This is a genomic window from Pseudomonas sp. Marseille-Q5115, from assembly GCF_916618905.1.
GTDB classification, from domain to species: Bacteria; Pseudomonadota; Gammaproteobacteria; order Pseudomonadales; family Pseudomonadaceae; genus Aquipseudomonas; species Aquipseudomonas japonica_A.
On the sequence record NZ_CAKAKI010000001.1, the window covers coordinates 2,282,776 to 2,736,070 of the forward strand.

At 62.7% G+C, this 453,295-nt stretch carries 409 protein-coding genes, 3 tRNA genes, 2 rRNA genes and 9 pseudogenes (2 of these 423 running past the window's edge); 220 read left to right on the forward strand and 203 right to left on the reverse strand.

The genetic code is table 11. The annotated features are described in order from the left end of the window. A protein-coding gene (locus LG385_RS10570) for a dermonecrotic toxin domain-containing protein (RefSeq protein WP_225774240.1) crosses the window boundary here: on the reverse strand, positions 1-2,224 show its start. The gene continues 2,879 nt to the left of window position 1, outside the view; the window shows 2,224 of its 5,103 coding nt (coding positions 1-2,224); it begins with the start codon at positions 2,222-2,224; its stop codon lies off the left edge, out of view. 64 nt (positions 2,225-2,288) lie between these two features. Further along, entirely contained in the window at positions 2,289-3,329 is a 1,041-nt protein-coding gene (gene sohB, locus LG385_RS10575; RefSeq protein ID WP_225774241.1) for a protease SohB, read from the reverse strand. A 228-nt stretch (positions 3,330-3,557) separates the two neighbouring features. Here sohB and LG385_RS10580 point away from each other — a divergent pair, with 228 nt between their 5' ends. Together LG385_RS10580 and LG385_RS10585 are read left to right on the forward strand one after the other, a co-directional pair. Beyond that, on the forward strand, positions 3,558-4,256 hold the full coding sequence (locus LG385_RS10580) for a histidine phosphatase family protein (protein ID WP_225774242.1): 699 nt from the start codon (positions 3,558-3,560) through the stop codon (positions 4,254-4,256). Between the two features lie 34 nt (positions 4,257-4,290). Next, positions 4,291-4,605 carry an SCP2 sterol-binding domain-containing protein gene (locus tag LG385_RS10585; RefSeq protein WP_225774243.1) on the forward strand — a complete coding sequence of 105 codons (315 nt, stop codon included), beginning with the start codon at positions 4,291-4,293 and terminating at the stop codon, positions 4,603-4,605. A gap of 44 nt (positions 4,606-4,649) precedes the next feature. On the opposite strand, the gene LG385_RS10590 is transcribed toward LG385_RS10585, so the two are convergent. The 4 genes from LG385_RS10590 to LG385_RS10605 form a co-directional block, all read right to left on the reverse strand. Continuing rightward, positions 4,650-9,743, reverse strand: coding sequence for a dermonecrotic toxin domain-containing protein (locus LG385_RS10590; protein WP_225774244.1), 5,094 nt, complete (start codon positions 9,741-9,743; stop codon positions 4,650-4,652). A gap of 120 nt (positions 9,744-9,863) precedes the next feature. Continuing rightward, positions 9,864-10,157 carry a DUF1652 domain-containing protein gene (locus tag LG385_RS10595; RefSeq protein ID WP_181117615.1) on the reverse strand — a complete coding sequence of 98 codons (294 nt, stop codon included), beginning with the start codon at positions 10,155-10,157 and terminating at the stop codon, positions 9,864-9,866. Positions 10,158-10,462: 305 nt separating this feature from the next. Further along, a complete protein-coding gene (locus LG385_RS10600; protein WP_225774245.1) occupies positions 10,463-10,981 on the reverse strand; it encodes a nucleoside 2-deoxyribosyltransferase in 519 nt (172 codons plus the stop codon). Positions 10,982-11,017: 36 nt separating this feature from the next. Further along, complete coding sequence (locus LG385_RS10605; RefSeq protein WP_225774246.1) at positions 11,018-11,938, reverse strand: DUF72 domain-containing protein; 921 nt, start codon at positions 11,936-11,938, stop codon at positions 11,018-11,020. 122 nt (positions 11,939-12,060) lie between these two features. On the opposite strand from LG385_RS10605, the gene LG385_RS10610 reads away from it, so the two are divergent. The 3 genes from LG385_RS10610 to LG385_RS10620 all read left to right on the forward strand — a co-directional run bounded on the left by LG385_RS10610 (position 12,061) and on the right by LG385_RS10620 (position 15,093). Then, a complete protein-coding gene (locus tag LG385_RS10610) occupies positions 12,061-12,486 on the forward strand; it encodes a DUF1810 domain-containing protein (protein ID WP_225774247.1) in 426 nt (141 codons plus the stop codon). Positions 12,487-12,543: 57 nt separating this feature from the next. Next, positions 12,544-14,763: an ergothioneine biosynthesis protein EgtB gene (gene egtB / locus LG385_RS10615; RefSeq protein WP_225774248.1), complete on the forward strand. Its 2,220-nt coding sequence runs from the start codon at positions 12,544-12,546 to the stop codon at positions 14,761-14,763. Positions 14,764-14,871: 108 nt separating this feature from the next. Further along, complete coding sequence (locus tag LG385_RS10620) at positions 14,872-15,093, forward strand: DUF6555 family protein (RefSeq protein ID WP_225774249.1); 222 nt, start codon at positions 14,872-14,874, stop codon at positions 15,091-15,093. A 57-nt stretch (positions 15,094-15,150) separates the two neighbouring features. On the opposite strand, the gene LG385_RS10625 is transcribed toward LG385_RS10620, so the two are convergent. After that, positions 15,151-15,660, reverse strand: a complete 510-nt coding sequence (locus LG385_RS10625; protein WP_225774250.1) for a hypothetical protein — start codon at positions 15,658-15,660, stop codon at positions 15,151-15,153. A 220-nt stretch (positions 15,661-15,880) separates the two neighbouring features. Here LG385_RS10625 and LG385_RS10630 point away from each other — a divergent pair, with 220 nt between their 5' ends. The 4 genes from LG385_RS10630 (at position 15,881) to LG385_RS10645 (ending at position 21,512) form a co-directional block, all read left to right on the forward strand. Next, positions 15,881-17,674, forward strand: coding sequence for a di-heme-cytochrome C peroxidase (locus tag LG385_RS10630; protein ID WP_225774251.1), 1,794 nt, complete (start codon positions 15,881-15,883; stop codon positions 17,672-17,674). Continuing rightward, entirely contained in the window at positions 17,671-18,849 is a 1,179-nt protein-coding gene (locus LG385_RS10635) for a catalase family protein (protein WP_225774252.1), read from the forward strand. Before LG385_RS10630 ends, LG385_RS10635 begins: the two co-directional genes overlap by 4 nt. An 88-nt stretch (positions 18,850-18,937) precedes the next feature. Continuing rightward, the gene (locus LG385_RS10640; protein WP_225776220.1) at positions 18,938-20,641 is read left to right on the forward strand and encodes an amidase; all 1,704 of its coding nucleotides are present in this window, start codon (positions 18,938-18,940) and stop codon (positions 20,639-20,641) included. Between the two features lie 70 nt (positions 20,642-20,711). Next, positions 20,712-21,512, forward strand: coding sequence for an HpcH/HpaI aldolase family protein (locus tag LG385_RS10645; RefSeq protein WP_225774253.1), 801 nt, complete (start codon positions 20,712-20,714; stop codon positions 21,510-21,512). A gap of 66 nt (positions 21,513-21,578) precedes the next feature. Here the strand turns inward: LG385_RS10645 and LG385_RS10650 are convergent, their stop codons facing one another. The 17 genes from LG385_RS10650 to LG385_RS10730 form a co-directional block, all read right to left on the reverse strand. After that, positions 21,579-22,193: a hypothetical protein gene (locus LG385_RS10650; RefSeq protein WP_413247372.1), complete on the reverse strand. Its 615-nt coding sequence runs from the start codon at positions 22,191-22,193 to the stop codon at positions 21,579-21,581. A 32-nt stretch (positions 22,194-22,225) separates the two neighbouring features. Then, positions 22,226-22,531, reverse strand: coding sequence for a DUF2845 domain-containing protein (locus tag LG385_RS10655; RefSeq protein ID WP_225774255.1), 306 nt, complete (start codon positions 22,529-22,531; stop codon positions 22,226-22,228). A 73-nt stretch (positions 22,532-22,604) separates the two neighbouring features. Then, a complete protein-coding gene (locus tag LG385_RS10660; protein WP_225774256.1) occupies positions 22,605-23,786 on the reverse strand; it encodes an HPP family protein in 1,182 nt (393 codons plus the stop codon). A 201-nt stretch (positions 23,787-23,987) separates the two neighbouring features. Then, on the reverse strand, positions 23,988-24,947 hold the full coding sequence (locus LG385_RS10665; RefSeq protein ID WP_413247373.1) for a methyltransferase: 960 nt from the start codon (positions 24,945-24,947) through the stop codon (positions 23,988-23,990). A gap of 2 nt (positions 24,948-24,949) precedes the next feature. After that, entirely contained in the window at positions 24,950-26,365 is a 1,416-nt protein-coding gene (locus LG385_RS10670) for an iron-containing redox enzyme family protein (protein ID WP_225774258.1), read from the reverse strand. A gap of 109 nt (positions 26,366-26,474) precedes the next feature. After that, positions 26,475-27,254 carry a cyclase family protein gene (locus LG385_RS10675; RefSeq protein ID WP_181121144.1) on the reverse strand — a complete coding sequence of 260 codons (780 nt, stop codon included), beginning with the start codon at positions 27,252-27,254 and terminating at the stop codon, positions 26,475-26,477. A gap of 1 nt (position 27,255) precedes the next feature. Continuing rightward, positions 27,256-28,236 carry an NAD-dependent epimerase/dehydratase family protein gene (locus LG385_RS10680; RefSeq protein WP_225774259.1) on the reverse strand — a complete coding sequence of 327 codons (981 nt, stop codon included), beginning with the start codon at positions 28,234-28,236 and terminating at the stop codon, positions 27,256-27,258. Between the two features lie 10 nt (positions 28,237-28,246). Then, complete coding sequence (locus tag LG385_RS10685) at positions 28,247-29,224, reverse strand: fumarylacetoacetate hydrolase family protein (protein WP_225774260.1); 978 nt, start codon at positions 29,222-29,224, stop codon at positions 28,247-28,249. After that, positions 29,221-29,799 carry a cupin domain-containing protein gene (locus LG385_RS10690; RefSeq protein WP_225774261.1) on the reverse strand — a complete coding sequence of 193 codons (579 nt, stop codon included), beginning with the start codon at positions 29,797-29,799 and terminating at the stop codon, positions 29,221-29,223. The genes LG385_RS10685 and LG385_RS10690 overlap by 4 nt, the downstream gene beginning before the upstream one ends. A 15-nt stretch (positions 29,800-29,814) precedes the next feature. After that, positions 29,815-31,083, reverse strand: coding sequence for an MFS transporter (locus tag LG385_RS10695; RefSeq protein WP_225774262.1), 1,269 nt, complete (start codon positions 31,081-31,083; stop codon positions 29,815-29,817). Further along, complete coding sequence (locus LG385_RS10700; protein WP_225774263.1) at positions 31,073-33,550, reverse strand: efflux RND transporter permease subunit; 2,478 nt, start codon at positions 33,548-33,550, stop codon at positions 31,073-31,075. Before LG385_RS10700 ends, LG385_RS10695 begins: the two co-directional genes overlap by 11 nt. Positions 33,551-33,553: 3 nt before the next feature. Then, positions 33,554-34,609 carry a YCF48-related protein gene (locus LG385_RS10705; protein ID WP_225774264.1) on the reverse strand — a complete coding sequence of 352 codons (1,056 nt, stop codon included), beginning with the start codon at positions 34,607-34,609 and terminating at the stop codon, positions 33,554-33,556. Between the two features lies 1 nt (position 34,610). Then, on the reverse strand, positions 34,611-35,969 hold the full coding sequence (locus LG385_RS10710; RefSeq protein WP_225774265.1) for a DUF1329 domain-containing protein: 1,359 nt from the start codon (positions 35,967-35,969) through the stop codon (positions 34,611-34,613). A gap of 18 nt (positions 35,970-35,987) precedes the next feature. Further along, positions 35,988-37,682 carry a DUF1302 domain-containing protein gene (locus LG385_RS10715; protein WP_225774266.1) on the reverse strand — a complete coding sequence of 565 codons (1,695 nt, stop codon included), beginning with the start codon at positions 37,680-37,682 and terminating at the stop codon, positions 35,988-35,990. A 36-nt stretch (positions 37,683-37,718) separates the two neighbouring features. Continuing rightward, entirely contained in the window at positions 37,719-38,843 is a 1,125-nt protein-coding gene (locus tag LG385_RS10720) for an FAD-dependent oxidoreductase (RefSeq protein ID WP_225774267.1), read from the reverse strand. Positions 38,844-38,997: 154 nt separating this feature from the next. Then, positions 38,998-39,333, reverse strand: a complete 336-nt coding sequence (locus LG385_RS10725; protein ID WP_181117643.1) for a Rieske (2Fe-2S) protein — start codon at positions 39,331-39,333, stop codon at positions 38,998-39,000. A gap of 5 nt (positions 39,334-39,338) precedes the next feature. Continuing rightward, on the reverse strand, positions 39,339-40,280 hold the full coding sequence (locus tag LG385_RS10730) for a VOC family protein (protein WP_225774268.1): 942 nt from the start codon (positions 40,278-40,280) through the stop codon (positions 39,339-39,341). 330 nt (positions 40,281-40,610) lie between these two features. Here LG385_RS10730 and LG385_RS10735 point away from each other — a divergent pair, with 330 nt between their 5' ends. Both LG385_RS10735 and LG385_RS10740 read left to right on the forward strand, forming a co-directional pair. Further along, the gene (locus LG385_RS10735) at positions 40,611-41,768 is read left to right on the forward strand and encodes an alpha/beta hydrolase family protein (RefSeq protein WP_225774269.1); all 1,158 of its coding nucleotides are present in this window, start codon (positions 40,611-40,613) and stop codon (positions 41,766-41,768) included. A 75-nt stretch (positions 41,769-41,843) separates the two neighbouring features. Further along, on the forward strand, positions 41,844-42,275 hold the full coding sequence (locus LG385_RS10740; RefSeq protein ID WP_225774270.1) for a hypothetical protein: 432 nt from the start codon (positions 41,844-41,846) through the stop codon (positions 42,273-42,275). A gap of 31 nt (positions 42,276-42,306) precedes the next feature. Here LG385_RS10740 and LG385_RS25735 read toward each other — a convergent pair whose 3' ends face one another. After that, on the reverse strand, positions 42,307-42,531 hold the full coding sequence (locus LG385_RS25735; protein ID WP_413247374.1) for a phosphopantetheine-binding protein: 225 nt from the start codon (positions 42,529-42,531) through the stop codon (positions 42,307-42,309). Between the two features lie 127 nt (positions 42,532-42,658). Beyond that, positions 42,659-43,975 (reverse strand): sigma-54 interaction domain-containing protein, encoded by a 1,317-nt coding sequence (locus LG385_RS10750; RefSeq protein WP_225774271.1) that lies wholly within the window; start codon positions 43,973-43,975, stop codon positions 42,659-42,661. Between the two features lie 154 nt (positions 43,976-44,129). Here LG385_RS10750 and LG385_RS10755 point away from each other — a divergent pair, with 154 nt between their 5' ends. From LG385_RS10755 to LG385_RS25525, 5 genes are all read left to right on the forward strand, one after another. Next, a complete protein-coding gene (locus LG385_RS10755; RefSeq protein WP_413247319.1) occupies positions 44,130-45,020 on the forward strand; it encodes an MBL fold metallo-hydrolase in 891 nt (296 codons plus the stop codon). Next, entirely contained in the window at positions 45,017-46,264 is a 1,248-nt protein-coding gene (locus tag LG385_RS10760) for an FAD/NAD(P)-binding oxidoreductase (protein ID WP_225774272.1), read from the forward strand. The genes LG385_RS10755 and LG385_RS10760 overlap by 4 nt, the downstream gene beginning before the upstream one ends. Then, positions 46,228-47,061: a sulfite exporter TauE/SafE family protein gene (locus tag LG385_RS10765; RefSeq protein WP_225774273.1), complete on the forward strand. Its 834-nt coding sequence runs from the start codon at positions 46,228-46,230 to the stop codon at positions 47,059-47,061. The genes LG385_RS10760 and LG385_RS10765 overlap by 37 nt, the downstream gene beginning before the upstream one ends. A 106-nt stretch (positions 47,062-47,167) precedes the next feature. Beyond that, positions 47,168-47,440: a DUF6555 family protein gene (locus tag LG385_RS10770; RefSeq protein ID WP_181117651.1), complete on the forward strand. Its 273-nt coding sequence runs from the start codon at positions 47,168-47,170 to the stop codon at positions 47,438-47,440. Between the two features lie 189 nt (positions 47,441-47,629). Then, positions 47,630-50,299, forward strand: coding sequence for a M10 family metallopeptidase C-terminal domain-containing protein (locus tag LG385_RS25525; protein ID WP_318781393.1), 2,670 nt, complete (start codon positions 47,630-47,632; stop codon positions 50,297-50,299). A 68-nt stretch (positions 50,300-50,367) separates the two neighbouring features. Here the strand turns inward: LG385_RS25525 and LG385_RS10785 are convergent, their stop codons facing one another. Continuing rightward, the gene (locus LG385_RS10785; RefSeq protein WP_318781394.1) at positions 50,368-51,849 is read right to left on the reverse strand and encodes an alginate export family protein; all 1,482 of its coding nucleotides are present in this window, start codon (positions 51,847-51,849) and stop codon (positions 50,368-50,370) included. 128 nt (positions 51,850-51,977) lie between these two features. Between LG385_RS10785 and LG385_RS10790 the strand changes: the two genes are divergently transcribed. Then, entirely contained in the window at positions 51,978-52,601 is a 624-nt protein-coding gene (locus LG385_RS10790; protein ID WP_225774274.1) for a cyclodeaminase/cyclohydrolase family protein, read from the forward strand. 139 nt (positions 52,602-52,740) lie between these two features. Then, positions 52,741-53,649: a LysR family transcriptional regulator gene (locus LG385_RS10795; RefSeq protein WP_225774275.1), complete on the forward strand. Its 909-nt coding sequence runs from the start codon at positions 52,741-52,743 to the stop codon at positions 53,647-53,649. Positions 53,650-53,694: 45 nt separating this feature from the next. Here the strand turns inward: LG385_RS10795 and LG385_RS10800 are convergent, their stop codons facing one another. Beyond that, entirely contained in the window at positions 53,695-54,516 is an 822-nt protein-coding gene (locus tag LG385_RS10800; RefSeq protein WP_225774276.1) for an alpha/beta fold hydrolase, read from the reverse strand. 284 nt (positions 54,517-54,800) lie between these two features. Between LG385_RS10800 and LG385_RS10805 the strand changes: the two genes are divergently transcribed. From LG385_RS10805 to LG385_RS10835, 7 genes are all read left to right on the forward strand, one after another. Next, positions 54,801-56,222 (forward strand): sugar porter family MFS transporter, encoded by a 1,422-nt coding sequence (locus LG385_RS10805; protein WP_225774277.1) that lies wholly within the window; start codon positions 54,801-54,803, stop codon positions 56,220-56,222. Between the two features lie 145 nt (positions 56,223-56,367). Continuing rightward, positions 56,368-58,578, forward strand: a complete 2,211-nt coding sequence (locus LG385_RS10810; RefSeq protein ID WP_225774278.1) for an ATP-binding protein — start codon at positions 56,368-56,370, stop codon at positions 58,576-58,578. Between the two features lie 111 nt (positions 58,579-58,689). Continuing rightward, complete coding sequence (locus LG385_RS10815; protein WP_225774279.1) at positions 58,690-59,148, forward strand: YsnF/AvaK domain-containing protein; 459 nt, start codon at positions 58,690-58,692, stop codon at positions 59,146-59,148. A gap of 12 nt (positions 59,149-59,160) precedes the next feature. Continuing rightward, complete coding sequence (locus tag LG385_RS10820) at positions 59,161-60,096, forward strand: YsnF/AvaK domain-containing protein (protein WP_225774280.1); 936 nt, start codon at positions 59,161-59,163, stop codon at positions 60,094-60,096. Between the two features lie 137 nt (positions 60,097-60,233). Then, on the forward strand, positions 60,234-61,445 hold the full coding sequence (locus LG385_RS10825; protein ID WP_225774281.1) for an aldose 1-epimerase family protein: 1,212 nt from the start codon (positions 60,234-60,236) through the stop codon (positions 61,443-61,445). A 97-nt stretch (positions 61,446-61,542) separates the two neighbouring features. Continuing rightward, complete coding sequence (gene potE, locus LG385_RS10830; protein WP_225774282.1) at positions 61,543-62,949, forward strand: putrescine-ornithine antiporter; 1,407 nt, start codon at positions 61,543-61,545, stop codon at positions 62,947-62,949. Further along, positions 62,946-65,255 carry an Orn/Lys/Arg decarboxylase N-terminal domain-containing protein gene (locus tag LG385_RS10835; RefSeq protein WP_225774283.1) on the forward strand — a complete coding sequence of 770 codons (2,310 nt, stop codon included), beginning with the start codon at positions 62,946-62,948 and terminating at the stop codon, positions 65,253-65,255. The genes potE and LG385_RS10835 overlap by 4 nt, the downstream gene beginning before the upstream one ends. A 245-nt stretch (positions 65,256-65,500) precedes the next feature. On the opposite strand, the gene LG385_RS10840 is transcribed toward LG385_RS10835, so the two are convergent. Continuing rightward, positions 65,501-66,178, reverse strand: a complete 678-nt coding sequence (locus tag LG385_RS10840; protein WP_225774284.1) for a DUF3313 domain-containing protein — start codon at positions 66,176-66,178, stop codon at positions 65,501-65,503. A 514-nt stretch (positions 66,179-66,692) separates the two neighbouring features. Between LG385_RS10840 and LG385_RS10845 the strand changes: the two are divergent. From LG385_RS10845 to LG385_RS10865, 5 genes and pseudogenes are all read left to right on the forward strand, one after another. Beyond that, positions 66,693-66,779, forward strand: a pseudogene (locus LG385_RS10845) (transporter); the annotation flags it as partial. A 194-nt stretch (positions 66,780-66,973) separates the two neighbouring features. Further along, a complete protein-coding gene (locus tag LG385_RS10850) occupies positions 66,974-67,822 on the forward strand; it encodes a flagellin domain-containing protein (RefSeq protein ID WP_225774285.1) in 849 nt (282 codons plus the stop codon). 136 nt (positions 67,823-67,958) lie between these two features. Next, positions 67,959-70,862 carry a chemotaxis protein CheB gene (locus LG385_RS10855; protein WP_225774286.1) on the forward strand — a complete coding sequence of 968 codons (2,904 nt, stop codon included), beginning with the start codon at positions 67,959-67,961 and terminating at the stop codon, positions 70,860-70,862. Further along, on the forward strand, positions 70,837-73,068 hold the full coding sequence (locus tag LG385_RS10860) for a putative bifunctional diguanylate cyclase/phosphodiesterase (RefSeq protein ID WP_225774287.1): 2,232 nt from the start codon (positions 70,837-70,839) through the stop codon (positions 73,066-73,068). The genes LG385_RS10855 and LG385_RS10860 overlap by 26 nt, the downstream gene beginning before the upstream one ends. Before the next feature lie 134 nt (positions 73,069-73,202). Then, on the forward strand, positions 73,203-75,125 hold the full coding sequence (locus tag LG385_RS10865) for a tyrosine-protein phosphatase (protein ID WP_225774288.1): 1,923 nt from the start codon (positions 73,203-73,205) through the stop codon (positions 75,123-75,125). Between the two features lie 32 nt (positions 75,126-75,157). Here the strand turns inward: LG385_RS10865 and LG385_RS10870 are convergent, their stop codons facing one another. Beyond that, complete coding sequence (locus LG385_RS10870) at positions 75,158-76,138, reverse strand: AraC family transcriptional regulator (protein ID WP_225774289.1); 981 nt, start codon at positions 76,136-76,138, stop codon at positions 75,158-75,160. 194 nt (positions 76,139-76,332) lie between these two features. Between LG385_RS10870 and LG385_RS10875 the strand changes: the two genes are divergently transcribed. After that, positions 76,333-78,306 carry a putative bifunctional diguanylate cyclase/phosphodiesterase gene (locus LG385_RS10875; protein WP_225774290.1) on the forward strand — a complete coding sequence of 658 codons (1,974 nt, stop codon included), beginning with the start codon at positions 76,333-76,335 and terminating at the stop codon, positions 78,304-78,306. On the opposite strand, the gene LG385_RS10880 is transcribed toward LG385_RS10875, so the two are convergent. Further along, on the reverse strand, positions 78,303-79,181 hold the full coding sequence (locus tag LG385_RS10880) for a DMT family transporter (RefSeq protein WP_225774291.1): 879 nt from the start codon (positions 79,179-79,181) through the stop codon (positions 78,303-78,305). The two genes, LG385_RS10875 and LG385_RS10880, sit on opposite strands and share 4 nt — an antisense overlap. 91 nt (positions 79,182-79,272) lie before the next feature. On the opposite strand from LG385_RS10880, the gene LG385_RS10885 reads away from it, so the two are divergent. Next, complete coding sequence (locus LG385_RS10885) at positions 79,273-79,866, forward strand: TetR/AcrR family transcriptional regulator (RefSeq protein ID WP_225774292.1); 594 nt, start codon at positions 79,273-79,275, stop codon at positions 79,864-79,866. Positions 79,867-79,937: 71 nt separating this feature from the next. Here LG385_RS10885 and katG read toward each other — a convergent pair whose 3' ends face one another. From katG to LG385_RS10900, 3 genes are all read right to left on the reverse strand, one after another. Next, positions 79,938-82,166: a catalase/peroxidase HPI gene (gene katG / locus LG385_RS10890; protein WP_225774293.1), complete on the reverse strand. Its 2,229-nt coding sequence runs from the start codon at positions 82,164-82,166 to the stop codon at positions 79,938-79,940. 247 nt (positions 82,167-82,413) lie between these two features. Beyond that, on the reverse strand, positions 82,414-84,018 hold the full coding sequence (locus LG385_RS10895; protein ID WP_225774294.1) for a sensor domain-containing diguanylate cyclase: 1,605 nt from the start codon (positions 84,016-84,018) through the stop codon (positions 82,414-82,416). Between the two features lie 88 nt (positions 84,019-84,106). Further along, positions 84,107-85,039 carry an AraC family transcriptional regulator gene (locus tag LG385_RS10900; protein ID WP_225774295.1) on the reverse strand — a complete coding sequence of 311 codons (933 nt, stop codon included), beginning with the start codon at positions 85,037-85,039 and terminating at the stop codon, positions 84,107-84,109. A gap of 173 nt (positions 85,040-85,212) precedes the next feature. Here LG385_RS10900 and LG385_RS10905 point away from each other — a divergent pair, with 173 nt between their 5' ends. Together LG385_RS10905 and LG385_RS10910 are read left to right on the forward strand one after the other, a co-directional pair. Next, on the forward strand, positions 85,213-86,265 hold the full coding sequence (locus tag LG385_RS10905) for an NAD(P)-dependent alcohol dehydrogenase (RefSeq protein ID WP_225774296.1): 1,053 nt from the start codon (positions 85,213-85,215) through the stop codon (positions 86,263-86,265). A gap of 95 nt (positions 86,266-86,360) precedes the next feature. Then, a complete protein-coding gene (locus LG385_RS10910) occupies positions 86,361-87,053 on the forward strand; it encodes a type 1 glutamine amidotransferase domain-containing protein (protein ID WP_225774297.1) in 693 nt (230 codons plus the stop codon). A gap of 59 nt (positions 87,054-87,112) precedes the next feature. Here the strand turns inward: LG385_RS10910 and LG385_RS10915 are convergent, their stop codons facing one another. From LG385_RS10915 to LG385_RS10925, 3 genes are read right to left on the reverse strand one after another with little or no spacing between them, the layout of a single operon-like run. Then, on the reverse strand, positions 87,113-87,514 hold the full coding sequence (locus LG385_RS10915) for an ExbD/TolR family protein (RefSeq protein WP_225774298.1): 402 nt from the start codon (positions 87,512-87,514) through the stop codon (positions 87,113-87,115). 1 nt (position 87,515) lies between these two features. After that, the gene (locus LG385_RS10920) at positions 87,516-88,232 is read right to left on the reverse strand and encodes a MotA/TolQ/ExbB proton channel family protein (protein ID WP_225774299.1); all 717 of its coding nucleotides are present in this window, start codon (positions 88,230-88,232) and stop codon (positions 87,516-87,518) included. 30 nt (positions 88,233-88,262) lie between these two features. Further along, positions 88,263-89,078, reverse strand: a complete 816-nt coding sequence (locus LG385_RS10925) for an energy transducer TonB (RefSeq protein ID WP_225774300.1) — start codon at positions 89,076-89,078, stop codon at positions 88,263-88,265. Between the two features lie 554 nt (positions 89,079-89,632). Between LG385_RS10925 and LG385_RS10930 the strand changes: the two genes are divergently transcribed. Genes LG385_RS10930 through LG385_RS10945 form a run of 4 tightly spaced genes read left to right on the forward strand, consistent with a single transcriptional unit; the run spans position 89,633 to position 95,113 of the window. After that, entirely contained in the window at positions 89,633-91,786 is a 2,154-nt protein-coding gene (locus LG385_RS10930; protein WP_413247375.1) for a TonB-dependent receptor, read from the forward strand. A 3-nt stretch (positions 91,787-91,789) separates the two neighbouring features. Beyond that, positions 91,790-93,121, forward strand: a complete 1,332-nt coding sequence (locus tag LG385_RS10935; protein WP_225774302.1) for an LLM class flavin-dependent oxidoreductase — start codon at positions 91,790-91,792, stop codon at positions 93,119-93,121. A 22-nt stretch (positions 93,122-93,143) separates the two neighbouring features. Further along, positions 93,144-94,181 carry an L-glyceraldehyde 3-phosphate reductase gene (gene mgrA / locus LG385_RS10940; RefSeq protein ID WP_225774303.1) on the forward strand — a complete coding sequence of 346 codons (1,038 nt, stop codon included), beginning with the start codon at positions 93,144-93,146 and terminating at the stop codon, positions 94,179-94,181. Further along, positions 94,178-95,113 carry an aliphatic sulfonate ABC transporter substrate-binding protein gene (locus tag LG385_RS10945; protein ID WP_225774304.1) on the forward strand — a complete coding sequence of 312 codons (936 nt, stop codon included), beginning with the start codon at positions 94,178-94,180 and terminating at the stop codon, positions 95,111-95,113. The genes mgrA and LG385_RS10945 overlap by 4 nt, the downstream gene beginning before the upstream one ends. Before the next feature lie 3 nt (positions 95,114-95,116). Here LG385_RS10945 and LG385_RS10950 read toward each other — a convergent pair whose 3' ends face one another. Then, positions 95,117-95,308, reverse strand: a complete 192-nt coding sequence (locus LG385_RS10950) for a hypothetical protein (protein ID WP_181114024.1) — start codon at positions 95,306-95,308, stop codon at positions 95,117-95,119. A gap of 176 nt (positions 95,309-95,484) precedes the next feature. Beyond that, positions 95,485-98,013, reverse strand: a complete 2,529-nt coding sequence (locus tag LG385_RS10955; protein ID WP_225774305.1) for a glycosyl hydrolase family 28-related protein — start codon at positions 98,011-98,013, stop codon at positions 95,485-95,487. 301 nt (positions 98,014-98,314) lie between these two features. Between LG385_RS10955 and LG385_RS10960 the strand changes: the two genes are divergently transcribed. Next, a complete protein-coding gene (locus LG385_RS10960; RefSeq protein ID WP_181122061.1) occupies positions 98,315-99,667 on the forward strand; it encodes an MFS transporter in 1,353 nt (450 codons plus the stop codon). Positions 99,668-99,683: 16 nt separating this feature from the next. Continuing rightward, positions 99,684-100,952, forward strand: coding sequence for a gallate dioxygenase (locus LG385_RS10965; RefSeq protein WP_225774306.1), 1,269 nt, complete (start codon positions 99,684-99,686; stop codon positions 100,950-100,952). A 39-nt stretch (positions 100,953-100,991) separates the two neighbouring features. Here LG385_RS10965 and LG385_RS10970 read toward each other — a convergent pair whose 3' ends face one another. From LG385_RS10970 to LG385_RS10985, 4 genes are read right to left on the reverse strand one after another with little or no spacing between them, the layout of a single operon-like run. Further along, on the reverse strand, positions 100,992-102,068 hold the full coding sequence (locus tag LG385_RS10970; RefSeq protein WP_225774307.1) for a polyamine ABC transporter substrate-binding protein: 1,077 nt from the start codon (positions 102,066-102,068) through the stop codon (positions 100,992-100,994). A gap of 43 nt (positions 102,069-102,111) precedes the next feature. After that, positions 102,112-102,453 (reverse strand): cupin domain-containing protein, encoded by a 342-nt coding sequence (locus LG385_RS10975; RefSeq protein ID WP_225774308.1) that lies wholly within the window; start codon positions 102,451-102,453, stop codon positions 102,112-102,114. Then, positions 102,450-103,874, reverse strand: a complete 1,425-nt coding sequence (locus LG385_RS10980; protein WP_225774309.1) for an NAD(P)/FAD-dependent oxidoreductase — start codon at positions 103,872-103,874, stop codon at positions 102,450-102,452. The genes LG385_RS10975 and LG385_RS10980 overlap by 4 nt, the downstream gene beginning before the upstream one ends. Before the next feature lie 57 nt (positions 103,875-103,931). Further along, a complete protein-coding gene (locus LG385_RS10985; protein WP_413247320.1) occupies positions 103,932-104,732 on the reverse strand; it encodes a helix-turn-helix domain-containing protein in 801 nt (266 codons plus the stop codon). Between the two features lie 204 nt (positions 104,733-104,936). Here LG385_RS10985 and LG385_RS10990 point away from each other — a divergent pair, with 204 nt between their 5' ends. Further along, complete coding sequence (locus LG385_RS10990) at positions 104,937-106,022, forward strand: LLM class flavin-dependent oxidoreductase (protein ID WP_225774311.1); 1,086 nt, start codon at positions 104,937-104,939, stop codon at positions 106,020-106,022. A 36-nt stretch (positions 106,023-106,058) separates the two neighbouring features. Here LG385_RS10990 and LG385_RS10995 read toward each other — a convergent pair whose 3' ends face one another. After that, positions 106,059-106,964, reverse strand: coding sequence for a LysR family transcriptional regulator (locus LG385_RS10995; RefSeq protein WP_225774312.1), 906 nt, complete (start codon positions 106,962-106,964; stop codon positions 106,059-106,061). A 401-nt stretch (positions 106,965-107,365) separates the two neighbouring features. Between LG385_RS10995 and LG385_RS11000 the strand changes: the two genes are divergently transcribed. The 7 genes from LG385_RS11000 (at position 107,366) to LG385_RS11030 (ending at position 116,777) form a co-directional block, all read left to right on the forward strand. Continuing rightward, positions 107,366-107,962: a paraquat-inducible protein A gene (locus LG385_RS11000; RefSeq protein WP_225774313.1), complete on the forward strand. Its 597-nt coding sequence runs from the start codon at positions 107,366-107,368 to the stop codon at positions 107,960-107,962. Further along, a complete protein-coding gene (locus tag LG385_RS11005) occupies positions 107,959-108,594 on the forward strand; it encodes a paraquat-inducible protein A (RefSeq protein WP_225774314.1) in 636 nt (211 codons plus the stop codon). The genes LG385_RS11000 and LG385_RS11005 overlap by 4 nt, the downstream gene beginning before the upstream one ends. Continuing rightward, positions 108,584-110,221, forward strand: a complete 1,638-nt coding sequence (locus LG385_RS11010; protein ID WP_225774315.1) for an intermembrane transport protein PqiB — start codon at positions 108,584-108,586, stop codon at positions 110,219-110,221. Before LG385_RS11005 ends, LG385_RS11010 begins: the two co-directional genes overlap by 11 nt. A 22-nt stretch (positions 110,222-110,243) precedes the next feature. Further along, entirely contained in the window at positions 110,244-110,810 is a 567-nt protein-coding gene (locus tag LG385_RS11015; RefSeq protein ID WP_225774316.1) for a membrane integrity-associated transporter subunit PqiC, read from the forward strand. A 228-nt stretch (positions 110,811-111,038) separates the two neighbouring features. Continuing rightward, positions 111,039-112,130: an efflux RND transporter periplasmic adaptor subunit gene (locus LG385_RS11020; protein ID WP_225774317.1), complete on the forward strand. Its 1,092-nt coding sequence runs from the start codon at positions 111,039-111,041 to the stop codon at positions 112,128-112,130. Beyond that, entirely contained in the window at positions 112,127-115,336 is a 3,210-nt protein-coding gene (locus LG385_RS11025) for an efflux RND transporter permease subunit (protein WP_225774318.1), read from the forward strand. The genes LG385_RS11020 and LG385_RS11025 overlap by 4 nt, the downstream gene beginning before the upstream one ends. A 1-nt stretch (position 115,337) precedes the next feature. Beyond that, the gene (locus LG385_RS11030; protein WP_225774319.1) at positions 115,338-116,777 is read left to right on the forward strand and encodes an efflux transporter outer membrane subunit; all 1,440 of its coding nucleotides are present in this window, start codon (positions 115,338-115,340) and stop codon (positions 116,775-116,777) included. A gap of 95 nt (positions 116,778-116,872) precedes the next feature. Here the strand turns inward: LG385_RS11030 and LG385_RS11035 are convergent, their stop codons facing one another. Then, positions 116,873-117,691, reverse strand: a complete 819-nt coding sequence (locus LG385_RS11035) for an aldo/keto reductase (RefSeq protein ID WP_413247376.1) — start codon at positions 117,689-117,691, stop codon at positions 116,873-116,875. A 319-nt stretch (positions 117,692-118,010) separates the two neighbouring features. Between LG385_RS11035 and LG385_RS11040 the strand changes: the two genes are divergently transcribed. The 10 genes and pseudogenes from LG385_RS11040 to LG385_RS11085 all read left to right on the forward strand — a co-directional run bounded on the left by LG385_RS11040 (position 118,011) and on the right by LG385_RS11085 (position 129,014). Next, complete coding sequence (locus LG385_RS11040; RefSeq protein ID WP_225774321.1) at positions 118,011-119,306, forward strand: NTP/NDP exchange transporter; 1,296 nt, start codon at positions 118,011-118,013, stop codon at positions 119,304-119,306. 240 nt (positions 119,307-119,546) lie between these two features. Continuing rightward, positions 119,547-120,512, forward strand: a complete 966-nt coding sequence (locus LG385_RS11045) for an amino acid ABC transporter permease (protein ID WP_225774322.1) — start codon at positions 119,547-119,549, stop codon at positions 120,510-120,512. Positions 120,513-120,521: 9 nt separating this feature from the next. Then, positions 120,522-121,292, forward strand: coding sequence for an amino acid ABC transporter ATP-binding protein (locus LG385_RS11050; RefSeq protein WP_225774323.1), 771 nt, complete (start codon positions 120,522-120,524; stop codon positions 121,290-121,292). A gap of 76 nt (positions 121,293-121,368) precedes the next feature. Continuing rightward, complete coding sequence (locus LG385_RS11055) at positions 121,369-122,208, forward strand: transporter substrate-binding domain-containing protein (RefSeq protein ID WP_225774324.1); 840 nt, start codon at positions 121,369-121,371, stop codon at positions 122,206-122,208. A 27-nt stretch (positions 122,209-122,235) separates the two neighbouring features. Continuing rightward, positions 122,236-123,528, forward strand: coding sequence for an NAD(P)/FAD-dependent oxidoreductase (locus tag LG385_RS11060; RefSeq protein WP_225774325.1), 1,293 nt, complete (start codon positions 122,236-122,238; stop codon positions 123,526-123,528). Between the two features lie 38 nt (positions 123,529-123,566). Next, positions 123,567-124,037: an Lrp/AsnC family transcriptional regulator gene (locus tag LG385_RS11065; RefSeq protein WP_225774326.1), complete on the forward strand. Its 471-nt coding sequence runs from the start codon at positions 123,567-123,569 to the stop codon at positions 124,035-124,037. A 124-nt stretch (positions 124,038-124,161) separates the two neighbouring features. Next, complete coding sequence (locus tag LG385_RS11070) at positions 124,162-124,770, forward strand: cysteine dioxygenase (protein WP_225774327.1); 609 nt, start codon at positions 124,162-124,164, stop codon at positions 124,768-124,770. Continuing rightward, the gene (locus LG385_RS11075) at positions 124,767-126,350 is read left to right on the forward strand and encodes a rhodanese homology domain-containing protein (protein ID WP_225774328.1); all 1,584 of its coding nucleotides are present in this window, start codon (positions 124,767-124,769) and stop codon (positions 126,348-126,350) included. The genes LG385_RS11070 and LG385_RS11075 overlap by 4 nt, the downstream gene beginning before the upstream one ends. A 94-nt stretch (positions 126,351-126,444) precedes the next feature. Then, positions 126,445-127,797 (forward strand): LLM class flavin-dependent oxidoreductase, encoded by a 1,353-nt coding sequence (locus tag LG385_RS11080; RefSeq protein WP_225774329.1) that lies wholly within the window; start codon positions 126,445-126,447, stop codon positions 127,795-127,797. Positions 127,798-127,829: 32 nt separating this feature from the next. Next, positions 127,830-129,014 (forward strand): annotated as a pseudogene (locus tag LG385_RS11085) (acyl-CoA dehydrogenase family protein). Positions 129,015-129,024: 10 nt separating this feature from the next. Here the strand turns inward: LG385_RS11085 and LG385_RS11090 are convergent. Continuing rightward, positions 129,025-129,990 (reverse strand): ABC transporter substrate-binding protein, encoded by a 966-nt coding sequence (locus LG385_RS11090; protein WP_225774330.1) that lies wholly within the window; start codon positions 129,988-129,990, stop codon positions 129,025-129,027. 223 nt (positions 129,991-130,213) lie between these two features. On the opposite strand from LG385_RS11090, the gene LG385_RS11095 reads away from it, so the two are divergent. From LG385_RS11095 to LG385_RS11130, 8 genes are all read left to right on the forward strand, one after another. Beyond that, positions 130,214-131,011: a class II aldolase/adducin family protein gene (locus LG385_RS11095; protein ID WP_225774331.1), complete on the forward strand. Its 798-nt coding sequence runs from the start codon at positions 130,214-130,216 to the stop codon at positions 131,009-131,011. 76 nt (positions 131,012-131,087) lie between these two features. Continuing rightward, entirely contained in the window at positions 131,088-133,508 is a 2,421-nt protein-coding gene (locus LG385_RS11100; protein ID WP_413247321.1) for a TonB-dependent receptor plug domain-containing protein, read from the forward strand. A gap of 54 nt (positions 133,509-133,562) precedes the next feature. Continuing rightward, complete coding sequence (locus LG385_RS11105) at positions 133,563-135,191, forward strand: ABC transporter substrate-binding protein (RefSeq protein ID WP_225774332.1); 1,629 nt, start codon at positions 133,563-133,565, stop codon at positions 135,189-135,191. Further along, positions 135,188-136,138: an ABC transporter permease gene (locus LG385_RS11110; RefSeq protein ID WP_225774333.1), complete on the forward strand. Its 951-nt coding sequence runs from the start codon at positions 135,188-135,190 to the stop codon at positions 136,136-136,138. Before LG385_RS11105 ends, LG385_RS11110 begins: the two co-directional genes overlap by 4 nt. 1 nt (position 136,139) lies before the next feature. Then, on the forward strand, positions 136,140-137,036 hold the full coding sequence (locus tag LG385_RS11115; RefSeq protein WP_225774334.1) for an ABC transporter permease: 897 nt from the start codon (positions 136,140-136,142) through the stop codon (positions 137,034-137,036). Beyond that, entirely contained in the window at positions 137,033-138,673 is a 1,641-nt protein-coding gene (locus tag LG385_RS11120) for a dipeptide ABC transporter ATP-binding protein (RefSeq protein WP_225774335.1), read from the forward strand. Before LG385_RS11115 ends, LG385_RS11120 begins: the two co-directional genes overlap by 4 nt. A gap of 276 nt (positions 138,674-138,949) precedes the next feature. After that, positions 138,950-141,097, forward strand: a complete 2,148-nt coding sequence (locus LG385_RS11125; protein ID WP_225774336.1) for an ATP-binding protein — start codon at positions 138,950-138,952, stop codon at positions 141,095-141,097. 142 nt (positions 141,098-141,239) lie between these two features. Beyond that, complete coding sequence (locus LG385_RS11130; RefSeq protein ID WP_225774337.1) at positions 141,240-142,190, forward strand: 2-hydroxyacid dehydrogenase; 951 nt, start codon at positions 141,240-141,242, stop codon at positions 142,188-142,190. A 3-nt stretch (positions 142,191-142,193) separates the two neighbouring features. Here the strand turns inward: LG385_RS11130 and LG385_RS11135 are convergent, their stop codons facing one another. Further along, positions 142,194-142,712, reverse strand: a complete 519-nt coding sequence (locus LG385_RS11135) for a GNAT family N-acetyltransferase (protein ID WP_225774338.1) — start codon at positions 142,710-142,712, stop codon at positions 142,194-142,196. 177 nt (positions 142,713-142,889) lie between these two features. On the opposite strand from LG385_RS11135, the gene LG385_RS11140 reads away from it, so the two are divergent. The 5 genes from LG385_RS11140 (at position 142,890) to prpF (ending at position 149,549) form a co-directional block, all read left to right on the forward strand. Then, positions 142,890-143,585 (forward strand): GntR family transcriptional regulator, encoded by a 696-nt coding sequence (locus LG385_RS11140; RefSeq protein WP_225774339.1) that lies wholly within the window; start codon positions 142,890-142,892, stop codon positions 143,583-143,585. A 21-nt stretch (positions 143,586-143,606) separates the two neighbouring features. Continuing rightward, positions 143,607-144,497, forward strand: a complete 891-nt coding sequence (prpB, locus tag LG385_RS11145) for a methylisocitrate lyase (RefSeq protein ID WP_225774340.1) — start codon at positions 143,607-143,609, stop codon at positions 144,495-144,497. A gap of 58 nt (positions 144,498-144,555) precedes the next feature. After that, entirely contained in the window at positions 144,556-145,683 is a 1,128-nt protein-coding gene (gene prpC / locus LG385_RS11150) for a 2-methylcitrate synthase (RefSeq protein ID WP_181114118.1), read from the forward strand. A 65-nt stretch (positions 145,684-145,748) separates the two neighbouring features. Next, positions 145,749-148,343, forward strand: coding sequence for a Fe/S-dependent 2-methylisocitrate dehydratase AcnD (acnD, locus tag LG385_RS11155; protein WP_225774341.1), 2,595 nt, complete (start codon positions 145,749-145,751; stop codon positions 148,341-148,343). Positions 148,344-148,367: 24 nt separating this feature from the next. Next, a complete protein-coding gene (gene prpF, locus LG385_RS11160) occupies positions 148,368-149,549 on the forward strand; it encodes a 2-methylaconitate cis-trans isomerase PrpF (RefSeq protein WP_225774342.1) in 1,182 nt (393 codons plus the stop codon). A gap of 15 nt (positions 149,550-149,564) precedes the next feature. Here prpF and LG385_RS11165 read toward each other — a convergent pair whose 3' ends face one another. From LG385_RS11165 to LG385_RS11180, 4 genes are all read right to left on the reverse strand, one after another. Further along, positions 149,565-150,503: an AraC family transcriptional regulator gene (locus tag LG385_RS11165; protein ID WP_225774343.1), complete on the reverse strand. Its 939-nt coding sequence runs from the start codon at positions 150,501-150,503 to the stop codon at positions 149,565-149,567. A 24-nt stretch (positions 150,504-150,527) separates the two neighbouring features. Further along, complete coding sequence (locus LG385_RS11170) at positions 150,528-151,358, reverse strand: oxidoreductase (protein ID WP_225774344.1); 831 nt, start codon at positions 151,356-151,358, stop codon at positions 150,528-150,530. Between the two features lie 121 nt (positions 151,359-151,479). After that, entirely contained in the window at positions 151,480-152,253 is a 774-nt protein-coding gene (locus tag LG385_RS11175) for an L-iditol 2-dehydrogenase (RefSeq protein WP_225774345.1), read from the reverse strand. Positions 152,254-152,299: 46 nt separating this feature from the next. Next, positions 152,300-153,616 carry an ABC transporter substrate-binding protein gene (locus LG385_RS11180; RefSeq protein WP_225774346.1) on the reverse strand — a complete coding sequence of 439 codons (1,317 nt, stop codon included), beginning with the start codon at positions 153,614-153,616 and terminating at the stop codon, positions 152,300-152,302. A 277-nt stretch (positions 153,617-153,893) separates the two neighbouring features. On the opposite strand from LG385_RS11180, the gene LG385_RS11185 reads away from it, so the two are divergent. Together LG385_RS11185 and LG385_RS11190 are read left to right on the forward strand one after the other, a co-directional pair. Beyond that, complete coding sequence (locus tag LG385_RS11185) at positions 153,894-154,814, forward strand: helix-turn-helix domain-containing protein (RefSeq protein WP_225774347.1); 921 nt, start codon at positions 153,894-153,896, stop codon at positions 154,812-154,814. Between the two features lie 12 nt (positions 154,815-154,826). Then, complete coding sequence (locus LG385_RS11190; RefSeq protein ID WP_225774348.1) at positions 154,827-155,732, forward strand: carbohydrate kinase family protein; 906 nt, start codon at positions 154,827-154,829, stop codon at positions 155,730-155,732. A gap of 37 nt (positions 155,733-155,769) precedes the next feature. Here LG385_RS11190 and LG385_RS11195 read toward each other — a convergent pair whose 3' ends face one another. Next, positions 155,770-156,663, reverse strand: coding sequence for a LysR family transcriptional regulator (locus tag LG385_RS11195; RefSeq protein WP_225774349.1), 894 nt, complete (start codon positions 156,661-156,663; stop codon positions 155,770-155,772). Between the two features lie 206 nt (positions 156,664-156,869). On the opposite strand from LG385_RS11195, the gene LG385_RS11200 reads away from it, so the two are divergent. Together LG385_RS11200 and dctA are read left to right on the forward strand one after the other, a co-directional pair. Beyond that, positions 156,870-158,039: a mandelate racemase/muconate lactonizing enzyme family protein gene (locus LG385_RS11200; protein ID WP_225774350.1), complete on the forward strand. Its 1,170-nt coding sequence runs from the start codon at positions 156,870-156,872 to the stop codon at positions 158,037-158,039. Between the two features lie 74 nt (positions 158,040-158,113). Further along, positions 158,114-159,430, forward strand: coding sequence for a C4-dicarboxylate transporter DctA (dctA, locus tag LG385_RS11205; protein ID WP_225774351.1), 1,317 nt, complete (start codon positions 158,114-158,116; stop codon positions 159,428-159,430). Between the two features lie 127 nt (positions 159,431-159,557). Here dctA and LG385_RS11210 read toward each other — a convergent pair whose 3' ends face one another. Then, the gene (locus LG385_RS11210; RefSeq protein ID WP_225774352.1) at positions 159,558-160,091 is read right to left on the reverse strand and encodes a GNAT family N-acetyltransferase; all 534 of its coding nucleotides are present in this window, start codon (positions 160,089-160,091) and stop codon (positions 159,558-159,560) included. 164 nt (positions 160,092-160,255) lie between these two features. On the opposite strand from LG385_RS11210, the gene LG385_RS11215 reads away from it, so the two are divergent. From LG385_RS11215 to LG385_RS11225, 3 genes are all read left to right on the forward strand, one after another. Further along, positions 160,256-160,537 carry a DUF4258 domain-containing protein gene (locus tag LG385_RS11215; RefSeq protein WP_225774353.1) on the forward strand — a complete coding sequence of 94 codons (282 nt, stop codon included), beginning with the start codon at positions 160,256-160,258 and terminating at the stop codon, positions 160,535-160,537. After that, on the forward strand, positions 160,534-160,971 hold the full coding sequence (locus tag LG385_RS11220) for a helix-turn-helix domain-containing protein (protein WP_225774354.1): 438 nt from the start codon (positions 160,534-160,536) through the stop codon (positions 160,969-160,971). Before LG385_RS11215 ends, LG385_RS11220 begins: the two co-directional genes overlap by 4 nt. 66 nt (positions 160,972-161,037) lie before the next feature. Continuing rightward, entirely contained in the window at positions 161,038-161,553 is a 516-nt protein-coding gene (locus tag LG385_RS11225) for a hypothetical protein (RefSeq protein ID WP_225774355.1), read from the forward strand. On the opposite strand, the gene LG385_RS11230 is transcribed toward LG385_RS11225, so the two are convergent. The 4 genes from LG385_RS11230 to LG385_RS11245 form a co-directional block, all read right to left on the reverse strand. Further along, positions 161,550-163,169, reverse strand: coding sequence for a methyl-accepting chemotaxis protein (locus LG385_RS11230; RefSeq protein ID WP_225774356.1), 1,620 nt, complete (start codon positions 163,167-163,169; stop codon positions 161,550-161,552). The genes LG385_RS11225 and LG385_RS11230 overlap by 4 nt on opposite strands. Positions 163,170-163,319: 150 nt before the next feature. Next, complete coding sequence (locus tag LG385_RS11235; RefSeq protein ID WP_181114155.1) at positions 163,320-163,502, reverse strand: hypothetical protein; 183 nt, start codon at positions 163,500-163,502, stop codon at positions 163,320-163,322. A gap of 103 nt (positions 163,503-163,605) precedes the next feature. Next, positions 163,606-166,029 carry a glucose/quinate/shikimate family membrane-bound PQQ-dependent dehydrogenase gene (locus tag LG385_RS11240; RefSeq protein ID WP_225774357.1) on the reverse strand — a complete coding sequence of 808 codons (2,424 nt, stop codon included), beginning with the start codon at positions 166,027-166,029 and terminating at the stop codon, positions 163,606-163,608. A gap of 93 nt (positions 166,030-166,122) precedes the next feature. Further along, on the reverse strand, positions 166,123-167,298 hold the full coding sequence (locus LG385_RS11245) for a carbohydrate porin (protein WP_225774358.1): 1,176 nt from the start codon (positions 167,296-167,298) through the stop codon (positions 166,123-166,125). A 451-nt stretch (positions 167,299-167,749) separates the two neighbouring features. On the opposite strand from LG385_RS11245, the gene LG385_RS11250 reads away from it, so the two are divergent. Together LG385_RS11250 and LG385_RS11255 are read left to right on the forward strand one after the other, a co-directional pair. Beyond that, positions 167,750-168,724 carry a threonine/serine dehydratase gene (locus LG385_RS11250; protein ID WP_225774359.1) on the forward strand — a complete coding sequence of 325 codons (975 nt, stop codon included), beginning with the start codon at positions 167,750-167,752 and terminating at the stop codon, positions 168,722-168,724. Then, entirely contained in the window at positions 168,721-169,671 is a 951-nt protein-coding gene (locus LG385_RS11255) for an ornithine cyclodeaminase family protein (protein ID WP_225774360.1), read from the forward strand. The genes LG385_RS11250 and LG385_RS11255 overlap by 4 nt, the downstream gene beginning before the upstream one ends. A 12-nt stretch (positions 169,672-169,683) precedes the next feature. Here LG385_RS11255 and LG385_RS11260 read toward each other — a convergent pair whose 3' ends face one another. Continuing rightward, positions 169,684-170,319, reverse strand: a complete 636-nt coding sequence (locus LG385_RS11260; RefSeq protein ID WP_225774361.1) for a transcriptional regulator — start codon at positions 170,317-170,319, stop codon at positions 169,684-169,686. 254 nt (positions 170,320-170,573) lie between these two features. On the opposite strand from LG385_RS11260, the pseudogene LG385_RS11265 reads away from it, so the two are divergent. The 3 genes and pseudogenes from LG385_RS11265 (at position 170,574) to LG385_RS11275 (ending at position 173,121) form a co-directional block, all read left to right on the forward strand. Beyond that, positions 170,574-171,574, forward strand: a pseudogene (locus LG385_RS11265) (aliphatic sulfonate ABC transporter substrate-binding protein). A 4-nt stretch (positions 171,575-171,578) separates the two neighbouring features. Further along, positions 171,579-172,415 carry an ABC transporter permease gene (locus LG385_RS11270; protein WP_225774362.1) on the forward strand — a complete coding sequence of 279 codons (837 nt, stop codon included), beginning with the start codon at positions 171,579-171,581 and terminating at the stop codon, positions 172,413-172,415. After that, positions 172,408-173,121, forward strand: a complete 714-nt coding sequence (locus tag LG385_RS11275; RefSeq protein ID WP_225774363.1) for an ABC transporter ATP-binding protein — start codon at positions 172,408-172,410, stop codon at positions 173,119-173,121. The genes LG385_RS11270 and LG385_RS11275 overlap by 8 nt, the downstream gene beginning before the upstream one ends. A gap of 11 nt (positions 173,122-173,132) precedes the next feature. Here the strand turns inward: LG385_RS11275 and LG385_RS11280 are convergent, their stop codons facing one another. Further along, positions 173,133-175,268 (reverse strand): glycosyl hydrolase family 28-related protein, encoded by a 2,136-nt coding sequence (locus tag LG385_RS11280; RefSeq protein ID WP_225774364.1) that lies wholly within the window; start codon positions 175,266-175,268, stop codon positions 173,133-173,135. A gap of 128 nt (positions 175,269-175,396) precedes the next feature. Continuing rightward, positions 175,397-176,473, reverse strand: a complete 1,077-nt coding sequence (hppD, locus tag LG385_RS11285; RefSeq protein WP_225774365.1) for a 4-hydroxyphenylpyruvate dioxygenase — start codon at positions 176,471-176,473, stop codon at positions 175,397-175,399. A gap of 250 nt (positions 176,474-176,723) precedes the next feature. Between hppD and maiA the strand changes: the two genes are divergently transcribed. After that, positions 176,724-177,350: a maleylacetoacetate isomerase gene (gene maiA / locus LG385_RS11290; protein ID WP_225774366.1), complete on the forward strand. Its 627-nt coding sequence runs from the start codon at positions 176,724-176,726 to the stop codon at positions 177,348-177,350. A 6-nt stretch (positions 177,351-177,356) separates the two neighbouring features. Here the strand turns inward: maiA and LG385_RS11295 are convergent, their stop codons facing one another. Beyond that, positions 177,357-178,166 carry an IclR family transcriptional regulator gene (locus LG385_RS11295; RefSeq protein ID WP_225774367.1) on the reverse strand — a complete coding sequence of 270 codons (810 nt, stop codon included), beginning with the start codon at positions 178,164-178,166 and terminating at the stop codon, positions 177,357-177,359. Between the two features lie 107 nt (positions 178,167-178,273). On the opposite strand from LG385_RS11295, the gene hmgA reads away from it, so the two are divergent. Together hmgA and fahA are read left to right on the forward strand one after the other, a co-directional pair. After that, positions 178,274-179,575, forward strand: coding sequence for a homogentisate 1,2-dioxygenase (hmgA, locus tag LG385_RS11300; protein WP_225774368.1), 1,302 nt, complete (start codon positions 178,274-178,276; stop codon positions 179,573-179,575). Beyond that, entirely contained in the window at positions 179,572-180,852 is a 1,281-nt protein-coding gene (gene fahA, locus LG385_RS11305; protein ID WP_225774369.1) for a fumarylacetoacetase, read from the forward strand. Before hmgA ends, fahA begins: the two co-directional genes overlap by 4 nt. Before the next feature lie 16 nt (positions 180,853-180,868). On the opposite strand, the gene LG385_RS11310 is transcribed toward fahA, so the two are convergent. After that, positions 180,869-182,221 (reverse strand): PLP-dependent aminotransferase family protein, encoded by a 1,353-nt coding sequence (locus tag LG385_RS11310; protein ID WP_225774370.1) that lies wholly within the window; start codon positions 182,219-182,221, stop codon positions 180,869-180,871. Positions 182,222-182,352: 131 nt separating this feature from the next. Here LG385_RS11310 and LG385_RS11315 point away from each other — a divergent pair, with 131 nt between their 5' ends. The 5 genes from LG385_RS11315 (at position 182,353) to LG385_RS11335 (ending at position 189,171) form a co-directional block, all read left to right on the forward strand. Further along, complete coding sequence (locus tag LG385_RS11315) at positions 182,353-183,642, forward strand: hydroxymethylglutaryl-CoA reductase, degradative (RefSeq protein ID WP_225774371.1); 1,290 nt, start codon at positions 182,353-182,355, stop codon at positions 183,640-183,642. Continuing rightward, positions 183,639-184,565 carry a hydroxymethylglutaryl-CoA lyase gene (locus tag LG385_RS11320; RefSeq protein WP_225774372.1) on the forward strand — a complete coding sequence of 309 codons (927 nt, stop codon included), beginning with the start codon at positions 183,639-183,641 and terminating at the stop codon, positions 184,563-184,565. The genes LG385_RS11315 and LG385_RS11320 overlap by 4 nt, the downstream gene beginning before the upstream one ends. 58 nt (positions 184,566-184,623) lie before the next feature. After that, positions 184,624-185,106: a hypothetical protein gene (locus tag LG385_RS11325; RefSeq protein WP_225774373.1), complete on the forward strand. Its 483-nt coding sequence runs from the start codon at positions 184,624-184,626 to the stop codon at positions 185,104-185,106. After that, a complete protein-coding gene (locus LG385_RS11330; RefSeq protein ID WP_225774374.1) occupies positions 185,103-186,491 on the forward strand; it encodes a tripartite tricarboxylate transporter permease in 1,389 nt (462 codons plus the stop codon). The genes LG385_RS11325 and LG385_RS11330 overlap by 4 nt, the downstream gene beginning before the upstream one ends. A 127-nt stretch (positions 186,492-186,618) precedes the next feature. After that, positions 186,619-189,171, forward strand: coding sequence for a M10 family metallopeptidase C-terminal domain-containing protein (locus tag LG385_RS11335; protein ID WP_225774375.1), 2,553 nt, complete (start codon positions 186,619-186,621; stop codon positions 189,169-189,171). 118 nt (positions 189,172-189,289) lie between these two features. Here LG385_RS11335 and LG385_RS11340 read toward each other — a convergent pair whose 3' ends face one another. From LG385_RS11340 to LG385_RS11350, 3 genes are all read right to left on the reverse strand, one after another. Next, positions 189,290-191,434, reverse strand: coding sequence for a TonB-dependent siderophore receptor (locus tag LG385_RS11340; protein ID WP_413247377.1), 2,145 nt, complete (start codon positions 191,432-191,434; stop codon positions 189,290-189,292). A 335-nt stretch (positions 191,435-191,769) separates the two neighbouring features. Further along, positions 191,770-192,231, reverse strand: a complete 462-nt coding sequence (locus tag LG385_RS11345) for a PA2169 family four-helix-bundle protein (protein ID WP_225774377.1) — start codon at positions 192,229-192,231, stop codon at positions 191,770-191,772. Between the two features lie 161 nt (positions 192,232-192,392). Then, the gene (locus tag LG385_RS11350) at positions 192,393-192,773 is read right to left on the reverse strand and encodes a RidA family protein (protein ID WP_225774378.1); all 381 of its coding nucleotides are present in this window, start codon (positions 192,771-192,773) and stop codon (positions 192,393-192,395) included. A 183-nt stretch (positions 192,774-192,956) separates the two neighbouring features. Between LG385_RS11350 and LG385_RS11355 the strand changes: the two genes are divergently transcribed. Then, positions 192,957-193,355: a RidA family protein gene (locus tag LG385_RS11355; protein WP_225774379.1), complete on the forward strand. Its 399-nt coding sequence runs from the start codon at positions 192,957-192,959 to the stop codon at positions 193,353-193,355. Between the two features lie 57 nt (positions 193,356-193,412). Then, positions 193,413-194,618, forward strand: a complete 1,206-nt coding sequence (locus LG385_RS11360; protein WP_225774380.1) for an amino acid deaminase — start codon at positions 193,413-193,415, stop codon at positions 194,616-194,618. Between the two features lie 14 nt (positions 194,619-194,632). Here LG385_RS11360 and proP read toward each other — a convergent pair whose 3' ends face one another. Then, the gene (proP, locus tag LG385_RS11365) at positions 194,633-196,135 is read right to left on the reverse strand and encodes a glycine betaine/L-proline transporter ProP (RefSeq protein WP_225774381.1); all 1,503 of its coding nucleotides are present in this window, start codon (positions 196,133-196,135) and stop codon (positions 194,633-194,635) included. Between the two features lie 251 nt (positions 196,136-196,386). Here proP and LG385_RS11370 point away from each other — a divergent pair, with 251 nt between their 5' ends. After that, positions 196,387-196,644 (forward strand): DUF1652 domain-containing protein, encoded by a 258-nt coding sequence (locus LG385_RS11370; protein WP_225774382.1) that lies wholly within the window; start codon positions 196,387-196,389, stop codon positions 196,642-196,644. A 60-nt stretch (positions 196,645-196,704) separates the two neighbouring features. Here LG385_RS11370 and LG385_RS11375 read toward each other — a convergent pair whose 3' ends face one another. Continuing rightward, positions 196,705-197,994, reverse strand: coding sequence for an MFS transporter (locus LG385_RS11375; RefSeq protein ID WP_225774383.1), 1,290 nt, complete (start codon positions 197,992-197,994; stop codon positions 196,705-196,707). Positions 197,995-198,243: 249 nt separating this feature from the next. On the opposite strand from LG385_RS11375, the gene uxuA reads away from it, so the two are divergent. After that, on the forward strand, positions 198,244-199,290 hold the full coding sequence (gene uxuA / locus LG385_RS11380) for a mannonate dehydratase (protein ID WP_225774384.1): 1,047 nt from the start codon (positions 198,244-198,246) through the stop codon (positions 199,288-199,290). A 12-nt stretch (positions 199,291-199,302) separates the two neighbouring features. Here uxuA and LG385_RS11385 read toward each other — a convergent pair whose 3' ends face one another. The 4 genes from LG385_RS11385 to LG385_RS11400 form a co-directional block, all read right to left on the reverse strand. Continuing rightward, positions 199,303-200,022: a FadR/GntR family transcriptional regulator gene (locus LG385_RS11385; RefSeq protein WP_225774385.1), complete on the reverse strand. Its 720-nt coding sequence runs from the start codon at positions 200,020-200,022 to the stop codon at positions 199,303-199,305. A 78-nt stretch (positions 200,023-200,100) separates the two neighbouring features. Beyond that, entirely contained in the window at positions 200,101-201,249 is a 1,149-nt protein-coding gene (locus LG385_RS11390; protein ID WP_225774386.1) for a mannitol dehydrogenase family protein, read from the reverse strand. Between the two features lie 8 nt (positions 201,250-201,257). Then, positions 201,258-202,268, reverse strand: a complete 1,011-nt coding sequence (locus LG385_RS11395; protein ID WP_225774387.1) for a zinc-binding alcohol dehydrogenase family protein — start codon at positions 202,266-202,268, stop codon at positions 201,258-201,260. A 225-nt stretch (positions 202,269-202,493) separates the two neighbouring features. Beyond that, a complete protein-coding gene (locus LG385_RS11400; protein WP_225774388.1) occupies positions 202,494-203,255 on the reverse strand; it encodes a FadR/GntR family transcriptional regulator in 762 nt (253 codons plus the stop codon). A gap of 214 nt (positions 203,256-203,469) precedes the next feature. On the opposite strand from LG385_RS11400, the gene LG385_RS11405 reads away from it, so the two are divergent. The 5 genes from LG385_RS11405 (at position 203,470) to LG385_RS11425 (ending at position 208,579) form a co-directional block, all read left to right on the forward strand. Then, positions 203,470-204,210: an SDR family oxidoreductase gene (locus LG385_RS11405; protein ID WP_181114245.1), complete on the forward strand. Its 741-nt coding sequence runs from the start codon at positions 203,470-203,472 to the stop codon at positions 204,208-204,210. A 73-nt stretch (positions 204,211-204,283) separates the two neighbouring features. After that, positions 204,284-205,129 (forward strand): fumarylacetoacetate hydrolase family protein, encoded by an 846-nt coding sequence (locus LG385_RS11410; RefSeq protein WP_225774389.1) that lies wholly within the window; start codon positions 204,284-204,286, stop codon positions 205,127-205,129. Between the two features lie 67 nt (positions 205,130-205,196). Continuing rightward, positions 205,197-206,483: an L-fuconate dehydratase gene (locus tag LG385_RS11415; protein ID WP_225774390.1), complete on the forward strand. Its 1,287-nt coding sequence runs from the start codon at positions 205,197-205,199 to the stop codon at positions 206,481-206,483. Next, the gene (locus LG385_RS11420) at positions 206,480-207,256 is read left to right on the forward strand and encodes an SDR family oxidoreductase (RefSeq protein ID WP_225774391.1); all 777 of its coding nucleotides are present in this window, start codon (positions 206,480-206,482) and stop codon (positions 207,254-207,256) included. Before LG385_RS11415 ends, LG385_RS11420 begins: the two co-directional genes overlap by 4 nt. An 81-nt stretch (positions 207,257-207,337) precedes the next feature. Then, entirely contained in the window at positions 207,338-208,579 is a 1,242-nt protein-coding gene (locus LG385_RS11425; protein ID WP_263974691.1) for a sugar MFS transporter, read from the forward strand. Between the two features lie 12 nt (positions 208,580-208,591). Here the strand turns inward: LG385_RS11425 and LG385_RS11430 are convergent, their stop codons facing one another. Further along, positions 208,592-209,518: a LysR family transcriptional regulator gene (locus LG385_RS11430; protein WP_225774392.1), complete on the reverse strand. Its 927-nt coding sequence runs from the start codon at positions 209,516-209,518 to the stop codon at positions 208,592-208,594. Positions 209,519-209,676: 158 nt separating this feature from the next. Here LG385_RS11430 and LG385_RS11435 point away from each other — a divergent pair, with 158 nt between their 5' ends. Genes LG385_RS11435 through LG385_RS11455 form a run of 5 tightly spaced genes read left to right on the forward strand, consistent with a single transcriptional unit; the run spans position 209,677 to position 215,728 of the window. Further along, positions 209,677-210,606 (forward strand): dihydrodipicolinate synthase family protein, encoded by a 930-nt coding sequence (locus LG385_RS11435; protein ID WP_225774393.1) that lies wholly within the window; start codon positions 209,677-209,679, stop codon positions 210,604-210,606. Positions 210,607-210,662: 56 nt separating this feature from the next. Beyond that, complete coding sequence (locus tag LG385_RS11440; RefSeq protein WP_225774394.1) at positions 210,663-211,958, forward strand: MFS transporter; 1,296 nt, start codon at positions 210,663-210,665, stop codon at positions 211,956-211,958. A 10-nt stretch (positions 211,959-211,968) separates the two neighbouring features. Next, the gene (locus LG385_RS11445) at positions 211,969-213,216 is read left to right on the forward strand and encodes an alpha-hydroxy acid oxidase (RefSeq protein WP_225774395.1); all 1,248 of its coding nucleotides are present in this window, start codon (positions 211,969-211,971) and stop codon (positions 213,214-213,216) included. Beyond that, a complete protein-coding gene (locus tag LG385_RS11450; protein ID WP_263974692.1) occupies positions 213,213-214,187 on the forward strand; it encodes an NAD(P)-dependent oxidoreductase in 975 nt (324 codons plus the stop codon). The genes LG385_RS11445 and LG385_RS11450 overlap by 4 nt, the downstream gene beginning before the upstream one ends. Next, positions 214,175-215,728, forward strand: a complete 1,554-nt coding sequence (locus tag LG385_RS11455) for a UxaA family hydrolase (protein WP_225774397.1) — start codon at positions 214,175-214,177, stop codon at positions 215,726-215,728. The genes LG385_RS11450 and LG385_RS11455 overlap by 13 nt, the downstream gene beginning before the upstream one ends. A gap of 117 nt (positions 215,729-215,845) precedes the next feature. Here the strand turns inward: LG385_RS11455 and LG385_RS11460 are convergent, their stop codons facing one another. From LG385_RS11460 to LG385_RS11480, 5 genes are read right to left on the reverse strand one after another with little or no spacing between them, the layout of a single operon-like run. Further along, positions 215,846-216,763 (reverse strand): SMP-30/gluconolactonase/LRE family protein, encoded by a 918-nt coding sequence (locus LG385_RS11460; RefSeq protein ID WP_413247322.1) that lies wholly within the window; start codon positions 216,761-216,763, stop codon positions 215,846-215,848. A gap of 10 nt (positions 216,764-216,773) precedes the next feature. Continuing rightward, a complete protein-coding gene (locus LG385_RS11465; protein WP_225774398.1) occupies positions 216,774-217,739 on the reverse strand; it encodes an ABC transporter permease in 966 nt (321 codons plus the stop codon). Beyond that, on the reverse strand, positions 217,736-218,719 hold the full coding sequence (locus LG385_RS11470; protein ID WP_225774399.1) for an ABC transporter permease: 984 nt from the start codon (positions 218,717-218,719) through the stop codon (positions 217,736-217,738). The genes LG385_RS11465 and LG385_RS11470 overlap by 4 nt, the downstream gene beginning before the upstream one ends. Continuing rightward, a complete protein-coding gene (locus LG385_RS11475; RefSeq protein WP_181114274.1) occupies positions 218,716-220,170 on the reverse strand; it encodes a sugar ABC transporter ATP-binding protein in 1,455 nt (484 codons plus the stop codon). The genes LG385_RS11470 and LG385_RS11475 overlap by 4 nt, the downstream gene beginning before the upstream one ends. A 25-nt stretch (positions 220,171-220,195) precedes the next feature. Then, positions 220,196-221,233 (reverse strand): ABC transporter substrate-binding protein, encoded by a 1,038-nt coding sequence (locus LG385_RS11480; RefSeq protein WP_225774400.1) that lies wholly within the window; start codon positions 221,231-221,233, stop codon positions 220,196-220,198. 284 nt (positions 221,234-221,517) lie between these two features. Here LG385_RS11480 and LG385_RS11485 point away from each other — a divergent pair, with 284 nt between their 5' ends. Together LG385_RS11485 and LG385_RS11490 are read left to right on the forward strand one after the other, a co-directional pair. Further along, on the forward strand, positions 221,518-222,765 hold the full coding sequence (locus LG385_RS11485) for a GAF domain-containing sensor histidine kinase (RefSeq protein ID WP_225774401.1): 1,248 nt from the start codon (positions 221,518-221,520) through the stop codon (positions 222,763-222,765). Beyond that, positions 222,762-223,511, forward strand: a complete 750-nt coding sequence (locus LG385_RS11490) for a response regulator transcription factor (protein WP_225774402.1) — start codon at positions 222,762-222,764, stop codon at positions 223,509-223,511. Before LG385_RS11485 ends, LG385_RS11490 begins: the two co-directional genes overlap by 4 nt. Here the strand turns inward: LG385_RS11490 and LG385_RS11495 are convergent. Both LG385_RS11495 and LG385_RS11500 read right to left on the reverse strand, forming a co-directional pair. Further along, positions 223,490-223,846 (reverse strand): hypothetical protein, encoded by a 357-nt coding sequence (locus LG385_RS11495; protein ID WP_225774403.1) that lies wholly within the window; start codon positions 223,844-223,846, stop codon positions 223,490-223,492. The two genes, LG385_RS11490 and LG385_RS11495, sit on opposite strands and share 22 nt — an antisense overlap. A gap of 2 nt (positions 223,847-223,848) precedes the next feature. Next, complete coding sequence (locus LG385_RS11500) at positions 223,849-224,019, reverse strand: hypothetical protein (RefSeq protein WP_225774404.1); 171 nt, start codon at positions 224,017-224,019, stop codon at positions 223,849-223,851. 245 nt (positions 224,020-224,264) lie between these two features. Here LG385_RS11500 and LG385_RS11505 point away from each other — a divergent pair, with 245 nt between their 5' ends. The 5 genes from LG385_RS11505 to LG385_RS11525 all read left to right on the forward strand — a co-directional run bounded on the left by LG385_RS11505 (position 224,265) and on the right by LG385_RS11525 (position 229,873). After that, on the forward strand, positions 224,265-225,362 hold the full coding sequence (locus LG385_RS11505; protein ID WP_225774405.1) for an FUSC family protein: 1,098 nt from the start codon (positions 224,265-224,267) through the stop codon (positions 225,360-225,362). After that, a complete protein-coding gene (surE, locus tag LG385_RS11510; protein ID WP_225774406.1) occupies positions 225,355-226,128 on the forward strand; it encodes a 5'/3'-nucleotidase SurE in 774 nt (257 codons plus the stop codon). Before LG385_RS11505 ends, surE begins: the two co-directional genes overlap by 8 nt. 115 nt (positions 226,129-226,243) lie before the next feature. Further along, positions 226,244-227,116: a helix-turn-helix domain-containing protein gene (locus tag LG385_RS11515; RefSeq protein WP_225774407.1), complete on the forward strand. Its 873-nt coding sequence runs from the start codon at positions 226,244-226,246 to the stop codon at positions 227,114-227,116. A gap of 146 nt (positions 227,117-227,262) precedes the next feature. Continuing rightward, positions 227,263-228,531, forward strand: a complete 1,269-nt coding sequence (locus LG385_RS11520; protein ID WP_225774408.1) for a DUF1479 domain-containing protein — start codon at positions 227,263-227,265, stop codon at positions 228,529-228,531. Between the two features lie 61 nt (positions 228,532-228,592). Then, the gene (locus LG385_RS11525) at positions 228,593-229,873 is read left to right on the forward strand and encodes an ABC transporter substrate-binding protein (protein WP_225774409.1); all 1,281 of its coding nucleotides are present in this window, start codon (positions 228,593-228,595) and stop codon (positions 229,871-229,873) included. Positions 229,874-229,922: 49 nt separating this feature from the next. Here the strand turns inward: LG385_RS11525 and LG385_RS11530 are convergent, their stop codons facing one another. Genes LG385_RS11530 through LG385_RS11540 form a run of 3 tightly spaced genes read right to left on the reverse strand, consistent with a single transcriptional unit; the run spans position 229,923 to position 231,175 of the window. After that, positions 229,923-230,219, reverse strand: a complete 297-nt coding sequence (locus LG385_RS11530) for a winged helix-turn-helix domain-containing protein (RefSeq protein WP_225774410.1) — start codon at positions 230,217-230,219, stop codon at positions 229,923-229,925. A 13-nt stretch (positions 230,220-230,232) separates the two neighbouring features. Further along, entirely contained in the window at positions 230,233-230,727 is a 495-nt protein-coding gene (locus tag LG385_RS11535) for a M48 family metallopeptidase (RefSeq protein WP_181122238.1), read from the reverse strand. A 46-nt stretch (positions 230,728-230,773) separates the two neighbouring features. Beyond that, positions 230,774-231,175 carry a response regulator transcription factor gene (locus LG385_RS11540; RefSeq protein ID WP_225774411.1) on the reverse strand — a complete coding sequence of 134 codons (402 nt, stop codon included), beginning with the start codon at positions 231,173-231,175 and terminating at the stop codon, positions 230,774-230,776. A gap of 524 nt (positions 231,176-231,699) precedes the next feature. On the opposite strand from LG385_RS11540, the gene LG385_RS11545 reads away from it, so the two are divergent. Further along, on the forward strand, positions 231,700-236,682 hold the full coding sequence (locus LG385_RS11545) for a trifunctional serine/threonine-protein kinase/ATP-binding protein/sensor histidine kinase (protein WP_225774412.1): 4,983 nt from the start codon (positions 231,700-231,702) through the stop codon (positions 236,680-236,682). A gap of 140 nt (positions 236,683-236,822) precedes the next feature. Here LG385_RS11545 and LG385_RS11550 read toward each other — a convergent pair whose 3' ends face one another. The 11 genes from LG385_RS11550 to thrS all read right to left on the reverse strand — a co-directional run bounded on the left by LG385_RS11550 (position 236,823) and on the right by thrS (position 245,222). Next, positions 236,823-237,122: an XRE family transcriptional regulator gene (locus tag LG385_RS11550; RefSeq protein WP_225774413.1), complete on the reverse strand. Its 300-nt coding sequence runs from the start codon at positions 237,120-237,122 to the stop codon at positions 236,823-236,825. A 4-nt stretch (positions 237,123-237,126) separates the two neighbouring features. Beyond that, complete coding sequence (locus tag LG385_RS11555; protein ID WP_225774414.1) at positions 237,127-237,474, reverse strand: type II toxin-antitoxin system RelE/ParE family toxin; 348 nt, start codon at positions 237,472-237,474, stop codon at positions 237,127-237,129. Between the two features lie 278 nt (positions 237,475-237,752). Further along, a tRNA-Pro gene (locus tag LG385_RS11560) sits at positions 237,753-237,829 on the reverse strand. 97 nt (positions 237,830-237,926) lie between these two features. Then, positions 237,927-238,283 carry a MerR family transcriptional regulator gene (locus tag LG385_RS11565; RefSeq protein WP_168080663.1) on the reverse strand — a complete coding sequence of 119 codons (357 nt, stop codon included), beginning with the start codon at positions 238,281-238,283 and terminating at the stop codon, positions 237,927-237,929. Then, entirely contained in the window at positions 238,264-238,566 is a 303-nt protein-coding gene (gene ihfA / locus LG385_RS11570) for an integration host factor subunit alpha (protein ID WP_002553164.1), read from the reverse strand. The genes LG385_RS11565 and ihfA overlap by 20 nt, the downstream gene beginning before the upstream one ends. 3 nt (positions 238,567-238,569) lie before the next feature. Next, complete coding sequence (gene pheT / locus LG385_RS11575) at positions 238,570-240,951, reverse strand: phenylalanine--tRNA ligase subunit beta (protein ID WP_225774415.1); 2,382 nt, start codon at positions 240,949-240,951, stop codon at positions 238,570-238,572. A gap of 27 nt (positions 240,952-240,978) precedes the next feature. After that, entirely contained in the window at positions 240,979-241,995 is a 1,017-nt protein-coding gene (gene pheS / locus LG385_RS11580; protein WP_181114314.1) for a phenylalanine--tRNA ligase subunit alpha, read from the reverse strand. Between the two features lie 108 nt (positions 241,996-242,103). Next, positions 242,104-242,460 carry a 50S ribosomal protein L20 gene (rplT, locus tag LG385_RS11585; protein ID WP_040262863.1) on the reverse strand — a complete coding sequence of 119 codons (357 nt, stop codon included), beginning with the start codon at positions 242,458-242,460 and terminating at the stop codon, positions 242,104-242,106. Between the two features lie 33 nt (positions 242,461-242,493). Continuing rightward, entirely contained in the window at positions 242,494-242,688 is a 195-nt protein-coding gene (rpmI, locus tag LG385_RS11590; protein WP_009394045.1) for a 50S ribosomal protein L35, read from the reverse strand. Between the two features lie 60 nt (positions 242,689-242,748). Then, positions 242,749-243,300: a translation initiation factor IF-3 gene (infC, locus tag LG385_RS11595; protein ID WP_181114583.1), complete on the reverse strand. Its 552-nt coding sequence runs from the start codon at positions 243,298-243,300 to the stop codon at positions 242,749-242,751. Continuing rightward, positions 243,300-245,222, reverse strand: a complete 1,923-nt coding sequence (gene thrS, locus LG385_RS11600; RefSeq protein WP_225774416.1) for a threonine--tRNA ligase — start codon at positions 245,220-245,222, stop codon at positions 243,300-243,302. The genes infC and thrS overlap by 1 nt, the downstream gene beginning before the upstream one ends. A 307-nt stretch (positions 245,223-245,529) precedes the next feature. On the opposite strand from thrS, the gene LG385_RS11605 reads away from it, so the two are divergent. Next, positions 245,530-245,829: a hypothetical protein gene (locus tag LG385_RS11605; RefSeq protein WP_181114318.1), complete on the forward strand. Its 300-nt coding sequence runs from the start codon at positions 245,530-245,532 to the stop codon at positions 245,827-245,829. Between the two features lie 184 nt (positions 245,830-246,013). Next, positions 246,014-246,226 (forward strand): cold-shock protein, encoded by a 213-nt coding sequence (locus tag LG385_RS11610; protein WP_003234260.1) that lies wholly within the window; start codon positions 246,014-246,016, stop codon positions 246,224-246,226. A 99-nt stretch (positions 246,227-246,325) separates the two neighbouring features. Here the strand turns inward: LG385_RS11610 and LG385_RS11615 are convergent, their stop codons facing one another. Then, the gene (locus LG385_RS11615; RefSeq protein ID WP_225774417.1) at positions 246,326-246,640 is read right to left on the reverse strand and encodes an I78 family peptidase inhibitor; all 315 of its coding nucleotides are present in this window, start codon (positions 246,638-246,640) and stop codon (positions 246,326-246,328) included. A gap of 147 nt (positions 246,641-246,787) precedes the next feature. Next, positions 246,788-247,093 carry a hypothetical protein gene (locus LG385_RS11620; RefSeq protein ID WP_225776228.1) on the reverse strand — a complete coding sequence of 102 codons (306 nt, stop codon included), beginning with the start codon at positions 247,091-247,093 and terminating at the stop codon, positions 246,788-246,790. Positions 247,094-247,216: 123 nt separating this feature from the next. On the opposite strand from LG385_RS11620, the gene LG385_RS11625 reads away from it, so the two are divergent. Next, on the forward strand, positions 247,217-247,432 hold the full coding sequence (locus tag LG385_RS11625; RefSeq protein ID WP_181114324.1) for a hypothetical protein: 216 nt from the start codon (positions 247,217-247,219) through the stop codon (positions 247,430-247,432). On the opposite strand, the gene LG385_RS11630 is transcribed toward LG385_RS11625, so the two are convergent. The 6 genes from LG385_RS11630 to LG385_RS11655 are packed head-to-tail and all read right to left on the reverse strand — an operon-like array spanning position 247,433 to position 253,821. After that, positions 247,433-248,368 carry a nucleoside hydrolase gene (locus LG385_RS11630; protein ID WP_225774418.1) on the reverse strand — a complete coding sequence of 312 codons (936 nt, stop codon included), beginning with the start codon at positions 248,366-248,368 and terminating at the stop codon, positions 247,433-247,435. A 4-nt stretch (positions 248,369-248,372) separates the two neighbouring features. Beyond that, a complete protein-coding gene (gene rbsK, locus LG385_RS11635) occupies positions 248,373-249,314 on the reverse strand; it encodes a ribokinase (RefSeq protein ID WP_225774419.1) in 942 nt (313 codons plus the stop codon). Further along, on the reverse strand, positions 249,311-250,354 hold the full coding sequence (locus LG385_RS11640) for a LacI family DNA-binding transcriptional regulator (protein WP_225774420.1): 1,044 nt from the start codon (positions 250,352-250,354) through the stop codon (positions 249,311-249,313). Before LG385_RS11640 ends, rbsK (LG385_RS11635) begins: the two co-directional genes overlap by 4 nt. A gap of 1 nt (position 250,355) precedes the next feature. Beyond that, a complete protein-coding gene (locus LG385_RS11645; protein WP_225774421.1) occupies positions 250,356-251,345 on the reverse strand; it encodes an ABC transporter permease in 990 nt (329 codons plus the stop codon). Continuing rightward, positions 251,342-252,880 (reverse strand): sugar ABC transporter ATP-binding protein, encoded by a 1,539-nt coding sequence (locus tag LG385_RS11650; RefSeq protein ID WP_225774422.1) that lies wholly within the window; start codon positions 252,878-252,880, stop codon positions 251,342-251,344. The genes LG385_RS11645 and LG385_RS11650 overlap by 4 nt, the downstream gene beginning before the upstream one ends. Continuing rightward, positions 252,877-253,821: a sugar ABC transporter substrate-binding protein gene (locus LG385_RS11655; protein ID WP_225774423.1), complete on the reverse strand. Its 945-nt coding sequence runs from the start codon at positions 253,819-253,821 to the stop codon at positions 252,877-252,879. The genes LG385_RS11650 and LG385_RS11655 overlap by 4 nt, the downstream gene beginning before the upstream one ends. 193 nt (positions 253,822-254,014) lie before the next feature. Between LG385_RS11655 and LG385_RS11660 the strand changes: the two genes are divergently transcribed. Next, positions 254,015-254,293, forward strand: a complete 279-nt coding sequence (locus LG385_RS11660) for a DUF1654 domain-containing protein (protein ID WP_225774424.1) — start codon at positions 254,015-254,017, stop codon at positions 254,291-254,293. Next, positions 254,286-254,987, forward strand: coding sequence for an endonuclease (locus LG385_RS11665; protein WP_225774425.1), 702 nt, complete (start codon positions 254,286-254,288; stop codon positions 254,985-254,987). The genes LG385_RS11660 and LG385_RS11665 overlap by 8 nt, the downstream gene beginning before the upstream one ends. On the opposite strand, the gene LG385_RS11670 is transcribed toward LG385_RS11665, so the two are convergent. After that, complete coding sequence (locus tag LG385_RS11670) at positions 254,988-255,551, reverse strand: SPOR domain-containing protein (RefSeq protein ID WP_225774426.1); 564 nt, start codon at positions 255,549-255,551, stop codon at positions 254,988-254,990. It abuts the gene before it with no gap. 138 nt (positions 255,552-255,689) lie between these two features. Between LG385_RS11670 and LG385_RS11675 the strand changes: the two genes are divergently transcribed. Beyond that, positions 255,690-255,980, forward strand: coding sequence for a DUF6388 family protein (locus tag LG385_RS11675; protein ID WP_225774427.1), 291 nt, complete (start codon positions 255,690-255,692; stop codon positions 255,978-255,980). A 105-nt stretch (positions 255,981-256,085) separates the two neighbouring features. Here the strand turns inward: LG385_RS11675 and LG385_RS11680 are convergent. Further along, a tRNA-Val gene (locus LG385_RS11680) sits at positions 256,086-256,162 on the reverse strand. A gap of 187 nt (positions 256,163-256,349) precedes the next feature. On the opposite strand from LG385_RS11680, the gene LG385_RS11685 reads away from it, so the two are divergent. Further along, entirely contained in the window at positions 256,350-257,633 is a 1,284-nt protein-coding gene (locus LG385_RS11685) for an NAD(P)/FAD-dependent oxidoreductase (protein ID WP_225774428.1), read from the forward strand. Between the two features lie 2 nt (positions 257,634-257,635). Here the strand turns inward: LG385_RS11685 and LG385_RS11690 are convergent, their stop codons facing one another. Next, a complete protein-coding gene (locus LG385_RS11690) occupies positions 257,636-258,316 on the reverse strand; it encodes a peptidase C39 family protein (protein ID WP_225774429.1) in 681 nt (226 codons plus the stop codon). 171 nt (positions 258,317-258,487) lie between these two features. Between LG385_RS11690 and LG385_RS11695 the strand changes: the two genes are divergently transcribed. Further along, positions 258,488-258,664: a hypothetical protein gene (locus tag LG385_RS11695; RefSeq protein WP_181122214.1), complete on the forward strand. Its 177-nt coding sequence runs from the start codon at positions 258,488-258,490 to the stop codon at positions 258,662-258,664. 31 nt (positions 258,665-258,695) lie between these two features. Here LG385_RS11695 and LG385_RS11700 read toward each other — a convergent pair whose 3' ends face one another. Continuing rightward, positions 258,696-259,442, reverse strand: coding sequence for a TerC family protein (locus tag LG385_RS11700; protein ID WP_181114356.1), 747 nt, complete (start codon positions 259,440-259,442; stop codon positions 258,696-258,698). A gap of 107 nt (positions 259,443-259,549) precedes the next feature. Here LG385_RS11700 and nhaR point away from each other — a divergent pair, with 107 nt between their 5' ends. Both nhaR and LG385_RS11710 read left to right on the forward strand, forming a co-directional pair. Continuing rightward, complete coding sequence (gene nhaR, locus LG385_RS11705; RefSeq protein WP_225774430.1) at positions 259,550-260,449, forward strand: transcriptional activator NhaR; 900 nt, start codon at positions 259,550-259,552, stop codon at positions 260,447-260,449. Positions 260,450-260,497: 48 nt separating this feature from the next. Then, positions 260,498-261,130 carry a YceH family protein gene (locus LG385_RS11710; RefSeq protein WP_225774431.1) on the forward strand — a complete coding sequence of 211 codons (633 nt, stop codon included), beginning with the start codon at positions 260,498-260,500 and terminating at the stop codon, positions 261,128-261,130. On the opposite strand, the gene LG385_RS11715 is transcribed toward LG385_RS11710, so the two are convergent. Next, entirely contained in the window at positions 261,131-261,952 is an 822-nt protein-coding gene (locus tag LG385_RS11715) for a shikimate 5-dehydrogenase (RefSeq protein ID WP_225774432.1), read from the reverse strand. 169 nt (positions 261,953-262,121) lie between these two features. Here LG385_RS11715 and LG385_RS11720 point away from each other — a divergent pair, with 169 nt between their 5' ends. From LG385_RS11720 to pbpG, 3 genes are all read left to right on the forward strand, one after another. Beyond that, entirely contained in the window at positions 262,122-262,457 is a 336-nt protein-coding gene (locus tag LG385_RS11720) for a hypothetical protein (protein WP_225774433.1), read from the forward strand. Positions 262,458-262,569: 112 nt separating this feature from the next. Continuing rightward, positions 262,570-262,746 (forward strand): hypothetical protein, encoded by a 177-nt coding sequence (locus LG385_RS11725; RefSeq protein WP_181114366.1) that lies wholly within the window; start codon positions 262,570-262,572, stop codon positions 262,744-262,746. A 168-nt stretch (positions 262,747-262,914) separates the two neighbouring features. Further along, positions 262,915-263,826, forward strand: coding sequence for a D-alanyl-D-alanine endopeptidase (pbpG, locus tag LG385_RS11730; protein ID WP_181114368.1), 912 nt, complete (start codon positions 262,915-262,917; stop codon positions 263,824-263,826). Between the two features lie 52 nt (positions 263,827-263,878). On the opposite strand, the gene LG385_RS11735 is transcribed toward pbpG, so the two are convergent. After that, on the reverse strand, positions 263,879-264,352 hold the full coding sequence (locus LG385_RS11735) for a hypothetical protein (RefSeq protein WP_225774434.1): 474 nt from the start codon (positions 264,350-264,352) through the stop codon (positions 263,879-263,881). 202 nt (positions 264,353-264,554) lie between these two features. Between LG385_RS11735 and LG385_RS11740 the strand changes: the two genes are divergently transcribed. Genes LG385_RS11740 through LG385_RS11750 form a run of 3 tightly spaced genes read left to right on the forward strand, consistent with a single transcriptional unit; the run spans position 264,555 to position 267,266 of the window. Continuing rightward, complete coding sequence (locus tag LG385_RS11740; RefSeq protein WP_225774435.1) at positions 264,555-265,238, forward strand: response regulator transcription factor; 684 nt, start codon at positions 264,555-264,557, stop codon at positions 265,236-265,238. Further along, on the forward strand, positions 265,216-266,610 hold the full coding sequence (locus LG385_RS11745) for a sensor histidine kinase (RefSeq protein WP_225774436.1): 1,395 nt from the start codon (positions 265,216-265,218) through the stop codon (positions 266,608-266,610). Before LG385_RS11740 ends, LG385_RS11745 begins: the two co-directional genes overlap by 23 nt. Continuing rightward, entirely contained in the window at positions 266,607-267,266 is a 660-nt protein-coding gene (locus LG385_RS11750) for a response regulator transcription factor (protein ID WP_181114376.1), read from the forward strand. Before LG385_RS11745 ends, LG385_RS11750 begins: the two co-directional genes overlap by 4 nt. 3 nt (positions 267,267-267,269) lie before the next feature. Here LG385_RS11750 and LG385_RS11755 read toward each other — a convergent pair whose 3' ends face one another. The 4 genes from LG385_RS11755 to LG385_RS11770 form a co-directional block, all read right to left on the reverse strand. After that, a complete protein-coding gene (locus LG385_RS11755) occupies positions 267,270-268,046 on the reverse strand; it encodes an enoyl-CoA hydratase (protein WP_181114378.1) in 777 nt (258 codons plus the stop codon). A 21-nt stretch (positions 268,047-268,067) separates the two neighbouring features. After that, positions 268,068-269,252 carry an acetyl-CoA C-acyltransferase gene (locus LG385_RS11760; RefSeq protein ID WP_225774437.1) on the reverse strand — a complete coding sequence of 395 codons (1,185 nt, stop codon included), beginning with the start codon at positions 269,250-269,252 and terminating at the stop codon, positions 268,068-268,070. A gap of 12 nt (positions 269,253-269,264) precedes the next feature. Continuing rightward, entirely contained in the window at positions 269,265-270,026 is a 762-nt protein-coding gene (locus LG385_RS11765; protein ID WP_225774438.1) for an SDR family NAD(P)-dependent oxidoreductase, read from the reverse strand. Between the two features lie 71 nt (positions 270,027-270,097). Beyond that, on the reverse strand, positions 270,098-271,117 hold the full coding sequence (locus LG385_RS11770; protein WP_225774439.1) for an AraC family transcriptional regulator: 1,020 nt from the start codon (positions 271,115-271,117) through the stop codon (positions 270,098-270,100). Between the two features lie 118 nt (positions 271,118-271,235). Between LG385_RS11770 and LG385_RS11775 the strand changes: the two genes are divergently transcribed. After that, a complete protein-coding gene (locus LG385_RS11775; RefSeq protein ID WP_225774440.1) occupies positions 271,236-272,255 on the forward strand; it encodes an alpha/beta fold hydrolase in 1,020 nt (339 codons plus the stop codon). A 3-nt stretch (positions 272,256-272,258) separates the two neighbouring features. Then, positions 272,259-273,233, forward strand: a complete 975-nt coding sequence (locus LG385_RS11780) for a D-2-hydroxyacid dehydrogenase family protein (protein ID WP_225774441.1) — start codon at positions 272,259-272,261, stop codon at positions 273,231-273,233. Here the strand turns inward: LG385_RS11780 and LG385_RS11785 are convergent. Then, entirely contained in the window at positions 273,230-273,529 is a 300-nt protein-coding gene (locus tag LG385_RS11785; protein WP_225774442.1) for a hypothetical protein, read from the reverse strand. The two genes, LG385_RS11780 and LG385_RS11785, sit on opposite strands and share 4 nt — an antisense overlap. A 93-nt stretch (positions 273,530-273,622) precedes the next feature. Between LG385_RS11785 and LG385_RS11790 the strand changes: the two genes are divergently transcribed. After that, positions 273,623-274,108 carry an LEA type 2 family protein gene (locus LG385_RS11790; protein WP_225774443.1) on the forward strand — a complete coding sequence of 162 codons (486 nt, stop codon included), beginning with the start codon at positions 273,623-273,625 and terminating at the stop codon, positions 274,106-274,108. A gap of 4 nt (positions 274,109-274,112) precedes the next feature. On the opposite strand, the gene LG385_RS11795 is transcribed toward LG385_RS11790, so the two are convergent. Beyond that, a complete protein-coding gene (locus LG385_RS11795) occupies positions 274,113-274,367 on the reverse strand; it encodes a hypothetical protein (protein ID WP_225774444.1) in 255 nt (84 codons plus the stop codon). Positions 274,368-274,474: 107 nt separating this feature from the next. Here LG385_RS11795 and LG385_RS11800 point away from each other — a divergent pair, with 107 nt between their 5' ends. Further along, the gene (locus LG385_RS11800) at positions 274,475-274,789 is read left to right on the forward strand and encodes a DUF883 family protein (RefSeq protein ID WP_225774445.1); all 315 of its coding nucleotides are present in this window, start codon (positions 274,475-274,477) and stop codon (positions 274,787-274,789) included. Here LG385_RS11800 and LG385_RS11805 read toward each other — a convergent pair whose 3' ends face one another. Both LG385_RS11805 and LG385_RS11810 read right to left on the reverse strand, forming a co-directional pair. Next, positions 274,790-275,827 (reverse strand): Ldh family oxidoreductase, encoded by a 1,038-nt coding sequence (locus tag LG385_RS11805; protein WP_225774446.1) that lies wholly within the window; start codon positions 275,825-275,827, stop codon positions 274,790-274,792. It lies immediately after the preceding gene. Positions 275,828-275,857: 30 nt separating this feature from the next. Next, the gene (locus tag LG385_RS11810) at positions 275,858-276,046 is read right to left on the reverse strand and encodes a hypothetical protein (RefSeq protein WP_181122188.1); all 189 of its coding nucleotides are present in this window, start codon (positions 276,044-276,046) and stop codon (positions 275,858-275,860) included. A gap of 130 nt (positions 276,047-276,176) precedes the next feature. On the opposite strand from LG385_RS11810, the gene LG385_RS11815 reads away from it, so the two are divergent. The 5 genes from LG385_RS11815 (at position 276,177) to LG385_RS11835 (ending at position 278,876) form a co-directional block, all read left to right on the forward strand. Next, entirely contained in the window at positions 276,177-276,344 is a 168-nt protein-coding gene (locus LG385_RS11815) for a hypothetical protein (RefSeq protein WP_225774447.1), read from the forward strand. An 83-nt stretch (positions 276,345-276,427) separates the two neighbouring features. Beyond that, positions 276,428-276,892, forward strand: coding sequence for a hypothetical protein (locus tag LG385_RS11820; RefSeq protein WP_225774448.1), 465 nt, complete (start codon positions 276,428-276,430; stop codon positions 276,890-276,892). 177 nt (positions 276,893-277,069) lie between these two features. Further along, positions 277,070-277,453, forward strand: a complete 384-nt coding sequence (locus tag LG385_RS11825; RefSeq protein ID WP_225774449.1) for a Mor transcription activator family protein — start codon at positions 277,070-277,072, stop codon at positions 277,451-277,453. A 132-nt stretch (positions 277,454-277,585) separates the two neighbouring features. Further along, positions 277,586-278,257: a DUF2589 domain-containing protein gene (locus LG385_RS11830; RefSeq protein WP_225774450.1), complete on the forward strand. Its 672-nt coding sequence runs from the start codon at positions 277,586-277,588 to the stop codon at positions 278,255-278,257. A gap of 103 nt (positions 278,258-278,360) precedes the next feature. After that, positions 278,361-278,876, forward strand: a complete 516-nt coding sequence (locus LG385_RS11835; RefSeq protein ID WP_225774451.1) for a DUF2589 domain-containing protein — start codon at positions 278,361-278,363, stop codon at positions 278,874-278,876. Here LG385_RS11835 and LG385_RS11840 read toward each other — a convergent pair. Together LG385_RS11840 and LG385_RS11845 are read right to left on the reverse strand one after the other, a co-directional pair. After that, positions 278,873-282,559 (reverse strand): translocation/assembly module TamB domain-containing protein, encoded by a 3,687-nt coding sequence (locus LG385_RS11840; protein WP_225774452.1) that lies wholly within the window; start codon positions 282,557-282,559, stop codon positions 278,873-278,875. The two genes, LG385_RS11835 and LG385_RS11840, sit on opposite strands and share 4 nt — an antisense overlap. Continuing rightward, positions 282,556-284,283 carry an autotransporter assembly complex protein TamA gene (locus LG385_RS11845; protein WP_225774453.1) on the reverse strand — a complete coding sequence of 576 codons (1,728 nt, stop codon included), beginning with the start codon at positions 284,281-284,283 and terminating at the stop codon, positions 282,556-282,558. The genes LG385_RS11840 and LG385_RS11845 overlap by 4 nt, the downstream gene beginning before the upstream one ends. Before the next feature lie 112 nt (positions 284,284-284,395). Here LG385_RS11845 and xthA point away from each other — a divergent pair, with 112 nt between their 5' ends. Together xthA and LG385_RS11855 are read left to right on the forward strand one after the other, a co-directional pair. Continuing rightward, the gene (gene xthA, locus LG385_RS11850; protein WP_225774454.1) at positions 284,396-285,208 is read left to right on the forward strand and encodes an exodeoxyribonuclease III; all 813 of its coding nucleotides are present in this window, start codon (positions 284,396-284,398) and stop codon (positions 285,206-285,208) included. Between the two features lie 64 nt (positions 285,209-285,272). Next, complete coding sequence (locus LG385_RS11855; protein WP_225774455.1) at positions 285,273-286,613, forward strand: substrate-binding domain-containing protein; 1,341 nt, start codon at positions 285,273-285,275, stop codon at positions 286,611-286,613. Here LG385_RS11855 and LG385_RS11860 read toward each other — a convergent pair. Continuing rightward, positions 286,595-287,806, reverse strand: a complete 1,212-nt coding sequence (locus LG385_RS11860; protein WP_225774456.1) for an acyl-CoA dehydrogenase family protein — start codon at positions 287,804-287,806, stop codon at positions 286,595-286,597. The two genes, LG385_RS11855 and LG385_RS11860, sit on opposite strands and share 19 nt — an antisense overlap. 150 nt (positions 287,807-287,956) lie before the next feature. Here LG385_RS11860 and LG385_RS11865 point away from each other — a divergent pair, with 150 nt between their 5' ends. After that, positions 287,957-288,898, forward strand: a complete 942-nt coding sequence (locus LG385_RS11865) for a LysR family transcriptional regulator (RefSeq protein ID WP_225774457.1) — start codon at positions 287,957-287,959, stop codon at positions 288,896-288,898. 107 nt (positions 288,899-289,005) lie between these two features. On the opposite strand, the gene LG385_RS11870 is transcribed toward LG385_RS11865, so the two are convergent. Further along, a complete protein-coding gene (locus LG385_RS11870; RefSeq protein WP_225774458.1) occupies positions 289,006-289,317 on the reverse strand; it encodes a hypothetical protein in 312 nt (103 codons plus the stop codon). A gap of 96 nt (positions 289,318-289,413) precedes the next feature. Continuing rightward, positions 289,414-290,085 carry a LexA family protein gene (locus LG385_RS11875; protein WP_225774459.1) on the reverse strand — a complete coding sequence of 224 codons (672 nt, stop codon included), beginning with the start codon at positions 290,083-290,085 and terminating at the stop codon, positions 289,414-289,416. Positions 290,086-290,219: 134 nt separating this feature from the next. Between LG385_RS11875 and LG385_RS11880 the strand changes: the two genes are divergently transcribed. From LG385_RS11880 to LG385_RS11905, 6 genes are all read left to right on the forward strand, one after another. Further along, on the forward strand, positions 290,220-290,474 hold the full coding sequence (locus LG385_RS11880) for a DUF6124 family protein (protein ID WP_225774460.1): 255 nt from the start codon (positions 290,220-290,222) through the stop codon (positions 290,472-290,474). 71 nt (positions 290,475-290,545) lie between these two features. Then, a complete protein-coding gene (locus LG385_RS11885) occupies positions 290,546-291,694 on the forward strand; it encodes a M14-type cytosolic carboxypeptidase (RefSeq protein ID WP_225774461.1) in 1,149 nt (382 codons plus the stop codon). Positions 291,695-291,758: 64 nt separating this feature from the next. Continuing rightward, positions 291,759-292,265 (forward strand): sigma-70 family RNA polymerase sigma factor, encoded by a 507-nt coding sequence (locus LG385_RS11890; protein ID WP_225774462.1) that lies wholly within the window; start codon positions 291,759-291,761, stop codon positions 292,263-292,265. Continuing rightward, positions 292,262-293,023 carry an anti-sigma factor family protein gene (locus LG385_RS11895; RefSeq protein WP_225774463.1) on the forward strand — a complete coding sequence of 254 codons (762 nt, stop codon included), beginning with the start codon at positions 292,262-292,264 and terminating at the stop codon, positions 293,021-293,023. The genes LG385_RS11890 and LG385_RS11895 overlap by 4 nt, the downstream gene beginning before the upstream one ends. 52 nt (positions 293,024-293,075) lie before the next feature. Next, entirely contained in the window at positions 293,076-294,173 is a 1,098-nt protein-coding gene (zapE, locus tag LG385_RS11900) for a cell division protein ZapE (RefSeq protein ID WP_413247323.1), read from the forward strand. Then, positions 294,170-295,438 (forward strand): leucine-rich repeat-containing protein kinase family protein, encoded by a 1,269-nt coding sequence (locus LG385_RS11905; protein WP_225774464.1) that lies wholly within the window; start codon positions 294,170-294,172, stop codon positions 295,436-295,438. Before zapE ends, LG385_RS11905 begins: the two co-directional genes overlap by 4 nt. A 78-nt stretch (positions 295,439-295,516) precedes the next feature. Here LG385_RS11905 and LG385_RS11910 read toward each other — a convergent pair whose 3' ends face one another. The 10 genes from LG385_RS11910 to sdhC form a co-directional block, all read right to left on the reverse strand. Next, entirely contained in the window at positions 295,517-296,221 is a 705-nt protein-coding gene (locus LG385_RS11910; protein WP_225774465.1) for a YebC/PmpR family DNA-binding transcriptional regulator, read from the reverse strand. A gap of 139 nt (positions 296,222-296,360) precedes the next feature. After that, positions 296,361-297,242: a succinate--CoA ligase subunit alpha gene (sucD, locus tag LG385_RS11915; protein WP_181114429.1), complete on the reverse strand. Its 882-nt coding sequence runs from the start codon at positions 297,240-297,242 to the stop codon at positions 296,361-296,363. Beyond that, positions 297,242-298,408 carry an ADP-forming succinate--CoA ligase subunit beta gene (sucC, locus tag LG385_RS11920; RefSeq protein ID WP_181114431.1) on the reverse strand — a complete coding sequence of 389 codons (1,167 nt, stop codon included), beginning with the start codon at positions 298,406-298,408 and terminating at the stop codon, positions 297,242-297,244. The genes sucD and sucC overlap by 1 nt, the downstream gene beginning before the upstream one ends. Before the next feature lie 211 nt (positions 298,409-298,619). Next, entirely contained in the window at positions 298,620-300,056 is a 1,437-nt protein-coding gene (lpdA, locus tag LG385_RS11925) for a dihydrolipoyl dehydrogenase (protein ID WP_181122163.1), read from the reverse strand. Between the two features lie 153 nt (positions 300,057-300,209). Continuing rightward, positions 300,210-301,442, reverse strand: coding sequence for a 2-oxoglutarate dehydrogenase complex dihydrolipoyllysine-residue succinyltransferase (gene odhB, locus LG385_RS11930; RefSeq protein WP_225774466.1), 1,233 nt, complete (start codon positions 301,440-301,442; stop codon positions 300,210-300,212). Between the two features lie 23 nt (positions 301,443-301,465). Next, positions 301,466-304,312, reverse strand: coding sequence for a 2-oxoglutarate dehydrogenase E1 component (locus tag LG385_RS11935; protein WP_225774467.1), 2,847 nt, complete (start codon positions 304,310-304,312; stop codon positions 301,466-301,468). Positions 304,313-304,553: 241 nt separating this feature from the next. Next, positions 304,554-305,258 carry a succinate dehydrogenase iron-sulfur subunit gene (locus LG385_RS11940; protein WP_181114440.1) on the reverse strand — a complete coding sequence of 235 codons (705 nt, stop codon included), beginning with the start codon at positions 305,256-305,258 and terminating at the stop codon, positions 304,554-304,556. A 14-nt stretch (positions 305,259-305,272) separates the two neighbouring features. Beyond that, positions 305,273-307,045, reverse strand: a complete 1,773-nt coding sequence (sdhA, locus tag LG385_RS11945) for a succinate dehydrogenase flavoprotein subunit (protein WP_225774468.1) — start codon at positions 307,043-307,045, stop codon at positions 305,273-305,275. A gap of 3 nt (positions 307,046-307,048) precedes the next feature. Continuing rightward, complete coding sequence (gene sdhD / locus LG385_RS11950) at positions 307,049-307,417, reverse strand: succinate dehydrogenase, hydrophobic membrane anchor protein (RefSeq protein ID WP_181114444.1); 369 nt, start codon at positions 307,415-307,417, stop codon at positions 307,049-307,051. Further along, positions 307,411-307,797, reverse strand: coding sequence for a succinate dehydrogenase, cytochrome b556 subunit (gene sdhC, locus LG385_RS11955; RefSeq protein WP_181114446.1), 387 nt, complete (start codon positions 307,795-307,797; stop codon positions 307,411-307,413). Before sdhC ends, sdhD begins: the two co-directional genes overlap by 7 nt. A 350-nt stretch (positions 307,798-308,147) precedes the next feature. Here sdhC and gltA point away from each other — a divergent pair, with 350 nt between their 5' ends. Beyond that, positions 308,148-309,437 (forward strand): citrate synthase, encoded by a 1,290-nt coding sequence (gltA, locus tag LG385_RS11960; RefSeq protein WP_181114448.1) that lies wholly within the window; start codon positions 308,148-308,150, stop codon positions 309,435-309,437. 96 nt (positions 309,438-309,533) lie between these two features. On the opposite strand, the gene LG385_RS11965 is transcribed toward gltA, so the two are convergent. The 9 genes from LG385_RS11965 to LG385_RS12005 form a co-directional block, all read right to left on the reverse strand. Then, the gene (locus tag LG385_RS11965) at positions 309,534-310,136 is read right to left on the reverse strand and encodes an START domain-containing protein (RefSeq protein WP_225774469.1); all 603 of its coding nucleotides are present in this window, start codon (positions 310,134-310,136) and stop codon (positions 309,534-309,536) included. A 16-nt stretch (positions 310,137-310,152) separates the two neighbouring features. Further along, positions 310,153-310,431 carry a YkgJ family cysteine cluster protein gene (locus tag LG385_RS11970; protein ID WP_225774470.1) on the reverse strand — a complete coding sequence of 93 codons (279 nt, stop codon included), beginning with the start codon at positions 310,429-310,431 and terminating at the stop codon, positions 310,153-310,155. A gap of 112 nt (positions 310,432-310,543) precedes the next feature. Further along, entirely contained in the window at positions 310,544-311,104 is a 561-nt protein-coding gene (locus LG385_RS11975) for a hypothetical protein (RefSeq protein ID WP_225774471.1), read from the reverse strand. Between the two features lie 89 nt (positions 311,105-311,193). Next, complete coding sequence (locus LG385_RS11980; protein ID WP_225774472.1) at positions 311,194-312,639, reverse strand: PLP-dependent aminotransferase family protein; 1,446 nt, start codon at positions 312,637-312,639, stop codon at positions 311,194-311,196. A 122-nt stretch (positions 312,640-312,761) separates the two neighbouring features. Continuing rightward, positions 312,762-313,580, reverse strand: a complete 819-nt coding sequence (locus LG385_RS11985; RefSeq protein WP_225774473.1) for an OmpA family protein — start codon at positions 313,578-313,580, stop codon at positions 312,762-312,764. Beyond that, on the reverse strand, positions 313,577-313,912 hold the full coding sequence (locus LG385_RS11990; protein ID WP_225776230.1) for a DUF4398 domain-containing protein: 336 nt from the start codon (positions 313,910-313,912) through the stop codon (positions 313,577-313,579). Before LG385_RS11990 ends, LG385_RS11985 begins: the two co-directional genes overlap by 4 nt. Positions 313,913-313,937: 25 nt before the next feature. Beyond that, positions 313,938-314,750 (reverse strand): substrate-binding periplasmic protein, encoded by an 813-nt coding sequence (locus LG385_RS11995; RefSeq protein WP_225774474.1) that lies wholly within the window; start codon positions 314,748-314,750, stop codon positions 313,938-313,940. 90 nt (positions 314,751-314,840) lie between these two features. Beyond that, complete coding sequence (locus tag LG385_RS12000; RefSeq protein ID WP_181114466.1) at positions 314,841-315,770, reverse strand: electron transfer flavoprotein subunit alpha/FixB family protein; 930 nt, start codon at positions 315,768-315,770, stop codon at positions 314,841-314,843. Beyond that, positions 315,770-316,519, reverse strand: coding sequence for an electron transfer flavoprotein subunit beta/FixA family protein (locus tag LG385_RS12005; protein ID WP_225774475.1), 750 nt, complete (start codon positions 316,517-316,519; stop codon positions 315,770-315,772). The genes LG385_RS12000 and LG385_RS12005 overlap by 1 nt, the downstream gene beginning before the upstream one ends. Before the next feature lie 487 nt (positions 316,520-317,006). Between LG385_RS12005 and LG385_RS12010 the strand changes: the two genes are divergently transcribed. Beyond that, positions 317,007-318,662: an electron transfer flavoprotein-ubiquinone oxidoreductase gene (locus LG385_RS12010; protein WP_225774476.1), complete on the forward strand. Its 1,656-nt coding sequence runs from the start codon at positions 317,007-317,009 to the stop codon at positions 318,660-318,662. Positions 318,663-318,737: 75 nt separating this feature from the next. Here the strand turns inward: LG385_RS12010 and LG385_RS12015 are convergent, their stop codons facing one another. The 9 genes from LG385_RS12015 to deoC form a co-directional block, all read right to left on the reverse strand. Then, a complete protein-coding gene (locus tag LG385_RS12015; RefSeq protein ID WP_225774477.1) occupies positions 318,738-320,471 on the reverse strand; it encodes a S8/S53 family peptidase in 1,734 nt (577 codons plus the stop codon). Positions 320,472-320,527: 56 nt separating this feature from the next. Further along, positions 320,528-321,304 (reverse strand): IclR family transcriptional regulator, encoded by a 777-nt coding sequence (locus LG385_RS12020; protein ID WP_225774478.1) that lies wholly within the window; start codon positions 321,302-321,304, stop codon positions 320,528-320,530. 60 nt (positions 321,305-321,364) lie between these two features. Next, positions 321,365-322,687, reverse strand: coding sequence for an MFS transporter (locus LG385_RS12025; RefSeq protein WP_225774479.1), 1,323 nt, complete (start codon positions 322,685-322,687; stop codon positions 321,365-321,367). Positions 322,688-322,747: 60 nt separating this feature from the next. Next, positions 322,748-323,896, reverse strand: a complete 1,149-nt coding sequence (gene dgoD, locus LG385_RS12030) for a galactonate dehydratase (RefSeq protein WP_181114476.1) — start codon at positions 323,894-323,896, stop codon at positions 322,748-322,750. Between the two features lie 41 nt (positions 323,897-323,937). After that, positions 323,938-324,558 carry a 2-dehydro-3-deoxy-6-phosphogalactonate aldolase gene (locus tag LG385_RS12035; protein WP_225776231.1) on the reverse strand — a complete coding sequence of 207 codons (621 nt, stop codon included), beginning with the start codon at positions 324,556-324,558 and terminating at the stop codon, positions 323,938-323,940. A 19-nt stretch (positions 324,559-324,577) separates the two neighbouring features. Then, positions 324,578-325,519, reverse strand: a complete 942-nt coding sequence (locus LG385_RS12040) for a 2-dehydro-3-deoxygalactonokinase (protein WP_225774480.1) — start codon at positions 325,517-325,519, stop codon at positions 324,578-324,580. A gap of 154 nt (positions 325,520-325,673) precedes the next feature. After that, positions 325,674-326,567, reverse strand: a complete 894-nt coding sequence (locus tag LG385_RS12045) for a 1-aminocyclopropane-1-carboxylate deaminase/D-cysteine desulfhydrase (RefSeq protein WP_225774481.1) — start codon at positions 326,565-326,567, stop codon at positions 325,674-325,676. Then, complete coding sequence (locus LG385_RS12050; RefSeq protein ID WP_225774482.1) at positions 326,567-328,603, reverse strand: NADPH-dependent 2,4-dienoyl-CoA reductase; 2,037 nt, start codon at positions 328,601-328,603, stop codon at positions 326,567-326,569. The genes LG385_RS12045 and LG385_RS12050 overlap by 1 nt, the downstream gene beginning before the upstream one ends. A 150-nt stretch (positions 328,604-328,753) precedes the next feature. Then, positions 328,754-329,434 (reverse strand): deoxyribose-phosphate aldolase, encoded by a 681-nt coding sequence (deoC, locus tag LG385_RS12055; RefSeq protein WP_225774483.1) that lies wholly within the window; start codon positions 329,432-329,434, stop codon positions 328,754-328,756. 95 nt (positions 329,435-329,529) lie between these two features. Here deoC and deoR point away from each other — a divergent pair, with 95 nt between their 5' ends. Then, entirely contained in the window at positions 329,530-330,294 is a 765-nt protein-coding gene (gene deoR / locus LG385_RS12060) for a DNA-binding transcriptional repressor DeoR (RefSeq protein ID WP_225774484.1), read from the forward strand. A 4-nt stretch (positions 330,295-330,298) separates the two neighbouring features. On the opposite strand, the gene LG385_RS12065 is transcribed toward deoR, so the two are convergent. Genes LG385_RS12065 through rbsK (LG385_RS12075) form a run of 3 tightly spaced genes read right to left on the reverse strand, consistent with a single transcriptional unit; the run spans position 330,299 to position 333,688 of the window. Further along, positions 330,299-331,366, reverse strand: coding sequence for an aldose 1-epimerase family protein (locus LG385_RS12065; RefSeq protein WP_225774485.1), 1,068 nt, complete (start codon positions 331,364-331,366; stop codon positions 330,299-330,301). Next, positions 331,363-332,715 (reverse strand): L-fucose:H+ symporter permease, encoded by a 1,353-nt coding sequence (fucP, locus tag LG385_RS12070; RefSeq protein ID WP_225774486.1) that lies wholly within the window; start codon positions 332,713-332,715, stop codon positions 331,363-331,365. The genes LG385_RS12065 and fucP overlap by 4 nt, the downstream gene beginning before the upstream one ends. Positions 332,716-332,761: 46 nt before the next feature. Continuing rightward, a complete protein-coding gene (gene rbsK, locus LG385_RS12075) occupies positions 332,762-333,688 on the reverse strand; it encodes a ribokinase (protein WP_225774487.1) in 927 nt (308 codons plus the stop codon). Positions 333,689-333,950: 262 nt separating this feature from the next. On the opposite strand from rbsK (LG385_RS12075), the gene LG385_RS12080 reads away from it, so the two are divergent. The 9 genes from LG385_RS12080 to LG385_RS12120 all read left to right on the forward strand — a co-directional run bounded on the left by LG385_RS12080 (position 333,951) and on the right by LG385_RS12120 (position 343,161). Continuing rightward, complete coding sequence (locus LG385_RS12080; RefSeq protein ID WP_225774488.1) at positions 333,951-334,808, forward strand: MurR/RpiR family transcriptional regulator; 858 nt, start codon at positions 333,951-333,953, stop codon at positions 334,806-334,808. After that, positions 334,805-335,425 (forward strand): D-alanyl-D-alanine dipeptidase, encoded by a 621-nt coding sequence (gene ddpX, locus LG385_RS12085; protein ID WP_413247324.1) that lies wholly within the window; start codon positions 334,805-334,807, stop codon positions 335,423-335,425. The genes LG385_RS12080 and ddpX overlap by 4 nt, the downstream gene beginning before the upstream one ends. Positions 335,426-335,530: 105 nt before the next feature. Further along, positions 335,531-337,096 (forward strand): ABC transporter substrate-binding protein, encoded by a 1,566-nt coding sequence (locus LG385_RS12090; RefSeq protein WP_225774489.1) that lies wholly within the window; start codon positions 335,531-335,533, stop codon positions 337,094-337,096. A 42-nt stretch (positions 337,097-337,138) separates the two neighbouring features. Then, positions 337,139-338,155 carry an ABC transporter permease gene (locus LG385_RS12095; protein ID WP_225774490.1) on the forward strand — a complete coding sequence of 339 codons (1,017 nt, stop codon included), beginning with the start codon at positions 337,139-337,141 and terminating at the stop codon, positions 338,153-338,155. Then, a complete protein-coding gene (gene ddpC, locus LG385_RS12100; RefSeq protein ID WP_225774491.1) occupies positions 338,156-339,031 on the forward strand; it encodes a D,D-dipeptide ABC transporter permease in 876 nt (291 codons plus the stop codon). It begins immediately after the preceding gene. A 1-nt stretch (position 339,032) separates the two neighbouring features. Next, complete coding sequence (locus LG385_RS12105; protein ID WP_225774492.1) at positions 339,033-340,016, forward strand: ABC transporter ATP-binding protein; 984 nt, start codon at positions 339,033-339,035, stop codon at positions 340,014-340,016. Then, positions 340,013-340,975: an ABC transporter ATP-binding protein gene (locus tag LG385_RS12110; protein ID WP_225774493.1), complete on the forward strand. Its 963-nt coding sequence runs from the start codon at positions 340,013-340,015 to the stop codon at positions 340,973-340,975. Before LG385_RS12105 ends, LG385_RS12110 begins: the two co-directional genes overlap by 4 nt. Before the next feature lie 99 nt (positions 340,976-341,074). Continuing rightward, on the forward strand, positions 341,075-342,112 hold the full coding sequence (locus tag LG385_RS12115) for a carbon-nitrogen hydrolase family protein (RefSeq protein ID WP_225774494.1): 1,038 nt from the start codon (positions 341,075-341,077) through the stop codon (positions 342,110-342,112). Beyond that, on the forward strand, positions 342,109-343,161 hold the full coding sequence (locus LG385_RS12120; protein WP_225776233.1) for an AraC family transcriptional regulator: 1,053 nt from the start codon (positions 342,109-342,111) through the stop codon (positions 343,159-343,161). Before LG385_RS12115 ends, LG385_RS12120 begins: the two co-directional genes overlap by 4 nt. On the opposite strand, the gene LG385_RS12125 is transcribed toward LG385_RS12120, so the two are convergent. Further along, complete coding sequence (locus LG385_RS12125) at positions 343,155-343,964, reverse strand: DUF2242 domain-containing protein (RefSeq protein WP_225774495.1); 810 nt, start codon at positions 343,962-343,964, stop codon at positions 343,155-343,157. The genes LG385_RS12120 and LG385_RS12125 overlap by 7 nt on opposite strands. Positions 343,965-344,198: 234 nt before the next feature. Here LG385_RS12125 and gcvA point away from each other — a divergent pair, with 234 nt between their 5' ends. Next, positions 344,199-345,086: a transcriptional regulator GcvA gene (gcvA, locus tag LG385_RS12130; RefSeq protein ID WP_225774496.1), complete on the forward strand. Its 888-nt coding sequence runs from the start codon at positions 344,199-344,201 to the stop codon at positions 345,084-345,086. Position 345,087: 1 nt separating this feature from the next. On the opposite strand, the gene LG385_RS12135 is transcribed toward gcvA, so the two are convergent. Continuing rightward, positions 345,088-346,011 (reverse strand): helix-turn-helix domain-containing protein, encoded by a 924-nt coding sequence (locus LG385_RS12135; RefSeq protein ID WP_225774497.1) that lies wholly within the window; start codon positions 346,009-346,011, stop codon positions 345,088-345,090. Positions 346,012-346,146: 135 nt separating this feature from the next. Between LG385_RS12135 and pobA the strand changes: the two genes are divergently transcribed. From pobA to LG385_RS12150, 3 genes are all read left to right on the forward strand, one after another. Continuing rightward, positions 346,147-347,373, forward strand: coding sequence for a 4-hydroxybenzoate 3-monooxygenase (gene pobA / locus LG385_RS12140; RefSeq protein WP_225774498.1), 1,227 nt, complete (start codon positions 346,147-346,149; stop codon positions 347,371-347,373). 78 nt (positions 347,374-347,451) lie between these two features. Continuing rightward, positions 347,452-348,003, forward strand: a complete 552-nt coding sequence (locus tag LG385_RS12145) for a cytochrome b (RefSeq protein WP_225774499.1) — start codon at positions 347,452-347,454, stop codon at positions 348,001-348,003. A gap of 144 nt (positions 348,004-348,147) precedes the next feature. Beyond that, positions 348,148-349,203 carry a permease gene (locus LG385_RS12150; protein WP_225774500.1) on the forward strand — a complete coding sequence of 352 codons (1,056 nt, stop codon included), beginning with the start codon at positions 348,148-348,150 and terminating at the stop codon, positions 349,201-349,203. Positions 349,204-349,219: 16 nt separating this feature from the next. On the opposite strand, the gene mnmH is transcribed toward LG385_RS12150, so the two are convergent. Further along, complete coding sequence (mnmH, locus tag LG385_RS12155; RefSeq protein WP_225774501.1) at positions 349,220-350,314, reverse strand: tRNA 2-selenouridine(34) synthase MnmH; 1,095 nt, start codon at positions 350,312-350,314, stop codon at positions 349,220-349,222. Next, positions 350,314-351,348 carry a selenide, water dikinase SelD gene (gene selD, locus LG385_RS12160; RefSeq protein ID WP_225774502.1) on the reverse strand — a complete coding sequence of 345 codons (1,035 nt, stop codon included), beginning with the start codon at positions 351,346-351,348 and terminating at the stop codon, positions 350,314-350,316. The genes mnmH and selD overlap by 1 nt, the downstream gene beginning before the upstream one ends. Before the next feature lie 143 nt (positions 351,349-351,491). Here selD and LG385_RS12165 point away from each other — a divergent pair, with 143 nt between their 5' ends. From LG385_RS12165 to LG385_RS12175, 3 genes are read left to right on the forward strand one after another with little or no spacing between them, the layout of a single operon-like run. Next, entirely contained in the window at positions 351,492-352,265 is a 774-nt protein-coding gene (locus LG385_RS12165) for a substrate-binding periplasmic protein (protein WP_225774503.1), read from the forward strand. Next, entirely contained in the window at positions 352,262-353,602 is a 1,341-nt protein-coding gene (locus LG385_RS12170; protein WP_225774504.1) for a GGDEF domain-containing protein, read from the forward strand. The genes LG385_RS12165 and LG385_RS12170 overlap by 4 nt, the downstream gene beginning before the upstream one ends. Beyond that, positions 353,599-354,333 (forward strand): substrate-binding periplasmic protein, encoded by a 735-nt coding sequence (locus LG385_RS12175; RefSeq protein WP_225774505.1) that lies wholly within the window; start codon positions 353,599-353,601, stop codon positions 354,331-354,333. Before LG385_RS12170 ends, LG385_RS12175 begins: the two co-directional genes overlap by 4 nt. A 229-nt stretch (positions 354,334-354,562) precedes the next feature. On the opposite strand, the gene LG385_RS12180 is transcribed toward LG385_RS12175, so the two are convergent. After that, on the reverse strand, positions 354,563-354,880 hold the full coding sequence (locus tag LG385_RS12180; RefSeq protein ID WP_225774506.1) for a hypothetical protein: 318 nt from the start codon (positions 354,878-354,880) through the stop codon (positions 354,563-354,565). A 118-nt stretch (positions 354,881-354,998) separates the two neighbouring features. Between LG385_RS12180 and gstA the strand changes: the two genes are divergently transcribed. Genes gstA through LG385_RS12195 form a run of 3 tightly spaced genes read left to right on the forward strand, consistent with a single transcriptional unit; the run spans position 354,999 to position 357,267 of the window. Further along, positions 354,999-355,601: a glutathione transferase GstA gene (gstA, locus tag LG385_RS12185; RefSeq protein ID WP_225774507.1), complete on the forward strand. Its 603-nt coding sequence runs from the start codon at positions 354,999-355,001 to the stop codon at positions 355,599-355,601. 45 nt (positions 355,602-355,646) lie between these two features. Further along, positions 355,647-356,525 carry a DMT family transporter gene (locus tag LG385_RS12190; protein WP_225774508.1) on the forward strand — a complete coding sequence of 293 codons (879 nt, stop codon included), beginning with the start codon at positions 355,647-355,649 and terminating at the stop codon, positions 356,523-356,525. A gap of 16 nt (positions 356,526-356,541) precedes the next feature. Continuing rightward, a complete protein-coding gene (locus LG385_RS12195; protein ID WP_225774509.1) occupies positions 356,542-357,267 on the forward strand; it encodes an MBL fold metallo-hydrolase in 726 nt (241 codons plus the stop codon). A 10-nt stretch (positions 357,268-357,277) separates the two neighbouring features. Here LG385_RS12195 and LG385_RS12200 read toward each other — a convergent pair whose 3' ends face one another. The 6 genes and pseudogenes from LG385_RS12200 to LG385_RS12220 all read right to left on the reverse strand — a co-directional run bounded on the left by LG385_RS12200 (position 357,278) and on the right by LG385_RS12220 (position 362,929). After that, positions 357,278-358,279, reverse strand: a complete 1,002-nt coding sequence (locus LG385_RS12200; RefSeq protein ID WP_225774510.1) for an ABC transporter substrate-binding protein — start codon at positions 358,277-358,279, stop codon at positions 357,278-357,280. A 122-nt stretch (positions 358,280-358,401) separates the two neighbouring features. Further along, positions 358,402-359,025 (reverse strand): glutathione transferase, encoded by a 624-nt coding sequence (yfcF, locus tag LG385_RS12205; protein ID WP_225774511.1) that lies wholly within the window; start codon positions 359,023-359,025, stop codon positions 358,402-358,404. A gap of 105 nt (positions 359,026-359,130) precedes the next feature. Next, a complete protein-coding gene (locus LG385_RS25740) occupies positions 359,131-359,994 on the reverse strand; it encodes a methyl-accepting chemotaxis protein (RefSeq protein WP_413247378.1) in 864 nt (287 codons plus the stop codon). Continuing rightward, positions 359,989-360,825, reverse strand: a pseudogene (locus tag LG385_RS25745) (MCP four helix bundle domain-containing protein); the annotation flags it as partial. The pseudogene LG385_RS25745 and the gene LG385_RS25740, both read right to left, overlap by 6 nt. A 42-nt stretch (positions 360,826-360,867) precedes the next feature. Beyond that, positions 360,868-361,638, reverse strand: coding sequence for a 3-hydroxybutyrate dehydrogenase (locus tag LG385_RS12215; protein WP_225774513.1), 771 nt, complete (start codon positions 361,636-361,638; stop codon positions 360,868-360,870). A gap of 82 nt (positions 361,639-361,720) precedes the next feature. Further along, entirely contained in the window at positions 361,721-362,929 is a 1,209-nt protein-coding gene (locus tag LG385_RS12220) for a sugar transporter (protein ID WP_225774514.1), read from the reverse strand. A gap of 350 nt (positions 362,930-363,279) precedes the next feature. Here LG385_RS12220 and LG385_RS12225 point away from each other — a divergent pair. Together LG385_RS12225 and LG385_RS12230 are read left to right on the forward strand one after the other, a co-directional pair. Continuing rightward, positions 363,280-363,495 (forward strand): annotated as a pseudogene (locus LG385_RS12225) (antitoxin Xre/MbcA/ParS toxin-binding domain-containing protein); the annotation flags it as partial. After that, a pseudogene (locus LG385_RS12230) lies at positions 363,492-363,987 on the forward strand (RES family NAD+ phosphorylase). The pseudogenes LG385_RS12225 and LG385_RS12230, both read left to right, overlap by 4 nt. Positions 363,988-364,009: 22 nt before the next feature. Here the strand turns inward: LG385_RS12230 and LG385_RS12235 are convergent. Beyond that, positions 364,010-365,059: an NAD(P)H-dependent flavin oxidoreductase gene (locus LG385_RS12235; RefSeq protein ID WP_225774515.1), complete on the reverse strand. Its 1,050-nt coding sequence runs from the start codon at positions 365,057-365,059 to the stop codon at positions 364,010-364,012. A gap of 124 nt (positions 365,060-365,183) precedes the next feature. Between LG385_RS12235 and LG385_RS12240 the strand changes: the two genes are divergently transcribed. Beyond that, a complete protein-coding gene (locus LG385_RS12240; protein WP_225774516.1) occupies positions 365,184-365,639 on the forward strand; it encodes a MarR family winged helix-turn-helix transcriptional regulator in 456 nt (151 codons plus the stop codon). A gap of 90 nt (positions 365,640-365,729) precedes the next feature. Here LG385_RS12240 and LG385_RS12245 read toward each other — a convergent pair whose 3' ends face one another. The 5 genes and pseudogenes from LG385_RS12245 to LG385_RS12265 all read right to left on the reverse strand — a co-directional run bounded on the left by LG385_RS12245 (position 365,730) and on the right by LG385_RS12265 (position 372,706). Further along, positions 365,730-367,595, reverse strand: coding sequence for a feruloyl-CoA synthase (locus tag LG385_RS12245; RefSeq protein WP_225774517.1), 1,866 nt, complete (start codon positions 367,593-367,595; stop codon positions 365,730-365,732). Positions 367,596-367,647: 52 nt separating this feature from the next. Continuing rightward, positions 367,648-369,096, reverse strand: a complete 1,449-nt coding sequence (locus LG385_RS12250; RefSeq protein ID WP_225774518.1) for an aldehyde dehydrogenase — start codon at positions 369,094-369,096, stop codon at positions 367,648-367,650. A 67-nt stretch (positions 369,097-369,163) separates the two neighbouring features. Further along, a complete protein-coding gene (locus LG385_RS12255; RefSeq protein WP_225774519.1) occupies positions 369,164-369,994 on the reverse strand; it encodes a p-hydroxycinnamoyl CoA hydratase/lyase in 831 nt (276 codons plus the stop codon). Positions 369,995-370,075: 81 nt separating this feature from the next. Further along, positions 370,076-371,289, reverse strand: a pseudogene (gene mhpT, locus LG385_RS12260) (3-(3-hydroxy-phenyl)propionate transporter MhpT). 15 nt (positions 371,290-371,304) lie between these two features. Beyond that, positions 371,305-372,706: pseudogene (locus LG385_RS12265) on the reverse strand (alginate export family protein). A gap of 293 nt (positions 372,707-372,999) precedes the next feature. On the opposite strand from LG385_RS12265, the gene LG385_RS12270 reads away from it, so the two are divergent. Further along, complete coding sequence (locus LG385_RS12270) at positions 373,000-373,449, forward strand: hypothetical protein (RefSeq protein ID WP_225774520.1); 450 nt, start codon at positions 373,000-373,002, stop codon at positions 373,447-373,449. 9 nt (positions 373,450-373,458) lie between these two features. Here the strand turns inward: LG385_RS12270 and LG385_RS12275 are convergent, their stop codons facing one another. After that, positions 373,459-374,391: a 5'-nucleotidase gene (locus LG385_RS12275; protein ID WP_225774521.1), complete on the reverse strand. Its 933-nt coding sequence runs from the start codon at positions 374,389-374,391 to the stop codon at positions 373,459-373,461. A gap of 185 nt (positions 374,392-374,576) precedes the next feature. Here LG385_RS12275 and LG385_RS12280 point away from each other — a divergent pair, with 185 nt between their 5' ends. Further along, positions 374,577-374,804, forward strand: coding sequence for a hypothetical protein (locus LG385_RS12280; protein WP_181117840.1), 228 nt, complete (start codon positions 374,577-374,579; stop codon positions 374,802-374,804). 25 nt (positions 374,805-374,829) lie between these two features. Here the strand turns inward: LG385_RS12280 and LG385_RS12285 are convergent, their stop codons facing one another. Further along, complete coding sequence (locus tag LG385_RS12285; protein WP_225774522.1) at positions 374,830-375,339, reverse strand: ferritin-like domain-containing protein; 510 nt, start codon at positions 375,337-375,339, stop codon at positions 374,830-374,832. Positions 375,340-375,469: 130 nt separating this feature from the next. Continuing rightward, positions 375,470-375,694, reverse strand: coding sequence for a DUF2188 domain-containing protein (locus tag LG385_RS12290; protein ID WP_181117838.1), 225 nt, complete (start codon positions 375,692-375,694; stop codon positions 375,470-375,472). 196 nt (positions 375,695-375,890) lie between these two features. On the opposite strand from LG385_RS12290, the gene LG385_RS12295 reads away from it, so the two are divergent. Further along, positions 375,891-376,478: a flavin reductase family protein gene (locus LG385_RS12295; RefSeq protein ID WP_225774523.1), complete on the forward strand. Its 588-nt coding sequence runs from the start codon at positions 375,891-375,893 to the stop codon at positions 376,476-376,478. Between the two features lie 57 nt (positions 376,479-376,535). Here LG385_RS12295 and mqo read toward each other — a convergent pair whose 3' ends face one another. Further along, the gene (mqo, locus tag LG385_RS12300; RefSeq protein ID WP_225774524.1) at positions 376,536-378,182 is read right to left on the reverse strand and encodes a malate dehydrogenase (quinone); all 1,647 of its coding nucleotides are present in this window, start codon (positions 378,180-378,182) and stop codon (positions 376,536-376,538) included. 164 nt (positions 378,183-378,346) lie between these two features. Beyond that, the gene (locus tag LG385_RS12305; RefSeq protein WP_225774525.1) at positions 378,347-379,021 is read right to left on the reverse strand and encodes a polysaccharide lyase family 7 protein; all 675 of its coding nucleotides are present in this window, start codon (positions 379,019-379,021) and stop codon (positions 378,347-378,349) included. A 629-nt stretch (positions 379,022-379,650) separates the two neighbouring features. Between LG385_RS12305 and LG385_RS12310 the strand changes: the two genes are divergently transcribed. Beyond that, entirely contained in the window at positions 379,651-380,319 is a 669-nt protein-coding gene (locus tag LG385_RS12310; protein ID WP_225774526.1) for a polysaccharide lyase family 7 protein, read from the forward strand. A gap of 383 nt (positions 380,320-380,702) precedes the next feature. Further along, entirely contained in the window at positions 380,703-381,587 is an 885-nt protein-coding gene (locus tag LG385_RS12315) for a manganese catalase family protein (RefSeq protein WP_181117833.1), read from the forward strand. A gap of 58 nt (positions 381,588-381,645) precedes the next feature. Here LG385_RS12315 and LG385_RS12320 read toward each other — a convergent pair whose 3' ends face one another. From LG385_RS12320 to LG385_RS12335, 4 genes are all read right to left on the reverse strand, one after another. Continuing rightward, complete coding sequence (locus LG385_RS12320; RefSeq protein ID WP_225776234.1) at positions 381,646-382,161, reverse strand: CinA family protein; 516 nt, start codon at positions 382,159-382,161, stop codon at positions 381,646-381,648. Positions 382,162-382,279: 118 nt separating this feature from the next. After that, positions 382,280-383,692 (reverse strand): efflux transporter outer membrane subunit, encoded by a 1,413-nt coding sequence (locus LG385_RS12325; protein ID WP_225774527.1) that lies wholly within the window; start codon positions 383,690-383,692, stop codon positions 382,280-382,282. Next, a complete protein-coding gene (locus tag LG385_RS12330) occupies positions 383,689-385,251 on the reverse strand; it encodes a DHA2 family efflux MFS transporter permease subunit (protein WP_225774528.1) in 1,563 nt (520 codons plus the stop codon). Before LG385_RS12330 ends, LG385_RS12325 begins: the two co-directional genes overlap by 4 nt. Next, the gene (locus tag LG385_RS12335; protein ID WP_225774529.1) at positions 385,244-386,377 is read right to left on the reverse strand and encodes an HlyD family secretion protein; all 1,134 of its coding nucleotides are present in this window, start codon (positions 386,375-386,377) and stop codon (positions 385,244-385,246) included. Before LG385_RS12335 ends, LG385_RS12330 begins: the two co-directional genes overlap by 8 nt. A gap of 100 nt (positions 386,378-386,477) precedes the next feature. On the opposite strand from LG385_RS12335, the gene LG385_RS12340 reads away from it, so the two are divergent. Beyond that, positions 386,478-387,200 (forward strand): CerR family C-terminal domain-containing protein, encoded by a 723-nt coding sequence (locus tag LG385_RS12340; protein WP_225774530.1) that lies wholly within the window; start codon positions 386,478-386,480, stop codon positions 387,198-387,200. On the opposite strand, the gene LG385_RS12345 is transcribed toward LG385_RS12340, so the two are convergent. Both LG385_RS12345 and LG385_RS12350 read right to left on the reverse strand, forming a co-directional pair. Then, positions 387,189-388,583, reverse strand: a complete 1,395-nt coding sequence (locus tag LG385_RS12345; RefSeq protein ID WP_225774531.1) for an MFS transporter — start codon at positions 388,581-388,583, stop codon at positions 387,189-387,191. The genes LG385_RS12340 and LG385_RS12345 overlap by 12 nt on opposite strands. A gap of 48 nt (positions 388,584-388,631) precedes the next feature. Then, positions 388,632-390,164, reverse strand: a complete 1,533-nt coding sequence (locus tag LG385_RS12350) for an MFS transporter (RefSeq protein ID WP_225774532.1) — start codon at positions 390,162-390,164, stop codon at positions 388,632-388,634. Positions 390,165-390,363: 199 nt separating this feature from the next. Here LG385_RS12350 and LG385_RS12355 point away from each other — a divergent pair, with 199 nt between their 5' ends. From LG385_RS12355 to LG385_RS12370, 4 genes are all read left to right on the forward strand, one after another. After that, positions 390,364-390,741, forward strand: a complete 378-nt coding sequence (locus tag LG385_RS12355) for a hypothetical protein (RefSeq protein WP_225774533.1) — start codon at positions 390,364-390,366, stop codon at positions 390,739-390,741. Positions 390,742-391,021: 280 nt separating this feature from the next. Then, positions 391,022-393,130 (forward strand): amylo-alpha-1,6-glucosidase, encoded by a 2,109-nt coding sequence (locus LG385_RS12360; RefSeq protein WP_225774534.1) that lies wholly within the window; start codon positions 391,022-391,024, stop codon positions 393,128-393,130. Between the two features lie 30 nt (positions 393,131-393,160). Continuing rightward, positions 393,161-393,571, forward strand: a complete 411-nt coding sequence (locus LG385_RS12365; RefSeq protein WP_225774535.1) for an ester cyclase — start codon at positions 393,161-393,163, stop codon at positions 393,569-393,571. Positions 393,572-393,726: 155 nt separating this feature from the next. Beyond that, a complete protein-coding gene (locus LG385_RS12370) occupies positions 393,727-394,290 on the forward strand; it encodes a serine acetyltransferase (protein WP_225774536.1) in 564 nt (187 codons plus the stop codon). A 58-nt stretch (positions 394,291-394,348) separates the two neighbouring features. Here LG385_RS12370 and hpxO read toward each other — a convergent pair whose 3' ends face one another. Further along, the gene (hpxO, locus tag LG385_RS12375; RefSeq protein ID WP_225774537.1) at positions 394,349-395,503 is read right to left on the reverse strand and encodes an FAD-dependent urate hydroxylase HpxO; all 1,155 of its coding nucleotides are present in this window, start codon (positions 395,501-395,503) and stop codon (positions 394,349-394,351) included. Positions 395,504-395,723: 220 nt separating this feature from the next. Between hpxO and LG385_RS12380 the strand changes: the two genes are divergently transcribed. From LG385_RS12380 to LG385_RS12390, 3 genes are all read left to right on the forward strand, one after another. Next, positions 395,724-395,909: a DUF1289 domain-containing protein gene (locus LG385_RS12380; RefSeq protein WP_225774538.1), complete on the forward strand. Its 186-nt coding sequence runs from the start codon at positions 395,724-395,726 to the stop codon at positions 395,907-395,909. Between the two features lie 86 nt (positions 395,910-395,995). Continuing rightward, positions 395,996-396,352 carry a YajD family HNH nuclease gene (locus LG385_RS12385; RefSeq protein WP_181117847.1) on the forward strand — a complete coding sequence of 119 codons (357 nt, stop codon included), beginning with the start codon at positions 395,996-395,998 and terminating at the stop codon, positions 396,350-396,352. A 138-nt stretch (positions 396,353-396,490) separates the two neighbouring features. Further along, positions 396,491-396,817, forward strand: coding sequence for a hypothetical protein (locus LG385_RS12390; protein WP_225774539.1), 327 nt, complete (start codon positions 396,491-396,493; stop codon positions 396,815-396,817). Between the two features lie 104 nt (positions 396,818-396,921). Here the strand turns inward: LG385_RS12390 and LG385_RS12395 are convergent, their stop codons facing one another. The 3 genes from LG385_RS12395 to LG385_RS12405 all read right to left on the reverse strand — a co-directional run bounded on the left by LG385_RS12395 (position 396,922) and on the right by LG385_RS12405 (position 398,126). Beyond that, on the reverse strand, positions 396,922-397,419 hold the full coding sequence (locus tag LG385_RS12395; protein WP_225774540.1) for a hypothetical protein: 498 nt from the start codon (positions 397,417-397,419) through the stop codon (positions 396,922-396,924). A gap of 78 nt (positions 397,420-397,497) precedes the next feature. Beyond that, positions 397,498-397,968, reverse strand: coding sequence for a DNA methylase (locus LG385_RS12400; protein WP_225774541.1), 471 nt, complete (start codon positions 397,966-397,968; stop codon positions 397,498-397,500). Then, positions 397,965-398,126, reverse strand: a complete 162-nt coding sequence (locus tag LG385_RS12405) for a hypothetical protein (protein ID WP_225774542.1) — start codon at positions 398,124-398,126, stop codon at positions 397,965-397,967. The genes LG385_RS12400 and LG385_RS12405 overlap by 4 nt, the downstream gene beginning before the upstream one ends. Positions 398,127-398,277: 151 nt before the next feature. Between LG385_RS12405 and LG385_RS12410 the strand changes: the two genes are divergently transcribed. Continuing rightward, on the forward strand, positions 398,278-398,679 hold the full coding sequence (locus LG385_RS12410; protein WP_225774543.1) for an MbcA/ParS/Xre antitoxin family protein: 402 nt from the start codon (positions 398,278-398,280) through the stop codon (positions 398,677-398,679). Continuing rightward, on the forward strand, positions 398,673-399,359 hold the full coding sequence (locus tag LG385_RS12415) for an RES family NAD+ phosphorylase (RefSeq protein ID WP_225774544.1): 687 nt from the start codon (positions 398,673-398,675) through the stop codon (positions 399,357-399,359). Before LG385_RS12410 ends, LG385_RS12415 begins: the two co-directional genes overlap by 7 nt. Before the next feature lie 570 nt (positions 399,360-399,929). Here LG385_RS12415 and LG385_RS12420 read toward each other — a convergent pair. Next, positions 399,930-400,017, reverse strand: a tRNA-Ser gene (locus LG385_RS12420). 179 nt (positions 400,018-400,196) lie between these two features. Here LG385_RS12420 and LG385_RS12425 point away from each other — a divergent pair. From LG385_RS12425 to LG385_RS12450, 6 genes are all read left to right on the forward strand, one after another. Then, complete coding sequence (locus tag LG385_RS12425) at positions 400,197-400,868, forward strand: Bax inhibitor-1/YccA family protein (protein ID WP_181117815.1); 672 nt, start codon at positions 400,197-400,199, stop codon at positions 400,866-400,868. A gap of 85 nt (positions 400,869-400,953) precedes the next feature. After that, positions 400,954-401,346 carry a sulfurtransferase complex subunit TusD gene (gene tusD / locus LG385_RS12430; RefSeq protein WP_225774545.1) on the forward strand — a complete coding sequence of 131 codons (393 nt, stop codon included), beginning with the start codon at positions 400,954-400,956 and terminating at the stop codon, positions 401,344-401,346. Position 401,347: 1 nt separating this feature from the next. Beyond that, entirely contained in the window at positions 401,348-401,707 is a 360-nt protein-coding gene (tusC, locus tag LG385_RS12435; protein WP_225774546.1) for a sulfurtransferase complex subunit TusC, read from the forward strand. Beyond that, positions 401,707-402,000: a sulfurtransferase complex subunit TusB gene (gene tusB / locus LG385_RS12440; RefSeq protein ID WP_225774547.1), complete on the forward strand. Its 294-nt coding sequence runs from the start codon at positions 401,707-401,709 to the stop codon at positions 401,998-402,000. Before tusC ends, tusB begins: the two co-directional genes overlap by 1 nt. Next, positions 401,991-402,332 (forward strand): TusE/DsrC/DsvC family sulfur relay protein, encoded by a 342-nt coding sequence (locus LG385_RS12445; RefSeq protein ID WP_225774548.1) that lies wholly within the window; start codon positions 401,991-401,993, stop codon positions 402,330-402,332. The genes tusB and LG385_RS12445 overlap by 10 nt, the downstream gene beginning before the upstream one ends. Further along, positions 402,329-403,330, forward strand: coding sequence for a glycosyl transferase family protein (locus LG385_RS12450; protein ID WP_225774549.1), 1,002 nt, complete (start codon positions 402,329-402,331; stop codon positions 403,328-403,330). The genes LG385_RS12445 and LG385_RS12450 overlap by 4 nt, the downstream gene beginning before the upstream one ends. Here LG385_RS12450 and cysG read toward each other — a convergent pair. The 6 genes from cysG to LG385_RS12480 are packed head-to-tail and all read right to left on the reverse strand — an operon-like array spanning position 403,327 to position 411,036. Then, entirely contained in the window at positions 403,327-404,712 is a 1,386-nt protein-coding gene (gene cysG, locus LG385_RS12455) for a siroheme synthase CysG (protein ID WP_225774550.1), read from the reverse strand. The two genes, LG385_RS12450 and cysG, sit on opposite strands and share 4 nt — an antisense overlap. Next, on the reverse strand, positions 404,713-405,993 hold the full coding sequence (serS, locus tag LG385_RS12460; protein WP_225774551.1) for a serine--tRNA ligase: 1,281 nt from the start codon (positions 405,991-405,993) through the stop codon (positions 404,713-404,715). A gap of 16 nt (positions 405,994-406,009) precedes the next feature. Further along, a complete protein-coding gene (gene crcB, locus LG385_RS12465; protein WP_225774552.1) occupies positions 406,010-406,384 on the reverse strand; it encodes a fluoride efflux transporter CrcB in 375 nt (124 codons plus the stop codon). After that, complete coding sequence (locus tag LG385_RS12470) at positions 406,381-407,706, reverse strand: replication-associated recombination protein A (RefSeq protein ID WP_181117807.1); 1,326 nt, start codon at positions 407,704-407,706, stop codon at positions 406,381-406,383. The genes crcB and LG385_RS12470 overlap by 4 nt, the downstream gene beginning before the upstream one ends. A 15-nt stretch (positions 407,707-407,721) precedes the next feature. Next, the gene (lolA, locus tag LG385_RS12475; protein ID WP_225774553.1) at positions 407,722-408,345 is read right to left on the reverse strand and encodes an outer membrane lipoprotein chaperone LolA; all 624 of its coding nucleotides are present in this window, start codon (positions 408,343-408,345) and stop codon (positions 407,722-407,724) included. Positions 408,346-408,396: 51 nt separating this feature from the next. Then, entirely contained in the window at positions 408,397-411,036 is a 2,640-nt protein-coding gene (locus LG385_RS12480) for a DNA translocase FtsK (RefSeq protein WP_225774554.1), read from the reverse strand. Between the two features lie 391 nt (positions 411,037-411,427). On the opposite strand from LG385_RS12480, the gene aat reads away from it, so the two are divergent. The 3 genes from aat to infA all read left to right on the forward strand — a co-directional run bounded on the left by aat (position 411,428) and on the right by infA (position 413,190). Beyond that, complete coding sequence (aat, locus tag LG385_RS12485; protein ID WP_225774555.1) at positions 411,428-412,141, forward strand: leucyl/phenylalanyl-tRNA--protein transferase; 714 nt, start codon at positions 411,428-411,430, stop codon at positions 412,139-412,141. A 24-nt stretch (positions 412,142-412,165) separates the two neighbouring features. Continuing rightward, on the forward strand, positions 412,166-412,873 hold the full coding sequence (locus LG385_RS12490) for an arginyltransferase (protein ID WP_225774556.1): 708 nt from the start codon (positions 412,166-412,168) through the stop codon (positions 412,871-412,873). Positions 412,874-412,971: 98 nt separating this feature from the next. Then, on the forward strand, positions 412,972-413,190 hold the full coding sequence (infA, locus tag LG385_RS12495) for a translation initiation factor IF-1 (protein ID WP_002553999.1): 219 nt from the start codon (positions 412,972-412,974) through the stop codon (positions 413,188-413,190). A 91-nt stretch (positions 413,191-413,281) separates the two neighbouring features. Here the strand turns inward: infA and clpA are convergent, their stop codons facing one another. Together clpA and clpS are read right to left on the reverse strand one after the other, a co-directional pair. Further along, a complete protein-coding gene (clpA, locus tag LG385_RS12500) occupies positions 413,282-415,552 on the reverse strand; it encodes an ATP-dependent Clp protease ATP-binding subunit ClpA (protein WP_181117802.1) in 2,271 nt (756 codons plus the stop codon). A 31-nt stretch (positions 415,553-415,583) separates the two neighbouring features. Next, positions 415,584-416,006, reverse strand: coding sequence for an ATP-dependent Clp protease adapter ClpS (gene clpS / locus LG385_RS12505; protein WP_181117845.1), 423 nt, complete (start codon positions 416,004-416,006; stop codon positions 415,584-415,586). Between the two features lie 222 nt (positions 416,007-416,228). Between clpS and cspD the strand changes: the two genes are divergently transcribed. From cspD to nuoN, 23 genes are all read left to right on the forward strand, one after another. After that, a complete protein-coding gene (gene cspD / locus LG385_RS12510; RefSeq protein ID WP_225774557.1) occupies positions 416,229-416,480 on the forward strand; it encodes a cold shock domain-containing protein CspD in 252 nt (83 codons plus the stop codon). A 373-nt stretch (positions 416,481-416,853) separates the two neighbouring features. Beyond that, positions 416,854-419,079, forward strand: a complete 2,226-nt coding sequence (locus LG385_RS12515) for an NADP-dependent isocitrate dehydrogenase (RefSeq protein ID WP_225774558.1) — start codon at positions 416,854-416,856, stop codon at positions 419,077-419,079. Between the two features lie 60 nt (positions 419,080-419,139). Continuing rightward, positions 419,140-419,577 (forward strand): NUDIX hydrolase, encoded by a 438-nt coding sequence (locus LG385_RS12520; RefSeq protein WP_225774559.1) that lies wholly within the window; start codon positions 419,140-419,142, stop codon positions 419,575-419,577. A gap of 68 nt (positions 419,578-419,645) precedes the next feature. Then, complete coding sequence (gene mnmA, locus LG385_RS12525; RefSeq protein ID WP_225774560.1) at positions 419,646-420,791, forward strand: tRNA 2-thiouridine(34) synthase MnmA; 1,146 nt, start codon at positions 419,646-419,648, stop codon at positions 420,789-420,791. Next, positions 420,788-421,411 (forward strand): high frequency lysogenization protein HflD, encoded by a 624-nt coding sequence (gene hflD, locus LG385_RS12530; RefSeq protein ID WP_225774561.1) that lies wholly within the window; start codon positions 420,788-420,790, stop codon positions 421,409-421,411. Before mnmA ends, hflD begins: the two co-directional genes overlap by 4 nt. A gap of 104 nt (positions 421,412-421,515) precedes the next feature. Beyond that, complete coding sequence (purB, locus tag LG385_RS12535; protein WP_225774562.1) at positions 421,516-422,886, forward strand: adenylosuccinate lyase; 1,371 nt, start codon at positions 421,516-421,518, stop codon at positions 422,884-422,886. A gap of 76 nt (positions 422,887-422,962) precedes the next feature. Then, the gene (locus LG385_RS12540; RefSeq protein WP_225774563.1) at positions 422,963-424,129 is read left to right on the forward strand and encodes a cupin domain-containing protein; all 1,167 of its coding nucleotides are present in this window, start codon (positions 422,963-422,965) and stop codon (positions 424,127-424,129) included. Continuing rightward, entirely contained in the window at positions 424,122-424,547 is a 426-nt protein-coding gene (locus tag LG385_RS12545; protein WP_181117794.1) for a GNAT family N-acetyltransferase, read from the forward strand. Before LG385_RS12540 ends, LG385_RS12545 begins: the two co-directional genes overlap by 8 nt. Positions 424,548-424,634: 87 nt before the next feature. Further along, positions 424,635-425,375, forward strand: a complete 741-nt coding sequence (locus tag LG385_RS12550) for a secretin N-terminal domain-containing protein (protein ID WP_225774564.1) — start codon at positions 424,635-424,637, stop codon at positions 425,373-425,375. A 470-nt stretch (positions 425,376-425,845) separates the two neighbouring features. Further along, the gene (gene aceA / locus LG385_RS12555; protein WP_181117792.1) at positions 425,846-427,171 is read left to right on the forward strand and encodes an isocitrate lyase; all 1,326 of its coding nucleotides are present in this window, start codon (positions 425,846-425,848) and stop codon (positions 427,169-427,171) included. Between the two features lie 446 nt (positions 427,172-427,617). Further along, entirely contained in the window at positions 427,618-428,031 is a 414-nt protein-coding gene (locus LG385_RS12560; protein ID WP_181123072.1) for an NADH-quinone oxidoreductase subunit A, read from the forward strand. A gap of 10 nt (positions 428,032-428,041) precedes the next feature. Next, on the forward strand, positions 428,042-428,728 hold the full coding sequence (locus LG385_RS12565) for an NADH-quinone oxidoreductase subunit B (RefSeq protein ID WP_181117790.1): 687 nt from the start codon (positions 428,042-428,044) through the stop codon (positions 428,726-428,728). An 88-nt stretch (positions 428,729-428,816) separates the two neighbouring features. After that, a complete protein-coding gene (gene nuoC, locus LG385_RS12570; RefSeq protein ID WP_225774565.1) occupies positions 428,817-430,601 on the forward strand; it encodes an NADH-quinone oxidoreductase subunit C/D in 1,785 nt (594 codons plus the stop codon). Positions 430,602-430,603: 2 nt separating this feature from the next. Then, positions 430,604-431,101, forward strand: coding sequence for an NADH-quinone oxidoreductase subunit NuoE (gene nuoE / locus LG385_RS12575; RefSeq protein ID WP_181117788.1), 498 nt, complete (start codon positions 430,604-430,606; stop codon positions 431,099-431,101). Beyond that, positions 431,098-432,465 (forward strand): NADH-quinone oxidoreductase subunit NuoF, encoded by a 1,368-nt coding sequence (gene nuoF / locus LG385_RS12580; protein ID WP_181123073.1) that lies wholly within the window; start codon positions 431,098-431,100, stop codon positions 432,463-432,465. The genes nuoE and nuoF overlap by 4 nt, the downstream gene beginning before the upstream one ends. Positions 432,466-432,584: 119 nt before the next feature. Then, on the forward strand, positions 432,585-435,302 hold the full coding sequence (gene nuoG, locus LG385_RS12585) for an NADH-quinone oxidoreductase subunit NuoG (protein ID WP_225774566.1): 2,718 nt from the start codon (positions 432,585-432,587) through the stop codon (positions 435,300-435,302). Continuing rightward, complete coding sequence (gene nuoH, locus LG385_RS12590; protein ID WP_225774567.1) at positions 435,299-436,300, forward strand: NADH-quinone oxidoreductase subunit NuoH; 1,002 nt, start codon at positions 435,299-435,301, stop codon at positions 436,298-436,300. Before nuoG ends, nuoH begins: the two co-directional genes overlap by 4 nt. A gap of 10 nt (positions 436,301-436,310) precedes the next feature. Further along, complete coding sequence (nuoI, locus tag LG385_RS12595) at positions 436,311-436,859, forward strand: NADH-quinone oxidoreductase subunit NuoI (protein WP_181117784.1); 549 nt, start codon at positions 436,311-436,313, stop codon at positions 436,857-436,859. Between the two features lie 9 nt (positions 436,860-436,868). Next, entirely contained in the window at positions 436,869-437,369 is a 501-nt protein-coding gene (nuoJ, locus tag LG385_RS12600; RefSeq protein ID WP_040263820.1) for an NADH-quinone oxidoreductase subunit J, read from the forward strand. Between the two features lie 3 nt (positions 437,370-437,372). Beyond that, the gene (nuoK, locus tag LG385_RS12605) at positions 437,373-437,681 is read left to right on the forward strand and encodes an NADH-quinone oxidoreductase subunit NuoK (RefSeq protein ID WP_181117782.1); all 309 of its coding nucleotides are present in this window, start codon (positions 437,373-437,375) and stop codon (positions 437,679-437,681) included. Next, positions 437,678-439,528, forward strand: a complete 1,851-nt coding sequence (gene nuoL / locus LG385_RS12610) for an NADH-quinone oxidoreductase subunit L (RefSeq protein WP_225774568.1) — start codon at positions 437,678-437,680, stop codon at positions 439,526-439,528. Before nuoK ends, nuoL begins: the two co-directional genes overlap by 4 nt. 40 nt (positions 439,529-439,568) lie before the next feature. Continuing rightward, on the forward strand, positions 439,569-441,101 hold the full coding sequence (gene nuoM / locus LG385_RS12615; RefSeq protein WP_181123075.1) for an NADH-quinone oxidoreductase subunit M: 1,533 nt from the start codon (positions 439,569-439,571) through the stop codon (positions 441,099-441,101). Between the two features lie 6 nt (positions 441,102-441,107). After that, positions 441,108-442,577: an NADH-quinone oxidoreductase subunit NuoN gene (nuoN, locus tag LG385_RS12620; protein WP_225774569.1), complete on the forward strand. Its 1,470-nt coding sequence runs from the start codon at positions 441,108-441,110 to the stop codon at positions 442,575-442,577. A gap of 71 nt (positions 442,578-442,648) precedes the next feature. Here the strand turns inward: nuoN and LG385_RS12625 are convergent, their stop codons facing one another. From LG385_RS12625 to LG385_RS12660, 9 genes and pseudogenes are all read right to left on the reverse strand, one after another. Continuing rightward, complete coding sequence (locus LG385_RS12625; RefSeq protein WP_225774570.1) at positions 442,649-443,047, reverse strand: VOC family protein; 399 nt, start codon at positions 443,045-443,047, stop codon at positions 442,649-442,651. 43 nt (positions 443,048-443,090) lie between these two features. Beyond that, positions 443,091-443,690 (reverse strand): NAD(P)H:quinone oxidoreductase, encoded by a 600-nt coding sequence (gene wrbA / locus LG385_RS12630; RefSeq protein ID WP_181117777.1) that lies wholly within the window; start codon positions 443,688-443,690, stop codon positions 443,091-443,093. A gap of 142 nt (positions 443,691-443,832) precedes the next feature. After that, on the reverse strand, positions 443,833-445,725 hold the full coding sequence (gene mrdA / locus LG385_RS12635) for a penicillin-binding protein 2 (protein ID WP_225774571.1): 1,893 nt from the start codon (positions 445,723-445,725) through the stop codon (positions 443,833-443,835). A gap of 69 nt (positions 445,726-445,794) precedes the next feature. Then, complete coding sequence (locus LG385_RS12640) at positions 445,795-446,871, reverse strand: AI-2E family transporter (protein ID WP_225774572.1); 1,077 nt, start codon at positions 446,869-446,871, stop codon at positions 445,795-445,797. A gap of 105 nt (positions 446,872-446,976) precedes the next feature. Next, positions 446,977-448,068, reverse strand: coding sequence for a methyl-accepting chemotaxis protein (locus tag LG385_RS12645; RefSeq protein WP_413247379.1), 1,092 nt, complete (start codon positions 448,066-448,068; stop codon positions 446,977-446,979). Between the two features lie 66 nt (positions 448,069-448,134). After that, positions 448,135-448,656: pseudogene (locus LG385_RS25750) on the reverse strand (cache domain-containing protein); the annotation flags it as partial. A gap of 35 nt (positions 448,657-448,691) precedes the next feature. Then, on the reverse strand, positions 448,692-450,032 hold the full coding sequence (locus LG385_RS12650; protein WP_225774574.1) for a sensor histidine kinase: 1,341 nt from the start codon (positions 450,030-450,032) through the stop codon (positions 448,692-448,694). Beyond that, positions 450,029-450,697, reverse strand: coding sequence for a response regulator transcription factor (locus LG385_RS12655; protein WP_225774575.1), 669 nt, complete (start codon positions 450,695-450,697; stop codon positions 450,029-450,031). The genes LG385_RS12650 and LG385_RS12655 overlap by 4 nt, the downstream gene beginning before the upstream one ends. After that, the gene (locus tag LG385_RS12660; protein WP_225774576.1) at positions 450,698-451,000 is read right to left on the reverse strand and encodes a PepSY domain-containing protein; all 303 of its coding nucleotides are present in this window, start codon (positions 450,998-451,000) and stop codon (positions 450,698-450,700) included. It abuts the gene before it with no gap. Between the two features lie 162 nt (positions 451,001-451,162). Between LG385_RS12660 and queD the strand changes: the two genes are divergently transcribed. Then, entirely contained in the window at positions 451,163-451,519 is a 357-nt protein-coding gene (gene queD, locus LG385_RS12665; protein WP_181117770.1) for a 6-carboxytetrahydropterin synthase QueD, read from the forward strand. 109 nt (positions 451,520-451,628) lie between these two features. Here the strand turns inward: queD and rrf are convergent. Together rrf and LG385_RS12675 are read right to left on the reverse strand one after the other, a co-directional pair. Further along, positions 451,629-451,744: ribosomal RNA gene (gene rrf / locus LG385_RS12670) — 5S ribosomal RNA — on the reverse strand. 124 nt (positions 451,745-451,868) lie between these two features. Beyond that, positions 451,869-453,295 (reverse strand): 23S ribosomal RNA (locus LG385_RS12675); it runs 1,461 nt beyond the window's last position.

Below are 453,295 nucleotides of genomic sequence, written 5' to 3' on the forward strand. Positions count from 1 at the left end.
CCCGCCGGTTTTCCAGCTCGCCCGCCCAACTGTCCGCGAGCACTTGATACGCCGGTTCCGGCGGCACCAGAGACGTATCGATCCCCAGTAGCACCCCTATCGCATCGCTTCCTAGCTGAGCAAACAGGCGACGGGCCCATGTACCGTCGGCGAGCATCTGATCGGTCAATTGCACGGGCGTACCCTCGGCCGGCCCGAACACACGGGTGGCCTCGCCCTCTTGATACGCCAGCCCCCGGTCTGCCGGCCAGCCAGGCAGGTCTCGCAGCGCAGAAACCAGCAATGCCGGAATGGCACCGGGACGTCTTGAGCCCCGAAGCGCGGCTACAGCCATGTCCAGTTCGCGCTCGGCCAGGCGGTACTGAAGCAAGCGCGCCAGCGGCGCTGGGGTACCACTGACATCCAGATGCGCACGCCTGAGTTGGGCGTCGCTGATACCGGCAAGCCGCTGCGCCTCAATCAACGTACGGTCAGCAAGGGCCTCATAGCTTGGGTTGAACCGGCGAATCAATGTTGTGCTTCCCCATTGCGCGGGGTTCTCATAGGGTGCCCGCCACGCCCCGGCGCCATCCCCGCGCAAGGGCAGTGTGTAGCCGTGGCCCCGGGGGTGGACCAGCAGGGCGTGCGACGAGCCCGACGCGGCATCGACTTCATGCAAGCGGCCATCCATTCGGACCCAGGCGCGGCCCGCGTGGCGATAAATGCCGGCCGGGTCAGGTTGTACGCTGTTGGGCGGCAGCTCTCGCGCGGCGAAGTCGTCTAGGTCGGGTTGCCACAACCGCACTTGACCATCGGCGCCCGTGACTGGCACCAATGCCCCGTCGAATTCGACTGCCTCCGGCGTGGGTTTCGGGCGCTTACCCATCCCCAGGAACGTCGCGTTCTCGACCGCGCCGAACAGATGATCAAGGGCTGCATGAGCGTCGCCTTCCCGCCACGCCTGTACGCCTTCATAGGCGCTTTGGATGCTTTGGGCGAGCACGATGCCATCCACCAAGACATTTATCCCTGGCAGCGCCGATCCCACCATAAGCGTTAAGCTGATGCCCAATTGTTCTCCAATCTGTACCCAGTGGGCATAGCGCTCCGTGGTTTCGCGGTGATCCAACTGGGCGGTGGGTACGGCCACGGCCGCCGCCTCGGCCAGAGTCTGCTGTGCCCAGGCCCGATAGGCTTCGGCAAACGGGTCACCGGCCAACGGCAACGGCGTCCAGGAGAGGTGCGCGGGTAACCAGGTACCTGGCGCCAACGCCCCTTGCACGGTGGCGATAAAGTCCAGCCGGCGGGGCAAGGGCACGAAACGGGAGAAAGCCTTCAAGTACGCTTCGTCATTCAGCCTTGCCCTTAGCGCGGCGACGAATGCCTGGGCATCGGGGTACTGGCGTACCGAGCCGTCCGGGTCGCCGGGCACGTAGGCGACAACCGGTTGAGCTGTGTTGGCGTCAGCATGTGCAGTAAACACGAGCACCCCGGACAGGGAGAAGCCGAGCAGTTCGAGCCGATTGGCAAATGCGGGTGTGGTAACCGTGGCCGGCGCTAACTCCCAGTACGCGAGCAAGGAATGGCCTGGCCCACCAAGCGCGCTTTTCAAGGAAGCAACGCAGGCTTGGGTTTCGAACGCCTTGCGTTGGCAATCGAAAACCTGCCAGGGCAATGACCGAGCGCCATCATCGCCTTCGGTTCGAGCAGGCAGTTTGGCTGGGATATGCTGTGCCAGTTCCGACTGGAAGCGCCCACCGATATCCAGGGCGCGGCACCGCTGCGCGAATGCCGCCGGGGTAAGCGGCAATGGGCGGCTGGTATCCGGCTGACCGTCTGCGGTCAGCCCGCCAAACAACCCGGAGCCGGCGCCCCAGGCACCAGGCTCGGTATCCCGGGAATGAAAGTTCATCAGCGCGGCCTCCAGCAATGTGCGGTGGACCGGCGGGCGGCTACTGTTCGGATCCACCCAATACAATACCGCTTGGGTAGGGTCGATGGTTTCACCGACCACGGATGCCAACTCGGCTCGCAAGTGCTGCATGGCAAAGGGCTGCAATTGAGGCAACACCGTGCTGGCTTGCTTGAGGCGGTGGCGGGCGGTTTCGGCGGCCAGCGCAAGGGCATGAAGGCCCTGGCGCTCTGCCGGAGTGGCCTGACGAAGCCAGGCGGGCACCCGTGCGGTGACAAACCCTTCATGGGCAAGTTGTGTTGGTGTGGCAGAAGAGCTGGATGAGTCAGTCATTGGAGCCTCCTTGATGGAGGCCCGATGTTAGGAACGGCCTGTCACGCCAGGAGCTACATAAGGCTCACCAGAATCGCGCGCCGCCCAGCTTGCTCCACAGGCGCACGACTGCTTGTTCGACAGATCCGCTGGCAGCCAGCCCTACCCGCTCGGTCAAGCTCTTGCGCTCAGCATAATGCAAATGGAAGAGCTCCGAGGTTCGCGCCTTCTCCGCCAGGTATTCGTCGCTGGTTTTGATCTCATCCACCAGCTTTCGCTCCAGCGCCGCGACGCCAAGCCACACCTCGCCCGTGGCAACCTCGTCGATCGACAGCTGCGGGCGGTAGTGCACCACGAAGTTCTTGAACAACCGGTGGGTGATGTCCAGGTCTTGCTGGAACTTTTCCCGGCCTTTTTCGGTATTTTCGCCAAACACGGTCAAGGTTCGTTTGTACTCCCCGGCCGTATGCATTTCCACGTCGATGTCATGCTTGCGCAACAGGCGATGAAGGTTGGGCAATTGAGCAACCACACCGATGGAGCCCAGAACAGCGAAGGGCGCACTGACGATCTTCTCGCCAATACAGGCCATCATGTAGCCGCCACTGGCCGCGACCTTATCCACGCACACGGTCAGTGGCACGCCGGCCTGGCGGATGCGAGCCAGTTGGGAGCTCGCCAGCCCGTAGCTATGGACCATGCCGCCACCGCTTTCCAGGCGCAGCACCACTTCGTCCTTCGGCGTGGCGAGGGTGAGCAGCGCGGTAATTTCGTGGCGCAGGCTTTCGGTAGCCGACGCCTTGATATCGCCATCGAAGTCGAGCACGAAGACCCGCCCGCGGACCTCCGCCCCCTTGGTTTTTGCCTTGGCCTTGCGCTCGGCCTTTTCGGTCCGCGCCTGTTCCTTGCGCAGGCGCTTGAGGCCATCCTTATCGACCAATGCGGTCTCGAGGCGTTCGCGCAGCCCCTTGTACAGGTCATTCAAACGGGTGACTTGCAGCTGCCCGCCTCCCTTACGTCGGCCCTTGCCTCGCAAGGAGGCGATGCCGGCGAGCACAACGAGCACAGCAATGACCAAGGTGACGGTGCGGGCCAGAAAACCCAGGTATTGGGAGAGAAACTCCACGGCGACTCCTGCAGCAAATTGAAAACGTGCACCAGCATACCGGCGAGCGTGACGGGGCGATAGCAGGTGTGGGTGCACGGTCGCTCGTCCGCAAATCCCAGCCAGGCCCGAGGGCGTGAAACGCTCTTTTGAAACGGGCGTATGAATTTCCGTTGACAGCCTTATCCTTCGCTTCTAACCTGCCCCAATTGCATTGCACAACGGCGGCGGCAGCGGTGGGCACAGTACGTGGGTAACCTCTATCTGATCCGGCATGGTCAGGCGTCATTCGGCGCCAGCGACTACGACGTCCTTTCCCGCATAGGTCAACGTCAGGCCGAGCTGCTGGGGGCGTTTCTGGCTGATACAGGGGTACGGTTGGACCATTGCTTCGCAGGAAGCCTGCGCCGCCAGCAGGACACTGCTCGCCACGCCCTTGCCCAGCTTCAGAATGCACCCGCCCTTTGTACATTGGACGGCTTCAACGAGTTCGATGCTCAAGGGGTTATCAAAGCCCTGTTGCCCGGTTTGCTCCCCGGTGAGCCCGATGCGCTGAGCATCATGCGTAACGCGGCGGAGCACCCGGCGGCGTTTCAGCGATTGTTCGAGCGGATCGTGGAGCTATGGCTGGAAGGTGCCGCCGGCACTGAAACGACCGAAGGCTGGGCCGGTTTCCTGTCGCGCACCGGCAGTGCGCTCGAAGCCGCGCTGCAACGTGCCGCGCCGGGTGAAAACATCGCGGTGTTCACGTCGGGCGGGGTCATCACTGCATTGCTGCACCGTTATACCGGCCTCGCTCCAGCCGAAGCCTTTCGACTCAACTGGCAGATCTACAACAGCTCGATAAGCCACCTGCGTTTTCACGGCGCTGATGTGACCCTGGCTTGCTTCAACAGCCATGCGCACCTGCAGCTGGCGAAGGCGCCGGAGCTGATTACCTGGCGCTAGCGCCCCTACCCACCTGACTGAACAGGACCTTCCCATGAGCGACGTAAACAAAGCTATCGAAACCATGAAATCGAAGTTCAACCCGGCGGCCGCGGCTGGCCTGGACCTGGTATTCGGCTTCCGCATCGATGACACCAAGCACTACAACCTGATCGTCAAGGACAGCACCTGTGATATCCAGGAAGGCGAAAACCCGGACGCCAACGTGACCCTGGTAATGGATAGCGAGACCCTGGAAGGTATCGTAAGCGGCGACACCGACGGCATGCAGGCATTCATGCAAGGCAAATTGCGCGCCGAGGGCGACATGATGCTGGCCATGAAGCTGAGCGAGCTGTTCCCGGTTTAACAGCCAGAAGGCGCCCGCGCCACGCCTGCGGGCGCCTTGCATGATCAGCCGAGTAACGCGCGAGTCAGCCGCAGGCGCAATGCATCCATTGCCCGCGTGCAGCGCTGGTTCAGTCTATTACTCAGCACGTAAGCCTGCTGCTCGCTCAGCGTGGGTTGGCTGGGGGCGCCGCCAGGGCGCTGCCATTCCACCTCTGGCTCCACGGCTTCGAGCGCAGCCAGCGCCGCCGGCGATAACGGTTCGGTAATCACCTCGCCCGCCGCCAATGCCAATACGTGCGCCAATGCCTGGTCATAGGGCGCCCGCTCTCTATCGAATTCGCTCGCATAGTACCGTTCTAGCGTGGATCGCCAGGTCTGTTGATGATCGACGAGCCATTGGGCAAAGGCGCCCGTAGTGTCCAATGCACGCACCTGTCTGGCGACGGCCGCCGCCGTGGTATCGCTGACCAGTGCATCATACAGGCGCTCGCTGACAGCGGGCAGGTCAAGCTCCTCGCGTAGCCGCTGGCGCAAAACCAGGCGCACTTCCACCTCATCAAGCCCCATGTCCAACTGGTCGGCAGGCAAATCATCCGCCAGGTCTGTTGCCGGATCGACCGCTACCTGATCATTGCGCCTGGCCTGGCGTGCACGCACCAGGCGCTGGGCCTGAGCATCCAGCAATGCCAGGCGGAACTGCCGACGCGCTACCGTGGCGGCTGCACCCATAGCGGCAGTAGACGTGCCTTCGGCTGAGCCCGCGATGGCCTCCCAGACAGCGACCTCGCCTTCGAACTGGTCGAGGGTAAGCGCCACGCCGTCACCGCACGTGGCCTGTGCCTCGCGCGCCATGTCATATAAGCGATCCCGCAGTTCAGTGATCCCGGGCAATGGCTGCCCCTCGGCGGGCAGGAACCGCTCGGCCAGCGCCCAGGCCCGGCTTGTCACTTGCTGGCGTTGCTCTCCCGTTCGCGCCCGCACGTAGGTGGCAGTGCGCACGACTTCGCTCAGTACCTGGAAGAAACTTCGCGCTTCGGGCTCGTCCCTCGCCTGGCTGATGCGCGCTTGTAGAGGCTGCGGGCACCCTTCCAGCCACCGGTCGGTGCTATCCGTACCCTCGGCAGGGTCGAACTCTAACCCCGCTTGATCAAGCTGGGCCACTGCCGCCTCATTCAGCGGATTACTGTCCAGGTTGAAATAAAGCAAGGTAGCCCGGTGATCTCCCCGGCGAGCACGGCGCAAGAATTCGGTCGCCCGCAGGTCCGGGAGCTCAGTAATGCGGTTACCTGCCAGATTGATATAGGTCAGGCGCAGCTCTGGCGCGGCCATCAACTGCTGAAGGCCGGGCGGCAATGCCGGCAGTTCGGCATCCGCGATGGACAGCCATTGAAGACGTGACAGCCCCTCCAGGCTGGGCGGCAACCGCAACGGATTCCGATCCAGGCAGAGCGACACGAGGTTGGTCAGGGCGGTAAACACAGTCTGCCGTTCAGCGGTAAGTTCGATACCGTTGTCGTCCAGCTCAAGGTCTCTGAGCGCCGTGAAACGTGAAATTCGTTCAAGCAATGTCACGTTCGGTATCGCAGGGTTGGCCGAGAGATCAAGGCCCTGCAAGGTGGCCGCGCTGGGTTGCAACCAATCCAGCACGGTTTCGGCACTGTGCATATCCATATCCCGTAGCCTGACTTCGCGCAGCCGGCTTAGCCACGCAGGCCCACTGGGCAACTCACGCAGGGGATTACTTGAAAGCGAGAGAATACGCGCGTTCGGGAACAGCTCCAGAAAGGCTGGGGCAATCTGTTCCATGTTCATGTCGGTGAGGTCCAGCTCGAGCACATGGGGAAACGACACCGTAAGTACGGGCAGGTTGGCGCCCACATGCAAGTGCCGGAGGCTGAGGCTATGTCGCGTGGCGCCATCGGCAATCTGTGCCTGGGTCGCAACATAGCGCCGTTGCCAGGCCTGAATGATCGCCCCCGCCGCGACTTCCCGGATGGTCTGATCCGTAGATGAGCTTGGTGCCGTATGGTCCAGGCTGGCCAGCCACCGGCCGAGTTGAAGGCGTAGCTCGTTCGCCTCCGTATGACGTCGAGCCAGTTCCTGCAGCGCAGCCGTACCTTCACCTAGCTCGTGACGCAATGCCTGCAGGGTGCCGTAGTCGGTATCCGGATAAAGCTGACGCAGCAGTTGGCCGATAACATCGACAGACAACAGACCGTAGCCCCGACCGCTCAGGGGGTAACCCAGCCGCCCGTCAGCCTGCCGTGACGGCGCACGGAAGAAGGGCCGTGTATCAGCGGTCATGCCCAGGAGCGAGCGAAGCGCCGAGCGGCGACTCAACGCAAGGTCCACCAGGCGGCTACGTAAGCCCATGGCGTCCCATGGCAGGCCCGCTGGTGCCGGGTTTGAACGCGCCACAGCCCCTACAATCGCTGCCTCCAGGCTATCGAAGGTGCCGGAGGGCTCCCCGGTTGTCGCGTAGATGTTCTGTGCTGACCGTTCGATACGAAGGGCGGTGCCGTCCATTGGGCCAGCGCGATGTATTGAAAGCCCGCCCGGGCCTTGGCTACGCAATTCGATGGCAAGGCCTTGAGGCCAGCCTTCGACGGCAGGGAGCAGCCCGATCAGCAGGGCGTCCCGGTCGGCGCTGGCAGTGCCATTGGCCAGCGCTTCGCAGGCGAGGCTCAGTCGCACATCCCGCTGTGCGCCCGCGGCGAGTTCCGCCACGGCCAATGGCACCCTGCCCGCCTGTAATTGGCGCAACCCCCCGCCGTCGCATGCCCGCACCAGCTCGTTCAGTATCTGGGGAGGCAGGCTTGGAAACTGCCGAGCGATCGGTGCGGCCGCTGTGTGGGCTTGTTCGCCGGCCGTCCAGCCATCAATGATTTGCCACCGCCGTGCTTCGAGCACTTCGGCCCAGCGGTCGGCAAGGGCCTCTCCTGCCGCTTCGAGTGTGCTCCAGTCTCCGATCATCGGGGCCAGGTCAGCGGTCGAGAGCTCGCGAACGAGCGCCGACAACCAATCGGCCTGGGTAAATGCCGCGGCTTCCAGGCGCACCGACCGCAGCGCTGTGGGATGCAACGTACTGGCTTGGCCGCCCGGCCATGCCAGCTCTATCCCCGTGTCCTCCGGCCACCCTGGTACATCAGTGAGGGTGCGTACGATGTCGGGGTGCGCGGCTGGCAGCCCCTGCCGCGCAATCAGAGCAGCGGTGGCTTGATCCACGGCCAGGGCAGCGGCATGGCGATGGAGCAGCAAGCGCAGCACGCCGGGCAATGGCTCGCCGCGTGATGCCCTGCCCTGGAGTTCGGTAGCGGAAACGTCGGCCATACCCAGCGCGCGGGAAACGTCGGTGTCGCTGACTTGGTTCGCCTCCACACCTCCACGCCGTACCAGCGTTATCGCATTCCAGCCCCCCGGCTGTTCGAATTCGCCCCGCCATCCCCCGTGCCCATTGCTCAGCAACCGCGGAACCACGCCCCGGTACCCTGCCGGTGCCAGCAGGGTAGCTTGCCAAGGGTTAACGTCCGGGGCGACGCCAACGTACCGGTCATCGAGCAGAACCCAAGCCTGTTGCCCGACCCGCACGATGCCATCGGCGGACAGTGGTCCGGCCCCCTGGGGGCGCGTGTTACTGCCCAACTGGTCCATGTCGGGCAGCCATAAACGGGTCGCACCGTCGGGATGGGTAATCAGCTGGAGGCGATCGGCGAAGGCTTCGGTCTCGGTCACTCCGGGTTGCTCCGGGCTGGCCAACAACGTGCCTGCGTTTTCGGCCGCCCCCAGCAGCAGCGCCCGGGCCAGGCGCTCGTCTCCACGGCCGAGCGCGCGCGATGCATCGAACACCGTATGCAGTAACTGCACCATCGAATAGACCCCGATGGCCTGGCCCACACCCGGAATAAAGGAAAGCACCAAGAGCCCGAGTTGCTCACCCAATGCCACCCAGCGCTGATGCCGTGCCAGAACGGCAGACCGGTCAATGCGTTGTGTTGGAACGGCGAGCACTGCGGCATCGGCGAGGGTTTGCCTGGCCCAGGCGGCGTACCGTTCAGGAAACAGATCATTGATCGATACAAAACCTGTAGCAATCACTGGCCGTGGGAACGGCGTCTCGTGATCAATCAGCCGGACCGCCAGCTCCAAGGCCTGCAAGGGGCTAACCACCGTACCGTACAGATGATCGAAATCCTCGACGGCTGGCCCTTTCACAGCGCGGATAAACGCTTGTTCGTGTTCGAGGCCAACGAAACCAGCCATGAAACGAAGGTACGCGGGTTGCCCCAGCCGGGTGCGCAGGTGCGCCGTCATCGCATCGACATTATCAAACTGACACAGGGGGGCTTGCGGGTCGTTTGGTATGTACAGTAAACAGGCGCGGCCACGGGGGCCGTTATCATCGGCCATGATCACCAGCACACGGTCGAGTTCGAAGCCAGCCAGGCGCAACTGCCTTGCCCGTGCTGGCACGGCCGCCACCCCCTGACTGGCCAGCCCCCAGTTGGCAAGCATCGCCTCACCTTGCGCGTCCAGCTTGCCTTTCATGCGGGCAATGCACGCCTCCACACGCAGCGCGTCCTTATCCGCTTCAATGAACCGGCTGGGCAATGTCGAGATTGCTGGCGGGGACGCCTCGTGCTGCGCCTCAGGCAACCGAGTTGCAAGCAACCTTGCATATCCCGCCCCTACATCGGCCGCTCGACAGGCCCGCGCGAAGGCCCAGGGCTTCAGTGCCAGCCGCTTGGCGGGGTCAAGGGTCGAGGCTCCAACACTGTCACGGTAAAGCCCGGAGCCCGGGCCGAAGGCTTCGGGTTCAGCGTCCTCTTCGGTGAAGTTGCGCAGCGCTGCCTGCAGCAAGGTGCAGGTCAATGGTTCGCTATCGGAATCGGTGCTTACCCAATAGAGCACCGTAGTGGAGGGGTCCACCTCCGTTTCGCCGGCGGCCGCCAGCAATTGGTTCAACGCGGCGGTCGCATACGGCTGGAATTGCGGCAAGCCCTGCGCGGCAGACTCCAGTGCAGCTCGGGAGGCTTGCGCCTTGGCACTGAGGGTATGCAAGCGTTGCAAGTCGTCAGCGGTCGCCTTGGCGAGCCAGGTTGGCAGACGATTGGCGATCACACCTTGGTAAAGGGTACGGGATGTGGCGTGGGTTGACATCGAACAGCTCCTTGGCAGAGGGAGCGCCAAGGCTAAGGAGCGACACGCGCCAGGCGTGGTAATTATTGAGGGCTTCGAAGCAAAGGAGCGGCGCAGGCGGCGCCGCTCGAGAAGGCGGTATCAGAAAGCGCGCGCTCGGTGCGACATATGCCCCCCAAGCGCGGCGCCACGGCCAAACGCGGGGCTTTCAAGCTGAGTGCGCAGCTCGGCGATCAAGTTGCTGATATCACGACTGCTGGCGAAACGGTCCGGCGATACGCCGTCAGCCACCAGGCACACCTTGCCGGTGTGGAGGTCTTCGATACGAACGGTGAAACATTCGTCGGCCGATTGCTCACACGTACAAGCGAGGGGCAGAAATGCCCGTTCGACGATGCCGCGGATCTCCAGCGGGCTGAGGCCTATGGTTTTCATGATGTAACTCCTCGGGGCAGTGGCCGGGACCGCGAAGGCGATGAAGCGAAACGGCGCATCAATTCCCGGGCTTGCCTTCAAGTTATAGACCTGGTGCAGGGGTGGAGCAAACCCCGGCGACGCCTCTAGCCCATGCCTGCCAACGTCACGCGCTGGAAGCTTTTGCGATGACCGCAAGGTAACCTCGCATAAGCCTTTCAGCACGTCTGTTGCGCACGTGTTCGAAGAGGGCCCACTGGTCGAAAAAATTCCTGGACGGATGAAGCCGCTATACAGGCCTGGAACTCAGGAATGTATAGCCGACGTCAGGAGCGCCGGATGCCTTGACCAGCACGCCGTTCATCAAGATAAGCCGCCAGCGCCCGGGCGCCCGCCTCGGCGCTGGCGCTGTGGCCGGCCCAGGCGCATGCCAGCATGAGGTTGCGAGGCAGCGCGAAGTCTTCGACGGTGAAACCCTGAGCATCATGGCCCAGTGCATCGCAGGGAATCTGCTCGCGCAGGCTACCTTGTGGCTTGAACCATGCCCATACCGGTTTGCCCAGGGCCGTTGCCATGCCGACCTCGAACACGGTACCGGAATCGGGCTCCAGGCCGCGAAACGGATTCAGGTTCGCCAACACGGCATCGCATCGGTGGATCAGCGCAACGTTCTGGTCGTATATCCACTGTGCCGCCGCTGGCCCGGCGAGGCCCGGTGGAAGCTGATTATCAAGCGGGTACAAGCCTTCGAGGCCCGCTTCGGCGCACAGGGCATTGAGATAATTCCCGCGCTCGAGCGCATCCGGCTGAAAAACGTCGAAGCCGGCCAGGTACACCGTTGGCATGATTTTACCTCTCGAGGAACAGGATGGAGTGCCGGGTTAAAATAGCCCGTCCGCTGGCGGCTCGCCGGGTACGGTCGTCAGGCCGTCTTCCAGGCCCAGCCGCCTCAGCAAGGCCCGCGCATCATAGGGCGCATGTACCTTCACGTCGTTATCGAAAAAACAGAACACATCACGGCTTTTCCGTGGCCGCGGCCGAGCCGGGCTGAGGGTTTTTGCATCCTTCACTTGCCGCCCCTGGCTCCACGTATCGATCCGCGCCTGCCAACGGTCCAGTGCGTCATCCGAATAGCCGCTTTCATACAGCTTGGCGTCTCCGTGCAAGCGGATGTACACAAAGTCCGCGGTAAGGTCTTCCGCGTAAGGCCACTTGCCGGCCGTGTCGGCGACCACCAAAGCCACGTTGTGGCGCCTCAGCAGCGCCACGAATTCTGGCGTGGCGAAGCTTTCATGGCGAATTTCCACTGCATGACGCAGCGCGCCGCGTTTCGGAATGTCCAGGTAGCCGGGCTTGTGCAAGCGCGCCTCGGCCTTCTCTGCCAGGGCCCTGGCCTGGGCGCCTGTGCGGGGCAGCAGCTGCAAAAACGCCTCGAACCGTTCGGGATCGAAACGGAAGTTGGGTGGGAACTGCCACAGAAACGGCCCCAGCTTTTCTTTAAGCTGAAACATCCCGGAGGCATAAAAATTGGCGAGTGGGGTTTCGATCTCTTTCAACCGGCGTGTATGGGTGATGTACCGCGGCCCTTTAACGCTGAACATGAAACCTTCGGGGGTCGCGGCATACCATTCGGCATAACGATCCGGGGCTTGCAGCGCATAGAACGATCCGTTGATCTCGATCCCTCTCACTGCCCGGGAAGCGAAGGCCAGTTCGTTGGCCTGGGTCAGGCCTTTGGGGTAGAAGTCGCCGCGCCAGGGCGTGTAACGCCAGCCGGAGATGCCGATACGGATGTCAGCCACGGAGGTGTGCTCCTGCGATGGGTTGCTCAATCGGACCGATGGCGCAGGCGCGCGGTTCAACCTGGGGAACTCCCCGCGCTATGAACTGACAGTAAAAGGAACCCCTGCCAAGCGAGGCCGTAATGGAACCGCCCTTCGACCTGAAACGATTCCACGATGCCCAGGCGCCAGTGTACGCCCAGGCGTTGAACGAGCTACGCGCCGGCCGCAAAAGTAGCCACTGGATGTGGTTCATTTTCCCGCAACTGCGCGGCTTGGGCCGCAGCGACACGGCGCAGTTCTACGGTATCAGCGGCTCGGCCGAAGCCGTGGCCTACCTGGCTGACCCTGTGCTCGGCGCCCGTTTGCAAGAATGCTGTAGCGCGCTGCTGGACCACCGCGGCAAGCGTGCGGAGGCCATTTTTGGCGGACTTGACGCGCTCAAGCTGCATTCGAGCCTTACCCTTTTCTCACGTGCTTCCCATGGCGACCCATTGTTCGCCGCCGTGCTTGAGCAGTACTTCAACGGCGAAGAAGACCCCAAAACGCTGGAACTGCTGGTTTCCTGAACGCGCATCGCGCGCCACGCTTCCCATCGTCACCTTCGACGGAGCCGTTGGATTCTCATGAGTATTTCAACCAAGCCACTCGCTACGCCCCCCTGTGCCTTTGCCGGCGCCCTGCTCGAGCGATACGTTGCCGTGCGCCAACACAGCGAGCGCCTGGCGGTGCCGCTTACCGCCGAGGACATGGCCGCGCAGTCCATGCCGGATGCCAGCCCGACCAAATGGCATCTTGGCCATACCGCCTGGTTCTTTGAAACCTTCTTGCTGACGCCAGGGCTGCCTGGCTATCGCCCGTTCGACCCGGCCTTCGCTTATCTCTTCAATTCCTATTACGAAGCAGTCGGCCCGCGCCAGCCTCGGCCGCAGCGGGGCATGCTCACGCGGCCCCCGGTGGAGCATGTGCTCGCCTACCGCAAACACGTCGACCACCACATGGCCACGTTCCTGGCAACCGACCTGAGCGCTGAGCAACGGTCGATGGTGGAACTGGGCTTGCAGCATGAGCAGCAACATCAGGAGCTGATCCTGATGGACATCCTTCACCTGTTCAGCCTTTCCCCACTGGCGCCAGCCTATGATCCGGCCTGGCCCAAGGCGCCGGTTGGCCGGCCCGGGCGTTTCCGCGCCCATGCTGGCGGCCTGGTGGAAATCGGCCACGACGGCACTGGCTTCGCCTTCGACAACGAGGGGCCCCGGCACCGGCAATGGCTGGAACCCTTTGAAATCAGCGACCGGCTGGTGACCAACGGCCAGTGGCTGGAATTCATCGCCGCAGGGGGCTACCGCACGCCGGCGCTGTGGCTGTCGGAAGGCTGGGCGACCGTGCAAGCCCAGGCCTGGGAGGCCCCCGCCTACTGGCGACGGCAACCCGACGCCCGGGAAGACATTGCCGCTGGCTGGCAGGTGATGAGCTTGCGCGGCTTGCAGCCCCTGGACCCCAACGCAGCGGTCACCCATGTGAGCTATGTGGAGGCAGCAGCCTTTGCCGAATGGGCCGGGGCTCGGCTGCCCAGCGAGGCCGAGTGGGAAGTAGCAGCCACGGCCGGGTTGCTGGAGCAGGCGCACGAGGTGGCGTGGCAGTGGACGCGCAGCCCGTATACCGCGTACCCAGGCTTTCGCGCGGCGGCCGGCGCGGTGGGCGAGTACAACGGCAAATTCATGGTCAACCAGATGGTGCTTCGTGGCGGCGCCAGCATCACGCCGCCAGGGCACAGCCGCGAAACGTATCGCAACTTCTTCCCCTCCAGCGCACGCTGGGCCTTCAGCGGGCTGCGATTGGCCCGGGACAGCCGCAGCTCAAGATCTCTGGGCGGGGCGCGGGACACCTTGGCCGAGGTGCCGCAGCTGGTGTCGGAGCACACCGAAGACGCCGGCCTGCAGGCCGATGTGCTAACGGCGATGCGGTCGAATCCGCGCCAGCTTTCGCCCAAGTATTTCTATGACGAAGCGGGCTCCCGGCTGTTCGAAGACATCTGCAATACGCCCGAGTACTACCCTACCCGGGCCGAGATCGCCCTGCTGCAACGGTGCGCTGGCGAAATTGCCTCGCTGTTGCCGCCAGGCGCCGCGCTGGTGGAGTTTGGTGCCGGTGCAAGTGAGAAGATTCGCCTGCTGTTGGATGCCGCGCCGCACCTTGGCGCTTACGTACCCATCGATATCTGCGCCGATGCGCTGCAGCGAGCCAGCAATCAGCTGCGCGAGGCTTACCCTTCCCTGAAGCTGATACCGCAGGTGGACGACTTCACTCGCGCCCTGCGCTTGCCCGAGCAGATCGGCAAATGCCCCTGCGTGGGGTTTTTCCCCGGGTCGACGCTTGGCAACTTCACGCCCGATGAGGCGGTCGCTTTCCTTCGGGGTGCGCGGCGATTGCTTGGCCGCGGCGCCAGCTTCATCGTCGGTGTGGACCTGGTCAAAGCCCCCGAGATTCTTGAAGCCGCGTACGACGATGCCGCTCAGGTCACAGCCAGGTTCAACAAAAACTTGCTGGTGCGAATCAACCGGGAGCTTGGCGCGGATTTCAACCTTGACCAGTTCCGACACCAGGCGCGTTGGAACAGTGCCGCTCAGCGGATTGAAATGCATCTGGTGAGCACGACCGACCAGGCGGTGACCATTGCCGGTGAACGCTTCATGTTTGCGGCACAGGAGAGCCTTCACACGGAAAACTGCCACAAGTTTACCCCGGCCTCGTTGGCCGGGCTGGCGGCCCGGGCCGGTTGGAAGGTGAGCCATCAATGGGTGAGCGATGCGCCGGAAGTTGCGCTCTTCCGCCTGGTGTAGGTTGTAAATGGAGACGGTTGGCCGTTGAAGGCCGATCGTCCGACAATCCGATTGAATTATTTGAGCTTGTGGCTTTCTGTAGGTCATAGAGGGAGGAAAGAGTCACCCATGAGCGCAAAACTGTTCGTCATCGATTACACCCAGCACGGTACACCCAAGTCTTTCATCATTCGGGCCGACAGCATGGATAACGCCGAAGCTTGGCATTGGGCAAGTTGTGACGCCGGTGTAGGCCGCATCGGCCGCTACGGCCTGGAAAAAGTGCGCAAGACCAGCAAGCCGATGGCCGAGAAGTTCGGCATTGAAGGCGTGGTGTGGCGCCAGGCCTGAACGCCTGCATCTCCCTCAAGCCCGGTACATCCATTCAGCAAAACATCGGCCGCCCGATCAGAACATCCACGGATGATGTTCGGGCAGCTCACCGGTTTCCAATGCCCGTATCAACTGCTGGGGGTGAAACACCCAGGCCTTGCGATCGAAGGCTTGCTGCAGCTCTCGCCAACTTACCCGCGGCCCGCAACAGCAGAACTCCAGGTTGGGCAGTAGCGCTGGAACCACATGCATGCCTTTTTCGGCAGCCAGCAATTCGAACTGGAACCGTTGCGCGGCGGTAAAGCCAAGGAAGTAAATCCTGGGGCTGGAGCCGCCTTTGCTCCTTGCCAGTGGGTCTGGCGCCTCAGGGGCGGTGGCCTCTTCGAGCCAATCGGCGCCCACCTGTACCTCCACGATTCGCGCCTTGGAAAAACTGGCGAATGCGCCGGTGTGCTCGCGGCCTTGCACGCCGACCGTATTGTGCTGCCAATACAGCAGGCTGTGCTGGGTGGTATCACCACGCAAGCTTTGGTAGGCGAAGGTAATGGGCGGCGCCTGGCGGCGGTGTTGATAACGCATGTCCATGCCGAAACTGTCGCCTTCAATTGAGATTGCAGATTGAAGGTATAGGCGCCCGCATTGCCATATCAAAGGCTTTAAGCCTTAAATAGTTGTAGGAAAATTCACCGAAACCAGCACATGCCGCCGCAGAGCGATCACGCGAGAACCGGAAAGATAAATAGCCACTTGCCATCACCTGGGCGATCAGGCATAAAAGGCGCCGTTTTCTCCAAGGATGGCCGTGATGCGCGTTGTTTCCTGGGTGTGTGGCACCCTGCTTGTAGCCTTGCTGGCGTTGCTGGGTGTAGTGCTGTATTTCACCGCGTGGCCGAACTTGCCGGCCTACAGCCCACCTTCGCGTGTGGAATATCTGCCCCAATGGAGCGAGGCCGACCGCCAGGCCTATTACTTCACGCCGCAGGGAACACAAGTCAAAGGCTTGCGCTATCAGTGGTTCACAGCATTGGAACAACCGTTCTCCGCAACGCCGTTCGCGCTTCAGGCTAACCTGGGGCGGTTTGGTTTCCTCTTCGATACCCAGCGCAGCTCCGCGAACACAGGCCGGTTGCCGGTGGGGTTCACCCAACATGTAAACCCCACCGACGGCCAGCGCTACCTGGATATCACCTGTGCGGCGTGCCATACCGGCGAGCTGCGCTACCAGGGCACCGCAGTTCGAATCGACGGCGGCACCGCCCAACACGTACTGCCTTCTACCGTACCTACCCTGCGCGGCGGCAGCTTCGGCCAGGCGCTGGTGGCAAGCCTGGCGGCCACGGCCTACGTTCCCTGGAAGTTCGACCGCTTCGCCCGCAAGGTGCTGGGCGATGGCTACCCGCATGGCAAGGCTGAGCTGCGAAGCCAGCTTCGTCAAACGCTGTTTACCTTCCTGCGGGCGGCCTGGAACGACACGCACCGCGGCCTGTATCCCGTTCAGGAAGGCCCCGGGCGCACCGATGCGTTCGGGCGCATCGCCAACGCGGCCTTCGGCGACGGGCTTACGCCGGCCAATTACCGCCCGGGCAACGCCCCGGTGGACTACCCCCAGTTGTGGGATATCTGGACGTTCGACTGGGTGCAATGGAACGGCTCTGCCCAGCAGCCGATGGCACGTAATATCGGCGAATCCCTTGGCGTGGGCGCCACCCTGGAGTACCGGGACGCGCAAGGTCAACCACACACCGGCGATGACCGCTACCCCTCCAGCGTGCGGGTGAACGATCTGCATCTGATCGAGGAAACCCTGCAACGGCTGGCTCCTCCGGCCTGGCCTGAGGACGTGCTCGGGCCTGTGGATCTCACCCTTGCCAGTCAAGGCCGCGCGCTGTTCGAGGAGAACTGCCACACCTGCCACGTGCCTCACACGGAGATGAAGAATGGCCGCCCTGTGGCGACGCTGCGCATGCTGCCCACTCAGGTGATCGGCCCCGCCCCCACGACCGCCGATAACATTGCCGACCACCGCTTCGATTTGAGTAGCCTGAACTGGACCGCTGAAGACCTGGCTGGGCTCAATGTGGTGACTGCACCCCAGCAAGTGGACCTTCATAGTGTGTCCGTCGCCATGGGCCTGGCCTGGGTGACCGCCTTCGTCGAGCGCCGAGCCTATGCGGACGCGGGCATCCCCCTTGACCAGCAAGGGCGGATGAACGGCTTCGACCTGCCCATCGGCGTACGCGAGCTGCGCGCCTACAAGGCGCGGCCACTGGCCGGCGTATGGGCAACCCCGCCCTTCCTGCATAACGGCTCAGTACCTACGATTTATCAATTGCTGTCCCCCCAGGACGAGCGCGCCACCACTTTCTACCGTGGCACGTTCGACTACGACCCGCAGCACCTGGGCTACAAGACCGAGGCGTTTGCGGGTGGCTTCCTGTTCGACACACGCATCGCTGGCAACCGTAACAGCGGCCACGAATTCCGGGACGGCCCTCAGGGCAATGGGGTGATCGGCCGGCTGCTGCAGCCCAGCGAGCGCTGGGCCCTGCTCGAATACCTGAAAGTGCTTGGTGGCCCGCTGGAGAAACACCTGCCATGACCGAACGTACGTTGTTCATTTCGCGCAAACGCGGCCGCATCGTGGCCGCCTGGTTGTGGTTTGGCCGAGTGCTGGCCTGGCTGCTGGCAGCGCTGTTGATACTGGGTGCGATCGGCTGGGGTGGCAGCGCCCTCTGGTACGCCTGGAAGTTCTCCGGGCCGGTCGCTTCGGTGGAACAAGTGCCGCCAGGCGAAGCCGCCATGACCCAGGACATCATCCAGACCGCCATACGGATCGTAGACAAATACCGTACCGACACTCGCTACCTGCGCGACGCCCATGCCAAGGCTCATGGCTGTGTGCGCGCAGAGCTGAGCGTGGACAGCGACCTTCCCGCTCAGTGGCGGCAGGGGGTATTCAGCGAACCGGGTAAAACCTGGCAAGCCTGGATGCGGCTCTCTAACGGCAACGCCTATCCCCAGTTCGATAACATTTCCGATGCGCGTGGCATGGCGATCAAGCTGCTGGACGTGCCGGGCACCCCATTGTTGGCCAGCCAACAGGCGCGCCATGAGCAAGACTTCGTCATGTTCAACCACCCCAACTTCTTCGTCAGTGACGTGGCCGAGTACCGGCAGAACATTGCCGCCCAGGCCGAGGGCAAGCGTGCCATGGCCTTCTTCCCGTCGTGGGACCCGCGCACCTGGCAGATCCGCCATGTGTTTATCGCCTTTGCCACCCTGAGCAAGGCGCCTGACACACCGGCCGACGCCACCTACTACTCCGTGGCCCCCTACCGTTACGGCAGCGCCAACGCCAAGTTCCGGGTAGTTCCCGAGCCGTCGGCGTGCCCTGCCTACAACCTGCCGGCCATGAACCGGGACCAGCCCAACTTCCTCCGGGGCGCGTTGTATCAGCAGCTGTCCACGGACCGCCAGCCTGCCTGTTTCGCCTTGCAGGTCCAGTTGCAGGACGCCAACCGTTACATGCCGCTGGAGGACACCAGCGTGGAGTGGAAAGAAAACGATTCGGCCTTCCGCACTGTGGGCCATCTGCGCCTGCCACCGCAGGACTTCGACACGCCGGAGCAGAACCTGGCCTGCGACAACATGCGCTTCAGCCCCTGGCACGGCATCGAAGCGCATCAGCCGCTGGGCGGCATCAATCGCCTGCGCAAGGCGGTATACGAAGCCGTGGCCGACTACCGCAACGCCCGCAACGCAGCCCAACAGTAGCAGCCGGGGGTTGGCCTTCCGGCGAACGTTGCACCGGCGTCACAGGCTCGCCAGAATGGCACCTCTCAACCTGTTGACCGGTGCCAGCATGATCGAAGTAACCGAAGTGTCCATCGCCCAGTTGCGGGCGGCGCTCGAAGCGGGGACAACCACCGCCGTCGAGCTGGTGCAGGCGTACCTGGCCCGCATCGAGGCGTATGACGGCCCGGCCACTGCCACTCGGCTCAACGCGGTGGTCGTCCGCAATCCTGACGCGCTGGCCGAAGCGCAGGCCAGCGATGAGCGTCGGCGCCGTGGCGAAACCCTCGGCCCTCTGGATGGCATACCCTACACCGCCAAGGACAGTTACCTGGTCAAAGGGCTGACCGCCGCTTCTGGCAGCCCTGCCTTTGCCGATCTGGTGGCCTATCGGGATGCCTTCACTATCGAGCGTTTGCGCGCTGCCGGGGCGATCTGCCTGGGCAAGACCAACATGCCGCCCATGGCCAATGGAGGGATGCAGCGGGGCGTATACGGCAGGGCCGAAAGCCCTTACAACGCTGACTACCTCACTGCCCCATTTGCCTCGGGATCCTCCAACGGCGCGGGCACAGCCACCGCAGCCAGCTTTGCCGCCTTCGGCCTGGCCGAAGAAACCTGGTCCAGTGGTCGCGGCCCGGCCTCGAACAATGGCCTGTGCGCCTACACGCCTTCGCGCGGAGTAATCTCGGTGCGCGGCAACTGGCCGCTTACGCCCACCATGGATGTGGTGGTGCCGTTCGCGCGGACCATGGCCGACCTGCTGGAAGTGCTGGACGTGATCGTGGCCGTGGATACCGATACCCGTGGCGACCTCTGGCGCTTGCAGCCTTGGGTGCCCATTCCATCCGTAGCCGACGTGCGCCCCGCCTCGTATTCGGCACTGGCCGCTGAACAGGGCGCGCTGGCCGGCAAGCGTTTCGGCGTGCCGCGCATGTATATCAATGCCGACCCGCAGGCGGGCACCAGCGAAGCGCCGGGCATCGGCGGCCCAACCGGGCAACGCATTCATACGCGGCCTACGGTGATCGACCTGTGGCAGCAAGCCCGCCAGGCGCTGGAAGCTGCTGGCGCCGAGGTGGTGGAGGTAGACTTCCCGATGGTGTCCAATTGCGAAGGCGACCGCCCCGGCGCGCCCACGGTGTTCAACCGAGGGCTGGTATCGAAAGAGTTCCTCCACCATGAACTCTGGGATCTCACCGCCTGGGCGTTCGATGATTTCCTGCAGGCCAACGGCGACCCGAAGCTGAACCGGCTGGTAGACGTCAACGGCCCGCTGATCTTTCCTCATGACCCGGGCACCCTGCCCAACCGTGAGGGCGACCTGGCGGCCGGCATGGATGAATACGTGCGCATGGCCGAGCGCGGCATCACCCCGTGGGACCAGATCCCTACCGTGCCCGACGGCCTGCGCGCCCTGGAGGCCACCCGCAAGGCCGACCTGGAGGACTGGATGGCAGAGCGAGGGCTGGATGCCGTGGTGTTCCCCACCGTGGCCGATGTTGCACCCGCCGATGCCGACGTGAACCCGGCCTCGGCCGATATCGCCTGGAGCAACGGCGTATGGGTTGCAAACGGCAACCTCGCCATCCGCCACCTCGGCGTGCCTACCGTGACAGTGCCCATGGGGCTAATGGCTGACATCGGCATGCCGGTAGGGCTGACCTTCGCCGGCCGTGCGTACGACGATACCGCCCTGCTGCGTTTTGCCGCCGCCTTCGAAGCCACCGGCAATCGCCGCCGCATCCCGCCGCGTACCCCGCCGCTCGGCTGAACCAGGCGCTTAACTACCGCTTTACCTACGCTTGCACCACAACACTGGTTCTGATTGCCGAGGTAGCTCAATGCAAATGCCTGTAAACCGTTTCAAAGCCCGCCTGGCGTCCGGCGAACCGCAATATGGCCTGTGGGCCGGTTTCGCCAACGGCTATGCCGCCGAAATAGCCGCCAGTGTGGGCTACGACTGGCTGCTGATCGATGGCGAGCATGCGCCCAACGGAGTGGCCAGTGTGCTCGCGCAGTTGCAGGCCGTGGCACCGTATGCCAGCGCACCGGTGGTGCGTTCGGTCAACAGCGACCCGGCGCTGATCAAGCAGTTGCTGGACATCGGTGTGCAAACGCTCATGGTGCCCATGGTGGAAACGGCCGAGCAGGCACGGGCCATCGTGCGGGCCATGCGCTATCCACCGGCAGGCATCCGGGGCGTGGGCGGCGGCCTCACCCGCGCAACCCGCTGGGATGGGGTGGACAATTACCTGGCCACCGCTCATGAGCAGCTGTGCCTGATTGTGCAGGTGGAATCGCGACTGGGCGTGGCCAATGCCGCTGAAATCGCCGCGGTCGAGGGCGTAGACGCGGTCTTTGTGGGGCCAGCCGACTTGTCCATAGGTCTGGGCCACCCTGGCAACCCGCTGCATCCAGAGGTGCAAGAGCAGATCCGCCACGCCATCGACGCCACCCTTCACGCCGGCAAGGCGTCAGGGATCCTCGCGCCAGTGGAAGCCGACGCGCGCCGCTATCGGGAATGGGGCTGCAACTTCATTGCGGTGGGCATCGACATCAGCCTGCTGCGTACCGCCGCTCGCGCCAACCTTGCGTTGTACCGTGACGAGGCGTCGCCGGGCCCTTCGTCGAGCACTTATTGAATGGGCCGCCGGGGCAATGTAGGAGTAGGCGAAGCCTGCGAACTGCAAGGAGCACAGCCCCGGGGCTCACATCGGTGGGGTAATCCCGTCCTTGCCCACCAGTACCGATTGCGCCTGAGCACCGCCGTGGTCATCCGGCACGGCGAACACGATCACATGAGCCTTGGCGGGCGCGCTGGCGGTGAGCAGCGAAGTGTCCGCCGGGTCAATGCGCACAATCGGCACGCCGTCCGGCACCACGATGGTTTTCTCGCCGTCGGGGTAGGTGACCGTCAACCGGCGGCCTTGGGCTTCCTTCACCGCGCCCACGGTTCCGTTGGTCATGGTGGCCTGGGCGCCTTCGGCGCTTTGCCATGGCCGGTGCCCTTCGCCGCTGCCGCGCAGGCTGGGCGCGAATACGTGTACCTCCAGTGCCTTCAGGGTGCCGTCGGGTTGCGGGACTGCGGCGGTCCCGATGTAGCTATCGGCCGTGATGTCCGCAGGGCTGGCCAATGCGATGCTGCGCACCGTGGTTTGCGGCGTGAGCGCCACGGTGATGGCCTGGCCGGCGGCGGTGGTCATCCTCAGCTGGTTGTTGTCTGCCGCATCCAGCGTACCGCGGACCTTTTCAACCATACCCGGGGGCGCGGCCAAGGCCGCTGTGGAGAGCAACAAGGCAAGCAAGGGGGCCAGACGCATGATCTTCCTCTTTCGAATATGGCCGAGGGCCAGGGCTAGCCTCTGTCGCCAGTGATACGCACCAACTCGTCACCTTCGAACCGCAGGTAGTGATACATCCCCGAATTGGGGCCGTAGGTCCACTCCTCCACGGGCAGCTCCAGCCGACGGCCAGCGCCAGCGCTCACACGCACCGAGCCCTGAGGGGAACGGCTGGTGGGCTCGCCGCATTTGCGCAGCACCTCGCCCATGCGGTCGTGAACAGAAATGAGCGCACTGTTGCAGCGTAGCGTGTCATCCGCCCAAGCGAAGCCGGCGGAGAATAACAATGCGCTGGCGAGCAGGGAAAGAGAGGGTTTCATGAGTCACCGGTCAGGTCAGGAACACCACGCCATCTTAACCGCTACTGCTACTGGCTTCAGCTTCGGCCGGCATTTACGCCCGCACCGCCTGATAAAGCGCCCGGATCAAATCCGACTGGGTGATGATCCCCACCAGCCGCTGCCCTTCGTCGATGATCGGGATGTGCCGATGGCCGTTCTCGGAGAACACCGGCACCAGGTCGATCAGCAAGCGATCATGGCTGGCCACGCGAACGGTGCGGGTCATGATCTGGCCAACTGTGCGTGCGTGCGCAGGCTTGGGGCGCACCAGCGAGCGAAGGCGCCAGGCCATGCCCTCGTGCACGTCCAGGTCGATCTGCCGCATAAAGTCGGCAACCGTTACGATGCCCAGCAGGTGCTGACGCCCATCCACCACTGGCAAGGCCTTGATCCGGTGCTTGCGCATGAGGGCCCAGGCGTCACGCAGCGGCATTTCCACCCGCGCGGCCACCGGGTTTGCGCTCATCACGTCGGCGCAACGCACCTTGCCCATGGTGCGCTGATAAGCCAGCGCCTCCACTTCTTCGAGCAGGGCCTCGAGATCATCCCGGCTGATGTCCAGCACTTCATTGTGGCGGGCCAGCACGGCGTCGAGGTCGCTGCGCTGCAACCGGGTGCCCCCCTCGCCCGCAGCCGGTGCAGGCGGCGCGGCTCGATGAAGGTGCGGCCAGGGGCGACGGGTAAGGTTGTTGTACAGCAGGCCCGCGGCCACCAGCAGCAGCGAATCGAGCAGTACAGGCGTGACGGCAAACATGAACCGATCGCAGCCGGTCAGCACCATTAGCAACGCCGACGCGCCGCCCGGTGGGTGCAGGCAGCGCAGGGCAAGCATCACTGCAATCGCCAACCCCACCGCCAGCCCAGCAGCCAGCGAGGCATCGGGCACCCACTTCACGCAGGCGATGCCTACCAGCGCCGACAGGGTATTACCGCCCACCACCGACCAGGGTTGTGCAAGCGGGCTTGAGGGCACCGCAAACACCAGCACCGCGCTGGCTCCCAACGGTGCTACCAGGGCAAGGGCTAGCAGGCTGTGTTCATGGGCCAGGCCACCTTCGACCCAACTCGCGGCCAGGAGGGCCACCAGCAAAACGCCTAACGCGGCGCCGAGGCTGGCCCGCAGTTTTTCGCGACGGTTGATGGGTTGCGGCGCGGGCCACAACGCCCGCGCCAAAGCCAGCAGGCGCGGCTGGCGTGACGGCGGTTGGGGGTGTTCGGGAACAGGGGCAGGCATAGGCAACCAACATGAAGGACGAAGATAACCGGGGGGGCGCCAGTGGACCTGGCTGTGCCGGCGTAGCGGCGGGGATTTTAGCGTGGATGGGGATTGTCGGCACCTGCCGGCTCGGTCATCGCGTTATACCTCCCGGCTTCGCCGGGTCCCACAGGGCATCCGCCCGTAGGAGCGGCGCAGCCGCCGAACTTGGCGAAACACTCAGCCGGCAGTGGCGGTCAGCACTACCACGGCGATGCGCTCGGCCGTAGCGTAACCTTCCAGTTCCAGGTCTTCGCCAAACACATCCGGGTCGATTTCTTCATAGTGCCACTGGCCATCAAAGCCTTCGAGCACCTGGCGGGCGCCCTCCAGAAACGGGTCCTGGCCCTTTACGATGGCTACACCGGTATACAGCAATACGGTCCCGCCGACGGCCAGGCGCGGCAGGGATTCAGCCAGGATGCGCAGGGACAACGCACTGCCAAGCCCCTCGCCGCCGTCCCGGTAGGCACGGCCTTTCGGGTCTTGCATATAGGGCGGGTTCGCCACGATCAGGTCAAACGTCCCCTCTACCCCGCTGAGCACATCGCCCGGCTGCACCTGCAGGTTATCGGCGCCAGCCAGATGCGCGTTGATCCCTGCCAGGCGCAGGGCGCCCGGGTTGATGTCGGTCCCCCATACCTGGGCGTTCGGGCATGCCTTGGCGATCACCAGCGCCCCCGCACCGCTGCCGGTACCGATGTCTACCGCCCGCTCGGGCGGTGCGCCACGTTGTGCCAGATGCGCCTGGATACTGCGGGCAAAGCGGTAAGTATCTGGCCCGAAGAACACGGCATCGGCAGCGTCTGTCGGGTAGCCCGAGTGCCACAGGCGTTGATCGCCCAAGGTTGAGCATCGCAGCGTGCTGCGCCAGAAGCCGGGGGTATCCGCCACTATCACACCCTCGGCACGCAGAGCTTCCAACAGCCCGGCGGGCAGGAGGCTGGCCGCAAACGGGCGGTTCCAGCCAAACGCATCGCGCAAATCCGAACCCGGGCCGGGATCGCGATTCAGGTTGCGTTGGTGAGTCAAGGGCGTCGGGGTGATGAAGCAGTACCGCTGCTCCGCCAGGTAGCGCCCCAAGGCAAAGATGGCGCCGCCCTCTTCTACCGGTGCCAACCCTTCAAACGCCTGCGCCATGGTCATCGACCTACCCCCGGTTCACCGGCCAGTTCGCGGGCATACAAGCGCGTGGCATAAAGGCCCGCCGGGGTAGCGTGGCATTGGGGCGACAAGAAAGGAATCAGCCGCTCCAGGCGTGGCAATGGCCCGGGCTCAGCCAGGGCTGCCTGCACCTGGGTGCGCTCCTCAACGCTGGGGCCGGCCGCCTGAGCCAACGAGGTGGCCAAGGGGTGCTGCCGAAACTTCAGGCGGAACGGGTTATCGGCCCCGCGGCGCTGGTTGTTTTCAGGCACATACCCATCGGCGATCCAGTCAGCCAGCAATTGCTTTTCGTAGGCGCTGAACACCCCGAACATCGCTGCGCCCGGGCCATCGATCAGCTGCCAGAAGCGGCTTTCGCTTGGGTCGGCCTTGCGCTTGATCCACCCCTTGCGCTCCAGCGCCGCAAGGAACGGGCGAATGCCCCCTGGCTCGGCCAGCCATTGGTTCACCGTTCTGCCTTCAACCTTGCAGTAATCGGAATGCATATGCTGGGCGAACACCTGTTTGCGCTCGAGCATCGCGACCAATTCTTCTTCGAGGTCGAACGCCGCGATGGCCGCGGTGGTACCCGTGCCCAATTCATTGAGCTGATAGCCGGCACGCACGCGCCGGATGAAATCCTCTTGCCCAACCGTGGGCATCAGTTCAACCAGGCTGTGGGCGGCCTTTTGAGCATGCCCGGTACTGGCGTTATCAATGGTGACGTGCAATGTGAAGTAATACGGGTCGATCCCTAGCTCGTTCAGCTCGAAGGAGGTGATCAGCAGGTGCAGCGGCAACTGTTCGTAGCCCAGGTTGAAGCCGATCACTTCGGGCATCAGGTCTTTGCCGAGCGCGCCAAGCGCCAGTTGGATGGCACCCTGCACGTAGCAGTCATCGTCCAGATCGGCGTGCGGCTCGCACTCCAGGTCGGCGATCAGTTTGCGGTACAGCACCACATGGTTCTGAGCAGGCTCGCCGTCGCCCAGCTCTTCGAGGTAGGTACGGATCAGCCCATGGTAGCGGCCGTCAGCCCAGTGGCTGAGCGTGCCGTACAGCCACGCACCGTCCACCAGCTTGGTGGGTGCCACGGCCCGCAGGAAATACAACGCGTGGGCGCGGCAGGTGAAGAACCGTCGCGGCGCGCCCTCGTGGCGTGCCTTGAGGTAACTGGCGTACTGCTCTGCCACACGGGCAGCATTGTCAGCCACCCACTGCTCGAGCGTATCGAAATGCCCGGGCAAGCCGCCCGGCACCTGCGCGGCTTCTTCGAGCCGGTCGCTCAGGTAGGCTCGCGCTGCGTCAAGCGTGTCGCCCTCAGGATGACGCATCAGGGCTTGATAAAGGTCCCTTGCCGGCGTGGTAGCCGGCAAGGCATGGGAGTTCGAGCAGGCAAGGTTTTGCAAGGCAGTCATAGAGCAACTCGAATACGCTTTATAGTGCACGTTCGAGCGCCGCCGCCCTCAGGAATTCCTTGTCCGGCGACGATGGCGGATGAATGGCCGCTTCTCTTTCGTTCCGTGATTACTCGAAAATAGCCACGGCGCGCACGAACCCCGCGCTGGCTTTCTTGATCTTGTAAGGGAAGCAGCTCACGGTAAATCCAAAGGCAGGCAGCGTGTCCAGGTTGGCCAGCTTTTCCATCTGACCGTAGCCGATATCCCGGCCCGCCTTGTGCCCCTCCCAGATGAGCGAAGCGTCGCCGGTGGCGGCAAACCGCTCTCGGGTGTACTTGAACGGGGCGTCCCAGCTCCAGGCATCGGTGCCTACCACGCGCACGCCACGGTCCAGCAGGTAAAGGGTGGCCTCGCGCCCCATGCCTACGCCTGCATCCAGGTAGCCCGGCTGGCCGAACAACGCCCCAGCCCGGGTATTCACCAGCACGATGTCCAACGGTTGTAGCGTATGGCCGATGCGTGCGAGTTCGGCCTCTACTTCGGCGGCCGTGACCACGTGGCCGTCTTCCATGGCACGGAAATCCAGTTTCACCCCCGGCCGCAGGCACCAATCCAAGGGCAGTTCGTCGATGCCCCAGGCGGGCGTGCCTCCATCGGTGGTGGACGCGTAATGCCAGGGCGCGTCCATGTGGGTGCCGCTATGGGTAGTGATCTGCAGACGCTCGGCGGCCCAGCTTTCGGCCCCAGGCATCTGGTCGATGGTGAGGCCGGGGAACATGGCGGCCATTTCCGGCCAGCCTTGCTGGTGGTCCATGTATTCGATGTGCGGCAACAACGGCGGTGGGTCGGTGTAAGGGTTATTTTCAAGGGTGACGGACAAGTCAACAAAGCGACGTTCAGACGTCATGTCACTGAACTCCATGCAAGGCGCGTTTCGACGCCGGGGTAAGGTTAAGGGCATTACGCACCAGCGCGCTGGCGGTGCCATCGTGACGCAGGCCCAAGGCTCTGGCCCGCGGTGCGCGCAGCACGGGGTAGGCGCCAAACAGGCGTTCAAGCTCCGGGTCGGGCTCATAACGCAACCGTGCGCGGCCCGCCTCGCCGTAGCGGTCGGCTAGCGCATCCACTACTTCGGCGATGGACAGCCGCAACACGGGCAACTGCCACACGCGGCCGGCATCGGCTGGCACCCCTGCAACTTCGGCGGCGCGTAGGAGGTTGTCGGCACAACAGTTCACCGACATCCACCAGGCCGTGGCCTGGGGCGATACGGGGCAAGTGTACGGTTGCCCCGCCGCATAGCTGTGCAACAGCTCACTCATGAACGCCGAGCGCAGGCCGTTGGGTGCCGGCGGGCGAGCGACGATGCCGGGCAGGCGCAAGGCGCGGCCATCCACATCACCCCGCCGGGCGAGGTCTTCGATGGCGATCTCGATCATGCGCTTGTGCGCGCCGTAGCTCAGCGCCGGATGGGCCGGGGCCTGTTCGTCCATACGCGCTGGCAGCGCCGCGCCGTATACCGCCACGCTGCTGGCAAATACCAGCACCGGGGCGTTGCTCGCCTGGCGCAATTGCTCGAGCAGTTCCAGGCTGGCGAGCAGGTTCACCTGGTAGCCCAGCGGGTAATCGCGCTCTGCCGTGCCGCCGGCAATGCTCACCAGATGGAACACCACATCGATGCCGTCGGCCAGCACGCGACGCAGCAACGCGGCGTCCGCAACGCTGCCCTCATGCATGCGAACCCGGGGGTCGTCCAGGGCGGTGTCAAACCGGGTATCGAGCAAGCGCAGCAGCGTCAGCCGCTCGCCTCGCACATGCCCCTGGGCGAGCAGGCGGCGGGTCAGCGCCTGGCCCACGAAGCCGTTGGCGCCGGTGATCAATACACGCATGGGTCGCTCCTCAGGCCTGAGCCACCCGTTGCTCGATCGCTCCGAACAGCAGGCTACCGTCGGCGCCAAGCGCTTCCATGCGTACGCGGTCACCGAACCGCATAAAGCTGGTGACAGCCGCGCCGGAGGCAATCATCTCGATGGCGCGGCGCTCGGCGATGCACGCCGAGCCTGCGTCCCGGTTGCGATTGGAGACGGTGCCAGAGCCGATCACTGTGCCGGGGCCAAGGCGGCGGGTGAACGCGGCGTGGGCAATCAACTGATCGAAACCGAAGGTCATCTGGCCGCCGTGGGGGTGGCCGAACCATTGTTCGTTCCACTCCACCCGCAACGGCAAGTGCACCCGGCCGTCGCGCCAGGCATCGCCCAACTCGTCGGGTGTAACGGCCAGCGGCGCGAAGGCCGAGGACGGCTTGGCCTGGAGGAAGCCGAAGCCGGTAGTCATTTCGCGCGGCGCCAAGGCACGCAGGCTCACATCGTTGAGTTGCAGGATCAGCTTCACATGGCTGAGCGCGTTTTCCGCCGGGCAGCCCAGCGGCACCTCGTCCACCAGTACGGCGAACTCACCCTCGAAGTCGATGCCATGGCTTTCGCTGGGCAGCCGAATGTCGTCGTGCGGTCCCTGGAAATCATCGCCCGCACCTTGGTACATCAGGGGAATACGATCGGCGCCCTCGATGGGTGGCAGGTTGAAGGCTTTTTGCATCAGCTCGCCATGGCTCATGAAGGCCGAGCCATCGCACCATTGATAGGCCCGGGGCAAGGGCGCCATGGCCTGCCGCGGCTCGAAAGCGAACGCACCCGGGCAGGCGCCGTGTTCCAGTTGCGCGGCCAGGGCCCGCAAGGCCGGCTCGCATTCATCCCAGCGCTCGATGGCCTGTTGCAAGGTTGCGGCAATGGGGGCTGCATCCACCGCCTTCGCCATGTCACGGCTTACCACTACAAGGCGCCCGTCGGCGCGGCCGTTTTTCAGCGTTGCGAGTTTCATCGGGCAGCCTCCACGTTAACCAGCTCATCGGCATAGCGGCCATCGAGCAGCACGAACAGCATGCGAGCAGGCTGCTCGGTCCGGTTGCTCCAGGCATGGTTGGTGCCGCGCTGCACCACCACATCACCCCGCGTGAGGTGAATTTCTTCGTCGTCCAGCACCAGCCACACCTCCCCCTCCAGCACCACGCCGTAGTCGAGGGTTTCAGTGCGGTGCATCAGCGCGTGGCGAGAGGTTGCATCACCGGTGCCCGCCTGGGCCTGGCCGATCTCGGCAAACGCTGCGGCGGCCGCTTCAGGCGACAGGCCGCTGTGCTGGCTGTCCGGCGGAATGTCCACAACGCGCAACACACTGCCCTGGGGGGCCGGGCCGAGCTTCAGGGGGCGGTCGCAGGGGTCCCCGGCATTGTCGATAGGCACGGGGCTTCCCTGGCTGTTCCACAGTTCATGGAACACAGTGCCGGGGACCGCTTGCAACGGGAATACATGGGGCGTGGGTGCCGCGTCGGTGGTGACAGCGCGGCCCCGGGCATCGTGCCCGGTGATCACACGCTTGAACGTAGGCAAGGCAGGCATGACGTGTCCTTGTTGTTATAAAGAGGTGTGAGTACCGGGTTGAGAGCTTCCCGGGGCGCTGCCGCTACGAACAGCGTGAAAGGTCTGATTATCGGTAGCGGGCACCTGGCTTTCCGGCACCGAATGCAAGCCCTGGCTCAACTTCAAACAGCACAGCCCGATCAGCACCTGCGCCCCGGCGACCACCAGCAAGGCCATGGGCAGGCTGGCGGGCACGCCACCGGTAAGCGCGAGCACGACCAAAGGGCTGGCGAATTCGCCGGCGAAGATGGATGCGGTAAACAGCCCGCTGGCCCTGCCCCGCTGGGCAAAGGGCACCCGGGCCATGATGGCGCCGATCAGGTTGGGCAGCATCATGCCCACCCCTACACCGTTCAGCGTGACCGCCGCAGCCACTTGTCCAGGGCTACCGGCCAGGGCCAGCCAGGCACCACCAGCACCGGCGCATACAAACGCCAGCAACAACGCCCGGCGGGTGTGTTGGCCCAGCCAGCGGTAGCTCAAGGCGCCAACCACCACGCCCAACTGGTTGGCCGCCATGGTGGCGCCGATCTGCGCCGGGTTGTCTACGCCCAGCAATGCCAAGCGAAAGCCGCCCTGGATCGGCACAATGAACAGGCTTACCCCGGCGATCACCGCCAGCAGGTAGAACGCCTGCAAGCCGGACCAGGCGCTGCCGCGCTCCACAGGGTTGCCCGGCTGAATAGCCCCGGCGCGTGGCTCCCACAGCAGGCGCAGCACCAGCGGCAGGAAAATTACCCCGCTGGCATACAGCCAGAACGGCGTGCGCCAGTTCTGCTCACCCAGCGCTCCACCGATGCCCATGAACAGCGCGGCGGACAGCGACGTGGCGACCATCTGCAAGGCGAACAGGCGTTGCCGCCGCGTGCCGCTGTAGTAGTCCCCCATGAGGGCGGTGCAAGCGGTCATGATTGCCGCCTCGGCCAGGCCGATGCCGGCACGGCTGGCCACGATTGCCGGCAGCGATGGCAGCCACAGGGGTAACAACCCGCACAGGCTATAGAGCATCAGCGCCAGGCACAGCAGCGGCTTGCGCCCGAAGCGGTCAGCCATCAGCCCGGCGAACGGCGCGAGCACGGCGACTACCAGCGCAGGCAAGGTCAGGCTGAGCGGCACCAGCACAGCGGCGCCCGGCACGTCGGCGAAGTGGGCCTGCATGCGAGGCAGCACGGGTGCCAGCAGCACCGCGCCCAGCACCGGTAAACAACTACCAAGCAACAACAGGGCTGACTGTGGCCAGCCGGCCACGCGCTCACCGTTCATGGGTGGCCTCCAGGGCTTTGGGTGGAAGGGGCAGACGGCGCTCGGTACGTGGTGCTTCCCGACCGGCCTGTGCCAGCGTCTGAGCCTGGCCTTGGCGGGCCTTTGGCAACAGGAAGCAGGCCAGTGCCGGCAGCAACACCAGTGCGCCCACCATGTTCAGCACGAACATGAAGGCCAGCAGCACGCCCATGTCCGCCTGGAACTTGATCGGCGAGAACATCCAGGTGCCCACTGCCACCGCCAGGGTGATGCCGGTGAGCATCACCACCCGACCGGTGAAGCGCAGGGCCCGCTGATAGGCTTGCGACAGGCTGGCGCCCTGGCGCATTTCAGCCAACACGATGGTCATCACATAGAGGGCGTAGTCCACGCCAATGCCCACGCCCAGGGCGATCACCGGCAAGGTAGCGACCTTGATGCCGATGCCCAGCCACACCATCAGTGCCTCACAGAGGATGGAGGTGAGCGCCAGCGGCAGCACCGCGCACACCACTGCGCGCCACGAACGGAAGGTCACCAGGCACAGCAACACCACCGCGCCATACACCCACCACAGCATTTCCCGGCTAGCCTGGTGCACCACGATGTTGGTGGCCGCCTCGATCCCGGCGTTGCCCGCTGCCAACAGGAACTGCGCGTTCTCGTTGTCGTTGTCGCGGGCGAATTGCTGCACGCTGTCCACTACCCGGGCGAGCGTGTCGGCCTTGTGGTCGGTAAGGTAGGCATACAGGGTGAGCAGGCTGCAGTCTTCGTTGTACAGCCCGCGCGGCGCGCCGGCGGTGACCATGTTCAGGGTGGCCTGGTTGTTCACCAGTTCGTACCACTTCGGGCTACCTTCGGACAGGCCTACCAGCACACGGCGGTTGAGCAGCGCCAGCGAGTTGGTGGAATCCACCCCTTCCAGCCCGCGCAGGCGCCAGTCGAGCTGGTCGACCCGGCGCAGGGTGTCGTAGCTAGAGCAACCACCTGGCGGGGTTTTGACCATTACCGCGAACACGTCGCTGCTGGCGCCGTAGTGGTCGGTCATGTAGGCGCTGTCGCGGTTGTAGCGTGAGTCGGCGCGCAGTTCGGGCGCGCCGGCATCCAGGTCACCGACTTTGAGGTGCAAGCTGGTGAGGTAGCCGCCGATGGCCATCACTGCCGCCACCGCGACCGCCGCCATTGCCCAGCGCGGGTGGGTGAAACGGTCCAGGACTGCCCACAGCCCTTTTATCTCCCCGTCCTCGGCCGCGCTTTCGCCGCGCAGGCTGCGTTGCGCCGCATGAGCGCTCACGCCCAGGTACGACAGCAGCACCGGCAGCAGAATCAGGTTGGTGAAGATCAGCACCGCCACGCCCAGGCTGGCGATCAGCGCCAGGTCCTGAATCACCTGAATCTTGATCACCATCAGCACGGCAAAGCCCACTGCGTCACACAGCAGCGCAGTAAGCCCTGCAAGGAACAGGCGGCGGAAGGTGTAGCGGGCCGCGACCAAACGGTGCATGCCCCGGCCCACGTCCTGCATGATGCCGTTCATTTTCTGCGCGCCGTGGCTGATGCCGATCGCGAACACAAGGAACGGCACCAGCACCGAGTACGGGTCCAGCGCATAGCCAAGCATCGGCAACAAGCCCAACTGCCAGATCACCGCTACCAACGAGCAGCACAACACCAGCAAGGTGCTGCGCAGGCAGCGGGTATAGGCGAACAGCACCACGGCCGTGATCACGATGGCGGCGGCAAAGAAGGCAAGGATCTGCACCAGCCCGTCAATGAGGTCGCCCACCACCTTGGCAAAGCCGGTGATGCGCACCTCGGTATGGGCGTCCTGATACATCGCCCGCAGCGCTTCCAGTTGGCTGGCAAACGCGTGGTAGTCCAGCGGCTTGCCGTCAGCGGTGGTGGTCAGCAGCGGTACATACACAATGCTCGAGCGCTGGTCGAACGCCACCAGCTGGCCGATCTCGTTGGAGCGCTGCACGTTTTGCCGCAGCGCCGCCAGGCTGGCCGCCGCGCCGTCGTAGCCGTCAGGGATCACCGGGCCGCCTTCCAGGCCCTCTTCGGTCACGCCCACCCAACGTACCGACGGCGTCCAGAGGGAACGCATGTACGCGCGGTCCACGCCGGGAAGCAGGTACACCTCGTCGTTGAGCTTTTGCAGGGTGGCCAGGTAGCCGGGGCTGTAGATATCGCCGTCGCGGTTGGCCACGCTGATACGTACCGCGTTGCCCAGGCCCGACAGCTCCTGGCGGTGCTCCAGATAGTTGGCAATGAACGGATGGCCAGACGGGATCATCTTCTCGAAACTGGCATTGAGCGTAAGTCGTGTGGCCTGCCAGCCCAGCAATGCCGTGACCAGCAGGCACAGCACCAACACCAGCCGCCGGTGGTTGAACAATGCGCGCTCCAGCCAGGAACCGGACGCTGCGTCGAAGTCTTCCAAGCGCCCGCTTTCAGGGCTGGCGCCGGTGGGGGAATGGCTCAGCATCGGTTACTCCGTAGAAGGCTGGGTGGCTGAAGGCAAAGCAATGCGGGCCGGGCCGCCAAAACCCACGGCTACCAGGTTGCCGTCACGGGCCTCGATGGCCGCGGTCAAGGGTGGCCCGGGCTGGCTACCCAACAGCCGCGCTACGCCTTCTGCATTGACCTGAAGCAGCCCGCCGGCCTGGTTGATCACCAGCGTGCCCGCCGGCCGGGACACCAAGGCGTTTACCGAGACGGGTACAGGGTTGTTCAGGGTGTCGATTTGCTCGGTGCGGGGGTCGAACGCCAGCAGGCTGCCACGTAAACCGCCCAGCAAAATGCGCTGGTCCGACAACACGCTCAAGGCAAAGAAACTGCCTTCGTACGGCGTGGGTACCGCGTCGAAGTGCGCGCCGTCGTCTTCCGAACGGAGGAACAAGCCTTGCTCGCCGACCACGTACAGCGCCGCGCCTTGCCGTTGAATGGCGTACAGGTGCAGCCCTTGCGGGTTAGGCAAGCGGCCCATCCAGGACTGCCAGGTCGCACCGCCATCTTCGGTCGCCATGGCCAGGCCATAGGCGCCCACTACCACACCATGGCGGGCGTCGCTGAAGTTCAGCGCCAGCCACGGCTTGTCGGCACCGTCTGCCACCAGCCGTTTTGCAGCGCCCAGCCGGGCTTCGTCGCCGCTGGCCTGAGCGGCGTTCAGTTCCAGCCGCGCCGCCTCGGTGCCGTCCAGCTGCAGGGCCCAATGCTCCCCACCGTCGTCGCTGTGCAACACCACACCCGCATGGCCGATGGCCCAGCCCTGGCGGTTGTCGACAAAGCGAACGGCGGTCAAGGTATTGGTCACTGGCACCGTGGCCGGGCGCCAGCCATTACCGTTGTCGTCGGACAGCAGCACGGTGCCCCGCTCGCCCACAGCCACCAGGCGGTCACCGGCGCGGGCGATGTCCAGCAACACGGCATGCAAGCCCTGTGCGGCGGCGGGTGCAGGCTCGGCCGCGGTGCTGGCAGCCTGTACGGGGCTTGTGACCAGTGCGCCCGCGAGCACGGCAAGGGCGATCAGCCTGTTGGCGTTCATCTCAGCGCACGCCTTCGCCGGCGAGGGCATCAGGAGTGAACACGCTGTCCTTGTAGGCATTCACTACTCGGTACTGCTCACTCTTGCCGGCAAAAATGTCACCGGTAAACCAGGCGCCCGATAGCAGGTCGTAGAAGCCGTTGGTGAGGGTGACCACGCCTGGCAAGTCCGGCAGCACTACCGGGGTGGTCCACAGCGCCTTGGCCAGCTGGTTCTGTGCGTCGTAGCGCTCGCCCAGCACCGCAGCCCAGGTGTCTTCGTCCAGGTAGTAGGTGCTGCGCGGCATCACATGGCGCTTACCCGCCTTGAGGGTGGCTTCCACTACCCACACGCGGTGCAATTCCCAGCGCAGCGCGGAGGGGTTCAAATGGTGCTCGCCCAGCAGGTCGGTGGGGTTGGCGGCCGTGAACACCTTGTTCGCGTTGTAAGGGATGTAGAGCTCCTTCTTGCCTACCAGCTTCCAGTCGAAGCGGTCCAACCGGCCATTGAACACATACAGCTCGTCGAAGCTCATCACACCCGCCGTAGCCGGAGTGGGCGTGTCGCAGCAGGCGTTGGGCAGGCGGCGCACCCGGCGCTGGCCTGGCAGGTAGGTCCATACACCGGCATTGTCGGCGTTGATGTTTTCCCGCCCGGTGATGGCTTCGCCGGCACGCAGGGGTGGGCCATCGTTCACCATGCGAATCGACCAGAAGGTGCCGTCCTTCTTGCCGCCATCGGGTAGGTACCACGGCATCTGCATGTCGGCGCGAGAATCGTTGGTAAGCACGTGCTTGCCGTCGGCGGTGGTCAGGTACTGGGTGAAGTTGGCGTGCCAAGACGCCCCGCGCCAGCGCACCAGGTGGTTCCACATCACTTCCACCCCCGCTTTCGGAATCGGGAACGGAATACCGCCCTGGGCGTTTTCGGGCATGGCACCCGCCGAGCCCTCGGTCAGCTTCGCGCCTGTGGCGTTGGCATAGGTAGCGTCATACACCGCCTGGGGGGCGGCGGCAGTGCGGTGAGTGGCATACACGTCAAGCTTGTAGCTGTCCGGGTATTTCTTGAGCATGGCCTTGGTGCCTTCGGACAGTTTGTCCGCGTACTGGGCCATGTTCTGGGCAGTGATGGTGAACAGTGGTTTTTCGCTGGCGAAGGGGTCGCTGCGCTTGCCGTCGCCGCCACCGGCCTGCACCAGCCCGCCGGTCCAGGCCGGGATGCTGCCGTCGGCGTTGCCGGCGCGCTCGGCGCCCAGGGGCGTGAGGGTAGTTTTCAAGGTGTCGGCTTCGGCGGCGCTGACGGCTGCCTGTACCGGATTGGCCAGGCAGGCGGCAGCCAGTAAAGCGACCGACAAGGCACTCAGGCGGTGGCGAAGGTTCATGGACAATCCCCTTTATTGTTAGAAAGTACGGCTGACGCTGAAGGCCAGGAAGTCACGGTCAATCAGGCTTTGTTCGAAGGTGTAATTGCTGCTGGCATCCAGGAAGGTGTCGCTGCGGCCGTAGTAGTGCGTGTAGGTCAGGCCCACGTTCCAGGTATTGAGGTAGTTGCCCTTGATACCAATGTTCAGGTCGCCGCCACGGTTGGCGCCAAAGCCGGTGCCCAGCGCCATCGAGGCACCGTGGGTGTAGCTGGCACCAACCGGCACACTCACGTCCCAACCTGGGAAGGCCTGGCGGTACATGGGCTCGTACACGGTGCGCAGGCTCCAGGCGTCGCGGTCGGCGTTGGGGTCCACGGCGTCGGCATTTCGGGTTACGCTCAGCACGCGGTTCCAGGCGATTTCGCCCACGAAACTGGCTTCCTGGGACACGAACGACGGGCCCAGGCTCGCTAACCATGAGAGGTTGGCGTGCAGCGTATGGCCGGTGGCATACACCGCGTCGTCGGCGTCGTTGGATACGCCCTCGCCCGCTATCAGGCTGTGCTGGAGCGTGGAGGCCAACGGCTGGTGCCAGCGGGTGGACAGCTCGCCCGCGATGTTGAATTCCTCCAAGGTGGTGGAGAAACTCGCGCCCACCGACTCGATCCCTTCCGGGTAGGCCCAGTAGTAATTGCCGGCGTAGCCGCTCACCGGGTTGAGGTTGGCGAAGTCGGGCCGCACGATCAGCTGCGGGCTTTTGTCGTGGAAGCGAATGGCATAAAAGCCGAAGTCGTAGTTGTCGGTGCGCCAGCGCAGTTGCACCCCGCCCTGCCCCCCGTCCTTGGCCTGTTTGGTACTCCCACGGTAGAACGCCAGCGGCGCGGCCCCGGGGAACAACGGTGCGCCCACGAACAAGCGTTCGTTGCCGTCAGCGAAGAAGTCGTCGGTAGAGAAGTAGCTTCCCGAAGCCGGCAGACGGTTGGCTTCCCACTCGAACTGGTAATAGGCGCCGATGCTTACGTCGGGCGTGAGCTGCAGCTGGCCGGACATTTGCTTGACCGGACGGATCAGTTCCTTGAACTGGGTATTGGGCACCGACAACCCCTTCACCACGTCGATCGGGGCCATGCCGCCGGCAATGCCGTTCATGCCGTAGAACAGGCTTTCACCCCACTGCATGGCGTACTGGCCCAGGCGCGCTGAGGCCGGCATTTCGCCCAGGTCACCTTTGGCGAAAACGAAAGCGTCAAGCAGCTCGGCCTTGCGCCCGTGGAGGGTGCGGGTGGCGTCAGGGAAGTCATCACCGTCGAAGCTGTTGATGCGATCGGCGGCGTTGTTGTCGGTGTTGCGGTTATAGGCATCGTCGTACCAGGCCGCGCCGCTTATCCGGGCGCCGACGTTCTGGTAGGTGATGTCCATTTCCGACAGCACGTCCACACGGCTGGAGATCAGCCCCTTGTCGAAATTGCGGTCGCCGTCATCCAGGTTAAGCGAGGTGTTGCCTTCGGTCAGCCGGTCAGACTGCCCCTCGGTACGCCAGGCGGCACTGTACTTGAGGGTGTTGTCCCAGCGAATGCGCAGGTCCGGGTTGCCCGTGTCGAACTCGAAAGCCTGGCTGTGCCCGGACGTGCCTAACAGGGCGACCGCCACCAGCGCGGCGGCCGGGGTAAGCGCGCAGCCAGCCCCTGCCCCGCGCAGCCCAAGCCGCGCGGCGGATATACGAAGTACCATGGTGATTCCCTCGTTTTTATTGTTGTAAGGGTCGGCTCAGACAGGCTGCGCGGTGAGCTCCAGCATCCGCTTCACCAGCCCTATCCGGTCGAACGCCCGGTCCTGTTGCATTTCCTTGTCGCCGGCCAGCACCGATTGCTCGCTGATGAACTTGCAGCGTTCGAAGCGCCGCGCCATGAAGCGCTGGAGTTGCTCTTCCAGGGTGCCGTCGGCGGTGAGCTCCTCGCCCAATACCACAGCGTCTTCGATGGCCATGCCAGCGCCCTGCCCCAGGTGGGGTGTGGTGGCGTGGGCGGCGTCGCCGATCAGCAGCACGCGGCCGCTGTACCAGGGCTCGTCCACGAACACCACTTCCATGGGCTTGTAAACCACTTGGCTGCTGTCCACGATCTGCTCGCGCAGCTCGCCGATGATCCCGCCAAAGCCGGCCAGCCGGGCACGCATCTGCTCGGCCAGGGTGCTGGCGTCCATCCAAGGGTTTTCGGGTTCATGGGAGGTCAGGAACAGGTACATCAGGTCGCCGGCCAGTGGCACCAGCCCGGCGTTGCCGGCAGCGCTCTGGAAGTTGGCCAGGTGGTCGATGTGCGGCGCCCGGGGGAAATTGTGGCGCCATACAGCTTGCCCGGTGAAACGCGGCGTGTAGCGGTCGCCGAACAGCAGGCTGCGGATCTGCGAGTACAGCCCGTCGGCGCCGACCACCAGGTCGTAGCGGCCGCTGCTGCCATCAGTGAACAGCACATCAACGCCGTCCGCGTCCTGGTTCAGGGTTTCCACGGCCAGGCCCAGGCGGATGTTCGCGCCCAGGTTGGCGGCGGTGTCGCTGAGCACGTGGTGCAGTGCCAGGCGCGAGATACCCACATTCGCCGGGTACTGTGGGCCGGCCAGGCGCTGGCCGGGAATGCGCGCCAGGGTTTGCCCTTCAGGGCCGTAAATGGCGACGTCCTCGAAGGGATAGGCCGCGCCCAGATAGGCATCGAGCACGCCCAGCCGGGACATTTCCCGCACTACGTTGCTCTGCTGGATGATGCCTACACCGTACACGGTCCACTCGGGTTTGAGCTCGATCAGGTCGACCTTCAACCCCTGCCGGCGGAGCGAAATGGCCGTGCACAGGCCACCGATCCCACCGCCCACGACCAGAACATTGTTCACTGAACTCATGGCATGACTCGCTTGTTTTTATTGTGGGTCGTTGATGCCAGCCTTGGCACCGCGCCGTTTGATCGGCATTACGGCGTATCTGGCACCGATTTGACTAATCGCATGTTCGGATGGGATGTATCGCCGTTCGCGATACCTCTGCCGTTCCGTTTATTCAGGTTTCCAGCCACACGTCATCACCCTCGATGCGGTGGCGTAGCGCCGTCAGGTGCTCATCCAGGCACGGCCCGTACACACAGCGGCCATCGACCGGATCGAAGCGCGCGCCGTGGGCGTAGCAGATGATCCAGGCGCCGTCGGCCGAGAGGTAACGGTCCTTGCGGTATTCCAGGGGTACATCCAGGTGCGGGCAGCTATTGCGATATACCCGCACCTGGCCTTGATGCAGCAATGCGAACACCTGGTCGTGGCCGGCGCCCCAAGGGTCGAAACCCCGGGACTGGCCTTCGCTCAACTGCGCCAGTGCACACAAACGCGTTGCCACTGCCATGGCGCCTAGCCTTGCTTGGGTGGCGGGCCGCTCGGCGCCCACTTCTCACGGCTGGAGAACAGGAACAGTTGGGAGTTATCGGCGGACATCGGCGCAAACCGCGCGGCCCACGCATCGTCGTGCTTGTCCATGTCGGCGTCGTACTCGATGTGGCAGCCCAGCGGGCTGTTGAAGTACCAGAACCAGTTGGAGCCGAACAGGTGACGCCCCGGGCCCCAGAAGCTGGTCCAGCCCTTGGCCGCGAAGCGTTGGCCAGCAAGCAGAACCTCGGTGCCGCTGCCCATATGGAAGGTGAAATGCTCGCAGCCCTTCATGTGGGGCGGGGTTTGAATCATGAACAGGCAATGGTGATCGTCCGAGCCTGCCGGGCGCATGAACGGCCCTACGCCCTCGAAGGTGTCGGTGATGCGGAAGCCCAGGCGGTCGGCATAGAACGCGCCGGCCTTGGTGGAATCGGGCACGAAGTACACCACATGGGACAGCGTGCGCGGCTTGGCTTCCATGTCCGGGGAAATACCTACCTGGTTCAGCGGCCGCTGGGGCTCGCTGCCAGGGGCGTTGGTGAGGTCTGCCGGGGCGCTGAAAGGCCGCCGCTGCGCTACCTGGAAGGCGATATGGAAGCCCATGTCGTCCACGCTGTGCAGGCTGCCGTCGGCATCGCGGCGTACTTCGCGGTCACGGGCCAGTTCGTCCTCGATGGCCGCCAGGTCCTCTGCGGTGGCCACTGCATAAATGGTTTCACGCAGCGACGGCGCCGGGCCGATGGCTGGCGGCAGGCTCGCATCATCGGCCCGGCGAATGATAATGGCGGTACCGTCCAGCGCTTCGAATCGCCCGCCGTTGCCGTCCAGCCCTACGGGGTCCAGCCCGTAGTCACGCAGGCAATCGGTACAGGCCTGGATGTCGTCGACACCGAAGACCAGTGCGTCTAGGCCGATGATATTCATGCGAACCACTCCGTTCTTGTAATTGGAATCGGCGCCTGGCCGACTTGGAACAGAGCCTGAACGGTGGGCGGTTAGCTGACCAATCGTGTGTAAGGATGCGATGTATCGCGCGGGGCGATACCTGCGGCAAGCCGCTGACCCAACCCGCAGGAGTAGGCGCCAGCCTGCGAACTGCTACTCACCGAACGGAAACAACCTAGTGCCCCACGCGATACCTCCTATCCCCGGATACGATTGGCAGTGATACCCCGGCCTTCCTTATGGTGCAGCGATGGCGCGCCTGCCCTTTTCAGCGCGCGGCCCTTTCGCAACGCACAAGGACAACAAGAAATGTTCAAGTACTTCCCCACCAATTACGTGTGGAACCTCTCCGTAGACCTGGCCATTGAAATGGGCGCCCGCATGGGCGAGATCGAGGAGATGTGCGCGCCGCTGCAAGAGGCCGCCAAACAGCCGGACAAAGCCGGTACCGAGGCGTTCCGGGAAACCTGGGCGAAAATGGCCGACAAGCTGTGCGGCTTGGCCGAGGAAGACGAAAGCGCCGGGCGCCTGCTCTCCGCTGGCGAGAAATACAACCGCGCGGCCACCTATTACCTCACCTGTGAGCGCCTGCAGGCGCACGGTGCCCCGGGGCGTGCGGACTTGTACCAGCGTTTTCTAAGCACCTTCGCCCGTGGCGTCGCGCTGTCGAAAGAAAATTGCGAGCGGGTGGAAATCCCCTACGAAGGCGCTCACATCTCCGGCCTGCTGGTTCGAGCCGAAGGCGTGGACGGCCCGGCACCACTGCTGGTGCAGGTGAACGGTCTGGATTCCACCAAGGAAATGAAATACCGCGTGGGCCTGCCGGCATGGCTGGCCAAGCGTGGCGTGTCCTCGCTGATCATTGACCAGCCAGGCACCGGCGAAGCGCTGCGCCTGCACAACCTTACGGCCCGTTACGACAGTGAACACTGGGCCAGCCGCGTGGTGGACTGGCTGGAAACCCGCGCGGACGTAGACCCCAAGCGCATCGGCATGGAAGGTGTGTCGCTGGGCGGGTACTACTGCCCTCGCGCCGTGGCCTTCGAGCCGCGCTTCGCTTGTGGCGCGGTGTGGGGCGCCAACCACGACTGGCGCGACGTGCAGAAGCGCCGGCTGGAAAAGGAAGGCGACTTCCCGGTACCGCACTACTGGGCCCACGTACGCTGGGTGTGGGGCGCCAAGGATCAGGATGACTTCATGGCCATTGCCGAGAACGTGCACCTGGACGGCGTGCTCGACCGCATCAAGGTGCCCTTCCTGGTCACCCACGGCGAAAAGGACTCGCAGATCCCGCTCAAGTGGGCACATCGTACCTATGAGCAACTGGTCAACAGCCCTCGCCGGGAGCTGAAGGTGTTCACTGCCCGCGAAGGCGGCGTGCAGCATTCCAGCTTCGACAACAGCATCAATGCCGGGCAATACATCGCTGACTGGATGGCTGAAGTGTTGGGCGGGCGGGTGGCGTAGGCGCTCGGCATTCACCCCGCCTCTTGGGTCTGCTAAGGTGGCGCCCCTTACTCATGCCAGCACACAGGGGGCCCCTTGGCCGCGCTCGAAACCCTCACCGCCGACCTCTTCGAAGTGGACAAGCGCCTGTCGCTAAAGCCCGTCACCGATTTCAACGCCTACCTGCGCGAGGCCTTTGGTGACGGCCCTTGCAGCTGTGTGCGCTGCCAGCAAAGCGGCGGCAATGACAGCGGCTACACCCTGCGTCATACCTTCGTGTTCGCTGCTGGCCAAACCCACCGCCGCTTCGCCAATACCAGTGCCAGCGACGTGCTGTTGATGCTGAAGAAGGCGTGGCTGTCCTACACCAAGGCCGAGCTGCCTGTTACTGGCGCGCTGGATATTGATAGCGTACAAAGCTTCGTGGAGCCTGGCCTGCATGAACGGCTGCTGCCGCTATTACAGGCCAGTGGGTTGGTCAGCCAGGTAGACGGCGAGTTCATGTTGAACAAGCCGGTGGAAGGGTGAGGGCGAAGCACGTGCGGGAACGGATACGGGTCTAGTAGTCAATCTGACGTGGGCCTGACCCGCCGAGGCTATCCCTTTCAATTTCGACCATGGCAACCAGGCTCCCAACAGTCTTCGCCTGCGCTACCATGTCATCCGAGAGAACTACGTCGAACTTATTCTCTATACTTTTTATTATCTCTGTGAGGCTGACTATATCCGTCAGCCTATCTGTAAGAGCGGTTTTACTAGTTATAGCGCTGCCAAGTTTCGCTATGAAAAGTTCTTATATATCTGATTCCAGGGACATGGCTCTTCTCCTCCGACGTGGTAGCTAGATCCTGGCCTAGCCGCCCGTTCCATAAAACTGGCAACTCTGCCAGGTTTTCGCGCCGCCCGTCGCCTCACCCCTCATCCAGCCCCAACGCCTTCAAGCGCCGATAAAGCGTGCGTTCACTCAGCCCCAAATGGGTCGCCAGCGCCTTGCGCGAACCGCGAAAGCCAGCCAGTGCCTGGGCGAGCTTGTGCTGCTCGCTGGGCAAGGATGCCAGCGCCGGCTCATCAAGGGGCAAGTCCCGCCGGTGAATCACGCCATCGCTGGCCATCAGCTGTGCGCGCTCCAGCACGTTGCGCAGCTCTCGGATGTTTCCCGGATAGTGATAGGCCTGTAGCCAGGCCATCGCGTCGGCGGCGACCCGCCAGGGCGTGCCCTGTGCCGTGCGGCGAAGAAGGCTGTCGATCAGCAAGGGGAGGTCTTCGGCGCGCTCGCGCAAGGCCGGCAAGCGCAAGGTGAAGGCATTGATGCGGTAATACAGGTCCTGACGGAAGCTGCCGTTGACCACCATCTCTGCCAGCGGCTTGTGGGTCGCGGCTACCAGGCGAAAGTCCGAATGCAGGGTGCGCAGGCTACCCACCGGCCGGAAGCTGCCTGATTCGATCAACCGCAGCAGCTTCGCTTGCGTCGCCAGCGGCACTTCGCCGATCTCGTCGAGGAATAATGTGCCGCCATGGGCGGCTTCGGCCAGCCCGGTCTTGCGAGTTGCCGCTCCGGTGAAGGCGCCCTTCTCGTGCCCGAACAACTCGCTCTCGAACAGCGTCTCGCTCAAGCCCGTGCAATCGACCACCACCAAGGGCCCGCCTGCCCTGGGGCTGGCCGCATGCAAGGCGCGGGCGAACAGTTCCTTGCCTGTACCGGATTCACCCTGCAGCAACACCGGGATCTGTGACGGCGCGGCCCGCTCCAGGTCGGCAAGCGCACGCTGGAAAGCGGGTGCGCGCCCGACCAGGCCGTGCTCACTGGGCTGGGCCGCCGCCACCGCCAGGGAACGCAGCCGCTCTACGTAACCCAGCAACTCCCCGCCCTCGCCATACAGCGGGCGCAGCTCTACATCCACGTGCTCTGGCCCGCGTGGCGTGTGGTGAACATGCAACACACGCTCCGGCAAGCGTGTTTCCCGTGCCTTGCGCATCGGGCAATGCTCGCCGGCACGGTCGCAGGGCACGTTGTAACCATGGGACACCTGGTGGCAGGTGTGGCCGATCGGCGCCTGGCCGCGTTGGCCGAACTGCTGACGGTAGGCACGGTTGGCAGCGACGATATGGTAGGCCGTGTCCAGCACGATGGCAGGCAACGGGTCATGTTCCAGGTAGGCGTTCAACGCCAGTGGGTCGAAGGTGGCCACGGGGGCTCCAGCAGCAGGCAGGCGGGGAAATACTGCCATTGACTGCCATCCACTGCCAGCACCGCTGACGGACGTGGCAGTTCCAAGCAGCAGAGTAGCCGCGTAGCCCAGCAAATACTGCCTTGGCGCGCTGGCACGGATATTGACTTACCCGACCATCGGCTGCGGTCGCCCTCGCCGTTCTGGAGCCCTCATGATGCACCTGCAAACCGACGCCTACCGGGTGGAAGCGTTCTTCGACCCGGCCACGTCCAGCCTGAGCTATCTGCTGCTCGACCGCGCCAGCCAAGACTGTGCGTTGATCGATGCCGTGCTCGATTACCAGCCCGCCACCGGCCATACCTCTTCAGTGAACGCTGACAGAATGATTGCGCGGGTGGGCGATCTAGGGGCCCAGGTTGAATGGATACTCGAAACCCATGTGCATGCCGACCACCTGAGCGCCGCCAGTTACCTCAAAAAGGCCCTGGGCGGGCGAATCGGTATCGGTGCGCGCGTGGTCGAGGTGCAGGCAGCTTTTAGCCGCTGGTTCCCAGGCGCTGCCGAAACAGCCACCTTCGACGCCCTGCTCGGCGACGGCGAAAATCTCAAGCTGGGCGACCTCTCGATTCAGGTACTGCACACGCCCGGGCATACACCGGCGTGCGTTACTTACCTGCTCGACAACCCCGAACAGCCGCTGGCATTCGTGGGCGACACGCTGTTCACCCCAGACTACGGCACTGCTCGATGTGACTTCCCGGGTGGCGATGCCCGCGCACTGTACCGGTCGATTCAGCGGTTGCTATGCCTGCCAGACCACACCCAGCTGTTGTTGTGCCATGACTACCGGCCGCAAGGTCGTGAGCTGATATGGCACACCACGGCGGCCGAGCAGCGCGCAGGTAACCTGCACGCAAACACCGGCATCAGCGAAGAGGCCTTCGTGAACATGCGCATGGCGCGCGATGCCACCCTGGCAATGCCGGCCCTCATGCTGCCCGCGGTGCAAGTGAACCTGTGCGCCGGTCAACTGCCTCCCGAGCAAGCTAACGGCCTGCGTTACCTGCGTATCCCCCTCAATGCCTTCAAGGACACCCCATGACCCACACGCTACCCGTTCATGACGTGGTAATCGTTGGCGCAGGCACCGCTGGCATCGCGACCGCCGCCAGCCTGCTCAAGCGCGTCCCCGGGCTGGACGTATTACTGATCGACCCTGCCAGCGAGCACTTCTATCAGCCGGGCTGGACCCTGGTGGGCGCGGGGGTGTTCAAGGCGGCCAGCACCCGCCGCGAGACTGCCACGCTGATACCCCCTGGCGCGAAGCTGCTGCAAGCCACGGTGATCGGGTTCGACCCTGCCAACAGCCAGGTATTGCTGGCTAACCGGCCTGGGCTGGGCTATCGCCAACTGATCGTGTGCCCGGGGCTGGTGCTGAATTGGGCCGCCATCGACGGGCTGGAAAGCACGCTTGGCCAGCACGGCGTGACCTCGCACTACCGCTACGACCTGGCGCCTTATACCTGGGAGCTCACCCGCCAACTGCGCAAAGGCCGGGCGCTGTTCACCCAGCCCGGCATGCCGATCAAATGCGCTGGCGCGCCGCAGAAGGCCCTTTATTTGGCCTGCGACCATTGGCGCTGGGAAGGCCGTCAGGGCGCGGTGCGGGCCGAGTTCCTCAACGCCAACCCAAGCCTGTTTGGCGTGGCGGCGTATGTGCCTGCGTTGCAGCGCTATATCGAGCGTTACGAGGTGGACCTGCGCCTTCGCCATCGCTTGGTGGCAGTGAACGGCCCCTTGCGCCAGGCCACATTCGAAGTGACTGCCAGCGATGGCAGCATCCGCCACGACACCCGCGGCTTCGACCTGCTGCATGTGGTGCCGCCACAGTGCCCACCCCTGGCAGTGAGTGGCAGTGCCTTGGCGGACGCCAACGGTTGGCTGGAGGTAGACCCGCACAGCCTGCGCCATCGCCGCTTCGCCAACGTTCATGGGTTGGGCGATGTTATCAATACCAGCAACGCCAAAACGGTCGCCGCTGCCCGCAAGCAAGCCCCCGTGGTTGCCCACAACGTGGCGGCGGCTTTAGGCAAGGCCAGCGGTACGGCCCACTACGACGGTTACGGTGCGTGCCCGCTCACGGTTGAACGCGGCCGTATCGTACTGGCCGAATTTGCCTATGGCGGTGCGCTGGCGCCCTCCTTCCCCCAATGGGTGCTCAAGGGCACCGAGCCTACCCGCCTGGCCTGGTGGCTGAAGGCCCATGCGCTGCCGGCTGTGTACTGGCATGGCATGCTGCGCGGGCGGGAATGGCTGGCCCAGCCCACGTTGGAAGCGATGCCGTGACGCTGGCCTATCTGGCCAGCGGCCTGGGCGCGGTGGCAGGCTTGGTGTTGGGGCTTACCGGCGCGGGAGGTGGCATATTGGCGTTGCCGCTGCTGATGTTCGGCCTAGGCCTGAGCATTCCCCAGGCCGCCCCTATCGCACTGTTGGCAGTAGGGTTATCTGCCCTGCTCGGTGCGGTAATTGGCCTGCGCCAACGCATCGTGCGGTACCGGGCCGCGGCGTTGATCGGCGCCTGTGGGATCGCCACCGCGCCGCTCGGGGTGTGGCTCAGCCATCGCCTTCCCGCAGTTCCACTGGCAGCGTGTTTCGTAGCCGTACAAACCTGGGTGAGCGTGCGTTTATGGCGGGGCGCTGACCCATCGGGGCGGCCGTTAGCTCAATGCCCTTGCCGGCTGGACCGCAGCACCGGCCAACTGCACTGGACCACTTCGTGCGCGCAAGCGCTGGCAGGGACCGGCGCTCTGGCAGGCGTGTTGTCGGGCCTGCTCGGGGTGGGCGGAGGCTTCGTGATCGTGCCCGCGCTGCGGCGTTACACCGACCTGGAAATGAACAGTGTGGTAGCGACATCCCTGGCGGTGATTGCCCTGGTTGCATTGGCCACCGGCGGCGCGACCATGGCCAGCGGCGTGGGTAATATCCAACTCGCCCTGCCCTTCGCAACCGGTAGTGCAGCGGGCCTGCTGCTTGGTCGGCGAATGGCCCCCCGCGTCAGCGGCGCTGCCTTGCAGAAGGTATTCGCCGTGACAGGCTTCGCAGCGGCCGTGGCGGTACTGGCAAGAAGCCACATTTTCGGCTGATTTTGCCGTATATCGGAGCGGTACGCACCGTTTGTAAATCCGATGGAATTTTGCGCGCCATACAAGGCTCCGTTAAGTCGGTAATGATCAACGGGATTGATTGGAAATGCCTACGCCAACGCTTTTCGTCATCGACTATCGCCTTCACGGCGCACCCAAGAGTTTTGTGATCCGCCTCGACCGCATGGACAACGCCGAAGCGTGGCATTGGGCCAGTTGCGATGCGGGGGTCGGGCACATACCTCGCCACCGTCACGACAAAATCAAACGCACCTCCAAACCCATGGCCGAGAAGTTCGGGATTACCGACGTGCGCTGGCGCGCGGCGGGTATGCAGCCGCCCGTAGAAGCGCCAGTAGCTGACCGCGCCGCCGGTTAGCCACATCGGGCTCGCAGTAGCAGGCCAAGACCCAACCCCGGCGAATGCAGTGCCGGGGTTTTTTACACCTGCCGATCGGCACTGGTGTTCCCCCTTTCCTGAACTACCGTTGTATCGCCGCCACTACAATGAGCGCCGAAGCGGCCGGCTGCGCCTCCACGTTGCCCCCTGCTTTGAGGAGCTACTGCCATGACCCTTATCTACGACGCCCGCGACTACGGCGCGGTTGGCGATGGAACCACGGACGATACCCAGGCCATCCAGGCCGCCATGGACGCCGCAGCCGAGACCGGGGGCCAGGTTTATCTGTCCAGGGGCACGTACGTGGTGAGCGGCGACACCTCACAGACCTCCGGGCCCTGCCTCATCCTGCCAAGTGGCGTAAGCCTCGTCGGAGACGGTGCCGGCGACACCAGCCTTAAGTTGGCCAACGACTGGAGCAAACCCGTCACCGGTATTGTCCGGGCTGCCATGGATGCACAGGACGTCGGGCTGGCTGACCTTACAGTGGATGGCAACAGCGCCAGCACCAGCGGGCGCGTGGATGGCTTCAGTACCGGCGCCGGGCCTTGGGACAGCGGCACCAACACGGGCGTGACCGTGAGTGGCGTGACGTTCACCAACTGCAGCGGCAATGGGCTGAACGCGCAACAAGGCACCTTCGCCCTGAGCGTGACCGACAGCGTAGCAACCGGCAGCGGCCTGGACGGCTTTTACGCCCACCTTGTAGGCACCGCCGAGGGTTATGTGGACGCGGGTGGTTTTCAGGACAACCTCAGCGAAGGCAACGGCCGTAACGGCTTTACCTTGTTACTGGACAACTACCGCACCACCCTGGCCGACAACGACGCGCTGGAGAACGGAAGCCGGGGCATTCTGGTGGAAGGCCAACCGGGCGAAGCCTTCTCGGAACGAGTGGTGCTCACCGGTGGCGAAATCGCCGACAACGGCGCAGAAGGTTTGCTACTCAAACTCACCGACTTCAGCCGCGTAAGCAACGTGACCGTGCACGATAACGGTGGCGCCGGCATCGGCTTGTATGGCTCCAGCGCCAACACCATCGCAGGCAACGTGCTGTACAACGACGCCAGCACCTTCGGCAACGCCGAAGTCGTGCTGCAGGCCTCGGACGATTCGGACGTGGGCGCCGTGGACGCTGTCACCGGCAACGTGGTGTACAACAACCTGATCGGTGGCGGCAACGCCAGCTATGCGGTGTCCGAGCGCAACGAAGACATCACCGGCTTCAACACCGTGTTCGACAACTACTTCAGCCGCTTCGGCGACCCCAGCACGGTGTTCTACGGCACTGACAGCAACGCCTTCAGCAATAACGACAACCTTACCGTGGCCGGCACCGCCGGCAATGATGTGCTGGCCGCCACGGAAGTGTCTGATACGGCGCTCTATGGCTTTGCAGGCAACGATCGGCTCACCGGCGGCCTCTACGATGACGTGCTGTACGGCGGCGCCGGGGTGGACCGGCTAACTGGCGGCGCCGGCTCGGACACCTTCCGTTTCACCCGTGCCAGCGACAGCGTACGTGGCGCCAATGACCTGATCACCGACTTCGTCGCTGGCGAAGACAAGCTTGACCTCGCCAGCCTGGGCTACAGCGGTTTGGGCGATGGCCACAACGGCACCTTGCAGCTCAGCTACAACGGCAGCCTGGGGCGGCACTACCTGCGCAGCCTGGATGCCGACAGCGACGGCCATTACTTCCAGTTGGCGCTGGTGGGCAACGTCAACGAGATACAGGCCAGCGACTTCGAAACCCTGGTGCAGGGCACCTCGGGCCGCAATACCCTCACGGGCAGCGACAATGGCGAAACGCTCAGGGGCCTGGCGGGCGCGGATACCCTCAGCGCCGGTGCTGGTAATGACTATGTAATTGGCGGCGCGGGCGCCGACCAGCTCACGGGCGGCGACGGCAACGACGTATTCGTGTTTGACGCGCTGCGCGACAGTTATGCCAACGACACCCGAAGCGTGGACAACAGCGACACGATCACCGACTTCCGCTACGACCAAGATGTGCTTGACCTCTCGGCGTTTCGCTTCACCGGGTTGGGCACCGGCTACGACCACACCCTGGAAGCCACACGCACCGGCGGTGACATGGTGTTGCAGTCACTGGAAGCCGATGCCAACGGCAACTACTTCAAGCTGGTGCTCGAAGGCGTGAGCTATATCAACAATGCCGCGATCCGCTTCGGCGCCCCCACGACCACGCACTTCAATGACGAACCCACCAGCTACGACGACTACTACATCGATGAACCCACCGCCAATGACGACACCTTGGTCGGCTATTACACCAATGACCGCCTGAACGGCCTGGCCGGCAACGACACCCTGCGCGGGGAAGCCGGCGACGACATACTCGATGGCGGCGCAGGTAGCGATACGCTCGACGGCGGAAACGGCAATGATCAGGTGGCGGGCGGTCGCGGTAGTGACACCTTGACCGGTGGCAGCGGCGACGATGTGCTGACCGGCGGTGCTGGCCTGGACCAGCTCACTGGCGGCTCGGGAGACGATACCTTCCGTTTCCTCGCCACCACTGACAGCTTGCGCGGGATGAGTGACGTGATCACCGATTTCGACGCCAGCCATGACCTGCTGGATGTGGCCGCGCTGGGCTATACAGGCCTTGGAAGCGGCCGCGACGGCAGCTTGAAGGTGAGCTACAGCGCCACGGCCGACCGCACCTATGTGAAAGACTTCACTGCAGGCGCAGACGGCGAGCGGTTCGAGATCACCCTTGTTGGCGACCTCAGCCATGCGCTTGGCGCCGACGCGTTCGTGTTCGCCCCAGCGCCGGAGCAGGAGCTCGCCCTGCTAGGCGTGGCCGCTTGAAGCCATTCCCGGGGTTGCACCGGCCCTACACTGGGGGCCGGGTGAAGCCCGGGAATTATCCGCCGGTATCAATACCGCCAGATCACGTCCACAAACGCCCGGTGCATGTAGCTGTCCACCTGGCTGCCATAGGCATCACCCGGCTTGAACACACCACCGCGCAAGCGCACGAGGGCCGAGGGTTCGTCGATGGATTGGCTCAGCGACGCCGGCAGCAGGCCTTGCTTGAAGTAGCGGGTTACCACAAGGTCCAGCTCCTGGCCCAGGTCTTTCTCGCCATCGCGCAGGGGCAGGCTGCTGCTGGACAGCAGGTCACCGGTGCCGCTGTCGTATTCGTTGTCATACGCGGCAACGCCACGGCTGGTGATGCCCTTGTCGCCGTCCACACGCCAGAAGCGGTGGTAGATCAGGCTGGCGTCGTAGTCTTCACGCAAGCTCCATGAACCGAACAGGGTGGCGCTTTGCAGGTTGGTCATGTCGCCCCGGAAGGCTTCGCCGAAGCGGTGCACGCGAGAGTTGATGCCGGTGTAGGTGGAGCGGTTGCTCTCCAGGCCGTTCTGCTCGTATTCGCCGCTTGCGCGGGCATAGGCCGCACCTACCTGCCAGCTCGGGTCCAGGCGCAGGCGCAGGCCCAGGTCGGTGGCCCAGCCGCTCACGTTGCTGTGGCTGGAGGCTTCACCCGGCAGGTTGCCGTTGCGGTCCAGGCTGTTCACCTTGTCGCGGTTACCCTTCAGGCCGGTAAGGCTGGCCCAGTAGTTCCAGGTGTTGGTGTTGCGACGGGCATTGTAGGCGTCGCTGCTGGCTTCGAGGCCGAACCACGTCAGGTCACCGTTCTGGGTCTTGTCCAGCGGGTCGCTGGCCTGGCCCACCCGGGCGTAGTCCAGGCTTCCGTTGTCGCGGGTATGGTGCGCACGCACGCCAACCCACTGCCCCGGGTTCCACTGCCAGGAGGCATCGGCGAACAGGTGCAGGCGGTCCTTGTCGGTGGGCGACAGCTCTTTCAGGTCGGTGCGGTAGTCGCTGAAACGCTGGGCCGTGCCCAGGTTGGCCTTGAGCAACGTCGTGTCGAAGGTCCACGCCAGGGCTTCGATGTTGGTGTCGCGCCATTGGCCATCGTCGTTGCGCAGGCGCTGGCGGCCGAACTTCAGCTGCTCGCCCGGGTACGGAGTAAGGCCGCGGTAGCCCACCCAGAACTCGCGCATGGCCAGGTAGCTCTTCTTCGGTTCACGGTCGCTGTTGCTGCTTTGCGCGGCTTCGCTGGTGTCCTGCTGCAGTGTGTCGGTTTCGACAATGTCCGTCGCCGTCACTGCCTGCCCCATGGCATAGGCGCTCCACGCTCCGCGCTGGAAATACGCCCACGGGCGCAGGTCCAGGCCCAGCCCGTTCACGTCACCGTGGGCCGCAGTCCCAAGATCGCGATCCCCTTCCGTTTGCGCCGTGGCCTTGATCTCCAGGCCAAACTGGCTACCGTCTGCGGTAGCGGCCATGGCGGGCAGCATCCAGGCCAGGGAACATCCAAGGCCGACCCCGGCCGAAACCCACTGCTTCATCTTCAATCCTTGTGCATTGGCAAATAGTTATACGTCGCCGGATACACTCGCGGCTGCGTGCGGCGGCGATGATAGCTTTCAGCCAGTGCAGTGCATACCCCAATTATTCGCGGTAACGGAACGTTCCCATGACCACTGACAATGTTTCGAGTGTTTGGGCCTGGCCCCTGGCGCGGTTCCGTGATGCCCTTGCGGGCCTGGAACCAGTCCCCAGCTGCGGCGCCACTGCGGCTGTGTGTGGCAACCTGGGGCTGGCGTTGATCGTGATGGCCCTTGGCAAAAGCCAGGCGCGCGAGGCACACCCCGCCCGGGAAACACTACTGGCCGAAGCACGGGCCCTGCTGCCGGTGCTCGCCGCGCATGCCGATGGCGATATGCGCGACTTTGGCCGCTTTATCGAAGACCTGCCCCACACCGAACCCGAGGATGCCCAGCGCCAACGGGACCTCGCGGTGCTGGTGAACCGCACTCACCAGGCCGCGCAAGATGCGCAAAGGGCGCTGGAACTTGCCGTGACCGCCCTGCCCCTGGCTACCCCCAGCCTGCGCTGCGACGTACGCGCAGGGGGCTTGATGCTTCACGCCAGCGTGCACGCCTTGTTGCTCAACCTCGCTGAAGACGCCCCCCTGCTGCAAGACCCCGGCCGCACCGACCAGTATGAGGCGCAACGGGCGGCGATCGGAAATCGCGCCGATATAGCGGCCCGTGCGTTGCGCGAGCGCTTCGAACGCAGTGAAGCGAAAAAGCTCTAGCGTATTGAGCTGATGCAGCGAAGCCTGCTGACCCTTATTCAATTTTGGAATAAATAATATCTATAACCTTCTTGGACGACATAACAGTTTGCCTCGCACACTCCACTCCGCTCAAATCTGAACCGCGCAAGGGCGCACCATGGACCTCCGACAACTCCGTTACATCATCGCCTTGAACGACTATCGCAGTTTCGTTCGCGCCGCTGATGCGATGGGCATCACTCAACCCGCGTTCAGCCGCAGTATTCAAAGCCTCGAACAGGAATTCGGTTGCCAACTCGTGGACCGCGCGGATAAGGCTTTGCGCCCCACCCCGGAGGGGGAAGTGTTGCTGGCGCATGCGCGACACCTGGTTCAGGGCGCGGCCCGGCTTAGTAGCGAAGTGGGCCAGATGACCAAGCTCGATGCCGGCCGGGTACGTTTCGGTTGCGGCCCTTCGCCGGCTGCGGCCGTACTGTCCCAGGCGCTCACCCGCTTCCATCGGCAACGCCCCGGTATCCAGTTGCACTTTGTGGTCGATGACTGGGAGCGGCTCGGCCGGGCGCTGAACCGCGACGAAATCGAATTCTTCATTGCCGACATCCGGCCTTTCGAGGCCGACCTCAACTTCGATACCCAGCCCTTGGCTCAGCGAAGCGGGCAGTTCTTCTGCAGGCCTGGCCACCCGCTGGCCGGGCGAAGCACCTTGAGCGCCGCCGATGTATTCGCCTACCCGCTGGCTTGTGGCTTGGTCCCTCCGGGCGTGCGCAAGGTAATGGCCAACCTCTGTGGGAAACAGGATTTCGCCCCGCATTTCCAGACAGAATATTTCCCAGCATTGCTCAGGATCGTTCAGGAGAGCGACGCCATCGGCCTGAGCGGGCAACACAACTGCGCCGACGCGATGGCCCAAGGCACTATCGAACGCTTGCACTGGCGCAACCTCCCCCCGGCGCTGGGGGCATTGCGCGCCCATTGTGGTGTAGTCAGCCGCGCGGGCTATCGCCTGTCCCCCGGGGCGCGCGCGTTTATCGAAACCTTGCTGGCCATCGACAGCGAGGTCGCTTGACCCTGTACCTGCGCCGTCGACTGCGTTCGCCTCGCGAGCGGCACGTTACGCCTCAATGAATGCAAGCAGGTCCGCGTTGATAACGTCCGGGTGGGTGGTGCACATGCCGTGGGGATAGCCGCTGTATACCTTGAGCGTGCCGTGCTTCAAGAGGTTGATACCCAGCTGCGCCGAGTCGGCGAAGGGCACGATCTGGTCGTCATCGCCTTGCATCAACAGCACCGGCACCTCGATGCTTTTGAGGTCTTCGGTGAAGTCGGTTTCCGAGAAGGCCTTGATGCAATCGTAATGAGCCTTCGCACCGCCCATCATCCCCTGGCGCCACCAGTTGAGCTTGATACCTTCGGACACCTCGGCACCGTCGCGGTTGTAGCCGTAGAACGGGGTGGGAACCTCACGGTAAAACTGCGCCCGGTTGGCCACCAGCGCAGCACGGAAGCCATCGAACACGTCCAGCGGCAGCCCGCCCGGGTTGCTGGCGGACTGCACCATGATGGGCGGCACCGCCCCGATGAGCACGGCCTTGGCCACATGCCCGGCGCCATAGCGAGCCACGTAGCGCGCCACCTCACCACCCCCGGTGGAATGGCCTACGTGAATGGTGTCCTTGAGCTGCAAATGGGCGACCAGCGCGGCCACGTCGGCGGCATAGGTGTCCATTTCGTTGCCGTGTGCCGTTTGAGTGGAGCGCCCGTGCCCGCGACGGTCATGGGCGACCACCCGGTAACCTTTGGCAAGGAAGAACAGCATCTGCGCATCCCAGTCATCCGCGCTGAGGGGCCAGCCGTGGTGGAACACGATCGGCTGACCAGTGCCCCAATCCTTGTAGTAGATCTGGGTGCCGTCTTCGGTGGTGAAGGTAGTCATGACGAAGCTCCTGTGCGCGTAGGGGTAGGATTCGCTGCCAGGGCAACGCCGCCGCCCATGACCACTGCCGAACCTCCAGCGTAGCGGGTGGCGCCTGAAAGAAATTGAACGGATGTGCTATTGGTCCGTCTGGGCTTAGTCGTCGCTCAGTTCGTGGCGCTTTAAGTGCATGGCTTCATGGCGTTTTGCAATGCGCGCGCACGGAACTCCCGCCCCAGACACCGCCCTAAACCTCGTCTACGTACTGGCACCACGCTAGTTATCTGGTTGAGGATGTAATTTCGATGGCTTCAAACACCCTTTCGGCCGCCGCACAGCCTCGCGGTGGTCAGCGTGCGTCTGCGGCGCGGTTGATCTTTATTTCAGTGCTGGTTGCCACCATGGGTGCGCTGGCCTTCGGTTATGACACTGGCATCATCGCCGGCGCCCTGCCCTTCATGACCTTGCCCGTGGCGGAAGGCGGGCTGGGCTTGAACGCCGTGACAGAGGGCCTGGTAACCGCCTCGCTGATCGTCGGCGCGGCCGTGGGCTCGCTCGCCAGTGGGTACTGCTCGGACCGCTTCGGCCGGCGGCTTACCCTGCGCCTGCTGTCGGTGTTGTTCATCGCCGGCGCGCTGGGCACGGCTACCGCGCCCTCGATTACCCTGATGGTGGCGGCGCGCTTTGTGCTGGGCATCGCCGTTGGCGGCGGCTCTGCCACAGTGCCGGTATTTATCGCGGAAATCGCCGGGCCTTCCCGACGCGCCCGGCTAGTGAGCCGCAACGAGTTGATGATCGTCAGCGGCCAACTACTGGCGTACGTTTTAAGCGCACTGATGGCCGCCCTGATGCACACGCCCGGCATCTGGCGCTACATGTTGGCAATCGCCATGGTGCCAGGTGTGTTGCTGCTGATCGGCACCTTCTTCGTGCCGGCATCGCCGCGCTGGCTGGCCGCAAAGGGGCGTATGGACGACGCTGAAGCGGTGCTGGAGCAGCTGCGGGACAGCAAGGCTGATGCCGACCGCGAACTGGCCGAACTCAAGGCCCAGAACGAACAGGCACGCCACCGCCCCGCAGTGAAGGAGCTGCTGCGCCAGGGATGGGTGATCAAACTGCTATTGATCGGCATCGGCCTGGGCTTTACCGCACAGCTCACCGGCGTGAACGCCTTCATGTACTACACGCCTATCATCTTGAAGAACACCGGCATGGGCACCAATGCGGCGCTCACGGCCACGATCGGCAACGGTGTGGTGTCGGTAATCGCCACGCTGCTCGGCATCTGGGCCATCGGCCGTTATGGTCGGCGCCACTTGTTGATGACCGGCCTGGTAGTAGTGGTGCTGATGCAGGCGGCGCTGGGCTGCGTGCTGCAGTTCATGCCGCAGAACCTTAGCCAAAGCTACGCCGCGCTGGCCTGCATCCTGGTGTTCCTGTTGTTCATGCAGATGTGCATTTCGCCGGTGTATTGGCTGCTGATGTCCGAACTGTTCCCGGTGCAAGTGCGCGGCCTGCTGACCGGTACCGCCGTGTCGATGCAGTGGCTGTTCAATGCTTCGGTTGCCTTTGCCTTTCCCCTGGCGATCCATACGCTGGGCAACCCTACGTTCTTTGTGTTCGCCGCGATCAACATCGGTTCGCTGGTGTTCGTGTTCTTCTGCCTGCCGGAAACACGCGGCAAGTCGCTGGAAGCCATCGAAAAGCACATGAAAAAGGCACTCTAAGCGAAAAGGGCCAAGCCTGGGCATCGGCGGTGCTTCAGCCGCTCCCCGAGGTTTGCTATGCTCGCCGCGCCAGCATCGGGCCATACCCTGCACCCGAGCTGCCGCGGGCGGACAGCTGAGTCCGAACTATCCGGAGCTCTTCGCTGTGCGCCATCCTTTGTCCTCATTACGCGGGGGCTTGCTGACCCTCGTGCTGGCAAGCACCGTGCCTCTGGCCTTGTGCGCTGCCGTTGCCTTGTTCATGTTACTGCGCAACGAAGAGGGCCAGGCCATCGCCCGGGCACTCGAGGCCAATCGGCAGACCGCCACCGCAGTGCAAGTCACCCTCAATCGCTCGTTTGCGGTACTGGCCGCCGTCGCCGCGTCCCCTTTGCTCGACAGCGACGACCTGGGCCCCTACAACCAGGTGTTGGCCCGGGTGTTGCCACTGATGCCCGGCTGGCATTCGATGCTGGTCACAACGCCCGAGGGGCAGGTGCTTAGCCGGGTGTCACCGCGGCCGGCCACCGGGTTCAACAGCCCAGTGGAACCCGCAAGCTTCAAGCGGATGATCGAACACCCGGGCCCCATCGTTGGGCAGTTGGGCCAAGGCCCCTCCGGAACCTGGGCAATCCCGCTGCGGGTACCGGTCATGCGTAACGGTGCCCTGCGCTATGTACTTACCGCTCCGCTATTGCCGCAGAACATCGCCGAGGTGCTGGCCCTGTCGCAACTGCCCAAGGGCTGGACCGTGGTGGTGTTCGACAGCAATGGCCGGCGCATCGCCCGAGTGCCCGAGGCCGGGTTCGCCGTGGGCGACCAGGTATCGCCGGAGCTCGGCGCATTGGTGGCCAGCGACCGTAACGAAGGCGCAGGTGTCAGCCATACCTCCAACGGCGATGAGGTGTACACCGCCTGGCTACGCTTGCCCGACGCAGGCTGGACGGTTGCCACGGGTATCCCCACTAAAGAAGTGAATTCGAAGGTGACCAAGGCCCTGCTCCTGTATGGGGGCGGGCTGGGCTTGTCGCTGCTGTTCGCTACCGTGGCCGCGCTGCTTGCGGCGCGGCGGATCAGCCAGCCCATGGCCGGTTTGCGCAAGGCGGCGCGAGCGGTAGGCCGTGGTGAAATTCCACAGGTGCCGAGCACACCTATCAAGGAGATCAACGACGTAAGCGTTGCCCTCGAGGCTTCTGCCGTAGCGCTCAGGGACAGTGAACGGGCCCGCGACGAAGCCGTTGCCCGGCTGGAAACCGCCCACCAGGGGTTGCTGGCGGCGGACCGGCGCAAAGACGAATTCATCGCCACCCTCGCCCATGAACTGCGCAACCCTCTGGTACCGGTCGGCCAGGCCGCGGCGTTGTTGCGCTCCGCCAGCGCCAGCCCCGCGCAACGGTCCCACAGCCTGGCGGTGATCGACCGCCAGGTGGGCAACATGGGCCGCTTGCTGGATGACCTGCTGGACGCTTCTCGTGTGAGCTTCGGCAACATCCCCCTGCGCCTCGAGCCTTTGGAGTTGAACGCCGTGCTGCACGACGCGCTGGCCTTTATCAACAGCCGGGCCCGGGACAAACAATTGCAGGTACGTGCTTCGTTTTCTTCCGACCCGTTGCCGGTGGAGGGCGATGCCTTACGCCTTCAGCAATTGTTCGTGAACCTGCTGGACAACGCCGTCAAGTACACCCCGGCGGGCGGCCAGGTGCGGATCTCGCTGTGCAGGCTCGGGGGTCAAGCCTGCGTGGAGGTCGCCGACAGCGGTATTGGCATCGCGCCGGAAAACCTGGCCCAGGTATTCCGCATGTTCGGCCGGGTCGCCGGCCCCGGCGTGGACGCTGGTGGCTTGGGTGTGGGCCTGGCCCTGGCCAAAAACCTCGTGGACTTGCACGGAGGCGAACTTAATGCCGCCAGCGACGGCTTGGGCCAAGGCAGCTGCTTCACCGTCACCCTGCCCTTGGCCAACCCCACCGTGAGCGCCGTCGCTGCGGCGCCATCACCCGTTGCGCCGGTTAGCCCGGGGCGGCGCGTGCTGGTCGCCGATGACAATCAGGACATCGCCTTCACACTTCAGGCGCTGTTGGAGATGGAAAGCCATGAGGTGCGGATGGCCGCAGACGGCCAGCAGGCGCTGGACCTGTGCCGGGACAGCATGCCTCACGTGGCCGTGCTGGATATCGGCATGCCCCGCCTGGACGGCTACCAGGCTGCGGCGGCCATCCGTGCGTTGCCGGGTGGCGAAGGCGTGTATCTGATTGCCGTGTCGGGCTGGGGCCAGGCCGAAGACGTGCGCCTGGCCGAAGCTGCCGGCTTCGATCGCCACCTTACCAAGCCAGCGGACTTGGACCTGCTGCTGGAGCTGGTGGCCAGCGCCCGCCGCTGAACGTACCGCTCGTCCCTGTTTGCCGATTGCTGCAAACGAGTTTGAACTTGAGTCGCTCGCGGTCACTCAAGTTAACAGCAGTACAGAAATACTTTCTTCGAAGGCCCGATAATGGACGATCCCGAAACAAGCCGCGGAGCATCTGCAATTCCGGTTGTGGAAGAGGTGCTGACGCTCTCTAAACGCAAGATTCACACCGGCACTGTTCGCATCGAAAAAACCGTGGAATCTCGGGACTACCTCATCACTGAGAGCCTGCGCCGCGAAACAGCTGCGGTAGAGCGGTTTACTTGCGATACGGAAGTGGACCCGAACAACCCGCCGCAGGTAAGAACTGAAAACGGCGTAACAATTATCCCGGTACTTGAAGAAGTATTGGTCGTGGAAAAACGGCTGATATTGAAGGAAGAGCTGCATGTTCGACAGGCCGTCAGCGAAGTTACAACAAGCCAGCCGGTGACTTTGAAAAAAGAACAGCTGACTTTTAACAGAAGCGACAGCCTGGAAAACACCGACAGCGAAGAACCACAGGGGTCTTCCGCGTCTGCGCCTGACTCATCCCTTACGTGAATCGAGGTAAACATGAAGCATACTCTTGTAGCGGCATTCGATGACCTGAGCACCGCTCAGGCAGCCAAAGCCCAATTGCTGCAGCTGAACATCGCCGAAAGCAGCATCGAGCTCTCCACCGCTGATGCCACCGCTCAAGGCACCATGCCTGCCAGCGAAACCTCCGCAGCTACCACTGCAGACCCTCACACCGATGACGGCTCCTTTGGTGACAAGGTCAGCCATTTCTTCAGCTCGCTGTTCGGCAGCGACGACGATGGCCAGCCCCACCGCTACAGCACTGCCTATCCGGAGGCTTATCGCCGGGGCGCAACTTTGATCACCGTCACCGTTGCCGATGACCTGCAGGCAGAGCAGGTAGAGGACATCCTGCAAGCACAAGGCGCCATCGATATAGATGAGCGCGCCGCCACCTGGACCGATGGTGCACCTGGGGTGACGGCCCAGGCAGGGCTTTCGCACGTGGCAGGCACCCACTTAGGCGCCGACAGTACTGCGCCAGCGAACGCCACGGGGATGGCCCCTGACCTTTCTGGCAATACGGCAATCCCGGTAATCGAAGAGCAGCTGCGTGTAGGCAAGCGGGAAGTGAATACCGGCCGTGTCCGCGTGGTAACCCGGGTGACCGAGCGCCCGGTCGAGGAAACCGTAAGCCTGCGCGAAGAGCACGCCAACATCGAACGCCGGCCGGTGGACCGCGTGGCCACTGCCGGCGAATTGAATGCCTTCAAGGACGGCGCCATCGAGATCCAGGAAACCGCCGAAGAAGTAGTCGTGGACAAGTCCGCCCGAGTGGTGGAAGAGGTCAGCGTGGGCAAAACCGCGACGGAGCGTAAGGAAACGGTACGCGATACCCTGCGCCGTACCGACGTGGAGGTGGAAAACCGCCAAGGCGAGCTGACCAAGGCCGCCGCGGCGTCCGGACGTAACAAACCCTTGGACCGTTAAGGTAAGGCATTCGCTCGGGGGCCTTCAGTTATGGAAGGCCCCTACCTTGCCGGAACACCAGACTCCATCAATTGCCTTGCTGAAACGCTTCACCCACGCTATACCGTCATCACAACTCCAATAAAGGTGTATCTGTGATGACTCCATTGAAGCTGCTCGTGGCCCTCGGCGGGCTGGCCGCAACCACTCAGGCGTTCGCCTGGGACTACACCCTTCTCGATGCCCAAACCGGCGCGAAGGCCTTCAAGGTCACCAGCGCCGAGCTGGGTGTGACCTCTGGCAAACCTTTCACCGTGACAATGCGCACCCTGCATGGCGGCCGTCAGGAAGGGGTAAGCGTAGTCGACATCGACAATGGCACCCTCAAGCTGACCGTGGTGCCCACCCGGGGTATGAACGTGCTCGACGCCTCGGTGGGCAAGGTGCGCATGGGCTGGGATTCCCCCGTAAAGGAAGTGGTCAATCCGGCATTCGTCAACCTCACTGGCCGCGACGGCCTGGGCTGGCTCGAAGGGTTCAACGAACTGGTCACTCGTTGCGGCTATGAATGGGTAGGCCACCCTGGCGTGGATAACGGCGAAATGCTCACCCTGCACGGGCGTGCCGCGAATATTCCCGCCAGCACCGTGACCCTGCACATCGACGAGCAACCGCCCTACGCCATAACCTTGCGCGGCGAACTGAAGGAACAAGCCTTCAAGAAGGTTGACTTCAGCGTGGCCACCGAACTGGTAACAGTGCCTGGCAGCACGCGCTTCGACCTGCACGACACCCTCACCAACAATGGTGACTATCCCAAGGAATACCAGGCGCTCTATCACAGCAACTTCAGCACCCCCTTCCTGGAAGAAGGCGCGCGGTTCGTGGCCCCAGTCAAGCAGGTATCGCCGTTCAACGAAAAAGCCAAGGGTGATCTCGCCACCTGGGACACCTACCGTGGCCCTACCCGCGATTACGATGAAACCGTGTACAACGTGGTGCCCTACGCCGATCAGAACGGCCAGACATTGACCGTGCTGCACAACAAGGCGGGGAACCTCGGTGTGGCCGTGGGCTTCGATACCGCCACCCTGCCGGTGTTTTCCCTCTGGAAAAATACCGACACCCAAGGCCAGGGCTATGTGACCGGCCTGGAGCCAGGCACAAGTTTTTCGTACAACCGGCGTTACCAGCGGCCGCTGAATCTGGTGCCCAAAATCGGCGCAAAAGAGGTGCGTCAGTTCCGCATCAGCTACAGCCTGCTGGCGGACAAACCTCAGGTTGATCAGGCCGTTGCGTCTGTAAAGCAGATCCAGCAAGGCCGCGCGACCGAAGTGCGTGACACACCTCTGGTAGACCTCTCGCACTGAAAAAACACCTGCGTTGCGTTTAGCGCGGTGCTTGCGCTGCGCTAATTGTTTGCTATGCCTAAGGGTCCATGGTGTTTCATCACCCGAGGGCAACGGAATGTCGGAACCGAAGAAAATGAGCGTCGGCCAGCTCACCATGCTCACCGCCGTCAACATGCTCGGCTCGGGCATCGTGATGCTGCCCTCGAAGCTGGCCGAGGTAGGGGCCATTTCGATTCTGTCCTGGCTGGTCACGGCCACCGGCTCCCTGGCGCTGGCCTACGCCTTCGCCCGCTGCGGCATGCTCAGCCGAAAAACCGGCGGCATGGGCGGGTACGCCGAGTACACCTTCGGCAAGGGCGGCAACTACATCACCAACTACACCTATGGCGTGTCCCTGCTGATTGCCAATGTGGCCATCAGCATCACTGCGGTGGGATACATCCAGGTGCTGTTGGGGGTGGAGCTCAACTCGCTGCAGGTGGGCCTGGCGACCATCGGGCTGCTCTGGCTCACCACGTTCGCCAACTTCGGTGGCGCTCGCATCACCGGCAAGATCGGCGCCCTCACGGTGTGGGGAGTCATCGCGCCAGTGGTGTTCATTTCCACGGTGGGCTGGTTCTGGTTCGACAAAAGCGTCTACGCCGCCGGCTGGAACCCTCATGACAAAACCCTCTTCGAAGCCGCGGGTGCTTCGGTGGCTATTACGCTGTGGGCGTTTCTGGGCCTGGAGTCAGCCTGCGCCAACACCGACGCGGTGGAAAATCCGGAGCGCAACGTACCCATTGCCGTGCTGGGCGGCACCCTCGGCGCGGCGGTGATCTACATCGTGTCCACCAACGTGATCGCAGGCATCGTCGACAACCCGGAACTGGCCAGTTCCACCGCGCCGTTCGGGCTGGCGTTCGCGAAGATGTTCAACCCGATGGTGGGCAATGTGGTGATGGGCCTGATGGTGCTGGCTTGCGTCGGGTCGCTGCTGGGGTGGCAGTTCACTATTGCCCAGGTGTTCAAGAGCTCGGCGGACACGGGGTATTTCATGCCTATCTTCGCCAAGGCCAACAAGGCCGGTACGCCTATCGTGGGCATGCTGGTGCTGCTGGCGGCGCAAACCGCGCTGGGCTTTCTTACCATCAGCCCGGACTTGAGCAAGCAGTTCGACACCTTGGTCAACCTGGCCGTGGTCACCAACCTGGTGCCGTACATCCTGTCCATGGCCGCACTCATGACAATGCAGAAGGTGTCCAACGTACCTCCCCGCCAGGCGTTGATGACCAACATCGTTGCCTGGACCGCCGCCGCCTACAGCTACCTGGCGTTGTACAGCTCTGGGGAACAGGCGCTCATGCTCGGGGGCGTGGCCACCATCTTCGGCTACACCCTGTTTGGCTTCGTCAACAATCGACTGATCCGCCTGGAAGCCCTTAACAACAGCGTGCCGACCCAAACCGTCAGCGCGCGCCACCTCGAAGGTGAGCCCGTGCCCGTCAACAACCTCGATTTACGCCTGGAGGCCAGACCATGACCGATCACAGCCGCTTGCTTGGCATGCTGGCATTGCTGGTCAGCAGTGCCCCAGACAAACGCACCGTGTTCGGCCGCGCGCTCAACCAGCTGATTACCGACGTAGAGGACCGCGCCATCAGCGTGCTGGTGTCCGAGAGTCTGGCGGATGCAACGTCAATTTTGCACTCGGACCCCGCCATCCAGTGCGTGCTGTTGAGCTGGGAGATGGATACCAGCGAGGGCAACCAGGAATGCATCCGGTTGCTCACCGACCTCAGGGCGCGCAATACCCGGGTGCCGGTGTTCCTGATCAGCGACCGCAGCACGGCGTCTACCATCCCACTGATTGTGATGCAGCACGCGGACGACTTTATCTGGCTGCCGGAAGACACCAGCCGTTTCCTCAGCGGCCGCATCTTCGCGGCGATCGAACGTTACCGGCAGGCTGTGCTGCCACCGATGCTCGGGGCGCTGCTCAAGTTCGCCCGCGGTTATGAGTATTCCTGGCACACCCCTGGGCATGCTGGCGGCACAGCCTTCCTGAAAAGCACGGCAGGGCGCGCGTTCTACGAATTCTTCGGAGAAAACCTGCTGCGCTCGGACCTGTCCATTTCCGTGGGCGAACTGGGCTCGTTGCTGGATCACAGCGGCCCTATCGGCCAGGGCGAACGCTACGCGGCCAAGGTGTTCGGCGCCCATCGCACCTATTACGTCACCAATGGTTCGTCCACTTCCAACCGGGTGATCCTGATGGCCAGCGTGACCCGGGATCAGATCGCTTTGTGCGATCGCAACTGCCACAAATCGGCCGAGCACGCGATGACCCTCTCGGGGGCGATCCCGACGTACCTGGTGCCCACGCGCAACCGCTACGGGATCATCGGGCCAATCCTGCCGCAAACCTTGAGCGCGGACAGCGTCAAGGCGGCCATTGCCAGTAACCCGCTGGTAGGCCCTGGGGTGGACCCGACGCCGATCCATGCCATCGTGACCAATTCGACCTACGACGGGCTGACCTATAACGTCACCCGCGTGGAACAGCTGTTGGGACAGAGCGTGGACCGGCTGCACTTCGACGAAGCGTGGTACGGCTATGCCCGTTTCAACCCGTTGTACCGCGATCGCTTCGCCATGCACGGCAACCCCGGCGATCACGACCCTTCCGGGCCGACGGTATTTGCCACCCAATCTACCCACAAGCTGCTGGCGGCGTTGTCCCAAGCTTCGATGATCCACGTACGGGACGGCCGTAATCCCATCCCGCACGGGCGCTTCAACGAATCGTTCATGATGCATGCGTCCACTTCGCCCAATTACGCGATCATGGCGTCGTGCGATGTAAGTTCGGCAATGATGGAAGCGCCCAGCGGGCAGATCCTCACCAGCGAATCCATCGAGGAGGCCGTTGCGTTCCGCCAAGTGATTTCGCGGATGAACAGCGAGCTGGCCGCCCATGACGACTGGTTCTTCACCTGTTGGCAACCCCCCACCGTGGCCGTGGACGGGCAGGCCGTTCCCTTCCATGAAGCCGACCCTGCCAGGCTCAAGACGGACCCCAACTGCTGGGTGTTGCACCCGAACGAGGTGTGGCACGGTTTCGGCGACATCGAGGACGGTTACTGCATGCTCGACCCGATCAAGGTGTCGGTGCTCAGCCCGGGCATGGGCGATGACGGCGAGCTGCAAGGCTTTGGCATCCCGGCGTGCGTGCTCAGCGCCTACCTGGGGCATCAGGGGATCGTGGTGGAAAAAACCACTGACTTCACCATTCTGTTCCTGTTCTCCATAGGCATCACCAAAGGCAAATGGGGTACGTTGGTGAACGCGCTGCTGGACTTCAAGCGTGACTACGATGCCAACCTCGAACTGGAGCTGTGCCTGCCCGAGCTGCTGGCGGCCAACCAGCAACGTTACACCGGCATGGGCCTGCGCGACCTGGCGGAGGAAATCTTCGCTGCAATGAAAGAGAACCGGGTCACGGCCACCATGGCCAAGGCCTTCGGCATGTTGCCTCAGGCCGAGTTCAGCCCGGTGGAAACCTATGAACGCCTGGTGAAGAACCAGGTAGAGCGGGTACCGCTGGCCGAAGCCGCCGGGCGCATCGTGGCCACAGGTATCGTGCCCTACCCGCCGGGCATTCCACTGTTGATGCCGGGGGAGAACGCAGGCCCGGCCGATGGCCCCCTGCTCGCTTATCTACGGGCACTTGAAAGCTTCGATACGTCATTCCCCGGGTTTACCCATGACACCCACGGGATTGAGAGCGAAGGTGGCCGCTATCACCTGCTGGTGCTGAGTTCCGCGGCCGTTGACGGCGAAGGATAGCCTGCGGCCCTGTCAGGTGGCTTTACGCCTGGCAGGGCCTGCGGATGTAAACCCTTTTGCAAAACATCCGGGCTTTGGGTCTCGCGGATCACAGAACCCTTCACACCCTCAGAAGTGCTCCATCAATCCGGACCTGCGCCCATATGGCAGCCCACAGGTACACTTCAAAATAAACGGGAAGCGGGCTCGCTCAATATTCGGCGGCACTTCCCATGAGACTCTCTGGCATCAACCAAACCCGGGCGTTATGGAGCAGGTGACCTCAGGCTATTGAATGACAGGCGAACATCCTTTGCCCAACCATCCAACACAGGCTTGGCATCTTCTGCTGTCATTGCCGCCTTGCTGTTTTCAAGGTTCTTGCCCGTACCTTTACGCACTACCTGTGCCACCACCTTATTGGTTCCGCCATCCAGAAATACGACTTCCGTAGCTACGGTTGTGGTTTGGTCCCGCCCGCCCGCAGCCGTATTGACCGCAGAAGCAACAAGGGCAATGGGTAACACCTCATAGGGTTGGAAGCCTTCCGTTTTACTGCTTACCCCAGTAATAGCCGGGCGTACGACCAACGTACCTGGCCCCGGAGCGGCAACTACCGGAAGTGAAGCTCCCAACTCCCTTTTCAGGGCCTGGTCATAATATTGGGTGATCCCCTGCAGCGTCGCGAGAGAAATCTGAGCCGTGGGTTGTGGTTTAGGATACAGCTGGCTCGGCTCTACATAAACACTGTTATAGTCTGCGACTTTAGCCTGAGGGTCAATCCACCTCATCACGCTGACGCCTGTGGCCGATTTTGCCTCTTTCAAATGACTGTAGTCTTTCAAAAACCCTGAATATTCTTCAGGAGGCGTTGCAGTGGCGGCACAACCTGCAAGGACTGCGGCAGATATGCATAGCGAGCTAACCATTACCGAAAACTTCATTCTCCAGCTCCTTGGGTGGCTTGATGGATCAGCGAACAAATCGTTTGCAGCCTATCTATATATCTATCAGGCAAGCGCTATCCGCAGTACGACTGAATTCAATCGTAGGTATAGCCCAACTTTTTATTTGCGGGAAACAATCTAAAACGCCGCATCATGGCCGAATGCAATTAAACTGCCTCATGCAATCTGGCCTACAGCCAGCAAATTGCCTAGTGCTAAATATGAGCAAGCACTATTGGCGGTTCAATACCTGCTCAACCGAGCCCTGCCCGGTTGCTTAGAATAAAGAAAAGGGCCCTATACCGTGAGCGTCCGCACAATTCACGCACAGCAATCATCATGTGAAGCTTATGCCCTTTAGTCATTCATGAGCGTTGCGGCTCCGCCCACAAATACGGCTCCCTTCCCCGCCGCCAGAAAGCGCTCTGAAAATGTAGTGGGTTGCGGATGGAAAATGACGCTATAGCGCCCCTGCCACCGGCGAAATAAAGACCTCAGGGCATTGGAGTGGCTGGTGGCCTACACCGACACCGTATCCGAGCGCACAGCTTCGCCGGATGTGAACACCTGGACGTTTCGCCTTCAGTACGTCTGGTAGCGCTCGCCCCGCGTGCCGTCGCGGTTCAAATCGCCACGGCCACCCTGCGCAACACCGACATGACCAAATGTTTGGCAAAAGGCCTAAAGCAAACGCCAAAAGCGACGATAACTACTTCGAAGGTTATCCAGGCCACACCCGGCACCGCCAGGGCCGGAAGCCAAGTACATCACCGCTGCCCTGAGGATTTCGTCATGTCGTTGACCGTTAACACCAACATTGCTTCCCTGACCGTACAGAACAACCTGAACAAGGCTTCGTCCGCCACCAGCACCTCGATGACTCGCTTGTCCTCGGGCCTGAAAATCAACAGCGCCAAAGACGACGCCGCCGGCCTGCAGATCGCTACCCGTCTGACCACCCAGATCAAAGGCCTGACCGTTGCGACCAAAAACGCCAACGACGCTACCTCGATCGCCCAGACCGCTGAAGGCGCACTGCAAGAAACCACCAGCATCCTGCAGCGTATGCGTGAACTGGCTGTCCAGTCGCGTAACGACTCCAACAGCACCGCTGACCGTACCGCTCTGCAATCTGAATTCACCCAGATGAGCGACGAACTGACCCGTATCTCCACGTCGACTACCTTCGGTACCGGCATGAAGCTGCTCGACGGTTCGGCTTCGGGCCTGCAGTTCCAGGTTGGCGCCATGACCGGTGACGACCAGCACATCGACCTGGGCATCAGCCTGAACGCTTCGGCCTCCGGCCTGGGCGTGAGCACCGCTTCCATCACCGGCGCTAGCGTGAGTGCTGCCCACACTGCGATCGACTCGGCCATCAGCGCCATCGACGCCGCCCTGAACACCGTGAACACCACCCGTGCCGACCTGGGTGCCAAGCAGAACCGTCTGGAAAGCACCATCAGCAACATCAGCAACATCATCGAGAACGCTACCGCCTCTCGTTCGACCATTCAGGACGTAGACTTCGCCGCTGAAACCGCTGAGCTGACCAAGCAGCAAACCCTGCAACAGGCTTCCACCGCGATCCTGTCCCAGGCCAACCAGATCCCGTCCGCTGTACTGAAACTGCTTCAGTAATATCGGCCGCTGGTTAACGATGAGCCCCGCTTTCGAGCGGGGCTTTTTCGTTTTTATTCCCGGTATCCGCCCCGGGCCGAAGGCGGCATACTGCCGTATTCGCTCACGTTACGCTTCCCTGGGAAAGGACCGCTTCTTGACCACGATCAACCTTGAAACGCTGCACACCCCCGTCCCGGTGGTGGGCATAGGCGCATCCGCCGGTGGCCTGAAGGCACTGGAACACCTGCTTCATGCCCTGCCGACGGACAGCGGAAAAGCGTTTGTGGTCATCCAGCACCTTTCTCCCCAGCGCCCTACCCTGCTGGCCGAGTTGATCGGGCGGCATACCACCATGCCCGTGCAGGAAGCACGCCCCAGCGTGATGGTTCGGCCAAACCACGTGTATGTCATTCCGCCCGGGCACGATCTGGTGCTCGAAGACGGCCGCCTGCAATACCTGCCACGGCGGCAGAATGGCGAGGCGACGGCGGTTGATACCTTCTTTTGCTCGCTGGCACGGGAACGCGGCGCCGACGCCGTGGGCATTGTGTTGTCCGGAAGCGGCCACGACGGCCTGCAAGGCTGCCAGGCGATCCTCGAAGCTGGCGGTTTCACCCTTGCGCAGGCACCCGATGAAGCTGAATACCCCAGCATGCCGGCCTCTGTCATCGCCGCCGGCCACGCCAGCAGCATCTCGCCAGTGGCCGAGATGCCCGAACGCCTGCTTCGTGGCCCGTCCCAACCCAACGCCGTGATCAGCGCTCTGGACTCGATCATCAAGATCATTCGGGCTACCACCGGGCATGACTTCGGCCACTACAAGAAAAGCACCATTGCCCGGCGCATCGAACGCCGCATGAGCGTACACCGCATCGGGGACCAAAGGGCCTATGCCACGTATCTGCAAGCTAACCCTGGCGAAGTACCGCTGCTGTTCAGCGAAATGCTCATCAACGTGACCCAGTTTTTCAGAGACCCGGAAGCCTTCGAGGCCTTGAAGCAGAACATCCTGCTACCCATGCTGCAGAACCAGCCGCAAGGCTACGTGTTCCGGGCATGGGTGGCCGGGTGCGCCACCGGCGAAGAGGCGTACTCGCTGGCGATCATTCTTCAGGAACTGCGCGATGAGCTGCGCGGCCGGTTCGATATACAGGTCTATGCCACCGACCTGGACGGCCATGCCATACAAGTAGCGCGGGCGGGGTTGTACCCGGCCGCCATGGCGAACCAGCTTACGCCCGCGCGCCTGGCGCAATGGTTTACCGAAACCGAGGGCGGTTATCAGGTGCGCGGCGCCTTGCGCAAGCTTATTGTGTTCGCCGAGCACAACCTGGTCAGCCACCCTCCCTTCACCCGGCTGGACCTGCTGTGCTGTCGCAACCTGATGATCTACCTTGGCGCGCACCTGCAGCGGCAGCTGATCCCGATGTTCCACTACGCGCTCAAGCCCCATGGCGTGCTGATGCTCTCGCCCTCTGAAAGCATTGGCCACCATGCCGAACTGTTTACCGCCGTGGACCGCCGCTGGAAAATCTACACGGTAGTGAAAACGCTCCATACTTCAATATTGAAAAGCGAAACCCCGAGCAGCCGAGTGCCCGATCAGATGAAAAAAGGCTTTGATCAGACGCCCAGGATCAACCGGATTTCCAGTGTTGAGAACCTTACCAGGCGCATGCTGGTGAACGACTACGTGCCCGCTTCGGTCGCCACCGACCTGCGTGGGAATGTAGTGTACGTGCACGGCGATACCAGTGACTTCCTCCGGCCCGCCCCTGGGCGGGCGACACTGAACGTAGTCGACATGGCGCGTGACGGCTTGCGCGCCGACCTTCGCGCCGCCGTTCAGGCCGCGGCCGTTAGCATTGACGGGGCGCCTGTACGGCGTCAGGTACGGGCACCCGGCAACGACGTCCCCGGCGTGGCTCTGAGCGTGCGCCTGCTGCCTGCCACGCTGGATGACGAGCGCCTGTTGTTGATCAGCTTCGAGCCTTTGCCCAGCGAAGCCGTCGAAGTGAACACTACCCCGTCGGCCCTGAGTGACAGCGAAGCCGACCAGGTGATCCTGCTCGAACAGGCCTTGACCCACACTCGTGAGCATCTACAGGCGACCATCGACGAGTTGCAGATTTCCAACGAAGAATTCTGCTCCACCAATGAAGAGCTGCAATCGGCAAACGAAGAACTTCAATCCACCAACGAGGAGCTGGAAACTTCCCGGGAGGAGTTGCAATCGGTCAACGAGGAGCTGATCACGGTCAACGCCGAGTTGCAGGCCAAGGTCGAGCAGCTCGTCGACATGCAGAACGACATGAAAAACCTGCTTGATAGTATTCGGGTAGGTACTATCTTCCTGGACACCCAGCTGCGTATTCGGCGCTTCACCCGCGATGCGGTGACCATTTACCGGTTGATCGCCGGTGATGTAGGCCGGCCGCTGGGCGATATCACCTCGCAATTGTTGAACACCGACCTTACCGGCCCCGCCCGAAACGTGCTGGAAACGCTGATTCCCTTCGAATGCGAAGTCACCACGCGCCAGGGCCACTGGTTCCTTGCCCGGATCATGCCTTATCGAACGCTGGACAATGTGATCGAAGGAGTGGTAATGACGTTCCACGACATCACAAGCAGGGTGGCGGTGGAACGGTCCGTGCAAGCTGCGCGGGCCATGGCTGAAGCCATAATCGATACGGTGAAAGCGCCCCTGTTGGTGTTGAACGATGACTTGACGGTAGTCTCGGTCAGCCAGTCCTATCTGGAAGCATTCGGCGTGCGCGGTGATCAAACCGTCAATCGGCCGTTCGGCGAGCTGAGCGATGGGGTATGGCAGGTGGACAAGCTGGTCGGCGCGCTGAAGGCGATTTCCGGCAACGACAGTGTCCTGACTGATTTTTGTATAAACGTATGTTTACCCGCTACCGGGCGACTGGAAGTCAGGCTCGATGCCAGGAGAGTGCCGGGTGACAATACCCGGCCCAACTTGATTTTGGTAACGATGCAGATCAGCCGGCCCTCACTACGAGGCCACCATGAAGAAGCTGCCGGAGATAGTTGAGAGCAGTATCCGACAGCGCGCCGAACGCGCGCTGGACGAATTTCCCATTACCGAAGAAAGCCGCGTCTGGCGTGACCTTCAGCTGCATCAGGTTGAGCTTGAAATGCAGAACGAGGAGTTGCGCCGGCTGCAGGGGGACCTGGAGTCCTCCAGAGACCGCTACCTGGACCTGTATGAGCAGGCGCCGGTGGGTTACCTGGGCCTGTCGGCCAGCGGCATGGTCGAAGGCGCCAATGCCCGCGCCGAGCAACTGCTGGGGGTATCCCGCAAGCAATTGCTCGGCCGGCGCTTCGATCGCTGGGTACACCCCGGAGACCGTGCGCAATGGACGGCGCTGTTCGTCCGCGCCTGTCGGGACATGCGCGCCCACACCGCCGACCTCACCCTGTTGCGTAACGACGGCCAGCCCCTGGCCGCGCACCTGGACTGCGTAAGGCAGCACGGCGGCGCCCGCCACGTGCGCCTGACCCTTACCGACATCAGCGAGCTGCGCCGCGCCGAAGCGAAGCTGGCCCTGGCGGCAAACGTGTTCACCCACGCCCACGAAGCGATCATGATCACCGACGCCGTAGGCACCATCCTGGAGGTGAACGAAGCGTTCCAAACCATTACCGGGTACTGCCGCCATGATGTGCTGGGCCGCAACCCCCGCATCCTCGCCTCGGGGCAAACCCCTCGCAGCACGTACACGGCGCTATGGCAGGCGCTGCATGAAAAAGGCTTCTGGAAGGGCGAAGTGTCCAACCGCCGCAGCGATGGCCAATTGTTCATTGCCGGGCAGACCATCACCGCTATCCATGATGACAGTGGCGAAGTGCGCAACTTTGTCTCGTTGTTCACCGACGTCACACAGTTGCGTGAACATCAGGCCCGGCTCGAGAAGATCGCTCATTACGACGCGCTGACACAGTTGCCCAACCGCGTGCTGCTGGCCCAACGAATGCAGCAGTTGCTGGGCCAGGCCCATGCCAGCGGTGGCAGCCTTGCGGTCGTTTACCTGGACCTGGACGGCTTCAAGGCAGCGAATGACCAGCACGGCCACGCCACCGGCGATCGAGTGCTCATTGTGGTCGCGCAGCGGATGAAAAATACCCTGCGCGAAGGCTGGCTGGCGTCGCGCCTGGGCGGTGACGAGTTCGTGCTATTGATCCCGGGGCTTGAGGATCATCAACACAGCACGCCGATACTGGAGCGTATTCTCAAGACCATCGCCGAACCCATCGAAGTCGATGGCGTCAACTTGCAGCTCAGCGCCAGCATGGGTGTGACGTTCTACCCCCAGCCGCAGGAAGTAGGCCCGGACCAGCTGCTGCGCCAGGCAGACCAGGCCATGTACCAGGCCAAGCTGGCTGGCCGGGGTTGCTACTACTTCTTCGATCAGCAACTGGAGCAGGACCTGCTGGCGCGAAATGCACGGGTGGACCGTATCGTACAGGCCATGCACCAGCACGAACTGGTGCTGTACTACCAGCCCAAGGTGAACATGCGCAGTGGCAAGGTAGTCGGGGTAGAAGCGCTTATTCGCTGGCAACACCCCGAAGAAGGCCTGCTCTTGCCCGAAACGTTTTTGCCGTGCCTCGAGAACGACAAGGTTTCCCAACTGGTAGGCGAATGGGTAATCCGCCAGGCGCTGGAGCAAACCCGGCGCTGGGCCGACCATGGCTGTGCGCTACCGGTGAGCGTAAACATTGGGAGTTGGCAGTTGCAACAGCCTGACTTCGTCGAGTTCCTCAGGCACCAGCTGTTGGTGTGGGGCAATGCGCCCGATGGCATGCTTACCATTGAAATCCTGGAAACCAGCGCGCTCAGGGACATGGACCGGGTTTCGGAAACCATCGTGGCCTGCCGCAAGATCGGCGTGCGTTTCGCCCTGGATGACTTCGGCACGGGCTACTCCTCGTTGAGCTACCTCAACCGCCTGCCGGTCAGCCAATTGAAAATCGACAAAAGCTTCGTTCAGGACATTCCAGAGGCGAACGACAACCTGTCGATCCTCCAGGCCATTACCGGCCTGGCCCACGCGTTTGACCGCGAAGTGATCGCCGAAGGCGTAGACAGCTTGTACCAGGGTGTGCGGTTGCTGGAACTGGGCTGCGACCATGCGCAAGGCTTCTGTATCGCAGAGCCTATGCCAGCGCAGGAAATTGTGGGATGGATGCGGGCATGGGCCCCGCCTGAAGCCTGGCGGCTGCAGCCTCAACTGTAGAGCGCGGTGCAGACACAACGCGCTGCAAATGGACCAAACACGCAGGCATTTCGGGGGCGCACCAAACTGTAATATTTCGTACCAGACAAACACTGATAGTAGCCAGCCCAACCTGTATCCAAGGAGGCTACACAGTGTTTCCCCAAATCCTGCGGTCGTTGTCCATCCTCAGCCTTTCCGTGGGCGCCGCTCACGCTGCCGATACTGCCAACCTGGACACACCCAGGCTGGCCGGTATCGATAACTTCCGCGACATCGCCGGTACTACCACCGCCTACACCACGGCCATGGACGGCACGATGCGCGCCGGCGTGTTCTACCGTTCCAACGCCATCACCCCTACCGCCGCAGACCTGGCGACCCTGAACGGCCTTGGGATCACGGCGGTGTATGACTTGCGCACTGCGAGCGAAATCGCCGCTACGCCCGACACCTTGCTCGCCGGTGCCAGCTATACCAACATCGACATCATCGGCAGCGCCGCCTCGGGTTCGAACATCACTACTATCTCGGTGAGCAGCGCCGCCGACGCCATTGCGATGATGCAGGATGCCAACCGTAGCTTTGTGAGCGATGTCGGCATGCGCAGCCAGTTCGCGGTGCTGTTCAACGACCTGGCTGGCGTGGACGGCGCCGCGCTGTTCCACTGCACCGCTGGCAAAGACCGCACCGGCTGGACCACCGCTGTATTGCTAAGCATCGCCGGGGTGGACAGCAGTACCATCATGACCGACTACCTGGCCACCAACGATTACACCGCCGCCCGGGTAGCGGCCACGTTGGCGGCGATGCCGGCGAGCATGGCCGCCATCTACGAACCCCTGCTTACCGTGGATGCCAGCTTCCTGCAGGCGGGGCTGGATGAAGTGACCGCCGAATACGGCAGCATGGACAACTACCTCAAGCAAGGCTTGGGGCTGTCCCAGGAAACCATCTACGTGCTCCGCGCCAAGATGGTCTATTACAACAGCCTGCCGGGCCAGGCCGAACTGCTGGGCAACTCGGCCGCAGGTGCCGGGCTATTGCAACAACTGCAGAACAGCAGCCTTTCCGGCAACTACACCGCTTACAACTACTACCTGCAATCGGCGCTGTACGCCGGCAGCCTGGGGGGTGTGGAGGCGACGGTGGGCGGCCAGGTGCACGCCGATGCGGCCAGTTACCTGTTGCGCCAACCGGGCCTGATCGAGCAGGCCGCAGGGGCATACACCAGCGGCATCAACCTGAAGAGCGGCCAGCGTCAGCTGTGGACCGCCGGGCTGGCGGACTACCTGGGCACGGACGGTTCGGCGCACGCCGCCAGCAGCAATGAACATACCCAAGGCACACTGGTAGGGCTGAGCCAGCGGTTTTCCGAACAGCTGAGTGGCTATGCAGCGTTCGGCTATAGCCGAGGCACCGTGGGCGGCGCCGGCGGCGAAGCCGACACCGACCTTACCTTCGGCACCGCTGGGGTACGTTTCGCGCCCAACGGGTTGGAGCGCGGCCTGTATGTAGCCGCCGATGCCAGCGCCGGGTGGGTGGACTACAACAGCAAGCGCGAGCTGGGCGGTGGGTTGGGCGCGGCCAAGGGCGATACCCATGGCAACCTGGCGAGCGCCGCCCTGGCCCTGGGCTATCGAACGCCGCTCGGTGCCGTCAGCCTGGAGCCCAGCCTGGGCCTGCGTGCGAGCCGCTTGAGCCTCTCCGGCTTCGAGGAAAAAGGCAGCGAGCTGGCGCTGGACGTGGACGGTACGCGACAAACCCGCCGAAGTGCCTTCGCCAACATGAAGGCGGCGTTCGCGCCAGTGGGGCTGAGCGGTGGTTGGCAACTGGTGCCCGGCGTATCCGTGGGGTACGAACACGTGCTGGGCGACCACCGGGTGGACAGCGAAGCGGGGCTGCTAGGGCTGAGCGTGGAACAACGGGCTGCCTATGCCAACCGCGATCAGTTCAACGGCGCGGTCAATATGACAGCCAGCCTGGGTAATTTCAGCCTGGGCGCTGAAGCGGGCGCCACCGGTGGCGGCGACAGCCACGGGTTCAGCGGCAGCCTGAAAGCCGGTTACCAGTTCTGACCCTGCGGGCGGCCTGAGCGTGCCAGCTCAGGCTATCCACGTGCCAACCCCTTGCGCACGTCCTGTGGCCGCACACCGTAGGCTTGCTGAAAATACTGGCTGAACCGGCCGACATTGGTGAAGCCCAGCTTCAGGGCCACCTCGCCAACGGTAACGGCCGGTTGCTGCTCCAACACGTGGCGTGCGTGCTCCAGGCGCACTTGCCGCTGGTAGGCCACGATGCTCATGCCGGCGAAGCGGCGGAAGCCGTCCTGCAATGCGCGCAGGCTCACGCTGGCCAGCCCTGCTAGCTCAGTGCCACTGACCATTACGCTCGGGTGCGCTCGCAGGTAGTCCATCGCCAGCTTCACGTGGCGCGGGGCAACGCCGGGGCCAGGTCGCCGAAGCGCCTGGCTATAGGTGTGCGGCCATGCCTCCAGCACAGCGTCCACGAGCATTTCACGTAACCGTTCAGGCATCAGCACACTGGCGTTCACCAGCGAATCCGCCTCGGCGCTGGTGGCAAAGCGCACCAGCGCCTTGATCCCGTCGAACCCAGGTTGAGCCAGGTCTACCAGGGGGTGAAAGTGCACAGGCTTCACCACCGGAGCGCCCAACAGCATAGCCAGCCGCTCAGTGAACAGGCTACGCCGTACCGAAAGTCCATACTGGCCGTGACCGTCCACCATGCGCACAGAGCGTACGTGGGCCTTTTCCACTGCCAGGCCTGCCTGGACGCTGCCAACCGCCTGAGTGGCCAGGTTGAACACGATATGCCCTGCGGTCGGCAGCACGAAGGTGATTTCGTCCGCCATGCCGGGCAGCTCGAACGCAAAGTCACCGCCATACACCATACGGCGGAAGCTTACCCCCTCGTAACGGCCGTACACGCCTGCAATCCGAAGCGGCTTTTCCATGGAAGGCATGCCGGAGTACAAGCTGCCGAACGCCTGGGTGAACAGGCGGCCGAAGTCATCGGAGGCCATGTCATCGGAGCGGATAACGATCTGTTTGCGCATGGGGGCTGCGGTCATGTGGTGATGTCAGCTCAGAAAAGTCACGGCCCGGCACGCTAGCAGCCGCTTATGACAACCACGTGACGGCAAGCGACCGGCTGCCTCAAGAAATCTGGTGGCCGAGCCGATACGTGCGCATCAGGCCGGAGGGTTCGGCCTGTCACTGCCGAAAACGTCAGCGCGCCTGCCGCGTGCTGGCAGGGATGAATGCAATGGGTAAACGCCTGGTTGAACGACTTGTCACCCTGATGAAGGTGCCGAGCGATAACCCGCGCCTGCTCAAAGCGCAGTTCGTGGCGCTGTCCCGTCAACTGCCGATGATGTACTTCGTGTTGCTGATCAACACCTGGGCCCTGGCGTTTACGCACCTGGCCTCGGCCCCGGCGTGGCTGACCCTGGGTGTGCCTGTGGCCATGACCCTGGTGTGCTGCAGCCGGGCCGTGATGTGGTGGCGCCTTACCGATACGCCACCAGACGCAGCCACGATCGCGGCGATGCTGGCGCGCACCAACCGCCTTGCCGTTGTCATCGCTATTGGCTTCACCGCCTGGTCGCTCGCCCTTTACCCCTATGGTGGGCCGTATGCCCAGGCCCACGTCGCCTTCTTTATGGCCATCACCGTGGTGGTGTGTATCTTTTGCCTGATGCACCTGCTCCCGGCCGCGCTGATCACTACCGCCATCGTGGATCTGGCGTTCATCGTGTTTTTCGCGTCCACCAAAAACCCCACCTTCATTGCCACCGCAGTGAATATATCCCTCGTGTCGGTAGCGCTGCTGATCGTGCTGCAAAGCAACTACCGCAACTTCACCAGCCTGATCAACGTGCAGGCCCGCACCGAGCAGTTGAGCGACGAGAACCTGCGGCTGGCCAATCAGGACAGCCTTACCGGCCTGCCGAACCGCCGGCAGTTCTTCAGCGCCCTCGATCAGGCATTGGAGGTGGCCCATGCCGAGGGCAGCCGCCTGGCGGTAGGGATCATGGACCTGGACGGGTTCAAGTCGGTCAATGACCTCTATGGGCATGGTGTTGGTGACAAGTTGCTGGCTCAGGTGGCTGAGCGTTTGCAGCGCCTGGCCAGCCCCTCGGTGCATGTCGCCCGCCTGGGCGGCGATGAGTTCGCGCTGATCCTGAGCCAGGGCCTGGACAACGACGCCCTCGCCGCCTACGGCGCCCGGGCGTGCGAGGCGTTGCAATCGGAATTCTGGCTCAACGGCCTGTCGATCCAGATCGGCGCCACCCTGGGTATCGCCACTTACCCACAAACGGCTGGAACGGCCAGCCAGCTGTTCGAGTACGCCGACTACGCCCTTTACCAAGGCAAGCGGCAAAATGCGGGCACGGTATGCCTGTTCTCGGCGGCGCACTACACCCAGTTGCATCAGGATGCGGTGACCGAGCAAGCCTTGCGCCGGGCCAACCTGGAGCAGGAATTCTACGTGCAGTTCCAGCCCATCCTCGATGCGCACACGCAGGCTACAGTGGCCTTCGAGGCGCTCGCGCGCTGGAACAGCCCGGAGCTGGGCGCGGTGTCCCCGGCCCGGTTCATTCCGGTGGCCGAGCGCAGCGGGCTGATCAATCGCCTTACCCTGCCCTTGCTGCGCGCAGCCTTGGAGCAGGCGCGGGCCTGGCCGGCGCCGGTACGGCTGTCATTCAACCTTTCTGCCCATGATTGCGCTTCCTGCGAGAACGTTGGGCTGATCGTTGGCGTGATTCGCGACAGCGGGTTCCCACCTTCGCGGCTGGACCTGGAAATTACCGAAACGGCCATCGTGCATGACCTTGAGCAGATGCATCGGGCCATTGGCCACTTCCGCCAACTGGGCTGTGGCATCGCCCTGGACGACTTTGGTACCGGCTATACCAACCTGGGTCAGTTGCATGCCCTGGCGCTGACCAAGGTCAAGATCGACCGCAGCTTCGTCAAGGACATTCAGGCCCACCCTGCCAGCTACAAAATCGTCAAGTCGTTGGTCGCGCTCACTCAGGACATGGGCCTGGAGTGTGTGATCGAAGGGGTGGAAACGGAAGCCGAGATGGCCGCGCTCACGCGGCTGGGCTGCACTCTGGTGCAGGGGTTCCTGTTCAGCCGGCCGATGCAGTTCGACGATACTCTCGCCTGGCTGGGCGAAGCCGACCGGGCCCATGGCCTCGCCGACCCATCGCGGGCCACCCCTTCGGCCTAGGCGGCGCACGCCCGGGAGCCTCCACGCGCGCTCAGCGCCAAGGCCACGCCGCTGGCACATACAAGCCCCGCCCCTATCAGTAACTGCACCGTAGGCACATCCGCGAAGATCAGATAGCCAAGCAGGCAAGACCACACCACGCTGGTGTATTCCAGCGGGCCTACGATAGACGCGGGCGCCCAGCGGCAGGCTTCGAGAAAACAGTACTGCGCCAGGTAGATCTGCGCTCCCAGCGCGATCATCAGCCCCCATTGCCACAGCGTGGTGGGTGTTTGCCAGGTCATCAATACGCCGCTGCCCAAGGTGAATACCGCCCCGGTGACCAACAGCTGCGCGGCGGAGCTGTCCTGCGCGCCGCTTTTGCGGGTATACACGACGGTCAGCGCCCAGAACACACCCGAGCCCAGGGCGATCAGCGAGGGCACGGGGCTGAGCGCGCCGCCAGGGTTGGCCGCAAGCACGCTGCCAACGATACCCACCAGCAGCGCCAACCAGCGATAGCCGTGCACCCGTTCGCCCAGCACGAACACCGACAGCACCACGATGATCAAAGGGGCCGTGCAATACAGCGTAGTGACCACCGACAGCGGCAACTCCCGCGCCGCGAGGAAAAAGCATGCCATGGAAAGAAACTGCAACACCCCCCTGAAGCCCATCGATCGGCGCTGAGGGCTGTAGATGGCCGCCGATGCGGTGCCCCGATGACTTACCCCCAGGGTGATCAGCAGCATCACCACGCTGCGCATGAACACCAACTGCCAGAGGGAATAGTCCGCCTCCAGCCATTTCACTGTTGCGTAGGTCAGGGAGTAGATGCCATAGCTGGCGCAGGCGAACGCCACGCCCAGGTATTTGCGGTCGATTGCAAACGTCATCCAGTGCCTCCTGTCGGGTTAATCGCGGTGGGAGTTGCCCCTTGCCGCGGGACAGGTACAGGATTAGCAGCTAGTTAACTGGTCTACTACCATGAGCAAACAAAATCACGCCACGCGGTCGCGGCTTGTTGCCGAGGGCCTGAAATCGATGTTGATCAACGGCTATGACGGGATCGGGCTCAACAGCATCCTGGACGCGGCCGGCGTGCCTAAGGGCTCGTTCTATTACTTCTTCAAAAGCAAGGAGGATTTCGCCACGGCGATACTGGACGCCTACGAAAGCCATTACTTCGCGACGCGCAGCGCCCTGTTCAGTGATTTCTCTACCAGCCCGTTGCAGCGCTTGAAGGAATACTTCAACGAAGCCGAGCGGTTGCACATGGCGCAAGCCCCCATGGGTGGCTGCCTGTACGGGGTGTTCGGGCAAACCGCCACCGCCCGCACCCCCGCATTCCGGGAGCGGCTGGCCGCAGTGTTCCGCCGTTGGGAAGCGCAGATCGAGGGGTTGCTTGAAGAGGCGCAGGCTGCGGGTGAAGTCGACCCCACGCTGAATCCGCAGGAAGCGGCGGCGTTCTTGATCGAGGCCTATGAAGGGGTATTGATCCGGATCAAGGTGGACGGAAATCCCGAAGCGTTCCAGCGCTTCAAGCGCTTTGCGTTTGCAGCGCTGGAGGTTCGGAGGTGAAAGTTCCCAGGCTTCGCCTGGTCCCACATGTTTCAGCCTGTAGGACCGGGTGAAACCCGGGAACTCTAGGGTTAAGCGGACAGTTTCTGGCTGAAGGCGTCCTCCGCGGTGCCCATGTCCAGCCGGTCGGCGTTCATGACCTTGTTCCAGGCAGCCACGAAATCGTTCACGAACTTCTCGTTGCCGTCAGCAGCACCGTACACCTCTGCCTGGGCCCGCAGTTCCGATTGCGAACCGAAAATCAGGTCGGCGCGAGACGCGAACCACTTGGGCTGGCGGGTCTTGCGGTCCAGGCCCTGGAAGCGGTTCTTGTGCTCGGTGGGGTTCCACTCGGTGTTCATGTCCAGCAGGTTCACGAAGAAGTCGTTGGACAAGGTGCCCACCCGGTTCGTGAATACGCCGTCCTGGCTGCCGTCGGCATTGGTGCCCAGCACGCGCATGCCGCCCACCAGAACCGTCATCTCCGGTGCACTGATGCGCAGCAGGTGTGCCTTGTCGACCAGGGCTTCCTCCGGCGCCATGAAGTGGGCCTCGTGATAATAGTTGCGGAAGCCGTCAGCCAGCGGGCGCAACGCTTCGAACGAATGGGCGTCGGTCCACTCTTCCAATGCGTCCATGCGGCCAGGCGTGAACGGCACCTTGATGTTCACACCGCCGGCCTGAGCGGCCTCCTCGATGGCGGCACAACCGGCCAGTACGATCAAATCTGCCATGGACACTTTCTTGCCACCGGCCGCTGCACCATTGAACGCGGCCTGGATGTCGGTGAGCTTTTGCAACACGTGAGCCAGCACCGGCGGATTGTTCACTGGCCAGTCTTTTTGTGGCGCAAAGCGGATGCGCGCACCGTTGGCACCGCCTCGTTTGTCCGAGCCGCGATACGTGGAGGCCGACGACCAGGCGACGTACACCAGTTGGGACGGCGCAATGCCGGTTCCGAGGATCTGGTGCTTGAGCGACGCGATATCCGCCTCGTCGATCACGGGATGATCGAGTTCGGGGATCGGGTCTTGCCAGATCAGGGTTTCCTTCGGCACCAGCGGGCCTAGGTAGCGGCCGGTCGGGCCCATGTCACGGTGGGTCAGCTTGTACCAGGCACGGGCGAAGGCATCGGCGAACTTATCGGGGTTGGCGAGGAAGTCCCGGGAGATTTTCTCGTAGATCGGATCGAAGCGCAGCGCCAGGTCGGAGGTGAGCATGGTTGGCTTGCGCTTTTTGTTCGGGTCGAACGGGTCGGGCACGATTTCCGGCCCGTCCTTGGCAACCCATTGCTTGGCGCCCGCAGGGCTGGTGGTCAGTTCCCACTCGAAGCCGAAGAGGTTTTCGAAGAAGTAGTTGGACCACTGGGTGGGGGTCTGGCTCCAGATCACTTCCAGGCCCGAGGTGATGGCGTGCGCGCCTACGCCGGTCTGGAACTTGCTGCGCCAGCCAAGGCCCTGGTCCTCGATCACCGCGCCTTCAGGTTCCGGTCCCATCAGCGACGGGTCGCCCGCACCGTGGGTTTTGCCGAAGGTATGGCCGCCGGCGATCAGCGCAACGGTTTCTTCGTCGTTCATGGCCATGCGAGCGAAGGTTTCGCGAATGTCGATGGCGGACTGCTTCGGATCTGGATTACCGTTCGGGCCTTCCGGGTTTACATAAATCAGGCCCATTTGCACGGCACCCAGGCCGGGGTGCAGTTGACGCTCACCGCTGTAGCGTTCGTCACCCAACCAGGTACCTTCAGGCCCCCAATACAGCTCCTCGGGTTCCCAGGTGTCGGAGCGGCCGCCAGCGAACCCGAAGGTCTTGAAGCCCATGGATTCGAGCGCCACGTTGCCGGTGAGCACGAACAGGTCGGCCCAGGAGAGCTTGCGCCCGTACTTTTGCTTGATCGGCCACAGCAGGCGCCGGGCCTTGTCCAGCGAGGCGTTGTCGGGCCAGCTGTTGAGCGGAGCGAAGCGTTGTTGGCCGCCTGCCGCGCCGCCGCGGCCGTCGGTGATGCGGTAGGTACCGGCGCTATGCCAGGCCATGCGAATGAACAGCCCACCGTAATGGCCGAAGTCGGCCGGCCACCAATCCTGGGAATCGGTCATCAGGGCATGCAGGTCAGCGATCACCGCATCCAGGTCAAGCGACAGAAATTCCTCGGCATAGTTGAAGTCGCCACCATACGGGTTGGAACGCGGCGAGTGCTGGTTCAGCGAGGTAAGGCTCAGTGCTTCGGGCCACCAATCACGGTTGCCAGGTTTCTTTCGCGGGGCACCGTGGCCAAATGGGCATCCGCCCCCCCCTGCTTTTTCTTGTGTGTCGGCGCTCATGCTTTGCTCCTCTGTGGCAGCTGTTCAGGTCGGCTAATCGACGTAGCGCCATCGTGGGCGCTTCGGAAAAACGTTAGCACCCGGCGCGAGGGTCCACAAACGCGCCGGTTGCAACAAACCGTCAGGCACTGCAGTGCCGGCCTTGGGCGCAACCGCTCTGGCGCGCTGATCACAGCCAACCGGCCTGACGGATCGGCTCATAGCATAGGCTTTGGCTATCGTAGCGATAGCACGGGTGTGCTGAAGATCATCGGGTGCCGCCGTCCAGATCGGCGAGCGCGGAAGGGGTCTCGCGAGGTAGCCGGCAGGCCGCGCGGTTGCGGCCGCTGTGTTTGGCCAGGTACAGCAGCGCGTCGGCGGCCTTGATCAACCCTTCCGGGGTGGTTTCCTCCTTGGCCGGTGTGGTGAGGGCAATGCCTGCGCTCACGGTCACGATGCCCAGTGGGTGGTCACTGTGCGTCAGGTCAAGCGCGCGAATGTCCTGCAGGATCTGCTCGGCCACGCTCGCGGCACCCACTGCGTCGGTGTCTGGCAGCAACGCCGTGAATTCTTCACCGCCGTAGCGCACCGCCAGGTCTGCGGGGCGTTTGAGTGCCTGCCGGATCGCGGCGGCCACTTGGCGAAGGCAATCGTCACCGGCGGCGTGGCCATAGCGGTCGTTGTAACGCTTGAAGTGGTCGACATCCAGCATGATCAGTGCCAGCGAAGTACCCTGCCGCCTGGCACGGGCGATTTCCTGCGCCAGCGCCTGATCAAGACGGCGGCGGTTACCGATCCCAGTGAGGCTATCGGTCATTGCCATGTCGCTGACGGTTTGGTGAGCGAGCCTGATGGCTTTCTCGGCCCTGATGCGTTGGCGCAACTGGCGAAGTACCAAGGCACCGAAGCTGGTCAGTACGCCGATGAGCAACAGCAGCACCAGGCCCGTCTTGAACAGATCCGCGCGCCAGGGCCCCACGAAAGACTGCCGCGACAGCCCCGCTTCCACTACCAGCGGGTAGCGCTCCAGGGCACGGTAGCCATATAGCCGCCGAGTGCCGTCTACTACAGCTTTCACTTCTGCCACGCCCACGTTGGCCAACGGCAGGTAGCGCTTGAAGATTTCGCTTTCCTTGAGGCTTTGCCCTACCACTGCCGGATCGAAAGGTCGGCGGACCAGGATGGTGCCGTCGCGCAGGGCCAGCACCAGTGCGCCGCGGTCGTCGATCTTGAAGGCGCCGTAGTAATCCACGAAGTAGCTGACCTTGATCGTACCGAGCAGCACCCCGGCAAACTCACCCGTGGGGGTATTCAGCCGCCGGGACACCGGAATGATCAACTCTCCTGTGGAACGGCTACGTACTACTTCGCCGATCCGAACATTCCGGTCGGCATGGGTGCGGTGGTAAATGAAGTAATCGCGGTCGGCGTTGTTGGCGGTGTCTGGCGGCTGGTCCTTGTCGGTGACCACCCATTGGCCTTCCGGCCCGTAGATGAATAGCCCATGCAACTGGGGCATTACCTCGGACTGCTCTCGCATCAAGGCGTGGATGCGGGGGATATCCATGCGGCTCAAACCATCGCCTTCCACACGCTCGCGAAGCTCACCGGTCAGGATATCGACCTGGCGAATCGCGTCCTCGGCATGCTGGGCAGTCGCGCGGGCAAGGTTGGTGGCTGAGTTCTCCGCGGTGGCGTAGGCCTGGCGATAGTCGCGCCACGCACGCCAGCCCTCTACTGCGGTGAAGGTGAGGATGACCAACAGCATGAACGTGAGCGTCAGGCCGAAGGTTGCGCCGGGCTGGTCCAGGCGCGCGATCAACGCCCGCACTGCAGGCCGGGGTGACAGCGACAGGGCTTTGCGTCCAGGCATATCGGCTCCGTGGCGGGTCGCGCCGTGGCATGGCGCCAGGTGGGCATGCCAAGGGTTAGAGGTGAGTATGCAAGCAAGATTCCGTGGTTCATCCAGCCGGCAGGGCCGGCTCGCCGTTCACCGGTAGCCGCGCCTGCCCCCGCTCTTCCCCAGGGCTGCGGTCGAAGTAGCGTTTGTACTCGCGGCTGAACTGCGAGGTGCTTTGATAGCCCACCCGATGCGCGGCCTGGGCCACGCTCATGCCCTCGCCCGCCAATACCTGCTGCGCCTTGAGCAGGCGCAGGCGCTTGAGGTACTGCACTGGCGACAGCAAGGTGCTGCGCTTGAAATGCTCATGAAAGGTGGACGGGCTCATGTTCGCGCACTCGGCGAGCCTCTCGACCGTGAGTGCCTGGTCGTAGTGGTCCCGCAAATACTGCAAAGCCGCGCCGATACGGGCGAAATGCCCCTGCTGCTCCACCAGGGCGCGCAGCACACCGGTTTGCGGCCCGCGCAGCGCCGCATACAACACCTCCCGCACCCGCGCCGCGCCCATCACCTTGCAATCCTGGGGATCATGCAGGCAGCGCAACAGCCGCTCCACCGCATCGCGCATTGGCGCGTCCAACGCTGCGGACGTCATGGATTCGGGCGTTTGCGCTTTCACCGAGGCATCCGGGGGCAGCACCATGGCCTGCACCAGTTCGCTGATTACCGCGCGGTCGATCGCCACCGCCACGCCATACAAAGGCTCACGCACCGTGGCAAAGGTTTCGCACATGAACGGCACCGACAGCGCCTGCACCAGGTAGTGGCCCGCGCCATATTCCAGGGTGCGCGGCCCCAGCCGGGCCAGTTTGCTGCCTTGGGCGAGGATAATCAGGCTGGGTTCGTAGATCTGCGGGCTGCTGGCCACGTAGTGGTCCCAGCTCATCGCCTGCACGCCTGGCAACTGGGTATCGTTGAAGCCGGGCTCGGTGGCCAGCGGTTTGATCAGTGAAACCAACGCGAGATTGGCATCGTCGTGCAGCGTGGGCGACATAGTGGCTCGGCAGAGGATTGGATACGTGCATCATCGCAGGTTTGCCTGCCTCAGCGCAGCCTTGGCGGCAGGTTCGGAGGAATAGGCACCACACCCGGAGGATTGTCCATGGCCCGCCAACGGCAGGCCGGGGAAAATGGCTGCCTTTCACAGCAACCTCAAGAGGGCACTTTATGTACACCGCCATCGGTTATGCCGCGCAAACCGCTACCACTCCCCTCGCCCCCATGACCTTCAACCGCCGCAGCCCTCGCCCGGACGACGTGGCGATCGAGATTTTGTACTGCGGCGTCTGCCATTCCGATATCCACCAGGCGCGCAATGAATGGGGCATCGCCGTGTACCCACTCATGCCCGGCCACGAGATCGTCGGCAAGGTGCTGGAAGTGGGTAGCAATGTGAGCAAATACAAAGCTGGCGACCTGGTAGGCGTGGGCTGCATGGTGGATTCGTGCCGCCATTGCGAAGCCTGCTCGGCGAACCTGGAGCAGTACTGCCTCGAAGGCCCGACCATGACCTACGCCACGCCAGACCGGGTAGACGGCAGCAACACCATGGGTGGCTACTCCAGCAGCATCGTGGTGAGCGAGCACTTTGTAGTGCGCATCCCGGAGAAGCTGAACCTCGCCGCCGCTGCCCCGATCCTCTGTGCAGGCATCACCACCTATTCGCCACTCAAACATTACGGTGTAAAGCCAGGTAGCAAAGTAGGCATCCTGGGCATGGGCGGCCTGGGCCACATGGGCATCAAGTTCGCCAAGGCCATGGGCGCCGAAGTTACCCTGTTCACCCGTTCGGCCAGCAAAGCGGAGGAAGCCCGCCGCCAAGGCGCCGACCATGTGATCGTGTCCACCGATGCCACGCAGATGGCCGCCGCGGCCGGGCGCTTCGATTTTCTGCTCGACACCATACCGGTCCAGCACGACCTCAACCCGTACCTCGAAACCCTGCGCTTCGATGGCGTGCACATTCTGGTAGGCCTGATCGAGCCCGTGGACCCCGCCCTGCATGCGGCCAACCTGGTACTCAAGCGCCGGGTGCTTGCCGGCTCGCTGATCGGCGGCATCGCCGAAACCCAGGAAGTGCTGGACTTCTGCGCCGAGCACAACATCACCTGCGATATCGAGATGCTGGACATCCGCAATATCAACGAGGCGTTCAGCCGGATGATCGCCGGTGATGTGAAATACCGCTTCGTGATCGACATGGCCACCCTCAAGGCCTGACCGCTACGCCTTTGAACGTCTGCGGCCTCCCGCCCTCAGAGAGTCATGGCTCCCCGGCGGGAGCGCCCGTTCACTTATCAACAAGCGAGGTTGGCATGAAGATCCTGATGGTCCTCACATCGCACGATCAACTGGGCAACACCGGAAAGAAAACAGGCCTGTGGCTTGAAGAGTTCGCCGCGCCCTGGTACGTGTTCAAGGAAGCAGGCGCCGAAGTCACACTGGCATCGCCCAAGGGTGGCCAGCCGCCCCTGGACCCTAAAAGCGATGCCGAGGACGCCCAGACCGACGCCACCCGGCGCTTCCAGGGGGATGAGCAGGCCAAGGCCGCCCTGGCGAACACCCTTCCTCTAGGGGAAATCGACCCCTACAATTTCGATGCAGTGTTCTACCCCGGTGGCCATGGGCCGCTCTGGGACCTGGCCGAAGACAAGGATTCGATCACCGTACTTGAAGCGTTCTACGCGGCCAACAAACCTGTGGCCGCCGTGTGCCACGCGCCTGGCGTGTTCAAGAACGTGAAGGCTGCAGATGGTCACCCGGTGGTGAAAGGCAAGCGCGTGACAGGCTTCACCAACAGCGAGGAAGCCGCCGTGGGCCTGACCGATGTGGTGCCCTTCCTGGTGGAAGACATGCTCAGGGAAAAAGGTGGCGAGTATTCCAAAGGCGCCGACTGGGGCAGCTATATAGTCGAAGACGGCCACTTGATCACTGGACAGAACCCTGCCTCCTCCGAAGCCACTGCCAAGGCACTGCTCAAGCGCCTGAGCGATGAGCTGAACGGCTAAGGCTCATGCTGCGGGGCCTGGGTTGGCCCCGCTCTCTTCTCGATGGTTGGCATGATCTGCTAGCGCGCGGTGATCACCGACAGCTTGGTGATCCCTGCCCGCTCGATGGCGGCCATGGCCTTGGCAACGGCGCCATAGTTGGCACTGTCGTCGGCCTGCAGTTGCACACGAACGTCCGGGTTCTTCTGCCTCGCTGCCTGAAGGTTGTTCTCCAGCAAATCAGGGCTGATGGCGTTCTTGTCGATGAACCACTGGCCCTTGTCGTCGATGCTCACCACCAGCGGTTCCTTCTGCTCCACCGGTGCCACCGCCTCGGTCTTTGGCAGGTTGATCGGAATGGAATTGGTAAGCAGCGGTGCGGTGACGATAAACACCACCAGCAGCACCAGCATCACGTCCACCAGTGGCGTGACGTTGATTTCACTCAGTACTTCGTCATTGTCCTGGGTAGAAAACGCCATGTCACACCGCCTCCTTTACAGCATGGGCGCCCTGTAGCCCCTTGCGCGCGGCCGGGTGCACCAGCACGCGGAAAGCACTCTTCTGCGCCAGGCTGTAGAAGTCATGGGCGAAGTCGTCGAGGTCCGCGGCCTTGAGCTTGAGGCTGCGCAAAAAATAGTTGTAAACCAGCACCGCGGGAACGGCCACGGCGATCCCGACGCCGGTGGCGACCAGTGCCGCGCCGATCGGCCCCGCGACTGTTTCCAGGCTGGCCGAACCGGCCGCGCTGATGCCCTTGAGCGCTTCCATGATCCCCCACACGGTGCCGAACAGGCCGATGAACGGCGACGTACTGCCAATACTCGCGACCACAGCCAGGCCACTTTCGAGTGAGCGGCGCTCGCGTACGATCTGCTGGCGCAGGGCGCGTTCCAGGCGATCCTGATGGTTGATGGCATGGGCCAGATCACTAGGGCCGTGACCCTCGCTGGTGTGCAGCGCGGCATAGCCGGCCTGGGCTACGCGAGCAGCGGCGCCGGGCTCGCTCTGGCTAAGCTCGGCGCCGGCTTCCAGGTCAGGCGCGGCCCAGAACCCTTTGAGAAAGCGCCGGTCTTGCCCTTTGAGGCGGGCGAACTGTGCGGCCTTGAGCAGGGCCAGGCCCCAGGTGATCACCGAAAAACCGATCAGCAGCCAGATAACGGTGCTTTCGACAGAAGCGGTAGGGGATGCAAGTGTCATGGAAACTGTCCTCGAAAAGGGTACGCGGGTTCAGCGGATCTTGAAGTCGATAGGCACGGCCACCCAGCCTTCCACAGGCTGGCCGCCCTGCTTGGCGGGTACGAAAGTCCAGCGCTTGACGGCCGCCACGGCGGCGTCATCGAGCTGTTGGCGCCCTGCGCTTTGTTGCACCTGGATTTCGGCCGGGCTGCCGCTGGGCAATACATGCACCCGCAGCAGCACGGTGCCTTCCCAATTGCGGCGCTGGGCCAGCGCCGGGTACTCGGGCGCCGGGTTTTTCAGGTAGCCGGCACTGGCCGACGGCGGTGTTACAGGGGCTGGCGCAGGCGGTGCGGCGGGCGCGGCCACCGGAGCGGGCGCGGGCGCCACAGGTGGCGGCGCTGGCGCAGGTTTCGCGACCTCCGGCGGCGGTGCCTTGGGTGGCGGCTTTATCACAGGCTTTGGCTTGGGTACCGGCTTTGGGGCGGGCTTGGCGGCCAGTTCATCCACCAGAGGGGGTGGCGGCTCCACAACCGGCGGCGGAGGCGGTGGCGGCACGGGCGGAGGTTGCTCCACGGGTGGCGCGGGCCGGCTGAATTCAATCGTCATCGGCGGTATTTCAGGCGGCACCACGGGTAGTACAGGCGTGGGCGTTTGCAACGCCCAGTACACCACCCCTCCATGGAGCGCGGCGGCCAGCCCGGCCAGCAGCCAGGCTTCCCGGCGGCTGGTGGGCAAGCGCGGCACCGCTTGCAGCCTTAACTGTGCCAACGCCGCAGGCGCTGCCCGCCCGCTGCCTTTGGAAGGCACCGGGAAGTCGGGCTGAGCAGGCGGCGCAGCGCGAGCAGCTGAATGAACGTTCGCCATTGAAAAGGCTCCTTGGCTGGCTATGCGCAGCGATGATGGAGCGAAGGCGTTATCTCTCGAAGGAACCAAAATCACTGAATTGATAACCTGCAGGCATAAGCGAAGAGCGTAGTCATGCTCAAACCGCCGGATTACGGGAACTGGAGCGCCGAGGGTTTACAGCCCTATGCCCTCTGGGCATTCAAAAAATGCCCAACAGGCATAGGCCATGATCGATCTGGGTAACACCGGGCGCGAGCCCGGGAATAACTGACGCCAAAGGACATTTCGCTGGCTGCGCCAGCTACTGCGGTGTGAAAAGGTTATAAGAAGCTACTTCTTGATTATTGGACGGCATAACCGATGAACGGCAGCATGCCGGCCGTTAGCGCTAACCATCGGCCCTTGCTACTCGCACGAGCGAATGCCCCGAAGCGCTGGCACCAGTAGCGGTCGACGAACCGCGGCGCCACGGCATTCATTCGAGCGAATACAACATGCAAAGCATTTATGGGGACACCTTCAACCCGTCACAGCTGGCCCAGGCGATCTGCGCCGTGCTGGCCCTTGGGGCCATGCCACTGGCCAGCGCGGCGAGCGATACCGCCACTGACCAGCCAACCGCCGAGCCGAAGCTGCAGGCCGTGACCGTGACCGCCACCCGCCGGGAAGAGACGCTGCAGGCGGTACCGGTGGCCGTCACGGTGGTGGATGGCGAACAACTGGAGCGTGACAACCGCAACGGCGTCGCCGCGCTGGCCCAGCAGGTGCCTACCCTCAACTTCCGCACCAACGCCTCCAACAAAGACACCGCGCTGTTCATCCGTGGTGTAGGCACTATTTCCACTTCGCCGGGTGTGGAACCTACGGTCGCAACTGTGATTGATGGTGTTGTCTACGGCCGCCCGGGCCAGGCCACGCTGGACCTGCTGGACCTCGAACGCGTGGAAGTATTACGCGGCCCGCAAGGCACCCTGTTCGGCAAGAACGCGTCGGCCGGGGTGCTGAACATCGTGACCAAGGCACCCGAGGAAGCCTTCCACGGCTACCTCGACCAAGGCTGGTACACCGGCAACGAAAGCCGTACCCGCTTCGGCATTGGCGGCGCGTTGATTCCCGGCGTGTTGAAAGGCTCGCTTACAACCCTGGTGAGCAGCTACGACGGCAACGTCGACAACAAGGCCAACGGCCAGGAGGTCAACGGTTACAACCACCGTGGCGCGCGCGGCAAGCTCGAATTCACCCCCAATGACGACCTCACGGTTACGCTGGCCGCCGACTACATGACCGCCCATGACGACGCGGCCAATGGTGTGATCAGCCAGGTGCTGACCCCAGCCTTTGGTACCGCACTGGCGCCGGTGTCTGCCAGCAGCCACAACCAGAACATCGTCAGTGATTACCGCAGCCACGTGGAGGACACCAACAAGGGCCTCTCGGCGCAGGTGGACTATGCGTTGGGCGATTTCACCCTCACGTCCATCACCGCCTGGCGCGGCTGGGACAACACCCAGTGGCAGGATGGCGACCGCTTGGCCACTGTCAGCACCGCCTACCCGGGCACCGAGGACAAGGGCGAGTTGAGCTACGACCAGTACAGCCAGGAGCTGCGCCTGGCCTCGCCCAAAGGGCAATTCGCCGAGTACGTGACGGGGCTGTATTACATGCACGCCAAAGACGACGAAACCTACCGGCGCGACCTGGTCACCCCCACCGTGACCCAGCGAGGCGTGGCCGACTACGGCACTACCAGCGACAGTGTGGCGGCCTTCGGTGAAACCACCCTGCACTTCACGCCGCGGTTGCGCGGCATCGTCGGCCTGCGCTTTACCCACGATTACCTCGCCTACGACCATCGCCGCGTGTCCACATCTGCCACTACAGTGAGCGGCATCCAGCCGGGTACCCGCAGCGAGGGTTCGGTGGACGAAGACGGTTGGTCGGGCCGGCTGGGTGTGCAGTACGACCTTACCGACAACGTGATGAGCTACCTCACCTATTCGCGGGGGTACAAGGGCCCTGCCTACAATGTGTTCTTCAACATGCAGCCGCGGGACACCGACGCGCTCAAGCCCGAAACCTCCAACACCTGGGAGCTGGGCATCAAGGCCACCGCCTGGAACGATCGCCTCACCGCCAACGCCGCGCTGTTCCACAGCGATTACGACAACTACCAGGCTAACTTCTACGACACGGTGGCCGGCCAAGTGGTGACGCGCCTGATCAACGCCGGCAGCGTTACCACCCAAGGCGCCGAGCTGGACCTGGCCGTGCAGGCCACGCGCCAGCTGAAACTTTCCGCAGCGCTGGCCTACACCCATGCCCGTATTGACGCGTTCGCCTGCCCGGCCGGCGCGGCAGCGTCCTGCAACGTGGATGGCAAGCCCCTGCCCTTCGCCCCGGACTGGAAAAGCTACGCCCGCGCCGACTACACCATCCCCTTGGATAACGGCCTGGACATCGAACTGGGCACCGACTACAGCTGGCAAAGCGAAGTGCAGTACGACATCAGCCAGAACCCAGAGACCAAGCAGGGCGCCTACGGCATCTGGAACGCCAGCGCTGCCCTCGCCGATTACAACAACGGCTGGCGCGTGGCACTGCTGGGCAAAAACCTTGCGGACAAGTCCTATTCGCCACTGCTGGCCAGCGGCACCGGTTATATCTACCGGGCCGTGGCGCGGGACGATCGCCGTTACTTCGGCGTTCAAGTACGCAAGGATTTCTAGCCTATGTCACGCTCCGATCGCCAACTGAGCCTTGGCGCGTTTCTCATGGCCACGGGGCATCACCTCGCAGCCTGGCGCCACCCCACGGTGCCCGCGGATGCGGGCCTGGACATCACCCACTATCGCCACCTGGCCCGGGTTGCCGAGGCAGCGTGCTTCGATTTGCTGTTCGTGGCCGACAGCGTGGCCGCCGCCACCGGGGGCATCGCCAGCCGCATGGCCCGCTCGGACCACTTCGAGCCCCTCACGCTGCTGTCGGCGCTCAGTGGCGCTACCGAGCGCATCGGCCTGGTGGCCACCGTAACCACCAGTTACAACGAGCCCTACCACGTGGCGCGCAAGTTCGCTTCGCTCGATCACTTGTCAGGCGGGCGTTCGGGCTGGAACCTGGTGACCTCCGATGCGGCGGCCGAGGCGTTCAATTTCGGCCGCGACGCCCACTGGGGCCATGCCGAGCGTTACCAGCGCGCCGAGGAATTTCACCAGGTAGTGACCGGTTTGTGGGACAGCTGGGCCGATGATGCCTTCGTGCGCAACAAGGACAGCGGCCAGTACTACCAGCCTGAGCGCGTGCGAACCCTCGACCATGCGGGCCCGCATTTTCAGGTGAAGGGCCCACTCAATGTGGCGCGTTCACCCCAAGGTCGGCCGGTGGTCTTTCAGGCGGGTGCGTCCGAAGCAGGCCGGGCGCTGGCGGCGCGAACAGCGGAGGTAGTCTTCACCGCGCAGCCAGACCTGCCTTCGGCCCAGCGCTTTTACGCCGACGTGAAGGGCCGGCTGGCCGCTCATGGGCGCACTGAAGATTCACTGAAAATCATGCCGGGCGTGTACGTGATCGTTGCCGAGTCGCAAAGCCAGGCACGGGAAACCCATGAGCAGCTGCAGGCCCTGGTGGAGCCTGAAGTAGGCATTGCCCTGCTGGGCCGCATGCTGGGTAACTTCGACCTTTCGGGCTATCCACCGGATGGCCCGCTGCCCGAGCTGCCGCTGACCGATTCCGGCCAGCGCAGCCGCCAGCAACTGCTCATGCAACTGGCCGACAGCGAAGGCCTCACGCTCGCTCAACTCGGCCGGCGGATCGCCGGCGGTCGAGGCCACTTGAGCCTGATTGGCACTCCAACGCAGGTCGCGGATCAGATGCAGGCCTGGTTCGAAGGCCGTGCTGCCGATGGCTTCAATTTGCTGTTGCCCTATCTGCCATGTGGGCTGGAAGACGTGGCTCGGCTGCTTGTGCCCGAACTCCAGCGGCGCGGGCTGTTCCGCCAGGCCTACACTGGGAAAACCTTGCGCCACCACCTGGGGCTGGCGCGCCCGGTGAACCGGCACTTTCTGTGAAACCTCATAAAAAAGGACGCACATGACTTACCTTGCTTCTGCTGACCGTTACGAACGCATCCCTTACCGCCGCGTGGGCCGCAGCGGCCTGGTGCTGCCCGCCCTGTCGCTGGGCCTGTGGCACAACTTTGGCGACAGCACGCCGATCGAGCGCCAACGCGCCATGCTCCGCACGGCCTTCGACCTTGGCATCAACCACTTCGACCTGGCGAATAACTACGGCCCACCCTACGGCAGCGCCGAGATCAACTTTGGTCGCCTGTTGCGCGAAGATTTCAGCGCCTACCGTGACGAACTGATCATCTCCACCAAGGCCGGCTGGGATATGTGGCCAGGGCCGTACGGCCAGGGCGGCGGCTCGCGCAAATACGTGCTGGCCAGCCTGGACCAGAGCCTCAAGCGCATGGGCGTGGATTACGTGGACATCTTCTATTCCCACCGTTTCGACCCGGACACGCCGCTGGAAGAAACTGCCAGCGCCCTGGCGACCGCCGTACAGCAAGGCAAGGCATTGTATGTGGGCATCAGCTCGTACTCTGGTAGCAAAACCCGCGAAATGGCCGCCTTGCTCGCGGACTGGAAGGTGCCGCTGCTGATTCATCAGCCCGCCTACAACCTGCTCAATCGCTGGGTAGAAAAGGACCTGCTGGAGGCCACGGATGAGCTTGGCGCCGGAGTGATCGCGTTCACGCCCCTGGCTCAGGGCCTGCTTACAGACAAGTACCTCAATGGCATTCCTGGCGACGCCCGGGTGAACCAACCCGGAGGCCAGTCCTTGCGGGCCGACCACCTGTCCGAGGACAACCTGGCCCATGTGCGCGCGCTCAACGAGATCGCCAAGGCTCGCGACCAGAGCCTGGCGCAACTGGCCCTGGCATGGACACTGCGTGATCCTCGCGTGACCAGTGCCCTGATCGGCGCCAGCCGGCCGGAGCAGATCATCGAAAACGTGGCCGCGCTAGAGCGCCTGGACTTCACTGCCGAGGAACTGGCCGAAATCGACCGCTTCGCCGTCGAAGGCAAGATCAACCTCTGGGAAAAGCCATCGACCGCCGAATGAACATCCGAACCCTCATCACTGTAACTGCGGTTGTCCTGGGCCTGGGGGCCCAGGCTGCCAACGCCGATACAGCGGCACCGCAAGCCTTGCGAATCGGCTATCAGAAAGGCTCCGTCGCGCTGGTACTGGCCAAGGAACACCATTTATTGGAAGAGCGATTTCCCGGCACGCAGGTGCAGTGGCTGGAGTTTCCGGCCGGGCCGCAGATGCTCGAGGCCTTGAACATTGGTAGCCTGGACGTAGCGTCAACGGGTGATATACCGCCGCTGTTCGCTCAGGCCGCCGGCGCCGACCTGGTGTACATCGGCGCCGAGCCCGCCAAGCCTGCGGCAGAAACGCTGTTGGTGCCTACCGACAGCCCCATCCACAGCGTGGCTGAACTCAAGGGTCACAAGGTGGCGCTGCAGAAGGGCTCCAGTTCGCACAACCTGGTGCTGCGCGCATTGGCCAAGGCGGGGCTGGCGTTTACCGACATTACCCCGGTATACCTCAGCCCGGCCGACGCCCACGCGGCATTTGACCAAGGCAGCGTAGACGCCTGGGCGATCTGGGACCCGTATGCCTCGTTGGCGTTGGCCGAAGGCAAGGCGCGCTTGCTGGCCAATGGTGAAGGGCTTGGGCTCAACGGCCCGCTGTACACGGCCCGCCGGGCGTACGCCGAAGCAAGTCCAGCTTTTATCACGGCCTTGCTGGGTAGCCTCACAGACGCCGAAGCCCTCACCCGCACCCAGCGGGAAGAGAGCCTGGATATCCTCACCCGCAGCATGGGGCTGCACAGAGACGTGGTTGCCCACTACATCGACAACCGCCCGCCGTCCCCGGTCGGCCCGGTTACCCCTGCGGTAGTGGCCACGCAACAGCAAACGGCGGACCTGTTTTTTGCAGCGCACCTGCTGCCACGCAAGCTGAATGTGGAACAGGTGGCCCGTTAGGGTCTAACGCACCCGCACCGCAATACGGCCGCCCTTCATGGTGGCGGCCAGTTGCCTGGGCAGGTCGGCCACGAGAAATTCCCGCGGGTGCCCCAGCACTTCATTGAACGGAATGCCGAAGCCCACCAGCGCGGGGGTGCGCTCGTTCAGCTCGACGTCGATGGTGTTGTGTTTCCTGCTCGCTGCGGTCGCCATGCCGCCTCCCTTCGTTCAACCTTGATTGCTCTCAACCAAGGTATCGGCGGGAGGGGCGCTGCGCTGCAGACCGATTATCGGACCGGCCCCGCCGCTTCCCACAGGCCGACTGCGCGGGCTTTAGGAGACGGGGGTCCGGCCATCCGGCGAAGCCGAAGGCGTAGCTCGCGAAACGCTCACGCCACCGGATCGTGACTCACCCCCAGCAACTCCACATTCGCCGGACTGGCATCGGCAAAGATGAAGTTGTCCGCACCGGGTAAGTCATCGGCATCTCCGAAGATCTTCACTTCGAACCGTCGGCCCTGGGCGTCGGCGTCCAGGCTGCGCAGGTAGATGCGGTCCGGGTTGCTGTCGGTGATCAGCTGCAGGGTGCCGTCGTGGCCGTTGCCAAGGCCTGTGAAGCCCAGGGCCGAGACGTCGATCTTGTCTTCGTACACCGAGAAGTTGGACAGCGTGTCGGTGAACAGCTGGCTACCGCTGCGGTAGCTGTCGCCCGTGCTGGTGTAGCGGTAAATGTCCTCGCCGGGATCGCCCGCCAACGTGTCCCCGCCTGCGCCGCCGATAAACACGTCGTCACCCACGCCACCGCGCAGGGTATCCGCGCCGTCGCCACCCTTGAGTACGTTATCCCCGGAGTTGCCCACGATCACGTCGCGGCCGCTGGTGCCGGTGTAGGTGAGGTCCTGGGTAGGCGCGCTACTGGTGGCTACGCTGTTATCGGTGTGGGCGAAGATCACGCTGGTGTCTGTAAGGTCCGACACATGGTCGCCCTGTAGCAGGATCTCAAAGTGTTTGCCGTCCGCATCTTCCTGGTAGCTCTTGAGCACGGTTTTCTCGCCATCGGCGCTGCGCACCACCTTGAGGGTAGTACCACTGCCGTTGCCAAACCCGGTGAAACCCAGCGCACTTAGGTCGATCTGGTCGCCTGCGCTGCCGTCGAAGCTCACCAACGTGTCCCGGGTGACTGTGCCGTTGGCCACGTTGCTGCGCAGGCTGTCCGAAAGCTCGGTGTACACGAAGGTGTCCGCGCCATCGCCGCCATTGAGGGTATCGCCACCCACGCCACCTTGCAGCCGGTCATCGCCGCCGGCGCCGCTGAGGTTGTCGCGGTTGAGGGTGCCCACGATGGTTTCCGGCAACGCCAACCCGGTGTGGTAATCCATGCCGGTGGTCAGCCACTGGAAGCTGCCGGTGGTGAGGCTGGTGTAGTGGCCTTGCAAGCCCAGTTCGAAGCGATTGCCGCTGGCATCGGCGTCGTAGTTTTTCAGGTAAGTGACATCGCTGGCCGCGCTGTACACCAGCTTCACGGTGCTGCCGTGGCCATTGCCCAAACCGGTGAAACCCAGCGCAGTGAGGTCGAGCCGGTCCTGGCCCACGGTGAAATCGGTGATGCGGTCGGCATGGGTGGTGGTTGCATTCCGGTAGCTGTCCATCAGGCTGGTGATGCGAAACACATCCGCCCCCGCACCGCCGCTAAGCCGATCACTGCCCTCGCCGCCCACGAACGCATCGGCATTCGCGCCGCCCGCGAGGCGGTCGTTGCCGTCGCCGCCGTAGAGCTGGTCCCGCGTGATGTCACCGGTGAGGCGGTCTGCGCCATCGGTGCCGTATTGGAGGATGAAGTAATCGTTGTTCCGGTCAATGCTGTGCGCGCCGGTAACCGTGACCGCCCAGCTGGTGGTGGTGACCACGTTGTTTTCGATGGTGTTGTGGTCCCCAGAGTCGATCGGCTCGACAATGCCATAGAACGAATACTGGCCGCCGGTCACGATATTGCCGCTTACGGTGATGTTTTCAGCGATGGTCGCCGGGTTCCCCTCCCAGCCTTGCACGGCAATTTCGATCTGCCCTTCACCCTGAAGCGAGTTCCCGTGCACCTCGTTGTACGTGATCGACCCTTCCCGCGAGGTGTCGCTGGAGATCCCATACCAGCCGTTTGCGTAGGATTCCACGCCATTGACGGTGTAGCCTTCGACCCCTACCAGGTGCACGCCATTGTCGCCGTTGTCGTGCACTACCCCGCCATCGACGCTGGCAATGCTGGTATTGGCCAGCGAGCTGTCGCCTTCGTACAAGAGGATGCCGTCACGCCCGTTCCCGTAGGCGTCGCAGTCCCTGAGAACGATTTCGCCGCCGATGTTGAAACCGCTGCCGTTGTTGTTCAGCGCGACGGTGTCTTCAATGAAGCTGTTGTCCTGGCCATCGGCGAGCACCCCGTCCAGGCCGTTGCCACGGGCGATACAGCTGACCAGGTTGAAGGTATTGCCCAGCCCGCCCAGGTTGAAGCCGTTGCCGCTGGCGTTGGCCGCCTCCACGCCGGTAAGGAATACCGAGTCGTTGCCGCCGCTGTACCAGGCGTCGACCTGGCCAGTGCCGGCGGCGCCGTCGATGGTCAGGTTCGTAGCGCCAACGAACCCGCCATCGCCTACCCGCACGATGCCTTGCACGTCCTGAGCGCCGGCCGAAAGGGCGATCACCGTTTTGCCTATCCCGTCACCTTGAAGGAACACGCCGCTATCGAGCAGTAGACAACCCCCTTCGGCCGCCGAGCCAGGGCTCACCAGCCAGGTACCGGTGGGGAGGTATACCCGGCTGCCCTCCGATGCACTCGCGGCATCGATGGCCGCCTGGATTGCAGCCGTATCGTCGGTGACGCCGTCGCCCTTGGCGCCGAAATCTCGCACATCATAAACCGTTGCCATAGTGCCTCCTGTCCACGGAGCGTTCGCAACGAGAGGAACAGGCAGGTGAGCGCTGCGCGGTTGCCATTAAGCCTAGGCACCGCGTGCCGATGAAGCGGCTTTCACGACCAGCGGGCCCGGCCATGGGGCGCCAGGCTAAAGCGGCCGTGCCGGGCGATAAAAAAAACCGATACCCACAGTAATGCTTCGCAGACGACAAGCCCTGCGTCTGGCCATTACCTTGCCCTGACCGCCTTTTCCCAGGGCGAAGATGCCGGCGCTTCGACCGGTAGCACAACAATGACAATTCAGGGTGGCTTTCATGCAAACCAACGCACGTGTCGACGTGAAACAGTGGATCGACGACCGTCCCGTTTCGCCGCAACAATGGCTGGTGCTCGCGCTGTGCTTCTTCATCGTGCTATTCGATGGCGTGGACGTCGCCGTGATGGGCTTTATCGCACCTGCCCTGATGCAGGACTGGGGCCTGAGCAAGGCAGCCTTCGGCCCGGTGATGAGTGCGGCAATGTTCGGGCTGGCCGCTGGCGCCATGCTGGCCGGCCCTTACGCCGACCGCTTCGGTCGCAAGAAAGTGCTGCTGCTGGCGGTCACCTGTTTTGCCGTACTGAGCGTTGCCTGCGCCTTTGCCCGCAATCCTTATGAACTGGCCATCCTGCGATTCCTCACCGGTATCGGCCTGGGCGCGGCGATGCCCAACACCACCACCCTGCTCTCCGAATACCTGCCCGAGCGCTATCGCTCGCTGCTGATCACACTGATGTTCACCGGCTTCAACCTGGGCTCGGGTGCTGGCGGCTTCGTCGCGGCCTGGCTGCTGGGCACCCACGGCTGGCACTCGGTACTGATGGTGGGCGGGATCTTGCCGTTGCTGCTGGTCCCTTTCCTCTGGCTGTTCCTGCCAGAGTCGGCCCGCTTCCTGGTGGTCAAGGGCGCGCCTTCACAAGCCATCGCCAAGCTGCTCAACCGTATGGGCGGCCGCTTCACCGGCGCCGAGCAGTTCACGTCGCCAGAGCCTTCGGTGGTGCATCGCGCCCCGCTGAGCACACTGTTCAACGAGCGCTTCCGCATGGGCACGCTGGCCCTGTGGCTCACCTACTTCATGGGTTTGATGGTGATTTACCTCACCATGGGCTGGCTGCCGACCCTCATGAAAGAGTCCGGCATTTCAGTCGAGCAAGCCGCGCGCACTACCGGCCTGTTCCAAATCGGCGGCACCATCGGCGCGCTGGTAGTGGGCTTCATCATGGACCGTCGCCAGCCGAACCGCGTAATTGCCGGGGCTTACACCCTGGGCGCGCTATGCATCGCCTCGCTCGGCTTCGCCGGGCTGGAATCCACCCTGATGATGATCGGCGTGGCGGCGGCGGGCTTCTTCATGAGCGGCGCGCAAACCGGCCTCAACGCGTTCGCCCCGGGCTACTACCCTACTGAAGCACGCGCCACCGGCGTGAGCTGGATGCTGGGCGTTGGCCGCTTCGGCGCCATCTTCGGCTCGATCATTGGCGGCGTGGTACTGGCCATGGGGCTGAGCCTGGTGACCCTCTTCATCCTGCTTGGGGTGCCGGCGCTATTTGCCGCGCTGGCTATCCTGGCCAATGCCAAGGCCGCCCGACGCGCCTCGGCACAGGCCACACAAGCTGTTGTAACTCATTGATCCAAAGGAACTAGTCATGGCACGAATCATCGGCGGCCTCGCGGTCTCTCACACCCCCACCATCGGCTTTGCCGTGGATCACAACAAGCAACAGGATCCCGCGTGGGCGCCGATCTTCGAAAACTTCGGGCCCATCTGCAAATGGCTAGAAGAGCGCAAGCCGGACGTGCTGTTCTACATCTACAACGACCACGTGACCTCGTTCTTCTTCGACCACTACTCAGCGTTCGCGCTGGGTGTGGACGAGCGCTACGAAGTGGCGGACGAAGGCGGCGGGCCTCGCGACCTGCCCGCCATCGAAGGCCACGCGGCGTTGTCCCGGCACATCGGGCAAAGCCTGATGGCCGAAGAATTCGATATGTCGTTCTTCCGTGACAAGCCTATCGACCATGGCTTGTTCTCGCCGATGTCCGCCCTGCTGCCGCACACGGACGGCTGGCCGGTGAAAGTGGTGCCGCTGCAAATGGGCGTGTTGCAGTTCCCCATCCCCAGCGCCAGCCGCTGCTACAAGCTGGGCAAGGCGCTGCGCCGGGCGATCGAGAGTTTCCCGGAAGACATCGACGTGGCGATCGTGGCTACCGGCGGCGTGTCGCACCAGGTGCATGGCGAACGCTGCGGCTTCAACAATACCGAGTGGGACGCGCAGTTCCTCAGTTCACTGGTGCACGACCCTGAGCCGCTGACCCAGATGAGCATCGCCGAATTCGCTACCCTCGGTGGCCTGGAAGGCGCCGAAGTGGTGACCTGGTTGATCATGCGCGGCGCGCTGTCGGCCAACGTGGACCTGCTGCACCACGGCTACTACCTGCCGTCGATGACCGGCATTGCCACTTTGATTCTGGAAAACCAGGCCCGCCCACTGCCGGTGGACCTGGCCGAACGCTACCGTGCCAAGGCCGGTGAGCAGCTCAAGGGCATCGAGGCGCTGGAAGGCACGTATCCCTTCGACCTGGCTCGCAGCGCCAAGGGCTACCGGCTGAACCGCTTCCTTCACCAGTTGATCAAGCCTGAGTTCCGCGAACGCTTCCGCGAGGAGCCCGAAGCCCTCTTCGCTGAGCATGAACTGAGCGACGAAGAACGCGAACTCGTGCGCCGCCGCGACTGGCGCGGGATGATTCACTACGGCGTGATCTTCTTCCTGCTGGAAAAGCTCGGCGCCGTGGTGGGCACCACCAACCTGCACATCTACGCTCACATGCGCGGGCAGAGCCTGGAAGACTTCCAGGCCACCCGTAATCAGAAAGTGCTGTATTCAGTGGCGGGCAAAGAACCGGCGAAGCCCTGAGGCACGGTTGGCGAGTCCATCGCCCGGCCCACCGGCCGTCTATTTACCCCCGTTTTTGACCGCGCTCCACACCCGGGTGCGCAGGCGGTCGGTTTGCATGGGCATGGACTGCAGCACGAACAGCTTCTGCATCACGCTTTGCGGCGGGTACACCATCGGGTTGTTGCGGATGTCCGGGTTCACCAGTGGTTCGGCGGCGGCGTTGCCGTTGGCGTACTGCACATGGTTGCTGATCTCGGCCATCACGTCAGGCTGCAACAGGTAGTTCATGAAGGCATAGCCCGCAGCTTCATCCGGCGCGTCGGCGGGCATGGCGACCATGTCGAACCACATGGGTGAGCCTTCCTTGGGGATCACATAGGCAATGTGCTGGCCATTGCCTGCCTCCTGGGCCCGGGACGCGGCCTGCATCACGTCACCGGAGAAACCGACCACCACGCACACGTCTCCGTTGGCCAGGTCCCCGGTGTACTTGGAACTGTGGAAGTAGCTTATATAGGGCCGCACGTTCATCAGCAGGGCCTGGGCCTTGTCGTAGTCGGCCTTTTTTTCGCTGTGGTGCGGCAGGCCGAGGTAGTTGAGCGCGATCGGGAGGATCTCCGGGCCGTTGTCCAGGAAGGCCACGCCGCACTTTGCCAGCTTTTGCATGTTTTCGGGCTTGAACACCAGGTCCCAGGAATCCACCGGCACATCGCCTAGCACCGCTTTCACCTTGTCGATGTTGTAACCAATTCCGGTGCTGCCCCACAGGTACGGGAAGCCGTAGCGGTTGCCGGGGTCGTTGGCTTCGAGTGCCTTCATCAAAGTGGGGTTGAGGTTCTTCCAGTTCGGCAACTTGCTCCGGTCCAGTGGCTTGAGTGCGTTGGCGGTGATCTGATGCGCCATGAAGTGGTTGGATGGGAACACCACGTCATAGCCCGAATGGCCGGCCATCAGCTTGGCGTCGAGCATTTCATTGCTGTCGTAGAGGTCGTACTGGGTGGGGTGGCCAGTGCTGGCGGTGAACGCCTGCAGGGTGTTCGGAGCGATGTAACTGCTCCAGTTATAGATCTTCACCGTGTCTGCCGCCTGGGCGGCAGCGCTCACGAGCAACAAGGGGGCGATCAACTTAAACATGCAAATACCTCAACCTTTTTTCTAAGCGTTATGGAAGGGGCAGTCAGAAAATCAGCACGTAACTCTTGCGAACGGTCTCTTTTACGTCCCAGATGCCCGTTGTGTTCGCAGGGAACATCAACGCGTCGCCGGCCTGGATCTCGATGGGCGCCCCTTCATCTGGCGTGAAGGTGCAGCGCCCCTGAATGAAATGGCAAAACTCCTGTTGGGTGATCTGCCGGCGCCAGCGGCCAGGTGAGCACTCCCACACACCCGCTTCCACGCCGTCGCTACGCTCAACGCCATGGCTCGCCACCTTGGCCACGGGCTCGCCCAGTGGCAGGCCTACAGGGCTGGCTTCGCCAAGCGGGAACGTAGCGGTGTTGAGAAAATGTTCGATCGTCATGCGAAGGGCTCCTTGGTGTGCATCAGGCCTTCCATGGCGCCGGCCAGGCGCTCGGCCAAGTGGCGACGCCAGGGTGGGGTATCAGGGTTGGCAAGCACGCGGTCTTCAAGCACGAAACTGCGGATGATCGCGTTGTAGCCCAGCCAGCGTAGGGGCTCGGGTTCCCAGCGAGGCAACGAAGCGATGGTGCGGTCCGGGAAGGCCCACGGCTGGCGGGTAAGCAAGGTGTCGCGGCCAAGGATCAGGTCGGCCAGCGTGCGCCCGCCCAGGTTGCTGGCGCCCACGCCCTCTCCGCCGTACCCACCGGCAAGCGCGACCCGCTGGCGACAGTCGGCCAGCATGTGTGGCTGGAAGCGCCGCGCCACGCCCAGGTTGCCGCCCCAGGCATGGGTCAACCGCACGTTGCGCAGCATCGGGAACAAGTCACCAAACAACTGCTGACGCAGCGCTCGCTCGCTCGCCGTGAGGTTGAAATCCTGCCGTAAACGCCCGCCAAAGCGGTAACCGCCACGGGCGCCGAACACCAGGCGGTTGTCATGGGTGCGCTGGCCATACGTCACTTGCCGGCTGTTTTCGCTGAAGGCCTGGCCGTGGCTTAGGCCGATCTGCGCCCACACGTCGGCTGGCAAAGGCTCGGTCGCCACGATCAGGCTTTGCGCGGCCACCAAATGGTTATTCAGTGGCGGAAGATCGCTGGAGTAACCCTCCACGGCGGGCACCACCCAATCCGCTTTTACCCGCGCGTTGGCGGTGGTCGCCTCGCCCGCTTGCCAGCGCAGCACCGGGCTTTGCTCGAAAATGCGCACGCCCAGGCTTTCCACCACACGGGCAAGGCCGCGCACCAGTTTGGCGGGCTGAATGGTTGCACAATGGGGCGAATACAGGCCGCCGTACGCGTTGGCGACGTTAAGCTGCTCGCGCAGTGCCTGGGGGCTGAGCCAGGTGTAATCCGCCTCGCCCAGGCCTTGCTTGCGGTAATCGTCCAACATCTCCCGCAAGCGACGTTCCTGCTCGGGGTAGCGGGCCGCGGCGTACAACACGCCGCCCTTGCGCAGGTCGCAGTCGATGCCTTCATCCGTGCACACCCTGGCCACTTCGTCCGGGATGCCATGCAGTAACTGGAAGCTTTCGGCGCGGGCAGCGGGCGTCAGGCCGCTCAACAGGCGGTCCTCGCCCAGCAGGTTGCCCATCAGCCAGCCACCGTTACGGCCCGATGCGCCGAAACCGGCGATCTGGGCTTCCAGCATAACGATGTTTAAGGAGGGGGCCTGGCGCTTGAGGTAATAGGCCGTCCACAGGCCGGTAAAGCCGGCGCCGATGATCGCCACATCCGCCTGAATGTCCTCAGTCAGCGGGGCCCGCGGCTGCAGCGGCTCCCCCAACTGATCCATCCATAAACTCACTCCACGCCACCCACTCATCCCGCACCTCACTCGTTGGTTCGGCGAGGAGTGTAAGCAGCCGCTTCGCTGCCTGTCTTATCTGCGGGTACGCGTACAATTCGCCTTGAGCCAGGCCTTGGGGGTGCAGCCGGTATGGGCGCGGAAGGTCTTGTAGAACGCCGAGGTGGAATTGAAACCCGCGCTGGCGGCCAATTCATCCACAGCGGCCCCCGCACCTTCCTCGGCCAGGCGCCGCAGCAGGTACGCCAGCCGCGCCTGATTCACGTAGCGGTAGAAGCTTTGGCCAAGCACCTGATTGAGCAGGTAAGACATCTGGTTACGGCTGTACCCCGTGGCGGCGGCGACGGCCTGCAGGTCCAGCTCAGGATCGAGAAACGGCTGCTGGCGTTGGAAGTAGTCGTCCAGGTCGCGCGCCATATAGCTCAGCTGCCGCGGGGACAGCCCTAGCTTGCTGATCGCCGGGGCCCGGCTGCCTTGGCTGGCGCCCGGTGCTTCACGCACCAGGGAGGCGTATTCGTTGATACGCCAGATCAGCCCTTCTAGCACGGTAATCGCCTCGCTGGACCGGAACACCACGCGCTGCCCCCCACCCTGGAGCGCGGTCTGGTACTGGATAAACGCAGTGTCCCCATCCACCCGAATGCGATCGGTGTGCTCCAGGTATTCATCGGGGTGGCGTGGGAGGGTTTGGGTGACGTAGGCGCGCAAGTCCTGAAGGGCCAAGGTGCGGTTCTGGAAGAAGTCGTTGTACTGGATGTCCGGATGGTACAGCGCAAGGATCGCCTCCAGGTCACGGTGTTTCCAGGCCATGTGATAGGCCAGAACGGTGGATTGGGTCTGGAGCGCGCTTGCGTCTGGCATCTGCTGTGCGTTCATTCAAAACGGAAGGGGTATGCGAAGTATGCCTCATCGGCGGCATGGCCTGACATTCACTCATAAATTGCATGTTGGATATCTGAGGTCATGCACTGGCTTTATAACGTAAGCACTAATCAGTATTTCCCACCCTTTATCGCCCTCCCCTAAGGTGCGTTCTCGCCCGGGCGCCTCGGCGCACCTTTACCCAGGAAGGAGTGGTACATGAGCGTTGAATTCATCGGTTATATCGGCACCCAGCAGGCCTCGGAAATCCACCTGCGCAGCGGCCCGGTTATCCAGCCCGAATACGTGGAAAAGGTTGCCAAGGCCCATGAAGCGGCAGGCTTTGATCGGGCACTGATCGCCTACCATTCCAACAGCCCGGACAGCGCCTTTGTTGCGGCGCACGCAGCGAGCGTGACAAAAAAGCTGAAGTTCCTGGTCGCCCATCGCCCGGGTTTCATTCAGCCGACCGTCGCGGCCCGGCAGTTCATCACCCTGGACACCTTCAATGGCGGGCGTACGGCGGTGCACATCATCACCGGCGGGGACGATCAAGAGCTACGCGCGGACGGCAGCTTCATCGACAAGGACGCGCGCTATGCGCGAACGGATGAGTACCTGAGCGTGCTGCGTCAGGAATGGACCAGTGAAAAGCCCTTCGACCATCAGGGCGAGTATTACCGGTACGAAGGCGCGTTCTCCGAAGCGAAGTCGCCGCAGCAGCCGCACATTCCGTTGTACTTCGGCGGCTCTTCGGCGGCGGCAATCGCGGTGGCCGGCAAGCATGCCGACGTGTATGCCCTCTGGGGCGAAACCTACGAACAGGTACGAGAGGTGGTGCAGCAGGTGCGCGCCGAAGCCGCGAAGCATGGCCGCACGGTGCGTTTCAGCTTGTCACTGCGGCCGATCCTGGCCGAAACCGAGGACAAGGCATGGGCGCGGGCCGAGCGCATTCTGGAGCAAGCCAGGGCCCTGGCCCAAGCAAAAGGTTTCGTGCGCCAGGAGCCGGCGAACGAAGGCTCGCGTCGATTGCTGGCCGCCGCCGCGCAAGGTGCCCGCCTGGATAAACGCCTGTGGACCGGCATCGCGGGGCTGCTGGGTGCGAAAGGGAACTCGACCGCGCTGGTAGGGACCGCCGAGCAAGTCGCCGAGGCGCTGCTGGACTACTACGACCTGGGGATCACTACCTTCCTGATCCGCGGGTTCGACCCGCTGGAAGACGCCGTCGAGTATGGCAAGCGATTGATTCCGTTGACCCGGGAGTTGGTTGCCAAGCGGGATGGTGCGGCGGCCAAGGTGGCGTGAGCCCCAGTCCAACTTCAGGGGCTCAGATCATAACCCTCAAGCCGCATCCCGCTCCTGCTTCAGCGACTGAGCCACCCATTCGCCGAAGGCATTAACCGCTGCCTGGAGGTTACCGAGAAAGCGTGGGTAGATCAGCCACAAATCCATCACCGGCTTGAAATCCTTAAGCGGCAACACCGCCAGGCTTTCGTAATGGGCGCTACGTTCGAGCAGTGGCCGGGGTACCAGGCCCAGGCCCATGCCGTCCGCCACAAGCCCCAGTTGCAGCTCGGTGCCGAAAGTTTCGAGGTTCACTTTCAGGCTCAGGCCCTGGTCTGCGAGGGTGCGTTGCAACCCGGCGCGGAAGCCGCAGCCATCGGGGTTCAGCACCCAGCCGCGGTCGTAGCAATCGGCAAGCTTGATCGGCTTTTTCGGAAGGTCCGCCTTGGCGCACACAGCCACCAGCTCAAGCTTGCCGATTGACTCACCTACGATGTTTTCCGCAAACACCTTGCCCGCCGGGAACAGCGCCGCGGCAGCGTCCAGCTCGCCGCGCTCGATCTTGCTCACCAGGTTCGCGCCCCAGCCGGTAACGACTTGCGCACGCAGGTCCGGAAACTGCCCGCGCAGGTGTTTGAGCGCATTGAGCAGCACGATGTCGCCGATGGTTTGCGGCACGCCCAGGCGCAATACACCGCTGGGGGGCGTATCCAGCGCCACCAGGTCGCGCAGGCCATCCATTTCACGCAGGATGGCCAGGCACTTCTGGTACACCTGCATGCCAATGGCGGTGGGCTTCAGTGGCTTGGTGTTGCGGTCGAACAACTCCACGCCCAGGGCCTGCTCCAGGTTTTGCACCCGGCGCGTAATGGCCGGCTGGGTCAGCGCCAGGGAATCGGCGGCCTGGCTGATGGATTGGCAACGCACCACGGCGACAAATGCATCGATGTCATCGGTTTTCATTCTGGGTACACATGGTAAAGGGCGGATAAGATAGGTAAAAAACATAATACCCTGCGGCACGTCAAGGCCAGCTACCGGTCGCGAGCTGGGATAAACACCGCGCGGATGAACTCGCATACAACCGAGGCTTGCGTGCGTGTTCGACGTTTCGTTGGTCCCTGGGCACACTTCCTCATTCAGGTGTCAATAGCGAGGCAAGTTAGGATTGGCAATCGAGTTTTACCAGAGCGCCAATCTTTTCTCTGTACAACTTGACGCCGTTAAATTGGCAAGAAAGTAACCTCCATAACAGATCGTCCAGCATTTACGTTCCGAAACGGGAACAGCCTTGCCTAATTTTTCAGCACTCCTATATTCACAGTCGGTACATGCAAGGTTCCTTTGCTCACAAGGTGAATTCCATGACGGATTTTCCCCCGCTGATCATTTGCGAATACTGCGACTCGGTCTATGGCAGCGCTCGGCTCAAAAAGCATCAGAAAGCCATTTGCCAGTGTTGTGGCGCCGTTATTCAGCGGCCCATCAACATCACGCTGGAACAACGCCTGGCCTTATGCCTGACCGCAGGCATATTGCTCGCGCTTGCCAATTTCTTCCCAATAATCAGCATCAATTTGAAAGGTCTACACAATGCCGCAACATTGTGGGATTCGGTGCTCGCACTTAGCGACGGGCCGATCACATTCATCGCGCTGATCGCCGCCATTGCGATCATTGTGGCGCCGGTGATTCAGGTATTGCTGTTGATATGGGTGGTGACCTTCGCCCTGGCCGGCAGGCGGTCACCTGCATTCACGCTGTGCATGCGCGCGTTGGAATCACTCAGGCCCTGGAGCATGCTCGAAGTCTGCCTGCTTGGTGCTCTGGTGGCAGTGGTCAAGCTTGCGGGGCTGCTGGACGTCATCCCTGGCATCGGCCTGCTGGCCCTCGCTGCACTGAGTGTGCTGATGATCAAGATCGCCGGAAAAGACGTTCGCGTTCTGTGGGCAACTCTGTGAGCGGCCCGCCCACAGCCAATGAGCTTGAGCTATGCCTGTGCCATGGTTGTGGGCATGCCTGCGACATGCGAGACGAGCCAATGCGTTGTGACCGCTGCGGCGCGCCTCTTCACCGGCTTAAACCCCGCTCGTTGAACCGCACCTGGGCGTATCTCATTGCCGCACTGGTGCTCTATGTTCCTGCGAACCTTCTGCCGGTGATGAACACCAGCATGCTTGGCAAGGGCACGGACAGCACCATCATCAGCGGAGTACTGGAGTTCTGGGAGGCCGGCGCCTGGGATATTGCCCTGATCATCTTTATCGCAAGTATTGGGGTGCCAGGGATCAAGTTCGGGGCGCTGACCTTACTTCTTTTAACAGCTCAGCGAGGCAGCCAATGGGCGTGTCGCCAGCGCTCTAGATTGTTCCGGTTCGTAGAAGTGGTGGGCTATTGGTCCATGCTCGATGTTGTGGTGGTGGCTCTGGTCGCGGCGCTGGTGAAGTTTCAGGCCCTGGGAACTATCGAGCCGCGCGCAGGCATTTTATTCTTTGGCATGGTGGTGGTACTCACCATGCTCGCAGCCATGAGCTTCGACCCTCGCTTGATCTGGCAGGGATACCACGCCCGAGGGGCTAGTGATGAAGCGTGAGGGCGCCAGCCCACTCCCGCCCGGAGAGATCAAGACCTCCAAGGGCTGGAGCGTGTCACTGGTGTGGATCGTACCGATCATTGCCTTGCTGGTAGGTATTTCGCTGCTGGTCCACAACCACCTGCAAGCCGGGCCGGTCATCACCCTCACCTTCAAGACAGGCCAAGGCCTGACGGCGGAAAAAACCGAGGTCAAATACCGCAATGTGGTGATCGGTCACGTGTCGGAGGTTGAGCTCAGCGAAGACCAGAAGACGGTCATCGCCACCGTGAAGCTGGCCAAGCGCGCAGAGAACTTCACCCGGGAAGATTCACGATTCTGGGTAGTCCGGCCACGTATTGGCGCCGGGGGCGTTTCGGGCATCGACACGTTGCTTTCTGGTGATTTCATCGGCGCCGACGTCGGCATGGCCGACCGCCGCATCAAACACTTCACAGGCCTTGAGGTTCCGCCGCCGATCACTTACGGCGAGCCCGGCAAGCGCTTCACGCTGCATACCAAAAACCTGGGCTCGCTGGATATCGGCTCGCCGGTGTACTACCGCAAGATCCCCGTAGGACAGGTGGTGGCGTATGCATTGGCGAAGGAAGGTGACGGCGTGGAAATCGACGTATTCATCAACGCGCCCAACGATGCTTACGTCACTGAAAACACTCGCTTCTGGAATGCCAGCGGCATCGACATCGGGGTGGGCGCCAACGGTTTCACACTTAAAACCGAATCCTTGTCTTCCGTGTTGGTGGGAGGCATTGCGTTTCGCGCGCCGGACTATGGTGGGCAAAGCCCCATGGCCGGCGAGCAGACCCGTTTCGACCTGCTGGCAGACGAGCAAACCGCCTTGGCCCCACCCCTGGGCAAGCCGCAATACATGAGTTTGCGTTTCACCCAGGCACTGCGAGGCCTGAAGATCGATGCGCCGGTAGAATTCCAGGGGCTGCAAATTGGCAAAGTGGTTTCAATAGACCTCGACTTCGAGCCCGGCAACGACAAGTTTCCAATCATCGTAGGCATAGCCATCTACCCGCAAAGCCTGGGCCGGGCCCATAGCCGCATGTTGCAGGTGCTCAACCATGACCCTGCCGATGAGCGCGGGGGTATCGATATTATCCGAAGCTTCGTAGAGCACGGCTTGCGTGCCCAGGCACGAACCGGCAACCTGCTGACCGGCCAACTGTACATCTCGCTGGATTTCTATCCGAACGCCCAAAAAGTAGGGTTCGATATCAATGCCCGGCCTGTGGTGCTGCCCACCATTGCGGGCAGCCTGGATCAGCTGCAAGCGCAAGTGCAGGCCGTGGTAGAGAAAATTGCTCGCCTGCCGCTGGACCGCATCGCGGCCAACCTCGATCGCAGCCTGAGCGGGTTAAGCGGGGTTCTCAACCAGTTCAGCGGTAAAACCTTGCCGGCAGTCCAGAGCTCGTTGGCCGACGTCAGTAACACGTTGAAAACCGCTAACTCCGCGCTTTCCGAAGATTCACCGCAGCGAGAGCAACTGAGCGAAGCAATCAACGAATTGGGGCGCACTTCCCGGTCGCTACGCGAACTGTCCGAATATTTGAGCCGGCATCCCGAATCGCCGATCCGTGGCCGAGCGGAAAATGCACCTTTCGAAAATCAGCAGCCTTGACCGTTCAATGGAGCGAGACCGCATGCGCACTTCCCCGGTGGCGTTGTTCACATTGCTTGTCTTGCTCGCGGGTTGTCGCAGCGCGCCGGTGCACTATCACACGCTGACGCCCCTGCTATCAGGCCCTGCACGAACCGTGCAGCCTACCGGCAATTTGCTGATGGAACGCGTGACGGTACCCGCGCAGGTTGATCGCACTCAAATCGTGGTCCGTCAGGGCGGTCATGGGCTGGCCATACTAGAAACCGACTGGTGGGGTGCAAGCCTCGCCGACGAACTCCAGGGCGCGCTGGTAGACCAGCTTAACCGACACCCCGCTCCGGCCAGCAAGACCTCCCTGCGCGTTGATGTCCAGCGTTTCGACCTAGTGCCGGGCGGTTACGCCTTGCTTGATGTGAAATGGCGCGTGCGCACGAGGCGGTTGACTGACGGCGCGACCACGGAACTCAACTGCCAAGGCATTATGCAATCGCCTGCGGGCGAATCGGTGGATGAGCTGGTCACGGCGCAGCAGGCTAATGTGCAAGGAATCGCGGCGATGATCAGCGAGTTCACCCAGGCCAGTTGCAAGCTTCCATATGGGACCTGAAGACAACTGCCGTTTGCAAACACCTGATTAACGGTAGGCTCCAGGCCTGAATCGTAACTACGCTGTCCTGCATGACATCTACGGACAGTAGAGGTTCACTCGATGGCTAACGTAGTCAGAGCTCAGCCGGGCATGCCGTTAGCCCTCCTCATAGGAATATCGACGCTTCTTGCCGGATGTGGCAAGGAGCCTGTTCCGCCGGCCCGCCTTGCCCCCGACGTGACCGTGATGACGGTCACCGCCCGCGACACGCCGGTCACTTTCGAATTCGTTGCCCAGACCCAGAGTTCCCGTGAGGTGGAGATACGCGCGCGCGTTGCCGGTTTTCTGGACCGGCGACTTTACACCGAAGGGGATCTGGTCAAAGCCGGGCAGACGCTGTTCCAGATGGACCGCAAGCCCTTCGAAGCCGCGTTGACCTCAGCCCAGGGGCAAATGGCGCAGCAACAGGCCCGCTATGAAGTGGCCAAGGCTACCCTGGCCCGCATACGTCCGCTGGCAGCGCAAAACGCGGTCAGCAAGATGGATCTGGACAATGCCGTTGGCTCAGAGCGCGAGACCCGTGCCGCCGTGCTTGCCGCCGAAGGCGCCGTGCGAACCGCACAACTCAACCTCAGCTACACCACCATCACCTCCCCTCTTGGCGGCGTTTCAAGTGACGCTAAAAAACAGGAAGGCAGTTACGTCACGCCGGGCGAGTCCGGCTTGCTGACTTCCGTGGCCCAGATGGACCCCATGTATGTCAATTTCAGCCTGTCGGAAAACGAAACGCTCAAGTACCGCGACGAAATCGCAGCCGGACGCCTGGTATTTCCGGCTCGCAGTGATTTTGTCGTTGAGGTCGTGCTCGCGGACGGCACCGTAGCGCCTGAAAAGGGCAAAGTGAGTTTCCTTGCGCCTTCCTTCAGCCAGGAGACCGGTACGTTCATGGTCAGGGCGGTGCTTGCCAACCCCACGGGCCTGCTGCGCCCCGGCCAGTTCGTGCGTGCCATGGCCAAGGGCGCCGTCCGCCCGAAAGCCATTCTGGTTCCGCAGAAGGCAGTGCTGGAGGGCTCCAAAAGCCATTTTGTGTGGGTCGTGGACGGCCAGGGCAAGGCCGAGCAGCGGATTGTGGAGGTCGGCGAATGGCAGGGTGATAACTGGTTTATCAGTAACGGCCTGCGAACCGGTGAACGCATCGTGGTAGACGGTGCCCTTAGGGTTAGCGCAGGAAGCCCAATCCATATCGTTGAGGCGCCCGAACCAGGCTCCGCCCGCACTTCCCCTGCGAAGACAGCAGGGGCCGAGTCGCCAGGTGCGGCCCGCGGGAGCCGCCAATGAGCATTTCCCACTACTGCATCGAGCGGCCCATTTTCGCCTCGGTCATTTCTATCGTGATCACCCTGGCGGGCGCGGTGGCGATGCTCCAGTTGCCGGTTGCCCAATACCCGGACATCACACCGCCGCAGATTACCGTGGCCGCCACCTACCCAGGCGCCGACGCGCAGGTGGTGGCCAATAACGTCGCAGCGCCGATCGAGCAGCAGGTCAATGGCGCGGACAACATGATCTACATGAACTCGTCGAGCTCCGCGACCGGGAACATGACCCTCAACGTATTCTTCGAGATAGGCACCGACCCTTCACTGGCTCAGGTGGACGTGCAGAACCGCGTGAACCTGGCCTTGCCGCAACTGCCCTCGGCGGTTCAAAGCCAAGGCATTCAAGTACAGAAAAAATCCTCGGCGTTCATGATGGTGCTGGCGGTCTATTCCGCCGGGGACCGATACGACAGCACTTATGTAGCGAACTACGCCAACCTTTACATCCTCGATGCCATCAAACGCATCCCGGGGGCCAATCAGGCCAGCATTTTCGGCACGCCCGATTACGCGATGCGAATCTGGCTCAAGCCAGACCGTATGGCACAGTTGGGCATCACTGCGGCCGACGTGCAAAAGGCAGTGGCCAATCAGAACCAGCAGTTCGCAGTCGGCCGCGTCGGGCAGTCCCCCACCGGCGGCGCCGTCGAACAATCATTCGCGGTGACTACCAAAGGACGGCTCACCGAGCCTGCCGAATTCGAGAACATTATCTTGCGCGCCAGCAGCGATGGCGTTGCCCTCGTTCGGCTCAAGGACGTCGGCCGTGCCGAGCTCGGGCAGAAAGACTATTCGCTGCGCAGCACCTATCAAGGCAAGCCGGCAACGCTGATCGCGGTGTATCAGCAACCGGGTGCCAACGCCCTCGACGTCTCGGCAGCAGTCAGCAAGACCCTGGCAGACATGAAGGCAACCTTTCCGCAGGGCATCGAATACAAGGTGGTGATGGACACGACCGCGTTCACTCGCGCGTCGATTTCCGAGGTTATCCATACCTTCTTTGAGGCGCTGGTGCTGGTGGTGATCGTGGTGTTTTTGTTTTTGCAAAGCCTGCGCGCCACATTGATTCCCGTGATCGCGGTACCGGTGTCCATTGTGGGTACCTTCATAGGCATGTCGGCATTGGGGTTTTCGGTGAACATGCTGACGCTGTTCGGCATGGTGTTGGCGATCGGCATCGTGGTGGACGACGCAATCGTGGTGGTGGAGAACGTCGAGCGCAACATGCAAGTTCACAAGATGACGCCCAAGGACGCCGCCAAGCGCGCGATGGATGAGGTGGCCGGCCCGGTCGTGGCGATTGTGCTGGTGTTGTGCGCGGTGTTCATTCCGGTGGCATTCATGGGTGGCATCACCGGCCAACTGTACAAGCAGTTCGCGATCACCATCGCGATCTCGGTGGTCATCTCCGGGCTGGTGGCCTTGACCCTGTCACCGGCGCTGGCCGCGCTGTTGCTCAAACCCCAGCACGGCAAGAAGAACGCGTTCTTTCGCTGGTTCGAACGCAGCTTCGAGCGCCTGACCGACGGCTACTCCCGCGCGGTCGCCTTCATGATCAAGCGCTTCGTACTGGCCCTGCTCCTGTTTGCCGCGATGGGCGTACTTATTTTGCTCATAGGCCAGCGCATACCGAGCGCCTTTCTGCCTCCCGAAGATCAGGGCTACCTGCTGGGCGCGGTAATCATGCCCGATGCCGCGAGCCTGGATCGCACAGGCCAGGTAGGCAAAGTCGCCAGTGACTTTTTCATGAACGACCCCGCTGTCGAAGGGGTTGCCATCGTCAATGGCTATAGCCTTCTCGACGGCCAGAACAAGAACAATGCGGCGGCGTTTTTCGTCGGCTTCAAGGACTTCGAAGGGCGCTATCAGGATGCGGACACCATCGCGCAACAGAGCGCCCCCGCAGTGATGAAGAAAGCTGGCCACGCATTCTCCAGTGTTCAGGAAGGGGTGATCGTGCCGGTCAATCCGCCGTCCATTCCTGGCCTGGGGACCACGGGCGGCATGGAAGTCTGGGTGCAAGGCAAGGGCGACGCAGGCATCAATCAGCTGGCCGAAGTGGTGGAAACACTCATCGCCAAAGCCAAGGAACGGCCGGAGCTTGGCGCGATAACCTCAACGTTCAATGTGTTCTCGCGCCAGTTGATGGTCGACGTGGACAAGGAGAAAGCCGAAAGCCTTGGCGTACCGGTGGAAGAGGTCTACAGCACCATGCAGACCATGTTCGGCTCCCTGTATGTTTCGCAATTCAACAAGTTCAGCCGGCTGTGGCAGGTTATTCTCCAGGCCGAGCCGGCCTATCGGCTCAAGGCTGAAGATTTGCAGCAAATCTACGTGCGCAGCACCAACCTTGGAATGGTGCCGCTCAAGGCGCTGCTGACAACCCGCTACGTTACCGGCCCCGACCTCCTTACGCGCTTCAATAACTTTCCCGCCGTGAAACTCACCGCCAACCCCGCACCCGGCTACAGCTCTGGCCAAGCGCTCGCCGCTCTGGAGGAAATCAGCGCTCAAATCATGACCAACGACTATTCACTTGCGTTGAGTGGCGAAGCGTTCGAAGAGAAAAAAAGCGGAGGCGCCTCCTCTCAGGTATTTCTCTTTGGCTTAGTAATGGTGTTCCTTATCCTGGCCGCGCAGTACGAAAAATGGTCACTTCCTGTCGGCGTACTGCTCGCCGTGCCCTTTGCATTGTTTGGCGCGCTGCTCGCTGTGCTGATCCGCGGGCTGAGCAATGACGTTTACTTCCAGATCGGCTTGACCATGCTGGTAGCCCTGGCCGCGAAAAACGCGATTTTGATCTTCGAGTTTGCGGTACTTAACAGGGAAAACGGCATGTCCGCCTATGACGCTGCCATGGTCGCGGCCAGGGAACGCTTGCGGCCTATCGTGATGACCTCTCTGGCGTTCATCCTTGGCTGCGTGCCGCTGGCCATCGCCGTGGGCGCCTCCGAGAACAGCCGCCATTCCATCGGCACGGGGGTCATCGGCGGGATGTTGGCCGCCACGGCTATCGCGATCTTTTTCATCCCGATGTTCTACTACCTGGCAGAGCGGATGTTCGGGGAAAAAGATATCCCCCCTGCGGCCGATCAACCGGAGCGGACTACCGGCTCTGCACTGCTCCCTCAGGGGGCAGTGGAAAACCGGCCCAGGGGGGAGTGACATGCGCCAACCTTCGGCCCTGCTACTATGCGTGATCCTGCCCGGGTGTACGGTCGGCCCCGACTACCAACACCCGGCTATTGAAATCCCGGCGAGCTACCGTTATGCCGAATACGAAGCAAAGGATTTATCCAACACACAATGGTGGGAGCAGTTCCAGGACCCTGTTCTGAACGAACTGATTCGCAGCGCACTGCTTGAAAACAAAGACATCAAGATCGCCGCTGCAAGAGTAGAAGAGTTTCAAGGCCGCTATGGCGAAGTTCGATCGCTGCTGTTTCCCCAGGCCGGGTTCGATGGAGTGGCTCAGCGCAGCCGGGCGCCGAGAAACAATGGCCCGGTACCCTTGGACGGCTCCATAGACCCGGTTTACAAAAACTACCAGGCCGTGCTCAGCGTGAACTGGGAGCTCGACATCTGGGGCCGCCTGAGGCGCTTGAACGAATCCGCCCGTGCTGACTTGCTGGCATCGGAGGAAGGACGCCGCAGCGTGATACTCAGCCTGGTGTCGTCGGTGGCCTCAAGCTACGTCACCCTTCGTGATCTCGACAGGGAACTGGACATTGCCCGCACCACGGCAAACGTGCGGCGCGACTCCTACGAAATTTTCAAAATGCGCTTTGGCGCCGGGACCATTTCAGAAATGGAACTGGCGCAAAATCAGTCCGAATACGAGCGCACCCAGGCTTCTGTGGCCCAGCTCGAGCCTCTGGTCGCACAACAGGAAAACGCCCTGGCGTTACTGCTTGGGCGCAATCCTGGCCCCGTGCTGCGGGGGCGCGACCTGGCGCAACTGACGCTGCCTGCAGTGCCTGCCGGTTTACCGTCGGACCTGCTGCAACGGCGCCCGGACCTGCGCCAGGCCGAGTTGAACCTGATCTCGGCGAATGCCCAGATCGGAGCGGCCAAGGCTCAATACTTTCCGACGATTTCGCTAACGGGCGTGCTGGGCTCGGTGAGTAGCCAGCTTTCCAACCTGTTCACCGGGCCGGCTGCCACCTGGTCCTATGGCGTTGGCGCGAGCCTGCCGATCTTCACAGCTGGCGGGATCGCCGGGCAGGTCCAACAGGCCGAGGCTATTCAGCAACAAGCCCTGCTCAGCTACCAGAAGGCCGTTCAATCATCCTTCAGCGATGTGGAAAACGCGCTTGTCTCTTCCAGCAAATCCCGCGAGCAGATGGCCTCCCAGGCACGTCAGGTTGAAGCGTTGAGCACCTACGCCCGATACGCCCGCTTACGCTACGACAACGGTTACACCAGCTATATCGAGGTACTGGATGCCGAACGGAGCCTGTTCGATGCTCAACTGAGTTACACCCGTACGCGAGGCAGAGTGTTTACCTCAATGATCGACCTGTATAAGGCCACCGGCGGTGGGTGGATAGCGGAGGCAGCAGAATTGTCGGCAGCTGACGAAAGCGCTTCAAATACTACACCGTAGGCAGAGAAGCTGGCTGGGCAGTTCGTCATCCACTTCATTTCCAAGTGAAAGCCCAAGTGCCGCAAACGGACCAGCAGCGTCCGATGCAATCCTGGCTAGCTGATCAAACCTGTCAGCTCATTGCGCTCACGCTCATTCAACAGTGAACCGAACCCAGCCAGCGCATTATCAGCCATATATTGTGGGTTGCTTGTCCCTGGAATCACGCAGGTTACCGAGGGGTGGGAGATGAGAAATTTCAGTGCCAATTGAGCCCAAGTGGTCGCCCCGACCTCGGGGGCCCAGGCGGGCAGTGGCGTTCCTTGCAAACGCGAAAGCAAACCACCTCCCCCAAAAGGTCGATTACACAGTACGGCCACACCGCGCTCGGAACACAGTGGCAAGATCCGGTTTTCTGCGGCACGGTCATCCAAGGCATAGTTGATCTGCAAAAAGTCCAGGGCCTCTGCTTTGATCACTGCTTTAACGTCGCTATACGCCGAAGATGTGTAATGGCTTATGCCGATATACCGGATACGCCCCTCCTCCTTCCAGCGCCTGAGTGTCGGCAGATGGGTCTTCCAGTCCACCAGGTTATGAACCTGCATCAGATCAATACGCTCGGTTTGCAGCAGCTTGAAAGACCGCTCCATTTGGGCGATTCCCTCGGCTCGACCCTGCGTCCAAACCTTCGTGGCGAGAAAGGCCGACGATTGCGTGGTGCTCGCCGATAACAGCTCGCCAGTGGTTTGCTCGGCGCGCCCATACATGGGTGAACTATCAATTACAGATCCCCCTCTGTCGAACAACGCATCGAGCACGCCGGGCAGTTTTTTGTACGTAGCAGAGGAAGGTTGCACATCGAACCCGCGGTAAGTACCGAGCCCAATGACGGGTAACGGTTCGTTGCTCGACGGTATAGGGCGACTGAGCATTTTCTGACCTTGCGTAAGCACGCGTGTATCTCCCCAAGCCCGACCGAAGGGCAATGAGGTCGCGGCAACCGCAACCGCCTGGATGAACAGCCTGCGTGTAATATCCGGGGGGAGCGGTTCTGGATGATTCCTTGTATTCATGGAAAAACGCCTCGCCACGGTTGCTCCCACCACCATAGACGCTTAAAGGGGAAACCGAGGGTCCCTTCGAACATTACTGTTGCTCCCAGGCAATACGCCCGCCACCGCCTGCGGGCGGAACAGGCCATTTTATGGGGCCACTGCCGTTTATCGGTTGCGCATCAACAGAGTAAAAAGTATGGCAACGATCAGTAAGCGGGCAGGACAAGCGATCAACACTTTGCCAGGCGAACTGCGCCCCGCGCTCGCCGGGTTCGCCTTTTTTTTGTGCCTGTTCAGCGGCTATTTCATGCTACGGCCCATTCGCGAGGCCATGGGCATTCAAGGCGGGGTCGATAATCTGCAATGGTTGTTCACCGCAACGTTCCTGCTGATGCTTATCGCGGTGCCATTTTTCGGCTGGCTCAGCTCTGTCATGCCACGGGCCCGGTTTATTGATGGTGTGTATGAGGTATTCGCCCTGAACCTCATCGCCTTTGCCCTGATGTTCACCGTGCACCCTGATAGCCTTTGGCTGGCCCGAACGTTCTATGTATGGATCTCCGTGTATAACCTGTTCGTTGTGTCAGTGGCGTGGAGCCTGATGGCCGACGTGTTCGACAATGCCCAGGCGCGGCGCCTTTTTGCCTTTATTGCGGCAGGTTCGAGTGTAGGGGGGCTACTGGGGCCAATGGCCAGTGCGCTGCTGGTCAATGTTCTTGGCCAGGCCGGGCTGGTGCTGACGAGCGCCCTGTTGCTGCTGGTCACCCTGGCGCTCAAGCGTTACCTGCTGACATGGCGGGCATCAGGCGGTGCAGGACGCCCCGGTGCTGCGGCCACTGAAAACCCAAGGCATCCTGTGCCCGGCAGCCCGTTCAGTGGTCTGACCCGCATTGTTAGCTCTCCTTATCTCCGGATGGTTTGCCTGTTTGTGCTACTGCTGGCCACGACGAGCACCTTTTTGTATTTCGAGCAGGCACGGCTGGTTTCGCTTCGATTCCCTACTCGCGAGGAACAAGTGCGTGTCTTTGGCCTCATCGATTTCACCGTGCAGGTAGGCGCACTGGCAACGCAGCTATTCATCACAGGGCGGATCGCTCAGCGGTTTGGCTTGAGTAGCCTGCTGGTAGTTGTACCAGCACTGGTATGCGCAGGGTTCATTGGCCTTGCCTTGCTACCCAGTTTTGCCCTGCTCGCCGCCTTGATGATTGTGCGCCGGATCGGTGAGTACGCGTTTATCCGTCCCGGGCGCGAGATGCTGTTCGCCCCGTTGGATGCCGAAACGAAGTACAAGGCGAAAAGCTTTATCGACACCTTGGTGTACCGCGCCGGCGACGCGATCAGCGGCTGGGCCAGAAGCGCACTCGACCTGTCGGCCCACGGGGCCTTGTTGGCGGCTGTGGTCGGCGCACTTTGCGCAGGCTTGTGGGCATGGAGTGGGTGGTATCTCGCACGGCAACGTGCCCGTACGATAGCCCGCCATGTCGAAGATTGAAGCTTTTGAGGTTTCGCTGGCTTGACCGGAAACAGATAGTTGTTCCTCCGCCATGCCGTAGGATTCATCAGGTCATGGCCCCTACGTTCCCTTCTCCTAATACCTCAAAACACGGCGGAAGGCCTCCACAATTGCGGGTAATTTGCCGGAAACCCGGCAATCCGCAGGCTCCCTACCGGCGTTTCGCCCGACCATAATAGACCCATAACAATAAAGGGGTTCCCCCGAAGCGAGAAGGCCATGTTCAAGGACCATATCGTTAAAGCACGTGCCACCGACAACGCCGCGTTCATGGGATCGGTCGCGGTGGTGATATTTGCTGCTACCTTGCTCGCCGGCCTGGGCGAAAGTGGCTTGGCCCGGCTGATGGGGCCGATACTGCTGGACCTCAAGGCACCCCTGGCGCGGGACATCGCTGTTGCGGGCACCTTTACCGTCACGCTGGTGCTCAACCTGTTCATTCTCGGTCGCTTTCCCCTCAGGGCGCAGATCGTTACCGTGTGGTGCGAGCTGCTGGTGCTGTTTCTGCTGTTCTTCGATACCTTCAACCTGTCCTACAGCTTTATCGCGACCAAAGTGGGCTTCATGATCACCCAAGGCGTGTTCACCACCGTCTACGTGTCGGCCATTTCCATTGCTATCGCCTTTGTGCTGGCGCTGCTGGGCGCCACGGCGCGGTTGTCCGCCAATGGGTTCGCCATTGCCATCGCCAGCTTCTATACCTCCTTCTTTCGCGGCGTGCCCCTGCTGATCCAGATCTACCTCATCTACCTGGGCATCCCCCAGTTGGGCTATGTGGTGGGCGCAGTGCCGGCGGGGATACTGGCGCTGTCGTTGTGCTATGGCGCCTACATGACCGAGATCTTTCGGGCGGGCATCAGCAGCATCTCCCGGGGCCAGTGGGAAGCGTCCAGGGCCATTGGCCTTACGCCTTTCCAGACCATGACGCGGGTGATCCTGCCGCAGTCCATGCGCCTGATCATCCCGCCTACGGGCAACCAGTTCATTTCCATGCTCAAGGACAGTTCGCTGGTGTCGGTGATCGGCGTGTGGGAATTGATGTTCCTGGCCCGCACCCAAGGGCGCGCCGAGTTTCGCCACCTTGAAATGCTGATCACCGCAGCCGTGCTCTATTGGCTGCTGTCGATCGTGCTGGAAACCGTCCAGGCCCGCCTGGAAAAGCACTTCAACCGCGCACACCGCTGAGGGCACAGCATGAACCAGGCGTTCGCTTCTCAAGCCCCCGTGGCCCCAGCCGCAATTTCGATCCAGGGGTTGCACAAGTGGTTTGGCGATTTTCATGTACTGGACGGCATCGAGCTGCAGATCCAGAGCGGTGAGATTGTGGTGGTCTGTGGTCCTTCGGGGTCCGGCAAGTCCACCCTGATTCGCTGTCTGAACCTGCTCGAGGACTTTCAGAAAGGGGCCGTGGTGATCAACGGCACGCCGCTCACCCGCAGCGGTGCCTGCGTGGCCAAGGTAAGGCGGCAGGTTGGCATGGTGTTCCAGCAGTTCAACCTGTTCCCGCACATGACCGTGCTGGACAACCTCATGCTCGGGCCACGGCTGGTGAGCAAGCTGAGCAAGGCTCAGGCGCAGGCTTTGGCCTACGAGTACCTGGAGCGCGTGCGCATCCGCGAGCAGGCGGACAAGTTCCCGGCGCAATTATCCGGCGGCCAGCAGCAGCGGGTCGCCATCGCCCGGGCCTTGTGCATGCGCCCTCGCATCCTGCTGTTCGATGAGCCCACCTCGGCGCTGGACCCGGAAATGGTCAAGGAAGTGCTGGATGTGATGGGCGAGCTGGCGCACGACGGGATCACCATGCTCTGCGTGACCCACGAAATGGGGTTTGCCCGCCGGGTGGCAAACCGGATCATTTTCATGGACCAAGGCAGCATCATCGAACAGGCGAGCCCGGACGATTTCTTCGACAACCCCCGCCACCCGAGGGCGCGGGAATTCCTGTCGCAGATCCTCAACCACTGAGGGCCAACGGGCCCCTGAATAGCCACAGCACAACAAGAACAACACTCGCAAACCGAGAACCCCTGGAGGCTTACCCATGACTTCGTTCGCTCGCATGTTCACCGCTGCCGCCCTGGCCGGTGCCTTCACCCTTGCCACCAGCGCGGCCTGGGCCGGCGCAACCCTGGACCGCATTCATCAGGAAAAGGTGATGAAAGTGGCCACGGCCGCCAACTGGCCGCCGCAATCGTTCCTCGGCCCTGATGACAAATTGCAGGGGTTCGACATCGACGTGGCCAACGAGATTGGCCGCCGGCTGGGTACCCAGGTGACTTTCGTCACCCCAGAATACGGCATCATCACCGCCGGGCGATGGTCCAGCCGCTGGGACGTCTCGGTGGGCTCCATGACACCGACCATGGAGCGCGCCCGGGTGCTGGATTTCCCCGCCATCTATTACTACACCCCGTACGTGTTCGCGGTGCACAAGGACGCCGCGGGCGCGACCACCGCCGACCTCAACGGTAAGGTCATCGGCGTGGAGGCAGGCACCACCTCCGAGGATTACATCAACCGCCGGCTGAAGATCGACGCGGCCGATGTGCCAGTGTTCAGCTATGACGTGGAGCCCGGCGAGGTCAAGACCTACGGCGACAGCATGGGGCCGCTGGACGACCTGCGCATGGGCAATGGCGTGCGCTTGAATGCCACGCTCTCGGCGCTGCCCACCATCCTGGCCGCGATCAAGAATGGCTACCCGATCGCGAGAGTCGAAGGCAAGCCCGCCTACTATGAGCCCTTGGCCATCGCCGTGGACAAGGGCGACGACGCCTTCGACAAGGCCTTGGCCGGGATCGTCACCGAGATGAAAACGGACGGCACGCTCAAGCGGCTATCGGAAAAGTGGTACGGGGCCGACCTGACCAAGGTGCAGTAGCCCGCTGTTGAAGTGACGAGGTATTCGATGTCCACGTACATTAACAACTACTACACCGGCACCATGCGCCCCGCCGCTCCGCGGCCTGCGTTGCAAGGCACGGTTCAGGCCGACGTGTGCATCGTTGGCGGTGGCCTGGCCGGGCTGAGCACCGCCTGGGAGCTGCTGGCACGAGGCAAATCCGTGGTGATCGTGGAAGCGGCGCGGGTGGCCTGGGGCGCCTCCGGGCGCAACGGGGGCTTCGTGCTCCAGGGGTATTCCGAGGCGCTCCCGGCCATCGAACGCCGCTGTGGCACGGCGAAGGCAGCAGCGTTGTTCAGGCTCTCGCTCGAGGGGGTTGATACCGTCCGCCAGATGATCGCCAGCCACGGGTTGCCGGGCTGCGCGCCCACCACGGGCAAGCTGGGAGTGATGCGTTACGACGATGGCGACAAGCTCAAGCGCCTGTGCGAGCGAATGACCACCGAGTTCGACTTCCCCCTGGAGTACCTCGACCGCCAGGCGGTGCGTGAACGGCTGAACACAGAGCGGTACTTCCAAGGCGCACGGGACACCCACGGCTTTCATTTTCACCCGCTCAATTACTGCCTGGGCCTGGCCGAACTGATCCAGCGCCAGGGCGGGAGGATTCATGAACACTCGCCCATGACCCGGGTAGCGCGCCACGGCGCGGGGCACCGGGTGGTCACTGGCCAGGGCGCGGTGGAGTGCGAGCATGTGGTGTATTGCTGTGGCGGATATGGCGGCCCCGAGTTCGGAAAGCTGCGCCGCGCTTTCCTGCCGATCGCCACCTATGTGGTGCTTACCGAACCGCTGGGCGACCGGTTGGGCGAGGCCGTGAGGACCTCGGACGCGGTAGGCGACTACCGCCGCGCGGCGGATTACTACCGCATTGTCGAGGGCGACCGCTTGCTTTGGGGCGGGCACATCACCACCCACAACCTGCAGGATGAACAGCGCCTGGGCGCCCTGCTGACCGCCGACATTCTCGACGTGTACCCGCAGTTGCAGGGCCTGAGAATCGCCAAGGCCTGGTCCGGCCTGATGGGTTATGCACGCCACAAGATGCCGCACATCGGCCCGCTAGGTAACGGCGTGTGGGCTTGTACCTCCTTCGGGGGCCATGGTATGAACACCGCACCCATTGGCGGGCGGGTGGTGGCCGAGGCCATCTGTGGCGAGACAGACCGCTATCGCCTGTTCGAGGCCTACGGCCTCCAATGGAATGGCGGCCCACTGGGCCCGGCGGCGGCGCAGCTGGTGTATACGGGCCTGAAGCTGATGGACAGCTTCCAGGAAACGCGCTCGCGCCGCGCGTGACCCGCCAGGCCCGATTCGATTCGTTCGAGGAAGCGTTCATGGATGCACGTACGGCTGGCACGCTGTTCAACCTCACCGACAAGGACCGGCAATTGCTCGCGCTATTGCAAGCCAACGCCCGCGAGCCCACCGCCTCCCTGGCGCGCAAGCTGGGCGTGTCCAGGTCAGCGGTTCAGGAACGCATCCAGCGCCTGGAAAGGGCCGGGGTGATCACCGGCTACAGCGTGCGCATCGACCAGGACCGGGTACAGCCCACCATCAACTGCTTCACCATGACCTCCTGCACGAACAAGAGCTACACCGACGTGATGACCACCCTGCGCAAGATCGAGGCGGTGCAGGCCGTGTACGCGGTGTCAGGGGAATCGGATTTCATCATCCACCTAGCCACCACTACCTTGAGCGAGCTTAATGCCGAGCTTATCCGCATCAATATGATCAAGGGCGTGGCGCACACCGCATCCCATATCGTGATGGAGACGAAATTCAGCCGTAAGCTGACGGTTTGAATACTCACCGTTGCCTGCGGCCCGCCTGCACATTCGGTTATAACCTAATCATTAAAAAATAGCATATTAAACGGTCTCAATATGCTTAGATTGGCCCATGTCAGCGCCTACCGGACCCCCGCTCATGAGCCAGATCACCCACCCTGAACGCCTGCGCGAGTTTATCGGCGCCCTAGCCGAAACCCTTGAAAGTGACCCGCGCGAAGGCGACCTGTTGCACCGTGGCGGCAAGCTGCTGGGGCAGTTGGTGCAGCATGACGACTGGCTACCCGATGAGTTCGCCCAGCCGAACCCCGAGCGCTACCAGCAATTTTTGTTGCACGCCGACGCGCGCCAGCGGTTCTCGGTGGTGAGCTTCGTGTGGGGCCCTGGCCAGCGCACGCCGATCCACGACCACCGCGTGTGGGGCCTGATCGGCATGCTTCGCGGGGCTGAAGATTCCCAGAGCTTCGCCCGTGGCCCTGATGGCCACCTTCACCCGGAAGGCGCCCCGGCGCGCTTGAACCCCGGTGACGTGGAAGCCCTGTCGCCACGCCGCAACGACATCCACCAGGTGAGCAATGCCTTCAGCGATCAGGTGTCGGTGAGCATCCATGTGTATGGCGCCAACATTGGCGCGGTGCGCCGTGCGGTGTACCAGCCCGACGGCAGCGAAAAATTGTTCATCTCCGGCTACAGCAACGCCTACCTCCCCAACATCTGGGACCTGTCCAAAGAGAACCCTGCCCAATGACCAGTGCTGCCACCCGCACCTACGCCGACATCCGCCGCGCCCTCCTCGCCCACGAAGAAGTGGCCCTGGTGGACGTGCGCGAAGAAGCCCCTTTCGCCGAAGGCCATCCGCTGTTCGCCGCCAACATCGCGCTGTCCAAGCTTGAGCTGGAAGTGCTGTCGCGCATCCCCCGCAAAACCACGGCTGTCACGCTCTACGATAACGGCGAGGGGCTGGCTGCGCTGGCAGCCGAGCGGCTGGAAGCGCTGGGGTACACCGATGTAAAGCTGCTGGAGAATGGCCTGCAAGGCTGGCGCGATGCCGGCGGCGAACTGTTCATCGACGTGAACGTGCCCAGCAAGGCCTTCGGCGAGCTGGTGGAACATCACCGGCATACGCCCTCGCTGCCCGCCGAAGAAGTGCGCGCGCTGCTTGAGGCCAAGGCCGACGTGGTGGTGCTGGACGCCCGCCGCTTCGATGAATACCAAACCATGAGCATTCCCACCGGCGTGAGCGTGCCCGGGGCCGAACTGGTGCTGCGCGCCCGTGAACTGGCGCCCAACCCGAACACCCGGATCATCGTCAACTGCGCCGGCCGCACCCGCAGCATCATCGGTACCCAGTCGCTGGTGAACGCTGGCATTCCCAACCCGGTAGCGGCCTTGCGCAACGGCACCATCGGCTGGTTGTTGGCCGGCCAGCAGCTGGAGCACGGCCAGAGCAAGCGGTTCACCGACGTCACCGACAGTACCCGCCTTCAAGCGGCGTCGGATGCGCGTCAGGTAGCGGACAAGGCGGGCGTGAAGCGCGCCGATCGGGAAGATCTCGCTCGGTGGCAGGCGGACGCGGCACGTACCACTTACCTGTTCGATGTACGCACACCGGAGGAATTCGCCAAGGGACATGTGCCGGGTGCCCGCTCCACACCGGGCGGGCAGCTGGTGCAGGAAACCGACCACTACGCCAGCGTGCGTGGCGCGCGGATTGCCTTGGTGGATGACGACGGCGTGCGCGCCAACATGTCAGCCTCGTGGCTCGCGCAATTGGGCTGGGAGGTGTACGTGGTCGATGGCCTTGCCGCAGCCGACTTCAGCGAAACCGGCGACTGGCACGCGCCTGGGCCCGTACCGCCCCAGGCGGAAGCCATCAGCCCCGCCACGTTGGCCGAATGGCAAAGCCACACTGACCTACAGGTACTGGATTTCACCACCAGCGCCAACTATGTGAAGCAGCACGTTCCCGGTGCCTGGTGGGTGCTGCGTGCGGACCTCGCCGCAGCGCTGAAGAAGATTCCGGCCGCCGAGCGCTACGTGCTCACCTGTGGCAGCAGCCGGTTGGCGCGGCTGGCCGTAAGCGAAGTCGAAGCCCTGACCGGCAAGCCGGTGTTCGTGCTGGACGGCGGCAATGCGGCTTGGGCGAAAGCCGGCCTTGAGCTGGAGCACGGCGAAACCCGCCTGGCCTCTGCGCGTGTCGACCGCTACCGCCGGCCTTATGAGGGCACCGAGGCGCCTCGCGAAGCCATGCAGGCGTACCTGGATTGGGAATTCGGCCTGGTCGAGCAACTGGCCCGCGACGGCACCCATGGTTTTCATGTGATCTGAACATTACCCAGCCGACCCCTTTCCAGGCGGAGGACACCTCACGATAGACAGGCAGCCCGCTTACCTACCCTCGCGGGCTGCCGGGAGAACACCTATGAGCACACGCCAACTCAAACTCGGCGCCATGGTCCACGGCGTTGGCCACGGCTGGGGCGAATGGCGCCACCCGAATGCCCAGGCCGACGCCAGTGTCAATTTCAACTGGTACAAGGGCCAGGCCGCGCTGGCGGAAGCGGCGAAATTCGACTTTGTGTTCATCGCCGACAGCCTGCACATCCATGAAAAATCGAGCCCCCACTACCTCAACCGTTTCGAGCCGCTGACCATTCTGTCCGCGCTTGCGGCTACCACTTCGCACATCGGCCTGGTCGCCACCGTGACCGTGAGCTACACCGAGCCCTTCCAGGTGGCACGCCAGTTCGCCTCGCTGGACCACATCAGCGGCGGCCGCGCTGGCTGGAACGTGGTCACCTCATGGCTGAGCGGCACCGCTGAAAACTTCAGCAAGGCCGAGCACCCGCCCCATGCCGTGCGCTACCGCATCGCCAAGGAGCATGTGTCGGTGGTGAAAGGCCTGTGGGATTCCTGGGAGGATGATGCGCTTGTACGCAACAAGGCCACCGGTGAATTCTTCGACCGAAGCAAGCTGCACGCCCTCGACCATAAAGGCGAGTTCTTCCAGGTGAAGGGCCCGCTGAACATCTCCCGCTCCCGCCAGGGCCAGCCGGTGCTGTTCCAGGCCGGCACCTCCGAAGACGGGCGCAACTTCGCTGCAGAATATTCCGACGCGATCTTCGTGCATGCCGAATCCCTCGAAGACGCGCAGGCCTATTACGCCGACCTCAAAAAACGCGCCCGTAGCTTTGGCCGCAACCCGGACGACCTGTCGATCCTGCCGGGCATCCGCCCGATCGTTGGCCGCACCGAAGCGGAAGTGGAAGCGCGCTATCAGCAGGCCGTGGACCTGGTGAGCATCGAGGACGCCATCGTCGCTTTGGGCCGCCCGTTCAATGACCATGACTTCAGCCAATACCCACTGGACGCACCCTTCCCCGAGCTGGGCGACCTAGGGTCCAACAGCCAGAAAGGCGGTTCGGACCGGATCAAGCAACTGGCCCGGGAGCAGCAGCTCACGCTGCGTGAAGTGGCGCTGCACTTCTCCCGCCCGCGCCGGGACTTCGTCGGCACGCCCGAACAGGTCGCCGACCAGATCCAGCAGTGGTTCGAGCAAGGCGCCAGCGACGGTTTCATCATCAACTCTCTGCTGCCGGACGGCCTCCAATACTTCACCGAACTGGTGGTGCCCGTACTCCAGCAACGCGGGCTGCACCGCAGCGCCTACAGCGGCGGCACCCTGCGCGAGCACTTTGGCCTGCAGGTACCGGTGAACCGTTACGCGGTGGCAGAACGCACTCTCGCGCCAGTAGCCGAGGAGGCAGAGGTTTGAACCAGCCCGTTGCCGCGCTTCGGGTGGCGCAGGTGCCCGAAACCGAAACCGCCGAGGCGTTCGCCGTTCGCCTTGAAAGCCTGACTACAGCGCTCGCCGCCACGGCGGCTGCTTACGACGAAAGCGGCGCCTTCCCTCACGCCAATTTCGCGCTGCTGCACCGCCATGGCCTGCTCGGGCTGACCGTGCCCGCCGCGCTGGGCGGTGGTGGCGCGAGCCTGAGCCAGGCGCGCCGGGTGATCACTGCCGTCGCCCGGGGCGAGCCCTCCACGGCGTTGATTCTGGTGATGCAGTACTTGCAACACACCCGCTTGCAAGACAGCACCAGCTGGCCGGCGCATTTGCGTACGCGGGTGGCGACCGAGGCCGTGCAGCAAGGGGCGCTGATCAACGCGCTGCGGGTAGAGCCGGACCTGGGCACGCCCGCCCGGGGTGGCCTGCCCGCAACCGTTGCCCGGCGTACGCCCGAAGGCTGGCGTATCAGCGGCCGCAAGCTGTATTCCACTGGCAGCCATGGGCTAACCTGGCTGAGCGTATGGGCACGCAGCGATGACGACGATCCCCTCGTTGGCGCCTGGCTGGTGCCCAAGGCCAGCCCGGGCGTGACCATTGCCGACGCCTGGGACCACCACGGCATGCGCGCCACCTGCAGCCACGAAATCGTATTGGACGATGTGCTCGTGCCCTTGGACCATGCGGTGAGCGTGAGCCGCTGGAGCGCGCCGCAGTCGGACCTCGACGCCACTGGCCTGCTGTGGATGGCCGTGCTGCTGTCTTCCGTCTACGACGCCATCGCTCAGGCAGCGCGGGACTGGCTGGTGGCGTTTCTGCAGGAGCGAGCACCAAGCAACCTGGGCGCCCCCCTGTCCACGCTACCGCGGTTTCAGGAAGTGGTCGGGCAGATCGACACCTTGCTGTTCGCCAACCGCGCCCTGCTCGACGCCGCCGCCCATGGCCTGACCGCCCCGGCGCACGCGGGGTAGATCAAATACCTGGTCACCGGCAACGCCATCCGCGCAGTGGAACTGGCCATCGAAGCCGCCGGCAACCCCGGCCTTTCCCGCGCCAATCCGTTGCAGCGGCACTACCGCAACGTGGTCTGCGGGCGGGTACATACGCCGCAGAACGATGCGGTGTTGCTGGGAGCAGGCAAAGCTGCCTTCGCGGCCATTCCCAGGCTGCCGCCGGACGGCCGGCCCCCTGGTCCCACAGATTGAAGTGAGGCCCTCACGGCTGCCTGGCCACCTGCTCATTCACCGGCACATCAAAGCCTTTGGCAAAGGTAGGGGCCACGTCCAGGTGGCCATTGATCAGCCCATGGGCCTGGTAGAAGTCGGCTGTTTCCTGCTGTTGCCCGATGGTAGTGGCATCTACCGCCTGCCAGCGCAGTTGCCGCCGCTCGAACTGCAAGCGCGCGGCGTTTTCAGGAAAGCCGATAATCGCCGCCAAGGTGCGGGAGTAGCTGTCCAGGTTCTGGTAGGCCCACACCTGCGCCTTGGCCAGGCGTGCGAGGTAATCCTGCAAGGCGGCGCGGTGGGCCGGGTCGGCCAGTGCCTTGTCGGTGGCGGCCAGGAAGCTGTTGCCGCTGGACAGCCCGCGCCCGTTCACCAGCACCCGGGCCTGACCGCTCAGTTCCGACAGCGCCGTGTAGGGCTCCCACGTGGCCCAGGCGTCTACCGAGCCGTTGGCCAGCGCCATTTTGGCGTCCACCGGGCCGAGGAAGCGGAATTCCACGTCTTTCTCTGTAAGGCCTACGCTCGCCAGCGCCCGCAGCGCGATGTAATGGCCGATAGAACCGCGCCCGGTGGCGATGCGTTTGCCCTTGAGGTCGGCAGCCGAATGCAGGGGTGCATCAGGGTTGACCAGCACGGCCGTGCCGTAGGCGTCGGATTTGTCCACGGCAATGGCTTTCACCAGAGCGCCCGAGGCGAGTGCGAACAGCAGCGGTGCGTCGCCGATGATGCCGGCATCCACCGCGCCGGCGTTCAGTGCTTCGGCCAGAGGAGCGGCCGCCGGGAATTCGGACCAGCGCAGATCGTAAGGCAGGTCCCGCAGAGCGTCAGCGGCCTCCAGCTGGGCGCGCATGTTGCCTTTCTGGTCGCCAATGCGCAGTTCGATGCGGTCAGCGGCCACGGTATGACCAGCGAGCAACAGGGCGGCGCCGAGGGCCAGGATTCGAGCAAAGGGAGGCATGGGCAGGTTCCTTGAGCGTGCCGCAGTGCTTACCGCACGCGGCTTGAGGGAGAAGGCCCGATGAACTCTACCCTCACCTTTTATATTCCTGAAATGCATTTTTAGAATAACTTAATATGCATTTTCAAAAACTTTTGCAGTCTTTGCTTAGACCAAAAAAGAATTTTACAGCGGAAATGTTGCGCCCTACCGTCATAAGCCCTGACACAGGAGCGCCCCTTCAATGACCGCTTTGTCCGTACTGCCTGACACCCCTGCCCTCACCGTTCGCCAGCGGGTAACCCCGGAAGAGTGGGAGGTGCGGGTGAAGCTGGCCGCAGCCTACCGGCTGGCTGCGCTGTTCCGCTGGACGGACCACATCTACACGCACTTTTCCGCCCGCGTGCCGGGGCCGGAGGAGCACTTCCTGATCAACGCCTTCGGCCTGCTGTTCGACGAAATCACGGCCTCCAACCTGGTGAAGGTTGACGTGGACGGCACGCTGATCGACGACCCGCTGGGCCTTGGCATCAACCAGGCCGGCTATGTGATTCACAGCGCCATCCACCGTGCCCGGCCAGACCTCAAGGCGGTGTTGCACACTCACACCCGCGACGGCGCGGCGGTATCGGCCCAGCGCAACGGGCTGCTGCCGCTGTCCCAGCACGCGCTGGCGTATTACAGCCGGGTGAAATACCACACCTACGAAGGCGTGGCGCTGGACCTGGACGAACAGGAACGGCTGGTAGCCAACCTGGGCGACAGCAATATCTTCATCTTGCGCAACCACGGCCTGCTCACGGGTGGGGTGAGCATCGAACACGCCTTCCGGGAGCTGCATGGGCTGGAGCGCGCCTGCAATATCCAGATCGCCGCGCAGGCAGGCGGCAATGTGGACCTGCTGTTCGCGCCCGACGCGGCCATCGAAAAGGTACGCCAGCAAACGGCTGGCTTGCTCGACGGCAGCAGCCCCGGCCTGCAGCGCCACTGGGATGCGCTTATCCGCCAGCTGGACCGCCAAGGCCAGGATTACAAGGAATAACCCTGCTTTTAACCAGACGCCACAGCTGCACCCGCACCAAGGGCCAGTGACACTTGATTCAAGGAAGACGCCCTCGATGCCCTACCCGTATTTGCGCCTGTCAGCCGTTACTGCTTCTGTTCTGCCTGGCCTGTTCATGGCCACCACGCCCATGGCGGAGGCGGCCGACACTGACCCTACCCTCAGTACCGTCACAGTGATCTCCACCGGGGTGCGCGGGCAACAACGCACCGTGGCCGACAGCCCTGCCCCTATCGACGTGATCAACAGCGATCAATTGCTCAAAACCGGGCGGGCGGAGCTGTCCGAAGCCATTTCCAAACTGCTGCCCTCGTTCAACTTCGGCACCAATATCGCCGGCTACAACTCGGTCACCCGGCCACTGAGCAACCGTAGCCTGGGCCCGGCCTACACCCTGGTGCTGGTGAACGGCAAGCGCCGCCACAACGGCGCGGTGGGCCAGCGCGGCTCCACCGATAACAGCGGCGCCAATGCCGTGGACATCGACCTGATCCCGGTCAGCGCGGTGGACCATATCGAGGTGCTCAAGGACAGCGCCGCCGCCCAGTACGGCTCGGATGCGGTGGCCGGAGTGATCAATATCATCCTCAAGCGCGGCAATGCCGGCGGCCACGCGGAAACCAGCTATGGCAAGCTGTATTCCGGCGAGGGGGAAACTATCAAGCTCGCCGGCGACGAAGGCTTCAAGCTGGGCGATGGGGGGTTTTTTCACCTCTCGGCAGACGCCCATAAACGTGGCGACGCTTCATGGAACGGCAAGGCCGACAGCAGCGTGCACGCCTACACCGACCCTGTGAAAGAAGCGGCCTGGGACCGCGTGGCCATTCGCAACGGCGACCCGGACCTCAAGGCTTTCAACCTGGCCTACAACGCCGAGCTGCCGCTGGACCGGGTCACGCTCTATTCCTTTTCCACCTATGGCGAGCGCGACGCCGAGGCGTACAACTATTACCGGTTACCCACCGGCACCGCCCCCGTGCCCGAGCTGTTTCCCGACGGCTACTACCCGCTCAACAACATCAAGGACCGGGACTACCAGTTCCTGTTCGGCGGCAAGGGCGAGCTGGCCGCGTGGAACTGGGACCTGAGCACCAGCTACGGCCGTAACAACGTGCACCACTTCAGCGACTTCAACATCAACCCATCGCTGGGTACCGCCTCGCCCACGAAATTCGACAACCTGGCCACCTTCCGCTTCGAGCAGTGGGTGAACAACCTGGACGTCACCCGCCACTACGACAGCCTGTTCCAGTTCACGCCCCCCGTGCAGGTGTCAGCCGGGCTGGAACACCGCTGGGAGCGCTTCAGCACCTTCGCCGGCGACCCGGAGGCGTATATCACTGGCACCTACCCGGCAGCCTCCGGCGCCCAGGCGGCAGTGACCATCCGCCCCGAAGACGAAGTGAGCCTGATCCGCAACAACTACGCCGGGTACCTCGACCTCGGCTTTGACCTTACCGAACGCTGGTTCGTGGACGTGGCCGGGCGGGTGGAACATTACGACGATGACTCGGGCAATACCTTCGGGCTGAAGGTGAATTCCCGCTACGAGCTCACCGACACGGTGGCCGTGCGCGGCACCGTGGGCACCGGCTTTCGCGCGCCCTCGCTGACGCAGATCGGCTACACCGTGGCCGACAACCGCGTGGCCACCGACGTGAACGGCAATGTGGTGCCGGCGGTTACCCGGCTCACGCCCTCGGACAGCAACCTCGCCAAAGCGCTGGGTGGCGATGACCTCAAGCCGGAGAAGTCGCGCAACCTTGGTCTGGGCCTGACTTGGCAACCGGCGCCGCGCACCAGCGTGACCGCTGACGCCTACCTGATCGACATCGACGACCGCATCACCCTTACCAGCAACATCTATGACCAGGGCAATGGCGTGGTCAACAGCATCCTGGCCGCCCAAGGCGTGACTACGGGCACCTGGGTGAACTACTACACCAACGCGTTCGATACCCGCACCCGCGGCCTGGACATCGTGGGCGACCACACCACGCCATTGGCCGGTTGGGGTGAGGTGCGCTGGAGCCTGGCGTTCAACTGGAACAAGACCACCATCGAGGATGTACGCGATACCCCCGCTTCGCTGGCCAATTCGGGCGTGACCCTGGTGGGCCGGGACCGTGAGGGCGACCTGACCGAGGCAACGCCCAAGACCAAATGGATACTGGGCGCCAACTGGAAGCTCGACGACCTGGCGGTGAACCTGCAAACCACCCGCTACGGCGCGGTGAAAACCCTGGCGGTGAACCCCAGCGGCGACCGCAGCTTCAATGCCCGCTGGATCACCGACCTGGACGTGAGTTACACCTTCTTTGACCAGCTCACCGTGAGCGTGGGCGGCACCAACCTCTTCGACGTACGCCCAAGCCGCAACGCGGTGTACAGCAGCCTGGGCCTGGCACCCTATGGCAACCCGCCGTTCTACCCGGGCGGCGGCTACTGGTACACCAAGCTCGCTTACGACTTCTGAAACCCATCCGGCCCGCTGCCGGAGGGCGGCGCGGCCTTGACTGAGGATGCGCTTATGACACTTGATCGTTCCCTGGCCAGCGCAGCCCTGCTGGCCGCCATCGCCCTGGCCTTGCCAGGTTGTTCACCGTCCCCTGCCGATGCACAGGCCGCCACCACGCTGAAAATTGCCTTCTTCAGCGACAATACCCAGCTGGTGAGCCTGGACCCTTTCCAGGTGTACTGGCTGGAGCACCGCGTGGTGCTGCGAAACGTGGCCGAATCCCTCACCGACCAGGACCCGAAAACCGGCGACATCATCCCCTGGCTGGCCGAGCGCTGGGAGGTGAGCCCCGACGCCCGGGCCTACACCTTCTACTTGCGCAAGGGCGTGACGTTCAGCAATGGCGAGCCCTTCGATGCCCAGGCGGTGAAAACCGCCTTCGACAGTGACAAGGCCTTCGCGGCGCAGCTACCCAGCACCTTTGGCGCCACCTACCTTGCCGGTTACGACCATGCCGAAGTACTCAACGCCCACACGGTGAAGCTGGTGTTGTCGCGGCCCAACGCGGGCTTCTTGCAGGCGACCTCGACCACCAACCTGGCGATTCTTGCGCCAGAGTCCTACCGCAAAACGGCGCAGGAGCGCTCCAAGGGCGCCATCATCGGCACCGGCCCGTTCGTGCTGGAGCACTACACGCCGGAAAGCGGCCTACGCCTGGTGAAGCGCCAAGGTTATGCGTGGCCTTCGGCGAATGTGCAGAACAAAGGCGAGTCCCACCTGGCTGCCATCGACGTGACCTATGTGCCGGAAGACAGCGTGCGCAACGGCCAATTCCTCCAGGGCCAGGTGGACATCCTGTGGCCGCGCGATCCGTTTTCCGACGTAGACCTGCAATTGCTGCAAAGCAGGAAGGCGACGATCCAGAGCCGCTCGCTGCCGGGCCCGGCGTGGAACCTTTACCCCAACACGCGCGGCGATCGCATCCTGGCGGACCAGAACGTACGCCTGGCCGTGCAAAAGGCCATCGACCGCAAGACCTATGCGGCCACCGTGTACAACCCGGCCTTCCCGGTGGTGGATGGCGTGTTCGACGTGACCACGCCGTACTTCCGCAGCCAGGGCGCCAAGCTGGCGTTCGACCCCCAAGGCGCCAGCCACTTGCTGGCCCAGGCTGGCTGGCAACCCGGCCCCGACGGCTACCGCTACAAGGATGGCAAGCGCCTGACGCTGGTGTACAACCTGGCCGGCAAGGAAACCGCCGGGGATGTGCTGATCCAGGACCAGCTGAAAAAAGTAGGGATCGACCTCAAGCTGCGGGTGCAGACCAAGGCCGAGTGGGCCGCCGCCAACGCCGCGGGCAACTACGACCTCACTTACACCTACATGACCCGCGCCGACCCTATCGTGCTGCAGACCATCCTCGACCCTCGCAGCGCCAACAGCTCCACGTTGGCCACCAACGTGTACCCACCGGCGACGCTCAACCAGGCGCAAGCCCTGTTCGACAGCGGTCTTACCGCTACCAGCGCGGATCAGCGCGCCCAGGCCTATGGCGACCTGCAAGCGCTGCTGATCGACCAAGGCTCGGCGATCCCGGTGTATGAACGGGTATGGCAGGCGGCGACCGCGCCTCGCGTGCAGAACTTCCGCTGGAGCGCCGAAGGCTTCGCCTTCCTCAACGACATCGAGGTGAAGCCATGAGCCGCTATCTGCTAGGGCGGGTGGGCCAGGCGCTGCTGGTGCTATGGGGCGCCTACAGCATTACCTACTTCATCCTGTACCTGCTGCCGGGCGACCCACTGTCCATCATGCTCAGCGCTTCGGGCATGGAAATCGACGCGCTGTCCCCGGAGCAGCTGGCCAAGGCGCGCGCCTATTACGGGCTGGACCAAGGCGTGCTGGAGCGCTATGCGCACCTGCTGTGGGGCGTGTTGCATGGCGACTTTGGCCAATCCCTTACCCTCAACCGCCCGGTGACTGCAGTATTGGCCGAGCGGCTGCCGCAAACCCTTGCGCTGGCCGGCAGCGCGATCGTGCTGTCTCTGGTGGGCGGCGTGGGCCTGGCCTACCTGGCGGCTTATGTGCGCTGGGCACCGCTCAAAACTGCCCTGTCGAGGGCGCCGGCGCTGGGCTTTTCGGTGCCGGTGTTCTGGATGGGCCTGCTGCTGATCCAGGTGTTCGCGTTCAGCCTGGGCTGGTTTCCCGCCACCGGCAGTAATGGCCTGGCCAGCCTGGTGCTGCCGGCGGTCACGTTGTCGATCCCCAGCGCGGCGGTGTATGCGCAAGTGTTGCAACGGGGCTTCCGGGACGTGGCCCGCGAGCCGTATATCGTCACCGCCTACGCCAAGGGCCTGAGCCGTGGCCAGGTGCAGGCGCGCCACAGCCTGCGCAATGCCGCCCTGCCCCTGCTCACGCTGATCGGCCTGCAAGTGGGCAACACCGTCTCCGGCGCGGTGCTGGTGGAAACCATCTTCGCCCGCAACGGCGTGGGCCGGCTGGTGCAGGAAGCGGTGTTGCGCCAGGACATCCCGCTGGTGCTGGCGATCGTCAGCGTATCGGCTGCCGCCTTTGTGCTGGTGAACCTGCTGGTGGACCTGCTGTACCCCGTGCTCGATCCCCGTATCACCCATTCGCCCAAGGTGGCCTGACATGACTGGTACCAACCGCTTGATCGCCCCTTCCTTCACTGCCGAGCCGCTGGCCTGGCGGCCACGTCGCCGGCTTGAACGCTGGCTGGCGGTGGCCGAGCCATTGGCGCGCCGGCCGGGGTTTCTACTCGCCACGGCGCTGGTTGTATTTACGTTGACCGCTGCTGCGGCGCCTTGGCTGTTCAGCGGCCTGGACCCGTATGCCACCGCGCCCGCCGCCAAGCTGCTGCCGCCTGGCACGGGGCACTGGTTTGGCACCGACGAGCTTGGCCGCGACCTGTACACGCGCATGCTGTACGGGGCGCGCCTGTCGCTGGAAGCCGCGCTGCTGGCGGTAGGTCTGGCGATGGTTTGCGGGCTGGGGCTGGGCATTCTGGCGGGCTTTATCGGTGGCCGTATCGATGCGCTGATCATGCGCGTGGTGGATGTGCTGCTGGCCTTGCCGGGCCTGCTGTTGGCCTTGGCCATCGTCACCGCTATCGGTTTCGGCACCTTGCCCGTGGCCGTGGCGGTTGGCGTGGGCATCATCCCCGGCTTTGCCCGCACTACCCGCGCCGAAGTGCTGCGGATCAAAACCCTGCCTTACGTTGAGGCCGCGCGGCTCGGCGGCGCCAGCTGGGCCCGCACCCTGCTGCGGCATGTGCTGCCCAATGCCTGGGGGCCGGTGGCGGTACTGGCCACGCTGGATGTGGGCGCGGCCATCCTGGCCACGGCCGGGCTGAGTTTTCTTGGCTTTGGCGCAGAACCACCCGCAGCCGAATGGGGCACGCTGATCGCCAACGGCCGGCACTTTCTGATCACCGCGCCCTGGGTGTCGCTGCTGCCGGGGCTGTTCGTGGTGCTGGTGGTATTCAGCCTCAACCACATGGCCCGCACCTTCGAGGAGCTACAACCATGAGCGCGTTGATCGAGGTACGCGACCTGCGCGTGAGCTACCAGGGCACCGCCGGGGTAACCGAAGCGGTACGGGGCGTGAGCTTCGAGCTGCATGAGGGCGAAACCCTGGCTATCGTGGGCGAATCAGGCTCTGGAAAAACCACCGTGGCCAGCGCCCTGCTCGGCCTGCTGCCTGCCAGCGCACGGATCACCCAAGGTGTGCTTAAGGTGAACGGCGAAGACGTGACCCACGCCAGCGAGCGAGTGAAGCGCCAACTGCGCGGTGGAATCATCGGGCTGGTACCGCAAGACCCGATGGTAAGCCTCAACCCCACGCTGAGCATTGGCCGCCAGATCGGCGAAAGCCTGGTGCTGCGCCACGGCGGCCGATACCCCGCGCTCGATGCGGACGTGATTGCGCTACTGGAGCAGGTAGGGCTCGACAACCCCGAGTTGCGTGCCCGCCAATACCCGCACGAGCTGTCCGGCGGCATGCGCCAACGGGTGCTGATCGCCATCGCACTGGCAGGCGAGCCACGGGTAATCATCGCCGACGAGCCCACCAGCGCGCTGGATGTGACCGTGCAGCGGCGCATCCTCGATCACCTGGAGCAATTGGTGAAGGCACGCGGTATCGCCCTGCTGATCATCACCCATGACTTGGGGGTGGCGGCGGATCGCGCCGACCGGGTGCTGGTGATGAGCAAAGGCGAGCGCGTGGAAGATGGCCTCGCGCGGCAGGTACTCGGTGCCCCGGCACACCCCTATACCTGTGCGTTGCTGGCCGCCGCGCCCGGCTTCTCTGACGGTCCGGGGCCGGTCCCACTGCCAGCGCGGGCTGCGGAGGCCCGGCCCTTGCTCAGGCTTGAAGGCGTGAGTAAACGCTACCCCTTGCCGGGGCATGATGACCCGCTTAAAGCGCTCCACAGCCTGAGCTGCGAAGTGTATGCCGGCCAGACTCTGGCGATCGTGGGGGAATCGGGCTCGGGCAAAAGCACTACCTTGCGTATTGCGCTGGGCCTGGAAGCGGCCAGCGAAGGCCGCGTGCTGTTCGACGGCCAGGACCTCACCGGGCTTGGCTGGAAAGCCTTCCGGCCGGTACGCCAGCGCATGCAGCTGGTGCAGCAAAACCCCTTCGCAGCGCTGGACCCGCGCCTCACCGTGTTCCAGAGCGTGGTCGAGCCACTCGTTTCCTTCGGCCGGCTGAAGGGCAAGGCCCTTGAACAGGCAGCCCGAACGTTGATGGATCAGGTGGGGCTGCCCGTCAGCTTTCTCGACCGATTGCCGCGGGAACTCTCCGGCGGCCAGCGCCAGCGCGTGGCCATTGCCCGGGCGCTGAGCCTGGGGCCGGAGCTGTTGTTGCTGGACGAACCGGTGTCCGCGCTGGACGTGTCAGTGCAAGCACAGATCCTGGACCTGCTGCGCACCCTTCAAGCCGAGCTGGGCGTCGGCTATGTGCTGGTGAGCCACGACCTGGCCGTGGTCAAAAGCCTCGCCCATCAGGTGCTGGTGTTGCGTCACGGCGAAGTGATCGAACAAGGCCCGGCGCAGCAGGTGCTGGAACGGCCGAGCCAGGCCTATACCCGGGAATTGCTGGCCGCGGTGCCGGGGCGCGGCCTACACAGCCCTGTGCCCTCGCGGGAAGCCCAGATTTTGTAGCAGGCGTCTGACTTCGTGAGAAGCGACTGTCTTGAGCTGATTTTTCAGACCTTCGCGCCGGGCCACCCATTCGCGAGCACCCTCTGTGGCTGCGCTTGCTCCCACAGGGGCCGGCGTAGTCTGTGGGAAGCGGCCGGGCCGGCCACCCGGCGTTAGCTTGCGAAAAATGACGCCTTGCACCTTTTTGCTATCATGATGGGCACTCTGCCCCGGCGCGTTGTCATACCTGAGCCGCTTCCAGCTTTACCCGAACTTTCGCAGCGATATAGGCCTGCCATGTCTGTTGTGTCACCCGCCCAGATCACCTTGGACAACTGCGAGAACGAGCCCATCCACACCCCGGGGTCGATTCAGCCGCATGGAGCTTTGGTGGCGCTGGCGCCGGATGGCCTGGTGCTGACGCGCAGCTTGAATTTCACCGAGCATCTGGGCACCGACGCGGTACCTGGCCACCCGCTGCCCGAGGTTCTGCTCAGCCAGCTCGCCGAACTGGTAGACGCCGGGCTGGTGGCCGAGGAAGGTTGGACCGACAGCAGCCGGTACACTGCGGGCGATAGCGGTTTCGATGTAATCGCGCACCGCTATCAGAACGTGATCTATCTGGAATTCGAGGCTCAACCGCTGGCCCAGAATGCTTTTTATCACCTGGCTGCGGATGCCCAGCGGATCATTGCGCGCATTCGTCATGCCCGGGACGCGGACGTGCTTCTGCGCCGGGTTACCCTGGATATCCGCGACCTCACCGGCTACGACCGGGTGATGGCTTACCGCTTTCGCCCGGACGATTCCGGTGAAGTCGTGGCCGAGGCGCACCGCCCGGGTCTGGTGTCCTATCTGGGGCAGCGCTACCCGGCGTCGGATATTCCCAGGCAGGCCCGCCGGCTGTATATCCAGAACCCCACCCGGCTCATCGCCGATGTAGCCTACAGCCCTTCCCTGCTGGAGCCCCAGCGGCATCCCTCGACGGGCCAGCCTTTCGACCTGAGCCACTGCGAGCTTCGCAGTGTGTCGCCCATTCACTGCGAGTACCTGGGCAACATGGGCGTGCACGCCTCCATGAGCGTGTCGATCGTGGTAGCGGGCAAGCTGTGGGGGCTTTTTTCCTGCCATCACCATGCGGCCAAGACACTGGCGTATTCCGTGCGGCTGTCTTTTCAGATGGTGTCGCAGATCTGCGCGGCGCTGGTAGAGCGGCTGGAGCAGATCCGCGAGGGCGAAGCGATCAACCTGGCGCAAACCCGTGTTCATGCGCTGGAAGAAGGCCTGCACGATGCTGGCGACCTGATCGCGGCCCTGTGCCAGGCCACTCCCGGCCTGGACAGCCTGATGGAATGCACGGACGTAGCCGTGTGCCTGAAGGGTCGTGTGCAAACCCTTCACGGCGTGGCCGACGAAGCCGCACGGCAAATGAACGGCTACCTGGCTGCATTGAGCGATGCCAACCTGTATGCACTCGAACGCTGGCCGGGCCCTGGGCCGATCAATGGCTTGTGCGGTGTGCTGGCGGTGCGCTTTGACCGCCGTGAAAACGGCTGGATCATGTGGTTCCGCCCTGAGCAGGTGGAAAACGTACGCTGGGGTGGCAAGCCGGAAAAGATCGTCGACACCGGCCCACTGGGCCCGCGGCTTACGCCACGCGGGTCGTTCGAAGCCTGGGAAGAAGTGGTGCGGGGGCAATCGGTGCCTTGGTCGCGCATCGACCGTGCGGCGGCCGAACAGCTGCGCCAGGCACTCGCCAATGTGGTGTTCACGCGTTTGAGCCACACCAATGTCATGCGCCAGATGCTGATCGCAGCCCTCGGCCACGACCTGCGCACGCCGCTGCAGTCGATCACCATGGCCGCCTCGATGCTGAACGATAACGAACAGCGCACGGCGCGCCTGCGCCAGAGTATTGCCACGTCCTCGGGGCGGATGAGCCGCCTGGTAACCCATGTGATGGAGCTGAGCCGGTTGCAGGCAGGCCTGGGCATGGCGCTGACAACGGTGCCCACCGACGTTTCCGCGCTGCTCGAAGCGCTCGCCGACGAGGCAGAGCTGGCTTATCCGGGGCTTCGCCTGGAGCGCGAGATCCAGCCTGGCCTGCACGCCAACCTGGACCCGGACCGCCTGGCACAGGTGGTGATCAACCTGGTAGGCAACGCCAGCCAGCACGGCGAGAGCAACCGCGCGCGGCTGGGCCTGAGCGCCAGCCCTGAGGCCTTGCTCGTCACCGTGAGCAACCCGGCGGCGCCCATGAGCGAAGAGCGGCTCAAGCACCTGTTCACGCCGCTCAAAGGCACCACCAACCCACAGGCCAACCGCGATGGGCTGGGGCTGGGGCTTTACATTTCCGATGCCATCGCCCGTGCCCATGGCGGGGCGATCATCGCTGAGCAAGCTGATGGTGAAGTTACGTTTACCGTGAAGATTCCGCTACGCTGAGCACCTGACGCAGCAGCGACAGGCCCTGCAATGCCAGGTAAACCCAAACGCGAACCTGATGATCCAACCCTCAGCTGTTCCACCCGCTGAGCCTGATTCCATGACCACGGCCCGGTAGCGGGCCGTTCCTGCGGAGCACTGCATGACTGACAACACTGTGGACGTACTGGTATGGGGCGCGTTGAACCCGAGCCTGATGGCCAACCTGCAACAGCACTACCAGGTGCATAACCGCGCCGAGATCACTGACCTCCAGGCCTGGGGTGACAGTCATGGCGCGAAGATCACTGCGGTGATCACCAGTGGCGTGTTCGGTACTGAGATCGACGTACTGGAGCGCCTGCCCAACCTCAAGGTGGTGTGCAGCTTTGGCGTGGGCTATGACGCCATCGACATCGCCTACCTGGCTGACCGTGGCATTGCGGTGAGCAACACCCCGGACGTACTGAACAACGCCGTGGCAGAAACCGCCATGGCGCTCACCCTGTGCCTCACCCGGCGCATCAGCGAGGCTGAGCGTTTCGTGCGGGCGGGCGCCTGGCCCACCGGCAAGTTCCCTCTGGGGCGCCAGCTCACCGGCAAAACCTGCGGCATCGTTGGCTTGGGCAAGATCGGTAAAACCATCGCCCAGCGCGCCGCCGCGTTCGAGATGAACATCGCCTACTTCCGCCGGGGCGAGCCGTATGCCGGGATCGACTACACCCATTACAACGACCTGGCCGAGCTGGCCCGGGCAGCCGATTACCTGATCGTGATCGTGCCCGGCGGGGCTGGTACCCAGCACCTGATCAACCGCGAAGTGCTCCAGGCCCTCGGCCCGGACGGTTTCCTGATCAACGTGGCCCGTGGCTCGGTAGTGGACGAGCAGGCGCTGATTGCCGCGCTTCAGGCCAAGGAGATTGCCGGCGCGGCCCTGGACGTGTTTGAAAACGAGCCCCACGTGCCCAGCGAGCTGATGAGCATGGACAACGTGGTGCTGGCCCCGCATATCGGCAGCGGCACCCAAGAAACTCGCCAGGCCATGGCCGACCTGGTGTTCGCCAACCTTCAGCAGTTCATGGCCGACGGCACCCTGATCACGCCGGTGGAATAAGCCCTATACGCCGCCTGGGCCCGTTAGGACGCGTTCCATATGAAGCGTACGCCACAGCGGGTCCGGGTCCTGAGCGATCAGTTCAAAGCCCTGCCGTTCCCAGAATGCCTGCGCGCCAGGCAGGAACGGGTGGGTGTGCAGGTACATCACTTCAACCCCCTGTTCTTCTGCCTGCTGTTGCAGCGTCTGGTACAACGCACTGGCCAACCCGGCGCCGCGGTACTGGGGTAGCACGAATAAACGCACCACTTCCACAACTCTCAGCCCGAGATAAGGCAGCGCCGGGAAGCGCCGGTCGTCAGGCACGTAACCGATCACGCCCACTACCTCGCCCTCATCCCGCGCCAACAGAAAGCGGCCGGGGCCGTTGATGTAGGTGGCCTCGAAAGCCGCCAGATCGGTCGGCATTGCGGTGCCTTCGAGCTTGGGGAACATTTGTGCGCGAGCGGCGAGTACGAAGGGCAGCACCTTCGAGATACTGTCAACAGTCGCGCCATCGATCACCCACCTGCCGTCAGTCATTGATCTCTACCCCGCATATCCGACGGCCAGTGTGCCGCGCGCGGGAAAACGGGTCCAGCGGGCCTTCACGGCAGGGGGTATCGCGCGAGTAGGGAACCCAGCGTATTGTCGACACCGAATTGACTTATCGCTATATGCGGGAGTAGATTCGGCTCATCAATCGTGGATGTGTCGACAATGCCCACCCCCCAAGACGCCCCAGAAGCGCTCGCGCCTGATTCCGCCACGCTCTCCGAGAACGTGTTCCGGCGAATCCAGGCGGCCATCGTAGGCGGCGAGATCGCCCCAGGCAGCAAGATCTCCGAGCCGGAGCTGGCACGGGTATACGGCATCAGCCGCGGCCCGCTGCGTGAGGCGATCCACCGGCTGGAAGGCCAGCGCCTGCTGGTGCGGGTGCCCCATGTGGGCGCGCGGGTGGTGTCGCTCAATCGCGCCGAGCTGATCGAGCTGTACGAAATTCGCGAATCCCTCGAAGGCATGGCCTGCCGCTTGGCGGCCGAACGCATGACCGACGCACAGATCGACGAGTTGCGCGCGGTGCTTCACACCCATGAACAGGACGCCGCGTTCCAGGCGGGCGTGGGCTACTACCAGCAGGAAGGCGACTTCGACTTCCACTACCGGATCATCCAGGGCAGCGGCAACCGCACCCTTACCCAAATGCTCTGTGGCGAGCTGTATCAGCTGGTGCGCATGTACCGCATCCACTTTTCCGCCACGCCCAACCGGCCCCGCCAGGCCTTTGCCGAGCACCATCGCATTCTCGATGCCATTGCCGACCGCGATGGCGAGCTGGCCGAGCTGCTGATGCGTCGGCATATCGCGGGGTCCAAGCGCAATGTCGAGCGTCATTATCAGGACGCCGCCCAATAACAACAGCCTCTGAGGTGAGTCATGAGTCAGCCAAGCAGCCCCGGCCAGCGTTTTCGCGACGCGGTCGCCAGTGAGCAACCGTTGCAGGTGGTTGGCGCCATCAACGCCAACCATGCCCTGCTCGCCAAGCGGGCCGGGTTCAAGGCGATCTACCTGTCTGGCGGGGGCGTAGCCGCTGGCTCGCTGGGCCTGCCGGACCTGGGCATTACCGGCCTGGACGACGTATTGATCGACGTGCGCCGTATCACGGATGTGTGCGAGCTGCCCCTGCTGGTGGACGTGGACACAGGCTTTGGCTCCTCGGCGTTCAACGTGGCACGCACTGTGCGTTCGATGATCAAGTTCGGTGCCGCGGCCATCCACATCGAGGACCAGGTGGGTGCCAAGCGCTGCGGCCATCGGCCTAATAAAGAGATCGTTTCCCAGCAGGAAATGGTCGACCGCATCAAGGCCGCCGTGGACGCGCGCACCGACGACGCGTTCGTGATCATGGCACGCACCGACGCCCTGGCCGTCGAGGGCCTGGAAGCCGCCCTGGACCGTGCCGCCGCCTGCATCGAAGCCGGCGCCGATATGGTGTTCCCGGAAGCGATCACCGAGCTTGAGATGTACAAGCTGTTCGCCCAGCGGGTGAAGGCGCCGATCCTGGCCAACATCACCGAGTTTGGCGCCACGCCGCTGTTCACCACCGAGGAACTGCGCAGCGCCCAGGTGTCCTTGGTGCTGTACCCACTGTCGGCCTTCCGCGCCATGAACAAGGCCGCGGAAAACGTGTATGGCGCCATCCGCCGCGACGGCACGCAGAAGAACGTTGTCGATACCATGCAAACCCGCATGGAGCTGTACGACGCCATCGACTATCACGTGTTCGAGCAGAAGCTCGACGCCCTGTTTGCCCAGAACAAGCGCTAAGCCTGGCGCCGTGATGCATTGCCAATTCTTATAAAAAATCCAAGCGTGGAGACTGCAAATGGCCGAAGCAAAAGTATTGAGTGGGGCTGGCCTGCGTGGCCAGGTGGCAGGGCAAACCGCGCTGTCTACCGTGGGCCAGGCGGGTGCCGGGCTGACCTACCGTGGCTATGATGTGAAAGAGCTTGCCGAGCACGCCCGCTTCGAAGAAGTGGCCTACCTGCTGCTGTACGGCGACCTGCCGACCCAGGCGCAGCTCGACGCCTACCTGGACAAACTGCAAGGTTTGCGTGACCTGCCGCAGGCCCTGAAAGAGGTGCTGGAACGCATCCCGGCCAGCGCCCACCCGATGGATGTGATGCGCACCGGCGCCTCGTTCCTGGGCAACCTGGAGCCGGAAACCTCCTTCGAGCAGCAACGTGACGCCACCGACCGCCTGCTCGCAGTGTTCCCGGCGGTGATGTGCTACTGGTACCAGTTCAGCCACCACGGCAAACGCATCGAATGCACCAGCGACGAACGCTCCCTGGGCGGCCATTTCCTGCACTTGCTACACGGTAAAACCCCGGTCGAGCTGCACCGCAAGGTAATGGACGTGTCGCTGATCCTGTACGCCGAGCACGAATTCAACGCCTCCACCTTCGCCGCCCGTGTGTGCGCTTCTACCCTCTCGGACCTGCATTCCTGCATCACCGGCGCCATCGGCACCCTGCGCGGGCCGTTGCATGGTGGTGCCAACGAGGCGGCCATGGCGATGATCGAGAAGTTCGGCTCGGCCGAAGAAGCGGTACAAGGGACCCTGGCGATGCTGGCGCGCAAGGACAAGATCATGGGCTTCGGCCATGCCGTGTACAAGGACAGCGACCCGCGCAACGAGGTGATCAAGGGCTGGTCGAAAAAGCTTGCCGACGAAGTAGGCGACACCGTGCTGTACCCGGTGTCCGAGGCCATCGACAAAACCATGTGGGAACAGAAAAAACTGTTCCCCAACGCCGACTTCTACCACGCCTCGGCTTACCACTTCATGGGCATTCCCACGCCGCTGTTCACCCCCATATTCGTGTGTTCCCGTGTCACCGGCTGGGCCGCCCACGTGTTCGAGCAGCGTGCCAACAACCGCATCATCCGCCCCAGCGCCGAATACACCGGCGTCGACCAGCGCAAGTTCGTGCCAATCGAACAACGCTGACCCGGCCGGGCGCGTCGCCACGCGCGCCCTGCCCTTTACCGTGCCCCGTGACCGAGCCGCTAGCCATGAATACCAAGTACCGCAACACCCTGCCCGGTAGCCCGCTGGACTACTACGACGCCCGCGCAGCGGTTGACGCCCTGCAGCCCGGGGCCTACGCGACGCTGCCGTACACTTCCCGCGTGCTGGCGGAGAACCTGGTACGCCGCTGCGACCCGGCCACGCTGGACGCTTCGCTGTTGCAGCTGATCGAGCGCAAGCGCGACCTGGACTTCCCCTGGTTCCCGGCCCGCGTGGTGTGCCACGACATTCTCGGGCAAACCGCCCTGGTGGACCTGGCTGGCCTGCGCGATGCCATTGCGCGCCAGGGCGGCGACCCGGCTCAGGTGAACCCGGTGGTGCCTACTCAACTGATTGTCGACCATTCGCTGGCGGTGGAATGCGGGGGGTTCGATCCGCAAGCGTTCGAGAAAAACCGCGCCATCGAAGACCGCCGCAACGAAGACCGTTTTCACTTTATCGACTGGACCAAGAAAGCCTTCCGCAACGTGGACGTGATCCCGCCGGGCAACGGCATCATGCACCAGATCAACCTGGAGAAAATGTCCCCGGTGATCCAGGTGCGCGAAGGCGTGGCCTTCCCGGACACCTGCGTGGGCACCGACAGCCACACGCCACACGTGGATGCGCTGGGGGTGATCGCCATCGGCGTAGGCGGGCTGGAAGCGGAAAGCGTGATGCTGGGGCGTGCGTCGTGGATGCGCCTGCCGGAAATTGTCGGCGTGGAACTGACCGGCAAGCTGCAGCCCGGCATCACCGCCACCGACATGGTGCTGGCGCTGACCCAGTTCCTGCGCCAGCAGAAAGTGGTAGGCGCCTGGCTGGAGTTCTTCGGCGAAGGGGCGGCTGCGCTGACCCTCGGCGACCGCGCAACCATTTCCAACATGGCGCCTGAATACGGCGCCACGGCGGCCATGTTCCCTATCGACGCGCAAACCATCGACTACCTGCGCCTCACCGGCCGCGAAGATCAGCAAGTGCGACTGGTGGAGGACTACGCCAAGGTCACCGGGCTGTGGGCGAGCGACCTCGGCGAAGCGGTGTATGAACGCAACCTGGCCTTTGACTTGTCTTCGGTGGTGCGCAACATGGCCGGGCCAAGCAACCCACACGCGCGCTTGGCGACCGCCGACCTGGCGGCCAAAGGCATCGCTGGCCCGTGGGAAGACATCCCCGGCCAGATGCCTGACGGCGCGGTGATCATCGCCGCGATCACCAGCTGCACCAACACCAGCAACCCGCGCAACGTGATCGCCGCCGGCCTGCTTGCCCGCAACGCCAACCGCCTGGGCCTTACCCGCAAGCCGTGGGTGAAAACCTCCCTGGCGCCCGGCTCGAAAACCGTGGCGCTGTACCTGGACGAGGCCGGCCTTACCCACGAGCTGGAGCAACTGGGCTTCGGCGTGGTGGCCTTCGCCTGCACCACCTGCAATGGCATGTCCGGTGCGCTGGACCCGGCTATCCAGCAGGAGATCATCGACCGTGATTTGTACGCCACCGCCGTGTTGTCGGGTAACCGCAACTTCGATGGGCGCATTCACCCCTACGCCAAACAGGCCTTCCTTGCCTCACCACCTTTGGTGGTGGCCTATGCCATCGCCGGTACCATCCGCTTCGACATCGAAAAGGACGTGCTGGGCATTGGTGCCAATGGCGAGGAAATCCACCTGAAGGACCTCTGGCCGAGCGATGAAGAAGTGGACGCCGTGGTGAAATCCTCGGTCAAGCCCGAGCAGTTCCGCCAGGTGTACATCCCCATGTTCGCGGTGCACGAAGACACCGGGCCGAAGGTGGCGCCGCTCTACGACTGGCGGCCAATGAGCACTTACATTCGCCGCCCACCCTATTGGGAAGGTGCGTTGGCCGGCGCGCGGCCGCTAAAGGGCATGCGCCCGCTGGCGGTGCTGGGCGATAACATCACCACCGATCACCTCTCCCCGTCCAACGCCATCCTGCTGGACAGCGCGGCCGGTGAATACCTGGCGAAAATGGGCGTGCCGGAAGAAGACTTCAACTCCTACGCCACTCACCGCGGCGACCACCTCACCGCCCAGCGCGCGACCTTCGCCAACCCCAAGCTGTTCAATGAAATGGTGCTGGAGGATGGAAAGGTGAAGCAGGGTTCGCTGGCGCGGGTAGAGCCCGAAGGCCGGGTGATGCGCATGTGGGAAGCCATCGAAACCTACATGGAGCGCAAGCAGCCGCTGATCATCATTGCCGGTGCCGACTACGGCCAAGGCTCATCGCGGGACTGGGCCGCCAAGGGCGTTCGCCTGGCGGGTGTGGAGGCCATCGCAGCCGAGGGCTTTGAACGCATCCACCGCACCAACCTGGTGGGCATGGGCGTGTTGCCGCTGGAGTTCCTGCCGGGCACCAACCGCCACACGCTGGCCATCGACGGCACAGAAACCTACGACATAGTCGGCCAACGCACGCCACGCGCGCTGCTTACGCTGGTGATCCACCGACACGACGGCGAGCGCCTGGAGGTGCCGGTGACCTGCCGCCTGGACACTGCCGAAGAGGTGTCAATCTATGAGGCCGGCGGTGTATTGCAGCGCTTCGCCCAAGACTTCCTCGAATCCTCGTCGGCAGCCTGAATACCTTACCTGGAGCGGCCTGTGATGCCCCATGCCCCACAAATCAAAATCCCCGCCACCTACATGCGTGGCGGTACCAGCAAAGGTGTTTTCTTTGCACTCGACGACCTCCCCCCGGCTGCTCAAGCGCCCGGTGTGGCGAGGGATGCTTTATTGCTGCGCGTGATCGGCAGCCCCGACCCGTATGGCAAGCAGATCGACGGCATGGGCGGCGCCACGTCCAGCACCAGTAAAACGGTGATCCTGTCGCGCAGCCTTCGGCCTGGTCACGACGTGGACTACCAGTTTGGCCAGGTGTCCATCGACGCCGCCTTCGTGGACTGGAGCGGCAATTGCGGCAACCTTTCCGCCGCCGTGGGGCCGTTCGCCATTGCCCAGGGCCTGGTCGATCCGGCGCGAGTGCCGCACAACGGCATCGCTACGGTGCGCATCTGGCAGGTGAACATTGCCAAGACGATCATCGCCCACGTACCGATCACCGATGGCCAGGTACAGGAGACCGGTGATTTCGAGCTGGACGGCGTGACTTTCCCTGCCGCGGAAGTGCAGCTGGAATTCCTCGACCCTGCTGCCGATGACGCAGAGGGCGGCGGCGCGATGTTCCCCACTGGCAACCTGGTGGACGAGCTCGAGGTACCCGGTGTGGGCACCTTCCGCGCCACGCTGATCAACGCCGGCATCCCCACCATCTTTTTGAACGCCGAGACGCTGGGCTACACCGGCACGGAGTTGCAAGGCGCGATCAACGGCGACGTCGAGGCCCTCACACGGTTCGAAACCATCCGGGCGTACGGCGCCCTGCGCATGGGTTTGATCACTCAACTGGATGAAGCGCTCACGCGGCAGCACACGCCGAAAGTGGCCTTTGTGGCACCGCCAGCCGGCTACACCGCCTCCAGCGGAAAGGTGATCGCGCCTGAAGATGTCGACCTGTCGGTGCGCGCGCTGTCCATGGGCAAATTGCACCACGCCATGATGGGCACCGCCGCGGTGGCCATCGGTACTGCGGCGGCGATTCCGGGCACCCTGGTGAACCTGGCAGCGGGTGGCGGTGAGCGTACGTCCGTACGCTTCGGCCACCCTTCCGGTACCCTGCGAGTGGGCGCCGAGGCGAAGCAGGTAGACGGCCAGTGGCAGGTCACCAAAGCGATCATGAGCCGCAGCGCAAGGGTGCTGATGGAGGGGTGGGTCAGAGTGCCGGGGTAGCAAGGCAGCCGGCCATCAATGGGACGACACAAACACCGACGGGCTGGCGGGCGCGGGCAAGCCATAAGTGGCCTTCATCCATTGCACCTCGGCTACCGGCGTGCGGCCGAAGAACCGCTTGAACTCCCGGCTGAACTGCGACGGGCTTTCGTAGCCCACCGCGAAGGCCGCCGCAGCGGCGGACATGTCGCTGCGCAACATCAGCAGCCTGGCCTGATGCAACCGCGTGGATTTCAGGTATTGCATGGGCGTGGAATCGGTCACCCGACGAAAATGAAGGTGGAAGCTGGGCACGCTCATGGTCGCCTCCCGTGCCAGCGCTTCCACGCTCAAACCCTCCTGGTAATGGCTATGGATCTTGCGGATCGCACGGGTGACCCTGGCGAAGTGGCCCTGTTGATTGAGTGCCGCCCGCAACGAGCCCCCCTGTTCTCCGGCGAGGACCCGGTAGTAGAGCTCCCTTACCAGCGCCGGGCCAAGGATCACCGCGTCATCCGGATCGGTCATTGCTTCGAGAAACCGTAACGTAGAGTCTGCCAATCGGTCGTCCATCGGTGATGAGTACATGCCCTTGGGGGGCAATCGGGTGGGCCCGATTGCGCTATCGACCTCCATCAGCAGCTCGCTGGCCAGCCGGAAATCCAGCCGCATGTACACCGCCAGCATGGGTTCGGCGGGGCTGGCGTCGGTTTCCATAGTGAAGGGCACAGGCACTGACACCACGAGATAATGCTGGGCGTCGTAGACATACACGTCCTCGCCCAGGTACCCCCGCTTGCGGCCTTGGCAGAGGATCACAATGCCGGGGTCGTACAGCACCGGGGTACGCCGCAGCGGTTGGTTGGAGCGCAAAAAACGCACGTCGTCCAGGGCGCTGAGGTTGTAACCCTCTACCGGGGCGAGCACCTCCATCAACTGCACCATGCGCGCGGTGCGTGCCCAGCGATGTTCCATCGAAGTGGCCCTTTCCTGGCAGCTTTAACCGTCGGTCGAGCGCGTGAGCGTTGCCCATTGCTCGATTTCTTGCAACCTGGCCGCATGGTGATCGCGCACCAGCGCCAAAGCATCGCTGCCCAGCAAGAGGTGCGCCGGCGGCCGTGGGTTGTCGATAAGCTGCAGAATAGCCCGCGCGGCCTTCACCGGATCGCCCAGCTGCTTGCCGCTTTTCTCATGGCGCGCCTGGCGCACCGGATTGAAGCTGGCGTCGTAATCGGCGATACGCCTGGGCGTGCGCTGCATGGACCTGCCCGCCCAGTCGGTACGAAAAGAGCCCGGCGCTACCGCCGTCACATACACACTGAAGGGCGCAAGCTCCTTGCCTAGCGCATCGGAGATACCCTCCAGCGCAAACTTGCTGCCGCAATACCAGGCGATGCCGGGCATGGTGATGCTGCCGCCCATGGAGGTAATGTTGATGATGTGCCCACTGCGCCGCTCACGCATGGTTGGCACGAACGCCTTGGTGACCGCCACCGCGCCGAACACGTTCACATCGAATTGCTGACGCAATTCCTCCAGCGAAGACTCTTCGAACAAGCCTTCATGCCCGTAGCCGGCATTGTTGACCAGCACATCTACCGGGCCAAAGCGCTGCTGGGCATCGGCCACCACAGCGGCCACCTGTTCGAAGTTTGTAACGTCCAGGAGCACTGCGTGGGCATTCGGCCCATTGGCTTCGAAAGCTTCGAGCGCGGCCTGGTTGCGCACCGTACCAATCACTCGATGGCCGGCCGCGAGGGCTTCGTTGGCCAGCGCTTGGCCGAAGCCGCTGCTGATACCGGTGATGAAAAAGGTTTTTGAAGTCGCCATGGCCGTGTCTCAGTAAGGGGACCGTTAGCGTAACCAGCCCCAACCGAAGCGCCATTGCCCACGCTTACACAGGTATTGCCTATTCCTATGGACCACACGAGGGGCGACCGCGAAGCAGCCCTCAGCTCATCCAGTTCCCGCCATCCACGTTATAGGTTTGTGCCACCACATAATCGCTTTCGGCCGAAGCGAGAAACACGGCCATGCCCACCAGGTCCTCGGCGGTCGCCATGCGGCCAAACGGTACCTCCTGGCTTACCAGGCGTTTTTTCTCGCCAAGGGGGCGGTTTTCGTACTGGGCGAATAACGCGTCCACGCCGTCCCAGTGCTCCCCGTCCACCACCCCGGGTGCGATGGCGTTCACGTTGATGCCCTGCTTGATCAGGTTCAGCCCTGCCGATTGCGTGAGGCTGATCACGGCGGCCTTGGTAGCGCAATAGACCGCCACCAGTGGCTCCCCTCGCCGCCCGGCCTGGCTGGCCATGTTGATGATTTTCCCGCCGTGGCCCTGGGCGATCATCTGCCGGGCGGCCGCTTGAAGGGTGAACAAGGTGCCCGCCACATTGATCGAAAACAGCCGGTCAAAACTTTCGCGGCTGATCTCCACGATGGGCGCCAGGTCAAACAGCGCCGCGTTGTTTACCAGAATATCCAGCTTGCCAGCGTTGGCCACCACCGCCGCGACTGCCGCGTCTATGGAGCTTTGATCAGTCACGTCCATGCACACGGCGTAGGCGCCGGCGCCGAGCTCACGGGCCGTGGCTTCGGCGCGTTCAAGGTTGATGTCGGCAATGGCCACCGTTGCGCCTTCCCTTATATAAGCCTGTGCGAAGGTGCGCCCGATACCCCGTGCCGAGCCCGTGATCAATGCACTTTTACCGTCCAGTCGTTTCATACCTGCGTTCCTGCGTAAGAGTTGAGTTGCCAGCGAGCAGACGCGGCTACTTGGGGTAACCCGCGCGCTTCATTTCCCGTTCCGTGCTCGCCTGCGCTGCGGCCAGGGCCTGGTCCACGCTTGTCTGCCCGGTCAACGCCGCGGAAAACAACTTGCCAACCGAAGTGCCGATGGATTGAAACTCTGGGATCACCACGTACTGGATGCCCTGGTACGGCACTGGCTGGACGGAGGGGTGTGAGGGGTCGGCATGCTGCATCATCGCCAGGGTCACCTTGGCGAACGGTGCGGCGTTCAGGTAAGCGTCGTTGTAGGTGGACTGGCGGGTGCCCGGCGGCACGTTGGCGATGCCGTCCTTGTCGGCGACAAGCTTCACGTACTCCTTCGAGGTGGCCCAGGTGATGAAGGCCTTCGCCGCGTCCTTGTGTTTGGAGCTTGCAGGAATCGCGAGCGACCAGGCGTACAGCCAGGACGAGCCCTTGTCCGTCACTTCCACGGGCGCAGCCACGAACCCTACCTGGTCGGCCACCCTGCTCTGGGTTTTGTCGGTGGTGAAGGAGCCCGCCACGCTGGCGTCCACCCACAAAGCGCATTTGCCACTGTTGAACAGGGCCAGGGTTTCGTTGAAACCGTTGCTGGACACGCCGGGTGGGCCGTACTTTTTCAAGGTATCGACATAGAAGTTGGCGGCGGCGGTCCATTCGGGGCTGGTGAGTTGCGGCTTCCATTGCTCGTCGAACCAGCGCGCGCCAAAAGCGTTGGCCATGGTGCTCAACAGGGCCATGTTTTCGCCCCAGCCGGCCTTGCCACGCAGGCACATGCCGTACTGGCCCTTGGCAGGGTCATGCAGTTTGCTGGCAAACTCCCCCAACTGGGTCCAGGTGGGGTGTTCCGGCATGGTGAGGCCGGCTTGCTTGAACAGGTCTGTGCGGTAATAGGTGAGCGTGCTTTCGCCGTAGAACGGAAGCGCGTACATCACGTTATTGACTGAAAGCCCCTGGCGCACGGCGGGGAAAATATCTTCGACGTCGTAGCTGGCCGGCAGGGCCTGCAACGGTTCGAGCCACTTCTTTGCGCCCCACAAGGGCGTTTCATAGGTGCCAATGGTGAGCACGTCGAATTGCCCGCCTTGGGTTGCGATGTCGGTGGTGAGCCGCTGGCGCAGCACGTTCTCTTCAAGCACCACCCAATTGAGCGTGATGCCCGGGTGCTGTTCTTCAAATACTTTGCTCAACCGCTGCATGCGGATCATGTCGCTGTTGTTCACCGTGGCAATGGTGACGGTATCCGCCGCATGGCTGATGAGCGTGACCGACAGCCCGGCACACAGTGCAAGCGCTTGCATGGGTTTGATGGCGTTCATGGCGTTCTCCCACTCTATGCCTGGCCGGCACGAGCGTTCTTGTTTTTGTATCCGCCATAGCGAGGGCACATCGGATGGCGGGCGCGGCTCGATTACAGCACCCACTCCCGTTGCCCACAAACGATCCACGAACGCTGCACTGATACTTTTTTTGCCCATCGGGGCCTGGGCTGAAAAAGACAAGAAAGTATCAATCGTGCGTAGGCGGCGTGCTGGTCAGTGAAGATGGCCATGGGTATGCTCGAGCCACATCGACAATAAAACACAGGTACCCGGTATGCGGGCCACTCACGCCACCCTGCTGGATCATCCGCCCGCCGAACTGGAAGTGATCCTCCCGGAGCCCGGGAACGGCTTTCGCTGGTTCGAGCATGACTACCCTTACCCCCTTGCCCGCTGGCACCACCACCCTGAGTTCGAGCTGCACCTGATACGCCACGGCCACGGCAAGCTGCTGGCGGGCGACTATATTGGCCCCTTCCGCCCAGGCCATGTAGCGCTGATCGGCCCTGACCTGCCCCACGACTGGATCGGCGATCTCACACCGGGCGAGCGCCTTCCAGGCCGTGACGTAGTGCTCCAGTTTGACGGCGAGGCCTTGCTGGGGCTGGCCAGTGCGTTGCCGGAACTGGCCGAGCTGAAGGGCCTGTTCAGCAGTGCGCGCCGGGGCCTGGAATTTACCGGGCAAACCGCCAGGCGCGCTGCGGTGATGATCGAGGCGGTAGGCCTGGCCCGAGGGCTGGAGCGCCTGACCCGCTTTCTGCAACTGTGCGACACCCTGGCCAAGGCACCCCTGGCGGACCGTCGCCCGCTGGCAAGCCCCTGCTACTCGCCCGTGCTGGATGATCGCAGCGCCGAACGGATTACCCAGGCGTTCGAGTACCTGCTAGCCGAGTTGACCGGGGACATCCGCTTGAGTGTGGCGGCCGAGCGCGTTGGCATGAGCGAAGCGGGCTTCTCGCGGTTTTTCAAGCGGGTGACCGGCCACGGCTTCGTGGACCTGATGCGCAAGCTGCGGGTGCAGCGGGCGTGCAGGTTGTTGATGCAAACCCACCGTTCGGTAGCCGATATCTGTTTCGACGTAGGCTACGCCAACCTGTCCAATTTCAATCGTCACTTCCGCCATGAAATGGCCCAAACCCCCAGCGAATACCGGCGCCAGGCCAGCGCCGGTTCGCCACCGCATTCCCTACAATAAGGAACCCCTCGCATGTCCCTCCCCCGTGTCGTGGTATTCGGCGAAGCGCTTACCGACATTGTGCAAACCACTCCTGGCCACTGGCGCGGCTACCCGGGCGGCGCGCCCTGGAACGTGGCCCGCACCCTCAGCAAGCTAGGCATCGCTACCGGGTTCGGCGGGGCCATCAGTGAGGATTCATTGGGTGAGGAGATCGCCGAGCAGTCGATAGCCGCCGGGCTGGACATGCGTTTCATCCAGCGAGTAAAGGCAGACCCATTGGTTGCCGTCGTGCCTTCCAGCGCCCCACCCACGTACTTCTTCGCCGGTGAAGCCGACTTGCGCTTCAGCCTCGACGCGCTGCCTGAGGGTTGGTTGGATGAAGTGGAAATCTGCCATTTCAGCTGTATCAGCCTGGCCCGCGAGCCCCTCGCCAGCTTGCTGATACGCACCGCCGAGCAGGCGAAAGCCGCAGGCAAAGTCATCAGCTACGACCCGAACTGGCGCAACCTGATGACGGCGCGGTACCGCGAAGAGACCTTCCCCACCCTGGGGAAGCTGGCGAGCACGATCAAACTGTCGGATGAAGACTTGAAAAACCTGTACCCCGGCTACGAGGAAGCCCAGGCGCTGCAGGCCCTGCGCGAACTCAACCCCGAGGCGCAGGTACTGTTTACCCGGGGCGAACGCGGGCTGACGCTCTACACCGCCGAGGGCACCCACGAGCAACCCGCGCTGAAGGTAACCGTGGCCGATACCGTGGGCGCGGGCGATGCCAGCATGGCCGGCTGGCTGGGCTCGGGGCTGCTGGGCATCACCGACCTGCAGCAACGGCTGGTATTCGCCGCCGCTTGTGCGTCGGTGTCCTGCAGCCACGCCGGCGCCTACTCGCCAACGGTTGCAGAGGTAGAGGCGTTGATTGCCGAGCGCGGCCGCTGAGGTGCCCATGTATTGCCGATGAGGAGCGGCGCTGCAGTCAAAAGCCGCTTTCGCCAGCCTCGCTTACCTCCCGCCAGAACGCTTCGGCGAAGGGAGGCAAAGGCGCCACCGGCCGGGCCAGATGGATCTCCAGGGGGATGTCCCAGCTCTCGTCCAGCGCGCGAACCAATCGGCCATCCGCCCGTTCCTGCTCTGTGAGGCTGGCAGGCAGCCAGGCCACCCCTTTATTCTCCAGCGCCACCGAGGTGAGCACCGCTGCCAGGTGGCTACTGAAGCTTGGCTGCAGGTGGAGGTATTCCGCCTTGTGCTTGAGGTGATGCTCCACAATACGCCCGAGCCCCGACTCCCGGGTGTACGCAAGGTAGGGCAACGCTTCGATATCGCCGGTAAACTCGGCATCGCTCCCCATCAACGGCACGAGCGTATCGGTGCCCACGGGCTCGCTGATAAATTGCCCGGCTGGCAGTAAAGGCGGCACTTGCGGATGGCGGTGACTCAACAGAAATTGCGCCTGGCCGTGCACGAGCATCCGCTCGCATTCAGCCATGCTGTCTGACAACAGCCTCACTGCCTGGATAGGCGCGCCGCCCCCCACTTGGCGAATCCACCGCGGGAAAAAGGTAAACGACAGGGAGTGGGTGGCGGCGAAATGCAAACTTTTGGCCGCAGTACCGGCGAACTCCCGCGCGTCGTCGCGGATCCGGTAAAGCCGCACTGCGGCGTCCTGGATACTACTGAGCACGTGTTCACCAGCGGGAGTCAACGTCGCCCCTTGGGAAGAACGCTCGAACAGAGGCACACCCACCCATTGCTCCATCGCCTTGATCCGGCGGCTGAAGGCCGGCTGGGTGACATGCCGCACCTGGGCGGCGCGAATGAAGCCACCCTGCTCGGCGAGGGCGATAAAGTCTTCTAGCCATGCGAGTTCCACGGCCATGCCTCCTGTGCATCGTCACAAATGACCTGCAGCAATCGCGCTCGATCCGGGAGGGACCTTAGGCTGGGCCATTGCTTGACGCACGCTGCAAGGAAGGATTCCCGGCAATGCCGTTTCGGCATTGCCTGCGCCGATAAGAGCATTATGCGGGCGCCCTTCGCAAGCATAAGTTGAAGTCCTCACAACAAGAGGACAGCGCCATGCGCATCGTTGAAATTCGCGAGAAAACCGTCTCTATCGCCTCCCCTATCGCCAATGCCTACATCGACTTTTCCAAGATGACCTGCTCGGTGGTGGCGGTGATCACTGATGTCATTCGAGACGGCAAACCCGTGGTGGGCTATGGCTTCAACTCCAATGGGCGTTATGGCCAGGGCGCGCTGATGCGTGACCGTTTTCTCGCGAGGATCAGCGAAGCCGATCCGGCCACATTGGTTGACGAGGTCAACGATAACCTCGACCCCTTCGCCATCTGGAAAACCCTGATGAGCAATGAGAAGCCTGGCGGCCACGGCGAGCGCTCCGTGGCAGTGGGCACCATCGACATGGCAGTGTGGGATGCCGTGGCCAAGATCGAGGGCAAACCCCTGTATCGCCTGCTGGCCGACCGTTATCGCGGTGGCGTCGCTGATGACAAGGTATGGGTATATGCCGCAGGCGGCTACTACTACCCCGGTAAGGACCAGACCAAGCTCAAGGCAGAAATGCAGAGCTACCTTGATCGCGGTTACGACGTAGTGAAGATGAAGATCGGCGCAGTTCCGCTCGATGAAGACATTCGCCGCATCGAAGCCGTGCTCGACGTTGTGGGTGACGGGCGCCGCCTGGCCGTCGATGCCAACGGCCGATTCGACTTGAAGACTGCGATTGCCTACGCCGAAGCCATCAAGCAGTACAACCTGTTCTGGTACGAAGAAATCGGGGACCCACTCGATTATGCCCTGCAGGCTGAGATGGCCAATCACTATGAACTGCCCATGGCCACGGGCGAAAACCTGTTCTCCCATCAGGACGCACGCAACTTGCTGCGCCATGGTGGCATGCGCCCGGACCGGGACTTCCTTCAATTCGACTGCGCCCTTTCCTACGGCCTGGTGGAGTACATGCGCACCCTGGACGTCATGAAGGAGCTGGGCTGGTCTTCCCGCCGCGTGGTACCCCATGGCGGGCACCAAATGTCCCTGAACATTGCCGCCGGGCTACACCTGGGCGGCAATGAATCGTACCCCGACGTGTTCCAGCCCTTCGGCGGGTTCGCCGACGGCATTCGGGTGGAGAACGGCTATGTGGGGTTGCCGGACATTCCGGGTGTGGGGTTCGAGGCCAAGGCCGAGTTGTACAAGGTGATGCGCGAATTGGGCGAAAGCTGATCCACGCTGCACAACAGCGGCCCCCTGTCGGGCCGCTTTTTGTCCTCATACAAGAACAACACCGAGGTACAAACATGAACACGGCTACGCGCTGGTACAAGCTGCTGTACGTCCAGGTATTGATCGGCATCGTCGTCGGCGGCGCGATCGGGTACTTCATCCCTGACTTCGGCGCCAAACTTCAACCGCTCGCCGATGGGTTCATCAAGCTCATCAAGATGCTTCTCGCACCCATCATCTTCGGCACCGTCGTGGTTGGCATTGCCAAGATGGGCAGTATCAAGGAGGTCGGCCGCATCGGCGGCAAAGCCCTGATCTATTTCGAAGTCGTTTCAAGCCTGGCGCTGATCATCGGCTTGGTGGTGGTCAACATCATGAAGCCTGGCGAGGGCATGAACATCGATGTGAGTTCGCTCAACGCCGACGCCATCAAGGGCTACACCCAGGCCGCCGAAGCCCAGGGCGGCGCCATCAGCTTTTTCATGAACATTATCCCTACCACCCTTGTGGACGCTTTTGCCAAGGGCGCCATGCTTCAGGTGATATTCGTCTCAGTGTTCATGGGGGTTGCGCTCGTGCAACTGGGCGAGGTGGCCAAGCCGCTGGTCAATATCATCGATCTGCTACTGCAGAGCCTGTTCCGGATCGTCGCCATGGTCATGCGGCTTGCCCCCATCGGGGCGGGCGCCGGGATGGCCTTCACCATCGGCAAATACGGCATCGGCACCCTGGTATCGCTTGGGCACCTGATGCTGGCGCTTTACGTCACCACGCTGTTTTTTATCATCGTGGTACTGGGCTCCGTCGCGCGCTGGGCCGGCATTCCGCTGTTTACCTTCGTGCGTTATTTCAAGGACGAAATCCTGGTGACGCTCGGCACCTGCTCCACCGAAGCCGTGCTGCCGCGCATGATGGTCAAGCTGGAGAAGCTGGGGTGTCAGCGCTCGGTGGTCGGCATGGTGCTGCCGACGGGCTACACGTTCAATTCCGACGGTACTTGCATCTACCTCACAATGGCGGCGATCTTCGTGGCGCAAGCAACCAATACGCCGCTCACCCTTACCGACCAATTGGTAGTACTTGGGGTTCTGCTGCTGACCTCGAAAGGTTCGGCCGGCGTGGCGGGTGCCGGCTTCGTCACCCTCGCGGCAACCCTCTCGGTGATACCGGAAATACCGCTGGTAGGCTTGGTGCTACTGCTTGGGGTTGATCGTTTCCTCAACGAAGCGCGTGCGGTCACCAACCTCATCGGTAACGGAATCGGCACCCTGGCCATTGCCAAGTGGGACGGGGCGTTCGACCACGCGGTTGCCGACAAGGAAATCGCCGCCATGAGAAACCCCGAAGCGGCGGCCACGGCGCCGGCTGGCAAGGCCAACACATTGTCATGATCACCTTGGCTCGAGCGACGCTGCCGAACCGACTCAAGGAGGGTGCGCACCGGGTGGAATACTTCAAAGCCATGGCCCTGTACCGGATCTCTCAGGCCTTGCGAGGCAGTAACCGACAGGCGAAGCCTCACGGCCTCCCTGACTCATCCCGGGCAGTCGCTCGGAACAGCCGGCTCGGTGGCTGACCTGGCACGTCGTCAAGAACGCCGCACGGTTGCATGCCGATCTTCTCGAGCACCTTGATCGAGGCCGCGTTATCCGGCCGCACAAATGCCCATACCTGCGGGAAGCCCAAAGGGCCGAGGGCATGGCGCAGCGCTGCTTGCGCCAGCTCCGTGGCATAACCCTGGCCCCAGGCTTCCACGGCCAAGCGGTAACCCAGGTTCAGCCGTTGCTCGCCCAGGTAGCTGTGCCAGGCCACGCCGCCAAAGCCGATGACCTGCTCCGGCGCGCCCTGCTCCGCCACTGCCCACCAGCCAAAGCCATGTGCGGCCCAATGCGCCAGCCAGGTAATCAGCAGTTGCTCGGCCTGGCCGGGATCAGTGAACGCGCCCGCAGGGTTGAAGGCCTGGGTACGCGGGTCGCTGTAGATCGCGAACAAGCGCGGCAGGTCAGCGGTGGTTGGCTGGCGGTAGGTCAGGCGGGTATGGGGTTGGGGCATGGTGCTGGGCCTGGCTGTAAACAGGAAGTAAATAGAGGACGAACCGTCTTTAGCCCGTCGGCCTGGTGACTGATTGACTTCCCGGGTAAGCGGCTTACCATGGCTGAACCTATAAAAATCATAGGCAGTCGATATTGAAAACGTCGCTATGGACGAGACAGCAATTGGAAGACATCGTGCACGTTCTGGCGATGGACTCCTGGCGGGTAATTATCACCGACCATTGTCAGCAGCGCATGGAGCAGCGCGGAGTCACCTACACCGAGGTGCTGAGGTGCCTACAGCGAGGGTTGATTCTTGATGAACCGTCCTTTGATAATGAACACAATATGTTTAAATTTCGTATGAGCGAGCCCCAACCAAGGGATATCGCCTGCGTTGTGGTCGCCGTGAAACCGAGCCCAGAGCCAGGCGAGCTCTTTGCCGTTACGGTATGGGAGGTATGAAAATGTACGAATACAAAGGTAGCGGCCTCGAAGGGATCTACCTGAAGAATGGCTATGAAATTCTTCAGACGCCTTATGGCCAGGGCGTTCGGATCGAAAATGTCCAAGGCTTGCACCGCGCCATTGCCGCAGAAATTGTCACACAAGGATCCCCAATGACTGGGCATCAGTTCCGGTTTTTGCGCAAGGAGCAGGACCTGGTACAGGCAGAACTCGCGGCAATCCTGCGCGTGGACGTCCAAACCGTAGCCAATTGGGAAAAACGAGGGCCTCAAGAGGTCCCCGGGCCGGCGGACATTGCGATGCGGGGCCTCTATTCAGCGTACTGCCATATTCAATACGGGCCGTATCAGGCCCCCAAAACGACGATCCCCCGCGAAACGGCAACCTTTACCTTGCAGGGTAAAGAATGGATCGAGGCCATCGCCGCCTGATAAAGCTCCAGCCAAGGCTACTGGAACCCGCTTCGGCGGGTTTTTCTTATCTGAAGGAATTACCGAATGCTCGCCCGCCTGCTACTGCCCTGTCTCGTTTCGCTAGCCGTGCTTTCTACCCAAGCAGCCACCAAAGCCCCGGCGAAAACCGGACCCGGGGAAGGCCTGGAGCTCACGGCCCCGGCACTGCTGGCCGGGATCAAGCAGCACCTGCCCGAGGAGCAGGACTGCCGAACCGTCACCTTCCAGAAGCCGCGAACGTTCAAGAACGGTGCGGTGATCAAGCAGAAACTGGAGCGCGACGGCGCCGAAATCGACATGACGTTCGATATCGCCAAATCGGGAAAGCTGGCCAATGCCCGGTTCGCGGCGGACACCAAAGACCCTGCACACCTTACCGTGATGCTTTGCGCCACCTATGCCGCCATGCGCACCCTGCAGCCGACCATGGAGCGCTCGGAGCTGGCACGGCAGGCCGCGCTTGAGCTATGGCAACAAGCGCAGCAACAAACCATCACCAAAACCTTCGCCGGCGAGCGATTCCGGGCGCAGATGGCGCCCTTTGAAGTGAATGTGTTTTAAACCTTGAACCGCTGCGCCAGCCCACTGAGGTCGGAGGCCAACCGGGACAGCTCCTGGCTGGCCGCATGGGTTTGCTCGGCGCCTGCTGAGGTTCTGATCGACAGGTCACGGATGCGCACGAGGTTACGGTCAACCTCTCTGGCCACCTGAGCCTGTTGCTCGGCGGCACTGGCGATCACCACGTTGCGCTCGTCGATTGCCGACACGGCAACCGAAATACTGCTCAACGCATCCTTGGCCGCATGGGCCTGCTCCTGGGTAACCCGGGCCTGGTCGGCACTGGTCAGCAAGGCATCTACCGTCTGTGTGGTGCCGGCACGGATGCTGGAGATCATCGACTCGATTTCCCGGGTGGACTCACCCGTACGGCTGGCCAACGAACGTACTTCATCGGCGACTACCGCGAACCCACGCCCCGCTTCGCCCGCGCGGGCAGCCTCGATGGCGGCGTTCAGCGCCAACAGGTTGGTTTGCTCGGCCACGGCGCGGATCACGTCCAGCACCTTGGTGATGCCGTGGGCTTGCTCGGCCAGGTTGCGGGCGTGTTCGGAAGCGCCCAATACGTTGTCGGTCAGCGAACCAATGGCCGAGAGGGTATCGCCCAACTGGCCTTGGCCGCGGAGCGCCGTTTCGCTCGCCGTTCGGGTTTGCGACGAGGCTGAGGTTGCGTTGGAGGCAACTTCGTCTACCGCTTGGCTCATCTCGGTCACGGCTGTGGCGGCCATCTCGATCTCGTCGTTCTGCTGGGCCAGCCCGGTCGCGCTTTCGCTCATCACCGCACTCATCTCCTCGGTGGACGAGGCCAGCTGCTGGGCCGACAGCATGATCCGCTCCAACGTATCCCTCAGCGTACCCTGCATCGACGCCATGGCCTGCAGCAGCAACGCCGCTTCGTCGGTGCCGCGGGTGTCGAGCCGCGCGGTCAGGTCGCCCGCGGCGATATTCTGGGCCGCAGCGACGGCGCTTTCGATCGGCCGGATCAGGCTACGGGTGAGGCGCCACGACAGCAGAACCGTCAGTGCCAGCGCCAGTACGATGGCCGCCAGGGTCACCGAGCGGGACTCGCCGTACAGGGCGTCGCCATTGTGGTTGTGCTCGCGGGACTCGTCGATGTTTTCCTGCTGAAGCGCCGCGGACAGCTCGTTCATCCGAGTGCCGGCGTCGGTCATGGTATGGGTGAAATAGTCGCGTGCAGCATCCACATCACCGGCGCTCACCAGGGCAGCTACATGGTCAGCCTGTTGCATGTAGGCGGTGTATAGCGTGAACAGCTGATCGTAGCTGGACTGCTCGATCTGGCTTCCGATCATTGGCCGGTAGGCCTTGAACAGCTCATCGAGCGTGTTGCCGATCTTGTGCAGCCCTTGCAGGGTTTCGCCCGCCGTGGCAGGAACCGCAACCATGCGCAATACCTGAATACGTACCCGCGCCAGTTGCAGCGCGATGGCGTCGCTGGCGATGATGCCAGGAACGTTCTCCTCCGAAACCAGTTTGGCTTGCGCGCGAATACCCGCCATCTGGTACAAGCCGAACAGGCCGAGGGCGGCCAACACGAAGGCAATGAGGCCAAAACAGACAACGCTGCGTTTGGCAATTTTGAGGGATCGCAGGTTCATGAGAGGTTCCGTGGCTCAAGCGGCGAAGCACGCCGGGTATGCACGGTTAGCGGCAAAGGCAGGGGAAAGTTTAGGCAGGGATGGCGCGGGTGGATGGAAGGTAAAACGGCTCGGCCCCGCAACAAGCGAGGCCGAGGCTACCAAGCGTACTCAGACGGCATTGCCCGGCGATGGCTCTTCATCATCGTCCACCGGTGGGGTCACCGGCGCTTCGTTGCCATCGCCCTGCTCGACATCCGACGAACCGCCTTCTTCATCGAGCAGCTCCTCGTCGCTGTCCGCACCTGCTGGACCTGGGTACGGGCTTGCTGTGCCATTGTCGTCATTAACCATGATCACTCTCCTGTGCACAGCGCAGAAGATCCGCGCTCAAGGTTGTGAGCGCAGCGGGAGGCCACTAGTGCCTCCCGCTGGACCAGCGGCACATCCTTTCTTGTCAGTCCTTCTCCGGCAATGCGTAGGCAATCACATAATCGCCACGATCAGGCGACTGCCGCGCCCCACCGGCGGTGATCACCACGTACTGCTTGCCGGTCTTTGGCGACACGAAGGTCATCGGGCCGCCTTGGCTGCCCACCGGCAGGCGGGCTTTCCAGGCTTCTTCCCCGGTGGCCGAGTTGAACGCACGCAGGTAGTAATCCTGGGTACCGGCGATAAACACCAGGCCACCCTGGGTAGACAAGGTACCGCCCAAGGTAGGCATGCCGATGGGCAGCGGCAGCCCCATCTTGATCCCCAGCGGGCCGGTGTCCTGAACAGTACCCACCGGCACCTGCCAAGCGATCTTGCGGGTTTTCAGGTCCACTGCGCTCAACGTGCCAAACGGCGGCGCCTGGCAAGGAATGCCGGCCAGGGACAGGAAGCGGTTCTTGTTCACAGCATAAGGCGTGCCTTTGAGCGGCACCGCACCCATGCCGGTGTTGATCGCTTCGCCACCGGACGAGGCCCGGGCCTCACGCTCGGCGGGCACCATCTGAATCCACAGGCCCAGGCGCATGTCGTTGACGAAAATGAAGCCGTGTACCGGGTCGGTGGAGACGCCGCCCCAGTTCATGCCGCCCAGTGAGCCCGGGAAGCTCAGGGACACATCAGTGCCCGGCGCGGTGTACAGGCCGTCATAACGCATTTTCTTGAACGAGATACGGCACAGCATCTGGTCGAACGGGGTGGCGCCCCACATGTCCGACTCAGTCAAGTGCTGCGCACCGATCTGCGGCATGCCCACCGAACGCGGCTGGGTAGGCGAGTACGGTTCGTTCGGGATGTCCGCCGCCTTCACCGGCACTTCCTGCACGTCGGTCAGCGGCTTGCCGGTGGCGCGGTCCAGCACATAGATCTGCCCGGCCTTGGTACCGATCACCACGGCTGGCACCTTGCTGCCGTCGGCCTGAGGGAAGTCGATCAAGGTCGGCTGCATTGGCAGGTCGAAGTCCCAGAGGTCGTTATGGACGGTCTGGAATACCCACTTCTCGTCGCCGGTCGTAGCGTTCAACGCCAGCACCGACGCGCCGTACTTGTGGTTGAGCTCGGTGCGTTTCACGCCATAAATGTCGGTGGACGGGCTGCCCATCGGCAGGAACACGGTGTTGGTGGCTGGATCATAAGACATCGGTGCCCAGCTGTTGGGCGTACTGCGCACGTAGGTGCTGTCGTTCGCCGGCGCTTGCTTGTCCTGCGGGTTGCCCGGGTCGAAGGCCCAGCGCATGGCGCCGGTGACCACATCGAAACCACGGATCACACCGCCAGGCATGTCAGCCTGCACGTTGTCAGCCACGCGACCACCCACCACCACGGTGGTGCCGGCCATCAAGGGCGGCGAGGACAGTTGGTAGTAGGAGTCCGGCACGCTGCCCAAGCCGGCCTTGAGGTCTACCTGGCCGTTGTCACCAAAGCCCTGACAGAATTCACCAGTGTCGGCATCCACAGCGATCAGCCGCGCGTCGATGGTGTTGGTGAGCAGGCGACGCTGGCAGTTGGCGCCAGCCGGGATCGAGACCGGGGTGGCTGGCGTGCTGGAGTCAGCAGGCTGCGCCACGGCGGCGCTGGCATCGAAATAGGCCAGCCCGCGGCAACGCTGCCACACGGCGGATTTGGCATTGATCTGCCGCTTCCACAGCTCTTTGCCGGTATCGGCGTCGAGCGCGATCACGTTGTTGTGCGGGGTGCAGATAAATACCTTGTCGCCCACTTGCAGAGGGGTGAGCTGGTCTTCCGCGCCATTGCCATCGCTGATGGCCACGTCACCGGTGTGATAGGTCCAGGCCGGGACCAGCTTGGACACGTTGTCCCGGTTGATCTGGTCCAGCGCGGCGAACCGGCTGCCGCCTGCATCGTTACCGTAGTTGTCCCAGTTTTTCTGCGCCTTGGCCGGATCGACCTTGGTCAGCCCCGGGCCGTCACCGCTGGGCGATACCGGGCTGTGCGGCAGGAACATGCCCCAGAAGCCCGCTGCCAGTGCGATGACCAGCACGGCGCTGAGGCCGTAGCCCAGGCGCCCGCCAACCAACCCATTGGATTTGCGCAGCGAAGGGTAAACCAGTGCTACCACCAGGCTGAGCACGCCCAGCGCGAACAGCCGCGAAACCAGGGGCCAGAAGTTCAGCCCCGCATCCACGACTGCCCACACAATGGACAGCACCATGACGACCGCGAACAGCCAGGCACCCCACAGGCGGCGTTTGAACAACAGAATGGCGGACACGATCATGCCGATGCCCGCGAGCAGGAAGTACCAGCTGCCGCCCAGCGAGGCGAGGTAGCCGCCCCCCGCGGTAAACAACAGGCCGAACACGAGTGTGCCGAGGGCGGCTATCCAGACAAGCCAGCGGCCGCCGGCCGCCGTGGGGTGGGGGTTAGACATTGTGTGCTCCTTCTAACGCTTGAGCCTGTGGAGGCAAATACCAATGAAGGTAGGTAGATTGTGGACATACGCAGTGTTCACTGCGTTCAGAACTCATAAAGCTGCTTTTACCTGTACGCCGAACACCAGCGCATTGGCCGTTTCGGTGCCATAGAAGGCCCCCGGCTCGATGATGTATTGAAGCGAAGGGCGCACCAGCAGCCAGGGCGAGAGCTGAGCGCCATAGGTCATCTCGACCAGCCCTTCGCCACTGCTCAGGTCGGGAAAATCCTGGCCATTGGCAACGGCAGCCTGCTCTTGCACGTCGCGGCTGCGGGAATTGAACACGGCACGGCCATAGCCTACGGCGACGGTATCGTTCGGGCGGCTGTCAAACGGCTTCTTCAGCGCCAGGCCAGCGGAATACCATCGCTTGAACGGCGATGCGGCGGCGCTGGCATCGGCGATCTGTCCAAAGACATGGAGGTTGCGGGCGGGGTCGGCCGCCGAAGCCCACACGGCCTGGTCCATGAGGAAGTAGGCGCCATCGCGGCCGGCCACGGTGTTGTCGCTGCCGATGCGAGGGGCATCGGAAGTGTCGTAGTAGTAACCCAGCCGGTACTCGCCCGGCAGCGCACCGTGCGGCGTATAGATCAACTCCACGGGCAACACATTGCCGGTGCTGTCCTTGGGGGTCACATGCCAGGCGCGGCTCGAATCGCCATTGCTCGCAGCATCAACCTTGAACGCCGCGACCTGAAGCGCGAATTCGGGATTGAATCGGTAACGGGCGATTGCACCGAGATGGCCGTTGGGGTAGTTGCTCCAGCCACTGCCGCCCGACATGGACAGCGCATGACCGCAGAAGCCCGCGTTCATGAAGTTGCAGAGAATGCCGGTGCTCAGCCCGCCGATATCGTTGCCCATGGCCATGAAGCCAAGCTTCACGTCCAGATCCGGCGTGAACAGCGTGTTTTCGTAGCTCAGCTCGGTAAGGCGCGTGTACAAGCCACCGTAGTTCTCCTGCACAGGCAGCCGGTTGCCGATCAGGTCATCGGAGCCGCTGTTGCCGCGCCGGTCGTTGAGGGTCACCTGGACCCTCCCGCCGTGCTCCAGGCCCAACAGCTTGTCCAGTTCAAAGCGCACACCGAGCTTTAGGTTCTGTGAATACCGTGTGCCCCGCTGCTTGCCACCGTGGGCGTTGTAGACGGTTTCTCCACTGTAGTCCCCGGTAAACCGGATGCCTTCATCCACCAGCCTGGAACGCTCACCGCCCCAGTCGCCGGACATCGTGGCCCTGCTTTGCCAGCCCTCGGCGTGGAGGCCAGCCCAAGGCGCTATCGCCCCCGCGCAACCAAGCGCAACACAGGCAAGACGGCGCAGCGGCCGTCTGAAAGCAAAAATCGAGGTAAGCAAAACGAGGATTCCATCAACTGCGACGGCATCCGACATTCCATCGGACGGTCAAGGCAGGTTATTCAATACAGACAGCAGCGGCCATCGCTGCTTATAGAAGGCCCGTCGCAGAGCGGAGTCACGCCCTGTTACGAAGCGGGCGCACGGTATCACAGCAAAGGCCGATGAACGGTATTGATTGTGTGGATTGGCTGAATCATCGAATTGGATAGCGATTTGCCCCTATGTAGACTTTTTATCCTTACTGGACTTATATTCCACACATGTTGTGGGAGCCGGCGCAACCGGCGAACCCATTTGCCAAACCTCTCGAACCAGGCCCCCAATGCCCGACAATCACCCCCTACCTGCCCTTTTCGATGCTATCCAACAAGCGCACCAAGCCCTTCGCCCTACAGTGCTTGAAACACCCCTCGCCTACAGCTCACAGCTGGCAGCGCTTACTGGCTGCCATGTGCACCTCAAGTGTGAGCACCTGCAGCGCACAGGCTCGTTCAAGTTTCGCGGCGCCAGCAACAAGGTCCGCTTGCTCACCGAGGCCCAACGCCGCGGCGGCGTGATCACTGCTTCCTCGGGCAATCACGGGCTTGGGGTGGCGCTCGCCGGCCATGAAGCGGGTGTTCCGGTCACGGTGTACGCCACCACCACGGCCTCGGCGCTGAAGCTCGATGCCATCCGCGCCTTGGGTGCCGAGGTGGTCACCCTCGACACCGATCCGCTGGCCGTGGAGCTGGAGGCTGCCGCCGAGGCACAACGGCAAGGCAAGCTGTTCGTTTCTCCGTACAACGATGCGCAGGTTATCGCTGGCCAAGGCACCATCGGCATGGAAATCGCCGAGCAGTTACCGCAGGTGGATGCGGTATTCGTAGCGGTAGGTGGCGGTGGAATGGTGTCCGGGATCGGTACGGCCATTCGGCAGCTCAAGCCAAACGCGCAGATCATCGGCTGCTGGCCGGCCAATGCGCCGACACTGGAGCGCTCGCTGGCGGCGGGGCACATTATCGAAATGGAAGAAGCAGACACCCTCTCCGACGGCACGGCCGGCGGTATCGAGCCGGGCAGCATCACGTTTCCCCTGTGTCAGCGCGTGATTGATCGCACGGTACTGGTAAACGAAGACGAGATCCGCACAGCGATGAAAGCCGTTGCGCGGTTCGAGCGCTGGATGATCGAAGGCGCGGCCGGCGTGGCAGTGGCGGGCGCCCTGAAGCTGGCAACCGACTATCAGGGCAAGCACGTGGCAGTAGTGATTTGCGGGCGCAACATACTGCTGGAGAAGTTTTTGGGGGCCATCCAATGAAGGTGTTCACCCAGCAGCAGATAGCCGCTTCGATCAATGCCGAGTTCGCTGCACAGGCCTTGCGTGAAGGGTTTACCGCGTACTCCCAAGGCAACGTGAAAGTGCCCCCGGTCCAGCATTTCGCGTTCGAACAGGCCAATGGCGATTGCTGTGTGAAATCCGCCTGGGTCGAAGGCTCCGATACCTTCACAGTGAAAGTCTCTACAGGCTTTTATGCCAACCCGGCCAAGGGCTTGCCCAGCAACAGCGGGCTGATGATGGTGTTGTGCGCCAACACTGGCCAGCCGTTGGCCCTGCTGCAGGATGAAGGCTGGCTCACCTCATTGCGTACCGCCCTTGCCGGTCAGATCGCCGCCCGCGCGTTGGCACCGTCTTTGGTGCAAGGCATCGGCATCCTTGGTACCGGTAGCCAGGCCCGCCTGCAATTGGAGTACCTGATGCCTGTCACACCCTGCCGCCAGGTCACGGTATGGGGGCGCACGGCCCAAGCGCTGGCGGACTATCGGCAATTCGCGCAAGGGCTGGGCTTCACCGTTACCACCACGCTGAGCGCTGAGCAGGTTGCCCGTGCCGCCAACCTGATCGTGACTACCACGCCTTCACGGGAGGCGTTGCTCAGGCGCGAATGGATACGCCCCGGTACGCACATCACTGCGGTGGGTGCGGATGCGCACGGCAAACAGGAACTGGAGCCGGAACTGGTAGCCGCTGCAGATGTGTTGGTGGCGGACTCGATCGCCCAGTGCAGCGAATTCGGCGAACTGTCCCATGCTGTCAAGGCCGGGCTGCTGCAGCCGGAGCGTCTCGTGGAGCTGGGCCATGTGCTGGCCGGCAACGCTGAGGGGCGCCGAAATGATGAGCAGATTACCTTGGCGGACTTGACGGGCGTGGCAGTTCAGGACGCAGTGATAGCCCGCTGCGCGTTCCGGGCCTGCGCTGGGCTGTAAACGGGCGTGCCTTCAAACGGCCCGGCATGCCTTGACGTATTTATAAACGGTCGCCCGCCCCATGTTCAGCACGCTGGCCACGTAATCATGGGCGCTGCGGCCGTCGAACGCGCCTTCCCGATACAACGCTTCAACCAGCTCGCGCTTCTGATCGCGGCTCAATCCGCTGATCGCCAGGTGCCGTTCCTGCAGCCAGCCGTGCAGGAAGGTATTGATGCGCTCTTGCCAATCATCGCGGAACAAGGCTTGGGGTTGCGCGACCATCCGGCTGGCCTGGAAGAACAGGTTCAAGGCGTCGCGCGCCTGTTCGAGCACCGAATAGTCCAGGTTGATGCACAGCGCGAACTCCGCCCTGCCCTCCTCGTTATGCAGCACGCTGGTGACCGAACGAATACGCCGCCCATCCCAGTTGAGCTTTTCGTAGGGGCCAAAGCTGCGCTGGGTGTTCACATCCCCTGATAGCTCTTCAAGCGCCGAATCGTCCCCCAGCTTGCGCCGGGACAGGTTGTTGGCGATGTGCACCACCGTTTGCGTGGCCAGGTCATGGAGCACTACTTCAGCGTGAGGAAACAGCAACTGGGCCATGCTGTCGGCCAAGGTTGTGTAGTTGGTAAGGCGGCTGGTGGAGGTGCCGGGCGCGGAGCTCATGTGGGGGGGGTCCAAGGCATAAAAGGTGCGGTGATGATAAACGAATCAGCCAGCTTTAAACCGAAGCGCTGACCTAAGTGGGCGGGCCATGGGGGCACCGTAAAAAGCGGCAATTCAAATGATCTAGCCAAATACCAAAATGTTATTTATTTGGCGCCGCTTAGATCATTTAGGGTTAGCGCCATCCAGGCATATGCGCCACCCAGCGCGCTCTGCCCTTCAGCTCTCAAGCCAGCCCTGCCAGGACGCCCCCGATGATCACACCTTTGTTGAGACACCCCTTGTTTCGGTGGGCCCAGCCCCTGCTCGCGGCCGCTGCCCTATCGGCAAGTTGGGCTGGCATCGCCCAGGCGGCTGATACGCCACCGGCCGAGGTACACCTGGACTACGCCTATTACTCGCCCACCAGCCTGGTGCTCAAGCATTTCGGTTGGCTGGAACAAGCGCTGCCTGGCACTAAAGTGAGCTGGGTGTTGAGCCAGGGCAGTACCGTTCGCTGGAATACATCAACAGCGGCAGCATCGACTTCGCCTCCACCGCAGGCCTTGCCGCGGTATTGAGCCGCGCCAACGGCAGCCCCTTGAAAACCGTTTATATCGCCAGCCGGCCCGAGTGGACCGCCCTCGCCGTGCGCAAGGACTCCCCGATCAAGACAGTGACCGACCTGAAAGGGAAGAAAATCGCCGCCACCAAAGGCACCGACCCGTACCTGTTCACCTTGCGTGCCCTGCAGCAAGCCGGCCTGAGCAAGGACGACGTGGAACTGGTGCACCTGCAACATCCCGATGGCCGCGCGGCCCTGGAAAAAGGTGAAGTGGACGCCTGGGCAGGGTTGGACCCGTTGCTTGCCGCGAGCCAGGTCCAGGCCGGTTCCCGCCTGCTGTACCGCAACGTGGATTTCAACAGCTATGGGGTGATCAGCGTGACCGAAGCCTATGCCAAGGCCCAGCCTCACACTATCGAGACCGTGCTCCAGGCCTACGAGAAAGCCCGCACCTGGGCCAGCCAGCACCCCGATGAGCTGGCGGCGCTATTGGCGCAGGAATCCGGCTTGCCGCTGGAGGTGGCCAAGCTGCAGATCTCTCGCACCGACTTCAGCAACGCCCAGCCCGGGCCGGAGCATGTCGCCGCGTTGAAAGCCGCCGCGCCGATCCTGCTAGCCGAGGGGCTGGTGCGTAAGGGTACCGACGTGAACGCAGTGGTGGATCAGCTGTTCGATCCTCACTTCAGCGCCACCGTCATCGGGAAAAACTGAGGCCATGGCTGTGCCGAGCAAAAGCCTGGGCAACGCACAGGCGCAATCGCAAGGGCCGGGCCGCTCGCGTTGGCGCACGCCGCTCAAGGCCTGCGTGCTGCCGGTGGCGATCATCGCGGTGCTCGAAGCAGTGGTAAGGCTGGGCTGGGTACCGGCCTACCAGATGCCAGCGCCCAGCGACGTGGCCGTTACGCTGCTGGACCTCGCCCAGGGCCCGCTGGGCAAGCACATCGGCGCCAGCCTGTTGCGGGTGCTGATCGGTTTCTTCATCGGTGCATCACTGGCGTTGGTGTTCGCGGCCTGGGTGGGCCTGAGCCGCGAGGCCGAGGCTTACCTTGAGCCCACGTTCGCTGGCTTGCGCGCCATCCCCAGTCTGGCCTGGGTACCATTGCTGCTGTTATGGCTGGGTATCGACGAAAGCTCCAAGATCATTCTGATCGCCATCGGGGCGTTCTTCCCGGTGTACGTAAATGGCGTGGCGGCCATACGCAACATTGATCGGCGGTTGGTGGAGGTCGGCCAGATGTACGGGTTCGGCCGGCGCCGTCTGGTGTGGCGGATCCTGTTGCCGGCCGCCATGCCGGGTTTGTTCACCGGCCTGCGAAGCGGGCTGAGCATGGCGTGGATGTTCGTGGTCGCCGCCGAGTTGATCGCGGCCACCAAAGGCCTGGGGTACCTGCTCAGCGATGGTCGCGAAACGTCACGGCCGGACATCGTACTGGCGGCGATCATTACCCTTGCCGTGCTCGGCAAAATCAGCGACGGCCTGTTCGCCAGCGTCGAGCGCCGCTGGTTGCGTTGGCGGGACACCTATACGGGCCAGGGAGGCACCCATGAGTGACGTACTGCTGGATGTTCATGTGCGCCGAAAGGCCTTCGGCCAAGCGCTGGTACTGCACAACGCCAGAGCGACCTTGCACCGCGGAGAAATCGTCAGCCTGCTGGGCCCCAGCGGGTGCGGCAAAAGCACCCTGCTGCGGATCATCGCAGGGCTGGAGCGCGATTATACGGGCGAGCTTCGGCAAAGCACCGAGCACACCGCCTTTGTGTTCCAGGAGCCTCGCCTGATGCCCTGGCTGAGCGTGGAGCGAAACATCGGCTTCCACGACGACGCACATTTCGATCAGGCCTGGGTGAACCAGTTGCTTGAGGAAGTCGGGCTGGATGGCTTCGGCACGGCCTTGCCCAAGGAGCTTTCCGGCGGGATGGCCCAGCGCGTCGCCATCGCACGTGGGCTGTACTCCCGGCCAGGGGTGTTGCTGCTGGACGAACCCTTCAGCGCGGTCGATGCCTTCACTCGGATGAAACTTCAGGACCTGCTGTTGCAGCTGGCGCAACGGCACAACATTGCGTTGCTGCTGGTCACCCATGACATCGACGAAGCGCTGCACCTCAGCGACCGCGTGTTGATCATGGGCAACCGCCCCAGCAATGTCCGACAATCAATCGAAGTGCCCTTGCCGCAGCCGCGCGACCGGCGCCATCCACTACTGGCCGAACTCAAGGCGCAAGCCCTGACGGAGCTGCATTCGGCGCACGTTATCTGAGCGCCGGCGGGTCACGCCACTGCCTCCACCTCAGGGGCAGCTGCGCCCAGCAGCGTCAATGGCGTCTCGGTTTCCGGCACGCCCCACGCGCTATCCGGCAGGGGCTGGCTGTTGTATCCCCCGGGATGGGCGAAGATGATCGCGGTGTCCGATTGCAGCGCGGCAATGTTGATAGGGAAGAACGCGACTTCGAAATGCCGGCCCAGGGCATCGGTTTCCAGTGACTTGAGCACCCCTTCACGCCGGCCGGTATCCCATTCCAGCAGCAGCGTGTGGTTGTAACCATTACCCAGGCCGGTGAACCCCAGCGCACTGACGTCGATACTGTCGTTACCCTCCAGGTCGAAATCCATCACTGTGTCCCGGTGCACCAACACGTTATTGTCCGCCCGCCAGCTGTCCTTGAGCGAGGTGTACACAAAGGTGTCGCTGTCATCGCCGCCGCTCAGCCGATCAGCCCCCTCGCCGCCGATCAGGCGGTCTTCGCCCCTTCCGCCCGAAATAATATCCGCGCCGTTAGCACCGATCAGGGTTTCGCCCGAGGTGCCGCCGTTCAAGGTGTTCGCCGCAGCGTCACCCTGCACCAGGGCGCGGAAGTTGCCCGGTTGCAGGTTGGGTAGCCACTCGCTGTTCAAGATCAACTCGAAGTAGTTGCCATGCGCGTCGGCGTCCAAGCTGCTGAGGTAGGTCAGGCCGCTGGCCTTGTGTGCATCGACCTTCAAAGTGCTGCCATGGCCGTCTCCCAAGCCAGTGAAACCAAGCTGGGTGAGGTCGAGCTGGTCCTCCGAATCGAAGTCGTCGATGTAGTCGGCATGGGAGACACCGCCGGCACGGTAGCTGTCCGTCATGGCGGTGAAGCGGAAGGTATCTCCGCCGGTCCAGCCGTCGCTACCTCCATGCAGCCGGTCGCGGCCGGCCCCGCCCACGAGAATATCGTTGTTGTCGCCGCCATCGATGCGGTCATTGCCCCCGCCTCCCACCAGCAGCTCCCGCGCCAGCGAGCCGGTCAGGGTATCGGCCGCCCCAGTACCGAACTGGTGAATGAACATCTGGTTGTCGCGGATGACACTGCTGAGGGTGCCTTGCCGCCAGGCGTAATCAACCTGGCTGATCACGTTGTCGGTGATTCGGTTGTTTGCGCCCAGTCCGCTCGCCTCGGCGATGCCGTACGTGGAATTGGACCAATAGCCCCCGGTGACGACATTGCCGTGAACGTCGATGAACTGGGCGCTCAATGAGGGCACATAAACGACGCCGGTCAGCAGTATTTCCGCGCCCTCGATCCGCTGATTGTTCTCGTGAACGTTGTTGAACGTGATTTCACCCAGCTTGCTGGCATCGCTGTGTATGCCGTAGGACAAATTCAGCGAGGCTTCTACACCGGTCACTCGGTAGCCCGCGACATTCTCGATATGAATGCCCGTTTCACGGTTCTCGGTGAAATGCCCGCCACTCACCACAATGTTGCTTACCTGGTCATCCTTCGTGGGGCTCGACGCGCTCCCTTCCACCAGGCGCACGCCATCACCGGCATTGCCGTAGCCATCGCTGTCGAGCATGCGCAGGGTACCGCCCAGCTGATAGCCGTCGCCCACGTTGGCGTAGGACGCGTTGTGTTCGAACACGCTGTTGCGCAAGCCGTCGGCGATCACGCCGTCCTTGCCGTTATCGTGGGCAGTGCTGTTTCGCAGGGTTACCGTACTGCCGAGGCTGCGCAGGTCGAAACCGTTACCGCTGACGTTGTGCACTTCAACATCGTCGATCACCACCCCGCTCGCCCGGCTAACGGCCACACCGTCCACCGACCCGATATCCGCCACGGTGCTGATGCCGTCGATACTCAGATGGCCGAGTTGTACCCCCGCGCCCTCGGCCCGCAGGACGCCGGCGGCTGACGTGACACCGCTGGCCAGTTTGAGGATGCTGGCCTCGGTGCTGAGGCCCTGAAGGGATACGCCGGCCTTGACCAACAGGCACCCGCCATCTGCGTCCTCGCCAGGGCTCAGCCGAAAGGTGCCGGCGCCTATGGTCACCTGCCCGCCACCCGCTGCTGCTGCCGCGTCGATGGCTGCCTGGATTGCCTGTGTGTCGTCGGTTACACCGTCGCCCTTGGCGCCGTAATCCTTCACGTTGAATTCGCTGGCCATTGTTCTGTTCTCCCTGCCGCGGCGCGCTCAAGGTGAATGGAAAAGGCAGTGAAGAACGCAACACGGGCCCTCACACTCTAGATCAGGCCCATACGCTGGCAAGGCGAGCGGCGCCACAGGGCATCGGCTCAGGACGTGGATAGCACCCCGCGGCGCACTTGGTCGCGCTCGATGGATTCGAACAGCGCCTTGAAATTGCCCTCGCCGAATCCGTCGTCACCCTTGCGCTGGATGAACTCGAAGAACACCGGGCCCAGCAAGGTGGCCGAGAATATCTGCAACAGCAGCCGCCGGTTGCCACCTTCGGACGTGCCGTCGAGCAGAATTCCCCTGGCTTGCAGGGCGTCTTCCGGTTCGCCGTGGTCCGGCAAGCGGCCCTGCAGCATTTCGTAGTAAGTGGCCGGGGGGGCGGTCATGAAGTTCATACCCAGGGCCTTGAGCTTGTCCCAGGTCTGGATGAGGTCGTCGGTGATGAAGGCCACGTGCTGGATGCCCTCGCCATTGAACTGCATGAGGAATTCTTCGATCTGCCCGGCGCCCTTGGAAGACTCTTCGTTCAAGGGAATGCGGATCATGCCATCGGGTGCCGACATGGCCTTGGAAGTCAGGCCCGTATACTCGCCCTTGATGTCGAAATAGCGAAGCTCGCGGAAATTGAACAGGGTTTCGTAGAAGTTCGCCCAATAGGCCATGCGGCCGCGGTACACGTTATGGGTAAGGTGGTCGATCAGCTTCAGGCCGGCGCCTTCCGGGTGGCGGTCGACCCCTTCGATGAACTCGAAGTCGATGTCGTAGATAGAGGTGCCATCGCCAAAGCGGTCGATCAGGTACAACGGGGCGCCCCCGATGCCCTTGATGGCGGGCAGGCGCAGCTCCATGGGCCCTGTGGGAATTTCGACCGGCTGCGCGCCGAGCTCCAGGGCCCGCTTGTAGGCCTGGTGCGAGTTCCTCACCCTGAAGGCCATACCGCACACGGAAGGCCCATGCTCCGCCGCAAAGTAGGCCGCGAGGCTGCCGGGCTCGTTGTTGAGAACCAGGTTAATGCCACCCTGGCGGTACAGCGCTACTTGCTTGGAGCGGTGATGGGCTACCTTGGTGAAGCCCATCATTTCGAACACAGGCTCGAGAACGCCTGGCGTAGGGGAGGCAAACTCGATGAATTCGAAGCCCATCAGGCCCATGGGGTTGTCGTAGAGGTCAGTCATGGCGGTATCCGGTTGGTCAGTAGGGAGCAGGAAAATGTGCTGTTTCCACTACCGGGCCGGCGGCGCGCACGATATCCCTCGTACGCTGCGGGCGAGAAAATCGCCGAGAAGCAACTGCAACCCAAGAACCCTCACACGGTGCGCTCCTTTGTTATTCGTAATATGGTTACGCAAAACGTAATCTCCGCCAATTCGCCGGAGCTGTCAATTGCAGGCGCGCGCCCATAACAACAAGGCACAGGAGCAAGCCGTGGACCTTTATACCTACTACCGCTCCACGTCCGCTTATCGGGTGCGCATCGCCCTGGCCTTCAAGGGCCTGAGTTACAACGCCCTGCCGGTGAACCTGCTCAACCACGAGCATCTGCAGCCCGCTTATCAAGCGGTGACCCCCCAACGCCGAGTACCCGTGCTACGCGGCGATGGGGGCGAAGTACTGATGCAGTCACCCGCGATCATCGAGTACCTGGAAGAGCGCTACCCTGCCCCGCCCCTGTTGCCGGTAGATGCGCTGGCCCGGGCACGCCATCGCAGCGTGGCGGCGATCATCGGCTGCGACACCCATCCGCTGCACAATGTGGCGGTGCTCCAGCGCCTGCGCGAGCTGGGTATCGAGGAACCCCAGGTAAGCGCCTGGATCGACCACTGGATCCGCCAAGGCCTCGGTGCGGTGGAGGCGTTGATCGGTGACCACGGCTGGTGTTTCGGCGAGCCAGGGCTGGCGGATGTTTACCTGCTGCCACAAGTGTATGCCGCCCGGCGCTTTGCCGTAGGCCTGGAGGGCTGGCCACGTATTGCCCGGGTGGAAGCCCTGGCAAAGGCACACCCGGCGTTCCTCGGCGCGCACCCTGACCGGCAGCCAGACACCCCGGCCTGAGCTGCGCTAAACATCCAGCGGCCGAGCCCCGCCCATCCGTTCAGTAATAGCCTGCGCGGCCTGCTGCAGCCGCTCGGCGGCGGTTGCCTGGTTGCGCGGCGTGAATACCGAAGCAGCGCCCACTACGGTGATAACCCCAGCCAGTACATGGCCCGTGGCGAACAAGGGCGCGGACACGGCATTTACCCCTGGCATCAACAACCCGTGTACCTGGTTCAGGCCAGTGCCCCGGATGTGTGCCACACGCTGTTCGATGTCCTTCAAGAAGGCCGCGCCCTGCCCTGCGCTTTCCTCGTGCAGGAGTGCGGCGGTTTCGGCGCCCGGCAGGTAACTGTTGAACACCATGCCGGTGGATGAACCGAGCAACGGCAGCACCGAGCCTACACGGGTGACCAGTGTGACCGCGCCGATGGACTGTTCCACATGCACCACGGTAGGGCCTTTGTTACCCCAGACGGCCAGGAAGCAGGTTTCGTTGAGCTCATCGCGCAAGCCCTGCAAGTGAGGGCTGGCGATTTTCAGCACATCCAGCCTGCCCAGCGCCGCAAGGCCGACCAGCAGCGCCTCGCGGCCCAAGCCGTAATGGTTGGTGGCCGGGTCCTGCTCGGCGAACCCGCTGGCGATCAACGCTTGCAGGTAGCGATGGACCTTGGCGGCGGGCATGCCCACATGTTCGGCCAGCCGAGACAATGACGTGCTGGGCGCCAGCTGCGCCAGCCCTTTGAGGATGCCCGTGCCCACTTCGGCGGCCTGAACCTTTTGCTGCCGTACAGGGGTGGCGGGGCTGGCTTCAGGCCCGGGGGTATCGCTGGCCATAAGGGGTAAGTGCCTTTGCAAAGAAGTGCGGGTTTATAGCTTGCCCCGCCAGTGAACTCAAATTACGTTAATCGTAATTCAATTACACAAAACAACAAGAGGTCGCCATGCATCCGTCAGCAGCGCACCCCCTTACGTACATGAGCGGCTTTGGCAACCAGTTCAGCAGCGAGGCGCTGCCCGGCGCGCTGCCACAAGGCCAGAACTCGCCGCAGCGGCCAGAGTACGGCCTTTATGCCGAACAGTTTTCAGGTACTGCGTTCACCGTGCCCCGCAGCGAGGCGCGCCGTACGTGGCTGTACCGAATCAAGCCCTCCGCCGCCCACCCGCGCTTCGAGCGGCTCGAAAGGCAGATCCCCGGCAGGCATGCCGGCCCGATCACCCCCAACCGATTGCGCTGGAACCCCATGGCCTACCCTTCAACGCCCACCGACCTGATCGATGGGCTGTTAACCCTCGCTGCCACGCACGGCAGCGAGCAGGCCAGCGGGGTGAGCGTGTACCTGTACAGCGCCAATGCCTCCATGCAACGCACCTTCTTCACCGCCGACGGCGAGTGGTTGTTGGTGCCCCAGGCCGGGCGGCTGCGAATTGTCACTGAGTTGGGTGTGCTGGAGGTTGAACCGCAGGAAATCGCCCTGCTGCCGCGCGGGCTGAAGTTCCGGGTGGAACTGCTCGATGCCTTGGCCGGGGGCTACATCTGTGAAAACCATGGTCGCCCGCTGCGCCTGCCAGACCTGGGCCCCATCGGCAGCAACGGCCTGGCCAACCCGCGGGACTTTCTCGCCCCGGTTGCGGCGTTCGAGGAGACCGCCACGCCCTGCACCCTGGTGCAGAAATTTCTTGGCGAGCTGTTTTCCACCGAGCTCGATCATTCGCCGTTCGACGTGGTGGCCTGGCACGGTAACAACGTGCCCTGCAAGTACGACCTGCGGCGCTTCAACACCCTGGGATCGATCAGCTTCGACCACCCGGACCCTTCGATCTTCACCGTGCTCACCTCGCCCAGCGCGGCCGAAGGCGTGGCCAACGTGGACTTCGTGATCTTCCCGCCTCGCTGGCTGGTGGCGGAAAACACCTTCCGCCCGCCGTGGTTCCACCGCAACGTGATGAATGAATTCATGGGCCTGATCACTGGTGCCTACGATGCCAAGGCCGAAGGTTTCAGCCCGGGCGGGGCTTCCCTGCATAGCTGCATGAGCGCCCATGGCCCGGACGACGCCACGGCGGGCAAGGCAATGGCGGCGGACCTGCAGCCGCAGAAGGTGGATAACACCATGGCGTTCATGTTCGAGACCTCGCAGGTGCTCAGGCCCAGCCAGGCGGCACTGGACAGCGACCACCTTCAAAGCGATTACGACGCCTGCTGGGCGGGCCTTTCCAGCTACTTTTCCCGAGGCCATTCATGAGCACCTCCGCTTTGCACAGTTGGGTCGCCAGCGCCAACGGCCACGCCGACTTTCCCTTGCACAACCTGCCATTGGGCATCTTCAGCCGGCCGGGCGAAACGCCACGCGGCGGCGTTGCCATCGGCGATCAGGTGCTGGACCTTCGCGCAGCCGTGGCCGCCGGAGTGTTCACTGGCAGCGCACTGGATGCGGCAGAGTGCGCCAGCGCCAGCACGCTCAATGGCTTCTTCGCATTGGGTGGTGGCCCTCGCCGCGCGCTGCGCTCGGCGCTGCTGGACCTGTTAAGCGAGCGCAGCAGCCATCAAGCCCGGCTGGCGCCTGCGCTATACCCGCAGGCAGACTGCCAGATGCACCTGCCCGCCGAAGTGGGCGACTACACCGACTTCTACGTGGGCATTCACCACGCTACCAACGTGGGCAAGTTGTTCCGCCCCGACAACCCCCTGCTGCCGAACTACAAATACGTGCCTATCGGCTATCACGGCCGGGCCTCCACCCTGAACGTCAGCGGCACCGATGTGAAACGCCCTCACGGCCAAACGCTGCCAGCCGGGGCCAGCGTGCCCGTGTTCGGGCCTTGCCAGCGGCTGGACTACGAACTGGAAATGGGCGTTTGGATCGGCCCCGGCAATGCCCAGGGCGAGCCTATTGCCATCGCCGATGCGCCCGAACACATCGCCGGCCTGTGCCTGCTCAACGACTGGTCCGCGCGGGATATCCAGGCGTGGGAATACCAGCCACTGGGGCCGTTCCTCTCCAAAAGCTTCGCCACTACCTTGTCGCCCTGGGTGATCACCGCCGAAGCGCTGGCGCCGTTCCGCTGCGCCCAGGTGCCTCGCCCGGAAGGTGACCCGCAACCGCTGGCCTACCTGCTCGATGCCAACGACCAACAGCAGGGCGCGCTGGACATCGAACTGGAGGTGCTGCTGCTCACCCCCCTCATGCGTGACGCTGGCCTGGGCCCGCAACGCATCGGGCTAAGCAACACGCAGCATATGTACTGGACCATGGCGCAGATGGTCACCCATCACGCCGTCAATGGCTGCCAGCTGCGGCCAGGCGACCTGATGGGTACCGGTACCCTCTCTGGCCCTGAGCCTGGGCAGCACGGCAGCCTTCTGGAAATCACCGAGGGCGGCAAACGGGCACTGATCCTGGCCAACGGAGAGGACCGCCGCTTTCTGCTCGATGGGGATGAAATCATCCTGCGGGCGCGCTGCCACCGCGACGGCCTGACGCCGATCGGCTTTGGCGAATGCCGTGCGAGAATCTGTTGAACGACGGCGGGCGCGCTCAGCCTCGCAAACGGTCGATATAGGCCACGTTCAAACGCGTCCAGGGCACGGTGCGATGTTGGTCGGGCGAGAAGATGTGCCCAGGCGCTACCATGCAACCCCTGGGCTGCCACAGCCGCGCAAGATCCTTGGCGTCGCTGACATCCGGAAAGCGCGCCCACAGGTAAAGGCTGGCCTGGGGTGCGCAGAACACCTGAGCGCCTAGCTCGGCCAAGGTCTCCAGCCCTTGCGCGGTCGCCTCCCTTACCCTGTCCTGCAAGCGCAGGCAGTGGCGCACGAAATGCCCCTCGCCCAGGATCACATCCACCGTGCGCTCGCAGAACTCGGACGAACTGGTGTGCAACAGCATCTTCAGGTCGCCGAGTTCGTCGATCACCTCCTTGCTGCCGGCAATAAAGCCCACCCGTAGCGCGGCGGACACCGATTTGGAGAAACTGCCCACGTAGAGCGACCGTTTCAGTTGATCCAGGGCAGACACCTTGATTGTGGTGGCAGGCTTGAAGTCTGCGAGGGCGTCGTCGTCCACCAGGTAAAAATCATGCTGTTCGGCCAGTTGCACCAGTTGATGCGCTTTGCTGGGTGAAATGTCCGAGCCCGTAGGGTTGTGGCCCGCCGACTGAATGAAAAACAGCTTGGGCTTGTAGCTGCGCAAGTGCTGGCGCAACGCGTCGATGTCCGGCCCGTCAGGTAACCGGGGCACTGCGAGCATATTGGCACCCTGAAGCTTGAGCTTGCCGAACAGCGGGTAGTAGCCAGGGTCTTCCACCAGTACGTGATCGCCCGGGGCGAGGAAGCGGCGAATGATCAGGTCCAGCGCGTGGTTGGCGCCATGGGTGGTGACGATTTGGCGCGGCGTGGCAGCGATGGCATAGCTCCCGAGCTTGCGTGCCAGCTGCTGGCGCAGTGCCGGGTTACCCAGGCGGTTGCCATAGCGGAACAACGTGGTCACGCCGGTGCGCATGATCTGCCGGGTGAACCGATCCAGGCGCATGTCCATCAGCCAGTCCGTGGGCGGGAACCCTTCGCCGAGGGGTGCCTGACCGGGCTCGCGCACGAACTGCTGGCGCATCAACCAGATGGTGTCCATGGCGCGAGCGTAGGGTGCCGGTTCTTCCGCTTCCTGGCTATGGCTTGCTCCCGGCCTGACGAAAAACCCCTGGCCGTGTCGTGCCTCCACCAACCCTTGAGAGGCAAGCTGCTCATAGGCAGTGATCACCGTGTTCTTGGAGTGCCCGAACACCCGCACGCATTCGCGCAGGGACGGCAGTCGGTCCCCTGCCTGATAGGTGCCGTTGCCGATCTGCTCGGTGAATGTCGCCGCCAGCTGCTGCGCCAATGTTTGATGAACCATGGCCATGCCCTTTGCTTCCCCCGGCCGAGGGTACAGCCTGGGTACTGTTTGTCCAAACTGTACCTTTGTTATGCCAACGCGCCGGGCTAGGGTAAGGGCAAATGACCATAAGAACCGTAAAGGACCCTTCCATGAGCCTCGACTCCCGCCTTCCTGACTTCCGTGCCATGGCCCCGGCTGACCGTCTCGGCCAACTGCGCGAGCGGCTTTCACTGTCCGACGCCGACGTGGCCTTGCTCAGCGAGGCGGGCGCGCTTCCCTTGGCCATCGCCGACGGCATGATCGAAAACGTGGTGGGCACCTTCGAGCTGCCTTACGGCATTGCCACCAACTTCATCATCAATGGCCGGGATGTGCTGGTGCCGCTGGTGGTGGAAGAACCTTCGGTGATCGCCGCCGCCTCCTTCATGGCCAAGCTTGCCCGGGAGGCCGGGGGTTTCAGAACCTCCAGTACCCTGCCGCTGATGCGCGCCCAGGTACAGGTGGTAGGTATCGCCGACCCGTACAACGCCCGCTTGAGCCTGCTGGCGCGCAAACAGGACATCATCGAGCTGGCCAACCGCAAGGATCAGCTGCTCAACCAACTGGGTGGCGGCTGCCGGGACCTGGAAGTGCACACCTTCCCCAGCACCCCGCGCGGCCCGCTGCTGGTAGCCCATTTGATCGTGGATGTGCGCGATGCCATGGGCGCCAACACGGTGAACACCATGGCCGAAGCCGTGGCACCCCTGATTGAGGAGATCACCGGCGGCAAGGTACGGTTGCGCATCCTCTCCAACCTGGCGGACCTGCGCCTGGCCCGCGCCCAGGTACGGCTTTCTCCTGAAACCCTGACCACAACGGCGTTCAGAGGCGAAGACGTAATCGAGGGCATCCTCGACGCCTACAACTTCGCCGCCGTGGACCCGTACCGGGCCGCGACCCATAACAAAGGCATCATGAACGGCATCGACCCGGTGATCGTCGCCACCGGCAACGACTGGCGCGCGGTGGAAGCCGGCGCCCATGCCTACGCGTGCCGCGAGGGCCATTACGGCTCCTTGACCACCTGGGAAAAAGACGCCCAGGGCCACTTGGTAGGCACGCTGGAAATGCCCATGCCCGTGGGCCTGGTAGGCGGTGCCACGAAAACCCACCCGTTGGCCCAGCTGTCGTTACGCATTCTGGGCGTGAAAAGCGCTCAGGAACTGGCCCAAATTGCCGTTGCGGTGGGGCTGGCGCAGAACCTCGGTGCCCTTCGCGCGCTGGCCACCGAAGGCATCCAGCGGGGGCACATGGCGTTGCATGCGCGCAACGTGGCGTTGTCCGCGGGTGCACGGGGCGATGAGGTGGAGTGGGTAGTGAAACAGATGGTGGCGACCCACGACGTGCGCGCCGACCGTGCCGCAGCGCTGCTGCAAGAAAAGCGGGCACAGCCATGAGCCCGGCCAGCGATGATGCCGTGCGGGTAGTGGAAGTCGGCGCCCGCGACGGGCTGCAGAACGAGGCACGCACCCTGCCCGCTGCCGTTCGGGTGGAATTACTCACGCGGCTTGCCGACGCCGGCCTCACCACCCTGGAAGCAGGCGCCTTCGTATCGCCGCGCTGGGTACCGCAAATGGCCGGTACCGATGAGGTGTTCAAGGCCCTACCCCAACGCCCGGGCGTGACCTGGACAGCCTTGGTACCCAATGAACAAGGCTTGGATGCGGCGCTGGCCGCAGGCTGCGTTGAAGTGGCGGTGTTCGCTGCTGCTTCCGAGGCCTTTTCCCGCAAGAACATCAATTGCTCCATCGAAGACAGCCTGGCGCGCTTCGAGCCTGTGCTGGCCCGGGCCAAAGCCAGCGGGATGCGCGTGCGCGGCTATGTGTCCTGCGCAATGGGCTGCCCCTTCACCGGGGCCGTGGCGCCAGGCAAGGTGGCGGCGGTGAGCACAGCGCTTTACCGCATGGGCTGTTACGAAGTGAGCCTGGGCGACACCATCGGCGCTGGCACCCCTGCTAGCACCCGCGCGTTGATTCAGGCCTGCGCCGAGGACGTGCCCGTCGCTGCCCTCGCCGGGCACTTCCACGACACCTATGGCATGGCCATCGCCAATATCCATACCGCGCTGGAGCTGGGCGTGCGGGTGTTCGACAGCGCCGTATCAGGCCTGGGTGGCTGCCCTTATTCGCCCGGCGCCACGGGCAACGTGGCCACCGAAGACCTGCTCTACCTGCTCGATGGCCTTGGCCTGCGCCATGGAGTGAACCTGAACGCCGTGGTGGACGCCGGTACCTATATCGACGCCCATCTGGGCCGGCAAACAGCCTCGCGCGTCGCCCGGGCAGTGCGCGCCAAGCGCCAACGGGCGGTGCCGGGCTGAGCAGCCTGCCCTACCCTGTCCATAACAATAAAAGCCCGAAGGGCACTGGGAGAAACCTGTGAAGCAGCAACTCTACGAAGTGTGGGGTGACACGGTAGACAGCCGTCACTTGGGGTATTCGATTCTGATCGGGGCGGTGGTCAGCCTCGGCGCGTTTTTCATCGCGCAGCACTTCCTCCTCGCCTGGGTAGCTTCGGCGCAAATGGCACGCGCCTATGCCATGCTGGTGGGCATTCTCGGTTGCCTGGGTGCCGGCGCTATCAGCGCGTGCCTGTTCAAGCCCAAACGCATCGTGGTCGAGCATCAGGCCGATCCCGCCCAGCGCGCCCAGCTTCTGCAAGAGCTGAAGGAAGAATTCGGTGACCTTGGTAGGCTCGCCGACCTCCCCGCGTCCACGGTGGCAGAGCTCAAGGAAATGGACCTGTATGAACTGTTCGCGGCCGAGGAACGTGCTGCGTCTTCGGTGCGGGCCGAGGCACCGCGTGCGAAAACCGCGGCAGCGCCCCCCGCCGCGCTCGCTGTAAAAGGAGGCCGCCCATGACCGGCCTGGTTCTTGACCAACTGCTGATCGCGTTAGGGATGGGTGTGCTGGGCGCGGTCATTTTCGCTGGCATCGGCCTGATTTCCGGCAGCGACGAAACCACCACCCTCGCCCCGCTCACCTTGCTGGTGGTGTTGCTGGGCGTGCCCGCGCCTGGCGTGCTTACCTTCTTCCTGGCTGGCGCGGTCGCCAAGCACATGACTCACGCCGTGCCCACAGCGCTGTTGGGCATTCCCGGCGACACCATGGCCACACCACTGATGCGCGAAGCCAACCTGCTGCGCAACCTCGGCGTGCCGCACATTGCCTTGCGCAAGATGATTTCCGGCGCGGTGATCGCCGCACTCATCGCGGTGCCCCTGGCGGTGTTGTTCGCAGTGATGCTCGGGCCGTTCGGCGACCCCATCAAGCGGGCGGCGCCGTGGGTATTTCTGGCGGCCGCCGTCGCCATCGCGTGGTTTTCCAAGGGTCGGCTGGCCGCGGTGCTGGCGTTGATTCCCTTTGTGCTGGTGATCGTGGGGCTGCAGGCGGTTACTGCCCAATACGGAGTTAAGCTCAGTGTGAGTTACTTCCTTGGGATCGCCATCGGGCCGTTGATTGCGGCGCTGTTCTCACTGCTGGCGCCCAACGAACGCCAAGCCATGAGCCGGGCGCACGCGCGTACGTTTTCACTCTCCCCGGACGTAAAAGGTTGGGGCGGTTATTTTCCCAACCCTTTGCGCGTGCTGGACCGCAAGCAGGCCCTGTGGACGGGTGCCACGGCGGTGATTTCCAGCGCCACGTTCGTGTTCAGCCCGGTGGCCATGACTGTGATCATGGGCGAGGTGGTGGGCGCCCGGGTGAAGCACGTGTATCACCGCCTTACCACGGTGATCGCCGCGCGTAACGGGGTGACCGAGGCCACCTACATCGCCGAGGCACTGATCCCGCTGATTGCCTTCGGCTTGCCCCTGAGCCCCGTGGCTGCGGGGCCCGCGGCGCCACTGTTCAATGCTCCGCCGCGGTTTACCGTGGACGCCGCCAGCGGCCAGGTGAATAACCTGCACAACCTGCTCAGCACCTGGGAATTTCTCGGTTACGGCATGGCTGCGGTGATCATCGCGGTGCTGGTCGCCTACCCCTTCACCATGAACTACGCCCACCGGGCCGCCTCGTTCGTGTCGCGCAAGATTAGCCATGAAGCGGTAATTTCCACCTTCGTGGGGCTGATCCTGGTAATCGGCATCTGGGAAGGCGGCGCACTGGGCCTGCTGGTCATCGTTACCGTCGGCCTGCTCGGGGGGCTGTTGTCGCGCTTCGTGGGCTTCAACATCGGCGTGCAGTTCATGGGTTATTACACGGCAGTACTCACGGTACCCGCGCTGGCGGCATTGCTGGCCGCCTGAACGCCCCATCCATGACAACAACGCAAGGGCCACGGAATGATAAACGGTGCGCAAATGTGGATCCTTTGGGCACTTCAAGGCTCTATAGCAGGCACGCCCGTGCTCTGACCCTCTGGAAGATTTCTCGATGACTGATTTCAACGCAAGTGACTTCGGCGCGCTAGGCGATGGCCGCAGCAATGACACCCAGGCACTGCAGGCGGCAATTGATGCCGCCGCGGCGGCGGGGGGAGGCACCGTACGTCTTTCAGGCGGCACCTACGTGATCAGCGCCGAGCAAGAAGGGGCGGCGTTGCTGCTCAAGGCCGGGGTTATCCTTGAGGGCCCGGGGGGATATGAAACGCCCGCCACCTTGAAACTCGCCAATGGCGCGGCCTCCACTGACGCGCTGATAGAAAGCGTGGGCGACCACACCGGCGCGCGCTTCCTTACCCTGGATGGCAACCGTACCCATACCACTGGAGAAACCAGCGGTTGGGTCAATGGTGACAGTAACGACGTGACACTGGACCACGTGCGGGTCACCGAGGCGTCCGGCTACGGCCTGGACCTGCGCGGCGATAACAGCCAGGTACAGGTACGCGCTGCCACCACCGACGCCAATGGCCTGGATGGAATCATCGCCTCGGGCCTGGTGAACAGCCAGCTTAGCGACACCTATACCCGCGATAATGGCGGAAACGGCCTGACGGTGACCGGCCCGTTGACGGTGCTGGACACCCTCAGCACCGCTAACAAAGGCCACGGCGTGCTGGTTGTGGGCGATGCCGACGGCACCGCAGCCACATTGATCTCGGGCCAGGTGGACAGCAATGGCCTGAATGCCATCCGCCTGGAAGGCACCACCGATGCGCGCGTGGAGCAACTGCTGTTCAGTACCCATGTAGGTGGCGCTGCGGTACAGGCAGTGGATGCCACGGGTACCCAGATCATCGACAACACCTTCCTTTCCAATGGCCGTGAGGGAGAGCTGTCCGAGGTTGCCTTGCAAGACAGCACTGGCTCACTGGTGCGTGGCAACATTTTCCAGGATCAGCGCAGCAATGATTTCACCCCATTGGCACCGACCATCCTGGAAACCGGCCAAAGCGATGCCAACAGGATCGAGGCGAACTACATCGGCGCAAGCCTTACCGCGCCACTGCTGGTGGGCCCCGACAGCACCCTGCTGGCGAACGCGTCGACCATCTACACCGCCGGCACCGCTGGCAACGACGACATTAGCTATAACAATAACTTCAACTTCAATGATCGCGTGATCCAAGGGGGAGCCGGTAACGATGTGATAGCGGCCGGGGCCGGCAACGCGATACTGGTAGGCGGTAGCGGCGTGGATGTGCTGGTAGGTACCGGGACCTACTTCCAGCGTTCCAGTGCAACCTTCCGTTACGACTCGGTGGAAGAAAGCTACCGTGATGCCACCAGCAGCCATGCCGATCAGATCCGCGGCTTCAACGCGGCCACGGACAAGCTTGATGTCGCCAGCCTCGGCTTCAGCGGGCTGGGTAATGGCCACGACGGCACCCTGGCGCTGGTGTACAACGCCGCCAAGGACGTCACCTACCTCAAGAGCTACGATGCCGATGCCCAGGGCAACCGTTTTGAAGTGGGCCTGAAGGGTGACTACCGCGACCTCCTCACCGCTGCCAACTTCCAGACGTTGATCTCCGGTACAGAGGGGGCGGATAGCCTCAAAGGCACTACCCACGGTGAAGAAACCCTGGTGGGCGGTGCCGGGCGGGACACCCTTTCGGGCCTGGGCAGCGATGACCGCCTCGACGGTGGCGCCGGCGGTGATCGCCTGAGCGGCGGCGCGGGCGCGGATACTTTCCTCTTCAGCGCACTGGCAGACAGTACCGTCACCGCTGCCGGCGGTACCCAGGGCCGGGACCTGATCACAGACTTTGACATCAATGCCTTTGATCGCATCGACGTCAGCGCACTGGGCTTCACCAACCTTGGCGACGGCACTGGAACCTCCCTGGCTCTGGTATATGACAGTGCCAGCGACCTCACGCGCCTGTACTCCAAAGCACCCGATAGCCAGGGCGGGCATTTCGAAGTGGCCCTGCGGGGTGATCAAGTAGCCGGCCTGGAATTGGGGGGTATCGACTTCACCCTGAGCGAGGGCGACAGGGTGGTCACCAGCTTGCCTCCTTATCGCAATTTCATAACCGGCACCGAGCGCAATGACGTGCTAACCGGTGGTAATAATGCGGATATCATCGATGGCGGCGCAGGTAACGACCGTATCAATGGTGGCGTGAATGAAGACTGGCTGACAGGGGGCGCCGGCGCTGACACGCTGACCGGAGGTAGCAGCGGAGATGTGTTCGTGTTCCATAGCCTCGAAGACAGTTACCGCACCGCCACAGCGAGCCATTCGGACCTGATCACCGACTTCAGCCAGGGGTGGGACACGCTGGATGTAAGGGACCTGGGATACACCGCGCTCGGTGATGGTACCGGCGGTACGCTGAAGGTGAGTTATAACGCCAACGTTGACCGCACCTACGTGCGGGACCTCACCACCGACGACCAAGGGCGCTCATTCCAAGTCACCCTCAGCGGTAATCAGGTCGCAGCCCTTGAGGATTCGCGCTTTATCTTTGCCTATCCTCATGGCGAGGTAACGGTGGAGCTACTGGGCCATAGTGATGCAGGTGCTACTGCCGCCTGACGGGGCGTCTGGATTACAACGCTCACCCACGGCGTATCGCGAGCGCTGTCAGCTTCGCGATACGCCGTTGGGTTGTTTGAGCGGGAGGATTCTGGCCACACTCCTCAACGCGCGATGTTTACCAGCGCAGTGCCACGGTGCCGAGCACGGTGCGCTCCTCGCCCCAGTAGCAACGGCCGGCGTTGTTGCAGCCACTCACGTATTCCTTGTCGAACAGGTTCTTGGCGTTCACGTCCACCGACCAGTGTTCGTCGATGTCGTAGCCTACCAAGGCATCCACCAAGGTAACGTCGCCAGTCTTGAGTTTTCCGTACAAGGCCGGGGACGTGTAGGCGAAGGTGTTATCGAAGTAGCGCACGCCACCGCCCAGCCGCAGGCCGCGCAGCGGGCCGTCAAGGAAGCGGTAGGTGGCCCAGGTGGACGCCTGGTTGCGCGGGATGCCGGTAAGCTGGTGATCCTCCACCAACGAACCGGGCCCGTCCTTCTTCACCCGGGCATCGGTATAAGTGTAGGCCGCGGTCAAACTGAGGTTGCGGGTCACGTCGCTGTTCACTTCAAGCTCTACGCCCTGGGATTCGCTTTTGCCCACCTGGCGGCTGAAGCCGTTCGAGCCCGACACCACATCGTCGGTCTTGGTGAGGTCGAACACCGCCGCACTGAACGTGGTGTGCCAGCCCACCGGCTCGTACTTAAGCCCGATTTCGTATTGCTCGCTGAGGATCGGGTCGAACAAACCGCCGCCCGGCTGGGACGATTGCTGCACGGGGGTAAAGGCCGTGGAGTAGCTCAGGTAAGGCGACAGCCCATTCTCAAACTGGTACATCACGCCGGTTTGCCAGCTGAAGCGATGGTCCCAACCGTCCAGGTCGGTACCGGCCACCGCTGCGCTGCCGGGCCGCGCGGCGCTGGCGCGATTGCGGTACTCGCTGTGCACCCAGTCCTGCCGGCCGCCCAGCAGGAATATCCAGTGGTCATACTTGCTCTGCAGCTGGCCGTAGGCGCCGTACATGTGCTGGTCGAGCTGGGAGTTCTGCACGTACTGGGTGGTGTTGGGCTGCACGGGGGAGAACACGGGGTTGAACACGTTATAGGTGCCACCGAGCCCGGCGTCCCAATCCTGATTGTACGAAGTGCGGTCGTAGCTGGCGCCCAGCAGTACAGTGTGCTCCAGCGCACCGGTGTTGAAGTGCCCCTCGAACTGGTTGTCCACCGAATACGTCAGGGACTTGTTGTCACGGTCGTACGCGGTGCTGCTCAAAGTGGCGCCGAAGCCGCCATTGCCAAGGGTATTCGGCCAGGTTTCGTGCCGGTTGACCCGCGATTGCAGGTAGCGCGAATTCTGCCGGAACTGCCATGTGTCGTTGAGCTGGTGACTGAACTCATACCCCAGGGTCCAGGTTTCGCGTTCAAAGTCATCCCAGTTCGGGTTGCCGTTGAACTGGTCCTTGCCGATCTTGCCGTTGGGGTTGTCCAGCAGCGTGCCAGCCGCCGGATAGCCCAGCAGCAGCTTGGTGCGGTCGCGCTGGTAGCTGGACAGCAACGTAAGGGCGGTGTCTTCGCTGAAATTGAAGGTCATCGAGGGGGCCAGATAAATCCGGTCATCGGGCACTGTATCCACCTGGGTGTCGGCGTTGCGCCCGAGCATCACAATGCGCCCCAGCACGCTGTCGCCCTCGCTCAGCGGCCCGCTCACGTCCAGCGCCAGCTGGCGACGGTTGTTGCTGCCGTACGTAAGCCGGGCTTCACCCTGGGCATTTTCGGTCGGTTTCTTGCTCACCAGGTTCACCAGGCCACCCGGGGCGTTTTCCCCATACAAGATGGAGCTTGGCCCGCGGAACACTTCAGTGCGTTCCAGGCCGTAAGGCTCGGTGGTGGTGTCGTAACGGTTGCCCTGCAAGCGCAAGCCATCTTTCAACAGGCCATAGCCGTAGTCCGTGGCGTTGTAACCGCGGATCGAAAACAGGTCCCCCGCCAGGCCGTCGCCCACGGCGAACGGGGGCGCGAAGATGCCCGGCACATAGCCCAGCACATCGGTGAGGGTTTGCGCGCCCTGGTCGCGAATGCGTTGCTGGGTAACGACTGAGACGGAGCGCGGCGTTTCCGCCAACGGGGTACTGGTTTTGGTTCCGGCCGTGCTGCTTCTGGCCCGGTACGCCTGGGCCTGGGGGTCTTCTTCCGGTGCCTGCGCCGACACCTGTATGTTCTGAAGCTGAACCGCAGCGCCCGGCGCTTCCCTGGGCGCCTCCTCCGCCGCCGCCGCCATTCCCGACCATGCAGCGCTGGCTACCAGTGCCGCTACCGCTGTTCGTTGAAACGAGTGATTACCGCGTGCCATCCCAGCCTCCGCTTCCTTGCCGTTGCGGGGTCAATACCCCGGACTCTGACGAAATGTGTCAGAAAGTACGGAAATGTAACAGGGAAGCATTCTCATTGCCATCTAGATGCGATCCATTCGCGTCGCGCTTACACAGAGGCATGCACGATGAAGGAAATAGCAGGCGCAATGACGTATGGGAGGGGGAATACGGGGGCGACTATACAGCGGAGCTTGTGAATAGAGGTGAAGCGGCGCATGAGCGCGCCGCCCCAAAGGCGCACTTAGTTCTGGGCGCGAGCCTGGTCGCGCAGCGCCTTGATCTTGTCGTGATTGCGCATTACGCCGTCGAATTGCTTCTGGATCACAGCGCGAACGTCTGCGGTGACAGCAGTGTTTTCCAGCGCTTTCTTGTAGCTCTTCTTGGCCACGTCTTCGCCGCGCTCGGCTTCGTTGAGCAGCGCAACGTCGTCCTTGCCGGTAACTGCGGATTTGAGGTCAACCCAGCGGCGGTGCAGGTCGCCGGCCACGCTGGTGGAGGTTTCCGGATCGCCGCCCAGCTGGCGGACCAAGCCTTGCAGCTCAACCGCAGCGCTGGCGGTATCGGCAGCAGCGCTGGCGAAGATCGCTTTCAGCTCAGGGTTTTTGGTGTTTTCGGCGAGGTCCTTGAAGCCCGCTTCGCCGTCTTTCGAAGTTTCGATCAGGTCGTTCAGCACGCTGATGTTTTCTTTATTGACGTCGGTCATTTCAGATCTCCCAAGTGGACGGCCCTGATGGGCCCTAGAGGCAGCCATGTGTAAGCGCTTGTACTGCGTTCACTGAGTTAGGGCGTGCCGTTGGGCTTATGGTTCAGTTTTTTCTGCCAACCAAGGCCGGATGGGGGACATACGGGTCCTGGCCCAGCGCGCTAGCCGCGAGCAGCGATCGCTGTCACTTCCACGCGCATGCCTTCCACCGCCAGCGCGGCGACGCCCACGGCGGCACGAACCGGCCATGGGCGGCTGAAGTAACGCTGGTACACCTCGTTGAATTGTGGCCGTTCGGTGATATCGGTGAGGTAGATGGTGAGGTGCATCACCCGATCCAGGCTGCTGCCGGCGCGTTCCAGCGCCTCTTTCAGCGCTTCGAGAGTGCAGACGCTCTGCGCCTCGATGTCACCCAGCTCAAGGCTGCCGTCCGGCCGCGAAGGGATCTGTGTAGTCACCAACATCCCGTTGAACACAGCCACATCAGAGGAAATGGACTCTGGGTCAGCGTCTGGAAGGAATTCAATATCGTGCTCGGTCATTAGCTATCGGGCCTTGTGGTGGTTATCGCCATGCCCGGTACGGCAGGCGAAGCGTTTCGATCCGGGCAGAATGATACCGCTATCCTATGCAACGGGCGCACGGCGCCGTTTTCGAGTCGCCTGATTCCGCACGCTTGCGGGGTTGCCTCAGGAACATTCATTTTTTAGCTCAAGGAGCGCTACATGAGTATCACCCGTTATGGCAGCGGCAGCACCGCCGCCGGGGGCACGCCGCGGCCGTTTGCGCGCGCCGTGGAGGCCGATGGCTGGTTGCATGTGTCCGGCCAGGTGCCGGCACTGGACGGAGAAATCGTGGCTGGCGGCATCGTCGAGCAAACCCACCAGGCGATGAAAAACCTGGTCGCCATTCTAACCGAGGCCGGTTACGGCCTGGAGGACGTGGTGCGGGTCGGCGTCTGGCTGGATGACCCTCGGGACTTCACCAGTTTCAACAAGGTGTTCGCGCAGTATTTCACCCCGGAGCACGCACCGGCTCGCGCCTGCGTACAGGCCAGCATGATGGTGGACTGCAAGGTCGAGGTCGACTGCATTGCCTACCGCCGCAAGGCGCCTTCGGCATGACCATGCGGTTTATGCGAACGCCGTGTCATTGAATCAACACCCCTTCATGGAGCGATCATGGACCTTAACCCGGTAGAAAAAGGCAGCGCGCAACCCGGTCACCGCCTGTTGCACGACGTTCCACTCCCCGCCCTGGTACTGCACGAAGAGGCGGTGGAGCATAACCTGCGCTGGATGCAGGCCTTCGTCAGCCAGGCCGGCGCCGAGTTGGCCCCGCATGGTAAAACCAGCATGACCCCCGCCTTGTTCCAGCGACAGTTGGCCCACGGCGCCTGGGGCATCACATTGGCGACGGCCACGCAAACCCGCGCTGCCTACGCCCATGGCGTGCGCCGGGTGGTGATGGCGAACCAGTTGGTGGGCTCGCCCAATATGGCCTTGATCGCTGAGCTGCTCACTGATCCGGCCTTTGAATTTCACTGCCTTGTGGACCACCCGGACAACGTCCAGGCGTTGGGGGCGTTCTTCGCGGCCCGCGGGCTGCGACTGAATGTGATGATCGAGTACGGGGTGATGGGCGGCCGCTGCGGCTGCCGCACCGAGCAGCAAGTGCTGGGCCTCGCCGATGTCATTGCCACCCAGCCCGCACTGGCGCTTACGGGTATCGAGGGGTACGAAGGGGTAATTCATGGCGCCGAAGCCGTTACCGGTATCCGTGCCTTCGCCGCTTCGCTGGTAGGGCTGGCGATTACCTTGCAGAACAACCAACGCTTCGCCCTTGCCCGGCCGATCGTGACGGCATCGGGTTCGGCCTGGTATGACCTCATTGCGGAAGAGTTCGACCGGCAAGCCGTGCGCGACAACTTCCTCTCGGTGCTGCGCCCCGGAAGCTACGTGGCCCACGACCATGGCATCTACAAGGATGCCCAGTGCGACGTGCTGGGCCGTCGGCACGATTTGCACGAAGGCCTGCGGCCAGCGCTGGAAGTGTTCGCGCACGTGCAATCGTTACCCGAGCCAGGCTTGGCGATCATCGCCCTGGGCAAGCGGGACGTCGCCCATGACGCGGGCCTGCCCAACCCTTTGCGGCGCTATGCGGCCGGCGGCACCGCCGCTGACGCCGACGATGTCAGCGCCTGCACCGTGACGGCGATCATGGACCAGCATGCCTTCATGCGAATAGCGCCCGGCTGCGAACTGCGTGTAGGTGACGTCATTGCGTTTGGTACCTCCCACCCCTGCCTTACCTTTGACAAATGGCGAAGCGGCTGCTTGGTGGACGCGCAGCTCAAGGTGGTGGAGGTCCTGGACACCTGTTTCTGACGTGGCACCGCGGATCAGTCGATCCGAGGATGCTGCTGTGCCAGCTCGTCGCGCTTGGCCTGCAAGCGGGCGATCTCGGCGTCGATGTCTTCGACTTTCTGTTCGATGGTGTCGTGGTGTTCCTGCAGCAGCTCCTTGGCTTCCTCCAGGTCCGATGCCGTGGGCGCGGCGCCGCGCAGTGGCTTGTTGGCGGTTTCCTTCATGGTCACGCCGGTGGCCAGGCCAATGACCGCGATGATCATCAGGTAGTAGGCCGGCATGTACAGGTCCTGGGTGCTTTCCACCAGCCAGGCCGCGAGGGTGGGGGTAAGCCCGGCGATCAGCACCGAGATATTGAACGCACTGGCCAGGGCGCTGTAGCGGATGTGCGTAGGAAACATGGCCGGCAGCGTGGAGGCCATTACGCCGATAAAGAAATTGAGCAGCACCGCCAGGATGAGCAGGCCGCAGAAAATCAGCCCTACCGTGCCGCTGGTGATCAGCATGAATGCCGGGATGGCCAGGAAGAACAGCCCCACGCTGCCGCAGATGATAAACGGCCTGCGGCCAAAGCGGTCGCTCAGGCGGCCGATGAAGGGCTGCACGAACAGCATGCCTACCATGATGGCGATGATGATGAGCACACCGCGGCTTTCGCTGTAATGCAGGTTGTGGGACAGGTAGCTGGGCATGTAGGTAAGCAGCATGTAATAGGTGACGTTCGTCGCCACTACCACGCCCACGCAGGTAATCAGGCTACGCCAGTATTTGGTGGCTACTTCCTTGAATGACACCTGCGGGCCGGTGGCCAGGCCTTCCCGGTCGCCCTGTTCCAGCTTTTCAACGTGCTGCTGGAACGCCGGCGTTTCTTCCAGCGCATGGCGCAGGTACAGGCCCAGCAGCCCGAGTGGCAAGGCGAGGAAGAACGGCAGCCGCCAGCCCCATGCCTGGAAGTTGTCTTCCCCTACCACCGAAGAAATGGCCACTACCAGCCCGGCGCCGAGGACGAAGCCGGCAATCGAACCGAAGTCCAGCCAGCTCCCCAGGAAGCCGCGCTTGCGGTCGGGTGCATACTCAGCCACGAAGATCGAAGCACCGGTGTATTCACCCCCCACCGAAAAGCCTTGGGCCATCTTCGCCAGCAGCAACAGAATCGGCGCCCAGATGCCGATAGCGGCGTAGGATGGAATCAACCCGATGGCGAACGTGCTCAGCGACATGATCACGATGGTGGCGGCCAGCACCTTTTGCCGACCGTAGCGGTCGCCCATGGCACCGAAGAACAACCCGCCGAGGGGGCGAATCAGGAAGGGCACGGAGAAGGTCGCCAGCGCGGCGATCATCTGCACGCCGGGGTCGGCGCTGGGGAAGAACACCTTGCCCAGCACATAGGCGACGAAGCCGTACACGCCAAAGTCGAACCACTCCATGGCATTGCCCAGCGCTGCGGCGGTGATCGCCTTGCGCATCTTGGCGTCGTCGACAATGGTGATGTCTTTCAAGCCAAACGGTTTAATGGCCTTTTTACCTGATTTCATACGGGTTACCTGAACCTGACAGTCATGTTCACACGGCGCATCCCTTGTGGGCGCGCGCCGTGAATGAACGTCAGAGGCAAAGCCGGCCGAATAATTCAGTGGGGAAGGTTTTGAAGTGTGGTTAGCAAGGCGCAACAATCGCAGCGGCCGGCTCTACCGCGATACCCCCAGTCGGTGAGGATGCGAAAAAAAACAACCTGTGGGCTATGCTCAAAGGCACTTAGCTTTATATAAGAAAACAAGGGTGAGCCATGCTATCTCCTCTAGAGCTTCGACATATCCTGGAAAACGCGTTCCTGCCTACTGTCTGCAAGTGTGAAATCGATACCGGGATAATGACCCTCAAGTTGATCAATGCCCGCACTAACGAAGTGATTCTCGAAGAACGAGAGATCAAGACATCGGACCTGTCCTCGACCCGGGATATTGCAACGTTCGTCGCAGAGCTCAAGGCAAAGCTGGCGACCATACCGGTGGTGAACCCGGAACGCCGACGTCATCGGCGCTGACGCCACCTCCAAGGGCCGTCAAGGCAGCCCCGCCCGGTTACTGCGGGGCCTGACCAAGGCTTACAACTGTTGCGCGAGCGGAGCGCCCTCTCCTCCCTTTCTGTCGCCGGGCAATGCCGGCAGTGGTTCGATCCTGCCCACGATGAACAGGTAGCTGAACGCGCCAAGCACCGCGAACCCACCCGCGGTGATCAAGGGCGCGGTGAATGAGCCATTACCGATCACCAGCATGAAGCCTGTGAAGGTGGTAATGAAAATACCGGCCGTGTTGGAAGCGAAGTTCTGAATGCCGCCGATGGACGCCACATGGGATGGCGTGGGCGCCACGTCCGCTGGCAGGCACCAGATGCTGGCACCCGCGAACGCCAGGCTGGCATACGCCAGGCTGAAGAAGCCAAGCATGGCGTAGGTATTTTCAGTGAATACCGACAGCGAAATGCTCGACGACATCAACATCCCGCCCACGATGCAGGTTTTGCGCGCGGCCGTAAGGCTCCAACCGCGGCGATATAGTGCGTCCGAGGTCAGCCCGCCTATCCAGCCGCCGACGATGGAGGCAACCGCCGGGATGGTGCCGAGCGTACCCAGGGATTTCAGCGAGAAGCCTCGGTCCTGAATCAGGTAGGTGGGGAACCAGGTAATAAAGAAGTAGATCACGAAGTTCAGGCAGAAGAAGCCCAGCATCATGCCCCACAGGGTGCGGTGGCGGAACAACGACGCCCAGCGAACTTTCGGCTGCGCTGCAAGGGTGGCCGCCTTGGTCGCGTCATTGCGTTGAATGGCGGCAACGGCTGCGGGCTCCCGGTAGATCAGGAACCAGCCTACTACCCACACAAACCCTACCGCGCCGGTGATCACGAACGAAGCGCGCCAGCCCCACAGCTCGATGATCAGCGCTACCAGAGGGATGGACAGCGCCGAGCCCACCCGGGAACCGCTGTCGAAGATGCTGGTGGCAAAGCCACGTTCTTTCACGTCGAACCATTGGCTCACGATTTTCGCGCAGGACGGGTACGCCCCCGCCTCCCCCACACCCAGCAACAAGCGGCAGCCGAACATGGCTGCCAGGCTGCTGGCCGCGGCCGTGGCGGCGGTGAACAGCGACCACCAGGCAACTGCCAGCGGCAGCGCGATCTTTGCGCCGACCTTGTCCACGAACCAGCCGAAAGGCATTTGCATCAGGGCGTACGTCCAGAAGAAACCGCTGAGCAACAGGCCCATTTGCCCGGAGCCCAGGCCCAGCTCTTTCTGGATATAGGGAGCGGCCACCGCAAGGTTGGCCCTGTCTATGTAGTTGATCGCAACCGCGAGGAAGCACAGAAATATCACTAACCAGCGCCCTTTCTGCATGGCGAGTCCTCCGTAATTATTGTTATGAGCAAGACTGCTGCGTGCTTCAGCCAGAGGCCCCGGGCCTTAATTGGCCTGACCAAACAAGCCGACAACCAGAGATACTAGACGTCAATTCAAGGTCGCGAGCAGAAAATAAGGGGCTTCTGACTGAAATCGAGCACTCTGAGACGAACCCCAAGCATTTTGGCCTTACCAATCTATACTGCTCCCACCACAGTGGCAGCAGAACAAGAAAGGACATGGCCCATGAAGATGACATTCCGCTGGTACGGCGACACCGACCCAGTAACGCTGACTTATATCCGGCAGATCCCTGGCATGACCGGCGTGGTCAGCGCCATTTATGACATTCCCGTGGGCGAAGTGTGGCCGCTGGAGCGTATTCAGGCATTGAAGGCCACCGTCAACGCCCATGGCCTGGCGCTTGAGGTGATCGAAAGCGTGCCCGTGCATGAGGACATCAAGCGCGGCCTGCCCAGCCGCGATCGCTTGATCGACAACTATTGCCACACACTGCGCAACCTCGCCGCGTGTGGGATCAAGGTGGTGTGCTACAACTTCATGCCGGTGTTCGACTGGACCCGCTCCACCCTGGAGATGCTCCTGCCCGATGGCTCCACTACCCTGGCATTCGAAACGGCGGTGATCGAACAGGCGAGCCTGGAAAAAGGCCTTACCCTTCCCGGCTGGGATGTCAGTTATGAACCGGCTGCGCTGAAAGCACTGCTGGCCGAATACGCCGAGGTGGACGAAGCGACACTGCGCCAGCGGCTGGCGTATTTCCTCGAGCGGGTGATCCCGGCGGCCAGCGAGGCCGGCATCAAGATGGCCCTGCACCCGGATGACCCGCCCCGCTCCATTTTCGGCCTGCCGCGGGTGGTGAAGAATCGTGAGGACCTTGCCCACATCATGGCCATGGTCGACACCCCGGCCAACGGCCTTACGCTGTGTTCAGGCTCGCTGGGCGCGGACCTGGGGAACGATATCCCGGCGCTGGTGCGTGAATTCGGTGGCCAGGGGCGCATTCATTTCGCCCATTTGCGCAATGTGAAGGTCAACGAAGCGGGTGACTTCTTCGAAACCGCGCACCGCTCCGAAGACGGTTCGCTGGACATGGCCGAGATCGTAAGGGCCTATGTGGAGACAGGGTTCGAGGGCTACTACCGGCCGGATCACGGCCGCATGATCTGGGGCGAAACCGGTCGGCCCGGGTATGGCCTCTATGATCGGGCACTGGGCGCCGTTTACCTGAACGGGCTATGGGAAGGCATTCGCAAAACGATCTCGGGCTGAACCCTCCGTGGGTTACTCGCTGCCGCTGTTGACCTCGGCGTCCATGCCCTTCAGCCAGCGCGCCTCGGAACACCGCAGGTGCTGGCGCATGGCGGTCTGTGCGCCGATCAGGTCACGGGCTTGCACCGCTTGCAGGATGGCCTCGTGCTCCGCTACTGCAGCGGCCCAGGTGTCTCGATTCTCGGAGTGTTCGCTGATATGCGCGGAGAGCGGGCTGTAACGCTCTTCGAACAGCGACGTGATGATCCGCACCAGGGTTGAGTTGCCGCTCATCTTTGCCAGGCGCTGGTGGAAGCGACGGTCGTCGTCCAGCGCTGGAATGCCCTTCTCCACGCCCTCGCGCATCTTGTCGATGCAGGTTTGCAGGTAGCGGTAATCGGCCTTGGTGCCATTGAGGCAGGCCTGCATCACGCACTCGCCTTCGATCAATGCGCGCGCCTGCATCAATTCCGAAGGGCTCTCGCCCAGGGTTTTGGTTCGCCCTTTGATGCCCAGCAGGTGTTCGCACACATAGATGCCAGAGCCCATGCGAATCTCGACGCTGCCTTCGATTTCCAGCGCGATCAAGGCTTCACGCAACGAAGGCCGGGACACGCCGAGCATCTGCGCCAGGTCGCGTTCGGGGGCCAGGCGGGTGCCCGCTGCGATGCCGTGCTTGCGGATGTGCTCACGCAGCCGGTCGGCGATAACTTGATAGAGGCGGCGTTCGGCGGGCGGGTTTGACAGGGTCATCGATCAGCTTCCGTCTGGCTGCGGCGGAGCATATCACAGCGGCTCAAGGGCGCCGCCTGGCGCCCGTTCCTCAGCGTTTTATTGCACAGCCAGTGCCGTAGTCAAACGCGGCTGCGCAAGGCCCGGTAGCACTTGCCGCGCCATCTCCACAATGGGCAAGAAGCGCCGGCGTTTCTTTTCCTCATGGTTTCGCGCGATGTCCGCCAAATGGTGCTGCAAATAGGGATTGAGAAACCGGTCGCGTACCGAGGCCAGGTAGTCGCGGGCCTCCGCCAGGCAACCTTGTGCGGCGAACACTGGCAGCACTTCTTCTTCCCACAAGCTCTCAAGGCCTTGGCGCAGGGCGGGGTCGTTCATGGCGTGATGCACGGTTTCCTCTGGATCGCGCCCATCTACCTTCCAACGCTCGGCCAGCCAGGTATGCCCCAGGTTGAGCATGAACAGCTTGAAGTGCTCGTAATGGTCCAATGTGTCGGTAAGCACGATGGCGGGATGCTCGCAGGGCACCACCAGCCCGTCCTGCCGCTCGATAGCCCATAGCGCATAGGGCTCGGCCACCGCGCCCACGGGGTCCAGGGGCTGAGGGACGATCCGGTCCACAAGCGAATTGGCCCAGCGGCAGGTGGTTCGAAGGTACGTGATGAATGACGGCGCAAGCGCCCACTGCTCAGCAATACCCACGACAAGCTCGCGCAGCACCTCGCCATTGCGTGACACCAACTCGCACGGGAACAACGACAACGGCGCGGCGGGGTTGGCCTGCCAGCGGTCATGCAGCAGTACCAACAGCTTGGCCGGGAAACTCGCTGGTGCCGCCGCGCTTGCCTTCAGTGCCTCGGGTGTATCCAGATCGCTCACTACATAGCCGGTGTCCGCAGTGTTGGAGATCACCACTTGCGCGTCCCACGCGAAGCGCTGCCTGATCAACGGCCAGTCTTCTGTAGCGCGCAGGGCACCGCTGACCGAGGATGACCAGCGCACTTCGTCGATCACCTGCCCGTTATCGATGCCCTGGATGTGTACCGGATAGGCCGTGCCGGTCGCCAATGCCTTTACCCGCACGCTGCTGCCGGGGTTATCGGTGGTTTGCACCACGGTAACCCTGCCCAATGCCTTGCCTAACGCCAACGCCTCGGAAATGAACAGGTCGGCATGCGCCTGCAAGAACCGGCTGGTGCCGAATTGAAGGATGGGCGTTCCCGCTGTTGTATCGGTTGTGGTGCACATGGCTCACCTCAGCATTCAACGATGGCTTTGACCACGCCCTGGCTTGGGTCCAGCAGCTCGGTAAAACGGGCACTGACCTCACTCAAGGCCATGCGGTGGGTGTTGAGTGCCGCGTCGGGAATCAAGCCATCACGCAGGCATTGCTCCACGTAGCGGAAATCCTCCACCGTGGCGTTGCGGCTGCCCATGAGGGTCGCCTCGCGCTTGTGGAACTCGGGGTCGGAAAAACTGATGTTGCCGCGCACGATCGACACCAACACGTATTTGCCACCGTGGGCGATGAATTCGAAGCCGCGCTCCATGGCGCCGGGATTGCCGGTAGCGTCGAACACCACATCGAAAAACTCGCCGCCCGTGATTTCGTCCAATTGGGCCTTGTCGGCGTCACCGATCAACACGGCGCTGTCCACGTTCAGGTGTTGGGTACAAAACGCCAGGCGGTCCTGGCGGGTGTCCAGCACAGTGACCTTGGCCCCACGCAGGCGAGAGAAGATCGCCACCGCCATGCCGATAGGGCCCGTGCCCACCACCAGCGCGCGCTGCCCGGGCTGGATGTCCGAGCGGCGTACCGCATGGGCGCCGATGGACAGGAATTCGATCATGGCGGCCTGGTCCAGGGTCACCCCCTCGGCCTTGAGCACGAAGGCGTGGGGCAAGCTCAGGTACTCGGTAAATGCGCCGTCCCGGTGCACACCCAGCACCTGAATGCGTACGCAACAGTTGGTTTTACCCTGGCGACAGGCGATGCAATCGCCACAAGACAGGTAGGGCATCACATACACCAAGTCGCCTGGTGCAAGGCCGCTGCCCTCCTCGCTTTGTTCCACCAGGCCAGAAAACTCATGCCCCATCACACGCGGATAGTCGAGGAAGGGTTGGTTGCCGTTGAAGATGTGCAGGTCGGTGCCGCACACACCCACACGCTTGATCCTGACCAAGGTTTCACCCGGCGCCCGCTGCGGCTTGGGTCGATCCTGGGCAAGAAGTGTTCCGGGCTTGTCGCAAACGACGGTGAGCATGGCGTTCTCCAGGCCGAGCACGCCGACACGCTGTGGGCATTGCCCGCTAGCGGCCCGTGCGGGCGCTTTTATTGTTTTCGAGGGGAAGGCATATCCACCACGAAGGGCGAATCGCTTTCTGGGAGAACGCTACACACGCACTTCACAACTGGCAAGACCAATTTGACCTGCGAATCAACTGGCCTTACCAAAAATCCAAACCTGACTTCCCCATGGAAAGCCGCTTCAGGCCGTACCTCGGCTGAAAATACGGATCACCTCGTCAAGGTGCGCTGCCATGGCGTCGCGCGCGGCCGCCCCGTCGCGGCGCTCGAGTGCTTCAAGCACTTGCCGATGCTCGTGCTCGGACCTGAACGGCATGTCTTCGCTCGTGTAGTGGGCCTGCAAACGCTGGAACATGCTGCCGTAGCGATGCCCGAGCAAGTGCTGGATCATCAGCGCGTAGGCGGGGTTGCCCGACGCCTGGGCGATGCGAATGTGGAACAGCCGGTCGCCCGGATGGGTGTGGGAGCTCTCCCGGTTATCCGAGGTATTGCGTTCGAACGCGAGGCGAATCCCGTGCAGCTCCTGCTCACTGGCGTTAGCTGCTGCAAGGGCTGCGGCTTCGGGCTCGATCAGCCGCCGCGCTTGCAACAGCGCGAACGGCGGGATTTCTGCGCTGAAATCCACCTCGATGCCCAGCTCCGGGTCGATGTCGTTCCATTGATCCCGCGTAGCTTGTGTCATCACCGGCTCGTCCGACAGCTGTCGCACCGGCGGCTCACATACCAGCACGCCATTGCCCACGCGCACTTCAACCAACCCCACCACCTCGAGCGCGATCATCGCCTCGCGGACCGAAGCGCGGCTAACGCCTAAAAGCTTGGCCAGCTCCCGCTCGGCGGGTAGGCGACTGCCGGGCGGGTATTCGCCACTACTGATCAAGGCACGCAGCTGATCGGCGATCTGGCGATAAAGCCTAGGGTTATCAATCACTTGAATGGGCATCTGACGTCGACTCGGCCTGTGCTATGCGATTTAACAGCGGCATCACCTTGTTGCATTGGCAACCTGGTGCTACACATAGGTCCAGTGGCCTGACCATTGGAGCAGCTGCGGTTGGCTGGATCATAGCAAGGGTTCCAGCGCAACGTGCTCGTTTATGAGGCTGGCCACCAAACCTCGGACCACAGGCCCATCACATAAAAACAAGGGATCGAACATGGACCTCACCGGCAAGCGCGTGCTCATCACCGCGGCAGCCCAGGGTATCGGCCGCGCCAGCGTGGAAGCGTTCCTGGAAGCAGGCGCCGAAGTCTTCGCCATCGACATCAACCGCGCCGCGCTGGAACCCCTCGAAGGCGCGCACAAACATGTGCTGGACGTTACCGACACCGCTGCGATCCAACGCCTGGCCGCGCACACCGGCCCGCTGGACGTGCTGTTCAACTGTGCGGGTGTGGTGCACAGCGGCAACATTCTCGAATGCTCCGACGAAGACTGGCGCTTCGCTTTCGATCTCAACGTCACCGCCATGTACAAGATGATCCAGGCGTTTCTACCGGGCATGTTGGCCAACGGTGGCGGCTCGATCATCAACATGTCGTCGGTGGCGTCGGCCATCAAGGGTGTGCCCAATCGCTTCGCCTACTGCGCCAGCAAGGCTGCGGTCATCGGCATCACCCGCTCCGTGGCCGCCGACTTCGTGGGCCAGAACATCCGTTGCAATTGCATCTGCCCCGGCACCGTGGAATCTCCCTCGCTGCGCCAGCGCGTGGCCGAGCAGGCGGCGCGGGAACAGCGCAGCGAGGAAGAGGTGTACGCCGCATTCGAGGCCCGCCAGCCCATGGGCCGCCTCGGCACGCCCCAGGAAATCGCCCAGCTGGCGCTGTACCTGGGCTCGCCCCGCAGCGGCTTCACCACCGGCACCGCGCAGGTGATCGACGGCGGCTGGAGCAATTGAAGCCTGAGCGACTACCTCTTTCTCGATACGGCGCCAAACGCGCCACACCCTTTACCTCGAACAAGGAAACCCCATGAAACTGCTGCGTTACGGTGAACCTGGCCACGAACACCCCGCCCTGCTGGACAACGATGGCAACCTGCGCGGCCTGCGCGACTTCATCGACGATGTGTCAGGCCAGGCCCTGAGCCCGGAGAGCATCGCCAGGCTTCAGGCGCTGGACCACTCGACGCTACCCCTGGTGCACGGAAACCCGCGTATCGGCCCTTGCGTGGGCAATGTCGGCAAGTTCATCTGCATCGGCCTGAACTACGCCGACCATGCCGCGGAAACCGGCGCTGATATTCCCGCCGAGCCGATCATCTTCAACAAGTGGACCAGCGCCATCGTTGGCCCGAACGACAACGTGGAAATCCCCCGCAACTCGAAGAAGACCGACTGGGAAGTGGAACTGGGCGTAGTGATCGGCAAGGGCGGCCGCTACATCGACGAGGCCAACGCGCTGGACCACGTGGCCGGCTACTGCGTGATCAATGACGTGTCGGAGCGGGAATTCCAGATCGAGCGCGGCGGCACCTGGGACAAGGGCAAGGGCTGCGACACCTTCGGCCCCATGGGCCCGTGGCTGGTGACCCGGGACGAAGTGCCCGACCCGCACCAGCTCAACCTGTGGCTGGAAGTGGATGGCAAGCGCTACCAGAACGGCAACACCCGCACGATGATCTTCCAGATCCCCAAGCTGGTGAGCTACCTCAGCCAGTTCATGAGCCTGCAGCCGGGCGATGTGATTTCCCCCGGCACGCCGCCTGGGGTGGGCCGGGGCTGCAAGCCGGAGCCTGTGTTCCTGCGCGCGGGGCAGCGCATGCGCCTGGGTATCGAGGGCCTGGGCGAACAGGAGCAACTCACCGTCGACGCCTGACGCCGCGCATGGCCTGCCGTACGCGGCAGGTCGGTTCGTTCCGACAATAACGCCAATGGGAACCGCCATGACCACTATCACCGCCGTGCGCGTGGAAGATATCCGCTTTCCTACGTCCCAGTCCCTCGATGGCTCGGACGCCATGAACCCCGACCCCGATTACTCCGCCGCCTATGTAATCCTCGAAACGGACCACCCTACCCTGCAAGGCCATGGCCTCACGTTCACCATCGGCCGGGGCAATGAAATCTGCTGCGCGGCGATCAACGCGCTGGCCGGCTTGGTGGTCGGCCTGAAGCTGGAGTGGATCGCCGAGGACATGGGGCGCTTCTGGCGCCACATCACCAGTGACAGCCAGTTGCGCTGGATCGGCCCCGACAAGGGCGCGATTCACCTGGCCACCGGCGCGGTGGTGAATGCCGCCTGGGACCTGTGGGCCAAGGCCGAAGGCAAACCGGTGTGGAAGCTGGTGGCCGACATGACGCCCGAGGAGCTGGTGCGCTGCATCGACTTTCGCTACATCACCGACTGCATCACCCCGGCCGAAGCGCTGGCGTTGCTCAGCGAACGCGCCACCGGTAAAGCCGAGCGGCTGGCGGCACTCCAGGCCGATGGCTACCCCTGCTACACCACGTCCGCAGGCTGGCTGGGATACCCGGACGACAAATTGCGCCGCCTGTGCCAGGCCGCGATCGACGGTGGCTTTTCCCATATCAAGCTCAAGGTGGGCCGCGACCTGCAGGATGACATCCGCCGCGTGCGCATCGCCCGCGAAGTGCTGGGCCCGGATCGGCACCTGATGATCGACGCCAATCAGGTATGGGAAGTGGACGCCGCCATCGACTGGGTACGGGAATTGGCGTTCGCCCGCCCCTGGTTTATCGAAGAGCCCACCAGCCCGGACGACGTGGAAGGCCATCGGCGCATTCGCCTGGGCGTGGCGCCAGTGAAAGTGGCCACAGGCGAAATGTGCCAGAACCGGATCGTGTTCAAGCAGCTGATCATGCGTGAAGCCATCGACGTGGTGCAGATCGACGCATGCCGCCTGGGCGGTGTGAACGAAGTGCTGGCGGTGATGCTGATGGCGGCCAAATACCAATTGCCGGTGTGCCCCCATGCGGGCGGCGTAGGCCTGTGCGAATACGTGCAGCACCTGTCGATGATCGACTACCTGTGCATCGCCGGCACCCATGAAGGCCGGGTGGTGGAATACGTCGACCACCTTCACGAGCACTTTGAAGACCCCTGCGTGATCAAGGGCGCTGCCTATATGCCGCCGAGCACGCCGGGCTTTTCCATCCAGATGAAAGCGGCGTCCAGGCAGCAATTCGCATTCAAGGGCTACCGCTCATGAACCTGCATCTCATGGACAAGGTTGTCATCGTCACCGGCGGCGGCTCGGGCATTGGTGCCGCGATTTCCCTCGGGCTGGCCGAGGAAGGAGCCATTCCGGTGATCTTCGCCAACCAGCCGCTTCCTGCTGCGTTCAGCGCCGAGCTGGACCGGCGCCAACCACAAACGCTGTTCTTCCAGGTGGAGCTGCGCGACGAGGCCCAGTGCGCCGCGGCGGTAGCTCAGGTGCTGGCGCGCTTCGGCCGTATCGACGGGCTGGTGAACAACGCAGGGGTGAACGACAGCGTGGGCCTGGAGGCCGGCCGCGCGGCGTTCATCGAGTCGCTTGAGAAAAACCTCATCCACTACTACCTGATGGCCCACCTGTGCGTGGACGCGCTCAAAGCCAGCCAGGGGGCGATCGTGAATATCGGTTCGAAGACCGCGCTCACCGGCCAGGGTGGCACCAGCGGCTACACCGCGTCCAAGGGCGCGCAGTTGTCGCTGACCCGGGAATGGGCTGCCTCGCTGCTGCAGGACGGTGTACGAGTGAACGCAGTGATTCCCGCAGAAGTGATGACGCCGCTGTACGAGCGCTGGATCGCCAGTTTCGACGACCCTGAAGCCCGTCTGGCGAAGATCGTCGGGAAAATCCCGCTGGGCCAGCGCATGACCACCCCGGAGGAAATTGCCGACAGTGTGCTGTTCCTGCTGTCCCCTCGCGCCTCACACACCACGGGCCAATGGGTGGTGGTCGACGGTGGTTACACCCACCTGGATCGGGCGCTCACGTAGCGCAGCAACCTCGCCGGAGGGCCACCGCGCACCGCTGTTCGTACACACGCTTCACACCTACAACAACAAGAGGAGAGTGTTATGTCGGCCAAACTGGGCAAGATCGAAACCCCCGTATACACCCGCGCCGAACCGTCGGTGCGGCTGGCGCTGATGCTGGTGACCAGCCTGTTCTTTCTGTGGGGCCTGTCGTATGGCCTGCTGGACGTGCTCAACAAGCACTTTCAGGAAACCCTGCATGTGAGCAAGGCGCAGTCTGGCCTGTTGCAAGCGGCCTATTTTGGCGCCTACTTCATCATCGCCTTGCCGGCGGGCTTTTTGATGGACCGCTTCGGCTACAAGGCGGGCATCCTGCTGGGGCTTTGCCTGTACGCCGTTGGCGCGCTGTTGTTCATGCCGGCGGCCAATGCGGCCAGCTTCCCGTTCTTCCTGTTCGCCCTGTTCGTGATCGCGCTGGGGCTGGGTTGCCTGGAAACCGCCGCCAACCCCTATGCTACGGTGCTCGGCGAACCGGGCGGTGCCGAGCGCAGGCTCAACCTGGCGCAGTCCTTCAATGGGCTGGGGCAATTCGTGGGGCCGTTGCTGGGCGGCATGCTGTTTTTCGGCGGGGCCAGCAATGACGGTGACAGTACCTCCCTGCAAACCACCTATGTAGTGATCGCGGCGATTGTGCTGGTGGTCGCGGCGATGTTCGCCCGTACCCCCATGCCCGATGCACGCGAGCGCACCACTCACGCACAAGGCATCACCGACAAAGGCCTGTGGCAACACCGCAGCTTCGTCGGCGGGGTGATCGCGCAGTTCTTTTATGTGGCGGCGCAGGTGGGCGTGGGGGCATTTTTCATCAACTACGTCACCGAACACTGGGCCAACATGAGCAGCCAGACCGCGGCCTACCTGCTGTCGGTGGCGATGATCTGCTTCATGTGCGGGCGGTTTTTCAGCACCTGGCTGATGGGGCGGGTCGCGCCGCAACGCCTGCTTACGGTGTACGCCTGCATCAACGTCGCCCTGTGCGCCGTAGTGGTGAGCGGGGTGCAAAGCCTCTCGGTAATTGCGCTGGTCGCGATCTTTTTCTTCATGTCGATCATGTTCCCCACCATCTTCGCCATGGGCGTGAAGGACCTGGGCGCGCACACCAAGCGCGGCAGCTCGTTCCTGATCATGGCCATCGTCGGCGGCGCTTTGATGCCCTACTTCATGGGGCTGGTAGCGGATCATGCCTCCACCGCCCTGGCCTACCTGCTGCCGCTGGGGTGTTTTGTGGTGGTGGCGGTGTATGGGCGCGCATGTTCCCAGGCTAAGCCTGGTCCCACAGTGTGATCACCGCGCGGCTCACCGTGCCGATTGACACAGCAGTTCGATCAACCGCTCCGCCGCAGGTGACAGCACGCTGCTGCGCCGGGTGACGATGCCAAAGGGCTGCGAGGGTGAGCGCAGGGCTACGGGCAGGATGCGCAACATCTTGTGCCGCTCGAACAACTGGGCAATGTCGGTGGGCAACAGCGAAACCAGGTCCCGGCCCTGGTTGAGCAGCGCGACGGTGACGAAGGTAGACGCCGTGGACACGGTGTCCACGGGTTTGTCGATACCGGCCAGGTCCAGCTCGCGTTCGAGCAGGTCACGCAGCGGCATCTTGCTGGGGTAGGTCACCCATCGATACTGCGCAAGGTCACGCATGCACAGCTCACCCTGGGTTTTGGTCGAATGGTCATACCCGGCCACTACTGACAGCGGCTCGTCGGCAAGCTTGAGGTAGCGGTACCGGTTGGGGTGCGCGCTCACGGCAGACCGGCCGATGACCAGATCCAGGCGGCCGTCGTCCAGCTGCGCGAGCATGCGCGCGCTGGTGTCCTCCACAATTTCGACGGTTACGGCCGGCATCTGCGCATGAAGGGCATCCAGCGCGGGGATCACATAGGTCGGAATAGCCCCCATGATCGCACCAATGGCCAGCCGGCCTGTGCGCCCGGCCCTGATATCGGCCATGTCATCACACAGCAGCGCCAGGTCCGTTGTGAGCAAGCGGGCATATTCGATCACGCGCTGGCCACACGCGTTGGGGATCATCCCGCTCGCCGAGCGCTCGAACAGTGGCGCCTCGAACATCACCTCAAGCTCATGCAAGGCTTTGCTGGCGGCCGACTGCGTGATCGACAGCACGGCGGCGGCCTTGTGCAGCGACTTGTGCTGGTCCAGCGCGGTCACCAGTTGCAGCTGTTTGAGGCGCAGCCTGGAGAGCAGCAGGTTGAGGGTATTCATGGGTGAGTCGAAAAACTCATCAGGGGATGGAAAGGACTCAATATACAGGCCGGAAAACGCCTCGGTATAGTCGGGCCATCAGCAGTCACCGCACCCTGTGAATACGCGCCTGAGCGCAGCGGTTGTCCCCTACCCCGCAGTCACGAGCACAGCACGATATGAATACCCACAACAAAAACCGCTATAGCGGAGTGTTCCCTGTCGCCCCCACGATTTTCAACGAACACGGCCAGCTCGACCTCGACGGCCAGAAGCGCTGCATCGACTTCATGATCGATGCCGGCTCCGATGGCCTCTGCATCCTCGCCAACTTCTCGGAGCAGTTCGCCCTCGCCGACGATGAGCGCGACACCGTGATGAACGTGGTGCTGGACCATGTGGCCGGCCGGGTACCGGTGATTGTCACTACCACCCACTTCAGCAGCCAGGTGTGCGCCCGTCGCAGCCAGGCCGCGCAAGCTGCCGGTGCCGCCATGGTGATGGTGATGCCGCCCTACCACGGCGCGACGATCCGGGTGACCGAGCAAGGTATTTATGAGTTCTTCGAACAGGTGTCGAACGCGGTCAACATTCCGATCATGATCCAGGACGCACCCGTGGCCGGTACACCGTTGCCGGCGGCGTTTCTTGCCCGCATGGCGCGGGAGATCGAGAACGTCTCGTACTTCAAGATCGAAACCGCGCAAGCGGCCGCCAAGCTGCGCGAGCTGATCGCGCTGGGTGGCGACAGCGTAATAGGACCCTGGGATGGCGAAGAAGCGATCACGCTGATGCCGGACCTGGACGCCGGCGCCACCGGCGCAATGACCGGCGGCGCTTACCCGGACGGCATTCGCAAAATCATCGAGGCCCATGTGAACGGGGATCGTGAACGCGCGGCGGCGCTGTACCAGCAATGGTTGCCACTGATCAACTACGAAAACCGCCAGTGTGGGCTCGCCGCCTGCAAGATCCTGATGAAAGAAGGCGGCGTCATCCAATCCGATGCCGTGCGCCACCCACTCGCCCCGGTGCATCCGCAGATTCGCGAAGGGCTGCTGGAAGTTGCACGCCGCCTCGACCCGCTTGTATTGCGCTGGGGGCGGTAGCCCTACACAAGCCTCTACCACCCGCCCGATCTTATAAAAATAACAGGAGACTCGGCATGGATATGTCCCGCCTGCAAGGCACCAAGAAGACGACTGTGCGGTGGAAGATCTTTCTTCTATTGCTGCTGCTCGTGTCCATCAACTACATCGACCGTGCGGCGTTGTCCGTGGCCATGCCGGCGATTTCCCAGGAATTTTCCCTCACCCCGGAGCGGCAAGGGCTGATCCTCAGCTCGTTCTTCTGGACGTACCTGTTCATGCAAGTGCCCTCGGGCATGCTCGCCGACCGCCTGAAACCTCGTACGCTGATCGCAGTCGCCACCATCAGCTGGGGTGCGTTCCAGGCGTTGGGCGCCGCGTGTACCGGATGGTTTGCCCTGATGCTGACCCGTATGGGCCTGGGCATCGCCGAAGCGCCGATCTACCCGGTGGGCGGCAAGCTCAACGCGCTGTGGCTCACCCAGAACGAAAAAACCCGCGGGGCTTCCCTCGTGGATGCCGGCTCTGCGCTCGGCTCCGGCGTAGGCGCGGTGGTGGTCGCCTCTTTGATGGCCTGGCTTGGCTCATGGCGCGCGGCCTTCGTGGTCGCCGGGGTGGGCACCATCCTGTGCGGTATCTGGGCCTGGTGGTACATCCGCAATACGCCACGCGAGCATCCGTCGATCAACGATGCTGAAATCGCCTACATCGAACACGCCCACGCCGAGGAGGATGCACGCGAGCCCAAGGTGGCCGCGGGCGGATCGCTGCTGAAATTCTTCACTTTTCGTTCGGTATGGGGCATGTGCGCCAGCCACACCTGCACCAACCTGGTGTTCTTCGGCCTGATGACCTGGCTGCCCACCTACCTGTTCAACGTCCACGGCTTCGACCTCAAGTCCCTGGGCGGCGCCACTTTCCTGATCTTCTTCTTCGGCTTCGTTGGCGAGGTAGTGGCCGGGCAGTTGGCGGACCGCTGGAAATCGTCCGGGGCGAGCGCCAATCGGGTGTACCGCAGCATGATGATGATCGGCGCGGGCGCCGTGGGGTTGTCCATGCTCGGGGTAGCCTATGTACGCGCACCGTTCGCGGTGGTGGGGCTGCTGTGCGTGGCGCTGTTCTTCCTGCGCTGGTGCGGCGGCTGCAACTGGGCCACGCCGGCGATGCTGGCCACCCGGGCCCGTACCGGTGCGCTGAACGGCATCATGAACTTTGTGGGCAACATCGCCGGGATCTTCGTGCCTATCTTTATCGGCTACATCGTGCAGAACACCGGCTCGTATTTCCTGGCGCTGATGTTCTTCGTGGGCGTGGCGGTGGTGCAGATGCTCGCCGTGCTGTCCATCGACTATCAACGCAAGCTACCGGTTTAGGAGGCCTCCCGTGCTACGTCGTCTCTATACAGGCCGCGACCCCCGCCGCGCGCACAGCATCGAAGACCTGCGCGCAATGGCGGCCCGGCGCGTGCCGAACTTCTGTTTCGAATACATCGAGGGCGGCGCCGAGGAAGAAACCACCCTGCGCCGCAACCGGGAGGTGTTCTCTGAAATCGCTTTCAAGCCCCGGGCATTGATCGACGTGTCCAAGCGCAACATCGGCATCGACCTGTTCGGCCGGCGCAGCGCGGCACCGTTCATGATCGGGCCCACCGGCTTCAGCGGGTTGCTGGCACACGAAGGCGACATTGCGCTGGCAAGCGCGGCCGCCGCGGCGGGTATCCCGTTCATCCTGAGCAATGCGTCCACCGTGCCGCTGGAGCGGGTGGTCGAAGCCGCCGGTGGCCGCGTGTGGATGCAGGTGTACATGTACCGCACCCGCGATTTCGTCGCCAAGCTGGCCGAGCGTGCCGAACGCGCGGGTGTAGAGGCGTTGGTGGTCACCACCGACAGCGCGATCTATGGCAAGCGCGAATGGGACCTGCGCAACTATGCCCGGCCGCTGAAGCTGAACCTGCGCAATACCCTGGATGTGATCACGCACCCCCGCTGGATGACCGAGGTGCTGTGGCCCCATGGCATGCCGCGCTTCGCCAACCTGGGCGACCTGTTGCCGCCCGGCAAGGACAGCGTGAGCGGCGCGGCCACGGCACTGGCCAAGGAACTGGACCCTTCGTTGTCCTGGGAGGACCTGCGCTGGCTGCGGGATCGCTGGCCACGGCGGCTGATTATCAAAGGGCTGCTGCACCCGGACGACGCCGCGCAGGCCGTGGCCATCGGCGCGGACGGCATCGTGCTGTCGAACCACGGTGGCCGCCAGCTCGATGGCGCGGTGTCGGCGATGGACGTGCTGCCCGAGGTAGTGGAAGCCGTGAAAGGCCGGCTGGCGGTCATGCTGGACGGTGGCTTCAGGCGAGGCAGCGACATCGTCAAGGCCATGGCCCTGGGCGCGGATGCGGTGCTGGTGGGCCGTGCGACTACCTGGGGCCTGGCGGCCGGGGGCCGTGCGGGTGCCGACCGCGCCATCGAAATCCTGATGAACGAAGTGGACCGCGTGATCGGCCTGCTGGGTTGCGACAACATCGCTGCCCTTGGCCATCAGCATGTGCAATGGCCAGGCCGAGAGCTGACGCCAAGGCGCGAAGCGCCCGCAGTTACCAATTCTCGAACGCTGTGCGCGGAGGCGCCGCAATGAACCAGACAGGCAACGAACTGACCGAACCCACACAACAGCGCATCACACGTGTTGGCATGGTGGGGCTGGGCTTGATGGGCAGCGCCGTCGCCGCGCGAGTGCTTGAAAAGGGCTTTGAACTGCGTGCGCTGGCGCACCGCAGCCGCACGGCCATTGAAGCATTGCTTGAAAAGGGCGCCGCGGAGGCTTCCAGTGGGGCCGAACTGGCCCGCCATTCCGACGTGGTCATCCTCTGCGTGACCGGTACCCCGCAGGTTCGTGACGTGGTGTTCGGCCCGGGCGGCCTGCTCGAAGGCGCGCACCCTGGCCTTGTCGTGATCGACAGCAGCACGGCCGACCCCGAACTGGCCGAGGAGCTGGCCACGGCATTGGCCAGCCAGGGCGCGGCGTTCCTCGACGCGCCGGTGAACCGCACCCCCAGAGAAGCACGCGAAGGCCGGCTGAATGTGCTGGTGGGCGGTGAGGCGCAGGTGCTGGAGCGGGTGCGCCCGCTGATGGCCGCGTACGCCGAAACCGTGCATCACCTGGGCGCCCACGGGTCGGGCTATCGGGCCAAGCTGATTCACAACTTCATTGCCCAGGCCAATGGGGCGATCCTCGCCGAAGCCTTTGGCACTGCCGCCAAGGCCGGGCTCGATCTGCACGAGTTCGCTGGGGTGTGCCGGCTCAGCGGTGCCCACAGCAAAACCTTCGACCGCATCATCCCGTACCTGCTTGAAGGCGACGACAGCGGCCAACAGTTCGCCATTCGCAACGCCGCCAAGGACATGCGCGCCTATTCCCGATTGGCAGCGGAGCAGTCCTCATCGGCGTCAATCGCTGAAGCGGTTCGGCAGGTGTACGTACTGGCGACTAATCTGGGGCATGGCGATCTCTACGTCCCTCACCTCTTCGACGTGATGAAAGCGCTCAATGGCTTGCCGCCGGCCCAGCAGGAAGACCACACCGAGGTACCACCATGCAACTCATAACAACAACAGGCAGCGAAACCGCCGCCAATGCCGTGATCCGTCTCAACCCGCTGGACGACGTGCTGATCGCGCGCCAGCCGCTGGTAAAAGGCCTGGCCCTCCCTGAAGGCATCCAGGTGCTCGATGCGGTTCCTTCAGGCCACAAGGTGGCGGCCAGGGCCATCGCCGCCGGGCAACCGGTGCGCCGCTATGGGCAGATCATCGGCTTCGCCAGCCAGCCCATCGAAGCCGGCCAGCACGTGCACACCCACAACGTGGCCATGGGCGATTTCTCCCGGGACTATGCCTTTGGCGTGGATGCCAAGGGTGCGCCCGCACCAACCGACGAAACCTTCATGGGCATCGTGCGCCCGGATGGCCGGGTGGCTACCCGCAACTTCATCGGCATTCTAACCTCGGTGAACTGCTCGGCCACGGTAGCCCGGGCGATTGCGGACTATTTCCGTCGGGACATCCACCCCGAGGCGCTGGCGCCCTACCCCAACGTGGACGGCGTGGTCGCCCTCACCCACGGTGTGGGCTGCGCGGTAGATTCCGGCGGTGAGGCCTTAGCGATGTTGCGCCGCACCTTGGGCGGTTATGCAGTGCACCCCAATTTCGCCTCGGTGCTGATGATCGGCCTGGGCTGCGAAACCAACCAGATTCCCGACCTCCTCACCGCGCAAGGTCTGGAGAGCAGCCATTCGCTGCGTACCTTCACCATCCAGGGCACGGGCGGCACCACTAAAACCATTGCCAGCGGGATCGCCCAGGTGAAGGAGCTGCTGGCCGAAGCCAACCAGGTGGAGCGGCAACCGGTGAGCGCTCGCCACTTGGTGGTAGGCCTGCAATGCGGCGGCTCCGATGGCTACTCCGGGATTACCGCCAACCCGGCGCTGGGCAATGCGGTGGACCGACTGGTCGCGGCGGGCGGCACCGCGATACTCTCCGAAACCCCCGAGGTGTACGGCGCCGAGCACCTGCTCACCCGCCGCGCGGTGACTCAAGCGGTAGGTGAAAAGCTGATCGAGCGCATCCACTGGTGGGAGAGCTACTGCGCTCGCATGAACGCCGAGTTGAACAACAATCCTTCGGCGGGCAACAAGGCCGGCGGCCTGACCACCATCCTGGAAAAATCCCTCGGTGCGGTGGCCAAGGCCGGCTCCACCGACCTGGTGGATGTGTACGAATATGCGCAGCCGGTAAGGGCTCACGGGCTGGTGTTCATGGATACGCCCGGGTATGACCCTGTGTCGGCTACAGGCCAGGTGGCTGGCGGCGCCAACCTGATCGCCTTCACCACGGGCCGCGGCTCGGCCTACGGCTGCGCGCCTTCGCCGTCGATCAAGCTGGCAACCAATACGCGGCTATGGGAAACCCAGGAAGACGACATGGACGTGAACTGTGGCGGCATCGCCGACGGCAGCATGACCATCGAGGAGCGCGGCGAGCACATCTTCCGGATGATGCTGCGCATTGCTTCCGGGGAGCGCAGCAAGAGCGAGCAACACGGCTACGGCCAGAACGAATTCGTGCCTTGGCAGATTGGTGCGATTACCTGATCGCGTCACTGGTGAGAAGACACCATTCGCGAGCTGCGCCCGCTTCTTACAAATTTGGCGTACACCTGTAGGAAGCGGCGGGGCCGGCCATCCGGCGCAGCTCGCGAATAAGGGCGATCAAGGCAACTGCGCGCCGGCCACCGCCACATGGATCATGTACAGCGAGGTGTTGGCGGTGATGAACAGCCGGTTACGGCGTGGCCCGCCGAAGGTGAGGTTGGCGACTTTTTCTGGCAGCAGGATCTTGCCCAGCAACGTACCGTCCGCGGCGAAGCATTGAATGCCATCGCCGGCGCTGGTCCACACATTGCCTTCCACGTCCACCCGCAGGCCATCCGGAATGCCGGGCTCGATCTGCGCGAACACGCGCGAACTGCCCAGCCAACTGCCCTCCTTCACCTCGAAGGCGCGAATATGGTGGGGCGCATCGGGTTGGTGCGAACGCGCTGAATCGGCGACATACAGGGTGGTGCCATCCGGCGAGAACGCGAGCCCGTTGGGCTGAGCGAAATCGCCTACCATGCAGCGGACCTCACCGGTGGCCGGGTGTACCCGATACACGTTACGCCCCGCCTGCTCGGGCTCGGCCTTGAAACCTTCATAGTCACTGAGGATGCCGTAGGTGGGGTCGGTGAACCACACCGCGCCATCGCGATGCACCACCACGTCGTTGGGTGAATTCAGGCGTTTACCCTCGAAGCGGTCGGCGATCACGGTGATCGAGCCGTCGGGCTCGGTGCGGGTCACGCGTCGGGTGCCATGCTCACAGGTGACCAGGCGCCCCTGCAGGTCCCGGGTATTCCCATTGGCAAAGTTGGACCGGGGCCGAAACACCGACACCCCCTGCTCGGGCGTCCAGCGCAGGATGCGTTCATTGGGGATGTCGCTCCACAGCAGGTAACCGCCGTCGTTGAACCACACCGGCCCCTCGGCCCAGCGGCATTGGTCGTACAGGCATTCGAGTTGAGTGTTGGGCAAAATCAGCCCGCGAAAACGTGGGTCCAGCACTTCATAGACGGGTTCGGATATCGACATGGCCTGGCACTCAAGCAGCGCGGGCGGACGAGCGCCCGCTCACAGCGGTAATCACCGCGATAATGATCAAGCCAGTGAGGATCAGCCGCACCCCGGCGCTGGCGCCGAAGGTATTGAGCATGCTCACCAGCAAATACAGGAACAACGCGGCGCCCCAGATGCCAGGTACGTTGGAAAAACCCCCGCCTACGGAGGTGCCGCCGATCACCACAACCGCAATGGAAGCCAGCAGGTATTCCTCGCCCATGCTCAGCGAGGCGCCACCGGAAAAGCCCGCCAGCAACACGCCGCACAGGCTGGCAAACACGGCGCTCAGTACGTAGGTGGCAAAGCGCACCCGGCCCACTCGCCCGCCCGCCAGTTCGGCGGCGCGGGCGTTCTGCCCGATGGCCACGGTCCAGCGGCCATAGCGGGTACGTGCCAACACATAGCCCATCACCACCGCCAGCACCGCCACGCTGATCGCCAGGTACGGCACGCCCAGCACGTTGCCGGTGCAGAAGCTGTAGAACAGCTCTGGTGGTTGAATGCGAACGCTGCGCCCATAGGCGATCGCCGTGGACTGCAGCAGGAAGCTGGCAGACAGCGTGGCGATGATCGGCGGGATCCGCAGCACCCGGATCAACGCGTAGTTGGCGCAGCCCAGCAGCACGCCCAGGCACAGCACCGCCTCTACCCCAAGCCAGATCAAGTCCGCCTGTTCGTTCATCAGCTTCATGCCCACCGCGCCGCTGAGGGCGATGTTGGCCGGGATAGACAAGTCGATGTTGCCCGGCCCTGTGGTGATCACGAACATCTGCCCGATACCCACGATCACGAAGAACGCCGAAAAACTCAGTGCGCTGGACAACAGCGAACCGCCGCCCATGCCGCCAGTGAACATGATCGTCGCCAGCCATATGAGTAACGCGGCGAGGAACGACCACAGCCAGGGTTTGCTATTGAGGCGAGAAAACGCGGAACGGGCGGACATCATGAGTGTGCCTCCAGGCGGTTCACGAACGCGCGCAATGCCAGCACGAGGATCAGGATCGCGCCCTGGGCGCCGATCTGCCAGTCGGGGGAAATATGCAGGAAGGACAGCAGTGACCCGGCCAGCACCAACGTAAGCGCCCCCAATACCGCGCCGATGGGCGAAACCCGCCCGCCCACGAACTCCCCACCGCCCAGGATTACCCCGGCAATGGACAGCAGCGTGTAGCGCAGGGCAATGCTCGCATCGGCCGAGGTGGTAAGGCCTACCAGAAACAGCCCGGCGAGTACGCCGAAGGTGCCGGCCAGCGCGTACAGGCTGACCTTGATCCGCAGCAGGGACCACCCCGCCTTGGCCACGGCAATCGGGTTGCCACCGGCGCCACGCAATACCACCCCCAGCGTGGAACGCATCAGAAACAGGTGCACCGCCAGCGCGAGTGCGATGCACACGAAGATCGCGAACGGCAACAGCGGCGTTTTGTAACGCACGATGGCCTGCAACCATTGCGGCGCAGTACCGCCCGGGGCCGGCAGCAGCAGAATGGCGCCACCCATCCAGATGAACGACATGCCCAGGGTGACCACGATAGAAGGCAGTTTGCGCAGGTGTATCAACGCTCCAAGCAGCGCATACGCTGCCACGCAGCCGACGAGCGCCAGGCAGCCCAACAAGGGGTGTTGATTAAGTACAGTGGCGCACACGCACGCCACGAAACTGATGAAACTGCCCAGGGACAGGTCCAGGTCGTTCACCGTGATGATCAGCATCTGGGCAATGGTCGCCAGGGCGATCGGCACTGCCAGGTTGAACATCAGGTTCATGCCCATGTAGCTCATCGCGCGGGGCTGCATCACGAAGATCACCACCAGCAGCACCGCCAGCGACACGCCCGGTAGCGCGCCGCGCAGCAAACGGGCCACATTGAGCCGCGCTGGCTTGGCCACCGTAGCCTTCAGGGGAATGGGTGTAGACGCATTCATACGAGCTGTTCCTCGAAGGAGCACCGCAGGATCTGCTCCTCGCTGAGCTGGTTGCGTGGAAGGTCCAGCACCGCCTGGCCGTCGCGGAACACATACACGTGATCGCAGTGGTCCAGCTCTTCCAGTTCGGTGGTGTACCAGATGAACGTGCGGCCTTTGGCGGCTTCCTCGGCAATGATCGAATACACCTCCCGCTTGGTGTTCACGTCCACGCCGCGCATGGGGTCGTCCATCAGGATCACCTTGCTGCTGGACGCCAGGGCGCGGGCGAACAGCGCCTTTTGCTGATTGCCGCCGGACAGCGACAGGATCGGGTTGGCCATGTCAGGCGTGCGAATGCTCATGCGCTCGCGCCATTGCTCGGCCATGGCGCGTTCGGCGTCGGGGTCGATCAGGGCACCACGGCGCAGTTGCCCCAAGGAGCTCACGGTGATGTTCTCGGCGATGGACCACAGCGGGAATACCCCGTCGGTTTGCCGATCACCGGCCACCAGCGCGGCGCCCTGGCCGCTGGCGATGCACCGGCGCAGCACCTGGGTCAGCCACTGGCTTTGCCCATGCCCGGCCAGCCCGGCCAGGCCGACTATTTCCCCGGCGTGGGCGTCGACGGTGCGGCCATCCCGTTGCCGTGAAGGTTGCTGGGAAATCACCGGCGTACCTTGCAGGCGCTTGGAGGCAAACGCCTGGCGCTCGGCCGTGGCTTTGGCGGCGCTGCCCATGCATTCCACCAGCGAGGCGTGGTCGAAGTTTTTCGCCGGGCGAATGTCTACCACACCGCCGTCGCGCATCACTGCGATCCGATCACAGGTGCCTAGCATCTCGGCCAGGATATGGCTGATCAACACGATGCTGCCGCCCTTGGCCACGAACCGCCGCACAAAACGCAGCAACTGTTCGGCCACCCGGGCGTCCAGTGAAGACGTGGGCTCGTCAAGAATCACCAGCTTCAGCGGCTCGTCCACGTGCACAAAGGCCCGGGCGATTTCTACCATCTGCCGTTTGCCGATGGACAGGTCGGCCACGGTGTCGTCCGGGTCGATGCCATGGCCGGGAAAGATCTCGTCCAGGCAGGCCAGTACCCGTGCCCTCGCCTCGCGGCGCCATCCGAAGCCGCGAATGGCGGGCGACATCAGCCGGGTGTTCTCGGCAATGCTCAGGTTCGGGCACAAGGACAACTCCTGAAACACGCAACGAATGCCGTGCTGACGCGCCAGCTGCACGTTATAGCTGGCGCGCAGGTCGCGGCCTTCAACCTGCATGGTGCCGGTGTCCGCCGCCAGGGTGCCGGCCAGCACCTGCATCAACGTCGATTTGCCCGCGCCGTTGTGGCCGATCAGGCCCAGGCATTCCCCGGCGTGGAAACTCAGGTCCACGTTGTTCAACGCGCGCACCGCGCCGAACGACTTGCTGGTGCCCTTGAAGGTCACCAGCGCTCGCTGGATCGTGCTCATGTGTGCTCCCAGGCGGCATGGTCGGTCAGTTGGCGCTCAGCGCCGCGGCGGGTTTGGCCTGCAGCTTGGCGACGTCATCCACGGTATACACCTGGGTCACGATGCCGCCCTTCTCCACCCCCTTGAGGGCGGTGTCGAGGTTCTCCTGGGTCACGCTGAGCGCTGGCGACAGCAGGTCATGGGGCAGCTGCTTGCCATCGAGCAACTGCTGCGCCACCCAGAAGGCCAGGCTGGAAATGCTGGGGGCGCTGGAAATCGAGAACGACTGGTAGCCGTTGGCGTCGCGCTGTTTTTTCCACCACGACAGCTCTTCTTCGCGGTTGCCGAATATGATCGTGGGGGTTGGCCGGCCCGCGTTGGCGAAAGCCTGGGCGGCACCGTAGCCGTCGTCACCCTGGGTGACCACCGCATCGACCTTGGGCAGGCTGGGCAGGATACCCGCCACGGCTTTCTGCGCCACAGTCTGGGTCCAGTTGCCGTTCACCGAGCCTACGATTTTCAGGTTGGGGTATTTCTGCGCGCCGGCCACGATGCCGCTGTGGATCTGCTCGTCCACAGACACGCCGGCCAAGCCGCGGATTTCGAGTACGTTGGCGCCGTTCGGGAAGCGCTTGGCCAGGTAATCCATCTGGTCCAGCCCGCTTTGCTTGAAGTCCATGGAAATGCGATAGGCACACGGCTCGGTCACCACCCCGTCGAACGACACCACGATGATCCCGGCGTCGCAGGCCTGCTTCACCGTGCCATTGAGCGCCGTGGGCGAGGCGGCGTTGATCACGATCGCGTTGTAGCCCTGCAGGATAAGGTTCTGGATTTGCGCCGCCTGCTCGGTGGCCTGGTTCTCGCCGGTGGTGAGCGCGTCCGTGGAGGCGACCACGCCATCCTTGACCGCCTTGTCGGTGGTTTCTTTCCAGCTGGCGAGCATGTTTTGCCGCCACGAGTTGCCAGCGTAGTTATTGGACAGCGCAATGGTTTTATCCGAAGTATCGGCGTGGGCAACAGCGAATGGCGACAGCAGCAATACACTCGACAACAGCACGTGCCGCAATGGAGGACGTTTCATCAGCATGACCCTTGTTATTGTTGTGGGCTAGTGACGGCCGGCCTGAGCCGGTCGGTTTCATGACGTTCCGGGGCGAGTCTGCGCCTGGGATCCAGCGGCGTCTTCGGCGATCGGCGCACACGTTACGCAGGATCACGCACACCACTTGCGGGATCCCGCACCCTGCGAGCGCACCCATGCAAGCGCTTGACGCCCGAGCGCGCTAGGCTGTGCAGGCAGTGATCCAATGCGCCATGATGTGATCTCCATACCGGCATGCCCCAGAACAATAAAGGCCAGGCACCGTGCAGCGTCCACACATTCCTCCTGAAAAAGTGCTGCAGCACTTCCTTGGCGTATCCCGCGCCCTCGCCGGGTTGCTGGATTTTCAGTCCATGATCAACGCCGTGTCCCATGAGGTGCGCTACATCCTGCCTCACGATCACATCGACGTGAGCCTGCTGCTGCTCGATGGAGAAAATCACCTGCACGCGTATGAAACCGGCGTGCTCACCGCCTGGAGCGAATTCGTCGACCACCCGCTGCCGATTGCCTTGAGCCCCATCCGCACCGTGCTGCAAGGCAGTGAGCCGTTCATCCTCACGGATAACGCCATGACCGATGAGCGCTTCCAGTTCTCCGGCGCTTTCAACCAGCCCATCTTCGATGCGCAACTGCGCAGCCGGCTGCATGTGCCCCTGCGCGCCTGCGGCGAGATCATCGGCGCGCTCAGTTGTTCCAAGCACAGCGCGAACTGTTATACCTTGGGCGACGTGCAATACACCCAACACGTGGCGGACCTGCTGGCCTCCTACCTTTATGCCCTGCGCCAGACCGACCAGGCCAAGAAGCTGGCCATCGCCAAGGAACGTATCGTTGCCCGCGAAGAAGGCCTGCGCCTGGGCGCGCTTCGCCTGACTGAAGAGCTGGAAAACGAGCGGCAGCGCATCGGCATGGACCTGCACGACCAAACCCTGGCAGACATGACCCGCCTGCACCGGCGCCTGGCGCGGCTGCAAACCACCGACGCTGGGGTGGCCGGCGAACTGGCGCTGATCACCGAGGCGCTGCACGACAGCATGCGCGAACTTCGGTTGATCATCGATGCGGTGAAACCCACGGTATTGCAGCTGTTCGGCTTCGAGGAAGGGCTTGAAGACCTGCTGTTGCGTAGCGTGCGCAACAGCGGCCTGGCTATTGAAACGCACCTGTACGACCACACCGATGGCCAGGCCAATCGCCTCGCTGAACCGCAGAAAGTAGCCCTGTTCCGGATCATCCAGGAAGCGGTGAACAACGCGATTACCCACGCCTCACCGTCCACCATCGACGTGATGATTCACGGTAGCCAACAGCACCTGGAACTGACGATCCTCGACGACGGCCTTGGGCTGGACGTGAAGGACCTGCTCAAAACCGGCGGCATCCGGAACATGCAGATCCGCGCGCGCTTGCTGGGCGCAAACGTGCACATCGACCGCGGCCCCGGGAACAAGGGCACGCGGGTGAAAATCCGCATGCCTTTTGGCAGCGCGCCGCTGGAGCAGCCATGAACATTCTATTGGTGGAAGACGACCCGGTTCACCGGGCATTCCTGAAGGAAGTGATCGAAGCGGCGTTGCCCGAGTGCGAGCAATTGCTTGAGGGCCAGAACGGCCTGGAGGGCGTACACCTGGCCCATGCGCACCAGATAAACGCCGTGGTGATGGACCTGCAAATGCCCCAGCGCACCGGCGTGGAAGCGGCCAAGACCATCTGGAAGGACCAGCCCGACACTTCCATCCTGTTCTGGTCCAACTACGCCGACGAGGCTTACGTGCGGGGTATCGCCCGCATCGTGCCGCCGGGCGCGGCCTATGGCTACATCCTCAAGACCGCTTCCGAAGAACGCCTGCGGCTGGCGCTGCGGAGCCTGTTCATCGAACAGCAGTGCGTGATCGACCGGGAAGTGCGCGGTGTGCAGCAGAAAACCCAGGACCTGCGTAACGGCCTTACCGACAACGAATACGAGGTATTGCAGGACATCGCCCTGGGCCTCACAGACCGCGCCATCGCCAGCCGCCGCAACCTTTCGCTGCGCACCGTGCAGAACCGGCTGCAGCAGCTGTATGAAAAACTTGGGATTTACCAGCCAGGGGAAACCGGCGAACGCGCCGCCGCCTTCAACCTCCGGGCCCGCGCCGTGAACATCGCCCTGCTGCGCAAGTTGCTCAACCCCAATGCGCTCGAGCAGGCCGAAGCCGAACTTCAAGCGTGGCTCAAGAACCCTATGAGCGATTATGTGCGCAGTTTGCCTTGAGGATGAGGCTGGCCGGTTTCCTGCGCCTTTTTTCGTAAATCGGAAGGGCGGAAAACTTCGCCCAGCACAAAAAACATACCCACGCCGCCAGCGATTGCCATGGATAATTTGGACTCCATGACAACCTGAATCCAATCCGGATAAGAGATACATCCGGCTATCAATCCAAAGGGCACGACCGATGTTCCATTGAAGAAAGCCGTCACGCAAAGCGAGGTATTGATTTTCAATCCATGGCACCATTGCAGAATGATGCGAATGAGCACACAGATAACAGCGCCTGTAAATGTTGTGTTCTCTACAGTGGCGCTGGGAATGAGTTCAAAAAGCGCCACAGCTATGCCAGCAGCGAAAGCTTCATGAGCGCTACAGCGCTGCCGGCACCAATCACACCGCCAACAACTTCCGTGAGGCCTTCAACGTGCCCACCGAGCACATTAGTGGTCACCACGCCGACAAGAGCACCAGACAGTACAAGTCTGATTACCTTGAAAACACTTTGTTTCATTACAATGCAACTCCTTGTCGCCCGAAAGTTATGTCGCTTTTCTGCGTCGCAAAGATAACATTCCTCCCATGCGCATCAAACCGAAGGACTTTCCTATAACCAACCGCGCATGATGGCCCGGCGCGCATTGCCCTTGCCCGCCCTCACCTCAGCTACTACCCTTTCCTGCGTCACCCGGCCGCTGCGCCTGCTCTATCCTGCCTGCGCGCCCACCTTCACCCCACCCTCGACCCTGAAGCCCATTGATGACCGCCTCGCTGCCTTTGTTCCTTCGCCGACTGCTACGCCCCTTGCTCGACCCTTACCGCCGCTTTCGTCACGCCCGCTTGATCCATGCCGTGCGGGTGGCAATCGGGCTGGTGGCGACCATCCTGCTGACTACCGGCATCCATTTGCCTCACGGCGAATGGGCCTCGGTCACCATGCTGATCGTGATCGGCGGGCTGCAGCACCATGGCAACATCCGCCGAAAGGCCACCGAGCGGGCATATGGCACCTTGATCGGCGCCGCCATCGGCCTGGCCATCGTTGCCCAACAAAGCTACCTGGGGTGGTCATTGCTCACCTACGTGCTGATGTCCTCGGCGTGCGGGTTTTTCGCGTACCACGCTATCGGCAAAGGGGGTTATACCGCGCTGCTGTCGGCTATCACGATTTTCATCGTCGCCGGCCATGGCGACAATCCCATATCCGATGGCCTATGGCGTACCGTCGACATCCTGATCGGCAACGTGCTGGCGCTGGCGTTTTCCTTCGCGCTGCCGCTGTACGCCGTGTATTCGTGGCGTTACAACCTGGCCAGCACCCTGCGCGAGTGCGCTGCGGTGCATGGCCGCATCGTCGCCGGCGAAGCCGTTACCAGCGATGCGCACCTCAAGCGCATGCGCAACCTCAGTGCCTCCCTGGTGCAGCTGCGCGGCCTGATGGCGTCCGTTTCGAAGGAAGTACAGATCTCGCAAACCGAGCTCGACGCGTTGCAGCGTAACCTGCGCCTGTGCATTTCTTTCCTCGAGATCCTGGCCGATACCCGCCCCCCTGCCGACGATGCCGCGGCCATGACAGCGTTGCGCTCATCGCTTGAAGCCGAGCACCGCTTCATTCGCCGGCAACTGGTCGGCATGGCGCGCGCCCTCCGTGACGGCCACACCGAGCAGCTGCTGCGAGGGGCAGAACGCCCTGCCGGTCAACCCGCAGAAGAACTGCCCTACCCCGCACTGGACGGCTACCGGGCAATGACCCGGGAGCTGGCCGCCAACATCGACGACATGCGCCACCGCCTGGCCAAGACCGCCCCGCGCTGGAACTTCGCCCATTCCCCTCAGGAGCCTGATACCGATGACTGAACCACGCCTTGAACGTGTGCTGCTCACTAACGATGACGGCATCGACGCGCCGGGGTTGGCCGCGCTCGAAGCGGTGGCCGCCGAGTTGGGCGTTGAGGTTTGGGTAGTGGCGCCGGACCACGACCAGAGTGGCGTCTCCCATGCGCTCAGCCTGCATCAGCCGCTTCGGGTGACCCATCGCGGCGACAGGCGCTTTTCCGTCTCCGGCACGCCCGGGGATTGCGTGGCCATGGCCGTTTGCCAACTGATGCCCGCCCCACCACAGCTGGTGCTTAGCGGGATAAACAAAGGCGCGAATCTTGGGCGCGAAACCGTATTCTCCGGCACGGTAGGCGCGGCCATGGCAGCGCTGTTGTTGGAGCTTCCGGCCATTGCCCTGAGCCAGGCCTTCACTCGCCGCGACGCCGTGCGCTGGGACACCGCGCGCCAACTCGCGCCCGGCGTTATCCGTCAGCTATGGGCCGCCGGCTGGGCGCCCGGCGCTTGCCTCAACGTGAACTTCCCCGACGTTCCTGCCGACCAGGCCGGCCCCTTGCAAGTGACCCGCCAGGGCCGTGGGCGTATGCGGGGCTTGGAGGTAACGGGGCGTACCGATTTGCGTGAACAGGCGTATTACTGGCTGAACATCAAGCGCGATGACACGCCCGATGCCCAGGACAGTGAAACCGCGGTGATTGCGCGGGGCGGGATTGCGGTGACGCCGCTGCACTTTGAGCGGACGGAAGAGCAGGCGCGGGACGAGTTGGAAGCAAGGTTGAGAGGCTAACAAACGATCGGCTCATTGTTGGGGGGCGAAAGCTTTCAGACTGGCAATAGGCCTGAGTGTGTTCTGGCGATAACGCAGTGGCGTATCGAGGCGCTCGTAAAGCAGAATGAGCGCCATGAAAGCCAGCTTCGAGAAGGTCCCTACCCCAACCAACGCTTCCTGGACGCTGCTGAACAGGCGGCTGGCCGATGCCATTCCTTTCGAATGGCACCATCACCCTGAGTATGAACTCACGCTTACCTTGAATAGCCGGGGTCACCGCTACATCAGCAGCGATGTTGGCTGCTATGACGATGGTGATCTGGTGCTCGTAGGGCCCAATGTGCCACACAGTTGGTCCTCTACCGAGCTGATCCGGGCCGGGCAACCGCACCACGCGTTGGTTATCTGGTTTACAGAGGCGTGGGCTGAATCGCTGGTGAGCTTGTTTCCAGAGATGGGGCCGCTGCGCCCGTTACTGGTGGCAGCTCAGAACGCGCTGACCTTCAGTGAAGGGGCATCACGCCAAGTACGGCCAATGATCGAGGCGATGGTGGCTCAGGAGCCTGCCGAGCGGCTGGCATCCCTGCTCCTCATACTGAACATATTGGCGCGGGATAGTCAGGCCACGCGGATCCTTCCTGCCCAGCCTTTGCATACCCGCCTGAAAGTCATAGAAGACGATCGTATTCATCGGGTACTTGAATTTCTGCACTTGAATTACGCAACTGCGGTGAGCGTCCCCGACTTGGCGGAAATAGCCTGTGTCAGCGTGTCGGCATTCCATCGGATGTTTCGCAGGCACACACGGTGTACCGCGATGGATTATGTTATGCGGTTGCGAATCGGGCATGCATGCGAGCTTCTGATGCAGGGCAATGGGACGGTGTCTCTTGTTGCCGAGCAGGTTGGCTACACCTCGCAGGCGCTGTTCAACCGCCAGTTCAAAGCGCTGAAGGGGCTGACACCCTCGGAATTTCGTCGGCGGCACGGCCACTATTTTCAGTAGCGTGCCTCCATGGCCGATAGGCTGATCGGCTCTCTCTGGCTGGCCAGAACGCCACAATAGTATTGAAGTTCGCTGCAAAGGACACTGCCGGTGACACAGTCGGAAGTGCTCTCATACCTGTACTAAACAAAAATACAGGTTCTAGCATGAGCAAGTATCAAGCTTTTGAATCCGCTGCTCTCCCGGAAAATTACAAAGACAGCATCGTCAAAATGAAGCGCGCATTACGGGCCCGGATCGGTGACGTCGACGGGTTGTTTACCCAGGTGAGTGATTTCATTCGCGCTGAAATCGCCTTTATCAAGGATCAGGAGGCAAGGACAGGATCCGGATGGCCAGTGCTGGACTTCAACGCCATCGATCAAGGAAGCGTCACTGAGGAACAGATAACGCACATCAAGCGCCGTGGCTGCGTGGTCATCAGAAACCATTTCCCTCGAGATCAAGTACTGAGGTGGGAAAAGGACCTGCTGGATTACCTGGACAAGAATGAATTCGACAGCGTTTACCGAGGCCCCGTCGACCAGTTTTTCGGTAACCTGGATGCATCCAGGCCCGAGATCTTCCCGATCTATTGGTCCAAGGCCCAGATGCAGTTACGCCAGGATGAACGCATGGGCAAAGCGCAGTCTTTCTTGAACCGCCTATGGAAAACAAATTCCCATGGCCAGGAATGGTTCAACCCGGATGTCAATGCCCTCTACCCTGACCGCGTGCGGCGCCGCCCGCCGGGAACCACCTCCAAAGGCCTGGGCCCGCACACCGACTCTGGCGCGCTGGAGCGTTGGCTGCACCCGGCTTACCTGAAAGTGTTCGACAAGATCTACAGCAATGAATTTGCATCGTACGACCCTTGGGACGCCGCCTTCCGTACAGAAGTGGACGAGTATGCGTACAAGGACACCGTCAAATGTTCAGCCTTCCGTACCTTCCAAGGGTGGACTGCCCTTTCGGACATGAAGGCGGATCAGGGCGTTCTGCATACCTTGCCAATTCCTGAAGCAATGGCTTACATGCTACTGAGGCCGCTGCTCGACGACGTGCCCGAAGATGAGTTGTGCGGGGTAGCGCCGGGCAAGGTTCTGCCAGTCTCCCGGATATGGCACCCGCTACTGGTAGAAGGGCTTACGCCCATTCCTGATGTTCAGGCCGGAGATTCGGTCTGGTGGCATTGCGACGTAATCCATAGCGTTGCACCGGTCGAACATCAGCAAGGCTGGGGCAATGTGATGTATGTCCCCGCCGCGCCGATGTGTCCCAAGAATTTGCGCTACGCGCAGCAGGTGTTTCGCGCTTTTGAACAGGGGGCCTCTCCCGACGACTTCCCCAGAGAGGATTACGAAAAATCCTGGGAGGACCGGTTCACCCCAGAGGAATTGAATGCGATCGGCCGTGCAGGCCTAGGGCTTGAGTAAGCGTCACCCGCTTAACAACGGCAAGCTACATAACCACCTATAAAACAATAAAGGTCACGCCATGAACCAACTCAGTCGCCTCGCCGCTATCATCTCGCTCGCTTCATTGCTTCCCGCCGTAGCCCATGGTGTGGAGCGCAAAGGAACCGTCGAGGTCGTGCACTATTGGACGTCCGGTGGGGAAGCCAAATCAGTAGATGTGCTCAAAAAAATCATTGAAAAAGATGGTTTCACCTGGAAGGACAGTGCCGTAGCAGGAGGCGGTGGCGGCGCGGCAATGACGGTGCTGAAGACCCGCGCGGTTTCCGGAAACCCTCCCTCGGCGGCGCAAATCAAGGGGCCGGACATTCAGGAGTGGGGAAAGCTGGATTTGCTTACCAGCATTGACGATGTCGCGAAGGCTAATCAATGGGACACCCTGCTCCCCAAGGCGGTAGCCGATACCATGAAATACGACGGGCACTACGTGGCGGTGCCGGTCAATATTCACCGTATCAACTGGCTATGGATCAATCCGGCCGTACTCAAACAAGCTGGCGTGGCAAAAGCCCCCGCTACGCTCGAGGAGCTTTACGCCGCCGGAGATAAACTTAAAGCCGCCGGGTTCATTGCCATTGCGCACGGCGGCCAGGCCTGGCAGGACACCACGATTTTTGAAAACCTTGTGGTAAGCATCCTAGGGGCTGATGGCTTTAAAAAAGCCTTCATTGACATGGATGCGGGTACGTTGACCGGCCCGAAAATGGCTGGAGTATTTAGCGCATTGCGCAAGATCCAAGGGTATCTGGACCCGAACGGCTCCGGTCAGGACTGGAACCTGGAAACGGCAAAAGTCATCAACGGCAAGGCTGGTATGCAGATCATGGGGGACTGGGCCAAGAGTGAATGGACCGCAGCGGGCAAGCATGCGGGTGCCGACTACGAGTGTGTGCCGTTTCCAGGCTCACAAGGCTCATACAGCTACACCATCGATTCGCTCGCCATGTTCAAGCCTGCTGAGAAGAACAACACCCCAGGTAACATCGCTGCGCGCAATGACTTGGCCAAGGTTGCACTCGAGCCCGACTTCCAATACACCTTTAATCAGAACAAAGGGTCCATCCCCGTCATCAAGGGCTTGGACATGACCAGGTTCGATAGCTGTGCCCAGGCTTCGGCCAAGGACTTTGCCGAAGCAGAGCGTTTGGGCACCCTCGCACCAAGCATGGCCTTCAATATGTCCACTTCCCAAGCTGTTCAGGGCGCGGTATTTGACGTGATCACTAACTTTCTGACTGACAAGTCCGCTGACCCCAATGTGGCAGGGAAAAGACTGCTCGCTGCAGTCACCGCCGCTCAATAAGAAACGCTGAACATTGCCGCGGGCGCCTGTTAAAAAGCCCTGCGGCGTGTCAGGGATACTGCAGCACGGCTTTAATCCTCGCGAGGTTGCGTTCTACCCAACCACGGTCGATCGCTCCCCACTCCCGGATCCGGTAGTGGCCTATATGGTTACGCTCGCCCTCGGCCTGTTCGAACTCACACACGATATCCAGCTCCGCCAGCGCTGCCACGGTGTCCTGGGCGGTGCGCCTTGGCATGCCGGTGACCTCGGTCAAGGCGGGGATGCTGCTGGCCAAGCCGCTGTCGATCAAGTAAGCCACGTACAGGCGCCGGTAGAAACTGGTGCGGGTTTTGCTGACATCCATGGACAACTTCCGGTCAGGTGGCGAGGTCACGCCAGGTAAGATAGACCCGCAGGTCGAATTCCAGCTGGTGGTAACCCGGCTGCATATATTCGCAGAGCTTGTAGAACGCCTTGTTGTGGTCGGATTCTTTCAGGTGCGCCAATTCATGTACCACGATCATTTTCAGGAACTGCGGTGCGGCCTCCTTGAACAATGAAGCGATACGGATTTCTTTCTTGGCCTTGAGCTTGCCACCCTGCACACGGGAGATCGCCGTGTTCAACCCCAGCGCGCGGTGGGTAAGATCGAGCCGGTTATCGAACAGCACTTTGTCGGGGCTGGGCGCATTGCGCAGATGTTCCTGCTTGATGTCCAGTACATAGCCGTACAGCGCCTTGTCGCTTTGTATAGCGTGCCGCTCCGGATAGCGCTGCTGCAAATAATCGCCCAGGCGCTGCTGCTCGATCATCTGGCGTACTCTGGCTTGCAGGTCGGCGGGATAGGCTTGCAGGTATTTGAGCGGGGGCATGGCGGCAGCGCGTTGGAAGAGTGAGCCGCCAGTGTATCTCAACCGTTTACGCTGCCCCAGTCGCAGCGCTGGTGGAAACGCCAGGCATCGCCCCGCGGATCGACGACAGCAATTCCTCGGCGGTGAAGGGTTTTCGCAAGCACTGGTAAGCACCTTGAGCGGTGGCTTCTGCAAGGGAAACGTCATCCCAGAACGCCGACATGCAGATCACCGGCAAGCTTGGTGCCCGCTGGGCCAGCAACCTTTGCACTTCCGTGCCCTGCATGCCTCCCATCCGTAGATCCATAAGTACGCACGAGAGCTCCCCCATATCAGGGAAAGCGAGGATTTCCTCGCCCGAGGGAAAACTCATCGCGCTGTAACCGGCAGCCTTCAGCAAATTAGTAAGACTTTTACGAACAGAATGATCGTCATCGACCACGGCTATGTTCATCAATGTAGTGTTCATTCAGCGATAGATGCCGTGTGAGTTGACGTGCCACCGCCATGGAAAATAGCGGGGTCTGTTAATTTATTCTTCTTTCTTGATAAGGCCGATCCACTACCGGGGCTAACGCGTAGGCACTGACATCTTCCAAACCAACGCCTGAGCATAAACTAAATCTTTCGCTTCAGACAATTATCCCAAGGGATAGGTTTGCTTCGCCGCGAGCTGCCCCCGAAGGTATCGTCAACCGGCCGAGTAAGGTTTATGAGGCTTGATCCTGCCAAAGTCGGACCAATCTCAGCCATGTGTTGATTAAGGTTTTCTGCCCTGAGCGCTCTGTATAATCTGGGCAATTTCCCCTTCGCAATACACTGGACGCCCAGATGGCAAGCCACCCTGAAAGCTCGAAGCCCTTCACCTTGCCCGTACAGTTTGACGAAGCGTGGCTGTCGAGATGCACGATGACGCTGGTCCGCAGGGAGGGGGATATTTCGTATTGCGAAGTACGTGATCCGGCTATCCGGCGTAGTTGGGAAGCTGTCCGGGTGTCAGTGCAATCACCCTGCGCGTGTCATCAGCTGGAACGGCAGTTCCATCTGGCTCTGGATGAGTCTTGGGCGCAGGTTCCTGAAGCGCTCATCCGAACCAGCGATGGCCTGACCTTGCTCTATCCAAAGGCCGAGGATCCTGATCTCGGCGAGCTTCTGGATTCGACCGAGTTCACCGTGGGCCAGTTGCTATCGATCGGGCAGAAAACAGCCCGGGCTTTATCAAACGCACACGCCAGCGGCGTTGTTCATGGAAATCTGCGCCCGATTCATATCATCGTGGGAGACGGTAACCGGATTCGATTGAGAGGCTTCCAGGGAACGGCGTTGACCAATGCCAGCAACCTGATGCCGACTCCGGAGCAATGGCCCTACGTGGCTCCGGAACAGATCAGGCCCGCTGACAGGGTAACGGACGAGCGAAGCGATCTATATGCCCTGGGGGTGGTGCTCTATCGCGCGGTGGTGGGCCATCTGCCGTTTGATGCGAAAGACCCTGCACATTGGATGCACGCCCACATTGCGATCTCGCCGTCCCTGCCGGCAGTGGACAAAACCCGGGTTCCGGACGTGGTTGGCCAGATCATTCTCAAGCTTCTGGCCAAAGATCCTCGGTCCCGCTATCAAAGCGCCGATGCGCTGGCCGCAGACCTTTCCCATTGCCTGACTCAATGGAATATGAGCGCGGCGGTGACCGACTTCGCCCTCGGGCGTACTGATTTCAAACCCGGGATGTCCACAGCCCAACGCCTGTTTGGACGCGAGTATGAGAGCCAGCGCCTCAAGGGGGCACTGCGGCGCGTTACCACCACGGGAGTCTCCGAACTGCTGCTCGTCAGCGGCGCGCCAGGCGCGGGCAAATCGGCACTGATCAGTGAAGTTTTCCAAGGTCAGCCGGGGCATTGGTGGGCCAGCGGGAAAAGTGACCTGCTTCAACGGCAGGTTCCCTATGGCCCCTTTGCTCAGGTTTTCCACTCACTCGCTACGCGTGCGTTGGGCCGGGACGAAGCCGACCTGCGTCGAATCCGCGATTCGCTGATCAGAAATCTGGACGGCAACGGCCGTCTTCTCACTGAGCTGGTTCCGGAGCTTGAAGGAATCATCGGCAGGCAACCACTCCTGACCGAGCTCCCGGGCCGGCAGGCACAAGGACGGGCAACTCGCACTCTGCTCAAAGCCATCGCGGCTTTCCCACGTGAAGCAGAGCCACTTCTGCTATTCCTGGACGATATTCAATGGGCCGATGAATCCACTTTGCTGCTGCTGACGGCCTTCCTCAGCGAGCCGCCTGGCAACGTTCTGCTCATCGTGGCGTACCGGGACAACGAAGTGGAAGCGCTGCGAAACAGCGGCCAGTTCCTGGACCGGGCAGCACAGCGCAACATCGCGCCAACGTCCGAAGTGTTCCTGGAGCCTCTGGCGACTGACTCCGTGGCGCAGTTGATGGCGAGCTCGTTGTGCCTGCCGGTAGACGACCTGGACCACCTTGCAAAAATCGTTGCCGCTAAAACCGCGGGCAACCCCTACTTCGTGCATCAGATCGTTCGCGCCATGGTCGACGATCAGATCATCAAGGTCGATCCCGATACCGGGAGGTGGACCTGGTCCGCCCAGCAAGTGCGCAAACACAACTACGCCGATAACGTCGTCGACCTGATGATCGAGCGGCTCGATCGGCTGCCACCTGAGCAGCGCAAGATTCTCAGGCTGGCCAGCTGTGTTGGCACCCGATGCGATGACGCGTTACTCCTTCAGATCGCGGGAATTGCCCCCTCCGAAGCACAAGGGTTGCTCGAGCCGCTCCTCACGGCGGGGTTGCTTATCCATGATGACGGCAGCTACACCTTCCCCCACGACAGGCTTCTTGAAGCCGCCTACAATCTGGTCGCGGGCGAGTTGCAGGCCGCTCAGCATGGGTTGATTGCCGCCGCCATGCTCGATGTATGGGGCGACAAACCCACCGATCGCGCCTTCGAGATCGCCAACCAGATCCAGCGAACGTCACTTGAAACAGTGCCGCCTCGGTACCAGGTTCCTTTCATCCGCCTACTGATCTCGGCAGCTGAACGGGCCAAGGACGCCGCCGCGCTGAACCAGGCGGCTGGTTATCTCAGCACCGCCAAAGGCCTGCTGGGCGATCCAGGGTGGACTGCCCAGTATGATGCCTGCTTCGAGGCGCACCGCCTGTATGCCGAGTGCGAACTCCAGTTGGGCCATCTTCAATCCTCGGCATCGCTGATCGATGATTGCCTGCGCCATGCGCGCCCTCCCTTTGACATGGCCATCGCTTTCCGTCTGAAGGCGACGTTGAAAACGCTGCAGTCCGACTACGAAAGCGCCATCTCGGCAGCCCTTTCAGGCCTGCGTCTGCTCGACATCAACCTGGAGCGAAACCCGGACAAAAGCGCCATCGACCAGTCCTACGAAGAAATCATCCAACTGATTGGCGACCGGCCCGTGGCAAGCCTTGGGGCCATCCCGAAGTGTGCCGACCCTATCTTCATTGCCTCACTCGACCTGCTGAGCGCGCTGTTCTGTACGCTGTTCATCGAGGGCGGCCTTCGGTTCACTCACCTGGCCAAGATTGTAGAGCTCACCCTGCGGCACGGTTCTGCTCCAGCGTCGGCCCAAGGGCTTGCCTGGTTCGGCGTGATGATCGCGGACCGTTTTGGGGCCTACGCGCGCGGCCTTGAATTCGCCCAGGCCGCCGAGGCTTTGGACGAGGCGCATGGGGATGATCACACCCGGGCGGCGACGCTGGTGGCGATGGACCGGCTTTCGTCGTGGACCCTACCAATCAAGGCTGCAGTGCAAAAAGCCAGGCAAGCGATCTCGGCCGGGCAAGCAGGTGAAAACATCAGCATGGTTTGCTATGCCTGCTACCACGTGTCCTCCGATCTGCTGGCAATGGGCGAGCGCCTGGTCAAGGTCGAAGAGGAGATATCGCGGGGGTTGGCACTGGTCGGGCAGTACCAATACGCGGACGTGGAACATGTGCTTCAAGCGCAGAAAAAATTTGTCAGCGATATGCGCCACGGCCGCGGTACCCTCCCGCCAGCAAGGCTGCACAAGGAAGGCTCCATCGCGACGCCTGACAGCGGATTTTCAAGTACCACGGCCTTCTACATTCATCTGTACGCCGGGATGACGGCGTATTTTTATCACGATTTCGATAGCGCTATCGCAGCGTTCAAAGAGGCTGAGCGCTTGGTCTGGGCAGTGCCAGGGCATATCAACCTGGCGGATTACTACCTCTACTCAAGCCTCGCCGAGACCCACCCGGATGCCCCCGGCAGCCTGGAGCAAAAGCTTAGGCTGTTGCGGGCCCGCCGCGAACGCTTCGCCGGGTGGGCCGCGGTCAATCCCGCCACCTTCAAAAGCAAGCTGATGTTCATCGAAGGCATGATCGCCATGCTGCAGGACGATGACATGCATGCTATCCGTTGCTTTGATGAATCCGCCATTGCTTCCGCAGCCGCCGGCTTCGTCAATGAATACGCGCTGGCGCACGAGATGCTTGGCACAGCTACGGGCAAGAACGGGCTGATATCGGGCATTACGCTGCATATGCGGGTGGCGCGGGACTGGTATCGGATGTGGGGCGGCGACGGCAAGGCGGACTGGTTGGAGAAGAAGTTTTCCTTCCTGGCGAGCGAGCCGATAGTGGAGCATCGCCCGTTTGCAGAGCCGGGCCTGGACCTTGCCGTAAGCATTCAAACGGCCAAAGCCTTATCGGAAGAAGTGCTGCTGGACAGGCTGGTTGTGACCTTGGTCAACCACCTGATGGTGCAGGCCGGTGCAGACCTTGGCGTGCTGTACGTCGTACAGTCAGGGAAACTCAACATCGCCGCTGCGGGCCGGGTCGCTCAGGGTGAGGTTGTGGTGGACCTGGACAACCTTGCAGAGGTTGAAGTCCCGGCTTCAATCCTGAATGCCACCTTCCGGACAAGAAAAGCGCTGGTATTGGACGATGTTCATGTCGACTGCCCCGAAGCGTACCGGGACGACTACGTTCTGCGGCACACCCGCTCTGTTCTATGCCTCCCCCTACTTCGACAGGGCTCGGTGCTTGGGCTGGTGTACCTTGAGAACAGCCTGTCACCGGGGATCTTCAACGAGCAGCGGCTCTCAGTTCTGGATATCGTGGCTACTCAGGCCGCCGTATCGCTGGATACCGCCCGCTTGTACGAAAAGCTTGTGGAAGAAGCGCACCTCAAAGCCCAGGTCGAAAGCGAGCTTCGCCAATCACGGGAGGAGCTGGCCCGCAGCGCGCACCTCACCGTCATGGGCGAACTCTCTGCATCCATTTCCCATGAGATCAGCCAGCCACTGCTCGGCATCGTGTCTAATGCGGACGCAAGCTTGATGTGGCTTACCCGGGATAATCCTGATATCGAAGAAGCAGTGCTGGGCCTTGAAGACATTCGGGCTGACGGCGCCAGGGCAACCAATATCGTCAAGGCACTCCGCCAATTGGCCAAGCAAGCACCTCCTCAGCTCGAGGCGTTCAAGCTTGATGATCTCCTTCGTGAAGTGCTTCGCCTTACAGCTGCCGATATCGAGCGGCAGAATGTGACCATTCAAGCCGAGCTCGCGCCTAATCTGCTCGTCAATGCCGACCTGGTGCAAATCCAGCAGGTGTTCTACAACTTGATAAACAACGCAGTGGAAGCCGTGTCGCTGAATTCAGGTGATCGAATCGTCCGTATTGAAGCCAAGCATGAAGACGCGCGTGTGTGCGTTCGCGTGGACGACAATGGCCCAGGCATTGCCGAGGAAAACCGCGACCGAATATTCGAGGCGTTTTTCACTACCAAAGGCACAGGGCTTGGTATGGGGCTGGCGATCTGCAGAACGATCATGAAAGCGCACGGGGGTAACCTCGTTGCCGAGAACAATGAGCTGGGTGGTGGGCGCATTTGTTTTTCGCTGATTGCGGCGGGGGCTTTGCGGCGTGGGCCAGTTACGGGGATTCACTAAGGTGCAATAGCCGCGGCGGCAGTCAGCCCATCGGGCTGAGTGAAGCTGCTGCCGAGTAATACCGCGTATTCTCTGCATCGCCGTTAACCACTTTTTTGAACCAGGCACCACTGCGGCGCCGTGCAATGACGCCGCTTGACCTAAAGCGCAGGCGCCCCGTCCGGGATCAAACGAACCTCCACCCTCTGGCCTAGCGCACGGGCGGCACTGGCAAGGGTTGCCAGGGTCATGCCAGGGTCGTTCTGGTCGAGAGCTCGATCGACTGCGCTCCGGCTGGTATGCATTCGTTCGGCAAGCGCTGTCTTGGACAGTTTCTGCGCTTTCATCAATTCTTCCAGTTGCCAAGCGATGACTCGCTTGAGTGCAGCCGCAGAGACCTCCTCAAGCATGCCCTGTTCAGAAAGAAAATCGTCGAAGTCAGAACCGATATGTTTGTCCATTACCCTATCCCTGTAACGTGGCTTTACGCCGCCGGGCGGTGTCGAGGTCCGATGCTGGCGTTTTCTGGCTTTTCTTTATGAACCCGTGCAACAACACCATGGTGTCGCCTTCAACCGCAAAAATCACCCGAGCGATGGTGTCGGCCAGGCCTACCCTAACTTCCCACAAGCCGGCTTCAAATTTGCGAACCACAGGCATGCCGAGGGGCCAGCCGTACTGCACCGTTTTGATGTCCATGCCTATGGCGCGCCGATCCTCGCGTGGCAATCCGGACAACCACTCGCGCACTGGTTCGTTACCTGCTTCCGTGCAGAAAAACCTTACTTTCAGTATGGGGGCTTCCTTGCTCATGCCAGCAAGTGTACCAAAATTAGTGCACCCGGCAATAGTTCATAGTGGGCGGCCCCACCGGCGCAGTTTTGGCTAGCTTCGTTAGGGGCTCTTGGTAGGCGTTACGCCCCGCGCCGCCCTGGCTTATCTCAACTGAAGGAGGCAGCGAATATGGGTCCAGCCACCGAGTCCTGCGGGCCTCCAGATGATCTGAAGAGAAAATCGGATGATGTCCCGAAAAAGTCCCCACACATGAAAAAGCCCAACCGTCTCCGATTGGGCTAAGTCATTCAACAATATGGTCGGGACGGAGTGATTCGAACACTCGACCCCTTGCACCCCATGCAAGTGCGCTACCGGGCTGCGCTACGCCCCGACTAGGCGTTTAAACCTGCTCTCGTTAGCAGCGAGAACGGAGAGAAAGATACCTTAACCTTTTGAATTATGGAAGCTTTTTCTCTAACTATTTTCGTTCACTTCTTGAGTACGTGAAGCACATCTTCCAGTTCGCTGATCATCTGGCGGATGAGTTGCTTGTACTGGGTGGTGTCGTCCTTGGCTTCGTCGCCGGAGAGCCGCAAACGTGCGCCGCCGATGGTGAAGCCTTGGTCGTACAGCAGCGCGCGGATCTGCCGGATCATCAGCACGTCCTGTCGCTGATAATACCGGCGGTTGCCGCGGCGCTTCACGGGGTTGAGCTGCGGGAATTCCTGTTCCCAGTACCGAAGGACGTGGGGCTTCACCGCACACAAGTCGCTGACTTCACCGATGGTGAAGTAGCGCTTGCCGGGAATGGGCGGGAGCTCGTCGTTATGACTTGGTTCCAGCATAGGCTTCCACTCGGGCCTTCAGTTTCTGCCCTGGACGAAAGGTGACGACGCGGCGCGCGGTGATCGGGATTTCCTCACCCGTTTTCGGGTTGCGGCCCGGCCGCTGGCGCTTGTCTCGGAGGTCGAAATTACCGAAACCCGATAACTTGACCTGTTCGTTGTCTTCGAGCGCATGCCGGATTTCCTCGAAAAAGAGCTCAACCAATTCCTTGGCTTCGCGCTTGTTCAGGCCCAGCTCCTCATAAAGACGTTCTGCCATCTCAGCTTTCGTCAGAGCCCCCATACGTCACTTCCTTAACGTGGCGTTCAACCTTTGTTCGAGCGAGGTGAGGATTTGCGAAGTGGTCGAGTTCACCTCATCGTCGGTAAGAGTGCGCGATGGATGCTGCCAGGTCAAGCCAACGGCAAGGCTTTTTCTATGCGGATCAATGCCTTTACCCTGGTAGACGTCAAACAGCCTCAGGTCGGTCAGCCATTCCCCTGCCTGCTCACGAATTACCGTCATGATCGCCTCGCTGGCTACGCCTTGATCGACCACCAGGGCGATATCACGACGCACTTCCGGGAAGCGTGACAGCTCCTTGAACTTGGGCAGGCGGCCTTCAACCACTTCCTCCAGTGCCAGTTCGAACACATAGACCGTACGGTCGAGGCCCAGTTTCTTTTGCAGTTCTGGGTGCAACGCGCCCAGGTAGCCTACTTCCTGGCCGTTACGCTCGATGCGAGCGGTTTGCCCGGGATGAAGCGCCGGGTGGCTGCCGGGCACGAAAGTGAACGCAGCCAGCGCGCCGGCATGGCCCAGCACTGCCTCGACGTCTGCCTTGATGTCGAAGAAGTCGACCTTGGCATCGCCCTGTGCCCAGCCTTCAGGCAGGCGGGTGCCGCAGGCAACGCCGGCCAGCATGGGCTCTTGCTTGAGCTCGCCCAGTTGGCCAACGAAACGCAGGCCGCTTTCGAACAGGCGCACCCGGGTTTGCTGGCGGTTGAGGTTGTGCTGCAGCGCTTGAATCAGGCCGGGCCACAAGGAAACACGCATCGCGGCCATGTCCGACGAGATCGGGTTGGCCAGCGTGAGCGGTTTCACGCCCGGGCTGAACAGCTCGAACTGCTTCGGATCGATGAAGCTGTAAGTGATCGCTTCCTGATAGCCGCGGGCAACCAGCAGGCGGCGCAGCGCGGGCAATTCAGCCTTGGCTTCGGTGCGCAGCTGAGGCGCCAGGCGAGCTTGCGGGTAGCGCACTGGCAGACGGTTGTAACCGTACAGCCGGCCCAGTTCTTCGATCAGGTCAACTTCCAGGCTGAGGTCGAAGCGGTGGCTCGGCACGGTGACTGTCCACTGCCCTGCCCCATCGGCAATCACACCCAGGTCCAGGCCTTTGAGCAAGCCTTCGATAGTGCTGGCGCCCATGTCCAGGCCCAGCATCTGCTCCACGCGCTCGGCACGCAGGGTAATCGGGGTAACCTTCGGCAGGTGTGCCTCGTTGCTCACGTCAACTATCGGCCCCGCTTCGCCGCCGGTGATTTCCAGCACCAGCGCGGTCGCTCGCTCCATGGCCTCTCGGGCGAGGTTGAAGTCCACGCCGCGCTCGTAGCGGTGCGAAGCATCCGTATGCAGCCCGTAGGAACGGGCCTTGCCTGCGACGGAGATCGGCTCGAAGAAGGCGCTTTCCAGGAACAGGTCCCGGGTAGTCGCGGTATTCACACCACTGTGCTCGCCACCCATCACGCCGGCAATTGCCAGTGCGCGCTGATGGTCGGCGATCACCAGCGTATCGCTGCGCAGGGCCACTTCCTGGCCGTCCAGCAACACGAGCTTCTCACCTTCTTCAGCCATGCGAACACGGATGCCGCCATTGATTTCGTTCAGGTCGAAGGCGTGCATGGGCTGGCCCAGCTCGATCATCACGTAGTTGGTGATGTCGACTACGGCGTCGATGCTACGCACTTCGGCGCGGCGCAGGCGCTCGACCATCCACAGCGGGGTCGGGCGGCTCAGGTCGACGTTGCGGATTACCCGGCCCAGGTAGCGTGGGCAGGCGGCAGGCGCCAGCACGTCCACGGGGCGCACGTCGTCGATCACAGGCGGCACGGCCTTGATTTCCGGGCGGCTGACCGGCGACGCATAGAGCGCGCCCACTTCGCGGGCCAGGCCGGCCAACGACAGGCAGTCGCCACGGTTTGGCGTAAGGCCCATCTCGATGATCACGTCTTCGAGCGCCAGGTATTCGCGGATGTCCTGGCCCACAGGCGCATCGGCGGGCAGTTCGAACAGGCCGTCATTGCCCTCGCCTACCTGCAGCTCGGCCTGGGAACACAGCATGCCGTTGGATTCAACGCCACGCAGCTTGGCCTTCTTGATCTTGAAGTCGCCGGGCAGTTGAGCACCGATCATGGCGAACGGGATCTTCAGGCCGGGGCGCACGTTCGGCGCGCCGCACACTACCTGGAAGGTTTCGCCGCCGTTGCTTACCTGGCACACACGCAGCTTGTCGGCGTCCGGATGTTGCTCGGTGCTCAGCACTTCGCCCACTACCACGCCGCTGAAGGCGCCGGCCACCGGGGTCACGCTGTCGACTTCCAGGCCGGCCATGGACAGGCGGGCAACGAGGTCGTCGCGGGATACCTGCGGGCTCACCCAGCCACGCAGCCATTGTTCACTGAATTTCATGCTGCTCTCCTGAAAATGTCGTTATGGCTAGCGAAATTGCGCAAGGAATCGCAAGTCATTGTCGAAGAACAGGCGCAGGTCGTTCACACCGTACCGCAGCATGGCCAGGCGCTCGGCGCCCATGCCGAAGGCAAAGCCGGAGAACTCCTCGGGATCGATGCCGGACATCCGAAGCACGTTCGGATGAACCATGCCGCACCCCATCACTTCCAGCCAGCCGGTCTGCTTGCACACGCGGCAGCCTCCGCCGCTGCAGATAACGCACTGAATGTCCACCTCGGCCGACGGCTCGGTGAACGGGAAGAAGGACGGACGGAAACGCACCGCCAACTCCTTCTCGAAGAACACGCGGAGAAATTCTTCGATGGTGCCTTTCAGGTCCGCGAAGTTGATGTCGCGGTCGATCAGCAGCCCTTCCACCTGGTGGAACATGGGGGAATGGGTAAGGTCCGAGTCGCAGCGGTAAACGCGGCCCGGGCACACAATGCGAATCGGCGGCTGGCTGGACTCCATGGTCCGCACTTGCACCGGCGAGGTGTGGGTGCGCAGCAGCATGTTCGCATTGAAATAGAAAGTGTCGTGCATTGCACGCGCCGGGTGATGGCCCGGAATGTTGAGCGCTTCGAAGTTGTGGTAGTCGTCCTCAACCTCGGGCCCTTCGGCGATGCCATAGCCGATATGGGTGAAAAACTGCTCGATGCGCTCCAGGGTGCGGGTGATCGGGTGCAGGCCGCCACTGGCCTGGCCACGCCCCGGAAGGGTGACGTCAATCTGCTCTGCCGCCAACTGGGCGTTCAACGCAGCCTCTTCGAAGGCCGCCATGCGGGCATTGAGCTCGCCAGTGACGCGCTCCTTGGCTTCGTTGATCAGCGCGCCGACCTTGGGCCGTTCCTCGGCTGGCAGGTTGCCCAGGGTTTTCATCACCTGGGTGAGTTCGCCCTTCTTGCCCAGGTACTGAACCCGGATCTGCTCAAGGGCGTTGATGTCTTCAGCGTTGTGCACGGCCTCCAAAGCTTGGGTGACCAGCGCATCCAGGTTTTCCATTTAAAGGCTCCAGATACGAAATAGGGGAAGAGCGCAGGCCCTTCCCCTATTCAAAGACGTTCAACACCGTTGCCTACCGAGGCAGGCAACGGTGATTGTCGGGGGTACTCAAGCCAGCGAGGCTTTAGCTTTCTCGACAATCGCAGCAAACGCCGCTTTCTCGTTCACTGCCAGATCAGCCAGTACCTTACGGTCGATCTCGATGGCAGCCTTTTTCAGGCCAGCGATCAAACGGCTGTAAGACAGGCCGTTGGTACGAGCACCAGCGTTGATACGGGCGATCCACAGAGCGCGGAACTGGCGTTTCTTCTGACGACGATCTCGGTAGGCGTACTGGCCAGCCTTGATGACGGCTTGCTTGGCAACGCGGAATACGCGGGAACGCGCACCGTAGTAGCCTTTTGCAAGTTTCAGAATTTTCTTGTGACGCTTACGGGCAATGACGCCACGCTTAACACGAGCCATGAGCTATATCCTCTATCTTTGACCGAAACGGAATCAACGAACGCGCAGCATGCGCTCCACTTTTGCGACGTCAGACGGGTGCAGCAGGCTGCTACCACGCAGTTGACGCTTACGCTTGGTGGACATCTTGGTCAGGATGTGGCTCTTGAAAGCGTGCTTGTGCTTGAAGCCGGAAGCGGTTTTCAGAAAACGCTTCGCGGCGCCACTTTTGGTTTTCATTTTTGGCATGTTCGGATACTCCGCATTCAGTGAATAAACATAACCACAAGGCCTGCCGTGCCCTGGAGGTTACTTCTTGCGTTTGGGGGCGATGACCATCAACAGCTGGCGTCCTTCCATCTTAGGCTGCTGTTCAACGGCGCCGTATTCGGCGAGGTCAGCTTCGACCCGCTTCAACAACTCCATGCCCAGCTCCTGGTGGGCCATCTCACGACCACGGAATCTCAGAGAGATCTTGGCCTTGTCCCCATCACTCAGGAAACGTACCAGGTTGCGCAGTTTTACCTGGTAATCCCCTTCTTCCGTCCCTGGACGAAACTTGATTTCTTTGATCTGGATCTGCTTCTGGTTCTTCTTCGCGGCATTCTGCTGCTTCTTCTTTTCGAAGATGTGCTTGCCGTAGTCCATCACGCGGCAAACGGGCGGCAGTGCATCAGCGGAGATTTCCACCAGGTCCAGCTTCGCTTCTTCAGCGATACGAAGCGCTTCATCAATAGAGACGATGCCAACCTGCTCACCGTCAGCACCGATTAACCGAACCTCGCGGGCCGAGATATTCTCGTTGATCGGGGCCTTCGGTGCGGTTCGTTTATCCTGTCTCATTTCACGCTTAATAATGATTACTCCAAATCTTGGCGACCACGCCGGGAAACCGCCTGCGCAAGGTGCTTCTGGAAGTCCGCGACCGGCATCGAGCCAAGGTCAGCGCCTTCACGGGTGCGCACGGCGACAGTTTGCGTCTCTACCTCACGGTCGCCGATGACGAGCATGAACGGGACCTTGAGCAGAGTATGCTCGCGGATTTTAAAGCCAATTTTCTCGTTTCTCAAGTCAGACTTGGCACGGAAGCCGCTGCCATTGAGAATTCCCTCTACTTCGCGGGCGAAATCGGCCTGGTTGTCGGTGATATTCATGATCACCGCCTGGGTAGGCGCGAGCCACGCAGGGAAGGCGCCGGCATAGTGTTCGATCAGCATGCCGATAAAGCGCTCGAACGAGCCGAGGATCGCGCGATGCAACATCACCGGGCGCTTGCGGCCGTTGTCTTCGGCTATGTAGCTCGCATCCAGCCGCTCCGGAAGGTTCGGGTCGTACTGCAAGGTGCCACACTGCCAGCTACGGCCCAGGCAATCCTTGAGCGTGAATTCGATCTTCGGCCCGTAGAACGCGCCTTCGCCCGGCAGATAGGACCACTCCAGGCCCGAATCGTCCAGTGCATCGGCCAGGGCTTTCTCGGCGCGATCCCAGAACTCTTCCGAACCCACGCGCTTGGCGGGGCGGGTGGAGAGCTTCATGGTCACGTCGGTGAAGCCGAAGTCCTTGTAAACCTGCAGGGTCAAGTTGATGAAATCGGCCGATTCCTTCTTCACTTGATCTTCAGTGCAGAAAATATGTGCGTCGTCCTGGGTGAAGCCACGCACGCGCATGATGCCGTGCAGGGCGCCGGACGCTTCGTTGCGGTGGCACGAGCCAAACTCGGCCATGCGCAGCGGCAGGTCACGGTAGGACTTCAAGCCCTGGTTGAATATCTGCACATGGCACGGGCAGTTCATCGGCTTTACCGCGTAGTCGCGGTTTTCCGACGACGTGGTGAACATGTTCTCGGCGTAGTTGGACCAATGGCCCGATCGTTCCCAGAGGATACGATCCACCACCTGTGGCGTTTTCACTTCCACATAGCCGCTCTCGCGCTGAACCTGGCGCATGTACTGCTCCAGCACCTGGTAGATCGACCAGCCATTGGGGTGCCAGAACACCATGCCTGGCGCTTCTTCCTGAAGGTGGAAGAGGTCGAGTTGCTTGCCGATACGGCGATGGTCACGCTTTTCGGCTTCTTCTATACGCTGTATGTAGGCGGCCAGTTGCTTCTTGTCCGCCCAGGCGGTGCCATACACGCGTTGCAGCTGTTCGTTCTTGGCATCGCCGCGCCAGTAGGCGCCAGACAGCTTGGTCAGCTTGAACGACTTGAGGAAGCGGGTGTTCGGCACGTGAGGGCCGCGGCACATGTCCACATACTCTTCGTGGTAGTACAGGCCCATCGCGGTTTCGTTGGGCATGTCCTCGACCAGGCGCAGCTTGTAGTCCTCGCCACGGGCCTTGAACACTTCGATCACTTCGGCGCGCGGGGTCATCTTCTTGATGACGTCGTACTCGGTGTCGATGAGCTCACGCATGCGCGCTTCGATGGCAGCCATGTCATCGGGCGTGAAGGGGCGCTCATAGGCGATGTCGTAGTAGAAGCCTTCTTCGATGACCGGCCCGATCACCATTCTGGCCGATGGGTACAGCTGTTTCACTGCGTGACCAACCAGGTGCGCGCAGGAGTGACGGATGATTTCCAGCCCCTCCTCGTCCTTGGGGGTAATGATCTGAAGGCTGGCGTCGTTGTCGATCAGGTCGCTGGCATCGACCAAGGTTCCGTTGACCTTGCCGGCGACGGTGGCCTTGGCCAGGCCGGCGCCGATCGAGGCGGCGACTTCGGCGACCGAAACGGGGTGGTCGAACGAACGCTGACTGCCGTCAGGAAGAGTAATGGTGGGCATGGCGCCTCCTCTCCTAGTGGTGACCCCTACCAAAGGTCACGTGGGTTGGGATGAGCCAGTACACGATTCGGCGGTATGCCTGCCTCACAGTGGCAGGAGCCAGTGGCCAACCAGGGACCGAACCGGAGTGACTGGAAATAAACAAAAAAACCGCTTGAATGAGCGGGCCGCCATCCTAGCACACAGATCAGCAAGCGCTTGCGGGTTTCTTTGCCTTCAAAAGCCGTGGCGCTGAACTTGAGCGTAACGCCCGTTTCAAACAGGCAATGCCGCACAGTTTTTCTACTCCACCCTCAGGAGCCTTCACATGCGTGTGTCCACATTACTTTCCGCTGCACTGCCCTTTGCGCTACTGGCGCCTCTCACCGCCCAGGCTCAGTGGCCCGCCGGCGCCCGCGAGCAATACATGAGCGACTGCGTCGCCACCGCCACGCAAAGCGTAAGCACTGAAAAAGCCACGGCCCACTGCGCCTGTGGTGCAGAGGTGATCGACAAGAAGTTTTCCACCGAGGAGATCCAGCAACTGATGAGCAAGGCGCCACCGCCCACTGTGACGCTGCGTGATCGGCTGCAAAAAGAAGTGGCGGTATGCAAGGCAAAATCGTGATCGGAACGACCGTTCGGCGCCAAATCGCTGTCGCCACAGGCTTGAAATGCAGTGTTTTCGCTAAATCTCAGCTTTTTTAGCCCTGACGGGGTTACCAAAGCCGCGATTGTGTCTATGATGGCCCTGTACTGTTCGGTTGAACGGTACTCGTACTAGATACTTATGTTTCCTGGAGATACACCCCATGTCCAATCGCCAAACCGGCACCGTCAAGTGGTTCAACGATGAGAAGGGCTTCGGCTTCATTACTCCGCAAGGCGGCGGTGATGATCTGTTCGTTCACTTCAAAGCGATCGAATCCGACGGTTTCAAAAGCCTGAAAGAAGGCCAGACCGTTTCTTTCGTGGCTGAGAAAGGCCAGAAAGGGATGCAGGCCGCGCAGGTTCGTGGCGAGTAAGACTCCGCCGCTTGCAATGCCGAAGAGGCCCGCCAGGGGAACCGCACGATGCGGTCGACCTGGCGGGCCTTTTCTATTCAGGTTCCACCTCCCCCTTCCCTAACCGCAATTTGCTCGTACGATCTTGCCACTGTCGTCGGCGTTGAGGTTAAGCCGCTCCGATCGGTAATCCATGGTCACTGGATCATGGGGGCCAAGGATGCGCGCCATCAATGAGCCCGAGCGCACCTTTGCCTGCTCGAGCAATGCCTGTGAGGCCTGTTGCCCTACCGCAAACTGCGCGGCCTCGGAACTGCACCGCCCCGCTTCAACTGTCGGGGCTGCGGTGCTTGCTGGCGCCAGCGGTGTTGATGTGGAGCATCCGCCCGCCAATGCCAGGGCCGCAATTGCCAGCCCGGTTTTACCCAAACCCATGAAACCTCCTCGTTATTCAAGCGTTGCCCACCTGCGACCATGCGTGGCGCCGGAGGTTGCGTGGGAGTTTGCCCGTGTGGCGAGCAGGAGCGGCGAAGAAAAAGTGACAGGATATTACCTGGCCGACTGGCGAACACCTGATGGGCTTCAGTAGATATCGAGATAATCCGAGCGCGGATGCGGCCAATTACCCAGCAATACCGCATGGATCTTTGCCACCCACGCCTCGTCGCTTGCCGCGGCCGGCCCCACGCAGCCAGACCCGGCGGCCCAGGTTTCCAGGCGAAAGCGCACCCCGGCCAACGACTGCCCGCCAATTGCGTCAGTGGACAGCCAGGCCAGGCCGGCATCGCTCACCCGTAATTGGCAATGGGCCCGGTCGTTGCCTTGGGCGATCAGTTGGCGAACGGAAGCCAGGCGAGGCTCTCCGGGCTGGGTAAGGTCTATAAACATGTTCTGCAACGCCGGGTTTATTCCCGCAAAGTGTGCCATGACGGTGGGCTTATACCCAAGAATCCGTGCGTGGTATGGCGCAAAGTGATTAACTTGGCGCTTCAACCTCACGGCGGACCTGCCATGAACCTGACCCTCGTCACCGATATAAAGGCCAGATGGGCCGAAGGCCAGTGCTCCTACAGCCCTACAAATCCTGAAGAACTGGCAATCATCAGCGTCGACCTGCTGGTGCGCGAACTGGGCACCGAAGCGGCCCGCGCCTTTGTCGACCAAGTATTCGAGCGCTTTGCTCAAGAGCCTCGCTGGTCCCCATTGGAACCCATGCAGGCGGTGTGATCAGGGCAACCGGGCCAGCGCCTTGCCAAGCAGTTCGAAAAAGCCCTCGCTGTTCGCGTCTGTCACCCACGTGACCGGCGCACTGCCCCGTACTGCGTTTTCCAGCAGGCGGCTTCGGCCAAGGTCATCGCCTTCGCCACAGTCCACGCAAGCAATGGCGGGCATGGTTTGATAAATCGTAGGCTCCAGCAGCCACGCGATCACGTTGGCATCGTGCACAGGGCCGCCCGGCAAGCCATAGCGCTCCATGTCCACCCGAATATACGGCGCCATGATCGCAGCTACGCGTTCGCTGGCGCGGATTCCCAAGCCCTGAAGCCAATCAAGCCGGGCGTGGCCGGTGAGCACTTTGTGAGTCACGTCCAATGGCAGGTACACCAGAGGTACGCCACTGGCCAGCACCTCAGAGGCGGCATGGGGGTCGGCGAACAGGTTGAATTCGGCCACTGGCGTGACGTTCCCTGGGTTGAACCAGGCCCCGCCCATGATCACTACCTGCTTGATCCCCTGAACGATACCCGGCGTCTTGCGCAGTGCCAACGCCAGGTTGGTCTGCGGGCCCAGCAAGGCGAGCGTGATACTTGCAGGCGCGGCGCTGGCCAGGGTGCGCACGAGATACTCCACCGCATGCTCGCTCGCCGGGCCTTCTGCGGGTGAGTGAATGGCAAAGTCCGGCAAGCCTTCGTTGCCGTGTACGTCTTGCGCATACAGCGGCATGCGTTGCAGCGGCCGATCCGCTCCGGCGTACACCGGCACATCGCCACGCCTGGCCCATTCGCGTGCCAGGCAGGCATTGCGGGTGGTCTTGGCGAGGGGAACGTTGCCCGCCACGGTGGTGATCGCCATCAGGTTGATAACCTCCGGGCGCGCCATGGCCAGGAGTAGCGCCACAACGTCGTCCACGCCTGGGTCGGTATCAATGATCAAATCAAGCATGGGGTCACCAAGGCCAGGCCAGAACTTGCTGGCGGTCTGGAATGGACGGCTGGGCACCCTCACGGGTGACCGACAACGCCGCAGCCTGCTGCGCGAAACGAATCGCCTCGACCTCCGCACAGCCCTGTGCCAACGCGGCGGCGAAGGCACCGATGAACGTATCCCCCGCCGCCGTCGCATCCACCGCGCTCACTTGATAAGCGGGAAAATGCTGCACCCCTTCAGGCCCGGCAAGCAAAGCGCCAGCCTCGCCCAATGTAAGCAGCACCTTGCCGGCGCCCCGCTGAAGCAACGCCTGTGCGGCGGCCTCGGCGCCGTCCCGGCCCGCCACCGGAACGCCTGAAAGCAATTGTGCTTCGCTTTCGTTGGGCACCAGGTAATCGACCCAAGGCAACCATTGCGCAGGCAACGGCCCAGCGGCAGGCGCCGGATTGAGCACCACTGTTTTCCCAAGCGCACGCGCGCGCGCCAAGGTGTGACCCACCACCGCCTCTGGCACCTCGAGCTGGCACACCACCACTTGCGCCCCAAGCAGCGCCTGCTCCATCGCATCCACGTGCTCGGTGGCAAGCTCCCCATTGGCCCCAGCCACGATCACGATGGTGTTTTGGCCGGCTTCTTCGACAGTGATCAGTGCGACACCTGTGGGCACGTCCGGAAGAATACGCACGCCTTCGCAGTCGATAGCGTCATCCAGCAATGCCTGGCGCAGTGCCCGTCCGTTCGGATCGTCGCCCACACAGCCGATCATGCTCACCTGCGCCCCGAGGCGCGCCGCCGCCACCGCCTGGTTGGCACCTTTGCCGCCGGGCGCGGTGACGAAGCGGGTACCGGTCAGGGTCTGGCCCGGTTGCGGCAGGCAGGGTGCCCGCACCACAAGGTCCATGTTCAGGCTGCCCACCACCACGACTCGGCCCGGTGCTTGAACCTGTTCTTCGGCATTCATATGTTCGCTTCTTCCTGGTTACAAACCTGCGCCGCCATTCTGGCCTGCGGCGGCGCGGTGGATTCTCTTGGAACAATGGTCGGGGCGACTACATGCCGCCGCGGGCCCGAGGATTCCCTTTTCTGTATTCGCGCCAGCAGGCATTCGGCAGCCAGCTCACCCAGTGCCAGTATGGACTGGCCGACAGTCGTGAGCGCCGGATACACGTACCGACACATCTGTATATCGTCAAAACCGATCACTGACAGTTCCCTCGGCACGGCCAGCTTGCGCTCAGCGGCCGCGCGCAGCAGGCCCATCCCCAACATGTCGTTGGCGGCAAATACCGCACTCGGCGGGCGCTCGCCAAACAGCGCTACCCCTGCGCGGTAGCCGCCGTCGGCACTGAAATCACCAGCCAGCCGCCAATGTGCGGGAACCGCTACGCCCGCCTCAGCCATCGCGCGGTCGAAGCCGGCCTGGCGCAAGCGGGCCACCGTGGTACCGGCCGGCCCATTCACACAGGCGATGCGCCGATGGCCAAGTTGTAACAGGTGCCGGGTGGCCAGGTAGGCACCCTCAGCGTGATCAATGCACACCAGGTCGGCATCCACTCCGGGCATTTCGCGGTCCACTACCACCATTGGCGTGGTCAGGCCGCTCCAGTCATCGCAGGCGACACCACTGTCTACGGCGGCGAGCAACAGACCATCCACGCGCTTTTCCTGCAGCACACGAAGGTAACTGCGCTGCTTGCGCGGATCGTCATCGGAGTTGCAGAGGATCACGCAGTAGCCGTTGCGCTCGCAGGCATCTTCGATGCCCCTGGCGAGTTCTGCGAAGTAGGGGTTGATGTTGTTGGGCAACACCAGGCCGATGGTGGCGGTTGCGCGGGCTTTCAGCGAACGCGCCACACCGCTGGGAACATAAGCCAGCTCGGCAATGGCAGCCTCTACCTTGGCGCGTACCGCGTCGCTCACCGGCCGGGTATTGTTCACCACATGGGACACCGTGGTGTAGGAGATGCCAGCCAGCGCGGCGACGTCCTTGATCGTCGCCATGTCAACCCTGCCGCCGGGCGCGACGGCTTCGGTAGGTATCCAGTATCACCGCCAGCACAATCACCGCACCGGTAATCAAGCGTTTGGTGGGTTCGCTGGCGCCGATCTGTGCCAGCCCGGCCGCGAGTACCGAGATGATCAACACGCCGAACAACGTGCTGATCACCGAGCCCCTGCCCCCCATCAGGCTGGTGCCGCCGATCACGACGGCGGCGATCACTTGCAGCTCCAGGCCTGCCCCCGCATTGGGGTCGGCGGCTTCCAGGCGCGATACCTGGAACAATGCGGCCAGGCCGGCCAGCAGCCCCATGAACGAAAACACCAACACTTTGTAGGGGCGGGGGTCCACGCCTACCAGGCGTACGGCCTCTTCGTTGGTACCAATGCCTACCAGGTAGCGGCCGAATACGCTCCGGCTCAGCACCAGTTGGGCGCCGACAACCACCGCCAAGGCAATCAGGAAGGACGGCGAAATACCCCAGAGCAGCGGCTCGGACAACGCGCTATAGGCATCGCCGATATAGGCCGTGCGCGAATCCGTGAGCTGGTACGCCGCGCCCCTGGCCATTTCCAGCACGCCGAGCGATACGATGAACGACGGGATGCGCCAGGCTACCGTCACGCTGCCCGTGACCGTACCGGCCAAAGTGGCGCAAGCCAGGCCTAACGCTGCAGAGGGCAGCGGGCCCCAGCCCCAGCCGAGCATGGCCACGCTCACGGCGGAGGCAGCCAGCGCGAGCACGGAGCCGACCGAGAGGTCGATACCGCCGATGATTAGCACGTAGGTCATGCCTACGGCCAGTACCATCAGGTCCGGGATCTGGTTGGCCAGCATGCTGAAGGTGCTGTAGGAAAGGAAATGGCTGCTGAGGAAGGAGAACAGTGCGATCAGCGCCAGTAACGCTCCGCCCAAACCAAGGTAAGTACGTAACGCTGCCGGAGCCAAGCGAACGCCGCCAGCCCTCGGTGGAGGTGCAACGGTGGTTTTCATAAGTGTTCCTCGAGCCCGGAGCGGGCTTGATGATGACCATTGCTACCCAGCGCTGCGGCGAGAAGTTGGTCCTGGGACCATTCGTCCCGGTCGAAGATGCCGTTCATGGCGCCCTCGCACATCACGCCGATGCGGTCGCAGAGCAGCATCAATTCTCGAAGGTCGCTGGACACCACCACCAGCGCCTTGCCTTGGCGCGTGAGGTCGCCCAGCAACCGGTAGATATCAAATTTGGCGCCCACGTCGATACCACGGGTGGGCTCGTCGAACAGCAATACCTTGCAGTCCCGCTCCAGCCAGCGGCCGATCACCACCTTCTGCTGGTTGCCGCCCGACAACTCGCCAACCGGCTGTTCCGGCCCGGCGCTTCGGATGCGCATGGCATCTATCTGCCGCCGCGCAAGTGCGTCTTCACGCGTGCTGCTCATCCACCCCAGCGAGGCCACCTGGGGCATGTTACCCAAGGCCAGGTTGGCACTGATGGGCTGCTGCAGCAGCAAGCCTTCGCCCTTGCGGTCCTCGCTGATAAGAGCAATGCCTTGGCGAACGGCATCCACGGGGGAGTTCAGCTTCAGCGGCAGCGGGGGCAAGCCAAGGCAGACTCGCCCGCTGTCTGCCGGGTCTGCCGCGAAGATCAACCGCAGCAGCTCGGTACGCCCCGCGCCGATCAGCCCCGAGATACCCAGGATTTCACCTTCGCGCACCTCGAAGCTCACATCACGCACCTTGCGCCCTCGGGTAAGGCCACGCACCTGAAACAGAGGCGCGCCTATCCGCCGCTCGCCCAGGTCGATACGCTCTCCCAGCTCGCGACCGACCATCAGGTTCACCAACTGCGGTTCGCTGACCTCGCCGGTAGGGGTGACCGACACCAGCCGACCGTCCCGCAATACCGCCACGCGCTGGGCAATACGGGCGATTTCTTCCAGCCGGTGAGAGATGTACACCAACGCCACGCCGGCCGCGCGCAACCGCTGGATCTGGGCAAACAACAGTTCTACTTCGCGCCCGGTGAGCATGGCCGTGGGCTCGTCCAGGATCAGTAGGCGGCAGTCACCAATAAGGTTGCGGGCGATTTCCACCATCTGTTGGTGGCCGATACCCAACGCGGCAACGGATGTATCGGGGTCCAGCCCCTCCAGCCCTACCCTGGCCATGGCTTCCACGGCCTGAGCCCGCAGGCGCGGGCGGTCTACCCAGCCGAAGCGGCGCGGGAGACGTTCGAGGAAGAGGTTCTCGGCGATGGTAAGGGTGGGCAGCAGGTTCAGCTCCTGCAGTACCATGCGCACGCCTTGGCGTTCGGCTTCGCGGCGGGAACCCGGCTGCCACGCCTGGCCGAGAAAGCGCATGCTCCCGGTGGTGGGCGTTTCCAGGCCGGCGATAATGCGGGACAAGGTGCTCTTGCCCGCGCCGTTCTCACCGGTGAGCGCCAGTACTTCGCCCGCGTTCAGTTGCAGGTCCACGCCGGCGAGTACCGGCTGGGTGTAGGTTTTCCCTACCCCCGCCAGTTGCAATACATGTGCGGCCGCGTTCATGGCGCGGCCTGGGTAACCAGGTCAACCGGGGTTTGTACATTGCCGCCGGCCTCGCTTTTCTCACCTTTCACCCGGCGCAATGCTTCTTCAATGCCAAACACCGCCTGGCGCGCCGCGTACTGGTCGGCAGTGGCCAATACACGGCCATCCTTGAGCATCGGCGCGATGGCCTTGATGTTGTCGTACCCGACTACCTGCACCTTGCCCGCCTTGCCAGCGGCACGTACCGCCGACACCGCACCCAGCGCCATACTGTCGTTCCCGGCGAGCAGCGCCTTGATGTCGGGATATTCGTTGAGCATGGCCGTGGCTACGGCGTTGCCCTTGTCGATCTCCCAGTTACCCGACTGCACCGACACCACTTTCATCCCGGCGGCGCTCATCGCCTCCTTGAACCCCGCACTACGCATCTGGGCGTTGGTGGTGGTGGGTACGCCTTCGATGATCCCTACCTGGTCACCCGACTGAAGCCTGGTAGCCAGGTATTCGCCCACCTTGCGCGCGCCAGCGCGGTTGTCCGGCCCTACAAAAGGCACTTCCAGCTGTTTGCTCTTGAGCACATCCGGGTCCAGCTGGTTGTCGATGTTCACCACCTTCACGCCCGCGTCGCTGGCTTTTTTCAGCACTGAAACCAGCGCCTTGGAATCAGCAGGGGCGATCACCAAAGCATCCACATGGGCATTGATCATCTGCTCGACGATACGGATTTGCGCAGCGGTATCGGATTCGTCCTTGATGCCATTGGAGATCAAGTCGAAGTCGGCGGCATGTTCCTTCTGATAATCCTTGGCGCCGTTCTCCATGGTAAGGAAGAACTCGTTGGCGAGGGATTTCATTACAAGGGCCACCTTGGGCTTTTCCGCCGCCTGAAGAGGCGAAGCGGCGAGGCAGGCAGCAAGCACGGAAATGGAAAGACCACGGAGAAGCGGCAGCGTGTTCATGGGGCATCCTTTTTAGATTTATTTGGGCCCGTTGCACGAGGCAAACGTTTGCGCAACAACTATGGAAGGCGTTTCGCTAGCTGTCAAATCAGAAAAAGTGAGCTTTTAGTGGAGAAAAAACCAGCCAGATTCGACTAGACCTGTAGGCAAACAAGCGCAGCGGCTTGCGAAAAAGAATGCATCCCACTACTGTATGCGCATACAGCAACAAAAGGAAACACCTGTGGCCCCCTCCACCTCGTCCCCTGCGCCGGTGACCGCTTACGAACAACTGGCACTGCGTGTTCAAAAAATCATTAACGCTCCACCTGCCCAACGGGCCCGCTCCGCGCTGCTATTTCGGCAACCGACAGAAAGCCCGGAGGACTGGCAGCGCTTGCTGGATGAAATTTCCGAGAACGACAACGTGACCCTTGCCTGGCGTGACGATGGTGGCATTCAACTGTTCTGGGTGGTGCAGAGCGATGATTGAACGGCGGCTGTTGGCAGGGTTGGCGGGCGTTTGCCTGCTGCTGACGCTTCCGGTGCACGCGGAAGCGCCGCGTACCTTTTCGGAGGCCAAGAAAGTGGGCTGGAAGTTGTATGCGCCCCAGTCGACGGAGTTTTACTGCGGGTGCAAGTACACCGGCAACAAGGTGGACCTTAAAGGCTGCGGTTATGTGCCTCGAAAGAACCTCACACGCGCTTCGCGCATCGAGTGGGAGCACATCGTGCCGGCCTGGCAGATCGGCCATCAGCTGCGTTGCTGGCAGAATGGCGGGCGCAAGAACTGCACTCGCCATGACAAGCAATACCAGCAGGCGGAGGCAGACTTGCACAACCTGGTGCCGAGCATTGGCGAGGTGAACGGTGACCGCAACAACTTCAGTTTCGGCTGGCTACCGGAGAAAAGCGGCCAGTACGGCAGCTGCCTCACTCAGGTCGATTTCAAGGCCCGGAAGGTGATGCCACGGCCCACCATCCGCGGCATGATCGCCCGTACGTACTTCTACATGAGCAAGCGCTACCACTTGAAGCTGTCCAGCCAGGACGTGAAGCTGTACCAGGCCTGGAACAAGACTTACCCGGTACAGCTTTGGGAACGCCAGCGCAACCAGCGGGTAGCGTGCGTGATGGGCCACGGCAATGAGTTCGTGGGCCCGGTAGACCTCAAGGCCTGTGGTTGATCAAGGCGCGGGGTGCGGCTCCACCTGTGATTCGATGCCCTGGCCGGCCATCAGTTTATCCCGGGTGGCTTCGGCTTCTTCACGGCTGGTGAAGGGGCCGAGGAATATCCGCGGCTTGCCGTTCTGGTTCACCACATTGGCCATGAACCCATGCTCCACCAGCCGCGAGGTCATGTCGCTGAGGGCGCCGGGGTTGTTGTCGGCAATACGTACGTCCCACCCAGTGGTGGAGTCTACCGCCGCCGGCGCGGGCGCCTGGGCCTGAGTTACCGGCTCGCCACAGGCTGCCCGCACTACTACGTTGCTACCGTCTCGGTCGATTACCGCCTGGTAGCCCTGTTCGGTCCTGATTGCCGCGTAACTCTGGAAGCCGCTGTAGTTACCGCTGGCGTCCTTGCCTTTTACCTGGCCACACACATTGCCCTGAGGGGTGGTGCGCACATTGGTGAATTTTGCCGAGGCCGGGTTTTCCAGCTGGGCCGCGACCGCCTTGTGCGCTTCTTCCACCGCGCTGCCGCACCCGGCCAACGATAACACCAACGCCACACCCATCAATTTACGCACGCCAACGCCTCCTGAAATTCAAGGCGCGCATTCTAGCATTGCTGCCAGCGAGCGGGCGGCGCTCTACCCGGCCCAAACCCGGGAAGTGGCGGGATGTGGCATCATGTCGCTCCGAATACCTGTTTGCCGAGACGTTTAATGATCCCGAAAGAAGCCCGCCAGCAATTGGCCTGCGACCGCTATCTGGCTGCCCACCCGGAGCTTGCCGAAGAAATCCGTGAACTGGACAGCCGGGAGCAACAGCAACAGGTGCTATGGGCCATGGAAGATGCCGCCGGCGACCTTGGGTTGGAGCCGTGGGAGTACGTGCTGGAGTTGATCGCCGACAGCCCCGAAGCCCTCGCGGCGATGCGCGACGAAGTGCACCGGGAAGTAGCCGAGGCCCTGGGCATGGGCTGGGAAGAGTATCGGCAGCTTAACGAGTTGTGAGCGTGGGAGGCCGTCACGTACGGCCTACCTACAGCGCCCGGGCACCGCGCAAAACAAAAAAGGGCGACCCTTTCGGATCGCCCTTCTTGTGCCTTTCGGCGAAGCTGGTAGGCACAATTGGACTCGAACCAACGACCCCCACCATGTCAAGGTGGTGCTCTAACCAACTGAGCTATGTGCCTGCTGTGGGTGCGCATTCTACGCCAGCGTCGCCCGCTGTCAACCGATTTTCCCCGTAAGCTGCTGAAAACTGGAAAAAAACAGCGGGATCACAGCCGGTCTGGTTCTCCGCGTGGCTGGCTGGCGGTGATAAAGAAATTGGGGTAGGATGCCGCCGTCGTCAAGAATATTAAACAAAAGGTTGCTGAAATGGCGAACACCGCTTACCCGCCCTCTTACTATGCCGCGTCGGCCAACCCCGTTCCGGCGCGCCCTGCCCTGCAGGAAACCATCGAAGCCGACGTGTGTGTAGTCGGCGCCGGCTATACCGGCCTGTCCAGTGCGCTTCACCTGCTGGAGCAAGGCTTCAGTGTGGTAATGGTAGAAGCCGCCCGGGTTGGCTTCGGCGCGTCGGGCCGTAACGGCGGCCAGATCGTCAACAGCTATAGCCGCGACATCGACGTGATCGAGCGCACAGTCGACAAGCGCCAGGCCGAGTTGCTGGGCGCGATGGCGTTCGAGGGTGGGCGAATCATCCGTGAACGCGTGGCCCGTTACAACATTGATTGCGACTTGAAAGACGGCGGTGTATTCGCGGCCATTACCAGCAAGCAGATGGGGCATCTGGAAGCGCAGAAGCGCCTCTGGGAACGTTATGGCCATACACAGTTGGAGTTGATGGACCAGCGCCGCATTCGCGAAGTAGTCGCTTGCGACCAGTACATCGGTGGCATGCTGGACATGAGCGGTGGCCACATCCACCCCCTGAACCTGGCGCTGGGTGAAGCGGCGGCGGTGGAATCCCTGGGTGGCCGCATCTTCGAACAAACCCCGGCTACCCGCATCGACCGCGGCCCTAACCCCGTGGTGCATACTCCGCAGGGCCAGGTAAAAGCCAAGTTCGTAATCGTGGCGGGCAATGCCTACCTGGGCAACCTGATTCCGGAGCTGAGCGCGAAGTCGATGCCGTGCGGCACGCAGGTAGTGGCCACCGAGCCCCTGAGCGACGAGCTCGCCCGCAGCCTGTTGCCTCAGGATTACTGCGTAGAAGACTGCAACTACCTGCTGGACTACTACCGGCTGACAGCGGACAAGCGTCTGATCTTCGGCGGCGGCGTGGTGTATGGCGCCCGGGACCCGGCGAACATCGAAGCCATCATCCGGCCCAAGATGCTCAAGGCGTTCCCGCAGCTCAAGAACGTGAAGATCGACTACGCCTGGACCGGTAACTTCCTGCTCACCCTGTCGCGCCTGCCGCAGGTGGGCCGCATCGGGGAAAGCATCTACTACTCCCAGGGCTGCAGTGGCCACGGCGTGACCTACACGCACCTGGCGGGCAAGGTGCTGGCAGAGGCATTGCGCGGCCAGGCAGAGCGGTTCGATGCCTTCGCTGCGCTACCGCACTACCCCTTCCCGGGCGGCCAGGCACTGCGAGTGCCGTTGTCCGCCATCGGCGCCTGGTATTACAGCCTGCGCGACAAGCTGGGAGTTTAAGCCTACCGGCCGCCCAGGGCGCTCAGCGCCTTGGCAGCGGCCTGCTCCTGGCCGGCGGCACCCAGGCGGGCCGCCGCCTCGCGCCAGCGCGCCGGATCGACCTCTGCCGGCAACCGCCCCGGCGCCTGCGCCAACACCGCCCAATTTCCTCCAGCCTGCCACGCTGACACAAAGCCCGAGAACGACATCAACTGCCGGCGCTGATTACCTGAGCGCAGCAGCACATGGCTGCGGAAACGGTCGTACCCTACCAGCAACGCATATTGATCACTGCCCCAGAGTGTACCGGTGCGGTACCGCAACAATACCGGGTTACCCGCCGCAACCTGCGTCAGCAATGCCGGGAACTGGCCATCGACCGGGTAAACAACCAGGCCGTACTGCCGCGCGGCCTCCTCCAGGCTCCGGTCAAGCACCGGGGCGCTTGCGGGCAGTTTCAGATAAGGCGCCACCAGCCCTGGAGTGACGTTCACCCCGCGGTCGCGGAGCAGCGCGGCCAGGGCCGTAGGCGCTCCCTGATCGTTGTCGCCTCGGTAGAACGGCACCGCGGTCAGCTCGACCCGGTCGGGGAGGACACCGATTCGCGGCGCGGGGTGGTCCGCGCAGCCTGCCAGCAAAGCGACAACTCCGACGCCCAGCACGGTATGCCGATACAAACGGTTTAATATTTCTGACAGCATCATGCCCCCTGAGCCTACCGGAACACGCTTCCGGCCAACGGGCAATCATAGGTGGGTAAGCGCCCACAGGATAGGCCCGGCGCACCACTCGTCACATGGCAGGAAACATAGTGGCCACTAGACTGCTCTGAGTAACACACGCCTGCGTTTGTTATGCCTGAAGGAGGTACGCTGATGAGCCTGACAGTGGCGATACTCATGATGATCATGGCCTGGCTACTGGTCGCCGCGGCAATGCTGTGGGGAGTGCTGCGGATCACCCGGCGCCACCACCACTCATTGCGCGAAGCGCCCAAGCCGGGCCCCCGTCCCCGAGCCGGGCACACTCACCGCGTCGCCAGCGCCCACTGACAAAACGCCCCGTTGACCGGGACGCAGTGCATCAGGCAGACGGGGTGTGCTTGCGCTTCGCCCGCCGAGCCCAGAGGTTGAGGCATTCGATCGCCGCCGAGAACGCCATGGCGGTATACACGTAGCCCTTGGGCACATGGGCACCGAAGCCTTCGGCGATCAGGGTCATGCCGATCATGATCAAGAAGCCCAGCGCCAGCATCACTACGGTCGGGTTGGCATTGATGAACCGCGCCAGGGGCTCGGCCGCCAGCAGCATCACCAGCACCGCGACCACGACAGCGATCACCATGATGGGCAGGTGCTCGGTCATGCCGACAGCGGTGATAATACTGTCGATGGAGAACACCAGATCGAGCATCAGGATCTGACCAATGGCCGAGGCCAGGCCAATACCGACCTTGGCGCTTACCTTGGCATCGGCCTGAGCGTCCGGATCCACGCTGTGGTGGATCTCACTGGTGGCTTTCCAGAGCAGGAAGAGGCCACCGGCGATAAGGATGATGTCCTTCCAGGAAAACCCATGCCCCGCCACCTCGAACACAGGGGTGGTAAGCGTGACGATGAACGCAACGGTGCTTAGCAAACCCAGGCGCAGGATCAACGCCATGCCGATACCCAGCCGCCGCGCCTTGGTCTGGTGCTCAGCGGGCAGTTTGTTGGTCAGGATGGAAATGAAAATGAGGTTGTCGATGCCCAGCACTACTTCCATCACGATCAGGGTGGCCAGCGCGGCCCAGGCGGCCGGGCTGACAAGAAGGTCCATCAGGTATTCCATGACATGCTCCAGGTACTCACGAATGACGGCAAGTGTAGATGCGCTTATACTTCCGGAAAATTCGTATTTCTCATATCAACAGTTCGGTTTATTCGAAGCGTAGCCTCATGCTCAATTACCGCCAGCTTCACTATTTCTGGATCGTGGCGCGTACGGGCAGCATTACCCGCGCCTGCGAACAGCTGAACCTCACGGCGCCGACAATCAGCGGTCAGCTTTCGCTGCTTGAAAGCAATCTGGGCCTGCAGCTGTTCCAGAAGGTGGGCCGCCACTTGGAGTTGACCGAGGACGGCCGCCGGGTTCTGGCCTATGCAGAGCCCATGTTCGAAGCCGGGGTCGCCCTTGAAGCGATGATCCGTTCACAGCCAGGGCAACAGCCGCGCATGTTCAGGGTAGGCGTGGCCGATGTGGTTCCCAAATCCATCGTCTACCGATTGCTGGCCCCGACCATGTCACTCGACAACCCACCGCTACGCATTGCTTGCCGGGAGGACAAACTGGAGCGTCTGCTGGCAGATCTCGCCATCCAGCGCCTGGATCTGGTGATATCTGACAGCCCCGTCCCCGCCCAGCTGGACATCAAAACCCGCACCATCAAGCTGGGGGAATGCGGCATCGGCTTTTTCGCCACTCAGTCCCTGGCGCAGGCGTGCGCCGGAGAATTCCCAGGTTGCCTCGACAGCCAGCCGCTACTCATCCCGGGGCCGCAGAGCGTGGTGCGCGGGCGGCTGCTGAGATGGCTGGAGGAATGCCGTATAAACGCCAGAATCGTCGGGGAATTCGACGACAGCGCACTAATGCAAGCCTTCGGCACAGCGGGCACTGGCATATTCGTCGCCCCTCGGGTGATCGCCGACGACCTCCTCCGCCCAGGGGGAGTAGTGATGCTGGGAGAAACCGAGGCGGTGGCCGAAGCCTTTTACGCGATTTCAGTGGAGCGGCGTGTTAACCACCCAGGGATTCTTGCCGTAGCCGAAGGGGCGCGACATGACCTCTTCCAGCAATAGCCAACGAAGCCGTACTCTAGGGGCCCCTTTTTGTGCAGGTGCCCCGCGATGACTGACGACCTCGAGCCGCAACGGCCTGAGTTGACCGCTATCGACATTCGCATTCTCGGTTGCCTGGTCGAGAAACAGGCCAGCAATCCGGAAACCTACCCCTTGACGCTCAACGCATTGGTGTTGGCATGCAACCAGAAAACCAGCCGGGATCCGATCCTGCAGCTATCTCCGGGCGAGGTGGGCCAGCGCCTGCGGGTGCTCGAAGGCATGGGCTTTACCCGTCTGGTGATGGGTAACCGCGCCGACCGCTATGAGCACCGCCTGGACAAGGCGCTCGAGCTGGTCCCGGCACAGGTGGCCTTGCTGAGCTTGCTGTTCCTGCGTGGCGCGCAAACCATCGGCGACCTGCTTACCCGCAGCAGCCGGCTGCATGCCTTCGATGACACAGAGCAGGTTCGTCATCAGCTCGAGCGCCTGGCGGCCCGTGGCTTGGCTCAACAGCTGCCCCGCCAGGTGGGCCAGCGCGAGCTGCGTTACACCCATGGCTGGGCGGTAGGCACCGACGCGCTGGAGCACCATGGGGCAGAGCCGCCAACCGCCGCGCCGGCCGCAACCGACCGGATCAGCGCGCTGGAAGCCCGGATCGCGGCGCTGGAAGAGCGCCTTGCAAAGCTGGGCCTGGACTGACTAGCCGGCCGTGGCGAATGCCACCGCCTCGGCCACCTGCTGATCGCTGGGGCGAATGCCGGTATACAGCACAAACTGTTCCAGCGCCTGCAGGGCGACCACGTCTTCGCCGGTGATGACAGGCTTGCCGGCCGCTTCGGCAGCAAGAACCAGCGGGGTACGTGGGGGGATGGCTACCACATCGAACACCACGGACGCACGCTCGATGGCCTGTTCGCTGAAGGCCAGGCCGTTGGCTTCAGGCCCGCCGGCCATGCCGATCGGCGTAACGTTCACCAGCAGGTCCGCCTGCAGGCCCTCTTCGTCCGCCGCCCAGGCATAACCACAGCGATCGGCCAAGGCCGGGCCGGCCTCGGTGTTGCGCGCAATCAGTGTGCCCCGGGCAAAACCGGCGTCCTTGAAGGCGCTGGCCACAGCCTTGGCCATGCCACCGCTGCCACGCACGGCCAGGCGCATGTCGGTCGACAGTGCATGGCGCTCGATCAGTTGACGAATGGCCAGGTAGTCCGTGTTGTAGGCCTTCAAGTAACCGGCGTCGTTGACGATAGTATTGATAGAGGCGATTGCCGCAGCCGAGGCATCCAACTCATCCACCAGTGGGATGGAGGCTTCCTTGAACGGCATGGACACCGCGCAGCCACGAATGCCGAGTGCGCGTATGCCACTGATTGCTGCTGGCAAGTCGGTGGTCGTGAAAGCTTTATAGAAGTAATCGAGATCCAGCGCTCGATAAAGGAAGTTGTGGAAGCGCGTGCCGAAGTTACCGGGGCGCGCCGCCAGGGACATGCACAACTGGGTTTGCTTGTTCGGAAAAATAGCCATGGAAGATCCGACAGGTGTTTGATGAGTAAGGAAATCGATACGATGACCTTACATAAAATTTACCGTTTTCGGGCGCGGGTTTTAACTGTTTCACTGTCATAGTGTGTACGGCAGTCCCAGGAACCCGAAGGCGGGCTCCAGGCGCCACGTCGTATTACGAGGACCCATCATGATTCGTCATCTACCCAAAATCGCCCTTCTCGTTGGTGCACTGAGCCTTGCCGGCCCGGCCGCCGCGCACGGTGGCGGCGGTGTTGGCCCAGGTGTACTTGGCGCGGTACTCGGCGCCGCGGTCGTTGGCGCGGTTGTCGCTCGCCCTGCTCCCGTGGTTGTGGAGCAACCGGTGTATGTCGCGCCCCAGCCCGTGTATGTACAAGCGCCACCTCCACCGGTGTACTACCAACCGGCTCCGGTGTACGTAGCACCGCCACCCCCACCGCCTGGTTACTATGCGCCGCCAGGCTACTATGCGCCGCGTGCCTACTACGGCCCGCCTCGCTGGTAAAACACTCGCCCTGGATGGGTGGATGATGCAAAATAGCCACTATCGAGGGCGGCTTCTGTCGCCGGCTCGCTCAGGCCTACATTGAGCGCATTGAGTCCGCGAGGTTCCCAACATGTTTTCCTGTCGCGTGATGAGTGTCGTTGGCAGCGCAGTTCCCGAACACCTGCGCGATCTAGGGCTTCTGGTCTGCTGGTATGTCGTGGTTGACGGCGAAATCGTCAGCCCGCCCCTTCTTTCCCGAAACCATGCCGACCGTTTTCGCGAAGAACTGTGCGGCCTTGCCGCCTGACCTTTAGCACATCCAGATTCTGGCCTTCCTTCAGTCCCTGCCTGCTCGCGCGAATGAAGAAACATTTACCTGTTTGGGCAATCGACAGGCACTTGGCCATAAATTTACAATGTCGCCAGTTTCGATGGCACGGACGCCACACTTCTACTCTTCTTGCGAGCAATCTCCGTGAAAACCCCTCTTTCGATACTGAGCCTTTGTTTCGTGCTCGCAGGCGCTTGCTTTACCTCGAACGCTACGGCAGCCGATAGCGCATTCAAGCGAGACCCGGCACAGCTGCACCTGGCATCCCATAGCGCCTTGCTGGTGGATCTTCAAACCAATCAGGTGATCTACGAGAACAAACCGGACCAGGTGGTGCCCATTGCGTCGGTGACCAAACTGATGACCGCCATGGTGGTGCTGGATGCCAAGCAATCGATGGATGAAGAAATCACCGTCGATATCAGCCAGACCAAAGAAATGAAAGGCGTATTCTCCCGTGTGAAGCTGGGCAGTACGCTGAACCGGCACGACATGTTGCTGATTGCGCTGATGTCCTCCGAAAACCGCGCGGCCGCGAGCCTGGCGCACCACTATCCCGGTGGATATAACGCCTTTATCGCCGCCATGAACGCCAAGGCCCGGGCCTTGGGCATGAGCCATACGCGTTATGTAGAACCTACAGGGCTGTCGGAACAGAACGTATCCACGGCGCGCGACCTGAGCAAATTATTGGTCGCGGCGCGGCGTTACCCGATGCTGTCGGAGCTCAGTACCACCAAGGAAAAGACCGTTGCGTTCAAAAAGCCCAACTACACGCTGGGCTTCCATAACACCGACCATCTGCTGAACCAGAAGAACTGGGACATCGAGATTACCAAAACCGGGTTTACCGACAAGGCGGGCCATTGCCTGGTGCTGGTTACCAGCATGGGCGGCCGCCCGGTCGCCATGGTGATCCTCGATGCATTCGGCAAATATACCCACTTCGCCGACGCCAGCCGCCTGCGCACCTGGGTGGAAACGGGGCGCAGCGCCAAGGCGCCGGCCGTGGCCATGCAGTACAAGGCCGAGAAACACCGCCAGTTGGCGGATTGAGCGCACCCGGCCATCGGCCATTTGGGAGTAGGCGGAGCCAGCGAACCGGCCTTCAGGCCGTGGTGCTGATGCTGGTCCCGCTGGTGCTGCTACCTTCGTCGACCAGTGCCTGCAGCAGCTCGGCGTTGACAGTCTGCAGTTCGCTGCTGGTCGCTGCCACCTGCGATTGAGCCGAGGCAACAGCGGCGGCTTTCTGTTCTTCGGTACCACTGCCGTTCTGGGCTTTCTGCAGCGCTTGCTGCTCCTTGGCCAATTCCTTTTGCAGCGCTGCAACCTGTTTTTTCAGGTCAGTGACGGTATCTGAATCGCTGTCGCTATCGCTGCTGCTCGACGCGCTACCACCACCGGCAGGCGGCCCACCCGCGCCTTGGGCGCTGTTGGTGCTGGCGGCCGTAGTGGCGGTGCTCGCTGCGGTTGCGGTGGTGGTGTCTTCGGTTTCAGCCCCGGCGGCGGTGCTGCTGGCGCCCTTGGTGGCGCTGGTGGTCTGGATGTGAACGTTCGAGGCAATAGCGGACAAGCTGGTCATAGGGACCCCTGTGAACGGTTTATTGGCCTACCCTGCATCGGCGCGCCTGGCGCAAGCTTTAACACAGCCTGGTATCCGCTTTGTACCGGGGCCGTTACTGTCTGATCATCCTGATGGGCCAAACATGAAATAATCTTCAAATAGCCCTGACCCCAAACTTGGCACAATGCCACGGTCCGCTTCAGAACCAGCAGGTACCTCCATGACACGTGTATTGACCATCGAAGACGATGCCGTTACCGCCCGGGAAATCGTGGCGGAGCTGAGCAACCACGGCCTGGAGGTGGATTGGGTCGACAATGGCCGCGAGGGCCTGGTGAAGGCCGTGAGCGGTGTGTATGACGTGATCACCCTGGACCGGATGCTACCGGAGCTCGACGGCCTGGCCATCGTGACCACTTTGCGCACCATCGGCGTTTCCACGCCGGTACTGATGATCAGCGCCCTCTCCGACGTGGATGAACGCGTGCGCGGCTTGCGCGCCGGGGGCGACGACTACCTCACCAAACCTTTCGCATCGGATGAAATGGCCGCGCGGGTTGAAGTGCTGCTGCGCCGCAAGCAGACCGGCGCCGCCCAGGACAACACCCTGAAGGTCGCGGACCTGGAGCTGGACCTGATCACCCGTGAAGCCCGCCGTGGTGGCCAGCAACTGAACCTGCTGCCCACCGAGTTCAAGCTGCTCGAATTCCTGATGCGTAACGCTGGCCAGGTGCTTACCCGCATGATGATCTTCGAAGAAGTGTGGGGCTACCACTTCGACCCAGGCACCAACCTGATCGACGTCCACATCGGTCGCCTGCGCAAGAAGATCGACCCGGCCGGGACACCCCCGCTGATCAAGACCGTGCGAGGGTCTGGCTATGTCATTGCCGAACCCCTCTAAGGGTTGGCGCTCCTCCAGCAGCCGGCTGCTGGCGCTGTACAGTTTCCTTTTTGTGGCCTGGAGCAGCATCCTGCTCGGTGTGTTGTATTTCGAAGTGTCGGACTACCTCAACAGCCTGGCGCGCCAGTCCCTGATGCAGCGCCAGCACCTGTTCGCCCGCTTCGGTGGGCGTGACCTCGAAGACGCCCTGGCCGCCAGCCAGGCGTTCGACGACCGTGCATTCGATGCCTATGGCCTGTTCGATGACGAGCTTTATCCCATAGCCGGCGAGCTGCAGCGCATTCCCCGTGGCCTGGCGCTGGACGGGGACATCTACGAGCTGGACGACTGCATCGACTCCAACGACCCCAAGCTGCCGCAAGACAGTTGCGCAGCGGTGGCCATGCCCACCCGCGACGGGCGCTGGCTGGTCCTGGTGCGGGATAACGGCTCGGTGTTCGCCGTGACCCATATCATCCTGCGCGCGCTGCTATGGGGCGTGTCATTGACCATATTGCCGGGCGCGGCTGGCTGGCACCTGCTGCGCCGTAGGCCGCTACGGCGAATCCGCAAGATCCAGGCGAGCGCCGAAGCCATCATGGCCGGTGACCTGGCCCGCCGGCTGCCACTGTCCAACCGCCGGGACGAATTGGACATGCTGGCCGCCATCGTCAACGCCATGCTGGACCGCATAGAAAAGCTGATGTTCGAGGTCAAGGGCGTGTGCGACAACATTGCCCACGACCTGCGAACCCCCCTCACCCGCTTGCGTGCCCAGCTGTATCGCATCAAGCAGCAAACCGAGGACAGCTCCAGCCAAGGGCAGCAGCTGGACCAGGCCATTGCCGACACCGACACGCTCATGGCGCGCTTCCGTGGCCTGCTGCGTATCTCGGAAATCGAAGACCATCGCCGCCGCTCGGGCTTTGTGGAACTCGACCCACTGGAGCTGTTGCGCGAGCTGCATGATTTCTACCTGCCCCTGGCCGAGGAAGGCGAACTCACCCTTGCGCTGGGCATTCCCGAAAGCGTGCCGGCCGTTACGGGCGATAGGGCCCTGCTGTTCGAGGCCATCGGCAACCTGCTGAGCAATTCCATCAAGTTCACCCCGGCGGGCGGCAAGGTACTGCTGCAGGCAGAGGTGCACCAGGGGATGACCCGGATCAGCGTGGACGATTCCGGCCCGGGAATCCCTGAAGAAGAAAGGCAAGCCATTTTCCAGAGGTTTTACCGAAGCGATGAATCCGCCCAGGGAGGCTTCGGCCTCGGGCTTTCGATCGTAGGCGCGGTCGTGAACCTGCATGGCTTTGGCCTTGAAGTCACCGATAGCCCCCTTGGCGGCGCCAGGCTGGTGCTCGATTGCCGCCCCACCAACGCACTGGTTGCCACATGAACCTTCTTTACATTACCGAGCAACCCGACCAGGCCCTGATGCAGGTACTGGCCGATCATGCGGGCGACATCGTTAGTACGGCGCCGGAGCATGCGGATCGGCACCTGCATGGCCGCTACCGCTATATCGTGCTGGACCTGCTCAGCGCACGCCCGGACCTGCTGCACAAGGCAGTAGGGCGCCGGGGGCGGGCCCGGCTTCTGGTGCTGTTGGGGCAAAGCGACTCCAGCACACGGGCGCAGGTGCTTCAGGCCGGGGCCGACCTGTGCTTGCCTCGCCCGCTAAGCGCGGAAGAGCTCGAGGCACGCATGCAGGCGCTGAGCCGGCATTACCCTATACCCGCCGCTGAACCAGGCCCCGGGCTATGGTTGTCGAGCAATCGCCTGCTACTGGGCCGAGGGCACCAGCAGCAGAGCGTGACGGTAACCGAACAGCGGCTGTTGGCCCTGTTGGCCCAACAGGCCGAACCCATCAGCCGTCAGGCCATCGAAGCGCACCTGTGGGAAGATGCCGGGCAAACCCGCGGCCCGTTGATAGAGCGGCACATCTGCAACCTTCGCCGCAAGCTGAGCGAGCTGGGTGCGCCGTACGCACTGCAAACCCTTCGCGGCTACGGCTATTGCTTGAGTGAAACGCTGCGCCTGCGCACCGACTGACCTTCAGCCGTGACGGAAGTCCGGCTTGCGTTTATCCACGAACGCCGCCATGCCCTCCTTCTGATCCTGGGTGGCAAAGGCGGCGTGGAATACCCGGCGCTCGAAGCGCACTCCCTCGGCCAGGCTCACTTCGAAAGCCCGCTCTACGCTCTCCTTGACCATCATGGTCATGGGCAAGGATTTTTCCGCGATTACCGCCGCCACCGCCAGCGCTTCGCTGACCAGTTCGGCTTTAGGCACAATGCGCGCTACCAGCCCGGAGCGCTCGGCCTCCTCGGCATCCATCAGCCGCCCGGTAAGGCATAACTCCATAGCCTTCGCCTTGCCGATAGCCCGGGTGAGGCGCTGCGTACCGCCCATGCCCGGCAGCACCCCAAGGTTGATTTCCGGTTGGCCGAAGCGAGCGTTGTCCGCCGCCAGGATGAAGTCGCACATCATCGCCAACTCGCAGCCGCCACCCAGGGCGTAACCCGCCACCGCAGCAATGATCGGCTTGCGCCGCGCGGCGAAGCGGTCGGCCTCGCGGAACAGGTCATCCATGTAGATGCCCGGGTAGCTCAGGCCGGCCATTTCCTTGATGTCGGCGCCGGCAGCGAAGGCTTTTTCCGAGCCTGTGATCACCACGCAACCGATCCCGGGGTCGCGTTCCAGCTCATCCATGGCCTGGTTCAACTCGGCCACCACTTGGGCGTTCAATGCATTCAGTGCCTGCGGACGGTTGAGGGTCAGCAGGGCCACCCGGTCATGGCGGGTGAGCATAACGGTTTCAAAATCAGGCATTACAAGCTCCTTGTTGAGGGATCAGGCCAGGCATTCGACAGCGACCGCTGTAGCTTCCCCGCCGCCAATGCAGATGGCGGCGACGCCTCGCTTCAAGCCACGACGGCGCAAGGCGCCGATCAGCGTAACGAGGATACGCGCACCGGAGGCACCGATGGGATGGCCGAGCGCACAAGCGCCTCCATTGACGTTGACCCGGTCGTGGGGCAACTCCAGCCGCTGCATACAGGCAAGGGCGACCACGGCGAAGGCTTCGTTGATTTCAAACAGGTCCACGTCGGCCAGCGACCAGCCGGTACGTTTCATCAAACGCTGAATGGCGCCGACCGGGGCCAGCGGAAACAGCCCGGGCTCGTCAGCGAACGCCGCATGGCCGTGGATGATCGCCAGTGGTTGCAGCCCCCGCACCCGGGCTTCGCTCTGACGCATCAGGACGAGTGCGGCAGCACCGTCGGAGATGGAGCTGGCGTTGGCGGCGGTCACCGTGCCACCTTCGCTGAAGGCTGGCTTGAGCGTCGGAATTTTTTCCGGGCGCGCCTTGGGCGGCTGCTCGTCTTCGCTCACCTCACGCAACTCGCGCCCCGCCGGTGCCATCACTGGCACGATCTCCTCCGCAAAACTGCCGTCGCCCATGGCGCGCCTGGCCCGCTCCAGCGAGGCCAAGGCGTATTCGTCCTGTGCCTGACGGCCGATGCCTTCGCTGGCAGCGCATTCCTCGGCAAATGTGCCCATCAGCCGGCCGGGCGCATAGGCATCTTCCAGGCCGTCCAGGAACATATGGTCAATCACCCTGCCGTGGCCCATGCGATAGCCGCCACGCGCCTTGTCCAGCAAGTAGGGGGCGTTGGACATGCTTTCCATGCCGCCCGCCACTACAACTTTCGCGCTGCCGGCCAGCAACCCATCATGGGCCAGGATCACGGCCTGCATGCCCGAACCGCACATCTTGTTCAGCGTGGTGCACGGCGTGCCCTTGCTCAACCCGGCGCCTAGCGCGGCCTGTCGCGCCGGCGCCTGGCCGAGGCCGGCAGGCAGCACGCAGCCCATCAACACTTCATCCACGCTATCAGCCGGCAGCCTTGCGCGTTCTACCGCCGCGCCAATTGCCGCGCTGCCCAGCCGCGTAGCGCTCAGGCCGCTCAGCACACCTTGAAGCCCGCCCATGGGAGTGCGGGCGATACTCACGATAACCACTGGATCGGTCATGACGTTCTCCTGTTAGCGCGCAGCCATGCGCAGGGCGCCATCCAAGCGGATGACTTCACCGTTGAGCATGTCGTTGGCAATGATGTGCAGTACCAGCGCTGCATATTCCTCGGGCTTTCCCAGCCTGGGCGGGAACGGCACCGCTGCGGCCAGCGAAGCGCGCACATCGTCGGTCATGCCGGCCATCATGGGCGTTTCGAACAGCCCTGGCGCGATGGTCATTACCCGGATGCCTTGCCGCGCCAACTCCCTTGCCGCAGGCAAGGTCAGGCTGGCAATAGCGCCCTTCGAAGCCGCATACGCCGCCTGGCCGATCTGGCCATCGTAGGCCGCGACCGACGCGGTATTGATGATTACGCCCCTGCCCCCGGCGGCGTCCGGGGGATTGTTGGCCATGGCGGCAGCCACCAGCCGCAACAGGTTGAAACTGCCGATCAGGTTCACCTGGATCACCTTGGCGAAGGCATCCAGGGCATGAGGGCCCTCCCGCCCTAGAATGCGCTCACCTAGCACGATACCGGCGCAGTTCACCAAACCATGCAGGGCCCCAAGTGTGTGCACACCCGCGTCCACCGCAGCCTGCGCCTGGCCTCCATCGGTAATATCGGCGACCACAAACGGCATGCCCAGCGCCTTGGCGGTGGCTTCCACGCCTTGGGCGTTGAGGTCTACCAGCAGCACCCCGGCACCTGCCTCCACCAATGCACGCGCGGTGGCGGCGCCCAGCCCGGAAGCGGCCCCGCTTACAACGAAGTTCTTGTTATGGGTATCCATGGTGGTTCCTCATGCTCACTGAGGCCTTGAATGCTCGGCCTTCGCTGCACCCGGAACAATGGCGCGGCCACTCAATTGCGTTGAGCGTTTTCGCCAGTGCCCCCTACAAGGCTGCGATAGTGCCCAGGGTTGGAGCCGAACCATTGACGAAACGCACGGTAGAAAGAGCTTTCGTCGGCGAAGCCCAGGCGCTCGGCGATCTGAGCCATGCTCACGCCCTCTTCCGCCAGCCAGGCGATAGCCCGCTCCTTGCGCAGGCTGGCTTTCACCTGCTGCAGGCTTTGCCCTTCCGCCGCCAACCGTCGGCGCAATGTGGCTACCGACATGCCGTATGCGGAGGCCAGCGCGGCGGCCTCAGGCCAGGCCACAGGCGGCATGGCTCGCAAGCCGTCACGCACACGCCGCGCCAGCCCGCCTGGGTCCCGGTACCGAACCAGCAGGTTGCCCGGCAGTTCGGTGCAGAAGGTTTCAAGGTCCGCTTCAGTACGGCGCACCGGCAGGTCCAGGCAATCGGAAGAGAAGATCAGCCGGCTATGGGCCTGGCCGAAGCGCAGTGTATTACCGAAGAAGCGTCGATAATCGTCGCAGTAGTCTGGCGCGGCGCCACGCAGTTCGGCCGCCAACACTGGCACCCGGCGGCCGGCGAGCCAGCAGGTGAGCCCGTGTACGATCATCCAGAAGGTAAAACAGGTGAAGGGCCGCGCGGGTTCGTCCGGCACGTGAAGGGTGATCATGGCCACACTATGCTGGCGCTCCAGCTTGCCGCTGGGGCCGCCCAGCATCAGGCGCAAAAATTCCAGCGCCAGGCGTATACCTTCACCTACTGTCGGTTGACCTTTGCCGCTACGCCAGATGAAAGCCAGGCTGCCGACAGGTAGCGGCCGCGGCGCCATGCCGAAGAATTCGTCATCCAGCGCCTGCGCCAGCGCACGCCACAGCTGCCCATACGCCGTGGCCGGTACCCGCGCGGTGGGGTCGGCAAGCAACGAGCCGCAGATGCCAGCCTGCACGAGCGCTTGCGCCGCACTGCCAGGCGAAACTGCTCGCAGCGCTTCGCGTACCAGCTCGATGGAGATACTGTCCTTGGTCATGACCGTTTGCCTGGGCTGCCTGCCCCCCATGGTAGAGTGCCGCGCGGGGAAAGTCAGCGCTGAACCCGGCGCGGGTTTTCCGGTCTGGCCCTGTATCCCTCGTTCAAGGAACTCCCCAATGCGCCTGCGCTTTCTCGCCTATGCTCTCGCGGGGCTCTGTGCCACCGCCGTTCACGCCGCCGAGCCGCAGCCGGTCTACGGGCCGCAGCTCGAAGGCTTCGACTACCCCTACACGTTGCAGCATTACCGCTTCGAGTCCCAGGGCAAATCCCTGGAGATGGGATACATGGACGTGGCCGCCGCTGGCAAGGCGAACGGTCATACCGTGGTGCTGCTTCACGGCAAGAACTTCTGCGCCGCTACCTGGGATACCACCATCAAAGCCCTGGCTAATGCCGGCTATCGAGTGATCGCGCCGGACCAGGTCGGCTTTTGCACCTCCAGCAAGCCGGAGCATTACCAGTACAGCTTCCAGCAGTTGGCGAGCAACACCCACGCCCTGCTGGGCGAACTGGGTATCAAGGAGGCCATCGTGATGGGGCACTCCACTGGCGGCATGCTCGCGACGCGCTACGCGCTGCTCTACCCTGATGAAACCGAGCGGCTGATGCTGGTCAACCCCATCGGTCTCGAAGACTGGAAGGCCCTGGGGGTGCCTTATCGCACCGTGGACGAATGGTTCGCCCGCGAAACGAAGCTCAACGCCGACGGCATTCGCGAATACGAACGCAAGACCTACTACGGGGGCCGCTGGGACCCTTCCTATGAACGCTGGGTAACCATGCTTGCCGGTCTCAACCAAGGCCCCGGCCATAACGTGGTGGCGTGGAACTCGGCGCTGATCTACGACATGATCTTCACCCAGCCGGTGTTTTACGAGTTCCCCAACCTCAAGGTCCCGACGTTGCTCCTGATCGGCACTGCCGACACTACGGCGATCGGAAGCGACGTGGCATCGCCCGAGGTAAAGGCACGGCTGGGGCACTACGATGTGCTGGGCAAGCAGGTAAGCCAGATGATACCCGGGGCTGCGCTGGTGGAATTTCCCGGCCTGGGGCATGCCCCCCAGATGGAGCAACCCGAACGCTTTCACAAGGCGGTGCTGGCCTGGCTGGCGCAACCTGCAAAACAGGAGTGACCGATGAGCGAATTGCGAATTGCCGTACTGGATGACTGGCAAGGGGTAGCTCAGGGCGTTGTGGATTGGGCCGCCCTCGCCGCCGTGGGCCAGGTCGAGTTCCTTCACGACTACCCGGCTGATACCGACACCATGGCCGAGCGGCTGGCGCCTTACACGGTGATCTGTGTGATGCGCGAGCGCACGGCCTTCACCGCCCAGCTGCTGGCCCGCCTGCCGGCGCTGAGGCTCATCGTGACCGGCGGCATGCGCAACGCGGCCATTGACCTGGCGGCGGCCACGGCGCAAGGGGTGACGGTATGTGGCGGCGACAGCTACCGCCAGGCCGCGCCCGAACTTACCTGGGCCTTGCTGATGGCGCTCAACCGCAACCTCTTGGCTGAAGCGACTTCCTTGCGCAATGGCGGCTGGCAGGTAGGCCTGGGGGGCGACCTGGCGGGCAAAACCCTTGGCCTGCTGGGCCTGGGCAACATAGGCGGCACCGTAGCCGGCTACGCGCAGGCGTTCGGGATGCAAGTAATCGCCTGGAGCGAGCACCTGACCGACGCACGAGCCGAGGCAGTAGGCGCGCGGCGGGTGAGCAAGCAGGAATTGTTCGAGCAGGCCGATTTCTTGAGCGTGCACCTGGTGCTCAGCGAGCGTACCCGCCACTTGGTAGACGCGCAGGCGCTCAACAGCATGAAGCGCGGCGCCCTGCTGGTGAACACCTCCCGTGGGCCGATCGTGGACGAGCAGGCCCTGCTGTCGGCCCTGGAAAGCGGGCGTCTCGGCGGGGCAGCGCTCGACGTCTTCGATCAGGAGCCGCTTGCCGTCGACCACCCTCTGCGTAGCCTGCCCAACGTATTGGCGACACCGCATATCGGCTACGTGACGGAAAACAACTACCGCGCGTTCTTTACCTCCATGATCGAGAACATCCTGGCCTGGCACGGTGGCCAGCCGATCCGGGTTCTGCAACCGGCCCCTGCGGAGCCCTAACGACCGTCCGCAGGCTCGCGCGGCGCGGGTGCGGGCCGCGGAAAGCGCTGGCCGTTACCAATACCGCCGTTTTCCAGCGTTGGCGGCCGGCCGCCGGGGTAGCCCTCTGGCAGGCCACGCTGCGCCGGATTGGAGGGGACGGTACCTTGGCGGCTATTGGGGTTGATGCGTCTGATGGGGCTGTTCAGCGGATTGGCATTGACCCCAGGCCGCACTTGCGCCGGCGCGGTGGCCGATGCGGCGTCGGCTGCGCCGCTCAGCGCCAGCAGGCCTAGGGTAATCAGGAATACTCGCATTTTGCCTCCTCGGTGTGCCCCGGGCCGTTGCGCCATGGCTACGAACGTCCCCAAAGCGAAGCTGTCGCAATACCAGGCCCAACGGAGTTTGCCATGCTTGCCTTGCTACGCCGCGTTTCCCTCTTTGCACTGTGCCTGAGCCTGGGTGCGTGTGCACTCTTTAGCCCACACGACCCGCTGATCGTTCAAGTTGCCGGCCTGGAGCCCGCAGCCGGCGCGGGGCTTGAATGGCGCGCGCAGGTGCGGCTGAGGCTGCAGAACCCCAACCGTGACCCGGTGGAGTATTCAGGGATTGCACTGACGCTGGAAGTGAACGGCCAGCCCCTGGCCAGTGGCGTGAGCCCAGCGCAAGGCACCCTTGGCGGGTACAGCGAGGCGGTGGTGACGGTCCCGGTCAGTGTGTCGGCGTTTTCGGTGCTGCGCCAGGCACTGGGCCTGGCTGACCTGAACCCCACCGAGGGCGTACCCTATCGGCTGGACGGCAAGCTCGACACGCCCGGGCTGAGCCGAGCGGTGCGGTTCAGTGAAAGCGGCCGGCTGAACCCGATGACGCTGGGCCCGCCGGTTAACCGAAGGTAAAGCTTCAGCGGGCCGCCGCCATCAGTTTGTTCACTTCGGCGCGCACCAGGTTGGCGTAATCCTGAGGCGACATTTGCTCCAGCTCCGCCCGCACCCATTCGGCCCACTTTCCCTTGCGCCGGGGCTTTTCGGCGATAAGCCGGGCGGCGTCAGCCTTGGCGCGCCCAAGATTGGCCTTCCAGTTCTCGAAATGCCGGGCTTTTTCGGTTTCGATCGCCAAGCGCTCGTCGAACGACTTGTTGGCAAGATTCAGACTCATGCACCCTACCTCCAGTGATTGCTCGAAGTGCCGTAATTTACACCGCCCTGCAACTTTTCGGGGCTCGCGGCAATCCCATGGACCACAGCCGCAAAGAGGAACCCGCCATGGCCCGTAAACCTTCCAACCCATTGATGGATGAGCAAATCATGGACCAGGCCTTCAGTGAACTGGCGGCGCTGGTCGAAGAATCCGAGAGCCTGCTGGGCGCTCGCTCCGTATATGGCCGCCGGCGCGTGGCCAAGCGCCAACTGGAGCAGGCGATACAGCGCGCAACGGTCCTGGCCCGCCAACTGGGCGAGCGGGCCGCGCCCGCGATAGAAGGTACCGAGCAGTTCGTCAAACAACACCCTTACAAAGCGTTGGGTATCGCCGCAACGGTCGGCTTGCTGGCCGCCCTGCTCGTCACCCGACGCGACTGATCACGCCCTCACCGCCCAGCCTCGCAGCGCCGCCAGGCGCTCCGGGGCCAGGGGTATGCCCTGCTCCAGAGAACGCTTGCGGTTCTGGTAGCGCCGCTCCCCGGCCAGCCTGCTGACGCCCGCGTCGCTCATGCGCTCTACGAGCACCCGAGCACGTTCGGCAAATTGGCCACCCTCCGACTTGGCGGGGTCGATCACGATGAGCAATTGGCCGGTCCAGGGCGTCTGGGCGCCAGGGTGGCGGGACCAGTCGAACTCGAACGAGAAGTTGCCGCCGGTGAGGCCTGCGGCCAGCAGTTCGACCATCATTGATAACGCCGAGCCCTTATGGCCGCCAAAGGGCAGCAAGGCACCGCCGTCGAGCACCGCCCGTGGATCAGTGGTTGCCGCGCCCTGTGCATCCACGCCAGCGCCTTCAGGGAGCATATGGCCCTCGCGGGCCGCGATCTGCACATCGCCATGGGCGAGCGCGCTGGTGGCCATGTCAAATACCAGGGGGCCCCGGCCTGCGCAAGGCGCCGCGAACGCGATGGGGTTGGTCCCGAACACCGGCCGCTTGCCCCCATGGGGCACTACGCAGGTCATGCTGTTGACCACGCTCAGCGCGATCAGCCCCTCTTCGGCAAAAGGTTCTACATCCGGCCACAACGCCGCAAAGTGGTGAGAGTTGCGTATTGCCAATACGGCGATGCCGGCATGCCGTGCCTTGGCGATCAAAAGCGGCCGCGCTGCCGCCAAAGCGGGTTGGGCAAAGCCATTGCCCGCATCCACCGCCACATACCCGGCCGCCACGTCTTCAACCTGTGGCTCGGCGGCCGGGTTAACCCAACCGCTCGCGATAGTGGAGAGGTATCCGGCCACTCGAAACACGCCGTGACTCTCGGCCCCGTCCCGCTGCGCCGCCGCACAATTGGCAGCCAGCACCGCGGCCACCGATGGCGATGCGCCGTGGGCCCGGAAAACCTGCTGCAGCAACGCTACCAGCTCGGGGTAGGTAATAATTTCCCGGGATACCGTATCAGCGGAGTTTGAAGACATTTGCACGCCTCGCTCAAGGAACTGAAAGGCTCAGCGACGAACTTTGCGCCGCATCACACCATTGATGATTACCGCGACCACGGCGACCCCGATGGCCAGGTATTGGAAGGTTTTTTCATCGAGACGCCCCTGCGCCTGCAACCAGGACAAGCCCAGCATGATGGCGACTATGAGGACGGAAAGCAGCAAGGAGTATTTCAAACGTTGCAGTTGTGTCATATGAGGCTCGTTCGTGTATCGGTTTGCTTACCAAGTGGAGACGATCGCGCGGCAATATTTGCCTGGTGTCGCCGTCATATTACCGCGCCCGCTGAAGCGGTGCGGTGCTTTAAACCATGAGGAGTACCCGATGTTGCGTCGAATCACCTGGCTGATTCCTGTTCTGTTGACTGCCAGCCTGAGCGGTTGCTGGTTGTTCATGCCACCCGGCGGCCATGGCGGTGGCGGCGGTGGCGGCGGTGGTGGCCACGGCGGCCCTGGTAGAGGCGGCGGCCCGGGCTACATGCAGCCACGCTGAACACCCACCCAAGCTGTTCCTGCTTAAAAAATTTTCATGGGGCGCGCAGGCTTGCCTGCCCACCTCATGGAAGGACCAGTCTGATGCGCAAGCCACTTGTTGCGTTGGCGCTTACCGCCACTCTCGCCGGCCCCGCCGGCGCCATTACCCTTGGTACCCTCACCGACGCAGACTTACGCCGCTACAGCGCTGCGCTCGCCGACCATGCCGGTAGTAGCCAATGGCAGCTGCTGTGGCAAAACAGCCGCGCTGCCGGGCATTTCAAGCCCACCGGAGCGCAGCCGCGGTTCACCCTCCCGATGCGCGACATACCGGCCCTCGTACAACAAACCCTCGCTGAACCGGACCGCATCGACCGCCTCGGAACCACTCGCACGCGTCTACGCCGAAACATCAGCCCACGCATCGCTGGGGAAATGAACGGCACACCGCTGAACGCCATCTGCCTGACTGTCGACTGGCGCGGTGCCAGCGAACCTGCCAGCGGGAAACCAACGGACCCCGCGACCTTGAGATTCGTAAGCCTGATAGTCACCGAGCCGTGCTGAAATTCCGACCCAATCAAGCGCGAACCATCCTACTTCGGGGAGAGCTTTTTCCCCACAGCCGGGCAGCTTTTTCGCCTGACCATAAGCTACTCGCTGACCCTGCAGGCGGGCTGCCTAACTCACCACAATGGCGCTCGCCACAGGGCAAAAACGGATTTCCACTGAAAGGATTTCATTATGGACGCTGTTGATCTGACCCACGTTGATACCACCCGCCTTCCGCTCTCCTTACGCGTGCTGATCGAGTGCGTGGGCGTTGAGCAAGCCTACCGACTGACCCGGCTCTACGGAGGCCGACCACGCTACATCCCGAAGAATCCGGAGCGCTCGGCGCTGGCTCAGCTATTGCCGGCCGCTGCGCTAAAGGCACTGACGGCTCGCTTCGCCGGTACATCGCTAGAGATTCCCAAACCTGATCATTTTGAACGGCAACTGCGCGATCGCCAGATCCTGGAAGAGACTACCCGAGGGCTCTCTCGGGCCGAACTGGCTAACCGTTATGGGCTGAGCCTGCGGCAGATCGGCAATATCCGTCGCACCCAGGCAACGGCGCAGGCGTAGTTGATCAATCCAGGGCTTTCCTATTCACGATTTCCAGGTTCGTGGTTTCCCGGTTCGCTGTGCCGCCGGATGAACGCACAGTACGCCGCGCGGTAATCGCCGCGCTTATACCCAAGGAATGGAGTTCTTCACATGGCTACGATAGACAACGAATTGATTGGCTCGGTGATCAACGCACTGCCGCTGGACCGGATGATTGCCGGTCCGATCCAGGCGATGATCCAGGCACAGACCTCGGCGAGCAAATCCTACGCGGACTTCCTCCTGGGCGTGTGCATCCAGGATGGCAAAGCCGTTGGGGTGAAATTCGACTATGACGAAACGATCACCGACGAAAACGGTACCTACAAGGGTACGGTCGCTAAATCCGTACAGATCCCTCTGCTGGCAGCGGTCACTCACCCCAACATTGCAATCACCGAAGGCACGGTCGAGTTTGAACTGACCATCACCCAGGCAGCGGAGGACACCAGCCAGAGCAGCACAAGTGGCGAGATGGCCGCATCGCTGGGCTGGGGGCCGTTCAAGCTGCAGGTCAAGGGCCAGATGAGCCATAACAAGACCCAAACCCGCAAAACCGATACCCGTGCCCGTTATGCGTTCAACACCAAGGTCGCCCGCCTCGACCCGCCTGAAGCCCTTATGCGCGTTATCGACGTGTTGACCGAGGCGGCGGCGAAGCCGGTTCGCCTCGCCTCCGACACCCTGGTCGCCGACCCGAAAGGGCTGGAGGCAAATGTGCTTGCAGCGCCTACAAGTCCCAATGCCGGCAAAGGCCCTGGCGGCACGGGCGCCCAGCCCTGAGAACACCGCGTTCACATAGCCGTTCAGATGCAGCGCTGGTACCGCCAGCGCTGCACACTACCCAGGAGACTGCCCAGTGGGATTGTTTTCCCGAAAGGAACCCATGGTCCCAAGCGACCTGCGGGACATCACCCGCGGCCTTCACGAAGCCGCCAGCAGCGCAAATTCCCTGATCGCCCAACAATACATCAAACTCTTCGACCAGTTTTTCGATTACAACGTGGACGATCTCGGCACCCCCATGAAAGCCAAGATGGTGGAAGTGGCTCTCGATGATCAGCACCGCATGCAAGTCCCCCTCATCACCCTGGTCGCGCCTCAAGGGCTTGCGCTAGACACCATGAAGGTCGACCTCTCGGTCAAGATCGCCGCCACCGAGGTGGAAGGCGTCACCCATGCCCTGGAAAACGGCGAACTCAATTCCGAGCGGTTCTACGTAACCCTGGGGGGCGTGCGCAAGGACCCTGCCCAGCGCAGCCCGGACGAGGTGCAGATCAGCCTCACCTTCAAGGCGTGCCAACCCCCCGAAGCCGTGCAACGGCTGATCGAGGAGTACACCCAGTTGATTTTGCCTCAGCGAGCACGGCGAGACGTCGAACCTGACCTTTCCCCCGCCTAGAAATCCTTCTTGTAAAAAAGATCGAGGGAGCTGGCCACACCACTGGCAACTTCCAGGTACAGCTGTCGCGTCAAGGCGTAGCGCAACGCAACCGTACTGGCCGGCTCGAATACCCCTACGCCGTAGCGCAAGGTCAACCGGTCGGTCAGGTTCCCGCTGGCGACCACGCTGGTGGTGTCACCACTGCCTTCGGTGTCCAGCTGGAAGTCCTGGATGCCCAGGCTATTGGCGAGTTGGCCCGCCGTGGATGCACTCCCCATCAAGCCCAGGCCCAGCGCTGCCTGCGCGAGTACGTTGTTGTCTTCACCATTGGTGCTCAACGGCCGGCCCAGAATCAGCCAGGAAAGGGCCTGCTCCTGGCTCATTGCAGGTTCGGCAAACACTTCGGTCGTGGGCTGCTGCACGCTTCCGCTCAGGCGGATGCCGGCGGTAACGTCATCGGTCTGACGGATCGCTTCCACGTCCAGGTAGGGCTGGTCCACAGGCCCGGTGAAGAACAGCCGGGCGCGCCGCAGTGTGAGCCGCTGACCATAAGCACGATAGCGGCCATTGCGCAGTTCAAGGGAGCCGCGGGTGTCCAGGTTATCACCGATGTGCAGGCGTCCCACAATGTCAGACTGCAATCCAAAACCATTGAAGGTGAGCTTTTCCTGGCCAACGTCTACGTCCACATCCATGGCGATCCCATCCTGGGCCCGCGCGGGCGCGTCCCGCCCCACCACCATGGCGTCGTCCGACACTTTCACCGTGGACGGCGGCAACTGGCGAACCGTGATCGCGCCTTTAGGCACACTCACCTTGCCACTCAGCGCCAGCTTCTGGTCTATCAAAGCCAGCCGAAGGTCTGCCCCTGCTTCTACCTCGGCGTAAGGCAGTACCGTAATGGGCAAACGGCTTGCCCGCACGGCGATGGCCAATTTCAAGGCGCCACTCCAATCCAGTTCGCCGTCGAGGCTGCCCTGCCCTTGCGCGCCACTGCGCCACTGGCCATCAACCTGCATGTGATTGCCGTTCATCCGCGCCTGCAACGTCAGCGCCTCCACGCTCAACGGTAAACCTGGCCCGGAAACCGCGCCATCGCTGAGGCTGAACGCGCCGTCCACGCGCGGTTGCAGCAAGGTACCGCCGAGCGTGCCGTTACCCTGCAAGCGCCCCGCTACCTTGTCTGCCGATTCCACCAGCGGCCCCAAGGCAGAAAGGTCCAGGCCATCGAAACGGAACCGGCCAGCCAGGGCTTTCGCGGGACTGAACGGATCGAGGCGGGCTTGTAGATTCAGTTGGCCAAGCTTGCGCCCATCGAACACTAGCTCGGTATTCACATCACCCGGCGCGACGATACTGGCCAAGCGCAAGGTGCCGTAGGGGAAACTCAACCATTGCTCACCCTGCCGCACGCGCAAGGTGCCACCACTCGCATCGAAGCCAACCTTGCCTTTCGGGCCAACGCCACCCAGGTCCAGTTGGACATCCGCGCTGGCGGTTGCCTGCCACTCCAACGTTTCCGGGAGCCAGGGTTTGAGGCTCGCCATCGGGAAGTCCCGCAGGCGCACCCGGATACGAGGATCGGGCGCCAGCCGCTGGTTGTCGGCACACAGGCTGGCCTGCCCCGAACGCCAGCAGTGGGCACCCAGGTCAACCGTACCATCCGCCAGGCGCTGCAACGGCGCTGGCGCTTGCAATGCCCAGGCTTGCCCATGGCTTTTCACGGTGCCCTTGGCCAGTCGGCCTTTCCAGGCGCCTTCATGCCAGCGGCCGTCGGCGGCAATAGCCAAAACCACAGCGGGGCCCTCCAGGCGCGCGGTCAGGGCGTGCTGCTCGGCATCGCCATTAGCGGTAACCGCCAGGGTTCCCAGCTCGGTATCGCCAGCGGCCAGCCCAGTGCTCTCGAGCGACAACGTACCGCGCTGCCGGGCATCGAGCCGCCCGCGCAACGTCAGGGTGGCCATGCGGTTGCTTTCCCAGGCCACCCGGCGCCCGTCCAGGTCCAGCTGGCCCTGGGGGTTGGCAGGCGTGCCGGCCAGGTTCAGGCTACCTTTGACCGCACCCGCCAGGCCCGGCCACAGTTGGTCCAGGCGCGGGGCGTCGAGCGTGAGCTTGCCGTCGAGGCGCCCATTGCTGCTCCCGGCCCCTTGGAGGTGGTTGCCGCCGAGGCCGAAATCAAGATCCGCCAATTGCCAGGCGGCGCCGCTGCCCTCCACCCGGCCTACCAGGCTGGCGGGCTGGCCACGCAGTTGCCCGGTGATCCCAAGCTTGGCCGCGAGCTCAAGCGCGCCGGCCTGAAAACGCCCCTTGCTGGTGATCGCGCCGCCCAGCTTGCCCGGCAGCGCAGCGACCCAATAGGCCGGGTCCAGATTGGAGAGGTTCAGGTCCGCCGCCCAGCTCACCCCCTCGACGAAACCCAGTGCCAACTGCCCGTCCAATTGCCCTTTGCCTGCAGCCACGTGCAGTTGTGGCAACACCAGTTGCTGGCCGTCCCCACTGAACGGCGTAGTGACGCTGAATGGCCCGGCCGGCCCTTGAAAATCCCCCGCCAGGTTACCCATGAAATGGCCATTCCCATAACGCACCATGCCCTTCAAGGCGGTGGCGGCCACGGGTGGTGGGGCATCCTGTGGATACAGCCGGGTCCAAGGAAAATCCTGCCAGTCCAGGCTGGCTTCACCTGCAAGATCGCCGCCCCAGGCGAGGTTGCCGATCACACTTACCCGGTGAGTGTCATCTGCGCGCAGGCTGAGGTCGTCTACCCATGCGCCCTGTGCGTTTACCCTGCCGCGCAGGCGCAGGTCAATCGGGCCTTGTTCCGCTGGGAATCGGCCGTCGCCCTCAATGGCATAGCCCTGCTCCAGATCGCCGTCCGCGCGTAGCTGCAAGCCTTCGATGGCCAGCGTACGAGGCAAGGACTGCTGGGCCACGAAATGCTCGGCCGTGATCCTAAGGGTGGCGGGCACATTGTCCGCCAACGCGTGCAGCGTGCCCTCAAGGTTAGCGTCCAGATAGCCTGAACTGCGCCCGGCCAAGGCGAGGCGGTTCGCCACTTCGCCTTCAAGGGTGGCTGCGATTTCCCATGGGCGATCATCCACGGCGGGCAATGCGAGGTGTACCCGGGCGTCGATTGGCCACTGCCCGGCGGGAAGTACTGTCCCGTCCACGGCGAGGCGAAGGTCACCTTTCGTGAGTTGAAGGCTACCGATCCGCAGCCCGTCTTTATTCCAGGCTGCAGCCAGGTGCACACCGGTGATTACCATTGAATCTGCGTAGGCCACTTCGCCGATGTCGAGCTGGCCGAGCTGGAGGGCGAGCGGCAGGTTCAGATCCGGCAACTGAAGTGGGCCGGTATCCCTGGCGGGTGGCGTTGCGGCCGGAGGTGTAATGCTCACCCGCTCGGCCTGTACCCGACCCAGGCAGAGGGTGAGTTTGAACAGGCAACCTGGCGACCAGCTCAGCCGTGGCGCTTGCACCGTAACGCGCATACCGTCGGCGCCGACCCATGTCAGCTCACGCGCTTGCCAGTGGTTCGCCAGGCGGCCTTCAAAGCCTTCAACGCTCACGCCCGGCACATGGGCCAGGAGCCAGCGGCTGCCGCGTTCTGTGCCAAGCAGGGCCCACATCACCACCGCGACCATTGCAAGTAGTGCCAGCAAGGCCCCACCGGTAATGACTAGCCAACGCCAGCGCCGGGTCATAGTTCAGGCCCCATGGAAAAGTGCAATCGAAACCCTCCCCCTTCATCCAGCCCACGGGCGATATCTACCCGGATGGGGCCCACGGGCGACACCCAGCGCAGCCCCACGCCTACACCGGTTTTCAAGCTGGGCAGGTCCAGGCTGTTGAACGCGTTACCCTGATCGATAAATGTCGCGACTCGCCATTTGGGTGCCACGCTGTACTGGTATTCCGCAGTGCCGGCGACCATATAGCGGCCGCCAATCTTGTCCCCGTCGCTGTTTTCCGGCGACAGGCTTTGATAGTCGTAGCCACGCACGGTCTGGTCGCCACCGGCGAAAAACCGTAGTGACGGCGGAATCGCCTTGTAACCGTTAGTGGCGCTGCCCCCAAGCTGGATACGGCCCAGGAAGCGGTGCTTGTCGAAGACAGTGGTCAGCCCGCGTAGCTGTACGTTGCCGTGCAGCAGGTTGGCATCGGACAGCAGCCCCTCCTTGGCAACCTGTGCATCGAATACAACCCGGTAGCCGTTGCTTGGGTCTACCTTGCTGTCGCTGTGCAGGTAGCTGTAGCTGATACCGGGCATTACCAGGTTACTCAGCCCTGCATCGTCGCCCAGGCGGTATTCTTCGCGCTGCCATTTCAGAGAGATCACACGCTGCCAGCCACTGGGCAATTTGCTATGCCATTCAGGGCCCACCGTGAGCAGCTTGCTCAAGCTGTCAGTGTCGGCGATCTCTTCATACTGGTAACCGGCGGCGTAGCGCAGCTTGTCGTTAAGGGGGGACGCCAGCGGAACGTCGTACCACAAGCCTATGTTCTGTCGGGGGGCGGAAAGCTCTGCCTCCGCGCCATAGGAATGGCCCTGAGGATTGACCCAATGGCGGGTCCAGTTGGCTTTCAAGCGTGGCCCCACATCGGTGGAATAGCCCCCGCCAAGGCCCAGGGTACGAGGTGCGCGCGCTTCGAGCGTTACCTTCACAGGAATGGTCTGGCCATCGGCGCCCTGGGGTGACGCATCAACGATTACACCCTGGAAGTAGCCGCTGGTTTGCAAGTCCCTGTTCAACTGGGCTACCAGATCTGCGTTATACGGGTCGCCGGGCTGGAATGGCACCATGCGTTGCAGCAGGCGCGAGTCGATGATCGAGTCGCCCTGGTAGCTTACGTCGCCAAAGCGGTAACGCGGGCCGCTCTGGTAATGAAGCTGGATATCCGCCACACCGGCAACCGGGTCGATGCGCAGTTGCTGTTGTTCGAAGTGCCCCTTGAAAAAGCCGAAGCGAGAGGCCTGATTGAGGATCAGCCGCTTGGCGTCATCGTAATGGCCATGGTTCAGCGGTGCGCCTGGGGCCAGCGCAGTGCTGCGCGGCACCGCGAATTCTCGCATTGCCGCGGCGGGCCCTTCGATGCGCACATCCACGTTGCGCAAGCGTACCGGTTGCCCCGGTTGAACCCGCACATGCAAGGTGGGTTGATCGCCGCCGGTCACCTCGGCGTCTACCTGTGCATGGTAGAAACCCAGCGCCTCGGCCGCCTCGCGCGCCTGCGCTTGTGCCGTTCGGCTGAGCTGGCGCAGGCCTTGCTCGTCGTGATCGGCCACGCTGCCAATGTAGGCTTCTATGTTGGCCCGAAGCGCCGTGTCAGGCGGGCTCAGCTCTACCTGAAGGCGGCCCTGGGCTTCGGCATTCGTTGCGAGGCAGGCCATTAACAGCGCGCCACATGTTCGTCCTGGATACATCATGGGCTGGGATCCTACCACGGTTGCGCCTTGCTGCCCGCCGCGAATGCCTTGGACTGGCCCGCGCGCGGCTGCTCCGTTAGCATTTGCGTTTTTCCGGCAAGGTGGTCGCGTCATGAAAATCGTTTCATTCAATATCAATGGCCTTCGCGCGCGGCCCCATCAGCTGGAGGCGTTGATTGCCAGGCACCGTCCCGACGTCATCGGGCTTCAAGAGACCAAGGTGGCAGACGATCAGTTTCCACTCCAAGCCATTCAGGCATTGGGTTACCACGTGCATTTTCATGGGCAGAAGGGCCATTACGGCGTCGCCCTGCTTTCGCTCAAACCCCCGATCAGTCTGGACAAAGGGTTTGAAGGCGATGACGACGACGCACAACGCCGGTTTATCCGCGGCCGCTACGAGGACCACACCGGCCAGGTGGTGACCATCATGAACGGCTATTTCCCCCAGGGCGAAAGCCGCGATCACCCGACCAAATTTCCGGCCAAGGCGCGGTTTTACGCCGACCTGCAAAGCCTGCTGGAACGCCATGACCCCCATGGGGAGCCGGTAGTGGTAATGGGGGATATGAACATTTCCCCCGAGGACAGCGATATAGGCATTGGTCCGGAAAACATGAAGCGCTGGCTGCGCACCGGAAAATGCAGTTTCCTGCCGGAGGAGCGCGAGTGGCTCGGGCGCCTCAAGCAATGGGGCCTGGTCGATACGTGGCGCCATCTTCATCCCGAGGTGAACGACGTATTCAGCTGGTTCGACTACCGCAGCCGCGGGTTCGAAGACATGCCCAAACGCGGCCTGCGGATCGACCTGATCATGGCCGCTGCCGGGCTACTGCCCAGGGTTAAAGCCGCGGGTATCGACTATGAACTGCGCGCAATGGAAAAGCCGTCCGACCATGCGCCGATCTGGCTCGAGCTGGCCTGACGGCTGTCACCTTACGGTAACGCCCCTGTCTTAATCTGCGGGCCCCACCCGCCAAGGGCCCACCATGTTCCGATCCAGGTCCCGCCGTCGCTTGTTTGCCTGCGTCGGCGTGTTCGTCATCATCACGTCTGCCTGCGCCGACCCCTTGCCTGTATTGCGCATTCAGGGCTCGAACACGATCGGCGCTGCATTGGGCCCGGCCTTGGTCGAGGGCCTGTTCTCGAGCCAGAACATGCAGGTTGAGGTCGTGCCTCAGGCCCCCAACGAGTGGAGCGTGCTGGCTCATCCCGCTTCGGGGCCGGCCCTGGAGGTGGAAATCGACGCCCATGGTACGACCACTGGCTTTGCTGCGCTGCACGCGGGCACGGCCGACCTGGCTGCTGCTTCCCGAGCGATCCACCCCAGCGAGCAGGCTGCCCTGTACGGGCAGATGGACGCAGTTTCCAGCGGTGCCGAGCAGGTCATCGGCGTTGATGGCGTGGCAGTCATTGTGCATCCCGGCAACCCCTTGCGCAGCTTGGAAGCCAACCAGCTCGCGGAAGTCTTTGCCGGCCGGGTAACGCAATGGGAGCAACTGGGCGTGCCACTGGGCGCCATCCACCTGCTGGCGCGCGATGAGCGTTCTGGTACCTGGGAGACGTTCCGTGATCTGGTGCTGGGGCCACGCGGGCTCACGTTGTCGGCAACCGCCGCCCGCTTCGAAGCCAGCGACAGTTTGAGCAAGGCCGTTAGCGACGACCCACAGGCCATCGGCTTCATCGGCTTGCCCTATATCCGTAAGGCACGGGCTTTGGCCATCGCCGACGTCGGTACGCGAGCATTGCTGCCAACAACCGAAACCGTTGCGACAGAGGATTATCTGCTCTCACGAAGGCTGTACCTGTACAAGGCGGCCGACACGCTCAACCCCTGGGCCGGTGCGCTGGTGCGCTTCGCTCAGAGCGATGCCGGGCAGCAGGTCGTTGCACGGCAGGGGTTCGTGGCGCAACAGGTTCATGCCGTGCGGGTACAACCTACTACCGGCATGCCAGAGCCACTGCTGGCGGTGGCGCGAGAAGGCCAACGGCTTACGGTGACGTTCAGGTTCGCCGGGGCCAGCGCCGCCCTGGACAGCAAAGCCATGGCCGATATCGATCGGCTGGCGACCTTTCTGGCATCTCGCCCCGAAGAGCGCCAACGCCTTGTGCTGATAGGGTTCGGAGATACCAAGAGCGAGCCAGAGCGGGCGCTGCTGTTGTCGCGCCTGCGGGCCATGACCATTCGACGCGAACTCGCCAAGCGTGGCATCGCACCCCGCCAGGTGCTAGGGCTGGGTGCCGCGCTTCCTGTCGCCAGCAATGCCTATGAAGCCGGCCGCAGCCGCAATCGCCGCGTTGAGGTGTGGCTTCAACCTGCCGGGCGATGACGGTCCAGCTCATATTTGGCGACGGCAGCGCGGTGCACTTCGTCAGGGCCATCGGCCAGGCGCAGGGTGCGTTGCATCGCATACATATAAGCAAGCGGGGTATCGCCACTCACCCCCGCGCCGCCGTACAGCTGAATGGCGCGATCGATTACTTTCAACGCCACGTTCGGCGCGACCACCTTGATCTGCGCGATCTCGCTGCGCGCTACCTTGTTACCCGCCGTGTCCATCATGTAAGCCGCCCGCAGCGTAAGCAGCCGCGCCATGTCGATTTCCATCCTCGAGTCGGCGATCAGGTCGCCGTTGCCACCCAATGCCGCCAGCGGCTTGCCGAAGGCCTCGCGTTCCAGCGCCCTGCGGCAAGCCAGTTCCAGGGCGCGTTCGGCCATTCCCAGCGAGCGCATGCAGTGGTGAATCCTGCCCGGGCCCAGTCGGCCCTGAGCGATCTCGAAACCGCGCCCGGGCCCCAGAAGCACGTTCTCCAGAGGCACCCGCACGTCTTCGAACAGAACCTCGGCGTGCCCATGCGGTGCGTCGTCGTAACCAAACACCGTCAGTGGGCGCAATACCTTCACACCCCGGGTATCCATGGGTACCAGCACCATCGAGTGCTGCCGGTGACGCGGGGCTTGCGGGTCGGTCAGCCCCATGAAAATCATCACCTGGCAGCGCGGATCGCAGGCACCGGAGGTCCACCATTTGCGACCATTGATGACCCACTCATTGCCTTCCTGTACCGCAGTGGCGCGCATGTTCGTGGCGTCCGAAGAGGCCACGTCCGGCTCGGTCATCGCGAACGCCGAACGGATCTCGCCGCTGAGCAGGGGCGCCAGCCAGCGCTGCTTTTGCGCCTCGGTGCCGTAGCGCACCAGCACCTCCATGTTGCCAGTGTCCGGGGCGGAGCAATTGAATGGCTCGGGGCCAAGGGGTGAACGCCCCATCAGTTCGGCCAGCGGCGCGTATTCCAGGTTGGTAAGCCCGGCGCCCAGCTCGGATTCCGGCAGAAAGAGGTTCCATAACCCCGCTTCGCGAGCTCGCTGCTTGAGGGTTTCCATGATTGCGGTGGGACGCCAGCGATCGCCTTGTGCCAGTTCTTCGGCGAAGCGCGCCTCAGCCGGGAATACCTCGGCATCCATGAAGGCGATGATGCGGGCACGCAATGCTTCGACCCGCGGTGAATAGGCGAAATCCATAGAAGTCCGGTGCTCCAGGAAGGCCCCAGCGGGCCCGATGAGGTGATGCTAGAAGACCGTTGCGCTATTTGGCGAGGCTATTATCCTCGTGTATAAACATTCATAAGCGCTATACGCCCCGCTTCTACAATAAGAACGAGTACGCCGCCAATGAACCTCAGCAAGGTAGACCTCAACCTCTTCGTTGTCTTCGATGCGATCTACACGGAAGCGAACCTCACCCGCGCTGGCCAGATTGTGGGCATCACTCACCCCGCCGTTTCCAATGCCCTTGCCCGCCTGCGGGAAACGTTCAACGACCCCCTGTTCGTGCGCACCGCCCAAGGCATGGTGCCCACACCCATGGCTCAGAACATTGTCGGGCCGGTTCGCAACGCGCTGGCCTTGTTGCGGGTGTCGGTACAGGAAAGCCGCCTGTTCAACCCTGCACAGGCCAGCAAGGTTTTCCGGATCAGCATGACAGACCTCATCGAGGCCATCGTGCTGCCTTCGCTGTTGCGCCGCCTGCGCCGCCAGGCCCCTGGGCTTGTGATCGAAAGCTTCCTGTGCAAACGCCGCGAGACCACCAAGGAACTCGCCGCCGGCCGGCTTGATTTCGCCGTTGATGCCCCGCTGAACACCGACCCACAGGTACGCCATGTGAAGCTCATGGAAGACCGTTATGTGTGCGCCATGCGCAAAGGCCACCCTCTGGAAGGAAAACCGCTGACCCTCGACAGCTACCTGGCGCAGGCGCATATTCATATCTCCAGCCGCCGAAACGGCCTGGGGGAAGTGGACCTTGCCCTGGGCAAGCTGGGCCGGCAGCGCAAGGTTGCGCTTCGCTCCCAGCATTACATGATGGCGTCGCAGGTACTGCAGCAGACGGACATGGTCATGACCGTGCCAGAGCGCTTTGCCAGGCGACACGACTTGCCTTGCAGCACGCTACCGGTAGCCGACGTGAATACGGTGGAGACGCACCTCTACTGGCACGAAAGCACCGACCAGGACCCGGCCAATCGGTGGATGCGCGAGCAACTGATCGAGCTGTGCGCCGGCATCGTGAAGCGTGAGCGCGAAGCTCTGGCACTAGACGTGGCGGCTGTGTGAATAAAGTGTTACCTGGTGCTTCGGTTTCCCACCGAAGCGGGTAAGCAGGAAACACCCATGGCTGGAAACCCAGCCACCTCAACGCCATATTTTTGGCAAGTCATTGATTAAAAAGCGATTTTAATAGTTGGCACGCCGCCTGCTATCTGAATCGGTACAAGAACAACAAGAAAACCAAGCTTCACCCATAACAACAATACGAACGGCTCTGGCATAACAAGAACAACCGCGGCAGAGACGAAGCCAACAGATTTTTTTGAGGAAGGTGCGTTTTCCAGGGCATTGCCCGCAACTGGACACACAACAATAAAACTGCCCCGAGGCAGCAGGTGTACGGTTGGACCCTCAGGTGAGGATGGATCAGCGCTCAAAAAAATACGTTTGCTCTTGGCCCCGGATGGGGGCTCTGAAACACGCACGGGCAGCTACCAAAAACAACAACAGGCGGCCTGACAATCATAACAAGAGCATATGCAACATACCTTTGAGGGGAGCTTCGGCTCCCCTTTCTGCATTTAGCCCTCTTCCAAGGCCAGCATGGCCCGCACTACCACACCCTTGACGTGCCAGTCGCTCTCCCAGGCCAACACGGGCCAGGCAGGGTTTAGTGCCCTGAGGTAACGCCTTCCGCCCTCTTCCTGCAACTCGCGAAACACCGCCTGCTGCTGCAGCGGTGCGCTGACGATCACCAGGCTGCCCGGCGAGGCCGGGGCCAGAGGATCCACCAGAATGAGTGATCCCGAAGGAACGCTGCGCCCATAGGCCGCGCTCATGCTTTCGCCCTCTACCCGTAGCCAGAACGCCGGACCGCTGGCGTGGTAATCGCTCACATGGCTTTTGCCAGTGCTATAGCGCGCAATCGAAGGCTTGGCGTCGCCGGCGGCGGCCCATTCCAGTACCGGGTAACGGAAAGCGGATTGGCTGATGGCCCATTGGGGGACCGCTACCCCGTTTGCGGAATCATAAAGGCCGCGCTGTTCGTTGACCCGCAGCATCTGCACCACTTCCAGGTTCTCCTCGCCGAGCTCCTTGAGGACACGGTTCATGGTGTCCAGGTCTGGCCGGCGCCGGCCACTGAGCCAATGGTTGACCGCGCCCTGGGAGCAACCGATACGTTCGGCAAGCTGCTCCTGGGTGAGCCTGCGCTCGCGCATCTTGAGTTTGACGATTTCTATCCAGGTTTCCATGGCGCGTACCTTACCGGCTGGTGAGGCGCGGGCCATACATATCGCGTAATGGATTAAGAGCGATCCTAATACAGCGGGTAATTTATACTGCACGCATTGTTAATCGCTACTGCGTTCGAGCAAGGAGCTCTCTGATGAATGCCACTTTCACCGGGCCGTTTCGCCCCAACGCCACGCTGGATTCCCCCCACGCCCTGGCCCACGCCGATGCTCTGCTGCACTGCGCCGCTGCGGTCGCCTATGAAAGCGCCGACCAGCACACAGGCCAGGCGCGGCACCTTGCCCTCACTGTTGTCCATCTGGTCGACCTGGCCCGCGCCATGGTTGTTCACAGCCTGGAGCCCACGTCCGGCCATGATCAGGGCAAAGCCGACGAAGCCGGAGGCTGATCGGCACCCGGGGTGGGGCATAATCGACGCACGGTGTACACTTTCGTTTTTGTTCTCTAGCGAAATCGCTCATGCACGTTAACGCTCCCCTCGTCGACATCAGCGCAGACTTCGACACCGGAAATATCCAGCTACTGGATGGCAGCGACCCTTCCAACATCCGCCTTGCAATCCTGCCCGACAGCTGCAGTGCTCACTTCCAATGGTTTCACTTCCGAGCAGAAGGCCTGGAGGTCGGGCGCCGCCACGGCTTCGTCATTACCAACGCTGGCCAGTCGTCCTATCCCAGCGCCTGGCAGGGGTACAACACCGCAGCATCGTACGACGGTGTCCAGTGGTTCCGCGTGCCAACCGAATACGATGGCCAGGCACTTCGCTTCAACGTGACCGCCGAGGCCAGCGGCATTTCCTTCGCCTACTTCGAGCCCTACCGGGAAGCACGTCACTTCGCCTTGATCGAGCGGGCCCGCAACCTTCCAGGCGTTCAGGAAATCGCCTGTGGCAAAAGCCTCCAAGGGCGGGACATTCCCTTATTCCGGGCGGGTGAGGGTACGGCAGGCAAGCGCAAGGTATGGCTGATCGCCCAACAACACCCTGGCGAGCACATGGCCGAATGGTTCATGGAAGGCGTGATCGAAGCGCTTGAACAGCATCAGCCGTGGATGGAGGCGCTATTGCAGCAGGCCGAGCTGTACCTGGTACTGAACATGAATCCGGATGGCGCCTTCCATGGCCATTTGCGCACGAACGCGGCCGGCAAGGACCTTAACAGGGCCTGGCAGGACTCGACACCGGCGCAAACACCGGAAGTCCATTTCGTACGGGATCACATGGCCCTGCACGGTGTAGACCTGTTCATCGACGCCCACGGCGACGAGGAAATCCCTCATGTGTTCACCGCCGCCTGTGAAGGGAACCCTGGCTACACGCCGCGGCTCGCCGCGCTCGAGACGGCCTTCCGCGACGCACTCTGCCAGCAGACGCCGGACTTCCAGCAGGTGCACGGCTACACCCGTGACGCGCCCGGGCAAGCGAATATGCGGCTGGCGTGCAACGCTGTGGGGCAGCGTTTCGACTGCCTGGCGATGACCCTCGAAATGCCATTCAAGGATCACCTGGATGCGCCTGAACCCCGGGCGGAGTGGTCTGGTGCCCGCTCGGCACGGCTCGCTCAGGACCTGCTCAAGGTAGTAGCGGGATTGGTGCCTCGCCTGCGCTGAACGGCGCGGAATAAATCCACCGCGGGGGCGTCTTGCTGATTCGCCCCCCTACCGGCCTGCGCCCATGACCGACCTGAACGACGAACTGCGTGAGTTGCTCCCCAGGCTAAGGCGCTTTGCCCTGTCCCTCACACGCGACAGCCATAACGCCGACGATCTCGTTCAGGCCACCTTGGAGCGGGCACTGAGCCGCTGGAAGGGCAAACGTGCCGAAGGGGATCTGCGCGCCTGGCTGTTTTCGATTCTCTACCGACGGTTCATCGACGGGCACCGTAGCGCCCAGCGCTATGCCCGCATGCTGCAATTGTTCGCAGGCCGTGACGACGCGCTGCCATCGGCCGAGCGTACCGTGATGGCGCAAGCGGGGCTCGGCGCCTTTGAACTTCTCAAGCCGGAACAGCGTGCCCTGCTGTTCGCCATCACTGTGGAGGGCCTGAGTTACCAACAGGCCGCTGATGTGCTGGGCTTGCCCATCGGCACTGTAATGTCCCGTCTTTCCCGAGCGCGAAAAGCCTTGCATCAACTCACCGAAGGCGAAATCACCCGACCTGCCGTGCGAATCTACAAATGATGACCCTGCCCCCCTCCGAAAATGACCTCAATGCCTACGTCGATCACCAACTGAGCGCGGCAGACCGCCAACGGCTCGAAGCCTGGCTGGACGATCACCCCGAAACCCGGGCTATTGTGACCGCATGGCAACAGGACGCGCAGCAGCTGCGTGCAGCCTGGAGCGGCAGTTTGCACGCCGCACCCAACCCGGTGCTGGACCCGGTAACAGTAGCGCGCCGTGTGCGTGGCCAGCGTGCCCGGCGCATGGCTCAAGCCGCCGTGCTGGTGGTAGCGGTGGGCGCTGGCGCGGTAGGTGGCTGGCAAGCGCGCGGGCCGATGGAAGTTCGCGTTGCCGCCGCGCCGATGACGGATGCCTTGCAGGCGTACCGTATGTTCGCGGTGCAGGGCATCCTGCCGGCCGACTACACAGCCGAGGGCGGGAACGGGGTTCAGGCGTGGCTGGACCGCTATTTCAGCCAGGCGCAACGCCTTCCGGACCTGTCCGCTGCAGGGTTCGAGCCCCGGAGTGCTCGCCTGCTGAACACCGATCAGGGCCCAGCCGCCATGGTGGTGTATGAAAACGCTGCCGGGCAGCGCGCGAGTTTCTACGTTCGCCCGCCTGGCCCCGGTTATCACATGCTGCCGCGGGGCAGCCGGCGCGACGGCGAATTGCAGGCCGATTACTGGTCCGACCCTTCCTATAACTACGCCATGGTCAGCGCGGTAGGCCTGCCCTCCAGGGCGATATTGGAGCGTGCCGTCGGCGAAGGCATCTAGACAGTGCTGCGTATATAATCGAGGGCCGCTCAGGTTGCGACGAGACTTGCCCTTGCCTTCGAAACGTTCCTGGTTCTCTTTTGGCTCCGCCCCTGCCATCCCGCCCGTAGACAATTCTGCGCCGGCGCTGGCAATCAAAGCATTCTTCCAGGCCCGCGCCGAGCGCCAGGGGTACACCCTGGGCGAAAGCCAGCGGCGGGTAATCGAACGCCTTGCGGCGAGAGCCAGTCTGCTGGCCGACCCCCAGGCGCGATTCAGCGGGCCGCGCAGCCTCTACCTCTATGGCAAGGTAGGCCGGGGAAAGAGCTGGCTGCTGGACGGTTTTCATGAGGCCGTCGACGCGCCAGGCAAACGCCGGCTGCATTTTCATGGGTTCTTCAACGACCTTCATGCGGGCATGTTCCGTCATAAAGGCAATGAGGACGCACTGGAGCGCACCCTTGATGAACTGCTGAGCGGTTGCCGCCTGCTGTGTTTCGACGAGTTCCATGTGCACGATATCGGCGATGCGATGCTTATCCGCCGGTTGTTCGCGGCGCTGTTCGCTCGCGGTGTGTTGCTGGTGGTTACCTCCAACTACGCACCCGAGGGCTTGCTCCCCAATCCGCTCTACCATGAACGTTTTCTGCCGGTGATCCGGCTGATCGCGGCCGAGATGGAGGTGCTGGAAGTGGGCGGCGAACAGGACTATCGCAGCCAGCCTGGGTCTGGCAACCAGCAGCGGTTCGTCACAGGCGCCTATCTGCTCAAGCCAGACGTCGCCCAGTTGTTAGCCTTGGGGGTGGCGAATGCTGCCCCGATTACCCTACAGGTGGGTAACCGTCAGTTACGTGCCCGGCTCAGCGAAGGGCGCAGGGTCGCCTTCACCTTTACCGACCTCTGCGAGGCGCCAACGGCCGTAATGGACTATCTCGAACTGTGCGAGCGTTACGACGATTGGGTATTGATAGGCCTACCCTGCCTGGCGGAGTGTTCCATCGCAGTGCAGCAGCGCTTTATCAATCTGGTCGACGTGCTGTACGACCGCGACAAGCAGTTGACCGTCACCAGCCAGTACCCCTTGAATGAGGCATTGGAGGCCTCGGCTATTGACCTCATGCGCAGCCAGAGCCGCCTTGGCCAGCTGGGCCGTTCGCAGGCACCCGCATGAATACGCTGGAGCGGTTGCGAGACGGGCAACTGGCGGGTGCAACCCGGCTGGACCTCAATCTGGATTTAAGCGAAGTGCCCGAAGAGGTTTTCGATCTGGCCGACACCCTTGAGGTGCTCAACCTGAGCGGCAACCGGCTGACGACGCTTCCTGCGAAACTGGGGCGGCTGAAGCGCCTCAAGGTGATCTTCTGCTCCAACAACCCCTTTGAGACCCTGCCCGACGTATTAGGCGAATGCCCGGCGCTGGAAATGATCGGCTTCAAGGCCTGCCAGATAAGCCAGGTGCCGGCGCAATCGCTGCCACCTGCCTTGCGCTGGCTGATCCTTACGGATAACCGTATCGAGCACCTGCCCGATACGTTCGATGGGTTCCCGCGCCTGCGCAAATTGATGCTTGCCGGTAATCGCCTGCGTGCCCTGCCCGAGAGCCTGGCTCAAAACGCTGAGCTGGAACTGCTGCGCATTGCCTGCAATCGGTTGGAGCAATTGCCGCCCTGGCTGCTTGACCTGCCTCGCCTCGCCTGGTTGGCCTACGCAGGCAACCCGCTATGCCCGGCCCGCCCATCGGCCCCTGTAGAAGCACTGCAGTGGCAGGCCTTGAGCATGGGCCGCAAACTCGGCGAAGGCGCTTCCGGCACGGTATATCAGGCGAACCTGCCCACCGGCGAGCCTGTCGCCGTCAAGTGTTTCAAGGCGCACCGTACCAGCGATGGCGCCCCGGAGGATGAAATAGAAGCCTGCCTGCACGCGGGCAGCCACCCGAGCCTGGTGCCTCAGCGCGGCCAGCTAGAAGGCCACCCCGAGGGTTTGCCAGGGATGGTCATGGAATTGATCGACCCGGCCTATCGAATCCTTGCCGGGCCGCCAAGTTTCGAGAGCTGTACCCGGGATGTCTATGCGCCTACGCTGTCGTTCGAAACGGCGGCCGCCCATCGAATGCTCAGCGGGCTTGCCAGCGCCGCCCGGCATCTGCATGAGCGCGGCGTGATGCACGGCGACTTCTACGGCCACAACGTGTTGTACCGCAACGACGGCCATGCGCTGCTTGGCGACTTCGGCGCCGCCAGCCGCTATCGCCCTGAAGACAAGGCGCTAGCGAGCAAGCTCGAGGCTATCGAGGTACGGGCATTCGGGATTTTGCTGGAGGAAGTGGCGGGCCGCTGCAGGACGGCACCGCCAGGCTGGAAAGCCCTGAGCGATGCCTGCCAGCAGCCCGACCCCGGCGCCCGGCCGTGCTTCCGGGACGTGGAGGCGACGTTGTAGCGGGTTGCCACGCTACGCCTGTGAATATTTCCGGGGTTCCCCCGGACCCACAAGGTTTGCAGCGGGCAGGGAGCCGTATCAGCCACCCAACCCAACGTACACGTTCTGTACGTCGTCATGCCCGTCGATGGCATCGAGGAAAGCCTCCACTTCTGCCAGCTCGGCGTCGTCGGTGAGGGTGACCGGGTTTTTGGCCACATAGCCGATCTTGGCTGACAGCACAGTGAAGCCATGGTCCGGCAGGGCTTTTTGCACCGCATCCACGTCGGTGGTTTCGGTCAGGAACAGCGTAGCGCCCTCCTCGGCCGGCTCGAAATCCTGCGCCCCGGCTTCGATCGCGGCCAGTTCAGGGTCGGCGTCGGCAGTGGCGGGCGCTGCTTCGATCATGCCGCAGTGATTGAAATCCCACGACACCGAGCCTTCGGCACCGAGCTGCCCCTTGCGGAACAGCACGCGAATCTCGGCTACGGTACGGTTCACGTTGTCGGTCAGGCATTCCACAATTACCGGTACCCGGTGCGGCGCGAAGCCTTCGTATTTCACCAGCGTGTACTGCACGGCATCGCCGCTCAGGCCAGCACCTTTGTTGATTGCACGCTCCAGGGTATCCCGCGGCATGGAGGCTTTCTTGGCCTGTTCCACCGCCAGGCGCAGGCGGGGGTTCATGTCCGGGTCGGCACCGGAGCGCGCGGCAATTTGAAGTTCCTTGGCCAGCTTGCCGAAAATCCGCCCCTTGGCGTTGGCCGCTGCCTCTCTATGTTTTGCTTTCCACTGTGCGCCCATGGCTATTCTCTTTTTCGCTTGCTTCGTGCGCCGGCCCGGCAGGCCAGCGAGGTGGCGGCCAGTTTATACGATTGCCCGGCCACAAAAAAACAAAGGCCACCCGAAGGTGGCCTCTGCTTGCAGCGGTTGCGGGGGTGAATTACTTCACAGCCCAGCCAGTCAGCTCGGCCAAGGCCTTGCCGATGTCCGCCAGGGAACGAACGGTCTTCACGCCAGCGTCTTGCAGGGCAGCGAATTTCTCGTCAGCCGTGCCTTTACCGCCAGAGATGATTGCGCCCGCATGGCCCATGCGCTTGCCAGGTGGCGCGGTCACGCCAGCGATGTAGGACACCACTGGTTTGGTGACGTTTGCCTTGATGTAGGCAGCGGCTTCTTCTTCAGCCGAACCGCCGATCTCGCCGATCATCACGATCGCTTCGGTCTTCGGGTCTTCCTGGAACAGCTTCAGGATGTCGATGAAGGTAGAACCCGGGATCGGGTCGCCGCCGATGCCCACGCAAGTGGACTGGCCGAAGCCGGCGTCGGTGGTCTGCTTCACAGCTTCGTAGGTCAGGGTGCCGGAGCGCGAAACGATACCGACCTTGCCTGGCAAGTGAATGTGACCTGGCATGATGCCGATCTTGCATTCGCCGGGAGTGATCACGCCTGGGCAGTTAGGGCCGATCAGGCGTACGCCCAACTCGTCGCACTTGACCTTGGCATCCAGCATGTCGAGGGTGGGAATACCCTCGGTGATGCAGACGATCAGCTTGATACCGCCGAAGGCCGCTTCAAGGATAGAGTCCTTGCAGAACGGAGCCGGTACGTAGATGACCGAGGCTTCGGCGCCAGTGGCTTCTACCGCTTCCTTGACCGTGTTGAACACGGGCAGGTTCAGGTGGGTGGTGCCGCCTTTGCCTGGGGTCACGCCGCCAACCATCTTGGTGCCGTAGGCGATGGCTTGTTCGGAGTGGAAAGTACCCTGAGAGCCGGTGAAGCCCTGGCAGATGACTTTGGTGTCTTTATTGATCAGGACGCTCATTACTTGCCCTCCGCGGCTTTGACGACTTGTTGAGCAGCGTCGGTCAGGCTGGTAGCCGCGATGATGTTCAAACCACTTTCTGCGAGAACCTTGGCACCCAGTTCAGCGTTGTTGCCTTCGAGGCGAACAACCACAGGGACCTTCACGCCAACTTCCTTCACTGCGCCGATGATGCCTTCGGCAATCATGTCGCAACGAACGATACCACCGAAGATGTTCACCAGAACGGCAGCCACGTTGGTGTCGGACAGGATGATTTTGAACGCTTCGGTCACGCGTTCCTTGGTAGCGCCACCGCCCACGTCGAGGAAGTTGGCCGGCTTGCCGCCGTGCAGGTTGACGATGTCCATGGTACCCATGGCCAGGCCGGCACCGTTGACCATGCAGCCGATGTTGCCTTCGAGGGCAACGTAGTTCAGTTCGAACTTGGCAGCGTGGGCTTCACGCGGGTCGTCCTGCGACGGGTCATGGAACTCTTTCAGCTTGGGCTGACGGTACATGGCGTTCGCGTCGATGTTGATCTTCGCGTCCAGGCAGTGCAGGTCGCCGTCGGCCTTGATTACCAGCGGGTTCACTTCCAGCAGTGCCAGGTCGTGGTCCTGGAACAGCTTGGCCAGGCCGGTGAAGATCTTGGCGAACTGGGAAACCTGCTTGCCTTCCAGGCCCAGCTGGAAGGCCAGGTCACGGCCCTGGAACGGCTGAGCGCCGACCAGCGGGTCGATGGTGGCCTTCAGGATTTTTTCCGGGGTGTCGTGAGCGATCTTCTCGATGTCCACGCCACCTTCGGTGGACGCCATGAACACGATGCGACGGCTGGAACGGTCGACGACGGCGCCCAGGTACAGTTCCTTGGCGATGTCGGTGCACGACTCGACCAGGATCTTGGTGACTGGCTGGCCATTGGCATCAGTTTGATAGGTGACCAGGCGCTTGCCCAACCACTGCGCGGCGAACGCCTTGGCGTCCTCGCGGCTCTTGACCAGCTTTACGCCGCCAGCCTTGCCGCGGCCACCTGCGTGGACCTGTGCCTTGACGACCCATTCGGTGCCGCCAATCTTGTCGCACGCCTCGGCTGCTGCTTCCGGCGTGTCTACCGCGAAGCCCTTGGATACCGGCAGGCCGTACTCAGCGAACAGCTGCTTACCCTGATACTCGTGAAGGTTCATGCTTATTACCGTCTTCGTTAGGTACTGCGCTCTCGGCGCTGCGCTCCGGGGAGTGCCGCGCCACCTGTGACTGCTACCCGCGGCCAGGCCGTGGAAGCGGACGAGAATTGCGTCCGTTCCAGGCCACGACAGCGGGATCGAGTCCGGCATGCGTTCCGCGGCAAGCCCTGTTCAGGGCCAACGACGGGCGGCACGCCGTGGTTTCTTGTTGTTAACGCTTCTTGCGGTTGGCAATGTGAATGGCACCGCCATTCACGGCCAACGCGGCTTCGTGCAGCGCCTCGGACAAGGTCGGGTGCGAGAACACCATCATGCCGAGGTCTTCTGCGCTGGTACCGAATTCCATGCCGATCGCCCCTTGCTGAACCAGCTCGGCGGCGCTTGGGCCGATCACGTGGACGCCCAGTACGCGGTCGGTTTTCGCATCCGCGATCACCTTGACGAAGCCGCCGGTGTCGTTGGCTGCCATGGCACGGCCACTGGCGGCGAACGGGAAGGTCCCGACGTTCACTTCAACGCCTTCGGCCTTCAGGGTTTGCTCGGTCTTGCCTACCCACGCGATTTCCGGGTGAGTGTAGATGACCGACGGGATCAGGTCGTAGCTCATCGTGGCCTTGTGGCCCTTGATGCGCTCGACAACCATGATGCCCTCTTCGGAAGCCTTGTGGGCCAGCATCAGGCCGCGCACCACGTCGCCGATGGCGTACACGCCCGGCACGCTGGTGGCGCAGTAGTCGTCGACGAAGATGAAGCCACGCTCGTCGATGTCAACGCCGCTGTCGGTGGCCAGCAGGTCGGTGGTCACCGGGCGACGGCCAACCGCGACGATCAGCTTGTCGAAGACGATTTTCTGTTCGCCGTTGGCGTCGGTGAAAGTGACTTCCACTTCGTCGCCGTTCACCTTGGAGCCGGTAACCCGAGCGCCCAGGCGAATGTTCAGGCCCTGCTTGGTCAGGGTTTTGTAGGCTTCCTTGGAGACTGCTTCGTCAGCGGCCGGCAGGAACTTCTCCAGTGCTTCGAGCACGGTGACTTCCGCGCCCAGGCGCGACCACACCGAACCCAGCTCCAGGCCGATCACGCCAGCGCCGATCACGCCAAGGCGCTTGGGCACGGTCTGGAATTCCAGGGCGCCGGTGGAGTCCACGATGACGTTCTGGTCGACCGGGGCCGGCGGAATATCGATCGGGCGGGAGCCCGAAGCCAGGATGACGTTGTCAGCCTCGACCACTTCGACATTGCCGTCCTTGCCGGTGACTTCGACCTTTTTGCCGGCCAACAGCTTGCCGTGACCTTCGAGCAGGGTCACGCCGTTGGCCTTGAACAGGGTAGCGACGCCAGAGGTGAGGTTCTTCACGATCTGGGACTTGCGGCCCACCATCGCTGGAACGTCCATGGTCACGCCAGCATGGTTGATGCCGTGTGCCTTGAAGCCGTCTTCGGCTTCATGGAATTTCCAGGAGCTGTCCAGCAGCGCCTTGGAGGGAATGCAACCCACGTTCAGGCAGGTACCGCCCAGTGCGGTCTTGCCTTCCTTGTCCTGGTATTTCTCGATACAGGCGGTCTTCAGGCCGAGCTGGGCAGCCTTGATAGCGGCTACATAGCCACCAGGGCCGGCACCGATCACTACCACGTCGAATTTCTGAGTCATAAAAGGTCCTTAGAGCTACAAGCCTTGAACTACAAGCTACAAGTTACAAGCTTCAAGTCAAAGCAGATCAACCGCACGATCACGCTGGTTGCCCCACCACTATCCAACTTGCCACTTGCAGCCTGTAGCTTGAAGCCGCAGCCGAGGCTGCGATTAGATGTCGAGCAGAAGACGAGCCGGATCTTCCAGCAGGTTCTTGATGGTGACCAGGAAGGTTACCGCTTCCTTGCCATCGATCAAGCGGTGATCGTACGACAGCGCCAGATACATCATCGGGCGGATCACTACCTGGCCATTGATGGCCATCGGGCGCTGGATGATGTTGTGCATGCCCAGGATCGCCGCCTGCGGCGGGTTAACGATCGGAGTAGACATCATCGAACCGAAAGTGCCGCCGTTGGTGATAGTGAAGGTACCACCGGTCATCTCTTCGATGGACAGCTTGCCGTCGCGTGCCTTCTTGCCAAAGGTGGCGATGCCGTTCTCGATTTCCGCCAGGCTCATCTGCTCGGCATTACGCAGTACAGGCACCACCAGGCCGCGATCGCTAGACACAGCCACGCCTACGTCAGCGTAGCCGTGGTAAACGATGTCGGAACCGTCAATGGACGCGTTAACCGCCGGGAAACGCTTCAGCGCCTCGGTGGCGGCCTTCACGAAGAAGGACATGAAGCCCAGGCGTACGCCATTGTGGGACTTCTCGAACAGGTCCTTGTACTTCGAGCGCAGTGCCATGACTTCGGTCATGTCCACTTCGTTGAAGGTGGTCAGCATGGCCATGTTGGACTGTGCTTCGACCAGACGCTCGGCGACCTTGGCACGCAGGCGGGTCATCGGCACGCGCTTCTCGACGCGGTCGCCCGCAGCGGTAACCGGAGCGGCGGCAGCGGCAGGCTTGGCGGCGGGTGCCTGGGCCGGAGCGTTTTTCTTCGCTTCGACTGCGGCAACCACGTCTTCCTTGGTGATGCGACCGTCTTTACCGGTGCCCTTGATGCTGTTCAGCGCAATGCCGTTCTCTTCGGCCAGCTTGCGAGCGGCGGGGCCGCCCCTGGCGTCCTCGTCGGCGCTGGCAGGTTCAGCGGCAGCGGCAGCCACGGTAGCGGCGGCCGAGGCACCGGCAGGCGCGGCAGCAGGAGCAGCGGCAGCACCGCCAGCCTCGATCGAGCCCAGCAGCTCGTCGGAGAGCACGGTGTCGCCTTCGTTCTTGACGATAGCGCCCAATACACCATCAGCGGTGGCGAGAACTTCCAGCACGACCTTGTCGGTTTCGATGTCGACGATCAGTTCGTCACGCTTGACGGCTTCGCCCGGCTTCTTGTGCCAGGTGGCAACGGTACCGTCGGCAACCGATTCCGGGAAAGTGGGGGCTTTGATCTCGATAGCCATTATCAGTAGTTCCTTAATTCGGTTCAGTGCGCGTTGGCGTTGACAGTGAAAGCGTCATGGAGCAGTTTTTCCTGCTGCTCGGCGTGCATCGAAGCGTAACCGACAGCAGGTGCGGCCGAGGCTTCGCGGCCGGCGTATTCCACCGTCAGCGACCTGTTGTGGTTACCGATCACACGGCGCATGTGATGCTGGCTGCTGTACCAGGCACCCTGGTTCATCGGCTCTTCCTGGCACCACACTACGGTCTGCAGGTTGGTGTACGGCGCGAGGATTTCGGCCAGATCGTTGTCCGGGAACGGATACAGCTGCTCAAGGCGCAGGATGATGGTGTCTTCGCGGCCGTCGGCACGGCGTTTTTCGAGCAGATCGTAGTACACCTTGCCGCTGCACAGCACCAGGCGAGTCACCTTGGCCGGATCGAGGTTGTCGATTTCCGGGATGACAGTCTGGAACGAGCCTTCGGCCAGGTCCTCGAGGGTCGAAACCGCCAGCTTGTGGCGCAGCAGCGACTTGGGCGTGAGTACCACCAGCGGCTTGCGCAGCGGGCGGATCACCTGGCGACGCAGCAAGTGGTAGATCTGCGCAGGCGTGGTGGGTACGCATACCTGGATATTGTGCTCGGCGCACAGTTGCAGGTAACGCTCCAGGCGCGCCGACGAGTGCTCCGGCCCTTGCCCTTCGTAGCCGTGCGGCAGCAACATGGTCAGCCCGCACAGGCGGCCCCACTTGTGCTCGCCGCTGGTGATGAACTGGTCGATCACCACCTGGGCACCGTTGGCGAAGTCACCGAACTGCGCTTCCCAGATCACCAGCGAATTTGGCGAGGTGGTCGCATAGCCATACTCGAACGCCAGCACCGCTTCCTCGGACAGGAAGGAGTCATAGAGCTCGAAGCTTGGCTGGCCGCCGAACAGATGACGCATCGGCACATAGGTCCCGGCGTCCTTCTGGTTGTGGAGCACGGCATGGCGGTGCGAGAACGTACCGCGGCCGATGTCCTGGCCAGTCATGCGAACCGGATGACCTTCGAACAGCAAGGTGGCGTAGGCCATGGTTTCGGCGTAGCCCCAGTTGATCGGCAAGCCACCGGCCTGCATCTTCTGGCGATCTTCGTAGATCTTCGCGACCTGGCGCTGAACCACGAAGCCTTCAGGCACTTCCAGCAACTTGGCGGACAGCTCTTGCAAGGTCTTGAGATCGAAGCGGGTGTCGTGGCGCGCGGTCCAGGCGTGGCCCAGGTAGGGCCGCCAGTCCACGAACAACTCCTTGTTCGGCTCTTTGACCAGGCTTTTCACCACATGCAGGCCGTTGTCCAGCGCGCTGCGGTATTCGTCTACCTGCGACTGGGCGATATCTGCGGTGATGGCATTGCCCTGCACCAGGCGCTCGGCATACAGCTCACGTGTAGTGCGCTGCTTGGCGATCTGCTGATACATCAGCGGCTGGGTGCCGCTTGGTTCGTCCGCCTCGTTGTGGCCGCGACGGCGGTAGCACACCAGGTCGATCACTACGTCGCGCTTGTACTGCATGCGATAGTCGATGGCGAGCTGGGTCACGAACAGGACGGCTTCCGGATCATCGCCGTTCACGTGCAGGATCGGCGCCTGGATCATCTTGGCAACGTCGGTGCAGTACTCGGTCGAACGAGCGTCACGTGCGTTGCTGATGGTGAAACCAACCTGGTTGTTGATCACGATGTGCACGGTGCCGCCGGTCTTGAACCCGCGGGTCTGCGACATCTGGAAGGTTTCGAGTACAACGCCCTGCCCGGCGAACGCGGCATCGCCGTGAATGGACACGGGCACAACCTTGTCACCAGCGGAATCGTTGCGGCGATCCTGACGAGCGCGAACCGAACCCTCGACCACCGGCGAAACGATTTCCAGGTGGGAGGGGTTGAATGCCAGCGCGAGGTGAACTTCGCCACCGGAAGTCATCACGTTGGAGGAGAAGCCCTGGTGATACTTGACGTCGCCGGAGCCCAGCTCGACCTTCTTCTTGCCTTCGAACTCGTCGAACAGGTCGCGCGGGTTCTTGCCGAAGGTGTTCACCAGTACGTTCAGGCGGCCACGGTGAGCCATGCCGATAACGATTTCCTTCGCACCGTAGGAACCGGAGCGCTGGATGATCTCGTCGAGCATGGGGATCAGGCTCTCGCCCCCTTCCAGGCCGAAACGCTTGGTGCCCGGGTACTTGGTGCCCAGGTACTTCTCGAGGCCTTCGGCTGCGGTGACGCGCTCAAGCACGTGGCTCTGGACTTCCGGAGAATACACCGGGCGCCCGCGCACGCTTTCGAGGCGCTGCTGGAACCAGGCGCGCTGCTCGGAATCGACGATATGGGTGAACTCGGCGCCGATGGTGCGGCAATATGTCAGCTGTAACGCTTCCTGGATCTCGCGTAGGCTCGCTTCTTCCTTGCCGATGAACAGGTCGCCGGTACGGAAGGTCGTGTCAAGATCGGCATTGGTCAAGCCGTAATGATTGATCGACAGGTCTGCCGGAGCGGGCCGTTGCCACAAGCCCAGCGGGTCCAGCTGGGCCGCCTGGTGGCCCTGCATCCGGTACGCATGGATCATGCGCAGCACTTCAACCTGCTTCTTCTCGTGCTCAGTGCTTACGCTCCCGGCGGAAACCGGTTGGGCGCGGCGCTGATTTTTCGCCAGCAGCACGAAATGATCACGAACGGTCGAGTGCGAAACGTCGGGGGCGGTGCTGCCTTCGGCGGGCAACTTCTGGAAGTAGGTGCGCCACTCTTCTGGCACAGCGTTAGGGTCGTGCAGGTAAAGCTCGTAGAGCTCTTCCACATAGGCAGCGTTACCACCTGAAAGGTGGGCGCTTTCCCACATGCGCTGCATCACGCTTTCTTGCATGCTTGGTCACCCTCGGTTAGGGGCCACCACCGGCGCGAACCACGGCGAGCCTGAACAAGTCCGGTGCAGCGACTCGAACACAGCCACCAAGGGTTACGCAGATAGTCCGGGTACCAGCCCGGATGCCCCTGCTGGTCTCATTTCGTCAAATAAAAGCGTCAGCCGTGAGGCGTCTGCTCAAGTTGTCGCCGCAGCCGAGCTGGCGGGCCCGACCACGGCGTGTTTCTGTGCTGCGGGTAGATCAGATGCCGCTTTGCAGCAACATGTTACGCACGTGACCGATGGCTTTCGTAGGGTTCAGACCCTTCGGGCACACGTTCACGCAGTTCATGATGCCGCGGCAGCGGAACACGCTGAAGGGATCGTCCATTGCGGCCAGACGCTCTTCGGTGCGCGTATCGCGGCTGTCCGCCAGGAATCGGTAAGCTTGAAGCAGCGCGGCCGGGCCCAGGAACTTGTCCGGGTTCCACCAGAACGACGGGCAGGACGTGGAGCAGCAAGCGCACAGAATGCACTCGTACAGGCCGTCCAACTTCTCGCGGTCTTCGGGCGACTGAAGCCGCTCGATGGCCGGTGCCGGGGTGTCGTTCTGCAGGTACGGCTTAACTTTTTCGTACTGCTTGTAGAAGATGCTCATATCGACGACCAGGTCACGAATGACCGGCAGCCCAGGCAGCGGGCGCAATACCAGCTTGTTGCCCTTCACCACGGCAGACAACGGCGTGATGCACGCCAGGCCGTTCTTGCCGTTGATGTTCATGCCGTCGGAGCCGCAAACACCCTCGCGGCAGGAACGACGGTACGAGAAGCCCTCGTCCTGTTCCTTGATGAGCGCGAGCACGTCCAGAACCATCAGGTCCTTGCCGCCGGTATCGACCTGGAAGTCGACCATCTTCGGCGCGGCGTCCTGGTCCGGGTTGTAACGATAAACACTGACTTGCAACATAGCGGTCATCACCCTTAGTAGGTCCGGACTTTAGGTTCGAAAGCCGGCACGGTTTTCGGCGCGAAGTTCACGGCACGCTTGGCGACGCGCTTTTCACCCGGGTAGTAAAGGGTGTGGCACAGCCAGTTTTCGTCGTCACGGTCTTCGTAGTCTTCGCGGGCATGGGCACCACGCGATTCCTTGCGCTCCTCGGCCGCGATCGCGGTGGCCTCGGCGACTTCCAGCAGGTTTTGCAGTTCCAGCGCCTCAATGCGGGCGGTGTTGAACCCCTGGCTCTTGTCGTTGATCTTCACATTGGCAATTCGTTCACGCAGGGTCGCCAGCTGAGCGATACCCTTCTGCATGTATTCGCCGGTGCGGAACACCCCGAAGTAGTTCTGCATGCAGTTCTGCAGCTCGCGACGCAGGGTTGCCACGTCTTCACCGGTGGTGCGTTCGTTCAGGCCGCTCAGGCGAGCCAGGGCAACGTCCACATCGGTGGCGCTCGCGTCACGGTATTCGATACCGTCGCTGAGCGCTTTCTCGAGGTGCAGGCCAGCGGCGCGACCGAATACCACCAGGTCGAGCAGCGAGTTGCCGCCCAGGCGGTTGGCACCGTGAACCGATACGCACGCTACTTCACCGACCGCGAACAGGCCTGGAATGATCACGTCCTGGCCATTGGCGTCCTGTGTCATCGCCTGGCCATGAATGTTGGTGGCAACGCCGCCCATCATGTAGTGGCAGGTTGGAACGACCGGCACCGGCGCGACCACAGGGTCGACGTGGGCGAAGGTTTTCGACAGCTCGCAGATGCCTGGCAGGCGGCTGTGCAGCACTTCCTCGCCCAGGTGGTCCAGCTTGAGCATCACGTGGTCGCCGTTCGGGCCACAGCCGTTGCCGGCGATGATTTCCTTGACCATCGAACGGGCAACCACGTCGCGGCCGGCGAGGTCCTTGGCGTTGGGCGCGTAGCGCTCCATGAAACGCTCGCCGTGCTTGTTGATCAGGTAACCGCCTTCACCGCGGCAACCTTCAGTGACGAGTACACCGGCGCCAGCAATGCCGGTGGGGTGGAACTGCCACATTTCGATGTCCTGCACCGGCACGCCGGCACGCAGGGCCATGCCCACGCCGTCACCGGTGTTGATCAGGGCATTGGTGGTGGAAGCGTAGATACGCCCTGCCCCGCCCGTAGCCAGTACGGTAGCCTTGGCGCGGATGTAGACGGTTTCGCCGGTTTCGATGCAGATGGCAATGACGCCGACGAAGGCGCCGTCCTGGTTCTTGACCAGGTCGACCGCGTACCACTCGTTGAGGAAGGTTGTACCGGCTTTCAGGTTGCCCTGATAAAGCGTGTGCAGCAGGGCGTGACCGGTACGGTCGGACGCGGCGCAGGTACGCGCAGCCTGGCCACCCTTGCCGAAGTCCTTGGACTGGCCACCGAACGGGCGCTGGTAGATGCGGCCGGTTTCGGTACGGGAGAACGGCAAGCCCATGTGGTCCAGTTCGAAGACCGCAGCCGGGCCCTCCTGGCACATGTATTCGATCGCGTCCTGATCACCGATGTAGTCCGACCCCTTTACGGTGTCGTACATGTGCCAGCGCCAGTCATCGTTCGGATCCGCCGAAGCGATAGCGCAGGTGATGCCACCCTGGGCCGATACGGTGTGCGAGCGGGTCGGGAAGACCTTGGTGACCACGGCGGTCTTGTGGCCGCCTTGAGCCAGTTGCAGCGCGGCGCGCATGCCGGCGCCGCCGCCACCGATGATGATGGCGTCGTAGTTGAGCGTACGGATGTTGGACATGAATCAAATACCCCAGAGAATCTGCACACCCCAGACGAAGTAGGCGAACATTGCTACGCCACACACCGCCTGGAACAGGAACCGCACGACAGTCGCCGACTTGCCCAGCGCCATCGGCGTGAGGTAGTCGGTGGAGATGGTCCACATGCCGACCCAAGCGTGAGCGCTGAGGGCAACGAGGGACAGCAGGCTGAAGATGCGCATCCAGTTATTGGAGAACAGGGCATGCCACTGGGCGTAGTTCAGCCCGGGGTGTGCCACCAGGTAGCCGATCAGGAAAATGAAGTACACCGCGAGAACGACGGCCGAAACCCGCTGCGCCATCCAGTCGTAAAGGCCCGAACGGGACAGGTTAGTGACGTTGGTTACCATATCCAGACTCCCGCCAGAACGATCAGCACTACAGAAACGACGATGACGATCTTGGAGCCGAGCTTGCCGCCCTCGAGCGTCTCACCCACGCCAGTGTCCATGATCAAGTGGCGAACACCTGCCACCAGATGATAAAGCAGAGCGGAGAGCAGGCCCCACATCACAAGCTTGGCCAGCGGACTGGTCAGATACGCCTTCACCTCGCCAAAGCCTTCCTCGGAACCCAGCGACTTGCCCAGCGCGTAGAGCGCGATGGCAATGCCAAGAAACAGGATGACACCGGAAACGCGATGGAGAATGGACGTGTAAGCAGTGACGGGAAGTTTGATGGTCCTTAGGTCTAGGTTTACAGGTCGTTGGCTATTCACGGCTTTTTTCACACTGAAGAGCCCCCAGCAAGCAGGGCAAAGTTGTAGGGAAGTGTACTGGTCAGGTACCCACCACCCGGGGAGTGACACGACAGCGGAGCGGGCCGGAAAGCCCCTGACGGTCGGACGCCGAGTATAGACAGTTAGGATACTAATGACAACGTAAAGGACTGTTCCGCAAACCGTGTTGCGACGCCTCTCGAAAAGGCGTAAACGGCGATGGTAAACGGCGGAATCGATACCGCTAGAAGGCCTGTACGGCAGGCCTTTGGCAAATTGACTTTAGGATTTATCACACTATAGTGGTGCGGGCCCTGCGTGGGGGGTCTGTCTGATGATTTGAAGCATTAATAGGAGGCCACATGGCTGACAAAAAAGCGCAGTTGATCATCGAGGGCGCAGCCCCCGTCGAGCTGCCGATTTTAACCGGCACCGTTGGTCCCGAAGTAATTGACGTGCGGACCCTGACCACTACCGGTCGCTTCACCTTCGACCCGGGCTTCATGTCCACCGCGTCGTGCGAATCGAAGATCACCTACATCGATGGCGACCAGGGTGTATTGCTCCACCGCGGCTACCCTATCGAACAACTCGCCGAAAACTCCGACTACCTCGAAACTTGCTACCTGCTGCTTAATGGCGAATTGCCAAATGCCGAGCAGAAGGCAAAGTTCGTCAGCACCGTGAAAAACCACACCATGGTGCACGAGCAGTTGAAGACCTTCTTCAACGGCTTCCGCCGTGATGCCCACCCCATGGCCATCATGTGCGGCGTTGTAGGCGCCCTGTCGGCGTTCTACCACGACTCCCTGGACATCAAGAACCCGCAGCACCGGGAAATCTCGGCCGTTCGCCTGATCGCAAAAATGCCGACCCTGGCAGCGATGGTTTACAAGTACTCCATGGGCCAGCCCATGATGTACCCGCGCAATGACCTGTCGTACGCCGAAAACTTCCTGCACATGATGTTCAACACCCCGTGCGAGATCAAGCCGATCAGCCCGGTGCTGGCCCGCGCGATGGACCGGATCTTCATCCTCCACGCCGACCATGAGCAGAATGCGTCCACCTCCACGGTGCGCCTGGCAGGCTCTTCGGGCGCCAACCCGTTTGCCTGTATCGCCGCCGGTATTGCCGCACTCTGGGGCCCTGCCCACGGCGGCGCGAACGAAGCCGTACTGGCCATGCTCGATGAAATCGGCGACGTGTCGAACATCGACAAGTACATTGCCAAGGCCAAGGACAAGAACGACCCGTTCAAACTCATGGGCTTCGGCCACCGGGTGTACAAGAACTTCGATCCTCGCGCCAAGGTAATGAAACAGACCTGCGACGAAGTGTTGGCCGAACTTGGTATCAAGAACGACCCGCAACTCGAACTTGCCATGCGCCTGGACGAGATCGCGCGCAACGATCCTTACTTCAAGGAGCGCAATCTGTACCCGAACGTAGACTTCTACTCGGGTATTATCTTGAAGGCGATTGGCATTCCGACCAGCATGTTCACCGTGATCTTCGCACTGGCGCGGACAGTCGGCTGGATTTCGCACTGGAAGGAAATGCTCTCCAGCCCCTACAAGATCGGTCGCCCACGTCAGTTATATACTGGCGAACCGAAGCGGGACCTGCAAAAGCTGGAAGATCGCAAGTAAGTTTGCCCCGCCTGCTTGCCCACCGGCATGCAGGCATGCGAATTGACGAGGGGCGGCCTGCGAAAGCCGCCCCTCTGTGCTTTCAGAGCAATGGATCTACGGCTTTTCCGCTGCCACCTTCAAACCACGCAAGGTATTGAACGGCGCGTCGACTACAAATTTGTTCGCAATCATCGACGGTACGCTGCCGCCCGGCTCGGTATGTACCTGGTAGGTGACAATCGTGTCCGCCCCCTTGGGCTCCATCTTCCAGAAACCCTCTACCTGGGCAACACGCACAAAGCCCTTTTCCTCCGGGAGATAGGCCGGCACGCCCTTGAGCGTCCGCGTCACGCTGCCATCGGCACCCTCGCTGGTAGTCACCTGCAACACCGAGTCGCGTGGCGTTACCGGCCACGGCGTATTGAACTGCGTGTAGGTCCAGCTTTGGGCTCCCTCGTGCTTGAGCAGCTTCTGAGCCTTGCACTCGTGAATCCAGGCGCAGGCGCCCGCTACGTCTTCCTGCAACGCACGCACTCGCGCCAGGGGCGCATGAATCGTCGCCACCCCTTTATAGGCTTTGTAATCGGACCCAGGGACACTGCTGAGGGACACGGTAATGCCGCCCTCGTCCTTTGCAATCTGCCAATCCTCGGCAATGGCTTGCGCCGAAATCCATGGCAGCACGCAAAACGCGGCCACTCGATACATCGCTCTCATAGGTTTTCCTTTTTATTCACGAGATGCAGGTCTGCGCCCTTTCGCCCCCGGTAGCCCCTTCCAGCCAACTGAGTATCCGCACCGCATCCAGATTGTCCGTACCGCAAAAGGCTACGTCAGCCTGGAAAGCACTGCACACCGCCGGCCGCTCCGGGCGGCCGAAAATCTGGCACAGGTTGTCCGGCCCAAGCTGCACGCAGCGCTCACCCGCAGGTTTGCCGTTGGGCATACCCGGAATCGGGGAAGAAATGGACGGTGCGATACAGCACGCACCACAACCTGCGCGGCATAGCATGACGGAGCTACTCCAGGACGAGAATAATGGGATGGCGCCCCGCGATAGTAACCGCCCAAACAGGTGTTTGAAACCTCTGTTCGACGTGTCACACAAAGGCCGGGCCGTAGCGCTACTGCTTGAACTTGAAGTCCAGCGCGGCGCCGTCGACCTCTCGGCGGCTTTCATTACGTAGTTGCAGGTCCATTTCATTAGTAAGCAGGCGCCCGTTCAGCTGGAACGGCTCCGCCCCGTCCTTCGACGTGAACAGCGAGGGCAGCAAGGGCTTGCCGTCGGCGCTGGGAGCGGCGGTCACCGGCTTGGCCGCCTCGGCCTGGCCTGGCGGCTGGAGCTGGTTGACCATGTCCTTCGGCAAGCTGAGGTCCAGCTTGGCCGCAGGGATATCCGAGGCGATCACATCCGCCGATTTGCGAGCCTTGGATTTGCTGGCCACTGCCTTCGATGTCTTGCCCTTTGCCGCTGCTACCGGCTTGGACGTGGCCTTGCCTTGCGACTTGGCGTGCGCCTGTTTCGAGGGCTTCGCTTTGGCAGCGGGCGGTGCGGGTAGTGAGGACGACACCGGGGCGGGCGCGCCCAGCGTGAATTGCTCGGGAGCGGCCGCTCCAACAGGCGCCGCGATCAGCGGCGTGGCTAACACAGTCAGCAGGCAGAGCAGAGGCTTGAGACAGTTCATTTCAGGCTGGCCACCACGGTCGGACACCCCCTATGCTCACCCTCGCCAGCTGCGATGGCAAGAGGCGAACCGCTTGCAGTTCCGACCGCTCAGTACCATGCGCTGTTCCCTGTCTCTTCACACAATTGCGTGGCCAGCACGCCAAGGGTCATGAGCGCCCGCTCCGCCTCACGATCCCAGGGGATGCCGCAGTTCAGGCGAATACAGTGGTTGAATTGTTCCGTGTTGCTGAAGATCAGCCCAGGCGCGATGCTGATCCCTTGATCCAGGGCACGAACGTGCAATTCCTGCGTATTCACTCGCCCCGGCAGGCTCACCCACAGAATGAAGCCCCCGATTGGCCGCGTCATTTGGGTGCCTACGGGAAAATGCTGCTGAACCGCAAGCTGATACGCCGTGAGGTTCTTGCGGTACTCCTGCCTGATGTGGCGCAAATGCCGATCGTAACCGCCGTTCTCAAGATAACTGGCGATGGCCATCTGGGTGACGCTGCACGCTGAGTGCGTGCTGAAGGTCTGTAACCGCTGGATCTCGGCCTGGTGCTTGCCGGCGATCATCCAGCCTATGCGAACACCTGGAGAAAGCGTTTTGGAAAAGCTTGAACAGTAGATCACATGGCCGTGGCGATCATAGGCCTTCAAGGCCTTGTGTCGCCCCTGATCAAACATCAGCTCGCCGTGAATATCATCTTCGATGATCTGGATATTGAATTCGGCAGCCAGGCGCAGCAGCTGTTTCTGCCGGTCTTCCGGCACCACCCCGCCCAGGGGGTTGCTCAGCCGGGAGGTCATCATCAGCGCCTTGATCGACCACTGATTCGCCGCCAGTTGCAAAGCCTCCAGGCTGATCCCGGCGGTGGGGTCGCTGGGGATCTCTATCACTTTCAAGCCCAGCAGATCGGCCAGCTGCAGTAGCCCGTAATAGGTCGGTGATTCTGCGGCAATCAGGTCCCCCGGGCGCGTGAGCGTGCGCAAGGCCATTTGCAAGGCATCCACGCAGCCATGGGTAATCACCAGTTCGGAAGGGTCGACCACCACGCCAGCATCGCGCATGCGAATGGCGATCTGCCGGCGCAAGGGTTCGTAGCCAGGGCTGAACATGTAGCTGAACGCCCGCGGGCTCTGGAAGCGGGTGACCTTGGCGATCTGCTGGTGCAGCGCCCGCACGGGCAGGTATTCAACATGGGGCACAGCGGCACCAAGGGCGAACACACCGTCGCGCCTGGACTCATCCAGCACCTGTTGAATGATACTGCTGCGGGTAACCAACCCTGGCCGTTCCACCCGGGCAATGTCCGGGGTGGGCGCCGTGAGCGCCGGCGTCTGGTGCACGTAATAGCCCGATTGAGGACGGGCGCGGATCAGCCCTTGATCCTCGAGGTTGGCGTAAGCCTGCAAGACTGTGGCGTGGCTGACATTGAGCTGGGCGCTCATCTTGCGGACCGAAGGCACACGCTCGCCGGGTTGATACACACCCTTACGGATGTCTTCGGCCAACTGTTGGGCAATACGCTGATACAGCAACAGGTTCGTCATCGGCGCTGGCTTTCCACCGTGTATAGGAACAGTTGCGAACTGTACGGGGACAGTTGCACTGGAGAGCCAAAGGATAACGCCAGCGGCCCCTCAGTACGAGAGGCGCGGGCGTTGGGGGCAGCTTACTGACGTTTATCGCCCAGCGCGCCGGCCCGGTCCGAGATCACGATCTCCACGCGGCGGTTGAGCGCCCTGCCCCGCTCGGTGGCATTGGCTTCGACCGGGTACTGGTCGCCGTACCCTTGCACGTCGATGCGTCGCTCCTCCACGCCAAGGTCCACCAGCATGTCCGCCACTGCCTGCGCCCGATCCTTCGACAACTTGAGGTTGTCTTCCGCGGCGCCGGTGCTGTCCGTATAGCCCTCGATGCGGATGATCCGGCGAGGGTTCATTTGCAGGAACTGCACGAGCTTGAGCAGGGTGCGATTGGCTGAAGGCTTGAGGTCGGCCTCGCCGGTATCGAACAGCACATCGCCCAGGGTAAGCACCAGGCCGCGATCCGCATCTGTGGTGGTCAATGCCAACAGTTGATCTTCCAGCCACTGGCCTTGGCGCTGCACGCTGAGCAGCTTGGACTCGCGCAAGGCAAGCTGCAGGCGCTCACGCTCCAGGCCCTGACGTTGCAGTTGATCGAGGTTGGCGGCGGCCAAGCTGTGAGCCAGGGCGATATCCGTGTAGCGCATGCTGAGGTAGGCATAGTGGCGCACATCATCGCTGGCGCCCCAGTAACCGGACAACCGTTCGGCCCGGGCCAGGGATTCTCCCGCGCGAATAACGTCCTTGGGCGCGTGGCGCAGCACCTCGGTGTTGTCCCGCACGCCCTGGAAGCGCGCCGACGCCTGGGACACCGCTTCATCAGCGGCATGGTTGGCGCAACCGGCAAGGCCCAACGCCAGCCAGGCGCCGATCACTGGGCGCCATGCATGACGAACGCGGCTCATTGCACATCCCCCAGCTGCTTGTGCAGGCGCTGGATGCGGGCGTTCATCTGGGCCAATTGCTCGCGGCTCTTGCGGGTGAGCTCGTTGGCTTCCGCCAGGCGAGCGTCGAGCTCGGCTTGTTCCAGGGCCATGCGCGCCGCCTTGTTGTTATGGTCAGCCAGGTCCGCCCTGGCTTGGGCTGCCTTGCTCAGCGCATCGGCGAGCGGCGCGGTGTTGTCCGCTGCACCCACGGCGCGGGCCTGTTCGATCGCTTGCTCGGTGAGGCGCAGCTGTTCATCGGGTACAGGGTCGGTGGCGCAGCCGGCGAGCGCCAGCAGCGCTCCGGCGATCATCAATCGTTTGTTCACACAGCGTTTCCTATGGTTTGACCGCCCCGGACATCGCCTGCTGCTGTTGCTTCCAGCGCTCGGCGTTACGTTGCAGGATCGGCTGGATCCCGCCGGAGGCGGCCAATTCTGTCATCTTTTTCGCCAGCTGTCCGCGCAGCCAGCCATCGTTGCAGGCAGAGTCCTGAGCAATGGCCAGGTAAATTCCCGGACGGTCCACAGCCACCTCGCTGGCCACAACCCGCCCGTCCAGCCCCAGCGCAGCGACCGCCGCCGCGCCGGCATAACGGGGGGCGACGGCGTAGTCAGCTTTGCCTTGCGCCAGCGACTCAAGGGTATGGGTAAGGTTTTCGGCAGGCTGCAGCGTAAGGTGCTCAGCCGCGAACGCAGCGAACGCAGGTGTTGGCCGAGCCTTGGCGGACATCACCCCGCGGTGGCCGGGCAAGTCCGCAAGCGTCGTATAAGGAATGGTGGAGCCCTGGCGACTCCATACCAGATAATCGTTGAAGGCCAATGCGGGATGAACGTAGTCCAGATGCTCAAGGTCGGCCTCGGTCAGCACGGCATCAGCGAGGATATCCATACGGCCGCTGCGCACTTCTTCCAGAGCCTGCGAGCGGCGGCCTGCGTACAGCACGTCGATTTTCACGCCCAGTTGCGCGGCAGCGCTGGCCAGCACGTCTACGCTCGCACCGATCAGCTTGCGTGGGTCCGCCGGGTCGCGCCAGGCATAGGGCGGAGCGTCGGGGCTGGCCGTGGCCACCAGCCGCTCGCAGCTTCCGGCCGCCAGGCACAGGGATGGGAACGCAGCCACGCAGGCCAGCCAATACGACGCAATTCGCATGATGGGTTCAGGCTTTGTCTGTTCTGGAGCGCGGAGCATATAAAAAAACCCGGGCGATTGCCCGGGTTCCTTTGCAGCGACTCGCAGCGATCACACCAGCTTTTCGAATTCCGGGATGATCTCGAACAGGTCACCTACCAGGCCATAATCGGCGACCTGGAAGATTGGGGCTTCTTCGTCCTTGTTGATCGCGACGATCACCTTGGAGTCCTTCATGCCCGCCAGGTGCTGGATCGCGCCAGAGATACCGACGGCGATGTACAGCTGCGGCGCGACGATCTTGCCGGTTTGACCCACCTGCATATCGTTGGGCACGAAGCCTGCGTCCACTGCGGCGCGGGAAGCGCCCACGGCCGCGCCGAGTTTGTCGGCCAGGGCGTACAGGTGCTTGAAGTTGTCACCGTTCTGCATGCCCCGGCCACCGGACACCACGATCTTGGCGGCGGTGAGCTCAGGACGATCCGACTTGGCCAACTCTTCCCCAACGAAGGCGGACAGGCCTGCATCCTTCACGTCGCTGACCGCTTCCACAGCTGCCGAACCACCCTCGGCGGCGACAGGGTCGAAGCCGGTGGTACGCACGGTGATCACCTTCACCGCCGCGCTCGATTGCACGGTGGCAATGGCGTTGCCGGCGTAGATCGGGCGCTTGAAGGTGTCGGCGCTTTCAACCGAGATGATCTCGGAGATCTGGTCCACGTCCAGCTGGGCGGCCACGCGCGGCAGGAAGTTCTTGCCGTTGGTGGTGGCCGGGGCCAGCACGTGGCTGTAGCCGGATGCCAGGCCCACGATCAGCGGGGCCACGTTCTCGGGCAACTGATGCGCATAGGCAGCATTGTCGGCGACCAGCACCTTGGCCACGCCAGCCACTTTCGCAGCGGCTTCGGCCACGGCGCTCACGCCCTGCCCGGCAACCAGCACGTGTACATCACCGCCGATCTTCTGAGCCGCGGCGACGGTGTTCAGGGTAGCGCCAGCCAGTGCGCCGTTTTCGTGTTCAGCGATAACCAGGATAGCCATCAGATTACCTTCGCCTCGTTCTTCAGTTTTTCGACCAGTTCGGCGACCGACTTGACCTTCACACCGGCGCTGCGCGTGGCAGGCGCTTCGACCTTCACGGTTTTGTTGGTGGAAGCAGTGGAAACACCGAGCGCTTCTGGCGTGAAGATTTCCAGAGGCTTCTTCTTGGCCTTCATGATGTTGGGCAGCGACGCATAGCGCGGTTCGTTCAGGCGCAGGTCGGTGGTGACGATAGCGGGCAGGTTCAGCGCAACCGTTTGCAGGCCGCCGTCGATTTCACGGGTGACGTTCAGCTTGTCACCGGCCAGTTCGACCTTGGATGCGAAGGTACCCTGAGCGTAACCGGTGAGCGCAGCCAGCATCTGGCCGGTCTGGTTGTTGTCGCTGTCGATGGCCTGCTTGCCGAGGATCACCAGCTGCGGCTGTTCCTTGTCGACCACGGCCTTGAGGGCCTTGGCGATCGCCAGGGAGCCCAGCTCCTCGGCGGTGTCTACCAGCACGGCGCGGTCGGCGCCCAATGCCAGCGCGGTGCGCAGTTGTTCCTGGGCAGTGGCAGGCCCGACCGTGACCACGACCACCTCGGTAGCCACGCCCTTTTCCTTCAGGCGAACCGCTTCTTCCACGGCGATCTCGCAGAAGGGGTTCATCGACATCTTGACGTTGGCAAGATCGACCCCGGAGTTGTCCGCCTTGACGCGAACCTTGACGTTGTAATCGACCACTCGTTTGACAGCTACAAGAACCTTCATGGATTCCTCGTTACTCTCCGGTGAATAAAATGTCGCAGGGCGGGCCTTGCGATCGCTCATGGCACGGCGCGCAAACCCGCGTGCGGCGACGGCGCCGAGCGCGTATCGACCAGCAGCGTAGCAGGTTGCGAGGCCGTGTTCGCCCGCCCCGAAGCCTTGGGCCCGGAAGCCGCCACACGGCGCGAAACCAGCTGTCACAAGCGACAGCCGGCCTGAAACCGCCCGTATCTTGACCGTATAGGAATACCCGGTCAATACGCGGAACCGGCCGGTCACGCTGCTGCATGTAGCGAGTTTACTGGCCTGTCGGGAATTCAAACAAACGTTTGATTTGGACCGGTCGCATGGTGTAGATATAATGCGCCGTCCGCGAAGAAGGGCCCGAACCGCCCCGCGCCGGCGCAACAGCATCACCGCTACAGGCGTGGCCTGCGCGCCAACCGCCCTTATTAGAAAAACCGTACCCGCCTGTGTTAGGAGAGAACCTGTGGAACGCGAATACATGGAATTCGACGTGGTCATCGTCGGGGCTGGCCCCGCGGGCCTGTCCGCTGCCTGCCGTATCAAGCAGAAGGCCGCCGAAGCCGGTAAGGAGGTCAGCGTCTGCGTGGTCGAGAAAGGCTCCGAGGTAGGCGCTCACATTCTCTCCGGCGCGGTGTTCGAGCCTCGCGCACTCAACGAGCTGTTCCCCAACTGGCAGGAGCTGGGCGCACCGCTCAACACCCCGGTCAAGCGGGACGACATCTATCTGCTGAATGATGCTCAACGCGCGCGGAAAATCCCCGATGCCCTCGTGCCTAAAACGATGCACAACGAAGGCAACTACATCATCTCACTGGGCAACCTGTGCCGCTGGCTCGCCCAGCAGGCCGAAAACCTGGGCGTAGAGGTGTATCCAGGCTTCGCCGCCCAGGAAGCGCTGATCGACGAGCAAGGTGTGGTGCGCGGCATTCTCACCGGTGACATGGGCGTGGACCGTGAAGGCCACCCCAAGGACGGCATGTACACCCCCGGCATGGAGCTGCGTGGCAAGTACACGCTGTTCGCCGAGGGCTGCCGTGGCCACATCGGCAAGCAGCTGATCAAGCGCTTCAACCTAGACGGGGACGTCGACCCCCAGCACTACGCCATCGGCCTGAAGGAAATCTGGGACATCGACCCTGCTCGCCATGAACAGGGCCTGGTGGTGCACACGGCTGGCTGGCCATTGGACGACGCCAACCCGGGCGGCTCCTTCCTTTATCACCTGGAGAACAACCAGGTGGTGGTGGGGCTGATCGTCGACCTCTCCTACAGCAACCCCTTCCTGTCGCCGTTCGATGAGTTCCAGCGCTACAAGCACCATCCTGTGGTCAAGCAGTACCTGGAAGGAGGCAAGCGCGTGTCCTATGGTGCCCGCGCTATCGCCAAGGGCGGTTTCAACTCGTTGCCCAAGATGGTATTCCCTGGCGGCGCCTTGATCGGCTGCGATTTGGGCACGCTGAACTTCGCCAAGATCAAAGGCAGCCACACGGCGATGAAGTCCGGCATGCTCGCGGCCGATGCGGCGGTCGAGCGTCTGCTGGCCGACAGCGAAGGCGGCGATGTGCTTTCGGCCTACCCTGAAAGCTTCAAGGCCAGCTGGGTGTACGACGAGCTGTTCCGCAGCCGGAACTTCGGCGCGGCGATCCACAAATGGGGTGCGGTCAAGGGTGGTGCGTTCAACTTCATCGACCAGAACCTCTTCGGCGGCAAGATCCCCTTCACCCTGCGGGACAAGACGCCGGACTACGCCACCCTCAAGCTGGCGGCGGACTCTGCGCGGATCGAATACCCCAAGCCGGATGGCAAGCTGAGCTTCGACAAGCTGAGTTCGGTGTTCCTCTCGGGCACCAACCACGAGGAGGAGCAGCCGTGCCACCTCAAGCTTCAGGACCCGAGCATTCCGATCGCGAAAAACCTGCCGCTGTACGATGAGCCAGCCCAGCGTTATTGCCCGGCAGGGGTGTATGAGGTGATCACCAAGGAAGACGGCGAAAAACGCTTCCAGATCAACGCGCAGAACTGCGTGCACTGCAAAACCTGCGACATCAAGGACCCCGCCCAGAACATCACTTGGGTGGCACCTGAAGGGTCGGGGGGGCCTACCTACCCGAACATGTAAATGCATTGTTTCCCGGGTTTCACCCGGTCCCACAGGCAAAAGATCCGGGACCGGGCGGAATCCGGGAACATTGGGCTACCTTCGCCGATCCAGGCTCTGCACCGTCAGGTCGAGCGCTTTTTGCATGTCCAGCCGCGCTGAACGGCCGATGTCGGGGTGGCTGAGGTCGAAGGTGCGCTCCGAGGGAATGATCGGCGCGGTGAGGTCTTCACCGTCCGCTGGCTCGAAATCATCATCCCCGCCGATTGGCAGCGAGCTGCGCCGAAGCAGGATGCGCAGTTGCGCCGGGGTGAGCCGCGGGTTGATCGAGAGCATGGCCGCCGTGATGCCAGTCACCATCGGCGTGGCGAAGGACGTCCCACAGTGCACGCTACCCTCCCCGTCCGCACCCGGATCTACGCCATGGGTACAGGCGGCGGCGGAGATGTCCACGCGCAGGTCCAGGTTGGACGATGCCCGGCGCACCGCGTAGTCGGGGCTGTTCACTGGCAGGTCTGGCTGCCCGCTACGCTCATGCCCGCCCACTACCAGCAACTGATCGGTCACGAATGAAGACGGCAGCCGGTATTCATCCTGGCCTGCGAAGGACGCGCCGTTGCCTGCCGAGTTGATGACCACTACCTCTGGATGTTTGGCTTTCAGCCAGCGGAAGAACTCTTCGAGCAGCTCCTCGTAACCCGCCATCGCCACGCCTGAGCGAACCTGCGTGTCGATGTCGCCACCCTGCACCTTCTGCGTACCGATCCGGTGGAGCCCCCAGCTCCAGTTGAGGATGCGCGCACCGTCTTCCACCAGGTTCACAGACGCGGCGACATTGGCAGTGATGCCGGCATCCGAATCGCGTTCCACAATCACCTCGAAACCCTTACTCACCCCCTCAAGCCCGCGAAGGAAGCCCGTATTGCCACCTTTCTGCCAATGGGCAAGCAACACCCCCGCCACGGTCGAGCCATGGGCCTGGGGGCTTTGCGCATCGCGGGCATAAAGGCAAGTACGTGGCAGTTCGCACGGGCCGAGGTATTCGGCAAAGTCAGGCGAGTCGAAGTCCACATTGCGTTCGATCACTCCAATACGCACCGGCGCGGCCTCCACAGGCGCACCCCGCGCAGCCACCCGGCGACGGTAGTAGTTCACCGCGTCGGCAAAGCGGTTGGCGGCCCATTCGTCAGGGGATTCCTTGCTCACGGGCACTTCCCGCTCAGCTTCCTCGGCGGAAGACTCCTCGATCACCACCCCGTCCACGCTGACCTCATGGCCGAGCCGGAGGATCAACGCATCGCGTTCCGTGAGGTTTTTCACCGGAAGGCGTAGCTGCCAGGTATTAAGTGCGGGAATGGCGCCCACGAGCGTTGCGCCATACTTTTGCGCCAGCTGACGTGCCTGATCGAGGCCGTTATAACGCTCCTCGATGATCACGCTGACCAGGTTGAGGTACGTACTCAACCCCTCGGGATTGGTCGCCATTTCGTTGGGCTTGGCTGCCACCACGTGATTGCCGGCCATGCTCAGCCACACGCTGTTGCTGTTGCGCCCATCCTGCTCGAGGCGCAACGGGCCGCTGGTGTCTTTGCCGGTTTCGAAGGTGATGCGCAAGCGGTCGCCGTCGCGCTCAGTGGGTTTCGCTACGCCGCCCAGCCTGGCTTGTACCGGCCCGCTGGCAAGGCCGCTGGCCTGGAGGCAGAACACCTGGCGCCGGGTATCGAGCAGGTCACCGCAGCGCTCCAGCCGCTGCAACCTTAATGGGTCTTCTGCCCGGGCGCCTGCGGCCACCCCGCACAGCACAAGAAAAAGCAGCCAGCGTCGTTCCATGAGGGGCCTTCTTTTCGGGCATTTTGCTGGTGTGACTGCCGGCCACGCCGCTTGGTTCAGCCGCCAAGCTCTCGGCTCAGGGCCAATGCCGTGGCTTGTACCGTGGGCGTGAGCAGCGTCATGCGTTCCAGCGACATGTAAGGCACCGTACTGGCCACGCTGATCGCCGCTACGATCTGCCGGCTGGCATCACGCACCGGCGCCGCCACGCAGCGGATCGAGGGCTCGTTATCCTCCAGGTCGAAGGCGTACTGGCCATCGACATAAGCCAGCATTCGGGCTTGGAAGGCTTCCCAGCCAGGTTCTTCGCGGTCAGCCCATACAGCGGCTGCCGGAGGCTGGTTATCGAACAAGCGCCGCCATTCGGTTTCAGCGCTGTCCAGCAACAGCGCCTTGCCGATGCCGGTGCGGGTCAACGGCATGCGCTGGCCCACCCGGGAACGCATTTCGGGGCCATTGCGCCCGGGGTTCTTGTGCAGGTACAGCACTTGATCGCCATCGCGCACGGCCAGGTGCACGGTGTCGCCGGTGCTGGCAGAAAGCTCGTCCAGCAACGGCGCCGCCAGCACCGCAAGGGGCAATTCGTCCCGGGCCTGGAAGCCCAGCTCGATCAAGCGTGGCCCCAACCGGTAGCCGTTGTTGGCCGTGAGCCGCAAGTAACGTTCTTCCACCAGCGCGCTCACCAGCCGGTGAGTGGTGCTACGGGTGGTGCCCAAATGCGCGGCAATGCCCTTGAGATCCCGGGCACCGGCGGCCACCGCCTGGATCACCGCCAGGCCGCGCAACAGTGTTTGAGTACCTGCGGGGGCGGCGCTCGGCGTGTCAGTTGGCATCGTCAGTCGCTCCGGTTATCAGAAAAACGGCGAGCATTATCCGGCCCTCGTCTTCCCCCGTCACCTGTCGGCGATCTCGATCCGTTCTACCTTGCCCACCAACACCACATAGCACAGCGCACCGACCAGCGCGGTACCGGCAACATAGGTGATGGCCGGGGCGAAGGAATCACCCGTGGCGAGAAAGCCGATGACAATCGGGGTGACGATGGCGGACAGGTTGCCGATGAAGTTGAACGTGCCGCCGGTAAGCCCAAGCAGCCGGGCCGGCGCCAGCGTGGACACCAGCGACCAGGTGATGGAGGCTAACCCGTTGCCAAAGAACGCCAGGGCCAGGCAACTGATTACCAACGGCGTGGAATCGAACCAGTTGGCACCGATGATGCTGGTGGAAATCAGCAGCCCGCCGATGATCGGCAGCTTGCGCGCCAAGCCCACGCTGGCACCGCGGCGGATCAGCCAGTCAGAAAACAGGCCGGAACACAGTACGCCTACGAAGGCGGCCAGGAACGGCAAGGATGCCAGCAGCCCCGACTTGATAAAGTCCATCCCACGATACTTCACCAGGTAAGTAGGGAACCAGGTAAGGAAGAACCACAGCGTGGAATTGAGGCAGAACTGCCCGATGTAGATGCCCCACAGCTTGCGCTGGGTCAGCACGATTTTAAGGTCGTTGAGGTCGATGCCTTTGGCTTTGGACTTGTGCGCGATGTCTACCAGCCCACCGCCTTCCTGGATCAACGCGATCTCGGCCTCATTGGCGCCACGGAATGCGCGCGGCTCGCGGTATAGCGCATACCACACCGCGGCCCACACCACACCCACCAGGCCGGTGATCACGAACACCATGTGCCAGCCATAGGCCTGTTGCAACCACGCCAGCACGGGGGTAAGAAACGCCAGCCCCACGAATTGCCCCGAGGTATAGAAACCGATGGCGGTCGCTCGCTCGCGCTCCGGGAACCAGGTGGTGACCACCCGGCTGTTGATCGGGTACGCCGGTGCTTCCAGCGCACCCACGGCCATGCGCAGCACGAACAGCGCCACAAAGCTGCCCACGAACCCCAGCGCCACCGTGGCCACCGACCACAGCACCAACGCCACGCTATAGAGAATACGCGGCGGCACCCGGTCGACCAGCCAGCCGCCGGGGATTTGCATGGCGGCGTAGGTCCAGCCGAACGCCGAGAACACCAACCCTACGTGGGCCGGGTCCAGCCCTAGCTCGGTGGTCAGGGCGGGGGCGGCGATGGACAGGTTGGACCGGTCCAGGTAGTTGATCACCACGGTGATGAACAGCAGCACCATGATGAAAAACCGTTTACGGCTCGGCGTAGCCAGCGCCGTGCGCGCCGCGGCCGGGGTTGCGGTGTGGGTTTGCATGGGTCGGGTCTCTTGTCTTTATGTCCCAGATCGGTCACGGCGCGCTGTGCGCCGCGCCTGTTACCACTCGGCGAAGCTGCCGTCGGCGTGTCGCCAGATCGGGTTGCGCCAGCGGTGGCCGATGGCGGCGCGCTCACGCACGTACTCTTCATTGATCTCGATCCCCAGGCCCGGGCCGTTCGGGATTTTCACGTAGCCGTTGTCGTAATCGAACACTTCCGGCTGCCGGATGTAGTCGAGCAGGTCGTTGCTTTCGTTGTAATGGATGCCCAGGCTCTGCTCCTGGATGAAGGCGTTGTAGCAGGCCGCGTCCAGTTGCAGACACGCCGCCAGCGCGATCGGGCCCAACGGGCAATGCAGCGCCAGCGCCACGTCATAGGCTTCGGCCATGGCGGCGATCTTGCGGGTTTCAGTGATGCCGCCGGCGTGGGAGGCGTCCGGCTGGATGATGTCCACATAGCCCTCGCTGAGCACGCGCTTGAAGTCCCAGCGCGAGAACAGCCGCTCGCCCAAGGCAATCGGCGTACTGGTGAGCGGTGCCAGTTCCTTGAGCGCTTCGTAGTTTTCGCTCAGCACGGGCTCTTCGATAAACATCAGCTTGTACGGGTCCAGCTCTTTCATCAGTACCTTGGCCATGGGCTTGTGCACCCGGCCGTGGAAGTCCACGCCGATACCCACGTTCGGCCCCACCGCATCACGCACCGCGGCCACGCTGGCCAGGCAGCGGTCCACTTTGTCGAAGCTGTCCACGAACTGCATTTCTTCGGTGCCGTTCATCTTCACTGCGGTAAAGCCTCGCTCCACCGCTTCTTTCGCCGCCTTGGCGGTTTCGGCCGGGCGATCGCCACCGATCCACGAATACACGCGAATGCGCTCGCGCACCTGGCCGCCCAGCAGGTCACTGACCGACACGCCAAGAGCCTTGCCCTTGATGTCCCACAGGGCTTGGTCGATACCGGCCAGGGCGCTCATGTGAATCGCGCCGCCCCGGTAGAAGCCGCCGCGATAAAGCACTTGCCAATGGTCTTCGATGTTGCGCGGGTCCTTGCCGATCAGGTAGTCGGCCAGTTCCTCCACGGCCGCGGCAACGGTATGAGCACGGCCTTCGACGACCGGCTCGCCCCAGCCACAAATGCCTTCATCGGTTTCGATCTTCAGGAAGCACCAGCGCGGTGGAACGATAAAGGTACTCAAACGGGTAATTTTCATCGCTTGTCTCTTTTGTCGATGGAAGTTGAATACGGCCCGGCTCAGCGGGCCTGCTGCCAGCCCTGCATGTAGGCATCGGCCCGGCTGCGCACTTGCGCCGCGCTCAGGCCAGGCTTGAACAGCCCCGAGCCCAGCCCGAAACCGGCAACCCCGGCGTCCAGGAACGGCCCCATGTTGGTAGGCGTGATGCCACCGACCGGCACCAGCGGCGTGCCCTTGGGCAGTACCGCCAGCAGCGCCTTCACCACTGCGGGGGTTAGGGCCTCGGCGGGGAACAGCTTGAGCGCGTCGGCGCCCTCCTCCAGCGCGGCAAAGGCCTCGGTGGGCGTGACCACGCCAGGCGCCAGTTGCAGCCCGGCGGCCTTGGCGGCTCGCAGCACCTTGACATCGCTGTGAGGCATCACGATCAGCTCACCGCCTGCGCCCTGTACTTCGAGCACGTTACGCTCGGTAAGCACCGTGCCAGCGCCGATCAGACAATCGGCCGGCAAGCCATCGCGCAGCATGCGAATGCTGCGCAGGGGCTCGGGGGAATTGAGCGGCACCTCGATCACCCGCAAGCCGCTGGCATAGAGTTGCTGGCCAATCTCCAGCACTTCTTCAGGCCGCACGCCCCGCAGGATCGCAATCAGGCCGCTGGCGGCCATGGCATCTTTGAGCAACATGGAAAGCTCCTTAAAGTCAGGGATGAACCAGGCCAGCCGCCACGGCCAACAACCACAAGCCACGCTCGGTGGCTTGGGCAGCGGTATGCACGTCAGCCAGGCCAGCGGCGCTCAACGCACGCTCGTAGCGCTGGCACAGCTGGCCGTTGCCTATCAGTACGATGCGAGGCACGCCCTGGGCGGAGGCGAAGGTGGCGGTCAGGCTGGCGATTTCATGGCCGATCATCAGGCCAGAGACGTAGTCGGATTGGTCAGTGGGTGCCAAGGCGCCAGTGAGGCTTAGGGTACGGGCACTGAACAACGTTGCCAGAGGGCCCAGCGCGCCGTCGCCGCTCAAGGCCACCGCCACGCCACGGTCGAACGCTTCGGCACGGAAGCTCTCCGGGCGTTGCTGGGTGCGGCCAAGGATGGTGTGCGCGCAAACGGCGGCATAAATCTCGCCAGTCATGAAGGTGTCGAAGTGGCGAATACAGCCTTCCTCGCTTCTCACCCACTTGCTGTGGGTGCCTGGCAGGCCGATCAGCAAGGGTTGGGTCGAAGAATGCGCATCAAGGCTATCGAGCAGGCCGAACACCTGGGTTTCCTCGCCGCGCATCACGTTGGGCAGGCGGCCGTTCTGCAGCACGCCAGGGATGATATGCAAGGTGTGGCCGTCATCGAGTGGCACACTGAGCAGGCTTCGCGCAACCTCAGCGGCCCCCGCCGGTGCGGGGCAATAAGGGGCTTCACGCCAGCCTTGGGCGCTGCCGATCATGCCGCAGGCAATCAGCGGCAGGCCAGGCTCATCGGCCCGCCAGTCGCCACAGGCTTCATCCAGCGCCTGGTCGAAGCGCTGCTCCGCTACCTGCATGATCCCCAGCGCCAGTTCGCGCGTTTCCAGTACCTGGCCGCTATCGCCAAGGCGGTAGGCCCGCAGTGAAGAAGTGCCCCAGTCCAGCCCGATCAGTCGTGCCTGCATCGCCTCACCTGTTGTTGTTGTGTGAGCGGTTAGAAGGCCTGACTATAACGCCGTTCCGCGAAATATCTCAATATGTAAATTCGCATCCCATATTGTGGGATGGGCTGAACGAATCTACACCGCGTGAGCAGGTTGCCGGGCAGGTGGATTCAGATCAGAGCGAAGGGAAACCGCGGCGGCCCTGAAGGCCCCCGGTGTGCACGAATACCAGCCGGGTGCCGGGTGCTACGCCGCCGGCGAGCACACAGGCCTGCAGGGCCAGCAGCGCCTTGGCGGTATAAAGGGGCTCGAGCGGCAAGCCGGTGTGGGCTTCGGTTGCCTTGAGGAAGTCGATCAGTTCGGCATCGACCTTGCCAAACCCACCGCGGCTGGCGTCATGCCATTGAACCCGGGCGAGAGGTACCAGCTTGCTGACATTGGCCTCGGCACCCTGGCCCGCAGGTACCGCCAGCGCGCCATGCACCAGCCGATGGCCAGCCTCGGCCTGAGCCAGCCCCGCCACCGTGGTACCGGTGCCCGCGGCGAGCCACCAGGCATCGAAGCTGTTCCACCCCAGCGCAGCCAACCCGGGCTCAACCAGTTCGAGCAACGCCATGCACCCGCGCATGCCCTGCTCACAGGCACCGCCTTCGGGTATAGCGAGAAAGCCGGGGAATTGGGCCATCCAGGGCGCCCAGAAACCTGGCTGATGGCGCGCCCGGTAGCCGCCATAGCCCAGCCAGTGCAGGGCCATGCCCATGGCCTGAAGGTCGTCGGTGGTTGCGGTTCGCTGTGGCTCGCCGCGCAACAGGCCCACGGTTGCAAAACCTTCGCTATAGCCTGCCGCAGCCAATGCATGCAGGTGATTGGACCAAGGCCCGCCTAAACTCATCAGCCCTGGCGCGCCCTGCTGCCGCGCGAGCTCCAGCCACGGGCGCAGCTTGAACCACTTGTTACCGCTCACCAGTGGATCGATGAGGTCCAGGCGCAGCACCGCCACCTCGACCCCGGCGGCTTTCAGCCACGGTAGGCGCAGCGGCTGGAGTGGCAGCGCAACGCCTTCAAGCATTACAAGGCGGCCGCCAGGCGCGAGCCCTGGTTGATGGCGCGCTTGGCGTCCAGTTCGGCAGCCACGTCGGCGCCACCGATCAAATGCACCGCCACGCCGGCATCGCGCAGCCCTTGTTCCAGCTCGCGCAGCGGGTTCTGCCCGGCACATACCACTACGTTATCTACCGCAAGCAACTGCGGCTCGCCATCGCCAACGCGGATGTGCAGGCCCTGATCGTCCACTTTCAGGTATTCCACCGAATTGAGCATCTGCACCCGCTTGCTTTTAAGGCCTGCGCGGTGAATCCAGCCAGTGGTCTTGCCCAAGCCATCGCCTACCTTGGTAGCCTTGCGCTGCAGCAGCCACACCTGGCGCGCCGGCGGGCTTACTTCGCCGCGCACCCCGGCCACACCACCACGGGCTTCCAACGCCGGGTCGATGCCCCACTCACGCCAGAACGCATCCGGGTTCAGGCTGCTTACGGTGCCTTGGTGCACGAGGAATTCGCTCACATCGAAGCCGATACCGCCCGCGCCGATGACCGCGACCCGCTCGCCCACGGAACGGCGGCCCAGCAGCACATCCAGGTACGTCAGCACCATGGGGTGATCGATGCCGGTAATCGGCGGGATACGCGGCACGATGCCCGTCGCCAGGATTACTTCATCGAAGCCGCCTTCCACCAGCTCAGCCACGCCCACCCGCTGGCCCAGCCGAACATTCACGCCGGTGGTGGCAAGCTTGCGGCCGAAGTAACGTAAGGTTTCGTTGAATTCTTCCTTGCCCGGAATGCGCTTGGCCACGTTGAACTGGCCACCGATCTCGCTTGCGCCGTCGAACAAGGTCACCGCATGGCCACGCTCCGCCGCCACCGTCGCCGCCGCCAGGCCGGCCGGGCCGGCGCCAACGACCGCCACCCGGCGCTGGGTTTGGGTGGGCAGGTACAGCAGTTCGGTCTCATGGCACGCGCGCGGGTTCACCAGGCAACTGGTGAGCTTGCCGGCGAAAGTGTGGTCCAGGCATGCCTGGTTGCAGGCGATGCAGGTGTTGATTTCATCTGCCCTGCCCTCGGCCGCCTTGGCGACAAAGGCCGGGTCTGCAAGAAACGGCCTGGCCATCGAGACCATGTCGGCATTGCCTTCGGCCAGGATCTGCTCGGCCACCTCAGGCGTATTGATGCGGTTGGTGGTGATGAGTGGCACCTTCACCGCCCCGCGCAGCTTGGCGGTGACCCGGGCGAAGGCCGCGCGGGGCACCTTGGTGGCAATGGTGGGAATACGCGCTTCGTGCCAGCCAATACCAGTGTTGATCAGCGTGGCACCGGCCGCTTCCACAGCCTGGGCCAGTTGCACCACTTCGCTCCAGTCGCTGCCGCCTTCGATCAGGTCGAGCATGGACAGCCGGAAGATGATGATGAACCGCTCGCCAACGGCTTCGCGAACCCGGCGCACGATGTCCACCGCCAGGCGCATGCGGTTCTCGTAGCTGCCGCCCCAGCGGTCGGTGCGGTGGTTGGTCCAGGCCACCAGGAACTGATTGATGAAGTAGCCTTCGGAGCCCATGATTTCGACGCCGTCGTACCCGGCCTGCTGCGCCAGCCGAGCACAGTTCACGAAGTCGGCGATCTGCTTTTCGATACCCGCTTCGTCCAGCTCGTGGGGCTTGAACGGGTTGATCGGCGCCTGGATAGCGCTGGGCGCTACGAGGCTGGGGCTGTAGGCATAGCGGCCGGCATGAAGAATCTGCAGGCAGATCTTGCCGCCTTCGGCGTGCACCGCCTCGGTCACTATACGGTGGCGCTCGGCCTCTTCGGGCGTGCTCAGCTTGGCGGCGCCCTTGTATACGCCGCCCTCAGGGTTGGGTGCGATACCGCCGGTGACCATCAGCCCGACACCGCCGCGGGCGCGCTCGGCGAAGTAAGCCGCCATCCGCTCGAAGCCTCCCGCCACTTCCTCAAGGCCCGTGTGCATGGAGCCCATCAGGGTACGATTGCGCAGGGAGGTAAAGCCCAAGTCCAGCGGGGCGAGCAAGTGCGGATAGGGTTGGGTGGTCATGGTTCACTCCAGCATCAGGGAACCGCGGCAGCTCAACACGGCGCCTACGGCAGTGATGCGACAGTAAAGACCACGGGGCCGGGGCTCAATGACCTGAAATGACAAGTCATTGATCGGATCGCGCACCCTTCCCCGCCAGCAGGAACGGTATCAGTAGCTGCTGTGGCCTGTTCCGCCCGTTACGATCGCAATACCGGAGCTTGTGCCCAGCCGGGTCGCACCCGCCTCGATCATCGCCAGCGCCGTTGCTGCATCACGAACGCCGCCCGAGGCTTTGACGCCAATGTGGGGGCCTACCACCTTGCGCATCAGGGCTACATCTTCCACCGTGGCGCCACTGCGACTAAAGCCGGTGGACGTTTTTACGAAGGCTACGCCCAGGTCACGGCAGATCTCGCACGCACGCACCTTTTGCGCTTCGTCCAGCAGGCAGGTTTCCAGGATGACTTTCAGTGGAATATCGCCACAAGCATCACGCACTGCGGCGATATCGTCGCGCACCGCGTCGAACAGCCCGTCCTTGAGCCAGGCGATGTTAAGCACCATGTCGATCTCGCCTGCGCCCGCTGCGATGGCTTGAGCCGCCTCGAAGGCTTTGCTGGCGGTCTGCGTAGCGCCCAACGGGAAGCCAACCACGGCGCATACTTTCACATCGGCGCTTTCCAGGCATTGCGAGGCGTAAGGCACATTGCCTGGGTTCACGCACACCGAATAGAAGCCATGAGTTCGGGCTTCGTCGCAAAGTGTGGCAATCTGCGCACGGCTGGCATCGGCGGCCAGCAAGGTATGGTCGATCATCTTGGCTAATGTCGCGGAAGAGCGCTGGGTCATCACGGATTCCTGTTTCTGGGCGATGCGGGTCGCGTTATTTAATTAACATAAAGTGTTAGCATTACAACACAATTGACGTATGGCTGGAATGCTCGATGGACGTTAAAAAAGCTGACCGGATCAAGCTGATCCAGCAGGCTCTGCAAGATCAGAAAGCCATTCACCTGCGTGAAATGGCAGCCCTGCTCGAGGTGTCGGAAATGACCCTGCGCCGGGACCTCGGCCGTCATCCCGATCAACTGCGCCTGCTCGGCGGCTATATCACGCGGGCGCATGACGACCCCGAGCCCGGCGACTACCGGGTAACCGAACAAGGCACCCGTCATGTGGAAGAAAAGCGGCGGATCGGCAAACTTGCGGCCCAATTCATTCAGCCCGGGGATACCGTGTTCTTCGACTGCGGCACTACGGTGCCCTTCGTCATCGACTTCATCGCCGATGACCTTCCCTTTACGGCGGTGTGCAACTCGCTCAACGTGTTGCTCAAGCTCCAGCAAAAGCCCAAGTGCAACATCGTGTTGTGCGGCGGCACCCTTCACCGCGAAAACCAGGTGTTCGAAAGCACAGCCGAGGCCAGCATCCTTGACGAGCTTCGGCTGAGCTGGGCCTTCGTCTCGGCAGCCGGCGTAAGCCTTGACCTGGGCGTGACCTGCTTCAACCTGCATGAGGTAGCAGTCAAGCAGCAGGTGATGCGGCAAGCACGCCAATCCATGCTGCTGGCCGACCACTCCAAGTTCGACGCAGTGCGTACAGCGCATTTCGGCGCGCTGAGCGACTTCCACTGCGTAGTCAGCGACAAGAAAATCCCCCGCGCCTACCGCGACGCTATCGAGGCCAGCGGCGCGCAATTGGTGATCTGATTGCTCAGGGCTGCAAGGCCTGCCGCTCGCTGGGGCTGAGGTAGCCGGTGAGCAGGCTGAAGCAGGCCCGTTCGCCGGGAGCCAGGCTGCGCACATTTCCCTTGGCCCGCTCGGCCAGGTAGCCCTCAGGCTCACAAGTGGCCGGCAGGATGAACGCCGCCACCTGCTGGTCGGCGTTGTGCAACACCCAGCGGGCCGCATGGCTGAACTGCTCAGGGCTGTAACGGGTATAGAAGGCGGCGCCGTCGGGGTGTTCCAGAAAGAAATGCGCCTGCCCCTGTTCGTCGGTGCCTACGCCCTCGAAGAAGCTGACAATCTCTGGGTCGTACAATGGTGGGGTATCCAGCACCTGTAGCCGTGAAGGGTGTTCGGCAAGCGTGGCCATGTACGCCGTCCAGTCCGCGGTGGGCCGTACATGGGCCGGCACGCTGGCGCGCATGCGTTGGCCCTCGTAGCCCCGTGGCTGAGTGAATCGCCCACCTGCCACGTAGGCATAGTTCATATGGGCCATGTACATGAGGTCCATCGGTTTGCCGGCGCGGTTGAGTACCTGCATGCCGATCTCGAACAGCCCGCTGTCGGGCCGCAACGTGACGCTGGGGCTGGCTCGGTAGCGATCACCGAACCCCTGCACATACTCGTAATCACCTGTCAGCCGCAGGTAAGCGCCCTGCTCGTCTTCACCGACCTCCAACCAGGCGCGGTCCATGGGCGCACAGGGCATTTCGCCGTGGAGCGGATGATCGTCCTCGGGCGTAGGGCAACCATTGCGCAGCAGCCCGGCGTGGAACATGAAACACCCATAGGTGCCCAGGATCGTGGCCGTGGGCCGCGGCTGTTCGAACAGGTTGCGCATGGTCAGGTTATGGCCGTCGAACTCGGCGGCCCAGATCATCTGGCCTTGCCATGGCAATACCACCAGCCGGCCCCGAGCGTTTTCCAGCGACAAGGCCTTCACGCCGCTGGGGTAGGTCCAGGCGTGAGCGCTGATGCCCTCGGCTTCCAACACCGGCCGGGTAGCGTCGCCCCAAGCGTGTTGATACAGCGGCAGGCGTAGGGCGAGGCGGCTCATTGGGCCACCGCCGTCGCCGCGCTGGCGACCTTAACCTGAGGCTGGCGCAGGCAACGCATGGCATAGGCCACGATGACCACGAAGCACAGCAGCGGCACGCTGTAGGCGATCTGCATGTTGCCCCCGTTGGCATCGCTTAGCAGGCCCTGGAAGATAGGGATCACACCCCCACCGACGATGCTCATGACCAACAGCGAACCGCCCACCCCGGTGTCCTCACCCAGGCCGTCGATGGTCAGGCCATAGATGGTTGGCCAGCATGGCCCCAGGAAGATGCTCACACCCACGGCGGCGTACACCGCTGTGATGTTCGGCACCAGGATCGTGTAGGCCAGCAGCACAATGCACAGCACACCGTAGATGGCCAGCACCCTGGCCGGGTGCATTTTGCGCATCAGCAGGTTGGCAATCATCTTGCCCACGAAGTACGCGGCGAAGGTGGTGAGCAGAAACCACGACGCGCTTCGCTCGTTCATGCCGCCCATTTGCATGGCCAGGCGAATAGTGAAACTCCATACCCCTACCTGAGCACCTACATACAGGAACTGCGCAAGCACCCCGAAGCAGAAACGCGGGTTGCGCCGCAGCCGTGCCAGGCTTTGCCCGATAGTGGCCTTGCCGGCACCGCTTGTGCGCTTGTCGGCGGTGTGGCTGCGGTTGCCTTTGCAGGCCGGGAAGCGGGTGATTGCGATCAGCACGAACATCAAGGCCAATACGGCGATCATCCACTGGTACGGCAGCAGCGTGGACTGGATCATCTGCAGTTGCTGTGCGGCGGCATCGGCAGCCGACATTTGCGCGAGCTGTTCACGCGTGGCGTCGGTGTCCTTGAACATCACGAAGCTGCCCACGTATACGCCGGCCATGGCGCCGAACGGGTGGAACGTCTGGGAGATGTTCAAGCGGCGAGTGCCCGACTCGCGTGGCCCCATCAACGTCGAGTAGGTATTGCTCGCGGTTTCCAGAAACGACAGCCCTGCCGCAATCACGAACAGCGCGAGCAGGAACATGCCGTACTTGGCCATGGACGCCGCTGGGAAGAACAACGAGCAGCCGAGCATGTACAGCACCAGGCCTACCAGGATGGTGGTTTTGTAGCTGAACCTGCGTACCACCAGCGCTGCGGGAATGGCGACGAAGAAGTAGCCGAGGTAGAACGCCGACTGCACGAACGCGGTCTGGAAATCACTGAGCAAAAACGCTTTCTTGAAGTGGGCGATCAGCACGTCGTTCATGCTCGCGGCCGCCGCCCAAAGTGCGAAGATGCAGCACAGCAGAAGGAAGGCGAACCAGGGCGTACGGTTCAGGTAGAACCCGTCCGGTGAAGGTTGCAACGCAGGCTTGTTCATTATTGTTCTCCGCGAAGTAGCACGTGGGTTGGAAAGGCGGTTCAGGTCAGGCGCCATGCGCAGCGGCGAAGCGCGCGAAACCCTCTGCGTCAGGGTAGGAAGACTGAGTGCCCAGGCCGGTGACGGAACAGGCGGAATAGGCCACCGCCTGGGTCATTGCCTTGCGGATATCGCCGTCGCGGCTCCAATGGTGGGCAAAGCAACCGATAAAGGCGTCCCCGGCACCCGAGGTGTCGCGCGCTTCCACGCAATGGCCTTGCACCCGCCATTCGCCTTCTTCGCCTACGTAAAGCGCGCCATGTTCACCCAGGGTTACGATCACGTGGCGTACGCCGTTGGCCATCAGCGTGCGGGCGGCGCGCGATGCAGCCTCAGGGCTGTCTACCGTTTGCCCGCTGAGCAACGCCAGCTCACTTTCATTGGGTACCAGAAAATCCAGCTTGGCCAAGTGCTCCGGGCTGAGCCCTGCAACGGCGGGCGCGGGGTTCAGCAGCACGGGTATGCCCAGGCGGTGCCCCACATCGATGGCGTGATAAACGCTGGCCAGTTCGATTTCCAGCTGCAACACCATCAGCGCGCATTCGCGCAATGCGGGCTCGGCGCGATCGATGTCGGCAGGGCTTAGATGAGCATTGGCGCCTTTGACGATGAGAATGCTGTTGTGGGCGTTGTCCTGAACGAAGATGGGCGCAACCCCACTGGACACCCCAGGCACACGTTCCACAAAACGCGTATCGATGCCCAGCCGCTGGAAATTGGCCAGGGTGTTATCGGCAAAGGCATCGTCACCCACTTTGGTGACCATCAGCACATTGCCTCCCAGCAACGCCGAGGCCGCCGCCTGGTTGGCGCCCTTGCCTCCACAGCCCATGGCGAAACGTGGTGCTTCCAGCGTTTCGCCCTGGGCCGGCATACGGTCGATGTAGGTCACCAGATCGACCATGTTGCTGCCGATGACTGCGATTTTTTTCATTGTTATGAGGCCTCACACGCCCCGGCGGGTGCCCGGGGCCGTTCTAATTTGTGTTATTTAAATAACACTTTCTGTGATTATTCAATCTTTATTTGCGCCTCGGCCTTAAACAGGCACGCCGAGACGCGCTGGTTACGACAAAAACGACACCCCAAGCGCAGCCGCGACATCCCAGCCCGGGCCAGCTTGTTCCACGCGGTTAGGCGATGTTAGTTTCAAAACATTGCTGCAAGGAATGTGATCTCGATAACCAAACCGGGACATGACTGTGACCCAAGCCAGCTTTTTCGAGACATTGGAAGCCTCATTCGCCGAGCTCACGCCGACCGGAAAGCGCGTGGCGGGCTATCTGCTGGCGAATGCAGAAAGGCTGCCCTTCGAGACCGCTGACAGCATCGCCCAGCAAGCCGGCACCACTGGGATTTCGGTCGGCCGTGTGCTGCGTTCCCTGGGCTATCGCAACCTGGATGACGTAAAGCACAGCCTGCGCGAAGGCGGCGGCGGGGATTGGCGCTTGGGGGACCGATTGGGTGCCTTCCGCCAGCAGCAAGGCCAGGAGGACGCGCTCGACCGCTCGCTGGCCTTGGAAAAGGCGGCGGTGGAAGCGGTGTATGCCCTCGCCCGTGGGCCCGCCTTCGCCCGCGCCGTGCAGCAGTTGCACAGCGCCGATGCGGTGTTCATCGCCGGCATCCAGACCACGCGCGGGGTGATGGGCAGCTTCCACAGCCTGCTCGAATACATCCGCCCCCGGGCGTTCTATGTGGATGGCTTGTCGGGCACTTATGCCGACATGCTCAACGCCGGCTTCGAGCGCGCCTATATCGTGCTGGCGGACTTTCGCGCGTATTCCAGCGTAACCCGTACGTTATGCGAGGCGGCTAGCGAGGCCCGCATTCCTTTTGCCCTGATTACCGATTACCACTGCCCCTGGGCCCGGGACTTTCCCGCCGACCTGCTGCAATTGAAACTCGACGTTGGCCAGTTCTGGGATTCGCTGGCCCCGCTGGCGGCGCTGCTCAACTTGCTGGTGTCGGCGGTCGCGGAACGTTATGGGGGCGCCCTGGATGATCGCCTGGCGCGCAACCGCCAACTGCAGCAACGCTTTGGCCAGTTCGAATGAACGCCGCCGCAACCCCTTCACTGATGAAAAACGAGGCTTTTGTGGTCCATCCTGATCTTGTTCCCATCGACGCCGAAGGCTACGGGGTGAGCATCAACCTCGTATACGCCACGGCGGACAATTTGGCGGGCCGTGTCATTTATCAGGCCCCCGAATGCCTGCTGCACCAGGATGCTGCTGCCAGCCTGGCCAAGGCCAGCGAACTGGCACGGTTGGCAGGCTACCGGCTGCAGGTGCTGGATGCCTACCGCCCGCCCTATGCTCAGCAACTGCTGTGGCGTGCCTTCCCTGACGGCGAATATGTGCGCGACCCTGCGTTGGGTTCGCATCACAGCCGTGGCGTAGCTGTGGATGTCACCCTGCTCGATGAACACGGCGTGGCGCTGGACATGGGCACCGGGTTCGACGACATGCGCGAGCTGTCGCACCCGTTCAACCCGCACCTTCCTATTGCCGTTCAACGCAACCGCTTGCTGCTGCTGGGGATCATGATGGGTGCGGGTTTCGCTCCCATAGCCAGTGAGTGGTGGCATTTCGAATTACCCGCCGCGCAGCGCTATCCGCTCATTGATTATCACCACCTGAGCGAGGCCGCGCTGGCTGCTCTTCTGGCCTGACCCGACCGTGACCGAGGCAAATGAACCCCGGCACCCACCCGCTCGTACCCGTTCGTTGAAGCTGCCGAAATATCCAGAAAACCACCAAAAAATCGAGGAACCGGCATGTCTTACCTTTTGCGTAAATCGCTGTTCTCAACCTGTGGCATGGCGCTGCTTGGCGCGGCGCTGGGGCTTGGTGCGTGGCAACCGGCCAATGCCGCCGCGGCCGCCGACACCCTGATGATCGGCAAGCCCGCCGACCCGCAGACGCTGGACCCGGGGGTGACCTTCGACAACAACGACTGGACGGTGACTTACCCCGCCTACCAACGCTTGATGCGCTACAAAGTGGAGAACGGCAAAGGCAGCACCGAGGTGGAAGGCGACCTCGCCGCCAACTGGACAACTTCAGCGGATAACCTGGTGTGGACCTTCACCCTCAAGCCCGGCAACCATTTCGATGACGGTGCCGAGGTGAACGCTGCGGCGGTTAAATTCTCGGTGGAACGGCTGATGAAGCTCAAGCAGGGCCCGTCGAGTATTTTCCCGGAGGACATGACCGTCGAGGCGGTGGACCCGCACACCGTACGCTTCACCCTCAAAAAACCCTTCGCACCGTTCCTCTTCGCCCTGGCCCACAATGGCGCCAGTGTCGTGAACCCTGCCGTAGCCACCCGCGAGAAGGACCCGAACGCCTGGCTGGCCGGCCACACGGCAGGCTCGGGTGCGTACCGCCTTGCCGCCTGGCAAAAGGGCCAGTCGCTGACCCTGGAACCCAACCCGCACTATGCCGGTGCCGCCCCTACACTGAAAAAAGTGGTGATCCGCATCATCGCCGAGCCTTCGGTGCGCCGCCTGCAACTTGAACAGGGTGACCTGGACATCATCGAGGACCTGCCAGAGGATCAGGTGGAAGCCTTGGCCAAAAAGCCAGGCTTCGTCACCACCGCCTACCCTTCCCTTCGGGTCACTTACCTCTATCTCAACAACAAGCGCGCCCCGCTGAATGACCCGAACGCCCGCAAGGCCATCGTCGATGCGCTGGACTATCAAGGCATTGCCGAAGGTATCGCGATGGGCAAAGGCAAGCTGATGAACGGCCCGATCCCCGAAGGTATGTGGGGTTATGACGCCAGCCTGCAGGTGCCCAGGCAGAACCTGGAAGGCGCCCAGGCCGCCCTGGCCAAGGCGCCGAAGAAGATCACCCAGCTGCAGTTCGTGTACTCCGACAAGGACCCGGCCTGGGAGCCCATCGGCCTCACGTTGCAGGCCGGCCTGGAAACCCTTGGCGTGCACCTGAACATGGAGAAACTGGCCAACGCTACCCTGCGCGAGCGCCTGGGCAGCGGTGACTTCGACGTGGCGATCGGCAACTGGAGCCCGGACTTCGCCGACCCCTACATGTTCATGAACTTCTGGTTCGACAGCACCAATGCGGGCCTGGCTGGTAACCGTTCCTTCTACAGCAACCCGAAGGTGGACGAGCTGGTGCGCCAGGCCGCCAGCCTCAGTGACGTGGAGCAGCGCAAGGCGCTGTACCAGCAGGCGCAGAAGATCGTGATCGGCGACAGCGCCTATGCCTACCTCTACCAGAAGGCCTACACCGTGCCCATGCGCGAGCAAGTGAAAGGGTATGTGTTCAACCCGATGCTCGAGCAGGTGTTCGACTTCACAGCGATGGCCAAGTAACAGCCTGCGGCGCCCGCAAGGGTGCGCAAACATGAGGTAACCATGGGTTTAATGAACCTGCTGCGCAGGCAACTCACGGACATCCTGATCGTGGTGATCGGGGTGTCCATGATCACCTTCATCATTTCACACCTGATCCCTGGCGATCCGGCCCGATTGATCGCGGGTGAACGCGCCAGCGACGAGATCGTGGCCAGCATCCGCCAACAGTTGGGGCTGGACTTGCCGCTGTACCAGCAATACCTGCGGTACATGGGGGATCTGCTCCAGGGTGACCTGGGGCATTCGATCCGCACTCACCGCCCCGTGCTGGAAGACCTGCAGCTGTTCTTCCCGGCAACCTTGGAACTGGCCCTGGCCGCCATGCTGCTGTCCATTGCCGTGGGTGTGCCGCTTGGGGTGCTTTCGGCGGTGTACAACAACCGGGCGATCGACCACATCTCCCGTACGCTGGCCGTGGCCGGTATCTCCACGCCGGCCTTCTGGCTGGGGCTGGGGCTGATAGTGCTGTTCTACGGCCATCTCGGTTGGTTGCCCGGTGGCGGCCGCTTGAGCCAGGGCGTGGAGGCACCACCCACCGTCAGCGGTTTCTATCTGTTCGACAGCCTGCTGGCGGGCCAGTGGGCCACGTTCGTCGATGCCGCGCGGCATATGCTGCTGCCCACGGCCACGCTGGCTTTCGTCAACCTGGGCGTGATCACCCGGCAGATCCGTGGCGCCATGCTTGAGCAGCTTGGCGAGGACTACATTCGCACCGCCCTGGCATACGGCCTTTCTCAAGCGACGGTGGTATTGCGCCATGCCCTGCCCAATGCCTTGGTCCCGTCCATCACCGTGGTGGGCCTGGCGCTAGGCGACCTGTTGTACGGCGCGGTGTTGACCGAAACCGTGTTCGCCTGGCCCGGTATGGGCGCCTACGTGGTCAAGTCCATCCAGGCGCTGGATTTCCCGGCAGTCATGGGCTTCGCCATCCTCGTGTCGTTTATCTACGTGCTGCTCAACCGGCTTATCGAACTGCTGTACCGGCTGGCCGACCCCCGTATCGCCAAGGTGAAGTGAATGACCACAACCATCGCAACGCCCCACCCCCTGCGCGAGCAGCTCGCCTGGCTGGTATACCGGGTGGGCCGCAGCCCGCTGATGCTGGCCGGCCTGATCATCACCGTGCTAGTGCTCGCTTGCATCGTCGCCGCGCCCTGGCTCAGCCCTTACTCGCCCAACGCGCTGAAGCTCACCGAACGGCTTCAGGCGCCCAGCGCGCTGCATTGGTTCGGCACCGACGAAGTGGGCCGGGACTTGTTCAGCCGGGTTATCTTTGGCGCCCGGCAATCGGTGGGCGTGGGCCTGTTCGTCGCGTTTTCCTCCTGTGCCATCGGTGGGATGCTGGGCTGTTTTTCAGGGGTGATCGGCGGGGCCTTCGACCGCGTGATCATGCGCGTCATGGACGTCATCCTTTCGGTGCCCTCACTGGTGCTGATCATGGCGCTGGCCGCCGCGCTGGGCCCCAGCCTGTTCAACGCCATGCTTGCGATTACGCTGGTGCGCATTCCTTCCTATGTACGGCTGGCCCGGGGCCAAGCGCTGAGCATCCGGCAGATGGCCTATGTGCAGGCAGCGCAAGCGTTCGGTGCAAGCCGTTGGCACCAGGTGCACTGGCACGTGGCGCGCAACGCCATGCCGCCGCTACTGGTGCAATTCAGCCTGGACATCGGCAACGCCATCCTGATGGCCTCGGCGCTGGGCTTCATTGGCCTGGGCGCCCAGCCGCCCACCGCCGAATGGGGTGTGATGGTGGCCAGTGGACGTAATTTCATTCTCGACCACTGGTGGTACTCCACCTTCCCCGGCGTGGCGATCCTGATCACTGCGATCGGTTTCAACCTGCTCGGCGATGGGGTACGGGACCTGCTCGATCCACGGCAGAAGGGGAAATAGGATGGGCCAGGCCGTATTGACCATTGAAAACCTGGACCTGGAATTTCCCGGCTTCCGCACCACTGCCAAAGCCCTCAACGGGGTAACCCTTTTCGTGCAGCCCGGGGAAATCGTGGGCGTGGTGGGTGAGTCGGGCTCTGGCAAATCCGTGACGGCGATGGTGTCCATGGGGCTGTTGCCCAAGGGCAGCTACCGGGTCACCCGGGGCTCGGTGCAGTTGCTCGGGCACGATGTGCTGGGCCAGAGTGAACGCCAACTGGGCGAGGTGCGCGGGCGCGAAGCGGCGATGATCTTCCAGGAACCGATGACGGCCCTGAACCCCACCCGACGCATCGGCCAGCAACTGCTGGACGTGATCCGCCGGCACCAGCCACTGGGCAAGCAGCAGGCAAGGGCCAAGGCCGTGGAGCTGTTGCGCGACATGCACATCGCCGACCCCGAACAGGTGCTGGACCGTTATCCCTTCGAACTTTCCGGTGGCATGCGCCAGCGCATCATGATCGCCCTGGCGTTTTCCTGTGACCCCCAATTGTTGATCGCCGACGAGCCCACCACCGCGCTGGACGTGACCGTGCAACGACAGGTGCTTCTGCTGCTGCGTGAAAAAGCCCGCCAGCGTGGCACGGCAATCCTGCTGATTACCCATGACATGGCGCTGGTATCGCAGTTCTGCGACCGCATGTATGTGATGTATACCGGCGCCATCGTCGAAGAGGGGCCTACCGGCCAGGTGCTGGCCAGCCCGAGCCACCCTTACACCCAGGGTCTGCTGGCCAGCCTGCCGGAGCGAGCGGCACCCGGGCAAGACCTGGACACCATACGCGGCCAGGTGCCCAACCTGGCGCACCTGCCTACCGGTTGTACCTTCAAGGACCGCTGCGCGTACCGCATGCCCCGTTGCGAGCAGCGCCCAGGGTTGATGCCCGCCGATTCCCCCGCCCACCTCAGCGCCTGCTGGCTGCAGGCGCAGGAGCCCCAGCCATGAATGCTCTGACAAGCCCCAAGCCCGCGCTGCTGGCGCTGCACGACGTGCATGTGCGCTACGCCATCGGGCGAGACTGGCTAGGCCGTTCGAAAGGCTACGCCCACGCCCTCAACGGCATAGACCTGGAGGTGCGCGCTGGTGAAACCCTGGGCATTGTCGGGGAGTCCGGTTGCGGTAAGAGCACACTGGCGCAATTGCTGATGGGCTTGCTGGAGCCGGGCAGCGGCACCCTGCGCTACGTTTGGAACAACCAGGACGAGCGTCGGCACCGCACGCAGATCGTGTTCCAGGACCCGCAATCGTCCCTCGACCCGCGATTGCCGGTATGGCGGATCATTACCGAACCATTGACGGTGCGGCAGCGCCCAGGGGCCGCGCGGCTGAGGGCCATCGCCGAACAACTGGCCGAGCAGGTGGGCCTGCGCCCGGAATCTCTGGACCGCTACCCTCACCAGTTCTCCGGCGGCCAGCGCCAACGCATTGCGATTGCCCGGACCTTGTCTTCCAACCCTGACGTCATCGTGCTGGACGAGCCCACTTCGGCGCTGGACATTTCCGTCCAGGCGCAAATCCTAAACCTGTTGGCCGGGCTGCAACGCGAGCGCGGCCTGACCTTTATCCTGATCTCCCACAACGTCTCGGTGGTGCGCCACCTGGCCGACCGGGTGGCGGTGATGTACCTGGGGCAGATCGTGGAGGTGGGCGACGCGGCCATGGTGCTGGAGACACCCCAGCACCCCTACACGCAGCTGCTGCTCGATGCGGTGCCTCGCCTGGGCAAGCCTCTGGAGGGCGACGCTGCTTCTCAACGCACCGAACTGCCAGGCAACCGGCATTTGCCGACGGGGTGTTTCTTCCGAGACCGCTGCGCCCATGCTCACCCGGGCTGCGAACAACCTCAGCCGTTGCGCGGGGCCAAGGGGGTTGAAGTGCGGTGTTGCTTGGTGGCGGATAACTGACCGGCCGTGGCGAGAACGTGCCCGCCCCAAACCGGTTCGTCGCTATCGCGTTCGCTAAGGTAACATTGCCCTTTCAATGACCTGTATAACGTCGATCTCGTGCGCAAACTCGCTCTACTTTTCTGCTCCGCCGCGCTCGCCGCAGGCGTCGCCACCTATGCCTGGTGGGCATCACAAAGGCCCGTGGCGCATTACCTGTCGGACCTGCGCATCGAATTGTTGCTGGATCAAGGAAGCCCCAGCGCGGCGGGCAACCTGCTCGGCCTGCAACCGCGCATGGCCCCGGCCGATTATCAGGACGCACGCCGCCTGCAGCTCAAATTCGAAGCCTACCTGCGCGAGGCCCGCGCCCAGGGCCTGTTAGGCCCGCGTACGATCGTGGTACTGCCAGAGCACATTGGTACCTGGCTATGGCTCAGCGGCGAGAAGGATGAGGTGTACCAGGCCGACGAGCTCAAAGGCGCCAGTGGCTGGTTCACCTTGAGTAACCCGTTGCCCTTCCTCCAGGCCTGGCTGGGCGGCCATGGCCGGCACCGTTTCAGCGAAGCCCAGTTGCGAATGAAAGCGCCACGCATGGCCGAGGACTACCAGCGGGTGTTCGGTGGGCTGGCCCGGCAGTTCGGCATTACCTTGGTGGCCGGTTCCATTGTGCTGCCAGAGCCGAGCTTGCGCGATGGCAAGCTGGTGATCGGTGATGGCCCCCTTTACAACGCAAGCGTAGTGTTTGGCAGCGACGGCCAGCCGCTGGCGCCGCCGCTGAGGCAACACCGCGTGCACTTCCGTCGCTTTATCACCGCCGGTGACGCGCCGGCCGTGCAGGTTGTGCAAACGCCTGCCGGCCCGGTGGCGGTAGCGCTGGGTGAAGATGCCGCCGCGCCGGAAACACAGGCACTGGTACAGGCCGCAGGCGCCAGGGCCCTGGCGGTCCCGGCGTTCAGCGCCCATGCCGTGGACGAAGGGCCTGCCCCGCCCCCCGCCACGCTTGATGGCATAGCGCCCGCCGGCATGGTGGTTTACCTGCACGGGCGGTTCTGGAGCCATGTGGGCAACGGCGAGGGCTACAGTTGGCAGGCTGGGCATCGGGGCCGGCCGCATGCGCACGGCGAGGCTGCCGGGATGTTCAACCTGTGGCTATGAAGGCCGGGCACCTGCGCCTGGGCGAGGTGTCGGTGGGGTTCCTGCAGGCGATGGCCGCGGCGGTACGCGAACAGGGCCACGATCCTGCCTCGTTGCTGGAACAGTACGGCTTTGACCCGGCACGCCTGGCACAGCCCAACGCTACCCTGTCGATCGCCCGCTACATGCGGTTGGGGCACGCGGCCATTCAGCTCACGGGCAACCCGGCCCTGGGCCTGGCAATGGGCCGCGCCGCGCACCCAGCCCAGGCCGGGCTGGCCGGGGTAACTGCAGCACAGGCGCCGAACGTTCGAGAGGCCGCCCGCGCGCTGATCCGCTTCGAGCCGTTGTACGGCAATAATTACCGCGGGCAGTCGAGCTTCGAGGAAGATGCTCGGGGCGCCTGGCTGAATTTCTACTCCATCAGCCCTTATAACGACTTCAACCGCTTTGTGGTGGATTCACTGCTCAGCGGCTGGCTGCGTCAACTGTCCACGGTTGCCGGGCAGCCAATACCCGCGCAGCAGTTGCAAATCGAGTTCGAGGCGCCGGCCTACGCGGACGCATATGAAGGGCTCAGCGAAATGCCTCCCCAATTTGCGGCCGGCGTTAACCGCCTGCGGCTGAGCCAGCCTGTGTTGTCGCTGCGCAACCCACAGCACTGCCCCAGCACCTGGCATCAACTGCTCGGGTTGTGCGAAGAAGCCTTGGCCCGGCAAACCCGAACCCGAAGCCTCACCGAACAGATCGCCGGGCTATTGGGGCCGCTGCTTGAAGGGCGCCGCGAGCCGGACCTCGAGCAGGTGGCCGCGCGGCTGAAGTTGCCGCCCTGGACACTGCGGCGCAAGCTGGCCGAGGAAAACACGGGTTTCCGGGAAATCCTCAACCAGACCCGCCGTGACCTGGCACTGGCGTATATCCGCGACACCGACCTGAGCCTGGGGGAGATCACCTGGCTGTTGGGATTTACTTCGGCAGAGGCCTTTCAGCGTGCGTTCAAGCGCTGGGCCGGGCAGCCGCCAGGGGCCTACCGTCGCGCGTATCGGCAGGCCCGGCAAGCCGATCACTGAGCCGGCGCGGGCTCGCTGGTTTCAGGCACGATCGGGGCTTGTTCGGCAGGCGGCGCTACAGGCTCAGAACTTTGCGGTGCAGAAGGTTCGGAGCTTTGCGGTGCCGCGGGCGGAACGGCGGTCGGCTGGGGTTCGGCAGGCACCATGAGCTGGAGGTCAGCAGCGGGCTGCGGCGCGGCGGCAGGTTCGGGCGCCGGTGCCGATGGTTCCGGAATGCCCAGCTCGCCCTTGGGCTTGTCCGGTATGTGCGCGGCGTCGCGCGCGGCTTTGGGCAGGAAACTCTCCACCAGCGCGAAATAGCGCTCGTAAAACTGAGTAGCAGCCACGGTTTCGCTGGCAACCTTCACCATCGAGTCATCGGTAGAGCCGATCGGCATGGACACCGACCCCAGCACCCCGACGCCCAGGCTGGCGGAATTGTTCACCTTCTTGAGCGCGTAGCGGTCCTGCAAAGCGTTGGCGAACATGGTGGAGCTGCGATCGCTGTCGCTGTCCGGGGCGCACACCACGTTGAAGGAAATCTCCAGGTGGGTGTCACCGTTCTGCTGGAAGCTTTTGTGCCCGCTCACAAGCTTGGGGTCGCTGCTGGTGATGATATAGCCCTGGCTGAGCAACGCGCGCCGGGCGGCCTCGCACGAAGCCGTGTCACTCACCGGGTAGCTGCGCGAGAACGTGCCCGAGTCGTCGAAGTGCTCATGCTCGTAGATGGCGGGCTTTTGCGAGGAGCAGCCCGCGGCGCCGGCCACGATCAAGGCCAGCACAACCCCTTTTCGCGGGATAGCGACGGCGATGGATTTGAACATGTACATAACCTGCTAGCGATCGGCGGGCCGGCATTGTGCACCACAATGCCGCGCCCTGCCCTGTGAAATCAGTGTCAGAAAGCGCGGACTTTACTACGCCCACGCCTCTTGGCCAAACCGTAAAGCGGTCCCGGCGGCGTGGCGACAGCGTTTGCGTTCCCGTATATTGCGCGCTTTCGTGCCACCCGATGCGCCTGTAAAACGCGCCAGGCAGTTGCCCAAAAGGACCCGGCCATGTCCCGCCGCCTCATGCCCTCGATGACCGCGCTGCAGTGCTTTGAAGCCGCGGCCCGCCACTTGAGTTTCACCCGCGCCGCGCAGGAGCTGCACCTCACCCAAAGCGCCGTAAGCAAGCAGGTGGCACAGCTCGAGGACATGTTGCGCCATCACCTGTTCCAGCGGGTGCGCCGCCGGCTGCAGCTCACCCCCGCCGGCTCGCTGTACCTGGCCGAGGTGAACAAGATCCTCACCCAGATCGACATGTCCAGCCGTTACATCCTCTCCTACGGGGCGGAAACCGAGGTGCTGCGGGTCGCTACGCAGCCAACGTTCGGCGCCCGCTGGCTGATCCCCAGCCTTAAAGGCTTCGGCAAACGCTACCCGCAGATCCACCTGGAAATCAGCAACGCCCTGGAGCCCTTCGACCTGTCCCAGTCCCGGGCCGATATCGCGTTTTTCTTCGGGCAAGGCACTTGGCCCGGTGCTACCTGCCTGCCGCTGTTTGGCGAGGAAGTGATCCCGGTGTGCACGCCCGACCTGATGGCCGAGCATGCGCTGAGCGAGCCTTCGGACCTCACCTCCGTTGTGCTGCTGCAATGCACATCGCGCCCCGAGGCTTGGCATGAGTGGTTCCTGGCCCAACAGCTGCACTCGCCCAACAGCTACCACGGCCCGCGCTTCGACACCTTTTACATGTGCATCCACGCCGCGACTGCCGGCTGCGGCGTGGCGTTGATCCCGCGTTACCTGGTGGAGGACGAGCTGGCCAGCGGCAAGTTGGTTGCACCGGTGCCTGCCCCGATGCCCAGCAACGGCTCCCACTTCATTGCCTTCTCCGAGCACGCTGCCGAAGTGCCGAAGGTTCGCTCCTTCGTGGACTGGATTCTCGACAGGCTGAAGTGATCTACGGGCTCCCGGCGGCTTCATTGCCCCCGCCCGCCGCTTCGCGGCCCAAGCCCAGGCTGTCGCGAAAACTGCGCGGCGACTGCCCGCTCAGCCGCCGGAAAAACCGCGCGAAATACGCTGGGTCGGCGAAGCCCAGGCTGTCGGCGATCTGGTTGATGGTCATACTGGTGTAGGTGAGGTTGCGCTTGGCTTCGAGCAGCATGCGCTGGTGGATGATCTGCAGTGGTGACTGCCCCGCCAGGCGGCGGCACAGGCTGTTGAGCTGGGGCACCGACACGCCCACCCGATGTGCCAGCCTTTCCACGCTGGGCTGTTCCCGGAAAGTCGCCTCTACTTGCTGCTGAAACCGCGCCAGTACGTTGCCGCCCCGCTCCGGCGCCTGCCCGGCGGCGCGGTGCTGCTGGATCCGCCGCCCCAGCCAGATCAGCGCCACGTTGGCCAGTGCATGCAACATCTGCTCGCGCCCCGGCTGCGGCCCTTCGTATTCACGCTGCAACGCGCTGAACAGGCTATACAGATAACTACGCTCATTCCCGGCCAACAGCCGCACCGGCGCCTTGAACAGGTCCTGCCCCATCCCCGCCTGGGCGCGAAGCTGGTCGATCCAGGGGGCGGCCAGGGTCACGACGTAGCCTTCGACATTCTCGCTGAAGCGAAACCCATGCACGGCCAGCGGTGGCAGGAACTGCAAGGTAGGCTGGCGCACCGTCTGGCGCTGGCCTTCCACTTCGATTTGGGCCTCGCCTCGGTGCAGGTACAGCAGCTGATAGAGATCCGCATGCCGGTGCGGGCGGATCTCCCAATGGAACACCCGGCTGCGGCTGGAGATGGTTTCGCAGTGCAAAAGGTCGGCGATGGGCCAGTCCAGCCCGGCGCCGTACAGTTTGAACGTGGGAACGGCGTTCGGCGGGGGCACGCGCACGGGAGGCCTCGAAGGTTCGATAATCGAACGAATTACTCAAAAGTACCGGTTATTTAGCCGTTTTCACCTGTGCGCCGCAACGGGAGCAACGAAAAATACAGGCATTCCAAGCACAATAACCATAAGAGACGCCCCATGCATACTCCAGTCGCAATCATCGGCGCTGGCCCGTCGGGCCTGCTGCTCGGCCAGCTTCTTCATCGCGCTGGCATTCCCAACGTCATCCTCGAACGGCAAACTCCTGACTACGTACTCAGCCGCATCCGCGCCGGGGTGCTGGAACAAGGCATGGTTGAACTGCTGCGCAAGGCCGGCGTTCACGAACGGATGGACGCCGAGGGGTTGGTGCACGACGGTTTCGAGCTGGCCTTGAGCGGGCGCCGGGTGCATATCGATCTCAAGGGCCTGACCGGCGGCAAGACGGTCATGATCTACGGCCAGACCGAAGTGACCCGCGACCTGATGGCGGCTCGCGAGGCGGCAGGCGCCACAACGGTGTACCAGGCCAGCAACGTTCAGATCCATGACCCCAAGGGCGAGCGCCCATGGCTGACCTACGAGCACAATGGCGAAACCCACCGCCTCGATTGCGACTACATCGCTGGTTGTGATGGTTTCCACGGCGTTGCCCGGCAATCCATCCCCGCCGATGCCATCAAGACCTTCGAGCGCGTGTACCCGTTCGGCTGGCTCGGCATCCTGGCCGATACCCCGCCGGTCAACGAAGAGCTGGTATATGCCACCCATGAGCGCGGGTTTGCCTTGTGCAGCATGCGCTCGCCAACCCGTACCCGTTACTACGTCCAGGTAGATGCCGAGGAAAAGGTCGAGGACTGGTCCGACGATCGCTTCTGGAACGAGCTCAAGGCCCGCCTGCCGCAGGACCTTGCCAGTAAGCTGGTGACGGGGCCTTCGATTGAAAAGAGCATCGCGCCGCTGCGCAGCTTCGTGGTCGAGCCTATGCAATACGGAAAGCTGTTCCTGGTGGGCGACGCCGCGCACATCGTGCCACCTACCGGCGCCAAGGGGTTGAACCTGGCGGCCAGCGACGTGAGCACCCTGTTCGACATCCTGGTGAAGGTGTATCAGGAAGGCCGTACCGACTTGCTGCAACGCTATTCGGAAATCTGCCTGCGGCGAGTGTGGAAGGCCGAACGGTTCTCGTGGTGGATGACCTCCATGCTCCACCGCTTCCCGGGTGCCGATGCGTTCAGCGAACGCATCACTGCGACCGAACTGGACTACTTCGTCAGCGCCGAAGCCGGTCGCCAGACCATTGCCGAGAACTACGTGGGCCTGCCCTATGAGCCAGTAGACACTCAGCCCGAGGAGGCGCTGCACGTTACCTCGCAGTGTGCTTAACTAGCGGCGCGGCCATTGGCCATACCTTGAGTGGCAAGGTATGGCAGGGGCGCCTTCTTTGGCGACAGCGAGGTCACCATGCACGACGCCCCCGAGCATTACACTGCCACCGCCAAGTGGCTGCATTGGCTTATGGCCGGCATCTGGATTGGCGCCTGGGTGCTGGGGTTCTCGGCCGTACATTGGCATGCGATCAATGAAGACCACCAGATCACCTTCTGGCACAAGGCAATTGCCAGCACATTGCTGTTCCTGATTGTGCTGCGGGTGGCCTGGCGCCTCACTCACCCCGCCCCTGCCCTGCCCGGCAACTTATCCCCCTTGATGCGCAAGGCTGCCCATCATGGCCACATGGTGCTGTATGCCGTGGCGCTTCTGGCCCTGCCGATATCGGGCTGGCTCTGGAGCTCGGTGGTTGGTCGGCCGATCATGGTGCTGGGGTTGTTCCAGCTGCCGCCGCTTACCGGCGAGCACGGCGGTGTCGCCCCCTACGTGAAGCTGTTCCATACCTATGTGGCCTGGGCGTGCGGCGCGCTGGTCGCTGGCCATGGGCTGATTGCCCTCAAGCACCACTTCATCGACCGCGACGGGGTACTCAAGGGCATGCTGCCAGGGCGGCGGCAAGCCTGACGCGGCGGCTGGTCAGGGCAGGCCCGGGCACTTGGGCTGCTATGCCCGGCAGGGTGTACCGGCCAGCGCATCGCACCGGCAGGTGCTGTCCCTTAATGCCACCGACCCAGTATCATGCGGCGGTTTTCAACTTGGACATCAGCCATGCACAGCCTGCCTTCGCCTTCCCAGCCCCGCGGCTGGTCTTTCTGGTGGAAACCCCTGCTTTTCGTTCTGGTCGCCGTGTTGGGCCTGTACTACGTGAAGTGGTCGCCGTATTACCTGAAGTCCTTCGTGGCAGCACAGAACCACAGCATCGGCACATCGATCATCGACGACCATCAAGTTGCGCCGTTGGCCGCCGCGCTGGCGTACGCCCAGGTGTACTTCCTGGCGATCTGGAAAGCCGCGGTGCTGGCGGTAATCCTCGGCTCGCTATTGCAGGTGCTCATTCCACGGGACTGGCTGCTGCGAGCGTTCGGCAAGGCCGGCTTCGGCTCTACCCTGCGCGGTGGGCTGTTTGCGTTGCCGGGGATGATGTGCAGCTGCTGCGCCGCGCCAGTGGCGGCCGGGTTGCGCAAGCAACAGGTGTCGGTGGGCGCGGCGTTGGCCTTCTGGATTGCCAACCCGGTGCTGAACCCGGCCACACTGGTGTTCATGGGCTTCGTGCTGGGCTGGGGCTTTGCCGCGCTGCGCCTGGTGGGTGGCGTTGTGCTGGTACTGGGCGTGGCACTGATTGCCCAACGCCTGTCTGGCCCCAATACGTTGCCCGAGCCTGCGGTGGATGCAGTGCAGGCCGCTTCGGCCGAGCCGGAAGGTAGCCTGCTGCGCCGTTGGGGAGTCAGCCTGTGGCAGTTGTTCTGGAGCACTATCCCGGTGTATGTGCTGGCCGTGCTGGTATTGGGCGCGGCGCGGGTATGGCTGTTCCCGCACGTGGAAGGCGGCTTCGGCGAAGGCCTGGGCTGGCTGGTACCCATGGCCATCGTGGGCACGCTGTTCGTGATTCCCACGGCTGCGGAAATCCCGATCGTACAAACGCTGATGGCCCTGGGCCTGGGCACCGCACCGGCGGTGGCACTGCTGATGACGCTGCCCAGCGTGAGCCTGCCGTCGCTGCTGATGTTGCGCAAATCCTTTGATGCCCGCGTGCTCTGGACCGTCGGCGGGCTGGTAATGGTGTTTGGCGCGGTATGGGGGCTGGTAGCGCTGGTGGTGTTGTAACCCTGGATTCCCAGGCCTACTGCCGGGCGCGAAGGTACTCGATCACCGCTTCGCGTTTCCCGGCGAACTCGATCCGGTCGCCCTTGGCATCGCGCTGGTAGGCGTACATGGGGTCGTAGTACTCGTTGAGCAACCCTTCGATCCAGCCACGGTGGCCAGTCACCTCGCCACCGTTGCCCTGCTCAGCCAAGGCGGCGTCCATGATGGCAGCCAGGCGCTGATAGCGCTCACCGCCAAGGCGCTTGGCGATCCCGGCCAGGCTTTGCCGCAGCCTGTCGGCGAAGGCGATGAAGCCCGCTTCCTCGCCGTGCAGGGCCACGAACTCGGCGCACAGGTCCACCACGTAGTCGCGAAGGATGCGCGAGACTCGGGATTCAAGGCTGTCCTCCAGCCATACCAGCGGGCTGTGCTGCATACGCCGGAACAGCGACAGCGGCAAGGCGCAGCTGCCGATCATCCGGCTTTCGTCCTCTACCACGAAAGCCTGCTGCCCCCGGGCCCGGCGCTTGAGGATGTCCACGGCCAAGGCATTTTCGAAGGCGATCGGTGCCGGCTGCGGCGTGGCGCGCTTGCCGAAACCGGACCCGCGATGGTTTGCCAGCGCTTCAAGGTCCACGGCGTTGTTCAGCTCGGCCAGCACTTCGGTCTTGCCGATGCCGGTCATGCCGCCCAGGCACACGAAGTCGCAGGTGGCCACGGCCTCTTCGGTCTGGTCGATGAGGAAGGTGCGCAGCGCCTTGTAGCCGCCCAACACCCGGGGATACTCGATGCCGGCTTCGGCCTTGATCCATTGCTGGGTGATCTGCGAGCGCAAGCCCCCGCGGAAGCAATACAGGTAGCCCTCGGGATGCTCCCGGGCAAAGCGCGCCCAGGCCTCGATGCGCGCCTGCTTGAGTTCGCCGGCCACCAGCGTGTGGCCCAATTCGATGGCCGCCTGCTGCCCGTGCTGCTTGTAGGCAGTACCCACCCGCTCGCGCTCGCGGTCGTTCATCAGCGGCAGGTTCACCACGCCGGGGAACGCACCCTTGTTGAATTCGACCGGTGCGCGGACGTCCATCATTGGCACGCCTTCCAGGAACAAGCGCTGGAAGTCGGCGGTGTTCTCGGCCATCAGAGCACCTCGACCGCGTGGGCGGCGCGGTCGACCATTTCGCCAATCGGTTGCAGCGCCAGCCCCAGCTCTGCCGCGCAGGCAAGAAATGCCGCGTCTTCCCCGGGAGCCACCGCCACCAGCAGCCCGCCGCTGGTCTGCGGGTCGCACAGCAGCAGGCGGGTGTCTTCGCTCATGGGGCTTACCCCCTCGCCATAACTGTCAAAATTGCGCAGCGTGCCGCCGGGTGCACAGCCCTGGGCCAGGTAGTGTTCGACGCCTGGCAGGCGAGGCACCGCCTGGGCATCGAGCCGGGCGGTAAGGCCAGCGCCGTCGGCCATCTCTAGCAAATGGCCCAGCAGGCCGAAACCGGTGACGTCAGTCATGGCCTGTACGCCGGGCAGCCGGGCGAATCGGCTACCGGCACTGTTCAGCGTGCACATCCAGTCACGCGCCAGGCCGATGTCCTGCTCGCGCAGCAGGCCTTTCTTTTCCGCGGTAGTGAGGATGCCGATGCCCAGGGGTTTGGTCAGGTACAGCTGGCAGCCCAGGGTCGCGGTGTCATTGCGCTTGAGGTGTGCCTTCTTGACCAGCCCGGTGACTGCAAGGCCGAAGATCGGCTCGGGCGCGTCGATCGAATGCCCCCCTGCCAGGGTGATACCCGCGGCGTCGCACACTGCGCGGCCACCGCGAATCACCTCCCGGGCGATTTCCGGGGCCAGCACGTTGACCGGCCAGCCGAGAATGGCGATGGCCATCAAGGGCGTGCCGCCCATGGCGTAAATGTCGCTGATGGCATTGGTGGCAGCGATCCGCCCGAAGTCGAACGGGTCGTCTACGATGGGCATAAAGAAGTCGGTAGTAGAAACCACGCCGCGTTCGGCATCGATGCCGTATACGGCGGCATCGTCACGGGAGGCGTTACCCACCCACAGCGCCGGGTCGAGGTTTTGCGCGCCACTGCCCGCCAGGATCACTTCCAGCACCTTTGGCGAGATCTTGCAGCCACAACCAGCGCCATGGCTGTACTGGGTCAAGCGAACGGGTTCGGTCATGTCGGGCCTCTCGATATCCGGGTGGCGAAGTTTACCATCATGCGCCGGGCCTGTTGACGCAGGGGCAGGTAAACAGTCAAGTTGCGCGGCCGGATGCCGATAGCCTAGGCACACCCCTTCCACCCCGGTGACGGAGAGCGATCATGCCCACTGCCTGGCCCTTGCGCGGATTACGCGCCGCATTCGCGGCCGCGCTGCTGTGCGCGGCGTTGCCGAGCCTGGCCGGGCCGTTGCATGTGGTCACCGAGGAATTGCCACCCTATAACATGACGTCTGGCACGGATGTCACCGGGCTGAGCACCGAGGTAGTGGAAGCGGTATTCAAGGAAATGGGCATTGCGCCGCGGATCCAGGCCATGCCTTGGGCAAGGGCCTATGACCTGGCCCTCCATGCCGACAATGTGATGATCTACTCCATCACCCGCACCCCCGAACGCGAGGCGCTGTTCCAGTGGGCCGGCCCTATTGCGCCTACGCGGTGGTTCCTGTTCTCCAGCGAGGCGCGACCGGTGGATCTGGCCAGCCTGCAGGAGGCCCTGGAAAAGCGTTATCAGATCGCCACGGTCAATCAGGATGTGGGTGAGCAGTTCCTGCTGAGCCATCACTTCGAGATCGGCCAGACCCTTCAGCAGAGCAACCACTACGCGCTCAACTACGAAAAGCTCAAGCGCGGCCATGTGGCGTTGTGGATTTCCGACGAGCTCAACGCGGCCTACACCGCTCGTAACGCGGGCGACGACGCCGCAGCGGTACTGCACCGCAGCCTGGAGCTGCCGGAACTCGAAGACGGTGGCTTTAGCGCCGCCTTCAGCCTTGCCACACCGCCGCAAACGGTAGACGCCTTTCGCGCGGCGTTGCAGCGGCTGCGCAGCGACGGCCGCTACGACGCCATCGTGCACAAGTGGTTAGCCCCTTGAACACAGAACATTACGACGACCCTACGCACCCCAGCATGAACGCCGAACGCCCGCTGGCTCATCGGTTGGTGGTGGCGACCCTGGTGTTTTGCCTTGTGTTTACCTTCGCCACGGTCTGCGTGCGCACCTGGTTTGCGTGGAACAGCGGCGTGCAGACCATGAACAGCGAGCTGGCACTGATCGATCAGGTGTTCCAGGGTTCGCTGTCCAAGGCGATCTGGGAAATGGACCGCGACAGCCTCGAGGCGCAGCTTAAAAGCGTGGTCGAGGCGGCGCCAGTGGGCCGGGTAACGTTACGCATTCCACGCCCGGAGCGGGCCGAGGAAGTGCTGGTGCGCGAGCGCGCAGGTTTCCTGGGTACCGGGCCGGCCCCTGTTCTGACCCGGGCCCTAACTGTTTCGCCCTACCCCGGCGCCGTACAGCCGGTGGGCACGCTGGTGATCGAAGGCGACCCAGGCCTGCTGCGGCAGCGCCTGTGGAAAGAAGTGTGGACCATCATGCTCACCCAGATCATCCAGGCCCTGGCGCTGGCCGGCATCACCATGCTGATGTTCAACGGCCTGGTGACCGTGCACGTGCGCCATATTGCCCGCCACCTCGAACGGCTCACCCCGGCCAACCTCGCTGACCGGCTGCGGCTGGGGCGCCTCGGCAACCGCAATGACGAGCTGGATCTGCTGACCGTTCGCATTAACGCCTTGCAGGACAACATGGCGCAGTACCTGGAACTTCAGCATCAGGCCGAGCTGGCCCTGGCCGCCAGCCGCGACCATCTGGCGCTGGAAGTGGAGCAGCGTACCGCCGAACTGGTGGCCGCGAATGAACAACTGCAGAGCCTGTCCCGGCTGGACCCGCTCACGGGCCTTGCCAACCGCCGCTATTTCGATGAGCTCAAGGATGCCGAATTCAACCGCGCGCTGCGCAGTGGTCGCCCGCTTACCGTGCTGATGTGCGACGTGGACTTCTTCAAGCGCTACAACGATACCCACGGCCATGGCGGCGGCGATGCCTGCCTGCGGCTGGTTGCCGACACCATGAAAGCCCTGTTCATGCGCAGCGGCGAAGTGATTGCCAGGCTGGGTGGCGAAGAGTTCGCGGTGCTGCTGCCCGGTAGCGACGCCGCGCATGCGCGCCAGGCGGGGGAACGCCTGCGCGAGGCACTGGCGGCCCGGCAGATCCCGCATGGCGCCTCGCCCATCTCACCGTACCTTACCGTAAGCATTGGCATCGCCGAGCTCGAGCCCTCGGCCATGACTGTGTTCGATCAACTCCTACACCGCGCCGACGAGGCGCTGTACCGGGCCAAGAATGGAGGCCGCAACCGAGTATGCGAATGATCACGTCACACTTGCGCAATGGCCTGGTGGGGCTTGCGCTGGTGTTAACGGCCACCCACGCCGAGGCCGCGCGCCTTGAAGCGATTACCGAGGAGTCTTCGTACAGCTACCTCGAAAACGGCCGTGTCGCGGGCCCGGCGTCCGAGGTGGTGGTGGCCACCCTCAAGCAGGCCGGCCTTACCGATTACGCCATGGCGATCTACCCATGGGCCCGTGCCTACGACATTGCGCTGGCCGAACCGGATGTGCTGATCTATCCGATCATCCGCACCCAGGAGCGTGAGCGGTTGTTCAGGTGGGTTGGAGAATTCGAGGAAATCCAGACCGTACTCTACAAACTCCAGGGCCACGACGGCCTGGATGTGCACGAACTGGCCGATGCCAAGGCCTTCAACATGGGCGTGGTACGGGACGACGTCCGCCATCAATATTTGCGCAACGAAGGCTTCACCCGCCTGGTGATCTCGGCGTCTCCCATGGATAACCTGCGCAAGCTGCTGGCCGGCCAGGTGGACTTCGTGCCGCTGTCCCCGCGCGATGCCCGGCGCTTCTGTGAGCAGCTGCACATACCCTTCTACACGCTCGAGCCGGTGATGACCCTCGAACAGATCACCGCCCATGCCTACCTGGCATTCAGCCTGGGCACGCCCGACGACGTGGTGCGCCGCGCTACCGAAGCGTTCGAGCAGCTCAAGCAGCGCGGCGAGCTTGCGAGGATCATGGCGCCGTGATTTGCGGCGGGAGGGGTTGATTCCACTATCAGAATTGACGCAGCTGATGCTTCACGAGCCAGGACCAAAGCGGCAAATGGCTTCCCACAAGGCCCTGAAAGAGTGAGGTCACCTGTGGGAAGCGGGCGGTAGCTCGCGAATGCTTTGAGGATTGCAATGAGGTTTTGGAGCCTGAAGAGTATTCCCCGGCTGCGCCGGGCCCCACAGTTTTGAGCTGAGGCCGGCCCGGTCAGCCGGCCACGTCCGCGGGAAAGAACTCCCCTTCCAAACCTTGCTCCATCAGCCGCTGCTCTACCAGAGGGCGGATACGCGCTGCGGTGTCCGGCGCCTCAGGTTGCGCAACACGCAACCACACGCGGCGCACGTTCTGCTCATGAGTGCCTTCGCTGAGCATGTCATGGCTTACCACCGGCCGGCCCCGCCACAGGCACTGGCCGCTGGGGTGCACGCTGGCTTCAGGGTCCGCCCCTGGGGGCACCAGCCACAACTCAACGGCACCTCGCAGGTCCGCTGTATTGATATGCGCTTCATCGATCGCTATGTTCATGGGGCTCCTGGCTAGAAAAAAGGCCTCGTTGCTGAGAGTTCGCCAAAGGCAGCGCGTTCCCTTGTGCCTCGAGCACCCCCGCCGCCGCGCGCGGCACCGCCCATAACAAGGATTTGCCATGAAACTGTTCTATCTGCCTGGTGCCTGTTCCCTGGCGCCTCACATTGTGCTGTGCGAAACCGCTACGCCTGTCACCCTGGTGAAAGTGGACCGTGCCACCAAGCAAACGGACACCGGCGAGAACTACCTGGACATCAACCCCAAGGGCTACGTACCCGCCCTGCAGCTGGACGACGGCAGCGTATTGACCGAAGCGCAGGTGGTGTTGCAGTACCTGGGCGACCAGCACCCGGATCGCGGCCTGGCGCCAGCCGCCGGCACCGCCGAGCGTTACAAGCTGCAAGAGTGGCTGAGCTTCGTTTCCACCGAGCTGCACAAAACCATGGGCTCGTTCTTCAACCCGAAACAAACGCCGGAATGGCGCGAGGTAATGACAGGGCTATTGGGCCTGCGCCTGAACTGGCTGGAGAAGCAACTGGAAGGCCGGGAGTTTGTACTCACTGATTTCAGCGTGGCGGACGCCTACCTGTTCACCGTGCTGAACTGGGCCGGCCGGGCGAAATTCGATCTCACCCCATGGCCTGCCGTAGTGGCCTACCACCAGCGCTTGAGCCAGCGCCCCTCCGTCCAGCAGGCGATGAAAGAAGAAGGCCTGCTGTAACCCCATTTCCCGCCCCTGCGGGGGCGGCTGTCTTGCGGGCTCTCGATGAAGCGTTCCCACGCCTTTGCACAGTTGCATGCCGCCGCCCTGCTCTACGGGCTGTCGGCGCTGTTCGGCCAGGCGCTCAGCGCCAGCCCGGTAATGATTGTGCTTGGCCGTGCGGCCTTTGCGCTTGCGGTATTGCTGCCCCTGTGTGCGTGGCGTCGCAGCGCCCCCTGGCACGCGTTGCCTCCCCGGGACAGCGTAAAGCTGGTGCTGTTGGGCACCGCGCTTGCCGTGCACTGGTTATTATTCTTTGTCGCCATTCAGGTGGGCGGGGTTGCCGTCGCCACCTTGGGTTTCGCCACGTTCCCGGCGTTCACCGCACTGGGTGAGCGCCTACTGTTTTCCCACCCTATGGCCGGCAAGGACTGGGCAATCATCGGCCTTGCCAGCCTGGGGCTGATGCTCGTCGGGCCCGCCGGCGGCGCCAGCCACAACGCGCTTGCCGGGCTTGGCTGGGGCGTGCTCAGCGGGGCCACCTACGCAGGTATCGCCATCGCCAACAAACGCATGAACCTCCAGGCCGATGGCTTACACCTGAGCGTGTGGCAAATGGTAGGCATCGTGCTTGCGCTGTTACCCTTCGCTGGCGATCAATGGCGCCTGTTGAGCGCAAAGGACTGGCTGCTACTGGCCGGACTGGGCGTGTTGTGCACCGGGGTGGCGTATACCCTGTTCATTGGCTCGCTCAAGGTGGTAAGCGCCAACACCGCCGCTGTAGTGATTGCCATGGAGCCGGTGTATGCCATTGTGGGCGCCTGGCTACTGTTCGGTGACCGCCCTACCCTGGCAATGGTCGCTGGCGGAGGGCTGATTCTGTGCGCGGTGGCCTGGGCGGGCCAGCGTCCCGACACGGCGGGCGAAACCGCCTCACAGCATTGATCTGCGGAGTGTGCCCTTGAAGATCGTCACGCGGGATAAATGGTTCGAAGTGATCAGCAAGGCTGACGGCGTGAAGCTGATTCATGAGCCTTGGGTGCGGCCGTTCTACCGCTGCAACTTGTGGCACGTGAGCGGCCGTGACCGGGACTTGCTGGTGGATACGGGCTCCGGCGTTGTCAGCCTGCGCGAGCAGCTGCCGTGGCTCAGGGAGCGCCCGTTGCTGGCCGTGGCCAGCCATACACACTTTGACCACATCGCTGGCCACCATGAATTTCCCGAGCGGCTGGTGCATCCTGCCGAAGCGGACATTCTCGCCAACCCCACCAATGACGCCACTCTGGCATCTGGCTTTGTGGGGGATGACATGTTCGAAGCGCACCCGGATTGCCCGCTGTGTTATGCGGAGTATCGGGTGCAGGCAGCGCCAGCAACGCGGCTGATCGAGGACGGTGACGTGATTGACCTCGGCAATCGGGTGCTTCAAGTGATCCACACGCCTGGGCATTCGCCCGGAGGCATCAGCCTGTTTGAAGCCAGCACCGGCACCCTGTTCAGCGGCGACGTCATTTATGACGGCCCGCTGATCGAGGATGCCTACCATTCAGACCTCGATGCTTACCGCCAGAGCCTGGAACGGCTTGCTGCCTTGCCTGTACGAACGGTACACGGTGGGCATTTTCCGAGCTTTTCGGGCGAGCGTCTCAACGGCATGATCCACCACTGGCTGGCGACTCACACCTAGCCGATCACGGTCAGCTGCCAGCGTCGCCGTGGGCTTCCTCGAAGAAGTAATCCTCCCAGCTGGCCGCCTTGTTCTTCAGAACGCCCAGTTCCTGCAACTGCTCGGCATAGATGTACGTACGCTGCGGCACCACGGTGAAGTCGATTTCAGGGTCCTGAACGATCTTCTCAATGAACGGCAGCGGCAACTTCGATTGCTCTACCCGCAGGTAGGTTTGTGCAGCGGCGGGTTTGTCCGCCTTGATGATCTGCGAGGCCTCTACCAGCGCGGCATAGAACGCTCTGTAGGTTTTGGGGTTTTCGTCGTGGAATTTCTGGGTGGTGTAGAGCACATTGAACGTGGCCGGGCCGCCGAGGATGTCATAGGAGCTGAGCACCTTGTGCACCTTGGGGTTTTCCAGCTCCTGGTACTGGAACGGCGGGCTGGAGAAATGCGCGGTGATCTCCAGGCCACCCGAAATCATCGCGGAGGTGGCATCCGGGTGCGGCAGGCTGATGGACAGGTTGTCAAAGCGCTTGAAGTCGTCCTTGCCAAATACCTTGGCGGTTTCCAGCTGGAGCGTACGGGACTGGAACCCCACCCCGGCGGCCGGAACGGCAATGCGGTCCTTGTCGGTGAAATCCTTCAGGGTTTTTACTTCGGGGCGGTTGCTCAGGAGGTAGTTGGGCATCGAGCCCAGGGAGGCAATGGCCTTCACGTTCTGCTTGCCGCGGGTGCGGTCCCATACGGTGAGCATGGGCGGCACGCCTGCAGACACAACGTCCAGCGCACCGGCCAGCAGCGCCTCGTTCATGGCGGTGGCGCCCGAGATGCTGCTCCAGTCCACGCTGATGTCCAGGCCTTCGGCCTTGCCGTGCTTCTCGATCAGGTGCTGGTCGCGCACCACGTCCAGGATGAGGTAACCGATGCCGAATTGCTGGGCGATGCTGATCTTGCCTTCCGCCTGCGCGCCCTGGGCAGTAATACCGCCGATCACAGCGGCCAGCAGGGCAATAGAACGTACCGAAGCCATGGGTGCTCTCTTGGGTAGTGGAATGAGAGGCGCCGAGCGCGCCGCCACGCTCGCTGCGGGCGGCGCCAGCTTAGAAGCATAAGAACCGAAATTTAAATACCCTTAATGCATAACCATATGCTTCAGGCACCGAGGGCGCACCAGGCTTGCACCGAAGGCCGCTGCCATTGTTCCAGCACATACGCACGCAGCCGTTCAGGCACCGGGTCGCCATGGCTTACCAGGCGGTTGAGCATCACCGCCAGGTCTACATCGGCCAAGCTCCATTGGCCGAACAGGTGGCTCGCACCCAGCGGCAACAGGGCTTCGGCGGCAGCGATCAGCTTGGTGGCCGCCGTTTGGGCATCCGCAGACAACGGCCCTCGCCGTTCGCCTCGGAAAATCACCTCGGTAGGCCGCGCCTGGCGCAGCGCGGCCAGGTCGCTGCGCAACCAGGCCTGTACCTGTCGCGCGCGGGCACGGGATTGAGGGTCGGCCGGGTACAATGGCACTTGCGGAAAGAGTTCGTCGAGGTACTCGGTGATGGCGGTGGATTCAGCCAGCGCGAAGCCATCATGCACCAGCGTAGGCACGCGACGGGTTGGCAGGCGCTCGGCCAGCGCGCCAGTCACGTTTTCGGCTGCGGCCAAATCTACGGTGACGGTATCGAACGCCAGGCCCTTTTCCTTGAGCCCCACATACACGGAGAGCGCGAAGGGGCTGGTGAAGCGGCTATCCACGTAGAGGGTGAAGTGATTGTCGACCATGCCAGTGCTCCGTGGGTGAAAGGAGCCTGAGCATAGAAGCCGGCGTCGAAGAAATGAAATGGAAAGGTTTCATTGCTCCGATGCCGGCCAGGAATAGCCCTATGGCTACATATGGAAGCGCGCCACCATGGCCTGCAGCTGGTGCGACAGGGTAGACAGCGACTGACTGGCCGCATCGATCTGCGCGGCGCCTTCGGACGTTTGCACCGACAAGTCGCGGATGTTCACCAGGTTGCGGTCGATTTCCCGCGCCACCGAAGCCTGTTCCTCCGAGGCGCTGGCGATCACCAGGTTGCGCTCGTGGATCTCGCCCACCGCCTTGGCCATCTCGTCCAGAGCGGTACCGGCAACCTGGGCCTCGTGCATAGTGGTTTGCACCTGCTGCTGGTTGGCTTCCATGGTGGCCACCACCGTAGAGGTGCCCGCCTGGATCGCGCCGACCATTTCCTCGATTTCCCGGGTGGAGGCTTGGGTGCGCCCGGCCAGCGCGCGCACTTCGTCTGCTACCACCGCAAAGCCACGGCCTGCCTCGCCTGCCCGAGCCGCCTCGATGGCCGCGTTCAGGGCCAGCAGGTTGGTTTGCTCGGCGATGCCACGGATCACGTCCAGCACCTTGCCGATTTCCTGCGAGCGCCCCGCCAGTTCACGCACCTGCCCCGAGGCACTGACCGCGTTCTGGCTCATGCGCTGGATCGACTGCAACGTGGTGTCCACGCGCTGGCGACCCTGCTGCGAGGACTTGGCGCAGTGCTCGGAGGCATCGGCGGTGGACGTGGCATTGCGCGCTACTTCATCTACGGCGGTAGTCATCTCCGTCACTGCCGTGGCGGCCTGCTCCACTTCCTGATGCTGGCGCCCCAGGTCGTTGGCGGTCTGGTGCGTGATGGCGGTCATCTGCTCCGCTGCCGCGGACAACTGGTGCGAGGAATCGCCGATCAACCGCAAGGTGTCGATCAGGCTTTGCTTCATCAGCGCCAGCGCTTGCAGCAACTGCGCCGGTTCATCTTCGCCCTCAGGCTGGATCGCTGCAGTAAGGCGGCCGTCGGCAATCTGCCGCGCCACGTCGATTGCATGGTTCAGCGGCCGCACGATACTGCGGGTCAGCAGCCACGCCAGCAACACGGTCAATGCAAACACCACTACCAGCGCAATAACGGTGGCGCGGACCGCCACGTCGTAATCCGCGCGCGCCTGCTCGGTGAAGCGCGCCGCATTGTCGGCGTTGATTTTCACCAGCGCATTGAAGAGGTCGCCGGTTTTGTTGGATGCATCCTGGATAGGGCCATTGAGCACCTTGAGCATGCCGTCGGTGTCGTTGGCTTCAGACAAGCGCTGATAAGCATCCAGCTGAGTGTTGTAACCCGCCACCACTTGCTGCATCTGCGCAAAGGCCTCGCTGGCCGCAGGCGTCTTCACCGCCTGGTACGCAGCCATGGATTTGTCCAGTTCGCCGCGCAGGAACAACAGCCGGTCCACAGTGGGCTTAAGCACAGCAGGGTCGCGGTTCATCATCATGCGCAGGGTGATTACCCGAATGCCCAGCTGATTATCACGAATCTGCGCAATATAACGGGTGCCCGCGTGCGAGGTTTCTTCGGTGTACACCACCGCTTCACGCATGCGCGTGATCTGGTGAATGGAAAACAGCCCGAACGCGAGCATCAGTAATGCGATCAGGCCAAAGCTGACCAAGGCACGTGTGGCGATACGAAACCGATTGAGTTGCATGCGAAGCTCCTTCTTGATGCCTGTTGATCGGCAGCGCGACGCGAAAGATGAGCCGTTTGCCGCAGGTAGCATCAAAATGTTTCAGCGAACCGCGCGCAAGGGCGCCAGCCACCGTTATCGGGCTGTCCAGCCGCCGTCCATGCTCCAGGCCGCCCCACGTACCTGCCGGGCGGCGTCACTGCACAGAAAGGCCACGAGCTCGCCAAGCTGTTCAGGGGTCACAAACTCCAGCGACGGTTGCTTTTCAGACAACAGCTCCGCTTTCGCCTGCTCTGCTGTCAAGCCGTTGGCCGCCTTGGCATCGATCTGCTGCTGCACCAGTGGCGTGAGTACAAAGCCCGGGCAGATAGCGTTGCAGGTAATGTTCAGTTGCGCCGTTTCCAGCGCCACTACCTTGGTAAGCCCTACTACGCCATGCTTGGCGGCCACGTACGCCGCCTTGCCGGCTGAACCCACCAGGCCATGCGCCGAGGCGACGTTCACAATGCGCCCCCAGCCGCGGCTTTTCATGCCGGGCAGGCATAGGCGCGTGGCGTGGAACACCGAGGAGAGGTTGATGGCAATGATGGCGTCCCAGCGCTCTACGGGGAACTCCTCCACCAGGGCCACGTGCTGGATGCCAGCGTTATTGACGAGGATGTCCACGCCGCCGAAGGCCGCTTCGGTGGCTTCAATAAGCGCGGCAATATCTTGCGGCTTACTGACATCCGCCGGGTGGTGGATGGCTTCGGTCCCGAGCGCCCGTATTTGTTCGAGTGCGGGCTCCGGGTCACCGAAGCCATTGAGGACCAGCCTGGCCCCGGCCTTTGCCAATACCTGGGCAATGCCCAGGCCGATACCACTGGTGGACCCGGTGACCAGGGCGGTCTTGCCGTGGAGCTGCATGCTGTTCTCCTTCAACGCCGACTATGCCTACACGGTAGCGGGGCCGCGCCAAGGCGCCAGCGTCGAAGAAAAAAAACGCTTCCTAGTGCAAGGCGACCGGCGCGGCGCCCGGTTGCGGCACGGGTACGCCATATCGCCGGGTAGCCCATGCGCACAGTGCAAGCCCAGCCACGGCGAGCGCACCGCCCACAAGCCCTACATGGGCAACACCCAGCTGGCTGGTAACCACGCTGCCCAGCAGGGCGCCGCCGCCAATGCCGATGTTGTAGATGCCCGAATGCAAGGCCATGGCCACGTCGGTGGCATCTGGTGCCAGGTTCAGTACGCGAGCCTGAAGCACCAGCCCGAAGCACATGATGAAGATCCCCCAAAGGCCGCTCTGCACGGCCAGCAGCGGCAAGGTGCCCGCCACCGGCGCCATCGCCAGCAAACACGCCGCCAGGCCGCCGATGACCGTAAGCAGTAGCCCACGCGGGAAGCGGTTGTTGTAGCGGCTGAACAGCAGGGAGCCGAGGATGCCAGCACCGCCGAATACCAGCAGCAACCCCGTGGTGGTTTCACCCCGCAGCTGAGCCACCAGCGCCACGAACGGCTCGATATAGGTGTAGGCGGTGAAGTGGGCGGTGATTACCAGCGCCGTAAGCACGTACTGCAGCATCAGCGCTGGCCGCTTGAACAGCACCGGCAGGCTGCGCAGCGAACCGGAGTTCTGGCTGGGCAGCGCTGGCAACGCCCGTACCAGCACCACCAGGGTGGCGCAGGCGGCTATGCCGATTGCCGCGAAGGTGGTGCGCCAGCCAAAGGCCTCGCCCAGTACCCGGCCCAGGGGAATACCCAACACCATGGCCAACGACGTGCCGGTGGCCAAAAGCCCCAAGGCCTGCACCTGGCGCCCGGGCGGTGCCACCCTTACCGCCAGCGACGCGGTGATGGACCAAAACACCGAATGAGCGAAGGCGATACCGATCCGGCACGCCAGCAGCATGGCGAAACTGTTGGCGAAGGCCGACAACAGGTGACACACCACGAAAATCCCGAAAATGATCACCAGCAACCGCCGCCGCTCGATGTTGCGGGTAAGCAGCATGATCGGCAGGGAAATCACCGTCACGATCCAGGCATACACCGTGAGCATCAACCCGACTTGGGCAGTGGTCATCTTGAAGCTGCCACCGATGGCGGACAGCAACCCCACTGGCACGAACTCGGTGGTGTTGAAGATGAATGCCCCCAGCGCCAGGGCGATAACCCCCAGCCAGCTGTCGGAGCCGGATGTTGCCTGTGAACTCATGTTACTCACTCTGAATCAGGGCCCGCCCAGCGGAGTGCCGGTACGGAACGACGGAACAAGATCGCCCAACGCCTGGGCACGCGCATGCCGCTATGGACCATGGGCCAGAGCACGTGTGCGGTCTGATTATTATGGGAGGCATCGCGCGGGGTGTTTGCAGAGGGATGCTACCTTGGGTGGGTGAGGTGGGTAAATGGATCGATTGCAGATCTGCCCACATCACTACAGGCGCTGTTACACATCTACGCTTCCCGCTCTGCCATCTGGCGTTATGGTCGCGTCAGATGTCGTAACGAGGAACCTGTTCATGCGAAACAGCACCCCGGCGTTGAAAACCAGAGGCTGTTCGGCTGAATCAACAGCAGAGTACCGTCGCGTTCCAGTATGCCCATGCCCTGGAGCACGCCACTCGTGTGTTCGGCACACAGCAACTCGCCGAGGACTGGCTGAAAAAGCCATGCAGGTATCTGGACGACAACATTCCACTCGAGCTGATCGACAACACCTTGGGCTTCCAGGTGGTCGAGGACTATTTAACCCGTGTGGAATATGGGGTCTACCAATGAATCCTTTGCCATGGGACGGGCGCTGGCATGCCTGGCGACTGGATCGGGAAAAATTACAAGGCCAGCTGGGACAGCGGTATCGGTACTCAAGTTACCGGTGGGCGGTGGAACCCACCCGGTCGCCGCGCGGTTTACGCCTCTGCTGCCCCATCTACGGCCATCCTTGAAGTAGCCGCGCATGTTGGCTTCGATGCCTTGGACATGGCGCCGTTCGTCCTCACCTGCTTAGAGATAAAGGACCCGTCCTCGATCGCTGTCATACAACCGGAAGATTTACCGAACCCAAACTGGCTGATCCCCTCCCAGCCTTCGCCAAATCAACAGCAATTTGGTGATGCACTTCTAGCAGAACATGAATTCGTTCTGCTTCCATCAGCTGTCACGCGTCACTCCTGGAACCTGCTCCTGAGTTGCGAGCTCGCTGCTGGCAAATTCAAACTGGTTTCCCAGGACCGCTTCGCGCTCGATACGCGCCTGCTCGCGATGCGCTGACGCTCTGGGCTATGACCACTGGTCATCGCCCCAGCCCCATTTCTTCTACCAGCACCCTTACCAACTCACCCGCCATCAACGCTCGCGCCAACGGTGCGCCCTGGCCGGCCCATTGCACGGCGAAGGCATCGCTACCTTTGGCGGCAGCCGCAGCGGCGAGGGCCTTCTGGGCGTCGTAGGCCAGCGGGTAATCCGGAATGCCGGAGCTACCCAGGCTGGTGAAGTTGCGATTTACCAGGCCCCTCGCAGGGCGGCCGGAAATGGCGGCGGTGATGCGGGTATCGTGGCCACGCGGCCCCACCAGCGCTTCGCGGTAGGCCGGGCTGGCGGCGGATTCCGGGCAGCGAATGAACGCCGTACCAAGCTGTACGGCGCTAGCGCCAAGGTCAAGGCAGGCGCGGGCGGCTACGCCGTCCATGATCCCACCCGCTGCTATCAGCGGCAGGTTCACTCGCTGGGCAAGCAGGCGGACCAACGCCAACGTGCCTAACTGAGTATCCCGCGCAGGGTCGAAAACCCCACGGTGGCCGCCGGCTTCGTAACCTTGGGCAATCAGCGCGTCCACGCCCGCTGCAGCGGCCCGTTCGGCTTCTTCCAGGGAAGTGACCGAGCACAGCAGAACGGCACCTACTGCTTTCAGCGCTTCGATCGCCTCGGCACCCGGCAGGCCGAAATGGAAACTCACCGCCGCCGGGCGTGCGTCCAACACCACCTCCAGCATGGCGTGGTTGCCCACGAAGGTTCGGTAGATTTCCTTCATGGTGGCAGGCGGGGTAGCCCCGAATTCCGCGAACAAAGGCGCCAGGCCTTGAAGCCATTGGGCATCCAGCTCCGGTTGCGCCTGGGCGGGTGCGTGGCAAAAGAGGTTGACGTTCAACGGCCCGCGGGTGAGCGCGCGTGCCTCGGCGATCATAGCCCGAGCCTGCTCGGAACTGCTGGCGCCCAGCCCCAGCGACCCCAGCCCGCCGGCATTGGACACCGCGGCGGCCAATGCCGGCGTGGAGACGCCTACCATGGGCGCCTGGATTACCGGCACGGTGATGTTCAGGCGCTGCAAGAGTGAATCCGGCATGGCAAGGGCTCCGTTGAAAAACGCTGTGCCCAAGGGTAACCGCTTTTACTCCCGGCGCCAGTGCTTGCGCAGATACAGAGGAAATCCGTTACACTCCATAACGAGTTTTCCCGAGCCTGGCCCCATGACTGCTGACGCTGCTGCCCCTACCCTCCCCTCCGCTGTGCCCGGCCTTGATGACCTCGTGGGCTATGCCTTGCGCCGCGCGCAGATTCAGGTATTCCAGCATTTTGTCGAGCAGCTTGCGGCCTATGATTTGCGGCCGGCGCAATTCTCCGCCCTGGCGATCATTCACGACGCACCAGGGATTACCCAGGCAGAGCTAGCCCGCGGGCTGGCCATCGAGCCGCCCCAGGCAGTGCCGTTGCTCAACAAGCTCGAGGCCATGGACCTGGCAGCGCGTATCCGCAGCAAGGCGGATAAACGCTCGTATGGCTTGTACCTGAGCAAGGCGGGCGAAACGCTGCTGGGCGAGTTGCAAGAGGTCGCTGCCCGAAGCGATGCCGCCGCCACCGCGAACCTCACCGATGGTGAACGTGCGCAGCTGTTGGGTTTGCTGCGCAAGGTATACGGTGGGTAACTCGCAAGCTTCGCCTCCCCGCAAGGCTGCCACAGGCACGCCTGCCTTGGCCCCTGTGGGCCTGGCGTAGCCAGGGAGGCAGCGTGCGCATTACATAGGCTGGACTTTCAGCGGGTGGTCACCTGTGTACAGGGCATCGATCAAGGCAGCGCGATGCTCGTGCACGGCCCGCTGGTTGATCGAGCCCTTGTCAGTGATTTCGCCGCGATCGATCGACGGCGGTTCGCTGGCAAAAGCCGCCCAGGCCAGGCGGCTGGCGCTGCCGGTGGCGTCTCGGTTCAGCCGCTGCAACAGGTTGGCCAACCACTGGCGCAGCGGCGCGCTGCACAGTATTTCTTCGTCCGACCGCCCCTCAGCCAGCCCGGCCAACGCTCGGCATTCGGGCATTCGCGGGAAAATCAGCAGCCCCAGCTGCTCCCGATCCGGCGCCAGCACCACCACGTCCAGCACATAAGGTGCCCCCTCGAGGATCACCCGCGTACGCAACGGCCCCACGCTCACAAATACGCCTGAGCTCAGCTTGAAGTCCTCGGCAATTCGGCCATCGAACATCAGGCCTTGCTGCGGGTCGGCGGGGTCGGCCAGGCGCAACGCATCGCCAGAGCGGTAAAAGCCTTCCTCGTCGAACGCCGCCTCGCTCTGCGCCGGCGACCGCCAGTAGCCCGGCATCACATGGGGGCCACGAAAGCGGGCCTCGTACTTGCCGTCTACCGGGGCGAGTTTCACTTCGCAACCCGGGGCGGGCAGCCCCACATACCCTGCCAGCGACAGGGGCCCGGTAGTGAACGTGCAGGACGGCGACGTCTCGGTCATGCCCAGCCCGGCCATCATGCGGATCCGCTCGCCACAATGAGCGATGGACACCCGGTCCAGGCGATCCCAGATAGCCTGGGACAAGCCGGCCCCGGCAAAGAAGAACAGTTTGATCCGAGCGAAGAAACGCTGGCGCAGCGCCGGGTCGATTTCGAGTGCCTTCACCAGCTCCTCCCAGCCTTTGGGCACGGTGAGGTACGCCGTAGGGGAGATCTCGCGCAGGTTCGCCAGGGTGTGCTCGAACGCCTGCGGGGTGGGCTTGCCGTCGTCGATATACAGGGTGCCGCCGTTGTAGAGCACGATCCCCACGTTATGGCTGCCGCCGAAGGTGTGGTTCCAGGGTAGCCAGTCCACCAGCACCGGTGGCTCCTCGGCAAAGGCTGGAAAAGTCTGTAGCAGCATCTGCTGGTTGGCGCAGAGCATGCCCTGGGTGGTGATCACCCCCTTGGGCAAATGCGTGGAGCCGGAGGTGAAGAGGAACTTGGCGATATGTTCGGCGGTAAGCGCGTCGAATGCCGCGTCAGCTCTCGAGAGGTCGCTATCGCCCTCCAGACTGTCAAACATCAGGGTATGGCGATGAGCGAGCTGCCCCTCCCCAAGAATCACCGGCACGCCGTCGGGGATCACGGCGGCGACAGCACCTTCGTAGGCGCCGTCTGCGGCATACACCAGCCCTGGCTGGAGGGTTTCCACGATGTGCCGCAGCTTGCCGTAGTCTTTTGAAACCAGCGAATACGCCGGGGACACCGGGCAATACGGCACGCCGACATACAGCGCGGCCGTGGCCAGCACCACATGCTCGAGGTCGTTGCCGGAGAGGATCACCAGCGGACGCTCCGGCCCCAGGTTCTGCTCCAGCAGCCAGGCACCCAGGCCGCGGGCTCGTTCCAGCATGCCGCTATAGGTAATGCGCTGCCAGGCGCCAGTAGCGTCGCGGCGGGCCACGAACGTGCGCTCGGGCGCTGCCTGCGCCCAATGTCGCAGGCGCTCCATCAGCCGCTGCGGGTAAGGTGCCAGGGCTTGCGTGGAATGTAGATACAAGGTGTCGCCTTCGCGCCGAACGCTGACGCCCGGCTGGCCGATGGCAACTGCGCGCAGCGGCGCCTGGAGCGCCTGTGGGGCGCCCAGTACGGAACTGTCCATTTTTCGCTACCTCTGCTGCCGCCCGGCCTGGCCAGGCGGCGCTTAATAGGGCTCAGATCGGGTAATGGCGGGGGCCGTGCTGCACCGTGACCCAGCGCAACTGGGTGAACTGCTCAACCGCTGCCTGGCCACCGAAGCTGCCGTAGCCGCTGGCTTTCACGCCGCCGAAGGGCATCTGCGCTTCGTCGTGCACCGTGGGCCCGTTGATGTGGCAGATGCCCGATTCCAGTCGCTGCGCCAGCGCGAGGGCGCGGGTGACATCGCGGCTGAAAATAGCGGCGCTAAGCCCAAACGGAGAGTCGTTAGCGGCCGCCAGCAGGGCCTCATCGCCTGCCGCCCGAATAACCACCGTCACCGGCCCGAACGACTCTTCGTGGTACAGCCGCATGTGCGGCTCTACCCGATCCAGCAGGCTGGGCTGCAGCACGCTGCCGTCGCGGCTGCCTTCCAATACGGCAACGGCCCCTTGGGCCACCGCCTCGCTGACCATGCCCGCCACGCGCTCGGCCGAGGCGGCATCCACCATAGAGGCCAAGGCACACTGAGTATCCTCAGGCGCACCTGCCCGCAAGGCACGCAAACGGCCCGCCAGCTTGTCCACGAATGCATCGGCCACGCGTTCGTCCACCACCAGCCGCTCGGTGGACATACAGATCTGCCCCTGGTTGAAGTACCCGCCGAACACGGCCGCATCGACAGCGGCGTCAAGGTCGGCGTCATGCAGCACCAGCAGCGGCGCCTTGCCACCCAACTCGAGCAATGCCGGCTTGAGGTGCCGAGCCGCCAGTTCGCCCACTACCCGGCCCACACGCGTGGAGCCGGTGAAATTGATGCGCCGCACCGCCGGGTTGGCGATCAGCCGCTCGACAATGGCCGGCGCATCGGCGGGGGCGTTGTTGATCACATTCACCACGCCATCGCCCAGCCCTGCTTCGTGAAGCACCTGGCCGATCAGGCGATGCGTGCCGGGGCTGGCTTCCGAGGCCTTGAGCACCACGGTGTTGCCGCACGCGAGGGGCATGGCGATCGCGCGGGTCGCCAGGATTACCGGCGCGTTCCAGGGGGCGATGCCCAGTACCACGCCTACCGGTTGGCGCAGCGCCATGGCGAGGCTGCCGGGCACGTCCGAAGGGATAACCTGCCCCTGGATCTGGGTAGTCATGGCAGCCGCTTCACGCAGCATGTTGGCGGCCAGCTTCACGTTGAAGCCGAACCAGTCGGCCTTGGCACCGGTTTCGGCAGCCAGCGCCATGAACTGTGGCTGGGCCGCCTGCAGGGCGTCCGCCGCCCGAAGCAACCGCGCACGGCGCTCGCCAGGGGGCAGCGCCGACCAGGTTGCAAATGCCTGGCTGGCGGCCGCGACGGCTGCGTCCGCATCGTCCAGCGTGGCGGCACTCACCACCGATACCACCTCGCCCGTGACCGGGTGGCAACGCTGGAAGGTCTTTCCATCACTGCTCGGGCGGGCCTGGCCGCCGATCAGCAGGGGCACTTCGAACATGGACATTCCTCTTTGTTATCGTTGTCGGGATTGCCAGCGGCCGGGCGCTCGGGGCGCCCTCCTCGCCTTACCGCTTGTACGCTTGCAGGCCCGGCTTGATGCTCTTGTCATCCAGAAACTGCTTGAGGCCCTGCTCACGGCCGCGCTCAGGGTCGCGCAACTGCGCCTGATCGAGCTTGGCGTACAGGTAATCCTCGTTCTGCTCCCAGGTCAATTCCCGGCAGCGCTTGAAGCCGTTCTTGGCGGCCCGCAGCACCACGGGGTTCTTGTCGAGCAGGTCCTGGCACAGCAGGATCACTTCCTCGCGCAGCTGTGACAGTGGCACGCTCTTGTTCACCAGGCCCATACGGGCGGCTTCAGGCCCCTCGAAGGTCTTCCCGGTCATGATGTAATACAGCGCCTGGCGATGGCCTACGGTATCGGCCATGGCCTTGCTCACCAGGTTGCCGGGCGGGATGCCCCAGTTGATTTCAGACAGGCCGAAGGTGGCCTCGTCGGCGCAGATGGCCAGGTCGCAGGCCACCAACGGGCTGAAACCACCGCCGAAGCACCAGCCGTTGACCATCGCGATGGTGGGCTTGCTGTACATGCGCAGCAGCTTCCACTGCCACTCCGAAGCGTCGCGGCGGATACGTTCCTGGAACACTTCCGGGGCGGCGTCGACTTCACGGAAGTATTCCTTGAGGTCCATGCCCGCGGTCCAGGCGGTGCCAGCGCCGGTGAGGACCACTACACGGGCGTCTGCGTCCTGCTCGAGCGTTTCCAGCACGTCGCGCATTTCGCGATTGAGCGTGGGGCTCATGGCGTTGCGTTTTTCGGGCCGGTTGAAGGTGACCCAGCCAATGCCGTCTTCCACCTGCACAGTCACGGTTTGCCAGCGGTTGTCGTAGCTGCCCATCACACACCTCTTGTTCGTTGTTGTAGCGGTGAAGCGACGTTACGCCGCCCATATAGTTATGTCAATTAACGATTATTCAAATTATCTATCTGCCAGCACGGGGGTGGCCGGCGCACCGTCGGGGGTGGCGCGCTTGCGTAATAGGCCCAGGGCCGCGACGGCAGCGATTACCAGCCCCGGCGCTGCCGCCCCAAAAGGCCCCCAGCCCCTGCCCCGGCGGCGAGTATCTGCCCGGCAGCCAATGGGCCGGCCATGGAGCCCAGCCGCCCGACCGCAACGGCAGCGCCTACGCCTGTGGCGCGGCAGGCAGTGGGATAAAGCGTGGGCGCCAGTGCATACAACACCAGTTGCCCGCCGATGGCGCAGTAGCCAGCCAGGCAACCCGCCGCGAGCATCCAGCCGAACTGGCTGAACAACCCCAGGCCAGCCAGCGCTGCCAGCATGCCGATGTAAGCCATCGCCACTGCGCCCTTTGCCCGGCCCTTGTCCATCAAGCGCCCGGTGATGAAAGAGCCCGCAGCCCCGCCGAGGTTGAACAGCACCTGGACTGCCCCCGCCTGGGGGCGGCTGAACCCTTGGCCCATCAGTAGCGAGGGCAGCCAGTTCAGCAGCATGTACAGCACAGTGAGGGTGAAGAAGCACGCCAGCCATAGCAGCAATGTGCGGGTAGCCCGGCTTTCGCCAAACAGCCCGTGGCCAACGCCAACGCGCAACGCTGCCTGGGCGTTGAAGGCGCGTGATTCGGGCAGCCACCCGCCCAGTGCCGCCGCCACCAGCAGGGGCGCGACGCCACCGGCATAAAACACCACATGCCAATCGGCGCCTGCGCCGCTCAGGCCGATCAGTGAAGCGACAGCGCCGCCCAAGGGTACGCCGCAATAGGTGAGGCTTACCGCGGTGCTGCGCCAGCGAGGGTCCACTGCCTCCGAGGCCAGGGCGATCAGGATCGGCAGCGCCGCGCCCAGGCCGAGCCCGGTCATCAGCCGGGCCAGCAACAGGCTGTGAAAATCCCACGCATAGGCCGTACCGAGCGAGAACGCGCCAAACAGCAGCACAGCGCCTACCAGCACCCGCTTGCGCCCAATGCGATCGGCCAGCCAGCCGCCCACGAAAGCCCCCGGCAGCAAACCCAGCAGCCCGGCGCTGAACACCCAACCAAGCATGACAGGGGTAAGCTCGAACGCCTTGGCCAGGTGCGGTGCGGCGATCCCTGTCGCCTGGAGGTCAAAACCTTCAAGCAGGGCGGTTACGAAACACAATGTGATGGTCAACGTGGAACGAGGCATGGCGGTCATGACGAACTCCTGGTTCTAGAATCGGAAAGTGCCGCGCAGGGCTACGAACGAGGCGTCTTCGCCGCCGGCATCAGTGATGGCCGAGCCCACGTCGTAATATTTGCAGTCCAGGTCGAAGGTGGTGTTTGCGCTCGCCAGCCAGCGCAGGTTGGCGCGGTAAATGGTGCCCAGGTGGCGGCCGCTGTCGCGGGTGCCCGGCAACATGCTCATGCCGGGCATGTACACGCCGTCGTTTGCATTTTCTTTCCATACTGCGAATACGCCCGGCTCCAGGCGCAAGCGAGGGTGCGGTGAAAACGCAAAGGTGGGGCCCACAATCACGATGTTGGCCAAGGTGGTGAGGCTGGCTTCGCCGTACACGCCGTTGCGCGGGTACAGCGGATCGAAGGTGCCCACGCGGCCATCACCCGCGGCGTCATCCCCGCTGGCCGCGTCTACGCGCAAACCCAACCGTGGCCGCAACGGCCCGCCAAAGGTGTAGCCGGTGTCCGAGGACACCGCCCAGGCGCGAATCGATGCGCCCCCCAGATGGCCGAACTGGCCTACCAGGTCGGTGCTCCAGTCGAATCCATCAGCCTGACCAAACAGTCGCGTGCCCACGCTGTAGCGTTTTTCGCTGCCGGTTACGGCGGTGAGCGTGCGCTCACGCGTTTCCAGGCCGAAGGCGTACAGGTCGACGTTCAGCGGCCCGGCGACAGGCGAGGTGGCGTACAACCCGTAAAACTTCACGGCGTTATCACTGCCGTCGTCGAAGCTGTCCGTGGCATCGACCGCGACCGGGCGTACCGCAAAGGCATCGAGCTTGCGGCCCGGCGCGAGGGCCAGGCTCAACCGCAGGCCATCGAAGGTCTGGCGCACGTTCGGGGTATCGCGATACGTCACCAGTACCTGGCTGCCGTAGGCCATTTCCTGCCGCCCTACCCGCGTGGTCAGCCGGCTCGCGCCCAATGGGGTGTTGAGGTCGATAAACGCCTGGCTCACCTCGTTACGGCCTTCGTCCGAAGGGGAGTACAAATCCTTGCCGAACACCCGCGTGTTCTGCAGCTGCACAAAGGCCCGTACGGCGTCATCGAGCAGGTGAAGGTCGGCATGCGCCTGCAGCCGTTGCATGAAGTAGCTGTCATCCTTCACGCCACGCAAGCCAAAAAACGGTTTGTCGAGCGCATCGGCGCGGTAGCGCAATTCGGCACCGAACTGAGCCCACGCGCTGTGGCTGAGGCGCACATAGCGAAAGCGGTCGAAGGGGTCGGTACGTTTGGCCTCGTCATCAAGACCGGTAGTCCTCGCTCCAGCGAGGCGCTCCCGGCCGGGAGGGCCGTGACTGTTCCAAGGAGTTGTCAGCGGCCAGCAACGGTTGGGCACAACCAAGCAGGCACAGCGCAGCCGACAGCGCTCGCGCGAGGGATAAAGGCGCCATGGCGAATCCTTTGTTGTTTTTATGAATTTGGATAAGACAGTTAACGGTTATATTTATTAACTGTACTGCCGTCAAGCGCAGCCTCGCTTCCCTCCGCTTGAAGGCGGGCGATTACCGCCCTGCCCGCTTGATGGCCGCTTCGCTGTGACGCGTGTCACAAAGTGGGCAGCGAAACGGGCCAACCGTCTGGAAAGCGGGTTGCAGCGAAGGCAGAAACGGAACCGGCTCAAGGAAGGGCCGGTCGGAAGCCCGTCTATGAAGTCTCGGCGCTACCACGCTGAAGGAGGATAAGGGTGCACATCGAACGGTTGGCGCTGATGCTGGAGATGCTCGAGGAACTCGCCTCGGGCCGTTGGCAGGTAAGCCGCAAGGGCTACGCCGGCTCAAGCCACCGGCGGCCGTCCTTTTTGCCAGATGTATGGGTCACGTCCATGGACGACCCGCTGGGCCATGCCGCTTGCGCTATTGGTTTCGCCTGCCTGGATGCCCGGTTCGAGGGCCTCTACCTTGACGGGTTGGAACCGTGCACTCGCATCGCCGGTACGGTGCGGGCCCATGCGCGGCTGGCAAGGGGCTGGGAGGCCGTGTGTGCGTATTTCGGCTTGAGCGAACCGCTGGCCCGCGAGCTGTTCGGCCCTGACCGCTCGCCGGGCTCCATCGCTAACGTGCGGGATTGGTTGCGTGCGCTGCTCCACACTCCCGCGGCCAACGCCAACACTGCCCGCCACGCCCACTGCGGCTGATCCACAAGGTTACCCTGGCTTGTTGGCAATGCCGAACGGCACATGCACCATGGGGATATTCCCGGCGGCCGACGCCAGATGGCTGCGCTGGTCATCGAAAAACATGTGGGGCTTGAGCACCGATAGCACGCGCGACTTTTCCATGCCGCCTAGAAAGAACGACTCATCCGGCGACACGCCCCAGCTGTTCAAGGTAGTCACCACGCGCTCATGGGAAGGAGCATTTCGCGCCGTCACGATCGCGATACGCAGGATTTTGCGGTAGGCCGGATCCTCGTTCAAACGCTGTTCTTCAAGCTGCTGCAAGAACGCCAGTTTGCGAAAAAGGTCAGCCAGGGGCCCTGGCTGATGTGCAATGGCGCGCTTCTCGGTTTCGTAGGTCTGAAATTCTGCTACGTCGAGGTTGCGCTTGAACACGGTCTCGGCCTCGTCGTCGGCAATCACCCCGTCGAAGTCAAAAGTCACGCGCAGTTCGGTGTCGATTTCGTCATCGAATACCTTCGAGGGCAAAACGACCCCGGCGGGATAGTCGGCGTCGATCGCCCGCTGTACGTCGCCTTCATTCGCGCTGAGAAACAGCGAGGCATTAAACGCAGGAATGTATTCGTGGGGCGAGCGGCCGGTCATGAAGGCGGCGCGGCTGATGTCCAGGCCATAGTGGCGAATGGAACGGAACACCCTTACGCCGGTTTCCGGTGAATTGCGCGACAACAACACGACCTCTACCGGCGACTCGGCGGCGAACCAGCGGTTGATACTTAAAAAGCGCCGGATGAAAGGAAAGGCCACGCCCTTGGCGAACGGCTCGTCCACATTGCGCTGCTGGTGCAGCCGATAGGCTTCCACGCCCTCGCTCAAGTACACCTGATGGGACTCGGACAGGTCGAACAACGCGCTGGAGGCAACACCTATGACCAGCTTTTTTTCGATTGGATACGGCATAGGCCTCTGCTGGCAGTGAAACGTATTCGCGGGTTGTGCCCGCGCCCAGAGCATACCCCAATCGCTCGCTATGATCGGCGGCATTCAAGCGCGCACAGAGCAAGCCGATAGCGTTAACGAGCCCAGCGTGAGGGGTGGCCTGTCAGGCTGCCACGGGGGTTTGCAGATACGCCGGAGGGCGCGCAATGGAACACAACAATTTCGTAGGTTCTTACACCCAGGCGCACAAGAGCTTGATGAACCTGTTGAGCGATGGCGTGATGGCCCGGCTCGCTCGCCCCAGCGAACCTGAACAGGCAGCTGCCGAACAGGAATCGGTGAACGCCGCAGAAGCCGCATCGTTCTATTTCCGCAGCCGCACCAGCAAGCGGTGCGGCTGCGCCCAGTGCAAGGCTGTGCGCGCGGCTATGTAATGCCGGCGCCTGCGCCCTGCGCCTTTTAGCGCTTGGCTTCGAGGTCCGGGTGTTCCGACCGCCCAAGGAACTGCTGGGTGGTTGGTGCCAGGTGCTCTAGAATCCACTGGGCCATGGCTTTTTCCTGCTCGAGGATCTTTTCGCATTCCGAGGCCGTTTCAGTATCCCCGGCCGCCTTGGCCGCCGCGATGATCACCGTGTAGGTCGCAATCTCGAGGTTTTCGAATACATATCCGCTCATCGAACCCTTGATCACTTCATCCGGCATGGTCATACCGGCCATCGCCTGGCCGAACGCCATCAGCTTGCCGCCGATGTCCTTGAGTGTCGACGGGCTACCGCCCAAGCGTTTGATCGCCCCATCGACCACACCCTGCTGCCAGCGCGTTTCTTCGATGTGCTGCTGGATGCGTTGCTTGAGGTCGGGGTAATGCTCCAGGCGCTCAGCCTGCGCGGTGAGCATTTTTTCCGCTTGCTGCTCCATGGCGTGCGCGTCTTTGAGCCAATCGAGCAAGTTGTCTTGTACCGATGCCATGTTGATGTCCTCCAGGTTGGCTTGAGTCGGGTCAATGCCCACTGATAAGGGCTACAAAAGCAGACCCCGGTAACGCCGGCCGGGCTTCGTTGGGTTAGCGATTGCCAGACCGGCGGTGATCAGGCCCTGATCAACCCTTGCTGCGCCGCGGGTCAGCGCTGCGCGGGTAGGTACGCTCCTCTTGAATAGTGCCGTCCCCTTTGTGGATCTTGAGCGAGGCGGTTTTACCTTCGAGGAACGTGGCGGCCTCTTCCATCAGGGCGTCCTTGGTGGGCGCGGTGCGGGACGCTCGGGCAGCACCTTCTTTTTTCAATTCCCAATGGTCGCCGGCTTTAGTGACGTGATAGTTATCCATGTCGCTCTCCTGAAAGGCGCCTGCGGTTATCCAGGCCTTGACTGTGTAGAGGCGCCAAACAAGCGGCAGTTCGAACGAATTTCGTCCCGTTGATGAACAGGGCTTCTCGTGGCTGGCTGCTCAGGGGGCTGGCTGGCGGATCGAACTGTTCGCAAAGCAGTCACACCCCTGCGTGGAAACAGCCCGAGGACTATGAATGAACGATTACATTGCCCCTGTACCGCTGGAAAAAGCCTATCGGTTGCTCAACCACGGGCCTACCGTGCTGGTGTCTGCCCGGCATGACGGGGTAGACGATGTCATGGCCGCCGCCTGGGCATGCGCGCTGGATTTCGACCCGCCCAAGCTCACCGTGGTCCTGGACAAAAGCACGCGCACCCGCAGCCTCGTGGAGCAGGCAGGACGCTTTGTAATACAGGTACCCACCGCCGCGCAGGCCCAGCTTACCCATGACGTGGGCAACCGATCGTTGAACGATGACTCCGCCAAGCTCGACCGCTGTGGCGTGGCCCTACAGGCGTTCGAGGGGCATGACCAGCCATTCGTAAACGGCTGCTGCGCCTGGCTGGCTTGCACATTGATACCGGAGCCGCATAACCAGGCTACCTACGACCTGTTCATTGCACAGGTGACAGGCGCCTGGGCAGACAGCCGGGTATTTCGCGACGGGCACTGGAAGTTCGAAGAAGCCGACCCAGCGCTGCGCAGCCTCCACTACGTGGCCGGTGGGCAATTTTATGCGATCGGGGCGTCTATAGTCGCCCGCCACGCCGGCGAGGCGTGAGCGGGGAAAGGAAGGCCCGGCGGCGCCATCTGGGATGCAGCCCCGCCGGATAGTGCGTTACAGCGCGATGTCTGCAGCCGGCGCTGCGGCGGCAGGAGCTGCCGGAGCGGTGGCAGCCGGTGCCGCAGCGGTCGCTTGCTCGATAGCCGGCGGGGTCGCCAGTTGCAGGGTCTTGGCCGTGTAGGCCCACTCCTCGGCAACGCGCTGAGGGCTGTCGTTCAAGTGGGTGCCATAGCTGGGCACGATCTGGTGGAGCTTTTCCTGCCAGGCAGGCGTAGCCACTTTGTCCTTGAACACCTTCTCCAGCACGGTGAGCATGATCGGCGCGGCGGTCGAGGCACCAGGCGATGCGCCCAGCAGGCCGGCGATGCTGCCATCGGCGGAGCTTACAACCTCGGTACCCAGCTTGAGCACGCCGCCCTTCTCTTCGTCCCGCTTGATGATCTGCACGCGCTGGCCGGCTTGCCACAGGCGCCAGTCTTCCTTTTTGGCGTTAGGGAAGTATTCACGCAGCGCGTTGAAACGGTCGTCATCCGATAGCATCAGCTGGCCGGCGAGGTACTCCACCAGGGGGTACTGCCCGATACCTACCTTGGTCATAGGCCACACGTTGTGTGGCGTGGTGCTGGTGAGGAGGTCCAGGTAAGAGCCGTTCTTCAGGAACTTGGTGGAGAAGGTGGCGAAAGGCCCGAACAGGATCACGCGCTTGCCATCCAGCACGCGAGTGTCCAGGTGTGGCACCGACATGGGCGGTGCGCCAACCGATGCCTTGCCATAGGCCTTGGCCAGATGCTGCTCGGCAACGCTCGCGTTGTCGGTCACCAGGAACGAGCCGCCTACCGGGAAGCCTGCGTATTCCTTGGCTTCAGGGATACCCGACTTTTGCAGCAGGTGCAGCGCGCCGCCACCGGCGCCGATGAACACGAAGCGCGCGTCGGTTTCGCTGACGGTGCCGTCTTTCAGGTTCTTGTACTCGACGTGCCAGCTGCCGTCGTCGTTACGCTTGATGGTTTCCACTTCGCTGGACAGCTTGAGCGAAAAGCCTGGCTGAGCCTGCAAGTGGCCAACGAACTGGCGAGTGATCTCACCGAAATTCACGTCGGTACCGATTGGCGACCAGGTGGCGGCGATCTTCTGCTTCGGATCGCGGCCTTCCATCATAAGCGGCACCCACTGTTTGATCTGGGCGGCGTCTTCGGAATACTGCATGCCGGCGAACAGCGGGCTCGCTTTCAGTGCTTCGTAGCGCTTTTTCAGGAAGGCGATGTTGTCGTCGCCCCATACGAAGCTCATGTGCGGCGTGGAGTTGATGAACGAGCGCGGGTTCTTCAGCACATCGTTACGCACCTGCCACGACCAGAACTGGCGGGAGATCTGGAAGGCTTCGTTGATCTCGACCGCCTTGGCGATCTCGACGTGGCCGTTCTTGTCTTCCGGGGTGTAGTTCAGCTCTGCCAGCGCGGAGTGGCCGGTACCGGCGTTGTTCCAGCCGTTTGAGCTTTCTTCAGCCACGCCATCCAGGCGTTCGACCATTTCCATGGTCCAGCCCGGTTCCAGCTCGTTGAGCCAGATGCCGAGAGTGGAACTCATGATGCCGCCACCGATCAGCAGCACATCTACCCGCTTTGCCTCGGCCGCGAGGGCAGAACCACTGGCGATCGAAACGGCCAGGGCCAGCACCGCCCCGCTTGCTTTCTTCAACATATTCACTTCCACGATAATGAGGCCTGCACCGCGCGCGCAGGGCTTCCCGATCGACAGGGATGCCTGTAATCGGCTGGCCGGCCGCCAGCGCGCGCAAGGCTAAAGGCAAAGGCTTTCACGAAGCTTTCACCAGCCTTTCATTTGCCGGAGGGCCGGCGCGTGGGTCAGCTTTTGTGCTTATGGGAAACCGACAGGTTCTCGAAGGTGACCCGGCCGCCTTCCTTGCTATAGCCAGAGTTATCCTGGGTGTACACACCGGCCTTGAAGTACAGCGGCTTTTCCTTCCATTTGGAACTCAGCTCGGTGTTCCAGCCGTAGTTGGCGGCAACCACGCTCAGCTTGCCGCCCTTGGTCAGGGTGATCACGTAGGAGAACGCTTCGTTCAGTGGCACCTTTTCGGCAACGGTGATCACTGTGGGGTCATCCTGGCTAGGTGTCTTGCGCAGCTTGGCCACGATATTGCCCAGCCGATCGTCATCCATGTACTGGTACTCGACCTTGAGCAGCGGGTCGTTGCTGTTGTACTGGTGGATCTGCCCAATGACAATCCTGCCGCTCGACGGCACCTTGTTCACGGTGAGCTTGGCGCGCAGGTAATTATCCGCTTCGGTGTATTTCCAGTTGCGCAGGGAGCCGTCAGCGTAGGTTTCGCGCAGCTCACTGCGAGGGTATTTGGCGCTTGCGGTAGTAGCCCCGGTCACTGGCGCCCAGAAGTAGAGCTTGCTGCCGTCCTTGCGGAAATACTTGTCCTTGTACCCTTTCACCAATGCAGGGGTTTCGATGGTCTTGGCTGGGGAGCCTACGGGGATGCTGAGGTTCCAGGTGGAGAGATCGATCATGTCAGGCGTTACCAGTGATTCGGCACATCACACTTCGGTGTGCCGAGTGCGGATAAGACCTAGCACCATCCTGGCGCTAAGCGGGGCGGCCGTTTTATATATAGATGAATCAAAATTGTTAATGATGGCACGCCTTTCGATTGGCGCCTGAAAACCGCCAAGCCATTGCAGCCCAATAAGTACGGGCGCTTTCAGCACTTTACCGTTCGTCGGCTAAATTGAACGTTAGTGGTTTATGTTATTGGGCCAGTATTGATGGCATTTTGACCACAACCTCCTAAACGGGACCGCTTACGAAGCGGTGAGTTGCAACAAACCCGAATAATTTGGCAACCGCTCGTCGGCTCCTGGCTCAATAAATTCCGAATGGCGCCGGTGGAATTCACGAAGCCGCCAATTTATAGACGCCAATGATCCAGCGCAAACCCTTGAAAAGATTGGCACATGTCATATTGCTACTACCCCGCAGGATAAAGGCATAAGGCCATCAGTGACCGGGATAAGCCGAAAATCTGGCGAAACCCCTTGAATTCGGGCCCTTCAGCCTTGGCGACCAGTGCCGAAACAGCAAGTAACCAGATGGTGAGCAGCGCGCTTGCCGGCCCCTTGTTACGTATTGGAGTTGTTTCATGATCGCACTGGACACTTGGAACCTGAGCATCCCCGTTGGCAGCCCGGCCATCACCATCGACACCCCTAAATTGGCCAGCGGCTATACCGACGGCTTCTTCAAATCGGGTGATACCCTCTTCTTCTGGGCCCCGGTAACCGGCACCACGACCAAAAGCGCCAAATACCCTCGCTCCGAGCTGCGCGAAACCAAAGCTGACGGTAGCCTGTACAACTGGAAATACACCGCTGCGGATAACATGCTGCGCGCCGCTGTAGCTGTGAACCAGGTGCCTTCCACGGGCAAGATCGTGATCGGGCAGATTCACTGCAACGGTAGCACCGAGCCGATGCTGAAGCTTGAGTACCAGTGGAAAGATGCCAGCCGCCTCGGGAACATCGTCGCCAAGTTCCGCGTTACTCCGGACTCGGAACCTGCCGTGATCACCGTGGCGCAGAAAGTGCCGATGAACCAGCGCTTCACCTACACCATTCACCTTACCCCTACCGGCAGCCTGACCGTGAACGCCGCAGGCTTCCAGTGGGGCAGCAAAGTTGCTACCAGCTGGGCTTCGCAGGCTCTGTACTTCAAGGCAGGCGTGTACACCCAGGACAACACTGGCTATGCCACCGAAGGCGGCGCCGCTACCTTCTACAAGCTGGCCATCGAGCACAACCCCAAAGGCTGATGCGCCTCGAATTCAAGGCAACACTACTTTGGCCTGTCTTCGGACAGGCTTTTTTTTTGCCCGCAAAAAAGCTGCAGACACCCCGCGCTGCCTGCGTTTGCCCCACTTCATTGAGTACTTGCATCGTTACGATAGGTTTTTTAAATGAACCATCGTCCCCGATAGCTCCCTATATCCATGTAACCGAGAGATTGCCCACTTGGTTATGAAAGCGAAGTTACAAACACTGGGACGCTAAAGATTAGGTAAGTAGTTGGCCTGCTGAAGCGAAGCCTGGAGTACGGCACAAGCAGCCATGAGCTGCGCGATGCCACAGAAGGGGAACCAGGCAACGACCTGTAATGGAACCTTTTTCAAACCCGTGACGAACCGAGGACGAAAGTATGTTCATACATAACAAGCGTCTGCAGTATACCGTACGTGTTGCCGCGCCCAACCCGGGCCTGGCCAATTTGATGCTCGAACAATTCGGGGGCGCCCAAGGGGAACTTGCGGCTGCCATGCGTTACTTCACCCAGGCAGTGACCGAGGAAGATCCAGGTCGTAAAGATATGCTGTACGACATTGCCACCGAAGAACTTAGCCACCTTGAAATCATTGGTTCCATCATTGTGATGTTGAACAAAGGTGCGCGCGGCCAGTTGGCAGAAGGTGTACAGGAAGAGGGTGAACTTTATCGCTCGCTCACCGGGGCGGGTAACGACTCTCATATCACCAGCCTGTTGTATGGCGGTGGCGCCGCGCTGATCAACTCGGGCGGTGTGCCATGGACCGCAGCCTATGTGGACACCATCGGCGAACCTACCGCCGACCTGCGTTCCAACATTGCCGCTGAAGCACGAGCCAAGATTGTGTATGAGCGGCTGATCAACGTGACAGATGATCCGGGCATCCGTGATGCGCTGGGCTTCCTGATGACTCGCGAAGTAGCTCACCAGATGTCGTTCGAGAAGGCGCTGCACGCCATTCAGCCGAACTTCCCTCAAGGCAAGCTGCCACCCAAGCCTGAGTTTGCATCGGTGTACTTCAACATGTCGCAAGGCGATGACATGAAAGGCCCTTGGAACACTGGCGAAAATGCGGTGGATACCTGGGAAGTACGCGAAGCCACCCCGGCCGTGGACGGCGGCGATGGCTTGGCAACTGTGGACCTGCCACCGCAAGATCTGGAAGTGGTAGAAGCCATGAAGCTGCGTACCGCTTCCAACCCTGATGCAGACCCGATGACCGGGGCTGATCTGGGCAAGCTGGGCGCGCTCAAGAAGTAAGTGGTAGGGTGTGAAGAAAGCCGCCTTCGGGCGGCTTTCGTTTGCCTGCCTCCCCTCGCTAATCCGTTTCGCCGGCCTGGGCACGTTGGTGAAAGCCTTTGAGCGCAGCCAATGCATGGCAAGCGGCCTGGCGAATTACCGCCTGGCGGTCGCCCGAGAATCGCTCGGTGCGGGAAAACAACGCGGCCTTGCCACCCACCCCGAATGCCCAGGCAAAGCACACGGTGCCAGGCGGTATATCGTCCATAGGGTCCGGGCCAGCCACGCCGGTAGTGGCCACCGCCACATTGGCCTCGCTGTCGCGCAGCGCGCCCAGTGCCATCTCCCGGCTTACTTCCTCACTGGTAAGCCCGAACCGATCGATGGTTTGTGCCGACACGCCCAGCAAACGGTGCTTGGCGGTAGGCGAATACACCACGTAACCGCTTTCCATTACCTTGCCACCACCAGGCACCGAGCCCAGCGCCGCAGCGATCAACCCGGCCGTACAGGACTCGGCAGTGGCCAGGTAGAGCTTCTGGTCCAGCAAGTAGGTCACAGTGGCTTCGAGGTCTTCAAATACTGCTTCAGGCATCTCCATAGGTTCCTCCCTGTGAAGGGCTACGGCTGCTTGATCGCCGCGCCCGGTCACCCTTGGATCATCCGCCGCGCGCAGTGTTTCAACTTCTGGCGGCAGGCGTGGGCCATAACCGCTATAACGCCCAGCCCAGCCCCAAGGCCTTGTGCAAGGCGGTGAAATCTTTCAGCAACTGGGCATCGCCGGCCACGCGGTTTTGCTCCGCTTGGTAGCGGGTACGCTCAGCGTCCAGCCAATCCAGCGTGCTGGCGGTACCCGCGTGATAGCGCTCGCCGGTCAAGGTAGCGGCGCGCGTGGCCGATGCTTCGATGTCTCGCAGCAGCACCACGTTCTGCCGCTGGTGACCGTACCTTGCAAGGGCGGTGTCAGCATCGCGCAACGCCACCAGCACAACGCCTCGATAGTGCTCCAGGGCTTCGTCACGTCCCGCCTCGGCAGCGTTCACGGAAGCCGCCACTCGCCCAAAATCCAGCGCGTTCCAGGTCAACCGGGGCACTGCAAGCCAGGTGGCGTTATCCGAGCGTGCCAGGTGCGAGGGGTCCCCCGCGCTGAACCCGAGGCTGCCGTACAGGCTGAGCTTGGGAAACCAGTCGGCTGTTTTTTCGCCGATCTGTGCGTGGCGTGATGCCAGCTGCCGTTCCGCTTCCCGTACGTCCGGGCGCGCCTTGAGCAACGCGGCGGGGTCGGCCTGGGGCACGCTTGCCGGTACTTGGGGCAAAGGCCGCGCGGCCCCCAGTTGCGCGTCCAGTGCTCCCGGTTCCAGGCCGCTGAGGGCAGCCAAGCGGTCAAAGGCTTCGATGATGTCGGCCTGCAGCGGAAGGCGTTGCGCGCGCGTGGTGTCCGCCTGAGTGAGGACTTGCTCGAGCTGCAATTGCGACGCCACACCGCGCTCACGGCGCTGGCGGGTAAGCTCCAAGGCCTGGTCTTCGCTGGCGCTGGACGCCTCCACCAGGGCCAGGCGGGCTTGCCGGTCCCGCAGGTCCACATAGGCCTGCACGACATCCGCCGCCAGGCTTACCTGTACGTCAGCCAGCTGTGCCTCGCTGGCTTGGGAACTGGCGCTGGCCGCTTCGACGGCGCGGCGTGTGCCGCCGAAGAGGTCTACTTCCCAGCTGGCATCGAAGTTGGCCAGGTACAGGCTCAGCGGCCCACGCCCGTCGCCGGTACCCAGGGCGCGGGTGTCGGGAGACCGCATCCGCAGCATTGTGGCGCCCGCGCTTACCTTCGGCCGGCCGCTGGCCTGTTCCCCGCGCAACCCTGCCCGGCTCTGCCGCAGGCGCGCCTCGGCTGAGGCTACGTCCGGGCTTTGCCGAAGGGCGGTTTCAACCAGCCCATCGAGCTGCCAGTCGCCCAGCCCCTCCCACCAGCGGGCAGTTGTCGGCGCGCTCTCCACGGCCAACGGTGCGTGCGGCAAGCGCGCCGCGGCCAACGTGCTGCCAGCCACCAAAGATGGCCCTTGGTAATCCGGGCCCACGGTACAACCGCCCGAGGCAATCAGCGCCAAGGGTAAAACCAGCCGTCGAATCATGAACGAACCACCACGGGCGCCGGGCGCCCCTTGAGAATGAAAGCCAACGGCGCACAGGCGAGCATCACCAACCCCAGCAACAGGAACGCATCGTTGAAGGTCATGACCGATGCCTGGCGGGCAATGTCATTGGCGAACTGCCCCAACGCCTGCAGTTCGGCGAAGGCAGGGTCCCCTCCCTGCGCGAGGAAACCGGCGGCATGGGCTGCCAGTTGGTCCTGCGCCAACGGGCTGTTAGCGCTGACCGATTCGCGAATGGCTGCGTCGTGAAAATGGTTGCGGCGGTCCACCAGCACACCGATCAGGGCAAGCCCGATTGTCCCGCCCAGATTGCGCGCCATGTTGTACAGCCCGGCGGCGTCACCGGCATCCCGGGGCGCCACGCTGCCCATGGATAACTGGCTCAGCGGCATCATTACCAGAATCTGCGCAAAGCCTCGCAGCAGCTGGGACGCATAAAAATCATGCCCTACGCTTTCGGCCGTGAGGTAAACGTCGCACAGGCAACTGGCGCAGTAGATCAGCAAGCCCACCCCCACCAGCAGCCGCAGGTCCAGGACTTTAAGCATGCGCGGCAGCAACGGCATCAACAGAAAGGCCGGCAAGCCCGACAGCAACATGATGCCGCCGGCCTGCTCGGCGTTATAGCCAGACAGAGTGGCGAGGAACTGCGGCACCAGGTACGCGGTACCGTACAGCCCGGCCCCGATCACGGTGCCGATGAACAGCACACTCCCAAAGCTGCGATTGGCCAGCAGCTGCAAGCGCAGGATCGGCCGGCTGGCGCTCAATTGCCCCCAGGCTACCAAGGCGAAACCCACCAAGGTGCACACCGTGAGTGAACAGATCAGGCCGGAGTCGAACCAGCGCTCGCGCTGCCCCTCCTCGAGCACCACGGTCAGCGAGCTCAGCCCCAGCGCCAGCCCTGCAATGCCGCGCCAATCGGCTTCGAAGAACTGCCGCGCGTCGGCCTTTTCCGGCGCCAGCCCGGTCCACAACAGCGCAATCAGCGCGACACTGATCGGCAGGTTGAGGAAGAAGCACCAGCGCCAGTCGATATTCTCGGTCAGCCATCCTCCGATCACCGGGCCCAGCAATGGCCCCAGCAACACGGTGAGACCAAACAGCGTGGTGCCGATAGGCAGTTGGTGCGCCGGCAAACGCGTGCGGATGATGGTTTGCGCGGTAGGGATCATTGCCCCGCCAACGAAGCCCTGGCCGATGCGGCCGATGATCATCATGGTGAGGCTGCTCGACAGCCCGCAATACATGGAAAACAGGCTGAACAGCGCCGCCGTGGCAATCAGGAAGCGCCGCAACCCGAATACACGGGTGAGCCATGCCGCGAGCGGAATCATCACGATCTCGGACATCAGGTACCCGGTGGAGATCCAGGTGCCTTCGGTGCCGGTGGCGCCAATCTGGCCCTGGATCTGCGGCAGCGCCGAGTTGGTGATGGAGATATCCAGCGTGGCCAGCAGGGCGCCGAGCGAGCCGGCAATCACAGCGATCCAGTCGGTAAGCGACGCATTGGCCGGAGGTGTGGACGCCTCAGCCATGGCGCCCGTCCGAACCGCTTTGCGCACCGCTGCGCAGGTCCACGTCCACCGTGGCGGACAACCCCGGCACCAGCACATCTTTCAGGCTGTCCGGGATGTCCAGCTGAATGCGAACCGGCACCCGCTGCACGATCTTCGTGAAGTTACCCGTGGCATTGGACGGCGGCAGCAGCGCGAACTGCGCGCCGGTGCCCGGGGCCAGGCTGTCCACATGGCCTTGCAAGGGCTGGCCGGGCAGCGCGTCCACTTTCACCGTGACGGCCTGGCCCGGGCGCATGTGGCCGATCTGCGTTTCCTTGAAATTGGCCGTGAGATAAATCGCCTCCAGCGGCACGATGGTCATCAGGCGGGTGCCCGGTTGAGCGAACTGCCCTACCCGCACCGCGCGGTCGGCCACGCGACCGTCCACCGGGCTGCGCAACTCGGCGTCCGCCAAATCCAGGCCACTCTGCTCTCCGCTTGCCTGGGCCACCGCCAACTGCGCGCGGGCTTGCTTGAGCTGCGCCTGCAACGTGCCCACCCGGGCTTGTGCCGAGCGCAGGGCCGCTTCCCGGGCCGCCACGGTGGTCAGCGCGCGGGCCAGTTCGTTATTGAGGTCAGCCAGGTGTTCTTCGGTTTCAGCGCCGGAACGTGTGAGGGGCGCATACCGGGCCACCTGCGCACGGGCATGCTTGAGGTCGGCCTGGGCGCCAGCCAATTGGGCCTGGCTTTCGCCCACGCTCGCCTGCTGCTGCGCAAGCTGGGCCTGCGCGCTGGCCACATCTGCCTCGCGGGAGGCCACGGTCGCCTCGCGTTCGTCCTGCGCGGCCTGGTATTTACGGGCATCCAGCCGCGCGACAACATCGCCGGCATGCACTGCCTGGTTGTCCTTGACCAACACCTCGGCCACATAGCCGCTGATTTTCGGCGCAACGGTCAGGCTGTCCGCCTGCAGGTAGGCGTCATCGGTGCTTTCAAAGAAACGCCCTTCCAGCCACCAGTAACCGGCCCACCCCGCGGCTGCCAACGAGGCAATCAGCGCAAGCATCCGCAGTACGCGTTTACCCCGCGACGTGCGTGTATTGCCAGGCTCGGGGCTTGTGGGCGCAAGGCGGTGTTGCGCACCCAATGACTGCTCGGCAGACATGCATGACTCCAAAATATTCCAGTCGGAATAAAATCAAGGCTGGGCAAATTTTTGTCAATTGATATATTTTGCGCCGATACCTTTGCACAGGCCGCATGCCATGGCACGACATAAACCTGCCGCCGAGGGCGGCTATCAACGGGGCGAGGAAACCCGCGCCCGGCTGATTCACGCGGCAGTACGCGTATTCGGCGAACGGGGCTACGAAGGCGCTTCCACCCGCGAAATCGCCAGCGAAGCCGGGGTCAATGCCCCGGCATTGCAGTATTACTTCGACAACAAGGAAGGCCTGTACCTCGCCTGCATGGGCTTCATCCTGGACCGCATGAAGGAACAGCTAGGCGAGGCGGTAACCGCAGCCAGCGCCGCGCTGGGCGATCCACGGGTGGAAGACGAACAACTGATCGACGCGCTGCTCGGCATGCTGGGCGGGTTCGTGTCCTTCATCCAGGACACCCCGCACGCCGCGCAATGGCGGTTGTTCATGGCGCGCGAGCAGGCAGGTCAAGGGCCACCGGCGGCGTTCCGGATGCTGGACGAAAGTTTCAACCAGCGTATCGGTGGCCTTAGCCGGCAAATCATCGCGAGGTTGTCAGGCTATGCCGTGGACGACGAGCGCACCGTACTGCACTCGTTCTCGATCATCAGCCAGGGCATGGTGTTTCGCGTGATGCGCCTGCAAGTGCTGAGCGCAATGGGCTGGGACGAAATAAACCATGCCCGGATGCTGCAGGTGCGCGAGCTGCTGTTCACTCAAACGCGGCTGATCCTGCGCGGGCTGGTGGCCGAGCGGAACGCCCACGCGCCTGTGTCAGGCGCGTGACCGGCCGGGCACGGCATACAACCTGGCACCGCTGGCCACCGCGCCTGCCAGCGCGAAACCACAGCCCAGCCACAAGCACAGCTGGGCACCGGCGCTGCTGAACAGGTGGAAGCATAAAGCGACCAGGGCCGCCCCCAGGGTTTGCCCCACCAGCCGCGACGACGCCACTACCCCGCTCGCCCCACTGCTGCGCGACACCGGTGCGCTGGTCATCAGGGCCTTGAGGTTGGGTGACTGGAAGAAGCCGAAACCGGCACCGCAAACGGCCATTCGCCAGCCGATGTCCAGCGCGCTCGCGCCAGGTTCGAGCAAGGCCAGCGCGCCCATGCCCAGGCTCAGTACCAGCAACCCGAGGCCGCCCAGCAGGCCAGGTGCGATGCGATCCGACAAACGCCCGGCAATCAGCGCCATCACTGCCACCACCGCCGGCCACGGGGTAATCAGGTAACCTGTGGCCACCTGGCTGTGGCCCAGCTGCTCTTGCAACAGAAACGGCAGCGCCACGAACGCCAGCCCTTGGGTACAGAACGCGCACACCGCGGTGAGCGACGACAGCGCGAACACCGGCAGGCGATACAGGTCCACCGCCAGCATGGGCGCCGGATGGCCAGCCTGGCGCCGCCCGAGCAACACGCCGCATATGAGGGCGACGGCCAGTTCGGCGCCGATCAACACCCCATGCCCGCCCTGTACCCCCGAGCTGAGCGCCAGCACCGTGAAGCCGAACAAGCCTGAGCACAGTACGGCGGCGGTACGATCATAGGGATGGCTGGCAGGCTCGATCAGGGGCAGGTTGCGGCTGGCCATCCACATGGCGAGCAGCCCGAGAGGCACGTTGATCAGAAACAACCAATGCCAGCTGGCAAAAGACAGAATCGCCGATGCCAGCGTCGGCCCGAGGGTGAACGCCAGCCCCACCACCAGGGAGTTGATGCCCATGCCGCGACCCAATCGGGCGAACGGGTAGATATGCCTCAGCAGCACGGCATTCACGCTCATCAACGCCGCCGCGCCCAACCCTTGAACCACCCGGGCGATCGCCAGGCTGGGCAGCGACCACGCCAGCCCGCAGAACAGCGAGGCCACCACGAATACCAGCAAGCCGCCCAGGTACACCCGCCGCGGCCCCAGCACCTCACCGAGCGAGGCAAACGGCAGCAGCGTGGCCACCATGGCGAGCTGATAGGCGTTCACTACCCAGATGACCGAGGCGGGGGTGGCGCCGATCCCACCGGCGACGGTGGGCAAGGCGGTGTTAATGATGGCGGTGTCCAGCGTCGCCATGCCTACCGCGAGGCATACGGCGATAACGGCGGGGATCAGCTTATTGCGGGGTAAACCATCAGGGGCTGGCATCGTGGCGGGCAATCCTTTGTCGGACATACGGGCTCTAGGTTAGCAAATTGTCCCCACCCCACGACGAATCCCTGCTCAAGCCGTTTGCCGCGCCACACTACGATCTCGGCAAGCCAGGTAGGCCACCAGCAGCACGGCGATGCCCATCACGATCGCACCGGCGAACAGGCTGGCGTTGATTGCATTGCGGTACAGCTCGGTTACCTGCTCCAGCTGGTCGGCAGGCACTGCGGCCAGGGCTTGCGCATTGCCCAGCTGCACGCTCGACAGCGATATCGGCAACCCCGCCGCGCCGCGCGCCAGGATGTAGCTCATGATGCCGCCAGCAGTGGCCACCCCAACCGCCGCGCCCAGCGAACGGCAGAACGCCAACGCCGCGGTGGCCGCGCCCATTACCGACGGCGCAACTGCGTTCTGTACCAGTACCGTGGCGTTGGGCATGCCTACGCCCATGCCCAGGCCGAGCACACCCATGGTGAGGAAGAACCACGGCGCGCTCATGCCGGCGCGGGTAAAGGCCAACAGCAGGCACAGCCCCAGGCATTCGAGCGCCACGCCAACCAGCAGCAGGTTCACGAAATTCTGCCGGCGTGTAGAGATAGCCCCGCCCACAAAGGAGCTGATGACCATCATCACCACCTGCGGCAGCGTCATGAACCCTGACTCTGTAGGGGTTTGATGCAGCACCGCCTGGTAATACAGCGGCATGAACACCAGCGAACCCATCATGGCGAAGGCCATGGCGGCCATGGCGCAGATCGCCACAGTAAAGCGACGATTGGCAAACAGCGCCGGGTCGATGATAGGCGCGGTAGCGGCGCGCTCTACCCGGTACAGCAGGGCGAACCCCGCCAGTGCCAGCACGCCAAGGCCCAGCGGGATGGCCACGCCGCCCTCGGCGGAAAACGAGTACGCATGGGTCAGCAACAACAACGCCGACGTGGCAACGCCGAGTACCACCGCCCCGGCATAATCCACACTCACCTGGGCCTGACGCTGCAACGCGGGAAGGTTACGGAACAGCCCTGCCATGGCCAGCGCGCCCAGCGGCAGGTTGATAAAAAATACCCAGCGCCAGTTCAGGTTGGAGGTGATGAACCCACCAAGCAGCGGCCCCAGGGCGCTGCTGATGGCGAAGGCAGCGGAGAACACACCTTGGTAGCGCCCACGCTCGCTGGGCTTGACCGAACGCCCGATCACGATCTGCGACAGGGTCATCAGCCCCCCTGCCCCCAGCCCCTGCAGGCCACGCGCAGCGATCAACTGACCCATGCTCGAACACATCCCGCACAGCACCGACGCCGCCACGAACACGCCGATACTGAGCATGAACAATGGCCGCTGGCCGTACAGGTCCGACAGCTTGCCGTACAACGGCGCACTGATGGTGGAGGTGAGCATGAACACCGTGACCACCCAGCTCAGGCTTTCGATCCCGTGCAGGTCGCTGGCAATGGCCGGCAGCGCCGTGGCCAGGATGCTCTGGTCCAGGGCGCCGAGCACCATGGCCAGCAGCAGCGACACGATGAGCGCCGCCGAGGGACGGCTGCGGGTATCAGCGGCCGGCGCCACGGTGGTTTGAGCTTCTGTAACGGTAGAACGGGCCAAGAGAACTCCTGTGACGATAACGCGCGGCCGTCCATTTAGCCGAGGGTGGCCGGTGCAGGCAAGGGCCGGGAACCAATCTCCTTGTTTTCTCCTTATTTACGCGCTTCGTCCGTGGGCCCAGACAACTGTCACAAGGCGGGGTAGCATAGTGGCTGGATAGCATCAGCCAGCCTATGGAATCAGCGGTTTTTTTATGGACATGAAGGCGTTAACCCGATGTGCGTTCCTTGTGCTGGCCCTGGGCATTTCGGCCGGGCCCGCCGTGGGCGGCGAGGGTGACAGTCACGACGGCCCACGGCCGCATCATCGTGGCTACAAGGTAGGGGGCGGTGTGGTTGTGCTGGTAGTGATCGCAGCGGTCGCGGCCAGCATGGTGTTGTTCGGCGATTTCCGCCGCCGACGCCTCGGGAAGAACGAACCCGCAGCGCCTCGCCCTGCCCCTTTGCCCGAGGGCTCGGAATGGGACACCCAAGGCGCCGACGACCCCGGTGCGGACCAGCCACGCCTTCCCAGCCCCCGTCAGCGCAGGGCGCGCCGCGCGGAGCGGGCCACGGCCGAGCCGGGATCGGATACCTGAACCGCCCCGCTACAAGGGCCGACTGGCTGGGCGCAGATTTTCTTCATCACGCCCGTAGCTGTGGGGACCGCTGATCCGGGCACGCTGAACGATAGGCGGCAGGGCGCAGTCCACCCTGAACGTTCCAGCAGCAACCGCCGCGCAGCGTTGTCCCGGATTACGGCCTAACTTGCTTCTGACGCCCCCTGGATGCTACGTCGGAGGCACGCATGAAGATTACCCACGTCGCTCCTTTATGGGAGGCCGCCCACAGGCTGACCGTGAACACAGGCGTACGCCCATGAACAGCACAGGCGGCCAGCAAGATTACGTTCTGGTGGAAGGCGACATGTTTCTGGTCACCAACTCGTTCGGCGACATCACCGGTGGCGCCGACGGGCTGTTCTATCAGGATACCCGGGTACTGTCGGATTACCGCCTGAGCGTGGCCGGCCAGCAACCCTGCCTGCTCTCGGCTTCGGTCAGCCAGGACAACGTCTACTCCACGTCTCATTTCACCAATCACCCACTTCCGGTGATCGGGGAAACTTCCGCGCCGCAAGGGGTGCTGCACATCGAGCGGCGCCGATTCCTCTGGGAAGGCAGCATGCACGAGTGCATCGTGCTGACCAATTACAGCGATGCGACCGCGGCGCTTTCCGTTGCACTGCACTTTGCCGGGGACTTTCGCGACATGTTCGAGGTACGCGGTGCGCCCCGGCCCCACCGGGGCACACTGGAACCTACCGTGGTCAGTGACGGCCAGGTTGTCATGAGCTACAAGGGGCTGGATGACCACGTTCGCAACAACATAATCCGCTTCTCCGAAGCGCCGGCGATGCTCAGTGAAAACGTGGCCGAGTTTCACGTAAGTCTGGCGCCCCACGCCGATCGGGCCCTGTATGTGTTGGTGGGCCCTGTTAACCAGGCGCCCTGCCGCGAGCACTACCGGGCATGCGCGGCGCGGGCCCGGCTGGCGATGCGCAAGAAGCAGCGCCAGGGCGCGCGGCTGGTTGCTTCTGGTCGGCTGTTCCAGAGCTGGCTGGATAAATCCCGCGCTGACGTCGCCTTGCTTACTGCGGATTTTCCCACAGGCCCCTACCCCTATGCAGGCATCCCGTGGTACTCCACGCCGTTCGGCCGCGACGCGATCATTACCGCGCGGCAGTTGCTGTGGCTCGATCCCACCCTCGCGAGAGGGGTATTGCGCTACCTGGCCGAGCACCAGGCGAAGGAAACGTCGGCCTTCCGGGACGCCGAGCCGGGCAAGATCATGCATGAAACCCGTCAAGGTGAAATGTCCCGGCTGAACGAGCTACCCTTCGGCCGCTATTACGGCGGGGTGGACACAACGCCCCTGTTTATCGCACTGGCGGGCGCCTATGTGCGCCGAGTGGATGACTGGGCATTCATCGACAACCTGTGGCCACACCTCGAAGCCGCCGCTGGCTGGTTGACCCAGAACGCCGCTCGCAACCTCGACGGGTTTATCAGCTACGCCCGCGGAGAAAGCACGGGCCTGGCCAACCAGGGCTGGAAGGACAGCCACGACTCGATCTTCCACGAGAACGGCGACAGCCCGGTGGGGCCCATTTCCCTGATCGAAGTCCAGGGTTACGCCTTCGAGGCTTACCAAAGCCTGGCGTACATCGCTGAGGGCCGAGGCGACCCGGCCGCTGCCTTGCACTGGGCCCAGCAGGCGAAGCGCATGCAGCAGGCCGTGGAGCGGCATTTCTGGCAGGAGGATCAGCACTTTTATGCCTTGGCGCTGGACGGTGAAAACCGGCCGTGTCGTGTGCGGGGCTCCAACGTAGGCCACTTGCTGGCCTCAGGCTTGCCCGCGCCTGAACGGGGCCGGCTGGTGGCCAGGCAACTGCTGGGCAGCGCCTTCCATAATGGCTGGGGCGTGCGCACCCTGGCGCGGGAAGCGGCCCGCTACAATCCGATGTCGTATCACAACGGGTCGGTATGGCCCCACGACGTTGCCCTCTGCACACTGGGCATAGGCCGCTATGGGCTACATGACGGCGTGGTGCGGCTGCTGGGGGGTGTCTTCGAGGCGGCGAGCCATTTCGACATGCGCCTGCCAGAGCTGTTCTGCGGCTTCGAACGCGCGCCTGGCGAGTCACCTATCGCCTACCCTGTGGCTTGCCTGCCGCAGGCCTGGGCGGCCGGCTCGGTGTTCATGTTGCTGCAAGCCTGCCTGGGTATCTCTATTGATGCGCAGCGGGGCAAGATCACCATCACCCGCCCCCAACTGCCCTTTGGTATCTCACGGCTGGAAGTGCAACACATCGGCTTTGGCGATAGCAGCCTGGACCTCATCTTCCAGCGCGTAGGCAAGCGTATCGTGTGTTACGTCGAACGCCAGGCCGAGGGCCGATCGATACAAGTGGATGTGCGTTACTGAACAGGCTCGCCAATTCAATGAGGCTCACCCATGGCTGAACACGAGTTGCCTACGCTCTACCATGCCTACCTGACCTGCCTCAACGAACGGGACCTGGGCAGGCTGGGCGAGCATGTTCATGCCCAGGTGGAATACAACGATGCCCCCGTTGGGTTAGCAGGGTACCGCGCCATGCTGGAAGGAGATTTTGCCGCAATTCCAGACCTGCGGTTTGAAACCACTCTGCTCATTGCCGAACCGCCCCATATCGCCAGCCGCCTAGCCTTCGACTGCACACCAGCGGGGGAGCTGTTCGGGATGGCCGTGAACGGGCAGCGTGTGCGGTTTTTCGAGAACGTGTTCTATCAGTTCGAAGCGGGCAAGATCCGCCGGGTGTGGTCAGTGATCGACAAGGCTGCGATCCAGGCACAACTGCTCCCCGTTCGCGACTCGTTCCTGTAGCCGCCAACCCTGACGCACGGTGTCCACGCCAATGGGGTACCCCAGCGACCTCTCATAACTGCCATGTAGAGCCGTCTGCCTGGCCACTGTAAACACGTCTAAATTGTTACATAATGCAATCCTGCGTCACATAACCGCATCAGGCAGGAAACGCGATGGACTGGCACACACTCAAGCGCTATTGGCGTATCGAAGTCATGGGTGGCGAACATAAGCCATTCAAGCCCAAGCGAATGCTTCGTCGCATTCTCCAAAGGGAACAGGAGCATTACCTGTTCTGGTTTCGGCTGGCGCAATATTTTTACCGGCGGCCCAAGGGAGTATTGAATTATCCGAAGATCGCCCGGCGCATCCACGCCAGCCTCGTTCGCACCCACGGGATAGATATTATGTTGGCGGCCGAAATCGGGGCCGGCATTACCTTTGCCCATCGAACCGGTATCGTAATCGCCGACGCCGCGCGCATCGGGGAAAATCTGTTCATTCGCCAGAACACCACGATTGGCGTGCGCACCAGCGGCCAGAAAGGCCTGATTTACATCGGGGACAACGTTGAGTTGGGCGCCAACGTTTGTATCATCGGCGAAGATATTCATATCGGCGATAACGTCACGATCGGCGCCATGGCATTCATCAACAAGGATGTGCCTCCTGATAGTACCTGCTATACACGCCATGTCGCGACGATCCGGCCCAAGGAGGGGGCGGCGGCTGCCTAGCGCTCGCCCTCCCGCTTACCAAGGCAGCCGTTAACCACCCGGTACGAGCTTTAGTACCCTACAACGGGCCGCCGGCTGCGGTCTTGATCAGCCCGGCGATGATCGCCTCTTCACTGCCCGGCAACTCGGCGTACCAGGCCTGGGTTGCTGTCTCGTCTTCACCATGGATGATCGCCGCCCGCTCCCGTGCCTTGAGCACCAGGTTGGCAACACGGTCGGCGCGCTGCGCCTCGTAGCGCTGCAAGCCGGCCTGGACCGAACTCGCCCCCTCCAGGCTGCGCGCCAGCACCCAGGCGTCTTCCATGGCCTGGCAGCCGCCTTGGCCAATATTCGGCGTCATGGCATGGGCGGCGTCACCCAGCAATGCCACACGCTGGCTCGCCAGATGAGGCACCCTTTGCGTGTCGTGGATCTCTACCCGGGCAATGCCGGCCGGGTCCAGGCGGTCGATCAACTGCTGTACCGGTTGGGCCCAGCCGGCAAAGTGCGCCTGCAATTCCTCCCGGTATTGCTTGCGCACGTTGGGCGTGCCCGCAGGCAAGGGCACGTCGAAGAAGAAGTAGAATTCGTCGGCGCCCATCGGCATCAACGACACCCGCTTGTGCTCGCCCACGAACTGGGCCCACTCATGCCGGTCGCTCAAGGCGGCGTCCATCCTGATACGGCCATTCCAGTTCACGTAGCCGCAGTAGCGACGGTCGATCCGCTCGCCTGCAACGGTATTGCGCAGCGCCGAGTGGGTGCCGTTGGCAGCAATCAGCAAGTCTGCCTGGACCGGCTCGCCCGTAGACAGGCGCACGCTCACACCTTCTTGCGATTCGGTGTAGCCCTCGCAACCTACGCCAAGGGTGACATGCTCCGGCCCCACCGCCTCCAGCAGCAGCCGTTGCAGTTCGGCACGGGCAATGGGGCACGCGCGCTGGCGCACCTGGCGGTAGAGCGGGTCGAGGCTGAAGCGGGTCAACAGCTCGCCCGTATGGGTGGAATAGCTCATCGCACGCATATCGCCCGCCACGGTCTCTACCGCCTCACCGACACCCAGCGCATGCAGTACCTTCATCCCGTTCGGCCAGATGGAAATAGCCGCGCCGATAGGTGCCAACTCAGCCGCGCGCTCGTAGAGGTGTACGTTATGGCCCGCCTGGCGCAGGGCGATCGCCGCGCTTAGCCCGCCCATGCCTGCACCGGCGATTATCACATTGAGGTTTTGCATGATCCGTCCGCGAGGTTGATTGTGCCCGCCTAGTGTAAAGCAAGAAGCTGACCAAGTGGTCAGGTGACAGGGCAGCCGGGAACACAGGCCCCACTGGCGGCCTGGCGACCCACGGAGGTGCATTTTGTACGCTTTGCGCACCTGTTCCGGGCCAGGGCGGGACGCTTCGCTTCGCGGTATGCTTCGCTACGAGCAATCGAAGCACCGCATTGGAGGCCCCTTGGGCAAAGACGTCGAAAACCCCTGCACTTCGGACTGCAAACTCAGCGACGGTGTTTGCCGGGGCTGTGGCCGCTCCAAGGAAGAAATCAAAGCCTGGAAACGCCTCAAGCGCCCAGAGCGTGCCGCCGTGGTGCAACGGGCGCGCGATCGGTTGAAAGCGCTCAAGGGAAAGAAGAAGAAATAATGCTCGGCGCCACCATTGGCCCGAGGCCGTGGCGCAACCTGCGCGCGGGCTATAAAATGGCCGCTCACACAGACCACAGGTGCATCATGGCCACCGATACCTCCAAGCTCGATCGAATCCTCGCCGACAACCAGCGCGAGCGCGAAAGCGGTTATCGCGACAAGGCCCTGAAGATGTACCCCCACGTGTGCGGCCGCTGCGCCCGGGAGTTTTCCGGCAAGCGCCTCAGCGAACTCACCGTGCACCACCGCGACCATAATCACGACAATAACCCGCAGGATGGCTCCAACTGGGAGCTGCTGTGCCTGTATTGTCATGACAACGAACACGCCCGCTATACCGATCAGCAGTATTTCACTGAAGGCTCCCTGAGCACGCCTTCCGTTGCCAAAGCCACGCACAACCCGTTCGCCGCACTGGCGGGGTTGATGAAGAAGGAGTAAGCCAGGCGGGCTGCCACTATTGCTATTGGCAATACCCACCATCACGCTTGATGCATTCCGCTTCGCTTCGCTGCCCGGGAAAATATCGGTACTCCCTACCGCGCCCTCCCGGCCAGGAACGATCCAGGAATTCACACCGTGCGTACTTCACTCGCTATCTGCAGCCTGGCTGCCCTTGGTGCTCTGACAGGCTGCGCCTCCGCGCCCAACGAACCGACCCTCGCCCTGCAAACCAGTAAAAGCCCCGACGCTTATGCTGCCTGCGTCATGCCCCGGTTACAGGAGCATGCTTTCCACCCTACCCTTACCCAGGGCCAGCGTAATTACAGGATTGTGGTGCCCAGTTCGATTGCCGCCGATAACGTGATCGACGCTTACAAGGCCGGAGAGGGCGGGAAGGTGTTCGTGTACGAGCGCAGCCTGCTGTCGCCCGGGTTCGCACGGGTGGCGAGAGAGTGCGCTTAGGCTGAGCGACTCGATATGACGGCGTGCGATTTCTGAACGCACGCTCCAGACGGCCCGCGCGCATGCAAGGCTCAGGGACAGTATTCCCTGAGCCTTGCAACCTTTCAGTTCAGCGGAACCAGACGCGCGCGCTGCGCCTCGGTCAGCGAGTCGACCGTGCCTACGGTCAAGTCACTTGGGTTGGAAGCCGCAAGTGGCATACCCATGTCGGCCGAGGCTTGCTCTGGCAATTTGAACATTGCGCCCGTGGCTGGATCGACGATTAACATGCCAATCAGGCCGCCAAACAGAATGTTGCCCCAGTACCAACCGCTCAAGCTTGAGTCGAGCGTCACTGTTCTGTCCGCATAGCCCTGCTTCTTGAAACGCAAGGTATAGGTCTCGCCGGAGAAATAGCCTTTTCCGGACTTGAGCGTGACCGTGCTGGGCGTATTGCCCGAATGGATCACTTGCCCACTCTTGTCGGTAATTTCAAACGAAGCGCCAGCCGGCGCGCTCGATACGTTTACCGGGTATTTCGACTCGCCCAGGATACTGGCGCAACCACCAAGCCCCAACGATGCAACGAGGGCAAAGACCGCCCCAAAATGTCCCGCTTTCATTACCGCTCCTTTGTGCCTTCACTGGCTATGGCTCGAATCGGCCGGCGGCAATTGTATCGCAATAGTGTCAGAATGGTATCACTGCTCTAAAAATCCCGAACTAGAAGGGTGTGCGGCTCCATACAGCGCCCTACCGGCCTCGCGCATGAAGATTTCCACCGTCTTGGGGCCGATACCCTTGAAGGCCTGGAGCCGCTGTTCGAGATCGGACAGATCGGCGCTTGCGTGATGCAGGTTCACTACCTTACCGGCATATTCGTCGCTCAACCGTTGCGCCAGGGCAACCAGGCGGTCGGCAGTGGATTCGTCATAGCGCGCATAGCCCGCCTCCCCAAGCATGGCCACCAGGTCGGCATGACGGCAACGGGCAAGCTTGCGCGGTGTATCGAGCTGATGCTTGTCCACGATCACTCGATACGCCTGCGCGGCGATCTCGGCGCGGATGCGCTTGCCCATCAGGAAACTGGCGATCAGCCACTTGAACAGGCTGGCTTCATCGTTATTGTGCAGGGTCAAGTTCAGGTCCTGGGCCGTAACGGTCCTGCTCATGGGCCCACGCGCTCCTTGTTCTCGGCAGGCTCGGTAGCATCCGAGGGCAGTGGATCGCTGACCGCAGGATCGTCCAGGTCCACGTCAGGCTCGGGAATGCCTTTTACAGGTTCGAATATATCGGGGGTAACGCCCGGGGTTTCAGGATCAATGCTCATGCCCAACCTCCACGTTTATGCCCTACCTGAACCTTTGGAACCGTGCGAGCCGATCCCGTGCGGCGGATGAACTTGAAAAATTGCGAAGGAGTTGATCCATAGACTCATATACTATAGTTTTGTGTCTACAGATTAAGCACACGAGATCCTGATGAGCCAGCCTATCAACGCACATGCACTTTCCACCAAGGACGCGGGGGCAGTCGCGTTGCGCACAGCGGTAACCATCATGGAACGGTGGAAAGCCACTACCCGCCAAATCGAAAACACCCTGCGGATATCACGCAGCACTTATGCGCGCGCCAAAGATCAGGACCGCACCGTAAGTCTGGACAGCGATCAATTCGCGCGTATCAGTCTCATCCTCAACATACACGCGGCGCTGCGCACGATCTTCGACAACCCTGAAAACGTGTACGGCTTTCCTTCCCTGAAGAATGACAATGATTTCTTCAATGGGCAGGCGCCTCTGGACGTGATGTCCACGGGTTCATTCATCAGCCTTTATGAAAGCTTTCGCCGTATCGACGCGCTGCGGGGCGCCCAATGGTAAGCGCGGTGGAGCTGACCGCACTTGGCGGCGACACGCTCAAGTGTTATCGGCTGGTGAACTCCAAGTACCCTCCAATCGATCTGTTCGACGATGTCGCCAACGCGGAGGAGTTCGAGATCCTTTACCAGGTTCAGGCGCTGACCAACCCGCGCCTGCAAAATGAGATAGGCATGCTCGATCTCATTCCACGCAGTGAAATCCCGTTCGGGATCACAGGGTGCGCGTACGCCACGGCCCCCTTCACCCACGTGAATCCCAATGGCTCCCGCTTCAGCGACGGCACGTTCGGGGTGTTGTATTTGGCCGACACCATGGAAACCGCGCTTGCCGAGGTCCGCTATCATCAAGAGGCTTACTGGAGCAAGGTTCAGGGGCTGAGCTACGAGCGCTTCGTGTTTCGCGGCCTGGCGTGCCGGTTCGACGAAACGGGGATACTGGACGCCACGGCTCTGCCGCCCACCCACGCGATTTACGCGCCAGACGATTACAGTGCATCCAGGCTACTGGGGCGGGACGTAAAGAAAGCAAAAGCCCCCGGCCTGCGTTATCACTCGGTTCGCTCGCCAGGTAATACCTGCTGGGCACTGATGACTCCCCGCCGGGTAGCCTCGATCATTCAGGCCGGCCACTATGAGATGGTCTGGAACAAGCAGATCACCAGCGTGAACAAGTTGGTGTAGGCGCCACGACCATCATGTGCTTCGCACCGAACCTACTTAGGCCTAAGATGGGAACATTCGATTGGCCAAGGCAGCGTAATGATTCCAGGGTACCGTATTCGCTTTTACTGCTTGTTAGGCGTGCTTTTGTGCGGGGCGGGTATGGTGTTATTCGTAAGCGACGTGCTGAACGCCCTTCTCTACCAGAGCTTCAATGCCATGACCGGCTGGCGTAGGCATCGCGTTTGGGAACACCTGACAGTGTCAGCGAACCCTATACGCTTTTGGATATACCTTGCATTGCCGGCATTTGGCGCGGCAGCGTCGACCTATGGGGTATACAAACTGAGCCGGGGCGTCTTGCTAGGTAAGCAAGCGTATAGATGCTGGCAGGATCCAGAGTGGATCAACTGAAAGACCAAGACAATGGCAATGGCGTCACCCAACCCGCAAAGCCCTGACGCCGGCGCAGCAAAGGCTCGGGATTCCGAGGCCCGCCCAAAGCCAACCGACAAACCAAGGAACAAGCTAGGGCTGGCCAACCGCACAAACAAAAAAGCCCTGAATAATCAGGGCTTTGATGAAAAATGATGGCGGAGGCGTAGAGATTCGAACTCTAGGATAGTTGCCCATCGACGGTTTTCAAGACCGTTGCCTTAAACCACTCGGCCACACCTCCTCGTATTGCGGGCGCCATCATACCGGAATGAAACAAGCTGTCAAACACTGCTGCTCGCCCTACCGCGCCGCTTTGGTATGCTGTTTTGCGACTAGAGATTTCCGGGGCGGATACGGCGCTTGCCCCCGGGCCGAAAGGCCTGTTCAATCGCCTCATCAACGACCTAAAGGAGTTTCGCCATGCGCGAACAGGATTACACCCTCAGCCACGGCGCGAAGGGCGCCGAGCTGGAAGTCAGTCGAGTACTTCGCAATACCTATGGCCTGCTGGCCCTCACCCTGGCCTTCAGCGCGGTCTGCGCCTTCGCCGCGCAGCAGATGAACGTCCGCTACCCGAACGTGTTCGTGGTGCTCATCGGCTTCTATGGCCTGTTCTTCCTCACCAACAAGCTGCAGGATTCGGTCTGGGGCATCGTTTCCACCTTCGCCCTTACCGGTTTCATGGGCTACATCCTCGGCCCTGTGCTCAACCGTTACCTGGGCATGGCCGGTGGTGCGGAAATCGTCAGTTCGGCGTTTGCCATGACTGCCCTGGTATTCGGTGGCCTGTCGGCCTACGTGCTGATTACCCGCAAGGACATGTCGTTCCTTTCCGGCTTCATCACCGCAGGCTTCTTCGTGCTGCTGGGCGCGACCCTGGCCGGCCTGTTCTTCAACATCAGCGGCCTGCACCTGGCGATCAGCGCCGGCTTCGTGCTGTTCTCCTCGGTGTGCATCCTCTTCCAGACCAGTGCGATCATCCACGGCGGCGAGCGCAACTACATCATGGCCACCGTCAGCCTGTATGTATCCATCTACAACCTGTTCGTCAGCCTGCTTCAGCTGTTCGGCCTGATGAGCCGCGACGACTGATCACTTGCTTTACCCCGGCCCGCTTCGGCGGGCTTTTTTATGCGTGAGCGATTAGAATTCAGCTGTCGCCCAGCCCGGAAACGCTATGAAGTTCGCTATCGCCGTATTTAGTCCGCCGCATGCTCCGGCTACTCGACGCGCCTTGCGCTTCACCGAGGCAGCGCTTGCGGCGGGGCATGAAATCACCCGTGTTTTTTTCTATGGCGATGGCGTACATAACGCGTCGGCCAACATCGTTGTGCCTCAGGATGAATTCGATAGCGCGGCAGCCTGGCGGTTATTGATCGCGAACAACGGCCTGGACGGCGTGGTGTGCATCGCCGCGGCGTTGCGGCGCGGCACCCTGAACGCCGAAGAGGCAGCGCGCTGGGAGCGCCCGGCGGCGAATGTCTTACCGCCCCTCGAGCTTTCTGGCCTGGGTCAGCTGCACGAAGCAGCGCAGGCAGCCGATCGTTTGCTCTGCTTCGGAGGCGATTGAAATGGCCAGGTCCCTATTGATTGTCAGCCGCGGCGCGCCCTGGAGCGGCATGACGGCTCGGGAAGCGCTGGACATTGCCTTGGCTGGCGGCGCCTACGACTTGCCTGTGGGCATGCTTTTCATGGATGACGGCGTATTCCAGCTGGTCGACGGTCAGCGGCCCGAGGCAGTGAAGCAAAAGAACCTGGCCGCGAACCTCCAGGCCCTGCCGCTGTTCGGTGTGGAGGCCCTCTTCGTCTGCGCGGCCAGCCTGGCCGAACGCGGGATCGACGACAGCCAGCTTACGCTGTCGGCGGAAATAACGGGGCCAGAGGGCTTGTCGGCGTTGTTCAACCAGTTCGACGAGGTCATTACGCTCTGATGGCAACCCTGCATGTAATTTCCAGTTCTCCATTCACCGACACCCGCCTGGGCAGCTGCCTGCGTACGCTGGGGCCTGATGATGGCCTGTTGCTTTGCGGTGCAGCGGTACAAGCATTGCGGCGGGGTACCGTGGCGGCGCAAAAGCTCGACCAGCTCGCCTCCCCACGGCTGTATGCGCTGAACGAGGATTGCGAAGCGCATGGGATTGAACACTCCAAGGCCCAGCCCATCGACTACCCTCAGTTTGTCGAGTTGTCCCTGGCCTATGACCGGGTGAATACATGGCTGTAAGCGCGCTGGCTATAGCTGGCAAACACATCGAAGTCGACAAGGAAGGCTTCCTTGTCGACTTGGGGGACTGGTCCCTGGAGGTTGCCACCGCGCTGGCACAGGCGGAAGGCATTACGCTTACTCCGGCTCATGAAGAGGTACTGATAGCACTGAGGCGCTTTTATGCCGAATTTCAGCTGTCACCTGCCACGCGGCCGCTGGTGAAATACATAGCGGCCCAACTGGGGCCCGACAAGGGCAACAGTGCCTACCTCAACCATCTGTTCAAGGGCACCCCGGCCAAGCTGGCTGCAAAGCTGGCGGGCCTGCCCAAACCGGCCAATTGCATATGACGACGATCGAACCGCTTCGCCTCGACACCCCGGCCGAACACCCCTTCGCCGAGTTCGTACGAATACTGGGCAAAGGCAAGCGAGGCGCGCGTGCGCTTACCCGTGAGGAAGCCTTCAGGGCGATGGGCATGGTGCTCGACGGTGAAGTCGAGGACACCCAGCTTGGGGCCTTCCTGATGTTGCTGCGGCACAAGGAAGAAAGCGCCGAAGAGTTGGCGGGGTTCACCGAGGCCGTCCGCGCCCGGGTAGCCGCCCCGGCACTGCGAGTGGACCTTGACTGGCCTTCCTACGCCGGCAAGAAACGCCACCTGCCCTGGTACCTGCTGGCGGTGAAATGCCTGGGCCAAAATGGCCTGCGAATTTTCATGCACGGCGGAGGCGCCCACACTGCCGGGCGGCTTTACACCGAACACTTGCTGAGTGACCTGGGCATTGAGCTGTGCCGGGACTGGCCACAGGTGCGCGCCGCCCTGGACGCCTCAGGAGTGGCCTTCGCACCGCTGTCCGACTGGGCAGGCCCCTTACAGCGCATGATCGACCTCCGAAACACCCTGGGATTGCGCTCCCCTATTCACTCCCTCGCGCGGGTGCTGAACCCCCTCGGTGCTCGCTGTGGCTTGCAGAGCATTTTCCACCCGGGCTATCAGCCTGTGCACCGTGAAGCCAGCCGGTTGCTGGGGGACACGTCTATCGTGATCAAGGGGGACGGCGGAGAGCTGGAAGTGAACCCGGACGCGGCCTGCCATCTCTATGGAGCAAGTGGCGGCCAGGCTTGGGATGAAGAATGGCCACAGCTGTCGGCGCAGCGGCACCTCAAACCCGGCTTCCTGGACCCGGCACAGTTGGAACGGGTATGGAAGCGGGAAACGGAAGACCGCTACGGCGAACTGGCTGTGGTTTCGACCATGGCCCTGGCCTTGCGCGGCCTGGGCAAGCCTCGTGAAGAGGCTTTTGCGACCGCGAAAGCCTGGTGGGATGCTCGGGACAGCAGCCGCTAGGCGCTGCCTTCGAACCAGGCGAGCTTGTCGCGCAGGCGAACCACCTCGCCCACGATCACCAGCGTTGGCGCATGCACTTCATGGCGGGCCACCAGCGCTGGCAGATCTGCCAGGGTGCCAGTAAACACCCGCTGGTGGGCCGTGGTTCCCTGCTGCACCAGTGCCGCCGGGGTGTCGGGTGAACGGCCATGGCGGATCATGCCTTCGCAAATAACCGGCAAACCCACCAGGCCCATGTAGAACACCACTGTTTGCGCGGGGGCCACCAGGTCATTCCACGGGAGGTCGCTGCTCCCATCCTTCAAGTGCCCGGTCACGAAGCGTACCGACTGTGCATAGTCCCGGTGCGTCAGCGGAATGCCGGCATACGCAGCGCAACCACTGGCAGCGGTAATGCCCGGCACCACCTGAAAGGGAATGCCATGGGCCGCCAGCTCTTCGATTTCCTCGCCGCCGCGGCCAAAGATGAACGGGTCGCCGCCCTTCAACCGCACCACGCGCTTGCCTTGCAGGGCCAGCTCTACCAGTTGGCGGTTGATCTGGTCTTGGGGCAGGGCATGATCCGCCCGCCGCTTGCCCACGTAGATGCGCTCGGCATCCCGTCGGCAGAGTTCGATGATGGCGGGCGCCACCAGGCGGTCATAGAGCACTACATCCGCTTGCTGCATCAGCCGCAGCGCCTTGAAGGTGAGCAGATCGGGATCACCCGGCCCGGCACCTACCAGGTAAACCTCGCCCGGCGCATGAGGCGGCGCGCCTTCCACCCGCTCCGCCAGCATGCTGGCCGCCTCGCTGCCACGGCCAGCCAGTTGCCGCTCGGCAATCGGCCCCTGGAATACCTCTTCCCAGAAGGCCCTGCGTTGATTCACCTCGGGAAAGCGTTGCTTTACCCGATCGCGAAAGCCCGCCGCCAGCTTGGCAAGTTCACCATAGGCCGACGGAATCCACGCTTCGAGGCGTGCGCGGATCAAACGCGCCAGCACCGGTGCATCGCCTCCGCTGGAAACGGCCACTACCAACGGCGAGCGGTCAACGATGGCCGGGAAGATAACGGTGCACAGTGCCGGTGCATCCACCACGTTGACTGGAATACAACGGTGCTGCGCCTCCGCCGAAACCTGTGCGTTGAGCGGTGTGTCATCGGTTGCCGCGATGACCAGCACGCAATCGGTCAGGTCCTGAGCGTGATATCCGCGCGCGCGAACTTCACCGCCGCTGCTTTCAGCCAACGCAACCAGCTGGCTATCCACTACCGGAGCAACCACCCGCAGCACCGCGCCCGCATCGGCCAGCAGGCGAGACTTGCGCAGGGCGATCTCGCCGCCCCCCACTACCAGTACGACGCGCCCGGACAGTTTGTGAAACAGCGGCAGGAAATTCATTCAGCCAATGACCTCAAGGCCAGCCATATAAGGTTTGAGCACTTCCGGCACCCGGATGGAGCCGTCGGCCTGCTGGTAGTTTTCCAGCACCGCTACCAGGGTACGGCCAACCGCCAGGCCGGAGCCGTTGAGGGTATGGACCAACTCGGGCTTGCCGGTTTCCGGGTTACGCCAGCGGGCTTGCATACGGCGTGCCTGGAAGTCGCCGGTGTTGGAGCAGGACGAGATTTCCCGGTATTTGCCCTGGCTGGGCACCCACACTTCAAGATCGTAGGTCTTGACTGCGCTGAAGCCCATGTCACCCGTGCACAAAGCCAGCACGCGATAAGGCAGTTCAAGGAGCTGGAGTACACGCTCGGCGTTGGCGGTGAGGCCTTCGAGGGCTTCCATGGATTTGGAAGGCTCGACCACCTGGACCATCTCGACCTTGTCGAACTGGTGCTGACGGATCATGCCGCGGGTATCCCGGCCGGACGCGCCCGCCTCGCTGCGGAAGCATGGCGTATGGGCCACCAGCTTCAACGGCAGCACCTTGGCATCGAGGATCTGGTCCGCGACCAGGTTGGTCAGCGACACCTCGGCCGTAGGGATAAGGTACAGGTCCGCCTCGCCGTCGCGGGCAATCTTGAACAGGTCTTCCTCGAACTTGGGCAACTGCCCCGTGCCCTGAAGCGCCGGGGCCTGGACGAGATACGGGGTGTAGGCCTCTTCGTAACCGTGCTCGGCCACGTGAAGGTTGATCATGAACTGCGCCAGGGCACGGTGCAGCCGCGCAATCGGCCCGCGCAGCACCGCGAAGCGTGCTCCAGACAGGCGCGCGGCGCTCTCGAAATCCAGCCAGCCGAAGCGTTCGCCCAGGGCGACGTGATCCTTGATTTCGAAATCGAAGGCCGCAGGCGTGCCCCAGCGGCGCACTTCCAGGTTGTCGTCTTCATCCTTGCCCACCGGCACCGAGGCGTCAGGCAGGTTGGGCAAACCAAGAAGGATGCCGTCGAGCTGTGCCTGAATGTCGTCCAGTTCCGCCTTGCCCTGGGCAAGCTCCTGAGCCATGCGCTCCACGTCCGCCATCAACGGGGCGATGTCTTCGCCACGGGCCTTGGCCTGGCCAATGGATTTGGATCGACTGTTGCGCTCCGCCTGCAGCTGCTCGGTACGGGTTTGCACCACCTTGCGCTGGGCTTCCAGCGCTTCGATGCGAGCCACATCAAGGCTGAAGCCTCGGGTGGCAAGGCGCTCGGCTACTTCTTGCAGTTGGCCGCGTAACAGTTTCGAATCGAGCATGTGGTTCTCTCGTTGATCAGATTTTTGTCAGGTACAGGCCAGCCCAGGTCGCCAGGAGGCCGCCCAGGACACTGGCGGCCGCATAGCCTATGGCCAGTGGCGCCTGCCCGCTTTCCAGCAGGCGCAGCGTGTCCAGGGAAAAGGATGAGAACGTGGTCAGCCCACCCACGAAACCTACAATCAGCCCGGCCTTAAGGTAGGCCGGAGCGTCCGGCCTGCCCAGAAAGGCCCCGTAAAGATAGCCAATGATCAGGCACCCTACGATATTCACGGCCAGGGTGGCCAAATAGAAATGGCGAGGGTAATGGGCGCTTACCCAAACCCCGGTTGCGAAGCGGAGCAAACCACCTAACGCACCGAAACAGGCTACCGAGATTACAACCGGGATCACGACTTTCTCCGTTGCAGCGGGCTGGTACGGTCCAGCTCGGCGAGGTGCCGCAGCTTCTCGCCGATTTTAAGTTCGAGGCCACGGGGCACGGGCTGGTAATAATGCCGTGGTGCCATACCTTCAGGGAAGTAGTCTTCGCCGGCCGCGTAAGCATCCGGCTCGTCGTGGGCATAGCGATACTGCTCGCCGTACCCGAGCTGCTTCATCAGTTTGGTAGGCGCATTGCGAAGGTGCAACGGCACTTCCTGGGAGCCCATCCCCGCGGCGTCGGCCTTGGCGGCCTTGAACGCCGTGTACACCGCATTGCTCTTGGGAGCGCAGGCAAGGTAGACGATGGCCTGGGCGACCGCCAGCTCGCCTTCCGGGCTGCCGAGCCGCTCCTGGACGTCCCAGGCCGCCAAACACACACCCAGCGCTCGGGGATCGGCATTGCCGATGTCTTCGCTGGCCATGCGCACCACGCGGCGAGCGATGTAAAGGGGATCGCAGCCGCCATCCAGCATTCGGGCAAACCAATAGAGCGCGCCGTCGGGGCTGGATCCCCTGACCGACTTGTGCAGCGCTGATATCTGGTCGTAAAAGGCTTCGCCGCCCTTGTCGAAGCGGCGCCGGGTATCACCCAGCAGGCTTTGCAGCAGCGGGGTGCCGATCTCTTCGCCGTCCTCGACCAGGTCCGACGCATTCTCCAGGAGGTTCAGCAGCCGGCGGCCATCCCCGTCGGCCGCTGCTACCAACATGCCGAAGGCTTCATCTCCCAACGTGAGGTTACGTGCACCAAGGCCGCGCTGCTCGGTAAGGGCGCGCTGCGCTAGCTGACGCATCGCGGCCTCGTCCAGGCTTTTGAGCACATACACCCGGGCGCGGGACAGCAGGGCGTTATTGAGCTCGAAGGAAGGGTTTTCCGTCGTGGCGCCAACGAAAATCAGGGTGCCGTCCTCTACGTACGGAAGAAACGCGTCTTGCTGGGATTTGTTGAAGCGATGCACTTCGTCCACGAACAAAAGGGTGCGCCGCCCGTATTGGGCCGCCTGTTGCCGCGCCATCTCCACGGCGTGGCGGATCTCCTTCACCCCGGCCAATACCGCTGAAACCGTTTCGAAATGTGCGTCGGTAACCTTGGCCAGCAGTCGCGCCAGCGTAGTTTTACCCACACCAGGTGGCCCCCAGAAGATCATCGAGTGCAGGGCACCCTGTTCCAGGGCTTCACGCAAGGGCTTGCCGCGGCCAAGCAGATGCTCCTGGCCCACGTACTCATCCAGCGTGCTGGCCCGCAGCCGGGCAGCCAGAGGCTGCGAAGGCGGCGGCGAGCTGAACAGGTCCATGAAAGCGGAGCCGCCCTATTCCTGAATCACGTCGGCACCCTTGGGGATGACGAACGTGAACTTGCTGGCCGGGACTGGCTCATTGGCCTTGATGCCCATGAACAGGATATTGGTGCGCTGCCCTACGCTGTCGATCAGTTGCATGTCGTTGATCAGGCCACGGCGGAACGACAACCGCAGCGAGTCGAACAAGGTATCCTTGGTCTTGGGCTTGAGTACGAAGTCGATAACGTCGCCGGCTTCCTTCGAAGTGATGTCGAAACTCTGACTGATTTTGGACACATCACCAGACAACAGCAGCGCTGGGGTCTGAGTCAGGCGCTGGTCGAGGGTTTTGATGGTCACCTGCTCCAGGTCAGGGTCCCAGAGCGATACCTTCTTGCCGTCCGACACCATCAGCTGCTCTTGTGGTGCATCAGTATGCCAGTTGAACAACCCTGGCCGCTGGAGCGCCATTTCACCGCTGGTTTCCTGCAGCTGGGTGCCGCTACCGTCGAGTGTGAGCTGGGAAAAACGCCCGGTGAGGGTCTGGGACTTTTCCAGCAGTTGCGTCAGCGACTTTACCGCCTGGTCATCCGCCACTGCGGAAACGCTGGCCATGGCCAGGGCAGACACCAACAACATGCGAATCAGGCGCATGATAATCCTCTAGTCAGGTGGGCGAACCAGTGCCTGTTCGGCACTGGCCTATCAGTCTCGTGTCGGGCCGGGCGCGATGACGTCGCGGCTGCCGTTGCTGTTCATGGGTGTGACCACGCCGGCCATTTCCATGGCTTCGATCATCCGGGCGGCGCGGTTATAGCCGATTTTCAGCTTGCGCTGAACCGAGGAGATGGACGCCCGGCGACTCTCCAGCACGAAGGCCACGGCCTCGTCGTACAGGGCATCGCTTTCGCTGTCGTCACCGTCACCACCACCCGAGCCTTCGAAGCTTGCGCCATTACCTTCTTCAACACCGTTAAGGATGTCGTCGTTGTAGTCCGGCGTGCCACGTTGCTTCCACGCTTCCACCACACGGTGGACTTCGTCGTCCGACACGAACGCACCGTGCACACGGATCGGCAGGCTGGTACCAGGAGGCATGTAAAGCATGTCACCGTGGCCGAGAAGCTGCTCGGCGCCGCCCTGATCGATGATGGTTCGGGAGTCGATCTTGCTCGACACCTGGAACGCCATCCGCGTCGGGATGTTGGCTTTGATCAGCCCGGTGATCACATCCACGGAGGGCCGCTGGGTAGCGAGGATCAGGTGGATGCCCGCCGCGCGCGCTTTCTGGGCGATACGGGCGATCAGCTCTTCCACTTTCTTGCCGACGATCATCATCATGTCGGCAAACTCGTCCACCACCACCACGATGGTCGGCAGTGTTTTAAGCAGTGGGGCTTCGTCTTCCATGCTTTCGCGACGGTAGAGCGGATCCCCCAGCGGAGTGCCGGCCTCTTCGGCGTCCTTCACCTTGCGATTGAAACCCGCCAGGTTACGCACACCCATGGCCGCCATCAGCTTGTAGCGGCGCTCCATCTCGGCCACGCTCCAACGCAGGGCGTTGGCGGCGTCCTTCATGTCGGTGACCACCGGGCACAGCAGGTGCGGAATGCCTTCGTAGATCGACAGCTCGAGCATTTTCGGGTCGATCATGATAAGCCGCGCTTCCTGTGGCGTGGACTTGAACAGGATCGACAGGATCATCGCGTTCACGCCCACCGACTTACCGGAACCGGTGGTACCGGCGACCAGCAGGTGGGGCATCTTGGCCAGGTCGGTAATGACCGGCTTACCGCCAATGTCATGCCCGAGGGCAAGCGTGACCGGCGACTGGGCATCATCGTACTGAGGCGTGGACAGCACTTCGGAGAACCGCACGATCTGGCGGTCCTCGTTGGGAATTTCGATGCCCACGGTAGTTTTGCCCGGGATTACCTCCACAACGCGCACGCTGGTCACCGCGAGCGAGCGCGCGAGGTCCTTCGCGAGGTTGGAAATGCGGCTGACCTTCACGCCCGCGGCAGGCTGGATTTCGTAACGGGTGATCACCGGGCCCGGATGGATCGAGTCTACCGTGACCTCTACACCGAATTCCTTGAGTTTGATCTGAAGCAGTTGCCCTACCCCTGCCAGGGACTCGGGAGAGTACTGCACCTGCTTCTTTTCTACCGGGTCGAGGATCGACAGCGGCGGAATGGTACCTTCCAGCGCGGCATCGACCATGGGGGGCTGGGGCTTTTCAGGGAAGGCCAGACGCACAGGCTCTGCCTTTGCCGCAGGCGGCGCCACGGCGGCAGGCTGAGCGGAAGGCGCAATAATGGGAGGCATCGAGGGCGCGGACACCTGGGCAACCTTGCGCTCGGCCACAAGCCGTGGTGCTTCCAGCACTGGGTTTTCACCGGTAGCGGAGAAGCTTTCGAATTCGTCTTCTTCGTCATCCCAGGGCATGCGCAGCGCCACCGCCGGTACACGTTCCGCCGCTTGCGCGCGGACCGGGGAGGCATTCAGGCCAGTGCCTGAAACCGCCGCCTGGGGAGCCTTGGCTACCGAGGGCTCGAAACGGGGCTCTACGACGGGTTCCTGCCGCGCCGAAACCGCAGGCTGCTGCTTGGGCTCGGGGCGAGTTTCCTTGCGCGCAGGTGGCGCCTCGTAGGCCGGCTCCTCTGAGCGCAGCGCGGCGACCAGCTTTCGCTGTTCGGTACGGGCTGCCCACCAGCGGCTTGCCGCACCCGTGACCAGCTCTATCAGATCGAGGGTGATCTTGCCGGTGGTGTCCATCACGCTGAACCATGAAAGATCGGTGAACACCGTCAGGCCGAACAGGAACAGCGCGATGAACAGCAAGGTACTGCCTTGAACGTTCAGCGCATTACGGGCCAGGTCGCCCAGGCTTTCGCCCAGTGCACCACCCGCCGACGCCGGGAGGCTGGCAGCCGAGTGGAAATGCAGGTGAGCGAGGGCCGCGCCGGAAAGCACGAGGAATACCAGGCCAATCAGCCGCCAGGAAAACAACCAGCCGCTCCATTGCCAGGCCTGGTGGCGCTCACGGAAGATCTGCCAGGCTTTCACTCCCAGCAGTAACGGGAAAATGTAGGCGAAATAGCCCAGCACCATGAACAGGATGTCCGCGGCATAGGCACCGGCCCGCCCTGCGGCATTCTGCACCTGGCCCACGCTTGTGCCGGTATGGCTCCAGCCTGGGTCGCCCTGGTCATAGCTGAGCAGCGCCATCCAGAGGTACAGGCACAGCGCCGCCATGGCGATGAGCGCACCTTCTTTCAGGCGGTAATGAAATTGCTGCCGCCAGAGGGGGACAGGGACGGGTTTAGCGGTGGACTTCTTCAAAACGCGTTCTTTCCTGCGCGGTGCGCGCGATCAGAGGGACTCTATCGCGGCCGGTTCCGTTCATGGCCGACCATTGTACGGATTTACAGTACCGATGTCATAGGGTGGCAGCAAGCCACCTGCTACCGGCCCCACGCCAAAAAAGGCGGCTTCAATTTCACCATGCTTTATGTTGGCTGACAAAGGTTTAAGCGCATATTTAAAGTTACTGCGCGAACCTTCATGGACCTCGTGCCGCCCATAGGGTTCCAGCCCACCCCACCGGGTGGAACAAACACCCATCGAGGATAACCAGCGCTGGGATCCGGCACATAGCCACCCCTCGACGCTGGGCCCTGTGGCGCGTGATACTGCCCTCCCCTTCCATCGATCGAATCACTCCACTGCGACCATGCTCACCTGGCTCAACCGTGACGACCTCACTTTCCCCCCGCTGCACCGGGCGCTGCGCGACCCCAACGGCCTTCTCGCAGCCGGAGGCGACCTGAGCCCGGAACGCCTGGTAGCTGCCTACCGGCACGGCTGCTTTCCCTGGTACGAGGAGGGCCAGCCGATCCTCTGGTGGTCACCCGACCCGCGTATGGTCGTGCCGCCTGCCCAGGTGCGCGCGTCGCGAAGCTTGCGCAAGGTCATACGCCAGGGGCGCTTCACCATTACGCTGAACCGTGATTTTCCCGCGGTGATCAGGGCCTGCGCAGCGCCGCGTGACTACGCGCGGGGCACCTGGATCACTTCAGCCATCGAGCACGCCTATGTAGAACTGCACCGCCGCGGCATCGCCCACAGCGTCGAAGCCTGGCAAGGAGATGAATTGGTTGGCGGGCTGTATGGCATTGCGATTGGCCAACTGTTTTTCGGCGAATCGATGTTCAGCCGGGCCACGGACGCCTCCAAGGTGGCCTTTGTGACCCTCGCCCAGCATTTGCAAGGTGCCAATTTCGCGCTTATCGACTGCCAGATGCATACCCGTCATCTGGAAAGCCTGGGCGCCAGGGAAATCAGCCGGGCGGAATTCGTCCAATACCTCGACCAGTACCTGGATGCGCCTGCGGGCGCCAACTGGGCTGGCCGAGCGAGTTCCATCGCTCTGGCATACACTCATTGAGTAAGTTTGGACCGAGGGTTGACCATGACCGAGTTGGCGCGCTTGAAGTTTTATGCCACTCAACCCCACACCTGCAGCTATCTGCCGGATGAGCAGGCGACCACGCTGTTCCTGGACCCGAGCCAGCCAATGGATCCGGGCGTGTACGCCGACCTGTCGGAACTGGGTTTCCGGCGCAGCGGCGATCACCTCTACCGCCCGCACTGTCAGCGCTGCAACGCCTGCGTGCCTGCTCGCATTCCCGCGGCGCGCTTTCTTCCCAACCGGCAGCAAAAACGCATTCTCAAGCGCAACGCAGACCTTACGGTGTCCGCTGCACGGCCGCGCTTCACCGAAGAGTACTTCGACTTGTACAAGCGCTATATCGACCAGCGCCACGCCGATGGCGATATGTATCCCCCCAGCCGGGATCAGTTCTCGACCTTCCTGGTGCGGGATCTGCCATTTTCCCGCTTCTACGAGTTCCGCCTGGGCACCCGGTTGCTGGCCGTGGCGGTGACAGACCTGCTACCCAATGGGCTTTCGGCGGTGTACACCTTCTATGAGCCAGAGCAGGAGCGGCGTAGCCTGGGCCGTTTCGCCATTCTGTGGCAAATCACCGAAGCCCTGCGGCTCGACCTGGGCGCGGTGTACCTGGGGTACTGGATCAAGAACTGCAAAAAGATGAATTACAAGACTCAATACCGCCCTATTGAGCTATTGATCAATCAAAGGTGGGTCACGCTGAACTGAGCCCTTGGCGCAAGGTCTGTTTTTCGGGCACAATATGCGCCGCTTTTGCCTGGCGCAGTTGCACCGGGCCACATACTGGATACCGAGGGCTTTACTGCATGTCGAAAGAAGACAGCTTCGAAATGGAAGGCACTGTCGTCGACACCCTGCCCAACACCATGTTCCGCGTGGAGTTGGAAAACGGGCACGTCGTTACCGCGCATATTTCTGGAAAGATGCGCAAGAATTACATCCGAATCCTGACCGGCGACAAGGTCCGCGTGGAGCTGACCCCTTACGATTTGAGCAAGGGCCGGATCACGTACCGCGCTCGCTAAAAGCTTGAAACGACAAAGCCCGGCATCAGCCGGGCTTTTCGTTTGCGCCTGAAAAACAGATGGCGGCGAGGCTGGCCCCGCCGCTACCGCATCAGGCCATCTCAGCCGTGGTTTCGAAATCGAAGGTCATCTCACCGTCCTTGATATCGATATGCACCACGCCGCCATGCTCGGCCAGCTCCCCGAACAGGATCTCCTCGGCCAAAGGCCGCTTGATCTTGTCCTGGATAAGCCGGGCCATTGGCCGGGCACCCATCTGGGCGTCGTAGCCGCTGGCAGCCAGCCAGCTGCGCGCGGCATCGGTAACTTCCAACAGCACCCGCTTGTCTTCCAGCTGGGCCTGCAGTTCGGTAAGGAACTTGTCCACCACACTCTTGATGACTTCGTGGTTGAGGCGACCAAACTGAATGATGGTGTCCAGGCGGTTGCGGAATTCTGGCGTGAAACTCTTCTTGATCACTTCCATGGCGTCCGAGGAATGATCCTGGTGAGTGAAGCCAATGGATGCCCGCGCGGCGGTTTCGGCGCCAGCGTTGGTGGTCATGATGAGGATCACATTACGGAAGTCCGCCTTGCGGCCGTTGTTATCGGTCAGGGTGCCGTGATCCATCACCTGCAACAGCAGGTTGAAGACTTCCGGGTGCGCCTTCTCGATCTCGTCAAGCAACAGCACGCAGTGAGGCTGCTTGGTGATGGCTTCGGTCAGCAAACCGCCCTGATCGAACCCTACGTACCCTGGAGGGGCACCGATCAGCCGAGACACGGTATGGCGCTCCATGTATTCGGACATGTCGAACCGCACGAGCTCGATACCCAACGCCTTGGCCAACTGCCGCGCAGCCTCGGTTTTGCCCACGCCGGTAGGCCCGGCGAACAGGAACGAACCCACAGGCTTGTCCGGCGCTTTGAGGCCGGCGCGAGACAGCTTGATCGCGGTGGACAGCGAATCGATGGCGGCATCCTGGCCGAACACCGTGAGCTTGAGGTCGCGCTCCAGGTTACGCAGCAATTCCTTGTCGGAGCTGCTGACGTGCTTCGGGGGAATGCGCGCGATCTTGGCAATGATGTCCTCGACCTGCGCTACTTCGATGCGCTTGACCCGAGCTTCGACCGGCTGCAACCGCTGATAGGCGCCCGCTTCGTCGATCACGTCGATGGCTTTGTCGGGCATGTGACGGTCGTTGATATAACGCGAGGCCAGCTCAGCCGCTGCACGCAGGGCTTCATCGCTGTACTCGATGCTGTGGTGCTGTTCGAAGCGATTCTTCAAGCCGCGCAGGATCCCGATGGTGTCTTCCACCGAAGGCTCGGTGACGTCCACCTTCTGGAAACGACGCGCCAGCGCACGGTCTTTCTCGAAGATGCCGCGGAATTCCTGGAACGTGGTAGACCCGATGCAGCGGATCTCGCCAGAGGAAAGCAGTGGCTTGAGCAGATTGGACGCATCCATCACGCCGCCGGACGCCGCGCCCGCACCGATGATGGTATGGATTTCGTCGATGAACAGGATGGCTTGCGGGCGCTTGCGCAGCTCACCGAGCAGCGCCTTGAAGCGCTTCTCGAAGTCACCGCGGTACTTGGTGCCGGCCAGCAAGGCACCGAGATCCAGCGAGTAGACCACGCTGTTTGCAAGGAGGTCTGGCACCTGGCTGTCGACGATGCGCTTGGCAAGGCCTTCGGCAATGGCGGTTTTACCTACCCCCGCCTCGCCTACCAGCAATGGATTGTTCTTGCGCCGGCGGGCAAGGATCTGAGCCACGCGCTCGACCTCGCTCTCCCGGCCTACCAGCGGATCAATGCGACCCTGCCGCGCAAGGTCGTTCAGGTTGCTTGCATAAGCATCCAGCGGATTGCCGGATGCAGAGGATTCGCCACCCTCGTCGTCCTGCATTTCCTGCTCCCCTTCCGAATGCTCACCGTGACCCGGCACCTTCGAAATACCATGGGCAATGTAATTGACCACGTCGATGCGGGCGACACTCTGCTGCTTGAGCAGGAAGACGGCCTGGCTTTCCTGTTCGCTGAAAATGGCTACCAGTACATTGGCGCCGGTGACCTCACGCTTGCCTGAACTCTGCACATGAAACACGGCGCGTTGAAGCACGCGCTGGAACCCCAGTGTTGGCTGGGTTTCGCGGTCTTCATCATGAACGGGAATCAGCGGCGTGGTGGAGTCAATGAACTCCTGGAGGTCGTGCTTGAGCTTGTCGAGGTTTGCGCCGCATGCCCGTAGCACGGTAGCAGCGGCTTCGTTATCCAATAAGGCCAACAGAAGGTGCTCGACGGTCATGAACTCATGACGCTTAGACCGAGCCTCCTTGAAGGCCAGATTGAGGGTGACTTCGAGCTCGCGGTTTAACATAGCTTCACCTCATAACCCAAGTGGCCGGATTTCAACCGTCCTTCTCGATTTCACAGAGTAGCGGATGCTGGCTTTCCCTGGCGTATTGATTCACCTGCATGGCCTTCGTTTCCGCGATGTCCCTGGTGTACAGCCCGCAGACTGCACGCCCTTCCGTATGTACCGCCAGCATCACCTTTGTCGCCAGCTCGCGATTCAGGTTGAAGAACAGCTCCAGCACCTCTACCACGAAATCCATCGGGGTGTAGTCATCGTTGAACAGCACCACCTTGTACATCGGTGGCGCCTGCAGCGTCGGTTTGGATTCCTGCACCGCAACTCCGGCGGAATCATCTTCCAGAGGAGCGGGGCTGTCGGGACCGAGCCGAGACTGGCCGTGCCTGCACTGGCTGTGCCCGTACGGACCGTGCCGATACTGCTTGAAGGTTAGACGAGTATGGTTGGTTGCATGCATTTCGGAAGTGTTCATCGTTGAGCGATTGAAGGTTGTGGTGAGACGTGTGTCCAGATTGATACTCGGCCGCCGCATGACCTTGACTATCGGCAAAACGGTGTTACAAACAGTAGAACCCACATTGGGGAAGAAAGGTCCGCACAGTCAAATAAATTTTCGGCCGGTGCGCGAACGAGGTGGATGATACTCCAGCAATGGGGTCCTTTGCAGAGGGATATGAGCATGCCAAGCGGTAAAGTCAAGTGGTTCAACAATGCCAAGGGCTACGGGTTCATCATCGAGGACGGGAAATCGGAAGATCTCTTCGCCCATTTCTCGGCTATCGAAATGGAAGGTTACAAAACGCTCAAGGCCGGGCAACCCGTGAAATTCAACATTATCCAGGGTCCTAAAGGCATGCATGCCGTGGGCATTTCACCGGTGACTGAAACAGTTGCCATTACTTCTCACGCGTCTTCAACCTCGCACGCCTGACGCAGCGTCTCAATGATGGCTGGCTGCCTCTCTCCGGGGTGGTCAGTCGCGCAAGCCTTGCGCAGACTCTCGCCCTACCCCCTGCTTACATTGCTGCGCCCGAGCATCGGGCGAAGCCAGGTGCGCCTTTCCACCGGTTTGATATACTCCGCCGGGTGACCACCGAGTCATGGCGGCGAACCTCCACGCAAGGGGCGCCACCGCACGTTTGTGAACCCGTTCGGGCCAGCACCTCGGCCCGGCCGTTTGACGCTCGACTGATGCACCCAACATCACCGCGAGGCCTCTCGACTTTCCGTGCACGCCACCGAAAGCGCCTACCCTACGTAACGAGATGCTTAGCATGCTCAGCAAAACAGAGAGTTAACCCGACATGCCCACCCGATCCAAGATCATCTACACCTTCACCGACGAAGCCCCTGCCCTCGCCACCTATTCCCTCCTGCCAATCATCGAGGCGTTTACCCGAACCGCTGACATCGCTGTCGAGACCCGCGACATCTCTCTGGCCGGCCGCATCCTCGCTGCCTTCCCGGAGCGCCTGGGCGACCGCGCCGTGTCCGATGACCTGGCGGAGCTGGGCGAACTGGCTACCACGCCCGAGGCCAATATCATCAAGCTGCCGAACATCAGTGCCTCGGTTCCGCAGCTGAAGGCAGCGATCAAGGAACTGCAAGCCAAGGGCTTCGATGTTCCGGACTACCCGGACGCTGCCGACAGCGACGAAGCCAAGGACGTCCGCACCCGCTACGACAAGATCAAGGGCAGCGCCGTGAACCCGGTGTTGCGCGAAGGCAACTCCGACCGCCGCGCCCCGCTGTCGGTCAAGAACTACGCCCGCAAGCACCCCCACAAGATGGGCGCCTGGGCCAGCGACTCCAAGGCGCACGTGGCGCACATGGACGGCGGCGACTTCTACGGCAGCGAAAAGGCAGCCTTGATCGAGGCCGACGGCGCCGTTCGCATCGAACTGGTCGGCAAGGACGGCACTACCACCGTTCTCAAGGAAAAAACCAAGGTCCAGGCCAGTGAGATCATCGACAGTGCAGTGATGAGCCGCAAGGCCCTGCGCGCATTCGTCGCAGCCCAGATCGAGGACGCCAAGGCACAGGGCGTACTGTTCTCCGTGCACCTCAAAGCCACCATGATGAAGGTCTCCGACCCGATCATGTTCGGCCAGTTCGTGGAGGAGTACTACAAGGACGCGCTGGCGAAGCACGACAGCACCCTTGCTGAAGTGGGCTTCAACAGCAACAACGGCATCGGCGACCTGTACGCGCGTATCAAATCCCTGCCAGCCGACAAGCAGGCCGAAATCGAAGCGGACCTGCAAGCCGTCTATGCCGCGCGCGCTGCGGTGGCCATGGTGAACTCGGACAAGGGCATCACCAACCTGCATGTACCAAGCGACGTTATCGTAGACGCCTCGATGCCGGCAATGATCCGCGACTCGGGCAAAATGTGGAACGCCCAGGGCGAGCTGCAGGACGCCAAGGCCGTGATCCCGGACCGTTGCTACGCGACCATCTACCAGGCCGTTATCGAAGACTGCAAAGTCAACGGCGCCTTCGACCCGACCACCATGGGCAGCGTGCCGAACGTTGGCCTGATGGCCCAAAAGGCCGAAGAATACGGCTCCCACGACAAGACCTTCCAGGTGAAGGCCGACGGCGTGGTTCGCGTACTGGCCGCTGACGGTTCCGTGCTCATGGAACAGGCCGTTGAAGCAGGCGATATCTTCCGTATGTGCCAGACCAAGGACGCGCCGATCCGTGACTGGGTCAAACTGGCCGTCAACCGTGCCCGCGCCAGCAGCACCCCTGCCATCTTCTGGCTGGACAACGCCCGCGCCCACGACGCCGCCCTGATCGAGAAAGTGCAGCGCTACCTGAAAGACCACGACACCAACGGCCTGGACATCCAGATCCTTGCGCCAGTCGAGGCCATGAAGCTGTCTCTGTCACGTATCCGCGAAGGCAAGGACACCATCTCGGTCACCGGTAACGTATTGCGCGACTACCTGACCGACCTGTTCCCGATCATGGAACTAGGCACCAGCGCCAAGATGCTGTCCATCGTGCCACTGATGAACGGCGGTGGGCTGTTCGAAACCGGCGCTGGCGGTTCCGCGCCCAAGCACGTTCAGCAGTTCAACGAAGAAGGCTTCCTGCGCTGGGACTCGTTGGGTGAATTCCTGGCCCTGGCCGCCTCGCTCGAGCACCTGGCGACCACCTACGGCAACAACAAGGCCCAGGTTCTGGCGGACACTCTGGACCAGGCTACCGGCAAGTTCCTGGATACCAACAAGTCGCCATCGCGCAAGGTCGGCGGTATCGACAACCGTGGCAGCCACTACTTCCTGGCCACCTACTGGGCACAGGCATTGGCCGAGCAGACCACTGACAGCGACCTGCAGGCGCGCTTCAAGCCGCTGGCCGAAGCGCTTACCAGCAACGAGGCGACCATTGTCGGCGAGTTGAACGGCGCCCAAGGCAAACCGGTGGACATCGGCGGCTACTACTTCGCCACGCCGGAGTTGGCCAGCAAGGCCATGCGGCCAAGCGCAACGCTCAATGAGGCTATCGCCTCACTGAAGTAACCCGCTTCACAAAACCCCAGCCCAGCTGGGGTTTTTTATTACTTTGAAACTGGACACTTTATGACTTGGCACCCCCACATTACCGTCGCCACCGTGATTGAAGATGACGGCCGCTTCCTGTTCGTCGAAGAACACAAAGAGGGCCGCCTGGTGTTGAACCAGCCTGCCGGCCACTTCGAGCGCGGCGAAACCCTGCGCGAAGCCGCGCTGCGTGAAACCCGTGAAGAAACCGCCTGGGAGGTCGAGCTCACCGGCGTGGTCGGCATCTACTTGTACACGGCGCCCTCCAACGGCGTGACCTATCAGCGCGTGTGCTTTGCCGCACGCCCCATACGCCGCAAAGACCACCCACTGGACCGCGACATCACGGCCACTCATTGGCTGACCCGTGACGAGCTGGCCGCCGAGCCGAAGAGATGGCGTAGCGATTTGGTCCTAAGATGCCTCGATGACTACCTGGCCGGCCCCGTACACAGCCTTGACGTGGTTCGCGACTAAGCAGCTTTTCCCAGCAAGAGCCCAGCCTGTTAGACTGTCGCGTTTTACACCAGAACCTTTTCAAGCCCATGCGTGAGCCCGTTTCCCACGATCCCTACAAGGATCCTCGTAATACGCGCGTGATCGTCGGCATGTCCGGCGGCGTCGACTCCTCTGTGTCCGCCCTCCTCCTGTTGCAGCAAGGCTTCCAGGTGGAAGGGCTGTTCATGAAGAACTGGGAGGAAGACGACGGCACCGAATACTGCACGGCGCGCGAAGACCTCGCCGACGCGCAGGCGGTGTGCGACCGGATCGGCATCAAGCTGCACACGGCCAACTTCGCCGCCGAGTACTGGGACAATGTGTTCGAGCACTTCCTGGAAGAGTACAAGGCCGGCCGCACGCCCAACCCGGACATCCTTTGCAACCGGGAAATCAAGTTCAAGGCATTCCTGGATTACGCCCTCAGCTTGGGCGCCGACCTGATCGCCACCGGCCATTACGTGCGCCGCCGTGACCGCGACGGCATCACCGAACTGCTCAAGGGCCTGGACCCGAACAAAGATCAGAGCTACTTCCTCCACGCGGTTGGCGGCGAGCAGATCGCGCGTACCCTCTTCCCGGTGGGCGAGCTGGAAAAGCCCGAAGTGCGCGCCATTGCCGACCTGCATGGCCTGGCCACCGCAAAAAAGAAAGACTCCACCGGGATCTGCTTCATCGGCGAGCGCCGCTTCAGTGATTTCCTCAAGCAGTACCTCCCCGCACAACCGGGGGAGATCAAAACCACCGAAGGCGAGATCATCGGCCGCCATCATGGCCTGATGTACCATACCATCGGCCAGCGCCAGGGGCTGGGCATCGGCGGTTTGCAAGGCGCTGGAGACGAACCCTGGTACGTACTGGCCAAGGACCTGTCCCGCAATGAACTGATCGTGGGCCAAGGCAACGACCACCCCTGGTTGTTCGCCGAATCGCTCGAAGCTTCCGAGGTCTTTTGGGTAAACCCTATCGACCTGTCGCAGCCACGACGCCTCACCGCCAAAGTGCGCTACCGCCAGGCCGATCAGCCCTGCACGCTCGAACTCACCGCCCGCGGATATCGGGTCACCTTCGACGAGCCTCAGCGGGCCGTCACGCCAGGCCAATCGGTGGTGTTCTACGATGGTGAGATCTGCCTGGGTGGCGGCGTGATCGAAGCGGCGCACTGTGCAGCGCAGCAGGAAGCGACCTCATGAGCACGGTGCATGAGCAGCTCATGGCCCTGGGCAGCGTGTTCCAGGCAGCGGTGCTGGTAGACCGCATAGCCAAGACCGGGCAGGTCAGCGAAGGGGAGCTGGCGGCCATGCTCGGCACGCTGTTGGTGCGCGACCCCAAGACCACCCTGGACGTGTTCGGTGGCGACGACAAGCAACTGCGCGAGGGGTACCGGGCGTTGGCCGCCGCGCTCGAGCGCGACCCCACCAGCCTTCAGCGCGAGCCACTGCGCTATGCGCTGTCAATGGTGACGCTGGAGCGGCAGTTGGAAAAACGCCCCGCCATGCTGGACGCCATTGGCAAGCGGTTGCCGCAGATCCAGGCGCAGGTCGAACACTTCGGGCCAGCGCATGAGAACGTGATCGCTGCCACCGGCGGCCTGTATCAGGATACCCTCAGCACTCTGCGCCAGCGCATTCAGGTGCACGGCGACATGCGCCACCTTCAGCAGCCCAGCAACGCCTCCAAAATTCGCGCGCTGTTGCTGGCAGGCATCCGCTGTGCCCGCCTGTGGCGCCAGCTCGGCGGCCACCGTTGGCAACTGCTGATCAGCCGCCGCAAGCTGTTGCGCGAGCTATACCCCATGCTACGAGACGGGTGATTGCCCGCCCCGCCTCGCTCACTGGCCCGATTGGTCAGCGAGCCAGGTGGTTTTTCATGTATCATATGCGCCCTTTTCGTTGCCCGACTGCCCGAGAACACCCTATGCAGCTTTCTTCGCTCACTGCGGTTTCCCCTGTTGACGGCCGCTACGCCGGCAAAACCGAGGCCCTGCGCCCCATCTTCAGCGAATACGGCCTTATCCGTTTCCGCGCCATGGTCGAAGTGCGCTGGCTGCAGCGGTTGGCCGCTCACCCGCAGGTTAGCGAGGTGCCGCCGTTCTCCGAAGGCGCGAACGCCCTGCTCAACGAACTGGCCACCGGCTTCGCGCTGGAGCATGCCGAGCGCGTGAAAGAAATCGAACGCACCACCAACCACGACGTGAAGGCGATCGAGTACCTGCTCAAGGAGCAGGCCGAGCGGCTGCCGGAGCTCGCCAAGGTCAGCGAATTCATTCACTTCGCCTGCACCAGCGAAGACATCAACAACCTGTCCCATGCGCTGATGCTGCGCGAAGGCCGCGACACCGTGCTGTTGCCACTGATGCGGCAGATTGCCGGCGCCGTGCGCGAACTGGCTCACCGCTTCGCCGACGTGCCGATGCTGTCCCGCACCCACGGCCAGCCTGCCTCGCCCACCACCCTGGGCAAGGAGCTGGCAAACGTGGTGTACCGCCTCGAGCGGCAGATCACCCAGATCGCGGCCGTGCCCCTGCTTGGCAAGATCAACGGCGCCGTGGGCAACTACAACGCTCACCTCTCGGCGTATCCCGACATCGACTGGGAAGCCAACGCCCGTGCCTTCATCGAGGACGAACTGGGCCTGGTGTTCAACCCCTACACCACGCAGATCGAGCCGCATGACTACATCGCGGAGCTGTTCGACGCCATCGCCCGCTTCAACACCATCCTGATCGACTTCGACCGAGACGTGTGGGGCTACATCTCCATGGGCTACTTCAAGCAGCGCACCGTTGCTGGCGAAATCGGCTCTTCGACCATGCCGCACAAGGTCAACCCGATCGATTTCGAGAACTCCGAAGGCAACCTCGGGATCGCCAATGCGCTGTTCCAGCACCTTGCAAGCAAACTGCCAATCTCCCGCTGGCAGCGTGACCTCACCGACTCCACCGTGCTGCGCAACCTGGGCGTGGGCTTTGCCCATAGCGTGATCGCCTATGAGGCCAGCCTCAAGGGCATCGGCAAGCTGGAAATCAACGCGCAGCGCATCGCCGCAGACCTGGACGCCTGCTGGGAGGTACTGGCCGAGCCCATCCAGACCGTGATGCGTCGCTACAACATCGAAAACCCCTACGAGAAGCTCAAGGAGCTTACCCGCGGCAAGGGCATCACTGCTCAAGCCTTGCAGGAGTTCATCGAGGGCCTGGACGTGCCAGCCGCTGCGAAGGCCGAGCTCGCTCGCCTCACGCCAGCGACGTACATCGGCAACGCTGCCGAACAGGCGCGCCGCGTCTGACTGAAACATCGTGCAAGCGCCCGGCCTGGCCGGGCGTTTTTTATTGTGTATATCCATAAATTACAACGAGTTATCCATGTCTTCCGATAAACCTTTTCAACTGCTAGGCGGCCTGACGGCCCAGGAATTTCTTCGCGACTACTGGCAGAAGAAACCGCTGCTGGTGCGGCAGGCCTTCACCGATTTCGAAAACCCGATAAGCCCCGATGAGCTGGCCGGCCTGGCACTGGAAGAAGAAATCGAGTCCCGCATCGTGCTCGAGCACGGGGATCACCCTTGGGAGCTGCGCCGCGGCCCGTTCGCCGAGGACGCTTTCGCCAACCTCCCCGCCAAAGACTGGACCTTGCTCGTACAGGCCGTGGATCAATTCGTGCCCGAGGTCAGCGCCCTGCTGGAGCCGTTCCGCTTTCTGCCTACCTGGCGTATCGACGACGTGATGATCAGCTATGCCGCGCCTGGCGGCGGCGTTGGGCCGCATTTCGATCACTACGATGTGTTCCTGCTCCAGGGCCTGGGCCAGCGCACCTGGCGTACTGGCCAAATGTGTGATGCCGACAGCCCGCTGCTGGAGCACGCCGACCTGCGCATCCTCGCTGAATTCAAGGAGACCGAAAGCTGGACCCTCGAACCCGGCGACATGCTCTACCTGCCCCCGCGCCTGGCTCACTACGGTACGGCCGTGGATGACTGCATGACGTACAGCATCGGCTTCCGCGCCCCGAGCGCCAGCGAAGTGCTGACCCACTTCACGGATTTCCTGAGTCAGTTCATTCCTGATGACGAGCGCTACAGTGACCCGGACATCAAGCCGGCGGTCGACCCGAGCGAGATCCAGCATGACGCACTCACGCGGCTCAAGGATTTGCTTGCCCGCCACATGAGCGACGATCGCCTGCTGCTTACCTGGTTCGGCCAGTTCATGACCGAACCCCGGTACGCCGAACGCGTGGCCGGCAGCGAGCTCAGCGAAGCCGACCTGCTCGAGGCTCTGGGCCAGGGCGCGGTGCTGGTGCGCAACCCCAGCGCGCGCCTGGCCTGGTCGGAGATGGGCAGCGAGTTGATGCTGTTCGCCAGCGGCCAAAGCCGCCTGCTGCCAGGTAACCTTCGCGGCCTGCTGCAACAGGTGTGTTCCGCCGACGCGCTGCACGAAGAAAACCTGGCGCCGTGGCTGGGCGATGATGACGCCGTTACCCTACTCAGCCAGCTGGTGATGCAGGGCAGCCTGGGGTTCGCCGATGAATGACCTGCGCGTCCGGTTGGCAGATTGGCATCGAGACTATTCGAAGATCCACCACATTCGGGAAAGCGTCTTCGTGGCCGAACAGGCCATGCCGCCCGAGCAGGAGTGGGATTCGGACGACGAAACCGCGATCCACTTCCTCGCGGAGCAGGAAGACTTCGCCATTGGTACCGCGCGCCTGCTGCCCGACGGCTACGTAGGGCGGCTTTCAGTGCTCAAGGACTGGCGTGGCTTGCACGTGGGTGATGCGCTCATGCAAGCGGTGATCGCAGAGGCCAGCGTGCGCGGCATCGGCGAGCTGAAACTCACGGCCCAGGTACACGCCACCGCGTTCTACCAGCGCTTTGGCTTTGAAGTGGTCAGCGAAGAGTTTCTCGAAGCCGGCCTGCCCCATGTGGATATGCTGCGCCACATAGCCTAGGCCGCGAAAGATTCACGCCCTGGCAGGGGCTCCGTCATGGTCCGCCCTGGTTCATACTCAGGGCTGAACCTTGCGGAGTAACCTGCCATGCCGCTGCGCCCTTTGTTTTTTCTTGCCCTGCTTGCCCTCGCCCCTGCCACACAAGCCGCTACCCAGGTGCTGGACCTGCACTACCGCACCAGCGAAGATGTACTCCCACTGATTCGCAGCTTCCTTGGCAATCAAGGCAGTGTCAGTGCGCTGGGCAATCAGTTGGTCGTCAACGCCGAGCCAGGCAAGCTGGATGAGCTGAATGCGCTGATGGAGCGCATCGATGCGCCGGCGCGCCGCCTATTGATCAGCGTGGATACCAGTGACACCAACCACAGCTCTGGCGGCGGCGCTGGCAATGGCCGGGTTATCCGCTACGGCACCGCCAACCGCACCGGCGGCCTTCAGCAAGTGCAGGCCAGCGAAGGCACCCCTGCGCTGATCCAGGTAGGCCAGAGCGTACCGCTTACCACCGCGCAAACCGATGGATATGGGCGCCTTGAAACCCAGACCGAATATCGCAACGTGACGCAGGGTTTTTACGTCACGGCCAGCGTGACGGGTGACACCGTGCACTTGGCGATCAGCGCCAACAACGACCGAATGAGCCAGGAGCGCCCGGATGTGGTGAACGTGCAAAGCACCGACACCCGCGTAAGCGGCCCGCTTGGCCAATGGATAACCGTGGCCGGGATCAACGGGCAAAGCCAGGCCGAGCGCAACGGCGGTACCCGGTATTACGGCACCCAGGGCCACGATGACATGACCCTGCGCGTGCGGGTCGATGCCCTGCCCTGAAGTACCGACTCCAGGGCCTTTTCATGACCCTTCAGTCGTATTTTCAGGAATATGTAGTGCCTTTAAAAAAACACTACAAAACGTTTGACGATGCATTTCTCCGAAGGCATGATGGCCTCGCTCCCGCTAATCAGGGGCCTTGAACCAAGGCCTCCGGCGCGTGCCTTCACCATCCCGAGGGCCGTTCCTGTGTCAGCACGGCCCAAAAGGCGGTCCGACGGGGTTGCGACTGGAACGAAGTTGTCCCGAGGGACGGAAGCGCTGATGGCACCCCTGCCAGTTTCGCGCGATCTGGAGTGGCCTGAGCCCCACACTACACGCAGCTCAGTTCGCCCTGGTTCGTCGAACCGCCCGTTCGCCCCTCGCAAACTTCCCGTCGCACCCCAAGGCCCCTGCCGCTGCCCTGATTGGCGTATCACCTGCGGGTGGAGCTGACACCCCTACGAGACCTATGCGACGAGGTTCACCCCATGGCACTGACACGCGAACAACAAATAGCGGCCCTTGAGAAAGACTGGGCGGAAAACCCACGCTGGAAGGGGGTAACCCGCACTTATACCGCCGCCGATGTCGTCCGCCTGCGTGGCTCGGTCCAACCCGAGCACACCTTGGCCAAACTGGGCGCGGAGAAGCTCTGGAAGCTGGTGACCCAGGGCGCACACCCGTCCTTCCGGCCTGAGAAAGATTTCGTCAACTGCATGGGCGCTCTCACGGGTGGCCAGGCGGTGCAGCAGGTAAAAGCCGGTATCCAGGCTATCTATTTGTCCGGCTGGCAGGTCGCTGCCGACAACAACAGCGCCGAGTCCATGTACCCCGACCAGTCGCTGTACCCGGTCGACTCTGTGCCTACCGTGGTCAAACGCATCAACAACTCGTTCCGCCGGGCGGACCAGATTCAATGGAAAGCCGGCAAAAACCCGGGCGACGACGGCTATATCGATTACTTCGCGCCTATCGTTGCCGATGCCGAAGCCGGTTTCGGCGGCGTGTTGAACGCCTATGAGCTGATGAAGAACATGATCGAGGCAGGCGCCGCCGGCGTTCACTTCGAGGATCAACTGGCTTCGGTGAAAAAATGCGGCCATATGGGTGGCAAGGTACTGGTGCCTACCCAGGAGGCCGTGCAGAAGCTGGTAGCGGCTCGCCTGGCAGCCGACGTGGCGGGCGTACCGACCATCATCCTGGCCCGCACCGACGCCAACGCCGCGGACCTGCTGACCTCGGACTGCGACCCGTATGACCAGCCGTTCGTGACCGGCACCCGCACCCCAGAAGGCTTCTATAAAGTGCGCGCAGGCCTAGACCAGGCGATTGCTCGGGGCTTGGCCTACGCACCGTATGCCGACCTGATCTGGTGTGAAACCGCCAAACCAGACCTGGACGAAGCCCGTCGCTTCGCCGAAGCGATCAAGAAGGAATACCCCGACCAGTTGCTGTCCTACAACTGCTCGCCTTCCTTCAACTGGAAGAAGAACCTGGACGACGCGACCATTGCGAAATTCCAGCGCGAGCTGTCCGCCATGGGTTACAAGCACCAGTTCATTACCCTGGCCGGCATCCACAACATGTGGCACGGCATGTTCCAGCTGGCCCATGACTATGCCCGCAACGACATGACCGCCTACGTGAAGCTGCAGGAGCAGGAGTTTGCCGATGCCGCCAAGGGGTACACCTTCGTGGCGCACCAGCAGGAAGTGGGTACCGGCTATTTCGACGACATGACCACCGTGATTCAGGGCGGCGCGTCCTCGGTGACCGCCCTCACCGGCTCCACCGAGGAAGAACAGTTCCACTGACAGCCGTGTGATACAGAAGCCGCCCTCGGGCGGCTTTTTTATTGCCCGCAAGGCGCGCTGGGACGCGCGCGGCACTTCCCTCCAGGCATGATCTGCGTCAATGCTGCCAAATGAAAACGGCATAAACTGAAACCGGGACTATAGTGACTTCAGCGCGCACAAACAGCGGCACAAGTGCGGTATTTGCGACTAATTATCATTTACGTAAGTTTATTGCGCAGCGGAGGAAACAGCATTGAACAAAACAGGTCGAATGCCCGGACGGCGGGCCCTGGACCTTCGATAGAAAGCGTTAACTCATTGGATTGGACGAATTAATTTGATGCGGCAAATTTACTTGCTGCAGGTTTGCCCATAAAATCCGCCGATCTTATGGCTGCGACATTTCGTCACTGCTTTACCCTTCTTCGATTCAGAGCCTTATGTCTCTGTTAAGGACTGCCAGCATGACCCCAACAGCAGGACTCATCGCCCACAACTGGGGCTTTGCCATCTTCCTTCTGGGTGTAGCGGGGCTTTGTGCCTTCATGCTTGGCCTTTCCAGCCTGCTCGGCGGCAAGGCCTGGGGCCGAAGCAAGAACGACCCCTTCGAATCCGGCATGCTGCCTGTTGGCAGCGCGCGCCTGCGGTTGTCTGCAAAATTCTATCTGGTCGCGATGCTGTTCGTGATCTTCGATATCGAAGCCCTCTTTTTGTTCGCCTGGTCTGTGTCCGTCCGCGAAAGCGGCTGGGCAGGCTTTGCCGAAGCACTCATTTTCATAGCAATTCTGTTGGCGGGTCTTGTCTACCTTTGGCGAGTGGGGGCTCTCGATTGGGCGCCCGAAGGTCGTCTCAAGCGGCAGGCGAAGCTGAAACAATGAGGCTTTGGCAATGCAATACAACCTTACCAAGATCGACCCGGATGCTCCCCAGGATCCGGAACAGCGCTACCCCTTGGGCAAACAAGGCATCGTCGATGACAAGATGCTCGAGGATCAGGTGCATCGTAGCGTCTTCATGGGCAAGCTCGAAGATGTGCTGAGCGGTGCGGTCAACTGGGGCCGCAAGAACTCCCTGTGGCCTTACAATTTCGGGCTTTCGTGCTGCTACGTGGAGATGACCACGGCGTTTACCGCGCCTCATGACATCGCCCGTTTCGGTGCCGAAGTGATCCGGGCATCGCCGCGTCAGGCGGATTTCATGGTGATTGCCGGTACGCCTTTCATCAAGATGGCACCGATCATCCAGCGCCTGTATGAACAGATGCTGGAACCCAAGTGGGTGATCTCCATGGGGGCCTGCGCCAACTCGGGCGGCATGTACGACATCTATTCCGTAGTGCAGGGCGTGGACAAGTTCCTGCCCGTGGACGTGTATGTGCCCGGCTGCCCGCCGCGCCCCGAAGCGTTCCTGCAAGGCTTGATGCTGTTGCAGGAATCCATCGGCAAGGAGCGGCGGCCGCTGTCCTGGGTAGTGGGCGATCAGGGCGTATACCGCGCTGAAATGCCCTCCCAGAAAGACGTGCGCCGCGAACAGCGTATCCAGGTCACCAACCTGCGCAGCCCAGACGAAGTGTGATCCATGGCACGCCCTGCCCCGCTTGCGGGCCGGGCGTGCACCTGGCCTTCATTCTTTACGTTGACCGAAAGCGAAAGCGACCGACACCATGACAACAGCGGACACCGCTCTGTATATCCCGCCCTACAAGGCTGACGACCAGGATGTGGTCGTTGAACTGATCAACCGCTTCGGCGCCGACAGCTTCACCGCCCAACACACCCGCACCGGCATGCCCGTGCTGTGGGTGGCACGCGCGCAAATCAAGGAAGTACTCGCTTTCTTGCGCGGCGTGCCCAAGCCCTACTCGATGCTGTACGACCTGCACGGCGTGGACGAGCGCCTGCGCACACAGCGCCGTGGCTTGCCCGACGCAGACTTCACCGTGTTCTACCACCTGATGTCGATCGAGCGTAACAGCGATGTAATGCTCAAGGTCGCGCTGAGCGAAGGCGACTTGAACCTCCCGAGCGTCACCGGCATCTGGCCCAATGCCAACTGGTACGAGCGCGAAGTGTGGGACATGTTCGGCATTACCTTCGAAGGCCACCCGAACCTGAGCCGCATCATGATGCCGCCCACCTGGGAAGGCCACCCGCTGCGCAAGGACTACCCTGCCCGGGCCACGGAATTCGACCCCTACAGCCTGAGCCTGGCCAAGCAGGCCCATGAAGAAGAAGCCGCGCGCTTCCGCCCTGAAGACTGGGGCATGAAACGCGGCACGGCGAACGAAGACTTCATGTTCCTCAACCTGGGCCCGAACCACCCTTCGGCGCACGGGGCATTCCGCATCATCCTGCAGCTGGACGGTGAAGAGATCGTCGACTGCGTGCCGGATATCGGTTACCACCACCGCGGCGCCGAGAAAATGGGCGAGCGGCAGTCGTGGCACAGCTATATCCCCTACACGGACCGCATCGATTACCTCGGCGGGGTGATGAACAACCTGCCGTACGTGCTGGCCGTGGAAAAACTCGCTGGCATTACCGTGCCGGACCGGGTGAACACCATCCGCATCATGATGGCCGAGTTCTTCCGCATCACCAGCCACCTGCTGTTCCTGGGGACCTATATCCAGGACGTGGGTGCGATGACGCCCGTGTTCTTCACCTTCACCGACCGCCAGCGCGCCTACACCGTGATCGAAGCGATCACCGGCTTCCGCCTGCACCCGGCCTGGTACCGTATCGGCGGCGTGGCGCACGACTTGCCGCGCGGCTGGGAAAGGCTGGTCAAGGACTTCATCGAATGGATGCCCAAGCGCCTGGATGAATACACCAAGGCCGCGCTGCAGAACAGCATCCTGATCGGTCGTACCAAGGGCGTGGCGCAGTACAACACCCGCGAAGCGCTGGAATGGGGCGTTACCGGCCCAAGCCTGCGCGCCACCGGCTGCGACTTCGACCTGCGCAAGGCGCGGCCGTACTCGGGCTACGAGAACTTCGAGTTCGAAGTGCCCCTGGCCGACAGCGGCGATGCCTACGACCGCTGCCTGGTACGCGTGGAAGAGATGCGCCAGAGCCTCCGGATCATTGAACAGTGCATGCGTAACATGCCGGCCGGCCCGTACAAGGCGGATCACCCCTTGACCACGCCGCCGCCCAAAGAGCGCACGCTGCAACATATCGAAACCCTGATCACTCACTTCCTGCAGGTTTCGTGGGGCCCGGTGATGCCGGCCAACGAGTCCTTCCAGATGATCGAAGCGACCAAGGGCATCAACAGTTATTACCTGACGAGCGACGGGGGCACCATGAGCTACCGTACCCGTATCCGTACCCCCAGCTATCCGCACCTGCAACAGATCCCTTCGGTGATCCGTGGCAGCATGGTCGCCGACCTGATCGCGTACCTGGGCAGTATCGACTTCGTCATGGCCGATGTGGACCGCTAAGCATGAACAGTACGCTTATCCAGACTGACCGTTTCGTCCTCAGCGAAACCGAGCGCTCGGCCATCGAGCACGAGTTGCACCATTACGAAGACCCGCGCGCCGCATCGATCGAAGCGCTGAAGATCGTCCAGAAGGAACGTGGCTGGGTGCCGGATGGCGCGCTCTACGCCATTGGCGACATCCTGGGCATCCCAGCCAGCGACGTCGAAGGCGTGGCCACCTTCTATAGCCAGATTTTCCGCCAGCCCGTGGGCCGTCACATCATTCGCGTGTGCGACAGCATGGTCTGCTACATCGGTGGGCACGAATCCGTGGTGGCACAGATCCAACAGGAACTGGGCATCGGCCTGGGCCAGACCACGGCCGATGGTCGCTTCACCTTGCTGCCGGTGTGCTGCCTGGGCAACTGTGACAAGGCCCCGGCCCTGATGATCGACGACGACACCTTCGGCGACGTGAAGCCCGATGGTGTAAGCCGCTTGCTGGAGGCCTACGTATGACGCTCACTTCCTTTGGCCCGGCCAACCGGATTGCCCGTGCGGCTGAAACCCATCCGCTCACCTGGCGCCTGCGTGACGACGCCGAGCCGGTATGGCTCGACGAATATCAGCGCAAAGACGGCTACACCGCTGCCCGCAAGGCGCTGGCACAGATGTCCCAGGATGAGATCGTGCAAACGGTGAAGGACTCCGGCCTCAAGGGCCGGGGTGGCGCTGGCTTCCCTACCGGAGTGAAGTGGGGCCTGATGCCCAAAGACGAATCCATGAACATCCGTTACCTGTTGTGTAACGCCGATGAAATGGAGCCCAACACCTGGAAAGACCGCATGCTGATGGAGCAGCAGCCGCACCTGCTGATCGAAGGCATGCTCATCAGCGCCCGCGCGCTCAAGGCGTACCGGGGCTACATCTTCCTGCGCGGCGAATACACCACCGCGGCGCGCCACCTCAACCGCGCAGTGGAAGAAGCCAAGGCCGCCGGCCTGCTGGGCAAGAACATCCTGGGCAGCGGGTTCGATTTCGAGCTGTTCGTGCACACCGGCGCCGGCCGCTACATCTGCGGTGAAGAAACCGCGCTGATCAACTCGCTCGAAGGCCGCCGCGCCAACCCCCGCTCCAAGCCGCCCTTCCCGGCGGCCGTGGGCGTATGGGGCAAGCCGACCTGCGTAAACAACGTCGAAACCCTGTGCAACGTACCGGCGATCGTTGGTAACGGCATCGACTGGTACAAGGGCCTGGCGCGCGAAGGCAGCGAAGACCACGGCACCAAGCTGATGGGCTTCTCCGGCAAGGTGAAAAACCCAGGCCTGTGGGAACTGCCCTTCGGCGTAACCGCGCGGGAGCTGTTCGAGGACTACGCCGGCGGCATGCGTGACGGCTATACCCTCAAGTGCTGGCAGCCCGGCGGCGCCGGGACCGGTTTCCTGCTGCCCGAGCACCTCGAGGCGCAGATGTACGCCGGCGGTATCGCCAAGGTGGGCACGCGGATGGGTACGGGCCTGGCCATGGCCGTGGACAACACGGTGAATATGGTCTCGCTGCTGCGCAACATGGAAGAGTTCTTCGCGCGTGAGTCCTGTGGTTTCTGCACGCCGTGCCGCGATGGCCTTCCCTGGTCGGTCAAGCTGCTGCGCGCACTGGAAAACCGCCAAGGCACCCAGGGGGACATCGACACCCTGTTGGGGCTGGTAGGTTTCCTGGGCCCAGGCAAAACCTTCTGTGCACATGCCCCCGGCGCCGTAGAGCCACTGGGCAGCGCGATCAAGTACTTCCGAGAGGAGTTCGAAGCCGGCATCGCCCCCGTGGGAGCGGCGAGCCCGGCGCCAGGCTTTGGCCAACCACGGCCGATCCCTGCTGGAGCCTGATTGATGCAAGGGGCGATGGCATGGCCTCGCCCCCGGCCTGTGAACGCGATGCGCCAGGCCCAGAACAAGATTTCCATTAGCCACGCCCGGGAAACCGGGCCAACGAAGACCTTTGAACCATGGCTACTATCCACGTAGACGGCAAAGCGCTCGAAGTCGATGGTGCGGACAACCTGCTACAGGCATGTCTCTCCCTCGGCCTCGACATTCCCTACTTCTGCTGGCACCCGGCGCTGGGAAGCGTCGGCGCCTGCCGCCAGTGCGCGGTAAAGCAGTACAACGACGAGAACGACAAGCGCGGCCGCATCGTCATGTCCTGCATGACACCCGCCACCGACAACACCTGGATTTCCATCGATGATGAAGAATCCAAGGCGTTCCGGGCCAGTGTTGTCGAATGGCTGATGACCAACCACCCGCACGACTGCCCCGTGTGCGAGGAAGGCGGCCATTGCCACTTGCAAGACATGACCGTGATGACCGGCCACAACGAGCGCCGGTACCGCTTCACCAAGCGTACCCACCAGAATCAGGACCTGGGTCCGTTCATCGCGCATGAGATGAACCGCTGCATCGCCTGCTACCGCTGCGTCCGTTTCTACAAGGACTACGCCGGCGGGACCGACCTGGGTGTGTACGGCGCCCACGACAACGTCTACTTCGGCCGCGTGGAAGATGGCGTACTCGAAAGCGAGTTCTCCGGCAACCTGACCGAAGTTTGCCCTACCGGTGTGTTCACCGACAAAACCCACTCCGAGCGCTACAACCGCAAATGGGACATGCAGTTCGCCCCGAGCATCTGCCACGGCTGCTCCAGCGGCTGCAACATCAGCCCCGGTGAACGTTACGGCGAACTGCGCCGCATCGAGAACCGCTACAACGGCTCGGTGAACCACTACTTCCTGTGTGACCGCGGGCGTTTCGGCTATGGCTACGTGAACCGCAAGGATCGCCCCAAGCATCCGATGCTGGGTCAGGAACGCACCATGCTGGGCGTGGACGCTGCGCTGGACAAGGCTGCCCAGTTGCTCAGCGGCCGTACCATCGTGGGCATTGGCTCGCCACGCGCCAGCCTCGAAAGCAATTACGCCCTGCGTGAACTGGTAGGCGCCGACTGGTACCACACTGGTATCGAAGCCGGTGAGCTGGCCCGCATCCGCCTGGCGCTGGACGTGCTCAACAACAGCCCGCTGCCTATCCCAAGCCTGCGCGAAGTAGAAGACCACGACGCGGTCTTCGTACTCGGCGAAGACCTGACCCAGACCGCCGCCCGCATGGCCCTGGCGCTGCGCCAGTCGGTAAAAGGCAAGGCCGAGGCCATGGCCGAAGCCATGCGCGTACAGCCTTGGCTCAACGCCGCGGTGAACAACATCGGGCAGCACGAAATGTACCCGCTGTTTATCGCCAGCCTCACCGACACCAAGCTCGATGACGTTGCCGAAGAATGCGTGCACGCGTCGCCCGAAGACCTGGCGCGTATCGGTTTCGCCGTGGCCCACGCCATCGACGCCAGCGCACCCGCAGTACCGGGCCTGGATGACGAGGCCCTCGGCCTGGCGCAACGCATTGCCGATGCACTGGTGAACGCCAAGCGCCCGCTGGTGGTGTCCGGCACGTCGCTGGGCAATGACAGCCTGATCGAAGCCGCCGCCAACATCGCCAAGGCACTGGCCCTGCGCGCCAAGGCCGGCTCCCTCAGCCTGATCGTGCCGGAAGCCAACAGCCTGGGCCTGGCCATGCTCGGCGGTGAATCCCTCGACGCGGCGCTGGATGCCCTGATCGAAGGCCGTGCCGATGCGTTGGTAGTACTGGAAAACGACCTCTACACCCGCGCCCCGAAAGCCAAGGTAGACGCTGCCATGGCTGCCGCCAAGGTGGTGATCGTTGCCGACCACCAGCAAACCGCGACCACCGACCGTGCGGATCTGATCCTGCCGGCCGCCAGCTTTGCCGAAGGCGACGGCACCTTGGTTAGCCAGGAAGGCCGCGCACAGCGCTTCTTCCAGGTATTCGACCCGAACTACCTCGACCCACAGAACTTCACTCACGAAGGCTGGCGCTGGCTGCATGCCTTGCGCGCCACCCTGCTGGAGCGCAAGGTCGACTGGACCCAGCTCGACCACGTGACCGCCGCCTGCGCCGCCAGCGCACCGCAGCTGGCCCGGATTGTGGAGGCTGCTCCGTCCGCCGCCTTCCGCATCAAGGGTTTGAAGCTTGCCCGCGAACCGCTGCGTTACTCCGGCCGTACGGCCATGCGCGCCAACATCAGCGTGCACGAACCACGTACCAGCCAGGACGTGGACAGCGCATTCTCCTTCTCCATGGAAGGTTACTCGGGCAGCAAGGAACTGCGCCAACAAGTGCCGTTCGCCTGGTCCCCGGGCTGGAACTCGCCTCAAGCGTGGAACAAGTTCCAGGACGAAGTGGGCGGCCATCTGCGCGCTGGCGACCCGGGCGTGCGCCTGATCGAAACCGGCGGGGACAACCTGGCCTGGTTCACCCGCATTCCAGCGGCGTTTGCCCCGGCTCGCGGCACCTGGAAGGCGGTGCCTTACTACCACCTGTTCGGCAGTGAAGAAACCTCTTCCCGTGCCGCGCCTGTGCAGTCCCGTATCCCCTCCCCTTACGTGGCCCTGGCCAAGGCCGAAGCCGACCGGCTGGGCGTGAACGACGGCGCACTGCTGAGCCTCAGCATCGGCGGGGTGCAGTTGCGCCTGCCGCTGCGCGTGGATGAGCAACTCGCCGCCGGCCTGGTGGCGCTGCCAAAAGGGTTGGCGGGCATTCCACCGGCATTTGGTGGCTTAACGGTTGAAGGCCTGCAGGAGGCAGCACAATGACCTGGTTCACGCCTGAAGTGATCGACGTGATCGTGTCGGTGGTGAAGTCCATCGTCATTTTGCTGGCTGTGGTGGTCTGCGGCGCGCTGCTCAGCTTCGTGGAACGGCGCCTGCTGGGCTGGTGGCAGGACCGTTACGGGCCAAACCGTGTTGGCCCGTTCGGCATGTTCCAGATTGCCGCCGACATGCTCAAGATGTTCTTCAAGGAAGACTGGAACCCGCCATTCGTGGACCGGGTGATCTTCACCCTGGCGCCAGTAGTGGCCATGAGCGCCTTGCTGATCGCCTTCTCTGTCATCCCGATCACCCCTACCTGGGGCGTGGCGGACCTGAACATCGGCGTGCTGTTCTTCTTCGCCATGGCAGGCCTGTCGGTGTACGCGGTGCTGTTCGCCGGTTGGTCGAGCAACAACAAGTACGCCTTGCTCGGCAGCCTGCGGGCCTCGGCGCAAACCGTGAGCTACGAAGTGTTCATGGGGCTGGCATTGATGGGTGTGATCGTGCAGGCGGGGTCGTTCAACATGCGCGACATCGTCGAGTACCAGGCGCAGAACCTGTGGTTCATCATTCCGCAGTTCTTCGGCTTCTGTACCTTCTTCATTGCCGGCGTGGCCGTGACTCACCGTCACCCCTTCGACCAGCCTGAAGCGGAACAGGAACTGGCCGACGGTTACCACATCGAGTATGCCGGCATGAAATGGGGCATGTTCTTCGTGGGCGAGTACATCGGTATCGTGCTGATCTCGGCGCTGCTGGTCACGCTGTTCTTCGGCGGCTGGCACGGCCCGTTCGATATCCTGCCTCAGGTGCCGTTCCTGTGGTTCGCCCTCAAGACCGCCTTCTTCATCATGCTGTTCATCCTGCTGCGGGCTTCGATCCCACGGCCGCGCTATGACCAGGTGATGGATTTCAGCTGGAAGTTCTGCCTCCCGCTGACCCTGATCAATTTGCTGGTCACCGCCGCGATCGTGTTGCTGAACACGCCGGCCGGTGCTTGAGGACAACGTCATGTTCAAATATATCGGCCATGTGGTACATGGCACCTATACCCAGCTGCGCAGCCTGATCATGATTTTTGGTCACGGCTTCCGCAAGCGTGACACCCTCCAGTATCCGGAAGAGGCTGTTTACCTGCCGCCGCGCTATCGGGGCCGCATCGTGCTCACCCGCGACCCGGACGGCGAGGAACGCTGCGTGGCGTGCAACCTGTGCGCGGTCGCCTGCCCGGTGGGCTGCATTTCCCTGCAAAAGGCTGAAACGGACGATGGACGCTGGTACCCCGAGTTCTTCCGGATCAACTTCTCGCGCTGCATTTTCTGCGGCCTGTGCGAAGAAGCCTGCCCTACCACGGCTATCCAGCTCACGCCGGACTTCGAAATGGCGGACTACAAGCGCCAGGACCTGGTGTACGAGAAGGAAGACCTGCTGATCTCGGGCCCGGGCAAGAATCCGGACTATAACTTCTATCGCGTCGCGGGCATGGCCGTGGCCGGCAAGCCGAAAGGCGCCGCGCAGAACGAAGCCGAGCCGATCAACGTGAAAAGCCTGCTGCCTTAAGGAAGAAAGATGGAATTCGCGTTCTATTTCGCCTCTGGCGTTGCGGTGCTGGCGACCCTTCGGGTCATTACCGGCACCAATCCGGTCCATGCCTTGTTGTACCTGATCATCTCCCTCATCGCAGTGGCCATGACCTTCTTCGCCCTCGGCGCGCCCTTCGCAGGCGTGCTGGAGGTGATTGCCTATGCCGGTGCGATCATGGTGCTGTTCGTGTTCGTGGTGATGATGCTCAACCTGGGCACCGCATCTGCCCATCAAGAGCGGGAGTGGTTCAAGCCTGGCATCTGGGCGGGCCCGATGTTGCTGGCCGCCCTGTTGCTGCTGGAGTTGATGTACGTGCTGTTTTCCGGCCCGGGCAACATTCCGGTCGGCGAAACCACCATCGGCCCCAAAGCCGTGGGCATCAGCCTGTTCGGCCCTTACCTGCTGGCGGTGGAGCTAGCCTCCATGCTGCTGCTGGCCGCGGCCATCACGGCCTTCCACATTGGCCGCAACGAGGCGAAGGAGTAACCCATGCCAGCCATTCCTCTTGAACACGGCCTGGCCGTCGCCGGCGTGCTGTTCGTACTCGGCCTGGTGGGCCTGCTGGTCCGCCGCAACATCCTTTTTGTGCTGATGAGCCTGGAAATCATGATGAACGCCTCTGCATTGGCCTTCATCGTGGCCGGCAGCCGCTGGGCGCAACCGGACGGGCAGATCATGTTCATCCTGGTGATCAGCCTGGCGGCGGCCGAGGCCAGTATTGGCCTGGCGATCCTGATCCAGCTGTATCGCCGCTTCCATACGCTTGATATCGACGCTGCCAGTGAGATGCGCGGATGAACCTACTCTTTCTGACTTTCGTCTTTCCCCTGCTGGGCTGGCTGGTGCTGTCCTTCTCCCGCGGGCGCTTCTCGGAGAACACCTCGGCACTGATCGGGGTGGGCTCGGTGGGCCTGTCCGCCGTGGTGGCCGCCTATGTGATCTGGCAATTCAACGTGGCCCCGCCACCCGGCGGTGTGTACACCCACCTGCTGTGGACCTGGATGTCGGTAGGCACCTTCGCGCCAACCTTCACGCTTTACCTGGATGGCCTGTCGGTCACCATGTTGGGCGTGGTCGTGGGCGTGGGCTTCCTGATCCACCTGTTCGCCTCCTGGTACATGCGCGGTGAAGAAGGCTATTCACGCTTCTTCTCCTACACCAACCTGTTCATCGCCAGCATGCTGTTCCTGATATTGGGCGACAACCTGCTGTTCATCTACTTCGGCTGGGAAGGCGTGGGCCTGTGCAGCTACCTGCTGATCGGCTTCTACTACAGCAACCGCAACAACGGCAACGCAGCACTCAAGGCCTTTATCGTCACCCGTATCGGCGACGTGTTCATGGCCATCGGCTTGTTCATCCTGTTCCAGCAACTGGGCACGTTGAACATTCAGGAGCTGCTGGTACGCGCACCCGAGCACTTCAAGGTGGGCGACTTCTGGATCGTGCTGGCCACCTTGATGTTGCTGGGCGGCGCGGTCGGTAAATCCGCTCAGCTGCCGCTGCAAACCTGGCTGGCGGACGCGATGGCCGGCCCTACCCCGGTTTCGGCGCTGATCCACGCGGCAACCATGGTGACTGCGGGCGTGTACCTGATCGCCCGTACCCACGGCCTGTTCACTCTGGCGCCAGACATCCTGCACCTGGTGGGTATCGTCGGCGGCGTGACCCTGGTACTGGCAGGCTTCGCCGCGCTGGTACAAACCGACATCAAGCGCATCCTCGCCTACTCCACCATGAGCCAGATTGGCTACATGTTCCTGGCACTGGGCGTGGGTGCGTGGGACGGCGCGATCTTCCACCTGATGACCCACGCGTTCTTCAAGGCACTGCTGTTCCTTGCCTCGGGCGCTGTGATCATCGGCTGCCACCATGAGCAGAACATCTTCAAGATGGGCGGCCTGTGGAAAAAGCTGCCCTTGGCGTATGCCTGCTTCATCGTTGGTGGCGCGGCGCTGTCGGCCTTGCCGATCCTCACTGCGGGCTTCTACTCCAAGGACGAGATTCTCTGGGAAGCCTTCGCCAGCGGCCACACCGGTTTGCTGTATGCCGGGCTGGTGGGTGCGTTCATGACCTCGCTGTACACCTTCCGCCTGATCTTCATTGCCTTCCATGGCGAAGCGAAGACCGATGCCCGCCCTGGCCATGGCATTTCCCACTGGCTGCCGCTGGGCGTGCTGTTGGTACTGTCCACCTTCATCGGCGCCTGGATTCACCCACCGCTGGCGGGCGTGCTGCCTGAAAGCGCGGGCCATGCCGGCGGCGAAGCCAAGCACAGCCTGGAGATCGCTTCCGGCGCCATCGCGCTGGCGGGCATTCTGCTGTCGGCGCTGCTGTTCCTGGGCAAGCGTCGGGTAGCCACCGCCATCGCCAACAGCGGCCCGGGCCGTGTGCTGTCTGCCTGGTGGTTCGCGGCCTGGGGCTTCGACTGGATCTACGACAAGCTGTTAGTGAAACCCTACTTGTGGATCAGCCACGTGCTGCGCAGGGATCCGATGGATCGCGGCATTGGCCTGGTGCCTCGGCTGGTGAAAGGCGGGCACTCCGTCATGAGCCGCACCGAGAACGGCCAGCTGCGCTGGTATGCCGCCTCCCTTGCCTTCGGTGCCGTATTGGTACTGGGCGCCGTGGTAATGGCAGCCTGACTATGAACCTTGCGAATTTGCGAAAGGAAACGAACCCGTCATGATTCTGCCTTGGCTGATCCTGATTCCCTTCATCGGCGGCCTTCTGTGCTGGATGGCTGAGCGCTCTAGCGCCACCCTCCCCCGCTGGATCGCATTGCTGACCATGTCCCTGGAACTGGTACTGGGGCTATGGCTCTGGTCCCAGGGCGATTACTCCCTGGCGCCCGCACCAGGGGCCGACCCGGTATGGGCCGTGGAATTCAAGCTGGCCTGGATCCAGCGCTTCGGCATCAGTGTGCACCTGGCGCTCGATGGCTTGTCTTTGCTGATGATCCTGCTCACCGGCCTGCTGGGCGTGCTGTCCGTACTGTGCTCCTGGAAAGAGATCCAGCGCCATGTGGGCTTCTTCCACCTGAACCTGATGTGGATCCTGGGCGGGGTGATCGGCGTGTTCCTCGCGCTGGACCTGTTCCTGTTCTTCTTCTTCTGGGAAATGATGCTGGTGCCGATGTACTTCCTCATCGCGCTCTGGGGTCATAGCTCGTCGGACGGCAAGCGCACGCGGATCTACGCTGCCACCAAGTTCTTCATCTTCACTCAGGCCAGCGGCCTGATCATGCTGGTGGCGATCCTTGGCCTGGTGCTGGTGAACTACAACGCTACCGGCGTGATCACCTTCAACTACAGCGACCTGCTCAAGGCGCACCTGCCAGCCGGTACCGAGTACCTGCTGATGCTGGGCTTCTTCGTGGCCTTTGCGGTGAAGCTTCCAGTGGTGCCGGTGCACTCCTGGCTGCCTGATGCCCACGCCCAGGCGCCAACGGCGGGCTCCGTGGACCTGGCGGGTATCTTGCTGAAAACCGCCGCCTACGGCTTGCTGCGCTTTGCCCTGCCGCTGTTCCCCAATGCCTCGGCCGAGTTCGCGCCAATTGCCATGGGCCTGGGCCTGGTTGGAATTTTCTACGGTGCCTTCCTGGCGTTCGCGCAAACCGACATCAAGCGCCTGATCGCCTACTCCAGCGTGTCTCACATGGGCTTTGTGCTGATCGGGATCTACTCCGGCAGCCAGCAAGCGCTGCAAGGCGCTGTGGTGCAGATGGTCGCCCACGGCTTGTCCGCCGCGGCGCTGTTTATCCTCAGCGGCCAGCTGTATGAGCGCCTGCATACCCGTGACATGCGTGAAATGGGCGGGCTGTGGTCGCGTATCAGCTACCTGCCGGCCATCAGCCTGTTCTTCGCCGCGGCATCGCTGGGGCTTCCGGGCACCGGTAACTTCGTGGGTGAGTTCCTGATCCTGCTGGGCAGCTTCGCGGTCGCGCCTTGGGTGACCACCGTTGCAACCTTCGGCCTGGTAGTGGGTTCGGTATACGCGCTGATCATGATTCACCGGGCCTACTTCGGCCCGGCAAAGTCGGACACCGTACTGCACGGCATGGACGGCCGCGAGCTGGCGATGATCCTGCTGCTGGCGGTGCTGCTGGTGCTGCTGGGCGTGTACCCGCAACCGGTGCTGGACACCTCGGCCGCGACCATGGCCGGCGTGCAGCAGTGGTTCGGCTCGGCTTTCTCTCAACTTGCATCGGCCCGGTAACCTGTAATGGAACTGACCTCTCAACACTTTCTGGCATTGGCGCCGCTGCTGATCACCAGCGTCACCATCGTGGTGGTGATGCTGGCGATCGCCTGGCGCCGTAACCACTCACAAACGTTCCTGCTGTCCTGCGCGGGCTTGAACCTGGCGCTGCTATCGATCCTGCCAGTGCTCAAGATCACGCCGATGAGCGTAACCACGTTGCTGCAGGTAGACAACTTCGCGTGTCTGTACATGGCGCTGATCCTGATCGCCACCCTGGCCTGCGTTACCCTTGCCCATGCCTATCTGGGTGATGGTGGCACCGGCTACCCAGGCAACCGTGAAGAACTCTACCTGCTGATCCTGCTGGCAGCCGCCGGTGGCTTGGTGCTGGTGTGTGCGCAACAGCTGTCGGCGCTGTTCATCGGGCTGGAACTGCTGTCGGTGCCGGTGTACGGGCTGGTAGCGTACGCGTACTTCAACAAGCGCTCGCTGGAAGCCGGTATCAAGTACATGGTGCTGTCGGCGGCTGGCTCGGCGTTCCTGTTGTTCGGCATGGCGCTGTTGTATGCCGACGCCGGCACGCTGAGTTTCTCCGGTATCGGCGCCGCGCTTGCGGCTACCGGCATGCCCAGCCTGATGGCGCAGCTGGGCCTGGGCATGATGCTGGTGGGCCTGGCCTTCAAGCTGTCGCTGGTGCCCTTCCACCTGTGGACCCCTGACGTCTACGAAGGCGCACCTGCACCAGTGGCGGCCTTCCTGGCCACCGCCAGCAAGGTTGCGGTGTTCGCGGTGATCGTAAGGCTCTTCCAGCTCTCCCCAGCCGGAAGCAGCGGCGTACTGAACGTGGTACTAAGTGCAATCGCCATCGCTTCGATCGTGGTGGGCAACCTGCTGGCACTGAACCAGACCAACCTCAAGCGGCTGCTGGGTTATTCCTCCATCGCCCACTTCGGTTACCTGCTGATTGCGCTAGTGGCGAGCAAGGGCCTGGCTGTTGAAGCCATCGGCGTGTACCTGGCCACTTATGTGATCACCAGCCTGGGTGCGTTCGGCGTGATCACGCTGATGTCCTCCCCGTACAAAGGCCGCGATGCCGATGCGCTGTTCGAGTACCGCGGGCTGTTCTGGCGCCGCCCGTACCTCACCGCAGTGCTGACCGTCATGATGCTCTCCCTTGCGGGCATCCCGCTCACCGCAGGCTTCATCGGCAAGTTCTACATCATGGCAGCCGGTGTCGAGTCTGGCCTGTGGTGGCTGGTGGGCGCATTGGTACTGGGCAGCGCCATCGGCCTGTTCTACTACCTGCGCGTGATGGTGACCCTGTACCTGATGGAATCGAGCATTCCACGCCAGGACGCGCCGCTGAACTGGGAGCAGCGCACCGGTGGCGTGATGCTGCTGGCCATCGCCATCCTGGCCTTCGTGCTGGGGGTTTACCCTCAGCCATTGGTGGACCTGGTGCAGCATGCCGGGCTTCATCTGATGGGCTAAGCCGGTTGGCTTGAACAAAAAACCCCGCCTGGCGCTGCCGGCGGGGTTTTTTTATTGTACGGGAGGAAGGATTACAGGCCCGACGCGTGAACGAAGCAGAGCTTGTTGCCCTCCGGGTCGCGGCAATAGGCCCCGTAGTAATCCGGGGCATACCGCACCCGCACACCCGGCGAGCCTTCGTCGCTACCGCCGTTGGCCAGCGCAGCTGCCCAGGCGGCATCTACCTCGTCCCGGCTGGAGCAAGCAAAACTGACCTGCGTGCCATTACCCGGTGAAGCGGGTTGACCGTTGAAGGGCTCCTGCACGAAAAACTGCGGCCAGCGCCGACCCGGCAGCTGCCAGCCCTTGCCCGGAGGGCCACCGTCGTCTTCTTCCGACATGGGCACCAGGCCCAACTCGCTGAGCACACGGTCATAAAATGCCACCAGGCGGTTCAAGTCACGGGCGCCAACGATGATGTGGGAGAACATGATGCAGCCCTCAGGCAAGGACGCCCCGGCCGGGCGACAAGGATCAGCTGAACAGTTTGGCCGCTGTCTTGGCTACCAGCTCGCCCTGATGCCGTGCGCCCGCCAGTTCGATTTCGCTGGGCTGGCGCGAGCCGTCACCCGAAGCGATGGTGGTTGCGCCATAGGGGGCGCCGCCGACGATTTCGTCCATGTTCATCTGCCCTTGATGACTGTAGGGCAGCCCCACGATGACCATACCGAAATGCAGCAGGTTGGTGATCAGCGAGAACAGCGTGGTCTCCTGGCCGCCATGCTGGCTGGCCGTGGAAGTAAAGGCCGCGCCAACCTTGCCGTTGAACTTCCCTGCCGCCCACAGCCCACCTGCCTGGTCGAGGAAGGCGGCCATCTGGCTGCTTACACGGCCGAAACGGGTCGGGCTTCCAAGGATGATTGCATCGTAGTCTGCCAGCTCCTGCACGGTAGCGACGGGCGCTGCCTGATCGAGCTTGAAGTGGGCGGCTTGCGCTACTTCCGCCGGGGCAGTTTCGGGCACGCGTTTGACATCCACGGTCGCGCCGGCGCTACGGGCGCCCTCGGCAATGGCATTGGCCATGGTTTCGATATGCCCGTAGGTGGAGTAGTAGAGAACAAGAACTTTAGCCACAGAGACGCTCCTTGATGTGCCGCGCCGGCATGGCGCGGACTCATGAACTTCGCACAGCCAGAGACAGGATAAAAACGGGTTGATTCGAACGGTTTGATCGAAACGTTGAATCCCGCCGCTGCCTTGCGAGTGTAGCTGGCGCTCAACTGGCGGGTGATTTCACTGGCAGCGCAGGGCTGGCGTACTGCGGCTTGAGGTGGCCGCTCTGGTCCAGCAGCCAAGCATCGAGCACCTCGCGAACCACCGGGCCGGCAACTCGGCCGCCGGCCTCGCCGTTCTCGATCATCACCGCCACCACAATCTTCGGGTTCTCGGCCGGGGCAAAGCCTACGAACAGCGCGTTGTCCCGGTTGCGCTCCTGGGTCTTTTCCCGGTTGTAGCGCTCCCCTTGACGAATGGCGACCACTTGCGCGGTGCCGCTCTTGCCCGCAATACGGTATTGTGCCCCCACTGCCGATTGCCGGGCGATCCCCCTGGGGTCATGCAGCACCGCTTGCATGCCGCGATTCACCTGCTCCCATTCGCCTGGGTCGCGCAATACGATGTTGGGCATCGGGTTGGTATCGACCGGGGGCTCGCCACCAATGGTTTCGGCCAGGTGCGGCCGATGCCACACGCCTTTGCTGGCAATCAACGACGTCGCCTGCGCCAGCTGCAAAGGCGTGACCTGCATATAGCCTTGGCCAATCCCCAAGATCAGCGTTTCGCCAGGGAACCACGGCTGCCGGCGGGTGGCGCGCTTCCATTGCTCGGAAGGCATCAGGCCAGGCGCTTCTTCGAACATGTCGAGCGATACCTTCTGGCCGATGCCGAACCGGCTGAGGTAGTCATGCAGGCGGTCGATACCCAGCCGGTGGGCAGTTTCATAGAAATAGGTATCGTTGGACCGCATGATCGCGGCATAGAGGTCTACCCAGCCATCACCACTGCGGTTCCAGTTGCGGTACTTGTGGTCGTAGTTGGGCAGCTCGTAGTACCCCGGGTCGAACACCCTGCTGGCCGGTGTGATCACGCCGCTATCAAGCCCCGCGACCGCCACTTCCGGCTTGATGGTCGAGCCTGGCGCATACAGGCCCCGAAGCACGCGGTTGAACAGCGGCCGGTCGATGGAGTCACGCAACGCGGTGTATTGCTTGAAGCTGATGCCAGTGACAAACAGATTGGGATCGAAGCTGGGCTCACTCACCATTGCCAGCACGTCGCCGTTCTGCGGGTCCAGCGCCACGATTGCCCCGCGGCGGCCGCCCAAGGCTTTTTCCGCGGCAAGCTGCAGGTTGGCATCGAGGGTGAGGGTGATGTTCTTGCCCGCTATCGGGTCGGTGTGGCGCAACACCCGCATCACACGGCCCTGGGCATTGGTTTCCACTTCCTCGAAGCCGACGTGCCCATGCAGCGCGGGTTCATAGAAGCGTTCCACCCCCGTTTTGCCGACAGACTGAGTACCGCGATATTCCACCGGGTCCAGCACCTTGGCTTCATTCTCGTTGATGCGGCCCACGTAGCCCAGGGAATGGGCAAACTGTTCGCCAAGCGGGTACTCGCGCACGAACTGCGCTTCCACATCCAGCCCTGGCAGAAGGAACTGATTTACTGCGATCAGTGCAATCTGCTCTTCGCTCAGTTCATACATCAAGGTCACCGGCTCGAAGGGATGTCGGGCGCGACGCATGTCTTTGTCGAACTGGCGACGCTGCTCTTCGGGTAACTGCAGAATACTTGCCAGGGTATCGAGTACGTGTGCAGAGTCCCCGGCGCGCTCACGCGTAAGGGTCAAGTTAAAGCTAGGGCGATTGTTGGCCAGCACCACGCCGTTGCGGTCATAAATCAAACCGCGCTCCGGCGGGATCGGCAGTACGTGAACGCGGTTGTTTTCGGAAATGGTCGAGTGGTAGTCGTATTGAACCACTTGCAGGAAATACAACCGAGCCACCAGGGCGAATGCCAGCCCCAGCACCAGAACCGCGCAAGCGACCAGGCGGCCGTTGACCAGGCGTTGTTCCTTGTCGTGGTCCTTTAAGGGAATCGGGTCTGGCATTGGCACCGCTCGTGTGTACAGATCGAAGCGCCCGCCGGCGGCGAACGCTCGATTCGTACATCACGCGGTTCACCGTTGCAGGTCGGGGGGCAATTGTATGGTGGGGCGGTTGCCGACGAAGATACTCCAGCTCGACACGAACAGCGCCGCAATCAGCGGGCCGATCACGAACCCGTTCAGGCCGAAAACCGCGAGCCCACCGAGGGTGGAAATCAGCACCAGGTAGTCCGGAAGCTTTGTGTCCTTGCCTACCAGAAGGGGCCGAAGCACATTGTCGACCAGGCCGATCACGAAAACGCCGTAAAGCGTGAGCACCACGCCCCGCCACATTTCGCCGTCGAGCATGAAGTAAACCGCCACCGGCGCCCATACTACCCCGGCACCCACTGCGGGCAATAATGAAAGAAATGCCATCAATACCGCCCACAACAAGGCGCTGGGGATGTCCAGTATCCAGAAGATCAGCCCGCCCAGCGCACCTTGGGAAATGGCCACCAGCATATTGCCTTTCACCGTAGCCCGTACCACCCGGGTGAACTTCAGTTGTAGCCGGCGCTTCTGCTGTTCTGCCAAGGGCACGGCCATGCGCACCTTGCGTACAAGCTCGGGGCCGTCACGGAGGAAAAAGAACACCAGATAAAGCATCACCGCGAAGCTGACGATGAAATCGAGGGTGCCCTGACCGAAGCTGAAGGCCTGGGACGTAAGGGCTTCGCTGCCCTGCATGGCCCGGGCGGTAATCTTCTCTCGCAGGCCATCGAGATTGCCCATGCCCATGCGGTCCAGCAGGTGCTGTGCCGGGGTGGGCAAGGCATGCTTGAAGTGGCTCATGTAGCTGGCCACATCCAGCTCCCCGCTCTGGATGCTCTTGTAAACGCTGGTGCCCTCCTGCACCAGCAAGGCGCTGATGATGATCACAGGAAGCACCGCGACCAGCACGCACACCCCAAGCGTAACCACCGAGGTGACGTTGCGGCTCCATTTATAGCGTTGGATGAGCTTGCGTTGCAGCGGCGCGAACAGGATGCCCAGGATCACTGCCCAGAAAACAGCGCCGTAGTAAGGAAGGAGTATCCAGATAAAAGCGAGGGTAACCAGTACAAGCAGCAACAGGAGTGTCTTGTATTGGAGGTTGGTTTCGTTCATGCGCGTTCCATGTCGGCTTGCCTTCAGCGCCCCTCATGGGGCGCCTGAAGGTTAGTCCGGCTGGGCTTGGGATAGTGCCCTCGATCGCGCTGCAGAATCTGAGGCTCAGATCCGGAACTGCGCAACCAGCCGCCCAAGGCCCTGGCCCAAGGCTGCCAGCTTGCGGGACGTCTCCGCGCCCTGGCGGGTTTCATCGGCCACCTGATCCACCGCACCGGCAATCTGGTGAACGCTGCGGTTGATTTCTTCCACCACGGCGGTCTGCTCTTCGGCAGCGGTTGCAATCTGCGCGTTCATGTTGCTGATGGTCGCAATCAGGCTGCCCATGGCGTCCAGCGAACGGCCGGCCTCGTTGGCGCGAACGCTGGTGCCCTCGCCCGCTTCACTGGAACGGCGCATGGCTTCCACGGCATCGCGGGTGCCCTTTTCAAGGCGGTCGATCATGCCTTGAATTTCCTGGGTGCTTTGCTGCGTGCGGCTGGCCAACGCGCGCACTTCGTCCGCCACCACCGCGAACCCACGCCCGGCTTCTCCTGCCCGCGCCGCTTCGATAGCCGCGTTGAGCGCCAGCAGGTTGGTTTGCTCGGCAATCGAGCGGATAACGCCAAGTACGCTGACGATGGAGCGCACGTCGTTCTGCAGGGTGTCGAGGGAATTGCCGCTCAAGCGGATATCGGCGATCAGCGAATGGATCTGGGCCACGCTGCCATCCACGACCTGCTTGGCTTGACGGCCTTCGTTGTCGGTTTCCTGAGCCGCCGTGGCGGCGCCCTGTGCGCTGCGAGCCACTTCCTGCGCCGCGCCGGACATTTCGTTGACGGCAGTGGCCACTTGATCTGTCTCCTGGCGCTGGCGCTCCATCGCGCGCTCCGAGCGCTGGGCCTGATCGGCCACTTCGCTGACCAGGCCGGTAAGTTCGCCGGTCATGGTTGCGATCTGGCGCACCAAACCGTGAATCTTCTCCGCGAAGCGATTGAAGGAGCCAGCCAGCGCGCCCAGCTCGTCCTGGCTGGTGATAGGCAACCGGCGGGTAAGGTCGCCTTCACCGGCAGCGATGTCATCCAGGCTCTGCTTCATCAGCATGAGTGGGCGCAGAATGTTCCGTGCCAGCAGCAGGCCGATCGAAGCGATGATCAGTACCAGCACCAGTGCGATACCTACAATGGTCATCAGCATGTCGATAGTGCGGGCATGCACCGCTTCGCGCACTTGAGCGAGCTGAGCGTCGATGCCGTCCAGGTTGACCGCGGTGCCGATCACCATGTCCCACTTGGGCAGGTATTCGGTGTAAGCGAGCTTGGGGACCAGCTTCTGGCTGCCCGGCAGGCTGGACGAGTAACTGACAAAGTGAGTGCCGTTCTTGCCTACGTTCACCAGCTCGCGGTTGACGTACACACCGTTGGGGTCTTTGGCATCGATGAAGCTTTGGCCCACACCTTCGCTGCTGCTGCCCTTGAACAGGCGCACGGCCTGGGAATCGTAGCCGAAGAAGTAGCCATCTTTGCCGTAGGTAACGGTGGAGAGCATTTTCACGACCTGGGCCCGGGCGGCTGTGTCATTGCCATCGGCCGCATCATAAATCGGCTTGACGGTGCCCAGCGCAACCGCGACGTAGTTTTGCAAGGATGCCCGGGCGTCGGTGATGTAACGCTCGCGGGTTTCCTGCACCTCTTGAGCCGCCTGCTGGCGCAGAATCCACAGGGTGCACAGGCTGATGATCAGCGCGAACAGCACGACAGGCACAACGGCAACGGACAGGACCTTGCCCTTCAAGCTAAGGCGCATGGGAAACTCTCACAGGTAGAAAACGAATACTCGGCTTATCGGCCCTGCTCTTGGAAAGTTGAGCTTGCCCCACGGCGGGGCAGACAAACGCTCGCGCGCAATCCGCCCATGTGACTCTCGGAGAGGCAGAGCCGGCCGTGACAGGCCTCGACGATATCCTTCACGATGCCCAGGCCCAGGCCATGGCCCTCGGTGCGCTCATCCAGCCGCTCCCCGCGGCCCAGTACTTGCTCGCGAGCGTCTTCAGGTATGCCGGGGCCGTCATCGTCGACGCACAGGCGATAACCTTGAGCATCGCTCGTCACTGTCAGCAACACTTGGCTGTCTGCCCACTTGCAGGCGTTATCCAACAGGTTACCCAGCAGTTCGAGGAGATCTTCCCGATCCCAAGGCAATATGAGGCCCGGCGGTAAGTGCCACTCGAGTTGCAGGTGCTCGCCGTGGATAGCGCGCAAGGTAGCGAACAAGCCTGGAAGCTCGACGGCGCAGTCCAGTGGCGTACCTGGAAGTGCGTCGCCGGCCAGGCGGGCCCGGGTCAGTTCCTTGTCCAGCCGGGTTTGTAGATGCTCAAGCTGTTCAAGCAGTGCGCGGCGAAGGGACGGGTCGCGGTCCAGGCGTGGGCCATTGGCTTGGCTCAAGAGCACCGCAAGCGGCGTCTTGAGCGCATGGCCCAGGTTGCCCAGGGCGGTACGGGCTTTTTTTAGGCTGTCTTCGGTATGGGCGTGCAAATGGTTGATCTGTGTAACGAGGGGCTCCAGCTCCAGCGGTACATTCACTTGCAACTGGCTACGCTGGCCCTGCTGCAACTGTGCAAGCTGTGCCCGTGCCGCCTCCAATGGCCGCAGAGCCCGAGTGACGATCAGGCGTTGCAAGCCAAGCACCAGTAATAGCAACACCACACCAAATGCCAAGCCCCAGTGGCGCAACCGCGCGAAGCTGTCACGAATGGGGCTGTAGTCCTGGGCGACCGTGATAGACAGCGCCATGCCCAGCCGCCGGTAGTCCGCGCGAAGGAGGATCAGTTGCTGGCCCTCCGGCCCGGTCGCCCGGCTTAGCCCCGGCGCAGTGAGTTGGGGCAATTGCGCATCCCATAGGGAGCGGGAGCGAAGCTGGGTATCAGGTAACGTGATTTGAAAGTAATAGCCGGAGAAGGCGCGCTGGTAGGCGGGCAGTACACGCTCTTCGATCAGATCGACACCTTCAGGCACGCGCGCCAGGCCCAGCAGAAGGTTCTCGCTTTGGCTTCGCAGATTGTCTTCGAGGTATTTCTCAATACCTTTTTCAAAAAGCCACAAACCTGCCTGGGCGAAGATCAGCCCTCCTACCAGCAATACCCCCAGCAGGCCAACGCTCAGCCGGGCTTGCAGCGACCTCATTCGCTACACCCACCCAACCGATAGCCCTGCCCGCGGCGGGTTTCGATCACCGCCTTGCCCAGTTTGCCGCGCAAGTGGTTTACATGTACTTCAAGCACATTAGAACCCCGCTCGTTCTCACCGTCATAAAGGTGCTCGGCCAGGTGAGCTTTGGAAAGAATCCTCCCGGGATGCAGCATGAAGTACCGCAAAAGGCGAAATTCCGCTGCGGTAAGGCTGATCGTGTTCGAACCAATGGTCACGCTTTGCGTGGCTTCGTCCAGCACCAATCCACCCGCCTCCAACCGAGGCTGGTTCGGCAGGCCCTTGGAACGTCGTAACAGCGACTGGATGCGAAGTAGCAGCTCCTCGGGATGAAAGGGCTTGCTGAGGTAATCGTCGGCGCCCGCCTTCAAGCCTTCGATACGCTCGGCCCAGGAACCGCGTGCCGTCAGCACCAGCACGGGTAGCGCAACGCCTTCCTGGCGCCACCGGGCCAACACCTCAAGCCCGGGCATACCTGGCAGCCCAAGATCCAACACCGCACAATCGTAGGGCTCTATCTGCCCTTGCACCAGCGCGTCCCTGCCATCGGCCAGCCAGTCCACCGCGTAGCCCTTGCTACCTAACAGCGCAAGCAATTCGTCGGCCAAGGGAACGGAGTCTTCGACTAACAGTACCCGCATTCAGTCATCATCCTTGTCTACGAGCAGCGTGCCGCTCGTTGCATCATATTCAAGTTCGCGAACCAGACCGTCCGGCAGCACAACCTCGATTTCATAGGTATATCGGCCCTTGTCCTCTTCCAGCTCCACTTCGAGCAAAGCTGAACCCGGATGGCGGCTGACAGCGTCAGCCGTGAGGGTGTCCAACGGCATGATCACGCCTTGCTGGCGCAGGCGCAGGGCTTCGTCCTGGCCAAGATCATGTGCCGTGACAGCGGTCACTGGCAGCAGGACCAGCAGGCAGATCGCGCGCACGACAGACATGGGATTTCCTCGAGAGGTTCAGGCAACGGATTCGAGATGCCTCCGCGCACTGGATCGTTGAAAGCATCAAGGTTAACCCCCGGCCCTTAAACGAAGCTGAAGCGGACTCCCCAAGCGTCGGGTGGTAGAATCGCGCTTTGGATTTGTTATGGGTACCGTTGCGTGGAAATTTTCAAGGAATTCACGTTTGAGTCGGCGCACAAGTTGCCAAATGTCCCCGACGGGCATAAGTGCGGGCGGCTGCACGGCCATTCGTTCAAGGTAGGCATTCACCTGACAGGGGCGGTTGATGCTCATACCGGGTGGATCCGGGACTTCTCCGAGATCAAGGCAGTGTTCAAGCCGATCTACGAGCAGCTTGATCACAATTATCTGAATGATATTCCGGGCCTTGAAAATCCAACCAGCGAAAACCTGGCGGTATGGATCTGGCAGGCACTGAAACCGCTGCTCCCAGAGCTCAGCAAGGTCCGCATCCACGAGACTTGCACGAGTGGTTGCGAATACACCGGCGATTGATCCCGCCGTTATGAAACCGCGGCAGCTGTCGCGGTTTTTTTCTGCCTGCGCGTAGCCTGAAAAAGACAAAACCCCCGATCGCAGGGCGATCAGGGGTTCTGGGTTTGAATCTTGACGATGACCTACTCTCACATGGGGAAACCCCACACTACCATCGGCGATGCATCGTTTCACTGCTGAGTTCGGGATGGGATCAGGTGGTTCCAATGCTCTATGGTCGTCAAGAAATTCGGTAGCGGCCCCGTTTGCACGCGGTCGCGAATCTGGGTATGTGATGTTTGTGATGTCGCCAATTTTCGGTGTGTCTTCACCGCCGCGCTCTGTGCTGCACAGATTGCTTGGGTGTTATATGGTCAAGCCTCACGGGCAATTAGTATGGGTTAGCTCAACGCCTCACAGCGCTTACACACCCCACCTATCAACGTCGTAGTCTTCGACGGCCCTTCAGGGAGCTCAAGGCTCCAGTGAGATCTCATCTTGAGGCAAGTTTCCCGCTTAGATGCTTTCAGCGGTTATCTCTTCCGAACATAGCTACCCGGCAATGCCACTGGCGTGACAACCGGAACACCAGAGGTTCGTCCACTCCGGTCCTCTCGTACTAGGAGCAGCCCCTCTCAAATCTCAAACGTCCACGGCAGATAGGGACCGAACTGTCTCACGACGTTCTAAACCCAGCTCGCGTACCACTTTAAATGGCGAACAGCCATACCCTTGGGACCGGCTTCAGCCCCAGGATGTGATGAGCCGACATCGAGGTGCCAAACACCGCCGTCGATATGAACTCTTGGGCGGTATCAGCCTGTTATCCCCGGAGTACCTTTTATCCGTTGAGCGATGGCCCTTCCATACAGAACCACCGGATCACTAAGACCTACTTTCGTACCTGCTCGACGTGTCTGTCTCGCAGTCAAGCGCGCTTTTGCCTTTATACTCTACGACCGATTTCCGACCGGTCTGAGCGCACCTTCGTACTCCTCCGTTACTCTTTGGGAGGAGACCGCCCCAGTCAAACTACCCACCATACACTGTCCTCGATCCGGATAACGGACCTGAGTTAGAACCTCAAGGTTGCCAGGGTGGTATTTCAAGGATGGCTCCACGCAGACTGGCGTCCACGCTTCATAGCCTCCCACCTATCCTACACAAGCAAGCTCAAAGTCCAGTGCAAAGCTATAGTAAAGGTTCACGGGGTCTTTCCGTCTAGCCGCGGATACACTGCATCTTCACAGCGATTTCAATTTCACTGAGTCTCGGGTGGAGACAGCGCCGCCATCGTTACGCCATTCGTGCAGGTCGGAACTTACCCGACAAGGAATTTCGCTACCTTAGGACCGTTATAGTTACGGCCGCCGTTTACCGGGGCTTCGATCAAGAGCTTCGCTTGCGCTAACCCCATCAATTAACCTTCCGGCACCGGGCAGGCGTCACACCCTATACGTCCACTTTCGTGTTTGCAGAGTGCTGTGTTTTTAATAAACAGTCGCAGCGGCCTGGTATCTTCGACCGGCAAAAGCTTACGGGGCAAGCCCTTCACCTTCGCCGGCGCACCTTCTCCCGAAGTTACGGTGCCATTTTGCCTAGTTCCTTCACCCGAGTTCTCTCAAGCGCCTTGGTATTCTCTACCCAACCACCTGTGTCGGTTTGGGGTACGGTTCCTGGTTACCTGAAGCTTAGAAGCTTTTCCTGGAAGCATGGCATCGACCACTTCATGCCCGAAGGCACTCGTCATCAGCTCTCGGCCTGGGGATCCCGGATTTACCTAAGATCCCAGCCTAC

What these genes read in the sequence shown, in the direction of transcription:
- LG385_RS12340 (WP_225774530.1), top strand. Translation starts at nt 386,478, where the DNA reads ATGGCACGACATAAACCTGCCGCCGAGGGCGGCTATCAACGGGGCGAG.
- LG385_RS11695 (WP_181122214.1), top strand. Translation starts at nt 258,488, where the DNA reads ATGAGCCTGACAGTGGCGATACTCATGATGATCATGGCCTGGCTACTG.
- LG385_RS11000 (WP_225774313.1), top strand. Translation starts at nt 107,366, where the DNA reads ATGACGGATTTTCCCCCGCTGATCATTTGCGAATACTGCGACTCGGTC.
- lpdA (WP_181122163.1), bottom strand. Translation starts at nt 300,056, where the DNA reads ATGACTCAGAAATTCGACGTGGTAGTGATCGGTGCCGGCCCTGGTGGC.
- LG385_RS11420 (WP_225774391.1), top strand. Translation starts at nt 206,480, where the DNA reads ATGAACCTGCATCTCATGGACAAGGTTGTCATCGTCACCGGCGGCGGC.
- LG385_RS10645 (WP_225774253.1), top strand. Translation starts at nt 20,712, where the DNA reads ATGCAAATGCCTGTAAACCGTTTCAAAGCCCGCCTGGCGTCCGGCGAA.
- LG385_RS11225 (WP_225774355.1), top strand. Translation starts at nt 161,038, where the DNA reads ATGCTCGCCCGCCTGCTACTGCCCTGTCTCGTTTCGCTAGCCGTGCTT.
- LG385_RS12200 (WP_225774510.1), bottom strand. Translation starts at nt 358,279, where the DNA reads ATGGCTTCGGTACGTTCTATTGCCCTGCTGGCCGCTGTGATCGGCGGT.
- nuoH (WP_225774567.1), top strand. Translation starts at nt 435,299, where the DNA reads ATGACCTGGTTCACGCCTGAAGTGATCGACGTGATCGTGTCGGTGGTG.
- nuoF (WP_181123073.1), top strand. Translation starts at nt 431,098, where the DNA reads ATGACGCTCACTTCCTTTGGCCCGGCCAACCGGATTGCCCGTGCGGCT.
- LG385_RS11465 (WP_225774398.1), bottom strand. Translation starts at nt 217,739, where the DNA reads ATGATGTCCGCCCGTTCCGCGTTTTCTCGCCTCAATAGCAAACCCTGG.
- LG385_RS11220 (WP_225774354.1), top strand. Translation starts at nt 160,534, where the DNA reads ATGAAAATGTACGAATACAAAGGTAGCGGCCTCGAAGGGATCTACCTG.
- LG385_RS10950 (WP_181114024.1), bottom strand. Translation starts at nt 95,308, where the DNA reads ATGGCGACCGCAGCGAGCAGGAAACACAACACCATCGACGTCGAGCTG.
- LG385_RS10790 (WP_225774274.1), top strand. Translation starts at nt 51,978, where the DNA reads ATGACCACTGACAATGTTTCGAGTGTTTGGGCCTGGCCCCTGGCGCGG.
- LG385_RS12095 (WP_225774490.1), top strand. Translation starts at nt 337,139, where the DNA reads ATGGGTTTAATGAACCTGCTGCGCAGGCAACTCACGGACATCCTGATC.
- LG385_RS11175 (WP_225774345.1), bottom strand. Translation starts at nt 152,253, where the DNA reads ATGAAACGACTGGACGGTAAAAGTGCATTGATCACGGGCTCGGCACGG.
- LG385_RS12040 (WP_225774480.1), bottom strand. Translation starts at nt 325,519, where the DNA reads ATGCAGGCACGACTGATCGGGCTGGACTGGGGCACTTCTTCACTGCGG.
- LG385_RS12490 (WP_225774556.1), top strand. Translation starts at nt 412,166, where the DNA reads ATGACCGAGTTGGCGCGCTTGAAGTTTTATGCCACTCAACCCCACACC.
- aat (WP_225774555.1), top strand. Translation starts at nt 411,428, where the DNA reads ATGCTCACCTGGCTCAACCGTGACGACCTCACTTTCCCCCCGCTGCAC.
- LG385_RS10995 (WP_225774312.1), bottom strand. Translation starts at nt 106,964, where the DNA reads ATGAAAACCGATGACATCGATGCATTTGTCGCCGTGGTGCGTTGCCAA.
- LG385_RS11665 (WP_225774425.1), top strand. Translation starts at nt 254,286, where the DNA reads ATGATTGAACGGCGGCTGTTGGCAGGGTTGGCGGGCGTTTGCCTGCTG.
- selD (WP_225774502.1), bottom strand. Translation starts at nt 351,348, where the DNA reads ATGACCGAACCCGTTCGCTTGACCCAGTACAGCCATGGCGCTGGTTGT.
- LG385_RS11295 (WP_225774367.1), bottom strand. Translation starts at nt 178,166, where the DNA reads ATGGCCAGCGATACCCCCGGGCCTGAAGCCAGCCCCGCCACCCCTGTA.
- LG385_RS11885 (WP_225774461.1), top strand. Translation starts at nt 290,546, where the DNA reads ATGCACGTTAACGCTCCCCTCGTCGACATCAGCGCAGACTTCGACACC.
- LG385_RS12330 (WP_225774528.1), bottom strand. Translation starts at nt 385,251, where the DNA reads ATGGCTGAGGCGTCCACACCTCCGGCCAATGCGTCGCTTACCGACTGG.
- LG385_RS12065 (WP_225774485.1), bottom strand. Translation starts at nt 331,366, where the DNA reads ATGAGCCGCCTCGCCCTACGCCTGCCGCTGTATCAACACGCTTGGGGC.
- LG385_RS11770 (WP_225774439.1), bottom strand. Translation starts at nt 271,117, where the DNA reads ATGACCAAGGACAGTATCTCCATCGAGCTGGTACGCGAAGCGCTGCGA.
- mgrA (WP_225774303.1), top strand. Translation starts at nt 93,144, where the DNA reads ATGACTTACCTTGCTTCTGCTGACCGTTACGAACGCATCCCTTACCGC.
- LG385_RS11245 (WP_225774358.1), bottom strand. Translation starts at nt 167,298, where the DNA reads ATGTCCGGCGACTGGGGCGGTGAGCGTTCCAGGCTGGTGGATGAAGGC.
- tusB (WP_225774547.1), top strand. Translation starts at nt 401,707, where the DNA reads ATGGCAACCCTGCATGTAATTTCCAGTTCTCCATTCACCGACACCCGC.
- LG385_RS10675 (WP_181121144.1), bottom strand. Translation starts at nt 27,254, where the DNA reads ATGACGTCTGAACGTCGCTTTGTTGACTTGTCCGTCACCCTTGAAAAT.
- LG385_RS10840 (WP_225774284.1), bottom strand. Translation starts at nt 66,178, where the DNA reads ATGAAGTTTTCGGTAATGGTTAGCTCGCTATGCATATCTGCCGCAGTC.
- LG385_RS10955 (WP_225774305.1), bottom strand. Translation starts at nt 98,013, where the DNA reads ATGGCAACGGTTTATGATGTGCGAGATTTCGGCGCCAAGGGCGACGGC.
- LG385_RS11980 (WP_225774472.1), bottom strand. Translation starts at nt 312,639, where the DNA reads ATGACGAACCTGTTGCTGTATCAGCGTATTGCCCAACAGTTGGCCGAA.
- LG385_RS10860 (WP_225774287.1), top strand. Translation starts at nt 70,837, where the DNA reads ATGAAGAAGCTGCCGGAGATAGTTGAGAGCAGTATCCGACAGCGCGCC.
- infA (WP_002553999.1), top strand. Translation starts at nt 412,972, where the DNA reads ATGTCGAAAGAAGACAGCTTCGAAATGGAAGGCACTGTCGTCGACACC.
- deoC (WP_225774483.1), bottom strand. Translation starts at nt 329,434, where the DNA reads ATGACCCAGCGCTCTTCCGCGACATTAGCCAAGATGATCGACCATACC.
- LG385_RS12120 (WP_225776233.1), top strand. Translation starts at nt 342,109, where the DNA reads ATGAAGGCCGGGCACCTGCGCCTGGGCGAGGTGTCGGTGGGGTTCCTG.
- LG385_RS12365 (WP_225774535.1), top strand. Translation starts at nt 393,161, where the DNA reads ATGGCTGAACACGAGTTGCCTACGCTCTACCATGCCTACCTGACCTGC.
- LG385_RS11605 (WP_181114318.1), top strand. Translation starts at nt 245,530, where the DNA reads ATGCGTGTGTCCACATTACTTTCCGCTGCACTGCCCTTTGCGCTACTG.
- gltA (WP_181114448.1), top strand. Translation starts at nt 308,148, where the DNA reads ATGGCTGACAAAAAAGCGCAGTTGATCATCGAGGGCGCAGCCCCCGTC.
- LG385_RS11780 (WP_225774441.1), top strand. Translation starts at nt 272,259, where the DNA reads ATGAGCGAATTGCGAATTGCCGTACTGGATGACTGGCAAGGGGTAGCT.
- LG385_RS11315 (WP_225774371.1), top strand. Translation starts at nt 182,353, where the DNA reads ATGAGCCTCGACTCCCGCCTTCCTGACTTCCGTGCCATGGCCCCGGCT.
- LG385_RS11165 (WP_225774343.1), bottom strand. Translation starts at nt 150,503, where the DNA reads ATGGAACATCGCTGGGCACGCACCGCGCGCATGGTGCAGTTGATGGAG.
- gstA (WP_225774507.1), top strand. Translation starts at nt 354,999, where the DNA reads ATGAAACTGTTCTATCTGCCTGGTGCCTGTTCCCTGGCGCCTCACATT.
- LG385_RS11440 (WP_225774394.1), top strand. Translation starts at nt 210,663, where the DNA reads ATGGATATGTCCCGCCTGCAAGGCACCAAGAAGACGACTGTGCGGTGG.
- LG385_RS11310 (WP_225774370.1), bottom strand. Translation starts at nt 182,221, where the DNA reads ATGGTTCATCAAACATTGGCGCAGCAGCTGGCGGCGACATTCACCGAG.
- LG385_RS11880 (WP_225774460.1), top strand. Translation starts at nt 290,220, where the DNA reads ATGAATGCCACTTTCACCGGGCCGTTTCGCCCCAACGCCACGCTGGAT.
- LG385_RS11630 (WP_225774418.1), bottom strand. Translation starts at nt 248,368, where the DNA reads ATGCTTGATTTGATCATTGATACCGACCCAGGCGTGGACGACGTTGTG.
- LG385_RS10590 (WP_225774244.1), bottom strand. Translation starts at nt 9,743, where the DNA reads ATGTCAACCCACGCCACATCCCGTACCCTTTACCAAGGTGTGATCGCC.
- gcvA (WP_225774496.1), top strand. Translation starts at nt 344,199, where the DNA reads ATGTCCCGCCGCCTCATGCCCTCGATGACCGCGCTGCAGTGCTTTGAA.
- LG385_RS12050 (WP_225774482.1), bottom strand. Translation starts at nt 328,603, where the DNA reads ATGACCACCCAACCCTATCCGCACTTGCTCGCCCCGCTGGACTTGGGC.
- LG385_RS11620 (WP_225776228.1), bottom strand. Translation starts at nt 247,093, where the DNA reads ATGTTTATAGACCTTACCCAGCCCGGAGAGCCTCGCCTGGCTTCCGTT.
- ihfA (WP_002553164.1), bottom strand. Translation starts at nt 238,566, where the DNA reads ATGGGGGCTCTGACGAAAGCTGAGATGGCAGAACGTCTTTATGAGGAG.
- LG385_RS10800 (WP_225774276.1), bottom strand. Translation starts at nt 54,516, where the DNA reads ATGACTACCTTCACCACCGAAGACGGCACCCAGATCTACTACAAGGAT.
- LG385_RS11400 (WP_225774388.1), bottom strand. Translation starts at nt 203,255, where the DNA reads ATGCCCATTCAAGTGATTGATAACCCTAGGCTTTATCGCCAGATCGCC.
- LG385_RS11100 (WP_413247321.1), top strand. Translation starts at nt 131,088, where the DNA reads ATGCCCTACCCGTATTTGCGCCTGTCAGCCGTTACTGCTTCTGTTCTG.
- LG385_RS11975 (WP_225774471.1), bottom strand. Translation starts at nt 311,104, where the DNA reads ATGAACTGTCTCAAGCCTCTGCTCTGCCTGCTGACTGTGTTAGCCACG.
- prpB (WP_225774340.1), top strand. Translation starts at nt 143,607, where the DNA reads ATGAGTCAGCCAAGCAGCCCCGGCCAGCGTTTTCGCGACGCGGTCGCC.
- LG385_RS10765 (WP_225774273.1), top strand. Translation starts at nt 46,228, where the DNA reads ATGGCTGGCCCAGCCCACGTTGGAAGCGATGCCGTGACGCTGGCCTAT.
- aceA (WP_181117792.1), top strand. Translation starts at nt 425,846, where the DNA reads ATGGCACTGACACGCGAACAACAAATAGCGGCCCTTGAGAAAGACTGG.
- LG385_RS11435 (WP_225774393.1), top strand. Translation starts at nt 209,677, where the DNA reads ATGAATACCCACAACAAAAACCGCTATAGCGGAGTGTTCCCTGTCGCC.
- LG385_RS11255 (WP_225774360.1), top strand. Translation starts at nt 168,721, where the DNA reads ATGAAGGTGTTCACCCAGCAGCAGATAGCCGCTTCGATCAATGCCGAG.
- dctA (WP_225774351.1), top strand. Translation starts at nt 158,114, where the DNA reads ATGAACACGGCTACGCGCTGGTACAAGCTGCTGTACGTCCAGGTATTG.
- LG385_RS10805 (WP_225774277.1), top strand. Translation starts at nt 54,801, where the DNA reads ATGGCTTCAAACACCCTTTCGGCCGCCGCACAGCCTCGCGGTGGTCAG.
- LG385_RS11460 (WP_413247322.1), bottom strand. Translation starts at nt 216,763, where the DNA reads ATGTCGATATCCGAACCCGTCTATGAAGTGCTGGACCCACGTTTTCGC.
- LG385_RS11080 (WP_225774329.1), top strand. Translation starts at nt 126,445, where the DNA reads ATGAGCACACGCCAACTCAAACTCGGCGCCATGGTCCACGGCGTTGGC.
- rplT (WP_040262863.1), bottom strand. Translation starts at nt 242,460, where the DNA reads ATGGCTCGTGTTAAGCGTGGCGTCATTGCCCGTAAGCGTCACAAGAAA.
- LG385_RS11645 (WP_225774421.1), bottom strand. Translation starts at nt 251,345, where the DNA reads ATGAAAACCACCGTTGCACCTCCACCGAGGGCTGGCGGCGTTCGCTTG.
- LG385_RS11395 (WP_225774387.1), bottom strand. Translation starts at nt 202,268, where the DNA reads ATGCTCACCGTCGTTTGCGACAAGCCCGGAACACTTCTTGCCCAGGAT.
- LG385_RS10820 (WP_225774280.1), top strand. Translation starts at nt 59,161, where the DNA reads ATGAAGCATACTCTTGTAGCGGCATTCGATGACCTGAGCACCGCTCAG.
- LG385_RS10685 (WP_225774260.1), bottom strand. Translation starts at nt 29,224, where the DNA reads ATGAAACTCGCAACGCTGAAAAACGGCCGCGCCGACGGGCGCCTTGTA.
- LG385_RS10895 (WP_225774294.1), bottom strand. Translation starts at nt 84,018, where the DNA reads ATGCCTGGACGCAAAGCCCTGTCGCTGTCACCCCGGCCTGCAGTGCGG.
- LG385_RS10635 (WP_225774252.1), top strand. Translation starts at nt 17,671, where the DNA reads ATGACCGAACGTACGTTGTTCATTTCGCGCAAACGCGGCCGCATCGTG.
- purB (WP_225774562.1), top strand. Translation starts at nt 421,516, where the DNA reads ATGCAGCTTTCTTCGCTCACTGCGGTTTCCCCTGTTGACGGCCGCTAC.
- LG385_RS12335 (WP_225774529.1), bottom strand. Translation starts at nt 386,377, where the DNA reads ATGTCTGCCGAGCAGTCATTGGGTGCGCAACACCGCCTTGCGCCCACA.
- LG385_RS11180 (WP_225774346.1), bottom strand. Translation starts at nt 153,616, where the DNA reads ATGAACGCCATCAAACCCATGCAAGCGCTTGCACTGTGTGCCGGGCTG.
- LG385_RS11685 (WP_225774428.1), top strand. Translation starts at nt 256,350, where the DNA reads ATGGCGAACACCGCTTACCCGCCCTCTTACTATGCCGCGTCGGCCAAC.
- LG385_RS12025 (WP_225774479.1), bottom strand. Translation starts at nt 322,687, where the DNA reads ATGCAAACCCACACCGCAACCCCGGCCGCGGCGCGCACGGCGCTGGCT.
- LG385_RS10625 (WP_225774250.1), bottom strand. Translation starts at nt 15,660, where the DNA reads ATGGACATGCGTTATCAACACCGCCGCCAGGCGCCGCCCATTACCTTC.
- nuoN (WP_225774569.1), top strand. Translation starts at nt 441,108, where the DNA reads ATGGAACTGACCTCTCAACACTTTCTGGCATTGGCGCCGCTGCTGATC.
- LG385_RS10755 (WP_413247319.1), top strand. Translation starts at nt 44,130, where the DNA reads ATGATGCACCTGCAAACCGACGCCTACCGGGTGGAAGCGTTCTTCGAC.
- LG385_RS11610 (WP_003234260.1), top strand. Translation starts at nt 246,014, where the DNA reads ATGTCCAATCGCCAAACCGGCACCGTCAAGTGGTTCAACGATGAGAAG.
- LG385_RS12660 (WP_225774576.1), bottom strand. Translation starts at nt 451,000, where the DNA reads ATGTCTGTCGTGCGCGCGATCTGCCTGCTGGTCCTGCTGCCAGTGACC.
- LG385_RS12540 (WP_225774563.1), top strand. Translation starts at nt 422,963, where the DNA reads ATGTCTTCCGATAAACCTTTTCAACTGCTAGGCGGCCTGACGGCCCAG.
- LG385_RS11280 (WP_225774364.1), bottom strand. Translation starts at nt 175,268, where the DNA reads ATGGCCAGCGAATTCAACGTGAAGGATTACGGCGCCAAGGGCGACGGT.
- LG385_RS11700 (WP_181114356.1), bottom strand. Translation starts at nt 259,442, where the DNA reads ATGGAATACCTGATGGACCTTCTTGTCAGCCCGGCCGCCTGGGCCGCG.
- LG385_RS25525 (WP_318781393.1), top strand. Translation starts at nt 47,630, where the DNA reads ATGACCCTTATCTACGACGCCCGCGACTACGGCGCGGTTGGCGATGGA.
- LG385_RS11840 (WP_225774452.1), bottom strand. Translation starts at nt 282,559, where the DNA reads ATGACCCGGCGCTGGCGTTGGCTAGTCATTACCGGTGGGGCCTTGCTG.
- LG385_RS10655 (WP_225774255.1), bottom strand. Translation starts at nt 22,531, where the DNA reads ATGAAACCCTCTCTTTCCCTGCTCGCCAGCGCATTGTTATTCTCCGCC.
- LG385_RS11135 (WP_225774338.1), bottom strand. Translation starts at nt 142,712, where the DNA reads ATGACTGACGGCAGGTGGGTGATCGATGGCGCGACTGTTGACAGTATC.
- LG385_RS12280 (WP_181117840.1), top strand. Translation starts at nt 374,577, where the DNA reads ATGGAACACAACAATTTCGTAGGTTCTTACACCCAGGCGCACAAGAGC.
- LG385_RS11655 (WP_225774423.1), bottom strand. Translation starts at nt 253,821, where the DNA reads ATGAACACGCTGCCGCTTCTCCGTGGTCTTTCCATTTCCGTGCTTGCT.
- LG385_RS11450 (WP_263974692.1), top strand. Translation starts at nt 213,213, where the DNA reads ATGAACCAGACAGGCAACGAACTGACCGAACCCACACAACAGCGCATC.
- LG385_RS11785 (WP_225774442.1), bottom strand. Translation starts at nt 273,529, where the DNA reads ATGCGAGTATTCCTGATTACCCTAGGCCTGCTGGCGCTGAGCGGCGCA.
- thrS (WP_225774416.1), bottom strand. Translation starts at nt 245,222, where the DNA reads ATGCCCACCATTACTCTTCCTGACGGCAGTCAGCGTTCGTTCGACCAC.
- potE (WP_225774282.1), top strand. Translation starts at nt 61,543, where the DNA reads ATGTCGGAACCGAAGAAAATGAGCGTCGGCCAGCTCACCATGCTCACC.
- LG385_RS11075 (WP_225774328.1), top strand. Translation starts at nt 124,767, where the DNA reads ATGACCAGTGCTGCCACCCGCACCTACGCCGACATCCGCCGCGCCCTC.
- LG385_RS10970 (WP_225774307.1), bottom strand. Translation starts at nt 102,068, where the DNA reads ATGTTTAAGTTGATCGCCCCCTTGTTGCTCGTGAGCGCTGCCGCCCAG.
- surE (WP_225774406.1), top strand. Translation starts at nt 225,355, where the DNA reads ATGACTGAACCACGCCTTGAACGTGTGCTGCTCACTAACGATGACGGC.
- LG385_RS11855 (WP_225774455.1), top strand. Translation starts at nt 285,273, where the DNA reads ATGTTCCGATCCAGGTCCCGCCGTCGCTTGTTTGCCTGCGTCGGCGTG.
- uxuA (WP_225774384.1), top strand. Translation starts at nt 198,244, where the DNA reads ATGAAGATGACATTCCGCTGGTACGGCGACACCGACCCAGTAACGCTG.
- LG385_RS11015 (WP_225774316.1), top strand. Translation starts at nt 110,244, where the DNA reads ATGCGCACTTCCCCGGTGGCGTTGTTCACATTGCTTGTCTTGCTCGCG.
- LG385_RS11810 (WP_181122188.1), bottom strand. Translation starts at nt 276,046, where the DNA reads ATGACACAACTGCAACGTTTGAAATACTCCTTGCTGCTTTCCGTCCTC.
- LG385_RS12415 (WP_225774544.1), top strand. Translation starts at nt 398,673, where the DNA reads ATGGTAAGCGCGGTGGAGCTGACCGCACTTGGCGGCGACACGCTCAAG.
- LG385_RS11965 (WP_225774469.1), bottom strand. Translation starts at nt 310,136, where the DNA reads ATGAGAGCGATGTATCGAGTGGCCGCGTTTTGCGTGCTGCCATGGATT.
- LG385_RS10640 (WP_225776220.1), top strand. Translation starts at nt 18,938, where the DNA reads ATGATCGAAGTAACCGAAGTGTCCATCGCCCAGTTGCGGGCGGCGCTC.
- cysG (WP_225774550.1), bottom strand. Translation starts at nt 404,712, where the DNA reads ATGAATTTCCTGCCGCTGTTTCACAAACTGTCCGGGCGCGTCGTACTG.
- rbsK (WP_225774487.1), bottom strand. Translation starts at nt 333,688, where the DNA reads ATGAAAAAAATCGCAGTCATCGGCAGCAACATGGTCGATCTGGTGACC.
- LG385_RS10725 (WP_181117643.1), bottom strand. Translation starts at nt 39,333, where the DNA reads ATGGCAGTGGCAACGCGTTTGTGTGCACTGGCGCAGTTGAGCGAAGGC.
- LG385_RS10795 (WP_225774275.1), top strand. Translation starts at nt 52,741, where the DNA reads ATGGACCTCCGACAACTCCGTTACATCATCGCCTTGAACGACTATCGC.
- LG385_RS11430 (WP_225774392.1), bottom strand. Translation starts at nt 209,518, where the DNA reads ATGAATACCCTCAACCTGCTGCTCTCCAGGCTGCGCCTCAAACAGCTG.
- LG385_RS11690 (WP_225774429.1), bottom strand. Translation starts at nt 258,316, where the DNA reads ATGATGCTGTCAGAAATATTAAACCGTTTGTATCGGCATACCGTGCTG.
- LG385_RS12080 (WP_225774488.1), top strand. Translation starts at nt 333,951, where the DNA reads ATGACTGTGACCCAAGCCAGCTTTTTCGAGACATTGGAAGCCTCATTC.
- LG385_RS11370 (WP_225774382.1), top strand. Translation starts at nt 196,387, where the DNA reads ATGCTATCTCCTCTAGAGCTTCGACATATCCTGGAAAACGCGTTCCTG.
- LG385_RS11865 (WP_225774457.1), top strand. Translation starts at nt 287,957, where the DNA reads ATGAACCTCAGCAAGGTAGACCTCAACCTCTTCGTTGTCTTCGATGCG.
- LG385_RS12015 (WP_225774477.1), bottom strand. Translation starts at nt 320,471, where the DNA reads ATGGAACGACGCTGGCTGCTTTTTCTTGTGCTGTGCGGGGTGGCCGCA.
- LG385_RS11805 (WP_225774446.1), bottom strand. Translation starts at nt 275,827, where the DNA reads ATGTCTTCAAACTCCGCTGATACGGTATCCCGGGAAATTATTACCTAC.
- LG385_RS10930 (WP_413247375.1), top strand. Translation starts at nt 89,633, where the DNA reads ATGCCACTGGCCAGCGCGGCGAGCGATACCGCCACTGACCAGCCAACC.
- LG385_RS11335 (WP_225774375.1), top strand. Translation starts at nt 186,619, where the DNA reads ATGACTGATTTCAACGCAAGTGACTTCGGCGCGCTAGGCGATGGCCGC.
- lolA (WP_225774553.1), bottom strand. Translation starts at nt 408,345, where the DNA reads ATGCGCCTGATTCGCATGTTGTTGGTGTCTGCCCTGGCCATGGCCAGC.
- nuoK (WP_181117782.1), top strand. Translation starts at nt 437,373, where the DNA reads ATGCCAGCCATTCCTCTTGAACACGGCCTGGCCGTCGCCGGCGTGCTG.
- LG385_RS11555 (WP_225774414.1), bottom strand. Translation starts at nt 237,474, where the DNA reads ATGAGCAAGGAAGCCCCCATACTGAAAGTAAGGTTTTTCTGCACGGAA.
- LG385_RS10620 (WP_225774249.1), top strand. Translation starts at nt 14,872, where the DNA reads ATGAGCGCAAAACTGTTCGTCATCGATTACACCCAGCACGGTACACCC.
- LG385_RS12320 (WP_225776234.1), bottom strand. Translation starts at nt 382,161, where the DNA reads ATGCCTGAAGCAGTATTTGAAGACCTCGAAGCCACTGTGACCTACTTG.
- LG385_RS11830 (WP_225774450.1), top strand. Translation starts at nt 277,586, where the DNA reads ATGGCTACGATAGACAACGAATTGATTGGCTCGGTGATCAACGCACTG.
- LG385_RS11740 (WP_225774435.1), top strand. Translation starts at nt 264,555, where the DNA reads ATGACACGTGTATTGACCATCGAAGACGATGCCGTTACCGCCCGGGAA.
- LG385_RS11475 (WP_181114274.1), bottom strand. Translation starts at nt 220,170, where the DNA reads ATGAGCACGATCCAGCGAGCGCTGGTGACCTTCAAGGGCACCAGCAAG.
- LG385_RS11490 (WP_225774402.1), top strand. Translation starts at nt 222,762, where the DNA reads ATGAACATTCTATTGGTGGAAGACGACCCGGTTCACCGGGCATTCCTG.
- LG385_RS10835 (WP_225774283.1), top strand. Translation starts at nt 62,946, where the DNA reads ATGACCGATCACAGCCGCTTGCTTGGCATGCTGGCATTGCTGGTCAGC.
- LG385_RS11125 (WP_225774336.1), top strand. Translation starts at nt 138,950, where the DNA reads ATGTCTGTTGTGTCACCCGCCCAGATCACCTTGGACAACTGCGAGAAC.
- LG385_RS11505 (WP_225774405.1), top strand. Translation starts at nt 224,265, where the DNA reads ATGACCGCCTCGCTGCCTTTGTTCCTTCGCCGACTGCTACGCCCCTTG.
- deoR (WP_225774484.1), top strand. Translation starts at nt 329,530, where the DNA reads ATGGACGTTAAAAAAGCTGACCGGATCAAGCTGATCCAGCAGGCTCTG.
- LG385_RS12625 (WP_225774570.1), bottom strand. Translation starts at nt 443,047, where the DNA reads ATGTTCTCCCACATCATCGTTGGCGCCCGTGACTTGAACCGCCTGGTG.
- LG385_RS12395 (WP_225774540.1), bottom strand. Translation starts at nt 397,419, where the DNA reads ATGAAAGCGGGACATTTTGGGGCGGTCTTTGCCCTCGTTGCATCGTTG.
- LG385_RS10915 (WP_225774298.1), bottom strand. Translation starts at nt 87,514, where the DNA reads ATGGCGTTTTCTACCCAGGACAATGACGAAGTACTGAGTGAAATCAAC.
- LG385_RS10695 (WP_225774262.1), bottom strand. Translation starts at nt 31,083, where the DNA reads ATGAACGGTGAGCGCGTGGCCGGCTGGCCACAGTCAGCCCTGTTGTTG.
- LG385_RS11090 (WP_225774330.1), bottom strand. Translation starts at nt 129,990, where the DNA reads ATGCCTCCCTTTGCTCGAATCCTGGCCCTCGGCGCCGCCCTGTTGCTC.
- LG385_RS12325 (WP_225774527.1), bottom strand. Translation starts at nt 383,692, where the DNA reads ATGATTCGACGGCTGGTTTTACCCTTGGCGCTGATTGCCTCGGGCGGT.
- LG385_RS10670 (WP_225774258.1), bottom strand. Translation starts at nt 26,365, where the DNA reads ATGACTGCCTTGCAAAACCTTGCCTGCTCGAACTCCCATGCCTTGCCG.
- LG385_RS11020 (WP_225774317.1), top strand. Translation starts at nt 111,039, where the DNA reads ATGACGGTCACCGCCCGCGACACGCCGGTCACTTTCGAATTCGTTGCC.
- LG385_RS10770 (WP_181117651.1), top strand. Translation starts at nt 47,168, where the DNA reads ATGCCTACGCCAACGCTTTTCGTCATCGACTATCGCCTTCACGGCGCA.
- hflD (WP_225774561.1), top strand. Translation starts at nt 420,788, where the DNA reads ATGAGCACGGTGCATGAGCAGCTCATGGCCCTGGGCAGCGTGTTCCAG.
- LG385_RS11110 (WP_225774333.1), top strand. Translation starts at nt 135,188, where the DNA reads ATGAGCCGCTATCTGCTAGGGCGGGTGGGCCAGGCGCTGCTGGTGCTA.
- LG385_RS12370 (WP_225774536.1), top strand. Translation starts at nt 393,727, where the DNA reads ATGGACTGGCACACACTCAAGCGCTATTGGCGTATCGAAGTCATGGGT.
- LG385_RS11795 (WP_225774444.1), bottom strand. Translation starts at nt 274,367, where the DNA reads ATGAGTCTGAATCTTGCCAACAAGTCGTTCGACGAGCGCTTGGCGATC.
- LG385_RS10925 (WP_225774300.1), bottom strand. Translation starts at nt 89,078, where the DNA reads ATGGCGAACGTTCATTCAGCTGCTCGCGCTGCGCCGCCTGCTCAGCCC.
- LG385_RS11470 (WP_225774399.1), bottom strand. Translation starts at nt 218,719, where the DNA reads ATGAATGCGTCTACACCCATTCCCCTGAAGGCTACGGTGGCCAAGCCA.
- LG385_RS11905 (WP_225774464.1), top strand. Translation starts at nt 294,170, where the DNA reads ATGAATACGCTGGAGCGGTTGCGAGACGGGCAACTGGCGGGTGCAACC.
- LG385_RS11525 (WP_225774409.1), top strand. Translation starts at nt 228,593, where the DNA reads ATGAACCAACTCAGTCGCCTCGCCGCTATCATCTCGCTCGCTTCATTG.
- LG385_RS10960 (WP_181122061.1), top strand. Translation starts at nt 98,315, where the DNA reads ATGCAAACCAACGCACGTGTCGACGTGAAACAGTGGATCGACGACCGT.
- acnD (WP_225774341.1), top strand. Translation starts at nt 145,749, where the DNA reads ATGAATACCAAGTACCGCAACACCCTGCCCGGTAGCCCGCTGGACTAC.
- LG385_RS12190 (WP_225774508.1), top strand. Translation starts at nt 355,647, where the DNA reads ATGAAGCGTTCCCACGCCTTTGCACAGTTGCATGCCGCCGCCCTGCTC.
- LG385_RS11845 (WP_225774453.1), bottom strand. Translation starts at nt 284,283, where the DNA reads ATGATGTATCCAGGACGAACATGTGGCGCGCTGTTAATGGCCTGCCTC.
- LG385_RS11640 (WP_225774420.1), bottom strand. Translation starts at nt 250,354, where the DNA reads ATGGCGACGATCAAGGACGTCGCCGCGCTGGCTGGCATCTCCTACACC.
- sucD (WP_181114429.1), bottom strand. Translation starts at nt 297,242, where the DNA reads ATGAGCGTCCTGATCAATAAAGACACCAAAGTCATCTGCCAGGGCTTC.
- LG385_RS10785 (WP_318781394.1), bottom strand. Translation starts at nt 51,849, where the DNA reads ATGAAGCAGTGGGTTTCGGCCGGGGTCGGCCTTGGATGTTCCCTGGCC.
- LG385_RS12545 (WP_181117794.1), top strand. Translation starts at nt 424,122, where the DNA reads ATGAATGACCTGCGCGTCCGGTTGGCAGATTGGCATCGAGACTATTCG.
- LG385_RS11230 (WP_225774356.1), bottom strand. Translation starts at nt 163,169, where the DNA reads ATGAACCTGCGATCCCTCAAAATTGCCAAACGCAGCGTTGTCTGTTTT.
- LG385_RS12165 (WP_225774503.1), top strand. Translation starts at nt 351,492, where the DNA reads ATGCCCACTGCCTGGCCCTTGCGCGGATTACGCGCCGCATTCGCGGCC.
- LG385_RS10700 (WP_225774263.1), bottom strand. Translation starts at nt 33,550, where the DNA reads ATGCTGAGCCATTCCCCCACCGGCGCCAGCCCTGAAAGCGGGCGCTTG.
- LG385_RS11275 (WP_225774363.1), top strand. Translation starts at nt 172,408, where the DNA reads ATGAGTGACGTACTGCTGGATGTTCATGTGCGCCGAAAGGCCTTCGGC.
- LG385_RS11130 (WP_225774337.1), top strand. Translation starts at nt 141,240, where the DNA reads ATGACTGACAACACTGTGGACGTACTGGTATGGGGCGCGTTGAACCCG.
- LG385_RS11755 (WP_181114378.1), bottom strand. Translation starts at nt 268,046, where the DNA reads ATGCCTGATTTTGAAACCGTTATGCTCACCCGCCATGACCGGGTGGCC.
- pheT (WP_225774415.1), bottom strand. Translation starts at nt 240,951, where the DNA reads ATGAAATTCAGTGAACAATGGCTGCGTGGCTGGGTGAGCCCGCAGGTA.
- LG385_RS10690 (WP_225774261.1), bottom strand. Translation starts at nt 29,799, where the DNA reads ATGCCTGCCTTGCCTACGTTCAAGCGTGTGATCACCGGGCACGATGCC.
- LG385_RS12560 (WP_181123072.1), top strand. Translation starts at nt 427,618, where the DNA reads ATGACCCCAACAGCAGGACTCATCGCCCACAACTGGGGCTTTGCCATC.
- LG385_RS12385 (WP_181117847.1), top strand. Translation starts at nt 395,996, where the DNA reads ATGGCCACCGATACCTCCAAGCTCGATCGAATCCTCGCCGACAACCAG.
- nuoL (WP_225774568.1), top strand. Translation starts at nt 437,678, where the DNA reads ATGAACCTACTCTTTCTGACTTTCGTCTTTCCCCTGCTGGGCTGGCTG.
- hmgA (WP_225774368.1), top strand. Translation starts at nt 178,274, where the DNA reads ATGCATCCGTCAGCAGCGCACCCCCTTACGTACATGAGCGGCTTTGGC.
- LG385_RS12345 (WP_225774531.1), bottom strand. Translation starts at nt 388,583, where the DNA reads ATGTCCGACAAAGGATTGCCCGCCACGATGCCAGCCCCTGATGGTTTA.
- LG385_RS11140 (WP_225774339.1), top strand. Translation starts at nt 142,890, where the DNA reads ATGCCCACCCCCCAAGACGCCCCAGAAGCGCTCGCGCCTGATTCCGCC.
- LG385_RS10875 (WP_225774290.1), top strand. Translation starts at nt 76,333, where the DNA reads ATGGGTAAACGCCTGGTTGAACGACTTGTCACCCTGATGAAGGTGCCG.
- cspD (WP_225774557.1), top strand. Translation starts at nt 416,229, where the DNA reads ATGCCAAGCGGTAAAGTCAAGTGGTTCAACAATGCCAAGGGCTACGGG.
- pobA (WP_225774498.1), top strand. Translation starts at nt 346,147, where the DNA reads ATGCATACTCCAGTCGCAATCATCGGCGCTGGCCCGTCGGGCCTGCTG.
- LG385_RS11480 (WP_225774400.1), bottom strand. Translation starts at nt 221,233, where the DNA reads ATGAAACGTCCTCCATTGCGGCACGTGCTGTTGTCGAGTGTATTGCTG.
- LG385_RS11040 (WP_225774321.1), top strand. Translation starts at nt 118,011, where the DNA reads ATGGCAACGATCAGTAAGCGGGCAGGACAAGCGATCAACACTTTGCCA.
- LG385_RS11565 (WP_168080663.1), bottom strand. Translation starts at nt 238,283, where the DNA reads ATGCTGGAACCAAGTCATAACGACGAGCTCCCGCCCATTCCCGGCAAG.
- LG385_RS12045 (WP_225774481.1), bottom strand. Translation starts at nt 326,567, where the DNA reads ATGCTTGAAGGCGTTGCGCTGCCACTCCAGCCGCTGCGCCTACCGTGG.
- LG385_RS12450 (WP_225774549.1), top strand. Translation starts at nt 402,329, where the DNA reads ATGACGACGATCGAACCGCTTCGCCTCGACACCCCGGCCGAACACCCC.
- LG385_RS11650 (WP_225774422.1), bottom strand. Translation starts at nt 252,880, where the DNA reads ATGAACGCGGCCGCACATGTATTGCAACTGGCGGGGGTAGGGAAAACC.
- nuoC (WP_225774565.1), top strand. Translation starts at nt 428,817, where the DNA reads ATGACAACAGCGGACACCGCTCTGTATATCCCGCCCTACAAGGCTGAC.
- nuoI (WP_181117784.1), top strand. Translation starts at nt 436,311, where the DNA reads ATGTTCAAATATATCGGCCATGTGGTACATGGCACCTATACCCAGCTG.
- nhaR (WP_225774430.1), top strand. Translation starts at nt 259,550, where the DNA reads ATGCTCAATTACCGCCAGCTTCACTATTTCTGGATCGTGGCGCGTACG.
- LG385_RS11030 (WP_225774319.1), top strand. Translation starts at nt 115,338, where the DNA reads ATGCGCCAACCTTCGGCCCTGCTACTATGCGTGATCCTGCCCGGGTGT.
- LG385_RS12290 (WP_181117838.1), bottom strand. Translation starts at nt 375,694, where the DNA reads ATGGATAACTATCACGTCACTAAAGCCGGCGACCATTGGGAATTGAAA.
- LG385_RS10975 (WP_225774308.1), bottom strand. Translation starts at nt 102,453, where the DNA reads ATGACGATCGAACATTTTCTCAACACCGCTACGTTCCCGCTTGGCGAA.
- LG385_RS12215 (WP_225774513.1), bottom strand. Translation starts at nt 361,638, where the DNA reads ATGCAGCTCCACGGCAAGACCGCCCTGGTCACCGGGTCCACCAGTGGT.
- LG385_RS12105 (WP_225774492.1), top strand. Translation starts at nt 339,033, where the DNA reads ATGGGCCAGGCCGTATTGACCATTGAAAACCTGGACCTGGAATTTCCC.
- LG385_RS10990 (WP_225774311.1), top strand. Translation starts at nt 104,937, where the DNA reads ATGAGCGTTGAATTCATCGGTTATATCGGCACCCAGCAGGCCTCGGAA.
- LG385_RS11035 (WP_413247376.1), bottom strand. Translation starts at nt 117,691, where the DNA reads ATGCTCAGTCGCCCTATACCGTCGAGCAACGAACCGTTACCCGTCATT.
- LG385_RS11190 (WP_225774348.1), top strand. Translation starts at nt 154,827, where the DNA reads ATGTCCCTCCCCCGTGTCGTGGTATTCGGCGAAGCGCTTACCGACATT.
- LG385_RS11200 (WP_225774350.1), top strand. Translation starts at nt 156,870, where the DNA reads ATGCGCATCGTTGAAATTCGCGAGAAAACCGTCTCTATCGCCTCCCCT.
- LG385_RS11235 (WP_181114155.1), bottom strand. Translation starts at nt 163,502, where the DNA reads ATGGTTAATGACGACAATGGCACAGCAAGCCCGTACCCAGGTCCAGCA.
- hpxO (WP_225774537.1), bottom strand. Translation starts at nt 395,503, where the DNA reads ATGCAAAACCTCAATGTGATAATCGCCGGTGCAGGCATGGGCGGGCTA.
- LG385_RS11415 (WP_225774390.1), top strand. Translation starts at nt 205,197, where the DNA reads ATGACCACTATCACCGCCGTGCGCGTGGAAGATATCCGCTTTCCTACG.
- LG385_RS12255 (WP_225774519.1), bottom strand. Translation starts at nt 369,994, where the DNA reads ATGGGCAGCTACGACAACCGCTGGCAAACCGTGACTGTGCAGGTGGAA.
- LG385_RS10585 (WP_225774243.1), top strand. Translation starts at nt 4,291, where the DNA reads ATGAGCGACGTAAACAAAGCTATCGAAACCATGAAATCGAAGTTCAAC.
- LG385_RS12550 (WP_225774564.1), top strand. Translation starts at nt 424,635, where the DNA reads ATGCCGCTGCGCCCTTTGTTTTTTCTTGCCCTGCTTGCCCTCGCCCCT.
- LG385_RS10680 (WP_225774259.1), bottom strand. Translation starts at nt 28,236, where the DNA reads ATGCGTGTATTGATCACCGGCGCCAACGGCTTCGTGGGCCAGGCGCTG.
- LG385_RS11540 (WP_225774411.1), bottom strand. Translation starts at nt 231,175, where the DNA reads ATGAACACTACATTGATGAACATAGCCGTGGTCGATGACGATCATTCT.
- LG385_RS11775 (WP_225774440.1), top strand. Translation starts at nt 271,236, where the DNA reads ATGCGCCTGCGCTTTCTCGCCTATGCTCTCGCGGGGCTCTGTGCCACC.
- LG385_RS10630 (WP_225774251.1), top strand. Translation starts at nt 15,881, where the DNA reads ATGCGCGTTGTTTCCTGGGTGTGTGGCACCCTGCTTGTAGCCTTGCTG.
- nuoM (WP_181123075.1), top strand. Translation starts at nt 439,569, where the DNA reads ATGATTCTGCCTTGGCTGATCCTGATTCCCTTCATCGGCGGCCTTCTG.
- LG385_RS11675 (WP_225774427.1), top strand. Translation starts at nt 255,690, where the DNA reads ATGATCCCGAAAGAAGCCCGCCAGCAATTGGCCTGCGACCGCTATCTG.
- tusC (WP_225774546.1), top strand. Translation starts at nt 401,348, where the DNA reads ATGGCCAGGTCCCTATTGATTGTCAGCCGCGGCGCGCCCTGGAGCGGC.
- LG385_RS10750 (WP_225774271.1), bottom strand. Translation starts at nt 43,975, where the DNA reads ATGGCAGTATTTCCCCGCCTGCCTGCTGCTGGAGCCCCCGTGGCCACC.
- LG385_RS12240 (WP_225774516.1), top strand. Translation starts at nt 365,184, where the DNA reads ATGACTGCTGACGCTGCTGCCCCTACCCTCCCCTCCGCTGTGCCCGGC.
- LG385_RS11995 (WP_225774474.1), bottom strand. Translation starts at nt 314,750, where the DNA reads ATGCGAATTGCGTCGTATTGGCTGGCCTGCGTGGCTGCGTTCCCATCC.
- rbsK (WP_225774419.1), bottom strand. Translation starts at nt 249,314, where the DNA reads ATGAATGCCGAAGAACAGGTTCAAGCACCGGGCCGAGTCGTGGTGGTG.
- odhB (WP_225774466.1), bottom strand. Translation starts at nt 301,442, where the DNA reads ATGGCTATCGAGATCAAAGCCCCCACTTTCCCGGAATCGGTTGCCGAC.
- LG385_RS10870 (WP_225774289.1), bottom strand. Translation starts at nt 76,138, where the DNA reads ATGACCGCAGCCCCCATGCGCAAACAGATCGTTATCCGCTCCGATGAC.
- LG385_RS10705 (WP_225774264.1), bottom strand. Translation starts at nt 34,609, where the DNA reads ATGAACGCCAACAGGCTGATCGCCCTTGCCGTGCTCGCGGGCGCACTG.
- LG385_RS11010 (WP_225774315.1), top strand. Translation starts at nt 108,584, where the DNA reads ATGAAGCGTGAGGGCGCCAGCCCACTCCCGCCCGGAGAGATCAAGACC.
- LG385_RS10885 (WP_225774292.1), top strand. Translation starts at nt 79,273, where the DNA reads ATGAGCAAACAAAATCACGCCACGCGGTCGCGGCTTGTTGCCGAGGGC.
- LG385_RS12515 (WP_225774558.1), top strand. Translation starts at nt 416,854, where the DNA reads ATGCCCACCCGATCCAAGATCATCTACACCTTCACCGACGAAGCCCCT.
- LG385_RS11385 (WP_225774385.1), bottom strand. Translation starts at nt 200,022, where the DNA reads ATGACCCTGTCAAACCCGCCCGCCGAACGCCGCCTCTATCAAGTTATC.
- LG385_RS10660 (WP_225774256.1), bottom strand. Translation starts at nt 23,786, where the DNA reads ATGCCTGCCCCTGTTCCCGAACACCCCCAACCGCCGTCACGCCAGCCG.
- proP (WP_225774381.1), bottom strand. Translation starts at nt 196,135, where the DNA reads ATGAAATCAGGTAAAAAGGCCATTAAACCGTTTGGCTTGAAAGACATC.
- fucP (WP_225774486.1), bottom strand. Translation starts at nt 332,715, where the DNA reads ATGAACAAGCCTGCGTTGCAACCTTCACCGGACGGGTTCTACCTGAAC.
- LG385_RS11985 (WP_225774473.1), bottom strand. Translation starts at nt 313,580, where the DNA reads ATGAGCCGCGTTCGTCATGCATGGCGCCCAGTGATCGGCGCCTGGCTG.
- LG385_RS11765 (WP_225774438.1), bottom strand. Translation starts at nt 270,026, where the DNA reads ATGGATACCCATAACAAGAACTTCGTTGTAAGCGGGGCCGCTTCCGGG.
- LG385_RS11250 (WP_225774359.1), top strand. Translation starts at nt 167,750, where the DNA reads ATGCCCGACAATCACCCCCTACCTGCCCTTTTCGATGCTATCCAACAA.
- LG385_RS10825 (WP_225774281.1), top strand. Translation starts at nt 60,234, where the DNA reads ATGACTCCATTGAAGCTGCTCGTGGCCCTCGGCGGGCTGGCCGCAACC.
- prpF (WP_225774342.1), top strand. Translation starts at nt 148,368, where the DNA reads ATGCCCCATGCCCCACAAATCAAAATCCCCGCCACCTACATGCGTGGC.
- LG385_RS12250 (WP_225774518.1), bottom strand. Translation starts at nt 369,096, where the DNA reads ATGTTCGAAGTGCCCCTGCTGATCGGCGGCCAGGCCCGCCCGAGCAGT.
- LG385_RS11890 (WP_225774462.1), top strand. Translation starts at nt 291,759, where the DNA reads ATGACCGACCTGAACGACGAACTGCGTGAGTTGCTCCCCAGGCTAAGG.
- LG385_RS11970 (WP_225774470.1), bottom strand. Translation starts at nt 310,431, where the DNA reads ATGCTATGCCGCGCAGGTTGTGGTGCGTGCTGTATCGCACCGTCCATT.
- LG385_RS12425 (WP_181117815.1), top strand. Translation starts at nt 400,197, where the DNA reads ATGCGCGAACAGGATTACACCCTCAGCCACGGCGCGAAGGGCGCCGAG.
- LG385_RS11615 (WP_225774417.1), bottom strand. Translation starts at nt 246,640, where the DNA reads ATGGGTTTGGGTAAAACCGGGCTGGCAATTGCGGCCCTGGCATTGGCG.
- LG385_RS11095 (WP_225774331.1), top strand. Translation starts at nt 130,214, where the DNA reads ATGACCGCTTTGTCCGTACTGCCTGACACCCCTGCCCTCACCGTTCGC.
- LG385_RS11390 (WP_225774386.1), bottom strand. Translation starts at nt 201,249, where the DNA reads ATGTGCACCACAACCGATACAACAGCGGGAACGCCCATCCTTCAATTC.
- LG385_RS10910 (WP_225774297.1), top strand. Translation starts at nt 86,361, where the DNA reads ATGAAGATCCTGATGGTCCTCACATCGCACGATCAACTGGGCAACACC.
- LG385_RS11500 (WP_225774404.1), bottom strand. Translation starts at nt 224,019, where the DNA reads ATGAAACAAAGTGTTTTCAAGGTAATCAGACTTGTACTGTCTGGTGCT.
- LG385_RS11425 (WP_263974691.1), top strand. Translation starts at nt 207,338, where the DNA reads ATGTCGGCCAAACTGGGCAAGATCGAAACCCCCGTATACACCCGCGCC.
- LG385_RS11170 (WP_225774344.1), bottom strand. Translation starts at nt 151,358, where the DNA reads ATGGCGACTTCAAAAACCTTTTTCATCACCGGTATCAGCAGCGGCTTC.
- LG385_RS10920 (WP_225774299.1), bottom strand. Translation starts at nt 88,232, where the DNA reads ATGACACTTGCATCCCCTACCGCTTCTGTCGAAAGCACCGTTATCTGG.
- LG385_RS12445 (WP_225774548.1), top strand. Translation starts at nt 401,991, where the DNA reads ATGGCTGTAAGCGCGCTGGCTATAGCTGGCAAACACATCGAAGTCGAC.
- mnmA (WP_225774560.1), top strand. Translation starts at nt 419,646, where the DNA reads ATGCGTGAGCCCGTTTCCCACGATCCCTACAAGGATCCTCGTAATACG.
- LG385_RS12640 (WP_225774572.1), bottom strand. Translation starts at nt 446,871, where the DNA reads ATGAACGAAACCAACCTCCAATACAAGACACTCCTGTTGCTGCTTGTA.
- LG385_RS12150 (WP_225774500.1), top strand. Translation starts at nt 348,148, where the DNA reads ATGCACAGCCTGCCTTCGCCTTCCCAGCCCCGCGGCTGGTCTTTCTGG.
- LG385_RS11210 (WP_225774352.1), bottom strand. Translation starts at nt 160,091, where the DNA reads ATGCCCCAACCCCATACCCGCCTGACCTACCGCCAGCCAACCACCGCT.
- LG385_RS12305 (WP_225774525.1), bottom strand. Translation starts at nt 379,021, where the DNA reads ATGATCGATCTCTCCACCTGGAACCTCAGCATCCCCGTAGGCTCCCCA.
- LG385_RS12355 (WP_225774533.1), top strand. Translation starts at nt 390,364, where the DNA reads ATGAAGGCGTTAACCCGATGTGCGTTCCTTGTGCTGGCCCTGGGCATT.
- LG385_RS11185 (WP_225774347.1), top strand. Translation starts at nt 153,894, where the DNA reads ATGCGGGCCACTCACGCCACCCTGCTGGATCATCCGCCCGCCGAACTG.
- ddpX (WP_413247324.1), top strand. Translation starts at nt 334,805, where the DNA reads ATGAACGCCGCCGCAACCCCTTCACTGATGAAAAACGAGGCTTTTGTG.
- LG385_RS11070 (WP_225774327.1), top strand. Translation starts at nt 124,162, where the DNA reads ATGAGCCAGATCACCCACCCTGAACGCCTGCGCGAGTTTATCGGCGCC.
- LG385_RS11330 (WP_225774374.1), top strand. Translation starts at nt 185,103, where the DNA reads ATGACCGGCCTGGTTCTTGACCAACTGCTGATCGCGTTAGGGATGGGT.
- LG385_RS12220 (WP_225774514.1), bottom strand. Translation starts at nt 362,929, where the DNA reads ATGAGTTCACAGGCAACATCCGGCTCCGACAGCTGGCTGGGGGTTATC.
- LG385_RS11345 (WP_225774377.1), bottom strand. Translation starts at nt 192,231, where the DNA reads ATGACCGACGTCAATAAAGAAAACATCAGCGTGCTGAACGACCTGATC.
- LG385_RS11715 (WP_225774432.1), bottom strand. Translation starts at nt 261,952, where the DNA reads ATGGCTATTTTTCCGAACAAGCAAACCCAGTTGTGCATGTCCCTGGCG.
- ddpC (WP_225774491.1), top strand. Translation starts at nt 338,156, where the DNA reads ATGACCACAACCATCGCAACGCCCCACCCCCTGCGCGAGCAGCTCGCC.
- LG385_RS12315 (WP_181117833.1), top strand. Translation starts at nt 380,703, where the DNA reads ATGTTCATACATAACAAGCGTCTGCAGTATACCGTACGTGTTGCCGCG.
- tusD (WP_225774545.1), top strand. Translation starts at nt 400,954, where the DNA reads ATGAAGTTCGCTATCGCCGTATTTAGTCCGCCGCATGCTCCGGCTACT.
- LG385_RS11940 (WP_181114440.1), bottom strand. Translation starts at nt 305,258, where the DNA reads ATGTTGCAAGTCAGTGTTTATCGTTACAACCCGGACCAGGACGCCGCG.
- LG385_RS10665 (WP_413247373.1), bottom strand. Translation starts at nt 24,947, where the DNA reads ATGGCGCAGGCGTTTGAAGGGTTGGCACCGGTAGAAGAGGGCGGCGCC.
- LG385_RS10905 (WP_225774296.1), top strand. Translation starts at nt 85,213, where the DNA reads ATGTACACCGCCATCGGTTATGCCGCGCAAACCGCTACCACTCCCCTC.
- LG385_RS11820 (WP_225774448.1), top strand. Translation starts at nt 276,428, where the DNA reads ATGCGCAAGCCACTTGTTGCGTTGGCGCTTACCGCCACTCTCGCCGGC.
- LG385_RS11025 (WP_225774318.1), top strand. Translation starts at nt 112,127, where the DNA reads ATGAGCATTTCCCACTACTGCATCGAGCGGCCCATTTTCGCCTCGGTC.
- LG385_RS25740 (WP_413247378.1), bottom strand. Translation starts at nt 359,994, where the DNA reads ATGAAGCAAAGCCTGATCGACACCTTGCGGTTGATCGGCGATTCCTCG.
- LG385_RS11355 (WP_225774379.1), top strand. Translation starts at nt 192,957, where the DNA reads ATGAGTATCACCCGTTATGGCAGCGGCAGCACCGCCGCCGGGGGCACG.
- LG385_RS10980 (WP_225774309.1), bottom strand. Translation starts at nt 103,874, where the DNA reads ATGAGTGGGTGGCGTGGAGTGAGTTTATGGATGGATCAGTTGGGGGAG.
- LG385_RS11800 (WP_225774445.1), top strand. Translation starts at nt 274,475, where the DNA reads ATGGCCCGTAAACCTTCCAACCCATTGATGGATGAGCAAATCATGGAC.
- LG385_RS11350 (WP_225774378.1), bottom strand. Translation starts at nt 192,773, where the DNA reads ATGACCGAGCACGATATTGAATTCCTTCCAGACGCTGACCCAGAGTCC.
- LG385_RS12650 (WP_225774574.1), bottom strand. Translation starts at nt 450,032, where the DNA reads ATGAGGTCGCTGCAAGCCCGGCTGAGCGTTGGCCTGCTGGGGGTATTG.
- LG385_RS10900 (WP_225774295.1), bottom strand. Translation starts at nt 85,039, where the DNA reads ATGTCGCCCACGCTGCACGACGATGCCAATCTCGCGTTGGTTTCACTG.
- LG385_RS11660 (WP_225774424.1), top strand. Translation starts at nt 254,015, where the DNA reads ATGCGCATACAGCAACAAAAGGAAACACCTGTGGCCCCCTCCACCTCG.
- LG385_RS12295 (WP_225774523.1), top strand. Translation starts at nt 375,891, where the DNA reads ATGAACGATTACATTGCCCCTGTACCGCTGGAAAAAGCCTATCGGTTG.
- LG385_RS12125 (WP_225774495.1), bottom strand. Translation starts at nt 343,964, where the DNA reads ATGTTCAAATCCATCGCCGTCGCTATCCCGCGAAAAGGGGTTGTGCTG.
- LG385_RS11935 (WP_225774467.1), bottom strand. Translation starts at nt 304,312, where the DNA reads ATGCAAGAAAGCGTGATGCAGCGCATGTGGGAAAGCGCCCACCTTTCA.
- LG385_RS11535 (WP_181122238.1), bottom strand. Translation starts at nt 230,727, where the DNA reads ATGCCCCCGCTCAAATACCTGCAAGCCTATCCCGCCGACCTGCAAGCC.
- LG385_RS11990 (WP_225776230.1), bottom strand. Translation starts at nt 313,912, where the DNA reads ATGATCGCCGGAGCGCTGCTGGCGCTCGCCGGCTGCGCCACCGACCCT.
- nuoE (WP_181117788.1), top strand. Translation starts at nt 430,604, where the DNA reads ATGAACAGTACGCTTATCCAGACTGACCGTTTCGTCCTCAGCGAAACC.
- sdhD (WP_181114444.1), bottom strand. Translation starts at nt 307,417, where the DNA reads ATGGTAACCAACGTCACTAACCTGTCCCGTTCGGGCCTTTACGACTGG.
- mnmH (WP_225774501.1), bottom strand. Translation starts at nt 350,314, where the DNA reads ATGGCCGAGAACACCGCCGACTTCCAGCGCTTGTTCCTGGAAGGCGTG.
- LG385_RS12565 (WP_181117790.1), top strand. Translation starts at nt 428,042, where the DNA reads ATGCAATACAACCTTACCAAGATCGACCCGGATGCTCCCCAGGATCCG.
- LG385_RS12175 (WP_225774505.1), top strand. Translation starts at nt 353,599, where the DNA reads ATGATCACGTCACACTTGCGCAATGGCCTGGTGGGGCTTGCGCTGGTG.
- LG385_RS12405 (WP_225774542.1), bottom strand. Translation starts at nt 398,126, where the DNA reads ATGAGCATTGATCCTGAAACCCCGGGCGTTACCCCCGATATATTCGAA.
- LG385_RS10710 (WP_225774265.1), bottom strand. Translation starts at nt 35,969, where the DNA reads ATGAACCTTCGCCACCGCCTGAGTGCCTTGTCGGTCGCTTTACTGGCT.
- LG385_RS10610 (WP_225774247.1), top strand. Translation starts at nt 12,061, where the DNA reads ATGGAACCGCCCTTCGACCTGAAACGATTCCACGATGCCCAGGCGCCA.
- LG385_RS11320 (WP_225774372.1), top strand. Translation starts at nt 183,639, where the DNA reads ATGAGCCCGGCCAGCGATGATGCCGTGCGGGTAGTGGAAGTCGGCGCC.
- nuoG (WP_225774566.1), top strand. Translation starts at nt 432,585, where the DNA reads ATGGCTACTATCCACGTAGACGGCAAAGCGCTCGAAGTCGATGGTGCG.
- fahA (WP_225774369.1), top strand. Translation starts at nt 179,572, where the DNA reads ATGAGCACCTCCGCTTTGCACAGTTGGGTCGCCAGCGCCAACGGCCAC.
- LG385_RS12235 (WP_225774515.1), bottom strand. Translation starts at nt 365,059, where the DNA reads ATGCCGGATTCACTCTTGCAGCGCCTGAACATCACCGTGCCGGTAATC.
- LG385_RS10730 (WP_225774268.1), bottom strand. Translation starts at nt 40,280, where the DNA reads ATGAATATCATCGGCCTAGACGCACTGGTCTTCGGTGTCGACGACATC.
- sucC (WP_181114431.1), bottom strand. Translation starts at nt 298,408, where the DNA reads ATGAACCTTCACGAGTATCAGGGTAAGCAGCTGTTCGCTGAGTACGGC.
- LG385_RS12020 (WP_225774478.1), bottom strand. Translation starts at nt 321,304, where the DNA reads ATGCCAACTGACACGCCGAGCGCCGCCCCCGCAGGTACTCAAACACTG.
- yfcF (WP_225774511.1), bottom strand. Translation starts at nt 359,025, where the DNA reads ATGGTCGACAATCACTTCACCCTCTACGTGGATAGCCGCTTCACCAGC.
- LG385_RS12090 (WP_225774489.1), top strand. Translation starts at nt 335,531, where the DNA reads ATGTCTTACCTTTTGCGTAAATCGCTGTTCTCAACCTGTGGCATGGCG.
- LG385_RS11360 (WP_225774380.1), top strand. Translation starts at nt 193,413, where the DNA reads ATGGACCTTAACCCGGTAGAAAAAGGCAGCGCGCAACCCGGTCACCGC.
- LG385_RS11120 (WP_225774335.1), top strand. Translation starts at nt 137,033, where the DNA reads ATGAGCGCGTTGATCGAGGTACGCGACCTGCGCGTGAGCTACCAGGGC.
- LG385_RS11825 (WP_225774449.1), top strand. Translation starts at nt 277,070, where the DNA reads ATGGACGCTGTTGATCTGACCCACGTTGATACCACCCGCCTTCCGCTC.
- LG385_RS11270 (WP_225774362.1), top strand. Translation starts at nt 171,579, where the DNA reads ATGGCTGTGCCGAGCAAAAGCCTGGGCAACGCACAGGCGCAATCGCAA.
- LG385_RS11625 (WP_181114324.1), top strand. Translation starts at nt 247,217, where the DNA reads ATGAACCTGACCCTCGTCACCGATATAAAGGCCAGATGGGCCGAAGGC.
- LG385_RS12180 (WP_225774506.1), bottom strand. Translation starts at nt 354,880, where the DNA reads ATGAACATAGCGATCGATGAAGCGCATATCAATACAGCGGACCTGCGA.
- LG385_RS11710 (WP_225774431.1), top strand. Translation starts at nt 260,498, where the DNA reads ATGACTGACGACCTCGAGCCGCAACGGCCTGAGTTGACCGCTATCGAC.
- LG385_RS10850 (WP_225774285.1), top strand. Translation starts at nt 66,974, where the DNA reads ATGTCGTTGACCGTTAACACCAACATTGCTTCCCTGACCGTACAGAAC.
- LG385_RS10815 (WP_225774279.1), top strand. Translation starts at nt 58,690, where the DNA reads ATGGACGATCCCGAAACAAGCCGCGGAGCATCTGCAATTCCGGTTGTG.
- LG385_RS12360 (WP_225774534.1), top strand. Translation starts at nt 391,022, where the DNA reads ATGAACAGCACAGGCGGCCAGCAAGATTACGTTCTGGTGGAAGGCGAC.
- nuoJ (WP_040263820.1), top strand. Translation starts at nt 436,869, where the DNA reads ATGGAATTCGCGTTCTATTTCGCCTCTGGCGTTGCGGTGCTGGCGACC.
- LG385_RS11515 (WP_225774407.1), top strand. Translation starts at nt 226,244, where the DNA reads ATGAAAGCCAGCTTCGAGAAGGTCCCTACCCCAACCAACGCTTCCTGG.
- LG385_RS11050 (WP_225774323.1), top strand. Translation starts at nt 120,522, where the DNA reads ATGAACCAGGCGTTCGCTTCTCAAGCCCCCGTGGCCCCAGCCGCAATT.
- LG385_RS11055 (WP_225774324.1), top strand. Translation starts at nt 121,369, where the DNA reads ATGACTTCGTTCGCTCGCATGTTCACCGCTGCCGCCCTGGCCGGTGCC.
- dgoD (WP_181114476.1), bottom strand. Translation starts at nt 323,896, where the DNA reads ATGAAAATTACCCGTTTGAGTACCTTTATCGTTCCACCGCGCTGGTGC.
- pheS (WP_181114314.1), bottom strand. Translation starts at nt 241,995, where the DNA reads ATGGAAAACCTGGATGCGCTGGTCACCCAAGCTTTGGAGGCCGTGCAC.
- LG385_RS11550 (WP_225774413.1), bottom strand. Translation starts at nt 237,122, where the DNA reads ATGGACAAACATATCGGTTCTGACTTCGACGATTTTCTTTCTGAACAG.
- LG385_RS10720 (WP_225774267.1), bottom strand. Translation starts at nt 38,843, where the DNA reads ATGAGTTCAGTGAACAATGTTCTGGTCGTGGGCGGTGGGATCGGTGGC.
- LG385_RS12145 (WP_225774499.1), top strand. Translation starts at nt 347,452, where the DNA reads ATGCACGACGCCCCCGAGCATTACACTGCCACCGCCAAGTGGCTGCAT.
- LG385_RS10935 (WP_225774302.1), top strand. Translation starts at nt 91,790, where the DNA reads ATGTCACGCTCCGATCGCCAACTGAGCCTTGGCGCGTTTCTCATGGCC.
- LG385_RS11045 (WP_225774322.1), top strand. Translation starts at nt 119,547, where the DNA reads ATGTTCAAGGACCATATCGTTAAAGCACGTGCCACCGACAACGCCGCG.
- LG385_RS11530 (WP_225774410.1), bottom strand. Translation starts at nt 230,219, where the DNA reads ATGGATGTCAGCAAAACCCGCACCAGTTTCTACCGGCGCCTGTACGTG.
- LG385_RS11240 (WP_225774357.1), bottom strand. Translation starts at nt 166,029, where the DNA reads ATGTCTAACCCCCACCCCACGGCGGCCGGCGGCCGCTGGCTTGTCTGG.
- LG385_RS11060 (WP_225774325.1), top strand. Translation starts at nt 122,236, where the DNA reads ATGTCCACGTACATTAACAACTACTACACCGGCACCATGCGCCCCGCC.
- LG385_RS10965 (WP_225774306.1), top strand. Translation starts at nt 99,684, where the DNA reads ATGGCACGAATCATCGGCGGCCTCGCGGTCTCTCACACCCCCACCATC.
- LG385_RS10715 (WP_225774266.1), bottom strand. Translation starts at nt 37,682, where the DNA reads ATGGTACTTCGTATATCCGCCGCGCGGCTTGGGCTGCGCGGGGCAGGG.
- LG385_RS11760 (WP_225774437.1), bottom strand. Translation starts at nt 269,252, where the DNA reads ATGACCGATCCAGTGGTTATCGTGAGTATCGCCCGCACTCCCATGGGC.
- LG385_RS10880 (WP_225774291.1), bottom strand. Translation starts at nt 79,181, where the DNA reads ATGACGTTTGCAATCGACCGCAAATACCTGGGCGTGGCGTTCGCCTGC.
- LG385_RS11340 (WP_413247377.1), bottom strand. Translation starts at nt 191,434, where the DNA reads ATGGCGGCGGCGGCGGAGGAGGCGCCCAGGGAAGCGCCGGGCGCTGCG.
- LG385_RS10595 (WP_181117615.1), bottom strand. Translation starts at nt 10,157, where the DNA reads ATGAAAACCATAGGCCTCAGCCCGCTGGAGATCCGCGGCATCGTCGAA.
- LG385_RS10600 (WP_225774245.1), bottom strand. Translation starts at nt 10,981, where the DNA reads ATGCCAACGGTGTACCTGGCCGGCTTCGACGTTTTTCAGCCGGATGCG.
- LG385_RS12245 (WP_225774517.1), bottom strand. Translation starts at nt 367,595, where the DNA reads ATGGACAGTTCCGTACTGGGCGCCCCACAGGCGCTCCAGGCGCCGCTG.
- LG385_RS12000 (WP_181114466.1), bottom strand. Translation starts at nt 315,770, where the DNA reads ATGGCTATCCTGGTTATCGCTGAACACGAAAACGGCGCACTGGCTGGC.
- mqo (WP_225774524.1), bottom strand. Translation starts at nt 378,182, where the DNA reads ATGTTGAAGAAAGCAAGCGGGGCGGTGCTGGCCCTGGCCGTTTCGATC.
- LG385_RS11815 (WP_225774447.1), top strand. Translation starts at nt 276,177, where the DNA reads ATGTTGCGTCGAATCACCTGGCTGATTCCTGTTCTGTTGACTGCCAGC.
- LG385_RS11835 (WP_225774451.1), top strand. Translation starts at nt 278,361, where the DNA reads ATGGTCCCAAGCGACCTGCGGGACATCACCCGCGGCCTTCACGAAGCC.
- LG385_RS11750 (WP_181114376.1), top strand. Translation starts at nt 266,607, where the DNA reads ATGAACCTTCTTTACATTACCGAGCAACCCGACCAGGCCCTGATGCAG.
- clpS (WP_181117845.1), bottom strand. Translation starts at nt 416,006, where the DNA reads ATGCATGCAACCAACCATACTCGTCTAACCTTCAAGCAGTATCGGCAC.
- LG385_RS11910 (WP_225774465.1), bottom strand. Translation starts at nt 296,221, where the DNA reads ATGGGCGCACAGTGGAAAGCAAAACATAGAGAGGCAGCGGCCAACGCC.
- LG385_RS11065 (WP_225774326.1), top strand. Translation starts at nt 123,567, where the DNA reads ATGGATGCACGTACGGCTGGCACGCTGTTCAACCTCACCGACAAGGAC.
- LG385_RS12310 (WP_225774526.1), top strand. Translation starts at nt 379,651, where the DNA reads ATGATCGCACTGGACACTTGGAACCTGAGCATCCCCGTTGGCAGCCCG.
- LG385_RS12400 (WP_225774541.1), bottom strand. Translation starts at nt 397,968, where the DNA reads ATGAGCAGGACCGTTACGGCCCAGGACCTGAACTTGACCCTGCACAAT.
- LG385_RS11105 (WP_225774332.1), top strand. Translation starts at nt 133,563, where the DNA reads ATGACACTTGATCGTTCCCTGGCCAGCGCAGCCCTGCTGGCCGCCATC.
- LG385_RS11860 (WP_225774456.1), bottom strand. Translation starts at nt 287,806, where the DNA reads ATGGATTTCGCCTATTCACCGCGGGTCGAAGCATTGCGTGCCCGCATC.
- LG385_RS12470 (WP_181117807.1), bottom strand. Translation starts at nt 407,706, where the DNA reads ATGGACCTGTTCAGCTCGCCGCCGCCTTCGCAGCCTCTGGCTGCCCGG.
- LG385_RS11260 (WP_225774361.1), bottom strand. Translation starts at nt 170,319, where the DNA reads ATGAGCTCCGCGCCCGGCACCTCCACCAGCCGCCTTACCAACTACACA.
- LG385_RS12275 (WP_225774521.1), bottom strand. Translation starts at nt 374,391, where the DNA reads ATGCCGTATCCAATCGAAAAAAAGCTGGTCATAGGTGTTGCCTCCAGC.
- sdhA (WP_225774468.1), bottom strand. Translation starts at nt 307,045, where the DNA reads ATGTCCAACATCCGTACGCTCAACTACGACGCCATCATCATCGGTGGC.
- LG385_RS11735 (WP_225774434.1), bottom strand. Translation starts at nt 264,352, where the DNA reads ATGACCAGCTTGTCCGCTATTGCCTCGAACGTTCACATCCAGACCACC.
- rpmI (WP_009394045.1), bottom strand. Translation starts at nt 242,688, where the DNA reads ATGCCAAAAATGAAAACCAAAAGTGGCGCCGCGAAGCGTTTTCTGAAA.
- prpC (WP_181114118.1), top strand. Translation starts at nt 144,556, where the DNA reads ATGGCCGAAGCAAAAGTATTGAGTGGGGCTGGCCTGCGTGGCCAGGTG.
- LG385_RS11455 (WP_225774397.1), top strand. Translation starts at nt 214,175, where the DNA reads ATGCAACTCATAACAACAACAGGCAGCGAAACCGCCGCCAATGCCGTG.
- egtB (WP_225774248.1), top strand. Translation starts at nt 12,544, where the DNA reads ATGAGTATTTCAACCAAGCCACTCGCTACGCCCCCCTGTGCCTTTGCC.
- LG385_RS12110 (WP_225774493.1), top strand. Translation starts at nt 340,013, where the DNA reads ATGAATGCTCTGACAAGCCCCAAGCCCGCGCTGCTGGCGCTGCACGAC.
- LG385_RS12520 (WP_225774559.1), top strand. Translation starts at nt 419,140, where the DNA reads ATGACTTGGCACCCCCACATTACCGTCGCCACCGTGATTGAAGATGAC.
- LG385_RS11410 (WP_225774389.1), top strand. Translation starts at nt 204,284, where the DNA reads ATGAAACTGCTGCGTTACGGTGAACCTGGCCACGAACACCCCGCCCTG.
- LG385_RS10760 (WP_225774272.1), top strand. Translation starts at nt 45,017, where the DNA reads ATGACCCACACGCTACCCGTTCATGACGTGGTAATCGTTGGCGCAGGC.
- LG385_RS11115 (WP_225774334.1), top strand. Translation starts at nt 136,140, where the DNA reads ATGACTGGTACCAACCGCTTGATCGCCCCTTCCTTCACTGCCGAGCCG.
- LG385_RS11405 (WP_181114245.1), top strand. Translation starts at nt 203,470, where the DNA reads ATGGACCTCACCGGCAAGCGCGTGCTCATCACCGCGGCAGCCCAGGGT.
- LG385_RS11720 (WP_225774433.1), top strand. Translation starts at nt 262,122, where the DNA reads ATGATTCGTCATCTACCCAAAATCGCCCTTCTCGTTGGTGCACTGAGC.
- LG385_RS11520 (WP_225774408.1), top strand. Translation starts at nt 227,263, where the DNA reads ATGAGCAAGTATCAAGCTTTTGAATCCGCTGCTCTCCCGGAAAATTAC.
- LG385_RS12655 (WP_225774575.1), bottom strand. Translation starts at nt 450,697, where the DNA reads ATGCGGGTACTGTTAGTCGAAGACTCCGTTCCCTTGGCCGACGAATTG.
- mrdA (WP_225774571.1), bottom strand. Translation starts at nt 445,725, where the DNA reads ATGCCAGACCCGATTCCCTTAAAGGACCACGACAAGGAACAACGCCTG.
- LG385_RS12410 (WP_225774543.1), top strand. Translation starts at nt 398,278, where the DNA reads ATGAGCCAGCCTATCAACGCACATGCACTTTCCACCAAGGACGCGGGG.
- LG385_RS11895 (WP_225774463.1), top strand. Translation starts at nt 292,262, where the DNA reads ATGATGACCCTGCCCCCCTCCGAAAATGACCTCAATGCCTACGTCGAT.
- LG385_RS10945 (WP_225774304.1), top strand. Translation starts at nt 94,178, where the DNA reads ATGAACATCCGAACCCTCATCACTGTAACTGCGGTTGTCCTGGGCCTG.
- LG385_RS11375 (WP_225774383.1), bottom strand. Translation starts at nt 197,994, where the DNA reads ATGCAGAAAGGGCGCTGGTTAGTGATATTTCTGTGCTTCCTCGCGGTT.
- hppD (WP_225774365.1), bottom strand. Translation starts at nt 176,473, where the DNA reads ATGACTGACCTCTACGACAACCCCATGGGCCTGATGGGCTTCGAATTC.
- clpA (WP_181117802.1), bottom strand. Translation starts at nt 415,552, where the DNA reads ATGTTAAACCGCGAGCTCGAAGTCACCCTCAATCTGGCCTTCAAGGAG.
- LG385_RS10735 (WP_225774269.1), top strand. Translation starts at nt 40,611, where the DNA reads ATGTTCAAGTACTTCCCCACCAATTACGTGTGGAACCTCTCCGTAGAC.
- LG385_RS12285 (WP_225774522.1), bottom strand. Translation starts at nt 375,339, where the DNA reads ATGGCATCGGTACAAGACAACTTGCTCGATTGGCTCAAAGACGCGCAC.
- LG385_RS11745 (WP_225774436.1), top strand. Translation starts at nt 265,216, where the DNA reads ATGTCATTGCCGAACCCCTCTAAGGGTTGGCGCTCCTCCAGCAGCCGG.
- LG385_RS12005 (WP_225774475.1), bottom strand. Translation starts at nt 316,519, where the DNA reads ATGAAGGTTCTTGTAGCTGTCAAACGAGTGGTCGATTACAACGTCAAG.
- LG385_RS11790 (WP_225774443.1), top strand. Translation starts at nt 273,623, where the DNA reads ATGCTTGCCTTGCTACGCCGCGTTTCCCTCTTTGCACTGTGCCTGAGC.
- xthA (WP_225774454.1), top strand. Translation starts at nt 284,396, where the DNA reads ATGAAAATCGTTTCATTCAATATCAATGGCCTTCGCGCGCGGCCCCAT.
- LG385_RS10985 (WP_413247320.1), bottom strand. Translation starts at nt 104,732, where the DNA reads ATGAACGCACAGCAGATGCCAGACGCAAGCGCGCTCCAGACCCAATCC.
- LG385_RS11725 (WP_181114366.1), top strand. Translation starts at nt 262,570, where the DNA reads ATGTTTTCCTGTCGCGTGATGAGTGTCGTTGGCAGCGCAGTTCCCGAA.
- serS (WP_225774551.1), bottom strand. Translation starts at nt 405,993, where the DNA reads ATGCTCGATTCGAAACTGTTACGCGGCCAACTGCAAGAAGTAGCCGAG.
- LG385_RS11875 (WP_225774459.1), bottom strand. Translation starts at nt 290,085, where the DNA reads ATGGAAACCTGGATAGAAATCGTCAAACTCAAGATGCGCGAGCGCAGG.
- katG (WP_225774293.1), bottom strand. Translation starts at nt 82,166, where the DNA reads ATGAGCGCCGACACACAAGAAAAAGCAGGGGGGGGCGGATGCCCATTT.